Here is a 461,373-nt window from a genome sequence, read left to right on the forward strand (position 1 = left end):
TTGATTTGGCACGAAACCGATATTCATAACAAATATGCAACCAGCGATCGCAGCGCTTATGCCTGAAATCATAAACGCATATATCTTCACTTTATTAACAGGTATACCAATAAGCCTCGCGCCATCTTCATTATCACCTACCGCATAAAAGTATCTTCCCAATGGCACTTTTCTTAAAAAGAAGTATAGTAGTAGTAAAATAATAAGAACGAACCATACAGTTATAGGTAAACCAAGAATGATGATAGATGGCAGCTGCTTAAAATCGTTTGGAATATCTTCAATCCACTTCCCGCCTGTGAAAATTAACATTGTACCTCTAATAATTCCTAACATGCCTAATGTCATAATAATGGCTGGTACCCGAAACTTCGCAACTCCAATACCATTTACGAAACCAATAATGGCCCCAAGTATAATAGCTACAAATATCGACAAGAATGCACTATACCCATTCGTTAACATCATTCCGCAAACTGCTGCACTTAACCCCATGCTTGAACCAACTGATACATCTATATTTTTCGTAAATAAGACGAACGATTGACCGATTGCTAGCACGACTAAAATAACGCTTGATTTCATCAGTAAAGATAACGAGTTAAATTGAATAAAACTAGGGTTTATCATTCCTACAATAGCTATATAAATTAGTAGTAACAGTATGATAGACGTTTCATGCACTTTTAACATATGTTTCATTCCGCTACACCTCCGTATGCAAGGCGTGTAACTTCATTCACACTCAGTTGTTCTTTTTCCATATGAGAAACAAATCGCCCATTTCTCATTACATATACACGGTTTACTAATTGGACAATTTCTTCAACATCTGAAGAGATTAATAAAATTGCGAGTCCTTCCCTTTTCATTTTTTTTATCGTCTCATACACTTCAAGCCTTGCTTTCGCATCAATTCCGCGAGTCGGCTCATCAAGAATAATAATTTTAGGATTACATGCAAGATACTTCGCAAGCACGACCTTCTGCTGATTACCTCCTGATAAAGATGCCAGTTCTTTATTCATATTCTGTACAACAATTCGGAACTGTTCTATAAACGAATTAACTAAAGCGCTTTCTTTTTCTTGATTTATAAAAAAGCGATTATTTTGATATAAACTTGCTGCTGCAATATTTTCTTTAACAGAAGCAATTGAGAAAATTCCATTCCTCGCCCTATCCTCTGGCACATAAACTAGTCCTTCGTCTAGCCTTTTATGCAAAGAACACGTATCAATTGATTTTCCACCCAATAAGATAGACCCTGATTTTATAGTTTTCAATCCAAATATCGCTTCTGCTAATTCCGTTCTGCCAGATCCTATAATGCCAGCAACACCTACAACCTCACCCGCATGTACAGTGAATGATATATTCTCGAATGCGTGACCATTTATATCAACCACTTCTAATATTTTTTTCGTCTTTACTGTCTCTTGAACTACTTCTATTTTCTCTTTCTGTTTATATCCTTTTGGCAATAGTCCCTCCATCAGCATGTCATATGTATAGTCACATACATCACCTTGGCTTACAACCATTCCATCACGTAGTATTGCTACTTTGTTGGCAATTTCAAAGATTTCTGGAAAACGATGCGTAATATAAATCATCCCAATTCCTTTTTCTTGTAAACTTTTCATCAACACAAAAAGACTCTTAATTTCGTGTGTTGTTAATGTCGATGTTGGCTCATCTAGAATAAGAATCTCAGCTTCTCTTATTAATCCTCTAACGATTTCTACTAACTGTTGTTGCGCAATCGATAATGTTCCTCCTAGTTTATTAAGGTCAATATCCCATCCTAAGCTGCTAATCAATTGCTGAATCTGTACTTTTAGTTTCTTTTTCTTTTCTTTTAACCCGATACATATATTTTCTTCAATAGTCATATGCGGAAAAATGAGTGGTTCTTGCGGTATTAAATAAATACCTTTTCGGTGTGCTTCTGATGGATTTGAAAACTGTTGCTTCATTCCTTTTACATACATCTCTCCATCATCATACGAATATAACCCCGTTAATATTTTCATTAATGTTGATTTCCCGGCGCCATTTCCCCCCACTAAAGCGTATATATCTCCGCGCTCTACTTGTAAGTTCACTTCTTTTAATACAAGTTGATTTAAAAACGCCTTACTCATTTTCTTTACTTGTAATAAAGGTACGTTCTCCACATGATGTCACCTGCCTTTATCCAGAACATTTTTTGAGAAAATGATTATTTGTTCTACTTGTTTTGTAGCATTGTATATTCCTTTTTTTATATCTAGAACACTTTTTTCTACGTACTATTAATCGTTTCAACTGGAATAAACAAAATATATGGTACATATGTTTAAGCTGTGGTCAATTGTTGAAAGGGATGAAGAGTATGACTCAGCTGAACTTTGAAGAAAATTTATTAACTAAAGTAGCTTGGTACTATTATAAAGACCAATTAACACAACAGGAGATCGCGTCACTTCTTCATATTTCAAGAAATAAAGTCGTCCGGTTATTAGATAAAGCGCGGAGTGAAGGTATCGTTACATTTCACGTAAAAGGGACTGGTTTGCACTGTTTAAGTATTGAGCGTGACCTAATGAAAAAATTCCACTTAAAAGATGCTTTTATTATCCCTACCCCAGTAAACAATTATCACGCTTCTCTCGGAAAAGCTGCTGCACAATATTTAGAAACTCATCTCCAGCAAGGCGATTTACTCGGTATTGGCTGGGGAGAAACAATTAGCAAAATGCTAGAAAACATTCATTTTGAAAGTTCTATCAACCTTTCAATCGTAACGCTCACAGGCGGGGTAAATCACTATTTCCCGAGAAAACAAAACTATTTACACTACATGCAAGGCGAGCTTCACATTATCCCTACGCCGTTTCTAGCGTCTACAACCGAAATGGCACAAAGTATTCTATCAGAACCGAGTGTAAAAGATATGCTTCAAGTCGCTTCACTTGCTCATACGGCTGTTGTCGGTATTGGGGGATTATCTCAAGACGCTACGATTGTAAAAGAAGAAAAATTAACACTACGTGAGATGACATATATTCGTAGTCAAAACGGTGCTGGCGATATTTTAGGACAGTTTTATAATACAAATGGCGATTTATTAGAGCTCTCGCATCACAATCGTCTAATTGGCACGCCCCTCTCTATTTTGCGCAATATGAAGCATGTCGTCGGTGTTGCTGGAGGTACTGAAAAGATAGATGCAATTTATGGTGCCTTAAAAGGAAAGTTTATTCATTCATTAATTACCGATGAGGAAACTGCCCTCTCCTTATTACGAAAGGATGGTGATTGTTAATGTCCCATTTATTAGCTTTCGATGCTGGTACAGGGAGCATTCGAGCAGTTCTTTTTGATTTACATGGTAATCAAATTGCAGTAAGTCAAAAAGAATGGATTCACAAATCTGACCTTCGTTATCCAGGCTCTATGAACTTTGATGTAGTAGAAAATTGGAAGCTAGTACAAGAATGTACGAAAGAGGTGCTTCAAAAAAGCAACACTCCTGCCTCTTCTATTCTTGCTATTAGCGCTACAAGTATGCGAGAAGGATTTGTTTTATATGATCAAGATGGGCAAGAAATATGGGCGTGTGCAAATGTTGATGGGCGCGCATCCGTCGAAGTTAGTGAATTAAAAGAAATTCGGTCACATCTTGAAAAAGATTTATATACAAAGTCTGGTCAAACTTTTTCATTAGGTGCTTTACCACGCCTACTCTGGATAAAAAAACATGAACCCGACGTCTATAATAATATTCACTCTTTTACAATGTTAAACGATTGGATTTTATATAAACTAAGCAGCGTACTACAAATTGATCCCTCAAACGGATGCACGTCAGGTATTTTTGACTTACAAAATAGAGTGTGGGATAACGATGTCGCTAAGGAGTGCGGTCTATCTTTGCCATTTTCACCAACAGTAAATGAAGCTGGTACAGTAATTGGCAACGTTACAAAAGAGTGTGCAGCATTAACTGGATTACGTGAAGGGATTCCTGTCGTCGCCGGGGGTGGAGATGCTCAAATGGCATCGCTCGGAACAGGAATCGTGAAACCGAATCAAACGTTAATATGCGGGGGTAGCTTTTGGCAACAAGAAGTGAATGTTACTGAGCCAATAACAGATCCACATGCTGCGATTCGAGTAAATTGTCACGTTGTTCCGAACCTATGGCAATATGAAACAATCGCCTTTTTCCCAGGTCTCGTTATGCGCTGGTTTCGAGACGCTTTTTGCCAAGAAGAAAAGAAACTTGCTGATAAACTCGGTGTAGATGCTTATGAATTACTAGAAGAACAAGCGAAAGACGTACCTGTCGGTTCACATGGCATTATCCCTACTTTTTCAAACGTTATGAACTACATTTCTTGGCGTCATGCCGCACCTTCTTTTTTAAATTTAAGTTTAGACGCTGACAAATGCGGAAAAAAAGAACTGTTTCGTGCTATTGAAGAAAATGCAGCCTTCATTACACTTGGAAACTTAAAATTAATAAAAAATCTAACTGGCACATTCCCTTCTGAAGTTATTTTTGCTGGCGGTGCCGCTAAAGGAAAACTATGGCCACAAATTCTATCAGACGTACTCGGTATTCCTGTAAAAGTACCTGTTGTGAAAGAAGCAGCTGCTTTAGGAACTGCGATTGCTGCTGGAGTTGGTGCTGGCATATATTCATCTATGGAAGAAACTGCCGAAGAGTTTGTACAGTGGGAGCAAACATTCAAACCAGTTACTGAAAATCACGAACTATATAAAGAGTTCTATGAAACATGGAAAACTGTATATGACAGTCAGCTCGCTTTAGCTGATAAAGGGCTCACCTCACATATGTGGATTGCGCCTGGTGCACTGTAACACATTACATAAAGGAGTGAACTGTATGTTAAAAGCGAATGAAAATGACTTCTCCTATCGCTTCGGTGATAACGGGCCGAAATATTTAATACAAGGTCCAAATATTGATCTTGGCCTTGTTGTCATTCAACCGGGCCAGGAGTTTCAAAACCATTATCATACGACGTGCGAAGAGGTCTTTTATGCATTAGAAGGTGAAATAGATTTCTATGTGAATAATGAAAGAGTTCCAATTAAACAAGGTGATGTCCTGCAAGTTCGTCCTCATGAATCTCACTATCTTATTAACCATTCTGACAAACCTTTTAAAGCTGTTTTTATTAAGTCACCACATTTACCAAATAAAGATACTGTACAAACGGAAAATCCAACATTAACGAAGGAGTGATTTGGAATGACTTGGGGATTTAAAAATCGATTAAATACAATTTTACCTGATGGTAGAGCGGTTATGTTAGCAATAGATCACGGTTATTTCTTAGGACCAATTCACGGACTAGAACAACCACTTGAAACAGTAAAAAACTTACTTCCTTATACAGACTCCCTCTTTTTAACGCGCGGTGTACTTAGCTCCTGTATTCCTGAAAACTGCAGCACACCGATGGTTATGCGTGTATCTGGCGGCGCTACTGTCGTCGGTAAAGATTTAGCGAATGAAACAATTGTTACACCTGTAAAAGAAGCAGTGAAGCAAAACGCAATTGGCGTTGGCGTTTCTGTTTTTGTCGGATCAGACTATGAAACACAAACTGTTTCGAATCTCGCAAATGTAGTCTCTGAAGCTCACGATTACGGCCTACCTGTACTCGGCATTACCGCAGTCGCAAAAGAATTACAAAAACGTGAAGCTCGCTTTCTAGCACTTGCTTCCCGCGTATGTGTTGAAATGGGTGCTGATATTATTAAAACGTATTACTGCGAAGGATTCGAAAAAATAACGAGCACATGCCCTGCCCCAGTCGTCATCGCGGGCGGCCCAAAACTAGATTCAATTGAAGACGCATTAAACATTACGTACAATGCATTGCAAGAAGGAGCAATTGGAGTAGACATGGGCCGAAACATATGGCAATCCGAGCACCCAGCTGCGATGATCCAAGCAATACATGGCATTGTGAAAAATGGATTGAATGTGAAAGAGGCACTTGAACTTTATGATGATGTGAAGAATTAATGTGAAAAGACAGACTATTTATTAGTCTGTCTTTTTTACTTTACAGTGAAACTTTCTTAATCCGTCTTCTAATATGATACATACTTAAATTTTATACACCTTCAAATGATTACTCTTGTTGATCGCTATTAAGCTTTGAAACTTTCTTACCTTCTCTATAATCAAGACAAGACACTTCAATTAATAAGCCATTAAATACTGTAAAATAAAAACCATAACTACTACCTCGCATCGAATAAGGTTCCTTATCTATTTCAATGCCGCCTGCTACTAAACGATTATACGCTTGATCAACTTCATTTGAAGTATCCACTAAAAAACCAATATGAAAAGCTTCTGGATACATCACTTCCTTATTCCCCTTAAATGCTTTGGGGTCGCTTAGCACCAGTATAAATCCACTCTCATCACTCATTACTAATAATGCCTTTCCCTTTTGCTCTAAAAATTGAAAATCAAAAAATGTTTCAAAGAAATGTCTCGCTTCTGATAAATCATCAACACATAAATTCAAATGATTTAACTTCATTCACTTCATCTCCTTTTAAGCAGAGGGTATGTAGACTCATTTTCATAACACTTAAATATGCAAGGTAAGATATTCAAGCGTTCCGTCTAAGACTATGCTTTATAAGTCTAATACTTTTCTCCATAGCCTAGAACGTTTTTTAAATGAATGAAAGATTTCCTATCATTCCCATCCCCCCAGTCATAAAAAAGAGGATACATGATTGCTTCTACAACATGTATCCTCTACTTATATATTACGACTGTTGATAAGCCGATTTCGATGATTTCACATAATAAACCGCATGATCCACATTAATAATATGATCTGGCTTTGGTTTACCACGTCCCGCTCTATGTCCAGCTAAGTGTTCTTCACTTGTTTCCCAGTTTTTCCATGCTTCTTCAGATTCCCAGCGAATCATAACGACTACTTCTTCGTCGCCGCGTCTTACTTTTTTCACAAGAACACTTAAGTCAATAAAGCCTTCAAATTTTTCAATAATACCTTCTCCAGTAAAACGTTCTACAACTATATTTGATGTACCTTCTTTTACTGTAAATGTTTTCGTTTCGATAAACATATATCCCACTCCTTCATTGTAATACGAATACTACTATTATAGTTGATTATGATAATTATTTTCAATTATAAAGTTTAAATTTTTCGAATTATGCTGTTTTCTCTTCTATCGCCTCATCTAAAAATTTGAAATATGGGAGTAAGATTCCGACTAAAGAAGTGACACATATAATTGAACCGATAATAAAGTATAGTGCTCTTACTCCCCACATTTCACTCAATATGCCCCCTACTAACACACCTAACGGCATAGCGGATCGTATGAAAAATAATCGCACTGAAAATACTTGTCCTATCATATTATTCGGCACGGTTTGTTGGCATATTGTCGTGTTATGAACATTGAAAAATGCAATACAAATCCCTGCTATTACTTCAATTATTATTGCAATGATAATACTATGATTGAATCCTAATGAAATGTATGTGAGTCCCCCTATAAACAATCCTCCAAGCATAAGTATACGCCGACTTTTATATGTTACTTTTCCGACTAATACTGAGCCAATTACGTAGCCAAGTGGAAAACCTGCCATGAAATAACCGTACTCTGCATATCCCGCTGACAGCTCGTCTTTTATATAAGGAAGATTTGTGACCATCGTTACCCCTACTCCAAACTGCACGAAAGTAAGAAATATACCGAGCCAAACGATGATTGGTTTTGTAAAAAAATATGTAAAACCGTGAAGAAACTGTCCAAGCCACGTTTTCCGAATTGGTTGCGACGTTCTATTTTCTTTTATATAAAGTAAGAAAGTGCCACTAACAAATAAACAAATGCATACGAAAGATAATGTAAGTTCTGTTCCAATGAAATGAATGACTACTCCACCTAATACTGGCGCAAGAAACATCATAAGGCGAGTCATTCCATCAATGTACGCATTCGCATCTTGAAGTTGTTCTTTCCTTACAATGCTCGGTGTAATGGCTTGACTTGCAGGTGTATAAAGTGGTGTAATAAGTCCCACTACAATTTGAACAACATAAATGTGCCAAACTTCTATACTACCCGAAACTAACATCACCAAAGGTAATAAGAATACGGACGCTCGTATCCATTGTGAAAAAATCATAATCCACTTCCGGCTCCATTTATCAATAAACGGACTGCTGATTAATTGCAGTATGAGTGATGGGATGAAATATAATAACCACATACTACTTAAAGCCATTTCTGATCCCGTTAACTCATATACTAGAATTGAATTACATAACGTTCCGAAAGCCCCTCCTAATTCTGAGATTGCACTACCAATCCACATAAAAAAAAACGAACGATTTTTCAATACATTTTTCAATTTCATACACCAACTTTTCTTTTATATTCCTCCCTTTATGTACATTCTCGTTGTTAATTATCTATTCAAAAACATATCTAATTCTTTCGCTAAAGACTGTACTGCTTTCTTTCTTAATACATATTTTCCATCGTGTATATCCACTAACTTCGCTGCACGTAACAATTTCAAATGGTGGTGTACAGTCGATTTACCAAGTTGCAATCTTTCTGTAATTTCCTGCAATGTTCGTTCTTTTTCGAACAACATTTTTACAATGCGTAACCTCGCTTCATCTCCAAGAGCTTTATGTTTTTGAACTAAAAAATAATTCGGTTCATATGGATCTTCAGGATGGATACTTTCGTTTGCAACTGGATAATGAAATACTTTCGTATCATCAATATCTGCTTCAATATTCCACGGTCTGTACGTCATTTGCGGAATAAGAAGTACGTGATGAACACTTGGCTCTGGCATATAGTTCACTCCGCCAGTCGCCCACTCGACAAACTCTTCCGGCTTCATCTTTTTATTCATTTCATTTTTTGCTTCATAATCTCGTTTTAATATAGAAAGTATTTCTTCTTCCTCACTCTTAATTACACTCTCATACCACCCTGTCATTACAGCGATTAAATGAGATTTCAGCACTTGTACATCTACATCACATATAAAGCGAATGTACGTAGAGAAAAACTGATGATCATGTGTTAATTCCTTTAGCTCATGTATTGCAGTTCCATCTCTACTTGCGGCTAAACGTCTTTTTTTCTCATATTTCTCCCCTAAAAACGGTAAACATGTATACTTCAAATCTTCTTCTGAAAGTGAATCGATTTTAGCATGAAACTGCGATACATCCTGCATGTCTTCTTCATACAACACCTGAAGTAATGCTTTCCACGTATTATGTTCTTCGACAAATTGTAAGTGCTCTCTCATTTCTTCTGTTAATGATTTCTTAATTTCTTCCCATTCATTTTGACTCTTTTCAAGAGTATCAATTAACCGCTTATGAGTAATTGCTGCAATGCCAAGCGCACATTCGAAAAGTATCGAATATTTCACTTGAACGTTATAAGTTTCCCTCTTTCTACTCGTTATGTGATAGACCTCCATTTTTATCCCCTCCTTGTTTGCTATATATTTAATTCTATTTTTATCGAATTTAACCTTCTATATTTTTAGAATTATTTTGCGACTTCAAAAAAACTCTAATCAATGAGCAAATAGAGAAAGGTTTATACTCTTTTTCATTCTGACTTAATTAAAGCCTTGATTATTAAGTATCATATTAAAAAGAAGTTTTTTAATGGCTCTGTTATAAGTTGTCTTTCACCCTCTTGTGCAACTATAGAAAAGGTTTATTGAAGAGAAAAGAGAATTGGTTTTATTAAGAAAAATGAACAGGAGGCTATACGAATGGGAAGAAAAGAAATGTTGCAAAATGGAGTCCAACAAGTTTTTTACGAAGAAGAATGGTACCCACCAATATCAGAAGCGTTAAAGAATCTTACGGTTGAACAAGCATGTTGGCAACCAGAAGGTGCTGCGAGTAATACGATTTGGGAAAATGTGAACCATTTATTAATCTTTAAAGAACGCCTACTTTCCCGCTTACATGAAGACGACACATTTGTTGCTCCACAAAATAATGATGAGACATTTATCCAAGGTGGACCTAATGATGATGCCGCTTGGCAGCAAACCGTAAAGCGAACGCTTCAAGTACATGATGCCTTACAATCTTCATTAACCGCCCTTCAAGAAGCAGAACTAGATCAACTAAGTCCTTCTCTACCAGTTTGGCAACAATATATGAATATCCTTTTGCATGATGCTTATCATACAGGACAAATTATACAGCTTCGGAAACTTCAAGGTTCATGGCCAACTCATCGTTCTTATTTATAAGCGATGCTTACATTTGCTTACGTTTAACATGAAACAAAACAATTGAAAATAGCTACTTGTTTTGTAATTACTACGATTGCTCAAAATAAAGCAAATTAAAATACATTGATTCCTAACATAACTTACATGCTTCATAACTTCTAATCATAATCCAAATTTGGAAGAATAGATGCTTTTTTATATACAAATAATAACTCTCAAGGAGTTGTTGACATGTATTTCATATTGAATATGTTAGGGATTTTCGTTGTCATATTAATCATTTTCTTATGTTCGCCTAATAAAAAACATATAAAATGGAGACCAATTGTAATTCTCATCCTATTGGAGCTTTTTATTACGTGGTTTATGTTAGGCACAAAGCTCGGCAGTATTATCATTAATAAAATTGCGTCATTTTTCAGTTGGCTACTAGCATGTGCGAATGAAGGTATTCGATTTGCATTTCCTTCAGCTATGGAAAGTCAGCACATTGATTTCTTCTTTAGTGCGTTACTTCCTATCATTTTTGTTATTACTTTTTTCGATATTCTTTCTTATTTCGGAATCTTAACTTGGATTATTGATAAAGTAGGTGCAGTTATTTCAAAGATTTCTCGTTTACCAAAGTTAGAAAGTTTCTTTTCGATTCAAATGATGTTTTTAGGAAACACCGAAGCACTTGCGGTTGTTCGGGATCAATTATCTGTTTTAAAAGAAAATCGATTATTAACTTTTGGAATTATGAGTATGAGTAGCGTTAGCGGATCCATTCTTGGTGCTTATTTATCAATGGTTCCAGCAACATATATTTTCAGCGCAATCCCATTAAACTGTATTAACGCATTAATTTTAGCCAATGTATTAAATCCTGTGGAAGTTTCGAAAGAAGAAGACGTTGTTTACACACCTTCAAAACATGAAAAAAAGGATTTCTTTTCTACTATTTCAAACAGTATGTTAGTTGGGATGAATATGGTTATCGTTATTTTAGCTATGGTAATTGGTTATGTAGCTTTAACAGCATGTTTAAATGGGATTTTAGGATTTTTTGTAACGGGGTTAACAATTCAAAAAATCTTCTCCATTATCTTTAGTCCTTTTGCATTTTTACTCGGTTTATCAGGCAGTGATGCTATGTATGTAGCTGAATTAATGGGGATCAAAATAACGACGAATGAATTTGTTGCAATGATGGATTTAAAATCAAACTTAAAGTCGCTACAACCGCATACGGTTGCGGTTGCAACGACATTTCTAGCTTCTTTTGCTAACTTTAGTACAGTAGGTATGATTTACGGAACTTACAATTCATTATTTGGCGGAGAAAAATCATCAGTCATCGGTAAAAATGTTTGGAAGCTTCTTGTTAGCGGGATGGCTGTTTCTTTATTAAGTGCTATGCTCGTTGGGCTATTTGTATGGTAATTAATTTTTATAATAAAAGACACCCAAGCCAATTGAGTGTCTTTTATTATTATTTTCGAATTTGCCCATTTCCACGAATCACATATTTTGTAGAAGTTAATGCTGGAAGCCCCATTGGTCCTCTTACGTGTAACTTTTGTGTACTGATACCAATTTCCGCTCCGAATCCAAATTCGGATCCATCTGTAAAACGAGTCGATGCATTATGATAAAGTGCCGCGGCATCTACAGAAGTAAAAAACTTGCTGACGTTTTCCTCGTTTTCAGTAATAATTGCTTCAGAATGCATAGATCCATACGTATTTATATGATGAATCGCATCTTCAACAGTGGAAACCACTTTCACTGCTAGTGTGAGAGATAAAAACTCAGTTTCCCAGTCTTCTTCTGTCGCAAGTAAGATAGAAGAATCAATCGCCACTGCTTTATTATCACCACGTAGCTCCACTCCTCTTTCCTTCAAGGAAGAAAACAACTCGCTACCATATTGCTCTGCCCAATTCTCATGAAGTACAATCGTCTCAATTGCATTACATACAGATGGACGCTGTGTTTTTGCATTTATAATAATATTAAACGCCATTTGTTTATCTGCTGTTTCATCAATGAATATATGACAATTTCCCGCACCTGTTTCAAGTACTGGAACAGACGCTTCTCTCACAACAGTATCGATTAATTGTTTGCCACCTCTTGGAATAAGAACGTCTAGATAATCCTTCATTGTAAACAACTGCTTCGCGCTATTTCGCGTTGTATCTTCTATAAGCTGTACGCTTTCTTGAGGTAAGCTTGTTAGTTTGAGCGCTCTGTGAATAACGGCAACGATGGCCTTATTAGAATGAATAGCAGAAGAACTACCACGTAATATGACTGCGTTTCCTGTCTTCAAACAAATTGTAGCTGCATCCACTGTTACATTCGGTCTTGCCTCATAAATCATGCCTATAACACCAAGTGGTACGCGCATCTCCTGAATAGATAGTCCATTTGGCCTTTCCCATGCACTTACACATTCTCCTACAGGATCACGTAATTCAATTAGCTGCTTAATCCCCTCTGTCATATCAATAATACGATTTTCAGTTAGCAGAAGACGATCAAGGAGTGAATCAGAAAATCCTTTTGCCTTACCTTCTTCAATATCCCTCTTGTTTTCTTCTAAAATATAAGCTGTTTCTAATATTAACTGATCAGCTATTGCGGAAAGTGCTTCGTTTTTTTGCTCTGTAGATTTAAGCACAAGCTCTCTAGCAACCTCTTTTGCTTTTATCCCCTTTGCCAACACTTCATTCATTTTTATTTCCTCCTTTTTAAAGTGAAACCCAATGATCCCTATGGATGACTTCATAACTATGTCTCTCGCCTCTTACTTGAATATCTTGGCTTTGCATACCTTTTACATCTCTTAGTTCCTCTGCACTATATGTGCATTGTCCTTTTCCTATTACGCGCCCTTGTTGCGTTACAACCTCTACAACTTCACCCACTTGGAAAAATCCTGATACATTCGTAACACCAGCTGGAAGTAAACTCTTACCATGCTGAATGATGGCAGTAGCTGCCCCAGCATCTACTTCAATTTGTCCGCTAACAAGCGAATGTAAGGCAATCCATTGCTTGTTCATCTTCATTTCTTTTTGAGGAGCATTACCAACATACGTTCCATCACCCTTACCCTTCAAAACATCTACAAACTTTTCCTGTCCACGTCCTGTTCCGATAAATACACTCACACCAAGAGAGAGCGCTGTCTTTGCAGCATCGATTTTTGATTTCATACCGCCAGTCCCAAGTTTTGAGCCAGCATCTCCTGCAAGAGAAGAAATTTCTTCCGTAACTTCAGGAAGAAAATAATATTTTTTTGCATCCGCATTTTTCTGAGGATTTTTGTCATATAACCCGTTCACATCCGTAAAGATCATAAGCATATCCGCCGAAACAAGCCCGCTTACTAAAGCTGACAGCATATCATTATCACCGAACGTCAGCTCCTCTAAGGAGATGGAATCATTTTCATTAATAATTGGAAGAGCGGAGCGGTTTAATAATTCTCCTAACGTAGCGTAAGCATTACTATATTGTTCTTTTCTAGAAAAATCACTTCTCGTCAGCAAAAGTTGCGCAGTAACGATGCCATATTTACGGAATTCCTCGGTGTACGCCTGCATTAACAAACTTTGTCCGACAGCTGCTGCAGCCTGTTTCCCTTTAATCGTTACAGGTCTGCTAGGATATCCTAGCGCTGAAAAACCTGCAGCGACGGCTCCAGATGTAATTAACACAACCTCGTGCCCATCTTCTTTCAACCGAGCCAATGCGGCAACGTGATCTGAAAGCTGTTCTGTAGAGATGCCTCCGTGACTATCTGCCAAGGAACTACTCCCAATCTTTACAACAACTCGTTGTTTTTTCACTTTTTTATCCCCCAAGTCTAAAATCAAAGTTTTTTATAAATTACACTTCATTCACTTTGTAACTATATCTATTCTCATCAATGCTGCAATGAAGTATTTAAGAGCAAAATAAAAATGACCGCTTCGCCCTTAATAAAATAAAAAGGACGAAACGGTCATTGTTCCGCGGTACCACCTTAATTGATATACATAGATATCCACTTGGTGCCTATAACGCAGGCGAACGCCTAAACTTTCATTTAAGACTCAGGGATAGGTTCGATATATTCTATACGAGGAATCTTTCAGCCGGTGAATTCCACTCTCTTTCGCAAGAAGACATATGTACTAGTTCCCTTCAACGATTTTCAATCTAATTTTTTTATATTATGCGATATAGTTCGATTCGGTGTCAAGAGGTATTTTTAAAAATAAATAGAGCCGCAAGTTATTTGTATGAAATTATCGCCCTACTGAATGAAAATACAAAATGATATAAGTTTAACTCATATTCATAAACATAAAACCTTACATTATAGTGTATATATTTACATAATGTCGAATATAATTAATTTTTATCTTTTAGTGTTGCAAAAAGGAATATATTCTCTTAGAATGTTTCTTTATATTGCACAGGGATGTTATTCTTATTCTAAGAAAATAATATCAAACCGATATAATTGATTATAAAAGGAGCAAAATTGAGTTATTATGGATAAACAAATTGGATTCATCGGTTGCGGAAATATGGGAATGGCTATGATTGGCGGAATGATAAACAAAAATATAGTGTCTTCAAATCAAATTATTTGTTCAGATTTAAACACTGCTAATTTAAAAAATGCTAGTGAAAAATATGGGCTAACTACAACTACCGACAACAATGAAGTAGCTAAAAATGCTGATATTTTAATTTTATCAATCAAACCAGACCTATACGCGTCAATAATTAATGAAATAAAAGAAGTAATCAAAAACGATGCTATCATCGTTACGATCGCTGCTGGGAAAAGTATTGAAAGTACTGAAAATACCTTTAATAAAAAAGTAAAGGTTGTAAGGGTAATGCCTAATACTCCTGCTCTTGTTGGAGAAGGAATGTCTGCATTATGCCCGAATGAAATGGTGACAGAAAAAGATTTAGAAGATGTACTAAACATTTTCAATAGTTTTGGTCAAACAGAGATCGTAAGTGAAAAATTAATGGATGTTGTCACATCCGTAAGTGGTTCTTCACCAGCTTATGTATATATGATTATAGAAGCGATGGCAGATGCTGCTGTACTAGATGGTATGCCAAGAAATCAAGCATATAAATTCGCTGCTCAAGCTGTGTTAGGCTCTGCAAAAATGGTACTAGAAACAGGAATACATCCAGGTGAATTGAAAGATATGGTTTGTTCTCCTGGCGGAACGACAATAGAAGCTGTAGCAACATTAGAGGAAAAAGGACTGAGAACAGCGATTATTTCAGCTATGCAGCGTTGTACGCAAAAGTCTGTTGAACTATCTGGTCAAACTAAAAAGTAAAACTGTAAAAGAGATCGCGTTAGCTATGAATTCATATGAATTTAATTAGAAATTCACTACATGATAAACGGCCAAACTCATATATACTTGAGTTTGGCCGTTTCAGTTTTAATTATATTAAAATAATTTCATTCAAATCTTCTTTACAGGTTCTGTTTTATCCCTTACCTATTCCCTACTATGATTGTGTAATTTTATTAGAAACTAATAATTTTTCAATGCATTTCGGTAACATATCTAATAGCGTTTCAAATGCGTAGTTTACATCTAGACGTTCTGTCCATTGATGTGCATCTTTTCCTACCGGCCCCATATTTAATACTGGAACATCAAACTCTTCTAATTCCTGAAGCGGAATTGAATAACCTTTATCCCATAATGGCATATTGTCTACAAGCGAACTCATTGAATCCAGTGGATACTGCAAGCCTACATAACTTAAATCTGAAATCCCCCCAAAATAATTTTGGTTTTCAAATGTAATTTTATGATTGTAGTGTGCATACTTTTCCATTTCTACAACTACCTCTTTTATTAAAGGATTGTTGCGTGAACTCACAGCTGGATAGTACGGCGGAGCGAAGAAAAGTACAATCATCGGTGCCTTTTCTTTACATAAAATCGCTAATTTATCTACTAAATCAATGGTTACCGCACGATCATCTTTATCTCCTCTATTTTTTATAATATTAGATTGAATATGATTTATTTTTTCTCGTCCATGTTGCTCAATTGCATATGTGATAAGCTCTTCATAAGTTAATACATTTACTTTGAGATTAGGTGGTATAAATGAATTATATTTAGAAAAACGATATGCATGTTTTTCATATGACTCTTCTATTTTCTCTGCTACTTTCGTTACTTTTTGACGTAACAATGCAACTACATCTGTCATTGATTTTTCTAATAAAAACAAATTAAATAATGTAACTGCACGATGCGGAATTTGTACAGAATAATCCTCTTTTAAGTCCCTTTGAAGTAAGTTAGTTGGCGGGGGACTCGCTTCCCCTTCTACAATATCACAAAGGTCTGTGTTTAACTCTAATTCTGCTGTTATTAATGAAGCCATATAACTCCCATTTAACCCTGCAAAAGGTTCACCTACATGTGTCTCTTTTCCGTAGCAAAGAAAACCAGGTAACACTTTACCAATAGAGCCAGTGTAAATATACTTATTTTGGTCACCAGGATGTCTTGAAAACATAGGCTCTGAGTTTAAGACCGTTTTATAATCTAAGTTATGCTCTCTTGCTAAATCTAACAGTCTCGGAACAGCGGCCCTCATCCCTACAGAATTTACTTCTTCATCTGGTACAGCCAATAAAAGAACATTCCCATCAAATCTTTCTTCGCAAGCTTGCTCAATCATTGCCATTTGTAATGCGAGGCCGCATTTCATATCCATTGTTCCTCTACCAAACAGCCATTCTCCATGTTCTATATCTTCACGTACATGGTCTGGAAGTTCATCTTTATGAGAATAAAACATAGATGTTAACTTTTTAGGATTAAATGCATCTTCTTTCCACATTCCGTAATCTTGTACATCTACAACATCAAAGTGACTTACTAGAATTACAGTATTTTTTGTACTATCGCTTTTCTTTACTAGTGCTGTAACAAAATATCGTCCGTCCCCTGTCGGATTTTTTTGCAAATGGTGCGGTTTTTGTTTGAAATACTGTAAGTCAGATAATTGTTCCACAACAAAGTCTGGCAATATTACTTCAGCTTCTGAACCGGTAATACTAGGAATTTCAACAAGACTGCTTAATAATTGAACCAATTGTTCTTTTGATTGCCACTTTGACATATAAATCCCCCTATTTTCCGCATTATGAAAACTAATTCCATTATATGAATAAAAAATGACGACAGCTATCAAAATTATAGTTCTGATGTACTGCCGATTTTTATTGATATTTCATGAGCCGCTTGTTTTACCTTGCTAATAAGAAAAGATAGTCGATCATCATTAATACGATGACTAATTAACCCAACACTTAATGCTCCTACTACTTTATGATTAAATCCGATAATAGGTGCAGCTACTGAAGCTGTCCCTTCTGTTTTTTCACCATAACTGACAGCATATCCTTCATTTTTTATTTGCTTTATTTGATTAAGAAGAATTTGCTTTTGTTCTGGTAATGAAGGAAGTAAATACTCTACAATATGTTCCATTTCATTCGTTTTCATATTGGCAAGCATCGTTTTATTTGCAGCACCAATTGAAAGTGGAATTTGTTCTCCTAGATTATCGATAACTCGAATTTTTAAAGGACTATCAATTCTTTCAATGATAATAGAATGTGTTCCGTTTGGAATATTCAAATAGACACTTTCTTCCACTTCAGAAGCCAAACGTTTCATCACTTCTCTTGCAACAGATCTATAGTCTACCTTCTCCAATTGACGCAACCCTATTTCCATCCACATTGGTCCAATTTTGTACTGTTTTGTCTCTGTAATTTGTGTAACTAACCCATGCTCCATTAGAGAGTTAAGTAATCTATGTACTGTACTAACCGGGAGATGTGTTCCATCAGCTATATCAGAAATAGCCCAATACTCTTTTTCATTTGTAGAATTCAATAATTTAATAATACTTATCGCTCGATCAATGGACTGTACCATAACTCGCCTCAACTTTACTCGTAATATGTTAGTACGCTTAATTAACTATCAATTTAGCAAACATTCGAAATGAAATCAATCTATTTATTTAATTTTCTAACAATAAAAACATATCACTAACAACGAATTGAAAACGCAAACAAAAAAATATTGACTTTTCTTTTTAATTATCTGAAAATTATAACAAGATTTCACATCACGGAATACATTCCATAATACGGAAAAACATCAAACATTATTCTATCAACTACGAAAGTGAGGAAAACAATGGCGCAAGTAAGCAATACAAACAATGAATTAAAACGTACGATGAAAAGTAGACACTTATTCATGATTGCACTCGGTGGTGTGATTGGAACCGGGTTATTTAACGGATCTGGCTTTATTATAAGTCAGGCTGGACCTGGTGGATCCGTACTTGCCTTTATTGCTGGTGGATTATTAATGTATTTCGTTATGCTATGTCTTGGTGAACTTGCTGTAGCCATGCCTGTTTCAGGTTCTTTTCAGGAATATGCTACTAAATTCATCAATCCTGCAACTGGCTTTACAATCGGATGGTTGTATTGGTTAAGCTGGGCGAATACGACCGGTCTTGAATTTACAACTGCCGGTATTACAATGCAGCGCTGGTTTCCTGATATTCCTGTTTGGGTTTGGTGTTTAATATTTGGCGTTACCATCTTCACTATTAACGCATTATCTGCTCGTAGTTATGCAGAAACAGAATTTTGGTTTTCAAGTATAAAAGTATCTGCCATTATAGCTTTTATAATTCTTGGTGGCGCCGCTATGTTCGGTTTTATTGATTTAAAAGGCGATGAACCAGCTCCACTTCTTTCAAATTTCGTAAATCATGGTGGTTTATTTCCGAATGGACTTGCAGCTATTCTATTAACAATGGTTACAGTCAATTATTCCTTCCAAGGTACAGAGCTTGTCGGAATCGCAGCAGGTGAAAGTGAAGATCCAGCAAAAACTTTACCTCGTTCTATTAGAAATATTATATGGCGCACAATGTTTTTCTTCGTCTTAGCAATCTTTGTTCTTGTTGCTTTAATTCCTTGGGAAGAAGCTGGATTAACAAAGAGTCCATTCGTTGCTGTTTTTGATAATATCGGTATTCCATATGCAGCTGATATTATGAACTTTGTTATTCTTACTGCTGTTCTTTCTGTCGCAAACTCAGGACTATACGCTGCTACTCGAATGCTTTGGTCTTTATCAAAAAACGAAATGGCTCCAGCATTTTTAAAGAAATTATCATCACGTGGGATTCCTCTCAACGCTTTAATCATGACAATAGCTATTTCTGCTTTTTCTCTTTTGACAAGTGTAGTAGCTGCTGAAACTGTTTACTTGTGGCTCATTTCAATTTCCGGAGTTATTACCATTATTGTTTGGATGTCAATTTGTGTTTCTCAATTCTTTTTCCGCAAACATTATTTAGCAGACGGCGGAAAATTAGAAGACTTAAAATTTAAAACGCCACTTTATCCACTCGTACCAATTCTTGGTTTTGGATTGTATGGCATTATATTAATCAGTCTTATTTTTATCCCAGAACAACGACTTGGAATCTATTGCACTGTCCCATTTATCATCTTTTGCTACACTTACTATCACTTTAAAGTTAAGAAAAGAAATTCTACTAACACTCATAGTGAAACTAAAATTAGCGAGACTTCGTAATATTTGACTATACATAAAAGACCACACATAGCGTTTCACTTCATGTGTGGTCTTTTTTCATTATTTTAATATGATTTCATCTGAATTTAATGAATATATCCCCTTTCCTACAAAAGTAGTAGAGTGTTCATTTAAACACTTACTACCTCAGTGGGATTTATCACATTCCAATTTCAATATAATAGTAAATAGGTATATCGGATATAGATGTACATTACTAGGCTTATACATATTTCAACTTTAGAATTATATTCACTATTCAATTGGTAGTTACCAATAAAGAAAGGAATGATCATAATAATACAGAACATATACGAAACTCATTTACATGTAAGAAATTTAGAGAAGGCAATAAATTTCTATCAAAACAAGCTAGGATTAACGTTAGCAAGAAAACTCTCCAAAAGAAGAGTGGCTTTCTTTTGGGTCGGAGAAAATAAACAACAAATGCTTGGACTATGGGAAGTACATAACATTGAAGACTTTGAGCCGAGACATTTTGCTTTTGGTGTAAATTTAGAGTTTTTAATGACTTCTAAAGCGTGGTTAGAGGAACGTGGAATAGCAGTGATAGGAAGTCAAGGAAAAGGAAATCAAGAGCCAATTGTCCAAAGGTGGATGCCTGCTGCAAGTGTATACTTTCTAGATTGTGATGGAAACAAATTAGAATTCATTTCTATGCTACATGAGAATCCAGATGAATTAGAATATGCGTCCTATTTAAGTGTATGGAATGCGGAACACCAAGAAAAATGAATGGAATTTTCGTTCAAGTCTTTTCTTATTTTTGGATATAATGTTGTACGATCCCCCCTTTTACTATGAATTTGTTAACATAATGCATTTACTGTCATCTTATATTTGTACTTACGTACGAGCAATTCCTAATCTGCTTCAATTACAATTTGAATTATGTAAATTTTCCTCTTATCTGGCATCTACTCTTTAAACACAAACTCCCCTTAAATCGAACATGATTAAGGGGAGTTTTATATACGATGCAATTATAGTTCAGATTTCACTCGAACAGAAACATTATTTTTAATTATATTTTTGACATCTTTAAAGCTAACAAAATTGTTACTTTTCTCATCCCAAAGACGGAAACGTAGTGATTGTAAGCTTGTAGCAAGCGTAATCGTTGGTACATTTTTTAACGGAAGCGTATTATTGTGTGCCTCTTCTAGTTTATAGTTAGGTACCCTTGGGCTTAAATGGTGAACATGATGGAATCCAATATTACCAGTTAAGAATTGCAAAATTTTAGGAAGCTTATAAAAAGAACTTCCTTCCACTGCCGCTTTCACATATTCCCAATCTTTATCCTCTTCAAAATAAGAATCCTCAAATGTGTGCTGTACGTAAAACAGCCAAATCCCTACTGAACCTGCTATTAAGAATATAGTACCATGTACTAACAGAAACGATTGCCACCCAATTGCCCAGCAAAGTATAGCTACTACAACAACAATTATAATATTCGTCAAATAAGTATTCATACGTTCTTTCTGCCTTGCACCTTTTCGGTTAAATCTATTTTTAAGCAAGAAAACATAAATCGGACCTAATCCAAACATAACGAATGGATTGCGATATAAGCGATATGCTAAACGAAGTCTAAATGGTGCAGCTACATATTCATCAACTGTAAGCGTCCAAATATCCCCTGTACCCCTCTTATCCAAATTACCACTCGTAGCGTGGTGAATAGAATGTTCATGCCCCCACTGATCAAATGGGAATAATGTTAAAACACCCATACACGTTCCAACTATTCTATTTGCACGTCGACTTTTAAAGAACGAATAATGGGTGCAATCATGAAAAATAATGAAAATTCTTGTCATAAATCCAGCGGCTAACAGTGCTGGAACTAATGTTAACCAATAAGAAACTGACAAACTTTTATAAGCAAGATACCATAAAATAATAAATGGCACGATTGTGTTGATCAGTTGCCAAACACTTTTTTTAATCGTTGATTTTTCAAAAGGAGCAACTTGTTTTTTTAAATTTTTAGTATTTTCTAAGGTCATTGTTCTAATTCCTTTCCTTTTTGTTGCTAATTCATATTATAGCACACTATTAGTATCAGGTGTTAAAAGTAGCTATAATAAATATTATATACTATGAAAATCTCTTTTTTCTTACTCATTACTTACAAATTACTTACGCCCAAAATAGCTTCTATAATTGGACAGGCGGAGTATTTTATTTATAAAAGAAACTTCGAATTTTTCCAATAAGTACATAAAAAAACAGCAAGTTTTTTCACAAGAAGAAAAAAGCTGCGATAAGTCAGTTTCACCGACTTATCGCAGCTCCTCTTCGTTTTACCTTATTTTATCGATGAAGCCACACTGCACCTGCAGACTTGTCTTCAGCTTGGCCTACCACTTCAAACTTCAGTCCTAGTTTCGGTAACTTACGTCCTGCATCAGGAATAATGCTGTTGATGTATTGCTTAGAATCATCAAATTTTGCCACTCCTGGTAATCCTTTATAATCGAAGATACCGCGAGTTGGTGAATTTACTTTCCATGCTGGTGTTTGATCAAATGAGAATGCCGCATCGGCAATTTGGTAACGCGTACTGCTCTTCACAGTAGGTTGTCCGTTTAATGTCCCTACAATTGCCTCTGGATGAGAATCTACTACTCCTAAGAACCCTTCACCTGGATGAACGCCTACCCAGTTATCTGTAAAGCTTTGATCCGCATACCATACAACCATTCCTGTATTAAATACTGGGCCACGTGCATGTTGTAACGCAGTGTCAGAACCAGCGTAATTTCTCCACTCTACATAGTAATTATGTTTTTTCTGTTCAAATCCGTTAGACACAGTAAAGCCTTTTAACGTCATTGCTGGCTGACCTTCTGCATCATCAGAGAAAACAACTTTTCCATCTACAGTTAATGCTGCATTATCTAACGCAAACCCTTTATAAGCTACTGCAATATCTGTTAAGTACTCAAATTGCAGTTTTACTTTTTTTCCTTTGAATTGGCTTAAATCGTATGATTTATCAACCCACTTACCATCAGTTGTATCCGCGCCGCCTTTTACATCTTTTTCGCCCATTCTATCAATGCGTGTCTTCGTTCCATCTTCTGCAATCGCATATACGTCAAGGAAATCATACTTCGCTTCAAGTTCGTAAAATGCCTTATAATCGAACTTAGCATCCTTTGCATTTGTTAAGTCAAATACTGGTGTCTCAAGTGTTGTATGAATGTCATTTCCTTTTGTACTGTAATAGAATTTCTTACCAAACGCTGATTCGATATTTTTTATATCTTTGTCCGGCAAGTTAACACGAACGATTCCAGGTCGTTTAGATTTTGTAGTACTTTGATCTACATATGTTGCAACACCGATTCCTTTGCTAAGTTTGTCATAATCTACTTCAAGGATATTCGCCCAGTTCCCCTTCATATTCTTTTGGAAAAACTCTTTATTTTGTGGTGAGAAACTCGTTGGCTCTGTTCCTGCAATTTTTCCAGCCCAGCTACCACCACTCATAATAGACCATGACTCAACAGGTTCACCTTGTCCTGAGTACTTTGTATCATATTCATCTGGTAAGCCTAAATCATGGCCATACTCATGTGCAAACACACCAACTGCCCCGTCTTCAGGCTCGATTGTATAATCATATGCAGCCATCTTTCCGCCCCAGTTCGAAACAGAAGATTTCGTGCCATCAATTGCATATGGTTTTGAACCTAGTTTTGAACGATGTGACCAAATCGCATCATCTTTCAATTTACCGCCGCCAGCTTCTTGACCAACGCCAGCATGTACAACCATTAAATGATCAATAATGCCATCTGGCTCATTTTTATTTCCATCACCATCTTGATCGTATTGATCAAATTGGTCATAGTCTGCTAAATTGATTCCTTTTGCTACCGCTGCTTTTAATGCTTCTTTCACAAAATCTTTTGGTCCTAAAGGCCCCTTGTTATCATGCCCAGTACCCGCATCAGCACCATAATCTGATGCTTTTCCTGGAACAGTAAGCCATTCTGTTACAGTCCCATCAACTGTGTAGCTACCACCAGATTGTTCTTCATAATATTGCTTAAATGTGTTAATCTTCGATCCATCAAATAAAGTAAATGGTTCATCACCAAATAACATTTTTTGATAATGTTCACGATTAAAGTCTTTAGAATACATGTATCCTGGCTCTTGATCAATATTGTTATGCTTAAAATCGCTAAATTCTACAAGTAAAACAAGTACTTTATCTTTTCGAACAGCTCCATTGTATTCTTCTTGCTTCGCTGATGTAGTAGGTACTTTTCCATTTAATTTCCCAGGGTTCAATGCTGCACCTTGTCCAGCTACCGGGCCTACTTCAGGCTGCTGCGCCTGTTCATTTTCCTTCATTTTTGCATCTTTTACTTTTTTCATAAAATCAGAAGCTTCTTGCGTAAGACTATCTCCTGTTAAGATTTCTTTCCCAGGGTTTTCCCCTTTCTTTTTCTCAACATATTTTTCGACAGCCTTTGACGTCTCAGCTTGCGATGCAGATTGATCAATTACCCCCCGTTGTTTTAGCGCTTCAGCCAAACGCTCCTCCGGTATTAAGTGCTCATCTATTGGTAGAGATGATGTTGGTGTCTCAGCATACGCTGCGTGACCTCCAAAAGCAAACGTACTACTTAGTACTGCTGCTGTTGTTAATACCGCTAATGGTTTTAATTTCTTTTTCTTTTTCAATGTATTTCCTCCCCAGTGTCTGCAAATTATCGTTTTTTGCCGATAACAACATAATATTCGTTATAATACGAATATTCAATCTTTTTCAACAAATAAAATGTTGAGAAATATTTTTTTATGCAGGGTGAAATACATAAGATAGAAAAACAAACTCACCTATAAATAACAGTGAACTTTTTTAGTAAAAATAAGAATTAAATATTTTCTATACTACTTAATCTATGGGTTACCATATTACTCACTAATCTCATTATTACAAGCTAATAGTGGTTCGTACATCATTATAGCGTGATTCTCTGTTACATATTGATCTTCTATTAACTGTTTCTGTAGATTATATACTTTACGTTGAATCACATTATGTCGTATATAACCGCCCCAGTATGCAGGTTGAATTGAGTGTTCTTTCTCATACACTTCATATTGATAAAGTTGCGGATAGACTGTTCTCCATTCACCAACTAAATGTTCATCTGTCATATAAAGGTGAAGTTGATACGGTTGATCCGTTTCATTTTTAATTTGTAAATCCAAATAGTTATAGGAACAAGTTGCCCCACTCCCAAACGGTTGAGTTCGCCTAGAATCAGGAAAGACATCAAAGCTATGACGATATCGTTCGGTTACTGTCAGTGGTGTATGTAGCGTCATCCAATATATTAAATTTGAAAGCTGACAAAGACCTCCTCCAATACCTGTTTGAAAAGATCCGTAGTGTAATACCATACCTTCTACATACCCTTTTTTCCTCGTTGGCTTACCTATTAAACGCCAGTAAGAAAATGTTTCTCCCGGTCTAATGACGATACCATTTAGTTTTTTAACAGCAATTTTCAAATTAACAACCTTATTCTGTTGATACCACATATCTACATCTTTGAGCTTACGAAGTAATATTGTTTGGTGCTGAATTGCTGTACAAGGTAGCTTTTCTTGTTGGAACCTTTTTGCATATGTTTTTCCGTCTGCTAACCACTGAATGTGCCTCTTTGTAGAGTAATACCACTTCCCTAGCATAATGCGATACTTAGACCGCTGTTTAGGACGTAAGTGCACTATATTCATTTTATTCCCTCTCTCTTTCTTCAACTAAATTCTAATATATTTCTAATTCAATAAATTACAGTTTTCTTAACTGCATAATAATTTTCGCAAAAAAATAATAAATTTACTCTAGTGGAGATTTTATTTTGATGATTGCTTTATAATTATATAAAACTGAGCTTCAATACAATAAATTGAAATAAACACATTATAAATATAACGGATAACCTTAAATAAAAAATAATGAACATTAAAGAAATTCTAAAGTATTAATATATTTTTCGTAAATATTAATTGATAACCCATTAGACTTTACTATATGTATAACTTCTTATTCTACAAAACGAAATTTTTTAATGTAAGAAAAAACTATACTTTCCCTTTAACATTGATACCAGTCTCATATGGAAAACTTTACAAAACAATTCGAACACTTACATTTAGAATAAACACAAAAAATTGCCACCAGTTAGCTTAACTGGTTGGCAATTTTTTAACGAGAATGCTTTACAAATAGTTGAATTGCTTCTTCTGGTACATAGCACTTTCCATTACTCTCTACAATAATACTTCTTAATTCATACCCTTTACCATTGATACGAATTATATTTTTGTTACCAAATAATTGTGCTTCTACTTTATTATGTTTTACTACCAGTAACGGGTTTGCTCCTTCGGTTTTGTTGGCTGTTACAGTTGCACCGATCTTCTTAAAGGCTTGTTCACTCTCTAAAAATATTTTATTCGTTACTTCTTCTAAGTTAAAGCCCATCGCTTTCGCCATCGTCTTCGCAATGTCTGTATTTTGGATTAAGCCTTCTGGTTTTTGAGGTCCATAAGAATGTAAGAATACATCCTCACCTGTATGTCCTCCTGTCGTAAAGCCGATATTTGCACGATTAGCCAATAATGTAGTAAGAATTCGTCCTACATCCATTTTCTTTTTTGCCGCTTTTAATTTTTCTTTTTCATCATGAGTTAGATTATCCAAACCATATAATTTAGCTACATCTTCTACATTTGATAAATCAGATTTCAGTTTATTTATAGTTCCTTCAAGTGTCATTTTCGCCTTTTTCAATGGGTCAATGTATGCAGAAACCGGTGTAGTATTGTATCCTTTTGTCGTATTCCTATTCCCTATAGAGATGCCGCTGTTACCATGATCAGTTAAAGCGATGAGCATCGTATCCCCATCTTTCTTCGCAAATTGTAACGCCTTTGCTACCGCTTCATCAAATGCCAATATATCACTAATCATCCCAATTGGATCATTAGCATGGGCTGCCCAATCAAGCTTACTACCTTCTATGAATAAAAAGAAACCATCTTTATCTTTTGATAATGTTTGAATTGCTTTTTCTGTCATTTGAGAAAGTGTTGGTTGTTCTGGGTTTGTTGCTATACGATCCATATCAAACGCAAGAGCATGATGTGAGAAAGAGCCCCAAATTTTATTAGATTTGGAGTTCAATAACGCATCTTTCGTTTCAACAAAATCGTATCCTTTGTTTTGAATCACCTTTACTAAATTTTCACCATCTTTTCGGATTCCATTACTTTTCATAGGTAACAGCGCCGCTTTTCCCCCGCCTAATACGACATCTATATTTTGATATACTTGCTGCTTCGCAATTACGTCAAATTGCTTGCGATTGACATGGTGAGCCGAGAATCCCGCCGGAGTAGCATGCTGAATTTCAGATGTAGCAACAATTCCAGTTGCACGACCAGTACGTTTTGCACCTTCTAATACGTTTGCGACCGGCCGTAACTTGTCCTCTTCTTTTATTGGCTCTAAGCTAGGCGAACTTACAATAGAAGGTAATACACCTACATATCCTGAATTTGATTTATTTCCAGTTGCTAATGCTGTTGCTGCTGGCGCTGAGTCTGTAATAGCTGATTCCGCCGAAAACGTACGAACTCCTCCTGTTACAATTTGATCTAACGTAAGCGGTGCCCCTTTATACCAGCGAGCCAATGTTGTCGCCGTTGAACTCGTTCCGTCCATAACCATCATAATTATATTTTTAGGCTGATGTTCTACTTTTTTCACCTTAGCTTTGGCCGCATGATAATTCATCATACTTTCCGTACTTAATACGCTTACTATTATAGCTGCCACTAATAGCAACTTTTTCATCTTCACACCATAATTCAACATGATTGTTCCTCCATAAACTTTGCATTCATTTAAATACACACTATTTCCTTTTCCATACCAAAACCTACATATGTTTTATTAGTTCCCAATTCTCATAAAGCTAACAATAGTTACTTTCCCTTTCTTTCCTTTATTAAATATCGGTATGTATCATCTATCTTATAAAAAAGATTTAACATCCTTTTCATTAATTACTTGTTTAACAATAAATCCTCGATCAAAAGAAATAAAAATTTATTGTTAAACAATAAATTCCGTGTTAAATTAATAAGATATTAAATAAATGAGGTGCTTTTTATGAAACAAGGATCCACACTCTTTTTAAAGACCGTTGTGATTCTGATTGGAATCCCCGTTCTTGCTATGTGCATTTTTTTAGTCCCTAAAATAGGAAATTTCGCCGCAGAATTATATCCAGATATTTCATATATTAAATATCTTGTATTTATCAATTTATACGCAACAGCAATACCTTATTACTTCGCACTGTATCAAACATTTAAGCTTTTAAACTATATTGATAAAAATAACGCATTCTCAGAGTTATCTGTTCAAGCTTTAAAAAATATTAAGTACAGCGCATTGGCAATTAGTGTATTATATGTATTAGGTATGCCACTTTTCTATCTCGTGGCAGAGAGAGATGACGCCCCTGGCATTATTATTATCGGAATGATTATGATTTTTGCTTCAATGGTAATCGCGGTCTTTGCTGCCGTTCTCCAAAGACTATTAAAAGATGCTATAGATATAAAATCAGAAAATGATTTAACGGTCTGAGGTGAATAATATGGCAATTATTATTAATATTGATGTAATGTTAGCAAAAAGAAAAATGAGTGTCACAGAACTTTCGGAGAAGGTTGGAATTACAATGGCTAACCTTTCTATCTTGAAAAATGGAAAAGCAAAAGCAGTCCGTTTTTCAACTTTAGAAGCAATATGTAAAGCATTAGAATGCCAACCCGGGGATATTTTAGAATATCAACCTGAAGATACCAAGTAAAAAGAGTCCTTCATACGAGAAGGACTCTTTTTATTACACATTACGGTGCAAAACTAATTTGACCAGTAAACAATAGGATAATTGCTATGATCCAAAATATAAAAAATGATGAGGACAGTATTAATGAAAGAATAGCAATTCCCTTCTTCTCTGTTCTTTTCGTCATTGTGATTATTGAAAGTGTGATACCTACACCTGTCAGGGCAATTGTAATATAATCTCCAACTATATTACCTGCATTGGCTATCCTTGTTGGCGTTATAAAAACGAATAGAAAACACAAAATGCCGATGAGTAAAGATACATAGCTTATTATACTGTACTTCTTTTTAGGAACTATTTCAGTTTTCATACTAACCCCACCCCTTCTATATAGCTATGAGTTTATATTAGCATGAATAACCATAATTTGGTTACAACAAAAAAACAGATACAGTGGAAACTTCCACTGTATCTGTTTTTTTATTTAATAAATAAGCCTGCTATTTCTTCTTTATCATTATAAGTTATAATAAATGTCCGTTGTTCTTTACTATATTTCGCTACAAGAATAACAGTATATAAACCATCTTTTTCTTCAATCGATTTTTTCTCTATTTTGTCGAACGTACCAGCTTTCTCAATTACAGGTGTAAGGTCTTTCATCTTTTCTTCTGGTAACCCCGCTTTCATTTTACTATCAAATTTTTCATGCACTTCTTTATACTTTTCCTCATTTAATAATGATACAATTTCTTCCGCCTTCGGAATAAATTTTTTTGACGTACTTTCTTCTACTTTATTACCAGTACATGCTGCGAGCGCGAACGCCGCGATAGCACTTATAATAATAAGTAACATTCTTCTCATTTTAATATACCCCCTTTCTTTTTAATATGAAACTATGGCTAAAAACGAGTACAGCAGAAATTGCGATTGAAACTTCTACAGCAATGATTCCATTTGTTCCTGATACATATTGCGGTATAATACCTGCTAATGTATTTACAGCTCCATGAATGAGTATAGCAAAAACAACATAACGAAATTTCTTTTGGACGACAGCTTGCAATACAATGAAGGAAAGCCCAATATGCAATACCATCGCAAAGACGCGCTCAATACCGCCGAAATAATAACTAACACCATTTGGGATGACTGTTTGTGACAATAATAAGGATATTACCGGGATACCAACTATCAACACTGCCTCAATACCACCATGCCCTGCTCCAAATAAAAAACCAGACTGCCAATCTCGTTGTTTCATAAAATAGCGCATTGCGATAAAACGAGTTATCTCTTCAAAAATACCTGCTGATAAACTAAGCAAAAGTACAAATAGTACAGGCTGCGTAACAGAAAACATTTGAAAATCTGTGCTAGTTCCATTTAAATAATTCAGTATTGGTATGCGAATTAATATTTGTGATACAACAAAAGCCAATACACCTAACATATATGGAAAATAGCGTTTCTTCCAAAAAGCATATAAAAGTGCTACAAGCGGTAAACCAAAGCTAATCATTGTTGTAAAAATAAGACCATTCATCTCGCTTCACCTCTTACTTGAAGTGTATAAAATTAAGTGAAGGAAGTATGTAATTATTTCTTATTCGGTTTTATTTTCATCATAGATGGTCATTTTTTATCTCTTTTAATATGAATGTTTGCGTGAAATAAGGGCTTATATAAGTTGTTTCTAATGTCGCGTTATTTGTTTTGTTAATGATTCTTTTTAACGAGAATAACCCGTATCCTCTCGCACCTTCTTTACTTGAATGGTTTTTCTCATAAATTTTTTGCAAATCAATCCCTTCACTCTTTGAACTATTACGTACAATAAAATACTGTCCTGAATCCATTTCAAAGAATGCAATTTGCAATATCTTTTCCTCACTATGTACTGCTTCTTCAATTGCATTGTCTATTAAAACCGAGATAATGCGAATAAATGATATGATCGTCATCGAAATACTTTCAATTTTCTCCGGTATATCAAGCATTACTTTTAGGTTTTGTTGCTGGGCAGTGCCAACTTTCGCTCTTAATACACTTCTCACTTCAGGAATATGTATGCGAGATAATTTTGCAATATCAAGTTCATAATCATTTATTGTTTTTAATGTAGGAGCTATAACATCATAATACACTTGCTCAATTTCTTTCACATTATTTGTACGTATTCCCTCTTCTAACGATAGTAATACATTCATATAATCATGACGGAAACTAGCAAGCTCATCATGCATATCCTCTAATTTCTCCACATAATCTAATAACTCTTTATCTAAACGTTTTTCATGCTCTTCTCGTAATTTTTCTTTCGATAGGTGTGAGCTTATTAGTACAATGATTATTAATAATAAAAATACAATAATCGCTGAAATATAACTTACTTCACTGTATTGTTGATTTAGTTGTTCTAAAAACTCAGTAGATGGCCTAGTTAAAATTAGTTCAATAACGAATCCGATAATTAATAATATATAAGTTACATAGTATAGCGGACTACCTACTATATATTGAGCAATTTTTCGAATTCTTTTACGAGCTACTAAAATACCGATAAAAGTAAGGATTGATACAATAAGATGAATAATGCTACCTGTCCATAAATATAAATTGAATGGCGTTAACATAAAGATTTTCATTCCTAAATCGAAAAGCAACATTTTCACTAACGTTATAATCACCATACTCACTAGTGCAAAATATAAATTATGCTTAAATTTCAATTCATTTTGTATTAATCCTAAACTTATTAGAAATAACACAATGGTACTATTCAACTCTGGATATCTTGTTACTGTTACGACAACAGCAAGTAAAATAATGAATACTGTACTCAAAGCTATTAACATTCTAACTGACAATCTGTTGTACCGGATTAATTGAATGTATAAAAACGTATGGCTCATACTAGTAAGCAATATTGCAAATAAATCATAAATATACATTACATCTCACCTTTTAACATCTTACGTACTTTACTCACTAAACGACGTGATACTGGAATACGTTTCCCACTTTTTAAAACTATCATTTTTTGCTTCGCATCATAAGAAGACATTCGCTTCGTATTCACGATATATGATTGATGACAACGAAATAAACGTTCATCTATTAATTCAATTTCTTTTAAAGTGCCGTAAAAATAAACCATTCGATCTAACGTCACTAATGCTAAACGATGTGGTTCATCAGTCATAACATATTCAACTTCTTGAAATGGAACTCGCACAGTCGCATTACTGTTTTCAACGATAAAATCATCGGATGGAATGATATGCTTATTACGCACTTCATATTGGAGTAAACATTGTTCAAAAACTTTATATCGCTCTTCGTATGGCAACCCTTTATCAATGAAAGTTAAAGCCGATACCATGTATTGATATGAAATAGGTGCAAATTCAGAATGTGTCGTTACAAACACAATGATCCCTTGCGTATCATACTTTCGTATTTCTTTCGCCACTTGTAACCCTTTACGCTCTTCTCTTTTTATCTCTATATCTAAAAAATAGATTGGAATATACTTCGCCTTTGGAATATTATTAATGATGTTGTCACTTTTACTAGTTACCTCAATAAAGTCAAAAGGTAACATATATTTTTCACAAACCTCCTCAACTAACCGCTTCATTTGCTGCGCTTGTATGACATCATCTTCTAAAATGAAAATACTCATGTGATCACTCTCTTTTTTGAAATCTTTTCATCTATAGATTTATCTATAACTATATAATTCAAATTGTTATACTAATCTCCTTCCCAATACTTACTAAATAATTTGCTATAACATAGAATAACCTCAACTTTTCAAGCAAAAAGCTGAGGTTTTCTTCAAATCATTCAATGACTAAATCCGCCTTATCCCTCGGCAATTCCGTTTTTAAGTAATAATCCTCTGCTTTCCAATACCTATTTTCAAACTTTGAAAGGTTTTTCTGCGTTTTTTCACTCTCACGTAGAAACCTTGTCTCTCTTGGACAGTCCAAATAGACCATATAATGAAAAAAATCTCTCCATTCTTTTCGCTGCAGAAAAACTCCTTCAATAACAATTACGCCTACAATAGGAATCTGTACTTTTTTCATTTCACATATATCTGTTTCTTCATGAAAGAAAGGTAATTTCAATTTTGTTTCATGTTGTAGCTTTTGAAAAAATTTCCGCCTTAGCCATTCAATGTCCCATTGTAAATAATAATACTCATACCATTCTTCATATCCAGTATGATATCGTTTATTACGCTCCACTATATGATCATCAATATGGAAAATACGAAACGGAATGCCTTCTTGTTTCATATTTTCTTTTAAATTGGCTACGAATGTTGTTTTTCCAGATCGACTTAAACCATCTATACCTAAAATGAATCTATTTTCCCTATGCTTCTTCATAATCGTTATAAGTTCGTTTGTACTCATTACTTCTTCCACTCTTCTTTTAATAAAGAATATAAAATGGTATCATGAGCAACTCCATTTTGAATCATATGTTTTCGAAGTAATCCTTCTTCTTGAAATCCTGCTTTTATTAATAATTTTTGAGAAGCTTTATTTTCTACATATACAACCGCTGCGATTCTTATTAGTTGCAGTATTTCAAATCCGTAAGCTAAAATTGCTTGTAATGCTTCCAATGCATATCCTTGTCCCCAATATGTATCATCTAATTCATAACCAATTTCAGCTCGTTTATGATGATTATTAATTAAATGAAATCCGCACGTTCCGATTAATTGGCCCGTCCCTTTTTTCTCGATTCCCCAGCGAAATACACTGCCCTCTTCATAACGATTTTTGAACGTTTGAATCATTGTTTTCGCTTGCTCAATATTTTGGAAAGAATCCATTCCGAAATAACGTATAACTGATTCTTTCGAAAAATATTGGAACATCGTTTCTGCATCTAATAGTGTAAGTTCTCTTAAGAACAAACGTTCTGTTTCTAGTTTCGGAAATCCCATCTCTCTTTCTCCCTCTATTCTAATGAACTGCAAATTTCAATATAATTTCCATCTGGATCAGCAATGTAGGCAATTGTTTGTCCCCACGGTTTTACAATTGGCTCCACTAAAATTTTTATACCTTGCTCTCTAAATTGCTCAATCGTTTCTTGTACATTCTCAACAACGAATCCTAACTCGAAATGAGAAGACTGTAATTCACCTTCTGTAAGCGGTAATCCTGTTAATTCTTTCACATCTTGCCGCGTATTCATCGCTAAAATGGTAGTTCCAGTATTAAATTCAATATATGTTCCGTGCTCTGCTTTTATAGGTAACTGTAAAATATCTTTATAGAACTTTAAACATTCCTCAAACTTTTCTACATATAAAATGATGTACTTCATTTTCAAATTCATTTTACATCCCCCTTTGTATCTATCCCTAAAATTTCGACAAAAGTCTCATAAAAACCTTGTTCCTTGTAGTAATGAGCAAAAAAAATGAGGCCGATTTCTCGGCCCCCCAGCTTATTGGCATAAAACAGGAGATTTGGTTTGGACATAACCAGTTCGTACTTTTATTATATTTTATTTTTTCTGAATTTTAAATACATTAAACACCTATTTATATTGAGAAAGTTTTTTGCTTGCATAAAATTAAAGATTTTAAGAAATGATACAAATGGAGGTGTATACATATGGAACCAATGCTATGTCCAAGTTGTAAAACGAACCGTACTCGCTTTAATATTCTTGAGCAACAAGTAAAACCAGTTAAAATAAATCCACAAACTGGTCAAGTGGAAGAAGAATACACAAATGAAACGATGAATGCTTTTCATATGGCTTATCAAGGACCTACATACCGTGTCCAATGTGCTGTATGCGGACTTGTTGAAAACCCTGAACAATTTATTAAACCTGCGCAAAATCAGTCTTTCTAATAAAAATATGATTATCCCTTGTAGAAATAGATTTTTCTATAAGGGATTTTTTCGTTTAATACGTTAATTAAAAATGTATTTCTTCCTTATTATATGTTAAATTCCACACCATTTTAGTAATATTTATATAAGGGAGGTGAAACAAATGATTTTAAATAAAAAGATAATGCTTCCATCAACATTTCTACTATTAACTTGTCACATAATCATCTTTTACTTTTGGATTTCCGATTGGAAGAAAATCTCGAGTTCTTACGGTTTAGCTATATGGATACTTTCTACTATTTGTGGTCTTTTACTTTATTTCCTTTATAAAAAACAAAAATCTAATAAAGTGATATTCATTGCTAGTTCGTTATTATTAATTACTTCTTCATTTATGATTTTTTTAGGTATTGTTACTGGTATCATCTTTGTAACTGTTAGTTCTATGCCTTAAATATACAATATTTTATTATATAAAAAATACCCAACAAAACAAGGATATATAGAAATTAAAGAAGATGATTTCCATTCAATATACAACCATCTTCTTTAATAAACCCAATCTTTGTTACAATATTTCATTTTTTAACTTTTTAATCTTCCTAAATAAATTAATAAACGCATATAAATATATACAAACTAAAAACCCAACCATACCTTTATATAATCCTGATTCTGATACTCCAAGAAAACATAAGTAAAACACTGGAATTAACATTACAAACATAATTGCAACGAACTGTATCAATTCAACAAATTTTTGTATCTTCGTTTCTTTGTCTGAATAAATATCAGGTAACTCATTTTCCTCGTCTACTTCTTTACAAAAATAATTCCACTTCGCAAAACTCGTTACATGTTTCCAGCCACACATTTCATATATTTGGATATATTCTTTTTGTTTTTCTGTCGAATCTTTATACTCTAATCTAAAGTCTGCTTTATATACTACATCTTTCGGCTCAGTTTTCTTAAACGTATACATTACGTTATACTTTTGTAACGCCCAGCCTTGTTGATGCATTTTACGTAAATACGCTTCTTCTTTTTCTAAGCTCCATACTGCGAAAGGTTTGAATATCTTCTTTGTCTCCATCTCCCATTCACTCCCCTAATATACTATTTCCATTCCTTACAGATCTCTGCAATCTGTTATATTCTAGCTCTAACACTTCTCTCCCAAACGGCGTTAACTCATAGCACTTCTTTCTATCTGTAGAGGCAACTTCAACAATTAATTTTTCTTTAAGTAATTTCGTTGTATTCCCGTATAAAGTACCAGGACCGAGCTTTACTTCCCCATTTGTCATCTCTTCTACCATTTGCATAATTCCATATCCGTGCATTGGTTTCACTAGTGATAACAGTATGTAATATGTCGCCTCAGTTAACGGAATATATTTTTGCGCCTTCACATTCATTATAACTACCTCCGATACATCGTTTTATGATATATCGACTTACGATACATCGTATATCGATATTGTATAATCATATTCCAAAATATGCAAGAGTAATTTAATAATTAAATATCCATTTCTTTGAATTAAAAAATCATACAAATTTTCTGAATAATTTGTTAAAATATAGAAATATTAGCTCTTTTATAATGAAAGGAATGGTACATATGATAAATAAATTGAAAGAAAACATCGGATCTGTGTTTGTTGGTAAAGAAAATGTTATTGATCTACTGCTCGTTTCACTTCTTGCTGATGGACATGTACTACTCGAAGACGTGCCTGGTACTGGGAAAACGTTACTGGCGAAAACCATTTCAAAAAGTATTGGTGGTAGTTTTTCTCGCGTTCAATTTACCCCTGATGTACTTCCAAGTGATGTAACAGGTATTGAATACTTCAACCCAAAAACAAGCGAATTCGAATTAAGAATTGGACCAGTTATGACAAACATTTTGCTAGCAGATGAAATTAACCGTGCAATGCCGAGAACGCAGTCGAGTTTGTTAGAAGCGATGGAAGAACGACAAGTGACGCTGGAGAAGCAGTCAACTCCTCTTCCGAAACCGTTCTTTGTTATTGCGACGCAAAACCCAATTGAATCACAAGGGACTTTCCCTCTTCCAGATGCACAGCTTGATCGCTTTTTAATGACGATTTCAATCGGTTATCCAACTCCTAAAGATGAGTTACAAATGATGCGACGTTTTCGGAACGATTTACCATTAGAAAGTGTCACATCTGTCATCTCATTAGAAGATATTTTAGAAGCTCAAAAACGAGTAAAAGAAATATTTGTTTCGGAACCGTTAGAACATTACATTATTAAACTTGCTCATGCTACAAGAAATCATGATTATATCGCTAACGGTGTAAGCCCACGTGCCACATTAGCTTTAGTACGTGCTGTTCAAGCTTTAGCCTTTTTACGCGGGAGAGAATATTGCACACCAGAAGATATACAATTGTTAGTTCCTTCTGTTTGGAATCACCGTATCGTCTTATCAATGGAAGGTGCCCTGCGTACGACAAAGAATGATATTATGCAAAGTATTTTAAAAGAAGTTGACGTACCTGTGGAGATTGAACAAGCATGAATGGACAGCGTGTTGTAACTGTGCCTTTATTTTTTCAACTCCATATTATTCAACTAACCGTTCCAATCGCATTACTTTTCACATTCTTTTTCCCGCAACGAATGCTTATGTTTCTCTTTTTCTTCTATTATTTATTTGCGATTTTTATTTATAAATATGTCGCTTTCATAGAGAATAAGTTTCAAATCATAAATGAGAAACAAACTACACGGATTTTTCCTGAGGAATCTGGACAGTTTTTTATTCATTTAAAAAATGGAGCCAGCATACCGATCGTTAATGGTGTTTGTTACTTTCATTTAAATTCGTCCCTTATACCGCATAAAGAGCAAGGCATTGAACAAATATCAAAAACGTTATTCTCTTTCCCATTTTCACAACCTGCACATTCGGCACAAAAATGGGGGTTAACATTAACCGCCACGAAGCGTGGTGTGTTTCAAATTGAACAATTTGAATGTGTATTAAAAGATCCATTTCATCTATTAACTGTACATTTACCTGTTTTTGATAAATTAAGGACTGAGATTATTGTGTATCCTTCTCCTAAAGAAGTAGCAGGTTTGCAAGAACTTCAGCAACTTTTGAATGGATCTTATCGAACGAATTTTTCTTTTTACAATGATGAAACATCTATTATCGGTGTAAAGCGATATGAGCGTGAGTCTTTCCGCTCTATTCATTGGAAGGCATCTGCTAAAATGCAACAATTACAAGCGAAGCAATATGAACCTGTAAAAAATTATAGTTGGACGATTTGTCTTTCTTTAGCTGCCGATCGTGGATTTGGTTGGAAAGATAATGTAGAAGAACTTATTTCATATGCAACATACATTTTCCAGTATGCAACGAAGCACCACATTCCGTTTGAATTGTTTATTAGTGTATTAGCAGAAGACGGTGCATTACATGTACCGTTAAATGAAGGACAAACACAATATGCAAAAGCTTTAGAAGAATTAGCCCGTATTTCAGATGATAGTACGTTACTTCCGAAACAAGGATTCCTTCATTATGTAAAGAGAAAAAGAGAACGATCGTCTACAATGATATACATTGGTTTACAAAGAAATGAACTCCCTCTTCTCTCGCAGCCAACGTTTCTCATTACTAGTGAAGGGATGGTGGAACCAGTTGAAAACTTGGCTATATCACATTCATGATTTCATTCTGCTCCTTCTGCTTTCATTATTAACAGAAAGAGATGAACTAATTAGTATTGCAATATTTTTAACAACAGGCTATATTGGAGTATTTCTTATTCATAAATTTATGCAGAAAAAAACAACAGGATTTGTAATACTTTTAGTTCTTCAAATCGTTCTTTTCTCTTTATTTTTACCTTTTTCTCTATTTGGCACAATCATATTACCACTATTTTTCTTTATCGTACATGTGGTCGGACCTGGATATCCAGTTCAAAAATCTTTAGGTGGTATTGTATGGTTTGTCGTTTCAGCTATATTTTATGCACCCTTTCCACCGTTGTGGAAACTATTAATGTTAGCCTTGCATCTTATGATTACATTTTGGTTAACCGGGGCCAATCGCAAACAACAACTATTACGTTTTTCTTCTATCATTACGATTGGCTTAATGAGTATATTAATTGTTCAAGTATTTCCTTTCATTCGACTTATTTTTGGTTTTATAACGGAAGTAGTCGCATTAGGCGTCGGCTATGCTTTAATGCCATTAATTAAAGCAGCGGAATTAAAAGATACTGAAGATGTTTGGGCAAATAAAGGACATCTCTTAAAACCAAAAATTGAAGACGGAAAAAAAATTCCTGATTTTGATCCAATACTCATAAATAGCACTACAATAATAGTCTGTACAGCTATCGCTATTTACGTCGTTTGGAAAATAGTAAAAAAACGAAAACATTTAAGTTTACCAAATATGCACGTCTTCGAATCTACTATCATTACTGATAAAGAAGGAATGATCCAAAATCGTTTTAAACGAAATAAACCGCCACATAACGAAATTCGGAAGGAAATTTTTAAGCTAGAGAGTAAGTTAACCCCTCCTTTAAATAGAAAACGGGGAGAAACTGTTGAGGCTTGGCTAGAAAGAATAAACGATGAAGAAGATGTAAATATTCAAAGTGATATTATTATAGATGCTTATAATACGGTGCGTTATTCAAATGGTGCAAACACTGTACTTCTACATGAATTTAAGGAAGAGATTCATAAGCTTTATGCATATCAAAAAAGTTTGAAGAAACGAAAGAAATAACGTAACAAAAAGACCCCTATATTCATAGGAGTCTTTTTGTACTTCTACGTTGCTTTTTAAATGGAAGCATTCTTCCCTGCTTCAATTTCTAATGACTCTTCATGCCACCAAAGTGTTTCTTCAGGGTCTTCTTTAGCGATTTGGTGTGCTTCTTTTTTCGTTTCTACTGTAGGATATGAACCTTTTAGCGCACGCCCTGAAGTTGTAACGAATAGTACACTAAATACAACTAATCCAATAATACTTACACCTGCTAAATAAAATGCCGGTGCGAGCGGGTTACCAGTTGCATGAACTAAGTATGAACATACGAGCGGTGTTGTTCCACCGAATATCGATACAGAAATATTAAATGAGATCGAAAGTGCTCGATAACGTACATCAGTGAAAAAGAGTGATGGTAATAATGAAGGTAATGTTCCTTCATATACACTTAAGAAGAAACCTAGTACGAAAATACCTGCAAATATAGCTGCAATATGTCCGTTACCTATTAGTAAAAATGCTGGAATTGCAAATACAGTTAAACCAAGTAAACCAATTTGCACAACGCGTTTATTACCAATTTTATCACTTAATTTACCGAAATATAGTGCTAGTGGAATCATAAGCGCCATCGTAATAGAAATAATTAATAAGCCTGTTGTTTCTTCGACTTTAAGTACTTGAGTTAGATAAGAAGGAATATACGAAAGAATCATATAATTTGTAATATTAAAGAAGGCGACAATTACTGTGCTTAATAAGAAGTCTTTTTTGTGATATTTAATAATATCCATGAATGAAAATTGTTCATTGTCTTCAGATTCCTCTTGTGCTTTTTCCATCTCTTCAAAGATTGGAGATTCATCTAGATGACGGCGTAAGTATAAACCGACCAAACCAATTGGTGCAGCTATTAAGAACGGAATACGCCATCCCCAGCTGAGCATTTGCTCATCTGTTAACAATAACGTCAAAATGGTAACAATTACCGATGCAGCAATGTAACCTGAGAGTGTTCCAATTTCAAGACCACTACCGAGTATACCACGCTTTTTATCTGGAGAAGATTCTGCGATATAAACCATTGCTCCTGAATATTCGCCGCCTGTAGAGAAGCCTTGAATCATTCGGGCAACTAAAAGTAGTATTGGTGCCCATACACCAATTTGTTCATAGGTTGGTAGTAATGCGATGAATAATGTAGAAAGTGCCATTAAAATAATAGTAGTACTTAACACGATTTTTCGGCCGTACTTATCTCCTATTCTACCAAAGAATACACCTCCGATTGGTCGAACGAGAAAGGCTGCTGCAAATGTACCGAATGTAAGTACAAGTTGCAATCCACTATTATCAACACCAGAGAAGAATAATTGACTTAAAATTACCGCTAAATACGCGTATAATCCGAAGTCAAACCACTCCATTGCGTTCCCTATACCAGTAGCAATTACTGCTTTCCTGGCTTGTTTAGGATTAACAATATTAACGTCTTGAGGTTCAAAATTTAAATCATTATTTTGTTGCATATAATAAAACAGCTCCTTATTTAATTTAACTTCTTTAAGCACACCTTCTCTTATTGAATAAAATTAATTCGAAGCACTTAAGGAAAAGCAACGTCTCCTTATCTGTTATTATTATTTCACATAATTAATTATTTGTCCAATTAAATGCTCTTTTTATATAAAATTAAACCCTGTTTAACTTGTTATAGAATGACGTTCAGCTTATATAACACATACCTTTACACTACAAATGAAATTTTAATTTATTTATATCTATACGTTTCTATAATTGCTTCCTTTAACCTAGAAATTAGTAACTTTTACTAAAGATTTGCATATATTTAAAAAGTGAACTCATTAGCTCGAATTTTGTCTTATTACATTCAAATATAGTATTATTATAGATTTAAAGGAGGGTGTTTTATGTTGGAAATAATACTTTTACTCGCTACTGTTTCTTTTCTCTTCATTATTTCTGGATTTTTCATTACCTTAAAACAATATAAAGAAATAAAAAATATAAAGACTATATTAACTACCAAAAAAGAAAATGAGAAAACTACATCCGAAAACTCAATCCCTATGCAATTAGACCTGAGCGTTCTCAATAATTTACTCGCTTCTGGAATAAATAAAGGTACTAATTCAGGTAATGAGAATTCTAAGTCTGAGAAAACTAAATAGTCGTTACGTATATAATAAAATATATATCTCCTATTTTATCTAATCTTATTAATAACTACCTCTGATTAAAAAGGAGACTACTTATGTGTAAAAATCCGATTTCTATTATTATTCGTATACAGCATAACATAAAAGTTTTACCTGAAATTTTGAAAGCCTGTGAACAACTACAGCCTTTAGAAATTATCCTTACTATTAACGGATGTATCGATGATTCCATTGATATTGCACAATCTTACAATTGTAAAATTATCACACTAGAAGAACCGACAGAATCAAATAATTGTTATGTAATTGGTGCCAAAAAAGCAAAGGGTAAGTACCTCTTATTTTTAGATGCAAATTACATTATCCAATCTTCCTTACTTACACAATTTCTTCAACCATTACTAGACGAATCAGCTGACATAGTATTAAACAATTTAGATGACTTTTTTTATCAAAAGCAAAAGCCAACTATAGAAATGATTTGGCAGCAAGTTACGAATCATTTTTTTCATCGTCCAGATTTACATGTTAACTCACTATTATTTCCTCCCTATGCAATAACAAAAGAGATTCTTGATGCAATTACTCCAGAAAGTTTATTAAATCCGATATTAGCACAAATGAAAATTATTAAAAATAAATTTCGCATTAGCAATCATTTCAAAATTTCTATACCGCAAATTCCCTCCTTCCCCTCAAAACAACTCATTCGTTATCACCTAGAAGCAATTGAAAATTGGGTAAATATATTACAAGATTCGAGAGGAAACTATACTGATAATAATCGAAGGCGGGATATTATTTTAGAACTTCAAAACGGTGAACAAAGAGCTATATCCAAAATAATTACAGGTAAAGAGTTTTATTCAAATACTTATGGAAATAAACAATTATCCATCATTATCCCTGTTCAAAATGAAGAAAAAACGATAGAATCTATCATTTTTGAGGTACAGAAATTAAAACCTTTAGAAATCATCATTATTGTTAATGGATCAACAGATAAAACAGAGGAATTGGCAAAGAATTGCGGTGCAACAGTTATTACTTACAAAGAAGCACTCGGCATTGATACCGGACGTGCCGTTGGTGCATATTTTGCAAAAGGTGATATATTATTATTTATTGATGGTGATTTCTTAATTCCTAGTTCTGATTTATTACCATTTGTACAATCTGTTCAAAATGGCACCGATTTAGCTTTAAATAAATTAGAGCACTACTACATGTATCGTGTTCCTTATACTATCGTAACTGCATGTAAGCATGTTGTTAATTTAGCATGTAATCGAAAAGATTTAGGTATGGGCTCCACAACTGCTGTCCCTCATGCTTTTAGTCGAAAATGCATTGATACAATTGGGTTTGATTCTCTTCTTTCACCAACCTTAAGTCAAGTTAAAACAATTTTAGCAGGATTGCATGTACAAAATGTTCATTCTATCGACGTTGACAAGATAAATCGAGTTCGACCAGAAAAACACTTCTCGCAGGAAGGCTACCTTTCATTAGCAACGCAACAAATCATTGGTGATCATATAGAAGCAATTTCTTACCTCATCGAACAAAAAAGAAACACTGAATGCTTTTAATTGTATATTCTTACCACCAAATAATATATGAATTCATTTTAAATATATAGCAAAATAAAAAAGATGGTTGTAACCATCTTTTTTATTTTTACATTAGATCAAAAGAAAAGTAGCAGGCAGGCTTTTCATTTCTGTATCTTTCTTAAGAAGTTTGAAAATAGAGGCTTGTTAATGAAGAGTCAACACTTAAATCATCTTTTAGTGCAATTGAGAAACATGCAACTAATGGTAAAGTAATAACAATTGATCCACTAGGACTAATTACAATAGTAGGACTTGTCCCACATGTGCCTCCACAATCGACTACTGCATCAATTCCACTACCAGGGGTAATTGTAATTTTAAGACACACATCTAAACAAACATTATTCGTAGTACATGCCATAACTCTCCCTCCTTTCTTTTAACAATATATGCAGTTAATTAAATTCGGACACGACTCTCTTACTAAGTCTTATAAATTAGATGTTATTTTATTATTAACTGCATAGAAAATTAACGTTTTATTAAACTATCTAAATCAACTAAAAAACTCAAATCATCCTTTACTGAAATAGAAACACATGCAATAAACGGTATTACATTAAAATTAGATAAACATTCATCATTGCACCTTACGAATATTTCTGCCCCACCATTTGGATTGACTTTAGTTTCTAAAGAAATATGAAAACAACTTTTATTGATGCAAGACAAGATATTCCCTCCTTTCTTATATCTAATATCAATTTATCCAAAAATAAAAATACCGTTACAACTTTATTTACCCTTTACCTTCCATACTTAAAATAAAAAAGATAAAAGCTTCTTCATATATATAAAGAAGCCTTTACCTTTTAGTTACTTGTTCATTTACTATCAGTCAGTGAAACATGCTCTTCACTTGTACCTGAGCTAAAAATAATAAAAATTTTTGATTTTAGTTTCATTGCAATACTAAATATCGTCAAGTTGCATAAATGAAATGTTTAAGTTACTCATTCAATAGACAAATTTACCTTTTAAAATAAATCTTTAAAATCCTTATTCTTCAATAAATATGAAAGTCCTTCTAAATGATCCCCAGTAATTCTCAATACAGCTGGTGGATGTCCTATCGTCGCAAAATGCTCTTGTGGCCGAATACGATTTGGTTTCATTACATCTACAAAATGGAGACATTCGACTTTATACCCTTCTAATATTGCCTTTACTTGTGCAACACACGCTGTGTGAAGAGTGTCCCAGCCAATTCCCTCTAAACATTTTCTACTAATAGCATGGGGAACAGCAATTGTAGATCCTACCCCTAAATCTTTACGGTTACAAGCAATATTCAACATATATTTATATAAACTTACAATATATAGAGGAAATCTAAGATTTAAATTTAAATCATTTAAAACCATATCAACACCATCCGCAACAGCTTGCGTTAACGGATGAAGATCTTTTGCTGGAATAGCAAAATCAGCATCAATAAAGAGAAGTATATCTCCTGTCGCTTCTTGTGCACCAATTGCCCGTCCTACATCATGCCCTAATCTTTCTTCATAAACAATTACTGTTGCCCCTGATTGCTTAGCAATTGCTTCTGTTTGATCTGTTGACCCATTAATGACAACAATTATTTCTTTTGGTTCAATTTTTCTTGCCTCAAGAATAACTTCTTTAATCGTTGATTCTTCATTTTGTGCTGGTATAATAATTGATAACTGTTTTCCATTATAAATAGAGGAATTCATTCCCCATCCTTTATGGAAACGTGAATAATTCTTTTGTTTTTTTAACTGCTCTATAATTTCTCTTTTTCTTCCTCCATCTGTATAATTACCTCTATCATCTTTTCGTTGTAACCAACTCTCCAAAGCTTTTATATTTTCTTTAATCTCATATACTTCTAATTTAGTTAATCCATTTTTATAGAAAGAGGTTTTGTTTGCGGGCATATTATTCAAGGAGGTGTTAGTGATGGCTGACGAGGATTGTAGTCGCCACCCTTTCTCAATAAGAGTTACTTGGGACAGAATAGGGTTCTGCAAGATATCATATCCAATGTCTTCAATTGCTTTTTTAGTAATAGCATATGGCATAGATAACATCGAATCATATTTTAAATCCATACGCCCCAATACATCGTTTACTATTTTTTTATACACCATAGCAATGCTTGGCCATTCTACTCTCATCTTTTCAAAACAAACCGAGTCTATATTATTTAAAATTACATCCTGTTCCTTTTTTAGTAGCGGTTCTATAAATCGTTCTAATTCTACCGAAAAAATAACATCTTCTCCATTTAAAAATAAGACTACATCACCATTGGCGACTTTTGCCCCATGAACTGGTGCTTTCCATTTACTTTTCTCCTCAATCACAACAACGTTACTTTCAACAAATGTTGGTATAGATTGTATCGCACTCATTCTATCATCAGCTACAATAATAATTTCTAGTGGTTTTATATGCTGCACTTTATTTAAAATTTGATTCAATTTTGATTTTTCTTCTCCTAAAACTATAACAACTGATAGGTCCACTTCTTTTTGTTCTTCTTTTACAGTCTGATTAGGTTTTACTTTTTTTATATATTCAATTGTTTCACTCTTCCCTACAGCTGCATGCCCTGCTTTTTTATCAAAATATAAGTCAATTATAATTTGATTTACTTCCGTGTCTTTATCAAGTTGCTCTAATTCGGAAATAAATGGTAGCAAATGATTTTGCACATCAAATTCACACGCGAAATTTTGCAAAAAATAAATATTCGGTACATATTTAATGTGATTAAAAAATTTCACAACATTAATTCTTTCGCCAAATTTCTCTTCAACTTCTTCTCTTGATAAATTTGGATAAGACAAATCGAAAACTAGATTTATTGGTACAGGTATCCATTTTAATAAATTTGTTTGAGGATTATTAATGAAAGCTGTGGAGCCCTTAACGAATCCAGCTAAAATTAAAGACATAAATCCTCCCCCAGAACTGCCATAAAACAACACATTTTTCGAATCAACTTTTAACTTTACAAATACTATTTCTAAAATATTTGCTATATCTTGTAAATAAAATCTATTTAACTCTCCCTGTCCCCAACCTAAAGATAATTTTCCAAGATATAACGTAGGGTCATTATAATATATAACAGTATCTTCAAATTCATCCATCCAAGAATGTCGATGAAAAATAGGTGGACCAATTGGCTGTTCTTGAAACCCACCTGCTCCGGATCCAAAAACAATAGTGTTAGAAGCATCGGGCTTAATACGAATTAAAAATTCATACGTTACTTTATCCCAATCAACCTTGAGTATAAATGGTTCTGTAATTTGAAAATCCATTTGCCATAATTGTTCATATGAAATGTTAATTATTTTATACTGGTCTAACAGTTTAATCACCCTTTCCATCCATTTCGAGTTGTTCTATCAAGTAAGAGAGAGCTTCAACGTGATCACCAATTATTCTTAATACTGCTGGAGGATGCCCATTGTGACTTACATTTTCCTTTAAACGAATTCTATTCGGTTTTACAACATCAACGTAATGTACACATTCTACTCTATACCCTTGTAATATTGCTTTTACTTGTGCAAGACTAGGGCATAGTAAGCTTTCCCAGCCTATTGCATCTAAACATGATCTACTCATAGCATGTGGAATTGCTACTAATGAGCCATTGCTTAATTCTGGACGATTATATGCTAAATTAAGCATATATTTTACGACGTCTACAACATAAAACGGAGGGTGTAACATCGGATTCAAATCATTTAATGCTATGTCTACACCAGCTGAAACTGCATTTGTAAAATGATGCAAATTACTTCCTGAAACACTAAAATCACCATCAATAAATAAAAGAATATCTCCTGTAGCTTCAAGCGCCCCAATAGCACGTCCAACATTATGACCAAGTCGTTCGTTATATTCAATAATAGTAACACCAAGTCTTTTAGCAATATTAGCCGTTTGATCTGTCGAACCATTTACAACGACAATGATTTCTAGTGGTTCTATTTTTCTCGCCTCAAGTATTACTTGTTCTATAGTCTCTTCTTCATTTTGTACCGGTATAATGACAGAAAGTTGCTTCCCATCATAAATTGAAGAATGCATTCCCCACCCTTGATGATAGGAAGGGTATCGCTTACATTCACCTAGTTTTTGAACAATATCTCTTCTTTTTCCTGCATCAGTAAACCCTACTCTTCTTCCTTTTTTCTCTATCCATTTAGCTATACCGCGTAAATATCTTTCTACTTTCTCTTTTTCATTTTTGGATAACTCTTTTTTTATTAAATATCCTCCTTCCTCTATAGTCTCATCTTTAGATAACGTATTGATTGCATATTGATCGTTAATCCGCCACCCTTGATTCACAATCTTCATATGAGATAGAACGATATCTTCCATATAATTAAAGCCGATATTTTCCACTACTTCCTTCGTAAGCGCATATGGTAACGAAAGTATTGAATTGCTTTTTAAATCTGGTCGACTTAAAATTTCATTTAACATTTTTCTCCATACAATATCCATATTTGGACATTTACCTATTTCTATCAATTTATCTATTTTATTTAAAACTACATCGGCTTGATTTGTAACAATTGGCTCAATAAATCTCTGCATTTCATTTGTGGATAACGAAAAATTGCCATCTAAAAATAATAAAACTTCTCCTTTTGCTGCCTTTATACAAGCTCCATATCCATCATAATGCTTATTATATTTGTCCATAAAAACAATATGACATTTATGTTTCTTTGCTATTTCATACAAATTACTTCTATCGTTAGGAACGAAAATTATAATTTCAAGAGGATTTAGCTTCCATATAGATTGAATTGACTCTTCTAATATTTGCTCTCTTTCACTGTACAAAATAATAACCGTTAACGATTTCATTACACGCCCCCTTTACACATCATGTGACATAAAATATTAAGTATTACCATTTCCTATGAATTTGCTACTTTATTAACATATTCAAAAGTGAATTATACTGTGTGAAAACAAACGTCTATTTTTGAAAATATAAGTTATGCACTTACCTCCTTTCTCTTATCATTGTTTGTTACAACTCTCACCATAAAAAACAAAAAAAGTCCTAATTTCTTTAGGACTTTTTAAATAAATTTTTCAATATTATTAATTTTATATACTACCTTTTTCCATGTTATACCGCGATCTTTTGTAGTAAATATTTCTTTTTTATTACACGCCCAACCTTTACGCCGATTAAAAAAATGTAAACAAAATACATTTTTCAGCAATGGATTACTTGATACCTTTATCCATTTTGCTCCTTTTTTTATTATTTGATATACACTTCCATGTTCACTATTTATAACCCAGCCATAATAGGAACTAAAAAAAGAAACAGCCGCTTTACTAGTATTTATTGTTTTATTTGAAATATGCCACGAATTCCCCTTATCAAATGAGTAATTCATTAAAAATACATCATTATTCATTTTAGTTGGTATTACTAACAAGTTATTTTTATAGATTGCTTTATAAGCCATAGAAGTCTCATTATTACTTCCTTCAAGACTTGGAATATCTTTTATAGGCTGCCAACTTGCCCCACCATCTATTGTTTTAAATACCGCTGATGTTTCATATTGTTTGTGTAATGAAATAAATCCAACTAACTCGTTTATAAATGTTATTCCTGAAATACTATCACTAATACTTATATTTTTAATTACTTTCCATACTCTCCCTTTCATTTTCATATAGTATAAATTATGTTCAAATTTATTTGATGCAAGCTTTCTAGACAATACAATCCATATACTATCCATATTCGCGGCATGCAATTGTACTTGAACATCAGTCGATTTCTCCCAATCTTCTTCAACCGGTAAAATAAACTCACTCCATCTTTCCCCTCTATTAACTGTATAAAATATAGCGGGTAATAAATCATCATTCTTTTTTGTTAAACCATATGCCCAAGAGCTTCGAGCGTTTATTGGATACCCAAATAATACAATTGAATTAAGAGGATTGACAACATCCCATTCTACTCCTCTATTTTGAGTATATAAGATAGCCTGCTTTTTATTTGTATATTGAATACTAGCCCAACCATATTTATCCGTTCTCATTTGTAAAGAAGTAAATTGAATATCATTATTTTCCAATATATCACCTCATTCTTATTATTTATATATTCGTATGCTATTATTTTCAAAACGTTCTATCATTAGTTGTTAGTACCACTCGTTTTATCTACTATCTTTACACATTTACTTTCTCTTTTCCTCACCAACCAAATATCAATAAATAAAATTCTACTATAAAAAATGCACCCCAATTGTAAACTATCCCCAACAATTAGAGTGCACTTTATATAAAATATAGCTTTTAATTTTTAAGCACTTACTACAGTAGCAACCTTATCCATACAAGTAATAAATTGAGTAATAAATGTATCAATTTCTTCTTTTGTAATTATATATGGAGGAAGTAAACGGATGATATTCCCTTGTGTTACGTCAACTAATATCCCTTTCTCCATTAGCTCTACCTGTAATTTTTTCACATTTTCATTTGTATCATTTAAACTAATTCCAAACATCATACCAGCATGACGTACTTCCTGAATATAATAAGAGTTTTCTTTCTGAATTTCTTGTAATTTATCCTTTAAATATAGTGACGTTTCATACGCTTCGTACATTAAACCATCTTCAATCAATGTGTTTAATACCGTTAACCCTAAAGCCGTTCCCATTGATGAATGAGCAAACGTTGTCCCGTGATCTCCTGGTGAAAATACATCACATAACTTTTTGCCTACAATAATTCCTCCTAGCGGTATCCCACCTCCTGCTCCTTTACCAATTTGAATAATATCTGGTGTAATATTAAAATTTTGATAAGCAAATAGTTTTCCCGTTCGACCCATACCACTTTGAACTTCATCAACGACAAGAAGTACATTATATTTTTCACATAAATTTTGAACACCATGCAAATATTCACTTGATAAAGGATAAATTCCCCCACTTCCTAAAACAGGCTCTAGCATAATCGCAATTGGTTTTTCTTTAATAATGGTCTCCTCTAATTGGTCTATATTCTCACGCTCTACTTCGTATACAGGAATAGATGTTTTAGGGAAGTTTTGATATACCTTTTCTTGTCTCGTAAAATGAAGTGCCCCTAACGTACGCCCATGGAAACTATTCTTCAGCACTACAATTCCTTCACGTTCTTCATTCGTATTAGCTCTATATTTATCAATTAATTTCAAAGTTGTTTCTGTCGCTTCCGTACCAGAGTTTGTAAAAAAGACCTTTCCGTTTTTTAATGAGCAATCCACTAATTTCTTTGCATATTCAATCGCAACTGGATTTAAAAAATGAAACGGCAGATGCAACGATTTTGTAACTTGCTCCATTGTCGTTTGTACAATTTTCGGATGATTATACCCTAATACGTTCACTCCGACTCCAGAAAATAAGTCTACATACTCTTTACCATCTACATCATAAAGCTTGCACCCTTCTCCTCTTTCTATCGCAACCTTCGTACGACAATACGTAGACATCATATATTCTTTATCTAATTGAAACCAATCCGACATGTTAAATTCCTCCTATTTATTTTCCCTGTTTATTTCTGTTCATTCTCTATAAACTCATGTATAAATTCATTTTTCAGATTAAAATTTTAATAGTAATTTTCTTCACGATATTCATTTTTCCATAATTTCTTCTATTTCAACAGGTCCACTACATATGTGTTTTTTTCATCTAGCGGTATGTTACTGCTTTGAACTTTGTATGTCATACATAATCGAGACTATAAAATCATATTTAGTAACAATCGACGAAAAAATTTGGAGGCTATATCGATGAATGAAAAATATGATAAACATAGGAAAGAATTATTAGAAGAAGACTTTAATAAACATCGAGAACTTACTGAACCAGCTAAATTTCACTCTCAAACAGTTGGTTCACGTGGACCCGTACTAGAGCAAGATAGTGTACTGCATGAGTCATTACAACAATTTATTCATGAAAAAATTTTAGAAAGATCTGTTCATGTAAAAGGATTTGGTGCGTTCGGTTATTTTCAAACGATATATTCGATGTCTGAACATACTAAATTAAGTTTTTTACAAAATTCTAATGAAAAAGTTCCTGTTATGGTGCGATTTTCGTTAGCTGTTAGTACGAAAGGAACACCGGATACTGCTAGAAATGTACGCGGTTTTTCTACAAAATTTTATACAAAAGAAGGCATTTTTGACCTTTTATGTAATCACATTCCTGTTTTTTCTGTTCGCGATCCGATGCGTTTCCCTGAAACGATTCAAGCATTATTGCCTTCACCTAAAAATAATTTAATAGACCCTAATAGATTTTGGAGTTTTGTCGCTAAAGCACCTGAATCTATTCATTTTGTTGTCCGTTTATACTCTAATAATGGTACGGCCAAAAGTCTTCGCCACATTCCAGGACATAGTGTTAATACATATGTATGGAGAAATGCGGAAGGTAATCGAAAGTATGTAAAGTATCATTGGTACCCGTTTGAAGGTGTACAGTACATTACTAGTAAAGAAGCAATTAAACTAGCTGCCGAAAATCCTGATTATAGCGGGAAAGATTTATATGATGCTATTGAAAATGGTAAACCAGTGGAGTATGGTTTATACGTCCAGCTCATGGATCCGAAAGATGAAGCGCATCTTTCTTATGATCCTTTAGATGACACAAAAGTATGGGATGAACAGACGTATCCTCTCATACCAGTCGGGAAAATGGTATTAAATAAAAATCCTGAAAATTTTATGGAACAAGTAGAAAAAGTCGCCTTCTCTCCTTCTAATTTGCTAGAAGGCGCTGAGTTATCAGATGATAAAATGCTGCAAGGGCGCGCTAACATTTACAGTGATTCACAAAGAAGAAGAATTGGTCCCGAATTTCGCAAATTAACGATTAACCAGCAGCAAGATTGGACACCTGCTAATCAAATTACAACCGGTGAAGGAAGGTACGTTGAAGGTAAACTTGAAAGAACTTCTATAACGAAACAGGATGACTTTACGCAGGCTGGTGAATTTTACACGAAGTTACAGCCAATAGAAAAAGAACATCTCGCTGAAAACTTAGCTAGTGATTTGAAAGTTATATCCGATGATATTAGGAAGATCGTTTTGGGGTATTTCAATCGAGTATCCACTGATTTGAAAACAAAAATCGAGACAAAAATGAAAGAGCATTAAGAAGATTAAAACATGCTTTACGAATGAGAATTCAACTCTATATTAATTATTTTCTTGTCAAAATCCAATGAGGTTATTTAATTTGAAAATATAAAGCCAACATATCCCTGTTCTATAATTAGAACAGGGATATGTTGAATTAGTTTAATGTTTAACATTAAATACTTTATTTCGCTAAAAAATGCGATAAGTAGCCTTTCAAAACAAACTATAGTAAACTATTTTACTTGTACCGTATAATTCCCTGTTCCACCACCATACTTATATACACTTAAGTAATATTTCCCTGGCTTTGCATTATAATTTCCAAGCAATTTGTTTCCATCACGTTTTGTTGCATAAGCTACATAATTATTTAAATCTGATTCAGAATATAATACCCAGTTCAGTCCAAGATTTTGTTCGTTTGTAACAGAAATTTGTAAATCTTTTTGATCCTTTACATCAATAACAAATTTATCCCCCTGATCTTGATCGCTCAAGGTTCCTCTTAACAAAATATTCAAAGATAGTGGGTTTGCTGTTTCAAATGAATTATTTGGTTCTTTTTCTACAGCCGTACCTTCTTCCGTATTCACTCCGCTAAACACAACATCATATTCAAATTGCCCAGCATTATTTACACGGTAATTTACAAAATAAGCAGTCAATGTTTTATATCCTGTCCACTCTTTTCCTGAAAGACGTTTCAACATATCATTTGTTGCTTCATTCATCACTTTCCAGTCCTCAACTTCTCCTTTAGCCGCACTTCCTGTATATGTCCCCTGTAGTGTAAATGTATTAAAGAATTGTGATGTATTCTTTGTTACTTTCACATCTTTTAATTTCGCTTCATTCGTAATATCTGAAGTAACGTCCGAAAGCGATTTTGGATCATGCTGAGTTAAATACTCATCTGATACTTGTGGAATTGTATACTTATCGCGATTATCAATAAGCATTTGCATATAAGATTGATATTCTTCATTTAACTTATTATCTTTGCTTAATGTAGCACGGTATGCATCGTAACTTGAAACATCATTTGCGCGAATTAAATCATGTACTTTATCGAACATTTCTGGGCGCTTATTATACATATATGATTGCAGTGCAAACGAATAATTATAAAAATCCCACGTTCCATATTTCGCATTTAATGTTTGTGATGCTGTATAACGTTTTGCAGGATCATTAGATAACCCACCAATTATACTTTTTCGCGGTACTACACTATCTAATCGCGTTGCACCTGCAAAGAACTCTGCATTCCCTTCTTCAAACCATGTTAAACGTTCATTTTGATACATTTCCCCTTGGCCCCATAATCCCTGAACTTCGTACCTTCCCTGTAAGTAGTGCGTAAATTCATGGCGGAACAATTCTTCCAGACTATAAATACTTTGCTCTGGTGTACGTTCATATGTAAAGAAAGTCCCTGTCCCTTCAATATAAATCCCACCATTATTCGTTTCATATCCGTACAGTTGACGATTAAATTGATACTCATCTGGGCTATTATAAATAACCATCGTTAACACATCATCAGCATGTCCACTTTCAAGTGGTTTATCGCTACCAACTGTACGATAAAATTGAGAACGCACCTCTTTTGCCGCCCAGTATAGACGTTTAATTTTCTCTTCGCTAACTTTATCCCCAGCTTTAAAGACAATTGCTCCATCATCAAACGTATACGTTTTCGGTAAATATTTCTTTTTACCTTCTTCCCGAATTTGATCTAAATTTACAGTTTTTCCATTCGCATCTATTCCTCCATAATTTGTAGTAATTTGTTCTGCCGCAACAAAGTATTGCTCTCCTAAATATGGATAAATTCGCATTGCATCTGTAACAACTTGTTGTCCTTTTGTCGGCGTGCTATGAAGCTTGCCCAATCGGCCAGCATAATAAATTCCATTATTAATTAACCATCCATTTTTATTTGTTACTGTACCAAGTAGTGCAAAACGATTTACTTCATTAATAAAGTTATCGATATTCCGAAACCACATCGTATCTTTTGGCTCTTTTCCAGTCGTGTACATATCCGTCTGAATATCAAAGTCAATTCCCTTCATCAACTCATATATAGCGTCTCCTTTTGTTCGGTCTTCAATGAAAGTTGCAAGATTATCGTTATATTGTTTAAAAATTTCACCTGCATATAAAACCGTTTCAACATCTGCTGATGCATTTCCAATTAATTTTCCATATGATGCAATTACTTTATTTTGTTCTGATGTACCAAGTTTGAAATTTGGATTTTTTGCAATTGTTTTTAAAGCTGGTAAACATTTATCATGGTAGCTACGCTCATTTAGTTTGCTTAATTCATCATGGTAAAAACCTAAATAAAACGCTGCACGTAGAGCTTCTACTAATGTTTCAATCCCTTTTGAATCATCTTGCGTATAAGCTTGTCCTTGTTCTGCTAGTTTATTAATAATCGCTTGCATTCGGCTATCATCTTGATAGAATTTAAGACTATCACTATTAAACTGAAATAATTCCGGAATTTGATACCATTTAATTGTCACAAGAAGATCAGTTAATTGTTTATTATTTAATTGATTTAACTCAGCCATCGAATACTTTTTTTCTTCAGCTAACGGCTTAATATTATCGGTTGGTGCTAGTGGACGCTGCGATAAATCCGCTAATTTTAACCGTTTTGTAAAAGATTCATTTTCTTGTACTTTTGAAGGGTGCGCCAATTCATCAACAGATTTCTGTATTCCTACCGGCTCCATTTGTAATACGTTCTTCACATTTTTCTCTTTTGTCTCTGCTTGAATTTGCAAACCATTACACGTTATTGTCACTAGTCCAACACCAAGAATCCACTTAGAAATTTTCGAATATTTAACCATACCATTGCCCCCTAGTTATTTAAATGAAAATTCAGAATTTTAAAATCAAAAAAACCACTTATTTGTATGTATTTACAGTTCCCCTATAAATACAACTATGATTAATAATGCAATAGTAGCTTGTTTTATACTATTACGAGTACAGATTCCTTACATACAATCTCCCTTCCTTACATGTAATACAAGCAAAAACCGTGCCAATCATATTTCTTATGAATAGCCAACATTCTTTTATAAATACTGTAGAATAAAATATACATAGGTGTTTCGGCAATGTATAAATCATTTGACACAAAATCTAATGTTTATGAAGAACAAATTCATTGAATGTTATAAATTCATTAGGCAGTAAATAATCCCCAATTATTAAATCTCTCAAAAAAAGGTAAACAAACATATTCCATAAAGCTAATATGTTCGTTTACCTTTTTCTATTTCAAATCAACAGCAAAATATCGTTGAATAAAAACAGCATGAATAAGTATTTTGTTATTCATTTCTCTTTTTCATATAATCTTTTTCACATTGCAACGGCTTAAATTTCACTTTTTTCCCTTTCTTCTTTTTCGTTTTTATAACGAGCCATTCCCCTTTTTCAACGTCTAGTTTTAGGCGTTTCATTACATTGATATTATCTTTTTCTTTATAAAGTAAAAATGCTTCTTGTGCCCTCACAAATAAGCTGGGCTGTTCGCTAAATCCACCACTATCATAAATTTTAGTTAGCGAATTATAATAAGAATCATTTTCCTTTCCACCATACATCAAATGAGCAGCCTCCAGATCTCTTTTACTTACTTCCCAAAAACTATGTTCATCAATATTTAAATTAAATGTGGATTTAATGTCCTGTATTATATTCTTCACATGCTTTTCATCTCTAACTTTTCTTTCTTCGAGACAATCCGAAGATAATTCTGGTGCATCTGATTGGGAATGTACAACGTGTTGTATCGATACACACAGAATAAATACGCTTAAAATGTAAAATATTTTTTTCATATTTACATATCACCTCAAATGATTTAGATACTATATCATTTGAGGCTTACAATATTCTTATGCTAATAATAAGAAAGATCCTATAAAATAAAATTTTTATAGGATCTTTCCTTTTAATATTGCTTTATCAAATTCACGGGCGGGGCAACTACCTTACTACTTTTCACATCATATAATCCTATAGGTGTTACTCGTATAAAAGGCAAGTGCGTCGCAGAAAAGAATAAAATTGTAAATGCTGGATCATCATGCGCGTAGCCACGCTCTTGTAGTAATTTCACCATCTGTTTCTCTTCCTGTATTAATTCTCTCATTTTTAAATTAGACATAATCCCGAGCAATGGTAATGCTATTTCGTGTAATACTTCATTCTTTTCAGCTATTACCATTCCCCCGCCAAGCTCTTTTACTCTACGAAAAGCTGTAAGCATATCTTCTTTTCTTTTTCCGATAAGAATGATGTCACCTGTACCAGAATAAGAGCTAGCAAGCCCACCTAGTTCTTTCGCAAAACCTTTCACAGCTATATTCACTTGCCAACTGCCATCACGAGCAATCATCATAAAGAAACATTCATCATGATCTGTGGACAATTCATCACAGTCTATATTGATTTCACTAGTGTATGGTTTTGTAATAACGTTATTTAATAAGTGTATCCCCGTTTTATTAGAGAAAATCATATCCTCTTTTTCTATGGACCAATCTAATGATAATGGAGTTACTTTATGTTTACTCCAGTCTATATGTAATGCTTCATGTGTATTTACACCGTCACGCTTCACCCATTTCCCCTTTGCAAGGACACTGATTGGTACTGGGTTTTCTTTACTTTCTAAAATATTGATATTAGCAATTCTACCTGTCGCAATCGAACCATGTACATGTTCCATATTATAATAGCGAGCAATATTATAACTTGCCATATCGTATGCATCTATTACTGGTACTCCTTGTTTTATCGCGGTAGAAATCATAACGTTTGTCATTCCATTCTCATAAAACGAAGGATGTGAGCCGTCTGTTGTAAAAAAGAATCTATCAAACTGCTTTACGCCTAGTTCCAACAATTCTTTCAGTAAAACTTCTAAATCTGGGCGGATTGAAGAATTTCTTAAGGAAACAGTGTAACCTTGCATAAGACGAGTGAAAGCTTCCTGCCCTGTCATCGCTTCATGATCACAATCTGTACCTAACAGTTTTAACTTCGCTAAAGTCGTTTCAGATGCACCCGGAAAATGTCCTTCTACTTTCTTTTGCAATCGCTTCGTTTCCTGCACCCAAGTTAACATTTCATCATCGCCATGTAATAGTTTTGGCCATGCTGTTAGCTCGCCGCCTTGAAGAACCGCTTCATGCTGCAGCCACTCTATTATTTCTTCACTATTAAACAAAGATTCCCCGTTTTGCAATTCAGTCTGTCCGTCAAAACGGCACCACCAATACACACTTGCTGGAATCTTATTGAATTCATCTAATAAACGAAATGCTTCTTCACGCTTTAATGTGAAAAATAAAGTTAAATTATCATTAATAAAAGTTGTTGTCCCAAACTGCATCGCATGATTCGCTAGCGTCTCTGGGTTATACAACTGATACGGATGTGCATGTGGTTCTATGTAACCGGGTACGACATACTTTCCTTCGCAATCAACAACTTCACACTCCGTTAATTGCTCTGGCAGCTGCTCCCCTACGTATACAATTCGATCATTATATATCCAAATGTTCGCTGTCATCCACTCGCGCATATAAGAATTTAAATATGTTGCATTCTTTAATAATATGTGTGTGCTTCTCTTACCATCTAGTACTTCAACATGTTCTCGTAATTGTTTATTACTCCATTTATAATGATTTTTCCCCATTGTATTCAACTCCAAATCAACTCATAATTATTTTGATTAAAACGAGTAATATTTAACTAACTAAAGTATTTTCCATTCATAACTCCCCAATTGGTGCCCCTATATCCTTCATTATATGTAAAAATTTTAAAAATAACAATTTTCAGAACTATATGCATACCTCTTTTATCCAAAATAAAAAGAATGTCATGTAACTGACATCCTTTTTTATTTTGTCGTAAGCATTAAGATTGATTTTCACTTTGGAATACACTTGATGTCATATCATAAATGCAACTACTGTCCATAGTTACGAACTTAAAAAAGCACCTCTTTTAAATATAACTATAACAAAATTCCATTCACTTTCTTTTCATCTATTTATTAAATTCAATTTGCATCATTTTATTAAACTGCGGAACAATATCGACCCCACCTATAGAGTTGAGACTGATAGCCAATGTATGTTTGCCTCCAATTACTCCCCCAGCAAAAGTTGTAAATCCAGGAATTCCTCCTCCATGCCCCCAAACTGAAACACCGTTTGGAAGTTTAGTCTCATAGATTCCAAGACCGTATGCGTCACCAACCCCTTTGCCTTCTATAGGAACTGTAGTAAGCATTTCTTTTAGCTCGCGTTCCTTCAGTAACTTACCACCGAGTAAAGATGAAAAGAACTTATTTAAATCATCCGCATTAGAAATCATATCTCCAGCTGCATTAGCTAAACTCGGATTATAATACGTAATGTCTTTCAACTCGCCTGTTCCTTCCATTTTCACATATCCACGAGCATGATTCTTTCCTGGGATGACGGGTGAATTTCCTGGTAAAAACGTATTTGATAGGTCCAAAGGTTCAATAATTCGCTTTTCGATTTCTTCCGCATAACTATTTCCAGTTATTTTTTCAATAAGCATTCCTAGTATTACGTATCCTGTGTTTGAATACAACCAGTCTTTACCCGGCGAGAAATCTGGAGGCAGCGAAAGGCCTATTTTCACTATTTCTTCTGCTGTATACGTTTTTTTCGAATTCATTATGTCCGCGTCTTTTGACTTTAAGTATTCAGCGATACCACTCGTATGATTCAAAAGTTGTCGTATCGTAATTTGATTACCATCATACCCATTTCCTTGCACGAGACCCGGTAGCCACTTTTCAATTGGATCGTCAAGTTGTAAGCGATTTTCTCCTACTAATTGAAGAATAGTCGTGGCAGTAAACGTCTTCGTCACACTACCAATCCGAAAGCGATAATCCGAATTCACCGGTTTCTTTGTACTTAAGTCCGCCACGCCTGCAGTAAAACTATTAGTTTTTCCGTTATTAGACGCCTTAGCTAATATTCCTACAGCACCAAGCTGTACTGTTTCCTGCATTACTTGTTTCCAGCCATTACGATTCTTTTGATCATGTACTTGTGACGAACTAGAAATATTTTGGGTTGACTCTGCAGTCACAGTAAAACCAGGTGTGAATAGAGCAGTACCCGCTAATAAAACTGCAAAACTTGCTAACTTAATTGAATTACATTTTTTCATAAGGCTTTCTCTCCTCCATTAATATCGGATTGATTCAGGCTATACTTTCATCCTATATGATAAATCTCTCTTTTTTCTTATCCATTCCTTACGAAATACTTACGTTTAAATTTAAATAGGGTAAACTGAGGAAGAGTTATGCATGCAAATAAAAAGAGAACATGTTTTCATTTTTTATGTAAACATGTTCTCTTAAACATTTAAAATTCTATATCAACTTTTCATCCTATTCTTTACACAACTAATTTATATGCCTTTTTACCAGCCCGCACTAGCATTCATACCATTTCCAATAATAGAAAGTAATAGCGGCCATAATACTGGTCCCAATGTAAGAAATACATTTAGAAGTATGAGCATTCTATATCCAACGGTGAAATTGTGATTTTTACGATTAACAAATACTAAACTGATTAATGATATTATAGTTGTTAAAAATAATACTAACATTAGCAACCAATACCACACCATTAAACTAAGACTCCATGGTGTTAATAGCTCATGTATGATACAAAATGAGATTCCTAATACAGAAAAACTAAAACTAGTCACCGCTGTTTTTATAAGCCATTTATTTATTTTTTTATCGTATGTATTTTTACAATATAAATCTATTAAAGTATATAAAGATAAATATGCCATTAATACACCTATCCAAGACAATAACCAGTCTCCGTCCCCTTTGAATAATACGTACAGTAACCAACACATACCTACTGCAGAAAAAACAAAGGAAATAAGTATGCTTTTTAATACCGATTTCATTACATTTTCACACCCTTAAAAAACTTAAAAATTAATTATAGTTTATAAAAATTAAGTATAGGTTAACATGTAATGAAGTATAAGTAAATAATGTTAATTTTGTTTACCTATTTAAATACGGTTTCATATAAGAAAATAATTCATGTTAATCAAATTTCCGTATAAAAAAAGAAAAGGTGGATATTTATGTATCCACCTTCCCATCTCCCTCTACCCACTTCATTATTTCTTTCACATCTAAATCCGTATACGTCTTTTCCCCATAACGAACAGACTCATATAACGAGATAATATCCCTTGTTCTACAAATTCTTTTTAACCATTGTTGCATCGTTTCATAGGACCTTCTCTGTTCATGAAATGGTAATGTTCTTTCCCATTCAACTAACGTTTTTCTTATCTTATCTGTCGGTAACGGCTGTTCTAACTGATGAATGACTTTTTCATTCTTTATGCTTCTTACCGCAGTTTGCTTTGTGATCGATTCTTTCTCCTGTACTATTTCTGTTTTCGTCAATTTTTTCCTAATATACTTGTAGATGGCATATATAATTGATATTGCGATTATCACATAAAAAACTATAGTAATCCATACATTTGAAAGAACAGAAAGCACGTCATTCCATAGACTTTCTCTTTCGAAAGGTTGAAATTTTTTACCCGTTTTCGTTCTTATACCTGTATCTTCTACTTCTTCATATTCATCTTCATCTATTTTGGAATCATCAAAATTTTCACCTATACTAGTAAAGTCATAATTTCTTTCCGATATTGTCTTAGTCTTACTGAAAAAACGCTCTTTTACTATGTCTTGTACATACACAACACCTTGTGATAACGTTATCGCACTAATCGCAAAGAAAAGTATGATTAAAGTTCTTACACTCCATAACTTCACTTTCATATGCCGCTTTTTATTCACCATGACATAAGCCCCTTCTTATTCTTTCATTACAATCCATTTATTCGTTCTACTGTATTTCTTTGGTGAAGTACCAATAATTAAAGGAACCGCATCCAGTTCCTTTCGACGAAAGCCTGCTGTGTAAAAGTAAGAAGAAGATATAGGCGTATCTTGGTCTGATATCGAGGCAAGTACCTTTAATACATTTTGCAAATGTTTCCGATTATCCCCATTTTTTATATGTAGCAAACCGTTATCTTTTACACTATTGATCCATACTTCAAACGAACAGTTTTGCATAAGAAGTTGTTTGCATATACCTGCTGTTAATTCAATTAGTTCCTCTATATCATTTCGCAAAGAAACACCACTTTTATTTTGCAAGTTGAGATAAATCGCGTATTTATCACATTGTGTTCGCTCATACTTTTTCGCAATTATCGTCCCTGTTTTCGCTGTTGCACTCCAGTGGATGGAACGAAAATCTTCATTTTCATAAGACTTTACTCCCATTACTTTCGTTTCATCATATAAGGGTGAAGACATCGCTTTTCGAAATCCTCGTGACCATTCTTGTAATTCAGGAACTTGTATTTTCGGAACAGCTGGTAAGACTAAATAAGAGGGCGTATCAACTTGTTTATATGTTATATGGTTCGTTATAAATCCAAAGAGATCAGTAATAACAATTTCAACTTCTTCCCATTTCGCGATGCCTCTTTTTAACGCTACAGCTTGCAAATCAAATGAAACTGACTCCCTTCCTTTTAAATTAAAATTCATATAATAATTTGAACCTGTACTATGATTTTTGTTTATTTCATCATGATTCCAAGTTAGCTTATTTTCACATTTAAATCGAAATACGATATTAAGAATAGGAAATATCGACTTGTTTGAAATTTTCATTTTGCACATATTCGTTTCACCTATAAAAACATTCGAATTCCCTTGACTGTATTCCCATTCAACACGAGATACTTTACGTATATATACATGCGTAGCACCTATTAAAATTACATATAAAAATACGAGAGATAAAAACAGTAGATTACTTGAAAATACACTTAAAATAACGGCTACAACTGACATAACCCCCATTACGAAAGGCTCCGCTAAAGGTGTATACACAAGCTGTTGATTCATCGTACATTCTCCACTGGCACACTAATCGTATGAAGAATTTCTTTCATAATTTGTTCTTTCGTCGTTTTCATCTCTCCCTCAATTGTTAACGTTAAACGATGAGCACAAACGGATGCAGTGAGCGTCTTAATATCATCTGGCGTACAGTAATCTCTTTCATTTAATATTGCCCGTGCTTGAATCGCTCTCATAAATGCCAACGTTCCCCGAGGGCTTACACCAATTTCAATTAACTCATGGTTACGAGTTGCTTCAATAATTTCAAGGAGATAATCTTGCACATCATTCCCTACTAACACTTCTCTTGCACGCTTTTGCATCGTAATAATTTCTTCACTTGAAATAATAGAATGTAACGTTTCTAACGGATCATTCATTTGAAACCGATTCATCATTTCCTTTTCAGCTTCTCTCGTAGGATAACCTTGGCGTATTGTGAGTAAAAACCGGTCTAACTGAGCATCTGGTAAAGGAAATGTGCCCGCTGATTCGAGTGGATTTTGCGTTGCTATAACTAAAAAAGGTTCTGGTAATGAATGTGTCTGTTTCGCAATTGTAACCGTACGCTCTTCCATAACCTCAAGTAACGAAGATTGTGTTCTCGGTACAGCTCGATTAATTTCATCCACTAATACGATATTTGCAAAAATGGGTCCTAACCTTGTTTTAAAATCCGATTCCTTCACATCAAAGTATTCAAGGCCAATAACATCTCCAGGCAAAGTATCCGCTGTAAATTGTATTCTTTGAAATTTAGCGTCCACACTTTTAGCCAAACTTTTCGCTAATGTTGTTTTTCCTGTCCCAGGTACATCTTCTAATAAAATATGTCCCCTTGCTATAAGAGCTATAGCTGCTAGTTCTATCGATTCGTCTTTTCCTATAATAACCTTCGAAATATTATTAGTAATTTTCTTTAATGTACTCATATAGTATCTACCACCTTTTAATTATCTAAAAATTAAGAATATATTTTTCCAAATTATAACATGTAATCTGAAGATGAAATAGAGTGAAAATGAATCTTTTATTTTTTCTTCATTGCACGCAAAAAAGCACCTATTGTCGTATATTGACAATGAGGTGCTTAACTCAATCCAACAGCCTTCTTTCCCTCTAATTTTTAGTAACAATACATCCTTTTTTCTGCCACGCATGCATTGTTTTCAATTAACTAGTAAAATGCATTCTAATATTACATATAATAAAAACCATTTCGATTTGTTCGTTATAGAACTTCCTCTACATCGACACTCTCAATCTTCACTTCATACATATTTGGGATGCTTGCTTCTTTTGGTACCCATGCATAATAATTTTGATCATTCTCTAACATAAATTGAATTAGCTTTGTTTCTGATCCATTCCAGAAATTTTTAAGATTATCAATGTAGTCTTCTAAATCTTCTTTATAGTCCAGTTGTAATATATAATCTCTTACCGTCAGGGCAAACACAATTAAACTTCCTAATAGATTTTTTTGCTCATTTTCTTCTTCATACTCTTGTGGTAAGAACCACACTTGACCTATTCCTATCGTTTTTTTGTATTTCTCATAAAAACTACTATCATCCATATTCTCATAGTCATGTATTAATTCATTGACCAATGAATGCCATTTTGGCGGAATAATATTTTCCAATGCAGGATTATGTTCAATTCCTTCTACTATATCCTCTATTTCTTCTGTCTCATCTTCATAGTGATATTCACTTAGGTCTATATGCTTAAATTTCATTTCATTTTTATAATGTGCCAAATCATATGGATAATGATTATTATCTTTTAAACTTATATCATCCAGTTCCAAAATTTTCGCAAGCGCTGCCGTTTCAAAGCTCCAATATCCTACATATCCAGGTTCTTTATGCGCATTTTTCCACTCATAATCATAATGACCTTTAAACCATTCTTTCTCCATGTACGTTTGTAATCTTTTAGATGCTTCTTTTTTATCTATTTGTGCAAGTTCTATAATCTCTCTCGTTTTTGCATATGGATTTTCTTTATAATATCTGTTCGTCATGTTTGTGTATCCAATATCACTAGCGCATAAGAGGAAATCAATTACTGCGTCATTCATATTTTTTGTATCAACTATCTTTTTTAATCTTTCTATATTCTTTTTATCCGTTTCTAACAAAATCCCTAAGGAAATCATCCAAATCAGACTTAAATATCCAATTTCCCTACTTCCTGTATTCTCTAAATCATAAATTGCATTATGAAAATCTTCTTCTATTACACTAACATCTTCCCCTAAAGAATACTTTGCCCTAATATCCTCCATCTCATATCTAAAATTGGCTAGATATGTCCCTTCTATAATACTCTTATTATCTTTAGAATATCTTTGAATTCCATTTTTAGTATCTTCTTCTAAACTTTTAATATCTTCTCTATTTTCCTCTATAAACTCTTTATGATATTCAATTCCTTCTCTACACTTTTCTTCTATACATAAATAATCTCTCATACCATTCAATTCCTCCTAGCTTCTAAATTATGGCCATTCTCCAGCGATGTTACCCTTTGCATCTATCTTAAATGTTTTAACCTTTCCGCTACTATCGACTTTTGATAATACTCTTTCTACCTTATCTCTCTCCAACGCTTTTGTAATCTTATCTGCTAATTTGTTATCTCCATCAACAGCTTTCAATATTCTACTTTTTTCAGTATTCACACCTGTCAACCAACCATCTGACATTTGTGGTCCATCTTTAGTTTTTCCTAATTGTGAACTACCAAACTTTGCTTCATCAATAACATATTTAATATTTGAATTTGGATTTGCATTTTCGTATAATCCATCAATTCCTTTTACTATTTTATCATTTATACCTGTTGGTGCACTTTTTCCGACTGGCTTTAAATCAAATCCAGCTTCTTTTAAACTTTGATTATTCAATAAATTGTCACTAGATTTTATTTCACCATAATTACCTTTTTGCTTATTTGTAGCTGTTTTTGCATCAAAATTGTCTACATTTGTATTTTTGTTACTGCTAGGTTTACCGTTAGCCGCACCTCCACCAAAAGACTGGATTTTTTGAATAGTATCCTTAGTATTTTGAATCGATTTATTCCAAACAAATCCACCATGTACAAAAAGACTTGCCCCAGTAGCTGTTGCTGCTATATCTAATGGAATAACAATTGGTGATACTAACCCACCAGTTCCTACTTCTGCCACGATAGTTAAGAAATTAGATCCGCCTATGAGCGAGATACCTTCAAACATTTCTACAATGGACCCGGCTATTTAATAATATTGCCCTGTTTTTTTTAATGTTTTTTGACATTGAAAAACAAACTATATACCTGCAATTGAAGCCTATATGCACATTCTGTTAGCTTTAATTCATAAAAATAATTTCGATAAATTTATAGCTTACCTTTCAATTAAAAAAGCACTTATTGTCTCAAATAGACAACCAAGTGCTTTAAGTTCATATGTTTTTAAGTAGTATTAAATTTGTACGTTTTGTAGTAGTTGTCATGACACCTTCTGTATGGTATGACAATTACTACATTAAACCTTACGAGTTTGTACGAGTTCGTTAGTTTTTTGCCCATTCCAGATATTTATATTTATCAACTAATCACTATGAGTTGTAATCTCAGAGTCTCATTTCCCTAAAAATAAAACATCATATCTATTACGCTTCATCAAACAGACATCCCGATTTGTATAATTATTGTCGGATGTAAATAAAAATATTAAATAACTAAATCAATTTGGCAGCTGAATAGTTACCTTATTTTTCTCCTGAAAACACATTAAAAATCTAGTTTATTTAAATCATTATGTTTTATAAATCGAGCTATTTCCATTTCTAAATCAATTCTATTAATATTTTTATCAAAAATAAATCCTATTTCCCCATTATATTTTTTTAATTTAGTTGGCATATCCCAATACTCCATCTCATTTTCAAACTCATATAATCCAAAAGTAAGGCACATGTTTCTTCCGTTTTTTTCAAAAAAAATAATTATGTTATCTTTATCAAAGTCTTCATAAATAATATTTATTTTAGTGTCATTCATTCTTGCACACCTTCCCAAGTAGTATACTTACTAGATTATCATTTTTAACCATACAATAAATTATTACTTACTCCCAATTCTATATAAATGATAATATTTATCATATAAACCACAACATGCGTCCATTCCTGGGTTTGCACTCATTGACTTTTCGATCACTTTTTCCCATGAACCATACTTATTAAATGAAAATTCTGCTGTTGGACCATGTGGATTACCATATTTAACCTCATTTCTAGCCATTACACGCTCTAGTCCTTTTGGATCATCTATATAATCATTTAATCGATTCTGATTTCTTTGATTATTTACCGCTCTTGCAATTTCTTCAATTGAATTTCCCTCATTCTTCATTTTATTAATTAGTTCTATAATATTATCATTTTTATCATGATAACTCTGCCTTCTTACAGTTGCCTGAGCCACTTGTTCTGGATTTGTCCAGTCTAGTGCATCAGCAAATCCACCTATACTCTCCGAGTTTGGATTTGGAGAAAACCCATAAACTGCATCTGGATTTTCATGTATATCTTTTGCCGCCTTTGGATTATCCATAGGATTATTCTTATAAGCAAATCTAGTATCACCCGTACCCTTACCACCATCTTTAGACTTCGCAAACTTATAATAAGCTTCTATTAATTCGCCTTGAGGTATTTTGGTTACAATAGTTCCACCAACACTAGAGAATGCATAGGAAGCCTCTCTCTTAAATGATTGTAACATTTCAAGCGTAGGCTTCAATTCTTTTGCTAGTTTTACTGCATTAGCAAATGTACTTAATCCACTTGATGCTTTTGCTCCTTTTGTGATATGGCCTACTTTATTTAGTGCCCTATCGCCTAATATTGTGGTAGCTATTTGTGTTAATCCATAGGTAGTCAATTCTGTACGACTCTCTGCATCTCCCTCTATCATATCTCGTTTTATTTTATTTGAAAATGCATGCCACATATTTTTTGCAGTTTCATCCAAATGGAAAAGTGCATAGGTTACATTAATAAAAGTTCCTATGTCCATATTACTTAAAGCTATTGCGGACTCGATTTCATCACCAATAGCTTTCCCCGATCCTCTTTGAATAGCTTCCCACATCTTTTTCGCTGTTTCAAACGTGCCAACTATACTGTCTGTCGCATCGTCCCAAGCATTTCTAACCGGAGATTTCTTCTCAATTATGTTATTTGTTTCTATATCTTTAATTGACTGATCATTTTTTCGAGCTGTTTCTTCTATAATCCCCTGAATCGAACTCACCCAATCCATATTCAACCCTTGTGTACTAAACGTCCCACTCACAGGACTAAATCCTTTCCCGCTTTGCACTTCAGCGAGTCCGGCTGTGATGCTAGCCGCTAATTGGAGAGCGGTGCTGTAGTTGTTGCTGGATGAATGATTGAATTCATATAAATGCTCTAGTTTTTCTTCCAGTTTTTTTCTCATTGCACCTAATACCGTTACAATCGCACCTACTCCAGGCATTGGTGTAAGTACTTCTATTGCTTCTATACTTGTAATCGATTGATTAATTCCCCTTATTTGTTCTCTTATTTCTTGTTCAATCACATCTGTCGAAGCAACTTTCGCTTGGAACTCATTTGGAAATGCTTCATTTTGGCGAATTAATTCTTCACATAAGCATATGAGTCCTTGCGCTAACGGCCGAAATGTTTGGACAAGGTAGGCTTTTGCACTACTGTATGTTTGTCCTTGTAATACTGTATCTATCGCAAATGCATCAATAGATTGAATGGCTTGTTCCATACTTTGAATCGTAGCATTACATATAGCGTTCATACTTTGAGTTTGACTTTGTACTTCTCCCAAATACATGTTTAAACTCATGTATTGGCCTCCCTTTGTAGTTGCTGCTGTTCATAGGAAAGGTCGTTTTCTTTCTCACTGAGATGCCGTTTTTCTTTAAGCAACGTCTCTTTTTCATTTTCTAATTCGAATGTAAGTTTTCTTTCATACTGTCCGATTTCTTGCCGCATATTCGTAAAAAGGTGAAACACTTCTTTGTCGCCGTGCCAAGTTTCTAGTATTCGGTTAAATAAACGATTACTTCTATTTTTCCATTCATGAAAACTAACCTCAGCTCGTTCTTGATTTTGCAGCGCGATTCGGTTTTCATTTTGTTCTTCAAATATATTTCGTAATTTTTGATTACATTGACTGATTCTCTTTTCAATTTCTTGACTCATCTTTTCTCCCTACCTTTTCCCCTTTACGTAGGTTGTTACATTATTGAAAAGTCTTTTGAAGTCCTGTATCCATTTTCTCAAATTCATTTGCTACGGAATGGATATTATCAATTGTTTGTTGAAAAGCAGTACAAAATTGTTTCGTGATCTGTAAATTTTGTTGATTTGCTTCTTGTGCCTTGAAGTTCACAGATAGTGTAGTACGCGTTGCCTTATTTATAGAGCGACTAGTAGCACTTTGCATTCTATCTGAAGCATTTCTCATTTTCGTTGCAAGTTGCGTTGCCGTATGCAAATTACTTTGAAATTCTCCCATTACTTACTCCCCTCTACCTTTTATTTACAAGAAAATTATAACACGGAAAAATATCCCAATAAACCAAATGTTCGAATTTAACATACAATTCACCACAGTTACTGAGGATACGAGCAACACTTATAAATCAACATAACTGAGTCCAAAATGGATTCTACTTATACAAAAAAGATGACTTCAGCCATATGCTAAAGTCATCTTTTTCTACCTTATTATTTTACTAACTCTCCATTATAAGCTTTTATATCAAGAGGAGCAGTTAAAAATTGTGCTGCTTTACTAACGAAAGATGTGAAGTGTTCACTCGTATTATGGCTCGCAACTGCTGCTTCATCTTTCCATACTTCTACCATCGTATAAACACTTTCTTTTTCTGTATCTTTATATAAGTCATAAGATACATTTCCACTTTCTTCTCTTGAACCATGAATGAGTGGCTGAATTTCTTCTAAAAATGCTTGTTGTTTTGCTGGATCTACTTGAAATATTGCGTGAATAATAATCATGGTGTTTCCCCTTTCATATTCCACTTATTTCTTTAAAATTACTTCCACTCTGCAACTTTTTCAATTGGAAGACGTACTGATTGGTAACCACTGTCAGCAGCTTTTCCGATTGAAATTAACATAACTGGTACGTGACGGTCTTTATCTAGTCCGAAAGCTTCTGCGATTTGATCTTTCTCAAAACCACCAATTGGACAAGTGTCATAGCCGTGCGCACGAGCTGCTAGCATAAATTGCATTGCTACAAGACCACCGTCAATTAATACCGTATCTTTCATTACTTCTGGTGTAACCATTGAGAAGTAAGCTGAAAGTTTTTTCATTTGGTCTTCTTTTACTTCTGCTGGCATTAAGCCACGCTCTACTGCTGTACCGTAAATTTCCTCTGCGTTATCAAAATTGTTTAAATCACCAAATAAAGCAATCATTGCTGAAGATGTTTCTACTTGAGATTGATTGAATTTCGCAAGTGGCGCAAGTGTTGCTTTCGCTTCGTCACTTTCAATCACTACGAATCTCCATGGTTGCATGTTTACTGAAGATGGTGCAAGTGTTGCTTCTGTAAGAATTTCTGTCATTTCTTCTTTGCTAATTTTCACTGAAGGGTCGTACTTACGAATTGAACGACGTCCTGTTAAAATTTCGTTAAAATCATTTGTTTTTACTGAGTTAGTCATAGTTGTATTCTCCCTTTTTTATAATTCTTTTATATTTTCTTGAATGTGATTTAACATATTTAAAAGATTATCGCGTTCTTCCTCACTTAATCCTTTAAATGCAGATGCTGCAAAACGTTCTTTTTCTTCTTGAAACGCCTGAATTTTATTTCGCCCCTCTTCAGTAAGAGAAACTAACGTAATTCTGTTATCATCTGGATTTTTACGTCTTACAATCATTTCATTGGCCTCAAGCTGCTTTAAATGCCTTGTTATCGCAGCATTATCAATATTCACTTCTTGCTGAAGTGCTTTTTGACTAATTTCACCTACTTCAAATAATTGAAGTATAAGCTCTAATCGAGACTGGCTCATACCCGTACACCCTTCAAATTTCGAACTTACTTCTTTATTTAGAAAGTGTAATTTATATAAAATAATCGCTTCTTTTGAGCATGAACTTGTCAAATTACCCCTCCTTTACAATCAAAATAAAAACATTTGATGTATCAATAGTTGATATGTCAATTAATATAATCTATATCGATTTAGAATGCAAGCATTTTGTTTTCATTTTATTTTTTCCAAATTAAGGCGCTTTGTAGCGTTACAAATAATGTTAATTGCACTATAATAGTAATAATTTAAATGACTGGAGAGTGATTGATAATGCGGCAATACACAAATAGAAATGAGGAAATGAAAATGGAAAATGAAATGAGGATATTCATAAATGACAACAATAAATATAGGGATTGTCGCGCACGTAGACGCTGGCAAGACGAGTTTGACTGAGCGTATTCTTTATGAAACGAATGTGATTAAAGAAATTGGCCGAGTAGATAGTGGTAATACACAAACTGACTCAATGGAATTAGAAAGACAACGCGGCATTACGATTAAAGCATCTGTCGTTTCTTTCTTTATTGATGATGTAAAAGTAAATGTCATTGATACACCTGGACACGCTGATTTTATCGCTGAAGTGGAGCGATCATTCCGCGTTCTAGACGGTGCGATTTTAGTTATCTCTGCCGTTGAAGGTGTGCAAGCACAAACAAAAATTTTAATGCGAACATTACAGAAACTAAACATACCGACTATTTTATTCGTTAATAAAATTGATCGTAGTGGCGCAAACACTGAAAAAGTTATGAAACAAATAAAAGAGGTTCTTTCAAATGAAGCATTCCCCTTCTATTCTGTTCTAAACGAAGGAACGAAAGAAGCCCGGATCATTGAATACAAATCATATGACGATTGTATGGAACTGTTAGCACCATTTAATGAATCGTTACTTGAATCATATGTAAATAACGAAATAATACCGGACGCACTATTAAGAGAAAAACTAGAACAGCAAATACAGCAAGCAAATGTGTATCCAATCTTTTTCGGTTCAGCAATGACAGGTATAGGAGTAACTGAAATACTTGAAAAACTTCCGGCCCTAATGCCAGCTCTTACATCGGCACAAGAGGAACCATTATCCGGTGTTGTTTTTAAAATTGAACGTGAACCTTCTGGAGAAAAGGTTGCTTATATAAGAGTTTTTTCAGGTAGCTTACATGTTAGAAAATATGTTGATATACAGCGCGACGAGTCTCTACCACATAAAGAAAAGATTAAAAAAATGTGTATGTTTCATAGCGGAAATGCTGTTCAATCTACTATCGTTCCTAGCGGAGAATTTTGCAAAGTGTGGGGACTGAATGATATAAAAATTGGTGATATTATCGGTGAACGTACGGATTATATAAAAGATATTCACTTTGCCGAACCACAAATGGAAGCAGCGATTGATGCGGTACCTAAAGAGCGAATTCATGATTTATACGCTGCACTTATGGAACTCTGTGAAGAAGATCCACTCATTAAAGTGTGGAAAGATGATGTTCATAATGAACTTTATATTCGCCTTTTCGGTGAAGTACAAAAAGAGGTTATCGAAACAACACTTTATGATAAATATAACTTACAGGTTACTTTCTCAAATACGCGAGTTGTATGTATTGAAAAGCCAATTGGCATTGGGAATTCCGTTGAAGTCATGGGTGAAAAAGCGAATCCATTTTACGCAACAATTGGTTTTAAAATTGAACGTGGTGAACTTAACTCTGGCATAACGTATAAATTAGGTGTTGAGCTTGGTTCATTGCCTTTAGCATTTCATAAAGCGATTGAAGATACAGTATTTCAAACGTTAAAACAAGGATTATATGGATGGGAAGTTACAGATATTATCGTCACGTTAACACATACTGGTTATGCTAGTCCTGTTACAACAGCGAGTGACTTTAGAAATTTAACACCGATCGTATTAATGGATGCTTTAAAGCAAGCTGAAACATATGTATATGAACCAGTAAATGAATTTGAATTAACTGTACCGGAGCACGCAATTAGTACTGCAATGTATAAGCTTGCTGCCGTTCCAGCAACTTTTGCAGAGCCTATATTCAATAACAATTCTTATCAGTTAACAGGATCATTACCTGTTGCGAAAACAGAGAGTTTCAAACGAATACTACATTCATTTACAGAAGGAGAAGGCATATTTACAACGAAGCCAGCTGGTTTCACAAAACTTATGGCTCCCTTCCCTACTCGAAAACGTGTTGATTATAATCCGCTGAATCGTAAGGATTATTTACTTCATGTTTTGAAGGCTTATTAAAGTAAAAGAGGTGCAATTCGCACCTCTTTTGCATGTATTAATAGGTTAGTTTGTCCTAACAACTTCTTTAAGTTTTCCTATTATTTTCGCTATAGCCTCAATTGAATTTTCCGTTTCATATCCCCCAACATTTACAGAATGATTTACATTTTTGACAACTTCAATCTGTAAATTCGTTTTATATAACTGATCAATTTGACCTGCATTGTATTGGTGATCTTTATCCCCAATAACTAAAAACCCTTCGTGTCGACTATGTAAGATAGAATCAAAAATTGTATCAAACGTCAGTAAAGGTGTAAATAGTATCATTTTTGACTGCGCGAATTCTTCTCTCCTCATTAAATCATTTGCAATCGGAATTGTTCCGAGTGACTTCCCTAAAAACATAGTCTCGTTGTATTGCTCATCTTTTAATACTTCATTTATTACCGGATTAATATCATCCATCATTACTTTCGTTACTTCTTCCATTGGTTTATTCATTAATTGTCCATCATAAGAATAATGAATATGTACAACATCTATTTTATGTTCAAGCATTAACATCGTCGCGTAATAAAATAACGGCTTATCATAATTGTATCCTGAACCTGAAAACATAAAGCAAACGGTACTAGAACCTTTTTCGATATGTGTGTAATAAATTACTTTGTCATTTATATGTACCTCTTTTTTAGTTCCCTTCACCATTTTCCCCTCCGAATACATTTACTTTTGTAATACGATATGTTCTGTGTGAACTGATACATCCTTTACTTTCTCTTTTATAAATGCAGGCTGTAAGTTATATGTATGCAGTTCTTCTACTGGCACCCATCTAAACAAATACGTTCTACCCTCTTCTTCCAAAATATATTGATCCGCTCCACTCGCAGGTAACTCATGTAGCTCTACTTCATAATAAAAACTAATTTCATGAAACTTTCGCTCAGAAAGTGTAAAGAAATTTTCTACTGACCATATTAACCTTTTCCTTTTAATAGGAACACCTATCTCTTCCGCAAGCTCTCGTTTTAATGCATCTTCACTATTCTCTAGCATTTTTACTCTACCGCCGGGTACATACCAAAAACCTTCACCGTCACCTTGCAGAATGAGTATTTTATTATCATGTTTACAAATTGCTCCAACGCGGTAATTAAAACATGTTTCCTCAACTTTAAACGTAAGATCCATCCGTAACGCCCCCTTATATAAATATCGAATTATTACAAAACAATTATGTAATTACTGTACAAATAAGGTTACTAAATTTATCCACTCCATTCAATGGTTTTTGAATTTTCTAAACTATTATTTTTCATCATTACAAGTGTATATACATATGTTACAATCATATTGCACACTAGAAAACATTATGGGGGTACGGATGGAAACGTTATTAATCCAGCAAACTGAGAAATCAAATAAGTTTTGGAAAATCGTTGTGAAAGAAAAAGACTATGTTGTGTTTTACGGAAAAATTGGCACAGCTGGCAGTGTGAAAGCGAAAGAGTTTGAAACAGAAGAAGAATGTATGAAAGAAGCTAATAAACTAGTTGCTTCCAAACGTAAAAAAGGATATACAGACCCGTTGCCTGGGGAAGATTACATAAAAGAAAAAACGATAACCGAAGAAGAATTTTGGGAGCTACTTCATCGTGCAAAAACGAAAGGTGAGGACCAAGAAGAACAAATAGAATGGCTTACTTCTCACCTTGCTAAACGTACAGTACATGAAATTGTAGCTTTTGATACGCATATGCATCGCCTTTTGAAAGACTCCTATACCTCCCGTTTATGGGCAGCAGCCTATATTATTATGGGTGGCTGTTCAGATGATACTTTCGATTACTTCCGCGGATGGTTATTATATCAAGGAAAAGAGACATACGAAGCTTGTATTGAAGATCCAGAACGATTAATTCCTGTATTAGAAAATTTGAGTGAGTATGACGTCCCAGAGATTGAAGAACTTACTCTATATTTCGGGCAAGAAGTTTACATGGAGAAGACTGGGGATGAAGATGATACATACTTTACACTATACCATGTCTTAACAAATGAAGAGTTTGAGGAAGTTGATATCGAGTTAGATTGGGATGAAGACGATGAAGAAGGTTTAAAAAAGATGTTTCCTAAGCTATGGGAGATGTACGGGGAAGAACCGATTGAGTGGTAGATTAATTATTCGTGAAAAAATGCCTTGTTTCTTTAGTAACAAGGCACTTTTTTTGATACTATATTTAAATTATCATCTTTCCACTCTCCCACCACTCCATAAAAGTCTTTAAAGAAGGAGCAACCCACGTTCTACTATCATTTTCATGGTTCCATACATATATGTCATCTCTTTGTACTTTTCCATTCAAAATGGAATAGCCAAACAAATCACCATTTCCCCCATCAGCAAAAAATAATAAACAGTCAAAAGGCATGTATAAATCCTTAAAATCAACTATATTTCTCATACTCATATTTTCAGTTTTAATTTTTGAAGCAGACCATATAAAGTCACCGTATTCACCTTCTATACCGTTTGTTTCCTGTAATAATTGATATAAATCATTCGGTAACTCCACATGTAAACATTTTTGTATATCAGTAAGTTCATCCTTCGTAGCTGGGTTTTTCAAGCTTAAATTTGATGAGATACTGTGAATGGTGTCTTTCCACATCACCTTTTCCTCCTTATGTGCAATCAAGCATATTCAAAGAACTCCGCTAAATTTATTGATACCATCTTTCTAACAATTCCTTCTCCCTCTCGCCTGAAATACCTGCTTTTAATTCCCATTCTTCCGTACTCTCCATCCACTCATACACATCTGTAACTGTCTCTTCTATTCTTCTAAAAGTAAGCCCTTCATTAACCGCACTTTCGATACAAATAGAAAACCCGCCTCTCCACGGCTTCGTCTCACCATCTAATGGGAAAGTTTCTGGAATCCACAAAGGCATTTCTGTCCAAGGCTGCACATTATGTTCACTCATAAACGCTTCGTCTACCCAAACAAATTCAGCATCGCTATTCGTAACCTTTTTACACGTATTTAATAGCTCTTCCATCGTCAATTCATCATTCGGACCTGTTATATTAAATGTTCCTGCTTTATGATGTTCTGCCATATTTAGCCCCCATCTCGCGACATCTTTTATATCAACTAATTGCACGGGACGAATTTTTCTTCCTGGTACTAATACTTTCCCACCCTTTGCTACACGCTGAATCCAGTATGGAAGTCGATCTGTATAATCAAACATTCCTGAAAGAAGACCTGCTCTTGCATGTAACACACGCCCCGGCCAATACTTCTCTGCTTCTTTTTCGCATAATACTTTCAGTGCACCATAATACTCATAAGGTGAAACTTCACCATTCTCTACAGCCTTTATTTGATCATCCGTCGGTTCAGGTTGTAATATATAGTCTTCTTTTATGTCATGCGGAATCCAATCTTTATATACGGAAAGGCTTGAGATGAATATATAGTGTTCAATATTATCTTTAAGTACTTCTCCAACATTTCTAATGTGATGCGGAGAAAATCCACACGTGTCTATGACAACATCCCACTTTCGATTTTTTAAACTTGATACATCGTTATTTCTATCACCGATTAACTGCTCCACCTTAGAAAAAATTTCTTTGTTTGTTCCTCGGTTAAATAACGTAATTTCATGCCCTCTCTGTAAAGCCTCATCTACAAATGCTCTTCCTAAAAATCGTGTACCGCCTAGAATTAGAATTTTCATGGTTCTCCCCCATTCGTGATTAATAACCCTTCCTAATGTTTAACGATTTTTTATTGAGGAAAGTTACGGGGAGCGTTTAAATTTTTCTACAAGCTCACCATTACTCTGTTAAAAGTATATACTCTTTGATTAATCTCCATCTATCATTTGCTTCTGGCACAACTTCAGAAGCCATCACCACCACCAATTCCTTCTCTGGAATACAACAAATCATATTCCCCCCATCACCCATTGCACAGTATGAAAAGATTCCATCTTCTTCTCGTAACCACCATAAATAACCATATTGATTTTCGTTCATTTCTGTCGATTCTTTTATCCATGATTTTGATAGTATTTGTTTTCCATTATGAATACCTTCATTCAAATACATCTGTCCAAACTTAGCCATATCCCTAACCGTTAACGTTACTCCCCAGCCGCCCGTCGAAATACCATTTGGATCGTGAACCCATCCTTTTACATCTTTTCCGAATAAGTCATCGAATCCAAATGCTTTCATATTGTAGTTTGGAATTTCGCTCATGCCGAGTGGTTGAAATAAGTACTCATTCGCAAATTCACGTGCACTTTTCCCTGTTGCATTCGTAATCATTGCTGATAGTACATGCGCTCCTGCAGATGAATATTTAAAAGCTCCAATCTCTCCACCGTTCCCCATTCTATGAAGTGTATACTGTACCCAGTCTGGTTGTGTACATAATTCTTCTAACGGTTCCTGCCAGTCTACAAAAGGGTATGGAGCTGTCATTGTAAGTAGGTGTCGCACTGTTACTTCAGATGACTTTACTTTATATTCAGGGAAAAACTCTATTACTTTTTGATCAACACTTTTTATATAGCCCTTATCTATACATATTCCAATTAGCGCAGAGATTATCGTTTTTGTGACTGACGCTATGTGAAATGCATCATCTGGACCGGAATCGTTATAATATTTTTCAAAAATAACATTACCTTTCCGCACTACTAACATGCCATTCATATTTTTATATTCTTCTTGTATAATTTGATCTAACTTTTCAGCAGTTTTCATTATTCCTTCCCCTTTAACCTATAATTAAAAAGGTTCGATAGGTACATATATATCAACTATATGTTTATTTTCCGGGTGCTGCTTTGGATCATTTCTATATACTTCAAAAGGATACAAGTCTCTCGGTTTATATCCGCTATTTGGCAGCCATTCACCGTATAAGAAATCCCATGCTCCTTTATATTCATCTTGGCATATTTCAAAATGTCCTACTGCATACTTTCCAGAAGGTATTACCATTATTCCAACGTCGTTCGTTTCTACTGTGGATTCATCTGAAATTGTTACACATAAACTTGTTCTTAAATGATATTCCTCAGTAAATTCATGATGATCGTGGTAAATGGTTAATACTTTCGTATCATCAAATACATGATAGTTTTGCTTAGCTGCGTAATGAAATAGTTTTTCTATCATTTCTGGAAAAGCTATAGTTAACTCCTCATATGTACCGATATGTCTTATGTATGCGACGTTTATATCGTCCGCTGTTACAATTTCAACATTTCCTCGAACCTTCTTACATTCATTGTATTGAGAAATTCCCCTTACGTCTTTGCAATTCTTGCTATTATCGTTTCGATATTGAGACGGACTTACACCGTAATGACTTTTAAATGTTCGGGAAAAAACTGCTGAATCTGTGAATCCGAAGTGATACGCAATATCTGTAATCGTCATATCTGTCCGATATGTAAGTAGATGTGTTGCCCTTTCTAACTTCAATCGGTTTACATACCGTGATAATGACTCGTTTACTATCCCCTTAAAAATCCGATGAAAATGAAACTTTGAAAATCCTGCTACATCCGCTAACTCTTCAATTGAAAGTGAATCATTTATGTTTGATTCTATATAATCTTGCACTTTATAAATGCGTCGTAAGTATTCATTTCTACTTTGTTTACTCTCCATACTTTTAGCTCCTCACAACAAAAAGGCTAACTTTGTGCTAGCCTACTTTTACACATGTTTCAAAAATAAAACTCTACTCCCGCCATTCCCATCATAATTTGTATGTACCGATACACCCTCTACCTCATCATCCCCAGTCTCAATTCGAAAACCGATTTCTTGATGAAACTGTATCGACTTTTTATTAGTTGGTGACGTAATTGCTTTTACAACTTTACGATTATTTGCACGAGCGACATCAAAGAAATATGAATACAATGTCGATGCGATTCCTCTTCTTCTATACTTCGGATTTACTCCAATAAAATGAACGTACGCTTCCTCTTTATGCGTTTGTGAGAAGAATCCGCATAAGAAACCTAACGTTCCTCCCTCTTCTTCAATGATAAAACTCGTTTCCTGAAAATGGACGAAGAACAATTTCGGCAACATACTAGCCATATCTCTCCCGCCCCACCATTCATTTAATACGGAATGAATCTTTTCATAATCTTCCCCTTGGATGTTTCTTACTCGCATATGTTTCTCCCTCTCACTCACTTCATTTTTTCATAAATTTTAATGACTGTTTCTACTAATAGGATGAATACCCATATCCCGCAAAATACAAGAATAGACTGGAATAAAGAACCTAGCATAACAATACTTATTAAACCTAATTCTGGCCCTGAAATGGACATTTCATCAAATCCTATATTAGGTATAAATGGACCAGTTGAAAAAGCCATTAAAATAGATCCTATTAAATAAATCACACTCATTATTTTGAATATTTTTATAGAAAGATACGAAGTTTGTTTTTCTTCCACTTGTGATAATTCGATTTCTCCACTCGCAATTCCTTTTTGTAAACAGTCCTCACATAGAAATTCTTCCTTAATTTTTTTACCACCGTGCAATGTACCTGTAATTTCTTTACAGCGCGAACACTTTCGATTTATCATTTTGTTATCACTCCAATCTCGTAAGATTATACTTATACAATTCTATTTTTACCTTATTATTCCTTTTGTGTATTTTATAGAGAGGTGACGTGTTTTATGATATCTAAACTTATTTTTGGTTATAAAAAGCCTACTGAGCAATATGTATTACGGCCTAGTTGTTATGCAATTATTTTTAACTCAACTTCTTCAAACATTGCTATTATCCAAAAAGGAGACCGTTATTTTTTACCTGGTGGCGGTATGGAAGGTACCGAAACAAAAGATGAATGCTTACATCGTGAACTACTAGAGGAATTAGGATGGGCAATTGAAATTAATCAATATATCGGTAATGCAATGCGATATTTTTATGCGGAAAAAGAAGATACATATTATTTAAACGATGGATTTTTTTATATTGCGAACATGGTGCAGACACAAACTGAAAACTGTGAGGAAGATCATGTTTTGCGGTGGATGTCTCCATTACATGCTATAGAATATTTACTTCATGATCATCAAAAATGGGCTGTTGAACAAGCGCTTTTATTACGAAACAAAAAATGATCTCCTTCTATATGAAAGAGATCATTTTTACTGTTAGCTTACCTTTTTCAAATTGAGAGCTGGCTTTTTGATTCCACCTTTTTTTACAACATATAGACCCACAAAGATAATAAGTCCGCCAACCAGTTGCATCATATTGATTTGCTCCCCTATTGTTACTGCCGCAAAAATAACTGCGAACAACGGTACAAGATACATATAAACCATTACTTTCGTTGAGCCTATTTGACTAATACCGACATACCACATTGCTAGCCCAAAGATTGTCGCAAAAATAATTGAATATGCTAGTGAACCCCAACTTGGCATGTCTACTGGCCACGTTAATGTGTTTACGTTGAATAAACAGTATATAACGAGAGGTACAATTCCAATTAAAGTAGACCATGATGTGACTCTCATTGCGGAATATTTTGTTATAAGAGGTTGCGCTAATATTGGATACCATCCCCACGCAATCGCTGCGACTAATCCAATTATGTTTCCGAGCCACGCATATTCGTAAGTAGTTCCTCCTGTATGTCCTGTTAGTAAAACGAATGCTGCACCAATAAACGCTACGATTGAACCAATTTGTACTTTCATCGAAAAACGTTCTTGTTTGTGCAATACTGCTAATATCCCTGTAAAAATAGGTGACATTGCAATTAATAATGAGGCGTTCGTTGCTGAAGTATATTTTACAGATAACATAAACATCGTTTGATACATTGTCGTACCAACGATACCGACTGCTACTAATCGTAGCCAATCTTTTCTTTCAATACGTAATGAGCGTTCCATCATAAAAGTGATAAGTAATAATACCGGTGATGCTACTAAAAATCGTAAACTATTAAATTGAATGGATGACATAAATGCCACTCCATACTTTCCTATTGTATAATTTGCTCCCCATACTAATGCAACTGATACTAGGAGCCATTCCATTTGCCATCGTTTCATCCGAATCTCCCCTTCCCTATTTAGCATAGTAAAATTGGCTGGATATAACACCGTCCAATTGGCTGTTTTTTTACCCAGCCAATCTGCTATACTTGATGTATATAAGAGATACGGAGGCGTTTTTTATGGAATGGAAACTAGATAGTGACAGTAAAATCCCTATTTATCAGCAAGTTGTTGACTTTATTGAAAAACGCATTACATACGGAGAACTTCCTCCAGGAAGCTTCCTACCTTCAGAACGGAAATTAGCTACGCAATTAAATGTAAACAGAAGTACAGTAACGACTGCTTATAATGAACTTCGTGCGATGGGAATTGTAGAAAGTACCACTGGTAAAGGTACACGTGTAAGTACACATATGTGGGGCGTTTCTCCAACATTAACACCCAACTGGAGAAATTTCGTAGAAGGTGGTACGTTTTTACCAAACTTACCGTTACTTCGCCATATTCGGGCAGAAGTACAACAAAATGAAAATATTATTGATTTTGCAAACGGAGAACTCGGTTGTAATCTCTATCCTCATGATCAACTGCAAGCGATTTTACGTGAACAACCTTTAACGCATTCATTAAGTTACGATCATCCGCAAGGCTATCTCCCGCTAAGACAAGCGGTCGTAAAATATATGAAGGAATATTTAAAAGTTGAGGCGACTGAACAATCCATTATGATTACATCTGGCGCACAGCAAGCACTTCACCTTATCGTGCAATGTTTATTAAATCCAGGTGATGCTGTTGCTTTCGAAAGTCCTTCACACTGTTATTCCTTGCCGTTATTCCAATCAGCAGGTATTCGTATTTTCCCATTACCTGTCGATGAACACGGCATTAATCCAGACGATGTACAAGAGCTATACAGAAAGCACCGCATTAAAATGATCTTTTTAAATCCAAATTTCCAAAACCCTACGGGGACGATGCTTCATCCAAACCGTAGAAAAAAACTATTATCACTTTGCGCAGATTTACGAATTGCAATCGTTGAAGATGATCCATCTAGTTTGCTGACGCTAGAAAAGAAACAACCTTGTCCTACTTTGAAATCAATAGATGAAAACGGAACTGTCATTTATGTACATTCTTTATCAAAAATGATTGCACCAGGCTTACGAGTTGGTTGGCTCGTTGCCCCGCAGTCTGTAGTAGAAAGGTTATCCGACGCAAGGCACCAAATGGAATTAGGTATGAGCATATTCCCGCAGTGGCTTATGCAGCAATTTTTCGAAACCGTACCATTTCAGTCTCATATCGTACCGTTACGAAAACAACTAGCAGAAAAAAGAGACGTTATCGTTCGCGCCTTAAACGAGCAACTTCATGATAAAATCTCTTTTTCAAATCCGACCGGTGGAATATACATATGGGGAAAATTAAAAGAACCGATAAACGAAAAACAACTTATTATGCAAAGTTTAAAACAAGAAATTGCTTTTATGCCAGGTAGTATTTTCGGCGCAAAAGATGGTTATATACGCTTATCTTATGGAAAAGTGAATATTAATCAAATTGAGGAAGGTATTTCTCGTTTGCGGGAGGCTATTTTGGTTTGTGAAAATAACTTTAAATAAAGCTTTCTCGTTTGACAAAACCTAAATCTACCATTATTATCAACACGAACCTAGTTATAGGAGTGATAAAAATGAAAATTTACGTTGATGCAGATGCTTGTCCTGTAAAAGATGTAATTATTTTTGAAGCTACGAATGCGGAAATTCCTGTTACACTCGTTACTAGTTTTTCTCATTATTCTAATGCAGAGCAGCCGAAAGGTGTGGAAACAATATATGTTGATTCCGGAGCAGATGCTGCTGATTACCGAATTATGCAGTTAGCAAAAAAAGAAGATTTAATCGTAACACAAGATTACGGTCTTGCTTCGCTCGCTTTAGCAAAAGGCTGTATCGTACTACACCATAAAGGCTATAAGTATACGAATGATAACATTGAACAATTGTTACAAACACGATATTTAAGTGCAATGGTTCGAAAAAGTGGTAAGCGTACAAAAGGACCGAAACCATTTACAGCAGAAGATAAAGAGAAATTTAGAGCGCTCTTTAAAAGTATGATTGCACTGTAGAAATGAACCGTCTATTTGTAGAGAAAGAAAAGAAGAGAAGAGAATATCCAAATGAACATTCTCTTCTTGAGGTTTACCCGTTTAAAATGAAGGTAAATTATCTAAGTTATTTTCTTTTATTCCATCCGGTTCACTACGTATAATATCTCTGCCATACTTATGAAATACGTCCACATGAGCTAACTTCCCTGATTTCGCTTCATTAAGAGCAGTCATATAATCTAACTCTCTCCCGCTACTTGTTTTAAAAGCAATTAAATCACCTTCATCATTTTTACGAACAGCAACAATTTGTTCTGCTCCTGAAGTAACTTCCTGAGCTATTTCAAATTGAGCTTGCTCTTCCCCTTGATGTAAATAATCATTATATACTTTTTCAAAGTCTTTTTTGTCCATTAAACTCACCTCCAACACATTTTATTAGTATGGTTGGGATGTAGTGTTTTTATGTACTTTTCTCTTAGAAAAACGGATTTTTAATACCTATGCAAACCCTTCAAAGTCTCCAATATATCATCTGTAAAGGCTGTACTACCCTCTGTCTCTAAAACTCTGAAATATAAACTTCTTAAGAACGATCTAATATTTTGTACTAAAATAGCATGCTGCGGATGTCGGATGTCCTCAACAGTTGCTATACTATGTAGCCAATTGCTCCACTCTTCTTCAGTTAAAAGCTTTTGGTTATGTAACGACATAATTGGCTTTACTAATCTCTCATCCTCAAAGTGTACATATACGTAATCACTCAATCGAACCTTCTGACGAACAGCCGCAAGAATCGCATATGAAAACTCACGATTTTGAATTGTACGTGCTAACGCATCGAGCGCATCTGCTGCATGTGCAGTAGAGTGTGCCCAGCCTTTTCCTTCTACGTAGCCCCTTACATCTTCTTCTAAATATACATATTCCAACACTTGTTCTGCCACACTGTACAATTGTTCTTCCGATAACAACGGTTCTCTTTCATGAACAGATAAAATAAGTGGTGGAATTAATACGGAGAATGCACGTTTAAATACAGAGTCTGTTCCCTTTTCACCAATTTTATAAAATAAATAATCAGGACTAATTGCTTGTAACATTAATCCTCTTAACTCTTTTTGTCTAAATACATCATTTGTAATCCATGTGTGAAGCGTACTATAAATTAAATCATCACGTAATTCAGCATCAGGTGATCCGATATAATCTAGCATCCATTGCGCATATGGATATGCATCTACGTCTTCTGGTACAGCATAATTGTTATTTTTAATTTGTAGTAGTTCTTCTTTTAGTTCGAGTACTTCATTCATTATATTTCTTGTCCCCTTTTTGCGTTTTTTATTGTCTTATCCCCTTTTATTTGCTTCATAAAATTAATTTAATTATAACAATAAACAAAAGGCTATACATATATTTCTGATTATGTATTACGCTCTTTCATGAAATATAACTTCTGGATTTCCTAAATCACTATTCTTAAATATAACATTCGCACACTCTTTTGGATTATGCTCATCTATATACAACTTACAGGCCGCATGATATCTGTTCAAAAACATCTTCTCTGCTTCTTCATAACTTCCAAAAGCTTCAGTTTCCCGCTTCGTACCACGTTTTCTCGCAATCTCAAAATTTGTATCTACAAAGATTTTGTAATCAAATAAATACGCAACGTCTTTTTTCAATAGAAACGTTCCATCTACTATTAATATCATATTTTGCGTGGCCAATAGCGGCTCATTATGTACAGACATATCCGTTATTAAGTTATGAGAAATCGTTTCATACTGTAAATTCCCGTTAGGTCCTAAAGGCATTAATAATCTTTCTTTGAAAGCTGTATAATCGTGTGCATCTTCATAATACCCTCTTGCAGATTCTTTTCCTTTTGCATAGCGAATCACTCTTGGATTATGAAAATCATCAATGCTTGCGCGTGTTACTGGTAATCCTCGTTTTTTTATTTCTTCCGCTAATTCGTTTGCAAATGTTGTTTTTCCTGATGCTGTAATACCACTTACTCCAACTCTTGTTGGATAGGTTAAGTTTAGCTTTACAATATGATCTGCAATTTCTTTGATTCGTTGTTTTCGGTTCATGATATCTCCCTTTATAATTAGTTTACATAATATAATTATAAGTAACAATCCATGTCACTATTTGTCGGTAAATCGATATCCTTTATCGAATCGTTGATATATCGAAAAAATCGTTGATATATTTTAAGTTATGATAGATATATTTGAAAAATCGTTGATATATTATTAGCTTACTTCCCCTTAAACCCCCGATATAAGGCCGTCCGTAACTCTTGCTTATACTCTTCAATTTCTGGCATTTCGAGTTCTTCTGCTAATCTGATAGCTAATTCAATATCATACGGTACTCGTACAAGTTGAATAGAAAAGCTCGCCGCTTCTTTTTCATTATATGTTCCTTCAAATATTAAATAGGAAGCTTGCGTTATTTCAAGTGGGTTTCCTACGCTACCGGCATTACATAACGTTTTCCCTCTGAAATTTTGAACGAACGCTTGGTGAACATCGCCGTAACAAACGACATCTGGTTTTCTTTCTCCTTCTATATTTTCTGTCAGATCACTATTTTCGAACATACTAATACGTTCTTCTCTTGAAGCGTGTGGTTGAATTCTTTCATATAAACTTCTCGGTGAAGCGTGAAACATACGAATGAGTTTTCCACTCATAAAAAATTCGATTGAAAATGGTAAACTTCTTAAATAATCATTTTGTTCTTCCGATAATTGTTTTTGATGCCATTTTAATGCTTCAAATTCAGTCGGCTTTGTAATAAAATCATCCCAGTTTCCCATTACGACTACTTCACATTCTTTACGAATGATTTCAATTGCTTCACTGGAATGAGGTCCTTTTCCTACTAAATCTCCAAGACAAATAATGCGCTCGATTCCTCTTAATTTAATATCATTCAACACGGATTCTAATGCTTGAATATTACCGTGAATATCTGAAATTACTGCTATTTTATCCATATAAATTACTCCTTTATTTATTACATTCGCTTGATTGATACCATTTTGGAATATAGGATGAAAAATCATTATGATCTTCTAAAATTCCATTTAATCTTTCCTTCATATCATCTACTAAATGCGGCGTACTTCGATTCGTCCAAACGATATCCGCTGGGAATGTCATCGCGGCGTACAATGTATAGAGTTTCCAAAAATGAAGCGATGGTTCGCCTCCGCAATAACCGTGAACTTGTCCAACCGCAAATGGTTTGCTTATATTCGTTGTAAATAGTGCTACTTTATAAAAATCATGAATAGGATCACCAATATCGAATCTAGCAAAATCTATGACAGCCCGAAACTCATTTTGGTCAATCATTATATTAGCCGGATGAAAATCGTCATGTAAAAATACGATGGGACGATTTTTTAATAAATCTTTATGATTTCCTACAAAATCTATCACTGTATTTAAACGAAAAAAGTCTACTTCATATTCTTTCAACGCTTCTAAGTATCTCTCATATTTACTCCATATAGACATTTCCCATGAATTACTTTTATCTTCTTTTTCAACTAAATGAATCTTTTTTAGTACTTCTCCAGCCTTTTTTCCAGCCCTATACTGCTCTTCTGTAGACAACGTTCTTAATATATCTTCACCATCTAATCCATCAATCCATTCAAAAACTTGTACACATTTATTGAATTTAGTAAGACTAATAAAATGAATTAATTTTGGCATAGGAATATGTAAAGAATCTAGCTGCTGCATATATTCATATTCTTCCTGCTTCCGTTCAAAATATGATGAATCGCATACTTTAATAAAATACGAGGCCCCACTCTCTAATTCAATTTTATATTTCTCATCGAATGAAAAGCCTTTTGAAATAACAGTCGCTTTTAACATACGAGGCCATTCTAGTATTCTCTCTATCTCCCTAAGCATTTCTTCCACAACGTTCACCTCTATTAATATATGTACAAACTACCTAGCACTTCATGCTCTCGTTTATTTCCACCTTTAAACTCTACTGCAAATGGATATTCGCCATTCTTATTCAAATGTTCTAGTACTAGCCCTTCTCCAATCGGTTCACAAAACTGCACATGAATATTTCCAAACACTACACTTTGACTCTCAGCATTCCATTTTTCATTTTTCACAACTGAACTTGTAGATAGTCCCATTACTTTTTTCCATTTCCGTACTGTTTCTCGAACGTTTTTTACTGCGTAATGAATCGTTTCAATTTGTTGCACTTTGTTTTTATGTTCAGTGATCGTCCTACTGTTACGTAAATCGTTTCTTCTTTCTTCGTCCGTTTCATTCCACTGTATAAAGAAAGGTAATTTCGGTCCGTTCTCTTCTTGCCTAACAAATAACATTTTCCATTCTAAAAGCCGGCCATCTTTTCTCATGCGTTTCCCTTCAAATGGCCCTATCGTATGTAAGCCGTACTTATTAAAGTTAACTGCTAGCTCCTCAATTGCATCTGTTCGGATCGCGATTTGTAGCATTCCTTCTCCATTTTGTAGTTTCACCACTGTTTCTTGTACTAATGGATTTTCTGCTTCTTTCGCTTTTTCTTCATGTTGAACTGCTAAAAATTCTATATATGATAAATCAAAATAACTTAAACTATTCCAAGTACCCCAATTCGTATGCTCTCCGCCTAATACAGTATGAAATCCAAGTTCCTGCATTTGTTTTGCCGCTTCCTCCGGTGTACCATGAACTGCGTGAACAAGATGATCAAATCGTAACATGTCTTTCTCCCCTTTCTCTCCATCCTTTTATTGTATATTTTATTTTTATTTCATTCAATTCAAAAACTTTAAAACCTAGTTGATTTATACGATTAATATGTATTATAATGAAACAAATTTAATTATTGCTGATTGGAAAAACCAAAGGCACTTTTCTCATACGGGAAAAGTGTCTTTTTCATTTATTATTACAGGGGGATTATTTATGCAGAAATTAATTGTCTTTGCTATTATTGGATTTTTCGCTCAACTGATCGATGGAGCACTCGGAATGGCGTATGGGGTAACGTCTACTTCACTATTATTAATGTTTGGTATTGCACCGGCTGTAGCTTCCGCATCGGTTCATTTAGCTGAAGTCGTTACAACTGCAGCTTCTGGCGCATCTCATATCAAATTTGGAAACGTTGATAAATATACAGTTTCCAGGCTTACATTACCTGGGGCAATCGGCGCATTTGTTGGGGCATGTTTTTTAAGTAATTTGCCTGGAGATGTAATCAAACCGTACATTTCCGTATTTTTATTTACTTTAGGGGTTTATATTTTATTACGATTCATCATTCAAAAACAAATTGTCACTTCAAATAAGCGTATGTCTGCAAAACAACTTGTGCCGCTTGGTTTATTCGCTGGATTCGTTGATTCAACTGGTGGCGGTGGTTGGGGGCCGATTACGACACCTGTTCTTCTAGCAAGAGGAAATGAAGCTAGAAAAGTTATTGGATCTGTAGATACGAGTGAATTTCCTGTTTCACTCGCTGCAACAATCGGCTTCTTCATCTCACTTGGCTGGGAACAAGTAAGCTGGGTTTGGGTATTTTCTCTCATGCTCGGTGGTATCGTAGCGGCACCAATCGCGGCATGGCTAGTTCGCATCGTTCCTTCTCATTTACTTGGCGTATTAGTTGGTGGTCTTATTATCTTTACAAACATTCGTACACTGCTTACTACATTTAAAGTGGATCCAACTATTATTTCACTTTCTTACGTTGCAGTTGGTCTTGTCGTTATTATTTCTATTTTCATTGCTGTTCGTAATCATTCCAATCGTCCTAATACGTCAACGGCTGAGTATCCGAATGATCAGAAGCAAATGCTACCATAACTATAAAAAATACCGCTCAATTTAGAGCGGTATTTTTTATTTTTCTATTTTCCAATTAATCATCATTTCTGTAGCATTTACTCTCTTCATATGTAACTTTTCTAAAACACGCATCGAACTATAATTATCTAGAAGTGTCTCTGCAATTATTGTTTCTACCTCTCCTGTTTTGAAAGCCCAATCGATTAGTTCTTTTACAGCTTCTGTTGCATAGCCCTGATTCCAATATTTCTCAATGAATCCATAGCCAATTTCTACTGTTTGATCCTCGTTTGGTTTCCCTTTAAACCCAATATCACCTAAAACGCTATCATCTTCTTTTCGAAGAACATACCACGCCCCCCATGGTAATAAAGTTGCATCTTGTTTTACATTCTTTACATGCCCTACAATATGCGGGCCGCTATTGTATCCTTGCTCGTTAGCGACTTGAATCCTCTCTTCTGTACACGGCACTATATAGAGCCTTTCTGTTTCTAATTTCATTTTGATTTCCCCTTTTTGCTTAAACGTTACTCTAATTATAACAAATAATATGACTTTATTATGAATGTCGAATTATATTTTCTGAATTTTCTTTTAATTTAGAGGGTTTTTCAATATTTTTTGCGAAACATTTGTATAACAATTTTTTCTTTGCTTATTGCTACATAATAGTAGGTTCGGGTGGAGTTTTGCAAGCGTTTCCTATACAATAACCGATATTTTTTGACTTTTCCTAACAAAATATCTTGCAATATATTCAGAAAGTCATTACAATTGCCATATATTAAAAATCTTAGCAATATATCAAATCCTCATCAATCCGATGAGGTAGAGGTTGCGACTTTTAAGAGTACGACGGACGAGACACAGAGAATGTCACCGACTCCGTTTGAAAGGAAAAGTTGCCGAAGTTTATATTTCTTCTCTGGAAATATGAGCTGGGGCTGTCTCCGAAAGGAACAGAACTGTCACGTTTACAAAATTACCGTGTAAACGTGGGGTGCTATCTTAACGGAAGGGTATGATGGGGTGGTTATTTGTGAAACGTTCCGCCAAATTCCTTTGGCGGTTTTTTGTATTTTTCTCCCCCGCTCCTTCCTAACCTACAAGAAAAGGAGTGTTGAACATGAATAGCGCAACAAATCAATCTACCTCTAAAACGCAAACTACACAAGGACAAGGTGAATTAAAACGCGGATTAAAATCTCGTCACCTTACGATGATTTCTCTCGGCGGTACAATTGGTACCGGACTATTTCTTGCCAGCGGTGGTGTCATCCATTCAGCTGGACCTGGTGGTGCATTAATTGCATACGCCGCAATTGGAATTATGGTTTACTTTTTAATGACAAGCTTAGCTGAACTCGCAGCTTACATGCCTGTTACTGGATCTTTTAGTACGTATGCAACAAAATTTGTTGATCCATCACTTGGCTTTGCACTTGGATGGAACTATTGGTATAACTGGGCAATTACGATTGCTGCTGAACTAGCTGCTGTAACATTAATTATGAAATTTTGGTTCCCAGATACCCCTTCTCTTATTTGGAGCGGATTATGTTTAGCTATTATTTTCCTTTTAAACTACTTATCTGTTAAAGGGTTTGGTGAATCTGAATATTGGTTCGCACTTATTAAAGTAGTTACGATTATTATCTTTTTAATTGTTGGTTTCATGATGATTTTTGGAATTATGGGCGGCGAAATGGTTGGCTTCAAAAACTTCACTGTTGCAGATGCACCATTTAACGGCGGTATCATGGCAATTATCGGTGTGTTTATGGCAGCTGGTTTCTCATTCCAAGGTACTGAACTATTAGGAGTAGCTGCTGGTGAAACATCTGATCCAGAACGTAATATCCCAAAAGCAATTCGTTCAATCTTTTGGCGTATTCTTTTATTCTATATCCTTGCAATTCTCGTTATCGGTTTATTAATTCCTTATACAACTGAAAGTCTTGCTGCAAGTGATGTAACAGTAAGTCCATTTACACTTATTTTCGAAAAAGCGGGCGTTGCCTTTGCTGCTTCTGTTATGAACGCTGTTATTTTAACGGCAGTACTATCTGCTGGTAACTCTGGTATGTATGCATCAACTCGTATGCTTTGGGATTTAGCTCGCCAAGGGAAGGCACCAAAGTTTCTTGGTAAATTAGATAGCCGCGGTGTACCTGTTAACGCATTAATCGTAACATCGATTGTCGGTAGTATTGCTTTCATTGCTTCTTTATTCGGTGACGGTGTTGTATACATTTGGTTATTAAATGCATCAGGAATGTCTGGCTTTATCGCTTGGGTCGGCATTGCAATTAGTCATTACCGTTTCCGTAAAGCGTATATCGCACAAGGAAAAGATTTAAATGACTTACCATATAGAGCAAAATGGTTCCCCTTCGGTCCAATCTTTGCATTTACACTTTGTATCATCGTAATTTTAGGACAAAACTACGGGGCATTTATGGGTGAGTCAATCGACTGGAACGGTGTACTCGTTTCTTACATCGGTTTACCACTCTTCTTAGTACTATGGTTAGGTTATAAATTTACGAAAAAAACAAAAGTGATTCCACTTGATAAATGTGAACTAAAATAAAGTGAAACGAGCAAACAAATTTGTTTGCTCGTTTTTTGTTGCAAACCTCTTTACTTCCCTATTGCTCCTGTTTTTGCAATAATAAAGGAAATATAAATAAAGGTTGGGATACAATGAACATTCGCATTACTGATGAAGCAAAAGCAGCTATACATAGATTAGAACTTGAAGATAAAAAGATCGTTCGCATTAGAGGAACAATGACGAACTCTTGTAGTATTTTCGTTGATGTCGATTTAATTTGGGATACATATAACGCAGATGATGTTGTATATGAAGATGCAGAGCTTATCGTACAAATGGATTCATTCACGAAAGACTACACTGGTGATACGGTGAAACTTGATTATAAGACGACAGGTTTTAGTATTACGACTCCGAGTGAGACTTTGGTTTATGGATTGTCGATTAAAAAATAAAAATTGTTTTCATTTGACCACCGAGGTGAAAAAATGGGTAAATATGTTCCGTTAAAATTTTTATTTAATGAAGAATTAGCAGAAAAAATAGCTGATTCTATTTGTAAACACGATCCTTATTTCTCTAAAAACATCTTTGTAGATTCTGTAGCTTGTAAAGTTGAAAATTTAGAGTTAAAACAGCGTATTGAAGTAATTGCAGATGAATTACACAATGCTTTACAAAAAGATTTTAATGCCGCAATACATATATTACTGAAGACATTAGGACCAGAAAATACAACAGAAGTAGGCACATTTACAAATGGATATATGTATATGCCTCTTGCAAAATACGTTGAAAAATATGGGCTTAACGATTTTAAAATCTCGTTCAATGCAATGTATGAAATAACGAAAAGGAATACTGCTGAATATGCCATTCGGCCTTTTCTTCAAACATATCATGAAGATACACTAGACATATTGCAACAGTGGATTCATGACGAAAACAGCCACATTAGAAGATTAGTTTCTGAAGGTACAAGACCAAGGCTTCCTTGGGCTAAAAAAATAGGAGCTCTAAAAGGTGATTTTAAGTACAATTTACAACTTCTTGAACCATTAATGAATGACCCTTCTAAATATGTTCAAAAATCTGTAGCCAATCATATTAACGATATTACGAAAGAAGATAAAGAACTCGTTTTTCAATGGTTACAGCAATTACGTGATAAACAGCATCCTATTAATCCTTGGATTATAAAACATGGACTAAGAACAGTAATAAAAAGTGGTACTTTACCAAAAAATTTTTCTTTTTAAGTATTTTAAACAAAACCGCTTATGCTTCAAAAATGAAGCATAAGCGGTTTTCCTTTTGAATACAGAAATAACAAACATAAAAAGTACTTTAAATTTCTTCTTTATATCATTATTTTACTAACTCTTCTATGTTATTACTTTCCTTAATTTTTTCGGATGATAGCCAGAGTGAATAACTTGTTCCATCCTTGTTCCTTAAATATATGTTAAATTCCTTATTATATAGTTCTTCTTTAAGAATAGTGACTACCTTTCTCAAATCATCTATTACATATGGATCATTTCTATATTTTATCTCACTGTCATTGAAAACTAATGTCAATTCATACTCTAGACAATTGCCGTCTTTCGGGTGTGGACAAGTAATATCCTCAATTTCAAAACGATCATTTTGAATTTCATTTAACCTTACGCCTACTTTTGTTTCAGTTTGAACCAAATATGTCCAATAACCGCTTACTGTGTTTTTCATTGTTAAAAGCAGTTCTTCTTTCGTTATAGCTTTTTGCACATTTTGAAAAGGCAAGCCTATAGATTCACCATTATAATCCTCAATTTCAAGTGTTGTTATCTTTCTATTACTCTTCTGAATGAATTGGATTAGAGCATATAAACGATCTAATTCTTTTGATTCAAATTGACTGTAATCAATCTTGTCACTCGTTTTTAAAGTTAATAATAACGTATCCGTTGGTTTCTCCTCTATATCATCATCCACTATATATTGAAAAACATTTTTATTTTCAGGTTCCACGTAACCTAATTTTTTAATTTCTTCTAGCATTGGTTTAAATTTCTTATATTCCTCATATGTTTTTTTTCCGTATTGATATTCATCACCTTTTATTCTTGAATATAAGAAGCCATCTACCTCTACTCTAAATTGAATATTTTTGTTATTTTTTGCTTGAACAGTATGATATGTATGCCCCATATTCCCTTCGTTTATAGCACCCCAATGTGTTACAATCACATCAATTCCGTGCTTTTTTTTCACATATTTTTTCACCTGATCGTCATCTTTATAATTACACCCACTTAAACATAAGAAATATAAGAAACATAACAATACTAACATTACATTTTTCATTCTTTTCATATAGCACCTTGCCCTCTTTTCGCATAAACAAAATATTCCATATATAAAGAATACTAAATCGCTGAATGTTTTCAAAGAATTAAAATATTTTTACACTCGGTTTATATATCTATTTCTTTTATTAATGGCTCTAATAAGTTTTAATATTGATAATCGAATATAATAAAAAGAAACCTAAATTTAAGGTTTCCCATTTTTACCAACAATTTAAATTTTAATAGATATTTTTTAGCCAAGTAATAATTCGTAGTACCTGAAACGACTCAAACCAAGTAATGAAAAACAGGAGAACAAAGAAAGAGATAAGTGATATAAATTTTAATCTTCCATCTTCACGTCTAGCAATCGCTATAATACTCAGAACCACTCCAATTAAAAAAGAAATATACCCTAATAGGATAATAGGCTCAGAATAGCTATCTATTATCCTATTTAATCCAAATAATAACATTCCAAAAGTCATCAATATTATTGAAAATACACTAAATTTTTTCATAATTCAACCTCCAATATAATTTTACTATTTTATGGAGAGAATAATTTTTTTATGCGTATGGATGAACAATTACACTATAAAATTAGATAACTCAATTTATTTTTTCATTAAACAACTGCCTTCTTTTATACCCTCAAAGGATTCCCACTCGATTATCCCGAATATATAAATTACTATTCTCATAAGGAGCGAATGTATATGAATCTATTCGAACATGAAACGTAAAACCGCTTCTCTTTCATAAGAGGTCCTCCCGTTCTCCTTTCTCATCATATCATTCATTAAAAAATAGGAGGACATAATTATGAAACGTGATCCATTATTTTTAACTTTATTAGAAAGCGCCAATACAAATTTTAGTGGCTGGGATTTTTCTTTCATTTCAGAAACGGGTCGAATGAAGAGCGAGCCATTATCGTGGTCATACGGCAGCATTGCTTTCCTGCTTATGCAACGTGCAAAGTCAATGCTCGATATGGGTACTGGCGGCGGAGAGTTTTTATCTATGTTACAACCTTTCCCGTCAACTATTTATGCGACTGAGGGTTATGCTCCAAATGTGCCAATTGCTCGGAAGAAATTAGAGCCTTTAGGAGTTACAGTCGTCGAAGTGATTAATGATACTGTATTACCATTTCAAGATGGGCAGTTTGATTTCATTATAAATCAACATGAATCCTATGCTGCCTCTGAGGTAAAACGAATTCTTTCTCCACATGGCGTTTTTCTTACACAACAAGTTGGTGGTCTTGATTGCGCGGTACTGAATGAGCAGTTCGGCTCACCACTAAATAGCGAATTTGCAAGTTGGTCGCTTGAAGCGGCATGTAGTGAGTTAGAGGAAAATGGATTTACTATCTTAGATGCAAAAGAAGAATTCCCTTTCCAACGCTTTTATGATATTGGCGCTATTGTCTATTATTTAAAAGCGATTCCGTGGCAAATTCCTGATTTTACTGTCGAAAGGTATTATAAGGAACTATATCGTATACATGAAATCATCTTGCAAAAAGGATATTTTGATGTGAAGCAACATCGATTTATCATTAAGGCGATTCGTGACTAACGGAAAAGAGGTGGCAAAGCCACCTCCTTTTTTGTTCCGTTTACATATATTCTCTACTCTTTCATAATAAGAAAAGTTATATCATCCCACTTCTTATCTAATTGTAAAGTAGTCTTTTCAATCCTAGCCCCTGTTAACAGATCATATCCTTCAATCTCAGCTACCAATTGTTTCGTTTTACTCTTTGGATTCATATCTTTGTATAAGATGTATAACTTATTACCATGTACTTGTATATCAGAAATCCCTTTGTCCTCTCTAGTAATTTTTGTATTTTTGTCACTTTGTAATGAATATGTACGTATGATGTTCAAGTTCTCATCTAGCTCTTTCACTTTTTCATCATTATTTAAAATATACACCTTATCTTCAATCACCTGCACTAGAACAGGTATGAATTGCTTTTCGTCTAATATTGTTTCTTTTTCTACTACTCTAGTCTTTGTATTTACCATAATTAATTTAGGTGGTAACTTTTGATTTACATTATCACTTAGTACGAACAATAATTTATCTTTATACTTTTGAAAAATTATTTTTTGAGCAGTTGGTGCAAAATACACATTTTCATTAGGAATTTCAAATTCGTTTGTTTTTTTATTTGTGACCAAATCTATTTCTGAAATATATACTTTGTCTAGCGTTTGTGAAAATGCGTATATATGATTCTCAATAATATGTGCACCTTGAATCGTTCCCTTTAGTTCTACACTCTCTTGCCTTTTGTCACTATCTTTCCAATATACAAGTTCACTTGTATATCCCTTCTTTTCGTCTACCAATCCAATATTCACATCATAATATACATATCCTTGTTCTGCATGGATGAAATATGCCCCTGCGTTTACATCTTGTAATTCTTTAGGTCTATTAATCCCTTGTACCTTGCCTGTCTTATTTATTGCATAATGATTGTTATTTCTATTTGATGAAAAGTAGTATCCCTTTTCATCTTTTGCATTGCTCATCATACTTTGACCATCTACTTCCATCTTACTAATCGTATTTCCTTTCTTATCATATGCATATATGTAACCACCATCTTTCATTGCATTTGAATAGGATACTAGATAGTCCGCTTGTTGAATGTTTTTAAGTTCTTTACCACTATTAACATTTTTAGAACAACCTACAAAAAGAAACATTGTACATATTATAACTTTGACTAAGGAAATATATTTCTTTAGCATGTAATCACCTCACATATATAGTGAAAGCAATCGACAAATAAATGCCGATTGCTCTATAAAATATAGTTTATCAATTAGAATAGAAAATAGTAGTATTTGATGATTTTACTAATTCCATAGGTGTAACAACAGTATCCCAAGTAACATTATCAATATCAATACCCTGATTTTTCCAAGAACGCCATGCCAATTGAGAACAATAAAACTTATCCGTTCTATTTTTATCGAAGAATGACCAATTATACCCTTTTCTAATTTGCCCCTGAGCATATGAAGCTGCATTTAAATATTTTGTATTGTTAGCTCCCTTCACCCATAGACCATAAACTTTAGAACGGCCTTTCCATGTATTAGGGTAATATTGGACTCCATCTTTACCAGTTGGGCTCCAACTTTTTGCAAATGATTCTATTGTACGACTACTATCTTTTGATACGATCGCTGTGTGTCCTACACCGATAGAAGAACTTCCAGAATTAATTTCATAACTAACTAAAACATCCCCTTTTGTACCTAAAGCAGATCCTGCTAACGCAACAAGACCATTTAATTCATTTTTACTATATGCAGGATCATCAATTTTAGAATACAGTTCTTTCGCTTCTTCTGGATGTGTTGTTTTTAACTCATCAATCTCTTTCAAATCGTTTTCCGCTTTAATTTTCGCATCTTTTTCGAAAAACTCTTTTCCTTCTTTAGAAATTTCAACAAATTGTTTTACCTGTTCCAACGTCATGCCACTATCTTTCATCATCTGAATCTCATACTCTACTGACTTCGGCTGAATAACTTCCGTTTCAGCCCCATACGCAGTTTCAGCTACAATGCCTCCCCCAGCTAGTATTCCGCCTACTAATAACAACGGTACTATTTTTTTCTTTGCGACTTTCATCATAACAACTCCCATCCCTTGTGATAAGCGCTTTCTCCTATATTTTTAAGTGCGCCTTCATATTACAGTAAAAAATGGTAAAAATATACTATTAGTTTTTTTCTCAAGAATTGTCAGGAAAACCAATCAATTTAATAATTTTTATATAAAAATACAAATTTCATACTTTACTGTAAAGCAACACTACACTATTAAGAAATATTATATAGAATACTAAATAAAAAAAAGAGTGCTTTTCTTCAAAGCACTCTTCCAAAGTAATTTACCACTCTTTACGTTCATCACAATCACAATCACAGTCACGATCATGGTTATGTCTACGACGACATTTATCACAATCGCAATCACGGTTACGTTTACAACGACATTCATCACAGTCTCTATGTCCGCATCTGCAAAACATTAAATCATCCCAAAATCTATTACAATTTCGAAAGCGTTTGAAATTACTATTACATCCCATAACTATAATTCCCCCCTCTTTTTAATAAGACTCATCTTATTCTATGTTTAAAAGTCAATAACAGCTTGTTTACTAGTCTATTTTTTCTACCCATCTTCCCTTAACAACAAATCAGACGCTAACCATGTAAAGGTTGCGCCTACAATCATCATTAATATTATTTTAATCAAAATAAAAACGGCGCTTTAATTTCGCCCATTTCTTTTATACTTTTGATAATAGCTTGAGTCATAACTTTCCCTTCACCATTAAATTCAACTGTATCACCCTTATCCAAAAAATTAGCTGATACTACATTCTTGTTTCCTACTACTTTCACTTTCCTCCAAAATAAAAAGCACCCTCCCTGGGTACTATGTAATTGCTAATTATATTGTAATTCAAATACGGTACATGAAGTTTCATACTTCTTTCAGCTACCTAATATTGTTAAATTTATCTTCATTACATACTTTATTAAATAGTTAGAAGAAGAGCAAAAGCCCTTCTCCGTATACACAACGTGAATTGCAATTAAATTAACTTATTAAAACTAGCCCAAAAACGCAATCGCATTTTTCGTTTTTCTAGCAAATGCAATAGGATCTTCTACCGATTCCCAGTGAACATATATTAAATGAGGATTATCATCTAGCCAATGATTGTGAAATGCCGATACTTTAAAGCCAAATCTCAGAAGTTGTGAGATTAGTTGATCAGTCTGATCTTGAGTCGTTGCCGTTTCACCTAAACAAAGTGCAACTTCGGATGGATCGAGGGATTCGAACGAAAAAAGTTGATGTCCCACAAGAGGTGAATTTGCAGGTCTTCCAAAGATAGTCGCTCCAAAATTCACATTCCGCATAACAAAACATACAGGCCCTGGTTCAATTTCACCGTCACCACCTAGCGTAGCAGTAAATTCATCACATAATGCTTGAAATTCTGGAGATACTACAGGTGGTGGCAAATCTGGTGGTAATACTGGACCTAAGAAATCAATAGATTCTCTTGATTTTCTCGCAAATGCAATAGGATCATCTATCGATTCCCAGTGAATATAAAATAAACGGGGATTTTCATTTATCCAGTGATTGTGCAAACCTGATACGATAATACCGCGATTACGAAGATTAGAAAGGACTTGTTCAACCTGATTTTCAAAAGCTGCAGTTTCCCCTAAACAAAGTGCATTTCCTGATTCATCAAGAGATTCAAACGAAAAAAATTGATAATTCACCAAAGGCGAATTTGATTTTCTTCCTAATACTGTTTCATCAAATATTCTAGTTCGAGTTACAGTACATACAGGTCCTGGATCAATTGAATGATCAGTACCACCTAGAATATCAAAAAATCGTTGACATAGATTTTCAAATGCTGGATCTACTTGTTGGTTTTCTATTTCCATAGTATATTCCTCCTAAAATTTTATAGGATTATCTTCCTAAAATTGCAAAAGACAATATATTCTATGCTAGCAATCTAATAACTGCTTAGACAATTGTGAAAGATTAATAGAGAACCATAGCAAATTATTCAATGTACAAACTATATTTTAAATTATGTTACACAATAAAGTTATAGACATATAATAAGGGGCACGTTAAACATGTCTTTTTCTCAGTTAAATAATGAGAGCAATCAACATATAAATGTCGATTGCTCTATTAAAATATTCTCTACTAGATTATAAGATTGATTGTTTTCGCATTCTTTCTATTGAGAAATGAGTTGTTTTTCATATCGCTTGTTCGCATCATCTTCTGTCAAACATGCAGTTGTGTAATGAATAATATTCCGGTTATCATACGTAAACATATGTTCTAACTTATTTTCTTCTGTTAATACTGTCGGTAAGTATTTTGGTAAATTGCTAACTACACCTCTATTATCACCATCTAATATCCAATCAATTTCTTTCCATTCTAATAATCCTTCAGCCGTACGTAATGGTGTATTCATTTACATTCCATCTGGCAAATCAGCAACGAACACATACATTCCTTCACTAGCCTGGGGCTCATCTTTACCTTTAAAAACAACAGTCCCTTTATACATTACACTTGAAAGTTCTATACCCGTTTCCTCAAACGTTTCTCTAATTATTCCTTCGTATGGCGTTTCATTCTCTTCTATTTTTCCTCCAACACCATTCCACATCCCCATATTCGGCTTTTTATTTCTATTTAATAGCAGTATTTTATCGCTTTTTCTAATAAAGCAAATTGTGTATTTGTACATACGATCATTTCCTTTCATTTTCCACATGAGTTATTTGGCTTATTTTCAAGTAAAAACACTCGCCTTACAATTCCTTACTACATAATATATAGTACAACTTTCATGCGTAAGCACTTTACGTCAAACGAGAGAATCCTTTTTAGAAAGGAGAATTTAAAATCGATACTATAAGCAATGAATTTCTAAACCAATATTACAACAGCCTCGTATGGTTAAACGATACACACTGGTTCGGGGTTCCAATCTGTAAACTTCCCTCTGATCTCTTTTTGTATCAAGAAATCATTTATGAATTAAAGCCCGATTTAATTATTGAATGCGGGACTTTTCACGGTGGTAGTGCACTGTATTTAGCTTCTATGTTAGATTTAATTGGAAAAGGTCACGTACTTACTATCGATATAACTCCGCAGCCAAATCGGCCATCACATAATCGGATTACGTATTTAACAGCATCTTCTGTTTCTGTGCAGGCCATCCAAACAATAGTAAGCATGCGCAAACCTGATGATGTGATTTTAGTTATTTTAGATTCTGATCATAGTAAAGAACATGTATCCAAAGAACTCTTACTATATAAATCTATCGTCACTACTGGCAGTTATATAATTGTAGAAGATACCTCCATTAATGGAAATCCGCTTCTTCCCGATTGGGGTCCTGGCCCGATGGAAGCTGTGAAAGAGTTTTTAACTAAAAACAATAACTTCATAATCGACGAGTCTAAACATAAATTTTTCATATCATTTAATCCAAAAGGTTTTTTAAAGAAAATAAAGTGAAACTTTAATAAGTGGGGTTTTGCTCATCCCCCACTTATTCTATCATTTTCATTTTTGAAAAAGGATAATATACAAATTCCACCTTGCCTATTATGTTATCTTCTTCAATATATCCTAAGCCATTTCGACTATCTCTACTTACTTCGCGGTTATCTCCCATTACAAATAACTTATTTGGCGGAATTTTTGTCTTTTGAAAATTATAAAACACTTGTGTGTTGTTAAATAAATCTTTGTTTGTATATGGTTCTTCTTGCTTTTTATCGTTTACATATACCTTTCCGTTCGTTATGTTAATTACATCACCAGGAAGCCCTATTACACGTTTCACATAATATTTCGATTCATCCTCTTCTTTTATAATGACAATTTCTCCATGTTGTAAATTAGAAAGACGTACTACCGCTTTATTTACAAATACGTAGTCTTCTTCATATAAAGTCGGCTGCATCGATTCCCCTTCCACCTTACATAAAGTAAAAGAATGGTAGCCTATGACTATCACCAATATAAATAGTATGTACTTTCCCCAGCCTCTCTTAATCTCCTTTTTCATATCCATTCCCACCTTATAAAGCGCTTTTTAACTCAAAAAATATATCACTGCACAATATGTTTCCATGCAGTGATACTATTTTTACTGTGCCTTGTTCGGTTGTTCTACTGGAATTGAATTTGTATTTGATCTATTTGTTTTTAATTCAAAATACGCATCCAAAATCTCTTTACCAATCGCAGAATTAATTCCTGATTTATCATCATTCACCCATGGTACAACAACTGAAAAAGCTACTTCCGGATCAGCATCATATGGTGCATAACCGGCAAGAGTTAAATTATAACATTTTTTTCGGTTGTTGTTCTCATCTCTTCCAATATCACTTTCTCCACCATATACTGTCTCAGCTGTTCCTGTTTTTCCCGCTGGTTTATATGGTAGACCTTTAAACGTTCCGGTACCTGTTCCGTCAGCTTCTTGAAAAACTCTTCTAAATCCTTCTTTTACATGATTAATGTACGAAGTGTCCATATCCACTCGATTTAATACAACTGGTTCAATCGACCGAACGACTTTTCCTACATCCTCTGGTCTATTCGGTTGCTCTCTCACTTCCTGTACAATTTGTGGTTTCATTCGGTAACCGCCATTTGCAATTGTGGAAATATATTGTGCAAGCTGAAGCGGCGTATATGTATCATACTGTCCAATCGCGTAATCAAGTAAAAATCCGGGTATGTTATCAGTTCTACCTACTTGACCAATTGATTCATTTGGCAGGTCAATACCAGTCGACACACCTAGGCCAAATTGTCTAAAATAGTAGCGCATTTTATTAAATGTTTCTTGTTTAATGTCTAATGGATTGTTTGGGACATAATTAATGCCTGCCATTTTTAAAGCCGTATTAAACATATAAACGTTCGATGACACTTGCAAAGCTCTTAAATCATCAATATCCCCAAATTCTTTCCACGATTTCTTCGGCTTAGAACTTCCTTTAAAATACATTGGCGCATCAAAGAAATGTGTATACGGCTTAATCGCTTCTGTTTGATATCCAGTTAATAAAGTAGCCCCTTTTACAGTTGACCCTAACTCATAAGAACTTGTCATCGTTCCTAATGCATAATCTTCTATTTGCATACCGCCATCTTTATTTACAATTTTCTTTCCTGCCATTGATAAAATTTGACCGTTTTTCGGATTCATCATTACTACGAACGCACGATCCATCATCGGCTCTGCAGCATGAAAGGCTCGTAAATTCTTTTCAAGGCTTCCCTCTACTCTTTTCTGTAAATCCATATCGACTGTTAACATCAAGTTATTTCCACTTTTTCCTTCAGTCACTTTTTCTGTTCGAACAATCTTCCCTGCTTTATCCATAATATTTTTAGACTGTTCCTTCGTTCCATGTAGTGCATCTTCATATTGTTTTTCAATGTAACTTTTACCAATACGGTCGTTTCGATTATAATCACGAACTAAATAATAATCTAAGTGTTCTCTTGGCAACCCTTCATTTTCATTAGAAACGCTACCTAGTATAGAGCGCAGTATTTTATCATTTGGGTATTCACGTTCCCAATCTACTGTCGTATCTACCCCTGGTAAGCTTGCCAACCTTTCACTAACGACAGCATATTCATTTTGACTTACATCTTTTTTAACGATTTGCGGCGTCATTTTATATCCCGCATTCATTTTGCTTTTAATTACTAATACTTCTATATCTTCCTTTGAAAGCTCATTCAATTCTTCTTGTGTAATTCTTTCCCGGCGCAGTTCTTCTACTTTTTTATCTAACTCTTTTCCTTCTATTTCTTGCTTTCTAAATTTACTCTCATCTTCTTTCGTTACTTTCGCCGCTGCCCGTTTTTCATTTAACTGCATCCAAAAATCTTTCTTATCTGTCTCTGTTAACTTATCCATGTCCTCTTGCGACATTTCAATTAGCTTGGCTAAATCTCTTGCTACTTGTAAAACTTCTTTCGAGTCTACTCCTCTCATTTTCGTATATGTAACGGTTCGTAATGGTTTATTATTTACAATAACATGACCTTGCCGATCAAACATTTTCCCTCTAGGAACGGGAGTGCTTACCGTTACATCTTCCTTTTTATTTACTTCATTTCTATACGTTTCTCCATCAATGATTTGTACTTTACCTAATTGAATTATAATAGCTGAAAATAAAAGAAAGACAATAAAAAATAGTACATTTAACCGAAATGGAATATGAGTCTTTTTCTTTTTCGATTGTTTTTTCTGCTCCTTTTTCTGTCTCATTTCGCTCCCTCGCTTCATTCTATTAACATTTCTACGCAAAATCATTATGTATCAAATTTATTTATATGATATATATAGAATTTTATATTAATTATAAAAGAAATAAAAGATTTAATTTTCAGTTTTTTGTTTTTACATCCTATTTATTACCATTCCCTTAATGCACAATAACATGAATATTATTCTAAAAGAAAAATGGGCAAATTGATTTTTATAAATTATAGAGATGTTGTTACTACATTATCAAAATGTTTTCATATGGCTTAAAACAGTGATTACTCAAATAAAAAACTGAGGCAGATACCTCAGTTTTTTCGATAACTTATTTCATTGAAGATAACCCTTCAACAAACTCACCAATCTTATTTTGAAAAACAAAATCAAAGTTATATTCCTGTCCTGTTAACTCTTCATTTACTAAAATAGTTGTTGCTCCTACTTCCCTCTTTGCGATTTCCGGGAATGAAGCGACAGGTTGTACTTTTAATGACGTTCCCATAACGAGAAGTACACCTGTTTCATATAAACGTTTCATCGCATTTTGATATTGCGGCAGTGTATCTCCGTATAAAACAACATCTGGATTTAAAATGAAATTACACTTCTCACAACGCGGTACTTCATGATCAATCATATACTGTAAATCATAGCCTGATTTACATTTTGGACAATGTGCTGTTTGAAGTGTTCCATGTAAATCAATGACATGCTTACTGCCACCTAATTGATGTAAACCGTCAATATTTTGCGTTAAAATCGTAATATCTTTCCCTTGTTCTTCTAGCTCAGCTAAAAAGCGATGGCCACGATTTGGTTTATATTGATGGAACGTATTAATTTGAAAGATTTCTTTATAATGCTTCCAAAATTCTTTCGGACTTCGGTTATAGTACCCTCTTGATAAGTACATCTCCACATTCGCATCAGCATACAATCCATTTGCTGAACGAAAATCTGGAATACCACTTTCCGTACTTGCACCAGCGCCTGTTAATACTGTAATTTTCTTCGCTTTTTCTAAAATTGAACGTACTTCTTCAAATTGTTGCACAAAAATCACCTCTATGTATTTTCCTATTCTTATTATACCAGTTGTTTACAGGAGGTGTTGTACAATTCATTTTACTTAATGCGTTGCGCCCCCAACCTCTACAATATCTACTTTAACTGTCGTCGTTACTTCGATTGCCAATTCTATCCCCTTACGAATAGTAGAAAGTGACATACTCGGTTGCCCTGGATAATTACTCGCTTGTTCTGGTAAAAACGGAATATGAATAAATCCGCCTTTTATTTTCTTATCATGTTTCTCTAGTTCATGCATAAGTCCATAGAATAAGTGATTACAAACGAATGTGCCTGCCGTCTGTGAAACAGATGACGGTATACCCTCTTCGCGAAGTTTTTTTACGATTGCTTTCATCGGAAGTGTAGACCAATACGCAATCGCTCCTTCTTCTACAACCGGTACATCTACCGGCTGATTCCCTTCATTGTCAGCGATTCTTGCATCATCAATATTAATTGCGATACGTTCTATCGTAATATCTGGTCTGCCCCCAGCTTGTCCAATGCATATAATAATTTCCGGCGCTAGTTCTTCTATATACTCTTTTAATACGCTTATTGATTTATGAAATACAGTTGGTACTTGTTTGCTTATTATCTTGTATTCTCCAATTGTTTTTTCATGCAAACCTTTTGCTACTTCCCAAGCTGGATTGATATTTTCTCCGCCAAACGGATCAAACCCTGTTAATAATACTGTTTTCATAGTTTTCTCCTCCTAATTAGAAACGATATACAAGGCCGTACATAATAAACATATTAATAATGAAAATGGAAAGAGCAATTGGTACTTGCGCTTTAATAACCGCATTTTTATCCTTTAGCTCTAAAAGCATCGCAGGTACGATATTAAAGTTTGCTGCCATTGGTGTAAGCAGCGTTCCGCAATATCCAGCAAACATACCGAGCGCTGCCATAATTGCTGGGTTTCCGCCGTGCATTTGAACTATTAAAGGTAATCCAATTCCGCCAGTAATAACAGCAAACGCTGCGAATGCATTTCCCATTACGACTGTAAATAGCATCATGCCTAAACAGTACGCCATAACGGCAACGAACGGATACTCTGTCGGTAGCACTTGTCCGACTAAGTCTGAAACAACTTGTCCAACGCCAGACTTCGCGAATATACCGCCAAGTGCTGCTAACATTTGTGGTAAAATTACAGCCCAGCCAACAGCTTGTAATAGCCTGCTTCCTTCTTGTACAGGTGTTGTTATTTTTGATTTTGTAATACGCATCGCCGCAACAAATGCGAGTAATGCACCAAACGCTAGTGCAACTAATGTTACTTTATCTGGATCAACAAGAGAGACATTTCCCCATTTAATTTTCCCTAAGGTCAACGTACCGATAATTGTAAAAATAGGAATTAATAGTGCAGGCATAAAAATTTTATTTTTTAATTTCTCAGCATGTTTCACACGTTCTTGTACTGGAACTTCTTTTTCCTCTGATTTTGTTACTTTATTTAGCGAGGCTAAAACGACCATAGCGAGCACGATACAGCCAACGTAAAACGAAGGAATTACATTTCCAAATAAAAATGTAACTGCAAACAATGCCCAAAATAAACTAGAACCGAATCTGTTTGGATGTTTACGATCGAATGCGATACGAACAGCGATAAAAGCAACGATTATCCCTAATACATAATAGATTGTATCCATTGTGATGATGTTCATATTAGATTGCCTCCTTCTCTTCTTTTCCTTCTGCCTTCATTGTTTTCTCTATATATTTATCAAACCTTCTAAATCTAATCCAGCTTACAATAAGTGCAGATATTGCTGTCGGAATGCCCCAAAGTGCCATATCCCATACACCGACATGCATACCTACTGAATCGAAGAATCCTTTCATTAATAAAATAGCACCAGTTGCGATGAAAATATCTTCTCCGAAAAACCAAGCTGTATTTTCCGCAGCCGCTGCGTTTGCTTTAATCTTTTCTCTTAATTTTTCAGGAAGTTTACCGTATTTACCTTGCGCGGCCCCTTCTGCCATCGGTGCAACGAGCGGCCTTACTGTTTGCGCATGCCCACCAATATTAAGCCCTAGTGCTGCTGATGATTCTCTTATCGTAAAATATGACATTAATACTCTTCCAGTTGTTGCTCCTTTTGATTTCGTTATAAGTGCTTCGGCTCTTTCTTTTAAACCGTAACGCTCTAAAATTCCGATTACCGGTAAAGTTAATATAATTGGCATAGACATATATCTATTCTCTATGAAAAATTTACCGAACATGCTAATCACATCATAAAAACTTAATCCTGAAACCATACCAGTAACAATACCTGCAACCATAACTACTAAAAGTGTATTTAATCTAAATAAAAAGCCCACTGCAACAAGTAGTATTCCGATTAATTTAATCATTTCTAGCACTTCCCCCTATTTTTTATTTCGGTGCACAAATAGAAATACTATTGAGTTTGAATGTTCTGTATATTCTTTCTGCAAATTGTACAGCTTTCTCTCCATCACCATGTAAACAGATCGTCTGCGCCTGAACTGCTACTTTCTCACCATTCACCGAATTTACATAGCCTTCTTTCACCATTTGAAGTACTTGCTTTATCGCTTCGTCTTCATCTTTTATAAGCGCATTTTCTTCTGTACGGCTCGTTAATGTACCATCTTGTTTATATGTACGATCCGCAAAAGCCTCTTGTACAAGAGTTACTTTGTATTTTTCTGCAGCCTGTATAAACGCCCCGCTATTTGCTAATCCATAAAGTAATAGACTTGGATTTATATGATAAATTGCCTTTGCAATTGCATCTGCAATTTCCGGATTAGTTGCCGCCATATTATATAGAGCTCCGTGCGGTTTCACATGATGCATCTTCCCTCCAGCCACTTTTACAAACCCTTCTAATGCGCCGATTTGATATAAAACATAATCGTATACTTCACTTGCTGAAACATTCATGTTTCTTCTACCGAATCCAATTAAATCAGGAAATCCAGGATGCGCCCCTATTGCTACGTTATGCTCCAAAGCTTTTTCAACAGTTTGACGCATAACAGACGGATCACCCGCATGAAAACCACAAGCAACGTTTATAGAGGAAACGAACGGAAGAATTTCATCATCATTCCCCATTTTATAAGCGCCAAAACTCTCTCCTAAATCACAGTTTAAATCGATTGTCTTCACATTATTTCCCTCCTAATTTCAGCTTCGTAAAGCAATGAATTTCTTTAATAGATTCATATTTACTTCTTGTTCTATGTACAATTGTTCCGCTTCTTCAAGCGTAATTTTCTCAAAAGAAACATATTCCCCCGGCTTTAGCTGGGCAAGAAGAGGTAAATCTACTGAAATGATATTTCCCATTCTCGGATAGCCACCTGTCGTTTGCCTATCTGCCATTAATATAATCGGCTGTCCACCATTAGGAACTTGAATGGTTCCAAATGTAACAGGACTCGATAAAATCTCTTTTTCTTCCATCCTATTTAATACTTCTCCCTCAACCCTATAGCCCATACGGTCAGCATAATTAGATACCTTATACTCTTTCGTAAAAAATGCCTTTCTACTTTCTTCTGTAAATTGATCATATTCAAAGTCAGCTATGACACGAAGCTTAGGATGTTTCTTATACTTTGGTAGTATGCTGTTGCTAATTGCCCATTTCGTTTTTATACGCTCATCTTTTTGTAAGTCTTGAATGAAACGATTCGCCATTTCTGGTTGTGCACCAATTTGGAAGTAGTCACCCTTTTTCAGCATTCTTCCTTCTATACCACCAATCGCAGCACGTATGTACGTACTTTTACTTCCCATTGTACGCTCAATATGTATTCCACCCGCAAAGGTCACATACGCTCTGCAACCACTTTTCACTTTTCCAAAACAAAGCATACTACCTTCTTCCGCTAAAATTGGACGCCATAAGGGGATACGTTCTCCATTCAATAACGGTTCCATATCTGCTCCGCCAATCGCAAGTAAAGTCGTTTTCTTTATTAACAATTTAGGTCCCATAATCGTCATTTCGAGTCCCGCTTCATTCTCTTCATTACCAACTAACATATTGATCATCCGAAGTGCACTTTGATCCATCCCCCCGCCAACTGGCACACCGTATTGTTGATAATGAGATCGCCCTAAATCTTGGACTGTTGTAAACATTCCCGCATGCAAAACCTCTACATCCATTTTTTAGCCCCCTCAAGCGATACGTACTCTTCCTTCGTTATTGGAATAAATCGTAAATACATACCACTTTGAATATATGTTGGTATTTCTTCTTCCGGATTAAATAATGAAATAGGAGTTCGGCCGATAATATTCCATCCTCCTGGTGTTTCAAGCGGATATATACCTGTTTGATTTCCGCCAATACCTACCGAACCAGGAGAGATTTGTAACCGTGGTGTTTCTTTTCTAGGTGTTTCTAATTCTTTTGAAAGTCCTCCTAAATACGGGAACCCTGGTGTAAAACCTAGCATATATACAAAATATGTAGTTTCACTATGTATTCGAATCACATCTTCTACTTGTAAACCGTGATAATGCGCGACTTCTTCTAAATCTGGTCCATATTCTCCCCCGTAACAAACGGGTATAGAGATATGTTTCACATCCTGTTTTACTTCTTCTTTATAAGAATCACACAGCTCCTTTATATACTGGCGAACGTAATCATGTGACCTTTCACTTCTCTCATTTCGCTTCCATACTTCGTATACATTGTAGTAAACAGCTAATGAAGTAAACGACGGAACGCACTCTATCATTCCTGCAAACGGATGTTGCTGCAGTGCTTGAAATAACCGCTGTACTTTCTCATATATATCCCTCTTAATTTCTTCACCAAATGTAACAATAATTGCTTGATCCCCTAACGCAGAAAATTTCATCCTACTCCCTCTTTCTATGCCAAAAAGCCGAGTTCTTTCGAAATGCGATGCGCTGTTTCTTTCACCTTCGCAATAAAATATGAAATGTTACTTTCGTTGTACTCAATTGCTAATCCCGAAATACTAATGCCTGCTACAACCGTTCCATCGCTCGCGAAAATGGGTGCTGCTATCGCGGCTGTATGATTTTCTAACTCAGAATAACTAATGGTGTAGCCTTCCTTTTTTGCCATTTGCAACACTTCTAACAATTGTTTCTTATCCACGATTGTTCCATCTGCAAACTGTTTTAAATCCACTTCCTCTATGTATCTCCGTTTCTCTTCCTCAGAGAAATACGATAGTAAAATTCTTGGACATGCGCCAGCATAAAGCGGTGCTCTTCTTCCAACCGCCGTATACACGCGTACCGGCTGAACACCTTCCATTTTTTCAACATAAATTGCGTCATTTCCATCCTGAATTATTAAATTAACTGCCTGTCCTAAACTATCACTAAGTTCTTTCATATAAGGAATTGCTATATTTCTTACTGATAATCGGTGTGAAACAAGTTGACCGAACCGTAAAAATACGACCCCTAAACGATATTTCCCCTTTTCGTTTTTTTGTAAAAACTCCATCTCTTCCAACGAACCAATTAAACGATAAACAGATGTTTTCGGCATATTTGTAAGCTGAACCATCTCAGTTAAACTTAGCTCTTCATGCTCATAAAACAACTCTAAAATATCCATTGTCTTAACTGCCGTTTTATTTATACTCATTCTATCTCCCTTTCGTTCCGAATTACGGAACTTAAATTCCGTTTTTCGAAACAAACATATAATTTAAAATTATAAAATATTCTTTCAATTCAATCAATAGATTTTAAGCAAATAAAAAAGTATGGAAGAATATCTCTCCCATACTTCACCACACTTTATAACGCTCTTACTTGTTCCAACGGCCAGAAAACAGCTTGTCCTTTTCCGACAATTTCATCTTCTGAAATAAAGCCAAACATGCGACCATCCTTAGAAACTTCACGATTATCCCCTAAAACAAATACTTGGCCTTCTGGCACTTTCGTTTTCCCAGTGATTTGTTCTAACGTAAAGTCTGGAGTTAATACACGGCCTACTGCTTTTTCTTTAAACTGTTTTAAATATGGTTCTTCCATCGCTTTTCCGTTTACATATAAAACATCATTTTTATACTCAACTGTATCGCCTGGCAAACCAATTACTCGTTTTACTAAATCGTATCCTTCTTTCCCGTGGAAGACGATAATATCAAAGCGATCTAATCCACTTATACTATAACCAATCTTATTCACGAGAACTCTTTCGTTATTTTTTAAAGTGGGCATCATTGATTCACCTTGTACTAAAGAAGGTGTAAATAAAACACCGCGAATAATAGCAATTAATACAAGGGTAAAACCTATCGTTTTAGCCCAAGAGAATAATTCTTTCTTCGTATTTTCCTTCATCGTTTCTCCTCTTTCTTAAGCACTTATTTTATTATTTCAACTAATTCTTGTACTAAATTAGGATCTATTTCAGAAAAACATGATTTTCCTTCTCTTACCGCTGTACCGACATGCGCCTGCGTGATTCCAGTTTCATCTAGCAATCGCTTTATATTTTCTTTCGTCACGCCAGCTCCAGCTACAAGCTGAATTTGACCATCACTTACCTTTTGCATTTCTGTAAGCACCGGAATATTCTCTACTATATTTCCTTGTCCACCTGAAGTTAAAACGTGAGTCACTTTATGAAACTTCTTTAAAGTGCTCATCGCTTCTACTGGATTTTTTATATCATCTATCGCACGGTGGTACGTTACATTTATTCCATCTACAACAGATAGTAAATCCGCTAATTTCTCTTCATCCACTTCATTTCGTTCGTTTAATACGCCTAATACTACCCCAGCTGCTCCTAACTTCTGTGCAACTATAATATCTTCTTTCATCATTTCAATTTCTTCTTCCGTATATGTAAAAGACTTCGCATGCGGACGAATCATAACATGAATTGGTATACTTACCACTTCTACCGCTTTTTTTATAAAAGCATAACTCGGTGTTAAACCACCTTCTGTATAAGATGAAATTAATTCAATCCGCTTCCCGCCAGCACTTTCAATTCGTTTTACATCTTCTAAACATGTTGCAATAACCTCTAGCATGAGATGACCTCTTTTCGTGCTTTTTTCTTATTATAACATTAGTAAAAATAAGAAGCCTAGCTTTCTCCTTTAAAACTTAAAAAAGAAGAATGAAAAGAAAGATTTTTTTATTGGCAATAATTATTTGGGACATCCTATTATTCATGTACACTCCTACCATAATGAAAAAAACCGTCATTTTGACGGACTTTTCTAATTTCAAACTTTTCTTTCCTCAGTTTTCATATCAATGCCTAATTGATCTTCCAATAACTTTACACCTTTCTTTGTAAGATGGACAGCTCGGTTCTTATCCGTTTTCGTAATCCATCCCTGTTCAAAAAACAGTTTTGCAATTGCAGACCCTAACCAACCAGAAATATGGTAACGCCGTTCACTCCAATCAAGGCAAGGTTTTGCAAATACCCTCCTTTTTGTATCTGCCTCATCAACATTTATTCCAAAATTCAGAAACCATTTCTTACCTTGTTCCGTTACAATGTATTCTCCACCCTCTAAAATTATAAATTGCCTATCTAGTAATTTTTCAGTTATCTCTACACCGAGTTTGCCTGCAAGATGATCATAACAAGTTCGAGCATAACGAATTTGTTTTAGTTGGGTTGATTGTTTTAAAGAGCGAACTTGAACTGTTGGTGCAATTGTCCCTAACTTTTCAAGCACTTCGGCAACTTCTTGATTAGCAAGTCGATAGTAACGATGTCTACCATGTTGTTCAACTGTAAGTAAATTCCCTTCTACTAATTTAGAAAGATGCGAACTAATTGTTGGATGTGACACTTTTGCCATATAAGCCAATTCACTAGCAGGTAGTGCCTGATTATTCATTAGACAATCTAAGATGATTGCTCTTGTAGGTTCAGCAATTAGTTTAGCTATATATGAGATATTCGGATATACATTCATATTTCGATGATACCCTAACTATTAAATTGATACAATTATTTTAAGTTTAATAGTAAAGGAGAATGTATTATGAATGCAATTGATCTTAGTATATTAAATTTAAAAGAAACGAGAAGGCGCTCAGAAAAATTATGGAATTCTCTTCCCGATAATTTTCTTAATTGGAAGCCTGATCCTGAGGCTATGTCCTTTGGTGAAATGATTCGTCACGTATGGAGCTCAACTTTTTACTATCATATGATTATAAAAAACAACGGCTCAATAAACGACATACGTACCCCGTATGATGACGAGCCAATTACTTGTGTAAAAAAAGAAATTGAATTAGCACAATCATGTTTTGCCGATTTCATAGAATATGTTCAATCAATAAACATAGCAGAGCTAGATACAAGACTTATTGATCGAAGCGATGTTGGCTATCAACGATATTTAGGCGATATGCTATTACGAATTGCCTATCATGATGCGGTCCATGCAGGTCAATTTTTACAATATTTACGAATGGTAAACTTAGAAAGGCCATTAATTTGGGATTAAATACGAAAAATGTTTATACAGCCTCCAAACTGGCATTACAATAAGAATTTTTCAACAAGACACAATCAAAAAAACATGATAATCATTTATATTAAAAACCTACATCTCAACCAAGTGCTTCATACATATAAAAAGCATGGGTTTGATTAGTAATCAAACCCATGCTTTAAAAACTATGACCGAAACGCCGCATCCGCAAGCATAGATAGTGTTGCATCATCCATCGGCGGATTATGCAGTCCTGCTCTGACATTTAAATAGTAACGATGGAGCGGATTTTTTTCTGATAGACTTTTTGCTCCTACGATGCGCATTGATTTATCCACTATGGATATCGCCGCATTTGTTACGGCGTATTTCACTGCCGCTAATTCTGCTTGCAGTGACAGTTTATCTTCTGCCTCATCGTATTTTTTCGCAATTTGATATAAAAAGACGCGAGCTTGCATAAGCTCGAGTTCTAATTCTCCAACTAATCTTCTAACATTCGGTAATAAACTAATAGAATGGTTTAAACTATTTGGTTTGTATGATCCCGCAAACTGAACTGCATAATTTCTTGCTGATTGTGCAATTCCTAAATAACATGCTGGTATATGTAGCAACCAGCCAATACCCTTTTGTTTCACTTTCCCGCCTTTTATATCCGTAAAAAAGCGGTTGTCTATCTCTACATTTTGTAAGACAAGGTCGTGGCTAGCAGTCCCTCGCATTGCAACGCTATCCCACGTTTCTTCAATAGATACACCGAGTGTATTTCTCGGAATAACAAACTCACCAACTTCTTCACGGCCTTCCATACTTGCTGAAATAATAAAATAATCAAGTACTGGCGCCATCGTTGTAAAAGTTTTTCTTCCATTTATAACCCACTTCTCGCCTTGTTGAACCGCTATTGTTTCTGGTTTGCCGCCACGCGTCGGACTCCCTGTTTTCGGTTCTGTTGCTGCCCTGTTAAAGAGCGCACCATTACGTACTTCTTCGCAAAACCATTTGAGCATCTCATCATTCCAAGAGCGATTTTCCGCTAGCTCCTTCACAATGCCAAGATGCCAGCCAATCGATAATGCAGTAGCTCCACAGCCTTCCGCGATTTTCTCTTGAAATAAAACGAAGTCATATAAAGAAATGGCACTACCACCAAATTCCTTCGGTAACGTTAATTTCGTATATCCGATATCTTTCAAATCATTTATATTTTCATACGGAAATGATCCTAATTCACTTAACTGATGCTCCCTTTCCATGAACTTCGGAATCAATTTATTTATTTTCTCAATAATTAAAGACTGTTCTTCTGTTTCAACAAATGAGAGTGCCATACTATAATCTCCTTTATGCTCGATTCATAAACCGTTCATTTTGTCATTATGATTATATGAAGCTACCTCTCTATTGTTTCACTATTCCGATAAAAATACAATGGTTTTGACTAATAAGAAAAGTTCCTATTTAAAGATAGGTTCTTTTCTTATTAGTCCCCCTTCAATGCTTTTAACGGCAAAGAGGTTACATATCCAATATACGAGAATAATTCTTTAAAGAAGAATGGTATTTCTGTATCTAACGTTTTATATGCTGATGTCGGCGTTGGTGAAGCATACGCTTCAATATTAATATGTTTTGCGATTCTCATTGCGCGTTTCATATGAAGTGGATCACTTACAATCGTGTATGTTTGTATGCCGTTCTCTATTCCAACTTGCTTCGCATTTTTTAAATTTTCTTCAGTGAAAAGGGATTTAGTTTCAATTAAAATATCTTCCTCTTTTACACCTTGTTTCATTGCATATACTCTTGCAGTACGTGCTTCCTCAAGTTCTGCCTCGAACTTTGTACCACCTGTAAAAATAATCTTTTTAATATTTCCGTTCTTATATAAAGAAATCGCATGATTAATTCTTTCTTTAAATACAGGAGATGGTTTTCCGTTCCATGAAGCTGCTCCTAGTACGATACCAGCATCCGTTTTCACGTCATCATTTGCTTTAAAACGATAACTCCAAATATCGTAAGCTGCATAACTTACATATAAAATAGCAGAACAAATCATTAGTAAAAATACTTGAAAGATTCGTCTTTTCTTACTCTTCTTATTTTCTTTCATTTGTAATTGCCTCCGTACATCATCCATACTTCTATAAAAAACATTTATATCAAATCGTTTTGTTTGAGTTTATTTAAAAGAAGGAACTTTACTTGTTATTTATGTATAAAAGGGTTTTCATTTAAAATTGAGGATTATCAATTCATTTTCATTTGCGGTTTTCATTACATTTTTTAAATTCATAAGTTTATTACCATACAACTACATTGTAACGAATTTTTTCTCAGAAGGGAACGATGAAACAAAAGGAATTAAAATAAAGTAGCATTTTGTAAGAAAAAAGGTATATTTTTCATATCTCACGAACAATATACCTTTCAAAACACGAATTATAACTTTTCTTTATACAACTCTAATTTTTCTAACAATTGTTCTTTTACGCCTGGCCATTCACTCGAGATAATACTGTACACCACCGCATCTCTCACATAACCATTCGGTAATTTTCTTTCATTTCGAAGCACACCCTCTTTTACTGCGCCTAACCGTTCAATTGCTCGTTGTGCTTTTTCATTTCTTGCATCCGTCTTAATTTGCACTCTCAGCATATGCAACTTTTCAAAAGCATACTGAAGAAGCATATACTTACACTCTGTATTTATACTCGTACGTTGCACACTCGGATGATACCACGTTTGCCCTAACTCAACTGTCTTATCTTCTACTGAAATATTATATAAACGTGTACTTCCTACAATCTTATTCGACTGTTGATCTACGACTATGAAAGGTATTTGAGTACCTCTTCCGTAACCCTTTATCGCTTTTTGAACGTATTGTTGCATATCTTGCACACTATCCATTTTAGAGATTAAATACGCCCAAATATCCCGATTTCCTTCTACAATCGAAAACAAAGTTTCGACATCAGTATTATCCATTAACCGCAACTTTGCTCTTTCGTGAATAATTTCCATTTTTAAGCCCCCTTTGTTGTTACTATATCATAAGAATCAAAAACGTATTATAAGAATAAAAAAATATAAAGAAAAGAATTCTTTTCAAATATATTCTTCTCGTATAAGGTAGGAAGACTCATCAGTAACCATTAAAAAAAGAATTTTTTGATAATTTCCAATAAATTCTATATAATGATAAACGGGAGGGGATAAAAAATGCTAGATCAAATTACTTGGGGAACGCCAGGCAGCTTATTATGCTTAGGATTCTTTTTTGCGGGACTAGGAATCTTCTTAAGAAGCGTTACGTCATATACGAAAAATAAATAAGAATATCCCGCTTTTAAACAAAAGAAGCCCCCTTTTTACAGACGGCTTCTTTTGTTTAACTTTATCTTATTAAAACTTCAAAGCAACAAATAAGCAATCGGCGTAATAATAAGCAACGTTAAAATCGTTCTCTGCACATATAAAATAATGAGTTCAGATACTTTTAACGGAATATCTGTTGATAATATACAAGGAATGGAAGCGGAGAAAAACAAAATAGATGATACGGAAACAACTGCAATAACAAACTTTGTCACGAGTGGTGCACTTACTACTAATAATGACGGTAAAAACATTTCTGCAATGCCAACTGATGCGGCTTTAGCAGCTAAGTCTGCTTCTGGTAATTGTAATAGCCATGTAAACGGATAGAAAATATAACTGATCCAATCAAATATTGGCGTGAACTTCGCTAAGACGATACCAATTAATCCTACTGACATAATGGATGGTAAAATTCCCATTGTCATAATAAATCCGTCTTTTAAATTCATTGCAATATTTTTCATAATGCTCGGTGCAGACTTTGATACTTCTAACGCATCTTCCCAAGCACGTTCTAACATTTTCTCTTTATAAACAGGCTCTGGGAACCCTTCTTCTGTTACATATGTATCTGGTTTTCTACTAAGGGGTGGGATTCTTACGGTGATAGCAGTCACGATGAATGTTACAACAAGTGTAGTCCAAAAATAAACATTCCATAAATGCATAATATCTAATGTTTTTGCGATGATGATCATAAATGTAGCGGATACTGTAGAAAATCCTGTAGCGATAATCGCCGCTTCTTTTGTCGTATACTTTCCTTCTTTATACACGCGATTCGTAATAAGGAGAGCAAGCGAATAACTTCCAACGAAAGACGCAACTGCATCGATTGCCGATCTCCCCGGCGTATTCCATAATGGCCTCATAATCGGACGACAAAATGTACCGATAAATTCAAGCAATCCATATCCGACTAATAACGCTAAAAACGCCGAGCCAATTGGAACGAGCAAACTTACTGATATGACTAGCTTCTCATATAAAAACGGTCCAACATCTGGCGCAAAGAACCAATCTGGTCCTACTTTTAAACAATATAATATGCCAAAAACAACGCCAACTACTTTTAAAATAGAAAAACAAATGTCTACGATAGATGCATTCCATTTCTTCGTATAAAATGGATAAATCGCACCAATTGCCATAACAAATAATGCATAATAAGGTACTATGCCAGGAACCAAAGCCCTAATCCACGATACGATATGATCAATCATAATAGACGATGCACCGTTTATCGTAACAGGAACGAAAAACATAAACACTCCAACGAGACTAGCAAGTATAAATCGAAGAATAATCCCCTTCTCTCGCCCTGTCTTAATTACATTACTCTTTAATTCAATTTCCCTCAAAATTCGACACCTCCTATTATCTAAATATTCTGTATAGTTATGTCGTATTCCTTCTTTCCGTTTCTACTATTTAATCATATGAAAAAGCCTATTTTAAAATAGGCTTTTCTATTACCCTTTATAATCATCCACAATCACTTGCGTGATACGATACGATTCTTCTGCTACTTTTTCATTACTATCCCTATTCGCATCATATGTAATTAACGCCTTCCAAAGTGCCCATCCTCTCGCTCTATTCCACGTTTCTTCATCCATGCGTAATACTTCTTTAAATACATTTCTACTATTTTCATCAAAAAACGTCCACGCCATCGCTGCATCACAAGCAGGATCTCCTACACCTAAAATACCAAAATCAATTACAGCACAAAGCTTTCCATCTTTAACGAGTAAATTCCCTGGCGCTACATCTCCATGAACCCAAACTGGCTTACGATCCCATGTCGAACTAAGTGCTACATTCCAAAGGTGCTTTAATAATGCCTCGTCAAAAACATCCTTATTATTTTCAATAGCAACTCTCGCCTCTTCATCATATACAGATATAAGTCCGCCTCGGTAAAAATTATGTGTTCCAGCTAAAGGTCCGTTACTCGCATTAATAGATTGCAATTCTACTAAAAAAGATCCTAAGTCCGCCGCAAATTCATTTAAATCCCGAACGTTTTGTTTCGTAACTGTTTCTCCCTCTATCCACTTATTAATAGACCAAGGCAATGGATACGCTTCAGACGGATTTCCTTTCGCCAGTGGGGTAGAAATCAGTAAAGAAAGCCCCTTACTTAATATAGGAAGCCAACTATTTTCTTTCTCTACTTGCGGTGCATATGCCACATCACTTGGCAATCTTACGCTCATCTCATCCCCTAAGTGAAACGTCCTATTATCATGCCCACTAAACTTTACAGGTCTCACTTCTAAATGGGCCCATTCAGGAAACTGTTCCTGTATTAACTTTTCAACTAAACTTACGTTAATTGGATGCATTCACATTCTCCTTTTCTTTTGAAACTTACTAAGCCCATCCGTACTTCCAACATATTCAAAACTATTTTTCTTATAAAAATCATTCAACGTACGATTATGCCCCACGCAATCTAACTTCAAATATTCTTTATCACATTGCACATTCTCTTCTACCCACCGTAAAATCCATTCTCCTATTCCATTTCCCTTATACTTCCGTTTCACCGCAAATCTATGAATATATAATGAATTAGAAACTTCCTCTTTACCAAAAATATGTTCATCCCATTCATTTTGTTTAGGAGAAACTGTAACCGTACCAACTATTTCATCTTCTTTCAGAACAACATATGTATATTTCTCTCTTATACATTCTAGTATTTCAGCCGTAGCTTCCTCTCCTAAAAGATACTGCCACTGATCCACTTCTTTATATTGTAGCCATTGTGCTACCTCTTTTAATAAAAGGATAATACTATCACTTTCATTTTCAGTAGCAATTCGAATTGCATGTTCTTTACTTATATTTCTCTCCATATTGCCTTTCCCCTTTCAAATTGCTACCATACTGACAAACGAGTCCTTCCATCATTTTCATCTGTAATATATTCTACATAAAATCCTTGATTCACTGCGTTTTCATACATCATTTCAATCTCTTCTTGGTTTTTCGCATAAATTTGTATATACTCGCCATCCGCTACTAATACGACTACTTCACACTTACTCTCCTTAAATTCTTCAAATGTTGCAATTTCTCCTATTACCTCTCCTTTTGGACATGCTTTTAGATCTAAAAATAAAAGATAATATATGTTATCTTTTATTAGCTTTTTTAATTCTGATCCTTCCATGATCTCGTTATCTTCTGAAAATAATTCTGGACCTAATTCATTCCCTATTATTATATAAGCTTCCTCCCTTCCCATGACTTGCCAATCAAATACAGTAATATCAATTGGCTTTAATACTTTCCAAAGTAAATTATCATATCCATCTAGAATATCTACTGTAATCCCTCTTTTCATATGTCTGCTCCTAGCTTATTTATTTTTGTTCTATACATTATATATCAAATTTAATTACTATATTTTGTCGATACATAAGTACATCATAAAAAAACCGCTCCACTACTAGCGAAACGGTTTCCTTCTACTTACATTTACATATCTTATTCAATCGTTGCACTGCGTTTTAAAATAACTTCTAATATATTCACCACATCAGTCATTCTTAATGTTCACTTCGACTTCACGAAGTAATATAAAAACCATACTGCATGATTTTGTTCATCCGCAGCTATTCTCCGTAACAACTCTTTCAAATGTACATCCGATGTCTCATCTGAAATTTCCAAATAAAAATCTACTGTTTTTTGTTCATCTTGTATAGCGAACTCTAATCCTTGTAAATACGTATTTGGGCAGTCTTCAGTAATTTGTGGTTTTGGCTGCCTTCCAGTTAAGTTCGTATAAATTTGTACAAAGTTGTGGAAATGCTTTATTTCATCATTACGAATTTCAAGAATTTGTTTTTGTTCTACTTGATTTGGAGCCATATTCGCTAATTTTGCATAGCAGCTTATAGCGCTATACTCTCCATTTATAGCTTTTTCAATATCACTAATTAACTTATCATTCTGCCTATACCAATCATAATAATTCGAATTATACATCATATCCCCCCATACTTTCGCTTAACATTTTATGCATTTAGAAATAGTAGGAGCCTGTGTATTTAACGGGACGGCTTTAGAATGAAAGAAAAGTTTGAGAAAAGGGTCTATTTTGTAAAGGAATTGATTATGCATAAAATAATACTATTGTATACTGTTGCTATAAACTCTCGCGGGAGTTAGGAAAATAAATTCGCGAATCAACGATTGGTTCAACATGATGCAGTGCGAAGCTATTATGAGTTCAGTGACATAACTAGGAGGTTCCACTATGCCATCTTTATTTAAAACTATGGAGTTCCAGCTAAAAACCGAACGACTTGACCTGAGTATGTGGGAGGAATCCGATTCAGTTTGGATGAGAAAATTAATTGGCGAACGTGGTGTGGACATGCCGACCCTCGACTCCGTTCGTAACCGGCTTATTGAGATGCGCAAGAAGGCAGACGAAAATGGTATTTCCCTTCTCACTATTCGAAGGAGAGACGAAGGCGATTTCATTGGGTACTGTGGCTTAATTATCGGTCGTTCCACACTTGAAGAGCCGGAGATTGCATACGAGTTGTTCCGCAGCGCTCATGGTAAAGGTTATGCGACTGAGGCCGCATCTGTTGTACTGGACGCGGCGATTGCTACTGGGCGCCAAAGACTTTGGTCGACTGTAGGTGCTTGGAATATCGCTTCCCTCCGGGTACTAGAAAAGATAGGATTTAAGCGTCATCACAGTACGTGGGATGATGAACGTGGTGAGATTGTTTGGAACGTACGCGATCTTTAGAGATTTCGCCTTAATTCTAAACACTACACTTTTCAACAATCAGGCATTTACATTGAGAAAAAATCACAAACAAGCCGTTTCACTAATTAGTGAAACGGCTTGTTTTTAAGCGTTCAATTCTGTTTTATGCCCTTTTACTACACTACGTTTGAGTGCAGTTGCTAATATAGTAACCATACTTACTATACCAATCCAAACGAGTACAGTAACAGGTGTATTCCAGCTTAACCCTTTTCCGAAGAAGAAGATTTCTCTTAGGCCTTCAATCATAAATTTCATTGGTAACCATGAGTAAACCCAGTCTTGATAAAACGGAGACAACATCTCAGGTGCTAATGATAATAACGGTGCCCCGAAGAATAGTAATAAAGCGAATAAACCGATTCCTTTTAGCCCAACTAATGATAGTACTGCAGATATCATTAAGAAGAAACTAAAAGAAGTAATGGATAAGAATAGAGCTGTATCCGTGAAGTTCGAAATATTTAACCCTACCATCCCATCTGCAATCCATGTAAGACCAAACCCAATTACAAGTGTCGCAATAGCTCCTGTTACGATTTGTTTTACTTTTAACAGAAAGTTTTCTTTTCTTGAGCTTACTGGCATTTTACTAATCGCAATAAAAATAATTGCTGCACTAGCTAAACTTGCAATCCATAACGGCTGGAATAATGATATTGGTGAGTTACCGTTCGCACTATTTTTGCCGACCTCATTCACATTTTTCACGTTCTTTACAATAGGTGTTACTAATTTCTCAGCTTGATCTGTTGTTACAGTAGCTCCTTTTGCTTTCAACCCTTCTAATATTTGTGTACGAACAGTATTGTTCATATTATCAACAATCGCCTGTAATATTTGCCCTGCCATAGTTGATGCAGCCGTATTCATTCCTTGATTAATATATATTTCTATCTCAGGTGAAGATGGCTGTGGTGTTCGTAACGACGCTTGTTTTGCGCTAAATTCTTTCGGGATGACTAATGCCGCGTAATACTCTTTATTGTTTAATCCCTTTTGAACGGCTTCTTTATTTTTTAATTCTACCCACTTCACTGCGGGTTCTTCCTCTGATTTCGCTGTTTTTTTCATGTTATCAACGATCGTTTGCCCCATATTCATTTTCGGTTGATTTGGAATTTCTACACCTTGATCCTCATTTACAATTGCAATTGGCAAGTTTTTCGGCTGCGGTTGAACAGTTGGAAATAGCGTTAATGAAAAAATAAAAACAACAAGTAGTGCAATAACTGGTGATAAAAATAAAAGTTTATTTTTAAACATTTTCTTTTCTCCTCCCTTAATTTGATCTATAATAACCAACAACGTGTTGTTTATTTATATTTTGAATTATATGTTCGAGTTGAACCTTATACAATAATCAAAAATCGTGAATGTGTTGGTTATAAGACACATTTTCCAAATGTGTTGAGTAAAATTAAGGAGGGATATGCTTTGCGCGATAATAATTTAGATTTGCGTGTTGTTCGTACGAAAACTGCCATACGAAATGCATTGGTGGAGCTAATTGAAGAAAAAGGTTTTGACGCCATTACAGTGAAAGATATTACAACGAAAGCAAACATTAATCGCGGTACTTTCTATGCGCACTATCAAGATAAATTTGATTTAATGACAAAATGCCAAGAAGACATTATGTACGAGTTTTCTAGCATTGCTAAACAGAAATTCCCGGAAGTTATTGCTGACCTTGGATCAAATCCTTCTCCAACAATGCCATTTATACTTATCACTTCTATTCTTGAATTTCTAAATGAAAATAGTGATTTTATGAGAGCTGTACTAAGTCCGAAAGGAGATTTATCTTTCCAAACAAAACTGAAAGACTTTATGTGGAAAACATTATTTGAAGATACGAATGGTCCTCTCATTAATAAGGAGAATTTACTTGTTCCAAGCGAATATTTAACTTCTTATATGGCATCTGCACATATAGGTGTCATCCAACAATGGTTAAATAATGGACAAAAAGAAACACCTGAGGAGATTGCTCGCTTTTTATCAACAATCGCAGTTCATGGACCTTTTTATGCTGCTGGCTTAAAGAAATAAGCCCGCTTGCTTAGTAATTTCTATTATTTTATTAATAACTTGAAATTTATGTTTCTGTAAAAAAAGCTGTTGAAAGGACTCCCCTTCAACAGCTTCTACATTATTAACGATATAAACGAACTGCACCTGCAGAATTATCATCTGCTTGTCCAACTACTTCAAATTTCAATCCAAATTTCGGTAATTTACGTCCTGCATCTGGGATTAAATCATTTATATACAATTTAGAGTCATCAAACTTCGTTACACCTGGTAATCCTTTGTAATCATATGTTCCACGTGTTGGAGATACCACTTTCCATGCTGGCGTTTGGTTAAGGGAGAACGCAGCATCTGCGATTTGGAATCGTGTACTATTTTTAACAGTTGGTTTGCCGTTTAGTGTTCCAACAATTGCCTCTGGGTGAGAGTCAACAACTCCTAAGAAACCTTCACCTGGATGTAAACCAACCCAATTATCTGTAAAACTAGAGTCTGCATACCATACTAGCAGACCTGTATTATACGGTACACCACTGCTATATTTTAACGCTTGATCAGCACCAGCATAGTTTCTCCACTCTAAATAGTAGTTATGCTTCTTCTTATCAAAACCGTCTGCTACAACAAAACCATTTAATTTAAATTTCGTTTCGCCTTCTGCATCATCAGAGAACACAACATTTCCATCTACAGTTAATGTAGCATTATCAAAAGTAAAACCGGTCGGCGCTAAACCACCATCTGTAATGTATTCGAATACTAATTTTACTTTTTGACCTTTGAATTTGCTTAAGTCATAAGACTTATCTACCCATTTACCATCTGTTGTGTCTAGACCATTTTTCACATTTTTTTCACCAATTCGATCCACTAACGTTTTCGTACCATCTTCTTTCACTGCATGTACTTCAAGGAAGTCATAATCCGTTTCAATTTCATACATTGATTTATAATCAAACCTCGCATTTGTTGCATTTGTTAAATCAAACACTGGCGTTTCTAATGTTGTATGAAGGTTATCACCTTTTGTACTATAGTAGTACTTCTTACCGAATGCAGGCTGAATACCTTTTACCTCTTTATCTGGTAAGTTAACACGAATCAGACCAGGACGATTTGATTTCGTTACACTTTGATCTAAATACGTCGCATAGCCAATACCACGATTTAATTTATTATAGTCAACCTCTACAATATTGGCCCAGTTTCCACCCATGTTCTTTTGAAAGAACTCTTTGTTTTGCGGAGAGAAACTCGGTGGCGTTGTTCCTGCAATTTTACCAGCCCAGCTACCGCCACTCATAACAGACCAGGAGTTAATTGGCTCACCTGCTCCTGTGTACTTCGTATCATACTCATCTGGAAGACCTAAATCATGACCAAATTCATGTGCGAATACACCAACCGCTCCGTCTTCTGGCTCAATTGTGTAGTCGTATGCTGCCATCTTACCGCCCCAGTTATCAACTTTTGCTTTTGTTCCTTCAATTGGATATGGTGTTCCAAGGTGCCAACGATGTGACCAAATTGCATCATCACCTAGTCTACCACCGCCCCCATCTTGCCCAACTCCAGCGTGAATGACCATTAAGTGATCAATCAGACCATCTGGTTCATTTTTATTGCCATCACCATTATTGTCATATTGATCGTATTCGTCAAATTCAGATAAATCAATACCACTTTCTACAGCCGCATTTAATGCCTCTTTTACAAAATCACGAGGTCCTTTTGGTCCCATATTATCATGACCGCCATCTCCTGCATCTGCGCCATAATCTGCCGCATTACCAGGAACTGTCAACCACTTTGTTACTGTGCCATCTACTGTATAACTACCACCAGATTGCTCTTCATAATATTGTTTAAATGTTGGTACTTTTGAACCATCAAAGAGTGTAAATGGCTCATTACCAAATAACATTTTTTGATAATGTTCTGGATTAAAATCATTTGAATACATATAACCTGGTACTTGATCAATATTGTTATGCTTAAAGTCCGCAAACTCTACTAGCAATACGAGAACTTTATCTTTACGAACATCACCGTTATATTGTTTTTGCTTCGCTGAAGTAGTTGGTACTTGGCCGTTTAATCCCCCTTTAACCGGCTCTTGTCCCGCTACTGGACCACTAGCAGGTTGATCTGCTTTTTCTTTCTCATCTGCTTTTGCATCTTTAACTTTTTTCAAAAAGTCAGCCGCTTCTCTCGTAACACTATCCCCCGCTGCTGGTTCTTTTCCCGCATTTTCTCCTTTTTTCTTCTCTACGTATTTTTCAACAGCTTTTAATGTGTCTTCTTTCGACGTAGATTCATTAATTACACCGCGTTTCTTGAGCGCATCTGCTAAACGCTCCTCTTGAATTAAATTTTCATCAATCGGACTTAAAGTTCCTCCATTAGACGGCGTTGCCGCATAAACAGATTGACCCCCATACCCAAATGTGCAACTAAGCACAGCTGCCGCCGCAAGCGTAGACAGCACTTTAAAAGGTTTTTTCTTCATCCCTATTCCTCCCCAATATTAAATACGATACAACGTTTATATATTACGGAAAATTCAGAAAATTATCAATGCATTGTCTGAATTTGTAATATTTTTGAAAAAATCCTTTGTTTTAGATGAACATACATTCTGATTCATCAATATTTCAGAAAATATTGATGAAAGTTGATAAAACTATTAAAATCATAAAGAAATCGTCCACTATATTTAGTGGACGATTTCTTTATTTATCTAAAATACAACTACAACACTTCAATATATCCTTCTGTTCCATGTACCCGAATTCGTTGCCCGTCTTTTATTAGTTTCGTAGCGTTCTCTACTCCAACAACTGCTGGCAGGCCATATTCACGTGCAATCACTGCTCCGTGCGTCATAAGCCCGCCGACTTCAGTGACTAACCCTTTTATAGAAACAAACAAAGGTGTCCACCCAGGATCGGTAAATGCCGTAACTAATATATCTCCATCTTCCAAATTCGCGTCTTCCATGTTTAAAATAACGCGTGCTCTCCCCTCAACCACTCCAGAAGAAACAGGCAAACCTACAATTGCTTCAGCCGGGAGATTTTCGCGTTTGTACTTACCTGTAATGATTTCTCCATCAGACGTGATAACACGCGGAGGTGTTAGTTTTTCATATAATTTGTACGCATTTTTTTGTTTATGAATAATCTTGTAATCTAGTTTATTTGTGCGGACGACTTCGTGAAGTTCTTCAAAAGTTAGATAGTATATATCTTCTATTTCATCCAGAACATTATTTTGCACAAGTTTCTCTGCTTCTTTCAGTAATGCCTGCTTATATATGAAATAACGATGAATCATGCCGTATTTCGGATATTCACGATAACCGATGAAATTGCGGATGTTACGAATCATTCTCTTCGTCTCTTCTACTTTTTGTTCCCCATCCGGCAAGTGCTGCAATCGCTCTAACAACTCTTTTTCTTTTTTCAAAGCTTCCTGCAGCCCTTCTTCAAACTTCCGCTTACTAGCACCATATTCAAAGTCTCTTATATGATTTAAAATCATCGGTATAATTGTAGCTGGCTGTTCACTCCAGCGCGTTTTCGTAATGTCGATTTCTCCGCTGCATCTCATTCCATATTTATTTAGAAAAGCATCGATTGCATCCCGAACTTTTTCCCCGCCTTTAAACTGAATTAATTCATCTAAAAAGCTGTCATCTTCTACATGCTGTAAATACGCAATGACTTCCGGATACGGCCGAATCACATCTGCCACATCCAATAACGCTAGCCCCATTTCTGACGTAATATTATGTTGTACAGATTGTGAAAGTACATCTGCTGCATTCTTTTCCCCTAACCATTGTTCCATCTTTTCATTAATCCATGATGAAGCATTCATACCTGCCATAATGATAGCTATACTTTGCGAGTTAAATAATACTTTCTTTAATTGCTGAATGTCTTCTAAAATAAAATCAAGTACATCCACCCCTGATTTCGTTTGCATGTTTCGTTTTAACTCTTCTATTGATGATTCACTATTCTTTATTAAATTCGTAACGATTTCCGGATCGTTTTCAGGTTGTGGTTGCGAACTTGCAGGTGGCACTTTTTTACTAAGATCCTTTTCTTTTTCATCATCCGATAACAATTCAATAAAATTCTCTCGCTCAATTACAGTCGTTAATGCATCTCGTATGAGCGGATCCGATTTACCTAAAGTGTTTATTAAGTAATCTCTACTAGCAGGTGAAGCTAGTCTTTGCGTAGCATCAACAAATAGCCTGCCTCCAGCTTTACACATAGGTGCACTAGTCGTTAACAGGAAAAAAGATAAACCTAATGGTTTCATCGCATCGGTCATCATTTGTTGGTGACCAACTGATATATACACGTGATTTTTCCCATCATTTACTTCTGGAATTGGATATAAAGTTGTAATCGGTCTGCTTTGGACTATATAAATTGTATCATCAACTAAGCACCATTCAATATCTTGCGGACAACCAAAATAAGCTTCGATTTGTCTTCCGATGCGTGCTAGTTGTAAAATCTGTTGTTCAGTAAGTGTTTGAATTTTTTGCTGATTAGGAGCAATTTTCTTCCTCTCTGTTCCGCCTTCTTTTCGTCCATAGATGGCTAATTTTTTCGTTGCGATGACCTTTTCGACGATTTCGTCTTCTTTTACCTTATAATTATCGGCAGAAACCAATCCAGATACTAGCGCCTCGCCAAGTCCAAAGCTGGCATCGATTGATAACACCTTCCTATTCGAAGTAATTGGATCCGCAGTAAATAAAATCCCTGAAGCCTCAGGGAAAACCATTTTTTGAACGACAATACATATAGAAACTTGATTATGATCAAAATCGTTTTGCATTCGGTATATAACTGCTCGATCTGTATATAAAGAAGCCCAGCATTTTTTTATATGCTGCAAAATGTTTTCTTTTCCAATAATATTTAAATACGTATCTTGTTGACCAGCAAACGAGGCATACGGTAAATCTTCAGCAGTAGCACTAGACCGCACTGCATACGCATGTTCATCGCCAAAGTGCGAGAGATAATGAGCTACTGATTCCACTACATCAACTGGAATTTCCACCGCCATAATGACTTCTCTAATCTGCTTACTAATTTCACCAATTCGATCTCGTTCCTCAATTTTTAGCATTGTTAATTGATTCAACAAAGTTTGAAATGCTCCATTTTTTCCGATGGCCTGTTCATACCCTACCGTTGTAACACAAAATCCTTCTGGCACTCGTATCCCTTGAATATTGGATAACTCCCCTAAATTCAATCCTTTTCCACCAACGAGAAAAAGCTGCGTTTTTTCTATTTCCTGAAAATCGAGAACGAAAGAACTCATTTGGCACCTCTCCTTACTATTCATGTGTTCTTGATTGTAACAGTAGTAAATGAGAAGAAACAGTCTATTTCGAACGTAAATTACATGATATAATTAAGTTAGGAAGAGATTATCACTTCTATTTCCCCTCTAATTCACTTCAATTACATCACCAAGCTTAAACATTCTTTGATTATGAAAAGCAATCATTAGACATAATGGATTTCTATCGACCTTTGTTATGTCTTTTTTATATAAACCCATATTGTAATATCTTTATAAATCTTTTATTAAGCCATAAATCCGCCTCAAAAATAGTAGAATCTGTGACTTTAAAAGCAATATTTTTTGTTTGCACTTTATATAAATTGATATGAATCCCTCTTAATTCTAGGACTAAATTATTGTTTTTAATCCCACATTAATTCTTTTCTCAAATTCGCCAAAATGAATTTTCAAGATTAGGGAACTATAATGTCGTATTAAAATATATTAAGGGGGAGAAAAATTGGACAATGAAATGAATTATGGAAGTGATTACAAGTTTATTCCAGCAACTTCAATTGAAAGTGGTCACGGCATCGAAGTATTACCTGATTTATTTTGTTACACGATTCAAATTGTCAATATATGCTTTGTTGGAAATCCGCATACCAATGATTTTGTTTTAGTTGATGCTGGAATGCCTAAATGTGCAAATGAAATTATCTCTATCGCTGAGGATCGATTTGGTACCAATAGTCGCCCAAAAGCAATTATTTTAACTCACGGTCATTTTGATCATGTTGGGGGGATAATTGAACTCATCAAGCATTGGGATGTTCCCGTCTATGCACATCAAATGGAGCTACCGTTCCTGACCGGACAACAAAGCTATCCAGAACCAGACCCTACAGTTGAAGGTGGTATGGTAGCGAAAATGTCTCCTCTGTTCCCAAACGAACCAATTGACTTAGGAAATAACGTAAAAACGCTACCTACCGATGGAACTGTTCCCCATATGCCAGAGTTTAGATGGACTCATACACCAGGACATACTCCAGGGCATATTTCATTATTCCGAGAAAAAGACCGAACTTTAATCGCTGGGGACGCTTTTGTTACAGTGAAACAGGAGTATCTGTATAAAGTAATAACTCAAGAACAGGAAATAAGCGGTCCGCCTCGTTATTTAACAACAGACTGGAAAGCCGCTAAAGAGTCAGTTCTTAAGCTAGAGAAGTTAAAGCCTCTAACCGCTGTTACTGGACATGGAATACCGATGTCGGGTGAATTGCTATCAACAAACCTCAAAACACTCGTTCAAGAATTTGATAAAATTGCTGTACCTGATTACGGAAAATATATAGATAAAAAGATGCATTAAACGCGGAAATACTTTGTTTATTTTCACATTAATGAATCAAAATATAATGCAAAATCAAAACACCAAAGAATATTAAGTTTAATATGAAAAAACACTGTACTTAGGCAACATCTCTATTATAAGAATGGAACTACCCTTTATGAATAAAGCTCGATATTCCGCAAATACTATCCATAGTATAAGCCTGCTTCTTACCCAGGTTGTACTTCTTACCATTAAAGGGTGATTAAAACGGGTTACGCTATATAAAAGCATAATCCGTTTTTAATGAAATATTGTATTCCATATACATTTAAACAATGGAGGAAAATAATGAAACATATTGTTGCCTTATTAATTAAATACACAGCGATAACTGCAGTATTGCTAATCATGCTCAGTATCTTTCAAGGCATTTCAATTCCTAGAGTATTATTAATTTCTCTTTTCCTTACGGGAACTGCCTATTTAATCGGAGATCTCTTCATTTTACCTAAATACGGAAATGGGATTGCTACAATGGCAGATTTCGGTTTAAGCTTCTTTGGAATTTGGTTATTAACATCCTTGTTTACTAATTTAGATGCTACTCATAATATTGGATTTACTTCATTTTTAGCTGCTTTAATTATTGGCGGAATAGAAGTTTTCTTCCATATTTATATGCAGAAGTTAGTACTGCGTAATGACAATGAATTAAGAGAACATAATCATATTCACCATGATAAATACGCTATGGAGATATCAGATGAATATATGGATTCTTCCACAATAAATAAATCCAAGCTTAAGGATACATCTAAAAAATAAAAAAGTGGCCAACGCCACTTTTTTATTTTTGTTTATTACGCTTGGTCAGAATTTCTTACATGTAATGGAGGTGGAACTACCCATCCCTTTTTCTTACTTAAACGTAGCAGAGTTACACCTGCCTGCGCTTTTTTCATATGAAATTGTCCGAATAGCATACCTACATCTTCTCGAAGACATTTTCCCATTACTTGACTACATGTCACAAGTCCAGCTGCTAATCCTGTAGAAACAGCTGCAGCAATTTCAACATCATTAATACGCGCTCCCGGAGGAATGTCTTCAATAGATGCAACTGGACGTTCTGGAGGCGCTGGCGGTAAAGCGACCCCATTAATCTTTAAAAGAGCTTTTAATTCTTCTATTTCCGAATTCATATCATTTTCAATTAAGCCTTCTAAAAACTTCTTCAAATCTTCATCACCTGTGTGATTCATAAACACTTGATGGCTTGCAATTGCACCCTGTGCAGCAAGAAGATAACTCCAAATGTCAAATACTTCTCCGTAATGTAAAGGTTCATTTTGAGGATTTCCACTTAATATACCCATTTTTAAATTCCTACCTTTCGAAAATATCATAATAAATATTGATTTCAATATTGAAATCAAATTTTTAAGTATGCTTTTTCCTGCAAAAGATTTTCTACTATGCATGGAAAACACCTTTCCAACACTGCGTGTTTATTGTTTAGGAAAGTAGTTTACAAATTAAATACTCAAAGATTATGAAAGAAGATTATCAATAATCTTTGAGTGAGAATCTGTTTAATATAAGGTTTTTTATTTTTATGAATACACAAAAGAAATTGATTTACATATTTGCTATATTTTAAGCTAATTTACTTAGCGGTTAGCTCTACCACCAAGTTGTTGTTCTGCCATTGCTACTAAACGTTTTGTAATTTCACCACCAACAGATCCGTTTGAACGAGCTGTTGTATCTGCACCAAGTTGTACACCAAACTCTTGTGCAATTTCATATTTCATTTGATCAAGAGCTTGTTCAGCGCCTCGAACTAATACTTCATTACGACTTCCACTATTATTTTTTCCCATATTGTTTCACCTCCGATGTTTTTAATATGCTACAAATTATGAAATAATAATTATCCTTTTTATGGAAATTAGATTATGAATAAAAATTGATTTTTTTCTTAAAGTAGGGCAAAACATATAAGAAAGAATAACTGATATAACATACTTTCATAACAACACTATGTATACTTTCTAATTCCCTTCAGTAAATAAAAGAAAGATTTCTATTTCACCAAGAGATTAAATAAAATTATGTTTTGAGACATAATTCAAAAGGAGATATGAGATGAAAGCTGTAACCTATCAAGGACCAAACCAAGTACAGGTTAAACAAGTGGATGATGCAAAATTAGAGAAAAAAGATGATATTATTGTAAAAATTACTTCAACCGCTATTTGCGGTTCTGATTTACATCTATATCAAGGCAACATGCCCTTACCTCAAGGATACATTATCGGCCATGAACCAATGGGAATCGTTGAAGAAGTCGGGCCAGATGTCACTAAAGTGAAAAAAGGCGATCGTGTTGTCATCCCCTTCAACGTTTCTTGTGGACATTGTTTCTATTGCCAACATGAAATGGAAAGTCAATGTGATAACTCAAACCCTCATTACGATTCTGGTGGATACTTTGGTTATACAGAGAAATTTGGTAATCATCCAGGAGGACAAGCAGAATATTTAAAAGTTCCATTTGGTAATTTTACTCCATTTGTTATACCGGAATCATGCGAACTTGAAGATGAATCCCTACTATTTCTATCAGATGTTTTACCAACAGCCTATTGGAGTGTAATAAACGCAGGCGTTAAGCCAGGTGATACTGTTATCGTCCTTGGTTGTGGACCTGTTGGATTAATGACACAAAAATTCGCTTGGATGCAAGGTGCTAAACGTGTAATTGCAGTGGATTACTTAGATTATCGGATGAATTATGCAAAAAAGATTAACAATGTTGAGGTATTTGAGTTTACAAAATTCCCCGATATGGGAGAACATTTAAAGGAAATTACACATGGCGGTGCTGATGTAGTTATTGATTGTGTGGGGATGGATGGAAAAAAATCGCCTCTAGAATTTCTGGAACAAAAATTAAAATTACAAGGTGGAACTCTCGGTCCTATTCAAATCGCTACGAAAGCCGTAAGAAAATATGGAACGGTTCAAATGACCGGCGTTTATGGTGGCAATTATAACGCCTTTCCACTCGGTGCATTTTGGGTTAGAAATATTAATCTTAAAATGGGACAAGCACCTGTCATTCATTTTATGCCGGAACTATTTGAAAAAATAACAAATAAAGAATTTGATCCAAAAGAGATTATTACACACAAAATTCCCCTTGAAGAAGCGAGTTATGGTTATCAGATTTTTAATAATCGTGAAGACGACTGTATAAAAGTCATTCTGAAGCCTTAAAGCTACAATTCATTATTCTTAATGAAAAGATAAGATTACATTTCGTAATCTTATCTTTTTTTATTAAATGCTAAGTATCTATCCCTATTTTCATCTCACATCTAAAATAGTTATTTTCAAAAACTTTGCATTTTGAGGTAATAAATAATTGGTAAAAACATGAATTAAAGTATTAAGTAACCAAATAGCGGACACGATAACAATGTTAACTAACTTAAAAGTGATGTTGATTATATTGCTGCTCCTCTTAATTTTGTTTCTATGAACTATTAAACGCCACTGTTACTTACTTATAATCTCCCTACCTCTATTCACATATAAAATCCCTATATTGTAAACAAAGAGGAGGGACTTGTCCCCCCCTCTTCTTTTAATTTTTCTTTAAAAGAGTTGCTCCTGCAATCCCTGGGTGTGTCATTTCGAATGGATCTAGAATTAACTCTAAGTCCTCTTGTGACAATACACCATTTTTCACACAAAGTTCTCGAACAGATTGCCCTGTCGCGATTGCTTCTTTCGCAACGCGAGCTGCTGCTTCATAACCGATATGAGGGTTCACGGCTGTAATAATTCCTACACTTTTCTCAACATACTCTTTTAAGCGATCTTCATTCGCTTCAATTCCTTTTAAGCAATTATCTGTAAAGGCACGGAAACCGTTATTCATAATGCTAATCGATTGCAGTAAGTTGAAAACAAGTACTGGTTCCATAACGTTTAATTCTAATTGTCCTGCTTCTGAAGCAAGGCAAATTGTATGGTCATTACCAATTACTTGGAACGCAATTTGATTAATTACCTCTGGCATAACAGGGTTTACTTTCCCTGGCATAATAGATGAACCTGGTTGACGAGCAGGCAGCATAATTTCTGCTAAACCAACACGTGGACCCGATGCCATTAAGCGAAGGTCATTCGCAATTTTAGACATATTCATCATACATACTTTCAGTGCTGCAGATACTTCAGTATAAGCATCCGTATTTTGCGTCGCATCTACTAAATCTTCTGCACCAACAAGCGGTAATTCACTAATTGCAGCTAAATGTTTTACAACTGCTTCAATATATTCTGGATCTGCATTTAAGCCTGTACCAACTGCAGTTGCCCCCATATTTACTTCATATAAATGTTGACGCGATTGTTGAATTCGTTTCATATCACGTTCAAGTATGCGAGAGTATGCTTTAAATTCTTGTCCAAGACGGATTGGCACCGCATCTTGTAAATGTGTACGACCCATTTTAATCACATGATCAAACTGTTCTGCTTTTAATTCAAATACATCATGCATATAACCCATCGTTTGTAATAAGCCTTCTAATGCATTTAACGTTGCGATATGAATCGCCGTTGGGAATGCATCGTTTGTTGATTGCGCCATGTTTACATGACTATTTGGACTAATATAATGATAGTCTCCCTTTTCCATCCCTAATAATTCAAGAGCACGATTGGCAATGACTTCATTGGCATTCATGTTCATTGAAGTACCCGCTCCGCCTTGGATTGGATCTACGATGAAATGATCATGCCATTTTCCATCAAGAATTTCTTGAGCAGCTTCTGCGATCGCGCCGCCCTTGTTCAATTCCAATCTTCCTACATCTGTATTCGCAAGCGCTGCTGCTTTTTTTACAATTGCGAACGCTCTAATTAAACTTTCATGAATTTTATACCCTGTAATCGGGAAATTTTCAACAGCGCGTAAAGTCTGAATTCCGTAATATGCCTCAATAGGTAATTCCTTTCCTCCCAAAAAATCATTCTCCACTCGCACGTTCTTGTTTGTCATTGCCATTTTAATTTCTCCCCCATATTAAATGTAAAACCTAAATAAATCATATGAAGTCATTACCAATCCTTATCAGATTTTATTGTTAAATCGTAGGCTAAAGGCTCTTCAATAATTTTTTTAATCTCTTCTAATTTATTAGTTTTCCCAAGCGCCCACATCAATTTTGCTATGATGGCTTCCGTATTCATATCTCCAGACAATATTACTTGATGTTGCGCCACTTTCCGTCCTACTTCATAGAGAAGTATGTCTTCTCCTTCTTCCAGGCATTGAGTAGTAATCACTACAGCAATCCCCATTTCAGTCAACTCTTGAATTTTCGAAAGCAAGTTCCTTCCTTCAAAAGGTAATCCACCGTTTCCAAAACTTTCAATAATAATCCCTTTATACAAATCTTTTAAACAATCAAATACCTCAGGCTTTGTACCTGGATACAATTTCATAAGAAAAACATCCGTACATAAATCAGTATTTATTGAAAGTTCACTATGTGAGGAAGTTGGCTTCCAATGATATTTCACTTCATCTTCATTTACCTCAGCAACATATGGATAATTCACACTTTCAAATGCATCATAACTTTTTGTTCGCATTTTAACTGCTCTCGTCCCAATAATCACCCTACTATCAAAAACAATAAACACACCGCCAACATCCTCACAGGCAAACCTAAGAGCATCAGCTACATTTTTCTTTGCGTCTGTCTTTTTAAAACTAATAGGTACTTGTGAACCTGTTAAAACAACTGGTTTTCTTAAACCTTGCAGCATATAAGATAACGCAGAAGATGTATAAGCTAACGTATCCGTTCCATGTGTAATCACAAACCCGTCATAGTCATCATAGTGATTAAAAACAGCATTAGCTATTTCTTTCCAGTGCTCAGGTTGCATATTGGTACTATCAATATTCATTAAGATTTTGCAATCTATTTCTAAGTTTCGAGAAGACTTCGAAAAATAATTCAATAATTCCTCAGCGGACAATCCTGGAACAAGCCCCTCATTCCCCTCCACAGATGCAATTGTCCCACCAGTTGCAAGTAATAAAATTTTCTTCATACACAACCCCTCCATAAAATAAACAACGATATATCGTTCGCGTAATGCGTATTTATATTTATCATTATAGAACTTAATTTGAATTAATCAAGATTTTGTATTCAATACGCGTACTTTTTTTCTATTCTTGATTCTTTTTCTATGTTATAATTAATTTAATAAAATTAGATGGGGTATGAGACGAATGCTGGAACGTTTATCTAAATTAAGAAAAAATCAAAAATGGTCCTTACAAGAGACAGCAGATCGACTTGGGATTGCGAAAAGCACCTATGCCGGGTATGAAAATGGTTATAGATTACCTTCATTACAATCTTTATCAAAAATAGCCGATTTATTTGATACATCTGTAGATTATATATTAGGTCGAATTGAACATTCACATCAAAACAAAGATGTAATTGATATTACAAGACTCCTAAACGATCCAGATCCAACACTTTTAATAGATGGAGAAGCACTGTCAACAGAAGAGATAATAGATTTTATTGCTTTTGTGAGAAGTAAACGAGAACTAAGTTCCAAGAGAATAGAAAATATTGAACCAACATGTAAAAGTTGATTCAATAAAAAACGAAGACACTGTACTCTTTAAACTTAGAAATACTTAGAAATACTTAGACAATTAATTTGCAAACGGTTTATATAATGAATTCTTAGCAACTGGCCTCATTCTGGGACTTATACTTGGAAACAATCCCATTGGTTATATGATTCAATTATTTTTCATCATTTGTGTAGTGATAGCAGCTATTTCCGGAGGTTTCACATCCAATAAATCAATTATCATGAAACAAGGATTTCTCGCTATTTTAGCGTTGCTTGCCCTTTTATCTGTCATATAGAACTAAAGCTTTTCAATAAAGGAACTCACTTTTGAAGAATACGCCATTCTTTCTGTAAATTTATAAGAAAGAATGGCGTTTTTGTATGTCTATTTCTGTATCGAAAGAATTTGAAAGTATAACAGAATTCAAACAAGAATTAGCAAAGTATATAAAGTACTATAATCATGAAAGAATCAAGGAAAAATAAAAGGAAATGAATCCAGTATTGTACTAGGCTCATTCCCTAGAGGCTACTTAATAAACCGACCTTTCTAATTTTCGGGGGCACAGTCTAGTTGAAGTGCTACAAGCAACGAATTTACTATTTTAAAGTTAAGTGTTTAACCTTGAAGTACTTAAATTCTTTTTTCCAGATAAAGCATACATTATATCTTGATGCTTTATTGTCCTCTTATAATTATGTGGTATCGGGAATTTGTTTCGGTGTTCTTTTATTATAATTATGATTACTATAAGTGATAAAGCTACAGGTATAAAAACGATTAACAAAACATCTTAATGTTTATGAAATTCTTTGTTAATCGTTTCTCTTCTCCCTAATCTCCTGCGAGACTATATTTTTTTGTTGAAATTTACCATATCTTATTTGATTTATTCTGTAACACCAGATTGGGTTACTTTTACATCAGCTGTTACACGAAAACGTAAATGTTTATAGGATTCTTCCCATTCTTGACTGTTCCATTTTCTTACATGAGTTCTACCAAGCTTTCTAAGTCCTATAGGATCTGTGTCTTTTTTAATAAATCTCTTTATCAATGTAGTTGCTTTTTTTTCTATTTCTTTTTCCATAATTTTTTCTAATTTTTTTATTTCTTTAGGATTATCTAGATTTTTTGTTTTTGTAAATTCTTGAATTTCAGCTTTAACTTGAATATGAGCATTTACGAATGGATGCTTACTATTCCCCTCCATCTTATATTTTGTTCTAGCCTTTATATTCTCTATCGTGGCGTACGTATTTGAAGAACCAGGTAGCTTGAATTGGTATGTACCTTGTTTAAAATTATCTGTCAACAATTTAAATACAAATAAATCTTTAGGATTCACTTTATCAACCATTTTACATCTTTTAAAAAGTGCTATTCCATCTAACTCCAACACGTTACCTTTTTTAGATATCATCGGTAAATATGAATCTCTCGCATCATCATTAAGTTGGTTTAAAAACATAAAAAAATTTGTTTTTGGTTGCGTTCCATTGTCCATATTTTGCTCCAGTAAAGAGGATAGATAGGAAGCAATTTCTTTTTCTTTAGAATAGTTCCCCTTTAATAATGATTCCCCTTTTACATTTGTAATTGCTAAATAAATTGCATTTCCTACACTAGGATTTCGATTCAAAGTCTCTAAAATTTCCTGCATTCCCTTTTCAATTATTTTTTCATTAAATATAATAACACGCAATTGCCCCAACTCTAGAGGTCCAGAAGACTTTTCGGATGCTCTTGCAAGAACTTCTCTACCAGTCTGGCCTGATGCTGAATAGATTTTCGTTTCACCTTCCCCGCCTCCTTTATAAGCTGAAATCGCAAAGGTTCCTTTTAGCTTACCTTTTGCTTCGGTATCATATGCCGCAACTTGAACTAAGTCAATGTCATCCACAATTTTCGTTTTAGCACAACCTATTAAGAAGACACTTACTATAAGGAAAAGTATCCATCGCTTCATGTTTATCTCCTTAACTTTATTTTGGCGGTTTGAATTAGCCATAATATAGGTAGGTATACATATATATATACAAAGCCAATTTGACCTGTCCAAGTATTTAATAAGTTAATTTTATTACGGTTATTCAAGAAAAATGATAAAACAAAGATGAACAGGATGATAACTGGCAAAACATATTTTTGCTTTATTCCCAGTGCCTCTTTTATACCACGACTTACTCCCCATAATGTAAAGGAAACGTTAGGTAATATAAAAAAAGCCCAAACAGAAACAATAATGTATTCAAACCGCTCTATAAAGGGAAATTGTATAATTTTAATCATGCTTAAATATGCCCATATCGCGCTCGCTAGTTGTTTTTCACTAAAAAACGCAAGAGTTAAAATCATAAGGTATGTGTAGACAATAGTCGTTACTAAATTTGCATAGTGCGCATATTTTTGAGAGGTTCTTGCCTTTTTAATAAATGGGTAGTACAACAATAACATTTCAAATCCAAAAAAACTAAACATATTTCCTTTCATTCCTTTCATGATTTCTAGGAATGAATGCTGTGCAATTGGAAATAAATTCTGAAAATCTGCATACTGCAAAGGATAAAAAAATGTGAAGATTAGAATGCTTGGGATAACGATTCCAAAGAAGCCAATTCCGGCAACTACACGAAATCCTCCAGTCACAATGTAATAACATAGACCCAAAAAAGCCCCTGCTATAATCCAAGATGAAATGGAAGGAAACATCCAAACATGTACTACTTCGATATAAGTATGTAGTGTTGTTGCACCTAACAATACAATATAGGATAAAAAAATGAAGTTGAACAACCCACCAATCCATTTTCCAAGTACGTCTTGATTGATTGCAATGATATCTCCATTACCCTGATTTAAAATCTGATATATGATCCAAATCATAAGATTAACAGATATTCCAAAAAGCAGCGTACTAATCCAAGCATCATTTCCAACTAATTTTGCACTAATCCTTTCAAAACCAAGCATACCAACCCCCATCTGTATAGTAATAATTAAAAAAAACACCATATATGGAGAGACTTGATACTCAATTGGGATCTGTTTCATAATGCTCCTCCCTGTTAATTTCAATCATCAAAATCATTTCGTGATTTGATTTTATTTTTCTCTACCTCTTCTGGATTAAAACGAAAACGCTGTTTAGATCTTGAAAAAATTGGGCGTCGGAACATCGTTGAGATCGGCAAACGGATAATGCTGTCTTTCCAATCTGTAGGGCGTGTAGGATAAAAAGGAAACAAATAAGGACGTCTTAATGATTCTGTACGTAATAAGCGTGCTAAAAGGAAAGAACTTGTTAAAACAATTCCTAATAAGCCCAGCAGGTGTGCAGATATTATAAAAGGAAAACGAATTACTCGAATTGTATTACCAATTCGATATATTGGTGCTGTAAATGAACTAAGAGCTGAAAGTGCAACAATGATAATAAGTACATTACTTGTAAGACTTGCTTGTACCGATGCTTGTCCAATTACAATACCACCTACTATACCGACAGTTAGACCCACTTTAGTTGGTAAACGTGCCCCCGCTTCTCTCAGTAATTCAATCGTTATTTCTAAAAAAAGCGCTTCAATTAATGGAGGAAAAGGTACTTTACTTCTCGATATGATTAACGTTTCAAGAAGTTCTTTTGGAATAAGCTCGTAATGATATGTTAAGATTGCAACATATAATGGAGTCGTTAAGACAGAAAACATAAAAGCAAAAAGCCTTAATAGACGAAAAAAAGAGGCAATAATCCAAGGCATGGTGTAATCTTCTGTCGTAGAAAAAAAGTCAATTAATGTTGTTGGAAGAGTGATTGCATAAGGTGAGCCATCTACAAAAAGTGCAATTTTCCCTTCTGCCAATACAGCAGCTACACGGTCTGGTCGTTCTGTATTCAAAAATTGAGGAAATATAGAATTCGGGTTGTCTGCAATTAACTGCATCAAATACGTGCTATCCAAAACGTGGTCTGTTTTTATTAGACTCACCCTTTTTATAATTTCTTGTAGATTTTGATCATTTACAATTCCCTCAATATATACAATCGCAACGGTTGTGTTAGATAGAGAGCCTACTTTCAATTCCTTCATTTGTAAATAAGGTGTTGGAAGCTTTCTACGTACTAAATTTAAGTTTACATCTAAATCTTCAATAAACGCGATTTGTGGACCCACGATATTGTATTCAATTTCAGCTTTTGTAATATCTCTTTTTTCTTTCTTTGCCACATTGATTAACAAGCCATTTAATTTATCTGTATCGAACTGAATAAGTATATAGCCGTTTAAAATACTATCCTGAATATCTTCCATTTGATTTGTTATTTTTGAATTTTCAAAGGGTAAGACAGACCGAATATCTTGTAATGAATCGAAGCTCTTCTCTTTTATATAAGTTAAAACCTCTTCATGAAATATATTTACATCGATTAAGGTTCTAAAATATGAAATGACTATAGAGGATTTGTTTGAAGCGATCTCCAACGTTATAAAATCTTTAGATTTTTTTAGTAATTGCATTAATTCCTGCAAAGATTTTATAGAGTGAACAGGTACTTTTTCATGTGGTTTCAATTGATAATACCCTTCCTTTCAAAAAGAACCTATATATAGTTTTTAGAAATTTCTATTTTAAAAATGAGGGATATTTATATGTCAATATGCTCATTAAAAATAATACCTTTTTAACTAACTTAACCAAAATTAGTTAAAAAATGTATTACAAGTAAAAATTTGAAATGTCCCCAAGAAAAATTACAATATTAAAAACATCCTTTCTTTTGGTTCTAAAGAAAGGATGTTTTTATAACAGGCTTTTTCAAGTGTCTATTCTATAGGGTACATTTACCAGTGTTCTTCTCTTTATTATTTCATTAAGTAACATTGGCATTACATTCTGTATGGTTTCTTAAAAAATTTCAGTAAGAGAATATCTTAATTTTGAAGTGTACAAATAGGGAGAGTGACTTCAACTGTAGTCCCCTTATTCATTTCACTCTTAATAAATATCTTTCCCTGATGTGTTTCAATGATTTTATAACAGATCATTAATCCTAAGCCAATCCCCTCTTCTTTAATACTATAAAAAGGTTCTCCGAGGTATGGTATACGTTCTTTTGGAATCCCACACCCTTGATCGATAAAACGAATGCTTACTTGATTATTATCAAGTATATTTATTTGAATCAGAATTTCCCCTCCCATCGGCATAGATTCAATTGCATTTTTTAATATATTAACAAATACTTGTTTTAATTGATTTCCTTCACATGAAATCAATGGAATACCAGGGTTAAGATCGATTCTAAATTTTATATTATGCATCATTGCTTGAGGTTGTAGTAGCATTAAAACTTGATCCATTAGCACACTAATGTTATTAGGTTGCATTTTTACTACCTGTGGTTTGGCTACCGCCATAAATTCAGTTGTTATGCTCTCTATACGCTCAATCTCTGATGATACTATATTAATATAACCCTGATTATTCTCATTTTCCGTTGATTTTAGTAATTGCATGAACCCTTTCATTGCAGTTAATGGATTATTAATCTCATGCGCCATTACAGTCGCTAATTGTCCTACAACAGCAAGTTTTTCAGATTTTCGTAATAATTCTTCTGTTTTTAGCCGTTCAGTGATATCACGAGAAATACTTAGAAAAACTTTTTTACCATTTAAGTTAAAAACACGAACACTAAACTCAGTTGTTATTACTTTTCCTGTTGGAAAAACATATTCATCTTGCAAAGTGAAGGAAGTTTGTCCTTTTTTAATTTTTTCTAATAACCTTACGATTATTTGAGAATCTTGTGGTACTATATTTGAAAATGATAATGAGAGCAACTCTTCTCTACTATATCCAAATCTTCTACACCCAACAGGGTTTACCTCAATAAATCGACTTGGAGCATTATCTTCATTCAGCTCTACTACATATACCGCATCAGTTGCTTGTTCGATTAGTGCACGGTACTTCATTTCACTATCTCTTAATTGCTGGTGTAATTGATGCCGTTCTCTTTCTGCTTGTTTTCTTTCAGAGATGTCTCTACATATTGCTGATAAAGCTATCACATTTCCTCTTACATCTAGTATAGGAGAAACTGTCAGACTGATATCAAGAAGACTCCCATCGCTCCGTTGTCTAACAGTTTCTAATCTAGTAACCACCGATTCTCCTGTTAGAATTTTCTGAATATTTTCAAGTGATTCTTCCATTAAAAAATCTGGTACACAAGGTAATCTCTTACCTATGATTTCTTGTGATGACCACCCAAATATCTTTTCATAAGCTTTATTGGCTTGTAAAATATGCCCTTCTCGATCAGAAATGGTAATAGCATCTAGATTGTGCTTTATAAATGATTCCAATAATTCTTTGGTAGCGCTTAATTCTGATTCTACCTTTTTCCTTTCGGTTATATCAACTGTAGAACCAACAACTTCAATAACTTGTCCATTTCGTTTAATCGGCCTAAGCGCAATAAGAATAATAGTTTTATCATTTGGCCAAGGTAATTCAAATATAATTTCTTTTCCTTCCCATGCCTGAAGATAGTACTTCATCAATTGTGGAACTAAATGTGGAGGAACAATAGAAGCATCAATAGTACGTAAGCTTTTTCCTACCACCTGTTCAGAATAAAATCCGTTTTGATAATAAAACTGTCCATCACATAAAGTGTGTATAAAGTGCTTATCCACTTTTTTAAATTTAAAAATTCCTCCTTGAAGCTCATGTACGGTATCTGCAAGTTCTTGCTTCGATTTTTTTAATTCTCGATTCATTTTAGATAAGTCCTGTGTTAAATAATACAATCTCTGGTAGGCTTCCATAAGAAATAGCCCAATTAAAAGTCCTAACGCTATATATAATAGGCCTCCTGTGTAAAGTAATGTAGTATTAAATAATACGCCAACTAACCACTTTATTCCAATAAAAACAGAAAAATATAACGATGCACTTTTAAAAGGATGTAGTTTTTTAAAATAAGTTTTAAAAGTAGAAAATAGAATCCCCATACCTAAATAAGCAATCACAGGAGGTTCCCAATACCCTCCAGTGTAAAAGATACGCATTAATATTATGCTAATTAGCGTAATCCAACCAGCAATACGACCAAAGTAAATAAAAGATAGAATAAGAGGAACAACTCGAAGATCGTAGGAAAATCCCATGTATGGAAAAGAAAAGAACATTAACGTAACTGCAATAATCCCTCCATAGAGCTTTTCGAAATATCGACTAGAATTAATTGTAAACACTTGAATAAATATTGCTGCGCTAACTAATAAAGAAAAAATAGAAAGGTTGATGAAATAATCTTTAATAATCATGTAATGTCCCTCCTTGCATTAAGTGTATTCGACAAAAAAGCTAAAAATCCTACAAATTGTATAAACAGTTCAAATGCATAAATTTTAAACTAGGATAAAATCTGGAAAAGTAAATAAGGAACACAGCAGATGGGATATTTTAATGAAAAATAGTTCAAAAAAGATAATAGTAACCGTTGACTACTATTATCTTTTTTCTTTAAGTTATCGTAATACGTATGAAACTCTAAGGGACGTGGTATGTCATTTCATCAAACAATGATTATATGCTGAGTCATGAATATAGAAATTTCAGCAGTAATTTTTGAAAAATAACATAAAAAACAAAACTATCTTTGAAAATGGAAAAAATCTATATGAATGTCAACTAATCTATGTACAAAAACGTTCACTTAATTTTGCATAAAATCACTCCACTTAGGAAGCTAAGTAGTTCTTCAAGGTCGATAAGAACACCTGTAGATGCTTCAGGATAACTACATAATTGTATGGGGAATGTACTTGAAACCTTTCGGTAAAACCATACACATAATACAACTAACTCCTTGGTTCAATATTTACTTTTTCGCTGAACAAATTCTTTTTCTTGAGCAAAATATTCTAGGATATAAGGAGATTTTTCGATTAACTTGGTGTCTAGTTTATTCTCCAGCTCCAATTACTTCGTTACTTTCAGATTCAGTTCATTATATTTTGTACTTTGTCTTTATACACAACATATTCTTTACCATCCACTACTGCTACTACCGCAAATTCATCATTTGGATTGAATGAAAGCCAATCAGCCCACATGTTAGTATTAGCCCCTCCACTCCACATATTATGAACAGTGTTTTTCGTTAAATTCATAACTTTATAAGACGCATTTGGCGCATTTGTTCCAGTCTTTATTTCAAAAGTGTATGCGTTATGAATTTTTTTATAAAAGTAGAAAACGTTTGATGGACGAAGCTGATTCAAAAAATCCTGTTCTTTTTTCTCTGCAATTTTTATCCCTTCTTGCAAAGTGACAACATCTGTTTTTAATGTTTTCCAACTGTTTTTCGCTGCATTCAAGCTAGGGGTTAAGAATTTATATTTATTTTGATCAGCTTTTTGATCAGCTTTATCAATATGTCCCAGTACACCCGAATATTGAGAATCTAAATCCTCCCATTGCGTAGACATATAAGTAAGAGCAGTGATAGCACTATCAAGCATACTATGCATATCACTAATATTATGAAATGCAACTCCAACTACACGATTCAATGTTATTTTATAATCTACAGTCTGACGCAATTTTGCTAATTCAGGTTCTAGCCAACCTAACTTACCTCTTGCATCACCTATCATTATGCCACCAGCAATCAAGGTTGGAATAAAGGGGATTTTCACCATGTCTAACCCCTTAGATTCTATGTCTTTCTGATATTTTACTTGTCCTAAAAGGTCCTCTAGACGCTTTTGGTCCGCCTCCACATCAGCACCTTGGTTTTTTAAAATCGATTGCAATGTCTCTTTATGACTTCCAAATGTTCTAACATCTTCTCCAATAGCATTTTTTAATTGAATTAATTCTTCTATTAATGCTTTTGCAGACTTTTGATTTTGTTGAATTCCTCCCTGTAGATCTTTAATCCCTTTTTTTAAAGTATCTCCATTTCCAGTATTGATCGCCTCTACTAATGTTTCATAATGATTTTCAAATTTTGTATCGTATTCTATAATGCCTGTCAATGTATCAAAAAGTTGTTTTTTTACTTGTGTATTCCATGTAACAGCATGTGCTCTTGCATTCTTTTGATCTTGTACAATTTTACTAGGTAAATCTGCATTTCCATTAATAGTTATTCCTTCAAAACTCACATCTGGATTATTAATTAGCAAATAAGAGTATTCATTCATAGCTTTTGCAAATAAACCAGCATCTTGCAAAGCTTTTTTCATCTGTTCTTCATTTGCTGAAAGAGATATATTTTCAATGTTCGTTTGTTCAATTTCAATTGCAAAAGTTTCTATTGGTATGACTGCATAAGTAGTTGTTATAGTTATAAACGCTGATACAGCGAGTAGTTTATTAGGGATTTTTTTCATCATTTCGTATTCCTCCTATATAAGGTATGGTTTCAAGTTCTAATCTTATTAAAAAGCGATGTCTTTCAAAATGAGTTCTACATCTTTTATCAGTATCGTTTGAACTTTCTTTAGCAGCCTTCAAATCATTAAGTATTAAAGAAAATGTATATAATCTACTTCAAATTAACCGATTCTGTTGCAAATTTTAAAAAAGCAATTAAACTACAAGGTTATTTTTTATTCGAATCATACTTATATATAATTGAAAGGCGAAGTCTTTAATGAGACTCCGCCTTTCTGTTATATAAGGATTTATTAATTATTACTTTTCTGTTTAACAGTGTAATCATAGACTTGCTATGTTTTAGTTCACTTTACAACAGAATTAATATTTCCCTATTTTTGTGGAGTAACAGTTTCCACTTTTAATTCCTTTATTCCTTCTTTTAATGTAACAGCATCTGTTCGTAATGTTTTCCAACTGTCTTTCGCTGCATTTAAATTAGGTTTTAAGAATTTAAATTTATTTTGATCGGCTTTTTGAGCTGCATTCTCAATATGCCCTAGAACGCCCGAATATTGAGAATCTAAATCATGCCACTGCGTGGACATATAAGTAAGAGCGTTAATAGCATCATCAAGCGCCTTGTGCATTTCATTAATATTACTGTAAGCAACTCCAACTACACGATTTAAGGTTACTTTATAATCCACGGTCTGACGTAATTCTGCTAATAAAGGCTCTAACTTACCTAAATTATCCCTTGCTACTCCCACTATAATACCGCCAATTATTGGTAGACCCAAAATAGCACCCTTCATTACATTAAACCCATCAGATTCTAATTGTTTATAATAGTTTACTGATCCTAATACTTCTTCTAGACGCTTTTGATCGGCATCAACATCTGCACCTTGATTTTTTAAAATTGACTGCAAGAGCTCTTTATTACTTCCAAATGCTCTAACATCATGTCCAATAGAGTCTCTTAATTTAGTTAATTCTTCTATTAATTGCTGTGCATACTTTTGATTTTGTTGAATTTCACCTCGCAAATCTGTAATCCCTTCTTTTAAAGTTTCTCCATCCCCTGTATTAATCGCTTCTACCATTGTTTCATAATAATTGTCAAATGTTGTATCGTATTCAACAATACCATTCAATGTATCTAAAAGCTGTTTTTTTACTTTCGTATCCCAAGTAACAGCATGTGCCCTTGCATTCTTTTGATCTTGTACGATTCTACCAGGTAAATCTACATATCCACTAATAGTAATTCCCTCAAAATTCACATCAGGATTCTTAATTAACATATAAGAATAGGCATTCATAGATTTTGCAAATAATCCAGCCTTTTGCAAGGTCTCTTTCATTCTCGCTTCATTTGCAGAAAGAGCCGTATCTCCATTGTTCGTTTGTTCAATTTCACTTGCAAAAGTTGTTACTGGTGAAACTACATTAGCAGTTGTAATAGTTAATAGCGTCGATACAGCGAGTAATTTATAAGGGATTTTTTTTATCATTTCATTTTCCTCCAATTTAGGTTTTTAATTTCAGTTCTACTCCTGTTTAAAAGCAATATCTTTTGAAATGAATTCTGCATCTTTATGAATATCATTCCAACTTTCTTTAGCGGCTTTTAAATCATCTGGTATTAAAGAGAATTTGTGGTCTTGCATAGAATCGATATTATCCAGTAAATCTGTATAATTTGCGCCCATTGTATTCCATTGCTTTTGAATATTTGTTAGAGACAATATCGCTTGATCTACAGTCTGATATAAATATGCCAATGTTTCTTTCGCGTTAGTAAGCGAAAGAACTGCTTGATTAGCACGATCTGCTTTCATACTTAATTCTCCGATTTTGTTAGAAATTTCATTATAGGAGTCCATATGCTTAGATGCTGTGACACCAGCCGCTGTTCCTAAACCAATACCAGCTGCACCAAGAGCCGAGAGTCCACCAACAACAGCCGGTGTTGCTGTACCGCCAGTTACAACAATAACGACCGCTCCTCCAATAGCTGCAATAACTAAAATAGCTGCTCCCAATCCACCACCAATTGACCATGCTAATACATCATCAAAATGTTTTTTCTGAGTAGAACGAAGTTGCTCAATTTCAGCTTGAAGTTGTGGAATCGTTGCCTGTTGACCTGCTAATATTGCAGTTAATCCACCTTTCCCATCTGGACCACCAACATTATTTTTAAAATCTGTAGAATTTTGATATAGTTTCCCTTTGAAGTCTTGTAGCATCTTAATCACATCTGTAACTTCTTTTGAATTTGTATTGATTGTAGTAATTAAATCATTTATACCCTCTTTTAGACCTGCCTTATCTTTCTTTTGTACAGTTTCTACTAATGTGTCGTAATAATTTTGAAATTGTTCATCGTAATTTACAATATTACGAGCAGTTTTTTGAATCTGTGGCTTCGCTGTATCTAACCAGTAATTCGCATTGATTCGTGACAGCTCTTGATTAAGGTGAATATTTTTGAGCAACTCTCCCCCCTCTGAGCCTAAATCGATATTAGATAAATTTACATTTGGTTGCTTAATCATTGTTTTTGCGTATAAATCCATTACTAGAATATGAGACCCTGTTTCAGCTAATGCTTTCTTCAGTCCTTCGGGGCCTAATGCATAATTGCCAACTTTTTGTTCTTGAGCGGTCGTTTCTTGTGCAAATGCATGAATAGTGTTACCGGTAGTAGCAGTTATAACAGTTGCTAATGTAGCTAAAGTTAGTACTTTGAATGGGAATTTTTTCATGACTATTCTCCTTCTTTCGCTAAATGCTTATACTCTTTATAGATTTCCAAAAACGTAATATCAAAATTTATATACTTGCTCTTCAAGGTAACTTATTACATTTTTTAATTGTCTTAATGTATCTTTTTGAGACTGCTCGTTAGTTGTATCAACATTAGTAGATAATTTTGTAATGCTATTTTTTATTAGATTTAAATCTTCTTTATAGCGCTTTAGTAGATCAAGTTCTACATCTACTTGATTTGCAAACGTATGCAAATCATTTTGTGTAAGAAGAAGCATTGATTTTTGTAAATCAGCTATTGATAATTTCGTTGTTAAATCATATATTTTTTGATTTTGTTTCTCTAAATCATCTAAATATGCTCGCTGCTCTGCTGTTAATTTATTTACTTCAGCAAAAACGCCAAATGTTTTCTTAATCTTTTCGGTATCAATGACCTTCATCAGGTCATACTCTTGTGTTTTTGCTGCGGCTGCGGCTGCTATTTCACCTTGTTTGCTTTTCTCAATTGCTTCACGAGCTGCTTTTTTTGCTGATTCAATCTCTAGAGCAGTTTTACCTTGCTCTGTTGCTTCTTGCACTGCTTTTTTCTCAGCTTCTAGAATAGAGTTGTTAATTTCTTTTCCTTTGTTATACGCTGCCACCCCTGCTTGAGCAGCTGGTTCAATAATTTCTTTTGAAAGACTATAAACTTCTTTGAATATAGCAAATCCCTGTTCATTTAAAGCCCCTGGTATTAATGCAATTTGCTGTAAATCATTTTGAATTGCTTTTTTGGTATTTAATATTTCATTTTTTAACTGGTCTATTTTTCCTGTTCCATCTGTACTTAGTATGCCTTGAGCAGTTGCCACATTGGTATCAAAATCTTTTAATTTTTTATCAAGCTGTAATTTAAGATCTGTTAATTCATTGATTTGCCGTTGCGTATTTTCTTGATTCGTCATAGCCATTTCTTGAAGTACTTCAAGTCTATCCGAAAACCCTTCTCTATCTTCTTTATTGTCTACAAACGATTTTAATGTCGGGTAATAGCTATTAAATTTTGTTACAAATCCTTTACTTTTTGAATTTAATAGAATTAACTGTGGATAGAGTTCCGATGACCATTCCTTCATATCTTGTTTGATTAGGAATTGATTTGTATTTAAAGCTGTGACTTCCTCTAACTGTACATTAGGACTCATTAAAGATTGATCAATATACGTTTGGATTAATTTAGATTGCGCACCTAATTTTCGTAATGAAGAGGAAATATCCATGCCTTCCTGTTGAGTTTCCGCTTGAACGGTTGGTGTTGCGAGAGTATTGATAGGAATATTTCCTCCAGTTACAATGGATGTGACTAATAATCCTGTAATTATTTTAGTTTTCATTCCGTACACTCCTTTACCATTGTTTTTATAACTTAATTCATATAACTTGTACGACCTCTCTCTTTGTAAACTGATTAAGAAGGAGAAATCTTTCAGATAGGATAATATCGTTATTTTTTACTTCTAATAGGATGTAAGGATTTTACTTACTTCTCACTTCGATACTTTATTTTTTCAAATATAAATAACAAAAATTTATTAACTATATTTGAATCAAGCACCCTATGAATAGTAAATGAGTAATTCTTCCCTAGAATTGCGGTTTAACTTACAGAACTGCGAGAATCAATAAACCAATGCTTACAGTTAATCTTGTCATAACATTGTTTAATTTAAATTTAATAATATTACTCTTAGTTTTATCAGCAAGCTCCTTACTAGACTACAAAAGGTGAAATTATACTGTACATCGCTTATACTTTTATTGCGGAATAACTTCACTTTTGTTATGCAGAAACTTAGAACAGGTTTATTACAAATTTGATTCTTGACCTCTTGTAAATAAATTGACTATTTATAAAATTATTAACGACATAATGTTACTTACAACTTCACTATAATTCCTATTAGCGTAACCTTATCCTTTCTGTCTGGTCATACCAGTTATGTTGTTCATTAAAACATTAAATTTTTAATGCGTAAATAGAAAAATTTTGTCGATTACGATCGATAATTTACTGTTAAATAAAAATATGAACCGAAAAAAATTATATAAATATAGTTATCCGTAAATTTCATTTCTGTAATTGTAATGATTACAAATTAATGTGTATACGGTTAAAAATAACTATTTTAGCTCAACCAAGAAATTTTATTTTAGAAAAAATACTTATAGAATAATATAATAGGTCTTTTTATACTTTTTTACCTTTATTTAGTTATGTATAATTGCATAAAATGTAGATATATTTAGTAATATATGTTATATTGTTGATTTTTTCACAAAACATCCTAATATCATTATTAACAAATATTCAGTATGAAGATATTAGTCTATAAACTTATCATCGTTATAAACATAGGTTTTAAATTACAAAAAAGCTGCAAAGCTTACTTGAAACACTTTGCAGCCTTCTGTCTTTTTGTTTTCTTTAGCAAAATAATGGTTAGTGTATTTTCATTTTTTGGGATACTTATACCCATGTTTAAGTCTTTACATTGAAGACAGCAGATAACAAGCTTATATTACTGTATATTTTTCACGGTACTGCCTAGGAGTCATACTAGTGATTTTTTTGAAAACTCTTATAAAATAACTTTGGTCATTAAAGTTAAGCCACGCACAGATATCTGATAACGAATAAGTAGTGAGTGTTAATAATTTTTTTGCTTCTTCCACTCTTTCCCTTTGAATATATTCGCTTAAAGTAATTCCCATTTCTTTTTTAAATAGTTTAGACAGATAAGTAGGCGTAATTTCTAAATGATTAGCAAGTTCATTCAGAGATATTCCATCGTAAACATTTTTATTAATATGTTTTATACATGTAGTAACCGCGTAAGAATACTTTTTTGCACTGTATTCTTTCACACGATCTGCAAAGGTACGTAAAGCGTCCCCTGACAATCGCTTTACAGATTCTACATTATCTAATTGTTCTAGGGTTTGTATATATAAAATACTATGGGCAAAAGCAATATCTGGTGGCAGGTTTCCTTCTATTGCATATCGAGTGGCTAAGGTAATCGCAATAATTCCAAGGTTTTTTTGATTCCTGAGCGGATCCTCTATTAGCATAAGTTCAACATCTTCTTGCGAAACCGCATACATATACTGTATTAACTTTTTTTTATTCCCTTCTTTAATAGTCGAAAAGAAATCATTTACTAATGCCATATTGTGCGTTTTAGGTTTGTTTTGTCGGCGTTTTAAAATATATAAATCAGGTTTCACATTTTTATTAGGAATTTCCTCTAGTACTTTATTTTTTTCCAAGACAATATCTACATCTAACTTTTCATTGAAAATCATGTAATGTAATAAAATTCCCATATCAATTAATGTAGTTTTTTTAATCTCAGATAAACACTGATAATAGGCAAGTCTTTCTTGAATGTTATCATTTGATTTAAATTCTTTCTGAAATTTTATGATCATATCATCTGAATCTTTTGGATGTATAGTAGGACCGATTATGATAGTCCCTTTAATATCATCATGATTTTCTATATGAATTAGAACAAAATTTTCAAGATAGTTGTTACTTCGGAAAAGTGGCAAGTTAAAGGGATCGTTTTCTTGATAAATATCAGTAAGATGTTCTTCTTTTGAAGAATAAAAAGGACTACAAACATTATCAGATGTAGAATGATATAAAATTTTTTTGTCTGCAGATAAAATATGTACAGGGGCATTAAATGCTTTATGTGCAAGATCACACAAGTGTTGTATATCGATAGAAGTATTCATTACATTCTCCTTTATAGATCCATAAAATATATTCTGTTATATATAATTCACGACAAATAATACTATAAAATATCAAATTAGTACAATTCACAACAAAATATTACTATATCTTTTTTATAAAAATCATATATTATTTAATTGTAGTTAGCATCTAAATATCAGAGTAGATAAGTAAAGGAAATAAGCTAAGTTCTTTTCTTAATTCTACAAAATATAATTATTGAACTTGAGGAAATAGTGAAGTACTACAAAATACAGTGGTAGTCAATGCGAGGACCAAGCTGGAAAAAGATTTAAAATAAAGCGAAGTAACAGGAGATACTGTACCACCGCAAGAAATAACAGTCAAAGTTCCAATTCAATCCTTTCTACAAATTGAATTCAAAAAATAAATACTGCTAATTTACATGTGAAACTGAAAAACTATTTTCCTCCAAATTTTAGAAAAAGATAATAAAGAAGTTGTGAATTTGGAAACAGATGAAAGCGATACGGCTATTTTTGAAGCACTATGCTTTGAAAAGTACAAGATGGAGGAAATTCAAGTACTCAACTAAACACGAAGAAACGATGGAATATTCAAAAAAATGACACTATATTACTGGTCGCAACATTAGTTTTACTTTCCACAAAAGAGGAAAATATATAGACTTTACAAATACTAAAAATAGCAAACTAGATAGTTTTATTACCGCATCACATAAAGTGAAACTTTAATCAGTGGGGGTTTTGTTCATCCCCACTGATTATTAGCCCACACCAATCGGGCTTTTACGGGCAGCCCGCCCCCCACCTAACTTCTTTGCTTCCGCTGAATTTTGAGGTGGGGGTCTTACTGCCTGGCAAATAGCGAGATAAACTTATTATTAATTTCCAAATACAATAGTTGTTAATCAACAAAAAACTTCAATAACCAAGATGCACAGTAAATTAACCTCAAAACAATTCTTACTACAATATCAGGTTTTGCTTATTCTATAAAAAAAGAAATATCACTAAAAAACTATTCCTTTATATCGATTTAGACATAAAACATTTTATTATATCGGCTTAAGTATTATGAAATTAAAATTGCAAATAACACCAAAACTCTTTTAAAGGCTCATACATCGTTCGTATCGGGTTAATTTTCTTTTGATACCTATGTCATTAACACAAATAAAAAAGTTTATCACAAAGGAATCTGAGAGGTTTTTTCAATTTCGAAATTTATTTTTTTGTAAATTAAAGGAAAAATAATCCATATATATATACGGATTATTTTCTTAGTGTAGTCTGTATTGACCTGTTAACTGTTTTTCAGCCATTCAAACTAAGCGTTTTGTAATCTCTCCACCGATCCGAACCATTTGCAGATGATGTGATGTATCAGGTCCCCGTGTGACCCCTAGTTCAAAAACACTTTCATACTTCATTTGCTCAATAGTAATTGTAGTAGCAGAAATAAGAATTTCATTTGTATTACTTTCGTATCTTTGAATATTTATAAATAACATGTACCTAATTATGCTATTTACGCATGAATAACCTAATTTATTCCAGCATTTTTATAGGAACCCTTTCCCTCCCCTTATTTCACCAATTAAATTTGAAACACAAATGTACATTGCATTTCAATATAACAATAAAAGCTACAAAAGCAACGAATTTACTATTTTAAAGTTAAGTGTTTAACCTTTAAGTACTTAAATTCTTTTTTCCAGATAAAGCATACATTATATCTTGATGTTTTATTGTCCTCTTATAATTATGTGGTATCGGGAATTTGTTTCGGTGTTCTTTTATTATAATTAAAGTTTGAAGTTCTATGCTCAATACTTTTGCGAGGACATGATAGTTATATCCATTATTTAACAGAGAAATTATGTCATAAAACATAGTTTTTCCACCCACTAATTTTACTAATTTATTCTTTAACTCATCCCTTTTTTCTTTAGCTTCATCAATTTCTAACAACATAGATTTTTTATTTGTCTGCTTAATGTATTGAGTATACAACTCTGGGAATTCTTTTTTGTACTTCTTTGTTTAATACTGGTTTATATTTAATTATATAAGTAACTTGTAACAAAGAGCGTTTTAACAAACTATCTTCAATGAGATACGCTACTTTATTAAATAAATGTACATATTCCTCAATATTGGAATAACTATTAAAATGAGCTAATACTCTACTTTTTATACTAAAAGCCTTGCCTATATAAATAATATTGTCATTATAGTCTTTAATGAAATAAATACCACTGTCAGATTTTTTCAATTTATTATCCAATTCTTCTATACTCATAAAATGCAATTCACTCATACTTCTCTCTCCTTAGCAGTTTTAAATCGTAAAAAACAAGCAAGGTTTCTAAAAAAGTACTTAGCTGCCCTAGCATCTCTTATTTTATCTCTTGCTAAATGTCAAAAAACTGCTTCTATGTTACTCAACTATCAATATGATTATTAATAAAATTTTCGATCGTTATTATCTCGCAATTTTATCATGTAATTTCGAGATCGTTTCCTCATTTAAATTACTGTGTTTTATCGAATAAAGGAAATATACTACTACCCCAATAGTAATCCAAATACTAAAGTACACCCATGTCCTTAACGGTAAATTTAGCATTAAAAACACACAGCATACAATTGCAACGCATGGTAATACAGGTACAAAAGGTACCATAAATCCACGTTTTAAATTTGGGTGTGATTTACGAAGGATAATAACTGATAGACAAACTAACGCAAATGTCACCAAACTACCGATATTAACTAAATTAACTAATTCTTTCAAATCAATAAACCCAGCTATTATAGAGCTCCCTATTCCTGCTAATCCAGTTATAAAAGTGGGTGCTCCAGTTTTCTTATTAACTTTCGCAAATGATTTCGGTAACAATCCATCACGACTCATTGCAAAGAATACTCGTGTTGCCGCATACATATTGGAAAAAATAACAGCCATAAGGCCAATTACAGCACCTGCAGCAATTGCACCAGCGACTTTTCCTTGTCCTACAACTTCCATTACATACGCCATTGCCTCAGGAACATTTAATTCTTTATAGGAAACCATTCCTGTCATAACAAGGCATACCATAACATAAATAATTGTACATATGATTAATGATGCAATAATACCGATTGGAAGATTACGTTTCGGATCTTTTACTTCTTCTGCTGAAGTTGCTAATATATCAAAACCCGTAAAAGCGAATAAAATAGCTGCTCCACCCGTAAAAACTCCACTTAAACCGTATGGTGCAATTGGTATCCAGTTCATTGGTTTTACATAGAATATACCAACCGTAATAAACAACAAAATCATTCCAATTTTAATCAATACCATTGTATTATTGATTCGTTTGCTTTCCCTCGTACCACGGGATAACATCCATGCTAATATCAATGTAATGATTACTGCTGGTAGATTCACAATACCACCATGCGAAGGAATTGTTACTAGAGCTTTAGGTATCTCTAATCCAAATCCCTTTATTAAATTGTGGAAATAGCCTGTCCATCCAGCAGCGACAGCTGCTGTTGCCACGATATATATTAACAGCAATGACCAACCTACTAGATGAGCAACAAACTCACCAATTGTTGCATATGAGTACGTATATACACTACCAGACGCCGGGAGTGTAGAAGCAATTTCCGCGTAACATAATGCTATAAATCCACATATAATTGCTGCAAGTATAAATGAAAAAACAACTGCTGGACCAGCATCTCTTGCTGCTACTAATCCAGTTAACACAAGAACACCTGTTCCAACTATCGAGCCTACCCCTAACATAATTAAATCAAATGCCCCTAATGTTTTCGTTAAAGTCTTGCTTTGATTATGCTCTAACAATTGTGTAACGGATTTCTTTTTTAGTAAATTACTCATATTTTCTGTATCCCCTTTAAAATAAGGTTTGTTCTTCTCGTTAGTGTTGTATATAAATTTACTTAGTTATTAACTAGCCTCATAATATTTCTTTTACATTAAATAGATTTGAAATATTATATAAATTCGCTTCTCACTTACTAGTTAAACTAGACATTTCCATAGATTTTTGCGTACAACGTTTCATAGCTGAAATGATAGCTGTTCTTAAACCTTTTTCTTCTAGCGTTACTACAGCTTCTATCGTCGTTCCACCTGGAGAACAAACCATATCCTTCAATTCACCTGGATGTATTCCTGTTTCCAATACCATTTTTGCAGAACCTAATACAGCCTGAGCCGCAAATTTATAAGCTTGTTTTCTCGGCATACCACCAAGTACAGCAGCATCTGCCATGGCTTCTATAAACATATACACATATGCTGGAGAAGAACCACTAATAGATGTAACAACATCCATTAGCTTTTCATTTATGACCTCCGTCTGGCCGAAAATATTAAATATGTTCAGTACCTCTTTTATATCTTTTTCTGTAACCATTTCATTAAAACATAACGCAGACATTCCTTCTCCAACAAGTGCCGGTGTATTAGGCATTACTCTAAAAACTTTTAACTTTCTACCAAATTCATTCTCAGTGCTCTTAATACTTTTTCCTGCAGCAATAGTTACAACGATTACATCATTTTTTATTTGATCTTTTATTTGGTTAATTACCGATGAGTATAAATCTGGTTTGATTGATAAAATTAAAATGTCAGCACTGTTAGCGACTTCATTATTGTTAGTAGTTATAGTTATGCCATATTCATTACTAGCATTTTTTAAATTAATGACGTTTAAATCTGAACAAATTATTTGATCTGGAGAAACTATATTTTTTTTTATCATCCCACCTATCATAGCGATACCCATGTTTCCACATCCGATGAATCCTATTTGTTTATTCATAATAATTTGCTCTTGCTCCTTCTACTCTAAATTTTATTGATTTTGAAATTATTATTCTAAATAAGGGCTATTACAATTACTTGGTTTATCAATAGAATTTCAAAATTCTCCTTCCTATATAGAGCTTACATATACCTCTAATAACTTCTTTGCTTTCGCTGAATTTTGAGGTGGGGGTCTTACTGCCCGGCAAATAGCCGGATAAAATCATTTCTTTAATCTATAATAAGAAAGACATAAAAAAACAAAAAGTTACAAAAATTTTTGTTTTGATGCAAATATAATTTCAATTAAGGTATCTCACCGTTTTAAACTTGACGCTCCATAATCTTGTATAGTTACATTTATATGATATTTAATCGGTACCTTACTAAATGTTCGATCCCAATCTTTTTTGACTTTCTCCCATGTTCTCGGGTGCTTAATTCTTAATTGGTTTCCAAAACCCGCAATATCGACTTGGTATTCTTTTTGTATTTTTTTTGTAACATGATGTACTAAGTGCTTTACTTCTTTTTCAATAGCTTTTTCTTCCCTTTTCAAAAATTCATTTTCAAAATCTTTTCCTGATTGCATCCAATTTTCAGACAAACGCCCTTCTGATTCAATGTTTACATCAAAGGAAATATTATTTCCGTTAACATGTGGTATGATTTTGCTTTTTATTGACTTTATTTCGTATATAATGAGTTTCTTTGATTCTTTATCAAAAGTTTTTACCACACCACCATTCCTTTTTCCGTTTATCCATACTACTCCTTCCAATTCCTGCTCATTTAAAAAGCCCATCAACTTTTTTGTCTTCCCTTTAATTACAGCAGCTCCTGCAAATTTTGTTTCCCCATTTATCGAGATTACATTTTGCAAAAGAAAACTGGCCCCTGACCGCATCTTTCCTTCCAATTTAGCGAGCGATACAGGAGGTAAAATCCTTGTTGTTCTATTTCTATTATCTGCAATTCCAGACAAACGAAATGCTGGGATTTCTCCTTTTTTGTTTGATTCCAGTACCTCCTTCGCTAGACCCTTGCTAATTAAGAGCATACAGCTAAGCCGAACTTCATTGTCACGGAGATACTGTTCAAGTAATTGTTCTAAACTGTATGTACGTACAAGACTATCGCTAATAACAATATTTTTTAAATGTGGGCTGAACATTGTGCTCTCTCTTTTCAATGAAAACTCACGAACAATTTGATGAATGGAATCACCGGTCTCAGAAACATTTATATAACGTTTTTGTTGTCCATTTCCTTTACTTTGTGCTTGCGAACTAACAATTTGATAAGTAGCTGTTATAAGATTTCTTTTAGGATAACCTCCTTCCTCATCCTCTTTCTCAATTGTTGAATCCTTCCCTTTATCTAGTGCTATACCTGCAGTTAAGCTCAACTCTTCTACTTCTTTACTGCTCCAACATCCTGTTAAAAACAGAAGCAAAAGCGTCCATAACAAAGCCAAATAGAACCGCATATAATTAAATTTATGTTTCACACTACTCCTCCTTTTAATCGCGTAATAATAAGAAGAAGCAGTGGTAGTAAACCAAATAAAAATAAAGCAGCATTACCGAGCATATCCCCCAATTTAAGCAAGTCATTTATATTTTTCGAAGTCATAGCAATGATGTAAATGATTGGAATCAAAGCAAAAATAAATGGATCAATACTCTTTTTAAAGAGTTGCGCTAATCCTAATGCAGCTGCATAATAACTAATCGTATAGGTAGCAAATATTTGCATAATCCATATTACAAGCAGTAAAGATTCAAAACGTTCAAATATCAAACCAGAAATTTCAAAACTGCGCATAAGGTCAATTGTCGGCCATGTTCTTGTTACAACCCCATCAATTGATAATGCACCAATGACCATTACAACAGTTATTACATAAAAAATTAACGGAATAGAAATTCCAACTAAAATAGCTTTTACTGCTTTCTTTCGTTGTTCCATAAATACCAAAAGAATTAACATAATTTCAGGACCTGTATATGCGAGAGACGTTGTTTTTATCCCATCTAACACTGGTTTAATTCCCAAACCTAATACGGGACGGAGATTATCTATCTCGAATATTCCGATACTCATAAAGGAAATGATTAAAAAAATAAAAACAGTAATAGGAAATATTATTTCAAACATCCGTGCAATTGAATTAATACCACCCATAATCAAATAGAGACCTATCCACATAAAAGGCATAACAATAGCCCATGTGGGGGTTCCTTCGAGCAAAAAAAAGCTTATTACTTCTGCCATTGAACGAATTTGAAATGCTGAAGTTGTAAGAAAATACCCTATAATAAGAAAACTAAGTAATCTACCTATCCATTTCCCTACAATATCTTGACTATATTGGTAAAATGTTTTTTCTGGAAACTGCTGACTTAATTTGACCATAATTACTCCTGAAACCATTGCCAGTATTCCACCTAATATCACACTTAGCCATACATCTGGTGTTTTCACTTTTTCCACAGATGCTCTGGGCAGAGTGAGAATTCCTGTCCCAAGTATGTAATTTACAATAATAACAACTGCCTGTGCAGTTGTTATTCGGTCTTTAAGTTTCGTAATCACTGAAGGCCACTTCCTTTCTTCATCAGCTACCTTTTGCGGATATTTTTTTGGGTATGCATTATTTTCGGTCGACGTCTCATTATTTTTAATGGCATGCGAACCATAAAATCTTTCCAGTCACTGAATCGATATGGAACAGCAGGGCTGGTATAAGGGACGCCAAAACTTTTCAGTTTCACTAAATGACTGCAAAGTAAAAGAAAGAAGAGAATAACCCCATACAAGCCAAATATCGCAGCACAAAACATAGCTATAAAACGAAGAATGCGTAACGTAATTCCCACACTATATTGCGGAATAGTAAAAGAAGAAATAGCTGTTACCGCAACAACGATAACCATTATTGGACTAACAATTCCTGCTTCTACGGCAGCCTGACCAATTATTAAACCGCCCACAATTCCCATTGCCGGTCCAATCGGTTTAGGCAGACGTAAACCTGCTTCTCGCAAAACTTCGATAGCTACTTCCATAATTAACGCTTCTATTAAAGCGGGAAAAGGAACTCCTTCTCGCGATCCGATAATAGAAATAGCGAGCTTAGTGGGAATTAATCCTGGATGAAATGAAATAAAAGAAATATACAGTGCTGGAGCAAATAATGAAACAAAAGCTGTCATGAAGCGTAATAAGCGGAGAAGCGTACCAGGAAGCCACCTTTCATAATAATCTTCTGGTGATTGCAGCAGCATACTAAATGTAACTGGAGCAATTAAAACAAATGGTGTTCCATCTAACAAAATAGCTACTCGACCTTCCATCAAAGCACTAATAACACGATCAGGTCGTTCTGTATTTTGAATCTGCGGAAAAGGACTGAGATAATTATCTTCAATGAGTTGCTCTATATAACCAGATTCGAGTACACTGTCTATGTCAATTTTCTGAATTCTGTTTTTTATTTCATCCACCAATTCTGTACTAGCAAGATCTTTAATAAATGCGACGACTAACTCTTTCTTTGCACGTTCTCCTACTGGTAGCTTTACTAATGATAAGCTCTCATCCGCACAGTGTCGTCGCAAAAGTGAGGTATTATCACTTAATACTTCAGTAAAACCGACCCGTGGCCCTCTGACTAATGCCTCCGATACTGGTTCTTCAATGTTTCGTTTATTTGCTTTTGTTGTACCAAGAATAAACACATCTGCTAAACCATCAATTAAAAGAGCTGTTGAACCTATCAATACTTTGGGTATTAAATCTTTTATGTAATGGACTTCTGCTACTTCACTAATTGTAAGAACTTTATTTTTAATATATTCTTTTGAAACAGTCCCCTCCACATAAGAAGATTCATTTTTATATTCATCAGAAAAATCATCCATTAGTAATTTCATAATATGTTTGTCAATTATCTCTTTATCTGATAGACCATCAACAAAAACGATCCCAGCCTGAATATCTGTGCGTCCAATATTAAACTTCCGAAATCGAACATCAGAATTATGTCCGATTTGTTGCTTTATAAGTTCTAAGTTAGAGGCAAAATCATTTGTGAAATGAACGTTTGTATTTTGAGATGGTTTATGCTCTTGTTTCGTTTTACTTTGAATATTATTTTTTTTCACTTGTTTGTCTCTTGACTTCCACCAACTCATTCTTCCCACTCTTTCTCTGACATACGAACCCAATGAAAAAATCTTGAGATAGTATACGGAATTAAAAACAAGATAAAAGCTTGTACAAAGACTTTCCAATCTGGAAGATAAGAAGTAATTATGTTCCACATTTTTATCACCCAATGTATATACTCTGCTAGGATTGAGATTTCTAAAAAACGATATGTACTTAATAAAAAATAACGATAAGATTAAAGAGCAGAAAAGCGAGACATTATGCTTATTTAGTACCAATAACCTAATTAGTATAAAAACATTTCTGACCTAAAATACCATTTCCAATTATAATTTGTTAAATATTATCTCCTTTTCCCTTATTTATATGCCCGCATTTGAATTTCAAATAATATAAGGATCAATGATATTTCCTCTTAAAGAAAAAAAGATGCCAGAAGATAGCATCTTTTTTTCAATTCAACTTACTATGTATTTATATTTTATTGTGAAAATACTCGTTTTTTTAATGAATATTAATGTGTAAAAAATACATATTCTTTTGTTTTAAGTTCATACACTTCTACCGAATCGATACGGAATTTTCTGATTTTAAAGCCAATATGAAATAAAGGAAAATCCTCTCTTAGAAAAACTATATAAAACCAATAACATGAAAATAATTATCAATCTATCAATTGAAAATAATACTTAGCAAGAGTTTATCATCTTAACTCCAAGTGTATTCGTTTTGCTTCAAAATAAAGAACTTGAATAAATTTTTTCGTATCAATACGAGCAGGTAATGTTGGTTCATTATTCAATTCTGTCATCTTTCTCCTTACGGTAGTAAAATCAAAAAATCTAGAAGCATAATTTTCGAACTTCGGGTTTAAAAAATCAGTAAGTCCAAGGGATGCTAAATGGTTTAATGATTGATAAATTGCTCTCCGAATCCGTTGTTTGGAAGCTTCTATGAACCTTTTTAATTCGGCATCTTCAGCTGAATCCCCAAGTTTTTTTTGAGCTAAATTCATAAAAATCTCTTTTAGTGAGGGAAAGCCTTGTTCCAACGTGTTATCTTGTTCATATTTATATAAATAATCTAGCATATCCATTAAATCTTTACTTCCACTTTCACTGGCTATTCCTAATTCAGACAAAAGAAAATGGATGGAATTTTGAAAATGATTGAAAGTATTTAAATGTTTTTCACTACGGTATTTTTCTTGCGTACTTAAATTACTATCCAATTTTAGTACCATATTAAGCGATTCTTGAATGTTTTTTATCGATTTTTCCAAACGAATTCGTTCAATGACTTTCCGAACAACTGTTAATACTTCAATCCGGTTAATTGGCTTAATAATATAGTATTCAACACCAAGCGAATAAGCTTCAGCAATTAATTCTTTTGATTCTACTTGAGAGACCATGATGATTTTCCCTTTAAACGAAGGTTTTATTTGACGAATTGTTTTTATTCCATCTTGATTCGGCATTAACAAATCGATAAATAAAATGTCTATATTTTTAAGGATTACCATTTGTTGCTCTAAAGATAAACCATCCTCAGCTTCTCCTATAACCTCCCCAAGATCTTCATCCTCGATAATTTGAGCCAACATTGAGCGAACCGCTTTTTCATCATCTACTATATAAAAATACATAGAATCACCCTTTCGAAATTATATGATCAATCCCTAATCTAATTATAAAAATTGATCCTTTTCCTTCGGTTCTGTCCTCAAGCGTAACATCACCTTCAAGTTGTTCGACCATTTCTTTAACATACGATAATCCGATACCTGTCGATGGGTTGCCTAAATCATCATATTTAGAAGTAAACCCAGGCTCAAAAATTGAATCTTTATATTTTGAAGAAATACCAGGACCATTATCGCCTATTTGAAATTCAACAAAATGGTGGTCTTTATTAATGTCAATTGTGATGGTTCCCATACCTTGGATAGCTTCTACAGCGTTTGTAACGATATTATTTATAATAGATAAGATTGTGTAAATATGATAATGAGGATGCACACCATCAATTTTATACACAAATTGGATGTCTTTCTCTAGCAACCGTGCATATTTCGTATTTGCCCGTATAATGATATTTACTAGTTCATGCACAGACATATAATCTGTAAAACTTTCATCAGAAATTAATTTTGAAAGTCCCGCAAAAATACGTTGGTTATCCTTTTTAACATCATGGACCTCACCAGCAATTTGTAATGCCTGTTGCCTTAAATCCTCAAACTGAAAATCCATCTGTTTGTGCTCAAAAGAGTCTAAGGTTTTATATAAATCATAGGATTTTTTTGTTATATTCTCAGCATCTTGTAATGTTTTCTTTAAATGAACAGCATCTTCATATAAATTAGAGATAAGCATGAGCATATGTTCATTTTGTTTCTTTATATGTCTCTCCCTTGATTGCGCTTCATACAATTTCATCATATTGAAAAAGCTTAGAACTATAAAACTATGGGAACATGCGATAACAATGATCTCATTTATTGCCTCGGATGTGATCGATGTTTTTAATACGAAATATTGAATCATTAATTCCACACAGTCTGACAGTATTTCAATCATGCAACCAATAAAACCAATCATTAGTGGTTGATGATAAAAACGTTTGATTTTTGCTAAATGAAAGAGATACGAATAAGTAAAATAAAAGAAAAAACTAGGATAGTGAGTATGAAAAGCGGCTAGCCAATCCATATTTCCCTTTATAATGACATCCATTGAGATACGAAATACTACCACGACTATCGCTGTTAAAAAACCCGGTAAAAATGCTGGAATTCGTCGAAACAATAACAAAAAAAAGAAAAATGTTGGTGCGCCAAAGCTCATTCTAAATGTTTCATTTAAAGGAAATGACTTTATTTCACCTACTAAGGGTACTGTAAGTATCATTAAAACGAGAATATAGATGTCTTTTTTTACTAAATTACTAAGATTCAAAATAATCACTTCTCACTTTCGCCTAACAGTCAGTATACAAACCTATTTGCATTAATACAATACTTACTCTATTTTTTTCAAAAACTGATAAATAAGATATAAACGAAAGCATTCTAGATTGTGAGTATTCATTACACCCTTCTACTTTAGAAAGATACTTTATAACTCAAAAATGTTCAGACACAATATAAGGTCTGAACACTTTTGGACTCGCTCTAACACCAAAATATCTGTGCTCCTTTTTAAAATATACTTAAATCCCATTCTTTTGCAATATGTTCTAACAACATAATTCCTGGTAAACTATTCCCATATTCATCAATGGCTGGTCCGTAAATACCAATACCACATCCATCTTGGAACGATAAATCCTTCCTAGATTTTGAGGGAACAAGTGTCATAATTCCGCCCGATACCCCACTCTTAGCTGGTAATCCAATGAAAGCAGCAAATTTTCCAGAAGCATTGTACATTCCACAAGTTAGCATTAAAGCTTTTGTTAACCTAGCTACTTCTTTAGGGAGCACTTGTTCTTTGCGAATAGGATGATATCCATCATGTGCTAGTATAAGCCCTATTAAGGCAATATCTTCTGTATTTATTTCAATCGAACATTGTTTTAGGTAAACCTCTAGTGTCTCCTCCACATCTGATTCTAGAAAACCATTCTCCTTTAAATAGTATGCTAATGCTCTATTACGATGAGCCGTTTCCCATTCTGATTGAAATACTATTTCATTAATAGCGGGACGCTTCTCTATCATTTTTTCAATTAATACGTATAGAAATTCTAATTTTTCTTGCACCGATGTCCCTGGCAAAAGTGAAGCTATCGTAATTGCTCCAGCATTAATCATAGGATTAAAAGGTTTTCCTGGTTTATGTATCTCTAAACGAATAATTGAATTAAAGGCATCTCCAGTTGGCTCTACGTCAACTCGTTCTAATACATAAGAAATACCGCGACTTAAACAAGCGGCTATAAAACCGATTACTTTTGATATACTTTGTAATGTGAAAGGTATCTCCCAATCTCCTGATTTTATCATTGTTCCATCTGGCTTTACTATACAAATACCTAACTGCGATACATTTATTTCCCCCAGAGCAGGAATATAACTGGCGCTTTGTCCCTTAGCTGCATACGTTCGATAATGAGCCACCCATTGATCTAAGCAAACTTTTTCTTGACCCTCAACTTGAACGCTAGAATCCTTTATCATTTAATCATATTCCCCCGTACTATTAACTTTATATAGAATGATTTTTTCTTTACTATAATCAATAATATTTGCACTAGAACCAAGAAAAATATTCAGACATATTGCAGTCTGAATATCCTTCTTATTACACACTTTTCTTTTTTGAAGTTTTCTCATAACTATCCCAACATTCAATATTTTCAAGCCCTTTAATGTTTTCTTTATAAAAAATAGGATCTTTACCAGCTTTTTTCTGGTTTATATAATCTTGTAACGCCGCAAATGCTACTTTTGAAAGTAAGGTAATAGCAATTAAATTAATAATAACCATAAAGCCCATAAATAAGTCCGCTAAATCCCATACAATTTGAATCTTTGCAACAGAACCAAATACAATCATAGCCAACACACTTATTCTGTATATCATTAACCACACTTTACTTGTATGTAAGAAGCGAATATTTGTTTCACCATAATAATAGTTGCCAATTAACGCACCAAATCCAAATAAAAAAACAAAGATAGCAAGACAACCCGATGCCCAAGGACCTATGTGTTCACTTAATGCTGCTTGTGTAAGTGCAATACCATTTAACCCCGGTTGTTTATATGCATCAGACAGCAAAATAATAAAGGCAGTGCTAGTACATATGATCAGTGTATCCGTTAATACACCAAATGCTTGAATCAGTCCTTGTTTCACCGGATGACTTGTTGTTGCTGTTGCGGCAACGTTTGGTGCACTTCCCATACCAGCTTCATTTGAAAATAAACCACGTTTAACTCCATTCATAAGTGCTGCACCAATTGAACCGCCTGCTATTTGTTTAAAACCAAATGCGTTTTGAACAATAAGAGAAAGAACTTCCGGCATTTTTGATATGTTGGTAACTACAACAAATAATGCAACTCCAATGTATAATACCGCTAAAAATACCACCTTGTATTCAGCCATTTTTGCAATACGTTGTACACCACCAAAAATAATCGCAGCGAAAGCAATGGCCATGATTATCCCAACTGTTAGACGATCTGTACCAAATGAGTTTTGAAAAGCAATTGTAACTGTATTTGATTGTACTGAATTGAATACAAGACCAAAAGTAATTGTGATTAAAATAGAGAATAATACTCCCATCCAACGTTTATTCAACCCTTTTTCCATATAATAGGATGGACCACCGCGGAAACCAGTTTTATCTTTTACTTTATATATCTGTGCTAATGTGCTTTCGACAAAACTGGAGGCCGAGCTAATAATAGAAATAATCCACATCCAAAATACAGCTCCAGGACCACCTAATGCAATTGCAATCGCAATTCCTGTGATATTCCCTGTTCCAACGCGGGCTGCCATACCAATACAAAACGCTTGAAAAGGAGAGATTTGATCTTTAGAACCACTTTTCCCCTCCATTAATACACGGACCATCTCTTTTAACATTCGAAACTGTACAAAATTCAATTTAAATGTAAAATAAATTCCGCAAATAACAAGCATAATAATTAACAATTTAGACCATAAAAAATCATTTGTTGATCCGACTAACTCTACAAAAAATCTTTCCATATTATCACTCCATACCAAAAATTTATCTATCATAATCTATATAAAATCACCTATATTCCTTGGCATAAATACCTCATTCATATTCAAATACAACAAGGATAAAAATTTTCTATATGAATAGAATTGGCCTGTTTAAACAAACATCGTAACATGCAACTTCAAAACTGAATTTTCTAAAAAATTTCCGTTTATACACACGATGCTCTATCCCCTTCTGCAAAACTAATATTCTTATCCACTAATGTTGTTGTACTATTATGTTTGTTTCGTTTACCGGTGATTTATATTTAAATCATAATAATCAATAGTGATTAACTGGTTTTTTGTTAATTTTCTTAAGAACATGGAAATATCTCCTTTCTTACTACTAATCTCAAAAATAGGCTAGGTAAAAATTTCACGAAAAACCTATAAAGCGCTTTCAATCTTTAACTAAGAGAAGCTTGTCTTTAATTTATAATTAAAAGTACAGAATGTTACGAAAAAGTACAGATTTTTATAAAAACAAAAAAATATTTTAAGATTTTTCATCTAAAAAAACAGTGAGATTTTGTGAATTTTATACAGTATCCAAACGTCGCAGATTTTGTTCTACCTATCCTTTGACAAGCCTCTATTTTCTTCATAAAAACATGCATACTTTTTCTCTTTTAGAAGTTCATATAAAGTATTTGAAATCAAGAATCAATAGAATATTATAAGGATATTATAAGAATATTAAAAAAATAAAACATTTAATTTATTTATGGTATCATACAAAAAACATTTGTTTTCTCAATTAATCCCCCTAGTTGGATTCGTCTATATTGCACATATTTACAACATGAAAGACACTAAGAAAAAAGGATTTTGTTGAAAGGATGAAACATTACAAAACTCTTATTTAGGACCTTATGACATCGTCTTTTCTAGCAATATCGAGTTATCCCAAAAAACGTATATTTACTAACATAGATTACAGGTGGTGTATTGTGAAAGAAATAGTATTCGTTCAAAATAAAAAAAGACTCCTTATGAAATTCGAATTTTTAAAAAAGGATTTAGTGCTTACCATTTCACTGATACTAGCAATTGTAAGCTGCTTAATACATTCGCCAAAGATCGAATATATTAACTTTGAAGTGTTAATTAGCTTATTTAATCTAATGGTGGCCATTAAGGCCTTGGAACAGCTAAAGATATTAGACAAACTTGCTGTTGCGATTTTAAATAAATGCAATAACAGCAGGTCAATATCTATTATTCTAATTTTGTTATGCTTTATTTGCTCCATGTTTGTAACAAATGATGTCGCTCTCCTCACTTTTGTACCAATAACACTTGTCATTAGTAAAAAAACACAAATGAACATGATGGATACAATCATCCTGCAAACAATTGCGGCAAACATCGGTAGTAGCTTGATGCCTATGGGAAACCCACAAAATTTATACCTATATTCTTACTATGGAATTAAGCTCATCCCATTTTTAGGTTCAATCCTGCTTTTAGCTGTACTTGGAATTAGTTTGTTATTTATATGTACTCAAAAACTTCAAAAAACAGATTTGAAAATAGAACTACCTGTTATTACCGTGAAAAATCGAAAAAAAGCTACCGTCTGGATTTTAATACTTATCACTATCATTGCATCTATTTTTGGTGTCATTAATTATTACATTGCGCTAATAGTTACATTGGTGGCAGCATTTACGTTAGATAGAAACTTACTATTTAAGATCGATTACTTTCTTCTAATAACCTTTGTCTGTTTTTTTATTTTCATCGGAAACATTTCACATTCGGATGCACTGGAGACATTTGCTCGCGCTAATTTAAAAGGAGATACTTCAGTCTTCTTTAGTTCCATATTTTTGAGTCAATTGATTAGCAATTTTCCTACTTCAATTCTTCTATCAAACTTTACTTCTGATTGGAAAGCTTTATTACTAGGAGTAAATATTGGAGGGCTTGGAACAATTATCGCATCTTTAGCCAGTGTAATCTCCTATAAACTATTCATTCAGGCCAATGTTAAAGAGAGTAAGGCGTATTTAATTAAATTTAGCATTTACAACTTTTCATTTTTAATCATACTTACATGTATACAATACTTTATGTTTAAATTTCTAAAAATTTTTTAAAAAATTGATTCCTTTAGAAAAACCCAAATTTCTCAATTTAATGCTGAGATATTTGGGTTTTAATATAGGTATGTTTAAAGAGCTACAACAAAGTTACCATCAATTTAATATTTTGAGATGTTCTCACAGCGAAAATCTTTTAGCTTTTACGTTGTTTATTAGATTTCAGTTCATTTTTGAAGTCTTCTTCACAAAATCCTTAATGTCCCTCAATTTTTTCCTGCTAATATTATCTTTAATGGTTGAATCTATTTCAATTTCTAATTTTGCAAATGCTGCTCCTACACAATTATAGATACTTAATCCCTCTATACTCTTTCAAGCGGTAATCCATTCCGATGGAAATTACAAATGACAAAATTTATCCGTTTTTCCTACTTGCTAAATTCAGCAAGTAAAATGTTTTTAAAAACTTCCGGGTTATTAATGTTTAAACTGTTCGAATTGATAGCGAGTGTATGTTTACCTCCAAGTGTTCCACCAGCAAAAGTGGAAAACCCTGGAACGCCCCCCCTGTGTCCCCATACCGAGACACCGTTCGGAAGCTTAATTTCAAGGATTCCAAGACCATATCCGGTTCCCTCTCTATTTGTATGAACTGTAGTAAGCATTTGTTTTAACTGCTGTTCCTTCAGTAATTTGCCACCTAGTAAGTAAGAGAAGAATTTGTTTAAGTCGTCAGCAGTAGAAATCATATCTCCATCCGAGCTACCTGGGTTAATATAAGTAACGTCTTTTAGCTCACTCGCTCCGTCTAGTTGCAAATAGCCACGGGCATGCTTGGTGCCTGGAATCACGCTTGAATTACCAGGTAGAAATGTATTTGACAAATCAAGCGGTTCAATAATCCGATTTTCAACCTCTTCCGCATAACTGTTGCCAGTTACTTTTTCAATAAGGATCCCCAGTAATACGTATCCTGTGTTTGAATAAGACCAACCCTTTCCTGGGGCAAAGTCTGGGGGAAGTGAAATCCCCATCTTTACAAATTCTTCAGCCGTATACGATTTTTTTATATCCGTAATATCAAAGTCTTTTGAATTTATATAGTCAGCAATACCACTTGTATGATTCAATATTTGCCGGATCGTAATCTGGTTACCATCATATCCGTTTCCTTGAATAACACCAGGTAACCATTTTTCAATGGAGTCGTCTAGATTCAAACGGTTCTCTCCAGATAATTGAAGTAGAACTGTTGCAATGAACGTTTTCGTCACACTGCCAATGCGAAAGCGAAAATCTGCTTTCATTGGTTTCTTAGTTTTCAGATCCGCTACCCCAGCTGTATAACTCCAAGTTTTACCCCCCTTAGAAATTTGAGCGAGTATTCCCGGGTATCCAAGTTGCAGTTCATCTCGCATTGCTTTCTTAACGGAAGTACGATCGCTTTGCGTACTTGTTTGTAACGAACTAGATACATTTTGCGTAGGTTCTGCTTTTACAATTAATGTTGGTGTTATGTATAACAGGGAACTTCCAGCTATTAAAAGTGCTAGACTTGCACATGTAATTTTACTGCGTGTTTTCATAAAGAATTCCTCTCTTCTATTTAAATTGTATTGATGGCTGATAGCTTTCTCATATACGAACCACACAGCTATCAACTCTCCCAATGATAAAAGTCAACACTGAATTTGCAATCAACGTACTAATCATTATTTTCACAAACACCATTGTGTTCTAACAATCTCTAAATCACTCTTTTTCCACATACATATTAACCATAGAAATTACTTCTTTTCCTTAAAACACTCTTGTTACTGATTATTTGTTTTATATGTAGGCCGTACTTGTCCCCCCCTTCATGCCTCCTTATATTTTTATCCTACACAATGAAAATCTCTTTTTTCTTACCTATTCCTTACAAATTCCTTACATACAAAATCACTTCTACAATAGGATTGAAGTAGCATCTGTGCCCGAAAGCGCAAAAAACACCGATGCTTTTCGCTTCAGTGTTTTTGCGCTTTACATATTGAAGATTCGTTTTACTCTTAACAGGTTAAACTGCTAATTTTTTCTAATGCGATTATTCTTCTTGCTATATAGAACAAATTTCATTGTGTTATATGAAACACTATGAAATTTGTCATTAAGGCACATGATTCTAAATTTATTGATGTACTTGAGATGGACTCACTTTTTGAATTTGAACAAGTATATCAAATGCTTTACCTAATGATATATCAACAGTTTTTGGTATATCAGGCCCTTCGGTAGTTATTCCAGCGAAAATTGGATGTTGTTCGTTTAACCAAGTTTTTGTCACGCCATTCGCCTTACGTAAATCAATAAAAAATTGATCTTTTTTGACCTGTCCAAAAATGTAGTTATAACTGTTTGGATCATCCGATTTTAATGTTCCATAGGGGCCAAATTCACCATCGCTATTCTTGACATTATATTGTCCTTCATAAACTGACGTTCCAATAGATACGTACCGTTTTCCGTAATATTCTGCTAAATGCTGCCCTGCTACTTTAGGGTATATAAAAGAAAGCATATTTGTTTTCGAAACGTGTCCATTATGTCCCCATACAATGGTTTTTCCTAAATGTTCTTCAGTCCACTTCGCATTTTCATACATTGCAATATCATGTTTCAAATAAAAATCCGCTGGTTTATCAGGAGGTGTCGCTAACATTGTAGTAAACTGTTCAATAATACGAGCATTTTGCTTTATCCATGCAAACTCTTTAGATTTCCCATTTAAATAGCTTTTATTTTCCTCTAATAAAGCACTAATTTGTTTAGCATCTAAAACATACTTTTCTTTTTCTTCTTTCGTAAGGCTTTCAAAAGTATTCATATCCTTTGTTACAGGAATAAGCCCTTTTATCTTCTCTTCTACTCTAGGCAACAGTTTTGAATTGTTCGCTTTAATATATTCTATTATATTATTATAAATATTTTCGTTTACTGATTGAATGTCCATCCCGATGACACGTACTTTCGATTTATGTTTTGGATTAGCATTATATTGCCGAATCCAATCAAGTAAATCTAGCATTTCTTTCGTCTTAAATACAGGTGTTAGATGTTGGCTTGGGTTTCCCTTACCAGTAAGAACATATCGATCAAGTTCCAAGGCCCTGTCCCATCCCTCTTCTAAAACTAGATTGGTAAAGCCCTTTTCAGATACTAAATACTTAACAATGCGGTGTTTCATTGTAAAAACTTCATGAGCCCCATGCGTAGCTTCACCTAAACCTACAATTGAAGCTGAACCTACCATATTCTTAAGTGGTTTCAAATCATTAAGAGATGCAGTTGGATTAGTTGTTTTTAAAGGCTTTGCATGTGCTTCTAACCATTTCGCTATTTGATTTGTATTATAGGGAGCTGTAACAGAAACCTCTGTTTTCGAATCTGCATAAGTATTTCCTACAAAATGAGTCATTGTTATAGCAGAAGCAACAATTGCAATAATTATTTTCTTTTTCATAAAAAACCTCCTGAAATATTTACTTATAGCTTTTTGACATACTCTGCCAATTTCCGTTTAAAACATTCATTTTCTTATTACTGTTAAGATACATTTATTCTAGTTCCTAAAACTCACTTATTTCTTAATAGGTTCTTAAGAAATTCTTAATTCACTTATACGAATATAAAACTAAATAAGCTTCAATTCATTGTATTGTAAATTCCTCATTGCATAACATTATAATGTACAGATATTCGTTATAGATGATGTTATCTAAAGTATTCAATTTCAGTATGTATTATTAACGTAGTTAATATATGGTTAATATGAAGTTCCAAATTTTGATTGTTTGTAGTCTCTTTATCATAGAGTTAATTTAGGGGTTATTTTTTGTTCACTTCATTTTTTCGGCACTCTGCATCTAGACGGTATACCCATTGGCCACAGTTAGACTATTTCAAATCAAAAAAATAGATTACCTGCACACTAAAGAGTATAGCGCACAGGTAATCTAGTTGTTTTTGAGATTAATAAAAAACTAATTTATCTTTTGAATTCTTCCATCAATAATAGACTGAATTGGTTCTTTTGATTTTTTTATATAATCTACTAATGCTTCAAAATCAGTTGGTCCTGTTTCAGCATCTTTACCGTTTTTAAAGGATACAAATCCATCTCCACCTGAAGCTAGAAATGCGTTCGCAACGACGCTGTAAGTTTTAGAAGGAATAATTTCTTCTCCATTTGTTAAGCGAATACTTGTTACTTTTTCTCCATTAGGCTTGTTCGCATCCCAAGTGTATTGGATCCCTGAAATTTGAAGCATTCTTGTTATGTCTTTTTGCCATTGTTGATTTAAAATATCACGAATGTCTTGACCTGTTAAATTTACTTTTATTAATTGATTTCCGAATGGTTGAATACCATATATCTCTCCCCATGTAATATCACCAGCATCTAAGTCATTACGAATACCACCAGGATTCATAAGTGCAATTTGGGATTGCATTGTTGCACGCTGAGCATCAGCAACTAAATTTCCGAGAGTAGATTCACCAGCCGTATTGAGTTTACGATCTAGTGGAGCAATAGACTTACCTACAATTTCATTAACAAGAGGTGCGATTTTTGCTTGATATTTCTCCATCTTCTTCTTGATTTTTTTATCAGGCTCCATGCCTTCATGGTAAGTTGTAACAATTTCTGCTTTTTTCTCAACAATATCTTGTGTTTTACGATCAATCTTTACATCAACATCAGCAAAAGCCATACCATATGAATTTGCTTGTACGACAAGTTTATTATTAACAGTTCCATTTACATAGGTGTGGCTATGGCCACCAAAAATAACATCGACTTCTGGATCAGTCTCATTTGCTAATCGGACGATATCACCATTTGTTACGCCGTTCCCATCTGTTATACCTCCGTTATGTGCAAGAACAACGATAGATTTAACGCCTAGTTTTTTTAATTGCTTTACGGATTTGTTAATAGCTTCAACTTCATCTGTAATTTCTACATTCTTTAGCATAGTAGGCATAACAAGGTTAGGAACATCCGTTGTTACGACTCCGATAAAGCCAACAGGAACTCCTTGTACCTTTTTTATAGTGAATGGTGGTAAAAATAAACGACCGGTGGATTTATTATAGAAATTTGCAGCAACATATGGGAATTTTGCTCCTTTAAAATTTCCTGTTTTCTCATGGTATCCACCATAAATAAGGCGGTTCATTTCTTCAACACCTTCATCAAATTCATGATTTCCTATCGTTCCAACATCGAATTTCAAATCATTTAGAAATTCAATCGTAGGTTCGTCTTGTAATAATGCTGAAACAGGAGTACTTGCTCCAACAACATCGCCAGCATGTACCTTTAATGTATTCGGATTTTGTTTTTCACGATCACGTAAATAAGCCCCTAAGTACTCAATTCCCCCTGCATCTTTATTGTTAATTTTTTTTACAGTGTCTAGTTGCCCATGAAAATCGTTAATACCGAGCATTTGTACATCTATGTAGCGGTTTTGTTCTGTACTTGCTTGGATTGAAGGCGCAGCAAATACACTAGTAAAAGTAACTGTACTTAATGCTAAAGCAACTGGAATGATTTTTTTCAACATAAAATTTCTCTCCCCTAATTAAAATCTGACATAATACGATGTTATTTTAATATATTAAGAGAATTATTTCTACAAAAATTCTACCAATTATAAAAATTAATAAGATTTTATTGTTTTCTGATAAGATATTTCTTCCTCAGAAAAATGTATATTTCTTTGTTTTGAGGATTATTCAAAATATTATCTTGATAGTAATATAACAATACTTCTAAGAAATCTAAAAAACTCTAATCAATATATTTTAACTGTTAAGAAGAGTATTCAATCCAAAATTAATGGAGATTTATCAACCTAACATCTCAATATCACCATTTAAAAAGATGCTCCTGGATTTATCCAAGAGCATCTTTTATAAAGCTTTATTTTTTACTTGTTTATAATTTATCAATTAACAATTATATAGTTGTAATCAGTCATTTAAAAATAATAGGAGTGCTTCATTAAATTCTTTAGCATGCGTTGCATGTAGCCCATGTGGACCACCCTTTATTAAGGCCACTTTAGAATTAGGAATTGCTTCATGTGTTAATTTCCCACTATATTCATATGGTACAGTTGCATCAGAATCACCGTGAATAATAAGAGTAGGTATATTAAACTTCTCCAAGTCTTTTCTAAAATCTGTCTTACTAAAGGCGGTAATACAATCAAGTGTTCCTTTAGGTGATGCACTGGCTGCAATATCCCAATTATATAAACGGAATGGCTCACTAACTAAATCTGTTCGATTACCAGCCGCGAAAAATCCCTTAGTAAATTCATCAAGAAATGCAAGGCGGTCATTTATCACACCACTTTTGAATGCTTCAATTGTTGCATCATCTAATGCCCCTTCAGGATGATCCTCTGATTTGTATAAATATGGAGGTACTGCTCCAGCAAAAACAGCCTTTTCAATACGATCTGTTCCATGCGTACTAATATACCGGGCTACTTCGCCTCCACCCATAGAAAAACCAACAAGTGTGACATTTTGAAGCTCTAAATGTTCTAATAGTTGATGTAAATCAGAAGTAAAGGTATCATATTCATACCCTTCCCACGGCTGAGATGATTGTCCAAATCCTCGACGATCATATGTTATAACTCTGTATCCAGCCTCAACAAGAGCGGGAACTTGGTATTCCCAAGATCGACCACTTAACGGCCAACCATGAATTAGTACAACTGGTTTTCCTGTACCATGATCCTCATAATATATCTCAATTGGTTCTTGATTTTCGGTTCCTACAGTTATTTTAGCCATGCTTCTACCTCCAAAAAATATTCTAATATATATCCTTTTCTTCAATAATCCGGATGAATGTCATAACCTATTCATGCACGTTCATGTTGTGAACTCTAAGTATGAAACTCTATTGTTCCAATGCATTCATTTTCTCCTTTTGGAACAATCCCCCCTCTAATACCTTTTTCATCATAAAATAATTACTGAACATTACTCCTATTCAATTGTAATAACAAAAATAGGTGACTATCAATATTGTTCTATCTATAGGATGTATAGGTAAAACCAATCTATTTTATAGTGAAAACAACTATAGTTACGACCTATACGAATTATAGATAATTTAGAATTGATTAACGAATCAGTTTTCAAATACTATAAATTTGTATAGCACTTCATGTTCTATGAATGCTGCTATAACCAATATTATTGGTCAGCTTAGTTATAAACGAAGAAACTTATGATAGTATTCGACTATTTAAACTTTCTTCGATTACTTAATTTTTAGGAGGAATACATAATGACTGATCTCTATTCTCGTATTAACAAAGACGATGCTGTCGTGCTTTTAGTAGATCATCAAACTGGTCTTATGTCCGGACTAGTACGTGACTATGGTGTTGATGAATTCAAGAACAATGTTTTAGCTCTTGCTCATACTGCTAAGTTTTTTGATTTACCAGTTATTTTAACAACAAGTTTTGAAAACGGGCCTAACGGACCTTTAATGCAAGAATTGGTTGATCTCTTTCCTTATGCACCAAAAATAGCTCGACCTGGACAAATTAACGCATGGGATAATGATGATTTTGTAAAAGCAATCGAAGAAACTGGAAAAAAGCAACTTATCATCGCGGGCGTAGTTACGGACGTTTGTGTTGCTTTCCCTGCACTTTCCGCTATAAAAGCTGGATATGAAGTATTTGCTGTTACTGATGCTTCAGGAACTTTCAGTAAACAAGTTGCAGATGCTGCCAATACACGTATGGCACATAGTGGCGTGCAACTTATGAACTGGTTTAGCGTAGCTTGCGAATTACAACGCGATTGGCGCAACGATGTCGAAGGTTTTGGCAATTTGCTTGCTAGCAATCTTCCAGGCTATCAAAATATAATTGGAAGCTATAGAGGAGCTCAGCGAGATCTTAGTAAACAAAATGCATAAATGTATCTCAAGTAAATAGCTTTAAATCACCTTTTTTAAAGTAGATAGTATAAATTTAGTGCTGATTAAATCAGCACTAAATTTAAATTAAAAAGTATAGTAGAGCTTCAATTGACAGAAGATACATTACTTTCAATAAACAATTGAAAAAGGAGCGTTTTATTATGAGTAATTTAGAATTGTTAAATCCGGAGAACAGTGCCTTAATTTTAATTGATTTTCAACCTCAAATGACTTTTGGAGTTGCAAGTATTGATAGACAAACATTGATTAATAACGTTATGCTACTTGCTAAATCAGCAAAAACTTTTAACGTACCTACTATTCTTACTACAGTTGAAACACGCAGCTTTTCTGGTTATTTTTGGCCACAAATTCTTGATATATTCCCAAACCATGAAATTATAGAACGTAGTTCAATGAACTCTTGGGAAGATCCGAAATTTGTTGAGGCAGTTAAAGCAACCGGTAGAAAGAAATTAATATTTGCAGCACTTTGGACTGAAGTTTGCCTTGCATTCCCTGTGCTTGAAGCAATTAAAGCTGGCTATGAGGTATATGCAGTTGATGATGCTTCAGGTGGTACTAGTTTGACAGCACATAACGCTGCTATGCGTCGTGTAGAACAAGCTGGTGCAATTCCAGTGACAGCAATTCAAGTTTTACTTGAATACCAACGTGACTGGGCACACAAAGACACTTATGATGCTGTAATGGAGATTGTAAAGGAACACACTGGTGCTTATGGTCAAGGTGTAGAATACGCATATACTATGGTGCATGGCGCGCTTCCAAGCAGGAAAATATGAAACAAGAAGGAGTAGCTGTCGAAGAGACTTATACAGGGAACACGATGGATGCCGGCAATCCAGTAACAACGATTGTTACATGGGAAATTCAAGAAGGTAGAGAAAAACAGTTTGAAACATGGAGACATGAAATTGAGGCTGCGGCTACTAAATTCCCAGGACATTTAGGTGTAAATCTAATAGTCCCAAGTAACGAATCCAGAGAGTATACTGTTATTTTTCGCTTTGATACGTATGAGCATCTACGTACTTGGCAAGAATCAGATGTTCGCCGGGATTTGTTAAAAACGGCGGAGCAATTTCAAGCCGCTAATCCAACTTACAAAACTGAAAGCAGTTTGGCTTATTGGTTTGTTACTCCGAAAACGCCAGTTCCACCGCCAAAATGGAAAATGTCTATCGTTACCCTTCTGGGTGTATGGCCTCTTAGCATGTTAGTTCCTAAAGTGATAGGACCTATTATAAAACATATGAATCCTATTATGTCAGCTTTTTTTGTTTCTGTATGTATCGTGTCCTTGCTATCATGGGTAGTCATGCCGATTTTCGGTAAATTATTTCATCCATGGTTACAAAATAATAGGAAGTAGACGAGGTGTGAATATGAATGTACCGGATATGGTCTTATACAACGGAAAAATTACTACCCTTGACCCTTCTCAGCCTGAGGTATCTGCTATCGCCATAACTGATGGTTTAGTCACTGCAGTAGGTGGAGATGAGCTTCTTAATAGTGCCACGGAAAAAACAAAAAAAATAGACCTTAAAAGAAAGAGAGCTATTCCAGGCCTGAATGACTCTCATATACACGTTATTCGTGGTGGTCTGCATTATAATATGGAATTACGTTGGGAAGGCGTACCATCACTTTTTATTGCTCTAGAAATGCTCAAAGAACAGGCAAGACGTACACCTGCTCCTCAGTGGGTAAGAGTAGTTGGAGGTTGGTCTGAATTTCAATTTAAAGAGAGACGGATGCCAACATTAGAAGAGATTAATGCTGTTTCTGAAGACACGCCTGTCTTTGTGCTACATCTTTACGATAGAGCACTTGTAAATCGTGCAGGGCTACGTGCACTGGGATACACGAAAGATACCCCAGATCCTCCAGGCTGTTTAATTCAGCGGGATAAAAGAGGTAATCCAACGGGCCTTTTAATTGCTAACCCTAACGCTTCTATTCTTTATTCAAGTTTGGGTAAAGCTCCAGTACTTAATCTTGACGACCAGATTAACTCAACTCGCCATTTTATGCGTGAATTAAATAGATTAGGTATTACAAGTGCCATTGATGCAGGTGGCGGTTTCCAAAATTATCCTGACGACTACAAAGTTGTTGAACATTTAGCCGAGAAGGAACAATTAACTTTACGTATTGCTTATAATTTATTTACGCAAAATCCTAATCATGAATATGAAGACTTTGCTTCATGGACAAAAATTGTTTCTCCAGGTCAAGGAAATGATAAGTATAAAATGAATGGTGCCGGAGAAATGTTAGTATTCTCTGCAGCTGATTTTGAAAAATTTCAAATGCCACGGCCCGAACTAGCTACGATGATGGAAGCCGACTTAAAGAAAGTAATTTCTCTATTGGTGGAAAACCGTTGGCCATTCCGTTTACATGCAACTTATGACGAGTCAATCACACGTTTCTTAAATGTATTTGAGGAAGTTAACAGAGAAATTCCTTTTAATGGGCTACGCTGGTGGTTTGATCATGCAGAAACAATCTCAGATCGTAGTATGGAACGTGTTAAGGCTTTAAATGGCGGTATTGCCATCCAAGACCGCATGGCTTTTCAAGGTGAATACTTTGTTGACTTATACGGAAAGGAAGCTGCAAAGCATACTCCTCCGATTTATCGTATGTTAGACCTTGGTATACCTGTTGGCGCCGGTAGTGATGCAACCAGGGTTTCCAGCTATAACCCTTGGGTTGCTCTTTACTGGATGGTTGCTGGAAAAACCATTGGTGGGCTTTCCATATACGATGAAAAAAATAAACTTGATAGAAAAGTAGCCCTGGAATTATATTCAAAAGGAAGTGCGTGGTTCTCTGGTGATGAAGGTAAAAAAGGAACCCTGGCAGTCGGTCAGTTTGCTGATATTGCTGTATTGTCTGCTGACTACTTTACTGTGCCGGAAGAAGAAATCAAAGACCTTGAATCATTGCTCACCATTATGGGTGGGCAGGTTGTTTATGGAAATAATGAATTTAAAAACTTATCACCTGAATTGCCGCCAGCATCACCTGATTGGTCACCGACGGGCGTTTATGGGTATGGTGGTGCTAACCTAGCCAACACTATACTTTCTCACGATTCCCATGATAACAAGTTACATAGTTGTAGTAACCCTCTCCATCAACACACTCATACCGTAATAGGAAAAGATGGAACTAAATGGGGTATTGGTTGTACTTGCTTTGCTTTCTAAATCAAAACCACCGGTATAATGCCGGTGGTTTTCTTTCTACAATAAGGATATATAAATTCAAAATAGCAGTGTATATCCCTTATGGAATCTGTTACTATACGATAAGACCAAAGAATTGATTGATTAACTTAACTTGTTTTTGATAACCTTCTCTCCTTGCAAAGTCTTTCCTTTTTTCCTTAATTAAAAGTCAATGGTATCCCCTTTTGATCGACTACACCACACATATAAATCCACTGCCCTTTGACTTTAATATAGATCTTAATTTTTCAATTGTTACACTAAAATCATTATTATTTCTATTACACTGATACTTTTTGAGAATCATTTAACTTCTGCATAAAGATACGTGCTGCAAAACTTAAAAATTTATCATCAAAGTGAATAAGATTAATATCTTGACTTGGTGTTGGATCAGTAATACGAACTATGCTCAAAGTATCATTATTAACAAAGTTAACCAGTGAAAGAGGTATTATAGCAACCCCATGTCCATTGTATACAAGGCTCAATAGAGAAATAGAAGATTTTGTTTCTATATTTGCTTCAGATAAAGATAACCCTAAACTCTCACAATATATCTTAATAGATTCACGACAACTACATGAAACCATTACTCTACTGAGCCCTACTAATTCTCGAAAAGAAACAAATGATTTTTCATTCAAAGGATGATTTTTTGGAATGACAAGGACGAGCTCTTCACTATACAAAAGGGTGTTTGTTAATGTATCTGGAATTTGAGCACTACGTGTAATCCCGAAATCAATATTTTTGTCAACGATTTGATTTACAGCAACTTCGGATTCTATAATCTTTACTACAATGTTGGGATAATGTTGTTGAAACTTCATAATATAAGGTGTTAAATAAGTGAGATCCTCTAATAAACCTCCTATAGTAATCACACCTCTTTTTACACCCTTTAATTCAAAAATTTCATTATAAACGTCATCAAATTGTTGCATGATAAATTTTCCTTTATCAAATAGCAGCTTACCCGCTTCTGTCATTTTGATACCTCTTCCAACTCGATGAAACAAGGGTGTATCAAGTTCACCTTCTAAAACTCGTATTTGTTGACTTAAAGTCGGCTGTGAAATACCTAGAACTTCCGCAGCTTTAGTGAAACTATTATTATTACAAACTTGAATAAAATACTCTAAATGACGTAATTCCATTCTTGATACCCACTCTCCGCTTTATGAAAGATTTATAATTTAAAGGACGATATGTATACGTTAACATAACAACTTTATTTCATACTATACCAATTGAAATTACACGTTTTATTCATTTTGTATTATAATAAATTTACTACCATTTATTAATTTTTCCTCCTATTTATTTAATTTATATTTAATTAGGACATTACTAATTCGAGATATATTTCTAAAAATTTATAGTTCGAGTGCATAATACCCTAATTTTTTCAACTTTTCGATTATCATTTTTTTCTCAATATAGTCCAAACCACCAAATATTTGCCGAATCGCCTCTTTATGCTGAGGAAAAATAATATCCATCAATTCAATACCTTCTGAAGTAATTGACGCATACGTGACACGGCGGTCTTTAGGACATGGTTTTCGTATTAAGAACCGCTTCTTTTCCAACTTATCCACTACATACGTGATACTACTACTTGCAAGTAATATTTTGTCTCCAATTTTTTGTATAGGCTGATCGCCTTTACTATACAGTAGCTCAAGCACTGCAAATTCAGTTGGATTAAGTCCATAACTTTTTATATCCTCTTCAATACGCTTAGTAATTGACTGTACTGCCCTTGATAATATAACAAATAACTTTAAAGATAAGCTCTCATCGTTAATCACGCTCATAATTACCAATCCTTTACAAGTTATCTTGAATTCGAGATTCATTATATTATCGTCAAAATATTATGTCAATCATTCATTTTAGCTTTATCAATCCAATCATAATTTATTTCTCAACATATGACATATGGAATTAGAAGAAAACAATTGTTACTATATAAGTATCTCAATTACGTTATTTCTTTTAAAGAGAGCTTGTTTTTAATGGCAAGTTCTCTTTTGCCATATTCTAAATTGAATCCGGACAAATTTCAGAGTATATGATATAGTTTTTAAACAAAGATTAGAGCTCTCCTACAAGAAGGAGAGCTCTAATCTTTCATATAAATATTCACCATTTTTATCATTACGGGGACATCAAAACTTTAACTTGATGGGGATATGGTGCTATCTCGATTAATAAATATTACAAATCATATATCTATCATATTTTTTATAAACAGGATTAATTAGATTTAAAAAAAGATTTCTTTTTCTTTACTCGTAATAAGTCACCTGTCCATCCTTTGAATCGCATATACATATACATCCCCCCTGTTGTGAAAATAATAAATAAGAGAGCGATTAAATAGCTATATTTCCATTCTAGTTCAGGCATGTATTTAAAATTCATACCCCATAATGCTCCTAAGGCTGTCAAAGGCGTACTCACAGCAGTTAATACAGTAAGAGCTTTCATAATTTCATTCCCACGATGAGAAGAAACAACTTCTTGCAAATGAATCATCGTGTCTAATTCTTCTTGGTACTCTTTAACGAGTTGTAATCCACGCTCTAATTTTACGCTTGTTTGTTTATAACAAAGGGTGTTTGTTAGTTTTTCTAACCAAGCTTCTTTTAGGCCTTGTAACACTTCTTGTATTAAGCGAAACACGTGTGTGTTCATAAATAATTCATGACGAATATGATAAATCCTTTCTAAAACTGCTATGTTATTATGATGATAAAAATCCCATAATACATTTCTGAAATTGTTTTCAAAGTAGTCAACCTTTCGCAAATAATGAGATATAAACATTGATAAGATAGCACATAATCCTTCAGCGGAACTATTACAATTTTTTGTACCCATAGGGAAATTATGTATTAATTTTTTGAAATCCTCTTCCTCTTTTTCCTGAACTGTTATCAGTATTCCATGAGCTACGAAATAATGAAGAAATTTTTGAATTTTGGCGTCCTTTTTATCTTGATCATATAAAAACGAACCATATACACAAGTTTGACTTGGTGATAACGTATAAACATATAATCCATTTTCACAAGGAGAACTTATTTTCTTTACAAATTGAGAGAAATAAGATGTTACATCACGAGGGATTATAGAAGAAAGTTTTTCAAGCTCACTAGTTTTCACATGATACCAACTCCATTTCGTCATTTTTATGCATTCCATATTATTCTTCCTTTCTAAATTGTTTTATGTTTAATCGAATCATAACCGTAATATGACATTTGTATGTAGGTATTCATGTCTTGGAGGAAAAGTTTTTAGATCATCTAAATTACAAAATAAATGACATAGGAGGCCTTATTCTTTTAAAAGAAAGACCCCCTATATATTAGTTATTTTCATTCTCAATTTTAAACATTTCCTCTATACAAGCACTTTTTATCTTTTCTTATAAAGAATTTATTATATATGGAAAAGAAGCTACATAATTTGGCACGTCTATTCAACGAACTCCATTTCAGTCGTTATTATAATTTGGATTCATAGCAGATTGATTGGTGATGTCGTCAAATACTTGACTCCCAATAATATAGTATCCATGGAGTGCAGCCTCTTTCGAAGCGTCTACCATACGGAAAGAAGAAATTTCACTTTGCATTTTTTCAATTCGTTTTTTGTGGAGATCTACTATTCCTCCTGTCCAAATAATAGTGTTATACTGTTCTAACTTAAATTGTTCTTGTAATACACGCATGACGTCTTGGAAGTGTGCATCCAACTCTTTTTGAATCAAAGTATGAACCTGATTTGTCTCATGATTTTCTTCTCGACATTCATATCCTTTTTCTAATATGTTTGGCATGTCGTTAATATGCAATTGATTACTTTCACCCTCATGATTCTGCACGATATTCTTAATATTTTTCAAAGGCTTGCTACATCCTAGTTCCGCCTCATAATGATTTAAAATGACATTCTGTTTCATATCTGTCATTTCTACTGTACGAAATCCGCCATCAATAATTAAGATGCGATCTCGTTCCTGAATGATTCCCTCTTTTAAGAAATAGGCATGTAAAGCGACCGGTTGCTGAAGAATCAAAGCATTTTCCACCGTAATATGAATAAATTTCCCATCAATTTGTACGGAAGTTTCTTTTTTTAGTGCACGTTGTAATTGCTCATGCTGACTACCAAAACAAGTAACGGGGAGCCCGGTAACAACTAGAGGTAACACGACATTTTCTTTATAATCCTTTGCAATGCAACCAAATATTTGTTGTTTAAATCGTTCGCTTTCATAATAATTTTCTATTTCTTCGTCAAATGGAGGAAGAAACGAAGCGTCAGATTGATGTGCTTCATTTCCCATGTAGTATGCAAAATCTAAGTCTATAAAACTTACCTTTGTTAAATCTTCACTTTCAGCATGATTAGGTACAGGGGCTAGTGTGGAAGCTTCACTCTTGATTGTCATCTCAGAATCTACATCCTGTCGATATGCCCTTTTGGTAAAGCCAATTCCTACATCAATTGCATACAGAGATTTCATACTTTTTCCCTCACTTTCTATTTTTAGAATTAAATCTAGGCACTCTCTTCTTTCACATATTTCTTTTCATTTTTCGTTTTTTCCCCGTCTAAGTTCTTACTATTTTCATTTATTTCGTAATCCTTTTCACCTGTTTTCTTTTTATTATTTTCGTTTTCTGTTAAGTCTTTAATGGTAGAAATGACAACTGGTGTGGCTGTAAGCAGTTGTGGTAATGTTTGTTTTGCAACATTAGCTGCAGTTACAGAAAATTGTTTACTTGTCTCAGTTACCTTCTCCAATGTTTCCTTTATGTTTCCTTCTTGTAGTTTTTCTTTTACGCTTTTTCCTTTTGTTTGTATAGCTTTCCGATTTTCTTTTTTTAATAGGGAGACTATGACTCCGGTCGTAATTCCAATCACAGCATATTTAAATATTGTATGTTTCATTTTTCTCATCCTTTTCTATTTTTATTTTCTTCCATGCTACAAACTAAAATAATTCCCTTACCTATTTATCAGATGTTGCAATCTATTACAGAGAATGATAGTTTTGCGGCTGCCTAGCATTCGCCATTGGTACTTCAGCTGTTACTAGGAGTAAAATCTTCCCTTGATCTAGTTTTTCTTCATATAAGTTAGCTTCCTCCTTCGACAACCCCATTTCTTCCATTTGATTTCGAAGTTCGTCCCCTTTTTTGGAGAAAAAGTTGATAATACTTGTTCCCAATCCTTGTTCTTTTACTCCAATCGTATTTGTGTTTGTATCATCCGCAATCCTTTTTGTTATATGTTTTTCATGTGCTAAAACATAAATGTCATCGTGGCGAACCCCTTGCAATTCTAGCTCTTTTACTTTCATAATTACTTCCTGTTCATTTTGATATTCATAAACTACCGTTTTTCTTTCATTCGTATGCATCGTATCTTTCCTCCTTTAGATTTTTTATTTTTTATTTAGTTGTTATGTAATATGTAATACACCTATTTTAAAGATGTTAAACCTAAATTTTCAAAAAATTTCACACAATAGGTTATTCATGTTTTTAATATCAAAGAAATGTCACAAGAACTTTGCTTTGATAAAAGCGCTCCAAATAACGATTTGTTTGGAAGATAAGCCCATTGTTTTATAGAAATCATAGAAAAATAAAAAAGCACTCCTTTTTAAAGAGTGCTTTTAAAAAACATATAACCTAATCAAAATATTTCTATTTTGATTACGGAAAGAAAGTCTTTATTAAAACATATGGTTGCTAATTTAATTGCGATCTGTCTTGCACCCAAGCAGCAATATCATTTATAACATACTCAGGGATATTAGCAGGACTATAATATTCCTTTGGCTTACTTATTTCCCCTTCACCCTCTGTAAAGAAATGATTTAACTTTGGATATAGTCGATAATCTACGTTATCTCGTTCTTTTAATTGTTCTTTCCAAAGAGGAATTTCAATTTTTGATTGAACTTGATAGTCTCTTTCTCCTTGAATAATAAGAAGCGGTGTCTTTTGTTCTTTTGACATTTCTGCCGCTTTAATTTTCCGTATAGAATCCCAAAATACTGCTGATCCTAAGTAAAAATCTTTTGGGGGATTCTGACCAGAGAAATTAGGATCATTTAATAATTCAAATTGCGATTTGTAGAATTTATATTGATCCAGGTTCATTGCTCCAATAGAGAAAAGGTACTCAAATTGATCTAAAACAACGTCTTGGATCGTACGAGCTGGCCCTCCCATTACAATTGCTCCAGCAATATTTTTATTTTGGTCTTTTTCAATCATTTTCGGAAGCATCATTCCACCTTGACTATGACCCAAAATATAAATTTGATTTTTATTTATTAGAGGCTCATTTTTAAGAAATTGAGTTACAAGAAGAGCATCATCTGTTGTCTCTTTATCAACTGTATAAAAGGGACTGAATTGTGTTTTCAACCCATGTTCATAAGTTCTTTTATTATAGCGAAGGACAGCAATTCCCTTCGATGCAAGACCTTCAGCTAAATCGCGAAATGGTTTTAAAGCAAACGCTGTTTCATCCTGATCAGTTGCTCCTGATCCTTGAACAAGAATAACCGCTGGAAAAGGACCCTTTCCTTTTGGAACCGACAATGTTCCTGGTAATGGAAATGCACCACTTCCAACTACTACTTCTTTATCAACAAATGATTCAGGCTTACTATATGATGGACGCTCTGCAACAGGACTAAACGACATGCTGAGTTGAAAATCGTCTATTTTTCCAGATGGATCTAGTTTAATTAGTAAAGGTACAGTCATTTTTTCAAAAACTAATTGAATCTCCACATTTGTATGAACAGGATTTATCTCTTTTTGTGTAACCTCCCCAATTTCTATAAAAGAACCTGCTTGTAATTGCACTGGGAGTCCCTCCCAATAGTTCTTCAGCCATTCTTCGGATATTATTTTCTGTAATGACCTTGAGGTTAAATCAAATGCAGATTTATAATCTTCACTATTCATATGGCGAATAAATGAAAGAGTAGTAGATATAATAGGATTTTCATCATCACTATTGTCTACTTTTTTTATAGTTGTGTTTGCTTCCTTTAATTTCGAACTAAATTGGTAGTTAAACGGATAGTTATATGTATAAGGATATAAGCTTGTTTTCAATACTTCCGTATTCCGTCCCTCATACAAACTTGAAGAACTCGTAAAATTTTCAGGTGAAATTACTTCCTCCGCATATGAGACTGAGGGAATTGCTATTGTAAAAATTGCACTGACAAGTAATAACTTATTACTTATTCTTCTTTTCTTACCCATAATTATTGATTCTCCTTTCAAAATTAAAAATTTCTAATACAATATGCCAACTATAAGGAAAATAAAAATTATTAAAGAGATTAATAATCTATTTTACGATCCCCCCCTAACTAGTTAAAAATCTATCATTAACAAACTTCAATAAAAAATGCCTTCCCCCTCTTTTTTTATCATTGGATTTTTCAGTGACATAGAAGCACAGTGCCGTATTACATGTAACTGACCCATATGATTCTCTATTCCAAAAGAAAAAAGCAATCCACTAGATGCTTTCTTTAATTGTTCTCACTCTAATTTTTTTAGATAATTCTCTTATTACTGTAAGATACATTTATTCTAAATCCTAAAACTCACTTATTTCTTGATAGGTTCTTAAGAAATATCAAAAAATAAAGAAAACAAGTTATTTGGTTATTCATTCCGTAAGCTTAATGCTCAAGTTAGTTTTTTTCACACGGTTAAACTTTATTAAGAAAACCTTAAGAAATTTCCCTCTATATTCATAAGAATTTTTTTCTATACTGAATCCTGTAAATGAACAAGAGGAGAAACGACCATGAAAAAATTTGTACTTTGCATACTAGGAATAGGCCTTCCTATATACTTACTACCTTTCATATTACGCGGGGATTTAGACAGATTTAATCCGATTGCTGAAGAAAAAAATGTATACGCCGTTGCGAAGGGATATGGCATTCCAGATTATCATTATAAAGGCCGAGCTATGTACTCACTAAAGGGTGTTGATGAACTAAGCAATGAAAAAGAATATAAAGTTGGAACGAACACGCCTAATGATTTTATAAGAAAAACTTACTTAAAAATTCATATGAAAGGAAAATATGTGTATTCTTACGATATTATTTCTAAAGAGGATATTCCGGAGAAAATAAGGGGACAATTGGAGATAGCAAATAAATAAAAGAGCCAATTCATACGATTTGGCTCTTTATTCTCTCTCCCATCTACCGTTGGGAAAATTCTTTCGGTAGATTTATTAAATTCGTTATCATTGTTCCAATAACCATTCTTCAATTACTTTTACTGTTTCATCTCGTTGTGCTTTTGCCGTAATTAAACTCGCATTATCACCTTTTTGCTCACCATACATGCCAAAATGAGCATGGTTTCCCCCTTTTATCATGTGCATAGTAGTATTCTTTGACATGAACTTTTTATTGTTCTCTATTTTTTCTACAGTTGCTAAAGCATCTACTTCCCCGTAAATTGATAACATTGGAATCGATTTCGTAGAGAAGTCATCTGCAGGATACGAACCTAAGAAAATAATCCCGTCTACCTTTTCTTCATGTTGAAAGGCATACCTAGAAATCATAGCTCCGCCCATTGAATGCCCAGCAACATACCATTTTTGAACTTCAGGATACTGTTCAATTACACTATCTACCTCATTTATTCCAAATAACGCTAAGTTTAATGGTAACTTAGGCATTACTACAAAATGCCCATCTTTTGCAAGAGCTTCTCCTAAGTAACTATAAGCCTCGGCTTCTACTTTAGCTCCTTGATAAAAAATAACTCCTATTTTTGCATCTTTCTCTCCAAAAACTATATAATCTTCATCTTTTTTATCATCTACTAAAGACAAAGCCTCTTTCGTTGGTTTATAAGTAAACTGAGACCAAGTTAAAAAAGTAATACTTCCGACGATTAAAATAGCTAGTAAAGAGTACAGAACAATTTTTATCCATTTTTTCAAAAAGATGCCCCCCTAAGATGTATATATTCTATATTTCAGATTATCATTAATAAACATAAAAACTCGAGCATTTTTATTGTGCTCAAGTTTTTAGTTCCGTCTTTAATTTATACTATAAATTGTCCAAGATAAATATGTAGCAAATGCAGACCATAAAAAATATGGTATTAGCAACCATGCCGATACTTTAGATAAATTGGAAGAAAACATAATGAGAAGTAACGTAGTAATAGCGACTAGTAAACAATCTACTGTTGCTAAAAACAAATTCTTTTGGCTAAATTGAAAATAGCTGAACGCTTGATTGAATATATAATTTAAAAGGAATAAAAACCAAAATGTTTTTGGCTTGAATCCATAGTTGTTGTAAATAATTGCAACTGATAATGCGATAAGTCCAAATAATACAGCCCATATCATTCCGATTGTCATACCAGGAGGTGTCCAAGACGGCTTTTCTAACGCATCATACCAAGTACGATCAATAGGGAATAAAACACTAGAAACATAAAACAAACCATATGTTAGGAAAAATACTATAATACTAGATTTTTTCATAAACATTCTCCTTTTTACTAGAAGATTATAGAAACTTTATATGATTAGTATGTCCTTGTAATGGATAAAATTCTAATATTAAAATTCTAAATACATATTGTTTAACCTATTTCATACAAATTCTTTCATACTTTTATATGCACAAAGGGCTCTCTCTCGTGCTGCCTTATGATCAACAATCGGATAAGGATATGTATCACCAAGTTTTATATTGGATTTTTGTAAAATATGCTCAGGTGCTTCCCAAGGTTTATGTATATACTTATTCGGTATACCTCTTAATTCTGGTACCCATCTTCTTATATACTCTCCATTTTTATCAAACTTTTCTCCTTGTGTGATTGGGTTAAAAATACGAAAGTACGGTGATGCATCTGCTCCACTTCCAGCAACCCATTGCCATCCCATTGTATTATTTGCAATATCAGCATCTAGTAGTGTATCCATAAACCATTTTGCTCCTTCTTGCCACGGAATTAACAAATGCTTTACAAGAAAAGAGGCTACAGCCATTCTTGCCCGGTTATGCATAAAACCTGTTTGCCATAGTTCTCGCATTCCCGCATCAATAAACGGATAACCCGTTTTCCCCTTTTGCCATACTCTTAATAACTCCTCTTCCTTATTCCACGGAAAATGTTCAAAGCTCTTATTAAGAGGTTTATATACTGTAAATGGATAATGGTATAGTAAATAATAAGAAAACTCTCGCCAAATTAATTGACGTATAAAACTATTAACTTGTTTTTCAAAAAGACTACATTGTCTTTCGGTACTTTTATTTATTAAGTAATGAAACATTAGCTTTACTGATATTTGACCAAATGAAAGATACGGTGCCAACATCGAATGGACATTTTGACCTGGAAAATCTCTTCCTTCACTATAAGAGACTAATTTACTAGAGAAAAATTTCTTGAATGTTTTATATGCCCCTTCTTCTGTCGGATCCCATATTACTTCCATATGAGATGTCCACGGTATAGTCGGCAACAATTGTAATTCTGAAACAGATAAGCTTGCTGGTAAAGAGTTTCCCCACTTTATACTCTGCACTCTGCTAAAAGGTTTAGGTATTACCTGCTTTTGAAATGCATTGTAAAAAGGCGTAAACACCTTATATTCAGTGTTATCTTTCTTTTTAATAATCCACGGTTCTAATAATAAATGCGAATTAAATTCTTTACAGATAATACCTTTATCCTCTAACATCATTTTCATTTTTTGATTAGATTGTAATCTGTCCGGATCATAACAAATATTCCAATATACAGCCGTTATATCTAATTGCTCTATGAGAGAAAGTATTTCTTCCTCCGTACGTCCTTTACGAATTATTAAAGTAGAGCCCAATGCCTCAAGTTGCTTCTTTACATCTATTACAGCATGGTGCAACCACCACTTTGACGCACTTCCTATTGAAAAAGTTTCCTCTTGTATATATACAGGAAGAACCTCACCAGACTGAACAGCCTCAAATAGAGCTGGGTTATCATATAAACGAAAATCTTTTTGAAACATAACAATAATTTTATTTTGCATGGCTATCCTTTCCCATTCTTAAAGCAAAATTCATTCTTTATTAGAACAAATACTTCTGTTATTTTTAAATGATTATAAGAATCATTTTTTGTAATTGCAAACAAACTCTTCTATCTTTAATGGATTTTTCCAACTCTTAATAAAGATAAAAATATAATGCACTTTGTACTTATCTTAAACTCTTATAAAATAAAAAAGAAAATGGAGAGAAAGATGAAAAAACAATTTTATAAACAATCAAACTTAAATACATCTATAGATTCAACAATCCTATGGACTTTTCAAAACCAAAATGCCATAAATACACTTTTGAATGAAGGTAAGCTTATAACCGATCCTATTTTTGTTAGTAAAGAAGATTGCACAGCATATAAATACATTGTAAGACACATGAAACAGAAAGGTATTGACTTTATTATAGATTTCCCCATTTGGGCATGGCATTCATGCAATGGTTACCAAAAGAAGCCTACTTATGAGACTGCAAGAGAATTACTATCAGATATTCAATTAGAAAAAGAAATATACCTCATCGAATTCACATGTCCTAATTTTTTATTCATGTTAACAAACTATAGCGGATGGTGCGACATTTATTTTAAACTTACTGGCAATCCTAAAGCAAATGTAACAAATGATGAAGAAAAATACTTATTTAATCTTTACCCTACCATTGAGGAAGAATGGGAATATCATCATATCCAAGCAACTCTACCCTACCTAAAAAAAGAATGGATTATACAAATAACTGAACTTAGTAAAATGAATGGATTTAACAAATAATATTGTTTATGAATGCTTTATTTAAGCATTCATAAACATAACAAATAGTCACATGAAACTAATACATTTAAAATAGCGTTTTTTTATAATGGAACCCTAAATAAGCTCCTTACTACTATGATTTTGTATACATGCAGTTTACTCATTTAGTTTTGGTCTAGTTTGTAAATATAAATTCAAATCTGGACTTGAACCGTTAATAATTATATCTCGAACAATTTTAGAAAGTACCATACTATAAACTAATCCATTATCTCCATACGCATAGATAAAGTGACAATTTGGAAACTCTTCATACATTCCAATTATAGGTAAACCATCATGAGTACCACCATAAAAAGCACTTAAATAAAATTCAGGTCAACTGTTATATTGGGAAAGAGCTTATTAAATTCATTCACTAATTTCTCTTTTTTATGGATTAATTTTGAATCTCTTTCTTGAGCAATGTTTGTATCTTCATCTAATCCACCTATAATAATCCTATTATCTGCAGTAGTTCTCATATAAATATATGGTCTCGCAGTTTCCCAAATGAGAGTGCGTTTATACCAAGAAGATAAATCTTCCACAGGATTAGTAACAATTGCATATGAGCTAATCAGTGTAGCGTTCTTTTCCTTTTTAAATTCCAATCCTTCATATCCTGCAGCCACAATTACTTTATTGGCAGTAATAGAATTGCCCTCCTTTGTATAAAAGATAGCACATTCTTTCTCTAACTTTTTGCCAACAATCTCTGTATCTTCATAAATGTGAACTCCTTTATTAGAGGCTTGTTCTAATAAACTATGTGTAAATTTATAAGGATTTATTTCACCATCATTATACGTATAAATAGCTGCACGTTTTTTAAATGGATATCTCTGTCCAATTTGTTGTTCTGATAACCAAGCCGCTTTAAAATCATGCTTATGTAAATAATACAGTTCCTTTTCTAATTTCTTTATATCCTCTTCATAACTTGCATAATATAAGCTGTCACGTCGTTTAAAGTCAGAGCAATAAGGCAAGTTTTGATCAGCATATTCAATATCATTAATAGCTTGTTCACATAATTTCATATGCTTAACTGCATACTCTTCCCCAAATGTATTTACAAGTTCAAAAAACATCTTATCACCTAAATATTGAATAAGTGCTGTATTTGTAAGGTTACTTCCATGTCCTACCTTTCTTTTATCAACGATAACAATATTTAAATCTGATTCACTCAAATAGTATGCTGATTGAGCACCCGAACTTCCTGCTCCTATTATTAGTACGTCACATTTTATATCTTCGTCCAAACGAGGATAAGAAGGTGTATTAGAAAAAGTCGTGTTCCAATATAATTTCCCTTTCTGTAAATCCATTTTAATTGCACCGTCCTAAATAAAATAGTTATATCCCCATCGGTATCTCCAAATCATTCTTACTATATACTTCTTATCAAAATTATCTTGCTATCATGAATAAAGGTTTTCATAAACCTAAAAGCCTTGTCTTAAAAATTTTTTTCGAAAAAACGTCAAATAATTTTTTATTTTTATTATAAAAAGAGCAAAAGATCTCCATTTATAGAAGATTTCTTTTACTCTTTTTAAAGGAAACAACTCCAAATATTTAACATATTATAGTATCTACCAAATAAAAGTTGCTTATCTATCGATAACTTACACATAAGAATGCATTTGTTTCACTACTTTATTAACAGAAACTTTAACAACCGTTTCTTTTTCCCCTGTTCTATCAATCTTGAAACCATAAACTTTAACATCAGACGATACTAGTGGATGATGACAAATCATATCTATACTCTTCTCAATATTTTCACTAACATTTTCTTTTCCACTTAGCCATTCATCAAGGCTACCACTTGAAAATTCAGGCATGCAATTTTCAAAGAGATAGTCTAGTTCCCTGTTATTTTTTATGGAATCACGTTGAATTTGTAGATTAACTACATCCGTTTCTTTATCCTCTATTCCTACAACAAAAATTTCTTCAACATTTTCTTGATAAATAGCAATAATAATAGATCTCATTATATCTCCATAAGGATGTACAATTACAGAATCGTAGCTGTGTATAGTCAACATGTTTTCTTGTTGAATGTTAGTTACTTGCTGGATAATAGGCTCTATTCCGTGCTTAATGTCTGTTAACAATAAAACTTTTTTATTCTTTGAATTCATATGGAGCACTCCTTCTTCATTATTGTATTTATGAAACTTTTAAGCTAGTAACATTAGTTGATAATTCATTACATGATTGTTACCAGTTTTTCCAGCGTCCCTCTGGATCAACACTTGCAAGTCTAACCCATCCATTTTGAACTTTTTCTCGAAATGTGAAATCATTATTTAGCAAACGTTCTATATATTGAATAGGCGCTTGAATTACAATTAGTAAACGAAGTGGTGAATGATACGTCTCACTATCTGACTGCATAACGGATTGCCAAGGTAAGCCTGGCAACAAATCACTTGCATTTCCCTGCATAACACCTAGACCCGCCGTTACGGTTTGGGTTGTTTTGTTTCCACTACCATAATAATGAGGAGCTACAGTTGAAGCGTAATATTGTAGATTTATCCACTGAGCTACTGTTCCTGGTCCTGCAATAATGTTAGCTAATATATCGCCACTTTCATCCTGTTTCCAATCATAATTATGGAGGAAAGCCCTACCTTCTAAGTCACAATTCTGAGTTAATTCTCGTTGCCCGATAATAAAAGATGCATTACGAGCTAATCCCCATTCTGGACGTATTTCACTCCAATCTTCTGCAAATCGATGTGCCTCTTTACTCGCATTTTTTATTTTCGTTTTAAAATTTGGTAATTGCGTTAAACGCTCTCTATTTGCATGTTGACTCACATTTGGCATAATCGACTCGATACAATCAAATGCTTCTTGCGCAGTTTCCGAAAGTTCTGGGACGTAAATCCATTCCAATTCATCCACTGTTGTTTTATGTTCAGCTGCTGCAAAAATGGTATCCTCAGGAATTTTAATACCTTCAGCAAACAACGCTTCTCTCACTTCTGGAAGATTACATAAAGTAGCAAAAACTCTTGCATTGAATCCCCCTGCTGCTCCGCCACAAGCACCACACTCAAGTGCTGCAGCATAAGGATTGTTCGTACTTTGACTACTATGTCCGCACATTACAACTAAAGGAGCAAATTTTTCTGTCAGTCCCACCATTTTTAAAGCTTGACGCACATAGTTCACTTTTTCTTCTTTCGTAAAACCGATAGGTATCTCACCCTTTGTGTCATGAACATGATTAAGCGAGAATGTTGTATCAGGTTTTTGTAACATAGTTTTACGAAGGTTACGAATGAAACTACCAACTCCTCTTGGGACAAAACTTCTTGTCACCATCTGTAGACCAAGTAAAGGACCACTTAACTCAGGTAGCGCCATACTTGTCATTACGTTCTGTTTCATCGTTTTAAATGTATAACGTACCGAACTGCCTACCCTCTTACGCTGCTCATAAGATTTAAGTTCATTTTCATTTGTGAGCTCTTTTATTTGATGTTTCGGTTTGAGTATAACTGGCAAAGAAGGGTGGTTGTTATTACTACCTAGTTCACTAGTTGCAATTGGTAACCCAAAGAAACCAGCTATTCCAAATGTTTCAAACGGACCTAATTTTTCAAGGTGGCGACGAAACGGTTCTGAACGTACATCAATACAGAATGCTAATTGAGCTAATACACGCTTTTTATCATTGGTTGCACGTTGTGTAGAAGCAATCTTCTCCCTTAATTGCTCTGCATGCGTTTGTTCCCAAGCTTCCAGCCAAAGTTTCCTGCGAATATTTTCATCAAAACGATAAGCGAATGCTAATAATTCACTTTGTTCAGCAGCAGGCATTTGTAACCATTCCCGTGTTGAAATATTCCCCCAATAGATCCAAGAAGCTATAAGTGGGACGATCGAAACTTTTTTCTCAACCTTTTGATTTTTTAAAGGTAAATAAGGTTTTACAATAGCCAGCTCCATAGAAATTCGAACTGCTAAATATTCTATGAGAAGTTCCTGTTCCTGAATTGATTGTTGTGAGCGCCATCGTATCATTCCTGCCCACCCAGGCAAAGAAAGTAAGTGCCCTTCAAGGTAAGATTGTATGTTAGATTCAGAAATTCCTAGTTCACATAATGCTCTCGCTAAAGCTACTTCGGCATCTTGTGGCCAATCTTTTAAAACTTTACGCTCATTTTTACTGAGCGCTGGATCAAATGTAATAAGGTGTTGCCATGCACGATAAAAACCTTTCTCTCGATTTGGCATCGTCCAATTTGATCCGGATTCATCAAGATATAATTTACACCATTTAATGATATGATAATTAAGAACATCAGATAGGTTTTCACTATTTTGACTCTCTATAAGCGAACTTATTGGCTGCATAACAGAGGCTTGCATACTTGCTGTATTTATATAATTCATTTCTTCTGCCAATTTATTTACTTCTGGCGATGATAATAGACTAGAAGGTAATTTTTCTAACTTTAAAGCCGCTTGGCAAAATCGCTCTGCTTTCTCTCGCGGAATATGAAAAGATTGTGAATCCAGCCAACGAGACAAACTCATTTGTAAAAATGATTCCTCAATCTCACCTTTCGCTTTTGCCGAATGAATCATGGAGGCACTAGGATAAATATCCACATTACGAGCTTCTTTTAACCAATTTGCGACTTGTTCAAATGATTGCTTTTCAAGTCCCATCCAAGGGTGGTGAGCTGCAAACGTAGAGATAGGCCAAAGTGGCGCAATAACTCGGCTAGCAGATGCAACTAAATCATTTATATTATTTTCTTGCATATCAATGTTTGTATCTTTCTTTAATATTGACGATATGCTCATCACGAATTACCTCCCTTTGATACATAATGTTTCAGATAGCTTGGGTGACTTTCTACTGACTTTCGTCTCGCCTCACCTATTCGAACTAACCAAAGATAAAGTACAGCGAATAAAGTAGAAGATTGATGACGAGTAACGAAAGTACTAATAACACTACTAAATAGTAAAATACATATAACAAAGATAACGGCTGGAGCTGAAGGTTGAACACTTTGATAAATATCAGTATGCAACCATTTATAAAGAGAATTATGAACGGTAAAGTAAATGAGAGAAAATCCAATCAAAACAATTACGCCAGCAATTCGTCCCATTCTTCCCTCTCCAAAAACAACAAGCTGTTTCCATGAAAAGTATAGTGACCAGCCTAAGATTAACGCACTAACTAGTTGATACCCCTCTCCAGAAGTCATAAACCAGAAAGTAATTGCTATAAATAATCCTAAAACACGCCCAACTATCATCCATAAATTAGACATCTTTTCATTAGACTGATTCACTACCCCAAAACGTTGCACGGAAGAACCAGCTTGTAAAAATAGTGTAGCTTTAAACAAACCATGTAAAATTAAATGAATAATAGCTGCTAAATAGGCGCCTAATGCACATTGAATAAGCATAAATCCCATTTGTGCAATAGTTGAACCTACTAGCTGACGTTTATAATCAACTTGAACTAAACTAATTCCTGTTCCGATTAAGACAGAAATACTAGAGAAAATTAGTAAAATGATTTGTGCAATATCATCATGAAAAAGTGGCGAAAATCTAGTTAATATGATACCTCCAGCATTTACTAAACCCGCATGCATAATAGCAGAAACAGGAGTTGGAGCAACAGCTGATTCAATTAACCATCTGTGAAAAGGCCATTGTGCTGCTGGAATCATCACAGCTACTATAATCAATAAGTTAATTCCTGTTTTCTCCAATGTTCCAAATTGAGCTACATTTTCATTCGTTAAAACTGATGTTAACTGCCACTGTCCTGTTACTTGAAAAAGCCAAATGATAGCTGATAGTAAGGCAATCCAACTTATTGTAAATAGGTAGCCAGAGATTTTAGTTGCTTCACTAACTACTTTCCACCCTTTATTTAGCCCTATAAGTAGAACCAATCCTATAAGCGTTGCTCCCCAACAAATGAGCATTAAGCGAAGATCATCACTTAACCATACAACCGAAGATACACCTGTAGTACATGTAAAAAGTGCAAAGTATTTTCGATATGAGTGATCCCCCATTAAATAACGTACAGAGAAACGCTGAATGATTAAACCAATTGTAAGAACAAAGAAAGCCATTAACCAAGCTAAAGTATCTAGATGCCAAGGCCCCACAACTCTATCTCCATTGTTATTAACAAGTGCGAGTAAAGAAACCAATGAAGGTAAAGCAGCAATACCAATATGGATATGAACAAAACGTAAAGGTATCCTTGCATTTAAAAACAATAATCCACTTAGCCAAGAAGCACTAAGCGCCATAAAAAATAAAGTTAACAGTGTTGATGAACTCAGCGAAATTAACATGTTAAATACTCCCTTCTAAGCGAAAATAGCCTATAAAAATTCCTTTTCATTACGATAGTTTTTTTAATTTCAATTTTCATTCACTCTTTTAGTACATCGTTTTTTCCCATAAAAAAAACCGACAACTTCCATAATTCAATGATTTTATATCATCATTGAATTATGGAGATTGTCGGTTTCACTTCAACTAACTTCAATAAAGTTTTTTGAAGAGCTCCCATTTTATAGAGGATAGTAATGTATGTATTACTCCTATTAAAAATAACAGTATATCTCTGATCTCCTAGATTATGCAATCAATATATCAATTTATGTTATGCGCTATCTTTCAATTAAGAAACTTTTTCATTTAGTCAATATTACATATTAAAAAAATGCTAAAGCCTTAATTATAGCAAACAGTTAAAATAAGCATCTATTAATTTTTTAAAACAATTATAAGATAAACCATATTAAGCAGTTTGTCAATTTATTTATCAATTTTTTGAGCGTTATTCCAATTAAAATTCAGTACACGTAAATAATTTCAAATTTTTAATTATTATCATGTTAATAAATATAAATAAAGTGCAAAACTTTTAGGTTTCTTAATTATCTCCCACTAACCCTACGATGGTTTTAATTTTTAAAACTTTTCCTCAAGATTATGAAACAATTTAAAAATCATTACTCGCTCACCTGTACGCGAACTTATATCCGTATGAAAACTTTTCACTTTTTCTCCAGTTAATTCTAGTATGATCTCTTTCAAATCGTCAATTCCAGATTCAACTAGCTCCGAACGATTTTTCTTTATCGTTAGCATACCGTCTTTTGTTTCGCAAACCGTATATTCAGCTGGCGTTAAAATACCTTGTAAATTTACGATAATCATATCCCGTAATATATCTGTCTTAACGGATATAGACCCGCGTCCTAGGTAGTCCTTTTCCCAGTGAGTAATTGCTTTGCTTATCTCTGATTCAATAGAGCCTTTTGAGTTTTTCATCTTTGTATCCTCCTTCAATAAAATGTAATTACATTTATAATTACAATAACAATATAATAATCTGGATTGATTTTATTTTCAATTATTGAGAAGAATTTATAGGAATCGTTGTCATGTATCCTTTAGTATTAAGATGAATTTTTTATATTGTAATATACGTTTTTTTGATTATTCCCCGACAAAATACTCTTACTATAAAGACTCTGTTGCATAGATTTCAAAAAAGGACATTCCGGAGAAAATAAGAAAACTCTTGTAACGTAATACATAAACGAAAGAGCCGATTTCTTTATAAAATAAGAAATCGACTTTTGGCTTAGTTATTGATTTAGTAATGGAAAACACCTTTTTAAAATAATTATGTTTATACTATAGACGTTGATCTTTCTGGAAGTTTAGTTGAAAATGATCCGCTTCATTGTATACCCCGAATTCATATCCTTTTTCCTTATAAAATTTAATAATTTCCGGAAGCGCTTGTAATGTCTGTAGTTTTTCATGCATTAGAACTACTTCCACATCTTCTGTTGTTGTACGCTTTACATTTTCTATAATTTGCTGTGGGTTACCTTTTAATTTCCAATCATTTGAATCTATCGTCCAATCCCAAACTTTTATTCCTGCTTCTACAATTTTGTTACGAATGTCCTGCCCCTTTAATACTGGTGCAGATCCATATGGGGGACGGACTAGTTTAGGAGTTGTACCTGTAATATTATGAATAAGAGCTAACGTTTCTTTCATCTCCGTTACAAATTGTCCTTTTTTGTATAGCTTATCACTATTATGTGTCATACTATGTGCACCAATATAATGTCCTTCTTTTACTGTTCGTTTTACATTTTCCTGAAAACCTGTATTCTGTAAATTGCTACCTTGCATAAAAAATGTCGAAGCAACATGTTGCTCTTTTAGTACATCTAAAAATTTCCCAGTTAATTCACTAGGACCGTCATCAAATGTTAAATAAACAACCTTTCCTACTGGTTTTCCATCAGGTTTTTTCTGTTTTGCCGGTGGTGTTTCTTTTTTCTTTTCTTGTTGTTGTGTATTAACTGGGTTACTACTTTCATTCGCTACCCCTTTCGCTGGGATAGCGTTCCATTTTCCTATTAAAAAGAACGTGAATAAGGTCGTTGCTAAAACAACTCCTAGAGATAGTATTGCCTTCGTTACTACACTTGTTTTTTTCTTATTTTGTGATTCTTTCATTATGTTTCGATCCTTTCCCTACTCATTTTCATCTTCATTATTTATGCAGCTAAACATTAACTTCAGCTGATATTTACAATAAATAGATTAATAGAGGAAGGTGAAGATAAAATGCAGATAATGTCGAAATTAGTTAAAGAATAGCGTATTGCATCTACTCTTTAGAAGAATATTTATTTTTCTAACATAGTTAAATTTGAAAACTGGATATACATCCAAAATAAAAAATACTACTCTTTCTAAACAATATTTTCATATCAAGATAACAGCATACTGATATAAAGATAAAATACAAAGATAGCCGTACTATTGAAATTCTATTATAATTTTGTAATTGGAATTTATTTGAACCAAATGAAGAACTAGAAGAAATATTATTATGTGGAGGTGCCCCGATGAACCTTGTAATTAGAGAGTTAGAAACAAATGATTTAGATAATCTCCCGGAGATTGATGACAGTTTTATAGTGAATGCTCGGTTAATTCTTTCTCTTTCCAAAGGAAATAGACGTATAAAATATACAGTAGAAGACGTTCCGAGTTATGAAAAAAGTTATTTACAAAATCAAGATGATAATGAAGAACTGGCTTACAATGAATATATAAATAAACCTAATCAAGTCATTTACATAGCTCTGTTACATAACCAAATCATTGGATTAATGGTATTAAAAAAGAATTGGAACCACTATGCTTACATAGAAGATATAACGGTAGATAAAAAATATCGTACACTCGGAGTTGGTAAAAGATTAGTTCATCAAGCAAAGCAGTGGGCAAAAAAAGGCAATATGCCAGGTATCATGCTTGAAACGCAAAATAATAATGTCGCAGCATGTAAGTTCTATGAAAAATGCGGATTTGTAATTGGTGGGTTTGATTTTCTTGTTTATAAAGGTTTGGATATTGAAAATGATGAAGTTGCAATTTATTGGTATTTGCATTTCAAATGAAACTGTTTTTAACATGAAACAAAGTCAAAATAAAAACCCCAATCTCTCTATATTAAAATTGAGAAACTGGGGTTAAGTTACTTAACAATATTTTTCATTTAAAACAAGTAACTAATTAATAATCCTGCTGACAACAAGAAGCCGAAAATCGTATTTGTCATCGCTGTTGATTTCATTGCGATGCGCATATATCCAGGATCCTTTGCCCCTTTTTGGAAACTTTGAATCGCAGAAATTGGCTTTCTCAAACCTAGGAACATAACTAATGCCCAAGGGCTTATATAACCCATTAATACAATTACGGCAATCCATAAATACGCAATGAAAAAGGCTATCGCTAGTGTTACCACAGCTTTTTCTCTCCCAAGGAGGATTACTAATGTCTTTCTTCCACCTTTAATATCTTCTTCGATATCTCGGATGTTATTCGACATATTGATTGCACCTACTAAAATTCCAATTGGAATGGAAATTAATACACTTTCAATCGTTACAGTATTCGTTTGAATAAAGAAAGCAATGAGCACAAAACATGTTCCCATTAACAATCCAGAAACTAATTCTCCAAACGGGGTGTACGCAATTGGTAATGGACCGCCTGTATATAAATAGCCAACCGCCATTCCAATTAAACCGATGACGACTAACCACCAGCTGCTATTCATACAAATATAAACTCCAATAATTGCTGCTACGACATATAATAAAAGCGCAACTGTTAACACATTTTTTGGCTTCAATCCATGACGGACAATTCCGCCACCGATGCCAACGGATTCAGCAGTGTCTAATCCACGTTTAAAATCATAGTACTCATTAAATAAGTTCGTTGCTATTTGCAATGCTAAACATGCAGCCATCATCGCAATAAATAACAGCCAATCAATTTTGGCAACATAAAGTGATGCCACTGTTCCTAAAATTACAGGAGAAAACGTCGCCGTTAACGTATGCGGGCGCGTCATCTTCCATATTAATTTAGCGGAACTAATTTCTTTTTCTGTCCCCATAACTCTGTTCAATCTCCCTACATTTTAAGTATAAATTACTAGCAGTATCTTTCTATCTATTTCCTGCCACGCATCCATTCATTATATCAATAAATGATTGTCCTTTCTAACAAATCAACTTTTAATAAGATGAAAAATTATAAAATGAAACTTTACCATCTTCACATAATATTCTGTATTATTCCTAAGAGTGGTTTTAAAGCGATGCGATAAGTAAATGAAATACATAATAAAAAAGAGCCAATCTCCAACACAATAGAAGATTGACTCTTTCCTTTATTTATTCCCCTGTTTCAGAAAATCGCTTTATACGTTCACCAATTTCATCGCGAACACGTTGAAATTCAGACCATTCTTTTCCTGCTGGATCATCAAATCCCCAGTGAACACGATTCACATGCGGCGGAGTAGATGGGCATACAGCATCCGCATGACTACAAAGCGTAACGACTAAATCAGCACTATTTAAAATGTTTGCATCAATTATATCTGATGTTTGATTTGTTATGTCGATATTTACTTCGTTCATTGCTTTAATTGCGTTTGGATTTACTCCTTAATACACAAGCAGTTATGCATAAAAACTTGCATATTTTAGGCTATTTAATTGTATTCCTTATTTTATTAAATTTACCCGTTAGTTCCATTCAAAAGGCCTCAGCCGATGATTAACTCAAGTACCGGTTTCGGATGACTCCCATGTGATGAAGTTCGTGTCCTGCGATGCCGTACGCGAGGGCGCGCGCCGTAATGCTTAGGTTGTTGGCTGTGCCCTTACGGGTCCACGCCTCCGCCGGTAGTCCGCGCAGCAATGTGATCGTTGATTGCCGTACGGCCCGGTAGTCTTCGGCCAATTGCGCGGTTGTCCAACTTCCGAAAGGAGGTATGAACAATTCCTGATCGAAACCGGTCAGAGGCGTCCGGTCCCCTCTTGCAAACCGGAGCAGGCGGTAGGTCATGACGCGTTCCGCGTCTGCAATGTGGCCCACGACTTCTTTCAGCGTCCATTTTCCTTCCTCATACCGATATGCGGCCTGGCTTTCGGTCAACGATGCCAGGAGCTCGGTCATTCGCTTTTCCTGAGCGAGCAGAATGTCGATGATGTTACCGTCCGGCACCAAACGGATATATTCGCCGGAGCTCCCGGCGTATTCTTCTTCTGACGGTCTTTGATTCATGCGTAGTCACCTCTTTATGTATATATAGAAAATTATAGCACTCGTCTATGTCTAATTAATTCGCGAAATGATAGAACTTCCCTTCTAATAATTGAAGATAAGCAACTATTTAGTCGGTCGCCACACTATCCTGATTCGTTAGCACAATAAGCAATGCTAATCAATGATGCATAAAAATTATCTGTTATATAATATTTCGAAGTTATTAATATATATTGAGTTATTCCGAAACATACATAAATACATTTTGTCGAAATTATTAAAAAAGGAGAATTTCGCTAACTGAAGAATTAATAATTGTGTTACCAATATGTAAAAATCTCAATTTAAAACTAAAGGAGAACAAAATGGGACAAATAATTGTATCGATGTACCTCTCACTAGATGGTGTCATGGAGGAACCAGCTTGGACTGCTCCATATTTCAATGAAGAAGTAGCAAAGTTTCAATCCGATTTACTGTTTGAAAGTGAAGCTCTTCTACTAGGGCGAGTAACCTATCAAGGTTTTGCAGCTGCCTGGCCTTCTATGACTGATGAAGAAGGTTTTGCTGATAAGATGAACAGCATGCCTAAATTTGTTGCTTCAACAACTTTGGAAGAAACCGAATGGAATGCAAACCTTATCAAGGGGAATATTGTAGAAGAAATATCGAAACTGAAGGAACAGCCCGGTCAGAACCTTTTAATTTATGGTAGTGGTGAGCTTATACAGACATTGATGCAACACGACCTCATTGATGAATATCATTTTATGGTCAATCCTGTTATCGTGGGAAGCGGAAAGCATCTCTTTAAAACCGGAAACGATACAAAGGCTTTAAAACTGATCGAAACAAGAACGACCAGTTCAGGTGTCGTTATTCTTTCCTATCAGCCGGAGAAAAAAGAATAATTATTGATAAATTATATAAACAAAAAAACTCATCAGAATAAATCCTGCTGAGTTTTTTTATAAGATAATACATATATTAATTTATAAAAATCAGGGTATTATATTAACCAAAATCAAACAATATATCAATCCTTTTAAAGGGTAAAATAGGGAAAAAGGAGATTCTAAATAATGCCTTTAGAAAACTCTATTTATTACATGGGAGTTGCTATTATTTTAGTAATCATCGGTGCAGTGTTCGGGGGAATTATACGTATAATTCGGCATACTAACAATCGCAAAAAGCAAGATTCAGTTGAACAAAAATTAGATACGGTTATTCAACTATTAGAAGAACAAAACAAAGATTGACTCTTTCGGATCAGGAAAAGTTAAAAATAACTTCCAATAACGAGAATAATGTAAATAAGCTGTCCATGTGGACAGCTTATTGTTTTGCTTAGCGTGCAAAATTCGCTTCTCGTTGGCGGTACCCCATGCCCATCAACTTAAGGGATTTATTAAACAAAAACGTAAGCTTTCTGGTTTCGGTTTAAATAGAAACCTGTCAATAAGATCAGGATTGCATTGGAAATGTATCTCTGTTGTTTTTTGTTATATATTTGGACCAGTATACAGTTATGCCAAATCCAATAGTAAGAATTAATCCTGCAAAGATATATGGTAGATTAACATTTACATTAAGTAAAATGCCTCCCGTTGCTGGCCCAATTATATTCCCGAGACTTGTATAAGTAGAATTCATCCCTCCGATAAATCCTTGATTTTCTCCAGCTATTTTAGAAAGTAATGTTGTAATTGCTGGTCGAAGTAAATCAAATGCCAAAAAGATGATAAACGTTAAAATCGCGACCATCCAATAATTACCGACAAATGTAGATACAACTATAATTATAGCGGCTATGAATAAGCTATATTTAATGATTCCTTTCTCACCAAATTTTTTTACTAATTTTTCAAAGAACATGATTTGTGCTATTACTCCTAATATGGCGCTTACTGAAATAATTATTGATATATCTTTAGGTGTAAAACCAAACTTTTTATCAACAACAAAGCTAAACATATGTTCATAAGCTGATAAACCACATCCTAAAATAAAAACAAGTAATAGTGGGATAAAATATAAAGGGTGAAAAGATTGTTTCATTTCTTTTAAAAAACTAACTTGTATTTTGTTATCTTGCATTTTAATTCGTTGTTCTTTAGATACAGGTTCTTTCAAAATGAATACTGAAAAACACGCAGCGATACCAGAAATTACTGCTGCAAAAAAGAACGGTGCACGTATGCCAAAATCAGATATAAAACCACCAATACCAGGTCCAATAATGAATCCTGTACTAATAGCTGCCGATAAATACCCTAATGCTTTTGCTCTGTTTTCTAATGATGTTGTATCAGCTATAAAAGCAGTGACTGCCGGCATCATACATGCAGCACTAACGCCTCCTAGTGCTCTAGAAAGAAATAATACCCATATTTGATTTCCAACTCCAAATAAAAATTCAGAAAAGGAAAATAGAATTAACCCTGCTATAATCATTTTTTTTCGACCAAATATATCTACCCATATTCCGGAAATAGGAGATGTTAATAGTTGAAAAAATGCAAACATAGCAATTAAATATCCCATAGTGTCAGTGCCTAAATGTAATGCCCTCATATAAGATGGCATTACAGGAACTACAAGACCAATTCCTAAAAATACAATAAATACATTAAATAATGCTAAAACTAAAGCCAAATTTCTCCTATTGTATATACCCATATGACTTTCCTCACCTTATGATTAATTATATATAGACATAAAAAAAGCTTTTTTATGTAATTGTCTTTAGCATAAACCTTAAAGTAACTTTAAGGTCAATACAAAAATTAAAAACGTAAAAATATCTATAAGGCGTACCACCAGATCAGGTTGCCCCAAAACGATAAAATGAACTTCATTGCTATAAAAGACTCAAATTTTTCGTTTTAGAGCATTATAAAATTTTAACTTGATGGTGATGGGGTACCGCCACATGTCCATCAAGTTAAGAACTTTCTTTAACCCCAAGTTTAAAAATACGCCATCCTTTTCTCTGATTCTACAGAAAGAATAGCGTATTTTTTTATTTTAGGGAGTATTTTGTTTTATTAGCTTAATAACATTGGCTTGCCCCCGTAATTCCAAAATCCCCAAAAATTTTTTAGAATAAGTTTTTCGAACCAGAAATATATATTTCTAACTATAAAAACTATGGGAAGGTTTATCTGTTTTTCCTTTTTACCTACTTGCTAAATTCAGCAAGTAAAATATTTTTAAAAGGATCAGAAGGACTATAACTAGTTTTATGGCCATTCAAATTGATGGCCAATGTATGCTTGCCTCCAAGTGTGCCTCCAGCAAAAGTAGAAAACCCTGGAGAGGCACCTGCGTGTCCCCATATCGAGACACCGTTTGGAAGTTTAGTTTCATAGATTCCAAGACCATATCTGCCGATTTCAGCAATTCCTGTAGGAACTGTAGTAAGCATTTGTTTTAGTTGCTGTTCCTTCATTAATTTGCCACTGAGTAAGTAAGAGAAGAATTTGTTTAAATCGTCAGCAGTAGAAATCATATCTCCATCCGAGCTACCTGGGTATGAATAAGTAACGTCTTTTAGCTCACTTTCTCCGTCATATCTTTCATATCCACGGGCATGATTGGTACCTGGAATAACAGTTGAATTACCAGGTAGGAATGTATTCGACAATTCGAGCGGTTCAACAATCCGATTTTCAACCTCTTCCGCATAGCTGTTTCCAGTTACTTTTTCAATAAGGATACCCAGTATTACGTATCCTGTGTTTGAATAAGACCAGCCCTTACCTGGAGCAAAGTCTGGTGGAAGAGAAATTCCCATCTTTACTAATTCTTCAGCCGTATACAATTTTTTTGTGTCCATAATATCATAGTCTTTTGACTTTAAGTATTCAGCAATCCCACTTGTATGATTCAATATCTGCCGAATCGTAATCTGGTTAGCATCATATCCGTTTCCTTGAATGACGCCAGGCAACCATTTTTCGATGGAGTCATCTAGATTCAAGCGGTTCTCTCCAGCCAATTGAAGTAGAACTGTTGCAATGAATGTCTTCGTCGTACTGCCAATGCGAAAGCGAAAATCTGTTTTCATCGGCTTCTTGGTTCTCAGATCCGCTATCCCGGCGGCATAGCTCCAATTTTTGCCACCCTTAGAAATTTGAGCGAGTATTCCAGGGTATCCAAGTTGGAGTGAATCCCGTATTGCTTTCTTAACGGAAGTACGATCGCTTTGATTACTTGTTTGTAACAAACTAGATACATTTTGCGTGGGTTCTGCTTTTACAATTGAGGCTGGTGTTATGTATAACAGGGAACTTCCAGCTATTAAAAGTGATAGACTTGCACATGTAATTTTACTGCATGTTTTCATAAAGCATCCTCTCCTTTATTTAAATTGTAAAGTTAGTTGCTTGCTGTTTCGTATTAATCACACAGCTATCATCTCCAACAATGACAAAAAAGTCAGAATTAAATTCGTAATCATATTCATAATTATTATTTTTACAAAGGCTATTCTGTCTTAACAAACGGTAAATCCCTTTTCTTCCACATGTATGTTAACCCCAGAAATTACTTCTTTTCTTTGAAACACTCTTATTACTGGTTTGTTTTTTCATATATAAGTCATATCTGTTCCGCCTTTCACACCTCCTTATATTTTTATCCTACACAATGAAAATCTCTTTTTTCTTACCTATTCCTTACAAATTACTTACGTTCAAAATAGCTTCTATAATAGGATAGAAGGAGCATCTGTACCCGAAAGTTCAAAGTATTTTCCAATAAATATATTTATCAAAAAGAAAAACAGGTTTTTTTCGCTTCTATGTTTCTTTTTTTCGTTTTGGGGAACAATTAATTCTTAAGTTGATAGCGATGGGGCGGGACCCCAAACAGTACGATTTTATTTCAAAGACACAACGATCTTACTACACACTTTTTATTTATCCCACACTCTCATCTGCTACTATTACTATTTTTTATTACTAATGTTGCCGTTTCACTCGGATGGCTAAGAGGAAAATGATGGCCATATGGAACAAAATCAACCTTACCAAGATGCGATGGAGCAGAATAGACTCTGTCATAATTCCCCCAAATAATGTGAAGATTATACTTTGTTACTTCATTGAAATCACCTTGATCGTTTTTCAGTAGTAAACTGTTAAGCTGAACCGTAGTATTTAAAATTCTAGGAGAAGTAAAACTGTTACTTATTTTTTCAATATAATGTTCAGGGATGCTCTCCGTACTTTCAAACAAACCATTACTTAATAAATAACGCCCTATCAAATTAGTAGTTGCTAATTTTAATGTCCATTTGTTCATAAATTGAGGAACATTTAGCGATTTAGCATTTTTTTTAGCAACAGGTGGCTGAAGTAAAGTGATTGCATACTTCTTATCTATGTACTCTTGTACCAATGCTTCCAGAAGAATAAATGCACCGAATGAATGGCCAATTAGATGTGCACCATTCGTAGCTTTCTCCAATAACTTTTTCACTACATTCAAATAGATAGCTAGAAGATTTTTCTCTCGTTTAAAAGGAGAACGTCCCAAACCTGGAAGATCCAAGATCCATACAGGTTGACCAGTTTTTTCATGAAGCTCTTGTGCTAAAGGAAATAAATCTTCTCCATCACTCAATAAACCATGTAATAAAATAAATGGTTTACCCTCTCCTTGTAATTGGTAAAGGGTAGTGTTATCGCATAATGTTCGTTTAAATAAATGATTATGCTGGCCATTTTGATACATCATTCGATAATCCAGATCAGCTACTACGGCAGGGAAAAACTTCATTACACTCGTCTTCTTAAACCAATCTCCTCCCATAATTTTTTTCGCTGAAACATTTGAAAATTTTTGTTTTGTAATAAAATTCAGTCCATCAGAAGGAATTTTTGTTATTTTACTTACTCCACTATTCATAATTGCTTTCATAAGTGGCATTGGGACAGAAATTTTGGGTTCCCTCATATTCATACTTTCCGACATGATACTTAATAATTCAGTAATGTTCTGATCGTACTGTTTGTCTTCAACAAGTGTATATGTTTGAATAGTCGGTTGCTCCAATCTGAAAACCTGCACAATAAACTTCGCAAGCTCATCGTTTGAAATAAGTGGTAACCTATATCCCTTACCTCCAGGAATCACTGGCATGAGCCCTCTTCGCATACTCATCACAAGCAAACCTAATCCTGCTATCTGCTCTGTACTCCCTGTTTTACTACTACCGACTACAGTTGGCGGATTAATTACAGAAAGCGGATAACCTACTGCTGATGCCTGCTGACGGATATAAAGATCTGCTAAAAATTTTGTTCTCTCATATGGATTTTTTATTTTCAAATAATTGTTTCCTTCTTGAAACACATCAATTGCAATCTTGCTATTTTTATCATCAAAGGGACTCATATAACCTACAACATGAATAAATTGTTGCAAGCCCTTCAATTGATGAATACTTTTAGCTAATTCACTAATATGTTTGGCACCATTTAAAAATACGGAAGCTGCCTCTTTACTTGTCGCTTGAATATCCATGGGGCCTCCTGCGTGAATAATCACATCCGTTTTCAATACCCTCTCCTTATCTTCAGCACTTAGACCTAAATCTATTTTCGTCAAATCACCTTCAATAAAGTGCATAACTTCCTCTTTTAAGATGCCTCTTTCTTGAAAAAGGCGTATTGCTTTACTTTTCGACCTTACTAAAAGAAGAATTTTAACATCTTCTTTGGCTAATTCTTTCACTAATTGCTGTCCAATAAAGCCTGTTCCACCAGTTAAAAATACTGTTCTCATATAAAATCCCCCTTTTAGTACTAATCAGTACTAATTTGATGTAAAAAAAAAGCTTCTTTTATCGAAGCAATTTTAAAAAATGATCTGCTGTTTTCGTGATTACAGTTGCATCTTTCAATGTTTCTGAAATAAATAACGCTCCTTCAAGATTTGTAATAAAAAGTGATGCAACCTCATCAATATGAATCGTATTTCTGAATTCTCCATTCTCTACCCCTTGTTTAAGTAATAGAGAAACTTTCTCTTGTAATCCTGTAAAAAAAAGACCTATTTTTTCTTTTATTTGCGTGGCCTGTGTAGGACTTTGAATATACAGAGTAATAAATGGACAGCTCCCCTTATACTCTCTCGACTGAACTCCTTGTGATAATTGCTTTAAAAACAGTTGGATACGATCTTCAACTAAAAATTGGTTCTGAGAAAGTACGTCATCAATTGCAGTTTGATACATTTCAATCCAATAATCAACGACTCCTTCTAATAATACTTCCTTATTAGAAAAATGATAATACACATTAGACTTTGAAACTTTGCTTACACGTACTAATTCATCCATACTTGTATAAGCAAACCCTTTTTCTAAAAATAATGTTGCAGCTACTTCAATCACACGTTTTTGATTCATTAATTTTACCTTTGTCATAACTAGAACTATATAGTACTAATTTAAACATTGCAAGTATTTATGTTAATTTTTAAAAAAGTTCCACTAACATTGATTTTACTGCAAAAAAATCTTATTTTGAATAAAGTTGAACTGCCCCCCCGAAATTGTTCATTCACTATCGACTAATAGAGGTCACCATACATGTCCATTAACTTAAGAAAAAGAAATGCCCCCAAAACGAAAAAATGAGCGGTTTCTCAGAATAGCTATCTGTAGAAAAAGAATTTTTTAATTTAGGGATATATGAAAGTATTGGCTTGATGGTGATATGGCGGTACCTCAAATAAAGAAATTTTAAACATCTTAATCTGCCTTTCCTTTATGTAAATATGGGAATAATGAAATTACCCCAAGGATAGCTAAACAAGCTCCAATCCATAGAGGAGATACAAAACCATATCCTTTACTGATCCCAAGACCACCTAGTGACGAACCAATAACAATACCTAGCGTAATAAAAGAACTATGAACGGTATTTATCATTATTCCATTACTAGCTGTTTTCATCACCCTCGCAACCATAGCTGGATTCAATGCTACACCAGTTAAACCAATAAAAATCGTAGAAATAACTGCAATGTATTTATTCTCTGCACTTAAAGCAAATAAAGACAACGCTATGATTAATATAATTAATCCACCCATAAGTATTTTCATTGTAAATTTATCAGCGAACTTGCCAATTATTATATTCCCAATTACCGTCGCACTACCATAGAGAGCAAGTAAATATGGAATACTTGCACTTGAAAACCCTGTAACATTTGTAAAGATAGGAGTGAAATAACTAAATGCTGCAAACGTACCACCAATAATGAACATACTTGTTACGTACGCTGCCCAAAGATGAATATTCTTAAATCGCAGAAGTTCATCTTTCCAATTTAATTGCTCTTTATTTGAAGATGATGGTAACAACCGTTGAATCATAATCCCTGATACTAGCACAAGAACAGAAACAGCCCCAAAACTAATACGCCAGCCAAAATATTGCGAAATAACGGTCGTTATAGGTAAACCTAATACAGTTGCGAACATTAAACCTGCAAGTACAATTGATGCAGCTTTTCCCCTTGAATCAGAGTGAACCAATGTCGCAGAAAAGGAAATCGCAACTCCAAAAGCTGAAGCTGAAGCAATACCAGTTATAATACGTGAAATCATCATAATATCATAGTTCCAAGCAATAGCTCCGAGCGATTGACCAATTAAAAATATGAACATTAAAAACAATAATGCTTGTTTGCTGCGCATTCGTAAGAGGATTGCAGTTAAAATGGGGCCTCCTATTACCATTGCTCCTGCATAAGCTGAAATTAAATACCCAATAGATGATACAGGAACCTGGAATGCAAGAGCAAGTTCATTCATCATACCTGCAACCATAAATTCTGATGTAGTCATACAAAAGATTGCTAAAGCTAATAAATAAATAATCGATGACATAAAAACACTCCTTATTCATTATTGTAATGATCGGTACAAAAATAGTGCGAAAAAAGAGCGCACTAAGCGCCACAAATAGACTCTACTGTTCCTTTGATAACTTGTTCAGACAACATCCGATTTTGCATCGATACATTAAGAACACGGAATCCGTAATAACTGCTTAAAAGCAGACTAGCTAATTCCTCAGCTGATTGCTTCTTTGAAATTTCACCTGTTTGCAATCCTTCCTCCATCACTGTTTCAATAGCTTGTTTAAGAAGTTCAACATGCTTCGAGAAAATTTCTTGTACCATTAAATCGTTTTTAGCACGTTCTATACTGGCATTAATCAATAAACATCCTTTTTGATCCATATTCTCAAAGTCTTCTTTCAATGCCCATTCAAAAAAATTACTTAATCGTTCTTTAACTGGAATTGGAGTATGTAACAATTTCCTTTGTTCCCTAATCCCAATTTCATGGTAGCGTTCTAATACTTGTTTATACAGTTCATGTTTACTACCGAAAGTATTGTATAAACTTCCTTTTCCAAGTCCTGTATCACTGCATAAATCTTGTGTAGAACACCCTTCATATCCTCTTATCCAAAATGTTTTCATTGCAACATCTACAATTGAGGAATAATCAAACTCTCGAGGTCTGCCGCGTTTATTCAATCGTATCCTCCTCTCATTTTAAAGATAACATGAATAGAATACCCTTTTTGTACCATGCGGTCAATAATTTTGTTTTATTGTACTGTAAAATAAAATTTGATTATTTTAGATTACGAATAATGAAAAATAGCCCCTTTATTCAAATTTCCTAGCGAAAAAATCACGTTTTAATAGACTTCTTTATCATCCCTACCTTTCTATAGATTACTAGTTATGAAACAAGGATCGTTTCATAACTAGTAATTTACTTGATTAGCTTGATGAGTATGGAGTAGTGCCCCTATAAGCAAAACCCTCCAGAAACATCTAAAATCTGCCCAGTTACCCAGCGGCTATCAGAAGAAGCAAGGAATGCTACTGCATCTGCAATATCTTCAACTTGCCCTATTCGCCCGAACACAGATGAATTCGTAGCAAAACTTCGTATTTCCGGATCATCTAGCAATTTTGCATTAATATCTGTCTTCGTATATCCAGGCATAATTGTATTCACTGTTATACCTCTTTCTCCGAGATGTTTAGCTAGAGGAAGTGTCATCGTATTTAATGCACCTTTGCTTAAGCCGTATGCAATTGAGCCTGTAAAACCAAGTCGTACTTCAGCTGATGAAATGTTAATAATACGCCCCTCTGCTCGTAGTAACGGCAATGTTTGCTGAATTAAGAAGAACGGTGCTTTAATATTTACAGACATAATTTCATCAAAAACTTCTTCTGTCGTATTTTCAATCGTTCCTTGTGTACCTATCCCTGCATTGTTTACTAAAATATCAATCTCTGATGTACCAACTTTTATTTGTAATTCATTCTTTAACTGTTTTACTAGCTTTTTGACACCATCAATTGAATTGAGTTCAGCTTCAATTAAGAACGCTTTTCCTCCATTAGATTCAATCTCACTAATTGTTTCATCTGCAGCTGTTTTATTTCGGCCGTAGTGAATCGCAACTAATGCTCCATCTTTCGCCAATCTCATCGCAATCGCACGGCCAATTCCGCGACTCGCTCCTGTTACTAACGCTACTTTCCCATCAAGATTCTTCATTTTTTCCATCCTTCCTAAATTTCCGTTTGATAAAAACCTATACTTATATTTTCATGTAAACACCAATCATTTTAAATATAGATTTATAGGTAATTTAGTCCATTCGCTTATGATATTATAGTTATAATTCGTAATTTACTTTATAAAACAAAAATAAGGAGGCTACACAATGCAAAACGCCGTAAAACTGGATGAAATCGATCATAAAATTATGAACTTGTTGTATGAAAATGCGAGAATTTCTGTTTCAGAAATAGGACGAATTATATCCATGACGCAGCCTGCTGTAAAAGAACGTATTAACAAGCTTGAAGATCAAGGAGTTATAGCGGCTTATCGAACTAAATTTGAGCCTGCAAAAATTAATAAAAACATTCAAGCATTCATCATGTTTAAAACGAGCCAATGTACTGATTTTATTCAATATTGTAATGCCGCTCCTGAAGTAACTGATTTATACCGAATTAGCGGGGAATTTAATTATATGATGAAGGTCATGAGCGATTCGATGGATTCTCTCGCTACATTTTTAGACTCTTTAATGCAATTTGGATTATCGTCTCCTTTAATTGTTTTAAAGAGTGAGTTTGAGGAGAAATTGTCGTTCTAATAAAGGGATACGTATTATCCCCGGCTAACAGTAAAAGTTTTTTCGTTATGAGAAAAGCCAATAAAATTAATGATTAGTAAACAAAAAAGAACATTGATATTTCAATGTTCTTTTTATATCTCTACTTATGAATTAGATCTCTATTCGAAAAAAGCACCTTAATCCCCTTACCCTTGATTCCTCTGCACCTCTCTAAATTCCTCCTTCACCTTCTCTAACAACCCTTCTTCCGTAATTAATCGATACGCCGTATTTGCTAATGCTTTTGCCGATGTAATTAATGCTTTATCTCCAAGTTCTGAACGTGCTGCTTCTCTAAATTCATTCGTATGTGCGATTAAATCATCTGGTCCGATTTTAATGTACGGATGAATTGTCGGTACAACTTGACTTACGTTTCCTGCGTCGGTTGAACCGATCCCTACTCTTTCTTTACGATTTACATCTTCACCTAATAGTTCTAGTTCTTCCGCTACAATATCGTTATATGTTTTTGTTACGAGTAATTCATCGATTTCATTTTGGAATTGATGGATTTTTACTTTTGCACCTGTTGCTAACGCTGCTCCCTCAGCAATGTTTCTTACTTTTTCTGTTACTTCCGCGCATCTTTTTCGCGTTGCTGCACGGATGAAGAACCTTGCTGCGGCATAGTCAGGAATAATGTTAGGTGCTTTTCCGCCTTCTGTAATGACGCCATGAATTCTCACGTCTGACGGAAGTTGTTGGCGAAGTGCGTTAATACCGTTATAGAGCTGAATCACCGCATCTAATGCGTTAATTCCCTCTTCTGGTGAAGCTGCGGCGTGAGCTGTTTTTCCGTAAAAATGAAAATCAAGTGGATCGACTGCTAGTGAAGGACTCGTTGTCGCTGTTTTTCCGCTCGGATGAATCATAAGCGCCGCATCAATGTCTTTAAATAAACCTGCCTTTACATAACTTGATTTCGCGCTACCATTTGGCCCTCCTTCTTCTGCTGGCGTACCAAACACGACAACTTCTCCGCCAATTTCTTCAAGTGTTTCTGATAATGCGATTGCTGCTGCAACACTAATTGTGCCGATTAAATTGTGACCACACGCATGACCGAGTCCTGGTAAAGCGTCGTACTCCGCTAAAAATGCGATTGCCGGTCCTTGTTTTCCAGAGCTTTTTCGCGCGATAAATCCCGTTTCATGTCCAGCTATATTGTGCTGCAACTGAAACCCTGCACTACCTAGTAATAAACTTAACGTTCTTGATGCGTAAAACTCTTGGTTTCCAATCTCCGGATTCGCATGAATATCATGACTTGTTTCTATGTACTTTTCCTTATTTCTTTCGATACTCTCTTCAATTGTTTTTCTTTGTGACGCTACTCCTGTCGCTCCCATTTTTCTTCCTCCTTTTATTTTCACGTAAAAAAGCCTCTTTCTAAAAGATAGAAAGAGGCTTCTGTATATATACAGTCAAAATGAGCTTCTTTCTTATCTTTCAAGTTACCTTGCTGGAATTGGCACAGTATTCATAACGAATCCGCTGCCGAGGTATCATAGGGCCAGTCCCTCCACCTCTCGTGATAAGAATTTTCATAAAATTATATTAAATTATTTTTTATTCTAAGTTCATTCCAAGTAAAAGTCAAGGAATTCCTATCCGAATTTACCGAATATCTAAAAATCCTTTTAATACACCAATTGTCTCAGGTGCTTGCAGTCTTGCACATACGTACGGAAATTCCGTACTACCTTCAAACATCATTTGAGATGTAAGCGGTGCGCCTGCCCAGAAGATTTCATCATCGATTACTAGGAACGGGAATGCTTTATTTTGTCTTTGTAACTTTACATTTTTCAGTGGAACTGGTCCGTCACTATACACTGTTATTTGCGCATTTGTACGCATTAACGCTTGCCATACTCGCTTATCCACTTGTTTTGTACTTGGAAGTGAAATAATAATTTTTCGTTTTGCTGCTAAAATATCTTTTAATAGCCCTTTCGTTTCCTCAAGATTCATTTCCATAAACCAGCGTAAACGTTTCGATATTTTTCGTTCCCACAATTGTCTTGATGTCGTGCGATCATACACATCTCCGTGACGTTCTATATGAGCTGTTAATTGTGATAACGCTTGTTTTCTCGAAAGGTTTTTACGCATATAATGGCAATCTGATAATTGAATGAACTTCCCTCTCGCCCTTGTCACTGCTACATTGACGAGGCGATGGTTTTTGTGATCAAAGAATAATACGCCAGGTCGTTCTTGCGGATAACTGTCAACCGTATCAAAAATCATCATATCTCTTTCAGAACCTTGGAACTTATGAACTGTCGCCGCTAAAACTGGTATGTTTTGATATTTCGTTCTCTGCAACATTTCTCTCATACACGTTGATAAAAAGCGTGACTGCGCCCTGTAAGGTGTCACAATACCAATTGATTGCACACCATCTAACAATCCGATTAACATCATTTGCATTGCTACTAAACCAGACATAATGTTAAAACGTGAACCAGAAGCAGCATCTTTTAACGAAAAAGCTCCCATTTGGCTCGTATCAAATAAAACGCTCGCCTCATTTGCGAACGGCTGTAACTGTGCAAGTTCTTTACGCTCTGAAACAGACGGATGATCGTATACTCTATTTTTATAAATAAACGAATTCGTAAACTTCGATATATCCGCATGCATACGTCTTTGTTCCTGCAACATAAATAGGTTTGGGTGTGCTTCTGATTTATTAACAGACTCAACAATCCCAGCATGGTAAAACATATCTTCCCCAAGCCATTTGCGAACAAGTTCATGATTTGCCATCGCAATTGGAGGTAACTGTAAAAAGTCACCGCAAACGACGATACGTTTTCCAAGTGAAGCAGCTAATGCAATTTGCGGAACATATGCCATACTTACTTCATCTACAACAACTAAATCAAATGTACGCTCATAAATAAGTGAATCAATGGCACATTTCGATAAAGTTGCTCCGATTACTTTCGCATTTTCAATATATTCTTTTTCTACTTCTTTAATTTTAGCCTTTTGCTTTCGAAGATCACTTTCAATCTCTTGTATACGCTTCTTATCAGCAGATGTTGCTTTATACGATAAGATTTTTTCACGAAGCTCTTGGCGTGTCTCTTCTAAATAGAGTCTTTCCTCACCCCAAGATCCGTTCGTCGTTTCAACTAACTTCGACGCAAGTAACGTTTCATGATTTCGTATATGTTCATGTTGACTATAACCGTAACGAACAATTTCACCAGGCGTCCATTTCTTTTTCTTCTCAATTTGCTTCGTTACTTCACTCATTAATACGTCTACTGCCGCATTACTATGAGCCAACACAAGTACCGATTTTCCTTTTTGATAATGGGCCGAAATAATACGTGATAAATTGTAAGACTTCCCTGTTCCCGGCGGTCCCCATACGTACGTTGTCGGATTATAAAACGCGCGATATGCCAGTTCATTTTTTGGATTTTTCATCTTCTCAATATGTTTCGGACTGCTCGTCCCATCAACAAGACGCTTTATACGATTACGTTTCAGCTTATCTTTACGTGCTTCTTTCAATCGCTCTTGCAGTTGCTCTAAAAGTTGCCACGGTTCACTGTATAAAACCGCTTCTCTTATTTCACCTTGTATATAATCATTTAATTTCAGTTCTATTTCTAATCCATGTACAGATAATACTTCTCCTGTCGCTTCCTCACCATCGAACTCAATTCGAATTGGTGAACCTTCAGGTAAGCTTACTTCCGAAATAAGCTGAAATACATACACTGTATTCTCATAATCTGTATATAAAAAACGACCGTTCATGATAGAAATTTTACTACCACCTATCGTTTTCCAATGTTTAATTTCATATGCTAATGCATAATGCCACTCTTTCATCGTTTCTGATAATGAAGGAGTTTGAGTAGTTGTATTCATCGTATAATCTCCTTCCTTCTCCCCAAACATACTTTCTCACTATACCATACAACACGCTAAAATTTGTAAGGTTTTTATCTTGCTTATTTTCTTAATTTTCAATAATATATTGTATATAATTTTCAGAAAGAAGGAATCTACATGCCAGTTAGAAGAATTGAACACGTAGGACTTATGGTTGCAAACTTAGAAGCATCTATCTCATTTTATGAAGAAGTAGTCGGCTTACAGCTCCTTAAACGTATGGGGCACCCGAATCCAGACTTAAAACTCGCTTTTTTAGGTGTGGAAGAATCGAAGGAAACGATACTCGAACTCATTGAAGGTTATAACTCTTCTCTTCCGGCAGAGGGAAAAGTACATCACATTTGCTTTAAGGTAGATTCATTAGAGGATGAAATCGAAAGACTAAAGAAACACGCAGTAACCTTCTTACTAGGAGAAGAAATCGAAACATTACCAGATGGAACACGTTACATATTCTTCGCTGGCCTTGATGGGGAGTGGATTGAGTTTTTTGAAACGGAGAGATAAAGTGAAACTTTATTTTGCGGGATAGAAAAGGAGCCGGAATTCTGGCTCTTGTTTTTAACCAGTAACAATGAAACATACCTCCAACCTAAGAATTTACCAAGATTAAAAACACAATCATTTTGTTAGGAGGAGAGAATGGGAAATACAGTCTTTATTATTGTTTTTTGGATACTGATACTATTCCCAATCCTTTATGTAATCAAGATAAAGGATTGGAATATAAAAACAGCTGCCTTATTTGTTGGAAGGATTCTATTAAGCATTTTCTATTTCATAAATGGAATGGTGTTAGGTCTGCAGCGAAATTGGATAGAACCTCCCCATGAAACAGAATGGGATTTCTTTGTAAAGTCTTTACTAAACGGAAAAACTGATGCACTTATACACTTTTTACTTCTAATTATTATCATTACTTTGGATTTATTCTTTACATTTTATTATATCAATAAAAAGAAATAGGATATTCTATCCTATTTCTTTTTTTTTATGAGTAGCGCCATATCGCTATCAAACTAATGTTTTACGCTGCCCCTAAACAATAATTTTTTACATTTTTACTCTGAGAATGTCAATTTTACTATTTTTGGGGTATTTATTTTTACTAGCTTGATGGACATGGGTTTGATTTATTTTCTTAGGTTAGTAGACATGTGGTGCTATCCCATTGCTATTAAGCTAAGAATTTAAGTGTAATATCATTTAAGGTAATACTTAAGATACAAATAAAATATCTTTTCCATGTCGCACTGTTTTATTGAAGTCTATCCCGAGTTGTAGCTAGTTCAATGCGACTGTAAATTCGGAGTTCGGTGCGCCAGCAAATACAACCGTTCCGTTCTCTGGTAGTTTCACTTTGTTATTATTACTAACAACGCTAAAATTGACGCATACTCCATTCCCATCATACACCGCGAATGAACTTCCTGATGGCAACTCCACATTCATCGTTTTCCCTGCTACCTCTTGCGGAATCGTAAACCATTTCGCATGCCCATTTTTTTGCAGTGTAACTTTCGATAATTGACCTGCATCAAGGGATTTTACGTTAGATTCACTGACGTATAAAAAGCTGGCCATCTCCATATATTCAGTACCATTCTCTGTATAGAAATGAGCTTCCTTCGTATCCCTCCCATTCATCACAGGAATCTGAATTTGATGCGTCGCCGTATTCGGACCTGTAATTTTTTTGCCGTCCCAATAGCCATCCTTGATCGTAATTTGTGTGTTAAGAGGTATTTGTTGTCCTAGATAATTTATAGAATTAAATTTTTCGTTAACAAGGTAGAACTTGCCGCCCTCGCGCTTCGCCCATGCAGCAGCTGTTTTCTTCGGTAACACATTGTTTTCTAATTTCTGAGCTAAATAGTGAGTCAGCACATTTTGCCCCAATCCCGGTGATAATTCATATGTGCTCTCTCTTAAATAAACTTTTCCATTCTTCTCAGTGACGAAGTTAAGCTTGGAAGTACCCTTTTCATTTATAAAGCTTCCATCCGCCGTATATACATATTTTTCTTCCGGTTTAGTTGGTAAAAACAGTTCTCCCTTCTTCGTAATCTCTATTTTGAAATGGCTTTGGATATTTCCATACAATCCTGCTTTTTTTACCACATCTTGAGGCACTTTAGCCTTGACTGGCTTGCCGAAGGATTTATCTGGTTTTATATCCTTAATTGCCCCTTTCTCTTTAAGCCTAGCTAGCAGTAATTTATTTGCCAATAGTTGATTTGTCATGCTGCTCCCACCGGAGGACAATACAGCTGCTGCCATCTTCTGTTCTGGAAGCACGACCAATGTAGCATGTTGCAGCATCGTATCCCCACCCTTAGTCAACGCTTTTATCCCATATTCACTGAATGGGTATAGTTTCACACTATCCCAGCCAAGACCATAGTTGAACATATTTCCGCTATCTCCTGGCCACATTCCTTTTTTATATTCTTCTTGTTCCATCGCCTTGATTGCTTTATTAGAGAGAATTTCTTTTCCCTGTCCCATAAATATTTGTGAGAATCGCACCACATCTTCTGCAGTAGAGGAGATTCCTCCCGTACCAATCACATTTACCATTTCACTTGGAAGCTGTCCCTGGTATGTCGGAGAATACTGTCCAGCCCGCTTTTCGTCTTCCCATTTGTCTTGCGATGTTATCGTTTGATTCAGTTTTAATGGCTCTGTAAACTTTTGATGTAGAAATTCAGTAAAACTCATACCGCTGACTCTTTCTACCAAGATCTCAGCCAGCGTAAAACCGTCATTACAGTATACTGAAAACGCGCCAGGGTCTGCCTTCAAGTTTTGGTTGGACAATTGTTGCAACAAGATATCATGGGCATAAGCATCATTATCTTTAAATAAAAATGCATTATTGAACGTCGAACCTTGCAAACCTGAGGAGTGATTCAACAGCATACGCGGTGTAATGCGTTTATATCGTTTATCTTTCATTTTGAACTCAGGAATATAGCCAGTAACAGGAGCATCCAAATCAACTTTTCCTTCGTCTACTAGTTTCATAACAGCCGCTGCTGTATATACTTTACTGGTTGAACCAATTCCGTATAGAGTATCTTTAGTTAATGGTTCTTTCCCTTCTATGTCGTTCTTGCCTGTCTGCCCCGACAAAATAAGTTTACCATTATCAATCAGCGCATACTGCACGCTAGTCGTCTCATAGGACTTCGTGAGTAGTTCAGCGTTCTCTGCAGCAATCTTCTCCAAATCTTTACTAGCAACTTCTTGGCTAGATACAACCGGAGCCTTACTGCTAGAAGACGCTATCGCTCCTGTTGGCAAGCTCATCGTTAGGGCCAAAGTAGCGGCTAACACCCCAGATAATTTATTTTCCATAAAAAAATGCCTCCTTAGATAAATGATTAATTTCATCTTTTATTTGTTCAATTACAAACATCACATAAACTACTATTCTGGCTTTATCCCTACTGTTGTAATAAACGGTAAAACCTCTCTTTTTCACATGTATGTTAGTACCATAAATGATTTTTTTATTTAGAATGCGCTTGTTACTAGTTTGGTTTTCGTATAAATAAACCCTATTTATCCTCCCTCTTTTGTGCTTCTCTATATTTGTATCCTACATAATAAAAATTTCTTTTTTCTTATGCATTTCTTACAATTTCCTTACGTTCAAATCACTTCTATAATTAGGTAAATTTTATTTTAAAATCTCCAGGATAATAAATGCTTATATAATCCCACAATTTCATAGAAGATGGATTCATACCCCTGCGCCAAATCATCATACACATCTCTGCTATTTCCTTGGATGCCCCCCTCAACCTTTACAACAGTTCCAACTGGCATCAACACTTCTTCACGTTCTTATAAATAGTAATAACTAATCAACTCCTTACCTGAAAATAAATGAATATAGAAAAAGAGAGATAAGGTTAAAATACCTTTATCTCTCTTTTTCTTTCACAAATTTTGCAAAGATTTTTTTGTAAGAGTCCCCTCACCATCAATTTAAGAATTAAAAAAAGAAGGGGATTATCCCCCTCCTTTTTACGCTTGCTCCGACTTTCGAAATTATTTAATATACCCACGATTCAACTTAGTTAACTTTTCATTGATGTTAAAAATTTTCACTCTAATATCTTTTACACCAGCTGCTTCAAGTCTGCTCTTGTGCATTTCCGCGTATTTTTCAGCATCTTGTTTTTCTTCAAATACATAAATGCCTCCAGCTTCTTTTGTTTCTTTATTCTCAGTCCATATTTTCCAGTGGAATCCTTCTTCTTCGTTAATACTATTTGCTAAATCCCAAAATCCTTTTTCCATTTCTTCACCAAAAGGACCCTCAAACGGAAAATCAACTTGTAATAAATATGCCATTTTCACTCACTCCTATTTTTAATATAAAATTCTTGCCATTCTTTTACTGATTATGATCCGAATGATCGTAATGTCTAAATTCGTATTGCTATTATTATTCAAGCACTAATTTGAGAATCCCCCTATTTGTAAAATAATCACATAATGATAGTAACTTGAACGCATAAAGTGAAAATTTAATAGTTTTCGGTTATTTTTAAAAAATGTGATACAAACTTATCCCTAAACTAAGGACAAACAAAACAAGTGCAGGTATCGCTTTCTTAAAGGGATCTCTCGCTAATACAATTAGCGTTAATGCAGCTGCAAGCATCGTACCGCCTAATAACAATCCTGCCCATAAAGCTACTGTTGAAATCCAAATTCCTATCAACATTCCAATCGCTCCTACAATCTCAAAAGCTCCAGTTAAGAAATTAAAAAACGAAGGTAAACCAAATCGTTTGAACTCATCTGCCATTTTCCCGGATATAATTTTCGTTCCTGTCATTAAAAAGAACAGAAACAACACTACTTTTACAATATTGATGAAAATTAAAATAGTAATCACACCTTTCTTATTATTTGATAAAAACTCAGTATTGTTCAGATAATAGTCACTACCTTTATCCTATTTCCTGAGATTACCTGTATGGAAGTCGCTTCCATTTACATTACCCTTTTCCATATTAAAGGGCCGAAAATTACATGCTATAGCATATATAATGCGGAAATTTGACTGGTACTAGGCAAAAAAGTGAACCTGAATCAGATATGATACAAAATAAAGTTATCTTCCCATTCGTCCAAACGAAATTATATGCTGTAGCATATATAATACCTAAAACAAAGTTTGTTCCTTATGAATAGCATAGCATCAATAAGGAACAAATATTAATAGTGTGTATCATACAATTTGTTTAATAACGATTGTAATACTTTAATTTCTTCCTCGCTCAAATTACTCGTAACGAAATGGTGAGCGTCTTTCACTACAGGCAAGATTGTTTTCTTTAACTCGTCACCTTTTTCAGTTAAAAAAAGGTTATGTGAACGCCTATCTTGGTCATTCAAAGCCTTCTTTACAATCCCTTTTCTCTCCATTGACTGTATCATTCTAACAACAGTAGTTTGATCTTTATCAATAGCTTCCGCCAACTCTTTTTGAGTAGTGCTCCTTTGGCTACAAAGAACACTAATAATCCCCCACTGCTCTGGCGTAACTCCATACGGCTTTAATTTCTTCGTAAAATAATTGGTCATTTTCACATCAGTACGATGAACAAGATAGCCTATTAAATCATGTAAGTTCATATACCACCTCTATAAATTAAGATATGAAAGGATATAGCATACCAGTCAATCATTCACAATGAATGTATTTGTTTCATCATATATATGCTATGGCACATATAATAAAGTAGATTATTTTAATTGTCAAATGATTTACCTATTATTTTTCGAAAACAAAATCGCCCCCTTAGATTATAGAAGGAATGACTAATTTGACGTATTTCTCTGGCGATTTCTCCCCTGTCGTTTTATGATATGCTAATAACATTTGATAAAATATGGTATCTACAAATAGTCAAATACCTTTAAAGATACCTCGTCCAGTTCTTGCTATTGCAAGATAAACAGCATATAATCAGTTAACCACCCTCATAAGCAACAAAAACATAAAAAAGACATTCCAAATACGGAATGCCTTCTTTCATTTTATAAACCCATCCACTTAAATCTATTTTACAACTATAACATTCAACACGCTGAAATCTTCTATTTAACGTAATCAATCAATTAACTAAAAAAAATTGTTAATTGCACAATGCTCTTCTCACTTTTCTTGCAAAATTTAGTGGATCATCAACGTCTTCGATATTAACGTAAATCAAATTTGGATCATCACATAACCACTCATTGTGTATAGACGAAACGATTATTCCTTGTTTAATAATTGTCGCCACAAATTCAGTGACTTCTTTTTGTAAGAGTGCTACTCGGCCTAGGCATAATGCCCGTCCAGTTTTATTGTCTCGTGATTCGAATGAAAAAGAAGTGGTTACTCTAAAACGTTTTCCCAAGATTGTTGCTCGTATTTCATCCCTGTTTATTGTTGCCACGCATTTCCCACCGGCGAATCCTTCTTGTCCACCGATAATTCTTGCAAACTGTTGACAAATTGATTCCTCATTAACTGCCATACCTTTAATCATCCCCCCTTTTACTGTTAGGTTATGAATGAATACATAGGTCTGAAACGGTAATGAATCTAATGTATTATAAAAAAATGATGACAATCTACCGAAAGCTATTAACTCAATTATTCTTGATCGTATGAATTGTTATCAGAGTTTAAATGGTGCGGAATTTTCATTTTATGTTTAATGGGCATCGGAGACTGAAAGCAAAACTCAGCTATTATATGGTAAGACATTTTTAAAAAGCATAAAAAAGACACCCTAAGGTGCTATCCTCCGACTTGAGAATCGTATCTATGTATGGAGAAATTTAGAAAAGACAGATACAAAAGAGAAGATTCTAACTATAATTTATAGAACTCTTATGCCATGAATTACTTACATATTTCCTTATTTACCAGAAGAAGAATCTCAGTTACATTATTTTCTGAACAGTCTCGTTAAAGCCATCCCAAGAAATCCAATGCCCATTCCTATTAGCCATCCAGTTTGGGCATTACCTAACATAGATCCCACTCCTCCACCAAGAAACATACAGCCAACGAATACTAATCCTCCAATTCCCCAATTCGGCCGTTCCATAATTCAATCACATCCTTTCAATAAAACATATGCGATTAGCTCCCTCAACTTTCTTCTATAGGATAGTTCATTATTTTGCTTAGGTTTAGCGCTTCAAGGAATTCATAAGATGTGAAGTTTAAGCCATTTATATAGATTGTAGAAGTATAAAGATTTTCCACATTTCAAAATAGTAACGTATAAACATGAAAAAACTATCGAAATAAAACCCCAGAAATCCAACGGTCTCTGGGGCTCCACTATATATTTAGCTCTTTTTGCTTTTTGTTTTGTTTATGTCTATACAGCAATTTTCGGCTTATTAGAGAAATCACTAATAAGGTCAGAATTAATAAGATAAGTTGCATAAATGATAAATCAAAATATTTAGCACCTGTAACGATTAAAAGTGTAGAAATCGTGCCTTTTACAACGAAAAAAATAATAACCCATAATCCGCCTTTTTTCCAGTTCATTTTATATTACCCTTTCCTACGTTTAAATTCTTAAAAGATTTAATTATAGTTCTTAAATGTGACAACTTAATAGAACTCTATTATATTAACAAAAAATTCATGTCTAATTAAATGCAACGATTCTATATTAAGTGAAAATGATATTCATTGTCAATTTTATTGACTATTTGAATACTTATTCTTAATCTCTTCCTACTTTGTTTCTTATTAACAATACACTTTTGTATTCAAACAAAAACACCTCCATTACATTTGCACACTTAGTATGCGAATGCAAGAGGTGTTTTTTCATATACCATCAGGTAAGATTTCCTGTTTTGTTTATTTCTTGATACGTAGCTATTTTTTAATACACGATAACTGGATCATACGTGTTCAAACTATCATATACAGTTTTTGCAACATTAGGAAGAAGGTTCACACATCCACCTGATCCTCCTGTTAAATAAGCATTATTTCCCCAGTCTTTTCGCCAGCCGGCATCGTGGAATCCTTGACCACTATTTGTGAATGGAACCCAGTAATCTACTTTAACCGCATAATCAGCTTTTCCTACTGCGTTACCTCTTAGCGTATATGGTGTTCGTTTATAGAGGACGTACCACACACCTGGTGATGTATCTTCACCAGTACTATGTTTACCAGTTACTACATTTGTTGTAACAACTAATTTTCCATCTTTGTAAATCCAAATTTGTTGCTCTGCAATTGAAACTTCTGCATAAGTGTCTCCGATGCCATTATTCGATGTTGTTTTATAACCGATACCTTCCTTCTCCCAACCATTTCCGTGAATATTAGAAGCAGAAAGCGACTTTTCGCCTTTCTCAAAGGCTTGTTGAACTTGTTTAGTTTCTTTTTCAACATCTAGTGCCCAGCCGTATCCTTGTCCTTTTACTGATATGACTGAACCGGAATGCGTTTTAAATGAGAAATCTTTATTTAATGTTGATTTGGCATTATTAATTTCAGTAATTTTCTTCTTAATATCACTCGCATCAATTGTAACTTTCATATCCTTTGACATAGAGGCATTTTGAATTAAATCTTTCGCTTTTAAAGGATAAACTTCATCCTGCACTTTATACTCAACAGACTGCCCAAGAAGATTCTGTAGTGCTTTCTCCTCTTTTTTGACAATCGGATCGTCTTCTTTAATAGGTTTTATGTATGCAGACTTCAGATGAATTTCGCTTTTATATTTTTGCTTATCATAATCTTTCAGTAGACTAGTAACATCATACTGTTTCCCTTCCACACTTTTTGAAATAACAATTTTCCCTTGTTCTAGCTTCGCCATAGCATCTTGAGGCGCTTTTAATTTTTCATTCATAGAGATGAGCGTTTCTTCTACAAGTTTTTTCATCGTTTCACTACGATACTGATCTGCCTTCTCTGGTAGCAATGAATAATTTTCTCCCTTTGAGGAAGGGAAAAATGTCCACTGACTTTTTAATAGTTTCTTAACTTGAGGCAAATCTTTTTCCGTAAGTTCCGTTTTTGTATCTTTTTCATCTAAAATTTGTTGTTGATCAACATAGACTTTGTTTGCTAGTCCAGATGCCTTTAATTTCTGTATTGCCTGATCAGCGCTCAGACCACCAACTTTTGTGTCATTAATTGTAACATTCGAATTGAAGTGAGTTGCCTGATAATAACTCATTCCCCCAATAAGAAGTGCAATTACACCAATACCCACTGCGATAAACTTCCAATTTGTATAACGTTTTTTTGATCTTACTCGTTTTTGATCAATTTCTTCAACTGATTCATTTGTTGTATTGTTGTTCATCAATCTTTCCCCCGTATGCATTAACGTCAAACGATTTTCAACTAAAATCATAAACTAGTGTACCTTATTTTTCCTAAAATTTCATTATTTCCGACCACATTTTATCGCAATTTAATGATTAAATTTAGATTTTTTAATAGTACGATGCATTGAACAGTCACTTACAAGTAATAAATCATTCAAAAGTGTTGCTTCCTTATATCTATTAATCTAACAGAATAAGTTGCTCCCAAAACGCTACAAACGAACTAAATTCTCATGAATAACAGCTTGTATTCATATTTGGATACTTCAACATATTTAATTGATAAACATGACAATTCCCCTTTAAGAAAAATATAAAAAATCAGACAGTATACTTGAATTGCTCTTCGCAAGAGAATATACTAATAAAGCAGGCTATGACGTTCCTTCCTTCTAACTTCTTTGGCGAAATAGGGATGTTACTTTCCTGCTAAACACATAGGCTATGACAATTCTTCCTTCTTTGTAGAAATTTCAAATTGTTTTAGAGTTGTCAATTTCCTATGAAAATAATTAAACTATAAAACCTCTTTCTTCTTTGGGATTGAATAAACTTTAGTTTATCAACCATTGATGTAGAGGTTTTCTTTTCTTAATTAACAAATTACCACTTAACAACTAAATGTTATACCCCTAATTTTTCACTAAAAAATAGCTTTATACCCTCTGTGCATTTTTCTACAATTAGTGTGTTTATACATATAAAAATAAAAATCTACCACTGAAAGGAGGACAGTCGGACTATTCCCCTCTTTTATAAGGAGTGAATAATCGGCGTTCTCATGAAAAATTCTATTTATATAAGAAGAAGTTTGAAAGTAATTATAAAAAGAGAAGAAAATAAACTACCGAACATGTATTTAGCCACTGTTTTAAAAAACTTGGAAAGTTTAGGATTTACTTTTTCTGAGCCTTTAATAGAAGAGTTGCAAACACTTTCGGTTGATGCATTCACATCGTTTTACAAAGAGTTGGTAAAACATTTAAAAGAAATGGTTGGTGCACATATTCAGTTTACTCCTATGTATCCAAACTTTCCGCAACAAATGATGGATTTAAGTGACGCTGATTTATACATCAATGCCGTTATTCATTATGTGACGTTGCGCCTGCCTATATCAAAAGTTGAAGAACGACTTCCTCTTTTAGATAGCGTTGATTTGAAAGTTATTGACTTAGGAAGTGAAGAAGATTTCAATCAAATGATTTCTCAATTGATTCGTGCAAACAGCTCTATTTCCTCAACTGATAAGACAGATGTAGAATGGGCTATTACACACACTGAAGATGTTTCCTGTTTTCTACCTAATGTAATTCCTCATAAGGAAAATATGTCTTTTATAATTGGGGTTTTATTAATAAACAGAAAAATATCAGCCGATGCTGCTGCAAAGTATTTTAAAACGGCAACTGATGTTCTTCGCCTTGCAGTTGCTTTATCTGAAGGTGATGTGAGTTTAGCATCCTCCGTTCGATTCAAGAAGTTTAACCGAGCCGAAAGACGCTTCCTTTTAGGATTGTTAGAGCAATGCGGAAACATTACCGAAGATATGATTCGATACAAAAAACGTTGGATTCGTTTAGGTGAAATTCTTCATCCAGCAGAATATCATACTCGTTTCCCAAAAACCAACCGAGCATTTGAGATGCTTCGCAACAACATTAAAGTTGAAACATTTAATGGAAAAATAGAAGCAGCTTTGTTGAATCGTGATATCATGACAGCAAAAAATCTTTTAAAAACTCGCCCGGGGGAATTTGCCAGACGTTTGGATCATTTAATCCGTTTATGTAGTAATAAGTCAACAGATGTTTTCAATATTCTCGAAGATTTTCTAAGTATAATAGGAAACGTTTCTACTCCTGTATTACTTCAACTCACGGCTCATTTTAAGCATCGAAATGATAAAAATGAATTTCGTACATTTTTTCCAAAGGGAAATGTAGCAAAAGCTATAGGTATTGAAAATACACTTCCATTTATCTCAGAGGATATTTGTTTAATGATTGTAAAAATGTGTGAAGATACTTTAAAAAATCGCTTCGCAGAACTTCCAAGTCTCGGAAAAGTATTTTTGGATGAACAGTTAAAAAATCACTTAGTTCCCTTCTCTCAACGTTCAGCCAGCAAATCGCTTCGCACATTATCTCGAGGGAGTAAAGTAGATTTGCCAGAAGGAGATACGATTCGTTTTTTCCTATGGTGGAAAGAAGGCTATGTGAATGGACAACATACAGGACGCGTTGACATTGATTTGTCTGCTGCAATGTACGACGAAGATTGGCAATACAAAGAACATGTCTCCTTCACGAACTTACGTTCAAAAAATTTCAAAGCCTACCATAGCGGAGATATTACTTCTGCACCAAAGGGGGCATCTGAATTCATTGATTTCGATATTCCGTCTGTGCTGAAATATGGTGGACGCTATGTAGTCATGACTTTGCTTTCTTACACAGACCAACCATATAAAGATTTACCAGAATGCTTTACTGGTTGGATGGTTCGTCAATATCCTGGTTCAGGTGAAATATTTGAACCTTCTACTGTTCAAGATAAAGTGGATATTACTGCCGACACCCAAATCTCTATTCCAGTTATTTTAGACTTAAAGGAACGAAAATTGATTTGGACAGATTTATCTCTTACAAGAGATCTAACTTATGATAATACCATCGAGGCTAATCAAAAAGGTATGATACTAGTTGGGAAGTCTTTAACTAATTTAGTTAAACCGAATTTATATGACTTGTTCCGATTACATATTGAAGCTAGAGGTGAACTCGTTCAAGACATCGAAGAAGCAGAAACTATTTTCTCTTTGAATAAAGGGATTACTCCTTTCGATATCGAAAAAATAATATCTGATTTTATCGCTGACCCAAAAGGCTAACTACATTACAAACATTGATAATGTGTGGAAAATATCGATGTATAATGTCTATGTGAAACAGGACCTGATAGATGCATATCAGGTCCTGTTTTTTATTTAGTAGATACTAAATAGTCTGGTTAATCACTATTCATCTAAATACACTATACTAATAAAGTGAAATTTATTCGAAAGAAGTTCATTAGTTAATATGTATCTAATTAAGAAACATTCATATACCAGCCCAAACATCTTTTCCATATCGCCCTTCATCTTGCACACGATCCAACCAATTTCTTGCTTCTTGTTCACTGACTTCATGAATTTCTTGATATGCTTGACAAAGGGTATCTTCTACATCCGGAGCCATTTTACTTCCATCACCACATATATAAAGATGAGCTCCATTATCTAATAACGAAATTAAATTGCTTCTATCTTGTTTTATTAAATGCTGTACATATGTTTTTGGATGTCCCTCTAGACGAGAAAAAGCTGTGTGTAAAGAGATTAATCCATCTCTTTCATCATTTTCTAGTTCTGTACGATAAAGATAATCTTTTTCAGGATGACGACAACCAAAATATAGATGCGCTTGTCCTAAGTTCATACCTTTTTGCTTTTGAACACGACGCGCTTGCAAGAATCCACGGAATGGTGCAATTCCAGTACCTGGCCCCACCATAATAATTGGTGTTTCTGGATCTTTAGGTAATTCAAAGTTTGATTGCGGCGTTCGAATGAAACAGATAATCTCATCTTTATTATGACGCTGAGCTAAGTAATTAGAAGCGACTCCTTCATATGTCCCTTCCCCACTCCATGCAGGCGCATTAACAACACCGACCGTAATGCTCAGACGATTGTGTGCAACGAGTGGAGAGCTTGAAATAGAATAGTAACGCGGTTTGAGCGCAGGAAGAAGTTCTAAAAAGCGTTCAAATCGGATTTCACAAGCCTCATACTTTTCAAGAAGGTCCAACATTGAAATCCGTTTCTTTAGTATTTGTTCATGGTAAACTCCTTCTTCTAATAATGCTTCCAATTCTTTTTTATGAAGAGGACATGCTGTGAATGTTACCATTTCTCGTATTTGTGCTCGAGTGGCTGCTTCTTGAACTTCAACACTATAACTAAGGAGGTCCAATAAACTAACAGGACTGTCTAAAGGTATGTGATTTATACTTCGTCCACTTGCACTCAGTATAACTTGATCCTTCCCATTTAATCCAAAACGTTTTAAAATTCGGTTGATATTTTTCTCACTATTAACTGGCAACACTCCAAGGTGGTCTCCTTCTTTATATGTAGCACCTTCTGGCAAGGATACCTCGATATGTCGTGTACTTCTATCACTGCTGGATGATTGGAGTTCACGATTTTCTAGTATAGATGCATACACTGCTTCATATGTTCGTGCAAGAGGAGATCCTCCAAGACGACTAACAAATTGCAGACTCAAAGTACTGCGCTCTTTTTCCATATTTTTGTTTAGTTCCAATCCAAATGCCTTCATCGCATCAGACCACATGCTTTGTTTCCATTGCTCGAGCTGTTCCTCGAAATCACCACTTGCATCTGCTTCTCCGCGTTTAGAAAATCTTGTTGCTCCTTTTTGAGCCATCTGCTCATCAATGTATCTTGGAATCCGTTGGTAGGTACTAGCCCAATTATGATCTCCACAACCAAAAACTGCGTATTGAACCCCTTTTAGCTCATCTGGTTTTAGTTCCTCCAACCATTGCACAAACTGCCCTGCATTACTTGGCGGTTTTCCATTATAAGAAGAAGTCACAATAAGTACCGCTCCTTCTTTTGGCAAACTTCCAATTCGATCGTTAAGAGCTACCACTTCCGTTTGAACTCCTTCTAAACTAGCTGTATCTGCTAATTCTCTTGCAATACCTTCTGCTACACCTGTATCCGAGCCATACAGAACAAGAAGTGAAAGATTATCGGCCCCAATAATAGAAGGTGTCTTCTGAACGTGCTGCTTAATTTCATCGTTTTTCAGCTTGTCCTCTGTAGGTGCAAGAACAGTAGGATGACTAATAGTTTGTTTTCGAGGTAGAATCCTAATCTTAAAATCACCAGGCTTTAGCGTTAATGTTTGTTTTACGTCCAGCTGATAGTTTTGATAATCGATTAATTCAAAATGTTGAAGAAGCATTCCCATTACAAGAGTGGCTTCATGAAGTGCAAATTGCATACCGATACATGCTCTCTGGCCATTTCCAAATGGCTTATAAGCATGATGAGGAACCTTATCCAGCTCTTCAAATCGTTCAGGTTGGAATTCTTCCACATTGTCTCCCCATGCATCTTTATCCCTATGTAGCTGTGGAATAAGAACAGAAATACGATCTTCTCCTTTCTTAATTGGGTATTTCCCGCCAATCACTGTATCTTCTTTTGCATAGAGACTGAATGCTGGAGCGGTAGGCCATAGACGTAGCGATTCATTTAAAATCATCCGTATATACTTCAGTTTCATAACTTGTTCGTATGTTGGAGTAGGATCTGTCAAAACACGGTCTACTTCTTCATAGGCTTTTTTCAATTTATCCGGATTCTTTAATAAAAAGTAAATTGCAAAAGATAACAATCCACTTGTTGTCTCATGCCCAGCTATTAAAAAAGTGATAATTTGAAAACGAATATTTTCATCATCTAATTTTTCACCAGTTTCCGGATCCTTCACATTTAACATACGGGAAAGTAAATCATTTTCTTTCTGATCTCCACTACTTTTACGTTCAGCAATAATATTATCTACTAAAGAAAACATAGATTGGATATCATGCTGAAATTGACGTTTCGTTCTCCACATGAGTTTGTCTTCTATATCCAGCCTCTGTAATTGGTGCATCGCCTCATCTAGAGCACGGGTCATGCTAGTAATAAAAGGATGAGGTGTCTCACGATAAAAGCTATTGAAGCGGTAATTAAAACCACATAGACCAATTGTATCTAACGTAAGGCGAGTCATATCCTCCGGAACATCTACGTTTTCATTCGGATTAAGTCGTGCCCATTTTTGAACGAGTTGTACAGCAATATCGACCATCATGGCATGGTAATCTTTCATTGCCCGTTGACTGAATGTAGGCATCAAAATATTATGAGCTTTTTTCCAGTTCGGTTCGTGAGTCTCGCTTGTAAATAATCCGTCTCCAGCAAAGGCACGAACTTTTGCTAAAGCACCCTCTATACTTTTATCGAACCGTGTTTCGTCACAAACTTCTGCTACCAATTCATGTCCAGAAACGACAATGATGGTATCACTTAAAGTTTGAATTTGAAAAATGGGACCATACTCTTCCGCTATCTTGATAAAGGATAGGGTCGGTTTATCTTTATCGATTAATGGGAGATTACCCAGCGGTCCATATGTTTTCGGCTGAGGAATGGCAGATACTTTTTTTTCCATTAAAAACACCCTTTCAAAAAAGCATGAAATAAAGATATGTAATTGATTACCTTATTTTATCTTTTCCCTAACTATTCATGATTATGATATTGCGTATAAGCTTGGCAATTAGATTTATAACTTGTAGAAAAATACTAAATTAAAATGAAGCGAATAAATATAGTTGGAGCCTTTTAATGTTGGTATTAAAAGATAATCTAAACTTGTAATGTTTATGAGAAATTGCAAACGGATCTCATCTCTTGTATTTGTTCATAAAAATGATTATTTTGATTCATTTTCTTCTAAAACACCCCAAAATAGAGAAGTTGACGAGCTTAAGATTGTAGTATTTGAAAAATCAGTGGTTTAGTTAAACCAATACAATAAGCAATATACCGTGTTACTAATGAAAGAGGACCTGATATGAACATCAGGTCCTCTTTCACTACATAATTATGTCACTGCTTCTTTCAGTTCTTTTCCCATTTTAAATACCGGCGCCTTAGTAGCAAAAATTTGTATTTCTTTATAGTTTATCTAATCAGCAAACAACTTGTAGGAATCATTATCTAACGTTTTATTCTTCTCTACCGATTTAACTTCTCGACGGCTTCCGCACTTGTATCTACACGTTTAACGAAAAAAACTAATAGTAGTGCAACAACATTCATGCCAAGCGCTACATAGAATGAATACTGAATTCCGGATAATAAAGCCTTCTGAGTTACTATTGCCTTCGTAGTTTCTGTGAAGGTTGTTGGATCTATATGAGACATTAAACTTTCAGCTTTTGTTTTTGTTACAGAATTCATAATCGTAACAAGAATAGCAGTACCAATGGAACCGGACACTTGTTGAGCTGTATTATTAACAGCTGTACCGTGCGGATTTAAGCGAGTTGGCAATTGATTAAGACCATTTGTCATAAGTGGCATCATCACCATCGCCATCCCAAACATCCGCAGTGTATAAATAAGAATAATATGTGTATGACTAGAGTCAATTTGCAGACTTGCCAACATATAAGTTGAAACAGCTGTAATGGAAAGCCCTACTATGCCAAGAATCCGAGGACCATATTTATCAAATAGTTTACCTGTAATTGGTGACATAATCCCCATTATTACCGCACCTGGAAGCATCATCAGCCCAGAGCTCAGCGGCGAAATACCACGGACGTTTTGTACATAAGCTGGTGTTAAAATCATACCCGAAAACATGGCCACCGCGTTGACAATTGCAATTACAGACGCAAGTGCAAACATTGGGTACTTGTAAACACGTAAATCCAATAACGGCTCATCCATTTTTAATTGACGGATAATGAAAGCAATTAAGGCAATAGCGCCTATGATTAAGGCTGTTAAGACAACTTTATTCGTCCAGCCATCGGAGCTTGCAGAACTGAATCCATATAACAGACCGCCAAAACCGACAGAAGATAATAGTAATGAAAGATAATCAAGTTTTGCATTTTTGTTTTGTTTCATGACATTCTCAGATTTCCAAATCCCTAACAGTAAGCTAATGATTGCTAACGGTAAAATCATTTCAAAAAGCAAACGCCAGTCATAATACTCTACAATATAACCTGATAGTGTCGGCCCAATTGCTGGAGCTGTAATCATAACTAGTCCAAAAATCCCCATTGCTGTTCCCCTTTTTTCTCTCGGAAAGCTTACTAGCATAATATTCATTAACAAAGGTCCCATAACTGAAGAGCCTGCCGCTTGAACCATCCGACCAGTAAGTAATAAACCAAAATTCGGTGCTACAGCCGCTAAGGCAGTACCAAGAATAAAAATCACCATAGATGTAATAAATAGGCTCCTATTTGAAAAACGCGTTATTAAAAATGCTGAGGCCGGAATTAATATACCACTTACAAGCATATACCCTGTAGAAAGCCACTGGATCGTTGAATAATCTTGAATGTTTAAATCTTTCATTATTGATGGCAAGGCTACATTTAAAAGGGAGTTATTTAGAAATGAAACAAATGCCCCAATAAAAAGGATTACAAGCATTACATATGGTGGTTTTCTTTTATGTAATGTTTCACTCATATATTTAATTGCCCCTTCATTATAAATTTCATTGATTCGTTTAAATCGTTTACATATTTGCACAAGAAAACATTACCCTTGCAGTATTTTGCCAAACTCTTCGAATGGATATTCTCTTTTTAGCAATTCCACTTGCTCAACATACCATTTTAAAATCTTTTTGTTGATGAAACCTTTATAAAAACGTTTGTTAACGGAATTTAAATTAGGCTGAAATACAAAAAGAAGCAACTGAAAATACCCTTCTAAAATAAATTGAAACTTTAAATCAATGGGAATTTTACAGGCAGTGAGAAAAATCAACAAGACCACGCACCCATTCCTTTAAATACAGGCTTGTAGATCTAGTTATGTAACCATCCATAAAAAGGAATATTACATAGGCTAAGTCTAACATTACATTTTTAAAGTGAGGAGAATAAGCGTATGGACCAATATTGGTATTTGAATTCAAAGGGAAACGGGGAACAATATACTAACCAAATTTCATTATATTCACAGCCCGAAATAACTAAATCTAAGGTAATGAATGATTTGAAGATTCCTGAGAATTGGAGTTATCGAGTCTATCCAGTTAGTTGGGATTCATCAGCCAATTATACGGGATTCAATCCCCAACCTCCTCCCTTCTCTTGGGGGCAGCAGCCAATCAATTATGCAGGGATAATGCCACAAGGTCACCCTACTAATTGGACTCCACTACCAGGTCATGCAGGTTTTAATTTTCAAAAACCTTCCTTCCCCTGGGCCCAACCATTCAATCATACAGGGATGTTCGCACAAGGGCATCTTGCCGCTTTACTATCGCCGCCAGCCAAGTCTTTTCATTTCAATACCAATAACTCGGGTGTTTTTGGAAACCCTCCAGGATGGGGTAGTCCGTGGGCCCCAATGGGATGGGGAAATAACGGAGGTAACGGTCAGCTAGGAATGCTTGGAAACTTACTTACAGCAGGAAAAGGCACAATGGGTGGAATAGGAATGATTAGTAGTCTAATCGGGATGGGGAAGTTCTTCTTTTAGTTAATTAAAGTGATAGAATTGGTCCGCAGCTCAAATAGTCCAGTATATAACAAAAAGCATTGGATACCCAATGCTTTTTACACTTACGCAAATAGAGACGTATTCGCATATAAAGCTGGTGAACCACCTGAATGTACGAATAAAATATTGTCTTCCTTATTAAAATTACCTTTTCTAATTAAGTCGATTAATCCCGCTACTGCCTTACCTGTATACACTGGATCAAGTAAAATACCTTCTGTTTTCGCAAGTAACTGAACTGCCTCTACCATTTCTGGCGTTGGTAACGCATAGCCTGGCCCTACATATTCATCAAAGCACGTAACAGCGTCGCGCGGGATAAAGTTTGGAATACCAACGTGTGCTGAAGTTTCATCTACAAGTTTTGCTACTTTCTCTTCTTGCTCAGCTTTTCCTCTACTTACATTAATTCCAATTACAGGAATATGACTTTGCGTTCCAGAAAAACCAGTAATTAAACCAGCATGCATACCGCCGCTACCACTTACACAAACAACTGAACTGAAATCAATTCCTTGCTCAAATGATTGCGCCATAATTTCTTGGGCACAAGCAACGTATCCCATTGCGCCCGTAGGGTTTGATCCACCAACTGGAATTACATATGGTGTACTACCTTTTTCACTTACTTCTTTTGCTACTTTATGCATTTCTTCCATCAGGTCTGCTCCGTTCGGTACAACAATGACATTCTCAGCACCTAATAAGTGATATAAGAAATAGTTTCCGTTAAAGTCTCTCTTCTCTTCTGGCTCAAGCCCTTCCTCTAATACAAGAATACATTTCATTTTTTCTTTTACCGCAGCTGCCAGTGTCAGGCGGCAATGATTTGACTGAATACCACCAGCTGTAATTAACGTATCTGCACCCTTTTCCTGTGCATCTGCAACTAAAAATTCTAATTTTCTCGTCTTATTGCCACCGGCTGTTAAACCAAGTAAATCATCTCGTTTAAAATAAATAGTCGGACCACCAAGTGCTTCAGAAAAATTGTTTAACTTTTCAATTGGTGTATATGATTCTGTATATTTTTTTCTCGGGAATTTAGCTAAATTCATTGTAACGCTCCTTTTGTACTTCTTTCACAATATATGTAACGTTACTATTATTACACGTAAAAATGGTGAAGTCATCTTTCTCGGTTAAAAATGTATTAGAATTTCATTTTGATAAGTAAAACCGTATTAATGCTTTTAACTTAATTATGGTACATGAAATTTATATCAACGATTTTTTAAATATATCGTTCATTACTTACAATATATCAACGATTTTTTAAATATATCGATCGTAACTTGCAGTATATCAACGATTTTCTTAATATATCGATCTATCGACAAAAAACGACAGACAGGCAACCCCTTTCTCATCAACAAAAAAAGAGCCCACACATTCAAATGCAGACTCCCTCCAATCACTTATTTACCGAAAAACGAAGTAACTGCGTTAATCCCGGCTCTAAATTCATTTCACCTTTATGACGTACGTATACGACTTTATCTCCATCAAATTCCGGAGGATTTGCTTTACTATACGTATGCCACTCATTCGTTCCTTCTATAGTGTACTCCATATATTCAGTTGCACCGACAATTATATTTTTACTATCATCTGCCGTTACATTTGGTGCCATCTGCGCAATTTTTGAATCACTAATTAATAACTTCTTTATATCCTTATCACGTTTGTAATCGTAAGCTGTCACAATTACATCGTTACCATATGCTTTCACTTGCAACCCTTGTTTAAATGAATAGCCATCAGGAGCAGTCTTCTCTCCTCCATTTGGTCCAGCCGACATCCAGCCCGTTTCAATCCCGCCCGTATTTACAACAGTAAATCCTTTTTTATCTCCGCCTGCAATTTTCTTTTTACCAGCCCAGTCCGGTAAGTTTAAATCCCAATGCGTATGACTCGTAAAGAAAACGACCTGCGGATAGTCTTTTAATATATCGTACAATTTATCAACGTTTAAATAGTCTTGTAAATATGGTGATTGTCTTGATCCAGACACAGTATCGGGTAAAACGTGATGAGAGAAAATGAAAACTGGTTTATTTTTATCTTTTTGGCTGTACTCTTCTAAATTTTGTTTTAACCAACCTAGTTGCTCATCACTCATATATACTTCATCCCACATTTTTGAATCATGGTATTTCATATATTTTTCCGTCCCTAAAAATAGAAGCGGATAACCATCTAATTCTTTTTTATGATATACCTTTTCTTGTCCACTAAATTTCAGATAGCGGTTAAATAAAGTTTCCTCAGTTACACCATTTGGCCATGTACTTTGAGAGAGTTTCCCATCCGCTGTCCATTTACCAGCATAAAACTCATGATTCCCAACAGTAGACCATACATTTTCTGGATGCTTATTTTTATTTAACACACGCTTTACATCATCATATTGTGACTGTTGTCCAGTCGGCGTTATATCCCCATTCATAATAAGCGCTCTAGAAAGTGGCGTCACTTTGTTCATATCTTTTAGCACATGATCAAAATCCCCTAAATCCCCTTGAATATCACTAATAACATTAAAAGTTGTAGCTGATTTTCGGGCTTGCTCTTTCCCTTCCGCATGCACTGAAAACGTCGGTAATAATGCCGCCATAACTGCTAACGAAGCAACTGTCTTTTTCATACAAATTCTCCCCCTAATAATAGAATGTACAAACTGACATGTTCTGCTTTCTCTTAGGTGCTTGTCCAATTCACATTATAAAGAGGGATTGTAAAGATAGATGGAGTAAAAAATTAAGTGTTTTTTAAGAGATTTTGTCTTTTTTCACACCCCACAATTAGCAATTCGCGCCAATATAGCTTTCTAGTCTTTAACATTACATAAATGTAAATGAATATGATGAATCTCTTAGTTTAATATGTTGTCTTTTTAATCTCTGTTATATAACCGCCACAAAATATGCTATCTTTTCAAGTTCTCTTTCTTTAATAAACGTTACTCCTCTTTTAATTAGCCTTAAAATTGTAAAGTGGCTTAATAATATGTTTAATATCAATTGTTTCTTTTGTATTCTCAATAATTTCATCCATTGGCTTATATACCATTGGTGCTTCATCTAAAGTACTTTCTGCAACAGATGTAGTCCAAACCTCTGTCATTGTATTTTGAAAATCCTCTAAGTTAAGTACTTCTTTCGCCTTCTTGCGACTCATAATACGCCCTGCTCCATGAGGGCCAGAAAAGTTCCAATCTGGATTTCCTTTACCAAATGCAATGATTGAACCATCTCTCATATTGATTGGAATGATTACTCGTTCATTTTTCTGAGCTGAAATAGCACCTTTTCGTAGAATCATATTTTCCATATCGATGTAGTTATGAATTGTAGTGAATTGATCTGTTACTTTCCAATCCATTTTAGTGACGATTTCATCAATCATTGCCTTACGATTTAACTCCGCATATTTTTGTGCAATTTTCATATCATTCATGTAATCTTTAAATCCTTGTCCTTCTAAATAAGCTAATTCTTTGCGAATCACCGGTTTCTTAATTTCACGTAAAGCTTCATGTATTTCTTGTTGTCTACCTTCTTTCGTTAAACGCTCAATCAGTTCTTCTTTAATAGATTTAACGTTTATAAGTTGCTCGTAAGCAAAGTTTTGATAATACTCTGCTACTTGTTTCCCTAAATTACGCGAACCACTATGAATGACAATGTATACATTTCCTTTATCATCCTCATTCAGTTCGAAAAAATGATTGCCCCCGCCAAGTGTACCAATACTTTTTTGAGCACGTTGCAATGTAAACGGGGCTCTTACACTATCAAAATCAATCATTTTTGAAAATCGATGTTCCTTATCTCGAATACGAAAACCACTTGGGACAAATTTACGTATCGTTTCGTCTAAGTGATCGAAGTTGATTTCCTCTTTTTTCTTATTAATCATAACAACTTCCATGCCACAACCAATATCGTACTTACCTCTCAGTTTCCTGAAAGAGTGGACTATACCTTCTCTACAGTCATCGAGATATGCAGTCTCTACTGTAGGCTCACCGTATTAATTATTCCTCTTCAATTCAAAATAGATGAGGAATAATTCTGTACCTTAGTCTGCTAACATGGTACAAGTCTCTGAACCATTCGATTATGTCACCATAACCACTGGCTGCTGATTGCCCTCGCCTTTTATCGTTAGGGTTCCCAGTCAATTGAGTGAGTAGTTTAAAGTCTGAGCCGATTAGTTAACCCCGACTAAATTAGGAACAATCTTATCTTGAATTGTCATTGTTGTCCCAATCGTGCAACCTGCACCCGCATGTGTATCTGGCATAATACGAATCTTGCTATCCTTTACGAATTCTTGATTACAAAGATCAATAATTTGACCTGCTGCAGTTTTTTCTACATTCGTAGTAAACACTTTTGCTTCATTGTATTTCCCTTGTAATTTCAACATCTTCTATTTCCCCTTTCCTTTAGTTTCTACAAAACATTAATTTATATATATTTATAATTATATTTTCCACCACTACAGCTCATTTCCTTTTTTATAAAAAAAGACACAGAGATTCCTCCCCATGCCTACTAATTTCCTACCTTTTCACCGCATGCACATAATGCACTGTCTCAAAAGCTTTCAAATAATCGTTTCGTCCTTCAAAATATAATTTATTTATGTCTTCTGGCGATAAATGCTCATAAATGAGTAAGCCCGCCTTCTCTAACAGTGCTTCCATTTCAGCATAAGAATAACATGATTTCATCGGTTCTCCGCCTACCGCAGCCATTTTCACCATATTTTCAACTCGATTGGACAGTCCCTTTTCTGTAAACAAGTTTTCATCGGGATAATCAAAAACGATAGAACTGCCTGCCGGAACCATCTCGAATAAACATTCTAATAAACTAGCAAGTTCCTCTTTCGTTAAATAGTACGTAACACCTAAAAGGCTAAAGAAAGTCTTTTTATGTTCAAATCCTTCATTGCTTAACTGTTCATAGGAAAATCCTTTCGTAAAATCCATTGAAACAAAATGAAGGTTTTTTGGAACTTCAAGTTCTGTTTCTTTTATTCTTTCCTTCTTAAACACCTGCGTAGAAGGATGATCCACTTCAAATATTTCTATTTTATTTTCCAATTCTCGGTGTCTAAAACTGAACGTATCTAAGCCTGCACCGAGTATGACGTATTGTTTCGCTCCTAATGTAATTTCATGTAGTAATACTCTTTCACAATATGCAGCACGTGCTAAAGGTGTTGGTGATAATTGCACTTGTGTAATCCATTTTAATATTTCTTGTGGATTATCTTGAAACTGCTGTGCAATGTCTGTATTGAAGAAATGTATTCCTTGAACCATATTCGTTTCAATATTAATTCGTTCTTTTGGCGAAATGAACTCTTTAGCTACATAATCATCAAAGATTTTCGGATTATCAAATTCACTATGATATGCCCTGCTGAAAGCTGATACTAACGACGTTACACTTGCTTCACCTTGTTTCACGCACATACACTCTCCTTCATTTTCACAACAAAAATAGGGTTCCCCTGGCCAGGAGAACCCTATTATACACCTTATTTTTATATTGGTAAATTATAGCATAAATAAGTTTTTTGTCAAGTTTTCAGCCTACTAACGCTCCAATAATTTGTGTAATCTCTAGCAGGAAGATTTCGATCTACACAGAATATTCCAGTTCATAACAATACAAATGGAGGGCGTCATGAAAAGATTAGTCATCATTACAGTTGGAAAAACACACAGTGGAAAAACTACATTTGCAAGAGCATTAGAAAAAGAGTTACCCCACTCTTTCGTTATGGATCAAGATAATCAAGCTGAATTTATTAACACGCATTATGAAAAATTACAACCGACAGAAGGATCAAATACACTAAAGCACAGTCTTTCAAAATTCATTGTTGATTATGCGAAAGAACATACAAATTTACACCTTATTATTTGTAATTCCAATCGCAGTAAAAACGGAAGATTCTATTTACTAAACGAATTATTTCCACAGAATGAATATGTACGCATATTAGTTCATTTTGACATTCCAGATGATGTACTTTACGAAAGAGTGGCTCGAAGCACGCGAAGTACGAATATTTTTAGAGGTGGATATTCTAGTTTCAAAGAAGTACTTGATCGACAACAAACTGAATCACTTCACGATAATGTGGTAGATCCTGTAGAAAACGAGGCTGATTATTTGTTTGTTATTCGCAATAATAAAGATGTAAGCTTTACTATAGAAGAAATTGTTCATCTAGCTAAAGGTTTATCCCCTACCCCAAATAAGAGATTATAAAAATTACATAATCATAGATTATTATGCAAATCCTTCCTCTAAGCGCCTAACATAGTATATAATAATAAGATAATCTACTTCTATATGCTCATTTTTACACAAAACAGTTCATGCATATGAAAGAAAAGAGGTACAAAAATATGAAAACAAAACAAACAATCGCTGCGTCTACACTAGCTTTAGCAATGATTGCTGGCGCGAACCCTGCTCATGCGGAAGTAAATGATGCTACTCCTCAGCAAAGTACGGGAGATCGATTAGCTGAAATTAAGCAACATAAACAAGAGTTAGATGCGAAATTGCAGCAACACAAAGAAAACGTGGATCAAACATTGAATGAACTTAACAAGGTTAAGGAAAATGTTGATACGAAGGTGAATGAACTACATGAACGTAAACAAGTTGCTGATGAAAAAATTAACGAGATTAAACAACATAAACAAGAGTTAGATGCAAAACTTCAGCAAGACAAACAAATCGCCGAAGATAAAATCGCTGAAATTAAAGAGCATAAAAAACAAGTAGAAGATAAAGTTGCTGAAGTAAAAGAGCATAAGCAAAATATCGATAACAAAGTGAATGAGATTAAAGAACATAAACAAACTGTCGATGAAAAAGTGAATGAAATGAAGCAACATAAAGAGAACATTGATCAAAAGGTTAATGAACTTAAGGAAGTTAAAAAACAAGTAGATGAAAAATTAGCTGAGTTAAAAAAAGCGAAACAAACTGCTGAAGACAAACTCGCTGAACTAAAAGAAAACAAGCCGAATACTGGTAATACGTTAGAGGAACTTAAGAAAATTAAAGGCAATTTAGACAGTCTTTCTGCTAACTTAGAACTAGCTAAACAAGATGTAAAAAACAAACTAGCTGAATTACAAAAGGCTAGAGAAGATTTACTAAATAAAATTAACGAAATTAAACAATCGAAACAAACTGTTTCAGACGATTTAACAAAGAAAAAACAAGACTTAGATATTAAAATCAACGACTTTAAGCATACTGAGAAAAAAATTGACGACAAATTAGCTGAGTTACATACAACGAAGCAAAATGTTGATAACAAGATTAATGAAGTGTCACAGTCTAAACAAACGCAAGCAGATAATAGTACTAAAAACAATAACGCTAAAGAACTTCCTAACGCTGGTAGCGAGCAATCAAACAATATGGCTCTAGGAATGCTATCTGTATTAGGCGGGATTTTATTAATAACACGCAATAAAATTAAAACGTTATTCTCAAAATAAAGCCATTATACTTATTAAAAACAATGATACAAAGGCCAACCGCATGTACGGTTGGCCTTTTTTCTTTATATTAACTGTCCATCTCGAAGCGTCAATATGCGATCACATACATCAAGCATTCTTTCATCATGTGTAATCATAATCGCTGCTTTTTGGCTCTCTTTCACTTCACGTTTCATCATTTCAACAACTTCACGTGCGCGTTTTGAGTCTAAGCTTGCCGTTGGCTCATCCGCTAATATTAAATCTGGGTTGTTCATGAACGCACGAGCAATTGCTACCCTTTGTTTTTCCCCACCAGATAGTTGATTTGGATAATGATTTTTTCTTTCTCCTAATCCAAATGCCGCTAATAAATGATCCGCACGCTTTTCTGATTCTTGTTTACTTTCTTTTTTTAGCTTTGCAATATAAAGCAATTGTTCTTTCACATTTAAATATGGAACAAGATTTGCAAACTGGAAAATGAAGCCGATTTTTTTCAAACGAATGTCTGTCATTTCCTTTTCTGATAGCTTCGTAATATTTTGCTCACGAATGTAAATATCCCCTTTTGACGGTGATAATAGTGCACCCGCGATTGATAATAATGTACTTTTCCCTGATCCAGAAGGACCGACGATTCCGATAAACTCTCCAGCTTTCACATCAAGCGACATCGGATGAAGGGCTGTTACTTCCGTATTCCCTTCTCCGTACACTTTACTTACTTTGTCTAATTTCAATAATGAAGTCATTACATCCCGCCTCCAATTGCTTCTAATGCATCAACTTTTAATACTTGGTATAACGAAATAAGTGTTCCTAAAATACTAATTACGATAAAGATTGCTGCGTATTGTGCAATCATCGGTGTTGTTAGTAAGAATGGCATACCTGCTGGTAAAATTTGTTCTAACCCTTGTACAAGAACAATACTAATTACCATCGCAACGACTGATAAGAATAACGCCTGTACGACTAAACTATTTGCTAAATACGAGTTCTTCGTACCAATTGCTTTTAATACGCCTAATTGCTGTGTTTTTTGCAGTGTAATAACGTAGAAGAATACACCGATTAATAACGCTGCGATAACAAGTAAGAATGCAATGATCATCGTTAATGTTCCTTGCTCTTCTTTAAATCCTGGAATACTTTGCAGTACTTCTTTTTTGTCGATAACATGTGCATTTTTAATTTCTTTATCTGTATTCAGCGCAATTGCACTATAATCTTTTTGGTTTGGTTGTGAAATAGATCCCCATACATCTTCATTTACATATACAACTGGTGTATGGCTAAACATTTGATCTTTCGTAAATCCAACGATTGTAAATTCTTTCTTTGAAACAGGATCAATAATTGTATCTCCAATATCGATTCCTTTTTCTTTAATGGATTCATCAGCAACCATTTCATTATTTGCTGTACCTAATTTCTCACCTTTTACAATGTTCGGTTCTAAAAATGAATCTCGTTCGCTTGAGAAAATAGCGATATCAACCTTTTTCGAACTATCTTTCTTTTCATATGTTGAAACTTTCACACGAAACGGAACTGCCTCTTTGTCACCTACTTGATTTACTACGTTATCTACATCGTCTTTCTTAATTTGTGAACGAAGTAATTTATTTTCCGCATCATCTGCTAAAACGAACTTATTTGCCTCCATATTTTGAATCGATGAAGCATTATCATATGATAATCCATTTGCTAATCCTGAAATAACAAGGACTAAAAATGATAATAACACCATAATCAATCCGATTAATCCGTATCGTAATTTTGATTGTTTTAATTCACGCAGAGCTAAAAACATTTCGCTCGCTCCTTCCTCTTTCTTTCTATGCACTTATCATAAAAAAGAAATATGAACGGAATATGAACAGAAGATTACAGAGGGTAAGATTAAATTTTCAGAAAGTATTGAAAACAATCAAAATCCTTGATACAATTCAGTCAAATAATCTTGACCGAGTAATTTCATTTAAGGAGTTGATCATTTTGAAGCCCGTATTAACACTAACTACTTATAGCCAACTAAAAGCATTAAGCGATCCACTACGTGCCGAAATGATGATACGTCTATGCGAACGTCCTTATACTGGACAATTACTATCTGAGAAATTCGGCATTTCAAGGGCGAAAATTCATTATCATTTAAAAGAATTAGAAAAGAATGGTCTTATAGAGATCGTTTATACAGAAGAAAAGAATGGGATTATTCAAAAGTTTTATCAATCTGTCGCGAAAGGCTTCACCCCTGCTACAGATCTATTACCTCATTTAGAAATATTAAGTAAATCAGGTCGCCAAATCTTTTTACAAATGATAGAAAGAACGAAAAGCCAAATTCTCGCTGCACCAGAAGAAGCTTTTACATTACGAAATGCAAGTGAAGATCCAGCTAAGTGGAATTACGTTTCATCCTGCTGGGAATTTGATGCTACGCCAGAACAATTTCAAGTGTGGGTGAAAAAGTTTCATCAATTGATGGCTGAATTAAACGAAATTACAAAAGGTGCAGATAAAGATCCGAATAGTAAACCTTATTATATTTCTACTACTGCACTTCAAATCGCTGAGAGAACAATGCAGCAATTTATTAAAAAAGAAGAAAAATCGTAATACGATTTTTTTTACATAAACGGTCAAATTTATTTTACCGAATAAATTTATTATAAAGGAGTAGATAAAGTGGACATATTAAAAAACCGGAATTTCCTCTTATTATTTTTAGGAAGAATTTTCACCAACATAGGAGATAGTTTGTATTATGTAGCCGCGATGTGGCTCGTATACAAATTAAGTGGTAATCCTTTTTATTCTGGATTGGCTGGTTCCCTTACGTTATTACCTTCTGTATTACAATTTCTTACTGGTCCATTCGTTGATAGATGGTCCATTAAAAACACCCTCGTCATTACACAAGTTCTGCAATGCATTCTTATTTTAATCATTCCTATTACACACTACTTCGACCTACTAACAGTCCACCTACTACTCATCATCATGCCTATCGTAGCCTTTATTGAACAATTCGCCTATCCCGCACAATCAAAAGCTTTACCACTTCTACTGCATAAAACACAATTATTAAAAGGAAATTCACTCTTCTCATTTGCATATCAAGGCATTGATTTAATTTGTACGACGCTTTCTGGAATATTAGTAGCACTATTTGGCGCGATCACTTTATATGTAATTGACTCTTTCACATTCGCGATTACTGCCCTTTTGTTCTTTTCATTGAAAATACCAAAGCAAACCGAAACGGGCACATCACTTTCAACTAAACAATATTTCTCTGATTTAAAAGAAGGGTTTTCAATTGTCTTCCGTTCCTTAATGGGCGTATTCTTAATCGGTTCCGTTGTCGCTAATTTTTCAATCGGTATGACGATGGCAATACTCCCTTCTTTCACTGATTCCTTAGGCGGGGTGAAATTATACGGTTTCTTTTTAGCCGCTATATCCGCCGGTAGTTTAATTGGAGCACTATTCAGTTCATGGGTTGGTAAACATAGTGTTGGCCGTGTCTCCATTATTAGCTTTGCGACTAGCGCTTTCTTTTGGTTTCTCTCTACGATTGTACCGTTTCAATGGTTATCTATTCTCTTATTTGGCTTAGCTTGGATACCAATTGGGGCGACCAACATATTATTTGCGACAATTGGTCAAATTGTAATTCCAAACCAGTATCTTGGGCGCATCAATTCAGTTACACGAAGTATGGGCACAATTGCTATGCCGTTCGGTTCTTTAATTGGCGGATACACTGCGAATGTATATAGTAGCCAACTTATTTTCTCGCTCGCTAGCATCGGAATTTTATTCATTTCTCTCGTATGGCTACTCCATCCGAAATTACGGGCTTTGCCGAAAGCTGATGAAATTACAGCGGATACTTTTGAGCTTCAGTTTAAGGAAGAGTGCGGGAAAGGTGCGGCTTTATAACAGAACAAACATAACCCCGTTCTAAATTGGGGACGGGGTTAAAAATATAATTATTTCATTTTGGATGTAAAATACTTCACTAAAAATATAACAATGAAGTCGTTTGAATATCTAAAATTTATTCAACAATAGCACCAACTAAAAGGTTCCGTTAACGCTTTGATGGCCATGCCCCCTGCATTTTCCTTAATTGAATAATTTGGCCTGTATGATAAGCATCATGAAGCATGATGTCCAGTAATTTACCTTCAAGTGAATTTTGTTCAAGCTCTCTTTCAGAAATTGCACTTAATACCTGTCTTAAATTACGCTGAGCATTTTCAGAGCGTTCAACGACTTCCTTCCATTCCGTATCATTATTAGATTGCTTAGTAAGATAAAAGGTGTCATTACCGTCAAGATTATGTGTCCATTCACGTCCTTCCAAGTTTGCAGCAAGTCTTTCTTTGTAATAAGTGAGATGATTAACATTCTCCCAAATGGTATTCGTTGTCTCTCCAGCTGGTTTCCACATAGCCTGTTCAGCTGTAAGTCCTTCTATAGCATGTTTAAACGGTGCATACCAACTCTCTTTGTCGAATGTTGAATCTAGTTTATTTAATAACAAGTCAATTCGTTTCAAAGTAATTTCCTCCCTACACAGTTCAAGTTTTAATACACTCCCTCTAACTCTGTAGAGATTCTACATTTTTAAATAAACTTCCTCCTAACCCCACTCCATAAACTCATCCGATTATGCAATTAAAATGACTCATATTTTTTCATTTTACACGTATACTAGCGACAAAAAAAGAAGAGGCTGTTCCCAAACAGCCTCTTCTATCTATTTAGGAAGCTCCACCCGAACAGTGGTACCTTCCCCCTTCGTACTATATACCGAAACGTTTCCGTTATGCAGTTCAACAATCTTCTGCACAATCGACAATCCTAAACCGCTACCTTCTACGTTTCTTGCCCTTGCTGTATCTACTTTGTAAAAACGATCAAAAATACGATCCATTTCTTCTTTTTCCATACCAATTCCGTTATCCGATATAGAGATAATGACACTAGACTCTAACTCTTCGACAAAAAACTCAATCGTTCCACCATCGTTTGAAAACTTGATGCTATTCGTGAAAATGTTACTCCATACTTGATGAAGTAAGTTTTCATCACCTTTTATAGTGATATCTGGCACATCAAATTCAACGGCAATATCTTTCTCGCGCCATTTCCACTCAAGCATAAAAATGACGTCTTTAATTTGCTTCTGCAGATTGAATTCTCTTATTTGTAGAACCTTTTCCTCTTTATCTAATGAAGCGAGCGTAAGTAACTGTTTACATAAACTAGACATTCGCTTACTTTCGCCTTCAATAATTTGTAAGTAATGATTTCTTTCTTCCTCACTCATCTTTTCTGTTTGCAACGTTTTTGAAAAACCTTGTATGGAAGAAAGCGGCGACTGGAATTCATGTGAAACGTTCGAAACAAATTCTTGTCTCATTTCATCTAGTTCTTTAATACTCTTCGTCATCTTTTGGAAGCTTGTAGATAACGTTCCTATTTCATCTTTTCGTTTTACATCTAATTCAATTTCATATTCCCCACTCGCAATTTTTTGCGTAGCCTTCGTAAATTTACGAATTGGGCGAACGATGTAACCTGCTGCAATCACTATAAAGATAATGCTTAATAGTACGATAAACCCAAGTAATACCGCTAAGAAAATTCGCATCTCGCCAAATTGGTTCTGAATGTCGGGACGAATAAATAAAGCGTACTGTTTATCACCGTGTTGCACTGGTACACCGACACTATTTATTAATTCATTATCGAAAAAACCGGTAATAAAGAGACGCGTTGGATACGTAGAAACACCATTAAACGTTTCTCCTTGCAATACTTTATGAACAGTAGCATCGCTAATAGACGTCTTACGAAACGCATTACCGATACGCTTCCCATTCTTTTGATCATCGACAATATAAATTTCATACCCTAACTTTGCAATAGAATGCAAATACGTCTCTTGATTTTCTTCACTTTGCTTTTCATATAACGATTTAACTTCTTCCGCATACTTTAAAATCTTTTCACTATTATACGGTTTTAACTTCACTTGATAATATACGTTCGTTAATAAAAAGCCGATAATACTACTAAGTAGCATAATACCGACCGTCATAAATACAAATCTAGAATATAGTGATTTCATTTTATTTCAGCTCCAACTTATATCCGAGTCCGCGTACTGTCGTAATTTGAAAATCATCCGTTCGTTTTGAGAAACGATCTCGGAGCCTTTTCACATGAACATCAACTGTTCGTTCATCCCCTTCAAAATCCATTCCCCATACTAGTTCAATTAACTCTTCTCTTGAAAATGTTCTTCCAGGATAACTAGCAAGTTGTGATAATAGCTCAAATTCCTTTAAAGGAAGCAAAATTGTTTGACCGTTACACTTTACTTCCACACCTTTTCGATCAATTGTCGTTCCGTGCAACGTAATAATATCTGCACTCAGCATTTGATAACGACGTAATAAAGCTTTCATACGGAAAATGACTTCAGCTGGCTCAAATGGTTTTACGATATAATCGTCTGTACCAGAAATGAATCCTTTTTCTTTATCCACTAACTGGTCTTTCGCAGTTAATAAAATAACAGGAATATCATGATACTTCCGAATTTCTTCACATAACGTATAACCATCAACAAACGGCATCATAATGTCTACAATCGCAAGATGAATGTTTTCCTTCTCTAATACGTCTTGCGCTACCTTTCCATCTTCCGCCTCAAAAACTTTAAACCCCTCTTTTTGTAAATGATAATGCAATAACTCTCTAATATGTTTATCGTCATCAGCTAATAAAATATGTATCATCTTCATTAAACCCTCTCTCGTTCATCCTTCTACATCACTACATTAAGAAACAATTGGATTTTTTGCAAGAAAAAGAAAAAGAATCTATTTTGAAAACAGATGATTCAAAATAGATTCTCACGTTTTAGTATTAAGTTTATTTTAATCAAAAACAATTTTTAAGCCTTCGAAATATCAACAAATCCTTCTCCGAACACGTCACGAACATCGTGTATAGCGATGAACGCAGCTGGATCTGTAGTTTGAACAATCCGCTTTAGCTTCACTACTTCTTGCTTATTAATAACAACATAAAGAATTTCCTTCGGAGTTTTCGTGTAATAGCCATGACCTGAATACACAGTAACCCCTCTACCCATTAAAGTCGTCACCTTCCCAGCAATTTCATCTGGTTTATCAGAAATAATCGTGATGGCCTTTTTCGGATTTAAACCTTCAATTACAAATTCCATTACTTTCGTTCCTACATATAACATAATAATTGTCAGCATCAGTTTTTCTGCACCAATGATGAAATAAGATGAAAACGCAACGATTAAATCGAAGAACAGTAGACCATAGCTAATACTCCAGCCTAAATACTTATGCGTCATTCTTGCTAAAATCGTAGTACCTGCAGTTGTTCCGCCAACACGAATGATTAGACCAATACCACACCCGATAAATATTCCACCGAAAATGGCATTTACGAGCATTTCATCAGAAGCAATCGTCCAGCCTTCTGTTAAATGAAGAAATAGCGAGTTGGTCACTACAGCGATAATCGTATAAATCGTTGTAATCTTATTTAAAAATTTATAACCGACTATTAACAAAATCGCATTTAAAATTAAGTTAACTAAACCTGGTGACCACTCAAATAAATAGTACGTAATAATCGTGATACCTGTTACCCCGCCCTCACCAAACTCGTTCGGAATAACAAATAAATTGACACCTAACGCAAAAAGAAATGCACCGATAATAATAAAAATAATGTCTGTCGTTCTTTTTTTCATACAGTACCTCACTTCTTATGTAAATATTTATTCTGCCATAAACTCTCACTATTATATCGTGGAATATTCAAATCGAACAGTGGTTTGTTTTTATTTTAATATAAGATAAAAAATCAACATTATTTATTATGTACTGCAAATAAAGTTTTGATTTCACCCGTAATTTACTCTTAAAAAGAAATGCTGAACATTGACTTGCACAAATTTCAAATAAAAAAGTACCCATCTAATTGTCATACACAATGATAATTAGATGGGTACTGCATGATACATTTAGTTTTTACATGTATTGTTTGGAGAAAATTGCAAATAACGATTTATACTCGCCTTATTAAGACCAAATCCATACATCATCATTATTTTCAACGTTCGTCTTTGCTTCATGAACTTTTTCAATATGGTCAACTGTGTTCCAGTTAATAGAACTTCCGCCCCACCCTACATACTTCATATCAATTCTCACTTTCTCACCCACATTAAATACTTGTCCCTTTGTTAAGAAAACATCAATAATATCTTTCTTCCCATTTAACGATGGATACTCAACTACAACATATTTAGTAGCACTGTCTCCCTCATCTTCCATCGTTCCTACTTTTGATACTTCTCCAATTACATAATTAGGTGAGCCATCTTCTTTCATGTGCATACCTAACTTGTTTGTTGTATTTTCAACTGCAGTTGCAACCATATATTCTGTAAAATTACGCATCATAGATCCAGTAGCTTTTACTTCATCTCCTACTTTCACGTTTGAAAGTGAATCAATATACACACTAACAGGTTCCTCATATTGCTTAGATTTTACAACAATCACACCGTTATCTACTTCTACTACTCGTCCTTCTAACGTCGAGAAATTCGATTCAATAGAAGCTGCACTCGCTTTTGTTAGTTCTAATCCTGGTACATTTGTTCCTGATAATGCTGCGATCCCTAAAGCACCTGCTAAAATTATTTTTTTCATACCCATATGTAACATCTCCATTCATGATGATTTTATTTTTTTGATTGGTATCGACCAACCTGTAATCATTATAGTTACAGGTTATAAAAATAACAACCGTTTTCCTCATGCAATGATGCATACTGTGATTTTCAAATATAAATTTAGCAAAAAATATTTGTAGATTATTCCTATATTCAGCACTAATACTAAATTCTCAAATTACAGCAGGTGAACTTATTGAAGGCGGAGAAACTAATGTCATGTACAATGTTCTTCAACTCTACGGTTTGTATAGCCGTAGTTCATTACATTATGTAGGAGCGGGATTCATATGTTAATAAAGCCAAAGAGATTACAGCCAGGAGATATCGTAGCGACAGTAAGTCCTTCGTGGGGAGGAGCAGGTGATGCTGAAATAAGATGGCGATATGAGCAAGGAGTAAAAAGATTAGAAGAAGTTTTTAGTCTTACGGTTATCCCAATGCCAAATAGCTTAAAAGGTAGCGAATACCTTTATAACAATCCAGAGGCTCGTGCGGAAGATATAATGACAGCATTTAAAGATACACGCGTGAAAGCAATTATCGCGAATATTGGCGGTGAAGATAGCATCCGGTTACTTCCCTATATAGATTTTAATGTGATACGCGAAAACCCGAAAATTTTTATGGGGTACTCTGACGTTACTATTACACATTTATTTTGTCATAAAGCAGGGCTTTCCTCTTTATACGGTCCAGCAATTCTGACCGATTTTGCCGAAAATGTAGAAATGGATCCATACACAATTGAAATGGTAAATCGTACCCTCTTTTCAAATGAAACGATTGGCGAGATTCAACCAGCTCATGAATGGACAAGTGAGCATTTAGAATGGATTGAAATAAATAAGGATACAAGACGTACGATGCAGCAAAACAATGGATATGAGGTACTTCAAGGCTCTACCACTGTACAGGGGCGCTTAATTGGTGGTTGTATTGAAGTATTGGAATTTGCAAAAGGAACGGAACTTTGGCCTGAGAAAAAACATTGGGAGAATAGTATTCTCTTCTTTGAAACTTCTGAAGATCATCCAGAACCAAGTTATATAAAATATTGGTTACGAAATTATGCAGCACAAGGTATTCTGCAAAAAGCAAAAGGAATCATTTTTGGTAAACCGAAAGATGAACAATACTATGAAGAATATAAACAGGAAATATTGCAGGTTATGAAGGAACATAACTTAGAAGATTTGCCGATTCTTTATAATTTAAATTTTGGCCATACTGAACCGAAGTTTATTTTACCTTACGGTGCAATGGCAGAAATTGATTGTGAGAATGGATCTTTCTCTATTTTGGAGAGTGGTGTGGAATAAAGGAAAACTTTAAATAAGTTTAGCCATAAGTTTTATAATTTTTTTTCATTTTAGGGTGTATTTTATTTTGATGAGCTTGATAGCAATATGACAGGACTCAAATAAATAAAAACACTCCTATAAGATATGACTGTGAATTAGTACTTTTTAAATGATATGGAGATTACTTATCTAATGATAAAGGGGGATTTACGTGTATGGAGGTAACATTTACAGTAAGTAAGTGGGATGAAAAACCAATCGATGATAATAAAAAAGATTTCCCTATTAATATTGCTCATGTTGAATATGATATCGATGGGGAATTACAAGGAAAAGCTTTTGTTGAATACTTATTATATTATTTGGACTCAAATATAAATGATGGTCACTTGGCTACTGCTAAAATTTCTGGTTTTTTACACTTTGAAGGAATTTATAAGGGGCAACAAGGGACATTTACAGCTATAGAGCAAGGAATATTTGATAAAGGAAATTTAGATTCCCCAGGAACAATTATTAAAGCTACCGGTAACTTAGAAAACCTGAGAGGATCCTATAATTATCAGTTTACAGGTCAAACTAGTAAACTAATTTTAGAGTTTGAATTTCAGCAAAATACCTTATAATTTAGTGGAAAGGACATTTCTTGTAATACTAGGAATGTCCTTTTTGTTGACGAGTTTATCCATCACCTATTTTCTAATAGTTAAGAAAAGAACAGAGTATATTACATAACGTCTTATTATCAGTATTCAACGATACATCAAATTTTCGTTATGAGGGAAATTAAAACTCTAAGCCTGAGAGGCAGCGGGGGCCCACTTATTCATTACTTTTCCTACCAATCAAAGAATAATGCCTGAAAAGCTCCCCTGCATTACTTCTTTTCCAAGTTGATTCATACATATAAACATTTTAATTATCTTTGGACGTTTTTTCATCAGGTTCTAATTGTTCAATGGTTACGTCACAACGAATGGTTACTATTAATTGGTGACTTTCTATTAAATGAAAATCGCCTCTTATAGAGCGCAGTTTTACTTATGTTCATTCTTATGCAAATTCTGAAGCATATTCTTCGTATGTCTTTAATGTATTAAGCAATCGAGCTGATTCAATCATGATTTCGTTCGATGAATCAGTTACACAAATGACAATAAATCGATTATCATCTCTATCTCCAAACAACCCTTCTGATTCAAGTTCCATTAACACATTTAACGTTTCTTTCAACAGTGTATGTACTCGTATGTTAAAGTCATCTTCGACGATATTATGATATTTCTTAATAATTTTGTTCACTTCATCAAACATTCCAAAATCGTCCCATTCGCTCCACTCAACAGCTCCGTATCTATAATAATTGTATAAAGGGTCCGATTTATTAACTTTGATTAGTCTTTCTTTATTTGCCACTGGTCCAATGCTATTGACACAATCGTCTGTTAATATGGAGTACCCGTATATTGTGTCAACACCGCATCTTGTTAAAAGTTCGTTATAATGACAACGAATTGCATTTTTCAATTCAACATAAAAACTTTTTTGCAGCTGCATTTTCATCGTATTTCCTCCATTTTTTGTAGCGACCTGTTGTTACATATTTCAATCTTAACATTAAAATCAACATTAAACGTTTACTGAGCCAAAATAAGAAAAACCGAAACTAAAATCATTTCGGTTTTTCAAAACTATAGAAATCAATATTTACTTTAAAGAATGAACAAACAACCCACTACGCAGTTTCGGTTCAAACCACGTTGATTTCGGCGGCATGACTTCTCCGGCATCTGCGATTGCTAATAAATCTTCCATAGATGTCGGATATAATGCGAATGCTGCTTTGTATTCGCCGCTGTTCACAAGGCGTTCTAGTTCTTCTAATCCGCGGATTCCTCCGACAAAATCGATACGTGAATCAGAACGGGGATCATGTATTTCAAGCACTTGGCTTAATAAATGATCTTGCAGGATAGATACATCTAAACCTCTAACAAGATCATTCGCATCAAACGTTTCCTCTTTCACTGTGAGCTTATACCACTTCTCATTTACATACATACCAAATGATTTGGGCTCATTTGGTTTATACGGAGAAACAGTTGCTTCTTCTACATAAAAGTACTGCGTAATTTGATTTAAAAACTGTTCCTCTGATAAGCCATTTAAATCTTTCACAACTCGGTTATAGTCCCAAATCGATAATTCATCATGAGGGAATAGAACCGATAAGAAGAAATTAAATTCCTCTTCTCCTGTGTAATTTGGATATTGTTCTCTTCGCATAAGTCCTACTTTTGCAGCTGATGCAGAACGGTGATGCCCATCTGCAATATAAAGATTAGGAATATCTTCAAATGCGTTTACTAAAGTCGTAATTACATCTTCATCTGCAATCTTCCACGCAACATGCTTAACACCGTCTTCTGCTGTAAATGTATAAATTGGCGCATGCTCTTCTTTCCAGCTTCTAATTAAATGCTTTACTTCATCTTTTGTACGGTACGTTAAAAAAATCGGACCTGTATTTGCGTCACACACATCTACGTGGCGAATACGATCTAGCTCTTTTTCATGACGTGTTCTTTCATGTTTTTTAATTGTATCATCTTCATACTCATCAATAGATGTACAAACGACAAGGCCTGACTGCGTTCTTCCTTGCATCGTCAGTTCATAAATATATAGCGCTGGCTCTTCATCTTGTATGAACACTTCTTCTCGTATAAATTGCTTTAAATTGTCTCCCGCTTTTTCATACACGCGATCATCATACGGTGACAGTTCAGGATCTAAATCAATTTCTGCTTTATCAACATGCAAGAAAGAATATGGATTCCCTTTTACAACTTCCCTTGCCTCTTCACTATTTAATACGTCATACGGTAAAGCTGCCACTTGTGCCGCTTTTTCCTCTACTGGACGAATGGCCCGAAACGGTCGTATTTTTGCCACATTCCTCTCTCCTTTACACAATCATTCGAACGGCTACAACACCTGTAATTTTGCTTATATTTTCTACAATATTCTCTTTTATTATATCATCAATTCCGTTATCGATATCAATCATTGTGTATGCCCAAGAATGTTTACTACGATTAATCATATCGGCAATATTAATATGATGTTCCGCTAAGCATCCTGTAATTTGCCCTACCATATTCGGGACGTTTTGATGCATAATTGTAATGCGTTTCTTTCCGATATACGGCAGCTCAACATTTGGATAGTTGACTGAATTACGTATATTTCCTGTCTCTAAATATTCACGTAATTGACGTGCTGCCATTACTGCACAATTTTCTTCTGATTCAGACGTAGATGCACCAAGGTGAGGCGTCGCTGTTACATTTTTCATCTTTATTACATTTTCATTCGGGAAGTCCGTTACGTAATGTGTAATAATATCTTCTTCCAATGCTTTTTGAAGAACCTTTTCATCTACAAGTTCTCCTCTAGAGAAATTAAATAGACGCATCCCTCTTTTCATCTTCTCTACAGCGTGTTCCCCAATAATCCCCTTCGTTTGATTCGTAAGAGGAATATGCAATGTAATATAATCACATGTTGCAAAAATTTCATCTAGGCTAAATGCTCTTTGCACATGTGTAGAAAGACGCCAAGCTGTTTCAACTGAAATGTAAGGGTCATATCCGATAACATCCATCCCTAACGCTAACGCATCGTTCGCAACTAAAGCACCGATTGCGCCAAGTCCGATAACACCTAGACGTTTCCCTGCAATTTCTGATCCAACAAATTGTTTTTTTCCTGATTCAACAAGCTGTGGTACTTCTTCACCCTCTAAGTTTTTCGTCCAACTTACACCATTAATAATGTTACGTGAAGACATAATAAGACTGGCAATAATGAGTTCCTTTACAGCGTTTGCATTTGCCCCCGGCGTGTTAAATACTACAATTCCTTTTTCTGTACATCGCTCGACAGGAATATTATTTACACCAGCGCCAGCTCTTGCAATCGCCTTTAAGTCTTTTGAAAACTCTTCTTGATGTAAAGAGTAGCTACGAAGCAAAATTCCATCTGGATGATTGATTCTATCTCCTACTTCATAACGTTCTTCAGTAAAAACTTGCAAACCTTTTTCTGCAATTTGATTTAACGTTTGAACACGAAACATATCCCCATCTCCCTATCTATTCTCAAGCTCAAATTCCTTCATATAATTTACTAATTGCTGTACGCCTTGTACTGGCATCGCATTGTAAATACTAGCGCGCATACCACCGACTGATCGATGCCCTTTTAACGTAACAAGTCCTCGTTCTTTCGCTTTTTGTAAAAACTCACTGTTCAGCTCTTCTGACGGTGTTGTAAACGGAATGTTCATAAGTGATCGATACGTAGGATCAACTGGTGAAGTAAACAATTTTGATTCATCTAAGAAATTATAAAGAAGTGAAGATTTCATTCTATTTTGTTCTTCAATCGCAGATACTCCGCCTTGCTCTTTCAACCACTCTAGTACAAGTTTCGTTACGTAAATACTAAAGGACGGCGGTGTATTATATAAGGAGTTATTTTTACTGTAAGTTTCATAATTTAACATTGTCGGACAAGAGCGATCTGCTCCCCCAATTAAATCTCTTTTTATAATCGCAATCGTTAAGCCCGCAGGTCCTAAATTCTTTTGCGCCCCCGCATATATAAGACCAAACTTCGAAACATCATATCGCTCTGATAAAATATTTGAGGACATATCCGCAACGAGCGGCACTTTTTCTACATGTGGAATGTCCACATATTTTGTCCCCTCAATTGTATTATTCGTTGTAATATGTACATAATCTAGTTTTTCATCACTTAATAAACCGTCCAGTTTAGGAATCTTAGTAAACTTCTCTTGCTCGGAAGAAGCAATCACTTGTACTTCCCCAACTTTTTCGGCTTCTTGCAATGCCTTTTTAGACCATGAGCCAGTTAGTACGTATCCAGCTTTTTTATACGTATTCATTAAGTTCAACGGTATCATAGAGAATTGTAATGACGCACCGCCTTGTAAAAATAAAACTTCATACTCATCAGGGATGCTCATTAATTCACGAAGTAAGTTACTCGCTTCCTCTATAATACTTTGAAAATAAGAAGATCGATGACTCATTTCCATAATAGACATGCCTGTCCCGTTATAATTTAATAGCTCCTTTTGCACTTTCTCTAAAACTGGCAAAGGGAGTATTGATGGTCCTGCTGAAAAATTATAGACTCTCTCCATTACCCTCATAACCTCCCTATTTCTCATCGGATTATTTTTTAAACTTTCTGAATTATAACCTAAAATATAATATGTGGTCAATTTGTTTTCTATTATTAGGGCGCAAGACGCGATGGAATCGCTTGCAAGTGCAGACTTTTTTATGGACATATAAAAAAGTGTTAAGTACATAATCGTACTTAACACTCTAATAATGAAAGAATAATAGCTAGTCGTTCGTAAAGAACCGATCAAAAATTTGATAAATAGCAGAAAGACCAATGAGCCAATAAATAGTGTCCACAAGCGCCGGCATAGAACCAAACCATTTCTCAACTACATTGTAATCTAACGCTACCAATAACCAATTCAAACCGCCAAGAATCACCAATATTACTGTAAGGTAAGACAAAAATTTCATTATGATTGCCCCCTAGGTGATAAGATGGTGAAAGGCCTTTCACTAGAAATATATGTAGTAAACTTTAAAACTTACCTATTTTATAAAATTTATTTTCGGTACCACCCGCTAATAACTGCCTCTGCTTCTTTACTATGTATTTGATACGCATGTGTACTATCATTAGAGCCAATAAACCATATTGAAAAACCTTTAAAATATGGTTTCGGTTCTAATACATCTCGGTAAGCACGCCATCCATTTAATTGTACATCTTTCGAAAACACATTTGAAACATCTGGATTCCATGGATTTTGTAATCCAAGTTCACGTGCTGGAACGTTAAATCCACCGAAGTAAACTGGCTTTCCTGTTGCATTATGTAATTGTTCCAATTGCTGAACAACATTTTGCCCACGATTATATACTGTTGTCGCAAATAAACTTTGCTTCACTTCTTCATATGTTGGATTTCTTTTTCCTGACACTTCAAACCAACTGTCTATGCTAACAATATCCACCTTTTTTAAATACGGGCGATTGATTTTCTCTTTAAACTTCGCTTCATAAGAAGGGTCCCAGCTTGCTGTTAACCACCAGTTCATTTGATACAAAACATTTCCTTTATACTGATTACGAACAAAATCAATTGTATCGCTCCAGTATCCTTCTGCATACTCCATATTCACGAAATTAGAAGCAATCTTTAGTCCATACACATTGTATTTACTTGTAATGGAATTAAAAATATCTTGCAGAATAACCGTCTTCCAATTCCAGAAGAAATCATTAATGTTACTTGGGTTCCATTCTGTCTCTCCAACATTCCCCTGCTGAATATACGGGAACGGTTCCACTATAACTTGAATATTACGCTTTAATAATTCTTGAATTAAAATAATAGCTTGTTGCTTTTGCGCTTGATTAATTACCATGTTAGTAGAAGTCACATTTGGGATATCTACTTGAATCGGTACATTTACTGTATTTAAATTTAAGCGCTCCACATCCGCTAATACTTTCGCTACATTTCCAACTTCCCATACTGTTACGTTTCCTGATTTGATTTTTCCAGATTGAACAGTATTTACATCTGCCTGTACATTTCCTTGAAAACAAAAAGAAAACAACATAAGAAACACTCCTAAAAAACTTATTAAACTCTTATTTTTCTTCACAACTTTCCCCCTATAATTTTTGGCTTTCTTGATTATTTTATACAACGTTTCACATTTATTCCAGAAAAAAATGAAGTGCCGTTCAACTTTATTCATATAAATCTTCTAAAAATAGTAGGAAAAATAAAAAAGAAGCAGATTTCCGCCCCTTTTTATCCTTTTACGATTGAAATTATTGAATCCCTTCTGGTAACTTAATTGAATCAAACTTTTCATATGAATCAATCTTTATACTCACAACTGCATCCAATTTTTCCTTATCTGTACTAGCTTTTTTATCTGAGTTACTTTCACTCACTTTTATAGTTGTTCGCATCTCTTCAAATTTATAATCTTTTGTTATTATATATTCAATGTTAAACGCATCCATATTAAATCCTTCCGTTAATTTTTTCATATCTCCATTGATTTTTTGTAACGTATCTACCGCTTCTTTTCCCTTTAATTCAAGTGTAAGTTTATATGTGTCTCCATCTTTCTTTGCCTTCATTTTCCTAGCCAAAGCTTCTGGTAAATCTAACTCATTAAGTAAATTTTTACTGACCATTACATCATTTACATTAAATTGATCATTAGGTATCGTAACTAACTCTCCTGTATCAGGGTTTTTCACTTGAGCAGCGACCTTTCCATCTACTTCATACGTTACAATATCTGTACCACTTATTTTCATTTCAGCTCTAGAATTCTTCAGTTTCGGCTCCATCTGTATTTTCATTTTAATTTCTTCTGATTGGCCGCTCCCCTTCATTGACATAAGAGATGTCAATGTAAGATATTCCTCTTGTTTTAATCCGTCAGCTGCTTTTTTAAAAATATCTTTCGCTACTAACTCTTTTTCTTTTTTTACAGATACTGTTTTAGGTCCACTTGTTTTTTCACTGCTACAACCAGTTGTTAAACCTACTATTAGCGCCAAACTAGATATTACAACCATTTTCTTCATACTGATTCTCTCCATTTCCCACTTAAAAATATTTTCATCCCATGTATAGTAAATCAACTGAAATAAATATATATACAATAATTATTTAACCTCTAAACGAAACCAGTTATTCAATCCGTATACTAACGTAACTAAAGCTCCTATCACACCAAAAACAACAATATTTATACCAATTGACGAACCGAATAAAACAGCTATCATTGACACTATTAGTAATAGCATGGCAATACTATTTATCTTAATTTCTACTACATCGCCATCCTTTACTTTCTTTTCTTTACTTCCAAAAAAGAATTGTTTTACTTTAATATTCGCTTCATCTAATTCAAAAGGAAGCGTATATTCTTCGTTATTCTCAAGTTTCATTACTACTTCGTTATCTACCTTTACAGCAACTCTTGCTGCTCCGCCCATCATCCCTGTTGCCCTTATTACTTTAACACTCATATTAAATCCCCCTATTCGATTTCACTGCAACTATTAAGAAATTTTCCTTGTTGTACACTACTTCATCCTCCGTTTAATAAACATAATATTCCAAAAGGTATTATAACAAGTCTCTGTATAATATTTTGTCAAAACTTGTCGCTTCTTTACAAAAAGGATATTTTATCCATTATCATAATAAAGAGACTCTTACAATCGTAAGAGTCTCTTGTATAAAGCAAAACTTTCATTAGCCGAAGGAGTATTACCTCATAAAGCTGGGCCATCTGCAAATAAGAACTTACTATCACTTCGGCTGCAAAGTTAATACCTTCCCCTCTATCCCCTCCGTATTCAATGTAGTCGTATGATACGTGCCATTTACCCAATCATCTATTTGATCATGATACCAATCGCTTCTAAAATGGCCCGACTGTCCTGGCCCTACGATATGATAACCGTTTGACATATCTTTCGTATCAATAATGAATCTCCAAGACGCCCCGTGATTTACAATGCCGTTTTCGCCGTAACTCGCTGCTTGCACGGTAACTTGGCTCCCACCAATTGGAACTGGCTTCTCACGATTAAAAGCGAGTAATGCTAACATACTCGATGATTTCGAAATGGGATGTGTAAAAGCGAGTTGATGGTAATCGCCCCACTTCCACTCTCCAACATCGGGTCCATATTCCTTCTGCAATTTCTTCATTACATTCTCGTACGATGTATGCACAACTTTTGTGAAACCTCCGTACTTCGTAAACCAAACGCTATTTTCTTCCGCTACTTCTTTTCGAATCAATTCATCAACAACTTGTGACTTCCCTTCAAATAACTTCATTACATCTTTCGGTATTTCTTTTGAAAATAACGTATTTGAAATCTCTTTCATTAACAAATGGAATATTAATGGTGCCGCTTCATCTTTACTATCGTAAAAATTCCACTTTGTTAATTGGTCTACGCCTTCTTTCTCTACCTCATTTAAAGATGCTTTATTTAACTCTTTTAAAAATATAGGAGTAAACTCTTTCCCATATAAATTCTTTTGATCCATCTGTAACTCTTCTAAATCTTTCACCGTATACTTTTCCTTCTCTTGCAAAAATTCTTGAATACGCATTTGCCTATATGGCTGCGCCCACGTATTGCTAATATGATACGGATAATCATCATCAACAATTTTATTATTCGCAGTTGAAATAAACCCTTGTTTTGGATTAATTACTTTTGGAAGTTGATCAAACGGGATATACCCTTCCCATTCATATTCATCTGTCCATCCTGGAACAGGTAAGCTACCATCACCTTTTTTACGCACTGGTATATTTCCATTCGCTTTATAAGCAATTGTGCCGTCGTTTGATGCAAACACAAAGTTTTGGGTTGGTGTATGAAAATCTTGAAGAGCGGTTTCAAACTCATTCCAGTCTTTTGCTTTGTTCATATTTAATACAGCTTTTAACTCAGCTGACGGTTCTAAAGCTGTCCACTTTAAAGAGAATACTGTTTTCGTTTTCTCCTTCCCCTTATCCGCAAACTCTGAAATTACTGGTCCATGCCTCGTAATCGTAACGTTATAAGGAATTGTCTTCCCGCCTTTTACTTTAATAGACTCGTCTACAACGGTAGCTTTTTCCCATTTATCGTTATACAGAAATTCATTTTCATTATTAGGATTTCTCTTCTCAATATATAAATCTTGCACATCAGGCCCTGTATTCGTAACACCCCACGCTATTTTGTCATTGTGTCCTAATATAACACCTGGTACTCCAGCGAAAATAACGCCACTCACATTTAAACCTTTCATTTCAAGTCTCGTTTGATACCAAATAGAAGGGGTCGCAAGAGATAAATGAGGATCATCTGCTAAAATTGGCTTACCTGACGCACTCTTCTCACCGCTCACAACCCAGTTATTACTACCGTTAAACTCCGGCGGAATTATCGTTTTTGAAAAACTTTGTGCTACGTCCACATTTGTATTTTTCAGTTCAGCTAGCAATCTAGGAGCATCTTTCGGATATGCAGGAAATAGCTCATTCGCTTGCTCTTTCGGAAGATTTTTCAGCGCCCAATATCGAAATGCCTGTCCGTGCCAATGTCCTCCTAAGTCAAACGCCATATACTTCCCGATCGTTAAAGTATCAACAATTGACCACTCAGCAGGTTCATAACCTAATATAGTAAACTCAACTGGTAATTTCTTTTCCTCTTTCGCCTCACGTATAAAAGCGTTCACCCCATCAGCAAATGACTGCAGGGCATATTTCGCTTCTCCATCATATTGACTAACTGAAGCTTCGGCAGCTCGCCGTAAACCGAGTGTTCGAAACAATTTATCTCGATCAACAGCTGCTTCCCCAACAACTTCACTTAACATACCAGACGCTTGTCTTCTACTTAAATCCATTTGAAACAAACGATCTTGCGCTTGCACATATCCTTGTGAAAAATATAAATCATGTGCATTTTCCGATTTAATATGCGGTACACCTTTACTATCACGCTTCACCGTAACAGCTTGTTGTAAATCCTCTAGCTTTATCGTTCCATCTATCTTTGGCATAGATTTCAGCGTATATATGTTCAAAAAAATCGCAGCGGAAATAACTAACAAAAGAACGATACTACTAGCCCAAATAAAAATTCTTTTTCCCCTTTTTCGTTTCTTCTTTATAACGACTTCCATATAACCACCCCTTTCTCACACTATTCGCTTCTATAGTAAAAGAACCTTTTAGACTAGAAAAAATCCTTATCCAAACTATGGATCATACGAACCAAATACTTCTCTCCTATGCATTCCTTCACTAAAATCTACTCGTCCTTTCTTACACCAATTCCTCAAAATCCCCTTCACATAAGCTAACGTTTTCTTATTATTTTCAAACGCAATTTTAAGTGCCTCTAACACTTTCTCTCCAGAAAGTCTTTGTATCCAATTCTTCAATTCCTTCACAATATATAGGGATAAACTACTAATATTTTGTTCATAAAACTTATAAACTTCACTATTTGGAACGTCCTCTTCTATGGTTTCCACCTCTATCTCTTCCGCTTCTTCTTTCTCTTCAATAACTACTTGTGAACTACTATTATCCTCTTCTTTTGGCATACCAAAATGCTGCAATAATAATGGAATCTTGTATTCTTCTTCAAGGCATTTACGTAAAAATATATGTATGAACTCATTACTTTTTATAGTCTTTAACTCACGTAATACGCACTTCTCCACATTCGTATTTGAAATAGGGTTATAGTGTAACCAATTTATTATGAATACCTCTTTCGTTTCCGTATCATATAAAATCTTTCCATACTCAACAAACCTGTTTAGCAACTTCTCAACAGTCTCCATACTATAACCTGTTTCAAGCTCTGCCACACGCTTCGGTAATATATAAATACCACATTGCTTCGTTTTCGTACCAGTTAACAAATATATGTAAAAATAACGCTCCTCTGGCGTTAAATCTAATATGAATTCATCTTGCCAAAAGTTCACCTGCACATTACGGTATACTGCCATATGTTTCCCTCCACTCTTTGCTAGTAAATAGGAAAATTTTAATCCTTCATTATAAAGATAGGCATGCGGGAATGGTTTTGGCATTCGAATTACAATTTTTTTACTACTACAACGCCGGTTTCATTTTTTCGCGCTTGTTTTGTTCTTGTAGTTGTTTTTGTTTTTGTTTTTTCTTAGTGATTTATTACTTGGTAGGGGCTTATAAGGGGCTTGGAAGGGCATTCTACATTACAATCTATCAAATACAATTTGTTCTTCCTACTAAATAGGAGCTATTCCAAATTATTATTTTGGATAGCTCCTTTCAAATTCTTCTTATTTTTTTACTTCTACCAATGTCAGCTTCTACATACAATTTCTTCTGCTATTTGTGGGCAGTAACACTCTCATTTCAAAATTTGGTGAATAAACTGCTTGATTGCAATGCGAGTGGCCCTCACTGATTAAAGTTTCCTTTTATTTTTGCATTGAATCTAACATCTTCACAATAAAGGCAGCCGCCTGACCACGAGTTGCTGTGCCTCGAGGATCAAACTCATTATTTCCAATACCATTAACTACCTTTAGACTGTATAATCGTTGAACCGATTCTTTGTATGTTATTAAATGCTTATCTGTAAATGGTAATGCTACTAACTCACCTGTAATTCCTTTATATCGTAATGCTTTGTCAATCATAATAGATACTTCTTCACGAGTAATTGGTGAGTTAGGATCAAAAATCCCTTCACCACGACCATTAATAATTCCTGCACTTGCACAACGTTTAATACCGTCATGAAGTGATGGATGTGCCTCATTAATATCTACAAATGACTTATTTCCCTCTGGTAGTTTAAGAGCATTCGAGATTAATTTCGCAAACTCCGCTCTCGTTACATTTCGATATGGAGCAAATACACCATTGCCTTCGCCTTGCATAATACCTAGACTGTTTAATTTACGAATATGCCCTTCAAACCAGCCACCTGTAATATCATCTTTTGGTTTTTGTACTTCTTCCTTAGGCTTTTGTACTTCTTCCTTTGGTACATTGTAGTTAATTTTAATCCAACTTGGGTCATAGAAAATCCATTCTCCATTACCTACTTTATACCAACCATTTTTAACGGCTAATACTTTGTAACGATCTCCGTTTGAAGCTTTACGTACAACACGATGTTCAATACCCGCATCACTACGTACATTGATGCCACTACCATTTACCACTAGTTCCATGCTAGGTTCAGCTGGATTATTTTCATTTGGATTAAATGAGTCATTTTTATCTTGTAAAGGCGTATCAATCTGCGCATTTATATTTGCATACCACTGAATTCCTTGTACGAAACCAGCCCAATTACCACGTGAAATTAAAATGTCAGGACATTTTTTCCCGCTCCATTGTTGATGCTTGTAAATATGATCTGCACCAATTCCTTCTTTGTTCATTAAATAACCTGCAAGTCGTTTTGCATTTTCTAACGCTTTATTGTAATCACCGTCTTGGTTAACCGCAATCTCGATACCGATAGACTCCCTGTTTCCTGAACCATCTCCATCTCCTGCATGCCAACCATTTTCGTTTGTTGGTAAGTGTTGATAAATTTGTTTATCATCTACAGTAAAATGCCATGAAGCTGTTCGGAAAGTGCCTTCAGTTGCTTGCTTGTATAAATATTTCGCATGATTTTCAGCATTAGCACCAGCAGCTGTATTTGCGGTCTCATGGATTGTAATGTAACGTGCTTTCATCGGATTTGCAGGACGAATATCAGGATTTCCTGCTGGAACAATCCACTCCACAAATGGAACTCCTGCAAGTGTTCCATATTTCTTCGTACTCTGTGCACTATATTGAATACCTCTTGGCTTTGCAACAGGTTTCATTTGACGATCAGATCCATCATTTCGACCATCTACAGATTCAAATGCCTTTTCAATGTTTGAAATAGCTTCCTTTTCTGCTACTTGTCCCTTCTTAGCATCTTGCATTTTGTTTAATTCTTCTGTTTCATCATGTTTATGCTTATATTCTTCTAAAAGCATTTTTTCATTTTCAGATACTTCTGCTTCGTTAATTTGTACATGATCAGGAACTTCCAACTTGAAATTAGAATAATTTAATCCGCTCGTTCCGTGTTCTCCTTGGGCAATATTAAGTTGATCAGTTTGAGATTTGTTGATCTCTTCTGCTGATGCTGATAAAGGTGCGCTCCCTAAAATCACTAGACTTGTTGATAGTGCGATTACTTGTTGTTTGATTGTCTTATTCATTATTATAATAAATACATACACACTCCCACCGTGTATGTATCTCAACCTCCCTTTATTGTCACATTAATTTTTAAAAATATGAATCTACTATGTACTCCTAATATATTTTCTTTTTATTTATATATTTAAATTACCATATTTTATACCCATTAAGAAAATATTTATATGTCATCCCTACAGATGAATTTCATCTAACATACTTTTTATAAAATTCATCAACAAACATTATTTTACAACTAATTACAAATACCGTCAAAATAATCAATTTAAACTTAGACAAATAACTGGCATACAATTTCATAATAAGAGATCCTATACTATCGACATACATCTATTACAAATTCCCTTTAACGTTTTCAACAATCTCATTTATCGTATTCCGATCAAACTTATCACTAATTTCATATGACTCACGATCTCCTACGAATTGCACGCCTACGATATCATTGCGATCCTTACCGTATTGCACTTCAATAATAGATCCTCGCTCTATTTGTTTCCAAATGAGACCTGCTTCATCTTTATTATCTAAAATAATGCAGTCTTCAATATTTTCATCAATCCCAATTAATTTATTATCATCCATATATCCAATCTCGTATTGTTGCCGTTCTTTCGCTTTGCCACTTACTAATATACCTTTGCTACCATATGAGTAATCCATATAGTCCTTTTTCTCCGTTTGTACCGCTTTCGGCTTTTGTGCTTCAGTTTTTTCAGCAGTCCCACAACCTGTAATAAGACTGATTGGCATAACCACTATTAATACTAATCTAGTAAATTTCTTTATCATTTGTAACCAACCTCATATATTTAATGTAAAACTCCATTTATTACTTCTATTAAAGAATAACATGATATTAAGTAAACAGAACGAAAGATAACATATTATTTACATACCCACTCTTTAATGAAGGACCAGGCCATTTAAACCTAGTCCTCCATAACTTTAACTTTGCTTCACATACCTAATTGTATGAAATGACGTCTCATTAAATAATTGCAAGTTTTCCCCATCATAATCTTGAACTTTATATGCTATTTTCTTTTTTTGAATTGTATCTTCTACACCGTCTACTAAACGTTTATTGAGATGTAAATAGATTGTAAAAGCTTCCTTATCATATTCCCAAGTGCCTTCAATATAATTCTTTTTATTTGGATACTCACCTTTACCATACGTTTCAAATGTCTTATCACCTTTTAGAATAAGTGACATAATGAAACCGTCTGTTCCTTTGAATCCCCAATTACCGATTAATTCCGTACCATCTTTCACATTCTTCATAACGTTATCCGTATTAATTCCAGCTTTCTTATCTAACTCTTTCAAATCTTTCACAGATACTGTACCGTCACCGATTTTAATATCCCCTTCAAGATCTTTGAATGCCTTAAGCCAGTAAATATCTCCTTCTTTCACTAACTTTTCGGATTTCTCCATTAACTCTTTATCAGTCTTATCGCCTTTTTCTCTTTTTTCTTTTCGGGTGAATACTTCATTTATTAAAGAAAAAGACTCTCTAAAATAACCAATTGCTTTTTCAAAATCCTTTTGTTGATTTACATACTCTGTAGGGGGATCTATCGACTCAAATTTATCTAACACTTTATTTAATTCTTTCACACTATCTACTATATCTGATTTCTTTTTCTTACCGTCAAAAACCTCTCTTGTAATATTGTTATGCTCCGCAAACAACTTATCAAACTCTACCCCTAATTTATACACTTTATTAGGATAGTCTTCCTTTGAAACTTTTTCTTTCTTACTATTAGACTTCGATTCTTTTACTTTAGACTCTTCCGTTTTCTCCTGTTTAGAAGTGTTCGTTTTCTCAGAAACTCCACAACCAAATAACAACATGACCGGAACTGCTACCCCTAGTAGTTTCTTTGCATTCATGACTGATTTCTCCTTCTACTTGAATAGATTACTCTTGCTATACCCATCCTCTTTTTTTATCTTGTAATTAAAGTTACAATCGCAATAACTCCTAGAATCGGTCCCCAATATTCCATTTTTATAAAAAATAATGAGTGCTTTTTGTTAAACATAACTTTTTCACCAGTTTCGGCATCTATATAAACTTTCCCATCTGGCTTATTAATATATTTACCTAAATACCAAGACATAACCCCTGATATAATAAACATTACCGCCATTGGCCAACTATGGTCTTGAAAATATGTAGCGTCCCCCGTTATAGATCCAAAGATAGCCTTACCCAAAAGAGTATTAATAATTACAATAATTGCGACCAAAAAACCCCAACCAGACCAAATAATCATCTATTTCTCCTCCTAAAGCGTACAACTTTGTACTTTATGTTAATTTGAACTGCAAACGAAAATGTTTAAAAAACCGAATATTCAGACGTTGATAATTATATTTAGCTTACATTCGATTCTAACTTTAATGTCCTAAATGCAAATGAACCAGATATAATTTGTAAAATTGTCGGAATAAGTAAAAAGAATAATGACATAAACAACATAACTATAGGAATCACAATCATACAAACTCCATAAACTTTATTATTAACCTTGTTTACTAAACACGATAAAATGAACAATCCTATTTGAACCGTTAAAATAATAGAGTAATAAGCTAAAAGTTCGTAATCAACACCTTCCATAATATTAAACGCTACAACTATTAATATTATGGAAATAATAATTCCCAAAATGCCACCAATTAAACCTAATACAAATTCAGGTGTTCTTTTCAATTCAATCCCCCTTTTTTGAAAAACTAACAACTTGTATATTTTTCCCATTCACCATCATACCAAATATTTATTGGAAAAACTATACAAATCATTTTTATTCTACTGTACTTTACTTCTAACTATAGATAACTTGTAGCAGTTACAAAATCAAAAGCTTCAAAATTACTAACCGGTTTCGATACTTTTAGAAAGTAGACATACCCCTTGAATACAATTAGTATTAACATATGAAATACGAAAGGCTTAAAAAGGCTTTCACATGAAGAAAGGAAGTTGCACAACTATGGATTTTAAAACAGTTATGCAAGAACTTGAATCTCTAGGTAAGGAACGAACGAAAAAAATATACATATCTAACGGTGCGCATGAGCCAGTATTCGGAGTAGCTACAGGTGCCATGAAACCAATCGCTAAAAAAATAAAATTAAATCAAGAATTAGCTGAAGAACTTTATGCCACAGGCAACTACGATGCTATGTACTTTGCAGGTATTATTGCCGATCCAAAAGCTATGAGTGAGTCTGATTTTGATCGCTGGATAGACGGAGCGTATTTTTATATGCTATCTGATTATGTTGTAGCAGTAACTTTATCGGAGTCAAATATTGCGCAAGACGTTGCTGATAAATGGATTGCAAGTGGGGACGAGCTTAAAATGTCTGCAGGCTGGAGTTGCTACTGTTGGCTTTTAGGAAACCGCAAAGACAATGAATTTTCCGAAAGTAAAATTTCCGATATGCTTAAAATGGTGAAAGATACAATTCATCATTCTCCAGAACGAACAAAATCCGCTATGAATAATTTCCTAAACACTGTGGCAATCTCATATGTACCACTACATGAAAAAGCAGTCGAGATTGCAAAAGAAGTTGGTATAGTTGAAGTCAAACGTGATAATAAAAAAAGCAGTTTGTTAAATGCTACAGAGAGTATTCAGAAAGAACTTGATAGAGGAAGACTTGGTTTCAAGCGTAAGTATGTAAGATGTTAAAAGTATGAAGGTGTCAATCTAGGAGAGATTGACACCTTTTTAGTGGACATTACTAGACTAACGGAGCTGCAAGTTAAAGGGAACCAATCATTCATCTCCCACTATACATCTCAAACTTCTTCTTTCAATTTATATACCCTATCTCTTTTCTCATCATCTTTGATAAAAATAAGTTTTCCTTCTGTAACAAAACCTTCTAATAGTAAACATACTTGTCCATATGCTTTAGGCTTATTCGTAGTGAATCTTTCATCGGGTATTTTACCAGATCGTATTAATCGTTCACATAGCTCAAGCGCACTTATTTCTTCAGAATCAATTAATTCTAAAATATCTTTTTGTAATGGTGATAAAGGGGCTGGTACCTTACATACCTCAGCTACCTCCACCTTTTCTTTTTCTTCTTCAAATAAATCTTCAAATGAAATTTGATTCATACTTCTTTTCCTTTCTAACGATTGATTTGTATAATATGAACTGAATCCTATAGCGTATTTATTATTATGTATTACTTACCTTTTTTCATAAATCTCAAACTCATGTACATCGTTTCATATAGTATGTTTTGATTATACCAAATATATGTTCTGTTTTCTATTGTAGAATTTTCATAACAGAAATGAAAGTAATAGTGAACATTTTTCTTCTCTTTAGTTGTATAAAAAATCACGCAAAAAGTTTACATAATAAAATTATAGTGCTCTGTTAAATTTCTACGCTAAAACGCAAAAAAACACTCGTTGCCTTTAATCGACAATCGAGTACTTTAAGTTCATCTATTTTTAAGTAGCATAAATTGGTAAGTTTTGTAGTAACAGTATGACACCTTTTACATGTCATGACAACTACTACGTTAAAACTTACGAGTTTGTACGAGTTCGTTAATTTAATATACATTCCATGCGTTTATATTCATCACACAGTAAAATGTCATCTCGCCTAAGCTCGTACTTCGTTTTCTATTCTATCATTGCACACAGTACTCCATGATGGTACAACCATCATGGAGTATCAATTTTCAAACACCCTATTATTTTTTCTATCCACTTCACATAAACTTTATTTTTTTAATCATGTAATTTATTTAAAAAATCAGTAAATGTATCTGCAATGTAAAATACATTCTCTCTTGCACGTTCTTCCACTTGTTCTTCTGTTAATCCTTCTTCTCGCAGCAACATTTCTTTTTCACCAGCATTTTCATGTTCCCAAAATACCACAACAGGGTTATTTTTGTCATTTTTATAGTCAAAACATATTAAATTTCCCGCTGGGTCAAAAGCAAAAGGAACTAATTCTGCTGGTAGTGTATCCTTGTAATCATCAAATACTTCCATAATATTTTCATCATCTTCCATATCGTAACTTAATAACGTTCCAAAAACCTTTCTTTTCCCTTCAACTTCAAACACCTCTGGACTAACATGCGCTCCATTATTATTCATCACACATTCTATATAATCTAAAGGAAAATTAATGTTCAATTCCTGTTCAACATTCTTTACATCTTCTCGTATAATAGGTTCATCTGGTGATCTCCATTGTACCTTACTCATCTGATTCCATCCCCCCATAATGCATTTCCACCTAAATGGTTAACTTTATGCGTTTTAGACACTACTAACTGCATTTTACCAGGTACTTGATGATCCATGTCTATCTAATAAAAAAGCACTCGTTGCCTTTAGTCGGCAATCAAGCACTCTAAATTCAAATAATATTTTCTAAGAGTTTAATTTATTGATTATATAAGACACACACGGAACCAATAGCAATTTTTCAACAATATTATTTTGAATTAATAATTGTATTAAACGGTTCTTAATTCAAATACCCTCTATTTTAAGCCCTAAAATCAGTTAATCAGTACTAGATATTTTCAATATATCCCCTAATTCGCCTAACAGTTCTATGTTTTTTAAAGCCAACTCAACAGGTATGTCTTTCATTAACACGAATGGTAATTGTTTTGATCCTTTTAATAAGTCAAACAATCCCTTTTTGATGATAAATACCTCTTGTATTTTCTTTAAATCCATAGCCCCTCCTACTGGTGGACTTACCAATATAAGATTACACAGTTTTTCCTTAAACACTTCCTGTTCTTCGTCCACACAGTCAATATCTATCGCTCCGTCATTTATCCACTGTATTAAATTCTCACTTACTGTGGTTGCATAATTCGGATCCATAATCCCCGAATCAACTTGTACTAACTCTGTTGCGTTTTCATTTGCAGTCATTAACAGTATTTTGCCTCCACCATTACTTCCTACAGCAACATAACCCTTTGCATATTCATGGACTTCATATGTTTTATTCATTTCATCTATTATATCCACTCCAAATATAACGACTCCATTATCGGACACAAAACCATTTGTATGCTTTAGTAATTGTTTATAAGCATTAGGGAGTATTAATCCCATTTCCTCTTCAATTTTTTTAATTTCATTTTCATCAACTGGAGAATATAATTCATAAGTCGACAATTTTTGAACATTTATCATTTAAATCCTCCTAATCCATCAAAATATCTATATGCTTCTCGCATTACTTTTTTTTCTACTTTTAAATCTACACCCACTTCAATCATTTCTTTATAGCTAATATTAAATTCGTATATTATATCCGTACTAAAACCTTCATTCCTTCTTCTAGCTCTTTGAAGAGCGGATATTATAGCATGTGGTTCACCAGAGGTAGATTTGAGTAATATTGATGGTGCTTGTCGACTGCTATAATTATTACCGCTTGTTTTAGCCCATATCTTAGCCCATTCATCTTGTATTGCATGATGCGCTTGTACCAATCCATCATTTTTGGTATTCCGAAAACCTAGAGCACGATTCTTATTTGGACTCATTTTTTTATACAAGTCAACATCTTCAACAATATAACCTCCATTTTTAAGTTGACTCCTAGTGGACCTTTGCGGAAATGCAATACCAGCCCTTTCATTAATATTAGCATGGAGCTGTTCAGAAGTTAATTCGCCATATTTCCCTCTCAAATATTCTAATCTGGATTCTCCCGTACCCTTAACCCCACCACTCTCCAAATTCGAGATCCTACTCTGAATACTCGCCTTCGAGGCATCATGGGCTTCTTGGAATTTCCCGCTATAGTTCTTTCCAGATCTAACGACACTTCCATCTGGCATTATTTCTACACCTTTAACGAATGGGGTTACGGTTTCCGTGTCCACAACTTTTACTAATTATATAATACTGGTAATTTATGTTAACTTTAATTTACAAAAATATTTTTTTAAATTTTATAGTATGCCTATCTATAAAAAAAGCACTTGTTGCCTTTCGTAGACAATCAAGTGCTTTAAGTTCATATGTTTTTAAGTAGCATAAATTTGTAAGATTTATAAGATCTGTAAGTTTTGTATTAACATTACGACACCTTTTACATGCCATGACAACTACTAAGTTAAAATTGACGAGTTTGTACGGGTTCTTAGTTTAATATACTTTCCATGTGATTATATTCATCACCCAGTAAAATGCCATCTCACCTAAGCTCGTACTTCGTTTTTTCGACGTACAATGAATTAGAGAATCTATTCAAAGTTGTATAAACTCTACCTACTAAATTAGGATTTTTTTGTTTATATAAAAACTTTGCAACAGAACCTTTAAACTAAACTTCAAATCCAATTACTATCCATTCATCTACAATGTCCCAAAAATTTATATTATATCTAGGCTCTTTATTCGTCCACCATAAAGTCGCATTATCATTATTAGAATTCTTATAATCTACTGCAACATAACCACCCATACCACTTTTAAAGAAACCAAAAGTAGTTTGTAAATCAATTTGTAAAGGTTCTTCTAACTCCTCAATAATACCCCATTCATCATCATCAAAAAAAGTTACATTTTCTAAAGGAACTAAACCCATAGATTGACTCGCATAAAAATAGAAACCATTATGAACAGTTCGATAAAAATTTCGTATTGTTGAAGGAATCTTATCCCAAGATTTTTCTAATTCTTCATTATTAAACTCATCTTTGGGATTTCCCCATTATCTGTTTTAATAGTGTATAAAATTGAATATCTACCATTTGTGTTCATAAGCTCTACTTCTTCAAGGTGCTTAGACAAATAAGAAATAGTGTTTCTTAATTCCACTCCTACTTGCTCTTTCCATATCGATAAAATACTCTCAACTCTCTTGTCTACATTTTCTTCTTGAAACAATTCATACCATGAATTTGGTATTTTCCCACTATCAAGTTTATTAATCCCATGGCATGATATAAGTTGTGCATTTCTTTTATATTTTCTTAAAAAACCAAGTTTTTGTTCCATAATTCTATCTCCTTTATTTATCTATATCCTTTTTATTTCCTTCAACAAAATCATCAATTTGTTTTTGTAATTTCATTTCTAATTCTTTTTCCTTCTTTATCATTTCTTCTCTAAACTTAGGATCAACTTCAATTTTTTCTTTCTTATAAATTGTCCAATCAGAATAAGATTTAGACCCCTTAGATTTATTGGCTGCTTCACTTAATCCTAGAAAATTCTCTTCATTATTTAAAACCTTAAGTTGTTGTTCTTTCGTTAATTTATCAAAATTTTCCACATTTGCTATATTTTTTATTGATACGATATGATCAGCTTGAAGCCTGTCTGTAATATACTTACCAGGTAAAGCAGGGTCAGGCGTTCCTATTTTATCCTCAATGCCCTCATTAACTTTTTCCCGTAGCTTTGCAGTAGGCGTTCCATCTCTTAATTCATCATATAATTCCTTTGAGATTCTTCTTTCCCCGTATCGAGGCGGTGTTCCAATATCACCCGTACCCTTAACCCCACCACTCTCCAAATTCGAGACCCTACTCTGAATACTCGCCTTTGAGGCATCATGGGCTTCTTGGAATTTCCCGCTATAGTTCGTTCCAGTTCTAGCGACACTTCCATCTAGCAGTATTTCTACACCTTTTACGAATGGGGTTACGGAGTCCACACCTTTTGCTAATGTATTTTCAATTATATAATTTTCACGACTTAATCTATCTAACAATCCTTAAAAATAATCTATATTGATTTTCACTTATTTATCAATCTCTAATATCTCTAAGAAAAAAGCACCCGCTACCAATCATAGGTTTTCGAGTGCTCAAATGTATATAATCCCCATCATATTTAAATCATTTTTAAGATTTGTTCCTTCACATTTTCATCAAATTTGGCTCCTTCTACCTTTGCTCCTGTCCAAACTACATTGTCAAGTTTAGCACCGGTAAAATTCGCGCCCGTAAAATCACCATTTAAAAGGGTCGCTCCCGTTAAATCTGCGTCAGTAAAATCTGCATTTCTAGCGTTTACTTCTGATAAATTAGCATCTTCTAAATATGCTTTTTCAAAGTTACCTTCTGTAAGATTCGCGTTGCTGAAATTTGTTCCCGTACAGTCAGCCTGTTCCGCATTGATTCCTGATAAATTTGCATGGCGAAAAGTAGCATGATTTAATATCGTTCCAACTAATTCTCCATATGAAAAATCAACTTCATCAAAACATGTTTCAAAACAACTACTTATATTTATCTTTGCATATTTCATATTCGCTTTAGAAAAATCCGCTTCGCCAAACCTACAATCTGCAATATGTATTTCCTCTAAATTACAGCTCCTGAAATCAGCAAACTCAAAATCACAATCAAAAAAAGATGCTCTCATTAGTGAAGAAGCTCTTAAATGGACTTGTTTTGCCATGATACCCTCTGCCATCACCTCTGACAAATCAGAAAAAGTAAGGTCTAAATTGCTCATATCTAGCCCATCTATAACCTCATCATTGTATTGAGATCTATTTAATATTTCCATGACTCTTATTCTATCATTACCATTCTCATTCATTATTACGACCTCCTTTCATTTAGCTTTTCAGATAGTCCTTCCAAGCAATATTTGGAGAATAAGTTACACCCATTTGATCTCCATCAAAACTTGGTATAGCCATTACTTGTGCTGGTTCCAAATACTTCATTACTTGTAGCCAATTATCAAGTAATGTATCACTATCACTCTCTAATGGATTATTTAAAATATCAATACAAAGGCCACCCCAATCTAGCTCAGATACCACAGCTGGACTATTTTGTAATAATTCCTTATCAAACATTTCTAAAATATGACCGCTAAAGTATGTTCTAGCCCCTACCCCTAAGGGACCGTTAGGAAGAAACCTAACTGGTATTGGTTGGGAAGATATTTCCATCCACATTTGTAATCGTTCACGTTCGGTATTCCACGGATATGATAAAGGCCAAAAAATTTGAGTTACTCCATAACTTGGTTTCGCAATTTCTGCAATTTGGTCAGACAACTCAAAAAAAGCAGGCCATAATTTTTTAGATATCGATTTATGAAACTCAAACTTCAAAAATGAGCGATGACTCCAGTTAACTTCAAAACTCCCACTATAGTTCACCGATTTATCACGATAAAGGTAAACTTCTGATACTTTATGCTCTGAAACTACTTTTTCCAGGATTTCCTGACGATTATATTCTACTCGTACCATTTCACTGTTACCCCAATGAGTAGGAGCAAATTTTTCATTTGACTCAAACACATCCAAAAGACGACCTAATACTTCTTCTTCGTTAAAAGATACTGTAGGATACATTGTAATTGAGAAAAAATCAGGTTTCATGTATATCCTCCTTAATACTAAAAAATATAGTCACATAATAATTTTTATTCATAGTTTTTTCCATCGCCCTCCACCAGGTAAACGTGAATTGCCCTCCCATTTATGAGTCACTTTTCCACTACTTGGGTCAGTATAGTAAATCTCACTCTTTTCTCCTAAAGGCCCACTTGGTCTTGGTTTAGGAGGAATTCCATTCAAATCGGGTTTATCACTTGATATTGTCACAATATGACTTCCACTTTTATCTTCGAGCATCTCTCTTTCAGCTCGCATTTGACTGTCATTATGAATAACGTGTTCTTTGTCACTTATTTTGTGTTTGTGATCATGAACTAAATCGATTTCATCCTTAGCATTACGACCTATACTATCTGGACGCGTAAGATGCCCTTCACTGGATGTATACGTAACAACCTTGCCAGAGTTATTGTCCTCTAATGTACGATTTAGGTGTTCTCCCAAAGCTTTTCTTCCTTTTATTTCTTCTTCTCTTCCACGCTCTTGACTTTTCTTTAAATTTTCACGCTTAACATCCCACTCTTTACGTTCTAAAGGCTCTTTTGTTTCTTCACAATGACGATTATACCTAATGTTATCTGCTTCCTTATAATCCCCCCGTGCTTTGGCTTCATCTATTTTTATTCGATAGTATTTTTCTCTTTCCGGGGTTAGTTTAATTTTGTTTGGGTTTGCGTTACTACCTCCACTACCCTTAGCAAGTTGATAAGCGTCATCCTTAGCTGCCGTACTTGCCTTTGAAAACTTTCCAGCTACTTCTCCAACAGTTGAAGATTCTATATAAGGAAGCTTCATTCCTATTCCAGTATCCACCGTCCTAACTGCTACTGGAATAGGAGTATTTTTCATAGCATCTAGTGCATTTTTTAAAGTCTTATTTTCCTTAAGCGATTGTACCACATTTTTACCCAAATTTGGATTAAAACCAGGCATTCCTTCTTTGAATTTTAATAATTTGGCTAAATCAGCTAATTCACTCGTCCCTTTGAATGCTTTTACTCCTTTTCCTACCGCTCCAACAACTGGGATTGCGTCTAATCCACCAAAAATGATGTTTCCTACCCGCTCTTCTTGGCTCAATTTTCGGTGTGTTCCCCAGTCTTCTCCGTCGATACCGCTTTTTATTTGTACACCTCCGTATACTACTGCGGCAGCGGCCCCGAGTGGTGGACAAAGGATTGTTGTGATGATGATTCCTACGCCTATTCCTATGTCTCGCACCATTTCTAGTTTTTTCTGTTCATCTTCTATCGATTTGTATTCAAATCCTCGTGTGGATGGGACTACTTTCTTGTATTCTTCATAATTTAGTTTTGCATCTGGATTTTGTTTTTTTAGTTCTTTGTACTCCCCTCTCAGTACGTTATCAAATGCAGGTGAATCTCTAAAAATATCTTCTACTGTTATTTTATCTTTCTTCTTCTGTATTGTTTGTGGTACACTTCCATAGCCTGCATGCGCACCTGGTAATACTGTCGTTGTTGTAGAGCCAATTCGGTTATTTGTTTCGAAACTGAGAATAGATGTATCTCTCATTTTTTGAGCGAATTTATCCATTTCTACTAAAAAAGGTTTATCTATATGTTCAGAGACTAATCGCCCTGCTTCTCCGCAATATTTTTGTAATGTCGAATAGCTATCAAGTAATTCCCCGATTTTTTGCGATTGATCTTTTGGGTTAAAATGTATACTACCATCCGAGTCTAAATCTCGTATTCTTCCATCAATTCTTTTTAATGATTCATTTGCTTCCCGTAATTTCATGAGTGCATCTTTTGTAATTCGATTCATACCATCCCCCATGTTTTGCCATGGTTCAGGTCTATATTTCACATCCATCTCGTTTTCATCCCCCCAGCCGTATGGTGATTTCTACAACTTACTTAATATTTCACGTAATTGTTCGTCCTTTTCAAGCATTTCTACACATACATTTCCTACAACTGTCGCTGACCTAGAATAGTGTTCAGCCAATTCTAGTGTTTTGTGTAATATATCAGGATATTTTTCAATTACTCTCATCGCTTCACCTTTTTGATAAAAATCACAGCTTAATAAACTCTCAATATTCGTTCCAATGACGTCTACATGGATTTTATATATATTTTCTAACTTCATTACTATATCAAGTAGTTCTTGAAAATTAACTAATACTTCTTCTCCACCACCAGAACCACTATCTCCCATTGATACTTGCATTATTGAATACCTCCTAACGAGAATTGTCTCGGGTCAATTAACTTTTTATATGGCATTTTTAACACGTCATACAATTTCTTATTAACCGCATAGAGGCTCACCCAGTCATATCGATTACGATCTACATCTATTTGAACGAAATCTTCTCCTTCAGTGAAATATAAGAAACATTCCCATTTTCCTCCTCTATTACTTCGAGGCCTCGTATACGTTTCTATCGCTATAACGTCTTTATTTGATAAATCTTTTTCTTCAAATGTTTGTTGTTCTGCCTCTGTCATTCTCTTTGAGAAAAATGTATCTTCTATTTCCCTCGGTTCTCTCAATAAGAAAGGAATGCGTGTTAATAATGAAAAATATACGTCCGGTTTTGGTATGTAGTCGATCTCGTATTTTTTATTTGGCTCTATTTCCGTTAATACAGCCACTCGATCTTTATCCTCTTTTAAAAAGCCAATTAATACATTATTCATTCTCGTGTATTCATGACAATTTTCATATTCCTTTAATAGTTCAATTATTTGAAAAGCTGCAGGGGTAATTCCATTTTCACTTGTAAGTAGGCCTTTTTCTTTTAAACTCGTAGTTGCTTTCGTGACACATTCTGCATCAAGTAAAATAATTGCGTCACGGTTTGGCAATCCAAATATATCGGTAACCCCAGCTGCACCTGCGAGAACATATAATTCAGCAGGTGCAAAACTCATTTCTTTCCCCATTCTTTTATCCCTCGTTTCTCCATCACAGTTGTTTTATCGCCCTTACTTCCGATTTATCTCCGTACGTTTGAATGCTTTTATCTAACTCTTTCAAAGCTTTCGTATGTCCTTCAAATGCCTCTACCATTTCTGAATTATATTGAATGATCAAATCAAGATAACTTAAAAATGCATCTCTCGTTTTTCCATTCCATTTCGCACCTGTGATATATGCTTTTAAGTCTTTCGCTTGGTTTAAAGAATCCTTCATACCATTTTCAATGTTTTGTGCGTGAGAAATGGCACTTGCAGTGTTACTTCCTATAATTTCAACCTCTTTACCACTCATGTTGGTTCCCTCCATTCTTTGTATGCTTAATGGATAAAGTTTTCAAATTCCTTTTTCTTTTCTTCAAAAGCCTTGGTCGCTGCGGCGTATGCTGACGCTTTCTCCGATTCTGCTTTCGCTTTATATTCCAAATACTTTGCATAAGCTGTACTTTTTGCAGATCCAATATCGCCTAATGCACTTTTAAAATAGGATAATACTGTATTTAAGTCTTCATCCTTTTCATGACGTTTTTGTTCAAATTCAACTGCCGGAATTTTATTAGCTTCTAAGCCATTACTTTTACTCTCATACTCTCTCTTTGCTGATTCAGCCTCTTGAATGAATTGCTTTAACTCTCTTTCTTTATCTTTTAAATAATCATGTAAATCATCATACCGATCTCGTTTCCTCGCACTTTCTGTAAAACCAGACGCATTTAAAAAAGCATTGTACAATTCATCTAACATCTTTCTCCCCCTTTAGCACAATAACTATGTAGTTAAATTCGTATATTTAAACATGAATATTCATTACATTAAGAATTAACAAATAATTATTTTTACATATTGCTATTTTATCAAAGGGATTTTAACATTTCCATATTTTATGAATGGCTTTCGCATTTTTCTTCAATAAAGTGAAACTTTAATCAATATGACTATGTATTTATGTGCAGAAATAATAAAAAACACTGCCAGGCACAGTGTTTTTTATTACTACCTTTTATCCAATTCATTCGTATTAAATCCTTGCTTGAGAGTAAGACCAGTTCTTTCTTATTTCATCAACAACTATTTCTGGATAATCCCAATGAAGCGTACGAGTAGGCTCCCTGATTCGTTATACTATTTCTTGGGCTGTTTTGTTTTCTATATTCATTCCAATATTTTGGCTCAGTCGCTCTTAAAAGAACGATAGAAAAAGGATCTGATATGAATATCAGATCCTTAACTTTAATTTCTTAATACATACATCTTTTTACACGATAACTGGTTCGTACGTGCTCAAATTATCATACTCAGTTTTTACAATACTAGGTGGAAGGTTAACACATCCTCAGATTCACCTTTTCTTGTAGCAGTGCATAATATTTAATAAAATTAAAGCATATTTTTACTTACCAGACTTAATTTTTTCGTTATATTCTTCTAAAGTTAACCCTTTTTCTTTTAGATAAACGGCAACTTCTTTTCCTACATAACGATAGTGCCATGGCTCATACTTAATGCCAGTAATATTCTCTTTATCTTTTGGATAGCGGAGAGTAAACCCATATTCTGCAGCATTCTTATCTAACCATTTGAATGCATCGGTAGTTTCAAATTTTGCATTTAAATCTTCTACAGTATTTTGCCATTCAACTGAAATAATGTCTAACGCTAATCCAGTATGATGTTCACTTGCACCAGGATACTGAAGATATTCCAATGCCTTAGCACTAGCCTCTTTATCCGACAAACCTTGAGATTTATAGCTTTTAACTGAAGCATCATAATAAGTTTGTTGTAATTTTATAGCTCGATAACCTGATCTTAAATAAAGATTGATTCCCTCTTTTTTTGCAGCTGCTACCATATCCTGATAGGAAGTTGCAATTCTACTATCTATTTTCATATTTGGCTTCGCATTTTGGGTGATACTTGTTAATTCAATTCCTAGTTCCTTTGATAACATATGCTCTCTATTTACAAGGATAATTCTCCAATCATTAACATCAGAGATAGGTAAAACATCTTTTTTCTTCGCATGTATTTCATTTTTATTTTTATCGTTATTATTAGTAGTTGCCTGAGATATTTGCTTTCCACTACAAGCAGCCAGACTCCATCCCATTGCTAATACCAATGCTAAAATTATAAATTTTTTAATTGTATCTCATTCCCTTTTTGTTTATTAGTCTTTATACCAATTTCCCAACACGTCTCTAGGAATCTCCTTGAAATCCTTCAAAGAAACGGGGCCGACAAATTTTTTAATTCCATGTTTTTTAGAATTTTCATCCGAATAATCTTTTAAAAATTGAATTTTAAATTGTTTCTTACCATCAGCATAGTCGGTTACTGTCGGTACGATTGCCGCTTGTCGTATACCAAAAGTTTTATCTTCATACTTAACAAATTGTACATAAGATAATCCTCCAACCAATGTTTCTAGTTTTTCTTGCGCAGAAATAAGATTTCCAAGAGAATAATAGATTAGCGTTTCATGTCCATCTTTATTTTGTTTCCACTCAATTGGTTGAATTACATGTGGATGATTTCCAATTACTACATCTACACCTAGATCTGTTAAATATTGAGCAACTTCTTTTTGTTGCTTTGAAGGTGTTGAGGTATATTCTACTCCCCAATGCACCATAACAATCACCATATCAGAGCTACTCTTCGCCTTTTCCACATCATTTTGTATCGCTTTTTTATCAATTAAATTTAAAGCCCAAGACTTATCAGCTGGAATTTTAATTCCATTCGTACCATATGTATAATTGAGTAACGCAAAACGAATACCATTTTTTGTAATCGTTTTTATTTCATTACGCTCGTTTTGACTCTCATTAATGCCTACTGGGATAACATCCGGATATTTCTTCCAGTATTCTCTTGTATTCGCAACACCTTTAATACCCATATCCATAGCGTGATTTGTCGCTTGCGTCACTATATTGAATCCAGTGTCCACTAAAGATCGGCCTACTTCTTCAGGTGTATTGAAAGTCGGATATCCCTGTACTTTTAAATTATTTCCGGCAATCGGAGTCTCCTGGTTCACTATAGCAAGATCACTTGATTTAACAGCTTTTTTGATATTTTCATAAATATAATTATAATCATATGAACCGTCTTTTTGTTTGCCATCTTTAATTACTGCGTCATGATATAAATTATCACCCGTAGCTATTAAATTCACAACCGATTGTACTTTTTTATCTTCCGTAAAATTAGGAGACTGTTGGATAGGACTTTTCTCTACCCAATTTGGTGCTTTTAATGATGTATCTATATTGGATTCAGCCGGTGGTAATGAAGCTTTAGACGTCTTAACATCTGTATTACCACAAGCGGTTAAAAGCACTAAAAAAATAAGACATACTAAAAAAAACTTTTTACTTCTCTGTAAAGTATCTAACATGTGATCCTCTTTTCTGTTTTATTCCTTATAACCAGTTCTAACAAATCATTCTTTACAACAACGTATTTTGGTTTTACCCTTAATTATGGAAGGACACTCTGTTACACCTGCTTCGGAATATACTAATAATTGTTTTCCGCTTTCTAGCAATCTATCGATTCCATCAGAAGTGATAGGTTACTAGAAAAAGATGATCGATCAGGATGTCGACTAGTTTGATATACCTATTCCAATTGCAATAACTTGTTTAATATTTAAACAAGATAGGAGAATCGTTCATATAGCCTCTTCTCTCGCTTTATGTTTAAAGTGCCTCCAAAAAAAGGGATCGTTGCTGTAACCCTTTACATAGTGCGAAATTTTTGCAACTAATTTCTTTCATTCAAGCGACAAACATTATACCGATAACAATAAGTAAGACCCAAGAACTTATTTTACCAATATACGAAAAAAGTAGCAATCTTTTGTCCCATATAAAGAAGCCAATTAGGAGAAATGAACGAGAGATTCATTCTATTCAATTCCTTCATTGATTAATAAAAAAACAAGCCACCCAACTATTGGATGGCTCTATACTATAAAGAGAATTTGTTATTGGATTACTTCAATTTCCCTTCAAAAACAATCTTCCTACCGCACGGCTCAACTACTGTTTTGCCGTCTTTCTTTACTTCATGAAAGATTGGCTCTTCCATACGACGAGACGGAGCGTAGCCTTCTTGTTCCATACGTGCTAAGCAGTCTGTAATTGTTTCATTTTCAAGTACTTCAAATTTCTTTTTATTAGGTTGTTTTGTCATGCCCTAACCTACTTTCTATTTTTCTTGATGCGAATTGATTTTTCATGTAGACCATATATAACATTGCGAGAATTCCCATTATAATCATAACCGCAATAAAAAAGCTTGTATACTGTATTTTTTCTATAAATACGCCGCCTAATACAGGTCCCATAATACTTCCTAAACTAAAAGCGATTCCGGATAATATATTACCTGCTGGTAGTAAGTGTCTCGGTAATAAATCAGTCATAAATCCAAGCCCTAAAGAGAAGCACGATCCAATAACCATACCCGCTAAAAGCATGCAGGCAAAGACGATCCAGTAATATTGATCAAATACGGCGGCAAGTAGAAAAATGCCCGTACTTATGCTAAACGTCCACGTTAATATGCGGTCCCTTCCGTATTTGTCACTTAATATACCGAGCGGAATTTGTGTAATAATACCCCCAACTGCAAATGCTGGTAACAAGAAGGATACATCTGAAACAGACCACCCTTTACGAAGTGCGTATACTGGTAAGTTACTGTTTAACATCGCTTCAAGTACGCCATATGCAAGTGGACCTAGCAATGCAATCCATCCTAATCCAACAACTTGTTTATAACGAGAAAATGATGATTCACTCTTCACTTCTCTTTCATCTTGCGCTGGGAATGCATTTTTTGTTGGAAGTAGTAAAAGCCAACCTATTAGACAAAGTATAGTAGATATAATAAATGGTGTCGCAAGACCGTACTGCACAGTGCTTGCTAAATACGGACCAACGGCAAAACCAATTCCGAAGAATACACCATATATCGATACTTGTCTCCCTATTTTACTTGGGTCTGATGTTGTCGTGATCCATGTTTGTGTTCCGACATGAAGCATATGATCTCCGACTCCAACTAGAAATCTAAGGATAAACCATACCCAAAACGAAAATGTTTGTGTAAAAAAGAATAATGAAATAATAACGAGAAACCCACCTATAACAATAATCGGCTTCATTCCAAACCTTTGCATCGGTTTTTCAAGAAACGGCGAAATGACTAATATCCCAATGTACAATGCCGTCGCATGAATACCATTAATACTTGAACTAACCCCTTCTTGTTCAAAAATCATTGCAATGGCAGGTAAGAGCATTCCTTGTGATAAACCCGAGATTGCTACAATCCCAACCATAATCCAAAAAGTAAAACGCATTGACATCCCTTTCCCTCTCCTTCTCACGCTTCCACTTTTCATTATAAACTGTTTTTTCAAATGCGTGTACGAATATTCGCAATAAAAAAGAAGCTAAAAGAATGAACCTTTTAGCTTCCTATCCTTCCCAAACTTGCGCTTTCACGTTGTTATGAAATTGCTTGAAATATGGATGTTTATAAAAAGCAGTTTCATATAAATAATGATGCGAATGAACAATTGGTGGCTGTTGTATTTGTAACGGAACTACAGCTGGTGAAACTTGCATATACAGCGGAGCTATCATCATTTTTGTATACACATGATGATTATATGGAGAATGCACAATTAAGAACGGATGATGCATTGATAATCTCCCCTTTTACCTACAATGTTATAGTATATGCAATACCTTTCATTTCGGGGATTATTTCTGTTCTAACCAATTCTCTACATGTTTTATAAATACATCTAAACAATCAATAAACGGTGAGTGTCCGCAATCTTCTAATACCTTCAACTCTGCATTTGGCAAATGTTTCGCTAATTCCTCACCGACTACTTGCGGTACGACATAATCTCTATCACCTTGTATGACGAGTGTTGGCGCTTTAATACGATGAATTTGTTTACTTCCCTCTACAACCCCATTATGTTCATCTGAAATATTAAATGTAATGAGCGCATAATTCACATCTACGAAATTACGTTGCGTTAACATATCATCTAAATACTTTTCATAACGGTCCGGTTCAGGTTGATTATGTGTATATATTAATAGATTCCATACTGTACGGTAATATAGTTTGTTCATATTTTTTATCGCATCTAATACTGGAGCAATTTGTACTGGATCTTGCGCAATTTCTTCTTTCGTCTTTACTAAACTTGATACAATCGGCTGCCCATTCGTATCTTTTTTAAAGATTGGGTATCCTTTCATTCCTACTGATTCCACTAAAATTAACTTTTCTACAAAAGTTGGGTGATTCGCTGTAAATTGCATCGCAACGCCACCGCCCATTGACCAGCCCATTAATGAGAATTTCTCTAGCTTTAACTCGTCAATAAATAATTTTACATCGTCTGCAAAGTCTTGTAATGAATCTATCGACTGATTATACGTTGATTGTCCAAACCCTCTTAAATCAAGAGCGTAAATATGGTATTGATCTTGCAACTTTTCAATAACTAAATCCCAATGTTGTGACGATGTCATGTTCCCGTGAATGAGTACAAGAATATCTGTATTTCGCCTTCCAACTTCCTGATATGCAATCGTTTCTCCGTTCGATAGTGAAATAAACTCCATTGTTGCAGGCTTAATCATCACAAGTTCCCCCATTCTATTTAATAGAAAGAAAATTCTTTACTTAATTAAAGAATAGCACGCAGAATATACGTTCGCAACATAAAACCTATAAGAATTTTTTACATAAATCAACATGTCTATTACTAGACAATTATTATAAAAAAGTATATAGTTAGCTAGGTAACTAATTTGAAAGGATCAAAATACATGGACGAAAAACAACATTTTTTTCACATCGTCAGCCAGACTTCTCGGAAGTTTACGAAAAAATTTAATGAACGTGTATCTCCAACAGGGTTATTTAGTGCGCAATGGGCTGTTATTTTCCGCATTAATCAAACTGGTTCTTGTACGCAAACAGAATTATGCCAGTATTTAAATGTTGAATCACCAACGATGACTCGTACGTTAACACGTATGGAAACGATGGGATGGATTATTCGTACAGAAGGTAAAGATCGCCGCGAGAAGCTCATTTCTTTATCCGAAACAGCGATAAAGATGATTCCAGTATGGCAAGAAGAAGTTGATACTTTCGAAGAAAAAACGCTAGAAGGTATTAACGAAGATGATTTACATCAAGCATTTCAAGTGTTACAACAAATTATTAAAAATTTAGATTAAATTGGAGGGATGACGATGCAAAGTGAGAAACTTTGGACGAAGGATTTCCTCGGAACTTGTTTTAGTAGTCTATTTCTCTTCTTAACATTTTACATGCTTATGACTACTCTGCCTGTCTATGTTATAGACGGCCTAAAAGGAAAACCTGAGGAAATTGGTTTAGTTGCAACTGTGTTTCTTATTTCTTCTGTTTTATGTAGACCATTCACAGGAAAATGGCTCGATGATTTAGGAAGAAAGAAAATATTATTTATTTCACTTTCATTATTTTTAGCCGCTACTGTTATGTATTTCGGTGCGCAAAGTTTATTCTTATTACTTGCCCTTCGCTTCTTGCACGGTATTGGGTTCGGGATGGCAACGACAGCTACTGGTACGATTGTAACTGATGTTGCGCCAGCTCATCGACGAGGCGAAGCGCTTGCATATTTCGGCGTATTTATGAGTCTGCCGATGGTAATTGGTCCTTTTTTAGGTTTAACAATTATTTCTCATTTTTCGTTTACTGTATTATTTATCGTTTGTTCCGTATTTTCATTACTTGCATTTTTATTAGGACTACTTGTAGATATTCCGCACGAAGCACCTGTTAGCAAACAAAAACGTGAAAAAATGAAATGGAAAGACTTAATCGAACCATCTTCTATTCCGATTGCACTTACAGGATTTGTTTTAGCCTTTTCTTATAGTGGTATTTTATCCTTTATTCCTATTTATGCGAAAGAACTCGGTTTAAGTGAAATTGCAAGTTACTTCTTTATTTTATACGCACTTGTTGTTGTCATTTCTCGTCCATTTACAGGAAAGATTTTTGATCGCTTCGGTGAAAATGTACTCGTTTACCCTGCAATCATTATTTTCACAATCGGAATGTTCATATTAAGCCAAGCACAAACTTCATTTTGGTTCCTTGGCGCAGGTATGCTAATCGGTTTAGGTTACGGGACATTAATTCCGAGTTTCCAAACGATTGCGATTTCTGCCGCTCCAAACCATAGACGTGGTTCTGCGACAGCTACGTATTTCTCATTCTTTGATAGTGGTATTGGTTTTGGTTCTTTCATTTTAGGTATTGTCGCAGCGAAATCCAGTTATCATAATATGTATTTTATCGCAGCTATTATCGTTGCGTTCACTTTACTTTTATATTATGGATTACACGGACGAAAACAAAAATTCAAGAAACAACCTACAGACGGAAAAATTTCCGCTTAACGTTAATAAGGAAAGTAAACTTCCCCGTTTACTTTCCTTATTTTGTATTTCTTTCAAGACGAGCGTATACTTATAGTAGAAATAAAAAGGAGGGCCATATATGAAACTAAAAAAATCTCCCCTACTCTTACTTATACTAACATTCATATTTGTAATTACAGGGCTTGGGTTTACTTACTTCAAACAAAATAAAACGACCCCATCAAAACATAATGTGACAAAAGAAAACTGGTTAAATGACCCTTACTTACGTTGGTCGTACACACACATGAAAGAATTCACTTTAGTTAATGACGTAAAAAACAATCCTGACCAAATTGCTCACTTCCCTTCCGCATTGCAAAACTTAGACGATTTTGCTGTAGAGCGTAGATTCGGAAATACAACTCCTCTAAAAAAACTTTTAGATGATAACAAAACAGATGCTTTTGTCGTTGTACATAATGGACAACTTGTTTACGAACGATATTTCAATGGGTATAAACAGAATGAACCTCATGGTATGGCATCATTAGCAAAAGTCTTTACCGGGGCAATTATACAATCTCTCGCTGAAGAGAATCGTATCGATTTAGAGAAAACAGCTGACACTTACATAAAAGAATTAAAAAACACACCGTTCGGTAATGCCACACTTCAGCAATTAATGGACATGCAAGTGTCAGCAGAATACCCGACCCACGGATATGAGCAGCCTGGGCTAGAAAATCAAGATGCACAATTATATTTAGCTAGCAATATTTTACCCCGCGGCAAAAATTACGACGGTCCGATGAAAATTTATGATATGTTACGGGAAGCCGAAGAAACTGCACCGCCTGGTTCTTCCTTTTCTTACAATAACGGATCAACAGAAACGCTCGCTTGGATTATTAGAACTATTACTGGTAAATCACTAGCTGAAAATGTAAGTGAACGAATTTGGTCTCAAATTGGTATGGAAGAAAACGCGTATTACGTTACAGATGAAACAAAAGTAGAACAAGCTAGTGCTGGATTAAATGCAACTGCTAGAGATATGGCGAGATTCGGGCAATTACTATTAAACAATGGGGAATATAACGGAAAACAAATTCTCCCTTCTTCTATTACTAAAGATATAAAAAATGTCCAAGAAGGTGAACTTGCAATTGCCCCTGGAGCTTCCATTTCTTATCATAATCAATGGTGGATTCCGCACAATGAACAAGGTGCTTTCGAAGTGTTAGGTAGTTACGGACAAACACTTTACATCGATCCGAAAACAAATATGGTAATCGTTCATTTCTCTTCTAACGCAACGCCAAGTAATGAAATACATTCGGTTTACTCAAATATGTATATTGATATTGCACATCATTTAGAAAAGCTTCCACAGTAGTGGAAGCTTTTTCATTACAGTACATTATTTACACTACTATACCAATTATCTTTTCGTTATTAGAAAAGATTGAAAAAACAATTACCTAAAATACACCTATCGAAAATTTTATAAGCAGGTTACAATTTTAATTGAGCGTTTAACTAATACACCCACATCTTTTGGAGAATGTATTAAAACACTTCCCTTACAAAGATTGTCTGTTCATATTGGTCGAAAATTTCTTCTATAGATGAAAATAAAGTTTCTTCCGGTATGATGAACTTTATTTTTTGACCAGTTTGCAACAGTTGCTTTGAAGCCAGCTAGTAACCTTTCTCTATACTATCCCTATAAGTGCTACCCCATTTCCAACCGTTTTTCTTCTAGTATATTAAAAGCAGAATTTGATACGAGGCTCTATATCAATCTATCAATAAATTACCACTCTGTAAATATCTGAATTTTCTTTACATTGAAGGTTATCTCCTAAACAACCTCGAATAATTGTAATACATATACATAAGGAGGTTGATCTATTTTGTTTCGTTCCTTTACAAATGGTTGCGTCGCCTTAGTGCAACGCTTCTTGCCAGAACCGTTTATTTTATCATGTTTACTAACTGTTTTCGTTATCTTCTTTGGTATGTTTGCGACTCACCAAACACCTGTAGAAATGATTAATCACTGGGGTAATGGAATTTGGGGACTCCTCGCCTTTTCTATGCAAATGGCACTTGTACTCGTGACTGGATCTGCTTTAGCAAATGCTCCTCTTATTAAAAAAGGATTAACGAAAGCTGCCAGACTACCAAAAACGAATGGACAAGGCATTATTGCCATTTCAATTGTAAGTTTACTTGGTGCATACATAAACTGGGGCTTTGGAATTGTTGTATCTGTTTTATACGCAAAAGAAGTGGCAAGGCAGCTGGACGGATTAGATTATAGACTAGCAATCGCCTCTTCTTACTCTGGATTTCTCATTTGGCATGCCGGTCTTTCTGCCTCTATTCCTCTTACGTTAGCAACAGGCGGTGAAACGTTAATTAAAACGACTGCTGGAAGTATTAAAGAGGCGATTCCAATAACAGAAACGTTATTCTCACCATACGCTCTCGTTCCAGTTATTATTTTTCTCATTACGATGCCTCTCATCAATAAAGCGATGCATCCAGATGAAAAACATACGATTACAGTAGATCCTAGCGTGTTCCATGAAGAAGCTGCTGCTCAAGAAGTAGAAAAAAATACGTTCGCTGAAAAGATGGAAAATAGCATTATTATTACACTTTGCGTTGGATTGTTAGGTCTCATTTATATTTTCAATTACTTTTATACGAAAGGTTTTAACCTTACTCTCGATATCGTGATTTTTATGTTATTAATTGCAGGTCTTATTTTCCACCGTACTCCGATTCAGTATATTCGTGCTTTTTCAGACTCTACGAAAAGTGCTTCTGGCATTTTACTTCAATTTCCGTTTTACGCAGGAATTATGGGCATGATGATTGGAGCAAATAGTGAAGGACTTTCACTTGGAGGAGCTATTTCTAATTTCTTTATTAGCATTTCAAATGAAACGACTTTTCCGCTCTTTACATTTTTAAGTGCTGGCATTGTTAACATTTTCGTTCCATCTGGCGGCGGTCAATGGGCTGTGCAAGCACCAATTATGATTCCAGCTGGCGCTGAACTTGGTGTACCTGCTGCAAAAACAGCAATGGCAATTGCATGGGGCGATGCTTGGACGAATTTAATTCAACCTTTCTGGGCATTACCAGCATTAGCGATAGCTGGTTTAGGTGCTCGTGACATTATGGGATTTTGTGTTGTGAACTTACTATATGCGGGTTTTATCATTAGTCTATGTTTCTTATTTATTTAAACGAAAAGCTAGTTTTATACTAGCTTTTTTACATAATAAATCACTTATTTCCCACGCAATTTATAATCTTCTCCCACCCTGACTCCGTAAGATGTAATGACTCAAATGCAAAAAAATCTTCGCACACTTTTTCAATTAGATGTGGATTTCCCCTCAAAAAATTCCACTGTAATACTTTAGGAAGAAAATACATTTCATATTCTTTACTTCCCCGTACTACCTCATCAACTTCTCTTTCACAAATTCCTCTTATTAAATAATCATTTCTTAACTCTATTTGAATTTGCTGAAATGTTTCGCTGCATTTTTTCAATTGAAGTAAACACGTAACATACTTCCGAAAAAGTTCGCCATCATACTGAACACAATTTATAATACGGTCGACTTCATTCATAATGTACGAGCCTTTTCTTCTATTTGTAATAACCATTTTTCACGCTTTGATACTTTACTCGTTTTCACAGATTGAAACACTGAACGTTTTATATCGCGAATGCCACAAAAACGTAAAACACCTCTCTTCATCATAATCCAATCTGCTGATCGATATAACAATGCGACGTACCATAGAGGTGAGTCTAACGTATTAATAACCCACGCTTTTTTCCCTTGCAATAATCCTTTCGGCAGAGCCCCTTCATATTTATAAGCAAATCCAGCTACGAAAATACGGTCAATAAAACCTTTTAAAATAGCTGGCATTCCCCACCACCATATTGGATAGATGAATAAAAGTGTATCTGCTTCTTCTACTAACGTTCTATACCGAGCTGTTTCCTCTTCATTTACTAAATCGCGTCTTTTCTTCTCTTCATTAAATACGAGGACTGGATCAAATTGTTCTTTGTATAAATCAAGTACGGTAACTGAATGATTTGTTTCCTGTAGTCCTTTTTGCACATGATTGAAAATTGCCGCGTTAAAACTTGAAGGGTTAGGATGGGCATATATAATTAGTACGTTCACTACAAAACAACTCCCTCTATACGTTAAAGTTTCCCCTTCTTTAATAACTTCTCTACAATTTGTACGTTTTTCGAACTTTGCAACAATCGATTTAATAATATAAGTAACTCTTCTTTTTCTAAATCTTTCAGTTTCTCTTTAACTGCACTCTCACCAGCACCTTGCATATCATAAACAACTGCCGCCATATGTTTACAATAATTTTCATACGGACACTCACAGTTACTTTCTGAAAAATCTTCGAGATCGATAACTACTTCATAATTCCCTGCATTTCCAGTAACGAAAGCAAACACTTTTTTATCTTGTATTTCAACATCTTCTACATGCCCATCTTCATAATATTCATATCCCTTATCTACAATGTACTTTGGGATCCATTTCGTTATATCTTTTAATAAGTAAGCGTACATAATTGTACCCCTTCCTTTAATTCCCTTTTGACTTCAAAAATCCTGCATGTTATTCTAATTACTGTTAAGTAGCAAGTCTACGTGACAAAACGACTGACACCTATTCGGCGAAGGTGTCTCTTTTCATTTGCAGCCGATATGAATTGCCTCTTTCAGGCACATTCAATTTTTGACACTACACACTCAACACCATTCCCTGTATCAGGCTGCTTTAGCAGTCTTTTACTCTACATACTCCGTTATTTTAAGAAAAAAGAGAGCTTAGCTCCCTTTTCTCGCCTTATACAATACCCCTTTTTCAGCATAGAGATATTCATCAGCTAATGTAATTTTCCCATCCAGTTTTAGTTCGTCTAATAATCTTGATAAATAAAATTGATGCAACATCTTTTTCGTGAATTTTCCTTCATGATGCGAAACGATATGTTCTTGAATATCTAACAATGATATCGGCTTATCTTGCTCTATCATATATTCATAAACTGTACTACGCAGTTTTACGTATTTTTCGAGTGTCACAGTAATGCGCAACCCCTTTCTTCTTAATATAAATTTTCGTAATCGGTTTTTTTGCAATAAAAAAACCTCTCCGATAAGAAGAAGTTACGTATATATCTTCGTCTTATCTCCCAGAACAAATATGTTCTGCTGGAATTAGCACCTGCATCGCGGTTGCTGGGTTTCATCGGGCCAGTCCCTCCACCTCTCTGGATAAGAAAATATTCACTTAATTCTTACTATACGTAATTCCACTTTAATTGTCAAACAAATATAATAAATATAACAAATTATATTTTCTTCCTTACTGTTCATACTACCCATATACGAACATGCAAGGAGGATTATGAAATGCATCAAAATACTCGCGGATATGTACAAGATTCTTTTCAATCATTACAAGAAGCTAAAAATTGTTTAGAAGAAGCGCTCGAAACAGTTGAAAAAGATTTTAATCGCGCTCGTATTGAACAATCACTTTATGCTGTTGAACAAGCTATTCAACGTTGCGAGTACACCGTTCACATTTTAGAAAAAGATTAAAAACTTCCCATCAATTGATGGGAAGTTTTTTCAAATGGCATACTTCATAATTATTGCCGTTATGATTAAAAAATATACAGAATTAGCAATTTCTAAAATTCCTACTTTTATAATAGAAATTTTTTTGCCATACAACACAATTGCTCGAATGACACTTGTTATAAAAATAAGAGAACACCACGGATTAATCGCAAATACAATTATCGTTAATACGATATGATATCCCCAAGATATAAGACGATACTTCGGATTATTTTTTTCACGAATCATCGTTTTCACATAGAACGTACTACCTAAAAAGTATAAAAATGAAATAAGTGCAATAAATATAGCTGTATGATCGATTTGCTTCATTGAAAAGTAATAACTAATTAACCCACCGATACAAAACACAATAATCGCACAAATATCATTTAATAGTGCTCTTTCATTTTTTTGACGAGCGTAATACATATTCACTATAAATAATGGAATCATTACTATTACGAATAAAAGAATTCGCCACTCATATAATAAAGAAATCGTCCCAAATAGGAACGCAATAATAAAATAAACAATGGCAGCTTGTAAAAACTCTTTTTTTCGTCTTTGCTTTATGTACGTAAGAAATGGATACGTGGCTAAATAGATAAAGAACCACGCTAAAAACAATGGAATATGATAAATAGTAGGTTTCCCAAGTATGACACTTAATAAAAAAGGAATAACAAGCATAGCCCATGCACCATGTTGCTTCGGAATAACTAACTTCATTAACTATACACCTCCCTTTTGAAAAAAGTTCTCACCTACAATTATACAAATAATTTTATATAATAGCGGATGCATATTGAATCGATTTTTTGACAAAAAAATGCTCCTTACATTATGTAAGAAGCATGAAAGAGGCAAACGAATATGTAAGTCGCGACCCTACCTTATATGAGTATGCTTTTCTATGTCACGTTATGCTCATCTAATATACCGTATTTCTTTTTAAATCTTGTAAGAATCGTAATCCATGAAGTACTAAATAGTAATAAGAAAATAACATTCGAAATCGCATGGCTCAAATCAAAGTAAAAACTTGCGATATAATACGAAATGACAGTTTCCCATGTTGCTTCTCGTATAAAACCGAGAAGGCCCCAGAAATTCATAATCCAGCCAAATAAAAAGCCAACAATTACTCCGTAAAGAAGTCTCCCCCATAGCTTTTTCATAAAAAATGTATTACGAAGTAAACCTGCTATAAAACCAATCATGCCCCACGAAAACATTTGCCACGGTGTCCATGGACCTTGTCCCAAAAAAATATTAGATACGATTGCTGCTGTAGCACCAATCATAAAACCAGTTTCACTTCCAAATACAATTGCAGAAACGATAATGACAAAAGAAGTTGGTTGTACACTTGGTAAAATAGAAAATGGTACCCGGCTTACTGCTGCAATTGCCGCTAATACAGCAACGAGAACAATTTCACGTGAAACAAACGCCTTTCTTTCAAAACGGATATAGAAAGGTAACATAATAACCGCTAATATAAACAAACTACTTAACATGTAATAACCGTCCATGACAAGTGTCGTAAAGAGTAATGTGCCGATTATTACTGCAAAGATACATATTATGAATGCAACATATCGTTTGGACAAGCTTCGTACACATCCTCCCACGTTAATGCATATGGCAATTCTTTTCGAATGAATCGATTAATAGATGTTGTATAAAAGAAGTTGCCGCTAAAAAATTCTTTCGGTGCATCATTCATAATGACTGTTCCATCAAATAACATCATACATTGATCCACGTATTTCGCTGCAAACTCAATATCATGCGTTGCCATTACAATTGTTGTACCTTCTTTTTGTAGCTTCCTAAATAGCTCTCCTACTCTTTCTTTCTTCCATGGATCTAATCCCTTTGTCGGTTCATCCAGTAATAATAAAGTCGGCTTTGATAACAACGTCGTACATAACACAAGTAATTGTTGCTCTCCTCCGCTACAATCGTGCGGATGGCGTTCTTTAAGCGAATACAACCAAAACTGTTTTAGCGTATCTTCTGCTATTTCTTTTCCTTGTTCTCCATATAATTCACGCGCACGTTCATAAACCTCGTCCCATACTGTATCAAATGTAAAATGGTAATACGGATGCTGCGATACATACCCAATACTTTTAAACCGTTCTTTCGAATCGATTTTATGTATCACTTTTCCGTTCCACTTTACTTTTCCTCTTCTCGCTTTTTGTAATCCTGCTAAAATCGTTAACAGTGTAGACTTACCTGTACCGTTCTTCCCAACGAGCGCTACCCATTTTCCTTTTTCAATCGAAACTGATAAATCACGTAAAATAAGCGGACTATTTTTTTCATATTGGAACGAAATATGCTCTGCGCTTAAAATTACCTCTTGCTTTTCACTTTGTGCTATTGGGTCATTTACATATGATATCGCTGCAAAATCATTCATTTTCATTTGCGCCTCTCGCACTGTAAACGGAATATCTCTCACATTCCACTCTAAAAATAGCCTTGGAATTTGCGGAATAAATGGACGGAATGTTTCTACTCCCCACATATCCGTAATAACAATTTTAGGACTACCATCATACATAATACGGCCATTATCCATACAAACAACGCGTGTTGCAAGCGGGATAACTTCATCTAAACGATGTTCACTTAAAATAATCGTAATTCCAAGTTCTTCATTAATCCGTTTTAATAATCCTAAAAACTCTTTTGCAGCGATTGGATCTAACTGCGCTGTCGGTTCATCTAATAATAGCAATTTCGGCTGCATAACTAATACCGCAGCTAAATTGACAAGCTGCTTCTGCCCACCAGATAACGTATGAACAGATTGATGCAATAAATCTTGAAATCCTAAAAAGCTAATAAGCTCTGCTATTCTTTTTTGAATAATATGTGATGGTAATCCGATATTTTCTAAAGAAAATGCTAATTCTTGAATCACTGTATCCATAACGATCTGGTTTTCTGGGTTTTGAAATACCATCCCAATTTCTTGGGCAGATAACAAATCAGCTACTTCCTCTATTAAAACACCCTCATAAAATATCTCTCCAGAACGCGTACCAATTGGAAGTAACTCCTTTTTAAAATGTTTTAATAACGTCGTCTTCCCAGATCCCGATCCTCCAGCAAGTGCAATAAACTCACCTTTTTGAACAGAAAGAGAAATATGCTGTAACGCGTATTCGTTTTCATCAGCATATACAAATGATAAATTGTTTATTTCTGCATGCGCCACCATATCCATTCTCTCCCTTCCATCATAATTGGTAAACTAATAAACAGTGTAAATAATACAAACATCATTCCATCGTATTGCTGGAATAAAATAGATTCGACTTTCGGATAAATAATCAATTTCCCTCCGCCATAATTACTACATACAATAGCAGCTATAAATAAAATGATTAAATAACTGAGCGTATACCAATCACGCCTCTCCATTCTATAGCGAATATACGTCGTACGCTTCGTTACACCAAATCCACGAGCTTGCATAGAATCTGCCGTTTGCAGTGCATCTTCTAATGAACAAATTAATAATACTTGCAGCAATTGCATACCATTTTTGACGCGTTCAATTATCGAACCTGAATCTACCTGCACACCTTTCGTTTTTTGGACGAGTGTGATTTTCTTTAATCGTCTTATAAACAAAGGAACAAATCTCACTGTAATCATCGTTAACAATGCAACTTTCGGTGAAATTCTTGAAAACAAATATAAAAATTTATGACTAGAAATAATATCATTGTATGACGCAAACGTAAACATAACTGCAACTAGTAATAACCCCATTACTATTCCAAACATAATCGCCTCAAGCTTAATACGGCTATCACCTAACCAAAATAACGTAGTTCGACCTCTATGCGTTAATAACGAATTAAATAAAATTACCATAAAAAAGAAAACAATTGTGCTCAGTAGCATCTTTCTTATCTTTTCGCTATTTCCTTGCATCACATTTAACATAATAATTAATACTATTGCTCCAATTAAAAAAAGAGGATGAAGACACATCGTACATAGTATCATCACCCCGATATAATAGAAAAAATTCACAAAAGGATGTAAAGAAGAAAAACTTATTTTCATAGCCCTTTACCGAATGCCTTTCTTATTGTAATACGTATACCCACTCAATTGTATCTCCTGGTTTTACCGTAACTACACCAGCACTATGGTTTGGAAAAGCACCGTTCACACGATATTTCCAACCACTAGTATCCGAAATATCTTTTTCATATAAATCATTAATACCTTTTACATAAATACTATCTCTAGATCCGCTTGCATCAACATCTAATCCTGTACGTTGCAATACTTTATACACTGTATCGCCTTCTTGTACATCCATCTTTTTCGCACCCATTATATATCCGTTATTTCCTTTTACCGAGATTGTTACTTGTTTTGCTTTAGGTACTGGTGGTACTGGTGGTACTGGTGGTGGCACTGGGTTTGGTGGTGGTACCGGTGTTGGTGGAGCTGGTACACTATTGTTCTCTTCTGGCTTTTTCTTTTGCTCCTGCTTCGGTGTTTCTTTCGGCTGATTCACAACCTTTGCTTCTTCTTTTACTTCTGGTGCTTTCGGTTGTTGTTTCTCTTCTTGTGCTTGTTGCTGCTCTGGTTGCTTATTTACAGCCGGCTGTTCTTTCGGTTGTTCCTGTTGTTTCTCTTCTTTCTTTACCTCTGGTTGTGCCTGCGGCTTTTCCTCTTTCGGCTTCTCTTCTACTTTTTGTTCTTGTTTCTCTTTCTGTTCTTCTTGCTGCTTTTGCTCTGATTCAGCTTGCTTTTCTTCTGTTTTTTCTTCCGGCTTCACTTCATCTTTTTGTTCTTCTTGTTTCGCTACCTCTTCTTGCTTCGGTTCTACCTTCTTCTCAGGCTTTACAGCTGCCTCTTCACATCCGGCAAGTAGCCCGAGCGAAAGCAGTAAAGAAATGAACCATTTCACCTTACTCATCCTATCTCTCACCTTTCATACGAAAATTAGGAGCAAATAATTACTCCTAATTTTTTGTTAAGCTGCTTTACGTCTCCATAATACATATGCAGAAGCAATACATAATACACCCATACCTACTTCTGTTGCTGCACCATGAGAAGATGCTCCTGTTTTTGGTAGACTGTTACCGTTTCCGATTTTTTTATTCTTAACCGGTTCGTTATCTACAACTACTTTTAGATTTTCATCTTTTGTTTCTTGTTGTACTTGTTTTTGTTCTTTCGGTTCTTCAGTAACTTCTTTTTCTACTACATTATTTTCTGGTTCAACGACCTTTTCTGGCTCTTCAATCGGTTTTGGCTTAATTACATTACCAGCGTCTACATTAGACCAATCATAAATAGATTTTCCCATTTCCTTAAATTGAAGTAATGCTAAAAGAGCCTGTTCTGTAGCCATTCCGTTACCATTTTGATCACTTGGTAACCATTTAAATTCACCATTTGAAAGTTGATATGATAATAGGTTTTGCATTGCCTTATGAAGACGGTTTTGATCTACATCTTTAACAAGCGATAATCCAATAATTGCTTGCGCAGTACTATTTGAATTTTCTTGTCCATCAGCTGAAAAACCACCATTTTTCAGCTGTTCGTTATATAAATACGCAACAGCTTTTTGTATAGCTGGTTTCACATCTGATCGCTCTTGATAAGGAGCTAATGCTGATAAAACCATACCTGTTACATCAACGCTACTAGCACTATCTTTACTACCTGAACTATTATAAGTCCATCCACCGTCTGTATGCTGATTATTTAATAGTGCTTCCACTAGAGCAACTCTGTTCCATTTTGATTCAACTGGAATCTCATACTTCTTCGTATCAAATGCAAGTAAAGCAAATGCATAACCTGTAACAGAATTCACTTTATCTGACTCATACAATTTTTGAACTAAATTATGTCCACCTACATTTTTAGGGTCTGCACTCATTGCATTCATCATAATAATTGTTCTAGCTAAATCTGTCGCTGAAAAACGATTAATGCGCTTTTCTACTTTTTCAGTTACTGACTTAACATAATTTAATTTTGCCTCAATTGGCACATTCTTTCCAGAACGAGAAAGCGCTACAGCTACCCAGTCACTTTCAATTCCATCTTGTAACATTTTTTCAGATGTTTTTGAGATTGCTTCCTCTAATTGCTTCGCTGGAATTTGAACATTCTCTTGCTTTGGTTGTTCTGGTTTTTTACTATCTTGGTCACCTTGGTTTTCCCCATCTAGCGTTTTACCGTCTTGGTCACCTTGGTTTTTCCCATCTGGCGTTTTACCATCTTGATCACCTTGGTTTTTCCCATCTGGCGTTTTACCGTCTTGGTCACCTTGGTTTTTCCCATCTGGCGTTTTATCATCTTGACCTTCTGATTTTGGTTCTTCTGGTTTGCCGCCGTCAGGTTCTTCTGTTTTACACGTTCCGAACTTATCTAACGTTTCTTTCAATGTTTCCTGGCTTATATTGCTCCAGTCTGAAACAAAACGAAAGACAACAACGTCTCCAGATTTTAATTTATAACTATCTGCTCCGACTTCTGCAGACTGATCATTTACATCATACAGCCAAGCACTTGTAGCCCCGGCCATTAAACCATCGATGCCTTTTACATATGTTCCAAACGACATCGTTTCAGATTCTACTTTGTCCCCCATGACCTTTTGCAGCAAACTTAAAGCTGTTTCCCCATCTTTAATTTGCTCTTCTTTCGGACATAACATAATGCCTTTTTGTGATTCCCCAATAATTGCAAGTTTTGCTGTATTTCCTTCAGCAAACGTAATATGTACTGTATTCGCAAAAGAAACAAATACAAGTGTCACTGCCATTAACGACGTAAGCAGCCATTTTTTCAACATTGCCATCCCAAAATTTCCTCCCTTACTACCATTTACACAAAAAAAGGCCCTTCAAGGGCGTGCGATTGACACTCTCTTTTTGTAAGTGTCGAACAAAAATGTACAACACCTCCTACCCGCATCATTCGCGGCTATATTTGTATAGGAAAAATAATTTTGTTTATGAACGTATCATTGTGATAACATTCACTTTTCTTGGCACAACTTACTCCCATTTAAGTTATCGTAAAACGATAAACCTATACATTCTGTAAATTTTAAATTTCTGTATTATTTTACTATTGACAAAGAATTTTGTCCATGCTTTATCGGATTTATTTTCTAAGAATAATAACTTATTAACTCTTAACGATGTAAACTCTTTTCACTAATAATGACGCCATCTTCATCCGCATAGACATATTCATTTGGATTCCATTCTACTTGTCCAAAGTGCAATGAAATATTTCGTTCTCCTTTTCCTTCTTTCACACTTCTATTTGGCATCGTTCCTAACGCTAAAATACCAATATTAATATTCTTTAGTTCACTAGAATCACGAACATACCCATTCACAATAATTCCTGCTAGCTTTCTTTCTTCCGCAATAGCTGCCAAATTATCACCGAGTAACGCACAATTCGTAGACGCTCCGCCATCAACAACTAATACTGTTCCTTCTGGTAATGTTTGCAATCCTTCCTTCACTAGTACATTATCATCTTTCACTTTTACAGTTGCAATTTTCCCGTGGAATTGTTCTTTCTTCCCAAAAGACCGAAAAGACTGGCGACATATTTGTAATTCCTTTTCAAATTCATCACATAGATCAGTAGTTTTCCACATCTTGTTCCCTCTTTTCCTTTTTCTTTCTACATAACATATTCTTGGCTTATTATCGTTTCCCTGTCTAATATTGCAATAATTTGTATGTACGGGAAAGGATACAAAAACTATTGCCTTAAGAAGCTACCTTTATTATAATCTATTTCACAGATTAAATTCAGAATATTAAAAATTAACCGAGTAAAGAAGGAGGGATTTTATGCAAATACAAACTGAGGCAAAAAAACAACCTAGTAAACCAAAGTTTAAAATGCCTGATGCGTACGTACTACTATTTTTTATTGCCTTACTTTGCGCCATTGCTACGTACTTCGTTCCTGCTGGAGAATTTAAAAGGGTTACAAACGGGACCGTTACAACGACAATACCAGGTAGCTACCATTCTGTTCCGCAATCACCCGTAGGATTTGTTTCTTTTTTTACCGCTATTGAAAAAGGAATGACACTTGCTGCTCCTATTATCTTTCTAATTTTATTTACAGGTGGAGCCATTGCAATTCTTGAAAAAACAGGTGCTCTTGACGGTTTAATCTATCATGTTATTAACAAATTTCGTAATCAGCAATTACTTTTCATTTGTATAGTTGCTGCGCTTTTTTCTATTCTTGGAACGACTGGTATTATCGTTAACTCAGTTATCGGTTTTATCCCCATCGGCATCATCGTTGCACGCACGTTAAAATGGGACGCTATCGTCGGTGTAGCAATTATTTATTTAGGTACTTATGCTGGTTTTAATGCTACTATTTTATCTCCCTCACCTTTAGGCATTTCACAAAAGATCGCAGAACTTCCGATGTTTTCGGGAATTGGTTTACGCACAGCAATTTATATATCTTTTTTACTTGCTACCATTCTATATATAAATTGGTATGTAAAGCGCTTGAAAAAATCGAATAAAGGAAGCATCCTTGGCGACAACTGGTTTCCAAGTAACGCTCTTTCAAGCGAAAAAGAAGCAGAGAAAAAGGAAGTTCCTTGGACGATACGTCATAAATTAATTTTACTCGTTTCAGCTTTATCATTAATTGCATTTTTAATAGGCGCTTTTCGTCTACATTGGACGGACGCAGAAATGACCGCTACTTTTATTTTCATAGCAATTACAGCCGGAATAATAGGTGGCATGAAAGCAAACGATATCGCTTCTACTTTTCTAACTGGCTGCCAAAACCTCATCTACGGTGCTTTAATTGTCGGAATGGCTCGCTGTATTTCAGTCATTTTAGAACAAGGAAAATTGCTTGATACAATTGTTAACCAACTCGCACAAGCTCTCGAAGGACAAAACCCTGTATTTGGTGTTATCGGCATGTATGTGAGTAGTGCCGCATTACATTTCCTCATTTCATCCGGGACAGGAGAATCGGTTATTTTTATTCCGATATTAGCTCCATTAGCTGATTTTATGCACATTACACGCCAAGTTACAGTACAAGCTGTTATGCTCGGAGAAGGTGTAGTAAACTGCTTAAATCCAACTTCCGGTGTTTTAATGGGCGTTCTCGCAGCAAGCGGGATTTCTTATGGAAAATGGATTCGTTTCATGGCTCCACTTGCACTCATTTGGTTTATCATTGGACTTGTTTTTCTTATTGTTGGGGTGAATATTGAGTGGGGACCTTACTAAATACTTAACTAGATAAATAAGTACTATCGTTCCATATAAATATCTATTCTATTTCCCTCACTAGTCCTATAAAAATCATTTATTCTAGTAAAAATATAAGAAGGGATTGATCATAATGATCAATCCCTTTTATCAAAATATAATACCTTTAAAAATCTTAGTTCCAGATTTTATTTACCCATTCTGGATGATCAATAAAAGGATTGCGGTTATGTTGATATTTTGTAAAAATCACTTCATTACGCTTTCGCTCTAAATCATCGACCGGGTCTTGTTCATTCCATTTTAATAAGACAGATAGTTTCCCCATGTATGGATCTTTATTGTTATTCACTTTTTCATTTAGTTCTAAATCTATTTCGCCGTTGTCTCCCTCGTAACGAACAGCCATATAAAACAGCATTCTAGCAATATCTCCCTTTACACTATCACGAGGTTCCCAAGAATCACTATCATATTTACATTCTGTCGCTTCAGAATGATTCACACCACCATTATCAAAATCTAGATTTCCACGTGAACTATTTACAGATACATCCGTCGCTCTTAAATGATGTAGATCTGTTCCAGGTCCTGCAGTCGTTCCAAAGTCACCGTGAGATTTTGCCCAAACATGCTCTCGGTTCCAGTTATTTACTCCTGATCCATTCGTAAGTTTCCCTTGCGAACGACCAGTATATAAGAGTATCACATTATTTTTATTATTTGGATCTTCATCAGTATCTCTTATTGCTTCCCAAACCGCACTGTATGATAGCTTTGTATGATTATCAATAATATTATGCAGTTCCTTCTTTAATTCTAACCCCGTTTTTCCTATTGCGTTATTATAATATGTATCATCATAATTTTTCACAATAATCTCTTGTGCTGATGCAGAAGCTACTTCACCGTGTATAGTATCTGTGAATGATAGAGATGCAGAACCTAAAATAAAAAATGAAGATAGTGTAACCATAGCAATCTTTGTATTTCGAAACTTCATATACCCATTCCCCTTTAAAATATAATTTAAAGCTATTAACTAAAAAGTGCTTTCTAACCCCCGAAACCTTTTAGAAACCCATACCCCTTTTCTGTTTATTTAATACAAGACTCTATCCAGTCTGTATCACTTCTAAACTTTCTGTTTATTCACATTCCAAATAATTTCACTTTTTACAAGGAATATCCTTTTCTTATAAAGATTATTAACATATTCTTTACAACTAAAAAGTAGTTTAATATTAACTTATAAATTTAAATTTATTTATGCAATAATGCATATTTGATAAATACTTTAAAAAACAGTTTGAATAAAATGCATTCAAAGAAAACCGTGCCACAAAACAGATACGGTCTAAGACAGAAATAATAAAAATTAAGATGATAGCTCGACTTTTCCCTTTTCCATAACTATCTTTATTTTTGTGTAAAACCATTCTTTCTCTGAATAATACGTACAAAAATAGATTGGATACCATGTAGGCACCAATCTATTTTAATTAAAGAAACTGTGTCAATTCTGAGTTCACAACACGTTGTGCAGTAATAATAACATTTTCAGCTGTTAGTCCATAAACACTATATAGTCCACCAGGTTGATTAGGAACAATTTGAACTTCATATTCAAATGCTTGTCCAAGAGCAGGATGAACTAAACTTAGAGTTGCAAAAGTAGAAGCATTAGAATTCACATTGAAGTTTACCTGTTCAATTAATACTAATGAACCGTCAAGTCTAAAAACTCTAGCTACTCCAGTAAGTGGGCCCGCAGTACGGTTAAGGATCTTCACCCTAACTTTATTTGCATTAGCAGGTTGATTTCCTACGTTTTCAATTGGTCCTGTAGTAAGAGCCATATAACACCACCTCCATTATATTATTATTATATTCAATGATAAACATTAATGTTATAGTCTAATTACCCAATTTATTTAAAATAAAATAATGTTCGTTTTTATCTCGTTAATTAATAAAAACGAACATTTTATAATGAATGAATTCGCAAAAAAAAAAAATAAATTCATATACTAAACTAAATCAACCTACAACAACCGTTTTTTACAGACAATTACTCTTCCTTCCGACTTCCTCACTTTCGCCTAATATTGAGCCGGGAATCTTACTACCCGCATGTTGCGAGTTAAAATGTGTATCCAGCCAATTCACAATTATTTCTTCCAACTCTGGATGAAGGGGCTTTCCCGCTCCTTTTTCATAATTCTTTTTAAACTCTAAAGCTTTGAACTCCCCCTCAAAACTTTTTAAACTATGATCCATATTTTTTATTACATGTACTTCAGAATCACCCTTCACATAATCACCGATCCGCTTCGCTCTTTCAGGATCAGCCTGAATATCTTTATCACCAGCGATTGCTAATACCGGGCACGTTACTTTCATTAAATCTTTATAAATGTCATGCTGAAAATGCTCTCTAAACCACTTTGCGTTCATCGGTTTAAAACCAACTTTAATCGTATCTTTTTCTGTATTCATCATTTTCTCTTTTATTTTTTCCATTTGCTTCTCTCCACGTTTCTCTACATTGAGAAGGCGCATTAGTTTTCCTTTTATTCCTTTCTGCTCCTTTAGTTCTTTATATGCAATTTCCCTTTGTCTTTTCGTAGCCTCTTCTAATGATTCCGCAGCCCCTGTAAGAAGGATAAGCCCATTAACTGGTGTTCTTGCATTTACTACTGTTGCCAACATACATCCTTCACTATGACCAGCTAAAATGATATTTTCTGGATCAACAAATGGTTGTTCTTTTAAATACGTAATCGTAGACTCTATATCACTAACTAAATCCCACATTCCAGTCTTCAGAAATTCTCCATCACTCTTCCCTACTCCGCGCTTATCAAAGCGGAGCGTCACTACACCCAGCCCCGCTATTACATGCGCTAAATCTTTATATATGTTCGCCTCAAGCTTTAGCGGTACGATCGTTCCATCACGATCAATCTCTCCAGATCCAGCGATGATGACAACCGCAGCATACTTCCCGTCAGCTTTCGGTTTAGTGAGTGTACCTTGCAGCGTTAATTCACTTTTGATCGCTACTTCATATTCGTCAAAAGTCATCATTTTGTCCCCCTATTCTTTTATATCCAATTTAAATTTCAAACTCGCTATTATATTTTTATACTCTCTTACATCTTTCATCGGAGCGAAAACTGGATTCTCTGCAATACTTTGTAACATGCTTCGCTTTATAATCTCTTCATTTCTAACTGTTTTAGCGCCGAGCGGAAACTCTGCAAACCATCCATCAATCGCATCAAAATAGGAATCACCGTGTAAATGCAGACTATTTACTGTGAAGCTTGCCGCACAAACTGCTACATATTTCCGTAACATTTCTAATGCTCTTTCAAAATTGCCTTGCATACAATATACTTGCGCAGCAGCATAGTATACTTTTAAAGTCATATTGGGATGTAATGTTTCTATTTCATATATATCTATTAACATAAAAGCTCTATTTAAAATTACCTCTACCTTTTCAGCGCTTGAAGCATTTACTACTACATAATTCGGTATTGTCGCAACGAGTTGTATTAAATGTTGATACATACTAATTTGCATTATTTCATTTGCTTTTTCATTATTTCCAAGTATTTGATACGCCTGTGCAATTAAATCCTCCTCTGGAACGTTAGGACGTATCGTTTCGCCAAGCAATTGCAATACTTCATTCGCTTTATTGAGTATAAGATAGCAAGTTGCTTGAAACGATATCGCCTCTTTCACAAGAGAAACATCGTTACTTTCTTCTTGCACTCTGCTAAAGAGATGCATTGCCTCTTCTAACATTTCAATTCTTTTATCCGTATCCTCTGTTAACATATGGTGATTAATAAAAAGTAGTCCCATTTGAAGTAATAACGAAAAACAAGAATAATATTTTTTGATGATTCCTCTGCACTCTATCATTACTTCATCAAACGGTCTTTCACTAAAAGCTTCCGCTAGTCTATGATATAAATCCTTAATATCTTCCGGTTCCATTTGCGGTGTATAACAGATTAGTTCATCTATACTTATATTAAAGTACGATGCTAACAGTGGTAAAAATGTAATATCCGGATAACTTTGCCCCGTCTCCCATTTGGAAACAGACGCCTTCGTAATACCGATATACGCCGCTAACTCTTCCTGCGTAATTCCCTTTTCTTTTCTCTTATCCGCAATTACTTTATGAATGTTTATCTCCTTCACATCATCACCTCATACTTTTATTATATGCTTTTATTTCACACAAAATATGGATTTGAAGTCGACTTTCGTTAACAAAATCAACTGTTAGGAAACATTTCTCTAAAATCAAAGGCAGGAACATATTTGATATGTTCCTGCCTTTTTATTGTGGGGTACCGATACATGGCAATCTAGCTAAGATTTTGAAGTGCTTCAAAATCAAACATTTCATCTCACCACAGTTTTCTATGGGAATCCAGTGAACATTTTATTTACATAATTTTCGTTATTGGTAGTTAATACATCTAGAAGTCTACAAAAATATCCTCCAGTTAAGTACTCTGGAGGATATTCATATTTACATAATCATTCTTAAAAGAAGCCACACAAAATGAAACCTCTTTAGCTCCCAAAAGGCTTACTCTTATCTATTAATAACTGTACATCGTCTTGCTCCTCTACAGATTAAACGCTCGGCTTCTCTTAATGAAATTGGAACAAGTACAGCTTCATCAACATCGTCTTCTACATCAAAAACCGCAAATGCTTCCCCACCCACGATTAAAACACAAATGAATTCTACTTCTAAATCATCATGAGACCTAGGAATACAATTAGAAATAGTACAACGTTGAATCCCCCCTGCTAACAATGTTCTAGCTTCTTGCTCAGATATTCGAATAAAAACAAATTCCTCTATGGCTACATTTCCAAATTCCATTTCAATTTCTACTAGAAGAAAGAATCTGTTTCTAATTCTCACTATACAATTTGCTCCAATTGAAATAATATCTTCATTCATTCTTTTCACCTCCTTTAATACTATAAAATTCACAAAGAGGTGAAATGGTGTGGACAAGCAAACAAAAAAGTAGTTTTTTTGAAATGTGAGAAATCAGTTAACAACTATCATCAAAAAAACAGAAAAAATACCCTACACAACAGGAAGTTTTCTCTGTTTTTAGTCTGTATACGATATTCAAAATTAGTTAACATAACGTCTCATTATCAGTAGCAATGAAAAAGGAGAACCCTGCTCTCACAAGTGAAACTTCTTTTTTAGTTCTATGAATCTAGACATTTTTTATACATTCCTATCCTAACGCGGTTTTAGTGTTCTTGTTTGTTACTGGATTAGCAAAAAAACTGTATAAAATCTTTCATACTTTTAGCCGATGGGGGCCAACACACTGCCCCCCAATACGTGCTTTCTTAGGGTATTTCTTGAACCTCCATTAAACACTCTCCCGTCACTTGTCTATCTTTAAGAGTAACTTATTTAAAGTCCTCGCACCGAGCCTTTGTCCTCCTCCCAAAGCCAAACAAACAATTCAGATTACATGCCTATATCAAACTAAACATTCAATCTTTATCCAGTTTGTAAATAAAAAAGGACAATCAGCCCCATAATGGACTAACTATCCTATAAATTATTATCTAAATTCAATAAAGTGAAACTTTAATCAGTGGGGGTTTTGTTCATCCCCACTGATTATCAGCCCTCACCAATCGTGCTTTTACGGGCAATTAATCCCCACCTAATTTCTTTGCTTCCGCTGAATTTTGAGGTGAGGGTCTTACTTACTGCCCGGCGAATAGCGGGATAAAACCAGAACTTCTTTTCCTATGTATATTTACTTCGTTACCTCTCCAAACTGCGCTCTCGTCACTTTCGCCAAGTCATCAACTTTCAGCTCAATTTGTATACCAATTTTCCCGCCGCTCACTATCATCTTATCAAGTAATTGGGCGCTTTCATCGATACATGTAGAAAATAACTTTTTCATTCCAACTGGTGAACAACCGCCGCGAATGTATCCTGACACTTTCGTAATATCTTTAACAGGAATCATTTCAATTTTCTTTTCACTTACTGCTTTTGCGGCAGCTTTTAAATTTAGTTCCTCATCTACCGGAATAATAAACACATGATAATTTTTACTATTCCCTTGAGCGATTAACGTTTTATATACTTCTCTCACTTCTCGTCCAATTTTCTCGGCTACTGATACGCCATCAATTTTCCCATCGTCTGGATCATATGACATCATCGAATATTCAATTTTTTCTTTATCTAATATTCGCATCGCATTTGTTTTATCTTTTTTCATAACGTTCTCCTTAAAACTTTATTTCATATCATTAAGTTTTCCTTTATTATACACCCTTTTCCATTTCTCCTACATAACTTCACGTATTTTTCAAAACTAAAAATATTGATAATTCAAAAATCATCTGATATAATTTGGAAAAACTTACGTTAAGGAGAGATTTGTAATGCGAAATTTTAATACTTCTTTCCAACTTCATCATCATACGTAACGCCGTGTATCCGAAGAAAAGTTTTTCTTCGTGGGTACAGGGCTTTTCCTGTTGACCCACGAAGCGTTCATAAAGCTATGTGGGTATTTTTATACCTGCATAGCTTTTTTTAATTTAAAAAAGGAGTGATTATGATGGAAATGAGAAATGTAAAAGGAACGAAAGACTATTTACCAGAAGAACAAGTGCTGCGAAATAAAATTAAAAGAGCTTGTGAAGATACGTTTGAACGATACGGATGCAAACCTTTAGAAACGCCGACGTTAAATATGTATGAGCTTATGTCTTACAAGTACGGCGGTGGCGATGAAATATTAAAAGAAATATATACACTTCAGGATCAAGGGAAACGTGAGCTCGCCTTACGATACGATTTAACTATTCCATTCGCAAAAGTTGTGGCAATGAATCCGAACCTCCGCCTCCCTTTTAAACGTTATGAGATTGGGAAAGTATTTCGAGATGGGCCAATTAAACAAGGAAGATTTCGTGAATTTATACAATGCGACGTTGATATCGTCGGTGTTGAGTCTGTCATGGCAGAAGCTGAACTTATGGGTATGGCGTTTGAACTGTTCCGAACGTTAAACTTAGAGATAACGATCCAATATAATAACCGAAAATTGTTAAATGGTATTCTTCAGGCCATTAACATCCCTACTGAGTTAACAAGTGACGTCATTTTATCATTAGATAAAATCGAAAAGATTGGGATTGATGGTGTACGAAAAGATGTATTAGAGCGCGGAATTTCTGAAGAAATGGCTGATACGATATGTAATACCGTATTATCTTGTCTAAAGCTTACTATCGCTGACTTTAAAGAAACTTTCAATAATCCACTCGTTGCCGATGGAGTAAACGAACTACAACAATTACAGCAATATTTAATCGCCCTTGGAATAAATGAAAATACGATATTCAACCCGTTTTTAGCGCGAGGACTCACAATGTATACAGGTACTGTATATGAAATCTTTTTAAAAGATGGATCGATTACATCTAGCATCGGTAGCGGTGGTCGATACGATAACATTATCGGAGCTTTCCGTGGTGATAATATAAACTATCCAACAGTCGGTATTTCATTCGGTTTAGACGTTATTTATACAGCACTATCGCAGAAAGAAACAATCTCATCTACAGCGGATCTATTTATCATCCCACTCGGGACAGAGTTACAATGCTTACAAATTGCCCAGCAATTACGTTCCACCACTTCCTTAAAAGTCGAACTTGAACTAGCAGGACGCAAATTAAAACGCGCCCTTAATTATGCCAATAAAGAGAATATACCTTATGTGCTTATTATTGGGGAAGACGAACTTAGTACAGAAACCGTTATGCTGCGGAATATGAAGGAAGGTAGTGAAGTGAAGGTTCCGATTTCTTCTTTAAGTAGTTATTTATAATACGAACCACCCTCGTTTGGGTGGTTTTTCTATTTTATAGATACCTAACAATTAGTTTACATAAAATTATTATAATCTATTAAAAATACAAATAAACAATATCCAATTACCTATTATTTTTGGTAATATATAGATATGAATTGTTTTAGGAGGATTAACTTTGAAAACCTACATTCAAGCACTAAAGTGGACTACAGGGATCTATCATCTTTTATTACTTCCTTGTTATTATGTATTTCCAAGTCTTGTTAACCTATATGGGTTACCTTTACTACTATTGATTGTTTTTCATATCACTACTATTTTATTAGCTAAAAAAGAAGGCATGAATACGTACCCTCAGTATATCGGTATTATCGTTACTCTAGTTGCCTTCTTTCCTTATATAGACATCTTTCTACATATGATAGCAGCCATTTTCCTTTTATTAGATGCTGCTTCTACGAATGCAAAAGAAGTGTATGATTCATAGATGGATAAAATGAAACTTTCATCCATTGAGTTTTGAAATAGGTCAGCAAAAAGGGTTTACTTTTTAAGTAAACCTTTTTTCATTTTTAATTACTTTCCTTACTTCAGAATAATAAAAGAATATTCTGTTTAATTTTTATAAATTTCTAAATATTTATAAAACATTCAAATTAACATACATTTTAGTTATGTAAAAAATCTAAGTTTTAAGGAGATGAATCCATGCTGAAAAAGTTGGTAGCAGGTGCATTATTAACTGTCTCGTCGTTAACTGGAGGACTGGGATCAGTATCAGCTAGTACCGAAAAAGATTATACGATTTCCTCTTTCGAATATGTAACTGTAGATGAAAAGACTGTTGATTCGTTTAACAAATTGAGTGCTCCATCAAAGGAAGACGTAAAAATAACGTTAGTTCTACCGAAACAAAATCAAAATGGAGACTGGTTATCTTATGGATTTTCGAGCAAAGAAAGTTTAGAGTCTTTTATTGAAAAAGATAAACAAAGGTTGAATCATTCAATCACTCCCCTTGGTGTTGGAGGAAGCGGACCTGGTAGTACAGACTTCTATAAACTTACAAATCAAGGTAGCGAGTATTTTTCTCTAAGTAGCGGTTATAAAAACTTGTCTGCTAGTTGGCAAAATCAAATTGTTTCTGTACGTACAGCAGCTCCTACTGCTAGCTACTCAACAACACTATGGGAACGTACTTCAACTGACGGATATGGAAAAGGTGTTGTTTTTAAACATGCTGATTGGTATGGTCAAACTGCAAACTTAAATAACTTTCCAACTTCAGCAGTTGAAGTTAAAAAGTAAAAAATATAGAAATAAAAGGTGTTTTCACGTATGGAAACACCTTTTATTTCTACAACTATTTCACATAACTCGTCTATATCAATTTCAACTCTTAACTATTATTTTTCGTATTCCTATTCTCCAAAACCTTCTCCATATTATGAGTTGCCCATTCCATCATTAATAGAATCACTGGACGTAGTGATTCACCAAGCTCAGTTAACGAATATTCAACTTTAGGTGGTACTTCACGGTATACTTCACGATGTATAATCCCATCAGCTTCAAGTTCTCTCAGCTGCAGTGTTAACATCCTTTGTGTGATATTTGGTTTTAATCTTTTTAATTCATTAAACCGCTTTGTACCATCTAATAAATGATACAAAATTACCCCTTTCCATTTCCCTCCAATCACCTCAACCATAGCTTCAACTGGACAAGAATATTTATTTAAAAATGGGTAATTTATATTATTTTCATTTGAACAATCCATAATAAATCCCTTCCCTTATCAATAGTATCTTTTTTGATACTATACCACATAAATGTGCGTACTTGTATCTGTGTTACTTTAAAAATATAATTTACTTACAAAAATAAATTCATGAAAAGAGGAACTTTTATGACAAATACAAATGAAATTACAAAAGAAAAGATTATGGAGGCTTTTCATTTCAGACATGCATGTAAAGAATTCGATCCTATGCACAAAATTTCAGAAGAGGATTTCAAATTCATTTTAGAAACAGGCAGATTATCTCCTTCTTCTTTTGGATATGAGCCTTGGAAATTTATTGTCGTACAAAATAAAGAATTAAGAGAAAAACTACAACCGTATTCATGGGGCGCTGGTGGGCAACTTGCAACAGCTAGTCATTTTGTTATTGTTCTTTCAAGAAACATTAAAGATATGCATTATGATGCAGAGTATATTAAATATATGATGAACGATATTATTGGATTGCCTGAAGACACTCAAAAAATTAGATATGAATTCTTCAAAAAGTTCCAGGAATCAGATTTTAACTTATTACAATCCGATCGTGCTGTATTTGATTGGGCATCTAAACAAACTTATATTGCTTTAGGTAATATGATGACGAGCGCAGCTCAAATCGGTATTGATTCTTGTCCAATAGAAGGATTTGATAAAGAGGAAGTAGATTCTTTACTTCGTCAAGAAGGCATTATACAAGGCGATAATCTTGAAGTATCAGTTATGGTTGCCTTTGGTTACCGTAAAGAAGAGCCAAAGCGTGATAAAACAAGACAGACTATGGATACAATTGTTGAATGGATTAAGTAATATAGCACAGACAAATAATGCTCCTAATAGCTGTATACTCATACTAAAGAAGAATGAATTGTTTTCTTACGTATGAATTTGGTTTTTCATGGAAAGATATGTTAGTATGTATACAGTTTGAGTGCTCTATTTTTAGAGTCGAACAGGAGGAGAATGAATATGTCTGATATTGAAGTTGGCGAAGTGTTTACTCTTAGTGATGAGAATAACGAAGAGCAAGAAGTAGAAGTACTTGGAGCGATGGATGTCGAAGGTGCAGAATATATTGCAGTTGCCTTTGTTGAAGATATCCAAACAGAAACTGAGGAAGACATTGATATTTTCTTTTTAAAAGTAGAAGAAGATAATGAGTTTTCATACATTGAAAATGATGAAGAGTTTGATAAAGTATCTGCTGCGTTTGAAAGGATTTTGGATGAGCAAGAGCAAGAATAGTATGAATGAAAAACACGCGGGCGGATGTATATCCGCCCTCTTTTTATTTATTACTCATCCAGAGACTCACGCAGTAATTGCAGTACATCTTTCATCGCAAAAGGTCCATCTTTTTTAACATGTTCCGCAAATTCTGAAACGAGACGTAATGTTCTTACACTTTCGATTGGATGCTCTCCTGATGCACTTTCAGCTGAAAGCATAACTGCATTCGTTCCGTCCAGTACAGCTTGAAACACATCAGTCACCTCTGCCCTTGTTGGAATAGAATGATCTACCATAGATTGAAGCATTTGTGTTGCTGTAATGACATATGTATTCGTTCGATTACATTCCTGAATCATTATTTTCTGTAAAAGCGGAATGCATTGATACGGTAACTCTACTCCTAAATCGCCCCTTGCAATCATAATTCCATCTGCTTCTTTACATATATCTTGAAAATTCTCGATTGCTTCCATCGTTTCTATTTTTGCAATTATATTAGGTGACGTTTCTTTATACTGTTGTATAAAATCTCGTATTTCTTTTATATGACTAGGTTTTCTTACGAAAGAACACGCGATAAAATCAACATTCTCCTCTAAAAGAAACTGAATATCTTTTTTATCTTTCTCTGTAATAGCTGGTAAACGAACAGCCGCATCTGGTAAATTAACTCCTTTATGAGATGAGATATTGCCACCTATTTTTACCTTCGTTTCTATTTTGTCCGTACTTATCTTTTCAACAATTAATTCAACTTCTCCATCATTAATTAAAATTCTACTGCCTACTTTTACATCATTCGCAATTCCTTCATAATCAACACTCGCTTCTGTATTACTCCCTGTAACTGATTGTGTATGTAAAATAAAAGAATCTCCTGCCTGAAGTGTAATTTGCTCTCCCTTCACTTCACCTAATCTTATTTTAGGTCCTTGTACATCACCCAAAAATTTAATAGAGTCATCTAATGATTTCACTAAACGAATGATGTCTTTATGACTTTCATGCGTGCCATGCGATAAATTCAGTCGAACAATTTTCATACCATTCTTTATTAACTGTGCTAACGTTTCTTTATTATTACTTGCGGGTCCAATTGTACAAATTCGATCGATTGTCATTTTTGTCACCATCCTTTTTTTAATAAGTTTCCCATATGAACTTAAAAATAACAGAGATTCTGACATGAATAGATTTAAATTTACACGAATTTCATAAAGTTAAACCTGTATCCCTTGCTGGCTAAGCATTAGAAGATATATTCGCTTTTTTGCAAATGAAGACATGTTGAATCGAAAGTAAAAGAAAAGTTAAGTATGGAATAAACCATTGAGAGTTTCGAAATTTTCATATATTGTATGAATTGAGTTCGAACTCAAAAATTTAAAAAGGTGGGAAAATTAGTGAATATGAAAAAATCTTTATCGGTGACAACTTTAGGGTTAGCGGTTTTAGGTTTTGGTTTTACTAATAACGCAAGTGCTTCAGAGGTCGATACTGTAGACAAGCAGCCCGTTTTAGTTGACTTTGATACAATTCAATCAACAAAAACATCTAGTGTTCCTAGTTTGACTATTGCAGCTGCACCTAAGAATGACTCTAACATTAGCGTATATACTCCCTTTTTTGGTAACCCCTATGCAGTTGCTAAATCGAAATCAACTACGACCGAAGACTATGTTTATGCAAAAGCAAGAACTTTCAATGGCGATGGCTCATTAGTGAATACGAAAAGTAATAGTGCAAAAAAATCATCCTTTGTAAGTGCTACAGCGACCAACACAAGCATTTATTATGGAGATGATTACGCTATCGGTAATCATACCTATAAATTAAGCGGTTATAATGATGTGAATCACGAAACAAAAGCTTTCTGGTAAGAAAGAGAAAAAAGATATGCATCTTGCATATCTTTTTTCTCTAATATTTTACATATATTGAGGTGCTATTTATGAAACAAATATATATTATTAGCGGTGTTTTACTTATTTCATTACTTACAATTTATATTTTGTTCAATACTTCATTCATACAACCTCATCCACCTTCCATAGAAAATAAACGAGAGCAACAAACCAATACTATTTCTTACGGATTGAAGGATAATCAAGGCCAACATATTAACAATGGTAGTACAATTACTAGTGAGGATAATAAAATTAATGTAACATTATCATTCGTACATACTATTAATGAAAACCGAAAATATGGATTAATTGTTCTAGAAGATTACGAACAAAAACCTTTTAAAATAGAAGATACTACTAATGAAATATCACACTATTTTTTTGATATGAAACCAAACAGTTCAATTACTACGAAAATCTCTTTACGCACTTCTCCTAATGCAAGTGAATTAACCTTTTTAATAATTAAAAAACCTGAATACAAATTAAAAGATAATAACTTAAATAAAGCAGCTATTTTAGAAGATATTCTAAGTATGCGATATTCAATGCATCCTCTTCAGAAAGAAAACGAAAAAATAAAACTCTCCCTTATAAATCCAGATGCTATTTTAAAAGATGGTCTTTACGAACCAGTATTTGTTACGAACCGTGAAGAGAACTTACAAACTGTCTTCTTTGAAAAGGAAGGCAAGCAATTAATTTTATCAAACGGTAATGAAACAAATGATGAAATGACTTACGCAATCGTGGCTTTTAAAGATTGGAAACAAGTTGAAATATTTAACAATAGAAAAGTCGTTTATACTAAGGTTGCACCTGAAACAAGACAAATCTTTAATTTCACATTGCCTTCAGTGGATCAGGAAAGTAATTTGCAACTCGTCGCTTTTCCATTTCCTTATAAAGTTAGCGAAGAAGATTATATCAGTCAACAAGCATTCAGTTCCTTTCGCATCGTAATTGAAAATGAAAATAAATAAGTTATACTGTGCACATTACAACAAACTAAAAAAGGCCTACTCACACGAGTAGGCTTTTGAAACTATGAAAGTTTCGTCAATAACTGATTTAAATCTTTTTTCGTTTTCGTCGTTAATGATTTCATTTTATTAATATCGATTTTTTCTTTCTCCGCTCCTACAATTAACGGATACATACTTTGACCGATTGTTTTAGAATCCGTCGGATGTGATGCTTCTAGCTCTTTTTCAATCACATCCCACTTTTCATTAATTTGTTTGCCAAGCTTATTCACTGTTTCCAATTTTGGATTAGCAGCTAACTGCTTGTCCAAGCTATCAATTAATGCTACAACTTCTTTAACATTCGTTTTCACAGCAACACTTTTCTTCGGATCTTTCGTTGTCTTTCCATTATTGTTTGTGCTTGTACTTGTGCTTTGATCTGTTGTTTTCCCGCTAGTCGTTTGATCATTCGTTTTTCCTGTCGTCTCTTTTTCTTTTGTTTTTACATTTTCGTTTTGAGTTGACGTTTTGCCGTTACTTTCTGTCCCTGATGATTCTTTCGTATTTTTTGCATCCTTATCTGTTTTTTCATTTGAAGAAGTATTTGTTTCTTTTTCAGTATCTTTCGTTGTTTTTGACGCTTCATCTGCACTTGTCGTTTTTGCTTCTCCATCATTTTGCGCAGTTACTTGCTCTTTCTTTTCCGTTTCTTTATCTGCTGAAGGACTACAAGCTGCCATAGTAAGCATTGTACCAATTGTTATCGATGCGATAGCGACCTTTTTCATTTTCATATAAATCCCCCTATGTTTTACATAATTTATCCTCCCCTTTACGATTCGATTCCCCCTTAAAAAATCCCTTTTCATACGAATTATCATCTTTCCGACAGTAGTCTTCATAATAATACGTACAAAAACTGATAAACTCATTTTAATATTCGAGTTTCTTCTACTTCATTTTTCTACTCGCAAGTAAAAGAAAAAGAGTATATTGTCACATTAAGAATTACTATCTTCATATGACGATATACTCTTCTATCAAATTTTTATCTTTCTTGACATTTTATTTATACAAAAAAAATAAAATTTTCTTTCGTTTTTTGTTTCTCAACATTTGTTAACATAATATTTTTATGAATAACCACCATTCGAGTGAATGACTTGCCCAGTAACCCATTTCGCTTCTTCACTTACTAAAAAAGAAATTAAGCGCGCAGCATCCACCGGTTCTCCTACTTTACCTTGCGGGAACTTCCATACTAAATGATGCTTCAGCTCCTCTGTAATCCATCCTGTATTCGTCGGTCCTGGATCTACAGCATTCACTGTAATCCCCTTCTCCATCGCAACTGGTGCTACTGACTTTGTAAATGCTTCAATTGCCCCTTTCGTTGCTGCATATGCTAGTTCATCTGGCATTGGACCTACTGACTGTCCTGAAGTAAGATTAATAATACTCCCGCCCGTTTTAAGTGAATAATGTTTTATAAACAATGAACTTAATAGCATAGTAGCCCGAACATTAACTGTATAATGTTTATCCAACTGCTCTACATCTAATTCCTCAATCCTCGTATGAGTAGAATATACTGCATTATTAACTAGAATAGATGGATCACCTAACCGTTCTGATACCATATAAAACAAACGATTTGGCGAATAAGACTGCGATAAATTGATTTCTGCCATTTCACATCGAACATCGTAACTTTCAATTTCCTTTTTCAGCAAAAAGGGTTCTTGATCACTCATTCCCCATGGCATCGCTTTATCATACTTTGGCCAGTACGTGAAAAAAATGTCTATCCCTTTTTGAGCAAGCACCTTGCATACAGCTGCACCAATTCCATTCAGACGAGTTGCCCCTGTTACAATTGCTATTTTCTTCACCTTTTTCTCCTCCATCTATACACAGATCCCCTGCATGAATACAGAGGATCTATCTTCTTATTGAATATTTGACAGTATACGTTCAGCACCTAATTTTAACATTTTAATAAAGATATAATTTACAATCGTAAACATTACAAATAAAACGATAAACATAACCCACAGTCCGACATGAAGGAAGAAGTATAATACACTTACTCCCCCCACAATAATTAAAGCTATTAAAATATTAGCTAAAAAATTCCACAAAGTTGTATATCGACTTTTAAATAATTTCTGCTCTGTATCCCAATGAATATCTGCAGTTTGCGCGTCCCAGCGTGTTCCGATTAAATTAATTAATAACAACCCGTTCGCACTTAGTAAAAACCACAGTATCATAAAGACTGGAGAAATCCCAGCTACAACTGCCATCGTAATACCGAATACTGCTAAAATGATCACATTAATTAACCAAGCAGTGATTGCTTTCGCAAAAAAGATATCCGAAGCCTTTACTGGTAAATAACGATTCACAAACCAAGAGCTTCCATCTCGCGAAAATGACGTTGTTGCAATGACGTTACTACCCATTAAAAATAACGATGCACAAAGGCCAACACCAATTGCAAATCCCGTTGTCTCTGGATTGTTAATATACTCTGTAATAAACTTTAAATTTCCATCTTGCACAAATAAAATAAAGAACAACATAATTGGCATAACGAAAGTTTGTACAATGCAATTTAAGAAAAATTGTGGTGTACGGAATAACGTTTTAAATTCTTTTTTCACATACGCTTTTAAATGCGAACTTTGTACTGTTGATTTCTGTAAACCTTCCGCCGAAATAACTTGTTTCTTTGCTGTACTCGTTGAAAGTCCAATAACCCCTTTTAAATATGTACGCTCTGCTATGTAATAAAACAACACAAAGAAGACAAATGAAATAACTGCAAAGATTATTACATATAAAGGTCCCTTCCAATTTGCATTTTCTACTAATGCTACTGCTCCAAAATATGTAGTTGGAAAATAGTTTGTCATTTGTACTAAAAGAGAAGACTGGTTGTTTGCAAGGTAATCCGCAATTGCATCTTCAGAAAACGAACTTTTATTTTTCCACTGCAAAAATACGTTAATTCCTACAATAAATAGTATACTTACGATTCCAATAAATATATTTCCTCGGTCTTTATTTTTCGCTATATTTGTATACCTCATAATAACTGTCATCAGTAACGAAGCTAGTACTAACGGCACAATTGGGAAGAGTAAGTAAATGAAAATCATATATATGTAATATGTAATAAATGCGCCACTTTTTAAACCGTACGTAATAAAGATCGGTAATAAAATAAATGAACTCATTACGTATTGTGTAATTAATACTGTTAAAAATTTGGCTGAAATAATTTGCGCTGGTTTTAATGGTAATGGTAATAACATTTCAATGTCATTGCTGTAGTAAAATACAGTTAAAATGTTCGTAATACTCATTAAAAATACCCATATACTCGCAATCGCAAGTCCCATTGCGATAATCATTCCTGGATCTTGCCCTAAATGTATCATTCCCTCATACATTGCATGCGTGATAGAACCAAACAGTAAAAAGCCGACAAATAAAATAGCTGCAAATGAAAATACATACGCCCATCGCTTCTTCTTATCTGTTATAAAATCTGCATAATTTAATTTCAATAATACTTTCGTTAACGTCCAAATTTTACTCATTGCCCGTCATCTCCAAGAACATTTTTTCAAGTGATTCATTGGATTTAAAATGATCTCTCATTTCATCTAAATTCCCTTTAAACTGAAGGTTTCCCTTATTAATAATCGCGACGCGGTCACATAATTTTTCTGCCACTTCTAATACGTGTGTAGAGAAGAATACAATCTTTCCTTTATCCGCATGTTCTCTCATCATTTCTTTTAAAATATATGCAGATTTCGGATCAAGCCCAGTTAATGGTTCATCTAAAATCCATACATCTGGCTCATGTACGAGCACACCAATAATAACGATTTTTTGTCTCATACCGTGCGAATAACTTTGAATTTGATCAGATAAAGCATTATAAAGATCAAACTTCTTCGCTAAAGACTCTATTCGTTCTTGTCGTACTTCTTTCGGCACTTCATACATATCGGCCATAAAGTTTAAATATTCAATTCCTTTTAATCGTAAAAACATATCTGGACTATCTGGTACATAACCAAACGTCTTCTTCGCTTCCATCGGCTCTTCCATAATATTTTTTCCGTTAATCGTAATAGTCCCTTTGTCCACCCCGTGAATACCAGTAATCATCTTAATTGTCGTTGATTTACCCGCACCATTCGGTCCTAAAAATCCAAAGATTTCGCCGCTAGGTACAGATAAACTTAAGTCTTTTACTGCATAGGTAGACCCATTATAACTTTTTGACACATTCGTAATTTCAATCATTCCATCCAATCCTTTCCTTAATTACCAAATAACTATATTGATATTATAGCATAGTTCTATTTTAAGATTTTTACATTTTTCAGTATATTTAACCTTTAAAATAAATATACACCCCTAATCCAACAACTAAAACGACAGCTAGTATAATATAAATCATTGTTAAGCGTTTAATATTCCCTTTTGTCGCTTTGCTATAATTTGCATCACCATTCCGCCCAATTAAAACCGTCGCAATGACAGTAATCACTACAAGTAATACAACGATCATGATCCAAGTTAGCATTTCTTCCTCCCCCTCCTTACAACCATTTTACAATATTATCCTCTTTATTTCGCAGCATATTTCCTCTTTTTACTATTATTATGAAGCAAACTGGAAAACTATTATTACCATTCCTATCCATATGTGATATATTTATAACATAACGTGATTTATTTCTAACACTATAAGGAGGAACTATCATGAAAACAACTTGGATAAAATATTTAGGATTTCTCGGTTTCTTCGGTTTCCTCGGATTTTTTTATGAAAAAGGATTGTTTACTATGTTCTGTTTCTTCTCCTTTTTCACATCGTATAGAACAGTTCAACACGATGAACTGTTTGAACAAATTGTCAATAAATCGTGTCGCAATGCATTTATCGTTACGTTACTAACTACCACAATCATTATGTTTATTGAAATGTTATTTCCAAACCCTACGCTACAAGAGATTGATATCGCTCTTATTTTCGGCACACTCATTCTTACATTCGGCTTTTCTATGTTCTTTTTCGATAAACCAATTGATGAAATGGAAGATGCACCATGGCGTTCGTAACGAGAATAAAAGAATACCGTGCCAAATTGAACATGACACAAGAAGATTTAGCGAAGAGCGTTGGTGTGCGACGTGAAACAATTAGTCATCTCGAAAAAGGTAAATACAATCCTTCCTTACAACTTGCTCACGATATAGCGAAGGCATTACATAGTACGATTGATGAGATTTTTATTTTTGAGGATTGATTAAAGACGTCCAGTCACAAGAATCACATAAAAAAATACCGTCATTCTCTCCAAGAAGAATGACGGTATTTCTCATTGATTATCCATATAAAACCGCATGAAATACGCCTAATAGCAAGTATTGATCCTGCATGTAATCTTCATCATATACATTCATCTCAATGTAATACATATCTTCCTCAAGACGAATATTCCAATCTGCAATTACATAGCCTTTTCGTAATAATTTTCCCATTCCAAATGAAGTTTTATGAACAACATATTCTTCTGCCTTATATGTAAAGGTAAATAAGAAATTTGCATCCAATAACTTTCCGTCACATACAAGTATTTCATGCTCTGCATCATGATTATCTTTGTACATTACTAAAATCCTTCTTTGGCGCTGCCTACTTACATCCTTTGCAATGACGCGAATATTGTCCTTACTATCCTTTATTTCATAAATAATATTACTACCAATTTTCGGAATAAAATCCAGCACTCTCATCAGCGTATTTTTATAATAGCCCCTTACTACACCTACTTGCTCACTTCCATTATAAACCTCTATCGGTGTCGTATCTGCTTTGCTATCACACTGTCGTTTGTAAGAGAGCTGCATCATTCGCTCTCCTCTTAAGTACTGATCAAACGTCACAGGATATTCTATCATGCGCAGTTCTTTATTTAACTCATACAAATAGCGTTGAACACTCTCTATTAATGTTGTAGTAGCTATACGCTCTTGAAGTTCAAATTCTTGCCAGCTGGAAAAAACATTCCATTGATTATGATCCTCTTCATAGAAGAAACCAAGAATTACCTCTTCACGGTCAGCCGTTTCATACTTCATAGGCACGTTCTGCCCATGTTGCACTTGTTCCATCCACTGTCCTAAATAAATGCCCAGCTCTGCAACCTTCATACATGATTTTTGAAAAAATACGCTGTCACTCGCGCAAATCGTTACATCTCCTTCGATAAAGCCCTTTGAATAAGCATCATACCGTGGCTCATCCTTCTGCGGGAGATTCTTGTCTAACTCAAATAAAAACTTTAACATTCTTTATTCACCTCTAGTTGTTACACTAATCATACATGACATCGCATCACGCTAGGAAACTATTTATATACGCATATTTAATTCACGCATTATAACACGTGAATGACCTTGTATAGTAGCTCTATGTTTTTGTTCTATATCTTAGTATATGAATTTATATGAGCGATTTTTCAAATATATCTATCGCAACTTACAATATATCAACGATTTTTTCAATATATCTATCGCAACTTACAATATATCAACGATTTTTCAAATATATCTATCACAACTTACAATATATCAACGATTTTTTCAATATATCGATTTTTCGACAAATATCAGCACGATTAAAATGAAGCTACCTTTTCTTCCGCCACTTCTACAATTTCTAAAATTTGTAGAAGACTCTCCACTTCATAAGTCGGATTAACACTCGTCTTATTCTCTTTCAAACTCGGATTATACCAACACGTATCAATGCCGAAGTCTTCTCCGCCTTTCATATCAGAAGTTAGCGAATCTCCGACCATTAGTACACTTAATTTATCCGTAATCCCAAACTTCTCAAACGCATAATCAAAAATCTCACGTGCTGGTTTTTGATGACCAACTTCTTCAGAAATAATAATATGATCAAAAAAATTACATAAAGGTGAATTTCCGATTCTTGATTGTTGCACCATCGTATATCCATTCGTAATAATACCTAACTTGCAATCTTGTAGATTTTCACATAATTGTACTGCGCCTTCTATAAGATGTACTTCTTTCCCTAAGTTTTCAAGATATACATCACTAAATTGCTGTGCATCTACGTCTATATTATGAAGTGCAAATAATTGTCTAAATCGATTTACTGCTAATTCACTTAGCGTAATCATTTTATTTTCTAAATCTCTCCATAATCCATTACTAATCTCTTTATAGCTTGCAAGATAATCATTATACCCTGTAGGCATATCAAACTGTACAAACGCATTATGTAATGCGTGTCTTTCCGTTTCAGGGAAATCTAATAATGTATCGTCTACGTCGAATAATATAAATTTGTATTTCATGATGTTCTCCTCAATTCCTATTTTAAAAGCTTCGTTCTCATTGCTTATAAGTTTTTATATATGTCGTGATGAAGCGCTTTAACCCGCTCTTTATAGAATACACCTTTATCTTTTATTTTCAAATGTGCTATAAATAAATTTGCTAGCATGACTGCTGTATCTAGTCTATAAAATAAACTAACAATATGAGGAGTAACATTAAAGATACTATCATTCTTATATCCATCTTTAAATTCATCCCAACTAACCTCATTTGTTTCAGCTATTCTCATAAGCTCCAGCAATGGATGACCAATTAAAGCATTATCCCAATCAACTATTGCTTTAACTTCTCCATTATACCCGATTAAATTGGCTGGTCGAATGTCCATATGTAATAAACATTTTACATGATCTGCTGTACTAAGAATATATTCAATTGTTTTTGTATCCGGAAGATTAATTTTGCAGTTCGTGATTGTATTAAACCCTTCTATCCGTTTCACAATTCGTTCTGCTATATACTTACTAATGGGCTCTCTAATATTTTGTTTGTAATACAAACCATCAATTGGCATACTATGAAGATTGCTCACTAACTCCCCTATTTTGCATGCGGAAATTGGCATATGATCAGCATACACACAATCCGAAATTAAAAAATCAAGTTCGGTTGAAAGATGCAATCCGTGTATCCTTGGTACTGGAATACCTTTTGAATGACAATACTTAGACAGCTCCGCTTCCTTTTGCAACGAAATCCGACTGTTAAATAAGTCTTCATTTATATTTTCCACTTCTCTTTCCCACGGTACTCGAAATGCCAAAGACCCCTTTTCTGAATCTCCTTGAAAAACAATATTTTGCACTCCCGTTCCAATCACCTTTAAATCTTGAATAGCTAGTTCCTTATACTCTTGACTTAGTATTGTTGCCAGCTTTTCTCTTAACCCCTCTGCTTTTACACGTGTATGAATCATTTTATCCCCCGCTTTTCATCCATTTTCTCCTCGGTGCACAACATCCTCATTAACAAAATTATAGCAACAATAGTAAAAGGAGGCTAATCCGCTCAGCCTCCTTTTACTTATTAATCTTCTAGTAATAACTCTTGCATTTCCTCTAACGACTCTTTCGTAAAGCCAAGAGCCCTTTCAGCGTATGCTTCAACTGATCCGTATTGCTTTTGAATTTCACCAATCGCAGCTTGCAAGTATTCAGCACGTGCTTCAAACATTGCACCTAATATCGCTCTGCTCTCATCGTTTTGTAATTTCGCACCTAAAAAGGCCATCATTTTTTCATTTAGCTTTTCACGGAATCCGTTACTTAGTAAGTAGTCTTCCATTACTGTTTTTTCTGGTACACCCAGTAAAAGTAGTAATAATGCTGAACCAAATCCAGTACGATCTTTTCCAGCTGTACAGTGGTTTACTAACGGTAAGTTTTCCGGGTTTTGCGCTAAGTTTAAGAAGCTCACGAATGCCTCGTTGCCACTTACGAAATCTTGATTCATTTTCACAAGATACTCACCTGGTTTTCCTAACATAGAAAGGTCACCAACTTGGAAAAACTCATTTATATTTAAGTCTTTCGCTAAGTCTTGCATAACTGGTAAGCACACTTGACGAGCACCTGTAATCTCAGGATTTGGCTTATGCTTTACCTCAAAGTCTGTACGATAGTCACAAATTAACTTTAAACCAGACTTTTGTAAATAGTCGATATCCCACTCTGTTAGTCCTGCTAATTCTTCAGAACGGTATAATTTGCCCCATTTCACTTTACGTCCATCTGTCGTTTCATATCCACCCATATCACGGAAGTTAAACGCACCTTGTAATGGCAATCTACGCTCAGCTACTGTCACTGCTTGTCCATTACTTCCTACTAGTCTAAAATATGGACGTTCATTTTCACTCGGGTTTTCAATTGTATATGATAATTCTCCATTTACAGTTGCAAGTAGTTCTCCATTTTCTTCAATATGATCTGGTGAAGTACTCCAATAAATACGAACTTCTTCTATATTATTTTCCCACTTTATTTGTAACGTATTATCTTCAATTCTTTCTACAGTTGCTTGTAGCCAATTTCTTTGCTGCTCCATTCTTTCACCAACGCTTTCTCTTATAATCAAATCTTACTCTATTGTATTATAGTAATAACCACTTTGTCGTTCTCATTTTTCTTTTTATCTTACAAACAGGCAAAAAGTTCTTTTACTTGTTCAAAATTTGTACATAGATTCCCTCGAAATACGTATGCGATTTGTTCATTACCTAAATCTTCGTATACAACTGTTCCGCGATTAGGGTGCGAATAAAACTCTAACCCGTTTATAATTTGTTTTGGGCCATAGTTCATTGTCCATGAAGAAATAGGATAATACGCTTTGTTTTTATGTCTACAAATCCAAAGTGCATATAGTTTATTAACTTCGTCCCAGTATACATACTGCGTTTCGTCATTTCCGAAACCGACCGATTCAAGTTTCCAATTTAGTTTTTCATGAATTAACAAATTTACATAGGATACGTCATCTGGAGCATTCCACTCTCCACATCTTCCTATCTCACCCATTTCACTTCTCTTCGCTTGAAAGCTTAATAAGTGAAATGATGTATGTAATATCGTTTTCCCAAGCTCCATATTTACTGGTTGTAATTCAAATAGAAATCGTTCCATTTCGTCTTGGTTTACATATCCATGATCAACAGAAATTTCAACTTGTGTTTTCCATATAGATGTAACGTAACTTTCTTTTCCTTTATAATTTATACCTTTCCAATACACAAGCCCTTTATATTGAAAACAATCTCCTTTTGCTTGAGAAATACAGCTATCCGGAAATACTGGTTCCATTATATCGAGAAAAAATTCCTTTACTCGAAACATCCCAGTTGGAGTAACAACCTGAAACCAAAAAGTTCCCCACTTTTCACCTTCATAACGTTCTGAAACTTTTTCAACATTCCAGCCTTCTAACAATACATTTGAATACAGTAACACGAATGAATGCATGGATTGATTTAACATATATAGTCCCCTCCCGCTATACGAGTTCGAGAGTATACATCATTCATCCTCCTAAAACTTTCTCACATATCTCTCAGTTGAACTAAGCAGCTGACATCCGTTCTTTTCAAAAACATCCTTCATCCACTCATTTTGTACATTTGTCTCACCAATATAATAAGATGCACCTATTTCCTTTAAGACAAACATCGCACCTGCAAATAACGCAGCTTCATATCCCTTATTACGCATATTTGGAGTAACTGCGAAGTACATAAGTTTCCCTTCTTCTAACGTACCTCTTTCAATATGCGGGATTACAATTCCTATCGGCTCTTCATCGGCACTCGCTGTTAAGCAATGTTCTTTCCATTGCTCACCAATTTCTTGTAGCATCATATGCACAAATTGATCATGAGCGACTGGTTCTCCCGTTGCTTCATTCCACAGTGAATAAAAAGCCTCTTCTCCAACTTCTTCAATAAGCTTAAAATCAATTTCACTTTCTACATCTTCTACTTCGTATATATCTTTAAATACAATCATGTTTTCCGTAACATATTCAAATAAATACGTTTCAAAACATCTTTTATACACATCATAATTTGGACTTTTTGAAGAGATTTCAAAATGTAGTTTTTCTAATCCATCTTTTTTAGCTTCAGCAACGCAATATTGCATCATTTCCTCTAATTGCTCTTCTGTAAAAATCTCTGCATTATTTTCTTTTATCATAATAGAAGAAGCATTTCTTCTTATTTTAAAATGTTTTTCTAACTGTTCTATCGTCGTCATATTCTTCCCTCATCTATATCATACTCGAATTTCTAATCGTTCTCCTTGCATGAGCAGGATTGTCCTTGAATATATAGAATACTAGAAAAGATCGCATCTTTAAAGTGCGGAGGAGGTTCTCCAGTGGATATTACAGCATTGCAACAACAGTTAGAGCTTATACAACAAAATGACTATACGCAACTGCAACATATAGACGTAAATGAGTTAACTTTGAACATGCTTCAGTATATCGGAACGACTGATAGCTACGTTCGTTACCAACTTATATATAAATGTTTTGCGCATTTCATTCATCATGAATTCCTTATGGACGATCAGCTGAAATTACTTCTGCAAACTTGTTTAAGTGATGAGTATTTATATTGTGACATTTACTCCCCACATACAGATGGGGTTTTCACACGTTCTTACACTGTTTCGTTAATTGCGTTAATACTCCAATTCGCTAATTCGCACTACTTTTGTACAGAGGAGGATATCGAAGAAATAAAAAATAAACTCATTACATACACAAACTTAGAAACAGATTTTCGGGGCTATATCGAAAATAAAGGATGGGCTCATTGTCTTGCTCACGTATCTGATGCTTTTACTGAAATTGTTCATAATACGTATACCACTTTTGAATGGTACGAAGAATTAATTCATTGTTTATTAAATAAAATCTTTATTCCATCTGACCTTTTTCATAATAACGAAGATGAACGCATTGTTACTCCATTACTAGCAATGCTGTATCATGATTTTCCTCAGAACGATTTAATTTCTATTATTCAAAAAAAAATAAAAAGGCTTCCTCAAATTAGAAAACGCCTTTCGCTTAATGAGTATTGTATTTTATGTGCCAATATTAAAACCTTTTTACGCACATTATTTTTCAGAACGAAAGATGACCATAACTTAGCCTTTACAGCACGTAAAACAGAAAGAATGTTAAAAGAACTTCCTAACTATTATTAAATACAAGGAGCAATGACATGGGTTATATTGAAGACATGAGAAATCTAGTAGGAATTCATCCACTTATTTTAATAGGATCACACGCCATTATATTAAATAAAAAAGATGAAGTATTGCTGCAGCTCCGTACAGATTTTAACCGCTGGGGCATTATTGGCGGTGCCTTAGAATATAATGAAACATTAGAAGATGCTTTAAAACGAGAAGTATTTGAAGAAACTGGACTTATTATTAAAAATCCAGAACTATTCCGTACATACTCTGGACCAGATTACTTTCAAATCTATCCAAACGGCGATCAAGTACACGGTGTACTCGTTGTTTATATTTGCCGAGAATTTCATGGTGAACTTGTATGCGATCAAAGTGAATCAAAAGAACTACGCTTCTTTTCACTTGATGAATTACCTAATAATCTTCCCCCTGTTATTGAGAGGATTATTACAGATTATCAAAAAAAATAAGGGGACGCTTAACGTTCCCTCTTAAATCCAATCCGTTTTTTAATTTCCGCTAAATTTACCTTTGCAATAGCGCGTGCCTTCTCAGCACCGTTTTCTAATGCTTCATATAATAAATCCGGCTCATTCATATACATTGCGTACTTTTCACGAGGTCCAGCTAACTCTCGATCTACTACGCGAAACAACTCTTTTTTCACATCGCCCCATCCGATTCCAGTCTCATATTTTTCACGTAATGACTGTATTTCGTCTTCTGTCGCAAATTCTTTATAAATTGTAAATAAGGTTTCTAGTTCTTTCGGTTCATTTGGAAGTGAAGAATCTGTTTTGATTTTAAATATTAACTTTCGTAGTTTTTCTTGCTCTGCAAATAATGGGATCACATTTCCGTAACTTTTACTCATCTTCCTTCCGTCAAGACCAGGTAAAATAGCTCCTTCTTCTTGTATGACATACTCTGGAAGTGTAAATGTCGTGCCAAATGTATGATTAAAATACGTCGCAATATCACGCGCGATTTCAATATGTTGAATTTGGTCTTTTCCGACAGGTACATGTGTAGCTTGAAATAATAATATGTCAGCTGCCATTAAGATCGGGTACGTATATAACCCCATGTTCACTCCCGCATCGACCTCTAACCCTGCTTCTTTATTTTGCTCCACCTTCGCTTTATACGCATGAGCACGGTTCATAAGACCTTTCGGAGTGAGGCAAGCTAAAATCCAAGCTAATTCTAGAATTTCCGGTACTTCTGTTTGCCGATAAAAAATAACATCTTCTCCAAGTCCAAGTGATAACCAAGTAGCTGCTACCTCTTTCGTATAACTGCTGAACTTTTCTGAATCATGCACAGCATTTAATGCATGATAATCAGCTATAAAGTACAATGCTTTTCCTTCATTATTCTTTGACATTTGTAATGCAGGTTTAATCGCACCAATATAATTTCCTAAATGTGGATAACCTGTCGGCTTAATTCCTGTTAACATTATTTTTTCACTCACACTAACTCCTCCTTTCTCAAAATAAAAAGAGCCTCTCATCCTTAAAAAAGGACGAGAGACTCCCGCGGTACCACCTTAATTAGCTATCATTAGCTCACTTCATACTTCAATAACGTGAAGTAACCGTCTTTACCTACTCATTTCAGTTAGAAGCTCCAGAGTCCATTCCATATTCATCCCTTACTGATTCTCACCACATATCAGCTCTCTGAAAAGTTTCGAATATGTACTCTTCTCTTTCATTGCTTTTTCGTTATTTTTTACAGTTTATCACATTTCACTTCCAAACAAACCAAAATTTTCTATTTTATATAGAAGGAATTTCCACTTCAATTGTCTAATATTATATAGGTTTGCAGAAATATTCGAAACAACTTTGGAGGTTTTTTCATGGTAAAATATATATCCATTTTAGGTTCCACAGGATCCATCGGCACATCTGCATTAGATGTCGTTTCAGCTCATCCTGAACATTTTAAAATCGTCGGTTTAACCGCAAATTATAATATCGATCTTCTTGAGCAACAAATCAAAACGTTTCAACCTCGTATTGTAAACGGATCAATGGGCGCGCCAATATGCAAATGAATTGTTAATAAAAAAGCGCTAAAACAGTTCCCACTGTTTTAGCGCTTTTTTTCACGTATTCAACTTAACAAATCTATAACCGTGTGTAACTAACACTTTTAATATCGCATATCCTGGAATGGCTAAAATAATGCCCATAATCCCGAATAAGTTTCCGGCAGTTAAAATGATAAAAATGATAGTAATCGGGTGAATATCTAACTTTTTACCCATGACTTGCGGAGAAATAAATTTACCTTCTGCTAATTGTACAACCATCATAACAATAATTACTTTTAACACCATTGCTGGCGAGTCGATAAATGCGATAATTAACGCTGGTGTAATCGCGATAATTGGTCCTACGTACGGAACGATATTTACAATCATCGCTAAAATCGCAAGTAATACCGCATATTTAATACCAATAATAAGATAACCAATTAATAGCATAATACCGATAAATAAGCTGACGATAATTTGACCTCTAATATACGAGCTAATCGCATAATGCATATCATCTAGTATTCTCATTGCTGCTGGTTGTCTTTGCTCTGAAATAAACTTTAAAAAGTGATTCGGCAATTGCTCACCATCTTTTAAAAGATAGAACAATATAAATGGAACCATTACAAATGTCAAAACAACCTCTGTAACAGTACTCAAAAATCCAGTTACATTCCCAGTTACTGATGATAATGACTTTGTAAAATCAACTGTGTATTCTTTTACCATATTCGCAACATTAATATTTAAATTCTCCTGAATTTTACCGAGTAAATTACTTTCCCCGAATCTACGTGCTGCTTGTTCAATCTCATGGCCAAAATACGGTAAGTTATCAATTAATGCATCAATTTGATCTTTAATAATAGGGATAACCGTTACAACTAAAAACACAAATAATCCTAGTACGATTAAATATATGGAAGCTATCGATACGATTCTTGAAACACCTTTCTTTTCTAAAAGCGAAACGAATGGATGTAAAATATAAAATAGCACGCCTGCTAATAGTACTGGGAAGAAAATTGTTTTTAAAAATACGATAAACGGTGTAAAAACAAATGATATTTTTGTTAGCAATAAAATATTAATGAACAATAACGCAAATCCAAGTAATACCGCCAAATAATTTTGTTCTCTAAAAAACTTTCTTAACTTATCTCTTTTTCTTATATTTATTTTCTCCAACGAAACCACCTCTTCGAATGATGAAAAGCCCTTATTCAGGGCTCTTCATCATAATCTATATATCTATTTCTTTGCAGCTTTCACTACAAATGATACAATAAAAATTAACACGATTGCACCTAATAATGCTGGCACGACATGAATCCCACCAAAAGACGGCCCAAAAGTTCCAAATAATTTACCACCTAATGAAGCACCTAATAAACCTGCGATAATATTTCCGAACATACCACCTGGGAAATTTTTACCCGTTATAGAACTAGCAATTGCACCTATAATAGCACCAACTATTAATGTGATAATCCATCCCATTTTTAGTCCTCCATTTCTATTATAGTTTGTATGATTTAATACAAACATATGTATTTATCATTGCTAATCATATTTCACTATAGAAATATATTTACTACTATTTTACATATGGAGATACATATATTATATGCAAAAAAGAAAAATATTGTCAAACTCACCCATAAAGCAATTATATTCATATACCATATTTAAAGGAGGCTTCATTATCTATGATTCTTAAGTTAAATTCCACTTCTTTTGAAGTAGCAACATCCATTTTACAGGTTCAAATTCCAGCTTATAAAGTTGAAGCAGACTACTTAAATAGTACTGCCATACCTCGTTTATATGATACTGTAAACGATATTCAAAATTGCGTTGAAACATTCTATGGATATTTTTCTGAAAATAAACTTGTCGGTTTTATTTCTTTTGTACAAGAAGAAAAACTAATCGATATCCATAGGCTAGTTGTATCGCCCGATTTTTTTCAAAAAGGAATCGCAACGAAACTCCTAATTTATATATTTAACATGTTTCCCTCTCCAATGACATATATTGTACAAACAGGTAAAGCGAATACCCCTGCTATTACTTTATATAAAAAACACGGATTCATTACAGTATCAGATACAATACTTCCTGACGGTATGATTCTTACGCAATTAAAAAAGACAGAATACACAAAATAATTTGACTTGTTCGCTCCTTTATGTTATTTTTTACTTTATAAAACCTTTTGCTGAGTCCAAATTTTGGAGCGGGGGAACCATTTTTGTAGCTATGCTACTTGGGGCGAATCTTTTTTAAGTAGGGAAACTCTCACTTCCCGAGTCCGACAGCTAACCTCGTAAGCGTAATGGGAGAGGAAGGTGCTTTTTGCCTATGTTACACATTTTGCCTCCTTAATTATAAATATGGGATCGATATCAAATAGTCACCTATATTTATAGAAAAGGAGAATGTATTATGTTACGTTTATCTGATCACGCAATTAAAATGATGGAGCAAAGACTTCGAATTGAAAAACAACGCACATATCAAGCAAATAAGGTTGTAGATAACTTACATCACAAATACTTCTTTCAGCATATTTTTCAACCGAAAAGATAAAGAAAATGTTTATTTAATATTAAAAAACACAAGGTGTGTCTTACAAAGACATTCCTTGTGTTTTTTATATTCTTTATAAAATTCTCACTACATTTAAGCTTGCTGTAATCGCACCTGCTATAGTAGTCACATGCCCTACACCTAACGGGCCATTTTGTAATATTAATGTTGAATTGGCACTCGTCACATTCACAAGAAGTGTATTTGAAATGGCTGGTTCGATTACTACAGTTGATGTCGTTACGTTTTGTATAAAACTCCCTGTTAGTTGCGTTCCATTTAATAGCAATCTAACAGATACTGTCTCATTCCCACCATTTGCATCCCCTTGAAAATAGTAGCTTACTAAATATATTCCTGGCGTCGTTACTGTGACTGTCGTAGCACTAGTTAAAGATACACCAGTTCCATATACAGTGGATCCAGAATTAATTGGGATGTTGGCATTTGCTGCAATTGTGCTTGTTGATGTAGAAAAGAAATATCCGCCACCTGTCGATATAGCAGATGATCCTGTTGCTCCAGTTAAGCCTGTTGGACCTGTGGCACCTGTTGGGCCCGTTATCCCCGTTACCCCTGTTGCTCCAGTTATTCCTTGTATGCCTTGTATTCCGGTCGGTCCTGTTGCACCAGTCACTCCAGTCGCTCCGGTTGCTCCGGTTGCTCCCGTCACACCTTGTGGCCCCTGGATTCCTTGGATTCCTTGTGGACCTGTTGCTCCCGTAGGGCCGGTCGCTCCCGCCTGCCCCGTTACCCCTTGTGGACCTTGGATTCCTTGTGGACCTTGAGGACCCGTTGCTCCAGTAGGTCCGGTTGCTCCTGTTGGACCAGTTTCTCCTTGTGGTCCTTGAATTCCTTGAGGACCTTGGGGACCCGTTGCACCAGTAGGTCCGGTTGCTCCTGTTGCTCCTGTTGGACCCGTCGAACCGGTTATCCCTTGAATTCCTTGCGGTCCAGTTGGGCCGGTTGGACCGATTACACCTTGAATTCCTTGTATACCTTGTATTCCCTGTGGACCCATTACTCCTTGTGGTCCTTGAATTCCCTGTATTCCTTGAGGACCAGTTGCACCAGTCGGACCGGTTGGGCCTTGTGGACCTTGCACACCTTGTATTCCTTGAGGACCGGTTGGGCCTATACTTCCTTGTGGTCCCTGAATACCTTGTATTCCTTGAGGACCAGTTGGACCGGTTATGCCACTCGGACCTTGTACGCCTTGCACTCCTTGAGGACCGGTTGGACCACTCGGACCTTGGATTCCTTGTAGCCCCTGTAAACCAGTTGGACCGGTCGCTCCCCTTACTCCTTGCTCACCTTGTATGCCTTGTAGACCTTGAGGGCCGGTTGGACCGATTGGCCCCTGTGCTCCTTGCACTCCTTGTGGACCAGTCGGACCGGTTGCTCCTGCCGGTCCCTGGATTCCTTGTAGACCTTGCGGACCAGTCGGACCGGTTACTCCTTGTATCCCTTGTGGACCTTGAATGCCTTGATCACCCGTTGGACCCGTTGCCCCCATTGGTCCCTGTACTCCTTGCAAACCTGTTACACCAGTTGCTCCGGTCGGCCCCTGGATTCCTTGTACCCCTTGAATTCCAGTCGCTCCTGTTGCTCCGGTCGCTCCTGTTGCCCCTGTTGCTCCAGTCGGACCCGTTGGACCCCCTGGTGATCCTGCTGGACCGGTTGGACCAGTTGGACCTCCTGGCGGACCAGTTGGACCGGTTGCTCCAGTCGGGCCAGTTGCAGAACCTGTCGGACCAGTTATCCCAGTGGCTCCTGTTGGGCCGGTTGGACCTGGATCACCTTGTAAACCGGTTGGACCAGTCGGACCGATTACACCTTGCACTCCTTGTATTCCTTGTATTCCTGTTGGACCTACCTGCCCCATTTCTCCCTGGGGACCTTGTAAACCTTGAACACCAGTTTCCCCTTGTGGACCCATTGGTCCTTGCTCCCCTTGAATTCCTTGAGAACCAGTTGGCCCTGTTGGACCAATCGGACCCTGTATTCCTTGTATTCCGGTTACACCTTGTAAACCACTACCTCCTAAATTACCTTGCACACCTTGTATACCAGTATTTCCAGTTGGTCCAGTCGGACCAATTTCCCCTTGCACTCCTTGTATTCCTTGTACTCCTGTTGGTCCGGTTGGACCGATTTCTCCTTGCATTCCTTGTATGCCTTGTATTCCTGTTGGACCGGTCGGACCGATTGGGCCAGGAATTCCTTGTATCCCTTGAATACCAGTTGGACCAGTCGGACCTCTTTCTCCTTGTATTCCTTGAACACCTTGTATTCCCTGTGGGCCTCGTTCTCCCATAGGCCCTTGATTACCTTGAGCACCCCGTGGTCCTGTTAAACCAGTAGGACCTGTTGGTCCAATCTCTCCTTGCACCCCTTGCACTCCTTGTATTCCTGTCGGACCTGTTGGACCAATTGGCCCTTGTACGCCTTGTATTCCTTGCGGTCCAGTTGGTCCACCTAAAGAACCTGTCGGACCCGTTGGACCAGTCGGTCCCGTAATACCTGACGCCGGAAAAGGAATAGGTGCTTGAAACTTACTACACTTATCTTGATCCCTCACAAGCAGCTCCCCCCGTTATAACTAACGTATCAAACTATTTTTAATACATTTAAACTAGCTGTTATCACACCAGATAATGTCGTTACATGCCCAATAGCTAATGGGCCATTTTGTAAAGATAAAGTAGCATTTGAAGAAGTAACTTCAATGACCATCGTATTCGAAACTGCTGGTTCTAATATAAAAGTACCTCCTGTAACATAAAAAATAAAACTCCCTGCGACTTGTGTTCCATTTAAAGTAAGCCTCACTGAAATCGTTTCATTCCCCCCAGTTGGATCGCCTTGAAAATAATAGCTTACTAAATAAATTCCCGGCGTACTTAACGTTACAGTTGTTGCATTTGTTAAACTGACATCAGAACCAAAAACTGTAGATCCAGAATTAATTGGTATTAACGCATTCGCTGCAATTGTACTCGTTGAAGTAGAAAAGAAATAACCCCCCCCGCTAGGTAAGCCAGTCGCTCCTGTCGCTCCCGCTATTCCCAAGAAACCTATTGAACCTGCACTACCAGTTGCTCCTGTCGGTCCCACCACACCACTTGGGCCCTGACTACCTTGTGCTCCAACTGGGCCTATACTACCACTAGCACCTGTCACCCCACTTGCTCCAATTGGGCCTTGCAACCCTTGAATCCCTTGTATACCTTGTATTCCTTGCGGACCCGTTGCACCTGTATTGCCTGTCGTTCCCGTTATTCCTTGTATTCCCGTAATCCCTTGCACTCCTTGCACACCTTGTGGTCCAGTTGCCCCGGTTGCTCCAGTAGCCCCAGTTTCACCCGTTGCACCTGTAATTCCAACATTTCCTTGTGGGCCTTGTGGGCCTTGACTACCTTGCGCTCCTTGGACTCCTTGTGGGCCTGTTATACCGACTTCCCCTGCACTTCCTTGGGGACCTCTAATTCCTTGTGCACCTGTTGGACCGATAATTCCTTGCACTCCTTGTATTCCTTGCACTCCTTGCGCTCCTGTTGGACCCGTTATTCCTTGTAATCCTTGAGAACCTTGCAAGCCAATAGCTCCAGTCGGTCCTATTATTCCTTGCACTCCTTGAGGACCTTGTGCACCTTGTGTGCCTGTCAATCCGGTAGTCCCTTGTATCCCTTGAACACCTTGAGGACCTTGTATTCCAGCTGCTCCTGTTTCTCCTTGTATCCCTTGAACTCCTTGTATACCTTGTGATCCAGCAGGACCGGTTACTCCTCGGATTCCTTGTGCACCTTGAGCTCCTTCCGCTCCTGTAACACCAGCTGGACCAGCTACACCTTGGATTCCCACCATTCCTTGTGCACCTGTTGGACCGATTACACCTTGAATACCTTGAATACCTTTAGGACCTTCTGCACCTGTTGGACCGATTACTCCCAGCGGACCTTGTATTCCTCGAGAACCTTCTGCACCCGTTGGACCGGTTATACCTTGGTTACCTTGAGGACCTTGTGCCCCTTGTACTCCAACTGCTCCAACTACACCTTGGGAACCTTGCGCTCCTCTTACACCTTGAGGACCTGTTGGACCGGTTATACCTTGCACTCCTTGCGCTCCAATTGGTCCTATCCCACCGCTTACACCTGTTGAACCAGTCGCACCCGTTGGACCTGTTGGACCTCCTGGTGGACCGGGTGGTCCAGCTGGTCCAGTCACCCCACTAGATGGACCAATTGGACCAGTTGTTCCCGTCGGACCGCCCGGTGGTCCTTCTGAGCCTTGAATACCAATGCTACCTGTCGCTCCCGTTATACCTCTTATTCCTTTTATCCCTTGAAAACCTGTTGCTCCCGTTATACCTTGTATTCCTTGCACACCTTGTGGTCCTTGTAAACCTATTGCACCTGTTATCCCCTTTATTCCACTTATACCTTGGGCACCTTGCATTCCAGTAGAACCAGTTGGACCCACTTCCCCTTGTATTCCTTGAGCTCCTTGCGGGCCTTCCTCTCCAGTAATTCCTTGTATACCTTGGAAGCCGTCTTCTCCTTGTATACCAATAGCCCCTTGCTCTCCTTGTATTCCTTGAACACCTTGAGGGCCTTGTGGACCAGTTACACCCGAGACTCCAGTTATGCCTCTCTCTCCTTGCATTCCTTGTGCCCCTGTTTGTCCTCGCTCGCCTATTTCCCCTTGTATTCCTTGTGTGCCTTGTATACCTTGACTACCAGCAGGACCCGTTGCTCCTTGTATTCCTTCTAATCCTTGTACTCCAATATCACCAATTAGACCTTGGTTACCGATTAATCCTTGAGCACCTTGGAGACCAGTCGGGCCAGTTATACCTTGCTCTCCTGTATCACCAATAGCCCCTTGTATTCCTTGTGCTCCTGTTGTCCCTTGGGGACCTTGTATTCCCCTGATACCTTGAGGACCTTGGGGCCCAGTTGCTCCAGTCGGTCCAGTCACCCCTGTAGGACCAACAGGACCTTCATGCCCTCCAGTTGGACCGATTGGACCACTATTACCTGTCGGACCCGTTGCTCCTATAAACGGAAGAGGCAGTGCCACTCCAAATTTTTTGCACTTTCTATGATGACGCACAACAATCCCCCTTCCCCAAAATAATTACACCTTTTATATGAAATGCATTTTTATAAGAAAAGTACACCTTTAACCTGAATTTTATTAAAATAAAGAAGCCTATCATTTCATCTATTTGAAATCATAGGCTTCTTTTATAAAAACACTTTACTTTCTAGCTTTAATAATAAAAGTAGTCGGCACCATTCTAGCTTTATATAAAGAATAATACTTCGTAGACGGCTCAGCTAGTTCTCCATCAAACGAGCTTGATGGTTCAGGCTCTTCTATTCTCTCAATTTTAAATCCCGCTCTATTTAACTCATTTATGTATGTACTTATTTTTCTCTTATATAATGTCGCTTGTACATTTTCTCCTTTAAATGTTTCAAACGTAATGGGCGTTTCCTTATGATAAGAAGACTTTATAGCAACTTCTTCCGTACCATACTGTAAGTTTGAATATACCGGGTGCTCCCAACTAAAAATAAAACTTCCTCCTGGCTTTACATATGAATAAATCAGTTCCAACGTTTTTCTTAAATCCAAAGTCCAACCTAATGCATAAATGGAATATACAATATCAAAATATCCTTTCGGAATATCTCCTTCTTCTTCCATTGCTCCGCATACTAACTTTGGATTCCATTCCTTTAACGTCTTATTCGCTATTTCAATTTGTGTACTCGAAAGATCAAGCCCCCATAATTCCTCTGCCCCTTGTTCCGCCATATATTGCAACGAATGCCCACTTCCACAGCCAATATCAAGAACCTTTTTCTTTCTGATTGAATCGAACAAACGAATCTCATCTTCAGACGCCGTATACGGACCATATTTAGGTAAACAATCCACTTGAAAGAAATAAGGTGCAACTGTATCCCAACACTTTTTATTTAAAGCTAACATTTGCGTACCTTTCATATTCTACATTCCCCCATCCATTTTTCTTTCTCTAATATTAATTACATATCATAACCAGATCGCCCTTTTCTCTTCGCCCGGTAGTTTTTCACTTTCGCAATCGTACCGCATGCTCTTCCTCCTTCTTCTCCAGCATACATACCGCACCATCTTTTACTTCCATTTCGCGAATGATCATAAAATACCCAGCGACAATCTGGACATGCTTTTAACCTTCCCCATACATTTTCTTGAATTGACATTAACACAATGCTTAACACTTTTGTATACACATTCTCTTCATATACCGGTTCATATGTAATATCTTTCATATCATCCTTTATATGTACATAAAATGGGTATTTCTCTAACCATTTTTGCAATGATCCTTCGCCTTCAATTGTCATCCGAATATCTTCTCGAAAACCTCTTAATTCCTCTATCGTATGAAATGGAAACTCTTCATCAAAATATTCTTTCATAAAAAGCTTTATGTCTTCTTCTGTTTGCAGCAAATCAATTGGCTCTCTCGTATCGTTTGGTATTCTCCATGTATTTAAAAATTCCCGAATATGTTCTAGTTCATTTGGAGCGTTTTGATTCAATTCGATCCACCTTCTTCTTAAAATTTACTTTTTTCTGACTTTATGTATAATTATAGTATAAAATAGTTAACCATCAAATGATTTTACTGGTTACATAATTAGGAGGATTTCTATGAAAAGTTTCTCAACACCGATACGTTTCATGCTTATTTCTTCATTTTTTATGTCTTTTGGGTATTTTGCAGTATACGCATTTTTAGCTATTTATCTATTAACCTTTCTTCATTTTTCTGCTGTCCAAGTAGGAACAGTGTTGACGGTTATGACAATTACATCACGAGTTATCCCATTATTCTCAGGGTTAATTGCTGACAAAATAGGCTATATCATTATGATGATATCCGGTTTATTTTTGAGAGGAATCGGATTTATCGCTTTAGGAATATGCTCTGATTTCTATACAATTTCTATTTCTTCTGCACTTATTGGCTTCGGAACTGCATTTTACGAACCTGCTGCGCGCGCCATATTCGGTTCACAACCAGCTCATTTGAGAAAAAATTTATTTACATATTTAAACCTTAGCTTTAATTGCGGTGCAATAATCGGACCAATTGCAGGAGGGTTCTTACTCTTACTCGATCCACTCTACGCTTTCTCTCTAACAGGATCTCTTATGCTGTTATTCGCTTTTATCTTTTACTTACTTAAAAATCACTTCCAAGTCACTACTGAAAACACGTCTATTACATTAGGAATACAGGCCATCTTACAAAACAAGTCTTTCCTTCTGTTTTCCTTTATCATGATTTTCTTCTATATTATGTTTACTCAGCTTACTGTCGCACTTCCACTTCATATGAAAAACATTAGTAGTAGCAATCAACTTGCTACATTAGTCATTACGATAAATGCAATAACAGGCGTCCTATTTATGGTGTTATTCCGAAAACTCTTTCTCAAATACAACACCCTTTCCTTTATTAAATACGGTGTTTTACTAATGAGTATTTCCTTTTTACTCATTCCTTTATTTCAACACCCATATTGGCTCTTTATTTGTGTAATTTTATTTACAATCGGTGAAACACTTGTATTACCAAACGCTGATATCGCTATTGCAAATTACAGTAATGAATCATATACAGCCACTTTCTTTGGATTTTATCAACTATCACTCGCATTTGGTTTTATCATTGGTAATTATACCGGTACATCTTTTACATCCAACTTAAGCGGAGTGTATACACCATGGCTTATTTTTGGCGGAATAGGGCTTACTGGTTTTATTTCACTACATATTTTGAATATAAAAAAAGTGGCCTCTAAAGAGGATAGATATATACCTATGTAATACAAGCGTCCTATAATAAAAAAAATCGACCATCATATGTGACAGTCGATTTTTTTATTCTTCATATTCAAGATGATTATGCCTTTTACAACCAAACAAATAGCACCCACCTATAAAATCCGTTTCAAATTCTAACCCTGGAACATATCCTGATTTAATACGCTCTATCATTGTTTTATAATCATTATTCGCTTCTGTATATTCCTCAATTAACTCTTTCTTATCTTTCTCTGTCCAGTTGTCTTCTACTTCTTCATTCTCGACATCTTTTATTTCTGCTGTTTTCGCTTCGATAGATTCCCGTATCACTTCATTTATACGCGAGAAATGATTCACTTTATATAGAGCATAAACAAATCTACTAATCCAATTAGGACTTTTCCAGCATTTTTTGTATCCCTTTTCGAACCATTCAATTGCTTCTTTATAGCAATTCAACTCAACATATAAATCTGCTACATGAATTTCCCCTAAAAAATTATCAGACTCCCTGTTAAAAGTATCTAACTTCTCTTTTGCTTCTGTCGTTCGTTCTAAATCAATTAAACATTTTACATAGCTATACATGATATAGTCCGAATCCCCTGCAACTCGCAAGAAAAATTCTGAAGCTTTTTCCAGCTCTCCAAGGTTATAATGCGCTACAGCTACATTATGATATGCTTCATCTGATGGTTGAATCGAAATAGACTTTTGTAATGCTTCTTTCGCTTCTGTCCATTTTTCTTGTTTCATGTAAATGTCCCCTAAGATGTTATAAGGAAAGTATGAAGATGGATTCAACTTAACAACTTCTCTTATTAATTCAAGAGCTTTATCATCATTCTCTTCCTCATAAAAATACATCCAGGCAAGATTATTGAGAGATTGTACGTCTCTAGATTCATGTACTGCTTGTTGAAACAGTTCCATTGCTTCCTCATATTTATTTTGTTCAAACATTTCAATTGCCTTCTCATTAATGTTCAAATAACTACCTCCGAAGTAAATGAATTCATCTATTCCCTATCATTATAGTAAAATGTAAAAATTATAATTTCTATAAAAAATTTCTTTTTCTCGTCTACATTTCGATTGAAATAGAAGCTAAAACACACGAATTTACAACAATAAGTAAATTTTTCAGTCTCTCTTACATTGGATATACAGCCTTTTTTAATTTACATATTATGGTACAATAAAAAGAGTACTAGCTAAACATTTACGCTCCACACTAGCAGTCTAACAATGCCAAAATCAAAAATCACATAGAATCGGAGGGGATGTTATGAAAAGGAAATTACTTGTTCTTCTATTCACCGGAATCATACTATCAGGATGTTCAACTATAGCAGAGAATTCTTTAGAAAGCGGGAAAGGCAGTATGGAATTATTAACACCAACGATCACAGCAAAAGATAATGAGTTAGAAATTAAGACCGAGGGAATTGATGAAAATAAAGTAACTTTTATTTATGTTGCTAATAAAAAAGTGTTAGAACAAAAGCTAAAGAATGGTGAATCCTACAAGCTTAACATTAAAGATATCGAACACGCTCATCGGACAGACTACAAACCAAAAGTTCAACTTTTGCAAACGAAAGATGATAATGATGATGGAGAAATAGTAACCTTCAAACAAGTTAGATATACAGTTAAAAACTAATTTTAAAGTTGTTTCATTATAAATGTAACGAACGAAAATATACTTTTAACAGTAGATAAATGTAAGGGGTGCTAACATGAAAAAACGATGGATTTCTTGGTGGATTGGTAACCTATTTTGGATTATCGTTTTTGGAATATGGGCCGCTATTATTTGGTTACGAGAGATTGATGGTGCTGGTGTTATTCAAACACCTGAAATTAAATCCATATCACTTATCGTTATATTAATCGCGTTTATCATACCGGTATTTTTTCAAGTTATATGGCTAATCATTAATTTGAGGATGAGTAGAAAAAATAATTATACGATTTAGTTTTTCAATTAACAATAAAAAAGAGAGGAATCTACATCAAAATAGATTCCTCCCTTTTACATTTGGACTTATACTGCGCTTTTAATGCAGCACTACTCCTCTTTTTTACGATGCATGTTCATCTTTCTTTTTCATTAACGCTCTTTTCTTCATCGCCTTCGTTAAATATCCACCCTTAAACGAGCGAATTTCATACGAAGACATAAACGCTTTCGGTGCAATTTCATTAATGATTTCTAAAAGCTCTTTCTCCCTAGAACGCTTTGCGACGATATCTAAGCGATAACGTATAGAATTAATACCTTCGCCCTCAAATACTGTAACGCCAAATCCAGAGTGACGTAATTCATCTACTAATTCATTACAACGGTCTAGTAAACTAACTTGATACGTAATATAACCAATTGCTAATTTATTCTCTATATAACCGCCTAATAACAGTCCCGCACTAAAGCCAATGACATAGGCAACGATGTTCATCCAATTTGATAAATCTTGAAACACAATACCTAAACTGACAATGTAAATAGCTCCTTCTAACAATCCAACACCAGCAGCGGATCTTGTTTGATTCTTTACAAGCAAAATCGTACGGATTGTTAATATTGGAACGTAAATAATTTGAAGCACAAAAATAAGTAGCGCTTGTAACATTGGTATCCACCTCTTTCAAAAAGTCTTTTGTCATAATAACATACATAACCTTTAGAAATCGATGGGTTTTTTAAAATTTTTTTATTATTTTTCATACTATTGAAAAACACAAAAAAGAAGCGTATTATATTTGTCGTTAATTTGATTACTTGTATCATATCGCTAAACTAAAAAAGGAACCTGATTAGGTCCCTTTCATCATAGCTCTATATTTTTCGAAGCATGTTCTCTTTGCTTCTCTTCTTCCTTCACTAACTGCATATTTGCATGCGCTAAATTTGCAATCATTAAAAAGTGACCACCTAAAATACCTGTACCGAATGCCCACATTTCCATTTCATGCTCAATTTCATACATGATGATAGCTCCTAAAATAGCAGCTGCAAATCGGTTTAAAACTCCTAATCCAGGAGCCTTTTCCTTCATTACGATACTTTTTCCGAGTTTCTCCACTCTGCGAGCTAATAACCAAAGACAATAGGCGCTTACTGCTAATCCAATACCGAACCCTGTCACTTGTTTTCCAAACGGAGTAATCGTCCACATAAGTAGTAAACCACTAAAGATCACATACAATTGTAATCGATATACACGTAAGGCTTCTTGAATCAAAATATCCGCTCCTAAGTTCTCATTTTTTGTACTTTAGAAGAAAAGCAGCAACTTACACAGTTGCTGCTTTCTCTTCTTCTTGTTCTTGTTCCATCTTACGAATTTCAACACGTTTAATTTGGTAAGCGTCTTTTTCTAACACTTTAAATTCATAACCTTCCGCCTCAACGTGTTGTCCTTCTTCGATTTCATGATTTTGCATCATAATCCATCCACCGATTGTATCCACATCATCTTCTTCGATGTGTAATCCAAATAAATCTTTCACTTCTGAGATAAGCACTTTTCCATCAACAATAATATGTTGCTCGTTCACATGTTGAATTGGTGGTGCTTCATCTTCATCATATTCGTCACGAATTTCGCCGACGATTTCCTCCAAGATATCTTCAAGCGTTACAATTCCAGCTGTTCCTCCGTACTCATCATATAAAACAGCCATCGGAATTCGCTTCTTCTGCATTTGAAGTAATAAATCGTGAATTGGAGTCGTTTCCATCACTTCAATAATCGGACGCATATACGAGCGAATAGATGATAAATCTTTTTGATCCTCGGTCATATATCGAATAAAGAAATCTTTTACGTTGACCATACCGATAATATCATCTTTATCTTCTCCAAAAATCGGATAACGTGTGTATCGCTCATTTTGGATTACTTTCATGTGTTCTTCTACTGAATCTTCCAGGTAGAAACCAACGATTTCTGTTCGCGGTACCATAATCTCTTTTGCAATGCGATTATCAAATTCAAAAATGTTATTTACATACTTGTATTCAGCTTGATTAATTTCGCCACTTTCATAGCTATCTGAAAGGATAAGACGTAATTCTTCTTCTGTATGAGCTACTTCATGTTCTGAAGCTGGCTTTAAACCGAATAAACCAGTTATCACACGAGCTGAACCGTTCAATACCCAAATAAATGGATACATTACTTTATAGAACATCATTAATGGACCTGCCAATAATAACGTTACCCTTTCAGCCTTTTGAATTGCCATCGTTTTTGGAGCTAATTCCCCTACTACAACGTGTAAATACGTCATAATCATAAAAGCAAGACCAAATGTTAGTACTGATGAAATAGAAGGATTTAAGTTCCATTTCTCAAATAACGGGTGTAATAACTTTTCAATTGTCGGTTCACCTAACCAACCTAATCCCATAGCTGTAACTGTAATACCTAATTGACAAGCAGATAAATATTCATCTAAATTTGTTGTTACCTTTTTCGCTGCTAAAGCACCGCGTTTTCCTTCCGCAACAAGCTGATCGATACGGCTTGAACGTATCTTTACAATCGCAAACTCTGCTGCTACGAAAAATCCAGTAAATGCGATTAAAATCGCAACCATGACTAAATTAAATATTTCCAATGAATCCCCTTAGTTAAAAAACTAAGGTGTCCACCTCCTGTATACTATAATGTTTTCTTATTTGTTTGTTAGAAAACATAGCCCGATACAAAAATTAAAGAGGTCGGATTTCACTTATTCTATAATAATAGAGCAAGTGTCTGTATTAAAGCTGTCGTTTGACCAGATAAAGATTTCGATATTTTTTCACGTTGTGAATCAGTCAATCCATCTAAAAGCGGCTTTAACTCAGTAAGCTCCACTTCTAATTGATGAATATGGTCTGTCACTTCATTCACTTGTTTCGAAACGTGTTCATTGATACCGAGCAGCTTCTTCTTCTCCTCGATTTTCTCTTTAATCTCACAAAGCGGCATATGCATTTCTTTGCACTTCTCAATAAATTGTAATGTCTCAAATGCTGTTTCGTCGTAATAGCGATAATTAGATTGAGATCGCTCCGCTTTTAAGATACCTAGATTCGTATAATAATCAATCGTTCGTTTCGACACGTGAGCCATGAGAGCCAACTGTCCGATTCGATACACCTTCCCAACGATCTTCCCCCCTTGTTTATATTACTTACATCATACAACACATAAACTGTACAGTCAAACGTGACGGTTTATTATTCACAATTTATACAAAATTCCAATCTCCTCCTATGATGATTCAATACGAGTAATCTACACTTATACAATAAAATTACTAAACTACTACCTAATCACTACATTGTCTGCCACTTTTAACCTTTCTTATTTAAAAGCATATCCTACTAATAATGATTGCTTGTATAGGAGGGAATTAATATGAAAAAGACAATCATTTCTCATTTTTATAATGAAGAATACCTACTTCCATGGTGGCTTATGCATCACACGAAAATATTCGATCACGGCATTTTAATTAATAGAGGGTCTACAGATCGTTCCGTAGAGATTTGTAAACTATTAGCACCCCACTGGGAAGTACGAAATTCAAGATTTCTTGAGTTTGATCCAACTAATACTGATATTGAAGTGATGGAAATTGAAAGAGAAGTTTCAGGTTGGAAAATCGTTTTAAATACTACTGAATTCTTTTGTTGTAATAATACTGAAGAATTTTTTTCATCTCTTCATACACTAGGCCAAAACATGTATGCGATTAGAATGATTTTAATGATAGATAATCATAATTATAATTATTCAAAGCCTAGATATTCTATCCCCTTAGTAGAACAGCGATACCACGGTGTCTTCCCTTATAACCCAAATCTCGGATGTGCTTGGAGATTTATTCACAATCATCTAGACGGTGCATATTTACCTGGTAGACATCATTCGCGGCACGGATATATAATTTATGACTATCCTTCATTTATTTTAAAATTTTATTTTAGCCCTTGGAATGAACAATCAAAGGCAAGAAAATTACAAATTACACCTACCCTTTCAAAAAGGGGTGTTCAAATGGGACTTCAAACACATTACGGTCAATCTCCTGAAGTACTGGACATACGTTTTTTAGAGCTTAGTAACCTAACACAAGACCTCCGTCATAACCCTGAATATCAAGAATTATTTCCAAAATTCAAACCGTAATATTTTCTGCATCGTCATCACCTCAAACATTTTCATTCACTTAATCAAAAACAATCTCATTTGCATAAAACATGAATACTGTATAAATAATAAATTTTTATTTTAGGAGGAAAAAATGAAAGCTGTTATTCTTGCTGGTGGGTACGGTACAAGAATTGGGGAAGAAACACATTTAAAACCGAAACCTATGATTGAAATTGGAACAAAGCCCATTCTATGGCACATTATAAGTTTGTATAGTCATTACGGGATTACTGAGTTTATTATTTGCTTAGGCTATAAAGGATATGCAATTAAAGAGTTCTTTCTAAATTACAACTTACACATGTCTGATTTCACAATACAGTTAAACGATAATACAATTACTAGCCATTCTCATCGTGTAGAACCATGGAAAGTTACACTAATCGATACTGGTGTAAATACCGAAACGGGTGGCCGAGTGAAAAAGATTCAAAATTATGTCGGAGACGAACCTTTCTGCCTCAGTTATGGTGATGGATTAAGTAATGTAAATATAAAAGAACTTATTACATTCCATAAAAAACATGGAAAAATGGCTACTGTTACTGCCGTACAACCTCCTGGTAGATTTGGTTCTCTCATATTAGATAAACAGTCTGTAACATCTTTTCAAGAAAAACCATTAGGTGATGGCGGATGGGTTAACGGTGGATTTTTCGTTTTAAATCCTGAAGTTTTCAATTACATTAGTGGAGATAAGTCTGTTTTTGAAACAGACACTTTAGTTCAGTTAGTAAACAAAAATGAATTGGCCGCATATCAACATTCTGGTTTTTGGCATCCGATGGATACATTGCGCGATAAAAATAAATTAGTCGAGCTATGGGAAAGTAATAACGCTCCGTGGAAGGTTTGGTAATATGGCTTCATCATCTTTTTGGAATAAGAAAAAAGTATTTATTACAGGACATACTGGATTTAAAGGCTCCTGGCTCACCCTTTTCTTAAGTTCTTTAGGTGCAGAAGTAGTAGGCTTTTCTTCTCATCCCCCATCCATTCCTAACATTTTTGAACAAGGTAACGTAGCAAAAGAGTGCACGACAATGAAAGGCGATATTACAGATTACCATTCTTTATTTCATGCCATGAAGCAGCATAAACCTGACATAATATTTCATTTAGCAGCTCAGCCAATCGTAACCGCTTCATACAAAAATCCTATCGATACATTCAAAACGAATGTTTTAGGTACTGTCCACGTGCTAGAAGCAGCAAAGTCCGTCGAAAGCGTACGTGCCATTATTAATGTGACAAGCGATAAATGTTATGAGAATGACGGTAGTGGCGACCGAGCGTTCGTGGAAAATGACCGACTAGGAGGTTTCGATCCTTATAGCGCTAGTAAAGCTTGCGCTGAAATAGCGGCAACATCCTATCAAAAATCATTCTTCCGCACTAATACCCAGAAACTCGCCTCAGTCAGAGCTGGTAACGTCATCGGCGGTGGTGATTGGGCAGAAGACCGATTATTCCCTGATATCATTCGGGCATATTTGCACAATCATACTTTGTGTATTAGAAACAAATATGCCGTCCGTCCGTGGCAACATGTTTTAGATCCTCTACATGGCTATATCCTTTTAGCTGAGAAACTTTGGAATGATGCTAAATATGCAGAAGCGTGGAATTTCGGCCCAATGAATGAACCTAACAGAACCGTTCATGATGTCATTGAATCTGTAATAAAATTATGGAATAACCCACTAACAATCATTTCCTCCTCTACAAATACTCCTTATGAATCACCTGTTTTAACACTCGATAGTACAAAAGCAGTAAACAAACTCGGCTGGACTCCTAAGTTATCAACAGATGATGCTATCGCTTGGACTGTTGATTGGTACAAAAAATATGCATCTGGTGAAAATATAGAATCTTTCACACGACAACAAATCGATGCATTCAAAAATTTATAAGGAGGCTATAAAATGGAACAGAAAAAATGCCGTTTTTGCCACTCATTACTAACCAACACTTTTTTAGATTTGGGCGTTTCCCCTCTTGCTAATTCATTTGTAGCTCCTGAAAGCTCATATAAAATGGAACCTTTTTATCCGCTGCACACATTTGTTTGTAACTCTTGTTTACTCGTACAGCTAGATGAATTTGAATCCCCACAAAATATTTTCCATAACTATTTATACTTCAGCTCTTACTCCTCAAGTTGGCTACTACACGCTAAACAATATGTAGAAATGGCGATTAAGCGTTTCAACTTAACGAAACATTCAAAAGTGATTGAAATCGCAAGTAACGATGGGTACTTATTACAATACTTTAAAAAAGAAAATATCGAGACATTGGGAATTGAACCCGCGAAAAACGTAGCAGAAATTGCTATCAAAAAAGGAATTCCTACTCATGTGAATTTTTTCAGTAATGACTTAGCAAAAAAATTGCCACAAGCTGATTTAATCGTCGCAAATAACGTATTAGCACATGTTCCAAACTTGCATGATTTTGTTGCCGGTTTAAAAACGTTATTAAAACAAGATGGCACGATAACAATTGAATTCCCACACTTATTAAACCTCATATCCTTTAAACAGTTCGATACTATCTACCATGAGCACTTTTCCTACTTCTCACTTATAAGCCTTCAAAAAGTTTTAAGTTATCATCATTTACAAATTGTTGATGTAGAAGAACTTTCAACGCATGGTGGTTCCTTACGGATTTTTGTAAACCATCTAAGTGCCCAATCAACTATCCATTCCAATGTTACAAAATTAATTCAAAAAGAAGTCGACCACGGGTTAGATACTTTAGATTGCTATCTCCTTTTTTCTAAACGCATCGAACAATTGAAAATAAATATTTTAAAGTTTTTTATTGAAACGAAAGCTTTAAACAAACAAATTATCGGTTACGGTGCTCCAGCTAAAGGAAACACCCTTTTGAATTATTGCGGGATAGGTAAAGAATTTCTAGCTTATACAGTAGATAAAAATCCTCACAAACAAAATCTCCTTTTACCAGGAACTCGTATTCCAATAAAATCTCCAGCAGAAATTAAACGTACAAAACCGGATTACATTCTTATACTTCCTTGGAATTTGAAAGACGAAATTATGAAAGAATGCTCTTTCATTCGTGAATGGGGCGGTAAATTTTTAGTGACGGTTCCAGAAATTGAGGTGATCGAGCCATGAAGAAAGTTGTTGTAACAGGTGGTAGTGGCTGGATAGGTAAATATGTTGTACATTCACTTATACAAAAGGGATATGAAGTGCACGCCACGTATAATAAAAATAACCCCTCTCACCTCCCTTGCCATTGGCATAAAGTAAACTTGCTTCGCGATGACGAAGTAAAACAATTCATTTCGGATGTTCAGCCTAGCCATCTCATTCACCTTGCTTGGGAAGCGGTGCCACCAGCATGCTATGTATCTATTAATAATTACTATTGGCTAAAGTCTAGTATTTCATTGATTCAACACTTCACAACATGCGGCGGAAAGCGTGTTGTCGTTGCAGGTACTGGCGCAGAGTACGAATGGTTTAACGGCGTATTATTTGAAGATTCACCGCTCCTTTCCTATAAAACCCCGTATTCTTTATGTAAAAATGCACTGCACTCCTGGCTAGAAACGTATGCACAACAAACAGGCCTCAGCATGTGTTGGGGCCGCATTTTTCATATGTATGGACCTCACGAACAAGGTAATCGGCTCGTTTCTAACATTATCACTTCCTTATTAAAAAACGAGGAAGCACTATGTACACATGGAAAACAATCGAGAGATTTCCTCCATGTGAGTGACGTCGCTGACGCTCTCGTAACAATATTAGAACACAGCGTTACAGGCACCATCAATATCGCTTCTGGTCAATCTGTACAAATTAAAAAGTTAGCTTCTATCATTGCTAAAAAGATAGGAAAAGAACATTTAATTAAACTAGGTGCAATCCCTTTCTCTAAAGATGAACCTTTATTTGTCGGGGTTAATGTAGAACGTTTAAAAACTGAAGTAAACTGGAAACCAACATACGATCTAAATACAGGAATTGAAGAAACAATTTTATGGTGGAAATCATTTATACAAAAACATAACGATATGCATCATTAAAACGTAAATCCTTCGTTCCTCTCGCTAATTCCTTATACCATTCTCCTAATCTTTCCGACGTAATAATATGATGCGTCCCCATTCCCCCATGCTTACTAGCTTCAGAAAGAGTCGGACCAATTTGTAACTTTCTCTTTCTCATCGCATCGTTCCACGGACTAAACCCAAACCATAATATACAGGCAAGAGGTGGATAAATCATCGATTCATGCGCAGATAAATGTCTTCCAACCGTATAACTTCCATGCTCATGATTATGAATAAATCTACCTCTTCTCCATAACGGCCAATCTTCTGGTAAATAACCATGAAATCGCTGTTTCATTAAAGGTATTCCAAAGTTAAGGTCCGGATAGTTGTAGTTAGGATCATCAACCATAATAAGCCCGTCCAGCCAATACATCCTCCCCCCCAATTCATTTAGCGATTTCCAAAACTGATTTTTATCTTGCACGCAAAGAAACTCAGTCGTATTTAAAATCATTTTCCATCCTTGTACTTCTTGTTCTATCCTCATCACTTCATGATCTGTCGCATATGCATCAAACTCTGGATTTACAGAATCTCGCACCTCCCAATGCGGTGCGAATTTTTTACAAATCTCAACGGAACGATCTGTTGAACCTTTATTAATTAAAATACCATGATCAAAAAGTTTCGTATGATGCATAAGCCACCATGGCAATAAATACTCTTCATTGTAAAAATGTGAAATAACGGTTGTAGTTATAATAATCTCCTCCTCTTTCTCTATTAATCTACTTTTTATCCTACAACCAATATACTCATAAGCAAAAATATGTTTCCTAATTATTGATCAAATATTATTATTAATATTTTTGTAAGTTTTCCTTTGGTATCCAGCCCTTCTCACCATCTCTTCCTTCGCACCAAACCCATCCATTCAATTCTTCTAATCCGATCAATCTTTCTCCAATACTCACATTTAATTCTTTCGCAGTATATTGTTTTATAATAATTCCTGTTCCATTCATATCTTTTCTTATAATTTGCTCCGGAACCCATCCTTTCCGGTTATACTTCTCTTCGTGACAAAACATCCAGTTTTCCCAGTTTTCCGGACCAGCGTAACTCTCTATCATTTTCACTACATCCCCCTCTTCTAAGCGAATTGGATTAGGATAATTGCTAACATGTGATTTTATAACGATATATTTCATAACAACCTCCAATAATCAGAAAATTAAGTTATAATATCATTATAACTTAAAGAGGAGGAATGCACGCATGTACTACAACACTTCATTCGAAAACGATCAACCTGTAGGCCGTCTATAAACTAAGACGGGCAATCATATAACACATACACTACGCCTCGTCTTAGGGAACTCATAATACCCTAAAAATAGACGGAGGTACTTTACATGAAACAAACAATTTTAGGAGCTATATATTTATCACTAGCAGCAAGTATATGGGGCGGTATGTATGTTGTTAGTAAATACGTACTCGATTTTATCCCACCACTAACACTCGTTTGGCTACGCTTTATTATCGCTTTTGTTGTTTTGTATGGCATTTTAAAACTAGCTGAGAAAAAGCAAAAGAAAAAAGTAACCATTCGCAAAAAAGATTGGCTCCTCTTCGCTTGGATTGGATTTATCGGCTATTTCATTTCGATCACATGCCAATTTATCGGAACAAAATTATCCGACGCTCATACAGGCTCGTTAGTTACATCAGCTACACCTGCATTTATGGTTATATTTGCAGCGCTCATTTTGAAAGAGAAACTAACTGCTCGTAGACTTTTATCTACTATAATAGCGACAATCGGTGTCATTATCGTAATCGGATGGGACATTGAAATCGGCTCTTATTTTATCGGAACAATCATTTTAGTTGGAGCTGCTATTACGTGGGCTTTACTATCTATTCATGTAAAAATCGCTTCAATCCAATTTTCATCCTTAGTTATTACAACGTACGCAATTTTCTTTTCACTCTTTTTTATTACACCTTTTATGATATGGGAACTACAAGCGGCCTCTATCGGAACAGTAAATACGTACGTAATATTAGGCGTATTATACTTAGGAATCGTCTCAACAGCAGGTGCCTTTTTCCTTTGGAATAAAGGATTGGAATTAATGGATGCAAGCATCGGTTCCTTATTTTTCTTCTTCCAACCTATCGTTGGATCGTTACTTGGCTGGCTCTTATTAAATGAGACATTAAATAGTAACTTTTTCATTGGTGGTATTCTCATTATATGTAGCGTTTTCATTACTACTTTTGAAAAGAAATAAAAAGCAGGCAGAGATTCTTAGTCTCTGCCTGTTCGCATAATTGGATCTTGGTCGTGAAAACCAATACAAATCGGTATATATCATAATACTTCGCTTCTATTTGCTCTACTGCTAACGAAAAGACATCCTCTTGCATCTCTTCTAAATACTGAAATATATCCACACTAAACACTCCTCACTCTTTACGCACTCCAATGCGATGGACGGGACAATAATTTCGGTAATTTCGTATGCTTATCCCCTCTCGCAGCATTAACTTGAACTTGCGTCAGAAAAATACTATTAGTAAAATCAGCCCCGCGAATATCTGCATCTCGCAAATCTGCTCCGATGAGATCTGCTCCTCTTAAATCTGCACCATTTAAGTTAGCCGCAATTAAATAAGCTCCTCTTAAATTTGCACCTTGTAAATTTTTCTTTTTCAGATTCGCTCCCATAAGGTCTGCTCCACGGTGTATGATTCGTTTCTTACGCGCAGTATTCATTTCCTTCCATACTAGTTCGCTCGTTTCTAAAAGGAGAATGTTCACCTCTGCCCTATGCATTGGAACATTTATTTTCATTAACTCATCTGGATTTAAATTCGAAAGTCGCTCTGTCTCCTCAATTGCGTTCTCCAGCTCTTTATGAATTGGCTGTGTTGCCTTTAAAAGAATCGCCTCATTCAAATACCAAAGCATTTCATGAAGTTGATGCATAACTGGAAAAGCATCGTACATTTTTCTTGCATGCTTTGCATCTTTCCGCCAATCAATCCCTTTAAACGTACCCTGAGAAATCTTCTGTCCAGCACCGAAACACTCAAATACTGTACAACCTTTATAACCTTTTCCTCTAAGATTTTTATGTATACTACATTTGAAATCTGATTGTAAGTTGGAACATGGTTTACCACCATCTTTATTCACTGCAAAATCTACCGATGCTGCGAACGGTAATGCAACGCAACATAGACCGAAGCATTTTTCGCAGTTTGCTTTTAAATGATCGTTATGATTAGTCAAAATCTATACCCCCTGTTGTCTTTTGACTATTTCATAATATTCCAACTGTAATAAATAATCAATTTTAAAATAAACCAGCATCTTTCGTTTCAATTCATAACTTTATCATTCGATTTCCTTTCAATTGAAAAGGACTATTTCTATTTAATGAATTATAATTAAATTATAAATTTTCTAACTAAAAAGGAGACTTATTATGGCACTAGAAATGAAAACAAACTGTCAAATTTGCGATCAATCGCTCGAACAAGATTCTGAAGCATACATTTGTGTATATGAATGTACATTTTGCGCACCATGTACAGAAGAAAGACATAACGTTTGTCCAAACTGCGGCGGCGAATTAGTACGTAGACCGAAAAAGAAATAATAAAAAGCAAAGCGATATCGCTTTGCTTTTGTTTAGGCATCTGAAATTATATATTTAAAAACTTCACACAAACAGGCTCTGGCACAACAACATCAGATTGTAAAAGTGTTAACTTACCTGTAGATTCATCTCTTGAAAATAACACAAGATTATGTGACTTTTCATTTGTAGCAACAAGAAACTTTTCAGTAGGATCTAATACAAAGTCCCTCGGCCAATTTCCTTCTGTAGATGTATGTTCCACAAATGTAAGCTGGCCTGAGTTTTGATCTACGCTATAAACAGCGATACTATTATGACCACGATTACCTGCATATACAAAGTGGCCGTCAGAAGAAATATGGATAGCACTGCCTTGACTATTTTCATCAAATTGTTCTGGAAGAGTAGAAATATACTGTAATTCTGTAAAGGATCCTTCTTCCGAGTTATATGTTAGCGCAATAACCTCTGAACTAAGCTCCGTCATTACATAAGCGTATTTTCCATTTGGATGAAAAGCAATGTGTCTTGGTCCACTTCCCGGATTCACAGACAGGCTATTCACTTCTATTAATGTACTATCTTTTATTTCATACGTAATTAATTTATCTATCCCTAAATCAACACCTATCACATATTTTTCATCAGGAGTATATCCCGCGTAATGTGCATGTGGTTTTTCTTGTCTTTCTTTATTCGGACCTGAACCTTCATGTGCCATAATAGATGCAGCAGGATTTACAGTTCCATTTTCTTCATTTACTTTAAAAGACTCAATCGTTCCTTTATGGTAATTTGCTGTAACTACTGTATGATTTCCACTATCAACACTAATATGACAAGGAGAAGCCCCTTCTACTACTTGTCTATTTTTCGCTTTTAGTTCTCCAGTATGACTATCAATGGAATAAGCAGCTACACCGCCAGATTCGCCTTCCTTAACAACAGAATAGAGATATTCATTATTTCGGTTAATCGTTACATATGTAGGGTTATCCAGCTTAGCGGCAAGTGTTACATTACTAATTTTTTTTGCTTCTGTGTCTAAAGTAAACTTATATATTCCTTCACTATTTTCTTTCGTGTAAGTTCCAACATATCCAATAAACTCTTTGTTATCCTTCATTTTCATAACCCTCTCTCCCTATATTTTTCATTCATCATACTTCTTAACATATTTTATGTTGAAAGAGTATCCTAAAAAATCGGAGTACCTCTTTATACGTTACCATATTTTCTTGGTAAATAGCTTTTAAACCCACTTTTTTTGATACGCTGCTATACTTTCATATTCTTCTTCCAATTGACGGGACAAACGGATATAGATTGGCGTTAAATCTTTATATTTTTCCACACTTTCCATATTTGGCTCATGATGAAAATCTGCACCTACCATTTCAGAAACTACGGATAATGTATCTATTTCACCTAAACTATATAAACCGAGGATTGCAGCTCCTAAGCAAGAACTTTCAAAACTTTCCGGAACATATACGTCTTGATGGAAAATATCTGCCATCATCTGTCTCCAAAGTTCCGATCTTGCAAAACCACCTGTCGCTTGAATTTTTTTCGGTTCACCAATTAGCTCTTTTAAAGCGAGAAGAACTGTATATAAGTTATAAATTACTCCTTCTAAAACAGCACGGATCAGATGTTCTTTCTTATGATGCAATCCGAGTCCAAAGAAAGATCCTCGTGCATTTGCATTCCATAAAGGAGCTCTTTCCCCTGCTAAATACGGGTGAAATAATAAACCGTCAGATCCAGGATTCACTTTTGCTGCTATTTCAGTAAGTACTTCATATGGATCTTTTCCTAAACGCTTCGCAAGTTCAATCTCTGAAGTACCCAATTGGTCACGAGCCCATCTGAAAATCATACCACCGTTATTAACTGGACCACCGATTACCCAATGGTCTTCAGTTAACGCATAACAAAAGATTCTCCCTTTTGGATCTGTTACAGGACGATTTGTTACAGCACGAATCGCACCGCTTGTACCAATTGTAACAGCCACAACGCCAGGATCTATTGCATTTACCCCTAAATTAGATAGTACTCCATCACTCGCTCCTACTACAAAAGGCGTAGAAACAGGTACATTCATCTCTTTGGCCAGCTCTTCATCTAATCCTGTTAAACTGTGCGTTGTTGGAACAAGCTTTGAAAGCTTTTCATCTGTAATTCCCGCAACATATAAAGCCTCTTCATCCCATTTTAAAGATTTTAAATTAAACATCCCTGTTGCTGATGCTATAGAATAATCAATTACATACTCTTTATATAACTTGTAAAAAACATATTCTTTAATAGAAATGAATTTATAACTTTTTGCGAATAACTCTGCCTTCTCATTCTGTAGCCAAACTAATTTCGAAAGTGGTGACATCGGATGAATTGGTGTCCCAGTACGAAGGTAAATTTCGTGACCATTCATATCATTCTTTATTTTCTCCGCCCAGCTTGCACTTCTATTATCTGCCCAAGTGATACATCTCGTTAACGGCTTTCCCTTTTCATCTACAGCAATGATACTATGCATTGCCGAACTAAAAGAGACACAAAGAATATCACTTGGCTGTACACTACTTGATCGTACAGTTTCTTTAATCGTATGTATTACTGCACGAAAAATTTCTTCTGGGTCTTGTTCTGCTGTTTCAGGCGTAGGAGAATATAAAGGATATTCAATTCCATGACTAGCAATAACAGATCCATCAGTAGAAAATAGAACTGATTTTGTACTAGTTGTCCCAATGTCTACACCAATCATATATTTTGAGCTCACCATTTCTTCCTCCTAACAAAAAATTGTTACAGTATCCCACCATAAAAATACATTCCTTTTATCTATTGATAACGTTGTATGCCACAATTATCTAAATAGAAACATCTTTATCTTAAACAAACATATCGATTAGTAAAACGCCTCCAAAAGCGATAAATGAAAGTAACGTTTCTAATACTGTCCATGTTTTAAATGTTTCTTTCACTGTTAAACCTAGGTATTCTTTTACCATCCAAAAACCAGCATCGTTTACGTGTGAAAACATTAATGCTCCTGCACCTGTTGCAATAACGAGTAATTCTAAGTTCACACCTGCTGTATTTTCAACGATTGGCGAAACGATACCCGCTGCTGTTGTTAAGGCGACTGTCGCTGACCCTGTCGCAATTCGAATTAAACCAGCTACTATAAATGCTAATACAATTGGAGATAGAGCTAAATGTTCAGACATTTGAGCAATAGCATTCCCTACCCCACTATCGATAAGAATTTGCTTAAAACCCCCGCCAGCACCAATAATCGCAACAATTGAACCGATTGGTAATAAGCTATCTTCTGTTATCTTCTTAATAGCTTTTTTATCGATACCTTGACGAAATCCAAGAAAATAGAACGCCGCAAAACATGCAATCAATAGTGCAATGATAGGACTACCGATTAATGTGATAATCTTCATCAAAATATTAGAAAGAGGCACATAAGGAGCTGCTGCAGCTAAAACCATTAACATAACAGGTAACAATATAACTAAAAATGAAACCCCTATTCCTGGTAATTTCGTTGATTTTGTATTTACACGAATCAATTCTGGCTCATTTTCAGGAATTACACGTTTGTGAATCCATTTCGCAAATATAGGACCTGCAATAATCGCTGCAAAAAATGTAATAATGAGTGAATACATTAGTACCTTCCCAAGATTCGCTTTATAAATACCAATTGCAACTATGGCCCCTGGATGCGGAGGAACAAGACCGTGCACGACAGATAGCCCAGCAATTGCTGGTAATGCTATTAATAAAATATTTTGTTTCGTTGTTTTATGAATTGAAATTACTAACGGCAGTAATATTAAAATACCTACTTCAAAAAACACCGGGATTCCAATAATAAAACCTGCAATTAACATAGCCCATGGTAAGTTTTTTATCCCAAAGGATTTAATAAAGAACTCTGCCACTTGCATTCCAGCACCTGACTCTGCCATCATTTTCCCTAAAATTGTACCTAATACTAAAATACCTACTAAATGCCCTAGAACACTTCCCACTCCTGTTTCATAAGCACTCACTATTTTATCCATTGGCATTCCAGACATAATTGCTAAAAACAAACTTGCAACCGTTAAACTAATAAACGCATGCCATCTCCACCACGACACCCCTAAAATAACAATTACGATTGATAATAATGTAATCATTAAAAGGTACATATTCATACTCAGTTCCACCCCTTTATGTAAACCCTTTCAAAATTACTATACAATTAAGAGAACCTATATCGTTCTTTCATGAGTAAGAATTTATATATCGATATACAAATCATCTTCACAAAATAATAATTTATACAAAAAGAATCTCCCTTATCAGAGATACATGTTAACTACTCTCTCTGATAAGGGGATTTCTCTTTCATAATTATAGTGTTATTTTATACATGCTTCATACGAGCATATTTTCCTTCTTCAAAAGTGAATGACACTTTCTTCTCTGCTGTTTTCACGTAGTAAGACTACAAACTCAGGATCCAGTTTAAACGATGAAGTTACTTAGGATTTGTCCTCTCATGAAAAGCAATTTTCGGAAAGCCCCTTCACTTTTATGCATTATAATTTAGGAGCTTTCGCCCAATCCGCAGCAAACTTCTCAATACCTTGATCTGTTAATGGGTGCATAGCAAGTTGCTCGATTACTTTATAAGGGATTGTTGCAATGTGAGCACCTGCCATCGCTACACGAGTTACGTGATCTGGATGTCTAACAGAAGCCGCAATAATTTGTGTATCTAATTGATGAACATCGAATAATTCAGCAATTTTAGCAACTAATAATACGCCATCTTCAGAAATATCATCTAAGCGTCCTAAAAATGGAGAAACGTACGTTGCACCTGCTCGAGCCGCTAAAAGAGCTTGGTTCACTGTGAAAATAAGTGTAACGTTCGTTTTTACACCTTTTTCAGTAAGATAGCGACAAGCTTCTAATCCTGCTAGCGTCATCGGAAGTTTTATTGTAACTTTTTCATCGCCGCCGTTAATCTTAATCAGTTCCTCTGCTTGAGCGATCATCTCTTCAGCTGTAACAGCATCTGGCGTTACTTCTGCCGAAACAGATTCAACTTTCGGCACTGCCTGACAAATTTCTGCAATACGGTCTTCAAACTTAATGCCCTCTTTTGCTACTAAAGAAGGATTCGTTGTAACACCAGCTAAAACTCCAAGTTTATATGCTTTTTTTATGTCCTCAAGATTTGCAGTATCAATAAAAAATTTCATGATCCATTCCCTCCAGTTTTTAAACGTTGATGAGTTACATGTTTAATATGCTTATCCCGTAAAAGCCCGATTGGTGTGGAATAAAGCCCCTACTTATTAAAGTTTCACTTTATTTCTTTTCTACTGCATGTCCGCCAAATTCATTGCGCAGAGCTGCTACAACTTTTCCTGTAAATGTATCATTGTCTAATGAGCGGTAGCGCATTAATAGAGACATTGCGATAACAGGAGTTGCTGTTTGAAGGTCTAATGCTGTTTCTACTGTCCATTTTCCTTCACCAGAAGAATGCATAACACCCTTAATTTCATCCAGTTTTGCATCTTTAGAAAATGCATTTTCTGTTAATTCCATTAACCAAGAGCGAATGACTGAACCGTTGTTCCATACTCTTGATACTTTTTCATAATCGTAGTCAAATTCACTTTTCTCTAGAATCTCAAATCCTTCACCAATAGCAGCCATCATACCGTATTCAATTCCGTTGTGAACCATTTTTAAGAAGTGACCACTACCAGCTTTTCCAGCATATAAAAATCCATTTTCTACAGCAGTATCGCGGAAGATAGGTTCAACGATGTCCCAAGCTTCTTGATCTCCTCCGATCATGTAACAAGCACCATTACGAGCGCCTTCCATTCCGCCAGAAGTTCCTGCATCCATAAAGTGAATGCCATCTTTCTTTAATTGTTCATATCGGCGGATAGACTCTTTATAATGTGAATTACCTGCTTCAATTAAAATATCTCCTTTTGATAAAAGTGGTGTAACCTCATCAATAACAGAATCAACAACAGCGTGTGGTACCATTACCCAAAGAATTCTTGGTGATTGTAATGACTGAACAAGTTCACTTAAACTAGATGTACCTGTTGCCCCGTACTCTTTCATTTCTTCCACTGCACTTGCATTTAAATCAAATGCTGCTACTTCATGTTTATGATCCATTAAATTTTTCCCTAAATTTAATCCCATTTTACCTAACCCAATTAATCCTACTTGCATAATATAATTCCTCCTCAGATTATCTTTTATTAAAAATTCATATCACTACGATTTTGAATACCATTCAGTATTGATAAATCTAGAAAGGTATTCACAGTCATAGCTTAAGAATTCAACACATTTTTTGTAATTTGAACAACATTTTCTATCGTAAATCCAAATAGATTCATGACTTCAGCTCCAGTACCTGAAGCTCCAAATGTTTCAATTGATAGTACTTTTCCTTCTTGCCCTACATAACGTTCCCAACCGAGAGATACACCCATCTCAAGAGATACTCGTTTCGTTATAGAAGACGGAAGAACGGATTCTTTATATTCGTTCGATTGGCGATCAAATAACTCCCAGCTCGGCATTGCAACGATGCGAACAGAGACATTGTCTTCTTCTAGTTTTGCTTTTGCACTAGCAGCTAAAGATACTTCAGAACCTGTCGCAATTAAAATTACATCCGGATTTTCATTTGTTTCCGTTAATACGTAAGCTCCTTTAGAGAGATTCTCTATGTTCGCTTTCGTTTCATTAAACACCGGTAAATTTTGACGACTCAGTACTAAAACGACTGGACCATCCGTTTGCTGTAATGCATACGCCCACGCACTTGCTGTTTCATTTGCATCTGACGGGCGGATAACTGTTAAACCAGGAATTGCACGAAGAGCTGCTAAATGTTCAATAGGTTCATGCGTTGGACCATCTTCTCCTACAGCGATCGAATCATGTGTAAATACGTAAGTAACAGGTAACTTTTGCAGTGCAGCAAGTCGAATCGATGGACGAAGATAGTCATTAAATACAAAGAATGTACTTACGAATGGTTTTACCCCTCCATGAAGAGCCAGTCCATTCGCTGCCGCGCCCATTGCATGTTCACGTACACCGAAGTATATATTGCGGCCAGCATACGATTCTACTGCATATACTGCTTCACCTTTTATATCTGTCATCGTAGAATGAGAAAGATCTGCACTTCCACCGAAAATAGAAGGAATCGTTTTCACATAATGATTAATAGCTTCCCCACTTGCAACACGAGTAGAAATCGTTTTTTCAGTATCAAAGGATAGAATGTCTTTCGCTTCGATTAAAACCTCACCTGTAATCGCTTTTTCTAATTCATCTGCTAGTGCAGGGTTTGACTCTCTGTATACGTTGAACTGCTCATTCCATTCATTCTCTTTTTCAATACCTTTTTGTTTCAGTTCATTAAAATGAGCTGTTACTTCTTCAGGCACAAAGAAGTCTTCCTCATAATCCCAACCATACACTTGTTTTGTCGCTGTTGCCTCTTCTACTCCAAGCGGATTACCATGTGCTTTGTTCGTTCCAGCAACTTTTGGACTTCCATAACCTATAATGGTTCTAATTTCTATAAGAGTAGGTTGATCCGTATTTTCTTTCGCTAATGTAATGGCTTTTGTAATAGCATCGACATCGTTTCCATCTTCAACTCTTACATATTGCCAATGTACAGATTCTGCCCTTTTCTGAATATCTTCAGAGAAAGCAATGCCTAATTCACCATCAAGTGAAATTTCATTTGAATCATACAGTACAATTAACTTGCCAAGTTTCATATGTCCTGCCATTGACATCGCTTCATAAGCGACACCCTCCATTAAGTCACCATCTCCGACTAATGCGTACGTATTGTGATCTATAATAGAGTGACCATCCTTATTGAACTTCGCTGCTAAATGAGCTTCTGCCATTGCCATTCCGACAGCATTAGCAATCCCTTGTCCTAACGGGCCTGTCGTCGCTTCAACTCCAGGAGTATGACCAAACTCAGGATGTCCTGGTGTTTTACTATTTAACTTTCTGAAGTTTTTCAAGTCATCAATTGAAACGTCATATCCAGCTAAATGAAGTAAGCTATACAGTAGGCTCGATCCGTGTCCCGCTGATAAAACGAATCGATCACGGTTAAACCATTTCGGATGATTAGGATTGTGATTTAAATGATTCGCCCATAATGCATAAGCCATCGGTGCTGCTCCCATCGGAAGACCTGGATGACCTGAATTTGCCGCATTAATAGCATCAATTGATAACGTACGAATTGTATTCACTGCTAATTGATTTATGTTTTGTGTCATAGTAATCGTCCCCCTACATGCTTTCATGAAAGAAAGTACTTATTTTTCCGTTTCTTGATCTAACCACCATTTAAATCCACTTTCTTGCAATAATTCATTCGACGCATCTGGACCATATGAACCAGACTCATATTCATGAAGTGGTAATAAGTTTTCCTCGAATGCTTCAAGAATTGGTTGTACCCATTCCCATGACAATTCAACTTCTTTCCAATGTGCAAAGAATGTAGCGTCTCCACTCACAGCATCATGAATGAGTCTTTCATACGCTTCAGGTACTCCCACATCTGCTTGCTCACAAGTAAAGTTAATACGCATCGGTTCAATTTCTCCATTTTTTAATGGATTTTTACTATTTAACTGTAATGAAACGTTCTCACCTGGGCTAATTTCAATTATTAACAAGTTAGGTGCTGCATTTGGATTACTATCTTGATATTGCTGTTTTAACGTATTTTTAAATTCGATTACAATACGAGTAGACTTTTCTTTCATTCGTTTACCTGTTCGTATATAAAAGGGAACGCCAGTCCAAAATGGATTATCGATCCACAAGCGAGCAGCAACAAATGTGTCTATGTTAGAAGAAGGATTTACTCCTGGTTCCTCTTTATATGCTACAACTTGCCCGCCTTTTATCTCTCCTGAAGCGTATTGTCCGCGAATGATATGGTTTTGAACGTCTTCTTTTTTCACTTTACGAAGCGTCTCCATTACCTTTCGCTTTTCCTCTCGAATTTCACATGCATTAACCTTTTCCGGCAGATTCATAGCAGTCATCATTAATATTTGTAACATATGATTTTGAACCATATCTCGAATGGCTCCTGCCTGGTCATAATATCCTGCCCTTTCTTCAACCCCAACTGTTTCACTAGCTGTGATTTGTACATTCGCTATATGTTCTTTATTCCAAATCGACTGGAGAACAGGATTTGCAAATTCTAGCGCTTCAAGGTTTTGAATCATCGGTTTACCTAAATAATGATCAATACGGTATATCTCGTCTTCTTCAAACGTGCGACTAAGCTTATCATTCAGCTCACGAGCAGATGCAAGGTCGTGCCCAAACGGTTTCTCAATCATCAGGCGTTTCCATCCATCTGTTTTATCAAGTCCGCTTTCCTTAATATTTAAAGCAATCGTCTCGAAAAATTCAGGAGCAACTGAAAGATAGAACATTCTATTACCTTTTATATGTAGCTCTTCTTCCCTTTCACGAACGACTTGTAATAATCTCTCATAGTCTTCCGGCTTACTCACATCTAATGAACAATAGCGAAAATTATCTAAAAAACCTTCCAGTTCCGGAGTACCTTCTTCCCTCTGACGAGAAAACGTCTCTATTGATTCTTTTATTCTTTCTTGAAAATCTTCGTGAGATACTTGACGTCTTCCAAGCCCGATAACAGATATTTGCTTTGGAAGCTTTTGATCTCTATATAAGTTATATAGCGCGGGGTAAATTTTGCGTTTCGCTAAGTCCCCTGTCGCTCCAAATAAAACAAAGGTCATTGATTCCAAGTTCAGTCCCCCTCTTGTTGTATAATCCTTGTCAATATTTTAAAAATGAATTGTACAGAAGCCCCTGTTTTATAAAAAAACAAAGAGTTATCAAATGCCAATTCCTTTTATACCTTTCGCTTTCTAATTGTCCCCAATATTAATAGTGGCAATTCAAAGCATTTCTACCACAGATTACTTATTTATCGAACTTAACAAACAAATGTATATCCGATTACTTTTAGTAATTAAATAATCTTATGTCTAGTATATTAACCATATAAATTATTATCGTCAATAAAAATGTCTTGCATTACATACTATTTATTTCGTAATACTTTTCTAAGTTTATCCTGAGTTACCATTCATTTTCAAAGATAATGATCGATATAACAAATGTCAGTTTCATCAAAATCTTCAATCATTTTTCCATTAAACTCACGAGCAGACGTTACATGATAACCAAAAGGCTTCTCTATAATAAGACGGTTCAATCCTTTTGTAGCCCACAATCCACTTTCCTTAATATTTAAAGCAATGACATCAAATACTTCTGGTATAACAGATAGGTAAAACATGCGGTTTTCAGGAATGTTTAATTCTGTTTCACGCCTCTTTACAAGACGCAACAAATCTTGATAGTCCTCTATATTCGCTGTATTTAATTGACAATAACGAAATGTGCTAATAAATTCTTCTACTCCTAATTCATCATCAGTAGATCTTCTAGAAAATGTAGCAAGGGATTGTTCTACCTTTGTTTGAAATTCCACATCTGACATTACCCTTCTACCGATACCGATAATCGAAATAGATTGTGGTATATTTTGATTACTAAATAGCTTATATAAAGCAGGATAAATTTTGCGTTTCGCTAAATCCCCCTGTCGCTCCGGATAAAGTGAAACTTTAATCAGTGGGGGTTTTGTTCATCCCCACTGATTATTAGTTGAACCAATCGGGCTTTTACAGGCAGTTGCCCCACCTAACTTCTATGATATCGCTGAATTTTGAGGTGGGGGTCTTACTGCCTGTTAATGCGGGGTAAAAGAAATGTCATTGAATCCATTTGTTCTCTCCCTTTTAAAACAATTGCTAGAATAGAATATATAAGTTCATTCGCTACTTAGCACAATACTGTCTCTAAAACCTCATACTTTACCAATGTTTCTTCAATACAATTTTCCCAAGAGCACGTTCTGACTCACTTATGTGGTGTGCTTTTTTTACACCTTCTACATGTAAAGGCAACACATGCGTGACAACAGGTTTAATCTTCCCGCTCTCAATTAATTCTGTAATAAGAGAAAGTTCATATCCGTTAGGTTCAGTAAATATATGGTCACTCTCAATATTTTTCTCTCTTGATATCTCGGTTTGCGGAATTTTCATACCTTTCGGACCATAAATAGACGCTAACTTTCCATTTGGTGCAAGTACTTTATAACTATTCTTTAGTACATCCCCACCTAACACATCAAATACAATATTGTAATTATGCAAAAGCAAAGAAAAGTCTTCCGTTTTGTAATCGACGACAGTATCAGCGCCTAGATCCTTTACAAATTGCATGTTTTTCGTACTAGTCGTAGTTGCAACATGTGCACCGAAACTTTTCGCTAGTTGAATAGCAAACGTACCAATCCCGCCAGATCCAGCATGAATTAAAACCTTATTACCTTTTTGAACATTTGCGAACTTCACTAAGCTTTGCCAACTTGTCAAACCTACTAGAGGGATTGATGCTGCTTCCTCAAAAGATAGATTTCTCGGTTTTTTCGCTACATACTTCTCATCTACAGCCACGTACTCTGCGTACGTGCCGTTTCGTTCAATATCTGGACGACTATATACTTCATCCCCCACTTTAAATGCTGTTACGTTTGGCCCTATAGCAGCAACTACACCTGCAACATCCCATCCTAAAACGAGCGGGAAGTCATAAGAAATTACGTCTTGAAGTAACCCCTCACGTATTTTCCAATCCACAGGATTTACACCAGCTGCATATACTTCAATCAGTACATCGTTGTCTCCCAATAGCGGTGTCTGCATTTCAATCTCTTGTAGTACACTTTTATCTCCATATTGCATAAGTCCTATTGCTTTCATTCTTTTCACTCCTTTACAAGGCTGGGAAATGCGGCAGCACTTCTTCTCCTAGCTCATCCAATACTTCGTCAGCTGGACGTTGACCATCAAATAGAGCAAGGAATAAATGATTCACACCAATACTTTTATATACATCAAGTAATTCAATTAGTGCCTTACGCCCTGTACGGTAACCTAAACGTATCGGTGTAGGACGTTCATTTGGATCTTCAGATAAATCTAAATGCATCGGTTGGATAAATGGTTTGAATACATCTGGATGATAATCCTCTACTCGTTCTCTCCATTGTCCAATTGCTGCTGCCTGATGCACTGGACTACGTGGATAATACATCCATCCATCTCCATGTTCAGCAAACCATTCCATATTTTGCTGACTAAAACCTGTAATGAAGGTTGGAACACGTTTAGACGGTTTTGGAACTAAATTCGCACCATGCACTTCTCCTAGCGTCGACTGGATAGACGGGAAGTTTTTATACAAAATTTCTTCCAAGTAAGCAAATGCTTCTCTAAACTTTTCACCTCGTGTTTCATGACTAACACCTAACGCTTTGAAATCGGCACGTCTGTCACCGGATGAAACGCCAAGCATAATTCTTTCTGGAAATAGTTGATCTAATGTAGCAATTTCTTTTGCTACACGCAATGGATGACGAAGTGACAACACTGTTGCCGACGTTCCAAATGCAATTTTCTCTGTCTTGCTTGCTAAATACGTCAAATAAATCATCATATCGTAAATTTGACCTGTTGCAGGATCACCAAAATCAGGGTCTTGCAGCAAAACATCGCGAAGCCATACACCTGTAAAACCATATTGTTCTGCTTTTTGCACTAACTCTACTTGTTTTTCCATCGTTGGAGCATGAAACTGATAATTTTCAATCGGAATGTGGACTCCTAACGTAAGCTGATCTTTCGCAAACATACGATTATATCCAAAATGATTCGCAAACTTTTCCATGTGTTTCACTCACTTTCCTTCATTCATATAAATCTATACTTTTCATATTTCTTCTCAAAATTGATAGGCAATACTGTAATACCACATTGTTGCCGATTGTCATCGTTATAACTTTCTTTGTGCTACGAGTGTTATTATAAATCGGCCATAACATGAATAACAGTACGTACTTTAAAGTGATGTAGGCACTTTTAAGTACCTATACTACATGCTTGCTTATCACTTTCAGCACTAATTCATGCTACACAAAATAACAATTCCCTTTCCTTCAGCAACTTCCAAAGTTGCTTTTGCATATGCGCTACACTATTTCATGCAATCTCCTTCTCTTTATAAAAATTCCTCAAACAAAATGATTGACTTGGAGTTAACTTCAAGTCATACACTTGTAGTGAAAGGAGTGTAATTACAAATGAACGATATATTCACAATATCAGATGTTGCAAAGAAAACAGGATTAAGTACAGATACAATTAGATACTACGAAAAAATTAACCTTCTTCCCCCAGCTAATAGAAATGGGAATAATAATAGGCAATATGTTCAATTAGATATCGATCGAATACTTTTCATTAATCATCTAAAAAGAACACAAATGCCATTAAATAAAATACAAGAATATATGAAATTTTCACGAGAAAAAAACGATGAAGCTTGCAAAACAATACTTGAGGAACATCAAAAACAAATCACAATACAACTAACGAATTTGCAAGCAACTTTAGATATTATAAATTATAAAATTACTCACTTTGAGCGTATAAAAACAGGGAAATTTAATAAAGGAACGGAGATGGAGTTACACAATGAATAATAATAATGAAAACACAATTCAAAAACCAATTTATTCTGGATTCGGTGCAAGAACTACTGCCAAAGAGGCTCTAGGTGGAAAAGATTTAAGCGGAAAGATAGCTATTGTAACTGGAGGATATTCAGGATTAGGACTTGAAATCACGCGCGTACTTGCGGAAGCGGGCGCTACAGTTATCGTACCAGCCAGAAGAATAGAACAAGCTCAAGAAGCTACTGCAAATATTCCGCGGGTGGAATTGGAAAAACTAGATCTTATTAATCCTGATTCTATAGATGCTTTTGCAAATAGATTTCTTAGTACTGGACGTCCACTACATATTTTAGTAAACGGCGCAGGAATAATGGCTAACCCATTAAAACGCGATGTACGAGGATATGAATCCCAGTTCGCAACAAATCATTTAGGTCATTTCCAATTAACAGCAAGACTTTGGCCCGCTTTAGTTCAAGCAAATGGAGCAAGAGTTGTATCAGTTAGTTCGCGCGGTCATCGTATTTGTGGTGTTGATTTTAACGATCCAAACTTTACAAATCGTCATTACGACAAATGGCAAGCTTACGGACAATCCAAAACAGCAAATGCATTATTTGCGGTCGAATTAGATAAACGTGGTAAAGAATTTCATGTACGTGCATTCTCTGCCCACCCTGGAACAATCGTAACAAGTTTATCTCGAAATTTAACTGATGAAGAAATGCATTCAATGGGAGCACTGGACGAGCATGGAAATCGAGCTTTAATAAAATACGATGAAGAATTTAAAAGTATCCCAGAAGGGGCCGCTACAATTGTATGGTGTGCCGCAAACGATCAACTTGATGACAAAGGTGGCGTGTATTGCGAAAATGTTGATATTGCAGAAGCTGTTTTTGCTGACAATCCAGGACCATCAGGAGTGAGACCTTGGGCTAGTAATACAGACTATGCAGACATGCTTTGGGAATTAAGTGAAACGCTAACCGGCGTTCATTTTTTAACTAAATCATAATATTATACTTATTTTTTGTACTTTGCTATGCTATAACCACAAACAGGAGGTATAAACAATGAAAGCACAAATTATCCATTCTTTTGGGGATTCATCTGTATTTCAATTAGAAGAAGTTTCAAAACCAAAACTTTTACCAGGTCATGTTCTAATCCATGTAAAAGCAACAAGTGTAAATCCAATCGATACAAAAATGCGTAGTGGTGCCGTTTCAGCAGTCGCTCCTGAGTTTCCAGCTATATTACATGGAGATGTAGCTGGTATTGTTATTGAAGTAGGAGAAGGTGTTTCGAAATTCAAATCTGGGGATGAAGTATACGGTTGTGCCGGAGGTTTTAAAGAAACTGGAGGTGCACTTGCAGAATTTATGCTTGCTGATGCACGACTGATTGCTCACAAACCTAAAAACCTAACAATGGAAGAAGCAGCTGCTCTACCATTAGTGGCAATTACAGCTTGGGAATCTTTATTTGATCGTGCAAATATTAAACCTGGTCAAAATGTTCTCATTCATGGAGCTACCGGTGGCGTAGGACACGTAGCCATTCAATTAGCTAAATGGGCAGGTGCTAAAGTTTTCACAACAGCTTCTCAGCAAAACAAAATGGAAATAGCCCATCGTCTAGGAGCCGATATAGCTATTAATTATAAAGAAGAATCTGTTCAAGAATATGTGCAAAAACATACGAATGGCAACGGATTTGAAGTTATATTTGATACAGTAGGTGGCAAGAATCTTGATAACTCTTTTGAAGCTGCTGCAATTAATGGAACTGTCGTAACAATTGCAGCCCGTTCAACCCATAACCTCTCTCCTTTACACGCAAAAGGACTTACTCTGCACGTTACTTTTATGGCGTTAAAAATATTACATATAGATAAACGTGACGCTTGCGGGGAAATTTTAACTAAACTAACGCAAATAGTAGAAGAAGGAAAACTTCGTCCATTGCTAGATTCGAAACCTTTTACGTTTGATGAAATTGCACAAGCACATGAGTATTTGGAATCAAATAAAGCAATTGGAAAAATAGTGTTGAAAAACGTTTGGTAACTTTCACTAAGTAATACAAATAACAGCGGGATTGCTTCGCCTTATCTTTGTCTTAAGAGGCGTGCCACAACCTTAAAAGCTTCCATCCTTTACAACAAGTAAAAAAATAACAGCCGAATTTTTCTTATAGTAGAAAATCCGGCTGTTTTCATATCACAATTTACTTTTTGTATATTTCTATTAATAAGTAAAATACAACTTATTTGTCTTACCATCTTTACTTTCTACAGAATACTATGTTGTTTTTAATTTATTAAAATACACTACGTACTAATCCCCCGTCTATTCGCAACGCGGAACCATTAATCGCTGAAGAAAGTGAGCTGCTTAAGAAAGTGACAAGATGGGCAATTTCTTCTGGACGAATAAGTCTTTGAATAATAGAGGTTGGTCGATTCTCTTTCATAAATCGCTTCTCAGCTTCTTCTATTGTCAATTGCTCATTAGGATAAAGACTATTTAGCATAGTCTCAACTCCTTCCGTTAAAGTCGAACCAGGCATGATAGTATTAACAGTCACATTCGTTCCTGTCGTCAGCTCAGCTAAACTACGAGAAAGTGAGAGTTGCATCGTTTTAGTCGCACTATAATGAGCCATTTCTTGAGATGGCATAATAGCTGCTTCGCTAGCAATAAAGATGACTCTTCCTTCTTTTCTTTCAATCATTTTTTTCAAATATGAGCGAGTAAGTCGAACACCACTCATAATATTGACTTCAAACAATTTAAACCAATCTTCATCAGGGATATCAAAATATTCTACAGGTTCAAAAATTCCTAAGTTGTTAATAAGAATGTCTACTTCAGGATACTTTTCAATCACATTTTGGCACCCTTGTTCTGTTCCTAAATCAGCTACTACGGGTTGAAGGATAGCATCAGGATACTGCGCTCGAATTTCTTTTATCGTTTGATTAACATTTTCTTCACGGCGTCCATTAATAAGTACAGTAGCTCCTTCCTCTACTAATGAAGTGGCAATTGCTTTTCCAATCCCTGCCGTAGATCCAGTAACCAGTGCTGTTTTTCCTTTTAATTGCATATGCATGTAAATCCCTCCAAATTCATGTGCTAAATGATTGACTTACGTTGGAATAAATAATTACGTTTATATTGTGGTTCACTTCTCTTATCTTTAACAAAAAATAAGCAGATCCACCCTTTTTTCGAAAGAGTATAAACGAAAATTATGTAGCTATTGGACTCTGTACTGAATTAAAAATCGAAATTATCATCATTTAGATCTACTCGATAATCCTGATTCTAATCATTGTCATGTTAAAAAATCACATCAACAACAGAGTAAAGCTAAAACCAACCAGTAAATACCATTATGGTCTATATTAACTAGAAAGAAAATTACGCACTTTAAAGTTCCATAGGAACAAAAAAGTGCCCTATATACTATAATTTCTAACTTTTTATATTTGCTAAAGTAGTATCTTTTTTTATCATAGAAAAGGTTGTAAAATCACACATTCTTACATACAGTTATAGGATTATTTTTATCCTAATTAACTAAAAACTATATAACACATTTGTAAAATAAAATTCTTAAAAAACCTTGCAGAAAAATTCTACAAGGTTTTTTCCTATACACAATTAATCACTATATTAAAATAAAAAAGGTTTATAATTCATCAAAATATTATTAAATATAAGCTGCTTTAAAGGCTTGTTGGACAGCTTGTACTTCTAATGAGTCTTTACCATATAAGTTCGTTGCTACATGAATACAAGCTTCTTTTAATTCTTTAAAGTCAGAAGTCATATTTAATTCATCCGTATTTGCATAATAGAAAATATCAAACATTTTATCTTCTCCAATGCCATGTACGTTTACTCCATTATGGTTTCCACCACTAGCAATCAAGTAAGCTACTTTATTAATAATGCTAGAGTTCGTGTGTACACCACCATGATCGTGGTCAGCATCAATAGGTAAGTTATTATAATGTCTATAGTCCTCCGGATATCTAGAAGAGATAGATGATGGGTTTTTCATATCTCTAAAAATACGACCAGATTGTTCTCCCATTGTCCAATTGAACTTTCCGTTATTTGCATACTTTTCAACTGCTACTCCTAAAATATCAGATAACGCTTCATTAATTGCACCAGCTTCTCCTGCGTACTCAAGTCCAGACTCATTTCTTGTAACCGCGTGTGTAAATTCATGTCCTGCCACATCAAATGCTCTAACAATTGGATCTCCATATACCAGCATAGCCCCATTACTAAATGCATTAAACCACTGCTTAGGATTCCCTTTATTCGTACCATTTGTGTTCCAACCATGAACGACAGAAATTACTTTTTGTCCGTTATTATCAAAGCTGTTACGGCCATATTTTTCTTGATAAAAATCATATACTTTCGTTGCTAAATAATGGGCACTAACTGCTTTAGGATCTGTAAAATTTGTAGAATTACTTGTTACTAAATCATCGAGATAACCCCATACATTTCTTCTATAATTATTATAATCTTTATAATTAGCAGTATATGTTTCAATTCCCTTACCACGAGAATAATCTGCAAGCATGTACGTTCCATCACTTCGCTGCGTAATTCCAAACGTACGATTAATACCTAAGTCATCTTTTCCTGTACCTGTTAATTTTGAAGGATCTTGTGATTTATTTACTGTCACAGATTGGACAATACTACTATCTACTTGTATACCTAATTTTTGAACGAGTTCTTTTAATAGATTACCACCAAAAGCATCAATTAATACTGTACCAGATACATATTCAGGTGTAGATGCACTAAAAGTAATTTGATATGCGTTTGTAGCTTTATTTGTATTTTCATCTACATATACTACTTGTTTAATTTCTGGTTCTTCAATAAATGTAAGATCATTTCCATAGATGTTGAAAAGCTGTTTCTTTGCATCCTCTTCTGATAAAGTAATAGGTTGTTTCAAATCTTCCTGTTGTTGTAGATCTTGGGCACTATCCCCCGAAACGCTCGTAAGTACACCATCATCATTAATATGTGCTGTTAGTTGATATCCGTATACATCACGTCCTTCATACGTTTGTTGAAGACGTACCAATGTAGTACCATCATAAGATTTACGACTTTGCGTAACATTATAATTAACTTTGGATTCCGTATTAACTTGCTTTGATGATAATGCTTGTTCTGTTTTTCCTTTTAGTGCATCCTTTGCTACATTTTCTGCCGATTTTTGAGAAGGTGCTGTTAAATTACCTGTTCGGAACGTATCTTCCTTTGTTTCCATTTTTAAATCTTCTTTTGCCGCATGTACTCCTCCATAAGGCATAATCGCCGATAACACCACTCCTGTAGTTAAACCTACCTTTACGAAATTCTTCATATTTTTACTCCTTTATAATCGTATTATCAAATTAAATAAATGTATTTTACAATTTTAAGCTTAGATAAAAATTGTAACTATAGCCAATCGATTTTACATACCTCTATATACATAGGCTAATAGATTGGTTTGCTACTTTTTAGATTCAATTCATTTCTCAAAAATTACTCATTATATAAGCTATCTTTATATTTATTTATATACGTTATTTTTTGTGGTTCTGATAACATATTTATTGCCATCCACACATTCTTTTTCATTTCTACTTTTTGCATTGGTATCTCTTTTAAAAACGGATTGCCTATAATCGCTTCCATTTCTTCATCAATTCTTTGTATAAGATTTTTTTCTGGATTATTTTGCAAATAAGTATTTTTCAATCCCCATTTTGTCATTATAAATTCATTTGTTTTATTCATAGGATTAATAATAGTAGCTTTACTAGTTAATCGTTTTTTTACTTCATCATGATAGATTTTAATTCTATATCCTTCTTTTAGTGGGATGATATCTTTTACAACGGTTACATTTGTTCCTTCCATTTCCTTCGTATAAATTTTTTCACCTTTCTCATTAAACACCTCTATTGATGCATATTTTTCACCTGCATAATAGCTATGAGGCATTTTAGTAGTAACCGTAAAAACAGCTCGCTTTTGCTCTAAGTCTGTATTTAATTCGGCAAACTGATCATCTCCTAATCCTAGGAATTGAATCGTTTCATTTACCAAATTGCTCACTTTCATTTCGTTAACATCAATCGTTAAACTATTATCCTTTTCCTTTACATAGGCATAATACGTACTGAAATGGTACATACTATCCGTTTTCCCACCTGAAATCTCAACCGTATAGATTCCATTTGGTACGTCTTGTAAATTGATATCTGCTGTTTCAATTGTTTTTTCTTGAATAACTGTATTCCCTTCTTTTAATTTAATCTTTCCTCCTTTCAATGTATCTATTTCATTTGTATTTAAATGGATATGCAAATTCCCTTTTAACCCAAGTGAAGCAATTTGCTGATTCGTAACTATTTCAAAGTTAGAGTTTATCGGAATATCAGGATCAATTAGAGCTCTCGCCTTAGCTAATTGTGATTCAGGCACTATATACGCTAAAGAAGTAACTGCCGGATAACCTTTCGCCCTATTCATCTCTATTTGTTTATGATTAAGCTTAAAGCCCCATCTTTCAAAAACGGGTGTAAAATCAACTTGTACATTCTCGCTATAATACTGATTCATTAAATCTGGTAAAGAATGGTCACCTTTTTTAAAAGCAGCATTACTAGCTAGTTTTCGATAACCTTGATACATTTTTGCAAAAGCTTCATTGCCAGCTTTTTGTTTCGCCATCGTTAAAAGAATAAGTTTTTGTCGTAAATCTAAGTCATCATAATTTTTATTTTCTTTCATTAAAGCATTGTATAAATTCCGTTCTACCTGTTCCTTCTTCCCAAAATTAAATAACCAACCAACTTGATCTGCTTTTTTGCCGTATTTACTATATTGATATTGAACACCAAATAGATTATTAGAAACTTCTCCTGTAAATATTCCTTGATTATCAAAACCAGCTTGGTATCCATGAGCGATTTCATGTAAAGTTCCCCAACTTAGTTTATCTAACCACATCTTTGTACTATCTGTACTATTGGCTGTCCAATTTACGCCATAATAGGCACCGCCAGCACCAGATATATCTGCTTTTAAGAAATAACGATTTTGACTTTTTTTATTTTCAACCGTTGAGCCATCTAAACCAATAATTGAATCATACATCGCAAAAATATCTTCATAATATGCAATTAACTCATCCAACGATTGAAAATCTTTTAAAGATCTTACTAACTCTTTATCTTTTTTAGGTACAAATAATTGAAAACTCTCCCCTTGAATTAACGCATACTCTCCATCAAATTGATCCCATGTACTAAAAAATTGAGATACATTTCCTTGTTGTTTATAAATCGGAAGAGGTTTAGTAGCACTTTCATTCCCTAGTTGGTACTCAAGTACAGCGTGCTCTTCACCATACGGAGTATCTATGAAAGGAACTAAAGGCGTATCACCTTGGATAGTAACCCATTCATTTCCTACTTGTATGGATTTTTCATTTTTTGAGTCATTAGACAATAAACGTAATGTTAATTTGTCTTTAAAATTAGGATTCGTTTGTCTTACCTTTAATGGTGTATTTCTCTTCAAAATAAATCCTAAATCTTGTCGATCGTGATATTTCCCCTTACTTATGCCCGCCTGAAATATCCAAGTAGGCTCTTCTAAACTAGTAATTTCTTTTACATTTGTTCGTTCATCAGCATGCAGGTGTATATTTCCTATGAGGAAAAATATTGTATACATTATGCCTATAACAAGTAATCTTTTCATTTGCATATCTCCTTTTCTATTTTTCATATACAAAATACAATAAAACCCTCCTTCTTCACTTATAACTGTCGTCAGTAAGTTACTTATCAGTGTAATTATTATAGTTACATTAACTCGTGATTATCAATCATTAAATGTATGTAATTTTGCATATGTGAATATTTAATAACAATTCCCAAAGTATCGTATAATTATCAATATTTTTTCAGACATTATTCAAAAAAAAACACGAAGACCCTTAAGTCTTCATGTTTTTTATACATGTTATTAAACTTGTGATTGAATTAATTACTAAAATCTTTTTAATCGCGAAAAATCAATTATTTTTAGGCTGATAGCCATACGTAAACTTTTATGATTTACTCATCCTTTTTGTTCTGTAATATTAAATTTTGAAACCAATTCCGTTAATTCTTCCACCTTTTCTTTCATTTTGTTGGATTGAATTGATATTTGTTCAATTGATACGGCCTGTGATTGAATTGAATTTACTGTTTGAAGAGTCTCCTTTTTCACATCCGTTGCAGTTTCAGAAACTAGCGAAAGAGAAGCATTTACTTCTTCTGTACCAGCAGACATCTCTTCTGTCGCTGCGGATACTTCTTGAATTTGACTTGTAATCTTATCAATATCTCTCATAATAGACAAGAAGGTTTGATTCGCTTTGTAAGCAGCTTCTTTTCCTTCTACTGCCTTTTGTTGTCCTTTTTGCATGACATTAACTGTATCTTGGGTATCTTTTTGAATGGATTTTATTAAATGATTAACTTCTTTTGCAGATTCTTTAGATTGCTCAGCCAAGTCTCGAACTTCTGCGGCAACCACTGCAAATCCTTTCCCATTCTCTCCAGCACGTGCCGCTTCAATAGCGGCATTTAAGGCAAGAAGATTCGTTTGTTCGGCAATATTAGTAATTGCAGCGAGAGCTGTATCAATCTGTTGTGTACGTGTAACAAGTTTATTTATTACTTTTGATGTTTCCTCGACAACATCATGCACACTATTCATTTGAAGAATAGAGTGATTTATCACTTCACTACCGATATTTATTCGTTCTGTAGTCGTTACTGCTACCTCAGCGACTACTGCTGAAGATTCAGCTACAGTTTGCACCCCTGTTGTAATTTCTTCCATTGAGGATGAGCTCTCCTGAATACTAGATACCTGTCCTTCTATTTTTGTTTTTACTTCTAAAACAGTCTGTACAACCTCATTTGAAATACTAGACGCTCGATTTGTATCTTGTAATACGCCCTCCGTAGTAGAAATAACCTCTTGTGTTGTCATCTTAACATTCGCAATTAATTGTTGAAGGTTATCTAACATACTATTAAAAGACTGAACAATATGCCCTAATTCATTATTTGCTTTATAAGGAGTACGTGTTGTTAAATCTCCAGCTGCTACTTTTTCCATATCATTTTGTAGTAACACAAGTGGTTTTCGGATAGTTAATTTAATAATATATCCAATTAATATAATTATTAAAATTGCTAAAAGCGAAATACTAACAAACATTATCATTGTATTTTGAGCACTATTATTATTTTCCTTCTGTAAAAGCTCTGCATTATTACTATTATATAAAATTAATTCACGAATTGATTTTATTGATTTTTGCATATTAGGTTCAATCTCTTTTAGGTAATATGCATATGCTTCCTCATTATTAGATTTCCCTAATTCTTGCGCTTTCTTCATTTGAGTTCTTAATTTATTAAATGTTTCATAAAACGTGTTATATAATTCTTTTTCTTTAGTAGAAATAACTTTAGCCTCAAACTGCTTTAAAAGATGATCATTTTCCTGACGAATTCCGTCCATTTCTCTTATTAATTCATTCATTCTTTTTTCATCTTTTGATACCATAATTTCCATAAAGTTCATATTAACATGATAAAAATTAGATTCTACAATACCAATCCACTCAATTGGTAGTAAATTATCCTCATACATATTAGAGGAAGTACTTTTCCCTCTTTCTAATCCCCAAAACCCTATTAGGGATAATACTATACATGCAATACTTGATATAGTTATTAATATGTTTAGTTTTGTACCAACCTTACTGTTTCTTAATAATTCCAATTCACTTTCTCCATTCTAATATATAGTTTAAGTAATGTATTTTATACCAAGAATCCAAAAATTACGATGTTTATTTTGTAATATGCAATTTTGCATATCATCCACTACTGATTCAAAATAACCTAACATTGTAATTTTGGTTTTCCAAAAATTCATGATTATGAACACACCCTATTAATTCTTGAACTTCTCATCCAAAATATCCAAAAATATTGTGGCACCAGGGGAACCCATCATTGATATATAAATTACACTACCATACAAGACTAGCTTAAAAATATTTTTCTTATTGCTCATTTTTCTATTTCCTCTCTATTAGAAGTACTCCTAGCACATCACACTAATAAAAACGATAGTATTAAAAAATAAGGAAAGACATAACACCTATGTCTTTCCTCTAAAATTGTAACACTCAATATACTCTTAGCTCTATTTGATTTGCCAGTTAAATCCTCACATTTCTTTCTTTATAATATCTCCTAACTCTGTCCAACTTGTAATACGTGGGATGTTGAGATGTTGATTGTAAGAAGTAGTTTTTGCATACACATTTATCGGTTTTCCTATTAACGTTTCTAAGACTGCCGGCTTATCATCAAAGAAATAGTTTAATTTTATTTCTTGTATGAAGTGTATTTTTTCTTCATCCTTCATTCCATAGAAAAAGCGATCTTCATGTACCGGAAAACCTTTTTCTATTAACCATTTTTTTGTTTGCTCTCCATGCTCTTTAGGTCGCGCCGTTATATAGTAAATTTCATGTCCCTGTCTTTCTAATTCTTGCAATGTCTCTACTGCATACGGAAACGGTGAACAAGAAGTATAATAAATTTCATCCAGCAAACTATTCCACATATGACTGCCTTCCTCCGAAGTCATGCCAAATGCTTCATGAATTTCAATTGTTTTTAAAGAATGAAATATATCCAATCCTACTTTTTTGTTTAATTTTTTATTATATAAATGAAAAGCATGCTGCCTTAAATCAATTAACGTATCATCGATATCAAATCCAAACTTCACTCTTCATCGCTCCATTCTGCCATCCATTTATCGGAACATATAAGTAGTTTTTATTCTCCTTATATGTTCCGATATTCTGGATAGCCAATAAATCTATAATCTTTTCCAGCCTGGGTAAATGATATATCCTTAAATTCAATTGCATCTTGCATTTTAGTAATACCAGTCCCCTCTACAAAGCTAGGCGCCAATCTGCCCCCAATAATTTTTGGTGCGACATATAATATAAGTTTATCCATCAATTTATTTTCAATAAACGAAGCATTTACCTCTCCACCACCTTCAATAAGCAGGGAGGAAACTCCTTTTTGCCCTAAAACATCAAGCATTTCATGTAAGTTTATATGCTTTTCTCCGCTAGTAACAAATACTTTAACTCCTGCATTTTCTAATGCTTTCTTTTTTTTCGCTGCATGATTACTTGTTGTAAATATCCAGGTAGGAGCTTCTCCATCTGTAACAACGTTAGCTTCCATCGGTATGCGTAATGTCGAGTCCAATATTATTCGAATTGGATTTCGTCCATTTGGAATACGCGTTGTCAATGATGGATTATCCTTTTGAACAGTATTCGCTCCTACTAAAATAGCCACATTTTCGTTTCGTATTTGGTGTACTTCTTGTCTTGCTTCTGTAGATGTAATCCACTTACTATCCGATGAAGACGTAGCGATTTTCCCGTCTAATGTAACTCCTGATTTAATCGTTACAAATGGACGCTTTGTCAAAATATATTTATTAAAGACTTCATTCATTTTTTTAGATTCTTCTTCACACACTCCTACAAGTACTTCAATACCTGCATCTTGTAGAATTTTAATTCCACGTCCAGAAACAAGCGGGTTTGGATCAAGTGTAGCAACTACTACCTTCTTAATTCCTGCTTGTACAATTGCTTCAGCACAAGGCCCTGTTCTACCAAGATGAGAACAAGGTTCAAGAGTTACATAGATTGTAGCACCACGTGCCTGTTCTCCAGCCATACGTATCGCATGTATTTCGGCATGTGGTTCTCCGGCCTTCATATGTGCTCCGACCCCTACAATTCGATTATCATTTACAATCACAGATCCAACCAATGGATTTGGAGTCGTTTGTCCCTTCATAGCCTTGGCATTTTCTAGTGCTAGCTTCATATACAATTCATGCTCAAGCATGTAAGTGTCCCCCTTCAAAATGTCCAGAACGCTGAATCTTCGTTTGCAAATATTTCTCATTAAACTCTGAGACATCACCCCATAACGGTTCACGACTCGTAACATTTAATCCAGCTTTTTGTAACGCTTCTAATTTTTTCGGATTATTTGTAATAAGTTTTACAGGTTTTGAGCGTAGCGCTTTTAATACTTCAATTGTATCATCATAGTTTCGAACATCATCTTCAAAACCTAGGTTCAGATTAGCTTCTACTGTATCTAACCCATTTTCTTGCAAGAGGTACGTCATCGCTTTACTAAACAAACCAATTCCTCTTCCTTCATGATTCGCTAAGTAAAATAAAGCACCTGAACCATGTTCTGTAATCATTTGTAAAGACTGCTTTAATTGGAATCCACAGTCACAACGTTTACTACCAAAGATATCACCGGTGTGACAAATACTATGCATACGAATTAGGGCATCTTCAGAATTCTCAAAATCACCATATACAAGCACACTAGATTGCTGCATATCAGCTAAATTAATAGATGAGAGTTTTTCAATAATTCCTTCTACACTATTTGTAACCTCACTACATTGTAACCAAGAATACCATTGAAAAACTTTAGTCTCCCCATATAAATTAATTGGCAATTTGATAGGACCTACTAAATAAATATCCTTTCCATCTTGATGTATAAATTGAATTTTATCTTCTAACATATGAATTGTATCTGTTGTAACCATTAGGTACCTCCTAGTATTGAGAATCTCTAAAAATTCTCTTCCATCGTTATATTTTTTATTGTTTAACTTACACAACGTAAGTGTTTTTACAGATGCTATTCTTTTTTCTCTCAGCTTATATGCAATATGTATCATTACAACTTTGGCCATTTAAAGAAAAGAGTTTCAGTTACATAAAACAACTTAGTTACTTTATGTAAGTGAGTATACATTCGTAATTACTTTACGTCAAGTAATTAATTATAAAAATATTTGTTACTAATAGTAAGATGTTATATAATTTATTTTAGGAGGTGAAGGAAAATGAATGATTCTACATTATGCCCTCGCTTTGAAAAAGGAATGAAATTTTTTAGTCAACGATGGACAGCACTCATTATTTACCAACTTTTCTCTGGACCTCAGCGCTTTTGTACGCTTGAATCTTCTCTTCCTGTTAGCGGAAGATTACTTTCAGAAAGATTGAAAGAATTAGAACTAGAAGGAATTGTCGAACGTAAAGTCTTTCCTGAGACACCAGTTCGTATAGAATATTCTTTAACTCAAAAAGGATTTGCTTTAGAAGCTATTATTCGCGGAATAGAAGAATGGTCACAGGAATGGATAGAACTTGAGGAATAACATAAAAGCTTTTTCGTATATAGTTTTAAGTAATCAAATTACAGATACCTATTATTAAAACGCTAGTTTTTCAAGCATTTATGAAAAGCTAGCGTTTTTTAATGAATAAAATAAAATTTAAGAAATGAAACAAGATGATCAAACCGATCACCTTGTTCCTTTAAAGATTAAAATAGTGATTTTAACAACTTTTATTAATACATACTCGATTAACAGAAATAATAAATAGAATTTTTGTAACTAAACAGTTTTATTTTCGCAATACAGTTAGCTTATCCCGCTATTTGCGGACAGTAAGACCACCACTAATTAAATTTCCATTTTATTACATTTGAATATTACTTATGAAATTTCACACGCTCTTCAAGTGGTTGGAATTCTTTTTCACCTGGTGCAGCTGTTGGATTACCAAATGGCATTTGTGCAATTAGTTTCCAATTAGCAGGAACATTCCATTCTTGTTTTACCTCATCGTCAATTAATGGATTATAATGTTGTAAAGATGCCCCTAATCCCTCTGCTTCTAAACCTGTCCACACGACTAATTGGTGCATACCTGATGCTTGGTGTGACCAAATTGGGAAGTTTTCAGCATATGCAGCAAATTTTTCTTGAAGCGATTTAACGATAGCCTCATCTTCAAAGAATAGTACTGTTCCATAACCAGCTTTAAAAGAATCCATTTTTTGTTGCGTTCCTGAGAAATCTCCATCTCCAACTACTTTTCTTAATGTTTCAGTTGTAATATCCCATAATTTATCATGAGCTTCACCAAATAATACAACTAATCGCGCAGTTTGAGAATTGAAAGCTGATGGAGTATATTTCACAGCAAACTCCACAATTTCTTTAATTTTTTCATCCGATACTTGTACCTCTTTGTTAATTCCATAATAAGTACGTCTTTCTTTCAGTGCAGTATAGAAATCTTTTGTCATAATTCATTTCCTCCTAAGTTTTAATATTCTTCAAAATGATACATTGCGAAGATAATATGAGTTGAAATGAGTTCATTTTTGAACCATTGAACACCATAACACCAATTGCTAGTCATTCTGAATCTAAACCACTGCTTCTTGCCTCAGTTTCCCTAAAAAAACACTTATAGCATCATTGATACAATCTAGTGATCATTCGGTATTATTTTACCCATTCTCTATTCATGTATCCTGCTTGTTTCATATTTACACAAATATGAAAATAACCTTAAATTGCTGGTCAAAAAAGCCAGGTAGCATGAATAACACATTACCTGGCTTTTTACATTTTTAATTTAAATTCAACTAAACATTACCAATGAATAGTAGTAAAAACTATACCTGTCACTTATTTAATAATTAACATCTCATAAGGATGTTGTTCCATAAATCTATTCTCCCAAGGAATCTCTAATGATGTCCAATTTGAACCACCGTCTACTGACTGATACACTCCTTTATTGCTAAACAGATAAAACGTTCCATCACTTGTTGCCTTTAATACTGGTATGATTGTGCCTTTAGGAGTTGGTAAACCTACATTCATTTCTGCCCAAGACTGATTTTTTTCTTTCTTATAAATAAATGATTCACAATTTCCATTATTGTAATCATGCGCTACGTGTGGATTTGAAGATGTCGCGATAATAATATTTTCTGGATCATTTGGGTTAACTGCCATTTGATATGCGTAATGATGCTTTAGCCCGCTACACATATAGTTCCAAGTCTTACCTCCATCATTACTCTCCGCATACTCTTGACCTGGTTCTTTCAAGAATGAATCACCTAACACCCCGTATAAACGATTTGGCGCATCGCCATGTGATTTAAGAATGTGAATATCTTGAGGATAGTTCCCCTCTTTTTCCTCAGTCCATGTCTTACCTCCATCTACACTTTTAATTAATCCGCCTACCTCAATAGTCGTATAAATAGTTTCTGGATTATTAGCATCAATTTCAATATGTTTTACATGGTGTGTATATGTTCTTTGAGGAAAGAACCATGATGCATATGATGGCATTTGTCGATAATCAGTTAGCAGCTCAAAACTGTCTCCTCCATTTTTGGATACGAACATTGCGCTCGGTTCAGTTCCTACATATACAATCCCGTTACCGTCATCCCCCTTCGCTGGAGATACAGAAACTGCTGTAATAGCTCTCATATGAATAGCATTTGCTGGGAACACTTCACCAAAGGAAGGTAACGCACCAATCGCTTCCCATGAACTTCCTCCATCTTTACTTCTCCATAATCCCCTGTCAAAGGTACCACAATACATTCTTTCTGGATCGTATGGATCTGAAGCTAACGCAACCGGATTCGCACCTACAAACTGCGATTGGACGCTCCATGTTGAGTCTTTTTTTTCTGCAATTACAAGTTCTCTATCAAACGCTAATATGAATTTTTCCATTACTAAAATCTCCTCGCTTCATGAATTTTCTACTATGTTATTTAAATTTTGAACATTACAAGTTAAGAGGTTCATTTTGCATGCTATAGCATACAAAAGATAAATTTTATAAGCAATATGTGATTAAAAACTTACATTATATAATTTGTTAACTTCACATCAGTATAATGAACAAGATGTCCTGTTAACTCATATAAGTCCATATGCCACCTCTAAATAAATCGCAATTTACATGCTATAGCATATATAATATAGAATCCATTATTTTATGTCAAACTTTAATACTGTTAATCAGTTCTTTAGCTCGCCTAAAGTAATTTAAAAGTCATAATATAAACAGAAACATTTTATTGTCTATTCAATAAAAAAAGAGTGCAATTTTTGCACTCTTTTTACTCATTTCTATTAGAAATCAAAGTTATCAGGATCTGGACCAACGCGGTGATTTTGATTTAATGCATCGATTTTTTCCATATCTTCTTTCGTTAATTCAAAGTTAAATACATCGGCATTTGCAATAATGCGGTGCTCTTTCGTTGATTTTGGAATTGTGATCACTTCATTTTGAAGATCCCAACGTAAAATCACTTGTGCTGTTGTTTTACCATGTTTCTCAGCAATTTCTTGTAATGTTTCGTTATCTAATAATTGACCTTGCATAAGTGGTGACCATGCTTCCATTTGAATACCTTGTTCTTTACAGAAAGCTTGTAATTCTTTTTGTGTTAAACGAGGATGGTATTCCACTTGGTTGATCATTGGCTTAATTTCCGCATCTTTTATTACATCTTGTAAGTGATGAATTTGGAAGTTACTTACGCCAATTGCACGTACACGCTTTTCTTTATAAAGTGTTTCTAACGCTCTCCACGTATCTTTATATTTCCCTTCTACAGGCCAGTGAACAAGATATAAATCTAAATAATCTAGTTTTAATTTTTTTAAACTCTCTTCGTATGCAGCAATTGTTTCTTCATATCCTTGATCTGCGTTCCATACTTTTGAAGTGATAAATAATTCTTCTCTTGAAATACCAGTTGCTTCAATACCGGCACGAATCCCCTCACCTACAGCTGTTTCATTTCCGTAAATTGCAGCTGTATCGATGCTGCGGTATCCTGCTTTAATTGCTGATTTAATTGCTTCTACAAGTTCTGGTCCTTCTTCTACTTTAAATACACCTAAACCGAACCAAGGCATTTCTACACCATTACTTAATACTGTTTTACTTTGTAAGTTTTTCATTTTATTTTCGCTCCTTTTATTTTACTTGATCTCTTTTTTCTAATGTCATACTCCATGCTGTTAAAATAACAGCACCTACTACCATAATGCCGCCTACCCAAGCTGTATGAATTAACCCTAACGAGTTCGTTACAATACCGCCTAAATAAGCACCAAGAGCAATCCCAGCATTAAACGCTGCAATATTAATTGCCGATGCAACATCGACAGCACTCGGTACAAATCGTTCAGCTAACATTACGACATATACTTGTAACCCTGGAACATTCATAAATGCGAATAGCCCCATTAAAATAATAGTGATTAACCCAGCTACCTTAAATGGTGCCGTAAATGTTAAAACAAATAATATAATCGCTTGAATAAAGAACATGTAGAATAGCGCTCGAATTGGATTATGATTCGATAATTTTCCGCCAATCACATTTCCTATCGCAATGGCGATTCCATACACTAATAAAATGATAGTAACCGTATTTGCTTTAAATCCTGTTACTTCTTGTAATAACGGAGATAAATACGTAAATGTTACGAATGTTCCCCCATATCCTAATGCAGTAATAATGAAAACTAGTAACAGTCTTCCGTTCGTAATCAATTTAAACTGATCGCGGAATGATACAGACGTACCTTTTTTCATATTAGATGGAATGAGAATACTATTTGCGATTAAGGCAATAATTCCAATTACTACAATTGCTAAAAATGATGTTCTCCAGCCAAATTGTTGACCAATAAATGTTCCAATTGGTGCCCCTGTAATAGTCGCAACTGTTACGCCGGTAAACATAATTGCAATTGCACTAGCACGTTTATTTTCTGGGACAAGTGCTGCAGCAATCGTTGAACCAATTGACATAAACACACCATGCGAAAGTGCAGAAACAATTCGCGCAATAAGTAATACAGTGAAACTTGTTGCTACCGCTGCGATTCCGTTACCAATAATGAAAATAATCATAATCCACATTAATAACGTTTTTCGTGACATATTAGCTGTTAATGACGTTAATACTGGAGCACCAAACGCTACACCTAACGCATATAAAGAAACTGTTAAACCAGCTGTTGTAACCGACACATGTAAATCTTCCGAAATTGATGGTAATAAACCGACACTAACAAATTCAGTTGTCCCAATCCCGAACGCACTAATTGCTAGCGCTAATAACGCAAATATACTTCTTCGATTCGTCTGAACTTCTGAAGACAATGCTGTATATGAATTCAATTGAGCTCCCCCTCTTCCCTATAATTCCTATCATAATAGTGAGATAAAAAGGCCCTTTTATCTTCTAAAAAATATATTTGATCTCTACAAACGCTATTATGAATGGTTGCATTCTCTTTTTAGTACCGTAAAGCTTGTCCCTCTCCTACATGTACTATTATGAAATATATTTAACATAATGAATAGTACGCACTTTAAAGTGCTGTAGGTACTAAAAAGTAACATAGTTAATTGCTCGTACCATAAATCTTGTTTCCCTCTCACATGTGCTATTATGTATGATATTTAACATAATAAAAAGTACGTACTTTAAAGTACTATAGGTACTAAAAAGTAACATTTATATAACCTAACTTATTTTGCTCAAAAATTGAAATCTACATTCCATGAAAAAGACTTTCAAATGAAGAAATACACTTTTCCCGTAGAGGCACCTTTAGAGGACATTACTTAAACATACAAAGGATCATGTTCATTACCACAGACAAATAATAAAAAGGCAAAAACGAACAGAAATGTGTTCATTTTTGCCTTTTTTATTTAACGATTAAAATGTACGACTTTTGGAAAGGAAATCTGCATTAGATCCTGTTACACCACTTTGTCCCCAGTTCCCTGGAATCATTTCACGAATAAGAATTAGCACTTTATCCAAAGGTGCATGAGTATATTTAGATGTCACTTGTGTAAGTTCTTTTACCCACTTATCCTTTGTCTCTTGATCAAATGTATTCCATATATCAATCTTAATAATAGCCATTCCATTAACGTTACAACCTGGTGTATCGTAAGACTCTTTTGTCTCCCAATCGGACACCCTACTTTTCTCAGCAAAGGTAGCATCACTTGCTACAGCTCCAGCTTTCCCCCAATTTTCTTTCTCAAGTTCCGTTATCAACACTTGAATTTTGTCAGGGACAATTTTTAATAGTTTTATTGTAAGTTCCGTTACATTATAAATAAACGCCTTCTTTTCTTCTGTTGACATGGTTGGCCAAGTATTTAGCTCAATTAATGGCATAGTGTTGCCCCCTAAAATTAATTATCTATTGACTCGTTACAACTATTGGTTCAAATGATTTTTAACTGCTCTTACTACCAATTCGTGATCTTCTTCTGGTGGTAATCCTGAAACTGTTATCATTCCAATAACCCCTACGTTTTTTATTCTGATAGGAAAGCATCCACCAAACGCAGCATATTCCGAAGTATCTAAAAGATATTTTTCATTATATGAAATCCCAGTTATTTCACTTTGTATCTGCATATAATACGAGCTACGATCATGCAGGGAAACGACTCGTTTTTTACGCTCAATCCATTTCGTATTTTCCTCATTTGTCCCTGTCATCTTGAAATGAAATAATTGCACACCATTTTTCGTTATATCAACAGCAATCAATTTTCCCTCTCGCTTTGCTGTTTCAACGATAAATAAACCTAGTTGCAAGGCATCTTCATTTGTAAAAGAGGAAAATTGAAGTGTTTCCTCCTCTGTTAAAATTTGTTTACTTATTTCATTCAAATTTGAAGTGCTCATATCTTTAACCTCCATAATTGTTTTATGCCACACCGACATTTTTTCGAAATTATTAGGCCATATAGTACAACCCTTCAATCAATCTGATTCTAAATAAACTGCTGTAACATCTTTGGTAACTAGTAGTACCGTAAAGCTTGTTTTCTTCTTACTGGTGCTATTATGAATGATATTCAAAGTTATAAAAAGTACGCACTTTAAAGTGCTATAGGTACTTTAAAGTACTATTCTACTTATCCCTATCTTACAGAGACTATTATGAAATATATTTAACATCTTAAAAATGTATGTACTAAAGAATAATATTTTTAATCACTAACTTTTTTGATCAGTCGTTATAATTCAATTTCAACAAAATTTTTATCAATTATTACACTATCCAACAATAGGAGGAAACAAAGATGGATGAAAATATATCCAAAAGCTGAAAAGCAGTTGAGTCCCTTGAGGAAATAGTTATAATTCACTACTTATAGAAATAGGCATACAAAAACGCCATCCTTTCCTATAATTCTACAGAAAGAATAGCGTATTTTTCAAAAATGAGTTCTTTTATTGAGAAACTTTGATTCTAAATCATACATAAAAGGGCAATCAGTGCTAAAACAGCCGGAAGTCCTTGTTTCACAATAATTGATTTATTAGATGTGAAACCTCCGAAAATAGCTGCTATCACCACACAAATCACGAAAAATAATTGGATCATATAACCAATTGGATTGAGCCCAAGTACAAGTCCCCAAATGAGACCAGCCGCTAAAAATCCATTATATAAACCTTGGTTTGCAAACATAATGGCTACGTTTCGATCTCCTTCTAAATGCTTCGGTAATTTGAAAGCACGTTTCGCTACTTTTGAATCAATAAAAAACATTTCAAGGATCATGATAAACAAATGTTCTAATGCTACGATCCCGACTAAAATAGCTGCGATTATTTCCACACTATTCGCCCCCTACACTCTCTATTCTTTAATATTCTCTACATTTTTTTGCATCTGTAATAGAATATGAATAAGTATTTTGCGTTCTTCTCCACTGATATTTACGAACATTTCCTTCATAAAATGTTCCTTTTCTTTCTTGTCAAAATATTAATTGATATATCAATTATTGATACATCAATTAATATATATATCTCTTTTTATTTTTGCAAGTTTTTTTGCTCAATTGGTTTTATTTTGTTCCAGCAACTTTAAACCAATTCAAAACATCAGTTCGCATTTCTAGAAATCATAATTACTTTAAGTTCATTCTGACAATCATATTTAACTAAATATATAAAAGAATTGAGTTATATCTCCATCAATTTATAAAAATTATTTTTTTCTAAAAACAGATACTTTACGTTTTTTATAGTAATAAAAATTTTTTTGTTTCAGAGGCAATCCATTTTGTTAGCTTGATGGGCATAGGATAGCACCCATATGACGAACCAATTATCTTTCAAGAAGACGGCTAGAAATCTGGATTTGGCACAGGCGTTGCCTACTTCCGTGATCCAAATGGTACTAATTTAGAGCTTATTGCTCCAAAAGGTCCATTTAGACGTGACTAATTAAAATATATTAATACTAAAAAACCACCTTTATGAGAGGTGGTTTTTTGTTGCTAATGGTCAAGATTAATATTGGGGTCTGATTGACACCTATTCCTTTTCCATATCTTTCATCATACCATCGAAAGAATAGTCTTATAGCTATTTCAAATATTTCGGCAGCACTATATCGCTAGCAAGCTAAAATTTCATGGTACTCCCCAAAAAAATCTGCTGAATCATAACCAAAAGTTCATTTTATCATTTCGAGGTAATTCGAAATTCTTAAGTTGTTGGGCACAGGGTACAGCTGAAAAACAGTGTATATTCATTAACTTCAAACTAATTTTGATGTAACAAAATTGTATTTATACCTTTTTAACAAATTCAGATTTTAATTTCATAGCTCCAAAACCATCAATTTTACAATCAATATCATGATCTCCATCAACTAATCGGATACTCTTTACTTTTGTACCAATTTTTACAACTGATGAAGTTCCTTTTACTTTAAGATCTTTAATTACTGTTACAGAATCACCATCGTTTAAAATATTTCCATTTGCATCTTTAATTACCTTTGTATCTTCACTATTTTCAGCTTCTAATTCTAAAGTCCACTCATGAGCACATTCTGGACAAACAAAAAGATTCCCATCTTCGTAAGTGTATTCTGAATTACATTTTGGACAATTTGGTAAATTAGACATATTTTTATTTCCTCCACTCGTTTTCGTGTATTCTATTAAATAAATATTATTTTAAATTTCCCTTTTTCGTTTAAATATACGGGAAATATTCTCTTCTTACTGTTTGATACTTATTTGTTGAATGTATAAAAAAACTACTTGTTCACACCTTGTAAAAAATCTTCTCCACATTCTCCAAAGCAAACCTTCTTCTTCTCTATTTTTTAATAAAATGATGAAAAAGTAGATTAAATCAAACAAACTTTGTATGTGAAGTGAAATTTTTAAAAATCTAATGCATTTACTTTATTCTTTATTGTATTGATTTCCTGAGATTGCTGAGAAAGCCCTGTACACTCATGAAAAGCAAAATGCTTACACCCTATACATTTTTTTGTATTCAGATGTCCTAAAGCACAATTAATTGCTTCCCCGGTATGATCAAAAAAGTTTTCTTTCCCAATTTCAGCATACAATCCATTCTTATCTAGATTGGCTTTTAGCTCTGATTGAATTCCAGAAATAAGAAGTACGCCACCTTGTTTTTTGAAGTGCTGAACAATATTCCTAAAGTAAGACTCTCCTGTGGTATCAATAAAAGGAACTTTTCCCATACGTAAAATTAAAACTTTAGGTTTATAATGAATAGTCGCTAAAATATTTTGTTCAAATGTTTGAGCAGCCCCAAAGAATAATGGCCCTTCTATTGTATAAATACTAATTTGTGGACAATCATGAGCTTTATTTACCACATGCGATAACAATTTTTCATTCTTTTTTGTATGATCAGGAAGCACTTTAGATATAACAAGCATATTACTCATACGTTTTGTAAACAAAATAACAGCTAAAATAAGACCAATCTCCACAGCTGTTGTTAAACTAGTAAATACAGTAAGTAAAAATGTTACTAGTAATACAAGGGAATCTCCTGTCTTCATTTTGAGTATGTGATAAAAATGTTTTTGTTCGCTCATATTCCAAGCTACCACCATTAAAATGGGAGCCATACTAGCAAGAGGAATATGTGAAGCATATGGAGCTAACAGTAAAAGTGTCAATAACACAAATCCCCCATGAATAATACCCGACATCGGAGATACAGCCCCACTCTTAATATTAGTCGCTGTACGAGCAATTGCTCCAGTTGCTGGAATCCCGCCAAATAACGGGGTAACAATATTTGCAATCCCCTGACCGACAAGCTCTTTGTTACTGTTGTGTTTACTATTTGTCATACCATCTGCCACGACAGCGGATAAAAGCGATTCAATTCCACCGAGCATCGCAATAACAAATGCAGGACCAATTAACTGTTTTATACGTTCTAATGTGATTTCTGGTATATCAAACTGAGGAAGTGTATTTGGAATCGTGCCATATGCTGTACCAATAGTAGGTACATGACCTGAGAAAAATACAGTTGCAATTACAGTTGAAATAACAACACCTACTAATGAACCAGGCACTTTTGGTAAAATCTTTGGTGTTATGAGTATAACAAAAAAGCAAATCAAAGCAGTTATAACACTATAAAAATTGGTAGTACTGATATGAGTGAAGAGTTCCTTCAAATTCGCTAGAAATTCCTCATGCTTTTTTATACCTGTTAAACCTAAAAAACTAGCAATTTGTCCCGTAAAGATAATAACAGCAATACCTGAAGTAAAACCAATTGTTACAGGACGTGGAATAAACTTAATTAAAGAGCCTAGTTTGAAGATTCCCATAAGACATAAAATAATTCCAGCTAACAAACCCGCGAGTAGTAAATTTTCGTATCCATAGGTAATTACAACTCCTAAAAGAATCGGAACAAAAGCACCTGTAGGTCCTCCAATTTGATACTTCGAACCACCAAACAGTGAAATGAGTATTCCAGCAATACAGGTTGTATAAATCCCATACTCTGGCTTAACACCAGAGGCTATAGCAAAAGACATAGCAAGTGGAATCGCAACAACTCCAACAATCATTCCTGAAAGAAGATCCTTTTGAAAATGTGCTAATGAATATCCTTCAAACCTTCCTGTAAATAACTTTCTCATTACAAACCCTTCTTTTCTATTTTTAATAGATCTGGATTACAAATGTATTTCTCGGTCCCTTATACAGAAAATTGTCCTTTTCACAAAAATAAAAAACATCCTAATATTTACTATATGTTTTACTTAAATGACACTCCAATTCACCTATATCTCCACCTTGTTGTACATAGGATTTCAATCTTTCTGCTAAACGTTCTCCGGCTCGACTATCTAGCTTCTTTATATCAATAAACGATCTAATCCTTACCTTATCTGGAGTAATATCTCTACGAAACATTTGTCCTGGAATTTCACTCCAAAAACGATTCCATTCATCCAGTAATCCTATTTGATCAAATAAAAAACCTTGAATTCCACATAACCAAGCTGTACAAGCAGTATTTCTTTTTCGACATCCAACTCCATCTTGTAAATGTTGGCATGAAAAACAACAAGAATTTCCACTTTTTATACAAACTTCACAAACGTAATGAGCTCCTAATGAGCGAAATGTTTCAATTCCATGTTGGATGATATCTTCTTTCTTAACCTCAATACTCAACCTATCCCTCCTTAGCCATCATTTCACTTTCTGCTCCATCTAGCTCTTCTAACATTGAAATCGCATCAATTAAATGGTTGTTAAAAATCTTCCGTGCAACCACCAATAAATCCACAATAATAGGGTCTCGTAAAGAATATAAAACTCTTTTTCCATCTTTCCTACCAACAACAATATTTTTTGAACGTAGTACACTTAATTGCTGAGAAACAGCTGAGCCTTCCTTATTTAAAATATCTTGAATTTCATTTACGCTTTTTTCACCTTCTGACAATAATTCTAAAATACCTATTCGCAAAGGGTGTGCTAAGGCTTTAAAGAAATCTGCTTTAAATTGTTGCATTTCGTTTCCCATTGAAATCCCTCCGTTACTTTTCCTCAATTTCAAAAAGTATCATATACATCTTCAAATGTTTGAATATGTATATGATACTTTTAAAACCTCGAATTTTCAATACAAATTTTACAATATTAAATAAGCATCAAATAGAGAAATATACTATTCAAATTCAGGTTCAAAATTTATTATCCAAAATAAAAGCGCCTAACATATTAGGGATATATAATACGTTAGGCGCTTGATATTTAAAATTTTCCGATTTAAGTCTTGATAATATTGGATGAGTATATGACCAAAACACTAGATGACTAATATGAATAAACTTATTTGTAAAATTAATTCCTTAGAATATTTTAAGAGCAAGTTTTGAAAAAAACTATTCAAAACTTGCTCCTTATTTTCTCAGATCCAACTATTTTGATACTAAAACCAACAGTAGTGAATTAGAATAATGACTTAATACTTGCTAAGACAGTAAGTACACCTACAATAATAACAAATACGTTGCTCATTTTCCCTTTGTATTTAGCTAGTACTGGCACTTTTTGAATCGCATACATCGGTAATAGACATAAGATAGCAGCAACTAAAGGACCGCTTAGAGAATCAATAAGTCCAAGAATACTTGGATTTGTATAAGCAACAAACCAGCATGATAATACAACAAAAGTAAGGATTATTGTCTTAATTGTTTTTTCTTCAATATCTTTTCCACGTGATTTACCGAACTTAATAATCATGTCACGCATTACTTCAAATGCTCCTATATAATGGCCAAGGAAAGACTTTGTAATAGCCACAAAAGCAATAATTGGAGCTGCAATAGTGATTACAGGCGAATTAAGCTCATTAGCAAGATATGAAAGAATTGATAAGTTTTGTTCTTTTGCCATTTTTATATCATCTGGAGTCAAGCTCAATGCGCTACTCCAAACGAAGAACATAACAACAGCGAATGTCATGATATAACAAACCTTTTGTATTTGCGCACATTTAGCATCAGTGGCTTCGATTCCATACGTAGCTCTCTGTTTCACAACAAATGATGAAATCATAGGTGAATGATTAAATGAGAATACGATGATTGGTAGAATCATCAATATCGTCCCAAAATAGCCTGTTCCTGTTGAAGCAGTTGAAACAGCTGAAAAACTAAGCATTGACGTATTCCACTGTGGAATTAAAGATATTGCGATAAAAAGTAGAGAAACTATGAAAGGATACACTAACATACTCATTACCTTTACAGTAATATCTTGACCAAAATTCAGTATAGCGATAAGACCAAGAACTAATACAAGTGATAAAATAGCTCTTGGAGGTTCTGGCATGTGCAATTGATGCACGATAAAACTACTTGCAGTGTTTGTAAGCGCAACCGAATACATTAGTACGATTGTATAAATTGAACCAAAATATACGATGTTAAAAATGATACTCGCTTTATTTCCGAAATACTCTCTAATTGTACCTGTGATCCCCTCATCAGCAGAATTAGAAGCGTATATCATTTTAGCAAGTGCCCTATGTGAGTAGTACATAACTGGATATGCAAGCAATGTAATTAGTAGTAAAGATAATAAACCACCTGAACCTGCATTAATCGGTAAAAAGAGCACCCCTGCTCCAATTGCAGTTCCAAATAGACTGAGTGCCCATGTAGTATCCTGCTTATGCCACTTTTTCGGATCTGCATATTGCTCATTTTTTAGTGCGGTATTTTCAGCTTGAACTTCTATTTTCTTTGCAGTATTCCCGTTCATATAATAACTCCCCCTTGTATCTATTCCTGCATCTCTCTTTACACCTAACAAATATTCCCTTTTCGGAAAATGAATTCCTTACAAGTTGCCCCACATTGTATGTCCTTCATCATAATGAATCCAAATTGAAACATTCGCTAATTAGCGTCCTAATATAATTGTTAGCGTTCACAAAAAAGTTCACTCGTAATATCCGCTCTTTATATAAAGACCCCTTAAGAGAACAATATAGAATAGACTTCATAAATACGTTGCAACATTTCTAATAACAGTGTATTACTTTAATGGTTTCTCTTTTTTACTTTTAACAGTAATTTTAGCTAAACCGGCCTCTCTTAATTTGCGAGGCATTTCTTTCTCAATTCTATACTTTACTTTCATAACTTCGGTAGCACTGATGATATTGCTTACACAAGCCACTGAAGCACATTACATACATTTCGCCTCTAATCACACACCTTTCTTACTAATAATCGCATTTTTTATATTTTCTCCAGAGATAATAAAATTTCTCTCGACGCCCTCATTATAACGTGTATATTTATAAAATTAATATTTTTATATTTTCAGAAATATTAAAGCGGAATAATTTTATATGGATAATATTTTACAGTTAGCATGTAGCCATTGTTTTTATCGCTTAAAGCTGAATTAGTTAGTAAAAAAATACAATAATACATTGTTTTTCTAGGTGACTTATTATAAAAATACTTATATCCCCTTTTATCAAAAAATTTTATTTTAAACACAAAAGATATTCTAATAAATAATTAATGTAGGTAAAAAGAAAAAAATCCCAAAATAAAAAAACCAAATTTTAGGATATATATTATTAATATTGAATTCATATACATTTTAAAAAGCTACACTGAGCAAAAAACAAAAAAGCTGCCCCATATGGACAGCTCATTTACATAATTATCGTTATCAGGAATACACAAACAAATCACTTCAATATCATCTTAATTGTAGTTTGTTCGGCTCTTCTTCAGGGATATCTCTATGTTTGTAATGAATCGTTTTTACATCATTTCCTTTTATGCGAAAAGTAATTGTGTCCCATAAGGCGGATTGTGTGCACCCTCAAAAGTTTAAATTTTAAAATCCCTCATTAACTAGCTCTTTTATCGAGTTTAATTTTGAAGAAAGCTCGATAAACCATTCTTCATCCCCTGTTAATAATGCAAGATCTATAAGATAAAGGATTTGTTCCTTATTTATTACCTTTAATTCAGGGAGTTTGTTAACGTGTTTACTAAAGAGTAAAATCGCTTCGTTTATTGTGTACTGGCCGTCACGTTTCACAATACTAACTGTAACTATATCCTCTACATCATCAAGTGATACAATATAACCAACTATTAATTCACCTTCATTTGATATTCCACGAACCCAATCTCCTACTTTTAAAACATGATTATTATTTGACATCATACCGTTTCACCTTCCTATAAATATTTTTTGTGACGATAAAAAAGATATAAAAACAAATTATACTGTAATATTTTTCATTACATTTAAGTGTTAAGAACTCACGGCTATATAATAATTAAGCCGCTTAACGCTCTTGATTGATAAGGTCAACAACTTCTTTCATTGTATAATTCTTTAAGTATTCACCTAGATGCTCTTCAGCACCTAAGAAAATAGCGAAAAGAACTTTTCGCATGTTCGAACCTACAACACACTGATTGTTTGATTCTGGACACTTCGGCTGCAAAGCACCTTCAGAGGTTATCTGATAAATATGCCAAAGATTAATTTCATCTAAATCGCGAGCGAAAATAAAACCGCCACCAGTCCCCTCTTTCGATTGTATAAACTTATGTTTTTTTAACAAACTTAGTACTTTGCGAATGCGTACTGGATGTACACCTGCACTTTCTGAAATAGCATTACTTGTTGACATCCGGTCTGGCTGTAAAGCTAAATAAGTTAAACTGTGTATGGCCAAGGTAAAGTCGCTGTTCATTGTTTTCCTCCTACAATCAAAAATATTGTTTCTCCTATATTAACATACTGTAGCCATAAACATTACAGATAGGTTAGTTGAACGTTAAAATATATAAGAACCACTCTTAGCATAAAGAAATAGATTCCATAACTTCATTTAGCTTTTTAAGTTAAAAATACATTTAAACACTCCACTGTTTCTTCACTTGTTCTTCTGCCAACTGTTTAATTTTTTTCCATATCGTATCTTTATTCACAATAACATTTGTTTGATAATTTCTATCGTTATAATTAACTGTAACGCATACTTCTATCATTTCCTTCTTCCTCCTTTCATACAAATTTCTTATCTATATTTAAGTCCTGAAAAGTCTTAGATTTAGTTAAAGCCTCTAACGTGTAACTTCACTTTTTAAATAATCCAATTTAAAAGCCCCACTGTTTTTTGACTTGTTCTTCTGCCAATTGTTTAATTTTTGTCCATATCATATCTTTACTTACAATAACATTTGTTTGATAATTTCTATCGTTATAATTGACTGTAACACATACTTCTATCATTTTCTGCTTCCTCCTTTCATACCACTTTTCCTAAAAAATATTACTTATTAATTAGCCAACTTTTGCAGTTCAATGTTTAAAAATGTTCGGACGCTACGTGGTAAAAATTTGCGAATTTCTTCTTCGTTAAAACCAATTTGCAATCTTTTTTCGTCCAGCATAATCGGGCGACGCAACATTAGTGGATGCTCAATTATTAATGTATAAAATTCATTTAGCGAGAGCTCATCAATATTTATATTTAAGTCCTGAAAAGTTTTGGATCTAGTTGAAATAATTTCAGTAGCCCCCTCTTCAGTTAAACGAAGAATCGATTTAAGCTCATCAACTGTCATAGAATTTGATACGATGTTTTTTTCAATATAATCAATTTGATGCTCTTCAAGCCATGCTTTCGCTTTTCGGCATGACGCACAGCTTGCTGTTGTATATAGAATTACCATATTTAACTCACTCCTTTAATGTTATTAAACGTACATTTTAAATATCGCTTATTGAAATGTATTAAAAAAAATTACAGTTTAGAATCAAATTCACATAATGTTAGTTATTCAGCAATGTTTCATTTATCTCTATTATTCATGCTACATTTTACAGACGTTAACAACTCACTTTTAAAAATCTTACTGTAATTTTAAACTTTACAGTTCGATTAATCAACTGTTAAGTCTTGGATTAATTTTAATAACACAACAAATTATTCTCATGTAAAATTCCCCATAGCATGATGGCTCCTTCAAAGCACATTTCACGCATTTCTTGCTTACAAGTGCTATTATGGATTATATTCATCCTAATAAATAGTACGCACTTTAAAGTGTTATAGGTACTAAAAAGGAACATATGCATTTTCAAGTGCCATTCTGCTTATTTCTCTCTTACATCGGTTATTATGACCGATATTTAGCACAATAAATAGTACGCACTTTAAAGTGTTATAGGTACTAAAAAGAAATAATTTTAGTATTACAACGGATGTAGGCTCACAACTGTAATCTAAATTCATCAAAGGAGTTTTTTTTATGAAGACATATAATATTCCTGTAGAAGCGACTTTAGAAGTTATTGGTGGAAAGTGGAAGGTTGTTATCCTTTGTCATTTAAAAAAAGGAACAAAAAGAACGAGTGAATTAAAACGTTTAATGCCTGGTATTACGCAAAAAATGTTAACGCAACAATTACGGGAACTAGAAGAAGATGGTGTAATCCAAAGGAAAGTATATGACCAAGTACCACCGAAAGTAGAGTACTCTTTAACGGATTACGGTTCGTCTTTAGGAGCTATACTTGATTCCCTCTGTTCCTGGGGAGAAGTTCATCTTGAAAAAACCGGGAACACATCCATGCTGATTACTGCTGATGAATAATAACTGTAGAAGACATAAAATAGGTTGAGACAATACTTGCCTCAACCGTTTTTTATGTCTCTTTATAATTTTTTGCCGTAATGACTGTTTCAAACTCAAAGGTTTCCGGTAAATGATCTGCGTAAGAATATTCAAAAGTTCGTCCATCCGTTAAGTAAGCTACTTGCTCAACTCGCATTAGGAAATCCTGATTTGTTAAGTTCATAAACTGCTTTTCCCTATCATCTGGGCGAATTCCTTTAACCCTGACAACAGATGTCCCTACTTCAAGACCAAGTTTATTTTGAATATGTGAGTATATCGACTCCTCTAAAACAGAAGCCTCAACACCTGGGATAACCGAAATTGGCATCCATGTATGCTCCATAATCGTCGGAATGCTGTGAATGATGCGAAGGCGAATGATTTTATAGACGAAATCACCAATTGAAACTCCCAATTTCTCAGCAACTACTTCATCAGCACCTACAATCGCAAACTCGATAATTTTACTTTCTACCTCACTACCGTAAACAGCTTTCGTACCTGTTAAAGTTTGAATCATTCGTGCCTTTTCCTGCTGATGCCAATCTTGTACCACTGTTCCACTTCCGCGCCGACGGATAATGTAGCCGTCTCTTACTAATAGATCTAGCGCTTTTTTAATCGTAAGTGCTGAAACATCGAATTCTTCAGCAAGGACGGAGCTACTCGGAATTTTTTTGTTGATTTTATATTCACCGTCTAAAATTTGCTGTTTAATCTTTTGATAAATGCCGAGGTATTTTACTTGTGTTGATCCGCTTGCCATTTCCATACCTCCTTTATACCGCAAACTCTCTTCTATTCATTCAAATGTAAAGCCTCAAGTTTGTAAACTGAAGGTGATGGGGCAGCAAATCCGTTTTCCAAGATTTCAATATTCGTTACTGCTTCTTCATCTTTCACAAGTTTTGGTGCACCATTTACAATTGTGGCATACGCTGCATCATAGAAACGACCGTAATCACCAAGCGGTGTTTTAATTTGTTTTTCAATCCAGTCACCATTTGCATTACGATACTTAGCAATTCCATAATACATCGGTGAATCTTCACCAAACCCTGCACTCTCAGGCATAATCCCCGCTTTCAAATCATTTTCTTGCTGATCTTCACCGTATTTAATAAATGATCCATTTGTTCCATGAACGATAAAGCGTGGATAATCTTTCGCTACGACATGGTTCGTTTTCAGTTTAATTTTCAGGTGATTTCCGTAATGTAGACCAACATCGAAATAGTTATCAACCGCACCTTCCATTTCATTATTACGAATATCATATGTTACCGTATCTGGACGGCCAAATAATGAAATCATACGGTCCATCGTATGAATACCTAAACTGTAAAATGAACCTTCTTCTTTTGGAGCTTCATGAGTGATTGAACCAGGACGGAAATAATCAATATGTGATTCAATCTCAATAATATCACCAAGGAATCCTTGCTCAACTACTTGCTTTACAGCTAAAAAATCACCATCAAAACGACGGTTTTGATAAGGCATAACGACTACACCTTTCTCTCGTCCTAAAGCTAATAATTCTTTCGCATGTTCTACTGTATCGCAAAATGGTTTTTCAACGATAACTGATTTTCCGGCTAGTATAACTTTTTTTGCTAATTCATAATGCGTATGTGCTGGCGTACAAATCGTCACAACTTGAATTTCTTTGTCATTCAACAATTCGTCTAAATCAGTAGTGAAGTAAACACCTTTTTCCTCATATGGAGCCGCTAATTTTTCATTTATTTGACGTACAAAAATTGTTTTTACTTTTATATTATTACGTGTCTTTAGATAAGGTAGGTGATAACGGTTAGCTGATTTTCCAAATCCAATAAAGCCCATTGTTAATGTCATGTTCTTCAACTTCCTTGCTCATAAATTTTCGTTTCTACATTTATTATATATTTTTATCTTTAAAAGTATATAGTTTTAATTTCAAAATTATATATCAAAAAGTCGAGAAAGAAATCATTTTCTGATTCCCATCTCGACTTTACGTTATAGACTTATATCCTATCATCATTTTATTTATACTCAATGACTTGAGAGCTACTTAGTTATATACTCTTATTCATACATATAAGAACGTGTCATCGGAATTGTATCATTAATCCCTTTTGTAAATACAAATTGATGTAAATCAATATTACCTGTAAAGAACGAAGCTGCACATGCATTTAAATATAAACGCCACATGCGGATAAATCGCTCATCTTTCGTTTTGCGAACTTCCTCTAGTACATTTTCATAATTTCGAGCCCAATGTTGTAATGTATTCCCGTAATGTCTACGTAAGCTTTCCACATCAACAATGAAAAATTGTTCGTTTGTCATGTTCGTGATTAATTCGTTAACAGCAGGAACATACCCACCAGGGAATATATATTTTTCAATCCAACCATTCGTAGCACCACCATTAGCCGGAGAAGTAATACAATGCAGCAGAGAAATCCCGCCATCATTTAGTAGTTTGTTAACTGTTTCAAAGTATTGCGTAATGTTGTCTTTTCCTACATGTTCGATCATACCTACACTAACAATTTTATCAAATTTACGATTCTTAATATCGCGGTAATCAAGTAAAGATACTTCAACTAAATCCGTAAGTCCCTCTTGTTTAATTCGCTCGGAAGTCTTTGCAAATTGTTCCTCGCTTAATGTTACTCCCATCGCTTTCACACCGTACTGCTTAGCGGCAGCTGTAATGAGCTCACCCCACCCGCAACCGATATCTAATAGCGTATCACCTTTTTGAAGGTTCAACTTTTTCAAAATATGATTCACTTTATTATGCTGCGCTGTCGTTAAAGAATCTTGTTCATTTTGGAAATACGCACAAGAATATGTCATTGTCTCATCAAGCCATAATTTATAGAAATCGTTCCCAATATCATAATGGTGAGCAATATCTTCTTTATTTTTTTGTTTTGAGAAATTCCATTTACTTTTGAAATATTGCAACTTACTATCACCTAAAAAGCTATCCTGCCTTTTATAAATAGATTGAATTGCTTTTTCAAGATTACCCTCTATTTCAAGGTCTCCATTCATATATGCTTCACCGAATGCAATAGAAGGATCCTTAGCAATTTCTTTTTTTGAGAGCGGCTTATGGAATGTTATATGAAATTGAGGTTCCCCTTCGCCATATTGTATTGTTTCTCCATTCCAAAGTGTAATTTGAACTGGATCTGAAAACAGATTTTTAAGTATTTTTTTATAAAAAAGTTCTTCAACCATAAAAACATCTCCTACTAAAAAATTGAACAAAAAACTATACTAGTTAATAAGTTTTTTTGAACATAGCTTAAAATCGTTATGACTTCTTGCTACGAGTGTCATTATAAAACGGTTATATTATGAAGCATAGTACGTACTTTAAAGTGATGTAGGCACTTTTAAGTACCCATGACTGAAACAGGTCCTCAAAAATTTTACTTTCCATCATAACAACTTTCTAAAGTTTTAAAACGAAAAACACCACCTCGTCATTAGGTGGTGTTTTCAATATTACATATAGAGATTTCACTTAACTTCTGTGTTTTTTCTATCTATGCATCGTTCTCCCCACGCGGTTAATTGATTTAATACATTTTGTAAAGACCACCCATAATCGGTTAGGGAGTATTCTACTCGAGGGGGAATTTCTTTGTAAATTTCACGTGTAATCACACCATCTTCTTCCAGCTCACGTAGTTGCTGCGTTAACATTCTAACAGAAATTTCAGGCATCAAACGTTGTAACTCACTCGTTCGCTTCTTCCCTTTTGTTAAGTGACATAAAATAACGACCTTCCACTTTCCCCCGATAATTTCTAAAGTTGCTTCTATAGGTATATTATATTGTTTCACGCGATCTCCTCTCCTTTTTTATAAATTCCTTATCTATTGTTACGTAAAAATAAATAATTTTCTATACGGCACATTTTAGTTCCTACAGCACAAAAAAGTACCTATATTACAAAAAAGTAATTATGCTGCTTAAAAATCTCCCTCTATACAAAAAGAAAAAACGAACGTATTCTCGTTCGTTTTTTCTTTCTTTATTCAGCTGCGGTTATAAGCATAGACGTGTTACCATTCTTTTCAAGATGATTTTCTCCCCAGTTACAAAGAGTATCGAGTATAGAATCTAAAGAATGACCGTAATCAGTTAAAGAGTATTCTACTTTTGGTGGCACTTGGTTATACACTTTTCTCTCGATTACACCATCTTCTTCTAATTCACGTAATTGTTGCGTTAACATCTTTTGTGTAATACCAGACATTAATTGTTTTAATTCGCACGTTCTCTTTTTGTCTTTCTTTAAATGACAAAGGATAACTACTTTCCACTTTCCACCGATAACCTCTAAAGTTGCCTCTACAGGAATATTGTATGTTTTCATATAAAAATCTCCTTTAATAATTTTATAAGACAAATAAGCTAAAATATTTAAATATTACTTTTAAGTATCTATAGCACCTTAAAGTACGTACTTTTTATTGTGTTAAACATGTTTCATAATAGCATACGTAAACAGCAGATGAGTAGTACGGCACCAAAAAGTACCTGTATTACTTTTTAGTATCTATATCACTTTAAAGTACGTACTTTTCATTATGTAAAATACATTTCATAATAGCATTTGTAAGAGTTGAGTGAGTCATGCAGTGTTAGAAATTACCTGTTAGTACCTGTACTTTAAAGTGAGTATTTTTATCATACATTTTGTCAGACGATGAAATGACATGTTTTCATTTTCATATCCATTCACAATGAATAAATAATTTTCAAATACATTTTAGGAGGATATCTATAATGAGTAAATTACTAAAAGAAAAAATCGGGTTTGGTACAGCACCACTAGGAAATATGTACCGTAATATCCCAGAAGAAGAAGCAATCGCTACAGTGGATGCTGCTTGGGAGAATGGCGTTCGTTACTTTGATACAGCTCCACTTTATGGATCTGGATTAGCGGAAATCCGTCTTGGTGAAGCACTGTCAAAAAGAAATCGTGATGATTACTTTTTAAGCACCAAAGTAGGTCGAACGATTTCAGATGAACTAGAAGATCCATCTGCACGTGATTTAGGTGAAAAAGGCGGACTTTTCGAATTTGGTCGCAAAAATAAAATGATCAATGACTATAGCGCAGATGCAACACTTCGTTCTATCGAGCAAAGTTTGAAACGTTTAAAAACAGATCGTCTAGACTTTGTTTTCATTCATGATTTAGCACAAGACTTTTATGGTGATGAGTGGATTTCACAATTTGAAACAGCTCGAACAGGAGCATTCCGTGCGCTAACACGTTTACGTGAAGAAGGAGTTATTAAGGGCTGGGGGCTTGGAGTAAACAAAGTAGAATCAATTGAACTTATGCTTGATTTAGAAGAAGCGAAACCAAATATATCCTTACTAGCTGGTCGCTATTCATTATTAGACCACGAACGTGCATTGCAACGAGTAATGCCTGCAGCTGTAAAGCATAATATGGATATTGTTGTTGGTGGCCCATATAGCTCAGGTATTCTTGCTGGCGGCGCTCACTTCGAATATCAAAAAGCATCGCCAGAAATTATTGCAAAAGTTGAGAAAATCAAAGCTCTTGCAGATCGTCACGAAATCAGCATCAAAGCTGCTGCACTACAATTTTCACTAGCCAATCCAGCAGTTGCTGCTGTTGTTCCTGGTGCAAGTAAACCGGAACGCATTGTAGAAGACCAAAATGCCTTAAACACAGTAATTCCAGCAGCATTCTGGGAAGAAATGCGCGAACAAAAATTAGTAGCACCTAATGCACCACTACCAATCAACGTAAAATAATAATATAACTTTAATCAGTGGGAGCATCCCCCACTGATTATTTACCCGTAAATACCGGGATGAAAAGGAGCGTAATGAATATGGCACATACTACTACATCTATGGAAATTTTTGCTTCACCGGAACAAGTATGGCAATTAATCGGAGGTTTCAACTCCCTTCCAGACTGGTTACCTTATATACCTAGCAGTAAATTAACTGAAGGCGGTCGTGTACGTCATCTAGCTAATCCAGATGGCGATACAATTATAGAACGATTAGAAGTATTCAATGATAAAGAGCGCTACTACACATATTCAATCATGAATGCACCATTCCCAGTCACTAATTATTTATCTACAATCCAGGTTAAAGGAGGTACTGAAAGGAACACATCGTTAGTAGAGTGGTCTGGTACGTTCACTCCTGTTGAAGTTAGTGATGAAGAGGCAATTAATCTGTTTCATGGCATTTACAGTGATGGACTGAGAGCATTGCAGCAAGCATTTCTAGATTGATTCATGTAATTGATTGAGACAAAAAAGTAAATTAACAGTCAAATATTCGATTTTTTTAGTTAAATTCATTATAAAAGATAAACAAATACAAATTTCATGCCTGCTTGTTAATGACAAGAAATAAAAAATACTACCTCCAAATGGAAGGTAGTATTTTTTTATTAATCAGGAAAAACAATCAATCCCTCTTCTTTTTCCTCCTGTTTTAAATCTTCTTCTGGGAAGGTTACAGTTGAATTTTTATCACCTGTTCTTTTTGTTTCTTCACCTGGAAATACGAAAGTTGAATTTTCTTTTCCTTCATTTTTTTCTACGTTATCTGGAAATACCATAGGATCATTGGTAGTCAAATCACTATGAAATCCAAGGTTAGACAAAATCGCTTTTAAATCTGGTAAAACCCCTATTTTATCAGATGATGGGTTATTAGACTTTGTGCCTGTATTAGGATTACTTAAAATTGCTCTCAATTCTTTTGGTGTATATGCCTTACCTAAATGTTCTTTAGCAATCCCTTGAATCGATACAGCAGCCCCAGCAATTATAGGCGAAGCGCTAGAAGTACCACGGAAATTAGAAGTATAACGATTAATTATGTTCTGATCTGTAACTTTTTGTCCTTTACTATTTTGATTTTGATATGTATCTAATGTATCAACATACTCTCCCCAACCATATACATCAATTCTACTACCATAGTTAGAGAAAGCTAAACGTTTATGAGGAACTCTTGCAGTAGATGCTCCCACTATAATAGCTCCTGAATCTTTAAAGTCTTGACTGTTTCGATTTAAAATCTGTTTACCATTACGGTCTTTAAATTCATCTAAATCAATCCCACCATTACCAGCTGCTTCTACAATAATAATGCCTTTATCTGTACCTTTGCGAATTGCGTTAAATATACTCGGGTATACTTCTACTGGTAAAGGGTCATCTCCATATCCATCATATTTAAAGGATTCTTCTATTAATAAAACATCTCCAGCCTGTAAAGAATCTACGGCACTTAAAATAGCATCTCTTACATCAATTCTCCCATTGTCTCGGATCACTGAAATTACTTTTGCCTTTGCTTTTGGTGCAATTCCAATGTTCCCAATCCCATTGTCAGCTGCAGAAACAACACCTAGAACTGAAGTACCATGAGAAAGATCATTACTCATTTTTCCAGACATAAATTCAATATTTTGACCGACTAAATCTTCATGATTTAATAACCAGCCTTCTTCCAAATCTACAAAAGTTGTCCCCTGACCATTCCCTCCTTTAATTCCCCAAGCATAAGGAGCATTAATTCCTAAAGGTGCCTCTTCAAGATATCCCTGTCTCGAAAATCTAGGTTCATCATAAGGATTGACTGATGATAATACAGGGAATCTCGAGCCAGTTGTTGTATTTATACTCTTATTAGAACGAACTTGTATTTTACTAGAATCGTCATTAGCAGCATGTACTGTATTTGTTACAAATGTCGTACCTACCCCAGCAAAAGTTGTAATTGCAAGTGATGATATCAACATACCTTTAAAATTTTTCATTTTTCCACCTCTAGTTTTCTATTAGAAATAACATATTTCATAATGTGTATGAACCGAAAAGCATTTTATCTTATTATGAAAATTAATAGATCTTTATAACTTTTTGATTTACATAAAAACTCCCTTCATTCTTGTAATTCAATGTGTACATTTCAAAATAACAAACTCACTGTAACTATTATAGTTACACCTTTATTGATTTTCAACTACGAAATATAAATTTTTAAAAATAAATTTATATTACTTTAAAACAGAACTCGCCTTTTAAGCACATAAAGTGAAACTTTAATCAGTGGGGTTTTTGTTCATCCCCCACTGATTATTAGCCCTCACCAATGGGGCGTTTACGGACAGTTAATGCGGGATAAAAACGCAAAATATCTGTCCAAATTACAGCGATCAATAAGTTTATGGACTGCGAAAGAAATACGAAAAAGCAAAGCACTAAGTGCTTTGCTCCTTATAAAATCCCTTTTAACTTTTCACCAATTAACTTCGCTACATACTCATAACCTTCTGGCCCAAAGTGTAATCCATCTTTTTCATCATTTTCTACAAATCTTTTATAATCCCGTTCTTGAATCATTTCAGCATACAAATTTAGAAAATAGCTTCCTGTTTCTTTTGCCACTTCCTCTACCACGTCTGCATACTGACTCAGCACTCTATTTGTTCTATTATGCTGTCTTTCTTCATCAACTGGTGCAGGACTAATCAGTAGTACTTTATCTGATGAAACTTGGTTCACAATCTTCTCTAAGTTTTCTTTATATGCTTGTAATGACACTTGAGAAAAAGAAACTGCATCATTCGTACCAAGAAAAACTGTTACGAAATCTGGTTTATATGATATTACATCTTCTTCAATTCTATTTAACGCATCGAATGTATTATCACCTGGAACACCTGCATTCTCTACTTTCCAGTTCGGCAACATTTCTTGCAAACGTGGTGTTAATCTTGGCATTCCATCAAAAAATGTTTCATCAGCTGTAATACTATCTCCAAAGCATACTAACGTTTTCATTAAGCTACTCTCCTTTTACGTATGAAACAACTTTCCTTCTATTGCTTTTATATATCTTTCAGCAGAACGTTCAACCGCCTCATTTGCATTTTCTTTTACTACTCGATGAAAAGCATTGTATAAACGATTAAACTGTAACGGCTTCACTCGATTCACCATTTCTTCCACTTTTCTCGCTGGTAGTGGAATTAAGTTTGGATAGCTGTACATGAAGCTTACCCACCGCTCATCTGCTACAACTTGAATAATATCACCTGTTAACAAAATTCCTTTTCCGTCATTACCTTCTTCCCAATGTAAGACAGATCCACCTTTAAAATGTCCCCCTAAACGATGAATGACTAATCCATCAGCTAATTGTAAAGACTCACCAGACCAATAAATAATACGACTACTCGGACGCATCACCCACTCTTTATCATCTTCATGTATATAAATTGGTACATCAAATGTCTCTGCCCATTCTACTTGCGTTGAATAATAATGAGGATGAGACAATGCAATCGCATCTAATTCGCCAAGCTCTTTTATTTTCATAATTGTCGTTTCATCTAAATACGTAATACAGTCCCACAGTAAACGATATGACTCTATTTTCACTACAAATGCCGTTTGACCGATCGCAAATCCTGGTTTTGTCGTAATACTATAAAGTCCATTTTCCTCTTCGATTATTTCATTTTTATATGTATCACCAATTTGTAAGCTTTCTAGTGTCGTCCAAGATTGTCCTTTTGGATTCACATATTGCCTCTCTTCATCACAAATATGACAACTCACCGGTTCTTCTACACTCGCTGCATACTGCACGCCACACGTTGTACAAACGAAATTTTTCATCATAATTTCCCCTATCCCTATATTTTTATTAAGCTGACTTTTGTTGATAATGATCTGCTTTTTTATTTTCAATCATTAAACTTATAAAAGTAAGTAAATAGACAACTGGAAATGACAATAGAATTACAGTAAATCCTTTTTCGCTTCTGAAACATTCATCTCACTATCTCCCCAAAAATATTTGTACTATAAAGTCACCTCAACCTCGCCCATCCAATAACGCCAAGCTGCTAAATAATTTTCTAAATCTTTCGGGTGGTGCCGTAAACATGTATCTATACGCAAATATAATCCTATGACTATTTCTTCATATAAATCACGGTCTTTTTTATGAAATACATATTGTTTCATCGCATAATCGATTGTTTCTTTTGTTAAATCTTCCGGGGTTGAACAGAACGCATAAATTAAATCGTATATAGGATCTCCTAACACTGGTAAAGGATCAATTACACCATGCAGCTTAATTCCTTGAAATATAAAATTATGAAATCCAAAATCACCATGCAATAAGAATGGCTGATTTATTCCAGTCCCCCTACTTGGACTATTTGCTAACTTAAGAACCGTTCTATACTCTTCTTCACTTATGTAACGTCTTACATTTTCATAAGCTTCTATCACATTGGTTGTTAAAAATTCATTCCAAGATTGAACCGGATTTTCTTTCCATCCCCAGCCATCAACCTCTGTAGCCACTTCATACTTATTGATAACTTCCTTTACAAGTTTACAAAGAACACTCCGTTTGTGGCTTAGTTTGCAAGAAGTTGTGCCCTCAAGGAATGAATAAACAATATAGCGATTTAAAGGTTCCTTATATAAAAGCTTTGGAAATAATTCTTCAGTTTTATAAAACTGAAGAAAATAAGCTTCTTCACGTATGACATCCGATTCATTCAACTTTACAACATATTGCTTATCTAACAAATATATAGTACTTGCCGTTCCCCCGTTTAACACTTTTACACTATTTGGATAATGTGAAATCACTTTCTCCTTAACTAGTTGTGCAGTGATTATTGAAATGTCCATTCTCTCACCCTTTAATTCGGAAGATTCCCTTAATTCAAAAGACAACTTTACTATTATTTGACAAACGCAAGGGAAATCCTCCCAACCATCCTAATATAACAAACAACAATTTTATTTTATTACAATGGCTTTCTTCCATATCTCATTTATGATAACGTGATTTTATCACTCTAAATGCTCTTCATATACTCTAATAATTTCTATTGCAGGGTCTATGTCTTGTAATTTATGAGCCAAACTTTCTACACCAAACACTTCTGTAAACGTATGACTGCCTACAATTAAATTAATCCCTTTAAATTTCGCATGTTGCACTGTATATAATGTTTTTTCACCTGTTATGTACGTGTCACACCCTTTTTCTAATGCACGTTCAATCAAATTTGTATTGTTTCCTGCACCGGTTAAAATCGCAATCCGTTTTACTGGTTTATCGTGATTTCTCCAGCTCTTCACTTTCTCTTCCATTTTTTCTTCAAGTTTTCCAACTAAGTTTGAAAAAGGAATCGCTTCTTTATATTCTCCTATTCCCGGTAGTTCTTCTTCCTCATACGTGGAATATTCCAGTATTTTATCTATCCCAATTCCGTTAAATAACGATGTACACGTGCCAAACTTTACAAAATCTAACGGCAAGTGAATCCAAAAATGATTCATTTCATATTGCTTCAATTTCTCAATACAAGCCTCTTCCATACCAAATAAAAAACTCCATGGTGCATGATGTGTAACTATCATATCGACTCCATTTTTATACGCTTCTTCAATCGTCTCTAATGTCAAATTTGTTGTGTAACCGATTTTGTGAAATTCATCTTTACTTATATGAGTAAAACCATATTCATCATCGCCGTATTTATGAAGGTCCTCTCCAAATAGTGATGTTATATGTTCGTTAAACTGCTTTATATTCATTTTATTTCTCCCTTCATTTACTTTTATATTTCATAAATAAGGAAATACTAAATTACAACGTTACATACATATAGGAGGACACATATGAAACCTGAATTTTTAAAAGCTGTACATGATGCCATTGGAAATATTGAACACATTCATATAGAAGAAAGCGGTGCTGACAGCTTACTTATTCATCATGATGATGCACAGCAATTACAACAAGTTGCTGTGGCGTTAGAAAATAATAATTTCCGCTCCGCTTTAAGAACAACTGGAAATGCTTCGTACATTGAAGTATTGAACAGATAATAAAAGTCCGGATGTATTCCGGGCTTTCTTTTTATCCCGCTATTCACTGGGCAGTAAGAGCCCCACTGATTAAAATTTCACTTTATATCGAAATTTCAAACTCTTTCACATACACCGCTGTTCCAGCAATATCTATTTGTAACTTTTCGTTTTCTATCCCTTTCGTTACATAAACAGTTACACGACCATCTTTATTTATTTCCTGTCCTTGCTCAACGATTAAACCCAATTCATGTTCAAAATCTTTCTCTAAATACTCCGCATAATACGCTCCCATTACACCTGAAGCTGTTCCTGTCACTGGATCTTCAATCGTCCCAGCGTAAGCTGATGAAAAATGACGGCCGTGCATTTGTGCTAGTTCATCATAAGTTTCTAGACAAATTGGGTGAATAGAAGCATTAGGTATTTCTTTTAATACTGATGGAAATGCAGCATTATTAGGTTTCATTCTCTCACATGCATTAAGATTTTTAATCGGTACAATTACAGTCCAATTACCAGTACTTCCATATACAATCGGTAAACTTACATCTAAATCATTTACTTCTAAACCGATACTATGAGCTAATTCTTCTTTTGAACCTGTAAATTCTTTAAACTGAGGTGCTGCCTGTCTCATTTTAATAAAGGGTTCTCCATTTTTATTTACACCTATTTGTATCGGTAAAATCCCAGCCTTCGTTTCAATCGTAAGGTTACTTTTCTCTTCTAATAAACCTTTTTCGCGCAAGGCATATATCGTCCCTACTGTCCCATGACCACATAAATCCATTTCAAAACCAGGTGTAAAATAGCGCATTCTTATATCTCCTACTTCTGAGGAAAGAACAAAAGTTGTTTCGTTATATCCAACTTTTTCAGCAATAATTTGCATTTCCTCTTCCGTTAATCCATCTGCTTCTAATACAATACCTGCTGGATTTCCCTTATTTGGTTTATTCGTAAATGCGTCGTAATGAAATACATTTATAGTCTTCATTTTCTTTTCCCCTTATTTGTCCATTTCTTTATTTTTATAATCAATAAGAAAATTGATCTAACCAACTTTCATAATCATCATTTTGGAACGGACGGATCATCAGTCTCTCTGTCTCTACCTGTAATAGCGGTAGCTTCATTTATATCTCTTCCCTCGATTGTTTTTTGAATATTCTTTATTATCTTACACAAAATACAAAATCTAGTAAATCATTATGTTTTTGATACATAAAAACCCAGTCATGCCTTATACATAACTGGGTTCTCCATCGTTTCATAATTTTCTATTTCACAAGAACTGCATCTCGTAATTCCCTCTTCAACACTTTTCCTAAAGCGTTTTTCGGTAACTCATCTATGAATACTACTTCTGGTATTTTATAACTTGCTAATTTCTCTTTACAATACTGAGTAATACTTTCTTCTGTTAATGTTGTTTCGCCATCCTTCACAAGATAAGCTCTTGGAACCTCACCCCAAAAATCATCCGGAACTCCAACTACTGCAACTTCTAAAACACCATGTATTTCATGAATAACATCTTCTACCTGATCTGGATATACGTTGTCACCACCGCGTATAATAACATCTTTATATCTTCCCATAATATGCAGGAATCCATCATCATCTATCATGCCAGCATCACCCATGTTAAACCAATTATCTTTTACTACCTTCTTTGTCGCCTTTTCATTATTCCAATATCCTTTAAACATGTATGGACTTTTCACATGAATCTCTCCAACTTCATTTGTTGTTAGTTCATGTCCTGTTTCCGGATGAACAATTTTCACCTCTACATTTTTCAAGGTCTTTCCTACAGAAGACATCTTTTCTTTTCCCATCATTGGATGCCATGAGGTTACAACCCAACCTTCTGTACTACCATAACCTTGCACCATATATATTCCTTTTTCCATATATTTTTGAATGAGTGTTTCTGGCACTTTTGTACCACCGCTTTGTGCTACTTTAAAGGTTGAAATATTACGTTCTTTTTTATTTAATTCATCAAGCATGTAACTATAAACAGCAGGGAACGCAAGCATCGTAGTAATTTTCTCTTCTTCAATCTTATCCCAAATAAGAGTAGGATTCGAATCAGCTAAGAAAATCATCGTAACGCCATGATAAATACAATTTAAAATAGAAAGCACGCCACTCATATGGAACAATGGATGCACAGATAAAAAGCGTTCACCTGCTGGGATTTCTCTTTGTCCCGCAATTTCAGCAAAATAATGATGTAAGTTTTTATGTCCAATTACACATGCTTTCGCCTGTCCAGTCGTTCCTGAAGTAAATAAGTAAATGGCGTCGTCTTCTTCATGAACTTCTACGTTCGGTTCTGTCGTTGGCTGTTTTTGCAGCTCTAATTCAAATGAACCAAAACCTTCTTTTGTCGTTTGAATTACATAAGGAATTTCTTTAACAGCATCAACATTTAATAACACTTCACTAAATTCTTCATCAATAACTAACACTTTTAATTTCGCTTCTTTTACAATCGTTTCTAATTCATATACAGTAAGCTGATGATTTAGCGGAATAAATACCGCTCCAATTTTTAAACTTGCCATCATAACGCTTGGAAATGGGTGATTATTTTTGCATAGTATTCCTATACGATCTCCTCTTTGCACACCATTATGTAACAAATAATGTGCAAGCTGATTTACTCGTTCATTATATTGCTGAAACGAATATCTTTTCTTCCCTCCTACAAGCGCTTCCAAATTTGGTGACTGCATTGCTCTCTTTTGTAATAATTGTCGCATCGTTCTCAAGTAAAACTCCCCTTTATATATGTTAGATTTTTTATTTTACCAGATTAATTATTAATTTACTAAAGATTACACTTAGTGAATATAAGAAGAATATAAAATAGCCATTTACTTCACAAGTAAATGGCTATTTTTCATTATATATTAGAATACTTCTTGTTCATTACATATTGCACATACTCAGGTGCACTTTTATCAATCTCTTCATCACTTAGTTTATATTCTGCACCATATAAATAAAAGGAAGGTATAAATTCCATACCTGTATATAGGCATGTAGCTTGGAATGGTTTCGTCAACTCATCCATTGTAATCCCACTATTTTCATAGTCTTTTTCTAATCCACCTATAGAAATAGCTACACCAAATTCTTTCCCCTTCACTTTATCTCCTTGTGATCCGTACGCAAATCCATATGTTAATACATCATCGAACCATTTTTTTAATAATGGTGGTGTGCTGTACCAGTAAAGCGGAAATTGAAATATATATCTGTCATGTTCTACTAATAACTTTTGCTCTTCTTCAATATTAAACTCCCAATCCGGTGCCACCTTATATAATTCATGCACCGTAATTTCATCTGAATGTTTCTCAAGTTCTTCTATCCATCTTTTATTAATTTTTGATTTTTCAATATGAGGGTGTGCTACAATTACAAGTGTTCTCATCATTTTCCAGCCCCTTTATAAATTAATCAATCCTTTACGTATTAGTATGAATGAGTTACATATAATTGAAAAGTACGTACTTTCAGGTACTATAGGAACCTTGAAGTACCTTTGGAGGTGTTATATGAATCAAAATGATAATTGCCCAATTGCAACAACACTCGATGTAATCGGTGGAAAATGGAAAGTTCATATTTTATGTATTTTGTCGGATGGAAAAATGCGAACAAATGAAATTAAACGAGAAATCCCAAACATTACACAAAAGGTTCTTACACAACAACTTCGGCAACTTGAAGCTGATGGGATTATCTATCGTACCGTATATCAAGAAGTACCACCAAAGGTTGAGTACACACTAAGTGAATACGGAAAATCTTTAATGCAAATAATGGATAATCTGTTTGAATGGGGAAAAGATCATCAAATTAAAAGATTACATGACTAAAAAAGCACTATATACTTTGTTTCATCCTCTACGTTCATATTTTTTATTTCTATAAAGTTTATTTTCATCATTTTTTAGCTAACTTGTTTTCTTAGATTGATGGACGTGACGCCACATCCATCAATCTAAAAAGATACAATTAGAAAAATGAGATTTCTATAAATTTTCGCATATAAACACTACTTCCGCCTCATTAAACGCTCGCTCTACTTTTTCTAATCTCAATTGTACGTAAGCTATAAAGAAGCACCCCTAAACCGAGAATTTTTTCATTATTAGACGCATTAGAACCTAAGGTAATAGTAGGTACATTTAAACCCATAAACCTTTCACTCCATTCTATAGGCATATAAAAAGATACTCCTTAAAAATAAAAAACGCTATTCTCTCTGTAAAATCATAGAAAAGAATAGCGTTTTTTATTTTGAAATAGAAGTCATTATTTAAACTAAACATGCTAATATTGATTTTGTGCGATTGTCAGTTACCTCATAATAAATTTCTAATCCTTTCCGAGTACCTGTAACCATTTTAGCAGCTTTTAGTTTAGATAAATGTTGACTAATTGTACTTTGAGGCATTTGTAAATCCCCATACATTGTTGTTACATTAGTAGGACCTTTTGCAAGCATTATTTTTACTAAAGATAGACGAACTGGATGCGCCAATACCTTTAACACCTCAGCGATTTCTTGAAACATTTCTTTTTTTTCTTTCATCTTATTTCTCCCCTTTTATATACATATTTATGTTATCCATATATATAATTCGAAGGTATATGCGTTTTTGTGTCCGTCATTTTAAAAAAATATAAAAAAACTTTAATCCGAAACTAAAGGATTAGCTTAACATAATGTCTCACTATTAATGGTGAATAGGAATCTCGTTATAGAAGCAGCAGTTTTTATGCTACAACTCTACATTCAACTAACTAAAATCAATGAAAAAAAGAGCAGATAGTCCGCTCTTTTATGATGCCTCCTTATGTTCCGTGGAATGTTTAACACTCCCCAGTCTCTTTAGTTTATTCCACCCTACCGCTACTCCTCGAAGCGATGAGAATATAGATTTAATGACAACATAAGTCATAAATTGACGATAAATAAAACGTTGTAAAATTAACCATACTAATGGTTTCGGATTTTCTTCCTCTAATTTAAATGCGAACAGAGAAGCGAAAAGATCCATTAAAAAGAATACAAAATAAAATCCTAAAACTTTTAGCGGATTACTACTAAATAGTCCTATAATCATTAATATATCTGCAAAAGGAGCAATGAATTGCAGAACATATTGGAATAACCACATGTTAGGCAGTGCAATAAACCCTAACGTTTTATGTTTTGAATTACACAACGCTTTTCGATGTTTCCAAAGACATTGAAGTGTACCATATGACCAACGATATCGCTGTTTAATGAGACTTTTCACATCCTCAGGTGATTCCGTAAAAGCATGCGCTTTTTCTTCATATACAATTCTATGCCCTTGACGTAAAAATGTAATAGTAAGATCGGTATCTTCTGCTAATGTATCTTCGCTTAAATATCCAGATTCAACTACATTCTTCTTGCGCCACGCCCCAATAGCTCCTGGAACTACTGTAATACAATTTAACTCATCAAAAGCTCTACGTTCTAAATTAAACCCTGTAATATACTCAACATGTTGCCAAGTAGTTAACAAATTCCGTCTATTCCCCACTTTGACATTACCTGAAACTGCAGCTACATTCTGATCTTCAAAGTGTCTAACCATTAAAGAAATAGCATCTTGCGCAATAATAGTATCCGCATCTAAAGTGACAATGATTTCTCCTCGCGATTGTTGAAACCCTAGGTTCATTGCCGATGATTTCCCGCCGTTTTCTTTCTGAATGAAACGAACTTTAGGGTGTTTATAAAATGTTTCTTTCATTACTTTTGACGTACCATCTGTCGATCCGTCATCCACAACAATAACTTCAAATTCTCTATAATTACTATTCAAAATTGAGTGAATCGTCTTGGCTATCACCTTTTCTTCATTATATGCCGCTATGACAACACTAACAAAAGGTTGATAAGACGAATTAATATAGCGAGATAACGTTTTTCTTTTCTGCTTCCATGCAAAATAAATTAAGAATAAAAATCGAAAAATCCCTAATCCAATAGCAATATAAAAAATAGTTGTTAATATATGCTTAAAATATCCAGCTCCTGAAAAGACAGCTTTATTGTAAAGTAAATATTGCTTCCCCTCAGAAGAAACAGGAGGCATAATTTCATCTCGTTCTTTATTCATTAAATCTGAAATTGTTACAAAACTATATCCATGCTTTTTTAAGTCTTTAATAATGATTGGGAGCGCCTCTACTGTATGGGTACGATCCCCTCCCGCATCATGGAGAAGAATAATATTTCCCTCTCCCTTATAAATAGGATTAAGAGCACGTCTTACTAATTCATTTGTTGATGGTGTTGCCCAGTCTTCGGGATCAACTTTTTCCGCTACCATTGTATAGTTCATATTTTGTGCACGTAAAATAGGCAATATTTCATTTGATGAATCCGGGTTAGCATCCGCTTCATATGGCGGTCTAAATAAAACCGTAGAATGTCCAGTTACTTCCTGAATTAAACGTTGCGTCGTATTAAGTTCTACTTTCGTTCGTAGTAAAGACGTATCAGCTATGTTAGGATGCTTGAAAGTATGATTCCCAATTTCATGCCCTTCATCGTATATTCTTTTTACAATACTAGTATTTAGTTGTGCGTTTTCACCAAGTACAAAAAAAGCAGCTTTTATTTGATTCTCTTTTAATATATCTAAAATTTCTGGCGTATATTTCGGGTCTGGTCCATCATCAAATGTTAATACTACTTGTTTCCCATTTGGTTTTCCATATCGTTGCACTTCATATGCAGATGGTAAGGATTGATATACTTCATCTGTAATATAACCATCTTTGCCTACTTTAAAATCTCTCAATCCATTTTTTCTTTCATTCTCAATCTGTAAAATTTCACCTTGTCCAGAATAATTTACTTCATCTAAACTATTGATTTTATGTAATACATTAGGATTTTTTTGTGCCTCAATAGGATTTTTTAAAACTTTCCATATTGTAGGGTCTTCTGCTCCTAGTCTCCATAATGCAAAGCCCTTTGCATTGTTCTCCATTGCAATTTTCACTTGATTATAGAGAGTAACACTGTCTAAGAACCAAGCAGTATGTTCTTTCTCTCCTGTTTTATATCTAAAATAAGGATTTCCACTACTCTTATCCCATTGAATTTTCATATTTGAACCTTGAGCCATTGCCATAACTTCTGAAAAAGTTAATGATTTCGCAGCTTCTTTACTATTTACTTCCCAATCATATCCATAGTTACCGAAAGCAACTATAAGCTTATTAGACGGAATATTCAGTTCTTTCAATGTATGTTGGAACCATTTATTTGAAGCAATTGGTCCTGGTTCCCCGGCTCCATAGTGCTCATCGTACATCATTACAATCATTCGATCTATTATTTTTGCTAACGCACTATAATCAAAAGCCTTATCATTAGCTGGAACATCTTGTGTAACGAGCAAATCATGTTCATGAAATTCCGTAGTAAGTTCTTTCATAAAATTTGTTAAGTTTTCTCTATCACTTTCAGGTACAGCCTCAAAGTCAATATTAATTCCTGAAAAATGATTCTTTTTAACTTGGCTTACTAAATCATTAATAAACTTTGTCTTTACATCATTTGAGGAATTCAGTAACTTATGAATTAGCCCACTATCAGGACCAGAAGCTTCCTCAGTATAGTTAGTAAGCAAAGGCATAATCTTCACTTGATTTTTTTCTGCCAACTTTACTATCTCAGGTTTGATCTCACTTCTAATCGTTAAATCTGCTTTTAAATGATACCACTCTGGTACTAACGTAGTTAAGGAATCGATATTTTCTTTTAAAGAAGCGGTACTATTTTCATCCCAGTTTACGTAAAAACCATACACTTCTTTAGGTTGTTTACTATCCTTCGGCGGATTCACCAAATTTTTATTATCCTTCGTTTCGGTATTTGGGTTAAATTCTTCCTTCTTTAACTGCTGATCACTAATTTTTTGATTAATTGGTACAAGTTTAGTATCTTGTTGTACAGCGGTATTCATATTTGGAATTTCTGGTGTTGAAAAAATACTTTGAAAGAAAAAATAGAATACAACACCTACACTAACTATTGAAATACATAGAAACGAAATAAAGGCTATGTTTCTCCTTCCTTTCGGATCATAAAAAACAGGTTTTTCTTTATCTTTCTCTTGTTGAATGTTTTTCTCCATTATATTTTTCACATACTCCTTCTTAATAGAACTATAGAATAATAAAGTGCAACTTTAATCAGCCCTCACCAATCGGGCATTTACGGGCAGCCCAATCCCCACCTAACTTCTTTGCTTCCGCTGAATTTTGAGCTGGAGGTCTTACTGCCCGGCAAATAGCGGGATAAATCCTTTTAGCTTTGAAATGAATCTCTCACTTCCATATTCTATTGATTCTTCTTTTCATTCCCTTGCTGGTGGCCTCTATTTTCTTGTTGAGACCCCCTACCATTGTTCCCTTGCTCGTTTCCACCATTTTCTTTCTGGGATCCTCTGCCATTGTTCCCTTGCCCATTTCCATTATTCCCTTGTTGAGACCCTCTTCCGTTGTTTCCTTGCTCGTTCCCATTATTTCCTTGTTGTGATTCTCTTCCGTTGTTCCCTTGTCCATTTCCATTATTTCCTTGTTGTGATTCTCTTCCGTTGTTCCCTTGCCCATTTCCATTATTCCCTTGTTGTGATCCTCTTCCGTTGCTCCCTTGCCCATTTCCATTATTTTCTTGTTGTGATCCTCTTCCGTTGTTCCCTTGCCCATTTCCATTATTCCCTTGTTGTGATCCTCTTCCGTTGTTCCCTTGCTGATTCCCATTATTTCCTTGTTGAGCTTCTCTACTTTTATTCTCCTGTTGATTCCCTCTATTTTCTTGCTGAGATCCTCTTCCATTGTTTTCTTTTATTTGCTTCGATGGCTGTTCCTCTGTTTTCTTTTGTTCTTTCTGCTCTTGCTTTTCATATTTTTTTTCGTCTACAGGAGATAAATCCACTGATGCATCAGGAGATGACTCCGGCTGTGATTGCACCTCTTCTTCATTTCCCACCGGATTAGGCGGCGTGGCAGGAGGCGTAAGCGATTTGTTTTTCTCATTCTCTTGCTTTATATAGACACCTGTGCCAATTCCAGCTTTTCTAGCATTCTCTCGTACTTGCATCGTGCTACTTTGATATTCAACTGTAATATGTTTTAACTCATATTCTTTCTTCAATTCTTTCATTGCCTTTTCTAACTGTGGTTCTAGCGCCTTGTCCTTTGCAACTGCTGTTAGCATAACTTGCTTATCATTCGTTAAATACTTATCCTCTTGACTTTGCTTTATAATAGTACGTATTACTTCTTGTAATTGTTTATTTTCCCATTGCTTCAATTCTTTTAAAATACGCCTTCCATCATCATTACAAGCCTGTAAATCTATAACACGAAAATCCTTCGTTACGCTCACCTCTAAACTTGGATTTATATCAACTGAGACGTAAGCAAATACTTTTTCTTCTGGTTGGTTGTAGAAAAACAGCACTGCAAATAGAAAACAAGCAACAAGTATTGATGCAGGTTTTAAAAAGGAAGGGATCGAAAAATGCGATACTTTTTGTTCTTGCTCATCAAATGAGATTTCCTCCCCGATCATGCAAGAATCCCCTTTTCTTTTACACGTAATAAACTCTCCATTTGGTGTTAAAACAACTACGCTATGCTTTTTTATATCCATCACAATTCCTTTATTCATCATGCTTTTCCCCTCTTATGTAATCCAGAATATATGTATAGTTGTTTGCAAAAATAATACACATTGCAATAATGTATTTTCTATGTCGTTCCAACGTTTTACGACTTACCCTAACACGCGGTTCAATATGTTTAAGCGGTAACTTTTTCTTTCGGAACAGCTCTTCCATCATTTCCTCTTCTTTTATAATAATTTTTACAATTTCTATTAAGTGCTCACGCGTATCACGATGCTTAGGAGATTCTTTAGCAAGCTCTGAGAATGTGATTTTAAACTCAGCTAGCACACTTTGAAAATGAAGAATTTCCTCCTTACGGTTACTATTTTCCATCTCTTTCATATACTCCGTAAGCGACACTTGCATTTCTAACATTTCCTCTTGCTCATCTTCTTTTAAAAAGACAAAGTTATGTTTAGACTCCTTACGTATATAGTCAATTACATCTCTTTTTATAAGAAGATCAGCAAACGCTAAAAAGGATTTTCCTTTTGTATAGGAATACTGTTCAATTGCTTCGTTAAATGCAAACAATCCAATGCTATATTCATCATCCTGTTCTGTAATATATCGGCGGCAGACAGATGAGATTGATTTTCTAATAAAAGGCTGATACTGTACGATAAACGCTTCTTTATCTTCTTCGTTGTTTTGTATGTTACATACGATATCTTCTATTTTCGGTTTTCTTAAGATCTTCATTACTAAACTCAACACTTGTAATCTCCCAGCCTCCTTCAAATAGCAAAATGGCCACTACACAAGTGACCATTTAACCAGATTTTCTTGGTACTTTTCTTCGGTCTTGTTTTCTTGCTGTTAGTTATATTTTTAGAGTCTAACGTTTTCTTAATGATTTTTCCTTTTCTCTCGGCACTAAAGTTAAGTTTGTATTTTTATCTACTTTCTTATTTTCTACCGTTCGTTTTGCTTATTCATTTTCTATTTTATCTGCAATCCTTGAATAACTCTTCTCTATATAATTGGTAATTTCATCCTTCCGTTTTGGATGCCACTTAATCTAGTAATTTTATTAATACTTCTATATTCTTTCATAGTCATTTTTCTTCTATTTATTTTTTTCACTATACATATTCGGAGGAGTACAAAGTTTTATGGGGGTCAAAAAATATTTTTATAAAAAAATACATATTTATTTCAAAAATAAAAACCATCAATTTGAAAAAGGGTAATCAAATTGATGGTTTTCTTATAATATCTATTAAATTAAGTTGGATTCTCATTATATCTAAAAAAGTACTAGCTCTCCCCTGCAGATTTTCTCCATTTTCATCTTTCTTGGTTATCATAATATGTCTTATCTGCGTATTTTCTATCATTTCCTTTTAGATAAGCTAAAATTACTTTTGGATTTTTAAGTAAAGTCCAGTCTCCATATGTATCAAATCTTCTGCATGAAGTTATCATTCCATTTTTAATAGTACCGAATTTCTTATTATTTTTCTTTCCCCACTCTTTTAAACGTTTAGCGAAATCTGCATCTTCTGCCATAAGCATGTTTTCATTAAATCCGTTGATTGCCATAAAATCTTTTCTATAGCACCAAAAAATCCCTACAGATATAGCTCCGTACTTAAAAAGTAAGGGGATTATGATTAACATTGCGGAGAGAAATATTCCTAAAGATATTCTTTCAAACTTCCCATTTACCCCACCACCAATGTATTTACCTGAAGCTAAATATTTATCTACATTAGACAACATAGACTCTGTCATTATGGTATCAGCGTCTATAGTGACGATTATTTCTCCATTAGCTATTTTAGCCCCTGCATTTCGAATTTTAGATAAGTTTTTATCGTTATTTTTCAATGTAACACAATTATAAGATTTTGCTATTTCCTCTGTTTTATCTGTGCAACGATTTAAAACAACTATAACTTCTGTTTGCTCTTTATATGCCTCTGATGCCTTTGCAATTGAATCTAAACATTTTCTAATGTACTTTTCTTCATTGTGTGCAGGAATTATAATAGAAAACTTCACATCTTTTTTCAAATTGACTCCTGAAGATTCATTTGTCTCAGTCATAATATTCCCCCTTATTTTATAAGGTAAATATCTGTTATACATAACGTATATTAAAATTCAATAAATTATATGATAGGAACTGCAGGTAAACTATTTCTTGCGTATAAAAAAAACAAAAACGTTATTCTTTCTAAACAAGCAAAATTATTAGAAAGAATAACGTTTTTATTAGTTACATTAATATTTTATTCGTTGCTTTATTTCTTCAAAACGAGCATGTATAATTTTTCTGATATCTGGATGATTCTTATATAAAGTAACAGTATACATGATGGAAGATGCAAGAATAGTAGACCATATTAACCAATCTCCAGCATGAGAAAGAACTTTAATTATTTCACTCGTAAATTGTTCCTGTTCGTCATGAAATGTCGATACGAGAGAATTAAGGTTGAATAATAATAAAATTACAATTCTCCCTAAAAGCATCATAATCCATCCGATAATATACGAATAGCCTCCAACACTACATAATTGATTGTTATGATGAAAAACTTTCACTCTCTTAGCTTGCCAGTAACCAACTATCGCTCCTAATATAAGCAAACTAATTAATTCAATTGTAATAATAAAGTCCAATCTATTTGGAAGACCCATATAAGTTCTAATTATAGCCATGATTGGTATACCAAGAAGATCAAAACTATCTACTTGTTTAGGGATAAGCTGCCTAATAATCAATACGATAACGACTACAAGAATAATAATGAAAACTTTATTCATGCGATCAATCCCTCTTTTTTTCTTTTAAATAATACTCAATTAGTTGATTTACTTTCTCTTCTGGATAGGATTCTGGTGTTTGAAGGACATGAATTACTAGCCCATCGATAAATCCGTACAGTATCTCCAATTCAAACTCTCTATTGTATCCTGGTGTGACGTAGCCTAACTCCTTCATTAAATCTAAGATCATTCCCATAAGATACCTCGTATGGGAATCCATTTTCTTCCGAAGTTCAATAAGCTCTGGAGAACTAAAGGATATACCCAAGAATGTAATCCAAACCTTACCTTCCAACAGTTCTTCTTTATTAGTAGGAATAATGAATTTCATTAATCTTCTAAGTGCTTCTTCTTTCGTTCCTTTAAATTCATTTGTACGAGTAGTTGCCCGTTCTTTCATTCGATTCAATACTAAATTCATCGCATAATGAATTAATTCATTTTTAGACGAAAAATGATGCTGAACAAGTCCAACCGAAATGTTTGCTTCATCAGCGATTTGTTGTATGGAAGCTTTATCGATACCTTTTTCTAATATTACACGCCAAGTAGCAGTGGCTATCTGATTTTTCCTTTGTATTTGATCAACTATTTTAGGCATTCATATCCTCCTCTTTTTTACAATATGATTATATTATAAAAAAAGTACCTAAAACAATATGAAAAAGCCTAACTTCTCAATTTAATGCGAAGAAATTAGGCTTTTTCATTTAGTGATGAAACCCATTATCACATTTCGTATCATGTGGCATAGGCCCATCCAGAGAATCCAAAAAGGCAACGGCCTGTTTGAGGTTCCTCAAAAATAAATGCGCGAGATCCATAGAAAATCCGTTTCGAACCACAACGCGCATAATCGTCAATGCTTCTAGATCTGGAGGCAATGGATATGCGGGTACTTGCCAGCCGAACACACGCAATTGTCGAGATAAATCATAAAGGTTCCAGTTTAATGTGTAACCTTTTTTCAGTTGCCAAGCGAAAACCGGAATATCCGAACCATCGGACAAAAGTTCGAACAGTTCCATCTCCTGAATCGCCTTGCTAAGGAAAAGAGCGACCTTCTGAGAAGCCCTTTGGACATCATAGTACCCACTTTTCCCCAAACGCAGGTAATTGTAATATTGTAGGAGCACTTGTGCGCCAGGACGTGAAAAATTCAGGGCAAAAGTCGGCATGTTTCCGCCTAAATAGGAGACGCGGAAGATTAAATCATCGGGGAGATCATCAGCTTCCCGCCAAATTATCCAACCCAAGCCAGGATAGACTAATCCATATTTATGTCCCGATACATTGATGGACTTCACCCTCGGCAACTGAAAATCCCAGACTAAATCTGGTTGAAGAAACGGTGCTATAAATCCGCCCGAAGCCGCATCTACATGCATAGGAATGTCGAGTCCCGTCCTCTCCTGTAAATCGTCCAACGCTTTTGCAATGGCGGCAACCGGTTCGTAAAGTCCGGTATAAGTCTCACCGAGAATCGGTACCACACCAATCGTATTTTCATCCACGGCTGCAAGGACCCCTTGAGGATCTAATCGGGGATGCTCAGGGCTAACCTTCACATAGCGTGGTTCAACCTCCCAATAGTTCGCAAATTTTTCCCAAACGACTTGAACAGCAGAACTAAACACAATATTAGGCCGATCCACCGGCTTACCCTCTCTTTTTCGTGCATTTTGCCAGCGTCTCTTTAACGCAAGCCCCCCGAGCATACAGGCTTCCGACGATCCAGTTGTTGAAACGCCCATAGTTGTAAGGGGGCTGGGGGAATGCCAGAGGTTGGCTAAAATGCGGACACACCGCTCCTCAATTTCAGCTGTCTGTGGATATTCGTCCTTATCAATTATGTTCTTATCAAATGCTTTAGCATATAAGTGCTCTGCGGTAGGTTCCATCCATGTACTAACGAATGTTGCAAGATTCAAGCGTGCATTGCCATCAAGAGTCATTTCATCATGGACGATTTGATACGCTGTTTCTGGTAACATGCCTTCATCAGGCATGTGAAAGCGCGGAACGACTGATTCTCCTTTGCGGGCAAAAAGAGGATTTATAGAAAATTCGGGAGGCAGCTCCATTTGCACGTGACGCGGTAGATATTGTGGATTATCTGGCATAACCTCTTTTCCTTCATATGTATCGTTTTGCACTTCTTCTTTTCGATCCTGCGGCATACTAGTCCCCCTTAATTAATGGTTTAACAAATATATTATTTACAAAAAAACATTTGCTAAACCAAGGGACAATTCTAATAAAAGGTGATGCCATCATTCAAAATAAAGGAGTATAGTTTTTGATTATAAAATAGAAATTGATTTATATTTCAATGAAAATATTGAATATTTTTAATATAATTATTGAGTTATGTATTTATAGAAACTTAAGGGGTATGATTATGGAGTTTATTACTTTTAAAGTAATTTGTATCTTTTTATTTTTAATGCTTATGACTTCTATAGAAGTTTTAGGATATGGAGTTCGACTTGTTGGGCGAAATTAGCTTTAGTTGCATCGACAAACTTAATATAGCTGAAGAATCATTACCTATCACAAACCGCACAAAACTTTGCTAAACTTTTAACGGCACACATGAATGATTGAGTCAGGTTTAAAAAAGTAAATTAGGGACAGTCATAACTGTCCCTAATTATTAAATGGGAAGAACCCTACTCGATATTTTTATTGACTATAAAGTTAGCCCACCATCCACAAGAACAATTGAACCGATCATATAACTTTCCTTATCTGATGCTAAGTAAGCAACCATTTCAGCGAGTTCTTCTGGATCAGCATAACGATCCATTCTCATATTGGGAAGATTCTTCTGGAGCGTACCCATCTTTCGCAAACTGAGCTTCAACACTTGTTGTTAATGCTATTTTCACACCACTAGGACAGAGTACATTAATACGAATTCTTTTTTTCGTATATTCTAATACAGCACCCTTGGTTAAGCCAACAACCGCATGTAGTAAAGATAAGTTTTTAACCAATTTGAATCCCCTCCTTTAAATATAATAATACATGGGAATTTAACATGTTTTTTTCGTTTTGGAGGTGACCTCTTTTTTTAGCTTGATAGCGATGTGGCGATACTCGTTTAGAACGATATCTTTGCCCTAAAAAAAATCGAACCATAAATTTTCCAGCAAGCTTATGATTCGATTTAAATTATTTACTTTTAGTAACTATTCAACCCCTCTATGAAAAAAAGCCAGAAAAGCATCTTTTTAAATGGACGAGAGGAACTGGCCATGCATAGAAGCGGTCTGGGCCTTTTCCTGCCACACGCAAAGCTTTAAAACAAAGAAAGGCAGCGAGGTATAGGTCCATTTTTATCTTTATGGCTGGAATTATACCCCTTACCAAACTTCTAAATGAAATGTATAGCTCAGTAGTTATCTTATTTTTTAAAAAAACATTCTGATTATTTCTTTTTCACTTCTTCTACAAATTCCCATGTCTCTCCGTTATCTTTTGATTGATAAAGTGCACTACTATCGCCATTGTAGTCTCCATCTGCCCCTTGTCCAACTAACATATTAAAAACCCCATCTTTCTCATATGGCATACTAGGTGAATCAAAAGGAGTTATTGTGGACTGTGTATGATCTAATTTCACTTCATGCGGCAGATATTCTACCTTTTTGAAAGATACTCCCCCATCATCTGTGCGATATAACTCTCCTTCATTACCAGAAGGCCTAATTGCTCCTAAAAACCCAAGTTTATCATTTATAAAAGTGATTCCTGATACACTACCAATCCCCCCATTAAATGGGTCTGGATTGATAACCTCCCATGTTTTCCCTTCATCACTAGTCTTGCTTAATGAATAAAAGGCGCTCCCTAATGCTTTATCTGTCATATTTAGTTTATAACCAACTTCTTTCGATAGGAAAAACTGTTCTTTTTCATTCTTTAAATCTTGTTGTTCCTTCTCTTTAAGCCTATCTTCTTTTGGAGGCGTCTTTGATTTACTCCAACTTGCGTCACTTATTAAATTATATCTAGCAGGGACTAGCTCTTTCTCTTTTCCAGGGACAAATATAGATACAGTATATCCAATGATATCAGAAGTTGCTTCTTTAACACTCTGCCTCTTACCATCCTCAGTAATATTAATAATTCCCTCTGTATTGGATCCCCAATTTCTTTTTCCATAATAAATCAACCCATACTTACTTTCATTCCATTTTTTGACCGTTTGCTTAACTGGGATCGCCTTAACCGTTTTAATTAAAGGTTCTACTAATTTATCATCATTATAATCAGGCTTTGCATATCCATCTCGTATTATAGTAATATCTTCTGATTTCTTCTTATTATAAGAGATTAAATAAGTTTCTTCTTTCCCATCAACATTTTTCCCATAAACAAATGTATCAAACGCTGTGATTGTTCCATCTGAATGAAATGTAAGATCAAAATCAGTTGCCATATACAATTTCTTTGGCAAAGGATATTTTTTATTTATATCTTCAAAAATACCTTCTACTCCAGATTTATATATATTATTATGTTTAAGTTTAACTGACCTTTCATGTTTTAACTTTTCTATAAACCATGCCAATTTGCCATTGTAATTTATTGCACTTTTATAAATCTGCATCCCATAAAATGATGTAATTGCAACAATAATGATAATAGAAATGGATCTCCATGCTATTGAATTAGTTAATTTTTTAGATTTATATTCTCTATTTTTTATCAATCGCATTGTAGTAAATGTAGTTATGGATATAAAAAGTACTATACATAATAACATAATGTAAATATTATAATTCATTCTTCCGTACTTACAGTATAAGGCCAACTCATAACAAAAAATCCCGTATACAATTATTAGTATTGGATTTGTTACTAATGACAAAAGTATCCTTTTTGTATTTTCTCTAAATATAGAAACCACTCCTAATTACATGAATTACTGATATTAAGTATACTTTATGAATATTCACCATTTTTATCATCGAATTTATACACATTCAAATAATATTTTCCTTGTTTCGCTACGAATTTTCCCTTTATAGTATTTCCTTCATCTTTACCACAAGCTACGTAATTTTACATGTCTGATTCATGATAAAGTACCCATGTCGTCCCAATATTTTGTTCATTTATCACAGAAATATCTACTTCTTTCGGAACTGTAACATCAAACGTATAAACATCTGTCTGATTAGGAGTAATCAGATTCCCTTTTACAAGCCTATGGGGAGTCCTTCTCCTCTTCGAGGGATCCACCTGTTTGCGGATCTTGTTTTACAGTAACTTTTGTTTGTTCTTTACTATCCTCCACTGTTAGTTCCACAGTATATGCTCCTTTTTCTCCATATACGTGGGTAAGATTCGCATCTGTACTTGTTGTACCATCACTATGAAATTTAATTTCTTCATAAAAAAAGATTTTCAATTTTTTTAGATACTCTTACTGTCGACGTTCAAAAGCTAAACGTACCGCAAGACCTGTCAAGACGCTTGCCATAAGCCAACGCTGCACTCGCAGCCACATTGGATGTGTGCCAAACCATTTCGCAATTTTACTTGCTGTACATACAATTAGAAGGTTAACTATAAAGCTAACAGTGATTTGCGTAAGCCCCAAAACTGCACCTTGAAAAAGCAACGATCCCTTCTCTGGATCTTCAAATTGAGGTAAAAGTGATACATACAAAATAGCAATCTTTGGATTCAGAAGATTAGTCATGAGTCCCATTAAAAATAATTTCCGTGGTGGTTCATTAGAAATCGTACGAGGTTCCATAATAGATATAGCACCCGGTTTAATCGAATTCCAAGCTAGCCAGAGTAAGTAAGCAGCACCTGCCCACTTTACTACTTCATATACAGCGGGAACAGCAAGGAATAGAACTGTAAGTCCAAACATAGTTGCGATTATATAGATTACAAATCCGAGCATGATGCCCAATAAAGAAATAAATCCCGCCATACGTCCCTGCGTAATGGAACGGGAAATGAGATAAATCATATTAGGCCCAGGTGAACAAACCATGCTAAGCGAAACAATTGCAAAAGCTATCAAGGTACTCAAGCTGACCATAAACCTTCCCCCTTTATGTTACATAAAATTTCCTATTGTACATTTTATCATGATTGAGGAGAGAAAAGATTAATATAAACCGATGCAGCTAAGTAATATTATCGGATCGAATGTAGTGTAATCACATATTTCTCATTCTCTTAAGTAAGGACTAAAAATAACCTATCCATAGAGCTACTAAAACCACTACGAATAAAGCAAAGCAACATGTAATATTTCGAATCCACTTTTGTATATCACCAAAATACCTTTCTATAAATATAGCGTTGATAGTAAGCATAAGAAATAAAACAATGTAAGTAAAAGCACCCAATTTATCGTTAAACTTCTCATTTGTAAATGTACTTACATGAAGGAATAGAAAAACAAACGTTACTATAAATAGCTCAAATAGCCTTTTTTTATTCACCCCACCACCACCTTACAGTAATCCCCTTTTATTCCATTTTATCAGAACATACTATGGAGCAGCATATGAATATTATATTCATGTTAAAAAGGCCAACAATCCAAGATTGTTAGCCTCTACTTCCCATATTCGCACCTTTTATCACTTTACTTCCTAACAACTGGAATCCACATTTCACCAAACACTAAGCCGTTTCTTTTCCCCATCTCAACCGTCGTATTTGGTCCACCAACATAAGCAAACTCATTTGCATCTGGTAAAGCTTGACCGAAGGCGATACCAGTCAACTTATTACTTAGCTCTTCAGCCGTTTTGTCCTCCCCTTTCACTACTAAGTATTCTCCCCTCGGAAACTGGATTACTCTAGATTCTTCTTCTATTTGTGCTTCTGTCATGACACCCGCATAATACATCATTTTGTTATTCACCGCTTCGCTCACGGAAAAAATGTATTCATTTGTCGCTAAAGCTTTTAAAGTGTCCAGCCTTCCATCTTCTTTAACAGCCGACCAAAAGTCTTCCTTTTCTTTATTTATTCCAGCAAAGTCTGTGTATTCACTCTTAATTTCAGTTCCAATACCTAACACAATAAAGCTATCTTTTTCTTCTATAGTATAATTTTTCATATGCAAAACCTGCCTCTTTTTTTATTAATCAAACGATTTATCTTTTCATCTGATACGTTTATAATACCTTTAAACCATATCAAAAAATGATACTGTTTAGGAGACTAAAATGAAAAAAGTTGAACGGATTAATACAATTATGCGGTATATCAACAACCGCTCTCACTTTACAATTTCTGAAATTATACAAGAATTTAACATATCACGGTCGACAGCTATTAGAGACATTAGAGAAATTGAAGCTATGGGAATGCCACTTGTCGCTGAAGTTGGGAGGTCCGGGGGATATTTTGTTATGCACAACTCTATCCTGCCCGTTGTTCGCTTTACTGATAATGAAGTGAAAGCTCTTTTTATTGCCTTTATGGCTACGAGGAATCAACAACTTCCCTACCTAAAGAGTCGTCAATCTTTAGCCGAAAAACTACTAGGACTCATCTCAGAAACCCAGCAAGATGATCTCGTTCTTTTAAATCAACTCTTGCTTTTCCAAGGGACTAACCCTCATAATCCCGATCTACTTGAGCTTTCTGATCTCCCCCATCCTATGTTAGAAAAACTCATTCAAATCCTTCTTTTGGATAACCATTTATTGATTACCATTAAAGAAGATGAAGAAATCAAGACTTATCCAATTTATCTATTGCACCTTTATCAAGAAAAAAGCCATTGGATCATTGAAGGGTTTGACTTAAAAAAAGAAAAGAAGATGATGTTTCCTGTCGATGATCTCATTAATATCGAACCATACACGACGAACAAAAGGCTAAATAAGAAAAAGATTTTAGAAAAACTAAGTAAGAAGGACGAAATAATCAACTTGGTACTTGAACTTGGACCAAAAGCAATTGCCCAGTTCAAAAAATACCATCCTTTAAAAATTTCAATATCTTATACTAATCCTTACCAATCCACAGCCATTTTAAAAACTTTTATCAATGTTAACAATCCCGATGAAGTGACGGAAATAATAAATTGGCTGCTTTTTCTAGGGAAGGATATTAAAATCAAAGAAATACCCGATGAAGTATTAGCAGATTTACAAAAACGAGTGTGCTTATACATTCCATAAGCAGTGAGCCTCAAATATTAAGCTTTATCACTGGATAATTATCCTATTTTTAAATACCATTTCATTTACTACAATGAGAGCATGATAAATAATAAAAGCACGGAAAATCTCCCGTGCTTTTCTAAATATATATTATTCCTGAAGGTTTCGTTTATCACGTTTCTTACCCTAACTGACGTTTAAATGCTTTACTGGCGAAAAAGTAAGAGATGACCATTATACCTACGCACCAAGCGAGCGCAATCCAAATATCGTTTCCAACAGTTCCTTCATATAAAAGAGCACGAATCGCATTCACGATTGAAGTTACAGGCTGATTCTCTGCAAACGCACGAACAATTTTTGGCATCGTTTCGGTAGGCACAAAGGCCGAACTAATAAATGGAAGAAAAACTAGCGGGTACGAGTAAGCAGTCGCCCCTTCCATAGACCTCGCTTTCAATCCTGGAATGATAGCTAGCCATGTTAGCGCCAGCGTAAACATCCCAAGTATCCCAGCTACCGCGAGCCAATCTAGAATATTAGCACTGGAACGGAAACCCATTAAGAGTGCAACAAGAATAACCACCACGATAGTAAGTACATTAGCAACCAGAGAGGTTAGAACGTGAGCCCACAATATCGATGAGCGCTTAATAGGCATCGTAATGAAACGTGCCATCAGCCCACTCTTTACATCCGTAAATAGTCGAACGGAAGTGTAAGCTACACCGGATGCGATAGCCATTAGCAAAATTCCCGGCAATAAATAATTAACGTAGTTTTCCGTTCCAGTTTTTATTGCGCCGCCAAACACGTAGACAAATAATAGCATCATCATAATCGGTGTAATCGCCACTGTAATAATTGTATCCGGACTGCGCATAATGTTACGCATTAAACGACCTAGTAATACACCTGTTTTACTTTTCATTTACATCTCCTCCTTTTTTCCAATGATCGCAAGGAATATTTCTTCCAATGTCGGTTGCTTCTCGATATACTCCACTTTTGCTGGCGGGAACATCTCTTTTAGTTCAGCAAGAGTACCTGTCGTAATAATTTTTCCGCCATGCAAAATAGCGATACGGTCTGCCAGTTGTTCTGCTTCCTCCAAATACTGAGTCGTAAGCAAAATAGTTGTACCGCTACCAGCAAGTTCCTTGACTGTATCCCACACTTCGATTCGCGCTTCAGGATCAAGTCCAGTCGTTGGTTCGTCAAGAAAAATAACTGCTGGCGCCCCAATCAAACTCATCGCGATATCAAGCCGGCGCTTCATCCCGCCTGAATACTGATCTGCCCTTTGGTTTGCCGCATCAGTCAGGCTAAATCTTGCAAGTAGATTGTCAGCAACTTGAGCGGGATTGGAAACACCACGTAATTTGGCGATCATTATCAAGTTTTCCCTCCCAGTCAGCATACCGTCTAAAGCTGCGAACTGCCCTGTCAAACTGATACTTTGACGAACATGATCTGGTTGACTCTGTACATCAAATCCACAAATACTTACTTCACCGCTATCTTGCTTCATGAGTGTCGAAAGGATGTTGACCGTTGTCGTCTTTCCCGCTCCATTTGAGCCTAGCAGCGCGAAAATTTCTCCACGCTGCACCTCAAAATCTACCCCTTTTAAAACTTCCTTATCTTTAAAGGATTTTTTCAAGCCTTTTACAGAAATCGCTGCATGACTCATACTTTTTTCCTCCCTATAAAAATGTTTTGCGAAGACTATTTATTTACCTCTATCTATTTAGTATCACTGATATTCTGTATTACTTAGTACCGAGTTAAAAATATAACTGAATAGCTATGATGGCAATTCATATGTGTAACCAGCTAATCAGTCTGTACTACTTATTCCATTTATTTTTTTCTCAATTTCTTCATAATACTTTCATTCAAATCTTCACGATACTTGGAGACGTAAGTTTTAGCATTTGCCACTAGTTCGTCAGCAAAGGAAGCCACGTCATCCCCAGTAATGTCAAGCACTTGTCTTCCTTCCGCTGCACCCGCTTCGAACAAATCGATTAATTCATACTGTATGTGTAACATATCCATCCCGTTACCCGCTGAAAAATTCCACATGTAGTTTTGAATTTTCTTAAATACAAATTGGTAGTCCTCTGGCAGAGCCTCAACTCGTGCCATCATCATTTTGTACTCTTTTTTATCACCAATTAACTTTTTGAACATTTCTAACATCTTATTTTCCTCCTTTTTTATAAAACCGAACAAGAAATTCCCAAAGTATCGGCCGGAACATTTTATCTTATGAACCTATTTTGACTTCAAGACGTTAATTTTTGACGATACAAAATCCCATTTTTCCCAAAACAATTCAAGCTCCTGGCGGCCTTCTTCATTTAATGAATAAAACTTACGAGGCGGTCCCATATCTGATGGTTTCTTTTCAATATTCACAAGCTTTTTCTTCTCTAATCGTACGAGGATGGTATACACCGTACCTTCCACAACTTCGGTAAACCCAAGATCATTCAGGTGGCGGGTAATCTCATAGCCATACGTTTCACGGCGACTAATGATTTCCAGTACACACCCTTCCAGTGAACCTTTCAGCATTTCAGTTAAATTTTCCATGTCCTGATCCTCCTTTACCCCCTATTCTGTCTGACTTATATTCAGTATCACAGAGTACTAAGGCGAATTTTTTACTGAACAGTTTTTGTGAATCCGAACTATTCAGTATCACTTATTACATCTACATTGTATGACTAAGTAGTTATGGATGTCAACTTTATTTTCAAAAAAATTAAAAATCCGCTTTACCCTAATCGGATACAGCCTACTTTTTTGTTGTAAGGACCATCACACTAGCAAAACAGAACTGATTCAAAGTGTAATTTAAATCAGCTCTGTTTTATTGTTTTTATACCGATATATCTTGTTTTTTCACGATACAAATTGTTTCTCACTACCATTCCCATTGCATATAAAGCATAAAGGCAAGTGCGGTCAGAGAAAATTTCCAGAGATTATCCGTACATGATACGAGCCCCTAAAATACAATTCTGTTAGAAATCTGTTCTCTATATTCTCTTTTATTTTATTTCTGATAGTTGATTAGCAACACTATCTAAAAATTTTTCTACCTTTTCTTTTGATGTATCCGGCGCATGATAACCGATCGTAAATGTAAGCCTTCCATTATAAGAGCTTGCTCCCATTGAAAAGAATGGTGCATACATAATAGGTGATGCCATATACCCGTCCTCAGCTTGAATTTGACCAAACTGAATAGGTTCCTCAGCAATCACTCCCAAATTTGTCAGTAATGGCAACGCCATCCCCATCTGTACAGCCTGTTCATATTGCTGATTATACATTTCCTTCACTGTAGATAGCTTCATTTCTGCCAGTAACTCCATTCCTGCTGCTGAAGAAAGACCTGGATTTTGAGACTTTATTTTATCCATTGATTGTTTAACTCGAACAAGAGTCTGCTTAAATGTTTCATCGTCTTCCATTTTAATCACTGGCATTTCCATACCAGATAAGTTGCAAATAGCACCAGTTGTATTATTAGGCAGATATCGACGTAAATCAATTGTCAAACCAATCATTTTTTCTGCAGTGCGAGGTTCTGCATACACAGTGAAATGTGATAAAACTCGGAAGTAAGCAGTCATGATTACATCATTCAAGGTAACCTGTTGTGCTTTTGTCCATTGGGTTAAACGTAGAGTTTGCTTATGGCTCAATCGCCGTACGGACATTTGGGGAAATTTATTTTTGTTAGGTTGAGATGGAAAAGACCATAACGATGCCTGTTGTTCTTGGTTAGGACGATACGCACTTTTTATGTCCGATATTCCAGCGTATTTGAATACATGTGATTGATCTCGACAACTCTCATTTCCCTCATCAAATTCCTTTATAATTTGCTTCTTAGACCGTCCCAATGAAAGGTGAGTATATATTGTTCCAAGCAATTTTATATATTCCTTGACTCCTGCACCATCTGAACATAGATGAGACAATTTCACAACTAACATATCTATTGTAGTGCCCCGTAATAATTTCGTTTGAACCATAGGCCCCTGAATACGATCACCAGGTTCCTTAATAAAATCTATTGCCATTATTTCAAGTTCTTGATTATTTCCTTCTGCAAAAAAGCAAATAGATGAGTTAGTGTCAGATGAATGTTCCTCCCAGTAAGGAATATCATTTTCTACAAACCGGCTGTTCAAAACTGGTTGCAATTGCAACGTTATCCTTACTGATTCTTCAAGTATTTCCTTAGATATACCTACAGGAAAATAAAGAACTGCATTAATTTGTTGATCTGCAGAATAAAGACCTAATACATAATTCATTCGATCTTGTGGTGTTACTGAATACTTTCTTTTCTCCATAATTCCGTCCCCCTTTAGGACTTTTTGTATAACCCTATTTTCCATATGCTTGTAATTTTTCTAGTCATTTTTCTTCAAGAGCTAATAACGCTTATTTTTCGAATTTTTAACAAAATCATCTTCTCCGTATTGGTTTCATTCTTTTTACAGGTGATATATTCATTATTTTATTGTTATCAACACTGCCTAACCTCACAATAAAACCAAACAAAAATAAATTAAGTTTACATATACATAAACATTTTATTATAACGTCTACAAATTATCAATACAGCAAATAAATCATTTTTATGTCTGTCAATAAAAAACAATATATTCAAGGGCCACTTCATAATAAAAGATTGATGTGCATGTAAATGTACCCATATCACTTTCAAAATAAGAATGAGAATTTTTTCAACAAAAATAAGATGCAGTTATTGATTTTACAGTAAAAAAAGCCCCTCCATTTTGAAAATGCGCAATCAAAATGAGTAGGGCTATTTCAAATTTAAATTTTATAAAAGAATGATTATCATAAATAATATTTTACTTTTTAGTCTACCTTATTATTTTCAATCCATTTTCCTAATAAATGAATGGATTTTATTCCTATAATTTGAGGTGGTATCGTTGGTTTTTAAAAATAGAAAGCTTATTTTCAAATCAAATGAAAAAGAGGTAAAATTATAGATATTCATGTAGAAATTTCGTTTTGGGGATACTTAAAATCTTAAGGTGATGGGCATGTGGTGTTACACTTTAAAAGCTCTATAAAATTTATAGATATAGCGATTTTCTTTATTAATAATCATTTGTATGTGCGTTTACTCACACACATACAAATGATTTATAAAACCACAATTAAGTGAAAACATCTTTTCCGTTACGATAACATCATAGCCATGTCTTCTGCTGCATTTGTAACTAGTTTTAAACCAAATGTTTCTTGTAATACATCAAGCACGCCAGGTGAAATAAATTCAGGAGCCTTTGGACCAATGCGAATATCTTGAATCCCAAGACTAAATAGCCCGAGTAAAATGGCAACCGCTTTTTGTTCAAACCATGATAGTACAATACTTACTGGCAATTCATTCACTTCACATTGAAAAGCATCAGCTAAAGCAGCCGCTATTTTCACTGTAGAAATTGAATTATTGCACTGTCCTAAATCAATGTAACGCGGAATTTCCGTACCAGGTACAACACCGTAATCCACATCATTAAAGCGGAATTTCCCGCAAGAAGTTGTTAAAATAACCGTTTCTGGCGGAAGTGACGTTGCTAATTCACGATAATATTCTCCGCCTTTTCCCGGTGCATCACAACCGGCGATAACAAAAAAACGCTTTATCTTCCCCTCTTTTACTGCATCAATAATTTCTGGAGCTAATGATAATACTGTATTATGATGAAACCCTGTCACTAACTGTTCATCCGACTCCATATGTACTTCTGGAAGTTCTAGCGCTTTTTGAATCAATGGTGTAAAATCATCATTTTCAATTTTTTGTACACCTTCTAAACCTGCAATTTCATATGAAAAGAATCGATCAGAGTACGAGCCTTTAATTGGCATAACACAGTTCGTTGTAGCTAATATGGCACCAGTAAATTTTTCAAAAAGGCGTCTTTGATCATACCATGCCTTACCGATGTTTCCTTTTAAATGTTTATATTTTTTCAGCTGCGGGTATCCGTGTGCTGGTAGCATTTCAGAATGCGTATAAATATTAATGTCTTTTCCTTCTGTTTGCTTTAATAGTTCTTCTAATGCAAATAAATTATGGCCCGTAACTACAATTGCTTTACCTTCTACACGATTTTGTGTAATTTGTACAGGCTCTGGCACACCAAAATGATTCGTATGTGCCTCATCCAATAACTCCATCACCCGTAAAGCTGATTTCCCAACTTTCATAGCCATATCAATATGCTCTTGTTCGTTAAAGTTAGAATTTGTTAATGTCATATATAAAGCTTCTTGTGTTGTAGCATCTACAAATGCATCCGTATACCCTAGCTGAGCAGCATGTGTGCGATAAGCTGCAATTCCTTTTAGCCCAAACACAATCGTATCTTGTAAACTCGCAATCGTTTCATTCTTGCCACAAACACCCATTACTTTACATCCGCCTGTTGGCGTTTGTTCACATTGATAACAAAACATATCATCCCACCCTCTCCCAATCATTCATTACACCTTAAGCATAATACCCATTGAAAAAAAGTGATGTGATATCAATCACAATAATATATAAAGATTTGTGACAGTTCATATTGTTGACATAATACTTTTATTGACATCCAAAAAATATACATTAGTGTGCACACATCTTTCGATACTTTTAAATAGCTAAATAATTAATTTGGAGAAATATATACAACGAAAAAATTTTTTTGAATCCCTTATACAAATAATTGCAATTCATCTCATATGAAAATAGCGTATTTTTTATTTTAAGGAACTATCATTTTTTTATTAAAGCCTTCATTGTAAACCTCTTTATTTACAATACATTTACATTATCTTAACATTACTTACATTATTTATATGATATATTTATATAGAAGCTACTTAAGAAATTTCATATACATTTTATCTTTATGATCTCTTATCCAATCAATAAAAAGATCATGTTATATTTTTATAACAGGGGTGAATTACGATGACTGAAACTTTAAAAACACTTATAATGCTTGATGCTACTTACGTTGTTATTGCAATTATGACAGTACTAGTATTTGTATACTTGGAATTAAAATCTCAGTAATATATGCTGACGTAATCGACAGATTCAGCATTTAAATATAGTTAGAAGAAAGAGAGGAGAAAATTATTTCTCCTCTCTTTTGTATTTCTACAATTTCTTATTTTAATAAATCCAATGTATGTAAAAGTAATCCCTTGCCTCCTACTTCTCCATGACCAGGTACTACCGAATTTATATTTCCATATCGCTTCAGCACATTCTCAATCGATGTAGACCATTCATTTACATACGCATCCGCAACATTTCCTAAATCTTTAGCTTCCGCAGATTTTACTAAACAGCCTCCAGCTAAAATTTGATATTGTGGCAACCAAACAACAATATTATCTTCTGTATGTCCTTTCCCTGGATAGAACGTTTCTACTTTTGTATTGCCAAACTTCAAATTCGTAACTGTTTGTAAATCTCCAAGTGGCTCTTCATATCCACTTTTCTTTGCTAGTTCTGCGGTTAATGCTGTACTATGCGCTTTAATTCCTCTTTCTTTCAACGTTTTTATTCCGCCAATTCGATCGGCGTGCGCATGTGTAATAATGACATCCGTTACGCGCTTCTGAAATTTCTTTTCTACCATTTCTATTAGTTCCTTCGTTAATTTGTCATCCCAAGAAGAATCAACAAGCACTAGTCCTTTAGCAGTATTAAGAACTAGACCGTTCGAAGGAACTGCTTCTCCATTAAAATAACCTAACTCCGTATGAACCCATACATTCTTGTTTAACTGAGATATTGAAATGGCTCCCGTCTCATTTTTTATTACTGTTTTCTCTACCTTTTGTGATGCTTGTACAGAAGAAATTGTGCTAACAAATTGAATTGTTCCTAGTAAACCTACACATAATCCTACTTTTAACAACGTATTCTTTTTCATGTCATCAACCCTTTCTTTCAAGCTAAATAGTTATTACCTATATTAGACAATTTATCTCAAATGTTTGTTCCATATAATTGGACACTTTATAATCGCGGCTTATGTAAATACACGCATGGTGCAGTGAAAAAGATCACCCAAATGGATGATCTTTTTTATAATTTATCAACATATTGCTTCGCTTCTAGTAAGGAAAAACCAAAAGCTTCTCTTACTCTCTTAACTGCTGTAACTTTTTTTCCTTCTTCTACAAGCTGGCGTAGTTCTTTATTAATTTCAGGTTCTCTTTCTACAATTCCCATTTCTTTCGTAATTAATTGTAATCTATCTTCAATTCTCTTTAAACGCGCATCATTTTTCTTTTCAATTGTAGCTAATTTTTCAGCGATATAAATGAAACCAAAGGCTAATATCAGTATAACCATCCAGAATTCCATAAATGTTCCCCTTTACTAACTTTCATTTGTTTTATTTCACTAACTTATGTAAATTTTACCACATGAAACATTTACTGTATAATGCCACTATATCAAACTGTTAATAAAACCTATTATTTTAGGGGGACACTTTATGAAAAGATTTTTAAATACGTTACTTCAATTTGTAGTTCTTTCAATCTTGCTACATTTATTATTTGATATAGTTGGTTGGCTTGTTTTCAATGCACCAATTAAAAACAAACAAATCATTATTTCTTTAATAACAATCTCATGGGTTATGTACATGTACCGAGACAAATTTTTTCAAAAGTTCACTTCAAACTAACAAAAAAAGAAAACACTTCATTGGTGAATGAAGAAGTGTTTTCTTTTTTTTACTACTGTATAATAAAAATAATATTCTGTCTTTAAAGAAAGGAGTCACCATGAACTTAAAAAGTAGCAATATATACGAGAAAATGAATCAATATTCCGTTGCAAGTTTAAGCCTCGCTGTTATACGTAATGGCAAACTAGATGAAGCGACTGCCTTTGGAACACTTGAAGCTGGAACAACTAGAGCTGTTACTACAAATTCTCTCTTTAATTCTTGTTCTATCAGCAAATTCATCACTATAATGCTCGTACTAACATTATCAGAGCATGGTATCGTGCATTTAGATGAAGACGTAAATGATAAACTCACATCTTGGAACATTCCTACTAATCTATTTACTTCACAAAAAAGCATCACTTTGAGAAACTTATTAAGCCATCAATCTGGACTCATTGATCCACCTAATAGTTTTGAACATTATACACCTGCAAAAGGATTACCTAATATGTCTGAGCTCCTTTCTGGTAAAACACTATATTGTCCCGTACCTATAAAGGTAACTTATAAACCAGAAAGTGAATTTCACTACTCAGACGCAAGCTTTTGTATAACCGAACTACTACTTGAAGATATTACAGGAAGATTATTTAGTCAGTTATTAGAAGAACACATCTTCCAGCCACTACAAATGAAAAACAGTACACTTTTCTCTCCACAAGACATAGATAAAACCGACGTTTTTGCTTGCGGACATAATAAAGATAGAACTGTAACAAATGAGAAGTATCCATTTTATCCATTTGCAGCTGCTTCAGGTATTTGGACAACACCAACTGACTTATCAGCTTTAGTTATTGAAATCATTCATTCCTTACAAGGAAAGGGCAAACTAAAACTTTCTCAAAAATTAGTAATAGACATGATTTCTTCTCAAGGTTGCTCAAAATGGACTGGATTAGGTGTTTTTCTAGATGATTCAAATGAAGACTTACAAATATATTCACTTGGATGGGGCGTTGGATTTCAATGTATGATGGTTTGTTATCCATACTGCGGGAATGGTGCTGTTATTATGACTAATTCCGATTTAGGTGTTCATCAAATGGAAGGGATCATTGGTGAGGTTGTAAAAACGTTATCCTTATAATGAAAATAAAGAAGCTGTTCCTTCCAGCTTCTTTATTTATATAACATTTTTCGCAACAATTTTTATATGTTCTGGTGCGATAATCTCCGTTATACTTTCTTGGAAATCTTCCCGCAACATTTCTTCCAAATGTTCTAACTGCACTTCAACATGTGTGCATTCTAAATTATGTATATTTAATAGTGCATAATGATCTTTTTTCTTAATTACTAAATATTGATTTTCCTCTGTCACAAGCACAGAACCTAATCGTACTCCTAGTAAGCGTTGATCATCAAACTTCATAATTACTTCTCCTTCCCTCATATAAACAAAACTAAAATGAAAATAATTACATTTATGGAAAAACACGATTATTTAGACTATATCATAATTTACTAAAATAGAAATATCTTTTTCTGTTTTAATAAAAATCCCTATTTTTTCATATATTTCGATACAAAAAACTTTCTCAACATGAAATTTGAATTTTCAGTTTTTAATTCTATGAAAATCTATTATAATAAAGTTAATAAATGTTTGACCTCTCCTAATTCATGTACATATGGATGATCAGTAGTTATCGCTACTGATCTATTTTTTTGATTTCAGAAAGTACATACGCTGCATCCTTTCCTACACCACAAATAAGTGCGGAACCTCTTTGAGACTGCCACGGTAAACCGATATAATACAATCCTCCTACTGGACTTATCCCCTTTACATGATTGGGAAGTCCATTCTCATTCACTGCCTTTTCAATTTCAATCCAGTTATAATTCTGAATAAAGCCTGTTGACCATATAATACTTTCTGCACTATATGTTTCACCGTTCTGAAACATAATGTTATTTTCTGATGCACTTACTACTTTTTCCTGTAGTTGTATTGCTCCATTACGAATGAGTTCCTTACCTTCAAATCCAAAAATAGGATCTTTTCTCTTCTGAAACCATTTCCCCCTCTTGGTACTAACTTCAGCATACAATACACCCAATTTTTCTAACCAATTAAAAATACTTTTTCTAAAAAAATGTAACGGTAAAAACGTTAAAGGATGACTGATAGACATCATAACTTCATGAGTTTTTGCAAGTTCTACTGCTATTTGCATCCCTGAATTCCCACCACCTACTACTAGTACTTTTCCCTTAGGAATTTGTGATGGTGATTTATATTGTGATGAATGTATTTGAAAAACATGTGATGATAGATTTGCTGAAACTGAGGGAATAAACGGTTGCTGAAAACCACCTGTTGCGATAATAACTTTTTTCGTTTGTAAAATTTCTGTAGGAGTATATAATTCAAATATATCTCTTTCTTTTTTTATTTTAAAAACTTCAGTTTGCAATTGAACCGGTAATTGAAAATGTCTTGCATATTTTTCTAAATAAGTTGCAATTTCATCTTTATATGGAAATTCATTTTTTTCACCTATTAACGCCATACCCGGCAAGCTACTGTAAGACCTTGGGGTAAAAAGCTGCAAAGAATCATATCGATTTCTCCATGAATCACCAACTCGTTTTCCTGCCTCAAGTAATAAAAAATTATACCCTTCTTGCTTCAAGTAATATCCCATTGTTAATCCAGCTTGACCCGCCCCAATAATAATTAGATCTTTCATTCTAATCCCTCCTCTTCTTAAACGTATGAATACTTGTTCATATATTCATACGTTTCCATAATCATAACATTTTATTTTTATATAATTCAATATCTACTCAAAATAAAAAAGAGCAGTTCACTGCTCTATGAACTACTCTTCATTCCATTTCTACAATTTTTCCTCGTACAGTGTAATTCTATTTGAAAACGGATCAATTACAGTTAATTCAATTGTACCCCAAGGTGTTTTTTCTATATTCGGCTTCGAATAAGCATATTCTTTACTTAATAATACAGAATGATAATCCTTTACATCATCTATTTTGATCCGAATCGCACCACCTGGTGAGGCATCACCATGATGTTCTGATAAATGTATCACAGCATCCTGTAACGAAATTTGCAAATATAATGGCATATTTTCCTCATACCGATGTTCCCAATCCAGTTTAAATCCTAAAAAACCTAAGTAAAATAGTTTTGCTTTTTCAATATCAAAAATTCTAAATATAGGTGTTATCATTTATACTCTCCTCCTATTTATAAACATCTGCTGCCAATTCTCTCAAAACATCCACGTTTACTACTTCATAGCATCCATCGTTCTTCTTTATTATCTCTTTATCACAAAAAATATTTAATGTTCGCAACAAATGCCGATAGCTCGTTCCTAACAATTCCGCTATTTCCGTTAAATTCCCACTAAACACAATTCTATTTTCATGCTGAACTGCTCGTTCCCCTGCTGCTAACATGTAACTCGCAAGTCTATTTTCAAGCGGATACAATAAATTAATTGTACTATTTTTTGAAAGTCGATTTAACTTATGTGCTAACGATCCACAAATACATCTTAAAAATTTCGCATCATGAAATAGCTGATTTCTCACTTTTCCTAATGGTAAACCAACACAGTATGAATCTGCCATTACTTGTACATTTGAAGTAATCCTTTGGGAATGAATTAACTCCACATCTCCAAGTAACTGCAAACTATCATAAAAACACAGTAATACGGATTTCCCGTTACTTAATGTGTTAAACGCTTTCGCTTTTCCTTCAACAAAGAAATATAAATAATCTATCTCTTCATTTTCTCTACAAATAAACTCATTCTTTTTAAAAAATATAAGTTCCATATATGGCTTCATATCATGACTAAAAAATGAATCAATATTATTTTTCTTCATATACTCTGCTAATTTAATAGAATTACATACTTTCTTCATAGTTCCCCACCTTTACAACTCATCCTCATTGTAATCAAAATTTTCTTCTTCCACTATGACATATGTCATAACAATACACAATTTCAGCATGATACAGTCATTACAAATATGAAATACAAAGGGGATATTACATTGTATAACTTTCTTTCTGTCTTTATTGGTGTGCTCATCGCCGTTATGCTTCCACTGAATGGGATTTTATCTGAGTTAATTGGCAAGTACACAGCAAGCGTGGTCATTCACCTTGTCGGTTTAATTGCAGTTATTTTCGTTTTAATCTTAAACAAACATAAAATTCATTTCGATAAAGGTATTCCGCTTTTTTTATATAGCGCTGGAGCGATTGGAGTATTCACTGTTCTTTTTAATAATATAAGTTTCTCCGTCCTTGGTGCCTCTATTACGATCGCATTAAGTTTACTCGGCCAATCCATTGCTTCCATCATTATCGATCATTTCGGCTTATTAGGAATGAAAGTTGCAAAGTTTGAAAAGAAAAAACTAGTTGGATTAGTATTCATCTCTTCTGGGATTATTATCATGACAATATATTAATGGGGGCAAAAATATGTTATATATTACGATCGCTATTTTAGCTGGTGTTTCTATCGTCGTTGCTAGAATTATTAACGCGAATTTAGCAAAGGAAATTGGAAACTGGGAAGGCACGTTTTTCAATTATATTACTGGATTATTTTTCTCTATGTTATTTTTAATTTTCAGTTCAGATTCATTGTATATCCCTATTCATAAGTTGCAATCTATTCCTATCGCCGTATACTTAGGCGGATTAGTAGGCGTTATCGTTATTTCATTATCCAACTATATTACTCCTAAAATATCAGCCTTTTATTTAACATTACTCATCTTTATCGGACAATTATTTGCGGGGACTATTATTGATTTCTTCCTGACAAATGAACTCTCAATTGGTAAAGTTATCGGTGGCATTTTCGTATTAATTGGGCTCACTTACAATTTACTCATAGATCGCCCGATAAAAACTGTGAAGCATAACCAAGTTCAACTATAATACTTTACGCTTACCTATCATATATTAATAGAAAAGCTCTTCACACGAAGTAATAGAGAGGAGAAAATCCTATTAAAAAAATTATTTTATTGCTAGGTAGTGTATTGATTATTTGTGGAATTGTATGGTTTATAAACTCGGGAAAATCTATTCAAGATCTCTATACTGCAAATAAACCGAAAAAGAAAGCTACTATTATTTCAAGCTCGCGAGATCCAAATGAGCCTCCTGTTTTTTTAGGTAAACAGGAAATAAAAGATATACATGTCGAATCAATTAAAACAAAACAGGATATCTTTCTCACAAAAACAGATGAATTAAAAACATTTATTAACAGTATGAATACCGCAAAAAAAGGCAAATTAACATTGGATGAAGAAGGATCAGATTTAATAGATTGTGATATGTGGATTACTTTCGAGGATGGAACTTATAAAAAATATTTCATATGGATAGTTGATCATCACAGCAGCGAAGTGATGATTGCTCAGCAAGATACTCCTGATGATGTAAACCTTACGTACTATCAGTTAAACGAAGATAGTTCAAAAAAAGTTTATAATTTATTTAAAAAAATTATTTAAACGAAAAAGTCATGAGCACGCGAACTCATGACTTTTTGCACTATATATACTCAGGGAACACTCTACAACCCTTTTCCTGCTCTATATCATGACCAAAGAAAACAATTGGTTTCTCTTTCGCCACAACTCCTTTTAAACGTTTAATTGAAGATAAAGCTAATTCTGGATCAAATCCTGCGAACGGCACTTCATCTTCAAAATTCTCTTTCGTGTACGATGCATCAATCGTTAATAAAACTGAACCGGATTGCTCCGTCTCAATGAATAGCGACTGATGGCCTGGAGAATGGCCTGGCGTATACAATAATTGAACACCTGGTACCACTTCATAATCCCCTTCAATAATTTTATAGTTCAAATGCGGTAATATACATTCTTTCATATATTCTTCTCTATGAAGTGCTGCCTCATATTCCGTTCGTTGCACAATAATCGGTGTATTTGTAAAAGCACCGTTTCCTCCTGCATGATCAAAATGTAAGTGAGAACTAATAATATATAAAAGGTCGTCCGGCTCATACCCTACACGCTTTAATATATTCACGATTCTATCTTCTTCAGTCATTTTCGGTAAAATCTGTCCTTCAACAAATGTACCGTTAAAAAGCCCTTCATTATTAACTGCACTTTCTGGCATACCTGTATCTACTAAAATAGGACCTTCTTCTGTCTCCAAAAGATAACACCATACCGGCAAGTTTAATAATTTTCCCGGTGTTAACGTACTGTTAACAGACGAATGATCCAACATACAACGACCTGCTGGGATGAAATAAAGTTTCTTTACTGTCATTATGTATCCACCTTTACATTTAGTTTGGGATAAAGTAATACAGTAAAAAATTCTTCTTTTTAGAAATAAACTCCTTCTAGACTATCAGTACAGCTTACATAAAAATGAAACATTAACACCGATTAACGCTGAAAACTTAATGAAAGTACATGCACTACTTGAAACCGGGCACACCATTGGGAAAATCGTATTAGAGAAATTTTAATCATGATAGTGACAGATAGTATGTAAAATTATATTAACGATTTTTCGAATATATCTATCATAACGTACAATATATCAACGATTTTTCAAATATATCTATCATAACGTACAATATATCAACGATTTTTCAAATATATCTATCATAACGTACAATATATCAACGATTTTTCAAATATATCTATCATAAATCAAATTATATCGATTTATCGACAAATAACAACAATAAGAAAAGGCTGTTCCAGATGAACAGCCTTTTCTTTATTTACTTGAAATCTCTTTATTATTTTGAACGTCTAACGGAGCTCGCTTTCCTATTCCGAAAGCATAGAAACTAATTGTAACGATAGCTAAGAAAATAATACCTACAACTAATGAAATACGAGTATCATCGTTAAACCACATTCCGATTAATACCATAATTAAAAAGGCAATCGTTAAATAGTTTGTTACAGGAGCAAATGGCATTTTGAACGGATGATCTTTCATCTCTGCTCCCTTTTCTTTTCTAAAATTAATTTGACTAATTAAAATGACAAACCATGGTACCATTCCAGGAAGTACACTCGCACTATATACATATACGAATAAGTTTTTCGGTGCGATGTAACTTAAAACAACACCAACCGCCAGACCGATAATTACGCCAACTGTACCAAATAAAGGTACACCATTTCCAGAAAGTTTCGTGAAATATTTCGGTGCCTGTCCATTTACACCTAACGTATAAAGCATACGACCAGCACTATAAATACCACTATTACAACCAGACATTGCTGCTGTAATTACAACGAAGTTAATAAGTCCAGCAGCTGCCGTAATACCAACTTTCGCAAAAGTTGCTACGAACGGACTACCAATTGTACTTAATTGATCCCACGGATACACAGTTACAATAACGAAAATAGCACCAATATAGAAAATTAAGATACGCCAAATTGTACTTTGAATCGCTCTTGTAAGTGTCTTCTTTGGATCCTTCGCTTCACCAGCAGTAATACCGATTAATTCCACACCTTGGTATGCACCAACTACAAGTGATAAAGCAAAGAAGAATCCTGAGAAACCACCTGTAAAGAAACCGCCATTTGACCAAAGATTAGATATGCCAATCGCTTCTCCACCGTTACCAATTCCAAAGAAAATAAGGCCAAATCCTGCAATAATCATTAATAGAATCGTAACGATTTTAATCATCGCAAACCAAAATTCAAATTCACCAAATGACTTAACAGAAATTAAATTAGCTGCACCAAGAATAACCATTGCAATTATACCTGGTATCCAAGCTGGTAAATCTGGGAACCAATATTGCATATACGCTCCAACCGCGATAATTTCTGACATCCCAACGATAACCCACTGGAACCAGTTACTCCACGCTGTCATATAACCAGCTAGTGGATGAATATACTTATGACCGAATGTCGCAAATGAGCCTGTACTTGGCTCCATATACAACATTTCTCCCATGGCACGCATGATGAAGAAGATGAAAATACCTGCAATTGCATAAGCAAGCATTACTGACGGACCTGTCCATTTAATTGTGCTGGCTGACCCCATAAACAAACCAACACCAATCGTTCCGCCTAAAGCAATCATTTGAATATGACGTGCTTCTAAACCTCTTTTCAATTCTTTGTTTGCCACTTCACTTCCCCCTCTTAGATGATTCATAGCCGCATTTTAACACAAGATGCTTTCCCCTAATTCCTTTCGGCCCTGAAAATGATGAAGCAAACGTCATTTTACACTAGCTTTAAAGCTATCCTAAAATCGTTTTGCGCTCCTAATAAAATTCTCAAAACCTTTCATCTTCCAATATTCTATAAATCTTAAAATTACTTACCTTATATTAATTCATTAATCTGAAAAATTCAATTATTTTTTCAATAAATTATTATACATAAGTCTGATTAATTTTTAACTAAATTAACAATAAAATACATCTATTCAATATGATTCCGGCATGTATATTATTACAATATAAATAACCGAGGAGAGTATTTCTTCCTCGGTTTCATATCTCAAATACTTCAACCTTTATAGTTAATAACGTAATTCCCCACACATTCGATTTATATACCAATGAGAAATTTAATATATTAATAAACTACTAACTTCTTTACCCCAGCCAAAATATAAAAGAGTCTCATTAAAAAATGAGACTCTTTTACAATTTCATATTTAAATCGATTTCGAAGTTTGCTTACCAAAGATAAATACCCTAGTAAACACTACCATTATAACTACAATAACCAGAAAATAAAGTGGCATCACTAGTAACGAGCCTGTATGCAGCTGACTCATTCCCAAAATTGTCATCGTTACAATTACATAGTACCCTAAACTAAACAATGCACCTGCTGTACCAATGACATCTTGAAAATCTACTAACGCTAAACTTAAACAGTTAGGTAACGCTACTCCAATCCCTAATAACAATATAAACATTGCTATTAAAAATACAACCATATATATTACATTCGGATTTAATCCAATAAACGTAATAACAGATAAAAGGATAGCTCCCCCTGTCATTACGAGACAACCGATATATATAATTTTCTCTGGTTTATAAGTAGCAAGTAAACGTTTTGAAATTTTCGCTCCAACAATAGAAGCAGATGCAACAACAATTCCTAGAAATCCATACATACTAGGCGATAATTGAAAATATTCAATAAAGATAAACGGCGCTTCTGCATAATAGCTAAATAAAACACCATTTGCTCCTCCAATTAACAGCCCATATGTTACCACTTTCGGATTTGTAATTAACCTCTTCGAGACTGAAAATACATTTATTTTATTCGTTACTGAGACCGTTTTTGTTTCAGGGAGAGAAACAAACGTATACAGAAAAATACCGATACTCATAACTACTAAACTTAAAAATACTATTTTAAATCCAAACATTTGATCAAGAAAGCCACCAATTAACGGTCCTATCGCTGGTGTAAAAGCAATGACTGCCGAGATTTGAGCAAACATAACATGCCGCTTATGCCCTTCTACACTTTCCCGAAGAATCGTTTGTGTAACCACGGATCCTGCACTTGCTCCAAACGCTTGAATAAAACGACTTATCAATAAAACTTCAATGGAACTTGCAATATAGCATAAGAAACTCCCAGCGCCATATACGACAATTCCAAGTAACATCGCCCGGCGACGACCAATTATATCTGATAACCACCCAATAAAAAATACACCTAACGCAAAACCAGCAAAATACACACTAAGTGTTAACTGCACCTCATTATTACTTACATGTAACGCCTTTGAAATGTCTGGTAAAGACGGTGTGTAAATCGTTTCACTAATTTGCGGAAATGCGACAAGAACAATCATTAACAAAAGTGATGGTACTGAGACTTTTTTCATTTTTCATACCCTCCTATAACTTTGAAAATCTCAGAAATAAAAAGACTTTCCTTAGCTACGGAACAGGAGGGGCCATGATAGAAATCCGTTCATAAAACAACAAAGAAAACACCTCAATTACGTATGTTAATACTTATAGGAGGGTAATATTAACATCGATTTTTAAATATACTTTTTCAATTATATTACATTCTGCGTTTCTTTTACTAGTGCTCGGCCTTGGAGAATTGTTAAAAAGATAACTTGATGCATTCACCTTTTTGTGGAATAATTAGAAATAGTTTGAATTCGTAAGTTTAATTATTAAACGATAGACTAGCATATTTTAATGTCACAAGCTTACAAACTGGAGGCCTTTCGTAATGATTGAAATTTTAAGGACAGTAGTAAACTTTCTACTTTCTCTATTCTCAGGAGAATTACCATTTGTATATTATGTATGGATTATTACCCTATTCCTAATTCAAATAACCCAATCTACTCTAAACTATAAACTCTTTAACAAGAAAGGCAATTTCAGCACTTATATATCGGAAGGATTACTTGCTTTTATTATTTTATTGTTTGGAGGAATATTAGTATCTAAGTTACTTGCTTACATAATAGACGATCCTACTATTAGTATGACGAATTTAACACATTATTTTGTTTCTCTTATCATATTAACTATATTTGTCGTAATAACCTGTGTTAAAGACTTTATAGAGACATCTATAAAGAATAAAAATATATCTCTTTTGAGCTTTTTAGTAATTTCCTTAATAACAAGCATACTTTCATTCAAGTTTTTATCACCCTTAATTGAAGGTTCTTTTTCTCTTTCTAAATCTTTTATAACTACTTTAATCATTCTTGTAACTATATCAATCCCTCTATTAATTTCCTTAGAGGATAAGTATGCAGATGAAAAGGAAACGGAAAATTTATAGCTTCTCATTTACATAAAAGAAAGAGGGAGCTCCCCTCTTTCTTTTAAATCATCCCTTTTAATATCAATCCTAAAACTGACATTATTATCGCACTAATAATAATTCGCAAAATCCAAGTTGTGTTTGTACTTATTTTTTCTAATTGCTTATTGATTGTTGCTATATCTTTCTCATTAATAGTAGTACGCGTTTCTAAAGCACGAATATCTCTCATAATTTCTTTTTGCTCCGCCTTGAGACTGTCAATTTTAGCGTAAACATCTTCCATATATTCACACCCTCTGTTCATCTTAATAGAAAAATCTATATATATTATGAGACAACCCTCTTACCTGTGAATACATTGCGTATATCCGCGTACCAAATTATTTGTACAATCTAATTGAATTATTCACATGTTTCCTATCTTCTATATAAATCAGCGTTAAGATAAATTAAAAAAGGAATCCCTTGTTTATTTAACAACAAACAAGGTGCAATCCAACATTCGGGAGCACCTACGATAATTTCTATTGTTTTCATATTTACAACTCCATATAATCAGTATGATTTTCTGAAGAAGCCACTTTTTGAACTGCTTAAAGTATACTAATATGAATACGAAATAGCTGTATTGATAAACTCTCTAGAACAATAAATATACTGGCTGAAACGGATCTATATCCAATATTTTTTCCAGTAACATGAATGGTTATTTCTGATAAATACGTTTGTATATCATTGTTTTCAAAAATTTCATCCTCAACCTTTACAATATCTGCTTCACAATCTACTTCTTTAAAAGTTTTCAATAATTTTGTTTCCAATAAACTACAATCAAAGCTCTCATCTTTTATTACGGCAAATTTAACCTTCATATCGATTTCCCCATTTTTAACAAACTAAAATCACTAAATCAATATAAATATATATTATTCTATTAAATAATTCAAAATATATGTTTCTTATAAACCATTACTAAATCCCAGTTCTAAGGCTTTATATAAAAAAGAAAACAAATAAAGTGAAACTTTAATCAGCCCTCACCAATCGGACTTTTACAAGATTAGAAAATTACTCTTTCAATTGCTAAACTAATTAATATATAATCCCTCTGTGCTCAGTAGTTCGAAATTTTTTTATTTTTAATTCATAGATTCTGAGAACTTTTTGCTTTAATATTAACAAGTCACTTCTTAAATTCTGTAATATTGGAAATAACTATATAGTGAAACAAATTAACTATTAGGAGTGCTATTGATGTTTGATATACTTCGTCTCTTAATTATTTTTTTCATTGCTATCTTTTTATTTTTCTCCATAATAATGGAGTTTAAAAAACCTCAAAAAAGTGTATTTTGGTTTTCAATTGAAGTCTTATCTCTTCTAGGGATTATAATGCTTTTTAAAGATTTTTTATCCAAAATATAACTTAATCCACGAATAATAACGTGTTTCAAATACAATACCTTTATCTTTTGAACGACCTTATCTCTTCTTAAAGATTCTTGTTTTTATCCTATTTCTTAACAAGATCTCTACCTTAAGTTGTCTTTTCTTTATAAAAAATAGCCCGCCTATTTCTGTAGGCGGACTATATCTTTATTACACCATACAAAAGTATAATTTCTTCTCCACTCAAACTTTATGTAATGATACAAATTCTAAATAAATTATTATCTTTTCTATATTCTTATTATTGATTTTTTGTTCATAAATTCGTAACACATATATATGAGTTATCATGCTAAAATTAGTTTATTCAAAAGAAATTATTCTTAATGAATCGATAATTTTTAATACCCTGTTTAAAGCCTCGCCCCCCTGCGAGGCTTTTTCCTATTTAACTAGAGTAATGGTTATCAACGGTTACTCCGCTGCTACGGATTCTACTTTTAGCTATTCAGTATCAGCACACGTAAAATTCTTTCCTCCATCATTTGATTTACAAACTGTATTTATCGATTTTTCGGTTATTTTTTCACTTTCATTAGAAACTTGATCTAAATTCATTCGATATACTTGTTCCGGATTTTCTTTTGAATTTCCTTCAATATGAATTGTACGATTGAACATCTCAGCCGTGAAGCTGCTAGATGTATTTATCATTTTTACTCCATTATTTTCACCTACATAGCGTTCAACTACTCTTTCGGCTTCTTTAAGTTGTTGAGATGTAGGATACGGTATAGATTCCGCTAAAATAACTACACCTACTAAATATGTAATATACAAACCACCTGCAATCAAGATAACTTTCTTTACTGTTTTATTAATCATGCTCTAACTCCCTTTTCTTATTTCACTATTAAAATATATAATTTTTCTAATTTACATCAACTTCTTTTTAATACATAACATTCGTTTTACATTTTATAAAAAGCACCTCTCTTACTAATTTTCAATTTGATAATATCATTTTATTTATCGTTTTTCAATAAATAATTATTATTAAACGTTTTATTTTTACTGTTTTTATTTTTGATTCAATTTAAAAACAAGTGACTTATTTAAGTCCACTACATCATCAGCAAGTTTGAAAATTTGTTAATTATTAAAATAAAAAAGAGCAATTATATGTAAATCCCCCTCGTTATACCTATGTAGGTCAGTAGTTTAGCTTCAGCACTCACTCTATTTGAGAATACTTTACCAAATATTCGATCTAATGATAAAATTGACCAAATTAATATTTTCGCCCATCACTGTATCAAAAAGTACAATAAAGTAAGACTTTAATCGGTGGGGGTTTTGTTCCCCCCCACTGATTATTAGCCCTCACCTAATGTCTTTGCTTCCGCTGAATTTTGAGGTGAGGGTCTTACTGCCTGGAAAATAGCGGGATAAAGAAAAAATAGCACTCTCACGATTAAGTAAACGCGAGCTTTTTCTTCTATCTACTTACTATTTAAGGTTAATAGTTTAGTAACAAGATTTAAAAATTCGACTTAAATTCATTGATGAATGGAGAGGTTTATATGAAATTAAAAGACAAAGTGGCAATCATAACTGGTGGTGCAAGTGGAATTGGCGAATCTACTGTTCGTCTTTTTATCGAAGAAGGTGCAAAAGTAGTTATTGCTGACTTTTCTGAACGTGGAAAAGAACTATCAGATGAATTGAATGCACATGGATATAATACGTTATTTATTAAAACTGATGTAACAAAAGAGGCAGATATTAAACAGCTAATTCATGAGACAGTAAGTACATACGGTAAATTAGATATTATGTATGCCAATGCCGGCGTTGCTGATGATGCACCGGCAAACGAATTATCCTATGAAAAATGGAAAAGAACTATTGATATTAATTTGTCTGGGGTATTCCTTTCTGATAAATATTCGATTGAACAATTTCTTAAACAAGGTACAGGTGGTGTCATCGTTAACGCTGGTTCGATTCATAGTTTTGTTTCATTACCTACCCCAACAGCATACTCCTCTGCAAAAGGTGGTGTGAAACTATTAACTCAAAATTTATGTACTGCCTACGCTAAATATGGAATACGTATTAATGCGGTGTGCCCTGGTTATATTGACACCCCTTTACTGGGCAGTGTTAATCCTCAACAGAAAGAATATTTAACTTCACTTCATCCGCAAGGCAGACTTGGAACACCAGAAGAAGTCGCTAAAGCTGTCTTATTTTTAGCAAGTGATGATGCTAGTTTTGTTAACGGTACAACACTTCTTGTTGATGGAGGCTATACTGCACGTTAATTTAAAAATTTTGAAGCACCCTAAAAAATGTATAGTCTTCAACAAGAAAAAGCGCCATCACAAGTGACGGCGCTTTTTCTATGTAAGAGCAACTAGAAGGTATCCTTCTAGCCTACTCCCATTTATAAGTCCAAAACTGTTCAAGTTGCAGCCATTTTAATGTTGCTGCATCCTTGTTTTTTATTTTTGCATGCGTGTCTTCAAGCATTGCTTCTGTTTGTGAACGGTGCGCACCTAATGCAGTTAATTTATGATCAAATACTTCACTAATGTTATTTACAACATCCGGTTCTCCTAATACTGCTTCACGATTTTTCGTAATCGCAACAGCATGAATAACTGGGCGCTCTTCTTTTGGCATACGTGATACAGCGCGAACGACAGCGCGGCCAAATGCATTATGATCTGGATGTACACCGTGCTCTGGATAAAATGTAATAATTCGAGATGGATTTACTTCTTGAATGATTGCTTCAATTTTGTCAGCAACGAAATCAACATCTTCAAATTCTAACGTTTTATCATGGAAGCCAAGCATTCTTAAATCTTTAATACCCATCGCTTCACAAGCATCTTTCAATTCTTTCTTACGGATATGTGGAATCGTTTCACGGTTAGCGAATACGTTCTTACCCATGTTACGTCCCATTTGTCCTAGAGTACCACATGCATATGTTACAGGTACTCCTTGATCTGTTAATAAGCGAATTGTTCCTCCCGCAGCATATGCTTCATCATCTGGATGCGGAAATACAACAAGTACATGTCTCTCCATAAGTTTCCCTCCTTCTTACTTAAATGGTGTTAAGCTTAACTCAAGTGCAACTGCTAGACGACCTAAATTATCATGTCCAGCTAATAATAAACGCTCTTGATCGTCTACTTCCCAGTGCGTAATACCTTCAGCATATACCCAACCGTGATCCATTTTCAGACCAACTCGGTATGGATTTGTTCCAGTTATCTTCCCGCGTTCAAAACGGATAATCGCATTTCGAATGAAAGCACCAACTGTCATCATCTTTTCATTTATGTGTGATGCATACGCTCCGTTTGTCGTTTCTAAATGAATATATACATCTTTATTTACAAAACGTTCAATTTCATTTTGAATAAGAGAACTATCTTTTACTATTTCCATCGGAATTCACCTCTTTAAACCATTTTACGCAAAAATAATGTAAATTGCTATCTCTATATTAGAGGACAACGCTCACTTTTCCTAATAATTTGCACTGTGTTTTTTATATTTTTTATATGATATGTAAAAAATACATTTTTTCCTTCACTT

The 461,373-nt window shown here is 34.5% G+C and carries 436 protein-coding genes, 17 pseudogenes, 4 riboswitches and 2 other annotated features (1 of these 459 running past the window's edge); of the genes and pseudogenes, 110 read left to right on the forward strand and 343 right to left on the reverse strand.

Annotation, left to right across the window (positions count from 1 at the left end):
* Together DN399_RS14535 and DN399_RS14540 are read right to left on the reverse strand one after the other, a co-directional pair.
* Positions 1–702 carry the 5' portion of an ABC transporter permease subunit gene (locus DN399_RS14535; RefSeq protein WP_006924514.1) on the reverse strand. Its footprint begins 252 nt before the window's first position, so the window shows 702 of its 954 coding nt (coding positions 1–702); its start codon is at positions 700–702; its stop codon lies off the left edge, out of view.
* Positions 699–2,180 (reverse strand): sugar ABC transporter ATP-binding protein, encoded by a 1,482-nt coding sequence (locus DN399_RS14540; protein ID WP_006924516.1) that lies wholly within the window; start codon positions 2,178–2,180, stop codon positions 699–701. The genes DN399_RS14535 and DN399_RS14540 overlap by 4 nt, the downstream gene beginning before the upstream one ends.
* 197 nt (positions 2,181–2,377) lie before the next feature.
* On the opposite strand from DN399_RS14540, the gene DN399_RS14545 reads away from it, so the two are divergent.
* Genes DN399_RS14545 through lsrF form a run of 4 tightly spaced genes read left to right on the forward strand, consistent with a single transcriptional unit; the run spans position 2,378 to position 6,049 of the window.
* Positions 2,378–3,310 (forward strand): sugar-binding transcriptional regulator, encoded by a 933-nt coding sequence (locus tag DN399_RS14545; protein WP_006924517.1) that lies wholly within the window; start codon positions 2,378–2,380, stop codon positions 3,308–3,310.
* The gene (gene lsrK, locus DN399_RS14550) at positions 3,310–4,872 is read left to right on the forward strand and encodes an autoinducer-2 kinase (RefSeq protein WP_149149722.1); all 1,563 of its coding nucleotides are present in this window, start codon (positions 3,310–3,312) and stop codon (positions 4,870–4,872) included. Before DN399_RS14545 ends, lsrK begins: the two co-directional genes overlap by 1 nt.
* Positions 4,873–4,897: 25 nt before the next feature.
* Positions 4,898–5,260, forward strand: coding sequence for a cupin domain-containing protein (locus tag DN399_RS14555; RefSeq protein WP_000909986.1), 363 nt, complete (start codon positions 4,898–4,900; stop codon positions 5,258–5,260).
* 6 nt (positions 5,261–5,266) lie between these two features.
* Positions 5,267–6,049 (forward strand): 3-hydroxy-5-phosphonooxypentane-2,4-dione thiolase, encoded by a 783-nt coding sequence (gene lsrF, locus DN399_RS14560; protein ID WP_000219772.1) that lies wholly within the window; start codon positions 5,267–5,269, stop codon positions 6,047–6,049.
* Between the two features lie 109 nt (positions 6,050–6,158).
* Here the strand turns inward: lsrF and DN399_RS14565 are convergent, their stop codons facing one another.
* From DN399_RS14565 to DN399_RS14580, 4 genes are all read right to left on the reverse strand, one after another.
* The gene (locus tag DN399_RS14565; RefSeq protein WP_000773073.1) at positions 6,159–6,578 is read right to left on the reverse strand and encodes a VOC family protein; all 420 of its coding nucleotides are present in this window, start codon (positions 6,576–6,578) and stop codon (positions 6,159–6,161) included.
* 235 nt (positions 6,579–6,813) lie between these two features.
* Positions 6,814–7,140 carry a heme-degrading monooxygenase HmoA gene (gene hmoA, locus DN399_RS14570; RefSeq protein WP_000469498.1) on the reverse strand — a complete coding sequence of 109 codons (327 nt, stop codon included), beginning with the start codon at positions 7,138–7,140 and terminating at the stop codon, positions 6,814–6,816.
* Between the two features lie 88 nt (positions 7,141–7,228).
* Positions 7,229–8,449 (reverse strand): MFS transporter, encoded by a 1,221-nt coding sequence (locus DN399_RS14575; RefSeq protein ID WP_139849567.1) that lies wholly within the window; start codon positions 8,447–8,449, stop codon positions 7,229–7,231.
* A 51-nt stretch (positions 8,450–8,500) separates the two neighbouring features.
* Complete coding sequence (locus tag DN399_RS14580; protein ID WP_086388267.1) at positions 8,501–9,544, reverse strand: ArsR/SmtB family transcription factor; 1,044 nt, start codon at positions 9,542–9,544, stop codon at positions 8,501–8,503.
* A 303-nt stretch (positions 9,545–9,847) separates the two neighbouring features.
* On the opposite strand from DN399_RS14580, the gene DN399_RS14585 reads away from it, so the two are divergent.
* Entirely contained in the window at positions 9,848–10,339 is a 492-nt protein-coding gene (locus tag DN399_RS14585; protein ID WP_000532733.1) for a DinB family protein, read from the forward strand.
* Positions 10,340–10,552: 213 nt separating this feature from the next.
* A complete protein-coding gene (locus DN399_RS14590; protein WP_000273596.1) occupies positions 10,553–11,746 on the forward strand; it encodes a NupC/NupG family nucleoside CNT transporter in 1,194 nt (397 codons plus the stop codon).
* A 49-nt stretch (positions 11,747–11,795) separates the two neighbouring features.
* On the opposite strand, the gene DN399_RS14595 is transcribed toward DN399_RS14590, so the two are convergent.
* Both DN399_RS14595 and proB read right to left on the reverse strand, forming a co-directional pair.
* Positions 11,796–13,043, reverse strand: a complete 1,248-nt coding sequence (locus tag DN399_RS14595; protein WP_001006608.1) for a glutamate-5-semialdehyde dehydrogenase — start codon at positions 13,041–13,043, stop codon at positions 11,796–11,798.
* Positions 13,044–13,059: 16 nt separating this feature from the next.
* Positions 13,060–14,163, reverse strand: a complete 1,104-nt coding sequence (gene proB / locus DN399_RS14600) for a glutamate 5-kinase (protein ID WP_006924529.1) — start codon at positions 14,161–14,163, stop codon at positions 13,060–13,062.
* A gap of 139 nt (positions 14,164–14,302) precedes the next feature.
* Positions 14,303–14,513 (reverse strand) — a binding site (T-box leader).
* A gap of 340 nt (positions 14,514–14,853) precedes the next feature.
* On the opposite strand from proB, the gene proC (DN399_RS14605) reads away from it, so the two are divergent.
* A complete protein-coding gene (proC, locus tag DN399_RS14605; protein WP_000360726.1) occupies positions 14,854–15,672 on the forward strand; it encodes a pyrroline-5-carboxylate reductase in 819 nt (272 codons plus the stop codon).
* A gap of 178 nt (positions 15,673–15,850) precedes the next feature.
* On the opposite strand, the gene DN399_RS14610 is transcribed toward proC (DN399_RS14605), so the two are convergent.
* Entirely contained in the window at positions 15,851–17,491 is a 1,641-nt protein-coding gene (locus DN399_RS14610; RefSeq protein WP_006924532.1) for a M20/M25/M40 family metallo-hydrolase, read from the reverse strand.
* Between the two features lie 74 nt (positions 17,492–17,565).
* Positions 17,566–18,315: an IclR family transcriptional regulator gene (locus DN399_RS14615; protein ID WP_000250758.1), complete on the reverse strand. Its 750-nt coding sequence runs from the start codon at positions 18,313–18,315 to the stop codon at positions 17,566–17,568.
* Positions 18,316–18,582: 267 nt separating this feature from the next.
* Here DN399_RS14615 and DN399_RS14625 point away from each other — a divergent pair, with 267 nt between their 5' ends.
* Both DN399_RS14625 and DN399_RS14630 read left to right on the forward strand, forming a co-directional pair.
* Positions 18,583–20,007, forward strand: a complete 1,425-nt coding sequence (locus tag DN399_RS14625; RefSeq protein ID WP_000079991.1) for an amino acid permease — start codon at positions 18,583–18,585, stop codon at positions 20,005–20,007.
* A 297-nt stretch (positions 20,008–20,304) separates the two neighbouring features.
* A complete protein-coding gene (locus DN399_RS14630) occupies positions 20,305–20,763 on the forward strand; it encodes a VOC family protein (protein ID WP_025687456.1) in 459 nt (152 codons plus the stop codon).
* A gap of 248 nt (positions 20,764–21,011) precedes the next feature.
* On the opposite strand, the gene desA is transcribed toward DN399_RS14630, so the two are convergent.
* The 4 genes from desA to DN399_RS14650 form a co-directional block, all read right to left on the reverse strand.
* Positions 21,012–22,043 carry a Delta(5) desaturase DesA gene (gene desA / locus DN399_RS14635; protein WP_149149723.1) on the reverse strand — a complete coding sequence of 344 codons (1,032 nt, stop codon included), beginning with the start codon at positions 22,041–22,043 and terminating at the stop codon, positions 21,012–21,014.
* 307 nt (positions 22,044–22,350) lie between these two features.
* Positions 22,351–24,738: an immune inhibitor A domain-containing protein gene (locus tag DN399_RS14640; protein ID WP_000727446.1), complete on the reverse strand. Its 2,388-nt coding sequence runs from the start codon at positions 24,736–24,738 to the stop codon at positions 22,351–22,353.
* Positions 24,739–24,972: 234 nt separating this feature from the next.
* On the reverse strand, positions 24,973–25,803 hold the full coding sequence (locus DN399_RS14645; RefSeq protein ID WP_061112947.1) for a VanW family protein: 831 nt from the start codon (positions 25,801–25,803) through the stop codon (positions 24,973–24,975).
* 472 nt (positions 25,804–26,275) lie between these two features.
* The gene (locus DN399_RS14650; RefSeq protein ID WP_149149724.1) at positions 26,276–27,949 is read right to left on the reverse strand and encodes an alkaline phosphatase; all 1,674 of its coding nucleotides are present in this window, start codon (positions 27,947–27,949) and stop codon (positions 26,276–26,278) included.
* A gap of 297 nt (positions 27,950–28,246) precedes the next feature.
* Between DN399_RS14650 and DN399_RS14655 the strand changes: the two genes are divergently transcribed.
* Entirely contained in the window at positions 28,247–28,729 is a 483-nt protein-coding gene (locus DN399_RS14655; RefSeq protein ID WP_000809125.1) for a DUF2975 domain-containing protein, read from the forward strand.
* Between the two features lie 10 nt (positions 28,730–28,739).
* The gene (locus DN399_RS14660; RefSeq protein WP_000974620.1) at positions 28,740–28,955 is read left to right on the forward strand and encodes a helix-turn-helix domain-containing protein; all 216 of its coding nucleotides are present in this window, start codon (positions 28,740–28,742) and stop codon (positions 28,953–28,955) included.
* A gap of 40 nt (positions 28,956–28,995) precedes the next feature.
* Here the strand turns inward: DN399_RS14660 and DN399_RS14665 are convergent, their stop codons facing one another.
* From DN399_RS14665 to DN399_RS14700, 8 genes are all read right to left on the reverse strand, one after another.
* Positions 28,996–29,307: a hypothetical protein gene (locus DN399_RS14665; RefSeq protein ID WP_000845561.1), complete on the reverse strand. Its 312-nt coding sequence runs from the start codon at positions 29,305–29,307 to the stop codon at positions 28,996–28,998.
* Positions 29,308–29,417: 110 nt separating this feature from the next.
* Positions 29,418–29,804: a DUF3887 domain-containing protein gene (locus DN399_RS14670; RefSeq protein WP_149149725.1), complete on the reverse strand. Its 387-nt coding sequence runs from the start codon at positions 29,802–29,804 to the stop codon at positions 29,418–29,420.
* Position 29,805: 1 nt separating this feature from the next.
* On the reverse strand, positions 29,806–30,486 hold the full coding sequence (locus DN399_RS14675) for a YhfC family glutamic-type intramembrane protease (RefSeq protein ID WP_149149726.1): 681 nt from the start codon (positions 30,484–30,486) through the stop codon (positions 29,806–29,808).
* Between the two features lie 79 nt (positions 30,487–30,565).
* Complete coding sequence (locus DN399_RS14680) at positions 30,566–31,894, reverse strand: GHKL domain-containing protein (RefSeq protein ID WP_149149727.1); 1,329 nt, start codon at positions 31,892–31,894, stop codon at positions 30,566–30,568.
* Entirely contained in the window at positions 31,894–32,628 is a 735-nt protein-coding gene (locus tag DN399_RS14685; RefSeq protein WP_149149728.1) for a LytR/AlgR family response regulator transcription factor, read from the reverse strand. The genes DN399_RS14680 and DN399_RS14685 overlap by 1 nt, the downstream gene beginning before the upstream one ends.
* A 160-nt stretch (positions 32,629–32,788) precedes the next feature.
* Positions 32,789–33,370 (reverse strand): kinase, encoded by a 582-nt coding sequence (locus DN399_RS14690; RefSeq protein ID WP_149149729.1) that lies wholly within the window; start codon positions 33,368–33,370, stop codon positions 32,789–32,791.
* Positions 33,370–33,912 (reverse strand): GNAT family N-acetyltransferase, encoded by a 543-nt coding sequence (locus tag DN399_RS14695; protein WP_000506638.1) that lies wholly within the window; start codon positions 33,910–33,912, stop codon positions 33,370–33,372. Before DN399_RS14695 ends, DN399_RS14690 begins: the two co-directional genes overlap by 1 nt.
* 14 nt (positions 33,913–33,926) lie before the next feature.
* Positions 33,927–34,310: a glyoxalase/bleomycin resistance/dioxygenase family protein gene (locus DN399_RS14700; protein ID WP_001049849.1), complete on the reverse strand. Its 384-nt coding sequence runs from the start codon at positions 34,308–34,310 to the stop codon at positions 33,927–33,929.
* 281 nt (positions 34,311–34,591) lie between these two features.
* Between DN399_RS14700 and DN399_RS14705 the strand changes: the two genes are divergently transcribed.
* Both DN399_RS14705 and DN399_RS14710 read left to right on the forward strand, forming a co-directional pair.
* Positions 34,592–34,837: a hypothetical protein gene (locus tag DN399_RS14705; protein ID WP_000433602.1), complete on the forward strand. Its 246-nt coding sequence runs from the start codon at positions 34,592–34,594 to the stop codon at positions 34,835–34,837.
* 145 nt (positions 34,838–34,982) lie between these two features.
* Positions 34,983–35,276: a hypothetical protein gene (locus tag DN399_RS14710; protein WP_000602672.1), complete on the forward strand. Its 294-nt coding sequence runs from the start codon at positions 34,983–34,985 to the stop codon at positions 35,274–35,276.
* A 114-nt stretch (positions 35,277–35,390) separates the two neighbouring features.
* Here the strand turns inward: DN399_RS14710 and DN399_RS14715 are convergent, their stop codons facing one another.
* The gene (locus tag DN399_RS14715; protein ID WP_149149730.1) at positions 35,391–35,918 is read right to left on the reverse strand and encodes a DUF2812 domain-containing protein; all 528 of its coding nucleotides are present in this window, start codon (positions 35,916–35,918) and stop codon (positions 35,391–35,393) included.
* A 7-nt stretch (positions 35,919–35,925) separates the two neighbouring features.
* Positions 35,926–36,243 (reverse strand): PadR family transcriptional regulator, encoded by a 318-nt coding sequence (locus tag DN399_RS14720; RefSeq protein ID WP_002110530.1) that lies wholly within the window; start codon positions 36,241–36,243, stop codon positions 35,926–35,928.
* A 206-nt stretch (positions 36,244–36,449) separates the two neighbouring features.
* Between DN399_RS14720 and DN399_RS14730 the strand changes: the two genes are divergently transcribed.
* Genes DN399_RS14730 through DN399_RS14740 form a run of 3 tightly spaced genes read left to right on the forward strand, consistent with a single transcriptional unit; the run spans position 36,450 to position 39,623 of the window.
* Positions 36,450–37,379 (forward strand): AAA family ATPase, encoded by a 930-nt coding sequence (locus tag DN399_RS14730; protein ID WP_000608787.1) that lies wholly within the window; start codon positions 36,450–36,452, stop codon positions 37,377–37,379.
* On the forward strand, positions 37,376–38,542 hold the full coding sequence (locus tag DN399_RS14735; protein WP_098771479.1) for a DUF58 domain-containing protein: 1,167 nt from the start codon (positions 37,376–37,378) through the stop codon (positions 38,540–38,542). The genes DN399_RS14730 and DN399_RS14735 overlap by 4 nt, the downstream gene beginning before the upstream one ends.
* Positions 38,514–39,623 (forward strand): DUF4018 domain-containing protein, encoded by a 1,110-nt coding sequence (locus DN399_RS14740; protein ID WP_098771480.1) that lies wholly within the window; start codon positions 38,514–38,516, stop codon positions 39,621–39,623. Before DN399_RS14735 ends, DN399_RS14740 begins: the two co-directional genes overlap by 29 nt.
* A 56-nt stretch (positions 39,624–39,679) precedes the next feature.
* On the opposite strand, the gene DN399_RS14745 is transcribed toward DN399_RS14740, so the two are convergent.
* The gene (locus DN399_RS14745; RefSeq protein ID WP_001186926.1) at positions 39,680–41,137 is read right to left on the reverse strand and encodes an MFS transporter; all 1,458 of its coding nucleotides are present in this window, start codon (positions 41,135–41,137) and stop codon (positions 39,680–39,682) included.
* Between the two features lie 402 nt (positions 41,138–41,539).
* Between DN399_RS14745 and DN399_RS14750 the strand changes: the two genes are divergently transcribed.
* Complete coding sequence (locus DN399_RS14750) at positions 41,540–41,800, forward strand: hypothetical protein (protein WP_000889742.1); 261 nt, start codon at positions 41,540–41,542, stop codon at positions 41,798–41,800.
* A gap of 83 nt (positions 41,801–41,883) precedes the next feature.
* Positions 41,884–43,380 (forward strand): glycosyltransferase family 2 protein, encoded by a 1,497-nt coding sequence (locus DN399_RS14755; RefSeq protein WP_000335243.1) that lies wholly within the window; start codon positions 41,884–41,886, stop codon positions 43,378–43,380.
* 142 nt (positions 43,381–43,522) lie between these two features.
* Here the strand turns inward: DN399_RS14755 and DN399_RS14760 are convergent, their stop codons facing one another.
* The 6 genes from DN399_RS14760 to DN399_RS14785 all read right to left on the reverse strand — a co-directional run bounded on the left by DN399_RS14760 (position 43,523) and on the right by DN399_RS14785 (position 50,965).
* Positions 43,523–43,765, reverse strand: coding sequence for a hypothetical protein (locus DN399_RS14760; protein ID WP_000752474.1), 243 nt, complete (start codon positions 43,763–43,765; stop codon positions 43,523–43,525).
* Between the two features lie 110 nt (positions 43,766–43,875).
* Positions 43,876–44,076 (reverse strand): hypothetical protein, encoded by a 201-nt coding sequence (locus tag DN399_RS14765; protein WP_001277646.1) that lies wholly within the window; start codon positions 44,074–44,076, stop codon positions 43,876–43,878.
* A gap of 305 nt (positions 44,077–44,381) precedes the next feature.
* Positions 44,382–46,703, reverse strand: coding sequence for a glycosyltransferase (locus tag DN399_RS14770; protein ID WP_149150121.1), 2,322 nt, complete (start codon positions 46,701–46,703; stop codon positions 44,382–44,384).
* A 52-nt stretch (positions 46,704–46,755) separates the two neighbouring features.
* Positions 46,756–48,273, reverse strand: coding sequence for a glycosyltransferase family 2 protein (locus DN399_RS14775; RefSeq protein ID WP_149149731.1), 1,518 nt, complete (start codon positions 48,271–48,273; stop codon positions 46,756–46,758).
* A gap of 221 nt (positions 48,274–48,494) precedes the next feature.
* On the reverse strand, positions 48,495–49,517 hold the full coding sequence (locus DN399_RS14780) for a WD40/YVTN/BNR-like repeat-containing protein (protein ID WP_149149732.1): 1,023 nt from the start codon (positions 49,515–49,517) through the stop codon (positions 48,495–48,497).
* 230 nt (positions 49,518–49,747) lie between these two features.
* Positions 49,748–50,965, reverse strand: a complete 1,218-nt coding sequence (locus tag DN399_RS14785; RefSeq protein ID WP_149149733.1) for an aspartate aminotransferase family protein — start codon at positions 50,963–50,965, stop codon at positions 49,748–49,750.
* A gap of 270 nt (positions 50,966–51,235) precedes the next feature.
* Between DN399_RS14785 and DN399_RS14790 the strand changes: the two genes are divergently transcribed.
* A complete protein-coding gene (locus tag DN399_RS14790; RefSeq protein WP_149149734.1) occupies positions 51,236–52,615 on the forward strand; it encodes a catalase in 1,380 nt (459 codons plus the stop codon).
* A gap of 218 nt (positions 52,616–52,833) precedes the next feature.
* On the opposite strand, the gene colA is transcribed toward DN399_RS14790, so the two are convergent.
* The 17 genes and pseudogenes from colA to DN399_RS14880 form a co-directional block, all read right to left on the reverse strand.
* Positions 52,834–55,470: a collagenase ColA gene (gene colA, locus DN399_RS14795; RefSeq protein WP_149149735.1), complete on the reverse strand. Its 2,637-nt coding sequence runs from the start codon at positions 55,468–55,470 to the stop codon at positions 52,834–52,836.
* Positions 55,471–55,959: 489 nt separating this feature from the next.
* Positions 55,960–56,472: a hypothetical protein gene (locus tag DN399_RS14800; RefSeq protein WP_000719373.1), complete on the reverse strand. Its 513-nt coding sequence runs from the start codon at positions 56,470–56,472 to the stop codon at positions 55,960–55,962.
* Between the two features lie 113 nt (positions 56,473–56,585).
* On the reverse strand, positions 56,586–58,340 hold the full coding sequence (locus DN399_RS14805; RefSeq protein WP_144596302.1) for an adenine deaminase: 1,755 nt from the start codon (positions 58,338–58,340) through the stop codon (positions 56,586–56,588).
* Between the two features lie 356 nt (positions 58,341–58,696).
* Positions 58,697–59,863 carry a serine hydrolase domain-containing protein gene (locus tag DN399_RS14810; protein WP_000710628.1) on the reverse strand — a complete coding sequence of 389 codons (1,167 nt, stop codon included), beginning with the start codon at positions 59,861–59,863 and terminating at the stop codon, positions 58,697–58,699.
* A gap of 258 nt (positions 59,864–60,121) precedes the next feature.
* A complete protein-coding gene (locus DN399_RS14815) occupies positions 60,122–60,628 on the reverse strand; it encodes a DUF3902 family protein (protein ID WP_000843833.1) in 507 nt (168 codons plus the stop codon).
* A 184-nt stretch (positions 60,629–60,812) separates the two neighbouring features.
* A complete protein-coding gene (locus DN399_RS14820) occupies positions 60,813–61,553 on the reverse strand; it encodes a hypothetical protein (RefSeq protein WP_086411724.1) in 741 nt (246 codons plus the stop codon).
* A gap of 15 nt (positions 61,554–61,568) precedes the next feature.
* Positions 61,569–62,678, reverse strand: a complete 1,110-nt coding sequence (locus DN399_RS14825; RefSeq protein ID WP_006927606.1) for a DUF58 domain-containing protein — start codon at positions 62,676–62,678, stop codon at positions 61,569–61,571.
* Entirely contained in the window at positions 62,675–63,607 is a 933-nt protein-coding gene (locus DN399_RS14830; protein WP_000105663.1) for an AAA family ATPase, read from the reverse strand. The genes DN399_RS14825 and DN399_RS14830 overlap by 4 nt, the downstream gene beginning before the upstream one ends.
* 299 nt (positions 63,608–63,906) lie before the next feature.
* On the reverse strand, positions 63,907–65,154 hold the full coding sequence (locus tag DN399_RS14835) for a PoNi-like cognate immunity protein (protein WP_149149736.1): 1,248 nt from the start codon (positions 65,152–65,154) through the stop codon (positions 63,907–63,909).
* Between the two features lie 27 nt (positions 65,155–65,181).
* Positions 65,182–65,943 (reverse strand): annotated as a pseudogene (locus DN399_RS14840) (hypothetical protein); the annotation flags it as partial.
* 518 nt (positions 65,944–66,461) lie between these two features.
* Positions 66,462–66,731 (reverse strand): hypothetical protein, encoded by a 270-nt coding sequence (locus tag DN399_RS14850; protein ID WP_001000171.1) that lies wholly within the window; start codon positions 66,729–66,731, stop codon positions 66,462–66,464.
* A gap of 63 nt (positions 66,732–66,794) precedes the next feature.
* Positions 66,795–68,576 carry an LXG domain-containing protein gene (locus DN399_RS14855; protein WP_149149738.1) on the reverse strand — a complete coding sequence of 594 codons (1,782 nt, stop codon included), beginning with the start codon at positions 68,574–68,576 and terminating at the stop codon, positions 66,795–66,797.
* On the reverse strand, positions 68,573–68,935 hold the full coding sequence (locus tag DN399_RS14860; protein WP_016122743.1) for a DUF3958 family protein: 363 nt from the start codon (positions 68,933–68,935) through the stop codon (positions 68,573–68,575). Before DN399_RS14860 ends, DN399_RS14855 begins: the two co-directional genes overlap by 4 nt.
* Positions 68,936–68,975: 40 nt before the next feature.
* Positions 68,976–69,251: a TIGR04197 family type VII secretion effector gene (locus tag DN399_RS14865; protein ID WP_000503639.1), complete on the reverse strand. Its 276-nt coding sequence runs from the start codon at positions 69,249–69,251 to the stop codon at positions 68,976–68,978.
* A 212-nt stretch (positions 69,252–69,463) separates the two neighbouring features.
* Positions 69,464–69,757: a putative quinol monooxygenase gene (locus DN399_RS14870; protein ID WP_000583804.1), complete on the reverse strand. Its 294-nt coding sequence runs from the start codon at positions 69,755–69,757 to the stop codon at positions 69,464–69,466.
* Between the two features lie 38 nt (positions 69,758–69,795).
* Positions 69,796–70,434, reverse strand: a complete 639-nt coding sequence (locus DN399_RS14875) for a nitroreductase family protein (protein WP_016122744.1) — start codon at positions 70,432–70,434, stop codon at positions 69,796–69,798.
* An 18-nt stretch (positions 70,435–70,452) separates the two neighbouring features.
* Entirely contained in the window at positions 70,453–70,881 is a 429-nt protein-coding gene (locus tag DN399_RS14880; RefSeq protein WP_000204162.1) for a MarR family winged helix-turn-helix transcriptional regulator, read from the reverse strand.
* A gap of 265 nt (positions 70,882–71,146) precedes the next feature.
* Here DN399_RS14880 and DN399_RS14890 point away from each other — a divergent pair, with 265 nt between their 5' ends.
* A complete protein-coding gene (locus DN399_RS14890) occupies positions 71,147–73,090 on the forward strand; it encodes an elongation factor G (protein ID WP_149149739.1) in 1,944 nt (647 codons plus the stop codon).
* 45 nt (positions 73,091–73,135) lie between these two features.
* Here the strand turns inward: DN399_RS14890 and DN399_RS14895 are convergent, their stop codons facing one another.
* Entirely contained in the window at positions 73,136–73,801 is a 666-nt protein-coding gene (locus tag DN399_RS14895) for an alpha/beta hydrolase (protein WP_121868300.1), read from the reverse strand.
* A complete protein-coding gene (locus DN399_RS14900) occupies positions 73,802–74,269 on the reverse strand; it encodes an NUDIX hydrolase (RefSeq protein ID WP_149149740.1) in 468 nt (155 codons plus the stop codon). It lies immediately after the preceding gene.
* A 193-nt stretch (positions 74,270–74,462) separates the two neighbouring features.
* Here DN399_RS14900 and DN399_RS14905 point away from each other — a divergent pair, with 193 nt between their 5' ends.
* Positions 74,463–75,254 carry a DUF4240 domain-containing protein gene (locus DN399_RS14905; RefSeq protein ID WP_000449119.1) on the forward strand — a complete coding sequence of 264 codons (792 nt, stop codon included), beginning with the start codon at positions 74,463–74,465 and terminating at the stop codon, positions 75,252–75,254.
* A gap of 64 nt (positions 75,255–75,318) precedes the next feature.
* Here the strand turns inward: DN399_RS14905 and DN399_RS14910 are convergent, their stop codons facing one another.
* The 6 genes from DN399_RS14910 to DN399_RS14935 all read right to left on the reverse strand — a co-directional run bounded on the left by DN399_RS14910 (position 75,319) and on the right by DN399_RS14935 (position 79,723).
* Positions 75,319–75,750 carry an SMI1/KNR4 family protein gene (locus tag DN399_RS14910; RefSeq protein WP_000265342.1) on the reverse strand — a complete coding sequence of 144 codons (432 nt, stop codon included), beginning with the start codon at positions 75,748–75,750 and terminating at the stop codon, positions 75,319–75,321.
* 52 nt (positions 75,751–75,802) lie between these two features.
* Positions 75,803–76,828 (reverse strand): SDR family oxidoreductase, encoded by a 1,026-nt coding sequence (locus DN399_RS14915; RefSeq protein ID WP_149149741.1) that lies wholly within the window; start codon positions 76,826–76,828, stop codon positions 75,803–75,805.
* A gap of 100 nt (positions 76,829–76,928) precedes the next feature.
* A complete protein-coding gene (locus DN399_RS14920; protein ID WP_149149742.1) occupies positions 76,929–77,864 on the reverse strand; it encodes a serine hydrolase domain-containing protein in 936 nt (311 codons plus the stop codon).
* A 24-nt stretch (positions 77,865–77,888) separates the two neighbouring features.
* Positions 77,889–78,779 carry an AraC family transcriptional regulator gene (locus tag DN399_RS14925; RefSeq protein ID WP_149149743.1) on the reverse strand — a complete coding sequence of 297 codons (891 nt, stop codon included), beginning with the start codon at positions 78,777–78,779 and terminating at the stop codon, positions 77,889–77,891.
* Between the two features lie 48 nt (positions 78,780–78,827).
* Positions 78,828–79,298, reverse strand: a complete 471-nt coding sequence (locus DN399_RS14930; RefSeq protein WP_149149744.1) for a GNAT family N-acetyltransferase — start codon at positions 79,296–79,298, stop codon at positions 78,828–78,830.
* A gap of 17 nt (positions 79,299–79,315) precedes the next feature.
* Positions 79,316–79,723, reverse strand: coding sequence for a DUF3980 domain-containing protein (locus DN399_RS14935; RefSeq protein ID WP_149149745.1), 408 nt, complete (start codon positions 79,721–79,723; stop codon positions 79,316–79,318).
* Positions 79,724–79,819: 96 nt separating this feature from the next.
* Between DN399_RS14935 and DN399_RS14940 the strand changes: the two genes are divergently transcribed.
* Positions 79,820–80,272: an NUDIX hydrolase gene (locus DN399_RS14940; RefSeq protein ID WP_074047552.1), complete on the forward strand. Its 453-nt coding sequence runs from the start codon at positions 79,820–79,822 to the stop codon at positions 80,270–80,272.
* 33 nt (positions 80,273–80,305) lie between these two features.
* On the opposite strand, the gene DN399_RS14945 is transcribed toward DN399_RS14940, so the two are convergent.
* Entirely contained in the window at positions 80,306–81,217 is a 912-nt protein-coding gene (locus DN399_RS14945) for a DMT family transporter (protein WP_149149746.1), read from the reverse strand.
* Between the two features lie 125 nt (positions 81,218–81,342).
* Here DN399_RS14945 and pdxR point away from each other — a divergent pair, with 125 nt between their 5' ends.
* On the forward strand, positions 81,343–82,794 hold the full coding sequence (pdxR, locus tag DN399_RS14950) for a MocR-like pyridoxine biosynthesis transcription factor PdxR (RefSeq protein WP_149149747.1): 1,452 nt from the start codon (positions 81,343–81,345) through the stop codon (positions 82,792–82,794).
* 71 nt (positions 82,795–82,865) lie between these two features.
* Entirely contained in the window at positions 82,866–83,306 is a 441-nt protein-coding gene (locus DN399_RS14955; protein WP_000708761.1) for a YaiI/YqxD family protein, read from the forward strand.
* Positions 83,307–83,387: 81 nt separating this feature from the next.
* On the opposite strand, the gene DN399_RS14960 is transcribed toward DN399_RS14955, so the two are convergent.
* The 6 genes from DN399_RS14960 to DN399_RS14985 form a co-directional block, all read right to left on the reverse strand.
* Positions 83,388–83,702 carry a DUF3892 domain-containing protein gene (locus DN399_RS14960; protein ID WP_000358161.1) on the reverse strand — a complete coding sequence of 105 codons (315 nt, stop codon included), beginning with the start codon at positions 83,700–83,702 and terminating at the stop codon, positions 83,388–83,390.
* A gap of 80 nt (positions 83,703–83,782) precedes the next feature.
* Complete coding sequence (locus tag DN399_RS14965) at positions 83,783–84,607, reverse strand: DUF2785 domain-containing protein (RefSeq protein WP_006926031.1); 825 nt, start codon at positions 84,605–84,607, stop codon at positions 83,783–83,785.
* A gap of 117 nt (positions 84,608–84,724) precedes the next feature.
* Positions 84,725–85,396 (reverse strand): nucleoside/nucleotide kinase family protein, encoded by a 672-nt coding sequence (locus tag DN399_RS14970; RefSeq protein ID WP_086411501.1) that lies wholly within the window; start codon positions 85,394–85,396, stop codon positions 84,725–84,727.
* A 170-nt stretch (positions 85,397–85,566) separates the two neighbouring features.
* Positions 85,567–86,310: a metallophosphoesterase family protein gene (locus DN399_RS14975; protein WP_000357656.1), complete on the reverse strand. Its 744-nt coding sequence runs from the start codon at positions 86,308–86,310 to the stop codon at positions 85,567–85,569.
* A 13-nt stretch (positions 86,311–86,323) separates the two neighbouring features.
* Positions 86,324–87,253, reverse strand: a complete 930-nt coding sequence (locus DN399_RS14980) for an aminoglycoside phosphotransferase family protein (protein WP_006926036.1) — start codon at positions 87,251–87,253, stop codon at positions 86,324–86,326.
* Between the two features lie 14 nt (positions 87,254–87,267).
* Entirely contained in the window at positions 87,268–88,065 is a 798-nt protein-coding gene (locus DN399_RS14985) for a VOC family protein (protein WP_006926038.1), read from the reverse strand.
* A gap of 97 nt (positions 88,066–88,162) precedes the next feature.
* Between DN399_RS14985 and DN399_RS14990 the strand changes: the two genes are divergently transcribed.
* A complete protein-coding gene (locus DN399_RS14990; RefSeq protein WP_002024365.1) occupies positions 88,163–89,173 on the forward strand; it encodes a sulfite exporter TauE/SafE family protein in 1,011 nt (336 codons plus the stop codon).
* A gap of 36 nt (positions 89,174–89,209) precedes the next feature.
* Here the strand turns inward: DN399_RS14990 and DN399_RS14995 are convergent, their stop codons facing one another.
* Positions 89,210–89,659 (reverse strand): GNAT family N-acetyltransferase, encoded by a 450-nt coding sequence (locus DN399_RS14995; RefSeq protein ID WP_000764607.1) that lies wholly within the window; start codon positions 89,657–89,659, stop codon positions 89,210–89,212.
* Between the two features lie 320 nt (positions 89,660–89,979).
* Positions 89,980–90,172, forward strand: a riboswitch (Lysine riboswitch).
* A gap of 112 nt (positions 90,173–90,284) precedes the next feature.
* Between DN399_RS14995 and DN399_RS15000 the strand changes: the two genes are divergently transcribed.
* The 3 genes from DN399_RS15000 (at position 90,285) to DN399_RS15010 (ending at position 92,974) form a co-directional block, all read left to right on the forward strand.
* Complete coding sequence (locus DN399_RS15000) at positions 90,285–91,751, forward strand: amino acid permease (protein ID WP_149149748.1); 1,467 nt, start codon at positions 90,285–90,287, stop codon at positions 91,749–91,751.
* 113 nt (positions 91,752–91,864) lie between these two features.
* The gene (locus DN399_RS15005; RefSeq protein WP_001026167.1) at positions 91,865–92,170 is read left to right on the forward strand and encodes an iron-sulfur cluster biosynthesis family protein; all 306 of its coding nucleotides are present in this window, start codon (positions 91,865–91,867) and stop codon (positions 92,168–92,170) included.
* A gap of 33 nt (positions 92,171–92,203) precedes the next feature.
* Positions 92,204–92,974 carry a DNA alkylation repair protein gene (locus DN399_RS15010; RefSeq protein ID WP_006926041.1) on the forward strand — a complete coding sequence of 257 codons (771 nt, stop codon included), beginning with the start codon at positions 92,204–92,206 and terminating at the stop codon, positions 92,972–92,974.
* 109 nt (positions 92,975–93,083) lie between these two features.
* Here DN399_RS15010 and DN399_RS15015 read toward each other — a convergent pair whose 3' ends face one another.
* Positions 93,084–94,073: a hypothetical protein gene (locus tag DN399_RS15015; protein WP_006926043.1), complete on the reverse strand. Its 990-nt coding sequence runs from the start codon at positions 94,071–94,073 to the stop codon at positions 93,084–93,086.
* Between the two features lie 214 nt (positions 94,074–94,287).
* Positions 94,288–94,569, reverse strand: a complete 282-nt coding sequence (locus DN399_RS15020; RefSeq protein WP_000714725.1) for a hypothetical protein — start codon at positions 94,567–94,569, stop codon at positions 94,288–94,290.
* Between the two features lie 304 nt (positions 94,570–94,873).
* On the opposite strand from DN399_RS15020, the gene DN399_RS15025 reads away from it, so the two are divergent.
* Positions 94,874–95,635 (forward strand): class I SAM-dependent methyltransferase, encoded by a 762-nt coding sequence (locus DN399_RS15025; RefSeq protein WP_063245361.1) that lies wholly within the window; start codon positions 94,874–94,876, stop codon positions 95,633–95,635.
* Positions 95,636–95,688: 53 nt separating this feature from the next.
* Here the strand turns inward: DN399_RS15025 and DN399_RS15030 are convergent, their stop codons facing one another.
* The 6 genes and pseudogenes from DN399_RS15030 to DN399_RS15050 all read right to left on the reverse strand — a co-directional run bounded on the left by DN399_RS15030 (position 95,689) and on the right by DN399_RS15050 (position 100,403).
* Positions 95,689–96,825 carry a hypothetical protein gene (locus tag DN399_RS15030; protein WP_049108144.1) on the reverse strand — a complete coding sequence of 379 codons (1,137 nt, stop codon included), beginning with the start codon at positions 96,823–96,825 and terminating at the stop codon, positions 95,689–95,691.
* 70 nt (positions 96,826–96,895) lie between these two features.
* Positions 96,896–97,717, reverse strand: coding sequence for a septation ring formation regulator EzrA (locus tag DN399_RS15035; protein ID WP_149149749.1), 822 nt, complete (start codon positions 97,715–97,717; stop codon positions 96,896–96,898).
* Between the two features lie 262 nt (positions 97,718–97,979).
* Positions 97,980–98,180 carry a hypothetical protein gene (locus DN399_RS28425; protein WP_149149750.1) on the reverse strand — a complete coding sequence of 67 codons (201 nt, stop codon included), beginning with the start codon at positions 98,178–98,180 and terminating at the stop codon, positions 97,980–97,982.
* Positions 98,181–98,346: 166 nt separating this feature from the next.
* Positions 98,347–98,499: a hypothetical protein gene (locus tag DN399_RS28115; protein ID WP_158251731.1), complete on the reverse strand. Its 153-nt coding sequence runs from the start codon at positions 98,497–98,499 to the stop codon at positions 98,347–98,349.
* A gap of 213 nt (positions 98,500–98,712) precedes the next feature.
* Entirely contained in the window at positions 98,713–99,570 is an 858-nt protein-coding gene (locus DN399_RS15045) for a DUF1259 domain-containing protein (RefSeq protein ID WP_061686999.1), read from the reverse strand.
* A 308-nt stretch (positions 99,571–99,878) separates the two neighbouring features.
* A pseudogene (locus DN399_RS15050) lies at positions 99,879–100,403 on the reverse strand (NUDIX hydrolase).
* Between the two features lie 158 nt (positions 100,404–100,561).
* Here DN399_RS15050 and DN399_RS15060 point away from each other — a divergent pair.
* The gene (locus tag DN399_RS15060) at positions 100,562–101,185 is read left to right on the forward strand and encodes a cephalosporin hydroxylase family protein (RefSeq protein WP_080353321.1); all 624 of its coding nucleotides are present in this window, start codon (positions 100,562–100,564) and stop codon (positions 101,183–101,185) included.
* A gap of 34 nt (positions 101,186–101,219) precedes the next feature.
* Here the strand turns inward: DN399_RS15060 and lepB (DN399_RS15065) are convergent, their stop codons facing one another.
* The 13 genes from lepB (DN399_RS15065) to DN399_RS15125 form a co-directional block, all read right to left on the reverse strand.
* A complete protein-coding gene (gene lepB, locus DN399_RS15065; RefSeq protein WP_002094069.1) occupies positions 101,220–101,741 on the reverse strand; it encodes a signal peptidase I in 522 nt (173 codons plus the stop codon).
* A gap of 81 nt (positions 101,742–101,822) precedes the next feature.
* Positions 101,823–103,976, reverse strand: a complete 2,154-nt coding sequence (locus DN399_RS15070; RefSeq protein ID WP_001249188.1) for a peptidoglycan D,D-transpeptidase FtsI family protein — start codon at positions 103,974–103,976, stop codon at positions 101,823–101,825.
* 322 nt (positions 103,977–104,298) lie between these two features.
* Positions 104,299–105,036, reverse strand: a complete 738-nt coding sequence (locus DN399_RS15075; protein ID WP_074554685.1) for an NAD-dependent protein deacylase — start codon at positions 105,034–105,036, stop codon at positions 104,299–104,301.
* 66 nt (positions 105,037–105,102) lie between these two features.
* Positions 105,103–105,750 (reverse strand): pyroglutamyl-peptidase I, encoded by a 648-nt coding sequence (gene pcp / locus DN399_RS15080; RefSeq protein WP_000859708.1) that lies wholly within the window; start codon positions 105,748–105,750, stop codon positions 105,103–105,105.
* Between the two features lie 16 nt (positions 105,751–105,766).
* Entirely contained in the window at positions 105,767–106,729 is a 963-nt protein-coding gene (locus DN399_RS15085; protein WP_001021677.1) for a DUF979 domain-containing protein, read from the reverse strand.
* Position 106,730: 1 nt separating this feature from the next.
* Entirely contained in the window at positions 106,731–107,426 is a 696-nt protein-coding gene (locus DN399_RS15090; RefSeq protein WP_000593392.1) for a DUF969 domain-containing protein, read from the reverse strand.
* Positions 107,427–107,448: 22 nt separating this feature from the next.
* A complete protein-coding gene (gene pxpA, locus DN399_RS15095; protein WP_044307430.1) occupies positions 107,449–108,210 on the reverse strand; it encodes a 5-oxoprolinase subunit PxpA in 762 nt (253 codons plus the stop codon).
* An 18-nt stretch (positions 108,211–108,228) separates the two neighbouring features.
* Positions 108,229–109,218 carry a 5-oxoprolinase subunit C family protein gene (locus DN399_RS15100; protein WP_149149751.1) on the reverse strand — a complete coding sequence of 330 codons (990 nt, stop codon included), beginning with the start codon at positions 109,216–109,218 and terminating at the stop codon, positions 108,229–108,231.
* Complete coding sequence (pxpB, locus tag DN399_RS15105) at positions 109,209–109,922, reverse strand: 5-oxoprolinase subunit PxpB (protein ID WP_000672284.1); 714 nt, start codon at positions 109,920–109,922, stop codon at positions 109,209–109,211. The genes DN399_RS15100 and pxpB overlap by 10 nt, the downstream gene beginning before the upstream one ends.
* Before the next feature lie 14 nt (positions 109,923–109,936).
* A complete protein-coding gene (locus DN399_RS15110; protein ID WP_000026363.1) occupies positions 109,937–110,689 on the reverse strand; it encodes an IclR family transcriptional regulator in 753 nt (250 codons plus the stop codon).
* Positions 110,690–110,844: 155 nt separating this feature from the next.
* Positions 110,845–111,396 (reverse strand): signal peptidase I, encoded by a 552-nt coding sequence (lepB, locus tag DN399_RS15115; protein ID WP_000662501.1) that lies wholly within the window; start codon positions 111,394–111,396, stop codon positions 110,845–110,847.
* Between the two features lie 23 nt (positions 111,397–111,419).
* Positions 111,420–112,097: a copper homeostasis protein CutC gene (locus DN399_RS15120; RefSeq protein ID WP_000895119.1), complete on the reverse strand. Its 678-nt coding sequence runs from the start codon at positions 112,095–112,097 to the stop codon at positions 111,420–111,422.
* A 198-nt stretch (positions 112,098–112,295) separates the two neighbouring features.
* Positions 112,296–113,003: an ArsR/SmtB family transcription factor gene (locus tag DN399_RS15125; protein ID WP_001103816.1), complete on the reverse strand. Its 708-nt coding sequence runs from the start codon at positions 113,001–113,003 to the stop codon at positions 112,296–112,298.
* A gap of 69 nt (positions 113,004–113,072) precedes the next feature.
* Here DN399_RS15125 and DN399_RS15130 point away from each other — a divergent pair, with 69 nt between their 5' ends.
* On the forward strand, positions 113,073–113,543 hold the full coding sequence (locus DN399_RS15130) for a DinB family protein (RefSeq protein ID WP_149149752.1): 471 nt from the start codon (positions 113,073–113,075) through the stop codon (positions 113,541–113,543).
* 173 nt (positions 113,544–113,716) lie between these two features.
* On the opposite strand, the gene DN399_RS15135 is transcribed toward DN399_RS15130, so the two are convergent.
* The 8 genes from DN399_RS15135 to DN399_RS15170 form a co-directional block, all read right to left on the reverse strand.
* On the reverse strand, positions 113,717–114,865 hold the full coding sequence (locus DN399_RS15135) for an acyl-CoA dehydrogenase family protein (RefSeq protein ID WP_149149753.1): 1,149 nt from the start codon (positions 114,863–114,865) through the stop codon (positions 113,717–113,719).
* A gap of 152 nt (positions 114,866–115,017) precedes the next feature.
* On the reverse strand, positions 115,018–115,650 hold the full coding sequence (locus DN399_RS15140; protein WP_000662215.1) for a YdcF family protein: 633 nt from the start codon (positions 115,648–115,650) through the stop codon (positions 115,018–115,020).
* 329 nt (positions 115,651–115,979) lie between these two features.
* On the reverse strand, positions 115,980–116,567 hold the full coding sequence (locus DN399_RS15145) for a GNAT family N-acetyltransferase (RefSeq protein ID WP_000402585.1): 588 nt from the start codon (positions 116,565–116,567) through the stop codon (positions 115,980–115,982).
* A gap of 389 nt (positions 116,568–116,956) precedes the next feature.
* A complete protein-coding gene (locus DN399_RS15150) occupies positions 116,957–118,285 on the reverse strand; it encodes a YjiH family protein (protein ID WP_001206771.1) in 1,329 nt (442 codons plus the stop codon).
* 111 nt (positions 118,286–118,396) lie between these two features.
* Entirely contained in the window at positions 118,397–119,275 is an 879-nt protein-coding gene (locus tag DN399_RS15155; RefSeq protein WP_000553380.1) for an aminoglycoside phosphotransferase family protein, read from the reverse strand.
* Complete coding sequence (locus DN399_RS15160) at positions 119,276–119,791, reverse strand: GNAT family N-acetyltransferase (protein WP_000440744.1); 516 nt, start codon at positions 119,789–119,791, stop codon at positions 119,276–119,278.
* A 23-nt stretch (positions 119,792–119,814) separates the two neighbouring features.
* Positions 119,815–120,282 carry a DUF2691 family protein gene (locus DN399_RS15165; protein ID WP_033695840.1) on the reverse strand — a complete coding sequence of 156 codons (468 nt, stop codon included), beginning with the start codon at positions 120,280–120,282 and terminating at the stop codon, positions 119,815–119,817.
* Between the two features lie 212 nt (positions 120,283–120,494).
* Positions 120,495–120,929: a ferritin-like domain-containing protein gene (locus DN399_RS15170; RefSeq protein WP_000282831.1), complete on the reverse strand. Its 435-nt coding sequence runs from the start codon at positions 120,927–120,929 to the stop codon at positions 120,495–120,497.
* 271 nt (positions 120,930–121,200) lie between these two features.
* Here DN399_RS15170 and DN399_RS15175 point away from each other — a divergent pair, with 271 nt between their 5' ends.
* On the forward strand, positions 121,201–121,707 hold the full coding sequence (locus tag DN399_RS15175; protein WP_001139531.1) for a GNAT family N-acetyltransferase: 507 nt from the start codon (positions 121,201–121,203) through the stop codon (positions 121,705–121,707).
* 105 nt (positions 121,708–121,812) lie between these two features.
* Here DN399_RS15175 and DN399_RS15180 read toward each other — a convergent pair whose 3' ends face one another.
* Positions 121,813–122,994, reverse strand: coding sequence for a YhgE/Pip domain-containing protein (locus tag DN399_RS15180; protein ID WP_000475841.1), 1,182 nt, complete (start codon positions 122,992–122,994; stop codon positions 121,813–121,815).
* Between the two features lie 171 nt (positions 122,995–123,165).
* On the opposite strand from DN399_RS15180, the gene DN399_RS15185 reads away from it, so the two are divergent.
* Entirely contained in the window at positions 123,166–123,783 is a 618-nt protein-coding gene (locus tag DN399_RS15185) for a TetR/AcrR family transcriptional regulator (RefSeq protein ID WP_001205505.1), read from the forward strand.
* A 103-nt stretch (positions 123,784–123,886) separates the two neighbouring features.
* On the opposite strand, the gene DN399_RS15190 is transcribed toward DN399_RS15185, so the two are convergent.
* Both DN399_RS15190 and ppsA read right to left on the reverse strand, forming a co-directional pair.
* Positions 123,887–126,274, reverse strand: a complete 2,388-nt coding sequence (locus DN399_RS15190) for an immune inhibitor A domain-containing protein (RefSeq protein ID WP_016122771.1) — start codon at positions 126,272–126,274, stop codon at positions 123,887–123,889.
* Positions 126,275–126,516: 242 nt separating this feature from the next.
* Positions 126,517–129,123, reverse strand: coding sequence for a phosphoenolpyruvate synthase (ppsA, locus tag DN399_RS15195; RefSeq protein WP_149149754.1), 2,607 nt, complete (start codon positions 129,121–129,123; stop codon positions 126,517–126,519).
* Between the two features lie 487 nt (positions 129,124–129,610).
* Here ppsA and DN399_RS15200 point away from each other — a divergent pair, with 487 nt between their 5' ends.
* Positions 129,611–130,468 (forward strand): MBL fold metallo-hydrolase, encoded by an 858-nt coding sequence (locus DN399_RS15200; protein WP_000368280.1) that lies wholly within the window; start codon positions 129,611–129,613, stop codon positions 130,466–130,468.
* A 312-nt stretch (positions 130,469–130,780) separates the two neighbouring features.
* Positions 130,781–131,257 carry a YndM family protein gene (locus tag DN399_RS15205; protein ID WP_069604368.1) on the forward strand — a complete coding sequence of 159 codons (477 nt, stop codon included), beginning with the start codon at positions 130,781–130,783 and terminating at the stop codon, positions 131,255–131,257.
* Positions 131,258–131,292: 35 nt separating this feature from the next.
* Here DN399_RS15205 and DN399_RS15210 read toward each other — a convergent pair whose 3' ends face one another.
* Entirely contained in the window at positions 131,293–131,808 is a 516-nt protein-coding gene (locus tag DN399_RS15210) for a DUF3231 family protein (protein ID WP_001986359.1), read from the reverse strand.
* Between the two features lie 294 nt (positions 131,809–132,102).
* Positions 132,103–132,315, reverse strand: coding sequence for a small acid-soluble spore protein, SasP family (sasP, locus tag DN399_RS15215; RefSeq protein WP_000517671.1), 213 nt, complete (start codon positions 132,313–132,315; stop codon positions 132,103–132,105).
* A 265-nt stretch (positions 132,316–132,580) separates the two neighbouring features.
* On the opposite strand from sasP, the gene DN399_RS15220 reads away from it, so the two are divergent.
* Positions 132,581–133,714: a zinc-dependent alcohol dehydrogenase gene (locus DN399_RS15220; RefSeq protein WP_000649085.1), complete on the forward strand. Its 1,134-nt coding sequence runs from the start codon at positions 132,581–132,583 to the stop codon at positions 133,712–133,714.
* A 370-nt stretch (positions 133,715–134,084) separates the two neighbouring features.
* Here DN399_RS15220 and aspA read toward each other — a convergent pair whose 3' ends face one another.
* Both aspA and ansA read right to left on the reverse strand, forming a co-directional pair.
* Positions 134,085–135,515: an aspartate ammonia-lyase gene (aspA, locus tag DN399_RS15225; RefSeq protein WP_100648626.1), complete on the reverse strand. Its 1,431-nt coding sequence runs from the start codon at positions 135,513–135,515 to the stop codon at positions 134,085–134,087.
* A 53-nt stretch (positions 135,516–135,568) separates the two neighbouring features.
* Positions 135,569–136,573, reverse strand: a complete 1,005-nt coding sequence (ansA, locus tag DN399_RS15230; RefSeq protein ID WP_000722300.1) for an asparaginase — start codon at positions 136,571–136,573, stop codon at positions 135,569–135,571.
* A gap of 184 nt (positions 136,574–136,757) precedes the next feature.
* On the opposite strand from ansA, the gene ansR reads away from it, so the two are divergent.
* From ansR to DN399_RS15245, 3 genes and pseudogenes are all read left to right on the forward strand, one after another.
* Positions 136,758–137,135, forward strand: coding sequence for an HTH-type transcriptional regulator AnsR (ansR, locus tag DN399_RS15235; protein WP_000893569.1), 378 nt, complete (start codon positions 136,758–136,760; stop codon positions 137,133–137,135).
* A 67-nt stretch (positions 137,136–137,202) separates the two neighbouring features.
* Positions 137,203–137,418 (forward strand): annotated as a pseudogene (locus DN399_RS15240) (DUF1304 domain-containing protein); the annotation flags it as partial.
* A gap of 103 nt (positions 137,419–137,521) precedes the next feature.
* Positions 137,522–137,608: pseudogene (locus DN399_RS15245) on the forward strand (IS3 family transposase); the annotation flags it as partial.
* A 404-nt stretch (positions 137,609–138,012) separates the two neighbouring features.
* Here DN399_RS15245 and DN399_RS15255 read toward each other — a convergent pair.
* The 10 genes and pseudogenes from DN399_RS15255 to DN399_RS15295 form a co-directional block, all read right to left on the reverse strand.
* Positions 138,013–139,092: a Ger(x)C family spore germination protein gene (locus DN399_RS15255; RefSeq protein WP_000832878.1), complete on the reverse strand. Its 1,080-nt coding sequence runs from the start codon at positions 139,090–139,092 to the stop codon at positions 138,013–138,015.
* 2 nt (positions 139,093–139,094) lie between these two features.
* Positions 139,095–140,177, reverse strand: coding sequence for a GerAB/ArcD/ProY family transporter (locus tag DN399_RS15260; RefSeq protein WP_000809697.1), 1,083 nt, complete (start codon positions 140,175–140,177; stop codon positions 139,095–139,097).
* Positions 140,178–140,197: 20 nt separating this feature from the next.
* Positions 140,198–141,697 (reverse strand): spore germination protein, encoded by a 1,500-nt coding sequence (locus tag DN399_RS15265; protein ID WP_149149755.1) that lies wholly within the window; start codon positions 141,695–141,697, stop codon positions 140,198–140,200.
* Positions 141,698–142,057: 360 nt separating this feature from the next.
* Positions 142,058–144,463, reverse strand: a complete 2,406-nt coding sequence (locus tag DN399_RS15270) for a PAS domain S-box protein (protein WP_149149756.1) — start codon at positions 144,461–144,463, stop codon at positions 142,058–142,060.
* Positions 144,464–144,893: 430 nt separating this feature from the next.
* A pseudogene (locus DN399_RS28430) lies at positions 144,894–145,121 on the reverse strand (hypothetical protein); the annotation flags it as partial.
* Positions 145,122–145,141: 20 nt separating this feature from the next.
* Positions 145,142–146,542, reverse strand: a complete 1,401-nt coding sequence (hblB, locus tag DN399_RS15275; RefSeq protein ID WP_016122779.1) for a hemolysin BL regulatory component HblB — start codon at positions 146,540–146,542, stop codon at positions 145,142–145,144.
* Positions 146,543–146,917: 375 nt separating this feature from the next.
* Positions 146,918–148,045, reverse strand: a complete 1,128-nt coding sequence (gene hblA / locus DN399_RS15280) for a hemolysin BL binding component B (RefSeq protein WP_149149757.1) — start codon at positions 148,043–148,045, stop codon at positions 146,918–146,920.
* A gap of 36 nt (positions 148,046–148,081) precedes the next feature.
* Entirely contained in the window at positions 148,082–149,302 is a 1,221-nt protein-coding gene (gene hblD, locus DN399_RS15285) for a hemolytic enterotoxin HBL lytic component L1 (protein ID WP_000714435.1), read from the reverse strand.
* 60 nt (positions 149,303–149,362) lie between these two features.
* Complete coding sequence (hblC, locus tag DN399_RS15290) at positions 149,363–150,682, reverse strand: hemolytic enterotoxin HBL lytic component L2 (RefSeq protein WP_074619122.1); 1,320 nt, start codon at positions 150,680–150,682, stop codon at positions 149,363–149,365.
* A 1,180-nt stretch (positions 150,683–151,862) separates the two neighbouring features.
* Positions 151,863–153,092, reverse strand: a complete 1,230-nt coding sequence (locus DN399_RS15295; RefSeq protein ID WP_149149758.1) for a helix-turn-helix domain-containing protein — start codon at positions 153,090–153,092, stop codon at positions 151,863–151,865.
* Positions 153,093–153,517: 425 nt separating this feature from the next.
* Here DN399_RS15295 and DN399_RS15305 point away from each other — a divergent pair, with 425 nt between their 5' ends.
* Complete coding sequence (locus DN399_RS15305) at positions 153,518–153,649, forward strand: peptidase (protein ID WP_076876078.1); 132 nt, start codon at positions 153,518–153,520, stop codon at positions 153,647–153,649.
* Positions 153,650–154,399: 750 nt separating this feature from the next.
* On the opposite strand, the gene DN399_RS15310 is transcribed toward DN399_RS15305, so the two are convergent.
* The 11 genes and pseudogenes from DN399_RS15310 to DN399_RS15360 all read right to left on the reverse strand — a co-directional run bounded on the left by DN399_RS15310 (position 154,400) and on the right by DN399_RS15360 (position 167,822).
* Positions 154,400–154,588, reverse strand: coding sequence for a small, acid-soluble spore protein, alpha/beta type (locus DN399_RS15310; protein ID WP_049108385.1), 189 nt, complete (start codon positions 154,586–154,588; stop codon positions 154,400–154,402).
* A 181-nt stretch (positions 154,589–154,769) separates the two neighbouring features.
* Positions 154,770–155,397 (reverse strand): annotated as a pseudogene (locus DN399_RS15315) (GIY-YIG nuclease family protein).
* 165 nt (positions 155,398–155,562) lie between these two features.
* Positions 155,563–156,978 (reverse strand): amino acid permease, encoded by a 1,416-nt coding sequence (locus tag DN399_RS15320; RefSeq protein WP_149149759.1) that lies wholly within the window; start codon positions 156,976–156,978, stop codon positions 155,563–155,565.
* A gap of 133 nt (positions 156,979–157,111) precedes the next feature.
* Positions 157,112–157,930 (reverse strand): pyrroline-5-carboxylate reductase, encoded by an 819-nt coding sequence (gene proC / locus DN399_RS15325; protein WP_149149760.1) that lies wholly within the window; start codon positions 157,928–157,930, stop codon positions 157,112–157,114.
* A 300-nt stretch (positions 157,931–158,230) separates the two neighbouring features.
* The gene (locus DN399_RS15330; protein WP_000680793.1) at positions 158,231–159,424 is read right to left on the reverse strand and encodes a Ger(x)C family spore germination protein; all 1,194 of its coding nucleotides are present in this window, start codon (positions 159,422–159,424) and stop codon (positions 158,231–158,233) included.
* On the reverse strand, positions 159,421–160,512 hold the full coding sequence (locus DN399_RS15335; RefSeq protein WP_149149761.1) for a spore germination protein: 1,092 nt from the start codon (positions 160,510–160,512) through the stop codon (positions 159,421–159,423). The genes DN399_RS15330 and DN399_RS15335 overlap by 4 nt, the downstream gene beginning before the upstream one ends.
* A gap of 26 nt (positions 160,513–160,538) precedes the next feature.
* Positions 160,539–162,113 carry a spore germination protein gene (locus DN399_RS15340; RefSeq protein ID WP_149149762.1) on the reverse strand — a complete coding sequence of 525 codons (1,575 nt, stop codon included), beginning with the start codon at positions 162,111–162,113 and terminating at the stop codon, positions 160,539–160,541.
* Between the two features lie 680 nt (positions 162,114–162,793).
* Positions 162,794–163,738 (reverse strand): response regulator, encoded by a 945-nt coding sequence (locus DN399_RS15345; RefSeq protein WP_000274085.1) that lies wholly within the window; start codon positions 163,736–163,738, stop codon positions 162,794–162,796.
* A gap of 4 nt (positions 163,739–163,742) precedes the next feature.
* Positions 163,743–165,059 carry a sensor histidine kinase gene (locus DN399_RS15350; RefSeq protein WP_000584790.1) on the reverse strand — a complete coding sequence of 439 codons (1,317 nt, stop codon included), beginning with the start codon at positions 165,057–165,059 and terminating at the stop codon, positions 163,743–163,745.
* A gap of 233 nt (positions 165,060–165,292) precedes the next feature.
* Positions 165,293–166,273, reverse strand: coding sequence for a glutaminase GlsA (gene glsA, locus DN399_RS15355; RefSeq protein ID WP_149149763.1), 981 nt, complete (start codon positions 166,271–166,273; stop codon positions 165,293–165,295).
* Positions 166,274–166,397: 124 nt separating this feature from the next.
* Positions 166,398–167,822, reverse strand: coding sequence for an alanine/glycine:cation symporter family protein (locus tag DN399_RS15360; protein WP_000439283.1), 1,425 nt, complete (start codon positions 167,820–167,822; stop codon positions 166,398–166,400).
* 971 nt (positions 167,823–168,793) lie between these two features.
* Between DN399_RS15360 and DN399_RS15365 the strand changes: the two genes are divergently transcribed.
* Positions 168,794–169,945, forward strand: coding sequence for an anion transporter (locus tag DN399_RS15365; protein ID WP_016122788.1), 1,152 nt, complete (start codon positions 168,794–168,796; stop codon positions 169,943–169,945).
* A gap of 165 nt (positions 169,946–170,110) precedes the next feature.
* On the opposite strand, the pseudogene DN399_RS15370 reads toward DN399_RS15365, so the two are convergent.
* The 5 genes and pseudogenes from DN399_RS15370 to DN399_RS15395 form a co-directional block, all read right to left on the reverse strand.
* Positions 170,111–170,209, reverse strand: a pseudogene (locus tag DN399_RS15370) (cytochrome P450); the annotation flags it as partial.
* A 110-nt stretch (positions 170,210–170,319) separates the two neighbouring features.
* On the reverse strand, positions 170,320–171,477 hold the full coding sequence (locus DN399_RS15375; protein ID WP_149149764.1) for a serine hydrolase domain-containing protein: 1,158 nt from the start codon (positions 171,475–171,477) through the stop codon (positions 170,320–170,322).
* Positions 171,478–172,061: 584 nt separating this feature from the next.
* Positions 172,062–173,393: an erythromycin esterase family protein gene (locus tag DN399_RS15385; protein ID WP_149149765.1), complete on the reverse strand. Its 1,332-nt coding sequence runs from the start codon at positions 173,391–173,393 to the stop codon at positions 172,062–172,064.
* A 520-nt stretch (positions 173,394–173,913) separates the two neighbouring features.
* The gene (locus DN399_RS15390; protein WP_016122791.1) at positions 173,914–175,503 is read right to left on the reverse strand and encodes a bifunctional metallophosphatase/5'-nucleotidase; all 1,590 of its coding nucleotides are present in this window, start codon (positions 175,501–175,503) and stop codon (positions 173,914–173,916) included.
* Positions 175,504–175,912: 409 nt separating this feature from the next.
* The gene (locus DN399_RS15395) at positions 175,913–176,749 is read right to left on the reverse strand and encodes a bromoperoxidase (protein ID WP_001074327.1); all 837 of its coding nucleotides are present in this window, start codon (positions 176,747–176,749) and stop codon (positions 175,913–175,915) included.
* 502 nt (positions 176,750–177,251) lie between these two features.
* Between DN399_RS15395 and ycaC the strand changes: the two genes are divergently transcribed.
* From ycaC to DN399_RS15415, 4 genes are all read left to right on the forward strand, one after another.
* Positions 177,252–177,896, forward strand: a complete 645-nt coding sequence (gene ycaC / locus DN399_RS15400) for an isochorismate family cysteine hydrolase YcaC (RefSeq protein WP_149149766.1) — start codon at positions 177,252–177,254, stop codon at positions 177,894–177,896.
* Positions 177,897–178,060: 164 nt separating this feature from the next.
* Positions 178,061–178,705: a hydrolase gene (locus tag DN399_RS15405; protein ID WP_000067162.1), complete on the forward strand. Its 645-nt coding sequence runs from the start codon at positions 178,061–178,063 to the stop codon at positions 178,703–178,705.
* Positions 178,702–179,295: an antibiotic biosynthesis monooxygenase gene (locus DN399_RS15410; protein WP_016122792.1), complete on the forward strand. Its 594-nt coding sequence runs from the start codon at positions 178,702–178,704 to the stop codon at positions 179,293–179,295. The genes DN399_RS15405 and DN399_RS15410 overlap by 4 nt, the downstream gene beginning before the upstream one ends.
* Positions 179,296–179,308: 13 nt before the next feature.
* Positions 179,309–181,144: an amidohydrolase gene (locus tag DN399_RS15415; RefSeq protein WP_049108392.1), complete on the forward strand. Its 1,836-nt coding sequence runs from the start codon at positions 179,309–179,311 to the stop codon at positions 181,142–181,144.
* A 302-nt stretch (positions 181,145–181,446) separates the two neighbouring features.
* Here DN399_RS15415 and DN399_RS15420 read toward each other — a convergent pair whose 3' ends face one another.
* The 7 genes from DN399_RS15420 to DN399_RS15450 form a co-directional block, all read right to left on the reverse strand.
* Positions 181,447–182,325: a LysR family transcriptional regulator gene (locus DN399_RS15420; protein ID WP_000423188.1), complete on the reverse strand. Its 879-nt coding sequence runs from the start codon at positions 182,323–182,325 to the stop codon at positions 181,447–181,449.
* 219 nt (positions 182,326–182,544) lie between these two features.
* Positions 182,545–182,988, reverse strand: a complete 444-nt coding sequence (locus tag DN399_RS15425; protein WP_000111426.1) for a MarR family winged helix-turn-helix transcriptional regulator — start codon at positions 182,986–182,988, stop codon at positions 182,545–182,547.
* Between the two features lie 442 nt (positions 182,989–183,430).
* Positions 183,431–184,381 (reverse strand): magnesium transporter CorA family protein, encoded by a 951-nt coding sequence (locus DN399_RS15430; RefSeq protein WP_000388933.1) that lies wholly within the window; start codon positions 184,379–184,381, stop codon positions 183,431–183,433.
* 295 nt (positions 184,382–184,676) lie between these two features.
* A complete protein-coding gene (locus DN399_RS15435) occupies positions 184,677–185,711 on the reverse strand; it encodes a ParM/StbA family protein (protein WP_149149767.1) in 1,035 nt (344 codons plus the stop codon).
* A gap of 35 nt (positions 185,712–185,746) precedes the next feature.
* A complete protein-coding gene (locus DN399_RS15440) occupies positions 185,747–186,139 on the reverse strand; it encodes a peptidase U61 (RefSeq protein ID WP_149149768.1) in 393 nt (130 codons plus the stop codon).
* Between the two features lie 85 nt (positions 186,140–186,224).
* A complete protein-coding gene (locus DN399_RS15445; protein ID WP_149149769.1) occupies positions 186,225–186,611 on the reverse strand; it encodes a YflT domain-containing protein in 387 nt (128 codons plus the stop codon).
* Positions 186,612–186,945: 334 nt separating this feature from the next.
* On the reverse strand, positions 186,946–188,484 hold the full coding sequence (locus DN399_RS15450) for an alpha/beta hydrolase (protein WP_149149770.1): 1,539 nt from the start codon (positions 188,482–188,484) through the stop codon (positions 186,946–186,948).
* 556 nt (positions 188,485–189,040) lie between these two features.
* On the opposite strand from DN399_RS15450, the gene DN399_RS15455 reads away from it, so the two are divergent.
* Positions 189,041–189,406, forward strand: coding sequence for a YxeA family protein (locus DN399_RS15455; protein WP_149149771.1), 366 nt, complete (start codon positions 189,041–189,043; stop codon positions 189,404–189,406).
* 87 nt (positions 189,407–189,493) lie between these two features.
* On the opposite strand, the gene DN399_RS15460 is transcribed toward DN399_RS15455, so the two are convergent.
* From DN399_RS15460 to DN399_RS15470, 3 genes are all read right to left on the reverse strand, one after another.
* Positions 189,494–190,204: an alpha/beta hydrolase gene (locus tag DN399_RS15460; protein ID WP_149149772.1), complete on the reverse strand. Its 711-nt coding sequence runs from the start codon at positions 190,202–190,204 to the stop codon at positions 189,494–189,496.
* Positions 190,205–190,306: 102 nt separating this feature from the next.
* The gene (locus DN399_RS15465) at positions 190,307–190,762 is read right to left on the reverse strand and encodes a TspO/MBR family protein (protein WP_000749726.1); all 456 of its coding nucleotides are present in this window, start codon (positions 190,760–190,762) and stop codon (positions 190,307–190,309) included.
* 111 nt (positions 190,763–190,873) lie between these two features.
* Positions 190,874–192,304, reverse strand: a complete 1,431-nt coding sequence (locus tag DN399_RS15470; RefSeq protein ID WP_149149773.1) for a cryptochrome/photolyase family protein — start codon at positions 192,302–192,304, stop codon at positions 190,874–190,876.
* A gap of 213 nt (positions 192,305–192,517) precedes the next feature.
* Between DN399_RS15470 and DN399_RS15475 the strand changes: the two genes are divergently transcribed.
* Positions 192,518–193,087, forward strand: coding sequence for a DUF3841 domain-containing protein (locus tag DN399_RS15475; RefSeq protein ID WP_149149774.1), 570 nt, complete (start codon positions 192,518–192,520; stop codon positions 193,085–193,087).
* Positions 193,088–193,225: 138 nt separating this feature from the next.
* Here DN399_RS15475 and DN399_RS15480 read toward each other — a convergent pair.
* The 6 genes and pseudogenes from DN399_RS15480 to DN399_RS15505 form a co-directional block, all read right to left on the reverse strand.
* Positions 193,226–194,442: pseudogene (locus DN399_RS15480) on the reverse strand (NAD(P)/FAD-dependent oxidoreductase).
* A 300-nt stretch (positions 194,443–194,742) separates the two neighbouring features.
* Positions 194,743–195,264, reverse strand: a complete 522-nt coding sequence (locus tag DN399_RS15485; protein ID WP_149149775.1) for a carbonic anhydrase — start codon at positions 195,262–195,264, stop codon at positions 194,743–194,745.
* 79 nt (positions 195,265–195,343) lie between these two features.
* The gene (locus DN399_RS15490; protein WP_149149776.1) at positions 195,344–197,950 is read right to left on the reverse strand and encodes a DUF2309 domain-containing protein; all 2,607 of its coding nucleotides are present in this window, start codon (positions 197,948–197,950) and stop codon (positions 195,344–195,346) included.
* Positions 197,950–199,482 (reverse strand): NADH dehydrogenase subunit 5, encoded by a 1,533-nt coding sequence (locus DN399_RS15495; protein WP_149149777.1) that lies wholly within the window; start codon positions 199,480–199,482, stop codon positions 197,950–197,952. The genes DN399_RS15490 and DN399_RS15495 overlap by 1 nt, the downstream gene beginning before the upstream one ends.
* 625 nt (positions 199,483–200,107) lie before the next feature.
* Positions 200,108–200,470 carry a Na-translocating system protein MpsC family protein gene (locus DN399_RS15500; protein WP_000798158.1) on the reverse strand — a complete coding sequence of 121 codons (363 nt, stop codon included), beginning with the start codon at positions 200,468–200,470 and terminating at the stop codon, positions 200,108–200,110.
* A gap of 369 nt (positions 200,471–200,839) precedes the next feature.
* Entirely contained in the window at positions 200,840–201,682 is an 843-nt protein-coding gene (locus DN399_RS15505) for a polysaccharide deacetylase family protein (protein ID WP_149149778.1), read from the reverse strand.
* A 395-nt stretch (positions 201,683–202,077) separates the two neighbouring features.
* On the opposite strand from DN399_RS15505, the gene satA reads away from it, so the two are divergent.
* Positions 202,078–202,635, forward strand: a complete 558-nt coding sequence (gene satA / locus DN399_RS15515) for a streptothricin N-acetyltransferase SatA (RefSeq protein WP_049108407.1) — start codon at positions 202,078–202,080, stop codon at positions 202,633–202,635.
* Between the two features lie 98 nt (positions 202,636–202,733).
* On the opposite strand, the gene menA is transcribed toward satA, so the two are convergent.
* From menA to DN399_RS15530, 3 genes and pseudogenes are all read right to left on the reverse strand, one after another.
* Positions 202,734–203,645: a 1,4-dihydroxy-2-naphthoate polyprenyltransferase gene (menA, locus tag DN399_RS15520; protein ID WP_006918166.1), complete on the reverse strand. Its 912-nt coding sequence runs from the start codon at positions 203,643–203,645 to the stop codon at positions 202,734–202,736.
* Positions 203,646–203,925: 280 nt separating this feature from the next.
* Positions 203,926–204,201 (reverse strand): annotated as a pseudogene (locus DN399_RS15525) (arsenate reductase/protein-tyrosine-phosphatase family protein); the annotation flags it as partial.
* Between the two features lie 112 nt (positions 204,202–204,313).
* Positions 204,314–204,823, reverse strand: coding sequence for a DinB family protein (locus tag DN399_RS15530; protein WP_006918170.1), 510 nt, complete (start codon positions 204,821–204,823; stop codon positions 204,314–204,316).
* 347 nt (positions 204,824–205,170) lie between these two features.
* Between DN399_RS15530 and DN399_RS15535 the strand changes: the two genes are divergently transcribed.
* Positions 205,171–205,716, forward strand: a complete 546-nt coding sequence (locus DN399_RS15535) for a dihydrofolate reductase family protein (protein WP_000529754.1) — start codon at positions 205,171–205,173, stop codon at positions 205,714–205,716.
* Positions 205,717–205,887: 171 nt separating this feature from the next.
* Entirely contained in the window at positions 205,888–206,067 is a 180-nt protein-coding gene (locus tag DN399_RS15540) for a DUF4083 family protein (RefSeq protein WP_001127750.1), read from the forward strand.
* Positions 206,068–206,272: 205 nt separating this feature from the next.
* On the opposite strand, the gene DN399_RS15545 is transcribed toward DN399_RS15540, so the two are convergent.
* The 7 genes from DN399_RS15545 to DN399_RS15580 form a co-directional block, all read right to left on the reverse strand.
* Positions 206,273–207,487 (reverse strand): MFS transporter, encoded by a 1,215-nt coding sequence (locus tag DN399_RS15545; protein WP_149149779.1) that lies wholly within the window; start codon positions 207,485–207,487, stop codon positions 206,273–206,275.
* Positions 207,488–207,989: 502 nt separating this feature from the next.
* Positions 207,990–209,156 carry a serine hydrolase domain-containing protein gene (locus tag DN399_RS15550; protein WP_149149780.1) on the reverse strand — a complete coding sequence of 389 codons (1,167 nt, stop codon included), beginning with the start codon at positions 209,154–209,156 and terminating at the stop codon, positions 207,990–207,992.
* 587 nt (positions 209,157–209,743) lie between these two features.
* Positions 209,744–211,600, reverse strand: a complete 1,857-nt coding sequence (locus DN399_RS15560) for an alpha/beta fold hydrolase (protein WP_149149781.1) — start codon at positions 211,598–211,600, stop codon at positions 209,744–209,746.
* Between the two features lie 58 nt (positions 211,601–211,658).
* Entirely contained in the window at positions 211,659–212,225 is a 567-nt protein-coding gene (locus tag DN399_RS15565) for a TetR/AcrR family transcriptional regulator (RefSeq protein ID WP_001072327.1), read from the reverse strand.
* Positions 212,226–212,570: 345 nt separating this feature from the next.
* The gene (locus DN399_RS15570) at positions 212,571–213,713 is read right to left on the reverse strand and encodes an MFS transporter (RefSeq protein ID WP_006918182.1); all 1,143 of its coding nucleotides are present in this window, start codon (positions 213,711–213,713) and stop codon (positions 212,571–212,573) included.
* Between the two features lie 62 nt (positions 213,714–213,775).
* Complete coding sequence (locus DN399_RS15575; RefSeq protein WP_006918184.1) at positions 213,776–214,372, reverse strand: TetR/AcrR family transcriptional regulator; 597 nt, start codon at positions 214,370–214,372, stop codon at positions 213,776–213,778.
* 280 nt (positions 214,373–214,652) lie between these two features.
* On the reverse strand, positions 214,653–215,417 hold the full coding sequence (locus DN399_RS15580; RefSeq protein ID WP_135277768.1) for an SDR family oxidoreductase: 765 nt from the start codon (positions 215,415–215,417) through the stop codon (positions 214,653–214,655).
* A gap of 169 nt (positions 215,418–215,586) precedes the next feature.
* Between DN399_RS15580 and DN399_RS15585 the strand changes: the two genes are divergently transcribed.
* Positions 215,587–216,027 (forward strand): Lrp/AsnC family transcriptional regulator, encoded by a 441-nt coding sequence (locus tag DN399_RS15585; protein ID WP_006918188.1) that lies wholly within the window; start codon positions 215,587–215,589, stop codon positions 216,025–216,027.
* Positions 216,028–216,194: 167 nt separating this feature from the next.
* On the opposite strand, the gene DN399_RS15590 is transcribed toward DN399_RS15585, so the two are convergent.
* Both DN399_RS15590 and DN399_RS15595 read right to left on the reverse strand, forming a co-directional pair.
* Entirely contained in the window at positions 216,195–217,400 is a 1,206-nt protein-coding gene (locus DN399_RS15590; protein WP_149149782.1) for a M20 family metallopeptidase, read from the reverse strand.
* Positions 217,401–217,490: 90 nt separating this feature from the next.
* A riboswitch (SAM riboswitch) is annotated at positions 217,491–217,592 on the reverse strand.
* Positions 217,593–217,668: 76 nt separating this feature from the next.
* Positions 217,669–219,978 carry an AAA domain-containing protein gene (locus DN399_RS15595; RefSeq protein WP_149149783.1) on the reverse strand — a complete coding sequence of 770 codons (2,310 nt, stop codon included), beginning with the start codon at positions 219,976–219,978 and terminating at the stop codon, positions 217,669–217,671.
* A 111-nt stretch (positions 219,979–220,089) separates the two neighbouring features.
* On the opposite strand from DN399_RS15595, the gene DN399_RS15600 reads away from it, so the two are divergent.
* Together DN399_RS15600 and DN399_RS15605 are read left to right on the forward strand one after the other, a co-directional pair.
* Complete coding sequence (locus DN399_RS15600; RefSeq protein WP_113303066.1) at positions 220,090–220,482, forward strand: VOC family protein; 393 nt, start codon at positions 220,090–220,092, stop codon at positions 220,480–220,482.
* A gap of 135 nt (positions 220,483–220,617) precedes the next feature.
* On the forward strand, positions 220,618–220,941 hold the full coding sequence (locus tag DN399_RS15605) for a hypothetical protein (protein ID WP_016122820.1): 324 nt from the start codon (positions 220,618–220,620) through the stop codon (positions 220,939–220,941).
* 318 nt (positions 220,942–221,259) lie between these two features.
* Here the strand turns inward: DN399_RS15605 and DN399_RS15610 are convergent, their stop codons facing one another.
* The 8 genes from DN399_RS15610 to DN399_RS15640 form a co-directional block, all read right to left on the reverse strand.
* Positions 221,260–223,335, reverse strand: coding sequence for a serine hydrolase domain-containing protein (locus tag DN399_RS15610; RefSeq protein WP_049108421.1), 2,076 nt, complete (start codon positions 223,333–223,335; stop codon positions 221,260–221,262).
* Between the two features lie 699 nt (positions 223,336–224,034).
* Positions 224,035–224,340, reverse strand: coding sequence for a monooxygenase (locus tag DN399_RS15615; RefSeq protein ID WP_006922748.1), 306 nt, complete (start codon positions 224,338–224,340; stop codon positions 224,035–224,037).
* Between the two features lie 196 nt (positions 224,341–224,536).
* On the reverse strand, positions 224,537–224,887 hold the full coding sequence (locus DN399_RS15620) for a DoxX family protein (protein ID WP_033685496.1): 351 nt from the start codon (positions 224,885–224,887) through the stop codon (positions 224,537–224,539).
* A gap of 326 nt (positions 224,888–225,213) precedes the next feature.
* Positions 225,214–225,633, reverse strand: coding sequence for a MarR family winged helix-turn-helix transcriptional regulator (locus DN399_RS15625; RefSeq protein WP_001048563.1), 420 nt, complete (start codon positions 225,631–225,633; stop codon positions 225,214–225,216).
* 503 nt (positions 225,634–226,136) lie between these two features.
* On the reverse strand, positions 226,137–226,523 hold the full coding sequence (locus DN399_RS15630) for a DUF1259 domain-containing protein (RefSeq protein ID WP_002204749.1): 387 nt from the start codon (positions 226,521–226,523) through the stop codon (positions 226,137–226,139).
* Positions 226,524–226,940: 417 nt separating this feature from the next.
* Positions 226,941–227,102 (reverse strand): hypothetical protein, encoded by a 162-nt coding sequence (locus DN399_RS28120; RefSeq protein WP_000441009.1) that lies wholly within the window; start codon positions 227,100–227,102, stop codon positions 226,941–226,943.
* Between the two features lie 239 nt (positions 227,103–227,341).
* Positions 227,342–227,557, reverse strand: a complete 216-nt coding sequence (locus DN399_RS15635; protein WP_001104104.1) for a hypothetical protein — start codon at positions 227,555–227,557, stop codon at positions 227,342–227,344.
* Positions 227,558–227,903: 346 nt separating this feature from the next.
* A complete protein-coding gene (locus tag DN399_RS15640; RefSeq protein WP_006922761.1) occupies positions 227,904–229,349 on the reverse strand; it encodes a L,D-transpeptidase family protein in 1,446 nt (481 codons plus the stop codon).
* An 806-nt stretch (positions 229,350–230,155) separates the two neighbouring features.
* On the opposite strand from DN399_RS15640, the gene DN399_RS15645 reads away from it, so the two are divergent.
* Entirely contained in the window at positions 230,156–232,267 is a 2,112-nt protein-coding gene (locus DN399_RS15645; RefSeq protein WP_149149784.1) for a TerD family protein, read from the forward strand.
* 211 nt (positions 232,268–232,478) lie between these two features.
* Here the strand turns inward: DN399_RS15645 and cypD are convergent, their stop codons facing one another.
* The 3 genes from cypD to DN399_RS15660 all read right to left on the reverse strand — a co-directional run bounded on the left by cypD (position 232,479) and on the right by DN399_RS15660 (position 238,036).
* Positions 232,479–235,676: a bifunctional P-450/NADPH--P450 reductase gene (gene cypD / locus DN399_RS15650; protein ID WP_149149785.1), complete on the reverse strand. Its 3,198-nt coding sequence runs from the start codon at positions 235,674–235,676 to the stop codon at positions 232,479–232,481.
* 569 nt (positions 235,677–236,245) lie between these two features.
* Complete coding sequence (locus DN399_RS15655) at positions 236,246–237,724, reverse strand: DHA2 family efflux MFS transporter permease subunit (protein WP_071731923.1); 1,479 nt, start codon at positions 237,722–237,724, stop codon at positions 236,246–236,248.
* Positions 237,725–237,796: 72 nt separating this feature from the next.
* The gene (locus tag DN399_RS15660; protein WP_000243463.1) at positions 237,797–238,036 is read right to left on the reverse strand and encodes a hypothetical protein; all 240 of its coding nucleotides are present in this window, start codon (positions 238,034–238,036) and stop codon (positions 237,797–237,799) included.
* A 114-nt stretch (positions 238,037–238,150) separates the two neighbouring features.
* On the opposite strand from DN399_RS15660, the gene DN399_RS15665 reads away from it, so the two are divergent.
* Positions 238,151–238,747, forward strand: coding sequence for a hypothetical protein (locus DN399_RS15665; protein WP_149149786.1), 597 nt, complete (start codon positions 238,151–238,153; stop codon positions 238,745–238,747).
* An 83-nt stretch (positions 238,748–238,830) separates the two neighbouring features.
* On the opposite strand, the gene cuyA is transcribed toward DN399_RS15665, so the two are convergent.
* The 5 genes from cuyA to DN399_RS15690 all read right to left on the reverse strand — a co-directional run bounded on the left by cuyA (position 238,831) and on the right by DN399_RS15690 (position 244,259).
* A complete protein-coding gene (gene cuyA, locus DN399_RS15670; protein ID WP_149149787.1) occupies positions 238,831–239,826 on the reverse strand; it encodes a D-cysteate sulfo-lyase in 996 nt (331 codons plus the stop codon).
* Positions 239,827–240,182: 356 nt separating this feature from the next.
* A complete protein-coding gene (locus DN399_RS15675; RefSeq protein WP_149149788.1) occupies positions 240,183–241,415 on the reverse strand; it encodes a DUF4073 domain-containing protein in 1,233 nt (410 codons plus the stop codon).
* A 326-nt stretch (positions 241,416–241,741) separates the two neighbouring features.
* Positions 241,742–242,701: an RtcB family protein gene (locus tag DN399_RS15680; RefSeq protein WP_086412423.1), complete on the reverse strand. Its 960-nt coding sequence runs from the start codon at positions 242,699–242,701 to the stop codon at positions 241,742–241,744.
* Positions 242,702–242,983: 282 nt separating this feature from the next.
* Positions 242,984–243,202 (reverse strand): RtcB family protein, encoded by a 219-nt coding sequence (locus DN399_RS15685; RefSeq protein ID WP_000916240.1) that lies wholly within the window; start codon positions 243,200–243,202, stop codon positions 242,984–242,986.
* A gap of 136 nt (positions 243,203–243,338) precedes the next feature.
* The gene (locus DN399_RS15690) at positions 243,339–244,259 is read right to left on the reverse strand and encodes a class I SAM-dependent methyltransferase (RefSeq protein WP_149149789.1); all 921 of its coding nucleotides are present in this window, start codon (positions 244,257–244,259) and stop codon (positions 243,339–243,341) included.
* A gap of 214 nt (positions 244,260–244,473) precedes the next feature.
* Between DN399_RS15690 and DN399_RS15695 the strand changes: the two genes are divergently transcribed.
* Positions 244,474–245,064 carry an ATP-binding protein gene (locus DN399_RS15695; protein ID WP_000826991.1) on the forward strand — a complete coding sequence of 197 codons (591 nt, stop codon included), beginning with the start codon at positions 244,474–244,476 and terminating at the stop codon, positions 245,062–245,064.
* Between the two features lie 140 nt (positions 245,065–245,204).
* On the forward strand, positions 245,205–246,317 hold the full coding sequence (locus DN399_RS15700; protein WP_000851000.1) for an LPXTG cell wall anchor domain-containing protein: 1,113 nt from the start codon (positions 245,205–245,207) through the stop codon (positions 246,315–246,317).
* 65 nt (positions 246,318–246,382) lie between these two features.
* On the opposite strand, the gene DN399_RS15705 is transcribed toward DN399_RS15700, so the two are convergent.
* The gene (locus DN399_RS15705) at positions 246,383–247,054 is read right to left on the reverse strand and encodes an ABC transporter ATP-binding protein (RefSeq protein WP_000202606.1); all 672 of its coding nucleotides are present in this window, start codon (positions 247,052–247,054) and stop codon (positions 246,383–246,385) included.
* A complete protein-coding gene (locus DN399_RS15710; RefSeq protein ID WP_006922800.1) occupies positions 247,054–248,118 on the reverse strand; it encodes an ABC transporter permease in 1,065 nt (354 codons plus the stop codon). Before DN399_RS15710 ends, DN399_RS15705 begins: the two co-directional genes overlap by 1 nt.
* 185 nt (positions 248,119–248,303) lie before the next feature.
* Here DN399_RS15710 and DN399_RS15715 point away from each other — a divergent pair, with 185 nt between their 5' ends.
* Together DN399_RS15715 and DN399_RS15720 are read left to right on the forward strand one after the other, a co-directional pair.
* A complete protein-coding gene (locus DN399_RS15715) occupies positions 248,304–248,927 on the forward strand; it encodes an ArsR/SmtB family transcription factor (protein ID WP_149149790.1) in 624 nt (207 codons plus the stop codon).
* Between the two features lie 69 nt (positions 248,928–248,996).
* Positions 248,997–250,256: an MFS transporter gene (locus DN399_RS15720; protein ID WP_149149791.1), complete on the forward strand. Its 1,260-nt coding sequence runs from the start codon at positions 248,997–248,999 to the stop codon at positions 250,254–250,256.
* A gap of 151 nt (positions 250,257–250,407) precedes the next feature.
* Here the strand turns inward: DN399_RS15720 and DN399_RS15725 are convergent, their stop codons facing one another.
* From DN399_RS15725 to DN399_RS15745, 5 genes are all read right to left on the reverse strand, one after another.
* Complete coding sequence (locus DN399_RS15725) at positions 250,408–250,878, reverse strand: DinB family protein (RefSeq protein ID WP_000820996.1); 471 nt, start codon at positions 250,876–250,878, stop codon at positions 250,408–250,410.
* Between the two features lie 201 nt (positions 250,879–251,079).
* On the reverse strand, positions 251,080–252,456 hold the full coding sequence (locus DN399_RS15730; RefSeq protein WP_044307396.1) for a sensor histidine kinase: 1,377 nt from the start codon (positions 252,454–252,456) through the stop codon (positions 251,080–251,082).
* Between the two features lies 1 nt (position 252,457).
* Positions 252,458–253,135 carry a response regulator transcription factor gene (locus DN399_RS15735; protein WP_000781961.1) on the reverse strand — a complete coding sequence of 226 codons (678 nt, stop codon included), beginning with the start codon at positions 253,133–253,135 and terminating at the stop codon, positions 252,458–252,460.
* A gap of 152 nt (positions 253,136–253,287) precedes the next feature.
* Positions 253,288–254,127 carry a YitT family protein gene (locus tag DN399_RS15740; protein WP_000747497.1) on the reverse strand — a complete coding sequence of 280 codons (840 nt, stop codon included), beginning with the start codon at positions 254,125–254,127 and terminating at the stop codon, positions 253,288–253,290.
* 331 nt (positions 254,128–254,458) lie between these two features.
* Positions 254,459–255,100 (reverse strand): hypothetical protein, encoded by a 642-nt coding sequence (locus DN399_RS15745; RefSeq protein WP_149149792.1) that lies wholly within the window; start codon positions 255,098–255,100, stop codon positions 254,459–254,461.
* 307 nt (positions 255,101–255,407) lie between these two features.
* Between DN399_RS15745 and DN399_RS15750 the strand changes: the two genes are divergently transcribed.
* Both DN399_RS15750 and DN399_RS15755 read left to right on the forward strand, forming a co-directional pair.
* Positions 255,408–256,439 carry a S66 family peptidase gene (locus tag DN399_RS15750; protein WP_000905874.1) on the forward strand — a complete coding sequence of 344 codons (1,032 nt, stop codon included), beginning with the start codon at positions 255,408–255,410 and terminating at the stop codon, positions 256,437–256,439.
* Between the two features lie 197 nt (positions 256,440–256,636).
* Positions 256,637–257,047, forward strand: a complete 411-nt coding sequence (locus tag DN399_RS15755) for a DUF3224 domain-containing protein (protein ID WP_000454094.1) — start codon at positions 256,637–256,639, stop codon at positions 257,045–257,047.
* 427 nt (positions 257,048–257,474) lie between these two features.
* Here DN399_RS15755 and DN399_RS15765 read toward each other — a convergent pair whose 3' ends face one another.
* The 15 genes from DN399_RS15765 to DN399_RS15840 form a co-directional block, all read right to left on the reverse strand.
* Positions 257,475–257,984 carry a DUF4303 domain-containing protein gene (locus DN399_RS15765; protein WP_000783832.1) on the reverse strand — a complete coding sequence of 170 codons (510 nt, stop codon included), beginning with the start codon at positions 257,982–257,984 and terminating at the stop codon, positions 257,475–257,477.
* Between the two features lie 144 nt (positions 257,985–258,128).
* Positions 258,129–259,376 carry a DUF1015 domain-containing protein gene (locus DN399_RS15770; protein WP_001063072.1) on the reverse strand — a complete coding sequence of 416 codons (1,248 nt, stop codon included), beginning with the start codon at positions 259,374–259,376 and terminating at the stop codon, positions 258,129–258,131.
* 13 nt (positions 259,377–259,389) lie between these two features.
* Positions 259,390–260,562, reverse strand: a complete 1,173-nt coding sequence (locus DN399_RS15775) for a 3-phosphoglycerate dehydrogenase family protein (RefSeq protein ID WP_000490228.1) — start codon at positions 260,560–260,562, stop codon at positions 259,390–259,392.
* Between the two features lie 12 nt (positions 260,563–260,574).
* Positions 260,575–261,657 (reverse strand): 3-phosphoserine/phosphohydroxythreonine transaminase, encoded by a 1,083-nt coding sequence (gene serC, locus DN399_RS15780; protein ID WP_149149793.1) that lies wholly within the window; start codon positions 261,655–261,657, stop codon positions 260,575–260,577.
* Positions 261,658–261,865: 208 nt separating this feature from the next.
* Positions 261,866–262,057 carry a DUF378 domain-containing protein gene (locus DN399_RS15785; RefSeq protein ID WP_000670805.1) on the reverse strand — a complete coding sequence of 64 codons (192 nt, stop codon included), beginning with the start codon at positions 262,055–262,057 and terminating at the stop codon, positions 261,866–261,868.
* A gap of 89 nt (positions 262,058–262,146) precedes the next feature.
* The gene (locus DN399_RS15790; RefSeq protein WP_000739789.1) at positions 262,147–263,214 is read right to left on the reverse strand and encodes a glycoside hydrolase family 113; all 1,068 of its coding nucleotides are present in this window, start codon (positions 263,212–263,214) and stop codon (positions 262,147–262,149) included.
* Positions 263,215–263,386: 172 nt separating this feature from the next.
* Positions 263,387–264,160: a DUF6612 family protein gene (locus DN399_RS15795; RefSeq protein ID WP_149149794.1), complete on the reverse strand. Its 774-nt coding sequence runs from the start codon at positions 264,158–264,160 to the stop codon at positions 263,387–263,389.
* 81 nt (positions 264,161–264,241) lie between these two features.
* The gene (locus DN399_RS15800; protein WP_006922825.1) at positions 264,242–264,607 is read right to left on the reverse strand and encodes a hypothetical protein; all 366 of its coding nucleotides are present in this window, start codon (positions 264,605–264,607) and stop codon (positions 264,242–264,244) included.
* 286 nt (positions 264,608–264,893) lie between these two features.
* Positions 264,894–267,284 (reverse strand): penicillin acylase family protein, encoded by a 2,391-nt coding sequence (locus tag DN399_RS15805; RefSeq protein WP_149149795.1) that lies wholly within the window; start codon positions 267,282–267,284, stop codon positions 264,894–264,896.
* Between the two features lie 75 nt (positions 267,285–267,359).
* Entirely contained in the window at positions 267,360–268,208 is an 849-nt protein-coding gene (locus tag DN399_RS15810; protein ID WP_149149796.1) for a DnaD domain-containing protein, read from the reverse strand.
* A gap of 372 nt (positions 268,209–268,580) precedes the next feature.
* Positions 268,581–270,380, reverse strand: a complete 1,800-nt coding sequence (locus DN399_RS15820; RefSeq protein WP_033673070.1) for an S-layer homology domain-containing protein — start codon at positions 270,378–270,380, stop codon at positions 268,581–268,583.
* A 334-nt stretch (positions 270,381–270,714) separates the two neighbouring features.
* On the reverse strand, positions 270,715–271,173 hold the full coding sequence (locus DN399_RS15825) for a hypothetical protein (protein ID WP_000591642.1): 459 nt from the start codon (positions 271,171–271,173) through the stop codon (positions 270,715–270,717).
* Between the two features lie 156 nt (positions 271,174–271,329).
* Positions 271,330–272,286: a DUF3994 domain-containing protein gene (locus DN399_RS15830; protein WP_078384798.1), complete on the reverse strand. Its 957-nt coding sequence runs from the start codon at positions 272,284–272,286 to the stop codon at positions 271,330–271,332.
* Between the two features lie 56 nt (positions 272,287–272,342).
* Complete coding sequence (locus DN399_RS15835; RefSeq protein WP_000587853.1) at positions 272,343–272,672, reverse strand: hypothetical protein; 330 nt, start codon at positions 272,670–272,672, stop codon at positions 272,343–272,345.
* Between the two features lie 101 nt (positions 272,673–272,773).
* Positions 272,774–273,112, reverse strand: coding sequence for a DUF4064 domain-containing protein (locus tag DN399_RS15840; RefSeq protein WP_000831724.1), 339 nt, complete (start codon positions 273,110–273,112; stop codon positions 272,774–272,776).
* A gap of 283 nt (positions 273,113–273,395) precedes the next feature.
* Between DN399_RS15840 and DN399_RS15845 the strand changes: the two genes are divergently transcribed.
* On the forward strand, positions 273,396–274,103 hold the full coding sequence (locus DN399_RS15845) for a DNA alkylation repair protein (protein ID WP_000346351.1): 708 nt from the start codon (positions 273,396–273,398) through the stop codon (positions 274,101–274,103).
* A 110-nt stretch (positions 274,104–274,213) separates the two neighbouring features.
* Here the strand turns inward: DN399_RS15845 and DN399_RS15850 are convergent, their stop codons facing one another.
* The 20 genes and pseudogenes from DN399_RS15850 to phaZ all read right to left on the reverse strand — a co-directional run bounded on the left by DN399_RS15850 (position 274,214) and on the right by phaZ (position 290,442).
* Positions 274,214–274,540: a DUF3895 domain-containing protein gene (locus DN399_RS15850; protein WP_001071909.1), complete on the reverse strand. Its 327-nt coding sequence runs from the start codon at positions 274,538–274,540 to the stop codon at positions 274,214–274,216.
* Positions 274,541–275,170: 630 nt separating this feature from the next.
* Positions 275,171–275,659 (reverse strand): SMI1/KNR4 family protein, encoded by a 489-nt coding sequence (locus DN399_RS15860; protein ID WP_042883736.1) that lies wholly within the window; start codon positions 275,657–275,659, stop codon positions 275,171–275,173.
* A pseudogene (locus DN399_RS15865) lies at positions 275,656–275,751 on the reverse strand (HNH endonuclease); the annotation flags it as partial. The gene DN399_RS15860 and the pseudogene DN399_RS15865, both read right to left, overlap by 4 nt.
* A gap of 211 nt (positions 275,752–275,962) precedes the next feature.
* Positions 275,963–276,613 (reverse strand): SMI1/KNR4 family protein, encoded by a 651-nt coding sequence (locus DN399_RS15870; protein ID WP_000611386.1) that lies wholly within the window; start codon positions 276,611–276,613, stop codon positions 275,963–275,965.
* Positions 276,610–277,266, reverse strand: a complete 657-nt coding sequence (locus tag DN399_RS15875) for a hypothetical protein (protein WP_149149797.1) — start codon at positions 277,264–277,266, stop codon at positions 276,610–276,612. The genes DN399_RS15870 and DN399_RS15875 overlap by 4 nt, the downstream gene beginning before the upstream one ends.
* A 488-nt stretch (positions 277,267–277,754) precedes the next feature.
* Positions 277,755–278,431 (reverse strand): annotated as a pseudogene (locus DN399_RS15880) (SMI1/KNR4 family protein).
* 13 nt (positions 278,432–278,444) lie between these two features.
* Positions 278,445–279,092 (reverse strand): hypothetical protein, encoded by a 648-nt coding sequence (locus DN399_RS15885; RefSeq protein WP_255478133.1) that lies wholly within the window; start codon positions 279,090–279,092, stop codon positions 278,445–278,447.
* Positions 279,093–279,271: 179 nt separating this feature from the next.
* On the reverse strand, positions 279,272–279,985 hold the full coding sequence (locus tag DN399_RS15890) for a pentapeptide repeat-containing protein (protein WP_149149799.1): 714 nt from the start codon (positions 279,983–279,985) through the stop codon (positions 279,272–279,274).
* Positions 279,986–280,004: 19 nt separating this feature from the next.
* On the reverse strand, positions 280,005–280,784 hold the full coding sequence (locus DN399_RS15895; protein WP_149149800.1) for a hypothetical protein: 780 nt from the start codon (positions 280,782–280,784) through the stop codon (positions 280,005–280,007).
* A gap of 48 nt (positions 280,785–280,832) precedes the next feature.
* A complete protein-coding gene (locus tag DN399_RS15900) occupies positions 280,833–282,641 on the reverse strand; it encodes an ADP-ribosyltransferase (protein WP_149149801.1) in 1,809 nt (602 codons plus the stop codon).
* A gap of 33 nt (positions 282,642–282,674) precedes the next feature.
* Positions 282,675–283,001, reverse strand: coding sequence for a hypothetical protein (locus DN399_RS15905; RefSeq protein WP_001198201.1), 327 nt, complete (start codon positions 282,999–283,001; stop codon positions 282,675–282,677).
* Positions 283,001–283,720: a DUF5081 family protein gene (locus DN399_RS15910; protein WP_000514121.1), complete on the reverse strand. Its 720-nt coding sequence runs from the start codon at positions 283,718–283,720 to the stop codon at positions 283,001–283,003. The genes DN399_RS15905 and DN399_RS15910 overlap by 1 nt, the downstream gene beginning before the upstream one ends.
* A gap of 22 nt (positions 283,721–283,742) precedes the next feature.
* Positions 283,743–284,048: a WXG100 family type VII secretion target gene (locus DN399_RS15915; protein WP_149149802.1), complete on the reverse strand. Its 306-nt coding sequence runs from the start codon at positions 284,046–284,048 to the stop codon at positions 283,743–283,745.
* Positions 284,049–284,074: 26 nt separating this feature from the next.
* Positions 284,075–284,497, reverse strand: a complete 423-nt coding sequence (locus tag DN399_RS15920; protein ID WP_149149803.1) for a hypothetical protein — start codon at positions 284,495–284,497, stop codon at positions 284,075–284,077.
* A gap of 646 nt (positions 284,498–285,143) precedes the next feature.
* Positions 285,144–285,875 carry a M15 family metallopeptidase gene (locus DN399_RS15925; protein WP_282613099.1) on the reverse strand — a complete coding sequence of 244 codons (732 nt, stop codon included), beginning with the start codon at positions 285,873–285,875 and terminating at the stop codon, positions 285,144–285,146.
* A 48-nt stretch (positions 285,876–285,923) separates the two neighbouring features.
* Complete coding sequence (locus tag DN399_RS15930) at positions 285,924–287,159, reverse strand: CapA family protein (protein WP_000887611.1); 1,236 nt, start codon at positions 287,157–287,159, stop codon at positions 285,924–285,926.
* Between the two features lie 599 nt (positions 287,160–287,758).
* Positions 287,759–287,959, reverse strand: a complete 201-nt coding sequence (locus DN399_RS15935) for an NETI motif-containing protein (protein WP_000166303.1) — start codon at positions 287,957–287,959, stop codon at positions 287,759–287,761.
* Positions 287,943–289,139 carry an MFS transporter gene (locus DN399_RS15940; protein ID WP_000062798.1) on the reverse strand — a complete coding sequence of 399 codons (1,197 nt, stop codon included), beginning with the start codon at positions 289,137–289,139 and terminating at the stop codon, positions 287,943–287,945. Before DN399_RS15940 ends, DN399_RS15935 begins: the two co-directional genes overlap by 17 nt.
* A 112-nt stretch (positions 289,140–289,251) precedes the next feature.
* Positions 289,252–289,479: a hypothetical protein gene (locus tag DN399_RS15945; RefSeq protein ID WP_000546487.1), complete on the reverse strand. Its 228-nt coding sequence runs from the start codon at positions 289,477–289,479 to the stop codon at positions 289,252–289,254.
* Between the two features lie 60 nt (positions 289,480–289,539).
* Positions 289,540–290,442, reverse strand: a complete 903-nt coding sequence (gene phaZ / locus DN399_RS15950) for an intracellular short-chain-length polyhydroxyalkanoate depolymerase (protein WP_086388679.1) — start codon at positions 290,440–290,442, stop codon at positions 289,540–289,542.
* Positions 290,443–290,631: 189 nt separating this feature from the next.
* Here phaZ and DN399_RS15955 point away from each other — a divergent pair, with 189 nt between their 5' ends.
* From DN399_RS15955 to DN399_RS15970, 4 genes are all read left to right on the forward strand, one after another.
* Positions 290,632–291,048: a MarR family winged helix-turn-helix transcriptional regulator gene (locus DN399_RS15955; protein WP_000343680.1), complete on the forward strand. Its 417-nt coding sequence runs from the start codon at positions 290,632–290,634 to the stop codon at positions 291,046–291,048.
* Between the two features lie 15 nt (positions 291,049–291,063).
* Positions 291,064–292,263 carry an MFS transporter gene (locus DN399_RS15960; protein ID WP_001190318.1) on the forward strand — a complete coding sequence of 400 codons (1,200 nt, stop codon included), beginning with the start codon at positions 291,064–291,066 and terminating at the stop codon, positions 292,261–292,263.
* Between the two features lie 100 nt (positions 292,264–292,363).
* On the forward strand, positions 292,364–293,623 hold the full coding sequence (locus tag DN399_RS15965) for a serine hydrolase domain-containing protein (RefSeq protein ID WP_060851914.1): 1,260 nt from the start codon (positions 292,364–292,366) through the stop codon (positions 293,621–293,623).
* Between the two features lie 520 nt (positions 293,624–294,143).
* The gene (locus DN399_RS15970; protein WP_000490009.1) at positions 294,144–295,490 is read left to right on the forward strand and encodes a short-chain fatty acid transporter; all 1,347 of its coding nucleotides are present in this window, start codon (positions 294,144–294,146) and stop codon (positions 295,488–295,490) included.
* A gap of 40 nt (positions 295,491–295,530) precedes the next feature.
* Here DN399_RS15970 and DN399_RS15975 read toward each other — a convergent pair whose 3' ends face one another.
* The 4 genes from DN399_RS15975 to DN399_RS15990 all read right to left on the reverse strand — a co-directional run bounded on the left by DN399_RS15975 (position 295,531) and on the right by DN399_RS15990 (position 297,388).
* The gene (locus tag DN399_RS15975; RefSeq protein ID WP_149149805.1) at positions 295,531–295,884 is read right to left on the reverse strand and encodes a group-specific protein; all 354 of its coding nucleotides are present in this window, start codon (positions 295,882–295,884) and stop codon (positions 295,531–295,533) included.
* A complete protein-coding gene (locus DN399_RS15980) occupies positions 295,881–296,456 on the reverse strand; it encodes an NAD(P)H-dependent oxidoreductase (RefSeq protein WP_086385167.1) in 576 nt (191 codons plus the stop codon). The genes DN399_RS15975 and DN399_RS15980 overlap by 4 nt, the downstream gene beginning before the upstream one ends.
* Positions 296,457–296,479: 23 nt before the next feature.
* Entirely contained in the window at positions 296,480–296,869 is a 390-nt protein-coding gene (locus DN399_RS15985) for an SWIM zinc finger family protein (RefSeq protein ID WP_000271527.1), read from the reverse strand.
* Positions 296,870–297,130: 261 nt separating this feature from the next.
* Entirely contained in the window at positions 297,131–297,388 is a 258-nt protein-coding gene (locus DN399_RS15990) for a hypothetical protein (protein WP_000171476.1), read from the reverse strand.
* A 100-nt stretch (positions 297,389–297,488) separates the two neighbouring features.
* Positions 297,489–297,587: riboswitch (SAM riboswitch) on the reverse strand.
* 131 nt (positions 297,588–297,718) lie between these two features.
* On the opposite strand from DN399_RS15990, the gene DN399_RS15995 reads away from it, so the two are divergent.
* Positions 297,719–297,910 carry a hypothetical protein gene (locus DN399_RS15995; protein WP_149149806.1) on the forward strand — a complete coding sequence of 64 codons (192 nt, stop codon included), beginning with the start codon at positions 297,719–297,721 and terminating at the stop codon, positions 297,908–297,910.
* 30 nt (positions 297,911–297,940) lie between these two features.
* Here the strand turns inward: DN399_RS15995 and DN399_RS16000 are convergent, their stop codons facing one another.
* The 7 genes from DN399_RS16000 to rraA all read right to left on the reverse strand — a co-directional run bounded on the left by DN399_RS16000 (position 297,941) and on the right by rraA (position 305,624).
* Positions 297,941–298,663, reverse strand: coding sequence for a YwiC-like family protein (locus DN399_RS16000; protein WP_149149807.1), 723 nt, complete (start codon positions 298,661–298,663; stop codon positions 297,941–297,943).
* Between the two features lie 182 nt (positions 298,664–298,845).
* Positions 298,846–299,547: an ECF transporter S component gene (locus DN399_RS16005; RefSeq protein WP_000044901.1), complete on the reverse strand. Its 702-nt coding sequence runs from the start codon at positions 299,545–299,547 to the stop codon at positions 298,846–298,848.
* Positions 299,520–301,181 (reverse strand): ABC transporter ATP-binding protein, encoded by a 1,662-nt coding sequence (locus tag DN399_RS16010; RefSeq protein WP_149149808.1) that lies wholly within the window; start codon positions 301,179–301,181, stop codon positions 299,520–299,522. The genes DN399_RS16005 and DN399_RS16010 overlap by 28 nt, the downstream gene beginning before the upstream one ends.
* The gene (locus DN399_RS16015; RefSeq protein ID WP_149149809.1) at positions 301,154–302,032 is read right to left on the reverse strand and encodes an energy-coupling factor transporter transmembrane component T; all 879 of its coding nucleotides are present in this window, start codon (positions 302,030–302,032) and stop codon (positions 301,154–301,156) included. Before DN399_RS16015 ends, DN399_RS16010 begins: the two co-directional genes overlap by 28 nt.
* Before the next feature lie 22 nt (positions 302,033–302,054).
* Positions 302,055–302,900: a DUF4430 domain-containing protein gene (locus DN399_RS16020; RefSeq protein ID WP_149149810.1), complete on the reverse strand. Its 846-nt coding sequence runs from the start codon at positions 302,898–302,900 to the stop codon at positions 302,055–302,057.
* A 57-nt stretch (positions 302,901–302,957) separates the two neighbouring features.
* Positions 302,958–304,805: a DUF4430 domain-containing protein gene (locus tag DN399_RS16025; RefSeq protein WP_061113282.1), complete on the reverse strand. Its 1,848-nt coding sequence runs from the start codon at positions 304,803–304,805 to the stop codon at positions 302,958–302,960.
* 339 nt (positions 304,806–305,144) lie between these two features.
* A complete protein-coding gene (rraA, locus tag DN399_RS16030) occupies positions 305,145–305,624 on the reverse strand; it encodes a ribonuclease E activity regulator RraA (RefSeq protein ID WP_000266039.1) in 480 nt (159 codons plus the stop codon).
* A gap of 199 nt (positions 305,625–305,823) precedes the next feature.
* Here rraA and DN399_RS16035 point away from each other — a divergent pair, with 199 nt between their 5' ends.
* Positions 305,824–307,254, forward strand: a complete 1,431-nt coding sequence (locus DN399_RS16035) for a YfcC family protein (protein WP_001166965.1) — start codon at positions 305,824–305,826, stop codon at positions 307,252–307,254.
* Between the two features lie 157 nt (positions 307,255–307,411).
* Here the strand turns inward: DN399_RS16035 and DN399_RS16040 are convergent, their stop codons facing one another.
* The 6 genes from DN399_RS16040 to ybaK all read right to left on the reverse strand — a co-directional run bounded on the left by DN399_RS16040 (position 307,412) and on the right by ybaK (position 313,550).
* Positions 307,412–308,239 carry an endonuclease I family protein gene (locus DN399_RS16040; RefSeq protein WP_000672188.1) on the reverse strand — a complete coding sequence of 276 codons (828 nt, stop codon included), beginning with the start codon at positions 308,237–308,239 and terminating at the stop codon, positions 307,412–307,414.
* Between the two features lie 499 nt (positions 308,240–308,738).
* Positions 308,739–309,095 carry a hypothetical protein gene (locus DN399_RS16045; RefSeq protein WP_001229415.1) on the reverse strand — a complete coding sequence of 119 codons (357 nt, stop codon included), beginning with the start codon at positions 309,093–309,095 and terminating at the stop codon, positions 308,739–308,741.
* Between the two features lie 202 nt (positions 309,096–309,297).
* Positions 309,298–310,323: an alpha/beta hydrolase family protein gene (locus DN399_RS16050; RefSeq protein WP_086388683.1), complete on the reverse strand. Its 1,026-nt coding sequence runs from the start codon at positions 310,321–310,323 to the stop codon at positions 309,298–309,300.
* Positions 310,324–310,335: 12 nt separating this feature from the next.
* The gene (locus tag DN399_RS16055; protein ID WP_149149811.1) at positions 310,336–311,460 is read right to left on the reverse strand and encodes a transcriptional regulator; all 1,125 of its coding nucleotides are present in this window, start codon (positions 311,458–311,460) and stop codon (positions 310,336–310,338) included.
* Between the two features lie 403 nt (positions 311,461–311,863).
* A complete protein-coding gene (locus DN399_RS16060) occupies positions 311,864–312,241 on the reverse strand; it encodes a hypothetical protein (protein ID WP_049108481.1) in 378 nt (125 codons plus the stop codon).
* Positions 312,242–313,073: 832 nt separating this feature from the next.
* The gene (gene ybaK, locus DN399_RS16065) at positions 313,074–313,550 is read right to left on the reverse strand and encodes a Cys-tRNA(Pro) deacylase (protein ID WP_000710857.1); all 477 of its coding nucleotides are present in this window, start codon (positions 313,548–313,550) and stop codon (positions 313,074–313,076) included.
* A gap of 345 nt (positions 313,551–313,895) precedes the next feature.
* Between ybaK and DN399_RS16070 the strand changes: the two genes are divergently transcribed.
* From DN399_RS16070 to DN399_RS16080, 3 genes are all read left to right on the forward strand, one after another.
* On the forward strand, positions 313,896–315,173 hold the full coding sequence (locus DN399_RS16070) for a histidine--tRNA ligase (RefSeq protein ID WP_000425991.1): 1,278 nt from the start codon (positions 313,896–313,898) through the stop codon (positions 315,171–315,173).
* Positions 315,174–315,333: 160 nt separating this feature from the next.
* Positions 315,334–315,645 carry a hypothetical protein gene (locus tag DN399_RS16075; RefSeq protein ID WP_000860724.1) on the forward strand — a complete coding sequence of 104 codons (312 nt, stop codon included), beginning with the start codon at positions 315,334–315,336 and terminating at the stop codon, positions 315,643–315,645.
* A gap of 221 nt (positions 315,646–315,866) precedes the next feature.
* Positions 315,867–316,466, forward strand: a complete 600-nt coding sequence (locus tag DN399_RS16080; protein ID WP_000914421.1) for a hypothetical protein — start codon at positions 315,867–315,869, stop codon at positions 316,464–316,466.
* A 91-nt stretch (positions 316,467–316,557) separates the two neighbouring features.
* On the opposite strand, the gene DN399_RS16085 is transcribed toward DN399_RS16080, so the two are convergent.
* Positions 316,558–316,938 carry a winged helix-turn-helix transcriptional regulator gene (locus DN399_RS16085; protein WP_000340659.1) on the reverse strand — a complete coding sequence of 127 codons (381 nt, stop codon included), beginning with the start codon at positions 316,936–316,938 and terminating at the stop codon, positions 316,558–316,560.
* A 129-nt stretch (positions 316,939–317,067) separates the two neighbouring features.
* Here DN399_RS16085 and DN399_RS16090 point away from each other — a divergent pair, with 129 nt between their 5' ends.
* Entirely contained in the window at positions 317,068–317,751 is a 684-nt protein-coding gene (locus tag DN399_RS16090) for an NAD(P)H-dependent oxidoreductase (protein WP_000185709.1), read from the forward strand.
* 153 nt (positions 317,752–317,904) lie between these two features.
* Complete coding sequence (locus DN399_RS16095) at positions 317,905–318,186, forward strand: DUF1292 domain-containing protein (protein ID WP_149149812.1); 282 nt, start codon at positions 317,905–317,907, stop codon at positions 318,184–318,186.
* A 50-nt stretch (positions 318,187–318,236) separates the two neighbouring features.
* Here DN399_RS16095 and DN399_RS16100 read toward each other — a convergent pair whose 3' ends face one another.
* Positions 318,237–319,295 carry a pyruvate kinase gene (locus DN399_RS16100; protein WP_049108486.1) on the reverse strand — a complete coding sequence of 353 codons (1,059 nt, stop codon included), beginning with the start codon at positions 319,293–319,295 and terminating at the stop codon, positions 318,237–318,239.
* Between the two features lie 282 nt (positions 319,296–319,577).
* On the opposite strand from DN399_RS16100, the gene DN399_RS16105 reads away from it, so the two are divergent.
* Positions 319,578–320,054, forward strand: a complete 477-nt coding sequence (locus DN399_RS16105; protein ID WP_001056353.1) for a hypothetical protein — start codon at positions 319,578–319,580, stop codon at positions 320,052–320,054.
* Positions 320,055–320,125: 71 nt separating this feature from the next.
* Positions 320,126–321,064 carry a hypothetical protein gene (locus DN399_RS16110; RefSeq protein WP_000810153.1) on the forward strand — a complete coding sequence of 313 codons (939 nt, stop codon included), beginning with the start codon at positions 320,126–320,128 and terminating at the stop codon, positions 321,062–321,064.
* 62 nt (positions 321,065–321,126) lie between these two features.
* Here the strand turns inward: DN399_RS16110 and DN399_RS16115 are convergent, their stop codons facing one another.
* The 5 genes from DN399_RS16115 to DN399_RS16135 all read right to left on the reverse strand — a co-directional run bounded on the left by DN399_RS16115 (position 321,127) and on the right by DN399_RS16135 (position 325,658).
* Complete coding sequence (locus DN399_RS16115; RefSeq protein WP_000782545.1) at positions 321,127–321,843, reverse strand: hypothetical protein; 717 nt, start codon at positions 321,841–321,843, stop codon at positions 321,127–321,129.
* A 339-nt stretch (positions 321,844–322,182) separates the two neighbouring features.
* Positions 322,183–322,941: an SDR family oxidoreductase gene (locus tag DN399_RS16120; protein ID WP_000716965.1), complete on the reverse strand. Its 759-nt coding sequence runs from the start codon at positions 322,939–322,941 to the stop codon at positions 322,183–322,185.
* 57 nt (positions 322,942–322,998) lie between these two features.
* The gene (locus DN399_RS16125; RefSeq protein ID WP_000036884.1) at positions 322,999–324,657 is read right to left on the reverse strand and encodes a putative ABC transporter permease subunit; all 1,659 of its coding nucleotides are present in this window, start codon (positions 324,655–324,657) and stop codon (positions 322,999–323,001) included.
* Positions 324,650–325,375, reverse strand: a complete 726-nt coding sequence (locus DN399_RS16130) for an ABC transporter ATP-binding protein (RefSeq protein WP_000570206.1) — start codon at positions 325,373–325,375, stop codon at positions 324,650–324,652. Before DN399_RS16130 ends, DN399_RS16125 begins: the two co-directional genes overlap by 8 nt.
* 88 nt (positions 325,376–325,463) lie before the next feature.
* On the reverse strand, positions 325,464–325,658 hold the full coding sequence (locus DN399_RS16135) for a hypothetical protein (RefSeq protein WP_000958863.1): 195 nt from the start codon (positions 325,656–325,658) through the stop codon (positions 325,464–325,466).
* 179 nt (positions 325,659–325,837) lie between these two features.
* Between DN399_RS16135 and DN399_RS16140 the strand changes: the two genes are divergently transcribed.
* Positions 325,838–326,197 (forward strand): DUF3796 domain-containing protein, encoded by a 360-nt coding sequence (locus DN399_RS16140; RefSeq protein ID WP_000859225.1) that lies wholly within the window; start codon positions 325,838–325,840, stop codon positions 326,195–326,197.
* Positions 326,185–326,385, forward strand: coding sequence for a helix-turn-helix transcriptional regulator (locus tag DN399_RS16145; protein ID WP_000896323.1), 201 nt, complete (start codon positions 326,185–326,187; stop codon positions 326,383–326,385). The genes DN399_RS16140 and DN399_RS16145 overlap by 13 nt, the downstream gene beginning before the upstream one ends.
* 79 nt (positions 326,386–326,464) lie before the next feature.
* Here the strand turns inward: DN399_RS16145 and DN399_RS16150 are convergent, their stop codons facing one another.
* The 6 genes from DN399_RS16150 to DN399_RS16180 form a co-directional block, all read right to left on the reverse strand.
* Entirely contained in the window at positions 326,465–327,430 is a 966-nt protein-coding gene (locus DN399_RS16150; RefSeq protein ID WP_049108490.1) for a tubby C-terminal domain-like protein, read from the reverse strand.
* Positions 327,431–327,759: 329 nt separating this feature from the next.
* Positions 327,760–328,470 carry a YjjG family noncanonical pyrimidine nucleotidase gene (locus DN399_RS16160; RefSeq protein ID WP_149149813.1) on the reverse strand — a complete coding sequence of 237 codons (711 nt, stop codon included), beginning with the start codon at positions 328,468–328,470 and terminating at the stop codon, positions 327,760–327,762.
* Positions 328,471–328,514: 44 nt separating this feature from the next.
* Positions 328,515–329,429 carry a phosphotransferase family protein gene (locus tag DN399_RS16165; protein ID WP_000582026.1) on the reverse strand — a complete coding sequence of 305 codons (915 nt, stop codon included), beginning with the start codon at positions 329,427–329,429 and terminating at the stop codon, positions 328,515–328,517.
* Between the two features lie 110 nt (positions 329,430–329,539).
* Complete coding sequence (locus DN399_RS16170) at positions 329,540–330,559, reverse strand: tyrosine-protein phosphatase (protein ID WP_149149814.1); 1,020 nt, start codon at positions 330,557–330,559, stop codon at positions 329,540–329,542.
* 89 nt (positions 330,560–330,648) lie between these two features.
* The gene (locus tag DN399_RS16175) at positions 330,649–331,488 is read right to left on the reverse strand and encodes a hypothetical protein (protein WP_149149815.1); all 840 of its coding nucleotides are present in this window, start codon (positions 331,486–331,488) and stop codon (positions 330,649–330,651) included.
* Positions 331,489–331,539: 51 nt separating this feature from the next.
* Positions 331,540–332,262: a GNAT family N-acetyltransferase gene (locus DN399_RS16180; RefSeq protein WP_149149816.1), complete on the reverse strand. Its 723-nt coding sequence runs from the start codon at positions 332,260–332,262 to the stop codon at positions 331,540–331,542.
* A 123-nt stretch (positions 332,263–332,385) separates the two neighbouring features.
* Between DN399_RS16180 and DN399_RS16185 the strand changes: the two genes are divergently transcribed.
* Both DN399_RS16185 and DN399_RS16190 read left to right on the forward strand, forming a co-directional pair.
* Positions 332,386–333,225 carry a DUF2785 domain-containing protein gene (locus DN399_RS16185; RefSeq protein WP_006922537.1) on the forward strand — a complete coding sequence of 280 codons (840 nt, stop codon included), beginning with the start codon at positions 332,386–332,388 and terminating at the stop codon, positions 333,223–333,225.
* Positions 333,226–333,242: 17 nt separating this feature from the next.
* The gene (locus tag DN399_RS16190) at positions 333,243–333,689 is read left to right on the forward strand and encodes an NUDIX hydrolase (RefSeq protein ID WP_006922536.1); all 447 of its coding nucleotides are present in this window, start codon (positions 333,243–333,245) and stop codon (positions 333,687–333,689) included.
* 8 nt (positions 333,690–333,697) lie between these two features.
* Here the strand turns inward: DN399_RS16190 and DN399_RS16195 are convergent, their stop codons facing one another.
* A complete protein-coding gene (locus tag DN399_RS16195) occupies positions 333,698–334,696 on the reverse strand; it encodes a tryptophan--tRNA ligase (protein ID WP_016122880.1) in 999 nt (332 codons plus the stop codon).
* Between the two features lie 44 nt (positions 334,697–334,740).
* Positions 334,741–334,948, reverse strand: a binding site (T-box leader).
* A gap of 138 nt (positions 334,949–335,086) precedes the next feature.
* Between DN399_RS16195 and DN399_RS16200 the strand changes: the two are divergent.
* A pseudogene (locus tag DN399_RS16200) lies at positions 335,087–335,254 on the forward strand (1-deoxy-D-xylulose-5-phosphate reductoisomerase); the annotation flags it as partial.
* Between the two features lie 81 nt (positions 335,255–335,335).
* Here DN399_RS16200 and DN399_RS16205 read toward each other — a convergent pair.
* Positions 335,336–336,457: an AI-2E family transporter gene (locus tag DN399_RS16205; protein ID WP_000411484.1), complete on the reverse strand. Its 1,122-nt coding sequence runs from the start codon at positions 336,455–336,457 to the stop codon at positions 335,336–335,338.
* Between the two features lie 63 nt (positions 336,458–336,520).
* Positions 336,521–336,769, reverse strand: a complete 249-nt coding sequence (locus tag DN399_RS16210; protein WP_000539727.1) for a GlsB/YeaQ/YmgE family stress response membrane protein — start codon at positions 336,767–336,769, stop codon at positions 336,521–336,523.
* A gap of 209 nt (positions 336,770–336,978) precedes the next feature.
* Between DN399_RS16210 and DN399_RS16215 the strand changes: the two genes are divergently transcribed.
* Both DN399_RS16215 and DN399_RS28130 read left to right on the forward strand, forming a co-directional pair.
* A complete protein-coding gene (locus DN399_RS16215) occupies positions 336,979–337,440 on the forward strand; it encodes a GNAT family N-acetyltransferase (protein ID WP_000601226.1) in 462 nt (153 codons plus the stop codon).
* 38 nt (positions 337,441–337,478) lie between these two features.
* Positions 337,479–337,621, forward strand: a riboswitch (cyclic di-AMP (ydaO/yuaA leader).
* 96 nt (positions 337,622–337,717) lie between these two features.
* Complete coding sequence (locus DN399_RS28130; RefSeq protein WP_000945243.1) at positions 337,718–337,861, forward strand: hypothetical protein; 144 nt, start codon at positions 337,718–337,720, stop codon at positions 337,859–337,861.
* Positions 337,862–337,934: 73 nt separating this feature from the next.
* Here the strand turns inward: DN399_RS28130 and DN399_RS16220 are convergent, their stop codons facing one another.
* The 4 genes from DN399_RS16220 to DN399_RS16235 all read right to left on the reverse strand — a co-directional run bounded on the left by DN399_RS16220 (position 337,935) and on the right by DN399_RS16235 (position 344,466).
* On the reverse strand, positions 337,935–340,448 hold the full coding sequence (locus DN399_RS16220) for a BC_3345 family exosporium-associated protein (protein ID WP_349237038.1): 2,514 nt from the start codon (positions 340,446–340,448) through the stop codon (positions 337,935–337,937).
* A 23-nt stretch (positions 340,449–340,471) separates the two neighbouring features.
* Entirely contained in the window at positions 340,472–342,979 is a 2,508-nt protein-coding gene (locus tag DN399_RS16225) for a collagen-like protein (protein WP_061113583.1), read from the reverse strand.
* Positions 342,980–343,126: 147 nt separating this feature from the next.
* The gene (locus tag DN399_RS16230; protein WP_025708778.1) at positions 343,127–343,882 is read right to left on the reverse strand and encodes a class I SAM-dependent methyltransferase; all 756 of its coding nucleotides are present in this window, start codon (positions 343,880–343,882) and stop codon (positions 343,127–343,129) included.
* Between the two features lie 41 nt (positions 343,883–343,923).
* Entirely contained in the window at positions 343,924–344,466 is a 543-nt protein-coding gene (locus tag DN399_RS16235; protein ID WP_149149818.1) for a CGNR zinc finger domain-containing protein, read from the reverse strand.
* 112 nt (positions 344,467–344,578) lie between these two features.
* Here DN399_RS16235 and DN399_RS16240 point away from each other — a divergent pair, with 112 nt between their 5' ends.
* Positions 344,579–345,760: an MDR family MFS transporter gene (locus DN399_RS16240; RefSeq protein WP_006922528.1), complete on the forward strand. Its 1,182-nt coding sequence runs from the start codon at positions 344,579–344,581 to the stop codon at positions 345,758–345,760.
* 54 nt (positions 345,761–345,814) lie between these two features.
* On the opposite strand, the gene DN399_RS16245 is transcribed toward DN399_RS16240, so the two are convergent.
* Positions 345,815–346,729, reverse strand: a complete 915-nt coding sequence (locus tag DN399_RS16245; protein WP_016122885.1) for a tetratricopeptide repeat protein — start codon at positions 346,727–346,729, stop codon at positions 345,815–345,817.
* Positions 346,730–347,027: 298 nt separating this feature from the next.
* On the opposite strand from DN399_RS16245, the gene DN399_RS16250 reads away from it, so the two are divergent.
* Together DN399_RS16250 and DN399_RS16255 are read left to right on the forward strand one after the other, a co-directional pair.
* Positions 347,028–347,405 carry a hypothetical protein gene (locus DN399_RS16250; protein WP_000823781.1) on the forward strand — a complete coding sequence of 126 codons (378 nt, stop codon included), beginning with the start codon at positions 347,028–347,030 and terminating at the stop codon, positions 347,403–347,405.
* A gap of 76 nt (positions 347,406–347,481) precedes the next feature.
* Positions 347,482–347,721 (forward strand): DUF3923 family protein, encoded by a 240-nt coding sequence (locus tag DN399_RS16255; RefSeq protein WP_149149819.1) that lies wholly within the window; start codon positions 347,482–347,484, stop codon positions 347,719–347,721.
* A 105-nt stretch (positions 347,722–347,826) separates the two neighbouring features.
* On the opposite strand, the gene DN399_RS16260 is transcribed toward DN399_RS16255, so the two are convergent.
* The 4 genes from DN399_RS16260 to DN399_RS16275 all read right to left on the reverse strand — a co-directional run bounded on the left by DN399_RS16260 (position 347,827) and on the right by DN399_RS16275 (position 350,895).
* A complete protein-coding gene (locus DN399_RS16260) occupies positions 347,827–348,375 on the reverse strand; it encodes a DUF2179 domain-containing protein (protein WP_000938438.1) in 549 nt (182 codons plus the stop codon).
* 198 nt (positions 348,376–348,573) lie between these two features.
* Complete coding sequence (locus DN399_RS16265; RefSeq protein WP_000613869.1) at positions 348,574–348,987, reverse strand: ATP synthase subunit I; 414 nt, start codon at positions 348,985–348,987, stop codon at positions 348,574–348,576.
* 52 nt (positions 348,988–349,039) lie between these two features.
* Positions 349,040–350,368: a hemolysin family protein gene (locus DN399_RS16270; protein WP_000402258.1), complete on the reverse strand. Its 1,329-nt coding sequence runs from the start codon at positions 350,366–350,368 to the stop codon at positions 349,040–349,042.
* 119 nt (positions 350,369–350,487) lie between these two features.
* Complete coding sequence (locus DN399_RS16275) at positions 350,488–350,895, reverse strand: MerR family transcriptional regulator (protein WP_000285635.1); 408 nt, start codon at positions 350,893–350,895, stop codon at positions 350,488–350,490.
* A gap of 261 nt (positions 350,896–351,156) precedes the next feature.
* Here DN399_RS16275 and DN399_RS16280 point away from each other — a divergent pair, with 261 nt between their 5' ends.
* The 5 genes from DN399_RS16280 to DN399_RS16300 all read left to right on the forward strand — a co-directional run bounded on the left by DN399_RS16280 (position 351,157) and on the right by DN399_RS16300 (position 356,026).
* On the forward strand, positions 351,157–351,930 hold the full coding sequence (locus DN399_RS16280; RefSeq protein WP_000750973.1) for a glycosyltransferase family 2 protein: 774 nt from the start codon (positions 351,157–351,159) through the stop codon (positions 351,928–351,930).
* Between the two features lie 115 nt (positions 351,931–352,045).
* Positions 352,046–352,813: a glucose-1-phosphate cytidylyltransferase gene (rfbF, locus tag DN399_RS16285; protein ID WP_149149820.1), complete on the forward strand. Its 768-nt coding sequence runs from the start codon at positions 352,046–352,048 to the stop codon at positions 352,811–352,813.
* A 1-nt stretch (position 352,814) separates the two neighbouring features.
* Entirely contained in the window at positions 352,815–353,870 is a 1,056-nt protein-coding gene (gene rfbG, locus DN399_RS16290; protein ID WP_000168654.1) for a CDP-glucose 4,6-dehydratase, read from the forward strand.
* Positions 353,871–353,882: 12 nt separating this feature from the next.
* Positions 353,883–355,106: a class I SAM-dependent methyltransferase gene (locus tag DN399_RS16295; RefSeq protein ID WP_149149821.1), complete on the forward strand. Its 1,224-nt coding sequence runs from the start codon at positions 353,883–353,885 to the stop codon at positions 355,104–355,106.
* On the forward strand, positions 355,103–356,026 hold the full coding sequence (locus tag DN399_RS16300; RefSeq protein WP_000758375.1) for an NAD-dependent epimerase/dehydratase family protein: 924 nt from the start codon (positions 355,103–355,105) through the stop codon (positions 356,024–356,026). The genes DN399_RS16295 and DN399_RS16300 overlap by 4 nt, the downstream gene beginning before the upstream one ends.
* Here the strand turns inward: DN399_RS16300 and DN399_RS16305 are convergent.
* Together DN399_RS16305 and DN399_RS16310 are read right to left on the reverse strand one after the other, a co-directional pair.
* Positions 355,995–356,795, reverse strand: coding sequence for a glycosyltransferase family 2 protein (locus DN399_RS16305; protein WP_076774856.1), 801 nt, complete (start codon positions 356,793–356,795; stop codon positions 355,995–355,997). The two genes, DN399_RS16300 and DN399_RS16305, sit on opposite strands and share 32 nt — an antisense overlap.
* A 61-nt stretch (positions 356,796–356,856) precedes the next feature.
* Positions 356,857–357,207 (reverse strand): SH3 domain-containing protein, encoded by a 351-nt coding sequence (locus DN399_RS16310; RefSeq protein ID WP_000875288.1) that lies wholly within the window; start codon positions 357,205–357,207, stop codon positions 356,857–356,859.
* 204 nt (positions 357,208–357,411) lie between these two features.
* Here DN399_RS16310 and DN399_RS16315 point away from each other — a divergent pair, with 204 nt between their 5' ends.
* A complete protein-coding gene (locus DN399_RS16315) occupies positions 357,412–358,296 on the forward strand; it encodes a DMT family transporter (RefSeq protein ID WP_000814760.1) in 885 nt (294 codons plus the stop codon).
* A 182-nt stretch (positions 358,297–358,478) separates the two neighbouring features.
* Here DN399_RS16315 and DN399_RS16325 read toward each other — a convergent pair whose 3' ends face one another.
* Positions 358,479–359,300, reverse strand: a complete 822-nt coding sequence (locus DN399_RS16325) for a pentapeptide repeat-containing protein (RefSeq protein WP_000181428.1) — start codon at positions 359,298–359,300, stop codon at positions 358,479–358,481.
* A gap of 196 nt (positions 359,301–359,496) precedes the next feature.
* On the opposite strand from DN399_RS16325, the gene DN399_RS16330 reads away from it, so the two are divergent.
* A complete protein-coding gene (locus tag DN399_RS16330) occupies positions 359,497–359,670 on the forward strand; it encodes a DUF1272 domain-containing protein (protein WP_001162788.1) in 174 nt (57 codons plus the stop codon).
* Between the two features lie 46 nt (positions 359,671–359,716).
* Here the strand turns inward: DN399_RS16330 and DN399_RS16335 are convergent, their stop codons facing one another.
* From DN399_RS16335 to DN399_RS16385, 10 genes are all read right to left on the reverse strand, one after another.
* Positions 359,717–360,784, reverse strand: a complete 1,068-nt coding sequence (locus tag DN399_RS16335; protein WP_149149822.1) for a lactonase family protein — start codon at positions 360,782–360,784, stop codon at positions 359,717–359,719.
* Between the two features lie 120 nt (positions 360,785–360,904).
* On the reverse strand, positions 360,905–362,446 hold the full coding sequence (gntK, locus tag DN399_RS16340) for a gluconokinase (protein ID WP_006922506.1): 1,542 nt from the start codon (positions 362,444–362,446) through the stop codon (positions 360,905–360,907).
* A 109-nt stretch (positions 362,447–362,555) separates the two neighbouring features.
* Positions 362,556–363,881 carry a gluconate permease GntP gene (gene gntP / locus DN399_RS16345; RefSeq protein ID WP_149149823.1) on the reverse strand — a complete coding sequence of 442 codons (1,326 nt, stop codon included), beginning with the start codon at positions 363,879–363,881 and terminating at the stop codon, positions 362,556–362,558.
* Between the two features lie 387 nt (positions 363,882–364,268).
* Complete coding sequence (fsa, locus tag DN399_RS16350; protein WP_000667676.1) at positions 364,269–364,937, reverse strand: fructose-6-phosphate aldolase; 669 nt, start codon at positions 364,935–364,937, stop codon at positions 364,269–364,271.
* 109 nt (positions 364,938–365,046) lie between these two features.
* Entirely contained in the window at positions 365,047–365,940 is an 894-nt protein-coding gene (gene gnd, locus DN399_RS16355; protein WP_001195911.1) for a phosphogluconate dehydrogenase (NAD(+)-dependent, decarboxylating), read from the reverse strand.
* 104 nt (positions 365,941–366,044) lie between these two features.
* Positions 366,045–368,039 (reverse strand): transketolase, encoded by a 1,995-nt coding sequence (gene tkt / locus DN399_RS16360; RefSeq protein WP_086388695.1) that lies wholly within the window; start codon positions 368,037–368,039, stop codon positions 366,045–366,047.
* A 39-nt stretch (positions 368,040–368,078) separates the two neighbouring features.
* On the reverse strand, positions 368,079–369,563 hold the full coding sequence (gene zwf, locus DN399_RS16365) for a glucose-6-phosphate dehydrogenase (protein ID WP_086388696.1): 1,485 nt from the start codon (positions 369,561–369,563) through the stop codon (positions 368,079–368,081).
* A 350-nt stretch (positions 369,564–369,913) separates the two neighbouring features.
* Positions 369,914–370,459, reverse strand: coding sequence for a glucose-6-phosphate dehydrogenase (locus DN399_RS16370; RefSeq protein ID WP_231692056.1), 546 nt, complete (start codon positions 370,457–370,459; stop codon positions 369,914–369,916).
* A 241-nt stretch (positions 370,460–370,700) separates the two neighbouring features.
* The gene (locus tag DN399_RS16380) at positions 370,701–371,654 is read right to left on the reverse strand and encodes an NADP-dependent oxidoreductase (RefSeq protein ID WP_086388697.1); all 954 of its coding nucleotides are present in this window, start codon (positions 371,652–371,654) and stop codon (positions 370,701–370,703) included.
* 13 nt (positions 371,655–371,667) lie between these two features.
* The gene (locus DN399_RS16385) at positions 371,668–372,621 is read right to left on the reverse strand and encodes an LLM class oxidoreductase (protein ID WP_006922495.1); all 954 of its coding nucleotides are present in this window, start codon (positions 372,619–372,621) and stop codon (positions 371,668–371,670) included.
* Between the two features lie 412 nt (positions 372,622–373,033).
* Between DN399_RS16385 and DN399_RS16390 the strand changes: the two genes are divergently transcribed.
* Genes DN399_RS16390 through DN399_RS16400 form a run of 3 tightly spaced genes read left to right on the forward strand, consistent with a single transcriptional unit; the run spans position 373,034 to position 375,480 of the window.
* Positions 373,034–373,435, forward strand: coding sequence for a MerR family transcriptional regulator (locus tag DN399_RS16390; RefSeq protein WP_006922494.1), 402 nt, complete (start codon positions 373,034–373,036; stop codon positions 373,433–373,435).
* Positions 373,428–374,426 carry an oxidoreductase gene (locus tag DN399_RS16395; RefSeq protein WP_006922493.1) on the forward strand — a complete coding sequence of 333 codons (999 nt, stop codon included), beginning with the start codon at positions 373,428–373,430 and terminating at the stop codon, positions 374,424–374,426. Before DN399_RS16390 ends, DN399_RS16395 begins: the two co-directional genes overlap by 8 nt.
* Before the next feature lie 58 nt (positions 374,427–374,484).
* The gene (locus DN399_RS16400; RefSeq protein WP_016122896.1) at positions 374,485–375,480 is read left to right on the forward strand and encodes a zinc-dependent alcohol dehydrogenase family protein; all 996 of its coding nucleotides are present in this window, start codon (positions 374,485–374,487) and stop codon (positions 375,478–375,480) included.
* 253 nt (positions 375,481–375,733) lie between these two features.
* Here the strand turns inward: DN399_RS16400 and DN399_RS16405 are convergent, their stop codons facing one another.
* The 7 genes from DN399_RS16405 to DN399_RS16435 all read right to left on the reverse strand — a co-directional run bounded on the left by DN399_RS16405 (position 375,734) and on the right by DN399_RS16435 (position 386,220).
* On the reverse strand, positions 375,734–376,528 hold the full coding sequence (locus DN399_RS16405; protein WP_016122897.1) for an SDR family NAD(P)-dependent oxidoreductase: 795 nt from the start codon (positions 376,526–376,528) through the stop codon (positions 375,734–375,736).
* A 603-nt stretch (positions 376,529–377,131) separates the two neighbouring features.
* Positions 377,132–378,829 (reverse strand): M4 family metallopeptidase, encoded by a 1,698-nt coding sequence (locus DN399_RS16410; RefSeq protein WP_086388698.1) that lies wholly within the window; start codon positions 378,827–378,829, stop codon positions 377,132–377,134.
* 164 nt (positions 378,830–378,993) lie between these two features.
* Entirely contained in the window at positions 378,994–381,222 is a 2,229-nt protein-coding gene (locus tag DN399_RS16415) for a putative mucin/carbohydrate-binding domain-containing protein (RefSeq protein WP_086388786.1), read from the reverse strand.
* Positions 381,223–381,585: 363 nt separating this feature from the next.
* A complete protein-coding gene (locus DN399_RS16420) occupies positions 381,586–383,310 on the reverse strand; it encodes a methyl-accepting chemotaxis protein (RefSeq protein WP_086388699.1) in 1,725 nt (574 codons plus the stop codon).
* A 453-nt stretch (positions 383,311–383,763) separates the two neighbouring features.
* Positions 383,764–384,333, reverse strand: coding sequence for a 5' nucleotidase, NT5C type (locus tag DN399_RS16425; RefSeq protein ID WP_086388700.1), 570 nt, complete (start codon positions 384,331–384,333; stop codon positions 383,764–383,766).
* A 59-nt stretch (positions 384,334–384,392) separates the two neighbouring features.
* Positions 384,393–385,490, reverse strand: coding sequence for a bifunctional diaminohydroxyphosphoribosylaminopyrimidine deaminase/5-amino-6-(5-phosphoribosylamino)uracil reductase RibD (gene ribD / locus DN399_RS16430; protein ID WP_149149824.1), 1,098 nt, complete (start codon positions 385,488–385,490; stop codon positions 384,393–384,395).
* Positions 385,483–386,220 (reverse strand): GTP cyclohydrolase II, encoded by a 738-nt coding sequence (locus DN399_RS16435; protein ID WP_000258865.1) that lies wholly within the window; start codon positions 386,218–386,220, stop codon positions 385,483–385,485. Before DN399_RS16435 ends, ribD begins: the two co-directional genes overlap by 8 nt.
* 303 nt (positions 386,221–386,523) lie before the next feature.
* On the opposite strand from DN399_RS16435, the gene DN399_RS16440 reads away from it, so the two are divergent.
* Complete coding sequence (locus DN399_RS16440) at positions 386,524–386,841, forward strand: winged helix-turn-helix transcriptional regulator (protein WP_001000102.1); 318 nt, start codon at positions 386,524–386,526, stop codon at positions 386,839–386,841.
* A gap of 338 nt (positions 386,842–387,179) precedes the next feature.
* Here DN399_RS16440 and DN399_RS16445 read toward each other — a convergent pair whose 3' ends face one another.
* The 7 genes from DN399_RS16445 to DN399_RS16475 all read right to left on the reverse strand — a co-directional run bounded on the left by DN399_RS16445 (position 387,180) and on the right by DN399_RS16475 (position 394,200).
* A complete protein-coding gene (locus tag DN399_RS16445; protein ID WP_000158938.1) occupies positions 387,180–387,779 on the reverse strand; it encodes a nitroreductase family protein in 600 nt (199 codons plus the stop codon).
* 388 nt (positions 387,780–388,167) lie between these two features.
* The gene (locus tag DN399_RS16450; RefSeq protein ID WP_149149825.1) at positions 388,168–389,241 is read right to left on the reverse strand and encodes a WD40/YVTN/BNR-like repeat-containing protein; all 1,074 of its coding nucleotides are present in this window, start codon (positions 389,239–389,241) and stop codon (positions 388,168–388,170) included.
* 405 nt (positions 389,242–389,646) lie between these two features.
* On the reverse strand, positions 389,647–390,486 hold the full coding sequence (locus DN399_RS16455) for an aldo/keto reductase (RefSeq protein ID WP_053563934.1): 840 nt from the start codon (positions 390,484–390,486) through the stop codon (positions 389,647–389,649).
* Positions 390,487–390,502: 16 nt separating this feature from the next.
* Positions 390,503–391,717: an MFS transporter gene (locus DN399_RS16460; RefSeq protein ID WP_149149826.1), complete on the reverse strand. Its 1,215-nt coding sequence runs from the start codon at positions 391,715–391,717 to the stop codon at positions 390,503–390,505.
* A 547-nt stretch (positions 391,718–392,264) separates the two neighbouring features.
* Complete coding sequence (locus tag DN399_RS16465) at positions 392,265–392,738, reverse strand: tautomerase family protein (RefSeq protein ID WP_023522568.1); 474 nt, start codon at positions 392,736–392,738, stop codon at positions 392,265–392,267.
* 42 nt (positions 392,739–392,780) lie between these two features.
* Positions 392,781–393,296, reverse strand: coding sequence for a heme-degrading domain-containing protein (locus DN399_RS16470; RefSeq protein ID WP_140159223.1), 516 nt, complete (start codon positions 393,294–393,296; stop codon positions 392,781–392,783).
* A 532-nt stretch (positions 393,297–393,828) separates the two neighbouring features.
* Complete coding sequence (locus tag DN399_RS16475; protein WP_078994367.1) at positions 393,829–394,200, reverse strand: DUF1304 domain-containing protein; 372 nt, start codon at positions 394,198–394,200, stop codon at positions 393,829–393,831.
* Positions 394,201–394,679: 479 nt separating this feature from the next.
* On the opposite strand from DN399_RS16475, the pseudogene DN399_RS16480 reads away from it, so the two are divergent.
* A pseudogene (locus DN399_RS16480) lies at positions 394,680–394,814 on the forward strand (VOC family protein); the annotation flags it as partial.
* A gap of 347 nt (positions 394,815–395,161) precedes the next feature.
* Here DN399_RS16480 and DN399_RS16485 read toward each other — a convergent pair.
* The 11 genes and pseudogenes from DN399_RS16485 to spxA all read right to left on the reverse strand — a co-directional run bounded on the left by DN399_RS16485 (position 395,162) and on the right by spxA (position 403,131).
* Complete coding sequence (locus tag DN399_RS16485; RefSeq protein WP_000067658.1) at positions 395,162–395,503, reverse strand: zinc ribbon domain-containing protein YjdM; 342 nt, start codon at positions 395,501–395,503, stop codon at positions 395,162–395,164.
* Between the two features lie 263 nt (positions 395,504–395,766).
* Positions 395,767–397,530: a SulP family inorganic anion transporter gene (locus tag DN399_RS16490; protein WP_001228485.1), complete on the reverse strand. Its 1,764-nt coding sequence runs from the start codon at positions 397,528–397,530 to the stop codon at positions 395,767–395,769.
* A 100-nt stretch (positions 397,531–397,630) separates the two neighbouring features.
* Complete coding sequence (locus tag DN399_RS16495) at positions 397,631–398,071, reverse strand: DNA mismatch repair protein (RefSeq protein WP_149149827.1); 441 nt, start codon at positions 398,069–398,071, stop codon at positions 397,631–397,633.
* A 1-nt stretch (position 398,072) separates the two neighbouring features.
* Positions 398,073–398,426, reverse strand: a complete 354-nt coding sequence (locus DN399_RS16500) for an ArsR/SmtB family transcription factor (RefSeq protein ID WP_006924203.1) — start codon at positions 398,424–398,426, stop codon at positions 398,073–398,075.
* A gap of 428 nt (positions 398,427–398,854) precedes the next feature.
* Positions 398,855–400,174 carry an aromatic amino acid transport family protein gene (locus DN399_RS16505; RefSeq protein ID WP_001014168.1) on the reverse strand — a complete coding sequence of 440 codons (1,320 nt, stop codon included), beginning with the start codon at positions 400,172–400,174 and terminating at the stop codon, positions 398,855–398,857.
* 957 nt (positions 400,175–401,131) lie between these two features.
* A pseudogene (locus DN399_RS16510) lies at positions 401,132–401,265 on the reverse strand (DUF3888 domain-containing protein); the annotation flags it as partial.
* 7 nt (positions 401,266–401,272) lie between these two features.
* Positions 401,273–401,608 carry an IDEAL domain-containing protein gene (locus DN399_RS16515; RefSeq protein WP_149149828.1) on the reverse strand — a complete coding sequence of 112 codons (336 nt, stop codon included), beginning with the start codon at positions 401,606–401,608 and terminating at the stop codon, positions 401,273–401,275.
* A gap of 124 nt (positions 401,609–401,732) precedes the next feature.
* Positions 401,733–402,146 carry an Rrf2-family transcriptional regulator SaiR gene (gene saiR / locus DN399_RS16520; RefSeq protein ID WP_001083465.1) on the reverse strand — a complete coding sequence of 138 codons (414 nt, stop codon included), beginning with the start codon at positions 402,144–402,146 and terminating at the stop codon, positions 401,733–401,735.
* Positions 402,147–402,309: 163 nt separating this feature from the next.
* A complete protein-coding gene (locus tag DN399_RS16525; protein ID WP_023522572.1) occupies positions 402,310–402,444 on the reverse strand; it encodes a BA3454 family stress response protein in 135 nt (44 codons plus the stop codon).
* 109 nt (positions 402,445–402,553) lie between these two features.
* Entirely contained in the window at positions 402,554–402,688 is a 135-nt protein-coding gene (locus DN399_RS16530) for a BA3454 family stress response protein (protein ID WP_023522573.1), read from the reverse strand.
* Positions 402,689–402,735: 47 nt separating this feature from the next.
* On the reverse strand, positions 402,736–403,131 hold the full coding sequence (spxA, locus tag DN399_RS16535) for a transcriptional regulator SpxA (RefSeq protein ID WP_000236189.1): 396 nt from the start codon (positions 403,129–403,131) through the stop codon (positions 402,736–402,738).
* Positions 403,132–403,710: 579 nt separating this feature from the next.
* Here spxA and DN399_RS16540 point away from each other — a divergent pair.
* On the forward strand, positions 403,711–404,055 hold the full coding sequence (locus DN399_RS16540) for a winged helix-turn-helix transcriptional regulator (RefSeq protein ID WP_000860831.1): 345 nt from the start codon (positions 403,711–403,713) through the stop codon (positions 404,053–404,055).
* Positions 404,056–404,107: 52 nt separating this feature from the next.
* Here DN399_RS16540 and DN399_RS16545 read toward each other — a convergent pair whose 3' ends face one another.
* The 5 genes from DN399_RS16545 to DN399_RS16565 form a co-directional block, all read right to left on the reverse strand.
* On the reverse strand, positions 404,108–404,845 hold the full coding sequence (locus DN399_RS16545; RefSeq protein WP_006924206.1) for a GntR family transcriptional regulator: 738 nt from the start codon (positions 404,843–404,845) through the stop codon (positions 404,108–404,110).
* Positions 404,846–404,877: 32 nt separating this feature from the next.
* Positions 404,878–405,939: an oxidoreductase gene (locus tag DN399_RS16550; RefSeq protein WP_006924208.1), complete on the reverse strand. Its 1,062-nt coding sequence runs from the start codon at positions 405,937–405,939 to the stop codon at positions 404,878–404,880.
* A 213-nt stretch (positions 405,940–406,152) separates the two neighbouring features.
* Positions 406,153–407,325: a cyclopropane-fatty-acyl-phospholipid synthase gene (locus DN399_RS16555; protein ID WP_006924209.1), complete on the reverse strand. Its 1,173-nt coding sequence runs from the start codon at positions 407,323–407,325 to the stop codon at positions 406,153–406,155.
* Between the two features lie 285 nt (positions 407,326–407,610).
* Positions 407,611–407,937: a winged helix-turn-helix transcriptional regulator gene (locus DN399_RS16560; RefSeq protein ID WP_006924211.1), complete on the reverse strand. Its 327-nt coding sequence runs from the start codon at positions 407,935–407,937 to the stop codon at positions 407,611–407,613.
* Positions 407,938–408,128: 191 nt separating this feature from the next.
* Positions 408,129–408,473, reverse strand: coding sequence for a winged helix-turn-helix transcriptional regulator (locus tag DN399_RS16565; protein ID WP_000860820.1), 345 nt, complete (start codon positions 408,471–408,473; stop codon positions 408,129–408,131).
* A gap of 413 nt (positions 408,474–408,886) precedes the next feature.
* On the opposite strand from DN399_RS16565, the gene DN399_RS16570 reads away from it, so the two are divergent.
* Positions 408,887–409,897: an aldo/keto reductase gene (locus DN399_RS16570; RefSeq protein WP_006924216.1), complete on the forward strand. Its 1,011-nt coding sequence runs from the start codon at positions 408,887–408,889 to the stop codon at positions 409,895–409,897.
* 80 nt (positions 409,898–409,977) lie between these two features.
* A complete protein-coding gene (locus DN399_RS16575; protein ID WP_149149829.1) occupies positions 409,978–410,394 on the forward strand; it encodes an SRPBCC family protein in 417 nt (138 codons plus the stop codon).
* Between the two features lie 161 nt (positions 410,395–410,555).
* On the opposite strand, the gene DN399_RS16580 is transcribed toward DN399_RS16575, so the two are convergent.
* From DN399_RS16580 to DN399_RS16600, 6 genes and pseudogenes are all read right to left on the reverse strand, one after another.
* Positions 410,556–411,935, reverse strand: a complete 1,380-nt coding sequence (locus DN399_RS16580; protein ID WP_149149830.1) for a S8 family peptidase — start codon at positions 411,933–411,935, stop codon at positions 410,556–410,558.
* Between the two features lie 460 nt (positions 411,936–412,395).
* Positions 412,396–412,962 (reverse strand): SGNH/GDSL hydrolase family protein, encoded by a 567-nt coding sequence (locus tag DN399_RS16585; RefSeq protein ID WP_006924222.1) that lies wholly within the window; start codon positions 412,960–412,962, stop codon positions 412,396–412,398.
* A 15-nt stretch (positions 412,963–412,977) separates the two neighbouring features.
* Positions 412,978–413,805 carry an MBL fold metallo-hydrolase gene (locus DN399_RS16590; RefSeq protein ID WP_149149831.1) on the reverse strand — a complete coding sequence of 276 codons (828 nt, stop codon included), beginning with the start codon at positions 413,803–413,805 and terminating at the stop codon, positions 412,978–412,980.
* A 25-nt stretch (positions 413,806–413,830) separates the two neighbouring features.
* Positions 413,831–413,947, reverse strand: a pseudogene (locus DN399_RS28755) (DUF7010 family protein); the annotation flags it as partial.
* 41 nt (positions 413,948–413,988) lie between these two features.
* On the reverse strand, positions 413,989–414,837 hold the full coding sequence (locus tag DN399_RS16595) for an aminoglycoside phosphotransferase family protein (RefSeq protein WP_149149832.1): 849 nt from the start codon (positions 414,835–414,837) through the stop codon (positions 413,989–413,991).
* A gap of 165 nt (positions 414,838–415,002) precedes the next feature.
* A complete protein-coding gene (locus DN399_RS16600) occupies positions 415,003–415,752 on the reverse strand; it encodes a Nif3-like dinuclear metal center hexameric protein (RefSeq protein ID WP_006924228.1) in 750 nt (249 codons plus the stop codon).
* 84 nt (positions 415,753–415,836) lie between these two features.
* Here DN399_RS16600 and DN399_RS16605 point away from each other — a divergent pair, with 84 nt between their 5' ends.
* A complete protein-coding gene (locus tag DN399_RS16605; RefSeq protein ID WP_000801642.1) occupies positions 415,837–416,046 on the forward strand; it encodes a hypothetical protein in 210 nt (69 codons plus the stop codon).
* 82 nt (positions 416,047–416,128) lie between these two features.
* Here the strand turns inward: DN399_RS16605 and DN399_RS16610 are convergent, their stop codons facing one another.
* From DN399_RS16610 to DN399_RS16620, 4 genes and pseudogenes are all read right to left on the reverse strand, one after another.
* Positions 416,129–417,028: a PhzF family phenazine biosynthesis isomerase gene (locus DN399_RS16610; RefSeq protein WP_006924229.1), complete on the reverse strand. Its 900-nt coding sequence runs from the start codon at positions 417,026–417,028 to the stop codon at positions 416,129–416,131.
* A gap of 46 nt (positions 417,029–417,074) precedes the next feature.
* Positions 417,075–417,167: pseudogene (locus DN399_RS28270) on the reverse strand (GNAT family N-acetyltransferase); the annotation flags it as partial.
* A gap of 144 nt (positions 417,168–417,311) precedes the next feature.
* Entirely contained in the window at positions 417,312–418,805 is a 1,494-nt protein-coding gene (locus DN399_RS16615; protein ID WP_094194628.1) for a class I adenylate-forming enzyme family protein, read from the reverse strand.
* A gap of 143 nt (positions 418,806–418,948) precedes the next feature.
* The gene (locus tag DN399_RS16620) at positions 418,949–419,482 is read right to left on the reverse strand and encodes an NAD(P)H-dependent oxidoreductase (RefSeq protein ID WP_016123075.1); all 534 of its coding nucleotides are present in this window, start codon (positions 419,480–419,482) and stop codon (positions 418,949–418,951) included.
* 124 nt (positions 419,483–419,606) lie between these two features.
* Here DN399_RS16620 and DN399_RS16625 point away from each other — a divergent pair, with 124 nt between their 5' ends.
* Positions 419,607–419,930 carry a winged helix-turn-helix transcriptional regulator gene (locus DN399_RS16625; protein WP_001072981.1) on the forward strand — a complete coding sequence of 108 codons (324 nt, stop codon included), beginning with the start codon at positions 419,607–419,609 and terminating at the stop codon, positions 419,928–419,930.
* Positions 419,931–420,123: 193 nt separating this feature from the next.
* On the opposite strand, the gene DN399_RS28135 is transcribed toward DN399_RS16625, so the two are convergent.
* The 16 genes and pseudogenes from DN399_RS28135 to DN399_RS16700 form a co-directional block, all read right to left on the reverse strand.
* Positions 420,124–420,279 (reverse strand): hypothetical protein, encoded by a 156-nt coding sequence (locus tag DN399_RS28135; RefSeq protein WP_001121202.1) that lies wholly within the window; start codon positions 420,277–420,279, stop codon positions 420,124–420,126.
* 94 nt (positions 420,280–420,373) lie between these two features.
* Entirely contained in the window at positions 420,374–420,649 is a 276-nt protein-coding gene (locus DN399_RS16630) for an ArsR/SmtB family transcription factor (RefSeq protein WP_000660066.1), read from the reverse strand.
* Positions 420,650–420,899: 250 nt separating this feature from the next.
* Complete coding sequence (locus DN399_RS16635) at positions 420,900–424,247, reverse strand: trifunctional glycoside hydrolase family 18/polysaccharide deacetylase/glycosyltransferase family 2 protein (protein ID WP_149150122.1); 3,348 nt, start codon at positions 424,245–424,247, stop codon at positions 420,900–420,902.
* A 206-nt stretch (positions 424,248–424,453) separates the two neighbouring features.
* Complete coding sequence (locus DN399_RS16640; protein ID WP_149149833.1) at positions 424,454–425,791, reverse strand: anti-sigma factor domain-containing protein; 1,338 nt, start codon at positions 425,789–425,791, stop codon at positions 424,454–424,456.
* A complete protein-coding gene (sigI, locus tag DN399_RS16645; RefSeq protein ID WP_002082432.1) occupies positions 425,781–426,503 on the reverse strand; it encodes an RNA polymerase sigma factor SigI in 723 nt (240 codons plus the stop codon). The genes DN399_RS16640 and sigI overlap by 11 nt, the downstream gene beginning before the upstream one ends.
* A 573-nt stretch (positions 426,504–427,076) precedes the next feature.
* A complete protein-coding gene (locus DN399_RS16650) occupies positions 427,077–427,838 on the reverse strand; it encodes a glycosyltransferase family 2 protein (protein ID WP_000141006.1) in 762 nt (253 codons plus the stop codon).
* Positions 427,839–428,015: 177 nt separating this feature from the next.
* Positions 428,016–428,561, reverse strand: a complete 546-nt coding sequence (locus tag DN399_RS16655; RefSeq protein WP_016123079.1) for a hypothetical protein — start codon at positions 428,559–428,561, stop codon at positions 428,016–428,018.
* Between the two features lie 4 nt (positions 428,562–428,565).
* Positions 428,566–429,165, reverse strand: coding sequence for a TetR/AcrR family transcriptional regulator (locus tag DN399_RS16660; protein WP_006929426.1), 600 nt, complete (start codon positions 429,163–429,165; stop codon positions 428,566–428,568).
* A 109-nt stretch (positions 429,166–429,274) separates the two neighbouring features.
* On the reverse strand, positions 429,275–430,744 hold the full coding sequence (gene gad / locus DN399_RS16665; RefSeq protein ID WP_149149834.1) for a glutamate decarboxylase: 1,470 nt from the start codon (positions 430,742–430,744) through the stop codon (positions 429,275–429,277).
* Between the two features lie 512 nt (positions 430,745–431,256).
* A complete protein-coding gene (locus tag DN399_RS28435; protein ID WP_006929428.1) occupies positions 431,257–431,379 on the reverse strand; it encodes an SDR family oxidoreductase in 123 nt (40 codons plus the stop codon).
* Positions 431,357–431,563 (reverse strand): 3-oxoacyl-ACP reductase, encoded by a 207-nt coding sequence (locus tag DN399_RS28440; protein ID WP_255478082.1) that lies wholly within the window; start codon positions 431,561–431,563, stop codon positions 431,357–431,359. The genes DN399_RS28435 and DN399_RS28440 overlap by 23 nt, the downstream gene beginning before the upstream one ends.
* Positions 431,564–431,997: 434 nt before the next feature.
* A complete protein-coding gene (locus DN399_RS16680; RefSeq protein ID WP_308809514.1) occupies positions 431,998–433,482 on the reverse strand; it encodes a WD40/YVTN/BNR-like repeat-containing protein in 1,485 nt (494 codons plus the stop codon).
* A gap of 35 nt (positions 433,483–433,517) precedes the next feature.
* A pseudogene (locus DN399_RS28445) lies at positions 433,518–433,968 on the reverse strand (PPC domain-containing protein); the annotation flags it as partial.
* Between the two features lie 33 nt (positions 433,969–434,001).
* Entirely contained in the window at positions 434,002–434,634 is a 633-nt protein-coding gene (locus DN399_RS16690) for a LysE family translocator (protein ID WP_000254106.1), read from the reverse strand.
* A 151-nt stretch (positions 434,635–434,785) separates the two neighbouring features.
* Positions 434,786–435,043 carry a DUF3963 domain-containing protein gene (locus tag DN399_RS16695; protein WP_001036206.1) on the reverse strand — a complete coding sequence of 86 codons (258 nt, stop codon included), beginning with the start codon at positions 435,041–435,043 and terminating at the stop codon, positions 434,786–434,788.
* 146 nt (positions 435,044–435,189) lie between these two features.
* Positions 435,190–435,669: a GyrI-like domain-containing protein gene (locus tag DN399_RS16700; protein ID WP_000801038.1), complete on the reverse strand. Its 480-nt coding sequence runs from the start codon at positions 435,667–435,669 to the stop codon at positions 435,190–435,192.
* Between the two features lie 109 nt (positions 435,670–435,778).
* On the opposite strand from DN399_RS16700, the gene DN399_RS16705 reads away from it, so the two are divergent.
* Positions 435,779–436,741, forward strand: coding sequence for a helix-turn-helix transcriptional regulator (locus DN399_RS16705; protein ID WP_086385117.1), 963 nt, complete (start codon positions 435,779–435,781; stop codon positions 436,739–436,741).
* Positions 436,742–436,904: 163 nt separating this feature from the next.
* Here DN399_RS16705 and DN399_RS16710 read toward each other — a convergent pair whose 3' ends face one another.
* The 8 genes from DN399_RS16710 to DN399_RS16745 form a co-directional block, all read right to left on the reverse strand.
* Positions 436,905–437,654 carry an ABC transporter permease gene (locus DN399_RS16710; RefSeq protein ID WP_000837816.1) on the reverse strand — a complete coding sequence of 250 codons (750 nt, stop codon included), beginning with the start codon at positions 437,652–437,654 and terminating at the stop codon, positions 436,905–436,907.
* On the reverse strand, positions 437,655–438,416 hold the full coding sequence (locus tag DN399_RS16715) for an ABC transporter ATP-binding protein (protein WP_006929456.1): 762 nt from the start codon (positions 438,414–438,416) through the stop codon (positions 437,655–437,657).
* 170 nt (positions 438,417–438,586) lie between these two features.
* Positions 438,587–438,928: a DUF1048 domain-containing protein gene (locus DN399_RS16720; protein WP_000891986.1), complete on the reverse strand. Its 342-nt coding sequence runs from the start codon at positions 438,926–438,928 to the stop codon at positions 438,587–438,589.
* Positions 438,929–439,003: 75 nt separating this feature from the next.
* The gene (locus tag DN399_RS16725; RefSeq protein ID WP_000429487.1) at positions 439,004–439,324 is read right to left on the reverse strand and encodes a PadR family transcriptional regulator; all 321 of its coding nucleotides are present in this window, start codon (positions 439,322–439,324) and stop codon (positions 439,004–439,006) included.
* A gap of 461 nt (positions 439,325–439,785) precedes the next feature.
* Complete coding sequence (locus DN399_RS16730) at positions 439,786–441,102, reverse strand: condensation domain-containing protein (RefSeq protein ID WP_000415478.1); 1,317 nt, start codon at positions 441,100–441,102, stop codon at positions 439,786–439,788.
* An 865-nt stretch (positions 441,103–441,967) separates the two neighbouring features.
* Positions 441,968–443,254, reverse strand: coding sequence for a hydroxylamine reductase (gene hcp / locus DN399_RS16735; RefSeq protein WP_002183800.1), 1,287 nt, complete (start codon positions 443,252–443,254; stop codon positions 441,968–441,970).
* Between the two features lie 701 nt (positions 443,255–443,955).
* Entirely contained in the window at positions 443,956–444,729 is a 774-nt protein-coding gene (bla2, locus tag DN399_RS16740; protein WP_046392920.1) for a BcII family subclass B1 metallo-beta-lactamase, read from the reverse strand.
* A 155-nt stretch (positions 444,730–444,884) separates the two neighbouring features.
* Complete coding sequence (locus DN399_RS16745) at positions 444,885–445,166, reverse strand: hypothetical protein (RefSeq protein WP_006929472.1); 282 nt, start codon at positions 445,164–445,166, stop codon at positions 444,885–444,887.
* 133 nt (positions 445,167–445,299) lie between these two features.
* Here DN399_RS16745 and DN399_RS16750 point away from each other — a divergent pair, with 133 nt between their 5' ends.
* Together DN399_RS16750 and DN399_RS16755 are read left to right on the forward strand one after the other, a co-directional pair.
* Positions 445,300–445,494: a hypothetical protein gene (locus DN399_RS16750; protein ID WP_006929474.1), complete on the forward strand. Its 195-nt coding sequence runs from the start codon at positions 445,300–445,302 to the stop codon at positions 445,492–445,494.
* Positions 445,495–445,594: 100 nt separating this feature from the next.
* Positions 445,595–446,632 carry a serine hydrolase domain-containing protein gene (locus DN399_RS16755; RefSeq protein WP_149149835.1) on the forward strand — a complete coding sequence of 346 codons (1,038 nt, stop codon included), beginning with the start codon at positions 445,595–445,597 and terminating at the stop codon, positions 446,630–446,632.
* Between the two features lie 36 nt (positions 446,633–446,668).
* Here the strand turns inward: DN399_RS16755 and DN399_RS16760 are convergent, their stop codons facing one another.
* The 4 genes from DN399_RS16760 to yeiL form a co-directional block, all read right to left on the reverse strand.
* Positions 446,669–446,917, reverse strand: coding sequence for a hypothetical protein (locus DN399_RS16760; RefSeq protein ID WP_000666948.1), 249 nt, complete (start codon positions 446,915–446,917; stop codon positions 446,669–446,671).
* Positions 446,918–447,197: 280 nt separating this feature from the next.
* Complete coding sequence (locus DN399_RS16765; protein ID WP_149149836.1) at positions 447,198–448,241, reverse strand: flavin-containing monooxygenase; 1,044 nt, start codon at positions 448,239–448,241, stop codon at positions 447,198–447,200.
* 150 nt (positions 448,242–448,391) lie between these two features.
* Positions 448,392–448,745 carry a glyoxalase superfamily protein gene (locus tag DN399_RS16770; RefSeq protein WP_000632403.1) on the reverse strand — a complete coding sequence of 118 codons (354 nt, stop codon included), beginning with the start codon at positions 448,743–448,745 and terminating at the stop codon, positions 448,392–448,394.
* A 13-nt stretch (positions 448,746–448,758) separates the two neighbouring features.
* Positions 448,759–449,451, reverse strand: coding sequence for a transcriptional regulator YeiL (gene yeiL / locus DN399_RS16775; protein WP_000754830.1), 693 nt, complete (start codon positions 449,449–449,451; stop codon positions 448,759–448,761).
* A gap of 108 nt (positions 449,452–449,559) precedes the next feature.
* On the opposite strand from yeiL, the gene DN399_RS16780 reads away from it, so the two are divergent.
* From DN399_RS16780 to DN399_RS16790, 3 genes are all read left to right on the forward strand, one after another.
* The gene (locus DN399_RS16780) at positions 449,560–450,006 is read left to right on the forward strand and encodes a DMT family transporter (protein WP_041183997.1); all 447 of its coding nucleotides are present in this window, start codon (positions 449,560–449,562) and stop codon (positions 450,004–450,006) included.
* A 13-nt stretch (positions 450,007–450,019) separates the two neighbouring features.
* The gene (locus DN399_RS16785; RefSeq protein WP_000965811.1) at positions 450,020–450,484 is read left to right on the forward strand and encodes a DMT family transporter; all 465 of its coding nucleotides are present in this window, start codon (positions 450,020–450,022) and stop codon (positions 450,482–450,484) included.
* 89 nt (positions 450,485–450,573) lie between these two features.
* Positions 450,574–451,068: a YhfM domain-containing protein gene (locus tag DN399_RS16790; RefSeq protein ID WP_000901692.1), complete on the forward strand. Its 495-nt coding sequence runs from the start codon at positions 450,574–450,576 to the stop codon at positions 451,066–451,068.
* Between the two features lie 40 nt (positions 451,069–451,108).
* On the opposite strand, the gene aiiA is transcribed toward DN399_RS16790, so the two are convergent.
* From aiiA to DN399_RS16810, 3 genes are all read right to left on the reverse strand, one after another.
* Positions 451,109–451,861: a quorum-quenching N-acyl homoserine lactonase AiiA gene (gene aiiA / locus DN399_RS16795; RefSeq protein ID WP_016123091.1), complete on the reverse strand. Its 753-nt coding sequence runs from the start codon at positions 451,859–451,861 to the stop codon at positions 451,109–451,111.
* Between the two features lie 462 nt (positions 451,862–452,323).
* Complete coding sequence (locus DN399_RS16805; protein WP_001284404.1) at positions 452,324–453,715, reverse strand: amino acid permease; 1,392 nt, start codon at positions 453,713–453,715, stop codon at positions 452,324–452,326.
* A 537-nt stretch (positions 453,716–454,252) separates the two neighbouring features.
* A complete protein-coding gene (locus DN399_RS16810) occupies positions 454,253–455,452 on the reverse strand; it encodes a multidrug effflux MFS transporter (protein ID WP_000758017.1) in 1,200 nt (399 codons plus the stop codon).
* 362 nt (positions 455,453–455,814) lie between these two features.
* On the opposite strand from DN399_RS16810, the gene DN399_RS16815 reads away from it, so the two are divergent.
* A complete protein-coding gene (locus DN399_RS16815; RefSeq protein WP_000570052.1) occupies positions 455,815–456,381 on the forward strand; it encodes a DUF5823 family protein in 567 nt (188 codons plus the stop codon).
* 43 nt (positions 456,382–456,424) lie between these two features.
* Here DN399_RS16815 and DN399_RS16820 read toward each other — a convergent pair whose 3' ends face one another.
* From DN399_RS16820 to DN399_RS16835, 3 genes are all read right to left on the reverse strand, one after another.
* Complete coding sequence (locus DN399_RS16820) at positions 456,425–456,649, reverse strand: hemolysin XhlA family protein (protein ID WP_000390461.1); 225 nt, start codon at positions 456,647–456,649, stop codon at positions 456,425–456,427.
* A 310-nt stretch (positions 456,650–456,959) separates the two neighbouring features.
* Positions 456,960–457,238, reverse strand: coding sequence for a hypothetical protein (locus DN399_RS16825; RefSeq protein WP_000865017.1), 279 nt, complete (start codon positions 457,236–457,238; stop codon positions 456,960–456,962).
* Between the two features lie 1,021 nt (positions 457,239–458,259).
* A complete protein-coding gene (locus tag DN399_RS16835; RefSeq protein ID WP_000608951.1) occupies positions 458,260–458,640 on the reverse strand; it encodes a hypothetical protein in 381 nt (126 codons plus the stop codon).
* A 698-nt stretch (positions 458,641–459,338) separates the two neighbouring features.
* On the opposite strand from DN399_RS16835, the gene DN399_RS16840 reads away from it, so the two are divergent.
* Positions 459,339–460,082, forward strand: a complete 744-nt coding sequence (locus DN399_RS16840) for an SDR family NAD(P)-dependent oxidoreductase (RefSeq protein ID WP_149150124.1) — start codon at positions 459,339–459,341, stop codon at positions 460,080–460,082.
* Positions 460,083–460,194: 112 nt separating this feature from the next.
* Here DN399_RS16840 and bshB2 read toward each other — a convergent pair whose 3' ends face one another.
* Positions 460,195–460,857, reverse strand: a complete 663-nt coding sequence (bshB2, locus tag DN399_RS16845; RefSeq protein WP_000439483.1) for a bacillithiol biosynthesis deacetylase BshB2 — start codon at positions 460,855–460,857, stop codon at positions 460,195–460,197.
* A gap of 15 nt (positions 460,858–460,872) precedes the next feature.
* Positions 460,873–461,223, reverse strand: coding sequence for a YojF family protein (locus DN399_RS16850; protein WP_000407045.1), 351 nt, complete (start codon positions 461,221–461,223; stop codon positions 460,873–460,875).
* Positions 461,224–461,373: the final 150 nt, after the last annotated feature.

Source organism: Bacillus sp. AR4-2 (genome assembly GCF_008274865.1).
Lineage (GTDB): Bacteria > Bacillota > Bacilli > Bacillales > Bacillaceae_G > Bacillus_A > Bacillus_A cereus.

Coding starts and splice junctions, on each gene's coding strand:
- DN399_RS14545 (WP_006924517.1), top strand. CDS start 2,378: ATGACTCAGCTGAACTTTGAAGAAAATTTATTAACTAAAGTAGCTTGG.
- lsrK (WP_149149722.1), top strand. CDS start 3,310: ATGTCCCATTTATTAGCTTTCGATGCTGGTACAGGGAGCATTCGAGCA.
- DN399_RS14555 (WP_000909986.1), top strand. CDS start 4,898: ATGTTAAAAGCGAATGAAAATGACTTCTCCTATCGCTTCGGTGATAAC.
- lsrF (WP_000219772.1), top strand. CDS start 5,267: ATGACTTGGGGATTTAAAAATCGATTAAATACAATTTTACCTGATGGT.
- DN399_RS14565 (WP_000773073.1), bottom strand. CDS start 6,578: ATGAAGTTAAATCATTTGAATTTATGTGTTGATGATTTATCAGAAGCG.
- hmoA (WP_000469498.1), bottom strand. CDS start 7,140: ATGTTTATCGAAACGAAAACATTTACAGTAAAAGAAGGTACATCAAAT.
- DN399_RS14575 (WP_139849567.1), bottom strand. CDS start 8,449: ATGAAATTGAAAAATGTATTGAAAAATCGTTCGTTTTTTTTTATGTGG.
- DN399_RS14580 (WP_086388267.1), bottom strand. CDS start 9,544: ATGGAGGTCTATCACATAACGAGTAGAAAGAGGGAAACTTATAACGTT.
- DN399_RS14585 (WP_000532733.1), top strand. CDS start 9,848: ATGGGAAGAAAAGAAATGTTGCAAAATGGAGTCCAACAAGTTTTTTAC.
- DN399_RS14590 (WP_000273596.1), top strand. CDS start 10,553: ATGTATTTCATATTGAATATGTTAGGGATTTTCGTTGTCATATTAATC.
- DN399_RS14595 (WP_001006608.1), bottom strand. CDS start 13,043: ATGAATGAAGTGTTGGCAAAGGGGATAAAAGCAAAAGAGGTTGCTAGA.
- proC (WP_000360726.1), top strand. CDS start 14,854: ATGGATAAACAAATTGGATTCATCGGTTGCGGAAATATGGGAATGGCT.
- DN399_RS14610 (WP_006924532.1), bottom strand. CDS start 17,491: ATGTCAAAGTGGCAATCAAAAGAACAATTGGTTCAATTATTAAGCAGT.
- DN399_RS14615 (WP_000250758.1), bottom strand. CDS start 18,315: ATGGTACAGTCCATTGATCGAGCGATAAGTATTATTAAATTATTGAAT.
- DN399_RS14625 (WP_000079991.1), top strand. CDS start 18,583: ATGGCGCAAGTAAGCAATACAAACAATGAATTAAAACGTACGATGAAA.
- desA (WP_149149723.1), bottom strand. CDS start 22,043: ATGACCTTAGAAAATACTAAAAATTTAAAAAAACAAGTTGCTCCTTTT.
- DN399_RS14645 (WP_061112947.1), bottom strand. CDS start 25,803: ATGAATATAGTGCACTTACGTCCTAAACAGCGGTCTAAGTATCGCATT.
- DN399_RS14650 (WP_149149724.1), bottom strand. CDS start 27,949: ATGTTGAATTATGGTGTGAAGATGAAAAAGTTGCTATTAGTGGCAGCT.
- DN399_RS14655 (WP_000809125.1), top strand. CDS start 28,247: ATGAAACAAGGATCCACACTCTTTTTAAAGACCGTTGTGATTCTGATT.
- DN399_RS14660 (WP_000974620.1), top strand. CDS start 28,740: ATGGCAATTATTATTAATATTGATGTAATGTTAGCAAAAAGAAAAATG.
- DN399_RS14665 (WP_000845561.1), bottom strand. CDS start 29,307: ATGAAAACTGAAATAGTTCCTAAAAAGAAGTACAGTATAATAAGCTAT.
- DN399_RS14670 (WP_149149725.1), bottom strand. CDS start 29,804: ATGAGAAGAATGTTACTTATTATTATAAGTGCTATCGCGGCGTTCGCG.
- DN399_RS14675 (WP_149149726.1), bottom strand. CDS start 30,486: ATGAATGGTCTTATTTTTACAACAATGATTAGCTTTGGTTTACCGCTT.
- DN399_RS14680 (WP_149149727.1), bottom strand. CDS start 31,894: ATGTATATTTATGATTTATTTGCAATATTGCTTACTAGTATGAGCCAT.
- DN399_RS14685 (WP_149149728.1), bottom strand. CDS start 32,628: ATGAGTATTTTCATTTTAGAAGATGATGTCATACAAGCGCAGCAAATG.
- DN399_RS14690 (WP_149149729.1), bottom strand. CDS start 33,370: ATGAGTACAAACGAACTTATAACGATTATGAAGAAGCATAGGGAAAAT.
- DN399_RS14695 (WP_000506638.1), bottom strand. CDS start 33,912: ATGGGATTTCCGAAACTAGAAACAGAACGTTTGTTCTTAAGAGAACTT.
- DN399_RS14700 (WP_001049849.1), bottom strand. CDS start 34,310: ATGAATTTGAAAATGAAGTACATCATTTTATATGTAGAAAAGTTTGAG.
- DN399_RS14705 (WP_000433602.1), top strand. CDS start 34,592: ATGGAACCAATGCTATGTCCAAGTTGTAAAACGAACCGTACTCGCTTT.
- DN399_RS14710 (WP_000602672.1), top strand. CDS start 34,983: ATGATTTTAAATAAAAAGATAATGCTTCCATCAACATTTCTACTATTA.
- DN399_RS14715 (WP_149149730.1), bottom strand. CDS start 35,918: ATGGAGACAAAGAAGATATTCAAACCTTTCGCAGTATGGAGCTTAGAA.
- DN399_RS14720 (WP_002110530.1), bottom strand. CDS start 36,243: ATGAATGTGAAGGCGCAAAAATATATTCCGTTAACTGAGGCGACATAT.
- DN399_RS14730 (WP_000608787.1), top strand. CDS start 36,450: ATGATAAATAAATTGAAAGAAAACATCGGATCTGTGTTTGTTGGTAAA.
- DN399_RS14735 (WP_098771479.1), top strand. CDS start 37,376: ATGAATGGACAGCGTGTTGTAACTGTGCCTTTATTTTTTCAACTCCAT.
- DN399_RS14745 (WP_001186926.1), bottom strand. CDS start 41,137: ATGCAACAAAATAATGATTTAAATTTTGAACCTCAAGACGTTAATATT.
- DN399_RS14750 (WP_000889742.1), top strand. CDS start 41,540: ATGTTGGAAATAATACTTTTACTCGCTACTGTTTCTTTTCTCTTCATT.
- DN399_RS14755 (WP_000335243.1), top strand. CDS start 41,884: ATGTGTAAAAATCCGATTTCTATTATTATTCGTATACAGCATAACATA.
- DN399_RS14760 (WP_000752474.1), bottom strand. CDS start 43,765: ATGGCATGTACTACGAATAATGTTTGTTTAGATGTGTGTCTTAAAATT.
- DN399_RS14770 (WP_149150121.1), bottom strand. CDS start 46,703: ATGGATTTTCAAATTACAGAACCATTTATACTCAAGGTTGATTGGGAT.
- DN399_RS14775 (WP_149149731.1), bottom strand. CDS start 48,273: ATGAAATCGTTAACGGTTATTATTTTGTACAGTGAAAGAGAGCAAATA.
- DN399_RS14785 (WP_149149733.1), bottom strand. CDS start 50,965: ATGTCGGATTGGTTTCAATTAGATAAAGAATATATGATGTCTACGTAT.
- DN399_RS14790 (WP_149149734.1), top strand. CDS start 51,236: ATGAATGAAAAATATGATAAACATAGGAAAGAATTATTAGAAGAAGAC.
- colA (WP_149149735.1), bottom strand. CDS start 55,470: ATGGTTAAATATTCGAAAATTTCTAAGTGGATTCTTGGTGTTGGACTA.
- DN399_RS14800 (WP_000719373.1), bottom strand. CDS start 56,472: ATGAAAAAAATATTTTACATTTTAAGCGTATTTATTCTGTGTGTATCG.
- DN399_RS14805 (WP_144596302.1), bottom strand. CDS start 58,340: ATGGGGAAAAATCATTATAAATGGAGTAATAAACAATTACGAGAACAT.
- DN399_RS14810 (WP_000710628.1), bottom strand. CDS start 59,863: ATGAAAAAATGTAATTCAATTAAGTTAGCAAGTTTTGCAGTTTTATTA.
- DN399_RS14815 (WP_000843833.1), bottom strand. CDS start 60,628: ATGAAATCGGTATTAAAAAGCATACTTATTTCCTTTGTTTTTTCTGCA.
- DN399_RS14820 (WP_086411724.1), bottom strand. CDS start 61,553: ATGGTGAATAAAAAGCGGCATATGAAAGTGAAGTTATGGAGTGTAAGA.
- DN399_RS14825 (WP_006927606.1), bottom strand. CDS start 62,678: ATGAATCAACAGCTTGTGTATACACCTTTAGCGGAGCCTTTCGTAATG.
- DN399_RS14830 (WP_000105663.1), bottom strand. CDS start 63,607: ATGAGTACATTAAAGAAAATTACTAATAATATTTCGAAGGTTATTATA.
- DN399_RS14835 (WP_149149736.1), bottom strand. CDS start 65,154: ATGAGAGATTATTTATGTATAGAAGAAAAGTGTAGAGAAGGAATTGAA.
- DN399_RS14850 (WP_001000171.1), bottom strand. CDS start 66,731: ATGAATGACACTAAAATAAATATTATTTATGAAGACTTTGATAAAGAT.
- DN399_RS14855 (WP_149149738.1), bottom strand. CDS start 68,576: ATGAGTTTAAACATGTATTTGGGAGAAGTACAAAGTCAAACTCAAAGT.
- DN399_RS14860 (WP_016122743.1), bottom strand. CDS start 68,935: ATGAGTCAAGAAATTGAAAAGAGAATCAGTCAATGTAATCAAAAATTA.
- DN399_RS14865 (WP_000503639.1), bottom strand. CDS start 69,251: ATGGGAGAATTTCAAAGTAATTTGCATACGGCAACGCAACTTGCAACG.
- DN399_RS14870 (WP_000583804.1), bottom strand. CDS start 69,757: ATGATTATTATTCACGCAATATTTCAAGTAGATCCAGCAAAACAACAA.
- DN399_RS14875 (WP_016122744.1), bottom strand. CDS start 70,434: ATGACTAACTCAGTAAAAACAAATGATTTTAACGAAATTTTAACAGGA.
- DN399_RS14890 (WP_149149739.1), top strand. CDS start 71,147: ATGACAACAATAAATATAGGGATTGTCGCGCACGTAGACGCTGGCAAG.
- DN399_RS14895 (WP_121868300.1), bottom strand. CDS start 73,801: ATGTATTCGGAGGGGAAAATGGTGAAGGGAACTAAAAAAGAGGTACAT.
- DN399_RS14900 (WP_149149740.1), bottom strand. CDS start 74,269: ATGGATCTTACGTTTAAAGTTGAGGAAACATGTTTTAATTACCGCGTT.
- DN399_RS14905 (WP_000449119.1), top strand. CDS start 74,463: ATGGAAACGTTATTAATCCAGCAAACTGAGAAATCAAATAAGTTTTGG.
- DN399_RS14910 (WP_000265342.1), bottom strand. CDS start 75,750: ATGTGGAAAGACACCATTCACAGTATCTCATCAAATTTAAGCTTGAAA.
- DN399_RS14915 (WP_149149741.1), bottom strand. CDS start 76,828: ATGAAAATTCTAATTCTAGGCGGTACACGATTTTTAGGAAGAGCATTT.
- DN399_RS14920 (WP_149149742.1), bottom strand. CDS start 77,864: ATGAAAACTGCTGAAAAGTTAGATCAAATTATACAAGAAGAATATAAA.
- DN399_RS14925 (WP_149149743.1), bottom strand. CDS start 78,779: ATGGAGAGTAAACAAAGTAGAAATGAATACTTACGACGCATTTATAAA.
- DN399_RS14930 (WP_149149744.1), bottom strand. CDS start 79,298: ATGCGAGTAAGAAACATCCAAGGGGAAGATTATGAAAAGATTCATTCC.
- DN399_RS14935 (WP_149149745.1), bottom strand. CDS start 79,723: ATGATAAATCGAAAGTGTTCGCGCTGTAAAGAAATTACAGGTACATTG.
- DN399_RS14940 (WP_074047552.1), top strand. CDS start 79,820: ATGATATCTAAACTTATTTTTGGTTATAAAAAGCCTACTGAGCAATAT.
- DN399_RS14945 (WP_149149746.1), bottom strand. CDS start 81,217: ATGAAACGATGGCAAATGGAATGGCTCCTAGTATCAGTTGCATTAGTA.
- pdxR (WP_149149747.1), top strand. CDS start 81,343: ATGGAATGGAAACTAGATAGTGACAGTAAAATCCCTATTTATCAGCAA.
- DN399_RS14955 (WP_000708761.1), top strand. CDS start 82,866: ATGAAAATTTACGTTGATGCAGATGCTTGTCCTGTAAAAGATGTAATT.
- DN399_RS14960 (WP_000358161.1), bottom strand. CDS start 83,702: ATGGACAAAAAAGACTTTGAAAAAGTATATAATGATTATTTACATCAA.
- DN399_RS14965 (WP_006926031.1), bottom strand. CDS start 84,607: ATGAATGAAGTACTCGAACTAAAAGAAGAACTACTACAAATTAAAAAT.
- DN399_RS14970 (WP_086411501.1), bottom strand. CDS start 85,396: ATGAACCGAAAACAACGAATCAAAGAAATTGCAGATCATATTGTAAAG.
- DN399_RS14975 (WP_000357656.1), bottom strand. CDS start 86,310: ATGGATAAAATAGCAGTAATTTCAGATATTCACGGTAATATTCAAGCA.
- DN399_RS14985 (WP_006926038.1), bottom strand. CDS start 88,065: ATGTTACGATTTGATCATCTTGTTCACGCAGTTCATGGTACACCGGAG.
- DN399_RS14990 (WP_002024365.1), top strand. CDS start 88,163: ATGTATTATAATGAAACAAATTTAATTATTGCTGATTGGAAAAACCAA.
- DN399_RS14995 (WP_000764607.1), bottom strand. CDS start 89,659: ATGAAATTAGAAACAGAAAGGCTCTATATAGTGCCGTGTACAGAAGAG.
- DN399_RS15000 (WP_149149748.1), top strand. CDS start 90,285: ATGAATAGCGCAACAAATCAATCTACCTCTAAAACGCAAACTACACAA.
- DN399_RS15005 (WP_001026167.1), top strand. CDS start 91,865: ATGAACATTCGCATTACTGATGAAGCAAAAGCAGCTATACATAGATTA.
- DN399_RS15010 (WP_006926041.1), top strand. CDS start 92,204: ATGGGTAAATATGTTCCGTTAAAATTTTTATTTAATGAAGAATTAGCA.
- DN399_RS15015 (WP_006926043.1), bottom strand. CDS start 94,073: ATGAAAAGAATGAAAAATGTAATGTTAGTATTGTTATGTTTCTTATAT.
- DN399_RS15020 (WP_000714725.1), bottom strand. CDS start 94,569: ATGAAAAAATTTAGTGTATTTTCAATAATATTGATGACTTTTGGAATG.
- DN399_RS15025 (WP_063245361.1), top strand. CDS start 94,874: ATGAAACGTGATCCATTATTTTTAACTTTATTAGAAAGCGCCAATACA.
- DN399_RS15030 (WP_049108144.1), bottom strand. CDS start 96,825: ATGCTAAAGAAATATATTTCCTTAGTCAAAGTTATAATATGTACAATG.
- DN399_RS15035 (WP_149149749.1), bottom strand. CDS start 97,717: ATGAAAGTCGCAAAGAAAAAAATAGTACCGTTGTTATTAGTAGGCGGA.
- DN399_RS28425 (WP_149149750.1), bottom strand. CDS start 98,180: ATGGGATGTAATAGTAATTTCAAACGCTTTCGAAATTGTAATAGATTT.
- DN399_RS15045 (WP_061686999.1), bottom strand. CDS start 99,570: ATGGAAATAGAAAACCAACAAGTAGATCCAGCATTTGAAAATCTATGT.
- lepB (WP_002094069.1), bottom strand. CDS start 101,741: ATGAAAAAGGAGATTAAGAGAGGCTGGGGAAAGTACATACTATTTATA.
- DN399_RS15070 (WP_001249188.1), bottom strand. CDS start 103,976: ATGAGACAGAAAAAGGAGCAGAAAAAACAATCGAAAAAGAAAAAGACT.
- pcp (WP_000859708.1), bottom strand. CDS start 105,750: ATGAAAACAGTATTATTAACAGGGTTTGATCCGTTTGGCGGAGAAAAT.
- DN399_RS15085 (WP_001021677.1), bottom strand. CDS start 106,729: ATGAACATCATCACAATGGATACAATCTATTATGTATTAGGGATAATC.
- DN399_RS15090 (WP_000593392.1), bottom strand. CDS start 107,426: ATGATTAAATTAATCGGAATACTACTTGTTGCAGTGGGCTTTTTATTT.
- DN399_RS15100 (WP_149149751.1), bottom strand. CDS start 109,218: ATGGATGTAGAGGTTTTGCATGCGGGAATGTTTACAACAGTCCAAGAT.
- pxpB (WP_000672284.1), bottom strand. CDS start 109,922: ATGAAATTTTCTGCGTTAGGGGATCAAGCAATTATTGTTACATTTGGT.
- DN399_RS15110 (WP_000026363.1), bottom strand. CDS start 110,689: ATGAGTATAAATAAAACGGCAGTTAAGACAATGGATATTTTAGAGTTG.
- lepB (WP_000662501.1), bottom strand. CDS start 111,396: ATGAAGGAAAATACGAAGAAAGAATTATTCTCTTGGGCTAAAACGATA.
- DN399_RS15120 (WP_000895119.1), bottom strand. CDS start 112,097: ATGCTAGAGGTTATTGCAACATGTTTAGAAGATGTAAAACGAATTGAA.
- DN399_RS15125 (WP_001103816.1), bottom strand. CDS start 113,003: ATGAATGTATATCCGAATATCTCATATATAGCTAAACTAATTGCTGAA.
- DN399_RS15130 (WP_149149752.1), top strand. CDS start 113,073: ATGAATGCAATTGATCTTAGTATATTAAATTTAAAAGAAACGAGAAGG.
- DN399_RS15135 (WP_149149753.1), bottom strand. CDS start 114,865: ATGGCACTCTCATTTGTTGAAACAGAAGAACAGTCTTTAATTATTGAG.
- DN399_RS15140 (WP_000662215.1), bottom strand. CDS start 115,650: ATGAAAGAAAATAAGAAGAGTAAGAAAAGACGAATCTTTCAAGTATTT.
- DN399_RS15145 (WP_000402585.1), bottom strand. CDS start 116,567: ATGGAAATTATTCACGAAAGAGCAAAGTTGCGGTTAATGGATAATACT.
- DN399_RS15155 (WP_000553380.1), bottom strand. CDS start 119,275: ATGCATCCAATTAACGTAAGTTTAGTTGAAAAGTTAATACAGGAACAG.
- DN399_RS15160 (WP_000440744.1), bottom strand. CDS start 119,791: ATGGAGAGAAATATAAGTAAAGAACATGCAATTCGAATTGCTACTGAA.
- DN399_RS15165 (WP_033695840.1), bottom strand. CDS start 120,282: ATGAAAAGAGGGATTACAGTAGATATTCTAGATGGATATGATAATTTA.
- DN399_RS15170 (WP_000282831.1), bottom strand. CDS start 120,929: ATGTATAATTCGAATTATTATGATTGGTATAGGCAGAATGATAAGTTA.
- DN399_RS15175 (WP_001139531.1), top strand. CDS start 121,201: ATGCCATCTTTATTTAAAACTATGGAGTTCCAGCTAAAAACCGAACGA.
- DN399_RS15180 (WP_000475841.1), bottom strand. CDS start 122,994: ATGTTTAAAAATAAACTTTTATTTTTATCACCAGTTATTGCACTACTT.
- DN399_RS15190 (WP_016122771.1), bottom strand. CDS start 126,274: ATGAAGAAAAAACCTTTTAAAGTGCTGTCTACGCTTGCGGCGGCAGCT.
- ppsA (WP_149149754.1), bottom strand. CDS start 129,123: ATGAGTTCTTTCGTTCTCGATTTTCAGGAAATAGAAAAAACGCAGCTT.
- DN399_RS15205 (WP_069604368.1), top strand. CDS start 130,781: ATGAAACATATTGTTGCCTTATTAATTAAATACACAGCGATAACTGCA.
- DN399_RS15210 (WP_001986359.1), bottom strand. CDS start 131,808: ATGGGTATATTAAGTGGAAATCCTCAAAATGAACCTTTACATTACGGA.
- sasP (WP_000517671.1), bottom strand. CDS start 132,315: ATGGGAAAAAATAATAGTGGAAGTCGTAATGAAGTATTAGTTCGAGGC.
- DN399_RS15220 (WP_000649085.1), top strand. CDS start 132,581: ATGAAAGCTGTAACCTATCAAGGACCAAACCAAGTACAGGTTAAACAA.
- aspA (WP_100648626.1), bottom strand. CDS start 135,515: ATGGCAATGACAAACAAGAACGTGCGAGTGGAGAATGATTTTTTGGGA.
- ansA (WP_000722300.1), bottom strand. CDS start 136,573: ATGAAGAAAATTTTATTACTTGCAACTGGTGGGACAATTGCATCTGTG.
- ansR (WP_000893569.1), top strand. CDS start 136,758: ATGCTGGAACGTTTATCTAAATTAAGAAAAAATCAAAAATGGTCCTTA.
- DN399_RS15255 (WP_000832878.1), bottom strand. CDS start 139,092: ATGAAGCGATGGATACTTTTCCTTATAGTAAGTGTCTTCTTAATAGGT.
- DN399_RS15260 (WP_000809697.1), bottom strand. CDS start 140,177: ATGAAACAGATCCCAATTGAGTATCAAGTCTCTCCATATATGGTGTTT.
- DN399_RS15270 (WP_149149756.1), bottom strand. CDS start 144,463: ATGATTATTAAAGATTATTTCATCAACCTTTCTATTTTTTCTTTATTA.
- hblB (WP_016122779.1), bottom strand. CDS start 146,542: ATGATGAAAAAAATCCCTAATAAACTACTCGCTGTATCAGCGTTTATA.
- hblA (WP_149149757.1), bottom strand. CDS start 148,045: ATGATAAAAAAAATCCCTTATAAATTACTCGCTGTATCGACGCTATTA.
- hblD (WP_000714435.1), bottom strand. CDS start 149,302: ATGAAAAAATTCCCATTCAAAGTACTAACTTTAGCTACATTAGCAACT.
- hblC (WP_074619122.1), bottom strand. CDS start 150,682: ATGAAAACTAAAATAATTACAGGATTATTAGTCACATCCATTGTAACT.
- DN399_RS15295 (WP_149149758.1), bottom strand. CDS start 153,092: ATGAATACTTCTATCGATATACAACACTTGTGTGATCTTGCACATAAA.
- DN399_RS15310 (WP_049108385.1), bottom strand. CDS start 154,588: ATGTTATTTATAAATATTCAAAGATACGAAAGTAATACAAATGAAATT.
- DN399_RS15320 (WP_149149759.1), bottom strand. CDS start 156,978: ATGAGTAATTTACTAAAAAAGAAATCCGTTACACAATTGTTAGAGCAT.
- proC (WP_149149760.1), bottom strand. CDS start 157,930: ATGAATAAACAAATAGGATTCATCGGATGTGGAAACATGGGTATCGCT.
- DN399_RS15340 (WP_149149762.1), bottom strand. CDS start 162,113: ATGAGTTGGTGGAAGTCAAGAGACAAACAAGTGAAAAAAAATAATATT.
- DN399_RS15345 (WP_000274085.1), bottom strand. CDS start 163,738: ATGTATTTTTATATAGTAGATGATGAAAAAGCGGTTCGCTCAATGTTG.
- glsA (WP_149149763.1), bottom strand. CDS start 166,273: ATGATAAAGGATTCTAGCGTTCAAGTTGAGGGTCAAGAAAAAGTTTGC.
- DN399_RS15360 (WP_000439283.1), bottom strand. CDS start 167,822: ATGGAAAGATTTTTTGTAGAGTTAGTCGGATCAACAAATGATTTTTTA.
- DN399_RS15375 (WP_149149764.1), bottom strand. CDS start 171,477: ATGAAAACACGCAGTAAAATTACATGTGCAAGTCTAGCACTTTTAATA.
- DN399_RS15385 (WP_149149765.1), bottom strand. CDS start 173,393: ATGAAAAAGAAAATAATTATTGCAATTGTTGCTTCTGCTATAACAATG.
- DN399_RS15390 (WP_016122791.1), bottom strand. CDS start 175,503: ATGTTGAAAAAAATCATTCCAGTTGCTTTAGCATTAAGTACAGTTACT.
- DN399_RS15395 (WP_001074327.1), bottom strand. CDS start 176,749: ATGGCTAAAATAACTGTAGGAACCGAAAATCAAGAACCAATTGAGATA.
- ycaC (WP_149149766.1), top strand. CDS start 177,252: ATGACTGATCTCTATTCTCGTATTAACAAAGACGATGCTGTCGTGCTT.
- DN399_RS15405 (WP_000067162.1), top strand. CDS start 178,061: ATGAGTAATTTAGAATTGTTAAATCCGGAGAACAGTGCCTTAATTTTA.
- DN399_RS15410 (WP_016122792.1), top strand. CDS start 178,702: ATGAAACAAGAAGGAGTAGCTGTCGAAGAGACTTATACAGGGAACACG.
- DN399_RS15415 (WP_049108392.1), top strand. CDS start 179,309: ATGAATGTACCGGATATGGTCTTATACAACGGAAAAATTACTACCCTT.
- DN399_RS15420 (WP_000423188.1), bottom strand. CDS start 182,325: ATGGAATTACGTCATTTAGAGTATTTTATTCAAGTTTGTAATAATAAT.
- DN399_RS15425 (WP_000111426.1), bottom strand. CDS start 182,988: ATGAGCGTGATTAACGATGAGAGCTTATCTTTAAAGTTATTTGTTATA.
- DN399_RS15430 (WP_000388933.1), bottom strand. CDS start 184,381: ATGGAATGCATAAAAATGACGAAATGGAGTTGGTATCATGTGAAAACT.
- DN399_RS15435 (WP_149149767.1), bottom strand. CDS start 185,711: ATGAAATCTCTGTATGCAATTGATGTAGGAATTGGCTTTACCAAAAGG.
- DN399_RS15440 (WP_149149768.1), bottom strand. CDS start 186,139: ATGAAACATACAATATTTAAATATGCTGTGATTGGAATTACGACCGGA.
- DN399_RS15445 (WP_149149769.1), bottom strand. CDS start 186,611: ATGCATACGAATGAAAGAAAAACGGTAGTTTATGAATATCAAAATGAA.
- DN399_RS15450 (WP_149149770.1), bottom strand. CDS start 188,484: ATGGGTAAGAAAAGAAGAATAAGTAATAAGTTATTACTTGTCAGTGCA.
- DN399_RS15455 (WP_149149771.1), top strand. CDS start 189,041: ATGAAAAAATTTGTACTTTGCATACTAGGAATAGGCCTTCCTATATAC.
- DN399_RS15465 (WP_000749726.1), bottom strand. CDS start 190,762: ATGAAAAAATCTAGTATTATAGTATTTTTCCTAACATATGGTTTGTTT.
- DN399_RS15470 (WP_149149773.1), bottom strand. CDS start 192,304: ATGCAAAATAAAATTATTGTTATGTTTCAAAAAGATTTTCGTTTATAT.
- DN399_RS15475 (WP_149149774.1), top strand. CDS start 192,518: ATGAAAAAACAATTTTATAAACAATCAAACTTAAATACATCTATAGAT.
- DN399_RS15485 (WP_149149775.1), bottom strand. CDS start 195,264: ATGAATTCAAAGAATAAAAAAGTTTTATTGTTAACAGACATTAAGCAC.
- DN399_RS15490 (WP_149149776.1), bottom strand. CDS start 197,950: ATGAGCATATCGTCAATATTAAAGAAAGATACAAACATTGATATGCAA.
- DN399_RS15495 (WP_149149777.1), bottom strand. CDS start 199,482: ATGTTAATTTCGCTGAGTTCATCAACACTGTTAACTTTATTTTTTATG.
- DN399_RS15500 (WP_000798158.1), bottom strand. CDS start 200,470: ATGAAAAACTCAAAAGGCTCTATTGAATCAGAGATAAGCAAAGCAATT.
- DN399_RS15505 (WP_149149778.1), bottom strand. CDS start 201,682: ATGAAAGAATCACAAAATAAGAAAAAAACAAGTGTAGTAACGAAGGCA.
- satA (WP_049108407.1), top strand. CDS start 202,078: ATGAACCTTGTAATTAGAGAGTTAGAAACAAATGATTTAGATAATCTC.
- menA (WP_006918166.1), bottom strand. CDS start 203,645: ATGGGGACAGAAAAAGAAATTAGTTCCGCTAAATTAATATGGAAGATG.
- DN399_RS15530 (WP_006918170.1), bottom strand. CDS start 204,823: ATGAATCAAAGACCGTCAGAAGAAGAATACGCCGGGAGCTCCGGCGAA.
- DN399_RS15535 (WP_000529754.1), top strand. CDS start 205,171: ATGGGACAAATAATTGTATCGATGTACCTCTCACTAGATGGTGTCATG.
- DN399_RS15540 (WP_001127750.1), top strand. CDS start 205,888: ATGCCTTTAGAAAACTCTATTTATTACATGGGAGTTGCTATTATTTTA.
- DN399_RS15545 (WP_149149779.1), bottom strand. CDS start 207,487: ATGGGTATATACAATAGGAGAAATTTGGCTTTAGTTTTAGCATTATTT.
- DN399_RS15550 (WP_149149780.1), bottom strand. CDS start 209,156: ATGAAAACATGCAGTAAAATTACATGTGCAAGTCTATCACTTTTAATA.
- DN399_RS15560 (WP_149149781.1), bottom strand. CDS start 211,600: ATGAGAACAGTATTTTTAACTGGTGGAACAGGCTTTATTGGACAGCAA.
- DN399_RS15565 (WP_001072327.1), bottom strand. CDS start 212,225: ATGAATCAAAAACGTGTGATTGAAGTAGCTGCAACATTATTTTTAGAA.
- DN399_RS15570 (WP_006918182.1), bottom strand. CDS start 213,713: ATGTCATCGATTATTTATTTATTAGCTTTAGCAATCTTTTGTATGACT.
- DN399_RS15580 (WP_135277768.1), bottom strand. CDS start 215,417: ATGAAGAATCTTGATGGGAAAGTAGCGTTAGTAACAGGAGCGAGTCGC.
- DN399_RS15585 (WP_006918188.1), top strand. CDS start 215,587: ATGCAAAACGCCGTAAAACTGGATGAAATCGATCATAAAATTATGAAC.
- DN399_RS15590 (WP_149149782.1), bottom strand. CDS start 217,400: ATGGGAGCGACAGGAGTAGCGTCACAAAGAAAAACAATTGAAGAGAGT.
- DN399_RS15595 (WP_149149783.1), bottom strand. CDS start 219,978: ATGTTTGGGGAGAAGGAAGGAGATTATACGATGAATACAACTACTCAA.
- DN399_RS15600 (WP_113303066.1), top strand. CDS start 220,090: ATGCCAGTTAGAAGAATTGAACACGTAGGACTTATGGTTGCAAACTTA.
- DN399_RS15605 (WP_016122820.1), top strand. CDS start 220,618: ATGGGAAATACAGTCTTTATTATTGTTTTTTGGATACTGATACTATTC.
- DN399_RS15610 (WP_049108421.1), bottom strand. CDS start 223,335: ATGGAAAATAAATTATCTGGGGTGTTAGCCGCTACTTTGGCCCTAACG.
- DN399_RS15615 (WP_006922748.1), bottom strand. CDS start 224,340: ATGGCATATTTATTACAAGTTGATTTTCCGTTTGAGGGTCCTTTTGGT.
- DN399_RS15625 (WP_001048563.1), bottom strand. CDS start 225,633: ATGAACTTACATGATTTAATAGGCTATCTTGTTCATCGTACTGATGTG.
- DN399_RS15630 (WP_002204749.1), bottom strand. CDS start 226,523: ATGGCAGTTAATGAGGAATCAATTTGTCAACAGTTTGCAAGAATTATC.
- DN399_RS28120 (WP_000441009.1), bottom strand. CDS start 227,102: ATGGAACGGCCGAATTGGGGAATTGGAGGATTAGTATTCGTTGGCTGT.
- DN399_RS15635 (WP_001104104.1), bottom strand. CDS start 227,557: ATGAACTGGAAAAAAGGCGGATTATGGGTTATTATTTTTTTCGTTGTA.
- DN399_RS15640 (WP_006922761.1), bottom strand. CDS start 229,349: ATGAACAACAATACAACAAATGAATCAGTTGAAGAAATTGATCAAAAA.
- DN399_RS15645 (WP_149149784.1), top strand. CDS start 230,156: ATGAAAAATTCTATTTATATAAGAAGAAGTTTGAAAGTAATTATAAAA.
- cypD (WP_149149785.1), bottom strand. CDS start 235,676: ATGGAAAAAAAAGTATCTGCCATTCCTCAGCCGAAAACATATGGACCG.
- DN399_RS15655 (WP_071731923.1), bottom strand. CDS start 237,724: ATGAGTGAAACATTACATAAAAGAAAACCACCATATGTAATGCTTGTA.
- DN399_RS15665 (WP_149149786.1), top strand. CDS start 238,151: ATGGACCAATATTGGTATTTGAATTCAAAGGGAAACGGGGAACAATAT.
- cuyA (WP_149149787.1), bottom strand. CDS start 239,826: ATGAATTTAGCTAAATTCCCGAGAAAAAAATATACAGAATCATATACA.
- DN399_RS15675 (WP_149149788.1), bottom strand. CDS start 241,415: ATGAAAAAGACAGTTGCTTCGTTAGCAGTTATGGCGGCATTATTACCG.
- DN399_RS15680 (WP_086412423.1), bottom strand. CDS start 242,701: ATGGAAGTTGTTATGATTAATAAGAAAAAAGAGGAAATCAACTTCGAT.
- DN399_RS15685 (WP_000916240.1), bottom strand. CDS start 243,202: ATGTTGAAATTACAAGGGAAATACAATGAAGCAAAAGTGTTTACTACG.
- DN399_RS15690 (WP_149149789.1), bottom strand. CDS start 244,259: ATGTGCGTGAAACAAGGTGAAGCAAGTGTAACGTCGTTAGTATCAGCT.
- DN399_RS15695 (WP_000826991.1), top strand. CDS start 244,474: ATGAAAAGATTAGTCATCATTACAGTTGGAAAAACACACAGTGGAAAA.
- DN399_RS15700 (WP_000851000.1), top strand. CDS start 245,205: ATGAAAACAAAACAAACAATCGCTGCGTCTACACTAGCTTTAGCAATG.
- DN399_RS15705 (WP_000202606.1), bottom strand. CDS start 247,054: ATGACTTCATTATTGAAATTAGACAAAGTAAGTAAAGTGTACGGAGAA.
- DN399_RS15710 (WP_006922800.1), bottom strand. CDS start 248,118: ATGTTTTTAGCTCTGCGTGAATTAAAACAATCAAAATTACGATACGGA.
- DN399_RS15730 (WP_044307396.1), bottom strand. CDS start 252,456: ATGAAATCACTATATTCTAGATTTGTATTTATGACGGTCGGTATTATG.
- DN399_RS15735 (WP_000781961.1), bottom strand. CDS start 253,135: ATGAAGATGATACATATTTTATTAGCTGATGACGATAAACATATTAGA.
- DN399_RS15740 (WP_000747497.1), bottom strand. CDS start 254,127: ATGAAAAAAAGAACGACAGACATTATTTTTATTATTATCGGTGCATTT.
- DN399_RS15745 (WP_149149792.1), bottom strand. CDS start 255,100: ATGGGTATGAAAAAAATAATTTTAGCAGGTGCTTTAGGGATCGCAGCA.
- DN399_RS15750 (WP_000905874.1), top strand. CDS start 255,408: ATGTTAATAAAGCCAAAGAGATTACAGCCAGGAGATATCGTAGCGACA.
- DN399_RS15755 (WP_000454094.1), top strand. CDS start 256,637: ATGGAGGTAACATTTACAGTAAGTAAGTGGGATGAAAAACCAATCGAT.
- DN399_RS15765 (WP_000783832.1), bottom strand. CDS start 257,984: ATGAAAATGCAGCTGCAAAAAAGTTTTTATGTTGAATTGAAAAATGCA.
- DN399_RS15775 (WP_000490228.1), bottom strand. CDS start 260,562: ATGTTTCGTGTTCAAACGTTAAATCAAATTGCAGAAAAAGGTTTGCAA.
- serC (WP_149149793.1), bottom strand. CDS start 261,657: ATGGAGAGAGTCTATAATTTTTCAGCAGGACCATCAATACTCCCTTTG.
- DN399_RS15785 (WP_000670805.1), bottom strand. CDS start 262,057: ATGAAATTTTTGTCTTACCTTACAGTAATATTGGTGATTCTTGGCGGT.
- DN399_RS15795 (WP_149149794.1), bottom strand. CDS start 264,160: ATGAAGAAAATGGTTGTAATATCTAGTTTGGCGCTAATAGTAGGTTTA.
- DN399_RS15800 (WP_006922825.1), bottom strand. CDS start 264,607: ATGAGTGTTAAAGTAATAAGGGCAACAGGGATGATGGGCGGAGCAGCA.
- DN399_RS15805 (WP_149149795.1), bottom strand. CDS start 267,284: ATGGAAGTCGTTATAAAGAAGAAACGAAAAAGGGGAAAAAGAATTTTT.
- DN399_RS15810 (WP_149149796.1), bottom strand. CDS start 268,208: ATGCCAAAACCATTCCCGCATGCCTATCTTTATAATGAAGGATTAAAA.
- DN399_RS15820 (WP_033673070.1), bottom strand. CDS start 270,380: ATGAATAAGACAATCAAACAACAAGTAATCGCACTATCAACAAGTCTA.
- DN399_RS15825 (WP_000591642.1), bottom strand. CDS start 271,173: ATGATAAAGAAATTTACTAGATTAGTATTAATAGTGGTTATGCCAATC.
- DN399_RS15830 (WP_078384798.1), bottom strand. CDS start 272,286: ATGAATGCAAAGAAACTACTAGGGGTAGCAGTTCCGGTCATGTTGTTA.
- DN399_RS15835 (WP_000587853.1), bottom strand. CDS start 272,672: ATGATTATTTGGTCTGGTTGGGGTTTTTTGGTCGCAATTATTGTAATT.
- DN399_RS15845 (WP_000346351.1), top strand. CDS start 273,396: ATGGATTTTAAAACAGTTATGCAAGAACTTGAATCTCTAGGTAAGGAA.
- DN399_RS15850 (WP_001071909.1), bottom strand. CDS start 274,540: ATGAATCAAATTTCATTTGAAGATTTATTTGAAGAAGAAAAAGAAAAG.
- DN399_RS15860 (WP_042883736.1), bottom strand. CDS start 275,659: ATGAGTAAGGTACAATGGAGATCACCAGATGAACCTATTATACGAGAA.
- DN399_RS15870 (WP_000611386.1), bottom strand. CDS start 276,613: ATGATAAATGTTCAAAAATTGTCGACTTATGAATTATATTCTCCAGTT.
- DN399_RS15875 (WP_149149797.1), bottom strand. CDS start 277,266: ATGCCAGATGGAAGTGTCGTTAGATCTGGAAAGAACTATAGCGGGAAA.
- DN399_RS15890 (WP_149149799.1), bottom strand. CDS start 279,985: ATGAATGAGAATGGTAATGATAGAATAAGAGTCATGGAAATATTAAAT.
- DN399_RS15895 (WP_149149800.1), bottom strand. CDS start 280,784: ATGAAACCTGATTTTTTCTCAATTACAATGTATCCTACAGTATCTTTT.
- DN399_RS15900 (WP_149149801.1), bottom strand. CDS start 282,641: ATGGATGTGAAATATAGACCTGAACCATGGCAAAACATGGGGGATGGT.
- DN399_RS15905 (WP_001198201.1), bottom strand. CDS start 283,001: ATGCAAGTATCAATGGGAGATAGTGGTTCTGGTGGTGGAGAAGAAGTA.
- DN399_RS15910 (WP_000514121.1), bottom strand. CDS start 283,720: ATGGGGAAAGAAATGAGTTTTGCACCTGCTGAATTATATGTTCTCGCA.
- DN399_RS15915 (WP_149149802.1), bottom strand. CDS start 284,048: ATGAGTGGTAAAGAGGTTGAAATTATAGGAAGTAACACTGCAAGTGCC.
- DN399_RS15920 (WP_149149803.1), bottom strand. CDS start 284,497: ATGTTAGATGAATTGTACAATGCTTTTTTAAATGCGTCTGGTTTTACA.
- DN399_RS15930 (WP_000887611.1), bottom strand. CDS start 287,159: ATGTTAGATACTTTACAGAGAAGTAAAAAGTTTTTTTTAGTATGTCTT.
- DN399_RS15935 (WP_000166303.1), bottom strand. CDS start 287,959: ATGACAAAACAACCTAATAAAAAGAAATTTGAAGTACTTGAAAATGAA.
- DN399_RS15940 (WP_000062798.1), bottom strand. CDS start 289,139: ATGTCAATGCGTTTTACTTTTTGGATTATGGTTGGGATTGTAGCAATC.
- DN399_RS15945 (WP_000546487.1), bottom strand. CDS start 289,479: ATGCATCATCCGTTCTTAATTGTGCATTCTCCATATAATCATCATGTG.
- phaZ (WP_086388679.1), bottom strand. CDS start 290,442: ATGATTAAGCCTGCAACAATGGAGTTTATTTCACTATCGAACGGAGAA.
- DN399_RS15955 (WP_000343680.1), top strand. CDS start 290,632: ATGGACGAAAAACAACATTTTTTTCACATCGTCAGCCAGACTTCTCGG.
- DN399_RS15960 (WP_001190318.1), top strand. CDS start 291,064: ATGCAAAGTGAGAAACTTTGGACGAAGGATTTCCTCGGAACTTGTTTT.
- DN399_RS15965 (WP_060851914.1), top strand. CDS start 292,364: ATGAAACTAAAAAAATCTCCCCTACTCTTACTTATACTAACATTCATA.
- DN399_RS15975 (WP_149149805.1), bottom strand. CDS start 295,884: ATGAATGAAGTCGACCGTATTATAAATTGTGTTCAGTATGATGGCGAA.
- DN399_RS15985 (WP_000271527.1), bottom strand. CDS start 296,869: ATGTACGCTTACTTATTAAAAGATATAACGAAATGGATCCCAAAGTAC.
- DN399_RS15995 (WP_149149806.1), top strand. CDS start 297,719: ATGCATCAAAATACTCGCGGATATGTACAAGATTCTTTTCAATCATTA.
- DN399_RS16000 (WP_149149807.1), bottom strand. CDS start 298,663: ATGAAGTTAGTTATTCCGAAGCAACATGGTGCATGGGCTATGCTTGTT.
- DN399_RS16010 (WP_149149808.1), bottom strand. CDS start 301,181: ATGGATATGGTGGCGCATGCAGAAATAAACAATTTATCATTTGTATAT.
- DN399_RS16015 (WP_149149809.1), bottom strand. CDS start 302,032: ATGAAAATAAGTTTTTCTTCTTTACATCCTTTTGTGAATTTTTTCTAT.
- DN399_RS16020 (WP_149149810.1), bottom strand. CDS start 302,900: ATGAGTAAGGTGAAATGGTTCATTTCTTTACTGCTTTCGCTCGGGCTA.
- DN399_RS16025 (WP_061113282.1), bottom strand. CDS start 304,805: ATGGCAATGTTGAAAAAATGGCTGCTTACGTCGTTAATGGCAGTGACA.
- rraA (WP_000266039.1), bottom strand. CDS start 305,624: ATGTGGAAAACTACTGATCTATGTGATGAATTTGAAAAGGAATTACAA.
- DN399_RS16035 (WP_001166965.1), top strand. CDS start 305,824: ATGCAAATACAAACTGAGGCAAAAAAACAACCTAGTAAACCAAAGTTT.
- DN399_RS16040 (WP_000672188.1), bottom strand. CDS start 308,239: ATGAAGTTTCGAAATACAAAGATTGCTATGGTTACACTATCTTCATTT.
- DN399_RS16045 (WP_001229415.1), bottom strand. CDS start 309,095: ATGGCTCTTACTACAGGACCAATTGAAAACGTAGGAAATCAACCTGCT.
- DN399_RS16050 (WP_086388683.1), bottom strand. CDS start 310,323: ATGACTTTTGACGAATATGAAGTAGCGATCAAAAGTGAATTAACGCTG.
- DN399_RS16060 (WP_049108481.1), bottom strand. CDS start 312,241: ATGAATGAAGATATTATTTCAATTGGAGCAAATTGTATAGTGAGAATT.
- ybaK (WP_000710857.1), bottom strand. CDS start 313,550: ATGAAAAAAGATAAAACAAATGCGATGCGAATATTAGATAAAGAAAAA.
- DN399_RS16070 (WP_000425991.1), top strand. CDS start 313,896: ATGGAAATGAGAAATGTAAAAGGAACGAAAGACTATTTACCAGAAGAA.
- DN399_RS16080 (WP_000914421.1), top strand. CDS start 315,867: ATGCTGAAAAAGTTGGTAGCAGGTGCATTATTAACTGTCTCGTCGTTA.
- DN399_RS16085 (WP_000340659.1), bottom strand. CDS start 316,938: ATGGATTGTTCAAATGAAAATAATATAAATTACCCATTTTTAAATAAA.
- DN399_RS16090 (WP_000185709.1), top strand. CDS start 317,068: ATGACAAATACAAATGAAATTACAAAAGAAAAGATTATGGAGGCTTTT.
- DN399_RS16095 (WP_149149812.1), top strand. CDS start 317,905: ATGAATATGTCTGATATTGAAGTTGGCGAAGTGTTTACTCTTAGTGAT.
- DN399_RS16100 (WP_049108486.1), bottom strand. CDS start 319,295: ATGACAATCGATCGAATTTGTACAATTGGACCCGCAAGTAATAATAAA.
- DN399_RS16110 (WP_000810153.1), top strand. CDS start 320,126: ATGAAACAAATATATATTATTAGCGGTGTTTTACTTATTTCATTACTT.
- DN399_RS16115 (WP_000782545.1), bottom strand. CDS start 321,843: ATGAAAATGAAAAAGGTCGCTATCGCATCGATAACAATTGGTACAATG.
- DN399_RS16125 (WP_000036884.1), bottom strand. CDS start 324,657: ATGAGTAAAATTTGGACGTTAACGAAAGTATTATTGAAATTAAATTAT.
- DN399_RS16130 (WP_000570206.1), bottom strand. CDS start 325,375: ATGATTGAAATTACGAATGTGTCAAAAAGTTATAATGGGTCTACCTAT.
- DN399_RS16135 (WP_000958863.1), bottom strand. CDS start 325,658: ATGCTAACTTGGATCATGATCGTTGTATTACTTGTAGTGATTACTGTC.
- DN399_RS16140 (WP_000859225.1), top strand. CDS start 325,838: ATGAAAACAACTTGGATAAAATATTTAGGATTTCTCGGTTTCTTCGGT.
- DN399_RS16145 (WP_000896323.1), top strand. CDS start 326,185: ATGGCGTTCGTAACGAGAATAAAAGAATACCGTGCCAAATTGAACATG.
- DN399_RS16150 (WP_049108490.1), bottom strand. CDS start 327,430: ATGTTAAAGTTTTTATTTGAGTTAGACAAGAATCTCCCGCAGAAGGAT.
- DN399_RS16160 (WP_149149813.1), bottom strand. CDS start 328,470: ATGAAATACAAATTTATATTATTCGACGTAGACGATACATTATTAGAT.
- DN399_RS16165 (WP_000582026.1), bottom strand. CDS start 329,429: ATGATTCATACACGTGTAAAAGCAGAGGGGTTAAGAGAAAAGCTGGCA.
- DN399_RS16170 (WP_149149814.1), bottom strand. CDS start 330,559: ATGGAGCAGCAAAGAAATTGGCTACAAGCAACTGTAGAAAGAATTGAA.
- DN399_RS16175 (WP_149149815.1), bottom strand. CDS start 331,488: ATGTTAAATCAATCCATGCATTCATTCGTGTTACTGTATTCAAATGTA.
- DN399_RS16180 (WP_149149816.1), bottom strand. CDS start 332,262: ATGACGACGATAGAACAGTTAGAAAAACATTTTAAAATAAGAAGAAAT.
- DN399_RS16190 (WP_006922536.1), top strand. CDS start 333,243: ATGGGTTATATTGAAGACATGAGAAATCTAGTAGGAATTCATCCACTT.
- DN399_RS16210 (WP_000539727.1), bottom strand. CDS start 336,769: ATGGGATGGATTATCACATTAATAGTTGGTGCTATTATAGGTGCAATT.
- DN399_RS16215 (WP_000601226.1), top strand. CDS start 336,979: ATGATTCTTAAGTTAAATTCCACTTCTTTTGAAGTAGCAACATCCATT.
- DN399_RS28130 (WP_000945243.1), top strand. CDS start 337,718: ATGTTACGTTTATCTGATCACGCAATTAAAATGATGGAGCAAAGACTT.
- DN399_RS16230 (WP_025708778.1), bottom strand. CDS start 343,882: ATGAAAGGTACGCAAATGTTAGCTTTAAATAAAAAGTGTTGGGATACA.
- DN399_RS16240 (WP_006922528.1), top strand. CDS start 344,579: ATGAAAAGTTTCTCAACACCGATACGTTTCATGCTTATTTCTTCATTT.
- DN399_RS16250 (WP_000823781.1), top strand. CDS start 347,028: ATGAAAAGGAAATTACTTGTTCTTCTATTCACCGGAATCATACTATCA.
- DN399_RS16255 (WP_149149819.1), top strand. CDS start 347,482: ATGAAAAAACGATGGATTTCTTGGTGGATTGGTAACCTATTTTGGATT.
- DN399_RS16260 (WP_000938438.1), bottom strand. CDS start 348,375: ATGTTACAAGCGCTACTTATTTTTGTGCTTCAAATTATTTACGTTCCA.
- DN399_RS16280 (WP_000750973.1), top strand. CDS start 351,157: ATGAAAAAGACAATCATTTCTCATTTTTATAATGAAGAATACCTACTT.
- rfbF (WP_149149820.1), top strand. CDS start 352,046: ATGAAAGCTGTTATTCTTGCTGGTGGGTACGGTACAAGAATTGGGGAA.
- rfbG (WP_000168654.1), top strand. CDS start 352,815: ATGGCTTCATCATCTTTTTGGAATAAGAAAAAAGTATTTATTACAGGA.
- DN399_RS16295 (WP_149149821.1), top strand. CDS start 353,883: ATGGAACAGAAAAAATGCCGTTTTTGCCACTCATTACTAACCAACACT.
- DN399_RS16300 (WP_000758375.1), top strand. CDS start 355,103: ATGAAGAAAGTTGTTGTAACAGGTGGTAGTGGCTGGATAGGTAAATAT.
- DN399_RS16310 (WP_000875288.1), bottom strand. CDS start 357,207: ATGAAATATATCGTTATAAAATCACATGTTAGCAATTATCCTAATCCA.
- DN399_RS16315 (WP_000814760.1), top strand. CDS start 357,412: ATGAAACAAACAATTTTAGGAGCTATATATTTATCACTAGCAGCAAGT.
- DN399_RS16330 (WP_001162788.1), top strand. CDS start 359,497: ATGGCACTAGAAATGAAAACAAACTGTCAAATTTGCGATCAATCGCTC.
- DN399_RS16335 (WP_149149822.1), bottom strand. CDS start 360,784: ATGAAAATGAAGGATAACAAAGAGTTTATTGGATATGTTGGAACTTAC.
- gntK (WP_006922506.1), bottom strand. CDS start 362,446: ATGGTGAGCTCAAAATATATGATTGGTGTAGACATTGGGACAACTAGT.
- gntP (WP_149149823.1), bottom strand. CDS start 363,881: ATGAATATGTACCTTTTAATGATTACATTATTATCAATCGTAATTGTT.
- fsa (WP_000667676.1), bottom strand. CDS start 364,937: ATGAAATTTTTTATTGATACTGCAAATCTTGAGGACATAAAAAAAGCA.
- gnd (WP_001195911.1), bottom strand. CDS start 365,940: ATGCAAGTAGGATTAATTGGGTTAGGTAAAATGGGATTAAATTTAGGG.
- tkt (WP_086388695.1), bottom strand. CDS start 368,039: ATGACACAAAACATAAATCAATTAGCAGTGAATACAATTCGTACGTTA.
- DN399_RS16380 (WP_086388697.1), bottom strand. CDS start 371,654: ATGAAAGCAATAGGACTTATGCAATATGGAGATAAAAGTGTACTACAA.
- DN399_RS16385 (WP_006922495.1), bottom strand. CDS start 372,621: ATGGAAAAGTTTGCGAATCATTTTGGATATAATCGTATGTTTGCGAAA.
- DN399_RS16390 (WP_006922494.1), top strand. CDS start 373,034: ATGAACGATATATTCACAATATCAGATGTTGCAAAGAAAACAGGATTA.
- DN399_RS16395 (WP_006922493.1), top strand. CDS start 373,428: ATGAATAATAATAATGAAAACACAATTCAAAAACCAATTTATTCTGGA.
- DN399_RS16400 (WP_016122896.1), top strand. CDS start 374,485: ATGAAAGCACAAATTATCCATTCTTTTGGGGATTCATCTGTATTTCAA.
- DN399_RS16405 (WP_016122897.1), bottom strand. CDS start 376,528: ATGCATATGCAATTAAAAGGAAAAACAGCACTGGTTACTGGATCTACG.
- DN399_RS16410 (WP_086388698.1), bottom strand. CDS start 378,829: ATGAAGAATTTCGTAAAGGTAGGTTTAACTACAGGAGTGGTGTTATCG.
- DN399_RS16415 (WP_086388786.1), bottom strand. CDS start 381,222: ATGAAAAGATTACTTGTTATAGGCATAATGTATACAATATTTTTCCTC.
- ribD (WP_149149824.1), bottom strand. CDS start 385,490: ATGCTTGAGCATGAATTGTATATGAAGCTAGCACTAGAAAATGCCAAG.
- DN399_RS16435 (WP_000258865.1), bottom strand. CDS start 386,220: ATGGTTACAACAGATACAATTCATATGTTAGAAGATAAAATTCAATTT.
- DN399_RS16440 (WP_001000102.1), top strand. CDS start 386,524: ATGAATGATTCTACATTATGCCCTCGCTTTGAAAAAGGAATGAAATTT.
- DN399_RS16445 (WP_000158938.1), bottom strand. CDS start 387,779: ATGACAAAAGATTTCTATACTGCACTGAAAGAAAGACGTACTTATTAT.
- DN399_RS16450 (WP_149149825.1), bottom strand. CDS start 389,241: ATGGAAAAATTCATATTAGCGTTTGATAGAGAACTTGTAATTGCAGAA.
- DN399_RS16455 (WP_053563934.1), bottom strand. CDS start 390,486: ATGAAAAACTTACAAAGTAAAACAGTATTAAGTAATGGTGTAGAAATG.
- DN399_RS16465 (WP_023522568.1), bottom strand. CDS start 392,738: ATGCCATTAATTGAGCTAAATACTTGGCCAACCATGTCAACAGAAGAA.
- DN399_RS16470 (WP_140159223.1), bottom strand. CDS start 393,296: ATGTCGGTGTGGCATAAAACAATTATGGAGGTTAAAGATATGAGCACT.
- DN399_RS16485 (WP_000067658.1), bottom strand. CDS start 395,503: ATGTCTAATTTACCAAATTGTCCAAAATGTAATTCAGAATACACTTAC.
- DN399_RS16490 (WP_001228485.1), bottom strand. CDS start 397,530: ATGAGAAAGTTATTTACAGGAAGGTTTGAAGGATATTCATTAGCACAT.
- DN399_RS16500 (WP_006924203.1), bottom strand. CDS start 398,426: ATGGGAAACGAAATGCAACAATTTAAAGCAGATTTCTTTAAAGCCTTA.
- DN399_RS16505 (WP_001014168.1), bottom strand. CDS start 400,174: ATGAACGGGAATACTGCAAAGAAAATAGAAGTTCAAGCTGAAAATACC.
- DN399_RS16515 (WP_149149828.1), bottom strand. CDS start 401,608: ATGATGTCAAATAATAATCATGTTTTAAAAGTAGGAGATTGGGTTCGT.
- saiR (WP_001083465.1), bottom strand. CDS start 402,146: ATGAACAGCGACTTTACCTTGGCCATACACAGTTTAACTTATTTAGCT.
- DN399_RS16525 (WP_023522572.1), bottom strand. CDS start 402,444: ATGATAGAAGTATGCGTTACAGTTAATTATAACGATAGAAATTATCAA.
- DN399_RS16530 (WP_023522573.1), bottom strand. CDS start 402,688: ATGATAGAAGTATGTGTTACAGTCAATTATAACGATAGAAATTATCAA.
- spxA (WP_000236189.1), bottom strand. CDS start 403,131: ATGGTAATTCTATATACAACAGCAAGCTGTGCGTCATGCCGAAAAGCG.
- DN399_RS16540 (WP_000860831.1), top strand. CDS start 403,711: ATGAAGACATATAATATTCCTGTAGAAGCGACTTTAGAAGTTATTGGT.
- DN399_RS16545 (WP_006924206.1), bottom strand. CDS start 404,845: ATGGCAAGCGGATCAACACAAGTAAAATACCTCGGCATTTATCAAAAG.
- DN399_RS16550 (WP_006924208.1), bottom strand. CDS start 405,939: ATGACATTAACAATGGGCTTTATTGGATTTGGAAAATCAGCTAACCGT.
- DN399_RS16555 (WP_006924209.1), bottom strand. CDS start 407,325: ATGGTTGAAGAACTTTTTTATAAAAAAATACTTAAAAATCTGTTTTCA.
- DN399_RS16565 (WP_000860820.1), bottom strand. CDS start 408,473: ATGAAAACATACAATATTCCTGTAGAGGCAACTTTAGAGGTTATCGGT.
- DN399_RS16570 (WP_006924216.1), top strand. CDS start 408,887: ATGAGTAAATTACTAAAAGAAAAAATCGGGTTTGGTACAGCACCACTA.
- DN399_RS16575 (WP_149149829.1), top strand. CDS start 409,978: ATGGCACATACTACTACATCTATGGAAATTTTTGCTTCACCGGAACAA.
- DN399_RS16580 (WP_149149830.1), bottom strand. CDS start 411,935: ATGAAAAATTTTAAAGGTATGTTGATATCATCACTTGCAATTACAACT.
- DN399_RS16585 (WP_006924222.1), bottom strand. CDS start 412,962: ATGAAAACGTTAGTATGCTTTGGAGATAGTATTACAGCTGATGAAACA.
- DN399_RS16590 (WP_149149831.1), bottom strand. CDS start 413,805: ATGATGAAAAATTTCGTTTGTACAACGTGTGGCGTGCAGTATGCAGCG.
- DN399_RS16595 (WP_149149832.1), bottom strand. CDS start 414,837: ATGGACATTTCAATAATCACTGCACAACTAGTTAAGGAGAAAGTGATT.
- DN399_RS16600 (WP_006924228.1), bottom strand. CDS start 415,752: ATGAATATAAAGCAGTTTAACGAACATATAACATCACTATTTGGAGAG.
- DN399_RS16605 (WP_000801642.1), top strand. CDS start 415,837: ATGAAACCTGAATTTTTAAAAGCTGTACATGATGCCATTGGAAATATT.
- DN399_RS16610 (WP_006924229.1), bottom strand. CDS start 417,028: ATGAAGACTATAAATGTATTTCATTACGACGCATTTACGAATAAACCA.
- DN399_RS16615 (WP_094194628.1), bottom strand. CDS start 418,805: ATGCGACAATTATTACAAAAGAGAGCAATGCAGTCACCAAATTTGGAA.
- DN399_RS16620 (WP_016123075.1), bottom strand. CDS start 419,482: ATGAGAACACTTGTAATTGTAGCACACCCTCATATTGAAAAATCAAAA.
- DN399_RS16625 (WP_001072981.1), top strand. CDS start 419,607: ATGAATCAAAATGATAATTGCCCAATTGCAACAACACTCGATGTAATC.
- DN399_RS28135 (WP_001121202.1), bottom strand. CDS start 420,279: ATGCCTATAGAATGGAGTGAAAGGTTTATGGGTTTAAATGTACCTACT.
- DN399_RS16630 (WP_000660066.1), bottom strand. CDS start 420,649: ATGAAAGAAAAAAAAGAAATGTTTCAAGAAATCGCTGAGGTGTTAAAG.
- DN399_RS16635 (WP_149150122.1), bottom strand. CDS start 424,247: ATGGAGAAAAACATTCAACAAGAGAAAGATAAAGAAAAACCTGTTTTT.
- DN399_RS16640 (WP_149149833.1), bottom strand. CDS start 425,791: ATGATGAATAAAGGAATTGTGATGGATATAAAAAAGCATAGCGTAGTT.
- DN399_RS16650 (WP_000141006.1), bottom strand. CDS start 427,838: ATGACTGAGACAAATGAATCTTCAGGAGTCAATTTGAAAAAAGATGTG.
- DN399_RS16655 (WP_016123079.1), bottom strand. CDS start 428,561: ATGAATAAAGTTTTCATTATTATTCTTGTAGTCGTTATCGTATTGATT.
- DN399_RS16660 (WP_006929426.1), bottom strand. CDS start 429,165: ATGCCTAAAATAGTTGATCAAATACAAAGGAAAAATCAGATAGCCACT.
- gad (WP_149149834.1), bottom strand. CDS start 430,744: ATGCCGCAGGATCGAAAAGAAGAAGTGCAAAACGATACATATGAAGGA.
- DN399_RS28435 (WP_006929428.1), bottom strand. CDS start 431,379: ATGAGAATGGATCGTTATGCTGATCCAGAAGAACTCGCTGAAATGGTT.
- DN399_RS16690 (WP_000254106.1), bottom strand. CDS start 434,634: ATGGTCAGCTTGAGTACCTTGATAGCTTTTGCAATTGTTTCGCTTAGC.
- DN399_RS16700 (WP_000801038.1), bottom strand. CDS start 435,669: ATGAAAAATTATACTATAGAAGAAAAAGATAGCTTTATTGTGTTAGGT.
- DN399_RS16705 (WP_086385117.1), top strand. CDS start 435,779: ATGAAAAAAGTTGAACGGATTAATACAATTATGCGGTATATCAACAAC.
- DN399_RS16710 (WP_000837816.1), bottom strand. CDS start 437,654: ATGAAAAGTAAAACAGGTGTATTACTAGGTCGTTTAATGCGTAACATT.
- DN399_RS16715 (WP_006929456.1), bottom strand. CDS start 438,416: ATGAGTCATGCAGCGATTTCTGTAAAAGGCTTGAAAAAATCCTTTAAA.
- DN399_RS16720 (WP_000891986.1), bottom strand. CDS start 438,928: ATGTTAGAAATGTTCAAAAAGTTAATTGGTGATAAAAAAGAGTACAAA.
- DN399_RS16725 (WP_000429487.1), bottom strand. CDS start 439,324: ATGGAAAATTTAACTGAAATGCTGAAAGGTTCACTGGAAGGGTGTGTA.
- DN399_RS16730 (WP_000415478.1), bottom strand. CDS start 441,102: ATGGAGAAAAGAAAGTATTCAGTAACACCACAAGATCGAATGAATTAT.
- hcp (WP_002183800.1), bottom strand. CDS start 443,254: ATGTTTTGTTATCAATGTGAACAAACGCCAACAGGCGGATGTAAAGTA.
- bla2 (WP_046392920.1), bottom strand. CDS start 444,729: ATGAAAAAGAATACGTTGTTAAAAGTAGGATTATGTGTAGGTTTACTA.
- DN399_RS16745 (WP_006929472.1), bottom strand. CDS start 445,166: ATGGAATTCTGGATGGTTATACTGATATTAGCCTTTGGTTTCATTTAT.
- DN399_RS16750 (WP_006929474.1), top strand. CDS start 445,300: ATGAAAAGATTTTTAAATACGTTACTTCAATTTGTAGTTCTTTCAATC.
- DN399_RS16755 (WP_149149835.1), top strand. CDS start 445,595: ATGAACTTAAAAAGTAGCAATATATACGAGAAAATGAATCAATATTCC.
- DN399_RS16760 (WP_000666948.1), bottom strand. CDS start 446,917: ATGAAGTTTGATGATCAACGCTTACTAGGAGTACGATTAGGTTCTGTG.
- DN399_RS16765 (WP_149149836.1), bottom strand. CDS start 448,241: ATGAAAGATCTAATTATTATTGGGGCGGGTCAAGCTGGATTAACAATG.
- DN399_RS16770 (WP_000632403.1), bottom strand. CDS start 448,745: ATGATAACACCTATATTTAGAATTTTTGATATTGAAAAAGCAAAACTA.
- yeiL (WP_000754830.1), bottom strand. CDS start 449,451: ATGAAGAAAGTATGTAATTCTATTAAATTAGCAGAGTATATGAAGAAA.
- DN399_RS16780 (WP_041183997.1), top strand. CDS start 449,560: ATGAAATACAAAGGGGATATTACATTGTATAACTTTCTTTCTGTCTTT.
- DN399_RS16785 (WP_000965811.1), top strand. CDS start 450,020: ATGTTATATATTACGATCGCTATTTTAGCTGGTGTTTCTATCGTCGTT.
- aiiA (WP_016123091.1), bottom strand. CDS start 451,861: ATGACAGTAAAGAAACTTTATTTCATCCCAGCAGGTCGTTGTATGTTG.
- DN399_RS16810 (WP_000758017.1), bottom strand. CDS start 455,452: ATGAAAAAAGTCTCAGTACCATCACTTTTGTTAATGATTGTTCTTGTC.
- DN399_RS16815 (WP_000570052.1), top strand. CDS start 455,815: ATGATTGAAATTTTAAGGACAGTAGTAAACTTTCTACTTTCTCTATTC.
- DN399_RS16820 (WP_000390461.1), bottom strand. CDS start 456,649: ATGGAAGATGTTTACGCTAAAATTGACAGTCTCAAGGCGGAGCAAAAA.
- DN399_RS16825 (WP_000865017.1), bottom strand. CDS start 457,238: ATGAAGGTTAAATTTGCCGTAATAAAAGATGAGAGCTTTGATTGTAGT.
- DN399_RS16835 (WP_000608951.1), bottom strand. CDS start 458,640: ATGATTAATAAAACAGTAAAGAAAGTTATCTTGATTGCAGGTGGTTTG.
- DN399_RS16840 (WP_149150124.1), top strand. CDS start 459,339: ATGAAATTAAAAGACAAAGTGGCAATCATAACTGGTGGTGCAAGTGGA.
- bshB2 (WP_000439483.1), bottom strand. CDS start 460,857: ATGGAGAGACATGTACTTGTTGTATTTCCGCATCCAGATGATGAAGCA.
- DN399_RS16850 (WP_000407045.1), bottom strand. CDS start 461,223: ATGGAAATAGTAAAAGATAGTTCTCTTATTCAAAATGAAATTGAACGT.